This window comes from Nocardioides aromaticivorans, from assembly GCF_013408525.1.
Lineage (GTDB): Bacteria > Actinomycetota > Actinomycetes > Propionibacteriales > Nocardioidaceae > Nocardioides > Nocardioides aromaticivorans.
Map to the genome: position 1 here is coordinate 284,238 of NZ_JACBZM010000001.1, position 453,698 is coordinate 737,935.

Genomic DNA, 453,698 nt, shown 5'->3' on the forward strand with positions numbered 1-453,698 from the left:
GGCGTACGACGGGTCGTCGGCGACGTTGGTGTCCTCGCGCGGGTCCTCGACGAGGTCGTAGAGCTCGGCGTCACCGCCGCGGTAGCGGGTGTAGGAGTAGCGGCTCACCCGGATCCCGATCGTGCTGCGCAGGTCGGTGAAGAGCGGGTCGCGCCCGCGGGCCGTGAAGACCGCCTCGGTCACGACGGGCGTCGACCAGCCCTGGTCGCCGCGCACCAGGGTCGGGACGCGGCTGGTCCCGTCCGCGAGGTGCGGGGCCTTCGCGTCCGCGAGGTCGAGGATGGTCGCGGTGAGGTCGACGGTCGTGATCGGGTCGTACCTCTTCTGGGCCGTCCGCAGTCCGGGTCCCGTCACGAGCATGGGCACCCGCAGGGACGGCTCGTGCGCACGGACCTTGGTCATGCCCAGGCCGTGCTCGCCGATGATCATGCCGTTGTCGGAGGTGAACGCGAAGACGGTCCGGTCCCAGGCGCCCGAGCGCTGCAGCTCACCGACGAGACGGGCGATGTTGCGGTCCATCACGTAGACGGCCTCGGCCCGGCGCCGGGTGGCGTACAGCAGGGCCGCCTTCGCCTCGTCGCCCTCGGGCTGGAAGCGCTGCTGCAGCGCCTTCGGCTTGTCGCTGACGTCGGTCTCGATCGGCTCGCCGGTCCTCGCGACGCCCGACGCCCGGTCGATCCGGTCGTCGAACTTGCCGCGCACCCAGTCCGGCACCGCCGGCGTCACGACGCTGAGCTCGTGGCCGTTCTCGTCGTGGACGACATCGGGCTCGTCCTCGGCGTTCGGGATGCCGTGGTGGGGCGCGACGTAGTTGACGAACATGAAGAACGGCGAGCGCCGCTTGGCGAACCTGCGGGCCATGTCGACGGAGAAGTCGCCGATCACGTCGCTCTGGTAGATGCCGCGGTAGCCGTTGTCGATCCGGCCGTTCACGTTGAACGGGGTGTCCATGTAGTCGTAGGTGTTGCCGTGGATGTCGGAGTCGCCCGGTGGCTCCACGGCGGCGCGCCAGTCGTCCCAGCCCTCCGGCACGTACGTCGCCGACGGCTCGTCGGTCACCTTGGAGCGGGCCAGGCCGTAGCGGTTGAGGTACTTGCCGATGAAGCCGGTGCGGTAGCCGGCCTCGCTGAGCGAGGTCGCGATCGTGCGGGAGTCGTCGAAGGCGCCGTACCCGTAGGGCGGGTCGTGCCACCACACCTTGTGGTTGTGGGCGTACTGACCGGTGAGGAAGGAGGCCCGCGCCGGGCAGCACAGCGGGAACGGCGAGAAGGAGTTCTCGAAGCTGACGCCGTGCTCCGCGATCAGCTTGCGCAGGTTGGGGGCGAAGGCGAGGTCGTCGACCCGCATGTCGTCGGCCATCACCAGGACGACATTGGGGCGCTCGGGCAGCGTCGCCGGCCCCGCGTCCGCCCCGGAGGCGTCAACGGTGGGCTTCGGGCCGGAGAACTCCGGCTCCGGAGGACGCGGGCGGGCCGTGCTGCCGCCCGAGTGGGCGAGCAGCGTCATGAGCAGGGTGACCACGACGCCGACCCCCACGGCGACGCCCCACACCCGGACGACCGACACCCGCATTGTTCTCTTGTCCCTCCGACTGAACCGAGTCGCCACCCTACGGTGGGGAAGACGCTCCGGAGGGCGTTTCGGTTGCGTTCCGATCGGAGTGGGAGGGAAATCCTCCCGGCACCGCGACGGCGTCAGTCCCAGTGCCAGCGGATGCCGAGCGTGCCCGGCCCGAAGCCCGTGACCGTGCGGCTGACGCTGGCGCCGAAGGTCTCGAGCTCGGTGACCTGCTCCTCGCCGTCGATGACCGTGTAGTACTCGCAGCGGGCCGGGACCAGGTCGGGGTGGAAGCGGATCCACAGGCTGACCGAGGTCATCTTCCGCACGGCCCAGTAGAAGTAGCAGTTGTCGTCGGGATCGGGGGTCCGGTACGCGACCTCCTGCTCCAGCAGCGCGGTCTCCCCGGCCACCAGCGGCCGGTCCAGGATCATCTCCCCCACGACGATGCCGCGCTCGCGGTCGTGGTGGAGCTGGCCGAGGCGGTAGCCCCCGAGGGGCGTGATCTGCGGGGTCTCCGCGCCCGGCCGCACCGTCAGCACGCTCGCCCGCCGGTCGGCGTGGGCATGGATCGACTCGACCACGACGACGTACGTCGACCGGATCGGTGCGCCGTCGGGCCCGAGCTCGTACTTGAGGGTGACCTCGCGGTCGATCAGGCGGTCCGAAGGCGAGCGGAAGCCGAGCTCGCCGAGCAGGTCGCGGATCCGCTCGTGGTCCTCGCTGAGGTCGGCCAGCAGGTTGGGCGCGACCCGGTGCCGGCGGCGCTCGAGCAGGCTCTCCAGCTCACCGGGGTCCAGCTGCAGGATCTGCTCGATCTCGGCGAGCGCGCGCAGCGAGCCCTCCTGCTCCGGCTCGCGCTGGCCCGAGCGCCAGTAGCTCAGCGTGGCGAGGCTGACCCGGGTGCCGCGCGCCTCGAGCGAGCGCTGCAGCGCCCCCAGGCTCATCCCCCGGTCGTCGAGGGCATCGCGGAACGCCGCTCCGAACACACCGTCCGCCATGGCCCCGGACTCTAGCCCGGACGCTGATTGCTGGTGAGCCATCACCGGAATGCGAGAGCCCCGCCGGTCTGACGTGCAGTCCGTGCGGGGCTCGTGGTGGTGCTGGCTCCCCCGATTGGACTCGAACCAATAACCCTGCGATTAACAGTCGCATGCTCTGCCAGTTGAGCTACGGGGGAATGCTGGGCGCGGCCCGGGGGCCGTGCAGCGGGGAAACACTAGCAAGGCCCGGCCGACCGGCCGAAATCGAGGGCCGGTTCAGGCCGGATCCGGGCTCAGGCGCCGAGGTCGGCGCGGGCCGCCGCCAGCGCCGCCTGGACGACCTCGTCGACGGCGGGGTCCTCCGGGTCCAGCCCGGCGTCGTACTCGACGAACCAGGCCAGCTCGCCGCGGCGTCCCGGCGCCTGCCGGGCGAGGACGCGCACGGACCTGCGGTCCGCGACCGGGACGTGGCGCTGGAGCGCGATGCTCGCCGTCACCCGCTCCCTGACGAGCTGCAGCAGCCGCCCCGCCTCCTCCAGCCGTACGACGTGCACGGGCTGCGCCTCGCCGAAGCGGCCGACCTCGGTGACGGTCAGCGTCCGCGCCTCCTGGTCCCAGTCGGCGCTCGCGACCTGCTCCCACGGCAGCCGCTGCGGCAGGTAGAGCGCGTCGCGGGTGCCGCCCACCTCGCCGGAGGAGGCGAGCAGCCGCTCCCCCGGGCCGACGTCGATCGGCGAGCGCCGCGCGAACAGCCTCACTCGGCCGAGCCCACGATCTTCTCCCGCAGCGTGCGGCGGGCCTGCTCGAGGGCGGCCAGCTCGCCGAACATGCGGTTGAACTCGGTCTCGTTCTCGACCGGGTTGGTGCGCTGCAGGCGCGACTTGACCTCGTCGATGCGGCGCAGCGCGGTCAGCTCCTGGAGCCGGAAGAGGTGGGTCGCGACATAGCCGGCGTCGATGTCCTTGTTGACCGGGATCGGCTCGACCGCGAGCGCGCTCACGAGCGAGGACACCGCCGGGTCGGAGGCCCCTTCGCGGACCTTCGACACCCAGCCGGGGTCGTTCTGGCCGGCCACGGCGCCGCCCGCCGCCGCGACGAGCTCCCAGACCGCGCGGTAGGTCGGGTGGGTGAAGTCGTTGGCGCCGATGTCGGCGCTGGTGCGGCCGATCGCGACCGGGTGCTGGAGCACGAGCTTGAGGGTCTCGCGCTCGATGCCGAACCGGGGGTCGCGCAGGTCGGGGAGGTTGCTGCGGGGCGCGGGCGCCTGGGGAGCGCCCGCCTGGACGCGGTCACGGTCGCGGTCGCGCGGGGCGTTGCGGTCGGGCGCGTTGCCCCGGGCGGCGGCGCGGCGTACCTCGGCACGGGCCTGCTCGATGTCGACGCCGACCATGCCGGCGAGCTCGCGGGCGAAGGCGTCGACCTTCGACCTGTCGCGCACGCTCGCCACCAGCCGGGCACCGGCGCGCAGCGCGTCGACCCGACTGTCGGCGCGGTCGAGGTCGTAGCGGCCGACGACGTTGTCGAGCACGAAGCGGTAGAGCGGGCGGCGGGTGGCGACCAGCTCGCGGACCGCGGCGTCGCCCTCCTTGATCCGCAGCTCGCAGGGGTCCATGCCCTCGGGCGCGACCGCGACATAGGTCTGCGCCACGAAGCGCTGGTCGCCCTCGAACGTGCGCAGCGCGGCCTTCTGGCCCGCCTCGTCGCCGTCGAAGGTGAACACGACCTCGCTGCGCAGCTCGGCGTGGTCGTCGAGGAAGCGGCGCAGCACCCGGGCGTGGTCGTCGCCGAAGGCGGTGCCACAGGTGGCGACGGCCGTCGTGACCCCGGCGAGGTGGCAGGCCATCACGTCGGTGTAGCCCTCGACGATGACGGCCTGGGAGCTCAGCGCGATCGGCTTGCGGGCCAGGTCGATGCCGTAGAGGACGTGGCTCTTCTTGTAGATCGCCGTCTCGCCGGTGTTGAGGTACTTCGCCTCGATCCGGTCGTCGTCGAAGATCCGGCGCGCGCCGAAGCCGATCGTGTCGCCGTTGGTCTCGCGGATCGGCCACAGCAGCCGGCCGCGGAACTTGTCGTACATCGAGCGGCCCATCGCGACCAGGCCGGCCGCGATCGCCTCCTCGGAGGTGAACTTGCGGCCGCTGAGGTGGCGCCACAGCGCCTCCCCGTCCCGGGGCGCGAACCCCACGCCGAAGTGCAGCGCGGCGTTCTGGTCGAAGCCCCGCTCGGCGAGGAACTGCCGCGCCTGGAGCGCGTCCGGCGTCCCCAGCTGCTCGGCGTAGAACTCCTGCGCCACCGCATGGGCCTCGACCAGGCGACGGCGCTGGGGACCCTTCGGGCGGTCGTCGTACCCGCTCTCGTCGCGGCGCAGCTGGACGCCGTACTTGTCGGCCATCCGCTCGACCGCCTCGCCGAAGCTCAGCCCGTCGATCTTCATCAGGAAGGTGAAGACGTCGCCGCCCTCCTGGCAGCCGAAGCAGTGGAAGAACCCACGACTCGGCGTCACGTGGAAGGAGGGCGACTTCTCGTCGTGGAAGGGGCACAGGCCCTTCATCGAGCCGCCGCCGGCGTTGCGGAGCGTGACGTAGCCGGACACGACCTCGTCGATCCGCACGCGTTCCCGGACCGCGGCGATGTCCTCGTCACGGATCCGTCCCACCATGCGGGGAATCCTACTGACGGGCCCTCGCGGGCCACCGATCCGTCTCCGGGTCGGTGCCACGGCGTCCATCTCCGGAGACGGTCCACCAAATACAGCGGACCGATCGTTATTCTCGGCGTGACCTACGTCCCAGTGGTTCGTTTCCCAGACGGGAGCGGTGTGGGAACCGGGACAGTGGGAGCCAGGAATGGGCATGCGGGGAGGGACCGAGCATGGAGCAGTCGTCTGCGCGCGCACGCGCGACGTCGGCCCTGCCCGTCGTCATCGCGCTCCTCGTGATCGCCGTCCTGTTCGTGGTCTTCCGGGACACCGACGACAAGGACCCCTCGCCGGCGGCTCCGCCCACGACGGCCTCCGAGAAGGTCGACCTCAGCAAGCTGCGCGCCAGCTCCACGAAGACGACGATCAAGGCCGCGCCGAAGGACCCGCGACCCACGAAGGTGCCGAAGGGCACCGTGGTCCATCCGAAGCGGATGCTCCCGCTGTACGACGAGCCGGACGGGACCGCCTTCGCGAAGATCGCGCCGAAGCAGTTCGGCGACACGTGGCTGCCGGTCATCACCCGCAACCGCGACTGGGTGCAGGTCCTGCTGCCGTCGAAGCCGAACGGCTCGACCGGCTGGCTGCGCTCGGGCGACGTGCAGGAGGCGCACAGCCGCTTCCGGGTCGAGGTGCACCTCGGCTCGCACGAGCTGCAGCTGATCGAGGACGGCCGTCTGATCGGGACCTGGTCGGTGGCCATCGGCGCGCCGGGCACGCCGACGCCGACCGGACGCACCTTCGTGCTCGGCCAGATCACCGACGAGAAGCAGCCCTTCTCCCCCGTGATCCTGCCGCTCGGCAGCCACAGCGACACCCTCGACTCGTACGGCGGCGGCCCCGGGACCGTCGCCCTGCACGGCTGGACGGACCCCTCGGTCTTCGGCCAGTCGGTCAGCCACGGATGCGTGCGGGTGCCCGATGACGCCCTCGCCCTCCTGCGCACCGTCCCGACCGGAACGCCCGTGATGGTCGACAAGGCCTGACCGGAACCCCCAGACTCGCTCTGCCGACAAGATGAAGATGAAGGGAAACCCATGAAGAAGACAAGGACCCTGGCCTCGGCCGCCGGCGCGGTCGTGCTGGTGACGGGGGCCGCGTCGTTCGCCGTGCTCGGTGGCGGTACCGCCACCGCCGCGGGTGAGCCGTCGTCCGCCTACGGCATCGCGCTGAGCATCGCGGACAACGCGGTCATCGGCGAGGACACGATCGCGGTCGAGTCCACCGACGGCACGCTGGTCAAGGACTCGCTCATCGGCCTGCCGGACAACCCGGTCGCGAGCGGTGGCGTCATCAACGTCAGCGCCGAGAACGGCAAGGCGAGCTCGAGCGTCACCGACCTCGGCGTCGGCGACGGCCTCCTGGCCCAGCTCCCCGCGGAGCTCACCGGCCCGCTGGGCGACGCCTGCGACCAGATCGCCGGCGCGCTCGACCCGGTCACCGGCCAGATCAACGACGCCCTGCTCGGCACCCTGCTGCCGCAGATCGGCGACCTGCTCGACGACATCAGCGACGCCACCGACGGCACCCCGCTCGACCTGAGCCTGCTGGGCGCGCTCGACCTGTCCGAGCTCACCGACCTCCAGCTCGGCGGCCTCTGCGACGTGCTCGCCGGTGACGACCAGCTGGTCGGCGCCGACGCCGTGATCGCCGAGTGCACCGGTGACACCGGCACCACCACGATCACCGACCTCAGCGCCCTCGGCCTGCCCGTCGACATCGACGTGGACGAGCCCAACGCCAAGGTCGAGATCCCGGGCCTGCTCACCATCACCGCCAACGAGCAGATCTCCAACGCCGACGGCACCTTCACCGTCAACGCGCTGCACGTCAACCTGCTGGGCCAAGTCGACCTGGTCGTCGCCTCCGCCACCTGTGGCGAGGTCACCAGCGACGAGGAGACCGACCCGTCCGACGCGCCGACCCCGACCCCGGTCGAGTCGCACGTCCCGGTCACCGGCTGACCCTCTCCCGACTCCAGCTTGTCGGTCACTGACCGGCCACGACCTCCCGGTCGTGGCCGGTCGGTCGTTTTTCACGGCCCCGCTGCGAGATGAGGCAGCAGCGTCGTGGCTGTCGACTCACCGGGTCTCGTGACGGTCGCTGCGCGACCTCCTCGACCACCGGCGGGGGTGCTGCGCGGCCTCCTCGACCACCTCTCAGGTCAGGCGCTGGTGCCAGGCGACGGCGCTGGCGTCGGTGAGCGAGGCGACCTGGTCGATGACCACCCGGGTCCGGGCGAGGTCGTCGGGCGCGTCGGCCCAGTCGGCGGCGAAGGTCGCGTCGAGACCCGCGCCCTCGTCGCGGAGGAGCACCTCGACCAGCTCGGCGAGCAGCTCGCGCTGGCGCTCCTGCAGCGCGACCCGGCCGGCGTCCTGCATGACGTAGTGCGCGGCGATCCCCTTGAGCACGGTGATCTCGGCCCAGGTCTCCTCCGGGACGACGAGGCCGGCCGCGTAGCGCGCGAACGGTCCGTCGGCCGCCGCGAAGGTCGCCTCCTGCACCGCGCCGCAGAAGCGCCCGATCAGGTCGCTCGTCAGGTTCTTCAGCGCGGCGAGCGAGGCCCGCCTCCCGTCGTACGACGCCCCGGGCCAGCTGCCCACGGCCCGCAGCCGGGCGAGGACCTCGTCGAGCGCGGCGTCGGTCGCGTCGGGGAGGTACCACGCGCGCACGGTCTCCCACACGGCCGCCGTGTCGAGGCGGGTCAGGTCGACCTTGCCGGCGACGACGCCGTCCTCCACGTCGTGGACCGAGTAGGCCACGTCGTCGGCGAGGTCCATCACCTGCGCCTCGACGCACTTGCGGCGGGCGGGCGCGCCCCGGCGCAGCCAGTCGAAGGCGGCGCGGTCGGCGTCGTACACGCCGAACTTGCCGTCGGCACCGGCCTCGTCGACCCCCCAGGGGTACTTCGTGCAGGCGTCGAGGGTCGCGCGGGTGAGGTTGAGGCCGACGGACTCCCCCGCCGCGTCGGCGGTCTTCGCCTCCAGCCGGGTCAGCAGGCGCAGGGTCTGGGCGTTGCCCTCGAAGCCACCGCAGTCGGCCGCCAGCACGGCGAGCGCCCGCTCCCCGTTGTGGCCGAAGGGCGGGTGTCCGAGGTCGTGCGCCAGTGCGGCGGTCTCGGTGATGTCCGGGTGCGTGCCGAGGGCGCGGGAGAGGTCGCGGGCGATCTGGGCGACCTCGAGGCTGTGCGTCAGCCGGTTGCGGACGAAGTCGTCGCTCTGCGGGCCGACCACCTGGGTCTTCGCGGCGAGGCGGCGCGACGACGCGGCGTGGACGACCCGGGCGCGGTCGCGCTCGAACGGCAACCGCTCCGGCGCCTCGACCCGCTTGGGCGGCTCGGGGACGATCCGCTCGCGCGCCGCGGCGTCGTACAGCCGCTCGACCTGGTCCACGCCCGCGACCCTATCGACAGGACAACCGGACGGTGCGGTGGTGCGTCGCACCGGCATGCCCCGGTTCGTCGCCGCCGCCGTGTGCGGCCTCTCCCTGCTCTCCGCGTGCGCACCCGCGGCCCTGCCCACCGCCGTGCCGGGTGCGCCGGACGGCCCGTCCCCCACCGCGGCCGCCCCACCGCTCCCGGTGGGTGCGCCGCCGCGGGTCCCGTACGTCGCCGGTCGGTGGTACGTCGCCCCCGACCGCCGGTTGCGCCTCCCGGGCGGGCGCCGCGGCGTCACCGGCGCCGTCGTGTACGACGACGGCCTGCTCGTCGCCGACGCGAGGATCTTCGAGGGCACGGTCGGCCTGGCCCGGGTCCGCAACGGGCGGTGGGTGGCGTCGCTCGGCTGCTCGAGCGGGGTACCGGCGACGTCGGCCGACCGCCGCTACGTCGCGTGGGCCACCACGCTGTGCCTGGAGTCGGGCGACACGACGGCCGGTGCGATCCACCGCTCCCGGGCCTCGGGCGGCGGCGAGGTCGTGGTGCCGGTGGCCGCGGGGCTGGTGAGCGTCGTCGGCTTCCTGGGCCACGACGTGGTCTACCAGCTCGGCTTCGCCGGCGGCGTGTGGGTCAGCGACCTCGCCGGCACGCCCCGGCGCATCCCGGGGATCGACCACGCCCGCGACACCAGCACCCGCCGTTCGCTGGTGCTCGGCGGTCGCGGCGACCGGACCGACCGCGTGCTGCGGCCCGACGGCACGCCCCTGTGGCGCGTCGCGGAGGGCGACCTGATCGGCTTCAGCCCCGCCGGGGGCCGGGTGGTGGCGTTCCGCGACGACCGGCTGGTCGTGCTGCGCAGCCGCGACGGGTCGACGGCCGTCACCATCGACCTTGCTGCGGAGGTCGAGGCGTGGTCGGTCACCTGGGAGAGCGAGCGCACCCTCCTCGCCCTCGAGTACGACGCCGGCCGGGTCGCCGTCGTCCGGCTCCACCTCGACGGCCGGGCCGAGCGGGCGACCGCGTGGCGTGCGGTCGACGCGTCCGGTGGGCCCTACGTGCTGCTGCCGTAGATCCGCCCGTCGCCCCGGGGCGGCCCGCTCGTTGATCCCGCAAGCAACCGTCGTGACGAGTGGAGGCAGCCGTGCACGTGATCGAGCTCGGACAGGCCGCGGCCGTCTTCGCGATCGCCGTCGGACTCAGCGCGTGGCGCGTCGTGGTCGCGCCCGGACCGCCCATCAAGGCGGTCGACCGGCTCCTGGGCCTGTGCACCGCGATCTCCGCCTGCTGGGTGCTGGCCGCCTGCGTGGCGCTCGAGACCTCGGCGTTCTACCTCTAGGCGGCCGGCTCGGACCGGCGCCGACGTAGGATCGAGGCAGGTCGACGCCACGCTGCAGCCGCATCGTGTCCGCGGCCGCGACGAAAGAAGGCGCCACCATGGCTGCCCGCGAATCCATCTACCCCCATCGCTACGCCGCGCCGCTCGGAACCCTGCGCCTGCAGCTGTCGCCCCACTTCGACGAGGGCCGCCTCGGCGGGTGGTGGGCGCCGTACAGCCACAACCTCACCCGCGAGGCGGCGCACCTGGTCGACGGCTTCCCCACCGACCGCGGCCGCATCGACCGGCTGGTCTACGCACCACCGGACTGGGACGACGTGCTCGTGACAGAGGTCTTCACCCGCCACGGGCGGATCAAGGTGGGCTACATGGGGGCCAGCCGCGGCACCGGTCTCGTGCTGGTGCGGGTCACCGGAGGTGGCATCGTGGCGCTCGGGATCAGCTGGCGGGGCGAGCAGTCGCTTGGTGGCAGCGTAGGCTGAGGGTGAATGGCCGGCACCGTGCGTCCGTCGGACGCCAGAACCGGTCGAGAGGCGGACGTCATGACGACGTCGAACATCCCTGCCCAGCCCGCCACCGACGCGAGGGTCCCGCTCCGGGTCCGTCTCGCCGAGCCCGATCCGCGCAATGTGCTCGACGGGGCGTGGTGGCCGCAGAGCCGCGACCTCGCCGTCGAGCTCGCGGACCTGGTCGACCACTTCCCGGGCGACCGCGCTCCCGTGGCACGCGCCCTGTTCTCGCCACCCGACTGGGATCCGGCCCCGCGCCGGGTGCCCGTCGCGCGGGGCTACGTGAAGGTCGGTTCGTTCCCGGGCGACGACACCCACCTGATGACGGTCGCCCTCACGGACCGCAGCCGGCTCCGGATCCTGGTCGTCCCGCCCGGCTTCACCAGCCAGCAGGGCGAGGAGGCCCTGCTCGCGGCATCCACCCGCAGGAACGCCCACGCCGCGGGCGAGCTGCTCGCCGAGGTGCGCGACCAGCCGGCGCAGGACCCGACCGACCACTGGGACGACGACGGCGGACACGCCTGATCCGACCGTGGCGACCCGTGGCCGGCCCACGGGTCGGCCGACGGGTCAGTACGTCGTGACGTGCACGTGGTCGTAGTGGTTGGCGGTCGTCGAACCACGGTCCGGCATGCCCCGCCAGCCCTCGCCGGAACGCTCGACCGACCAGATCTTCTGCGAGTAGATGACGTAGCTGACGCCCAGCGCGGCGTAGTTGGCGCGGACGAACTCGGCGATCTCCCAGCCTCGGGCGCCGGACGTCATGATGTCGACCGCGATGCCCTGGGCGTGCTCGCCGTCGCCGCGGAAGGTGCCGTAGGTCGACACCTCGGGGAAGTTGGCGCAGACGGCCTGGTGGACCTTCTTGATGTTGGGGCTGACCCCGGCCGGCACGCTCGTGCCGTTGGTGCAGGACGCCGCGATGCTCAGCGGCTTCTCGTCGGAGAGGTGGCCAGCCGTCACCCAGCGGGACGTGCCCTCGAGGACGATCTCGACCCGCTCGCCGTACTTGCGGCCGGTGACGAGGACCTTCTCGCCCTCGTCGACCTCGCCGACCTTCTTGCCGGCCTTGTCGGGGCGCGTCCAGAGGTTGAGGGCGTCGGTGGTCCACCGCTTGGTGTCGGCGGCGGCGACGGCCTTGGCGGTCGCGGTCGTGGACAGGAGTCGGTCGAGCTTGCTGCCGATCGCGTCGGCGGAGCGGTCGCTGCTGCGCGAGAGGACCGGCAGGTCGCGCGAGGCGTCCCGCACCGATCCCGCGACGGGCGCGCTGCTGTCGATCGCGATCAGGTCGTTGTCGGGGGCCGGGGAGCTCATCACTCCGGCGGACACGGCCGCACCGGTCGCCAGGACGGCCAGCGAGCCGGCCAGGAAGGCGGCTCGCGGTGTACGTCGCGCGGTTTCCCGCTTGTGGCTGGTGGCCACGCGCTGATTCCTTTGCTGTCGCTTACAGATGCATCCCGAGGACCCTAGCCGGGACCAGGGCATCGTGTGAGTGAAGCACACCGGTCAAGTGTTCAATCAATTGGAGAAGGGTCGTCCGGGCGTGAGGCCGGTCACCCGCCGGTGGTCTCGCTGACGTCCTCGAGCAGCCCGCAGCCGTCCTCTCCCAGGCCGTCGGTGTCGTCGAGCCAGCCCTCCGGGAGGACCACCTTGTGGCGCGGCGCGCCCTGCCGCCCGCGCGGCGCGCCCAGCTCGGAGGCGGGGAACGGCTCGTCCGGGTCGAGGACGGCGAGCAGGTCGTCGAGCGCCGCCAGCGAGTCGACGAGGCCGAGCGAGCGGCGCAGCTCGCCGCCCGCGCGGAAGCCCTTGAGGTACCAGGTGACGTGCTTGCGGAACTCCTTGCAGCCGCGCTCCTCCCCCATGTGCTCGCAGAGCAGCTCGGCGTGGCGGCGCATCATCGCGCGCACCTCGCCGAGGTTGGGCAGGGTGGTCTCGCCGGGGCCGCCGTCCGCGAACGCCGCGGCGAGGTCGCGGAACAGCCAGGGTCGGCCGAGGCAGCCGCGGCCGACGACGACGCCGGCGGCACCGGTCTGCTCGACCATCCGGACGGCGTCGGCGGCCTCCCAGATGTCGCCGTTGCCGAGGACGGGGATGTCGACGTGGGCGACGAGCTCGGCGATGGCGTCCCAGTCGGCCTGGCCGGAGTAGGCCTGCGCGACCGTGCGCCCGTGCAGCGCGATCGCGGCCACGCCGCTCTCCTGCGCGATCCGACCCGCGTCGAGGTAGGTCAGGTGGTCGTCGTCGAGGCCCTTGCGGGTCTTCATGGTGACCGGGACGTCGTACGGCGCGGCTGCGGCGACGGCCTCCTCGAGGATCCGGCCGAGCAGGTTGCGCTTCCACGGGAGCGCACCGCCGCCGCCCTTGCGGGTGACCTTGGGGACGGGGCAGCCGAAGTTGAGGTCGACGTGGGCGACGCCGTACTCCTCGCAGAGGATCTTGGTGGCCTGGCCGACGTAGGTCGGGTCGGTGCCGTAGAGCTGGACGGAGCGGACCGTCTCGAGCTCGTCGAAGACCAGCATCCGCTTGGTGGTCTCGTCGCCCTCGACCAATCCGCGGCTGGTGATCATCTCGCAGACGTAGAGGCCGGCGCCGTGCTCGGCGCACAGCCGCCGGTAGGCGGCGTTGGTGATGCCCGCCATCGGCGCCAGCACGACGGGCGTGGGCACCTCGAGGGTGCCCAGGCGCAGGCCGGTCACGACGCGGACGGCGAGCCGGTCGCCGACGACGAGGGGGTGGCGCTGCCGGACGGGCTGGCGCTGCCGGACGGGGTGGCGCTGCCGGACGGCTTCGCCCCGCCCTTCTTGCCACCCTTGCCACCCTTGCCGGGCTTGGCGGGCTTGGTCACCTTGCTGATCGGACCGCTCCACGTGACCGCGTCCAGGCCGCCGTAGGGCGGGAAGGACACGCTCTCGAAGGAGTGGGCCGGGGCGATGAAGTAGACCTGGCACAGCTCGGCGGTGGCGGCGGTCGCGAAGGGCGTGGGCAGCGCCGCACCGTCGCACGCCGGCAGCTGCGCGGCGGTGTAGTAGTTCGGCGCCTCGAGGTTGTTGCCGTCGTCGGCCCACAGCACGTTGTCGAGCCGCAGGCCGCCCAGGTCGGTGTCACCGGCGTTGGTGACCTTCAGCCGCACGAAGTACGGCGTGCGGGCGGCGGTCGTGTCGTCGACGTTCCACCCCGGGAAGGACTCCTGGAAGGACGTCCGCTCGATCCGCTCCACCACGACCGAGAGCACGCCGATCTCGTCCTGGCGCCGCTCGAAGGCGATCACGCCCTCCTCGCCCAGCGCGAGCGCGGTGCCCGGCTCGGTGAGGGTGACCCCCTCCGGCACCGGGAGGTACGACGCCGGGCCAGTGGAGCTCTCCGACGGACTCGGCGAGGCCTTGTCGCCGGCGTCCTTGCCGTCGTCCGAGCCGCACCCGGCCAGCCCGCCGGCCACCACGAGCGCGAGGCCCGCAGCGACGACGGCGCGGGCCGGCCGGGTGCGCCTCAGCATCCGACGAGCCGCTCGGCGAAGTAGGTGGTGAGCTTGTCGAGCGCCACCCGCTCCTGGGACATGGTGTCCCGGTCACGGACCGTGACGGCCTGGTCGTCGAGGGTGTCGAAGTCGACCGTGACGCAGAAGGGCGTGCCGATCTCGTCCTGGCGGCGGTAGCGCTTGCCGATGGCGCCGGAGTCGTCGAACTCGACGTTCCACAGCGCGCGGAGCTCGGTCGCGACGGCCTTCGCCCGCGGGGTGAGGTCCTCGTTGCGGCTCAGCGGCAGCACCGCGACCTTGACCGGCGACAGGCGCGGGTCGAGGCGCAGCACGGTGCGCTTGTCGACGCCGCCCTTCGTGTTGGGCGCCTCGTCCTCGGCGTACGCGTCGACGAGGAAGGTCATCAGGCTGCGCGAGAGACCGGCTGCCGGCTCGATGACGTAGGGCACGTAGCGGGTGTTGTTGGCCTGGTCGAAGTAGGACAGGTCCTTGCCCGAGTGCTCGGCGTGGGTCGACAGGTCGAAGTCGGTGCGGTTGGCGATGCCCTCGAGCTCACCCCACTCGGAGCCGGCGAAGTTGAAGCGGTACTCGATGTCGACGGTGCGCTTCGAGTAGTGCGACAGCTTCTCCTTGGCGTGCTCGTAGTGGCGCAGGTTGTCGGGGTTGATGCCGAGGTCGGTGTACCACTTCGTGCGGGTGTCGATCCAGTACTGGTGCCACTCCTCGTCCTCACCCGGCTTGACGAAGAACTCCATCTCCATCTGCTCGAACTCGCGGGTGCGGAAGATGAAGTTGCCCGGCGTGATCTCGTTGCGGAAGCTCTTGCCGATCTGGGCGATGCCGAACGGGGGCTTCATCCGCTGCGAGGTCACCACGTTGGCGAAGTTGAGGAAGATGCCCTGCGCGGTCTCGGGGCGCAGGTAGTGCAGGCCCGACTCGTCCTCGATGACGCCGAGGTAGGTCTTGAGCAGGCCGGAGAACTGGCGCGGCTCGGTCCAGGCGCCGCGGGTGCCGCAATTGGGGCACGCGATCTCCGACATCGGCACGTCGTCGGGGTCGTCGATCCCCTTCTTCTCCGCGACCGCCTCCTGCAGGTGGTCGGCACGGAAGCGCTTGTGGCACGACTGGCACTCGGTCAGCGGGTCGGTGAAGGTCGCGACGTGGCCGGAGGCCTCCCAGGTCTGACGCGGGAGGATCACGCTGGAGTCGAGGCCGACGACGTCGTCGCGGCTCTGCACCATCGAGCGCCACCACTGGCGCTTGATGTTCTCCTTGAGCTCCACGCCGAGCGGGCCGTAGTCCCAGGCCGAGCGGGTGCCGCCGTAGATCTCTCCACAGGGGTAGACGAAGCCTCGGCGCTTCGCGAGGGAGACGACGTGGTCGACGGTGGACGGGGGCGGCTTGGCCACTGGGAATCCTTTATGGGACGAGCCCGGCTGGCTGTCGGGCGTGACGTGTCTGGGTGCTTCTCTGGATGCTCGCGGGAGCGAACTCCTAGGTTACGCGAGGCTCCGCGACATTCAGCACCGCATTCGGCTCGACGACCTCGTAGGCGCTCGGCTCGTCGATCGCCCGCATCAGCACGGGCATCTGGAGCTTGAGCTCGTACGACGACAGGGCCCGCCGGTAGGCGCCGACGTTCTCCCAGCGCGTGGTCAGCGTCCACAGGGCGGGGTCGTCGAGGTTGCGGCCGATCCAGCCGGCGACGTACCCGGGCTTGTCGGCGAGCAGCCCGTGCACGAGCTCGAGATCGGCACGGAGGGAGGCGGGGTCGTCCCCGGCCCGGAACCTGTTCACGACGAGCACGGGGCGAACTCTACGCAGCCGGCCGGCCCTTGACGCACGGCCGCGGACCCCATGACTATGACACCTGTCATAACCACCTCCGGCAGGAGTCCCCGATGACCACCACGCCCACCTGGCGCAAGACCGCCTGCATCCTCTGCGAGTGCAACTGCGGGATCGAGGTGCAGGTCGAGGACCGGCAGCTGGTGCGGATCCGCGGCGACAAGTCCCACCCCTCCTCCGCGGGCTACACCTGCGAGAAGCCGCTGCGCCTGGACCGCTACCAGAACGGCACGCCGCGGCTGACCAGTCCGCTGCGCCGGCGCGCGGACGGCTCCTACGAGGAGATCGACTGGGACACCGCGATCGCCGAGATCGCGCAGCGCCTGGCAGCCATCCGCGACGAGCACGGCGGCGACAAGATCTTCTTCTACGGGGGCGGCGGCCAGGGCAACCACCTCGGCGGCGGCTACGGGCAGGCCCTGCAGGCCGCGCTCGGGGTCCGCTACCGCTCCAACGCGCTCGCGCAGGAGAAGACCGGCGAGATGTACGTCGACGGGCGGCTCTACGGCGGCCACACGAAGGGCGACTTCGAGCACGCCGAGGTCGTGGTGTTCGTCGGCAAGAACCCCTGGCAGTCGCACTCCTTCCCGCGCGCCCGCCCGGTGCTCAAGGAGATGGCCGCCGACCCCGACCGCACGATGGTCGTCATCGACCCGCGGCGCAGCGAGACGGCCGCCATGGCCGACATCCACCTGCAGGTCCGGCCCGGCACCGACGCCTGGTGCCTCGCCGCGCTCGGCGCCGTCCTCGTGCAGGAGGACCTCCTCGACCACGCCTTCGTGGCCGACCACACGACGGGAGCCGAGCCGGTGCTGGCGGCGTACCGGGAGATCGACGTGGCCGACTTCGCGCGGCGCTGCGGCGTCGACGAGGAGCTGATCCGCACCACGGCCCGGCGGATCGCCGCCGCGGAGAGCGTGTGCACCTACGAGGACCTCGGCATCCAGCAGGCGCCGCACAGCACGCTGAGCTCCTACCTCAACAAGATGCTGTGGATCCTCACCGGCAACTTCGCCAAGCGGGGCGGGATGTTCCTGCACTCGACGTTCGCGGCCCTGGCGGGCGGCGGCGGGGGCGGCGGCTCGAGGACGACGCCGGTGACCGGCGCGCGGATCATCTCCGGGCTGGTGCCCTGCAACTCGATCGCCGAGGAGATCGACACCCACCACCCCGACCGGTTCCGCGCGATGTGGGTCGACAGCGTCAACCCGGCCCACTCGCTGGCGGACTCCGCCGGGTTCCGGCGCGCGATGCGCAGGCTGGACCTCAGCGTCGTCATCGACATCGCGATGACCGAGACCGCGCTCGAGGCCGACTACGTGCTGCCCGCCGCCACCCAGTTCGAGAAGTGGGAGTGCACCTTCTTCAACGTCGACTTCCCGGAGAACGTCTTCCACCTGCGCGCCCCGCTCATGGACCCGCTGCCCGGAACCCTGCCCGAGCCGGAGATCTACGCCCGCGTCGTGCGCGCGCTCGGCGTCGTGGACGAGGCTGCGCTGGAGCCGCTCCGGGAGGCGGCCGAGGCCGGCCTGGCGTCGTACGCCGAGGCCTTCTTCGCCGCCGTCGGCGCCGACCCGCGGCTGATGGGCCTCGCCGGGCACGTGCTCTACGAGACGCTCGGGCCCACGCTCGGCGACGCCCGCGGCACCGCGGCCCTGTGGGGCGTGGCGCAGCTGTGCGCGATGAACCAGCCCGCGTCGGTCGCCCGCGCCGGCTTCACGGGCACCGGCTTCGAGCCCGGCAACGCCCTCTTCGAGCGAATCCTCACCGGCGAGGCCGTGGTGTTCACCCGCGACGACCACGACCACGCCTGGGACTACGTACGACGACCCGACCGCCGCTTCACGCTGGAGATCCCGGAGCTCCTCGACCGGCTGCGTGGCCTCGCGTCGGAGCAGAGCTCGTGGACGACCGAGGAGTTCCCGTTCGTGCTGTCGGCGGGCGAGCGGCGCGCGTTCACCGCCAACACGATCATCCGCGATCCCTCCTGGCGGCGCCGCGACGCCGGTGGTGCGCTGCGGATCAGCACCGACGACGCCTGGGCGCTGAGCGTGCGCGACGGCGACACGCTGCGCGTGGTGACCGAGCGCGGCAGCGCGGTCGCGGTCGTCGAGGTGACCGACACCCTCCAACAGGGCCATGTGTCGCTCCCGAACGGGCTCGGCGTCGCCCACCCGGACGGGACGCCCGGCGTCGCGCCCAACGAGCTGACCTCGCTGCACCACCGCGACCCGATCGCGGGCACCCCGTGGCACAAGTACGTCCCGGCCCGGCTGGAGCGCGTGTGAGCACCCGCCGTCCGACCCGCTCCCCACGGGACGCCATGGTCGACAGCGCGATCGTCCTGTTCCGCGAGCGCGGCGTCGCGGCGACCTCGCTGCGCGACGTGGTGGCGCACAGCAGGGCCCCACGGGGCTCGATCTACCACCACTTCCCCGGCGGCAAGGACGAGCTGGCGCGCGAGGCGACCCGGCGTGCGGGCGACTTCATCGCGCGGCTGCTGGGCGAGCTGGTCGACAGCGCCGACCCGGTCGCGACGGTCGACCTGCTCGTCGACCACTGGTCCGGCGTACTGCTCGGCAGCGACTTCGCGGCCGGCTGCCCGGTCGCCGCCGCGGCACTGGCGCCGGACGACACGGCCGGCGCGCGGGACGCGGCGGGCGCCGCGTTCGGCCAGTGGGAGGACCTGCTCGCCGGTGCGATGCGCGGGCGCGGCCTGGCGGCCGACGAGGCGGCGGACCGCGCGGCGCTGGTCGTCAGCGCGGTCGAGGGCGCCCTGCTGGTCAGCCGCGCGCGTCGTACCGACGCACCCTTACGGGCCGTCGGACGGGAGCTCGCCCGCACCCTGGCCTGATCGCGCCTCGGGACAGGATCGCGCCGACTTGACCGCCGACCACGAGCGGATGAGAATGATTCTCATGCGCTTCACTTCCGGTCTCGCCCTGCTGTCCACCGCCGCCCTGCTGGCCTCCGGCTGCTCGGCGTTCAGCGAGGGTGGCGGCGAGTCGAGCGGTGGCTCGGGCGGCGGCCCGACCGTCGCCGCGGCCTTCTACCCGCTGGCCTGGCTGACCGAGCGGGTCACCGAGGGCACCGGCGCCGACGTCGAGCTGCTGACCAGCCCCGGCTCGGAGCCCCACGACCTCGAGCTCGACGTCGCGAAGACCGCTCAGGTGGCCGAGGCCGACCTCGTCGTCTACGAGGCCGGCTTCCAGCCCGCCGTGGACGACACGATCGCGCAGAACGCGCAGGGCGACACCCTCGACGTCGCCGGGCTCGCCGACCTCCTGCCCGTCGACGAGTCCGCCGAGGAGCACGAGGAGCACGCCGGCGAGGACGAGCACGAGCACGACCACGGCAGCCTCGACCCGCACTTCTGGCAGGACCCGGTGCGGGTCGCCGACGTCGCCGACGCGGTCGCCGCCGAGCTCGCCTCCCTCGACGAGGACCACGCCGACACCTACACGTCGAACGCAGCGGCGCTGCGCAAGGACCTCGAGGCCCTCGACGCGTCGTACGCCACTGGCCTCGCCGACTGCGAGCGTGACACCATCGTCGTGTCGCACGACGCGTTCGGGTACCTCGAGAAGTACGGCCTGCACATCGCCCCGATCGTCGGCCTCTCCCCCGACGCCGAGCCGACGGCCGCCGTGCTCGGGGAGCTGCAGGACCTGATCAAGGAGGAGGGCATCACCACGGTGTTCAGCGAGCCGCTCAAGCCCGCGCTCGGCGAGGGCATCGCCTCCGACCTCGGCCTGACCAACGGCGTCCTCGACCCGGTCGAGGGCCTGTCCGACGCGACCTCGGGCGAGGACTACCTGTCCCTGATGAAGTCGAACCTGTCCGCCCTGCAGGCTGCCAACGGGTGCCGATGACGAGCGCGGACTCCTTCAGCGCGGTCTCCATCAGCGGGGGGACGGTCGCCCTCGGCGGCCGTCCCGTGCTGCGCGGGATCGACCTCACCGTCGAGCCCGGCGAGTTCGTCGCCCTGATGGGCGCCAACGGCTCCGGCAAGTCCACCCTCGTCCGCAGCCTGGTCGGCCTCCGGCCGCTCGTCGCCGGGGAGGTGCGCCTCTTCGGCACCCCGCTGGCGTCGTACGACGAGTGGTTCCGCGTCGGCTTCGTCCCCCAGCGCGCCACGGCGGCCGCCGGCGTCCCGGCGTCGGTCTGGGAGGTCGTGGCCGCGGGCCGGCTCACCCGCCGCAAGCTGCTGCGTCCCCTGTCCCGCGCCGACCGGGCCGCGATCGAGGACGCGCTGGAGATCGTCGGCCTCGCCGACCGCCGCCGTGACGCGGTGAGCAACCTGTCCGGCGGCCAGCAGCAGCGCGTGCTCATCGCCCGCGCGCTCGCCGGGGAGCCCGACCTGTTCTTCCTCGACGAGCCGACCGCCGGCGTCGACCTGCCCAACCAGCAGGTCCTCGCCGACACGCTCGCGCGGCTCAAGGAGCGGGGCGCGACAATCGTCCTGGTCGCCCACGAGCTCGGCCCGCTGGCCCGCCTCGTCGACCGTGCGGTCGTGATGCGCGACGGCCGGGTCGTGTACGACGGCGCGCCGCTGCGCGACCACGAGGTGCACCAGCCGTGGCTCGGCGAGCCGCACACCCACCACCATCACCACGGCACCGGTGCCGCCCGCGCCGACCACGTGCCCGGGGTCGCCTCCCCCGTCGACCGGATCGGGGGCGAGGCGCGATGAGCCCCGCCGAGCTGTTCGCACTCCCCTTCATGCAGCGGGCGCTGATCGCGGCCCTGCTGACCGGGCTCGCCGCCCCGGCGATCGGCACCTTCCTGGTCCAGCGCCGGCTCGCCCTGATGGGCGACGGCATCGGCCACGTCGCGGTCACCGGCGTCGCCCTGGGCCTGCTCACCGGCACCTCGCCGGTGTGGCTCGCCGTCATCGTCGCGGTGATCGGCTCGGTCCTGATCGAGATCATCCGCGAGCGCGGCCAGACCAACGGCGACGTCGCGCTCGCCCTGCTCTTCTACGGCGGCCTGGCGAGCGGCATCTTCCTCACCGGCCTCGGCGGCGAGAGCGCCGCGTCGCTCAACCGCTACCTCTTCGGCTCGCTGACCACCATCTCGGTCGACGACCTCATCCTCACGATGGTCCTCGCGATCACGGTCGTCGGCCTGTGCGTGGGCCTCGCCCCCCAGCTGTTCGCCGTCGCCCAGGACCAGGAGTTCGCGCGCGTGGCCGGGCTACGGGTGCGCGCCTACAACGTGCTCGTGGCCGTGCTCGCCGCGGTCAGCGTCACCGTCGCGATGCGCACGGTCGGCCTGCTCCTGGTCTCCGCGCTGATGGTGGTGCCGGTCGCCACCTCGCAGCAGCTGACCCGTTCCTTCCGCACCACCATCGCCGCCGCCATGGCGCTGGGCACGCTGGCCTCGGTGGGCGGCCTCGTGGTGGCCACCTTCGCGTCGTACAAGGCCACGGTGGCGCCGGGCCCGACGATCGTCCTGCTGGCCCTCGCCTGCTACATCGTGGCCTGGCCGATCGGGATCTGGACCCGCCACCGTGCGCGGCTGCGCGAGCCCTTCCCCGCCGGGGAGCTCCCCGAGCACGAGGCCTGCGCCGAGCACCCGCACGACCACGGACCGGGCTGCGGCCACCTCGCCGTGCCCCACGACGACCACGTGGACTACGTGCACGACGGGCACCGGCACGCCGCGCACGGCGCCCACTACGACGAGCACTAGCCGGTCCGCTCCGCACCCGAGGAGCCACGCACCTACCGGATTCGTCGCCAGGAGCAGCGGGCGACGACGAGTCCGGTAGGTGCGTGGCGAACCTCAGCGACCGATCAGGCTGCCGAGGCCGAGGTTCTCGAGGATGTCGGCGAGGCCGAGCGAGTCGAGCAGGTCGACGACGCCGAGCGACTGCAGCAGGGCCGGCAGGCCGATCATCTCCAGCAGGGGCGAGAGCCCGAGCAGGTCGAGGATGTCGAGCAGCTCGGTCTCGGCCTCCTCCGGCGAGGCGGTGCAGAGGCGGTGCGCGATGCGGGCCGCGACGAGGTTGTCGCGGGTCCGGTTGGCGATGCCGCCGATGGTGCGCACCCGGGCCTGGCTGGCCCGCAGCTCGGCACGGGCGTGGCGGAGCTTGCGGACCTTGCGCTGGGTGCGGTGCGCGTCGACGCTGCGCTGCAGCCTGGTGACGGTACGACGCAGCTCCCGGGTCCGGTTGACGGCACGGGTGTGCCGGGCCCGGACGTCGGCGAGCCGGTCGGTGAAGACGGCGACGCGGGCGGCGGTCGCCGAGCAGTCGGCGGCCGCGGTCGCCGCGGCCTGCGCCGGGGTCGGCGCGGCCACCGTGGCCACACCTCCGAGCGTGAGCGTGAGTGCGAGCAGCAGCTTCACTGCAGCACGGATCATCTGGGTCTCCCTCCCTGGGTCCGAGCCCATGCCCGGCGCGTCCGGCGCCGTGCATCCCCATGGCGGGCCCAACGAGTACCCGAAAACTAGTGAGGGTTCTCTGATGTGGCGAGGGGGCGTCCAGTCCGTGGAAGCCCCCTGGGAGCCAGGCGTCAGGTCGGGTTGGGCACGGCGCCGCCGTAGCGGCGGTCCCGCCGGGCGTACTCGTCGATCGCCGCCCACAGGTGCCGCCGGTCGACGTCGGGCCAGAGCACGTCGCTGAAGACGAACTCCGCGTACGCCGCCTGGTAGAGCATGAAGTTCGAGAGCCGCTGCTCCCCCGACGTGCGCCAGATCAGGTCGGCGTCGGCCAGCTCCGGCACGTAGAGGTAGCGCCCCAGCGTGCGATCGTCGACCCGCTCCGGGTTGACCCGGCCGGCCGCGACGTCGCGGGCCAGCGCCCGGGCCGCGTCGCCCAGCTCGGAGCGCCCGCCGTAGTTGACGCACATCGTCAGGGTGAGGACGTCGTTGTGCTTCGTGAGCTCCTCGGTCGTGCGGAGCTCGTCGATGACCGACTTCCAGAGCTTCGGGGCGCGGCCCGCCCACCGGACCCGGATGCCGCGCTCGTGCATCTCCTCGCGGCGGCGGCGTACGACGTCGCGGTTGAAGCCCATCAGGAACTTCACCTCGTCGGGGCTGCGCGACCAGTTCTCCGTCGAGAAGGCGTACGCCGAGACCGCCTTCACGCCGATCTCGATGGCGCCCTCGACCACGTCGAACAGGCTGGACTCGCCCTCCTCGTGACCGCGCGTGCGCGGCAGGCCACGCTCCTTGGCCCACCGGCCGTTGCCGTCCATCACGATCGCGACGTGGTTCGGCACCAGCTCCGGAGGGAGCGGCGGCGGCGTCGCGCCCGAGGGGTGCGGGGTCGGCGGCAGCGGCTCGGGACGTGCGGCCGCCGCGGCGGCACGGGTACGACGGGAGGAGCGACTCACGGGTGCCAGTCTGTCAGCGCTCGACGTAGGCCAGCGACCGGAGCCCCCGCTCCAGCTGCCACTGCACGAAGGCGGCGACCAGGCCGGTGGCCTCCTTCACGTGGCGCGGCTCGGCGGCCTCGATCACCGTCCAGTCCCCCGCCAGCAGGGCGCCCAGCAGGGTGAGGGTCTCCGGGGCCGGCGAGGCCGAGCCCGGGATGCGGCAGGTCGAGCACAGCACGCCGCCCATCGACGGGTTGAACCAGCGGTGGCTGACCAGCTCGCCGGTCGCGGTGACCGGCGGCCGGCCGCAGTGGGCACAGTCGACGAAGGCCGGCGCGTAGCCGGCGATCGCGAGCGCCCGCAGCAGGTAGGAGTCGAGCACGTGGCCGGGCGAGCGCTGGCCGCCCGCCATCGCGTTCAGCCCGCCGAGCAGCAGCGCGAACTGCTGGCGCGCCGGCTCGCGCTCCTCGACCACCAGCCGCTCGGCGGTCTCGAGCATCGCCGTGCCGGCGGTGTAGCGCTCGTAGTCGAAGCCGATCGGGGCGGCGTACGCTCCGCGGGTCTCGGCCTGGGTGACGGTGTCGAGGTTGCGGCCCTCGGCGAGCTGGAGGTCCACGTGGGTGAACGGCTCGAGCCGCGAGCCCCACCGCGACGTCGTACGACGCACGCCCTTGGCCACCGCGCGGATCCGGCCGTTGTCGCGGGTCAGCAGCGTGATGATGCGGTCGGCCTCGCCCAGCTTGTGGGTGCGCAGCACGATCGCTTCGTCACGGTAGAGGACCACTCTCCTATTCTGCGCCCATGAGCGCACTGGACGCCGCCGCCACCCCGCACGGCAACGGACCTCCTCGTCGACCGGGCAAGCCGGCGGCGCCTCCGGTGACCTTCGTCGACTGGCTGATGCTGCTGCTCGCCATCGTGTCGGTGGGCCTGCTGGTGTGGATCACCTTCTGGGACGTCGACCCCGAGGTGCACGAGCGCGTGGTCCACCTCGACTACGCGATCTGCGCGATCTTCGCCGTCGAGTTCGTGTGGCGCTGGCGGCGCTCCGGCATGGGCTGGCGGTTCCTGCGCTCGTACTGGTACGAGGTCCTCGGCATGGTGCCGCTCTCCGACCCGGCCTTCCGCTCGTTCCGGCTGCTGCGGGTGGTGATCATCCTCGCCCGCCTCGGCCGCGCCGCCGACCGGGCCTTCGGCGACCGCGCCACGGCCTACATCGTCGGCAGGTTCACCGAGACGATCGTCAACATCATCAAGCGACCGGTCACGGTGGCGGTGCTCGACGAGGTGATCGCCGTCGTCCAGACCGGCAACTACGCCGAGCACGTCTCCGCGGCGATCGAGGAGAACCGGGCCGAGCTCGATGCGCTCATCGTGGAGCTGATCCGGGAGGACCAGGCCGCCGGCCGGTTGAGGTTCGTCCCCTTCCACGACGACATCGTGCGGCTGGTGAGCGACACGGTCCTGCGGATCCTGCAGGGCGGGCTCGCCGACCCCCGGGTGCACGAGCTGATCTCGGACGCGATCCGCGAGTCCGCGGTCCAGCTGCGCGGCAACGTGCGCGAGCGGATGCACGAGGAGATGCGGCTGCAGCCGGAGAAGGTCGGCCGCTGACGGTCGGCGCCGGACGTCGTAACGCGCCGGTCGTACGCCGAGTTGTCGTGGTGTGCGCCGCCTGCTGACCTGCCTGCTCCTGCTCACCGCCTCGCTCACCGCCGGGGCCACCCTGGCGCCGGCCCCGGCGCGGGCCGACACCACCTCGCCGTCGTACGCGCCGCTCGACCGGCCGGGGCCGCGGCTGACCGTGCCGGCAGCCACCCTCGACGCGGCGCTGCAGTGCCACGGCGACCCGAAGGCGGGGCCACGGCCCGTCCTGCTCAACCCGGCGACCAGCGTGACGCCGGAGGAGAACTACTCGTGGAACTGGGCCAAGGTCTTCACGAAGCAGCGCCGCTACCACTGCACGGTCACGATGCCGTACCACACCTTCGGCGACATCCAGGTGGCCGGCGAGTACCTCGTCAACGCGATCCGGCGCATGTACGCGCGCACCGGCCGGAGGATCGCGATCCTCGGCCACAGCCAGGGCGGCATGAGCGGACGCTGGGCGCTGCGGTTCTGGCCCGACACCCGCGCCAAGGTCGCCGAGGTGATCGGCATGGCGCCGTCCAACCACGGCACCACCGTGCTGGCCGGCTGCATCACCGGGCTGACGACGTGCGTGCCCGCGGTGTGGCAGCAGCGGGCCGGATCGGCGTTCATGAAGGCGCTCAACAGCCGGGCCGAGACCTTCGCCGGCATCGACTACACGAACGTCTACACGATGCTCGACGAGGTCGTCGTCCCGCCGCCGTCCTCCGGCCTGACGACCGGCGCCGGCCGGATCGTGAACGTCCGGGTCCAGGACGTCTGCCCGCTCGACCCCTACGAGCACGTGATGACCGGGACGGTCAGCCCGGCGACGTACGCGATCGTGATGGACGCGCTCACCCACGACGGGCCGGCACGGGCCTCCCGGGTCGACCGGAAGTGGTGCTCGCAGCTGTACATGCCCGGGATCGACCCCGCGGACGTCGCCGGCTTCGCGCCGATCCTCACCGCGCTGCCGAACCTGCTGCTGACCGTGGTCCCGAGCGTGACCCTCAGCGGCGCGCCCCTGCTGAAGAAGGAGCCCGCGCTCCGCTGCTACGTGTACGCCGCCGGCTGCTGAGGCAGCGTGCGGCGGGCGTCAGCCGCGGCGCAGGAACGGCGAGTACACATTGCCGAAGGCAGCTCGCTGCAGTCCGTCGTCCTGGTAGGTCGTGTCGCCCACGTAGGTCGCAAGGTCCAAGGCCACCCTCACCACGCGCGGCCGTCCGATGCACGCCCGCGGGACGACCACCTTCACCGACGACGACGATTGGTCCACGACGACGCGCAGCCGCCGGCAGACGGCGTCGTCACCGCCAGGTCCCTGCCGGGAGAACGCCGGTCGGTCCGCGGCCCCACCGCGACCGCTGACATAGATCCCGTAGGTCTGCGCTCGCGTGTCGACGTTCATCGAGAAGTACCAGCGACCGCGCGGCAGGGGCGTGGCCATGGTGAACCGAACGACGACTGTCGTGCTCAGGTGTCGTGCCACGACAGTCCTGATGTCACCGGCACGCCGGTCCGGAACCGGACGCACCTCGCCATCCTGGACGACCTTGACGACGTCGCGCGCAGCGTCGCGATGCGTCCAGGACGCCGCGTGGGCACCCGCTGCGGACGCACAGACGAGGGCAACCGTGACGCAACACGTCACGAGGAGTCGGCTGAAGATGGTCATCGAGGCTCCCTTCATGGTCGGGCTCAGCCGCGACGGATGCGCGGCGAGAGGCGGGGCACGTCGCTCCAGCCGCGGCGCAGTGCGTCGTCCATGTGGACGGTCTCGGTGTCGGCGTCGTACACGCTGACCTGGGCTCCGACCCGCACCGACGCGGGCCGGCCGAGGCAGCTGCGGGCGATCGTCAGCACGAGGGCGCTGCCGATGATCCGCGAGGACTTGGCCCGGCACTTGACCACGCCGCCGCGGCCACTGGCCTTGAGCAGCATCAGCTGGCGGTAGTCCTCGTACTTCGACTGGATCACGAAGAACTGCGCCCGCGGGGTCACGATGTGGGCGAACGCCGACCAGTCCCCCCGCGGCACCTGCTGCATGGTGATCCGGACGACCACGTTGCGCGACGTGTGGCCGATCGACGTCCGCCACACGTCGCCGATCCTCCGGTCCGGGGAGGGCGTCGGGGCGTTGCCGTCCTCGTAGTCGTCGAGCGTCATCGACGCGACGTCACCCTTGGGGTCGGCGAGCGACCAGTTCTCGGCGGACGCGACGCCCGCCGAGGTGACGAGCAGCGCGCCGGCGAGGACCAGCACCGCGAGCGCGCGGTGCAGCGCGGTTCCCTGCATCGTGGGCCTCAGCCGCGGCGGATGAGCGGGGACAGGCGGAGGTCGTCGAGGCCGATGCCGCGGCGGAGCGCGTCGTCGGCGTAGATGATCTCCATGTCCTGGTCGTAGACGACGACGCCGACGCCGACCCGGACGCTCGCCGGGTTGCCGAGGCAGGTGCGCGGGACGGTGAGCACGAGCGCGGTGCCGTCGATCCGCGAGGACTTGCCGCGGCAGCGGATCTCCGCGCCGGAGCCGTTGGTCTTCGAGAAGGACAGGCCGCGGAAGCCGTCGAACTTGAACTGCACTAGGTCGAAGGACGTCCGCGGCGTGCGGATCTGCGCGAACGCGCTCCAGTCCCGCGTCGGGACGGCCTGCATGGTGACCCGGATGACGACCTTGGTGGCGGTGTGGCTGACCGAGGTCCGCCACACGTCGCCAGCGCGCCGGTTCGGCGCCGGCACCGGCTCGGACGCGTCCTCGGTGATCGACACGACGTCGCCCTTGGGGTCGGCGAGGGACCAGTTCTGGGCCGAGGCGATCCCGGCGGACGAGAGCAGGACGGCGACGGCGAGGGCGAGGACGGCGAGCAGGCGACGGAGCGCGGGCATGCCGAAGATCCGAGAGTCGAGGGGGGTCATGGGCGCGATCCTTCCAAGCGGAAGGGGTTAGCGCAGGCGAATCGACAGATCGGCCCGAGTCGTCCCTACGACGAGCGGGTACGACGCGCGCGGAGCGAGCCGCGCGAGCACTCCCGCGCGAACCGGCTGACCACCAGGTCCAGGCGCTCGGGGCGACGCCGCCACTCGAGCGGCATGTGGGCCTGCTCGAGGCTGGCGGCGGGCATCTCGGCGAGCAGCATCTCGGCGTCGCCGACCGGGTGGAACGGGTCGCGGGTGCGGGACAGCACCAGCGCACGGGCGGTGATCGCCGACCGCTCGGCCGACGACGGCGCGAGCCGCCCGAACAGGACGCCGTGGATCACCGCGGCCACCGTGCCCGGCCTCTGGTCGAGGGTCTCCCGGGCCAGGCGCAGCCACTCGGGCAGGACCCGCGCGGGCAACGGCCGGGAGGCGAGGCGCAGCAGGCTGAGCGGGACGGGCGCGAAGCGGGCGGCGTACATGACCGGTCCGAGGACGGCGAGCTGCGCGGCCAGCGCGTTGTCGAGGACCGGTCCGTCGAGCAGCAGGCCCGCGACCCGCTCGGGCGCGAGGACGGCGACCTCGAGCGCCACGTTGGCGCCCAGCGAGCTGCCACCGACGACCGCACGCGTGGCGCCGACGTGGTCGAGCAGCGCCACGACCTGCTCGGCGAAGGCCGTCACGGAGTAGGCGAGCGGGTCGGCCGGGCGGTCCGATCCCCCGTGGCCGAGCGGGTCGAGCACGAGCACGTGCAGACCCGCCGCGGCGAGGGTCCGGGCCGCGTGGTCGTGCACCCGCCGGGGCACGAGCAGCGGGGGGACGAGGACGACCCAGGCCTCGCCGGCGCCGTACTCGGTGAACTCGAGGCGGTCGCGTCCGCGAGCGCTCTCGACGAAGTACTGCCCGACCTGCTCGGAGGCCAGGGCCGCCCGTCCCGTCATCTGCTCCTCAGCCGCCCGTCAGCCGACCGGCGCGATCGGCGTCGCGGGGATCGTGGTCCCCCGGGCCCGGTTGGCCGCGCACACCACCGCACGGAGCGAGGCCGTGACGATGTTGTGGTGGATGCCGATGCCCCACACGATCTCGCCGGCGATCTCGCACTCGACGTAGGCCGCGGCGACCGCGTCACCGCCGGACGACAGCGCGTGCTCGGCGTAGTCGAGCACCCGGATGTCGGCGCCGGCCTGGCGCACACCGTCGACGAAGGCCGCGACCGGGCCGTTGCCCAGGCCGATGAAGGTCTGCTCCTCGCCGCGGACGCGGAGCTGCACCTCCTGGCGGTCGTCGCCGCCCTCGTCGGTCGTCGAGGTGAAGGCGATCAGGCTGTAGGGCTCCTCGCGGTCGAGGTACTCCTTGCGGAAGATCGCCCAGATGGCCTCGGGCGTCACCTCGCCGCCCTGCGCGTCGGTGTGCTGCTGGATCACCCGGCTGAACTCGATCTGCGCGCGGCGCGGCAGGTCCAGGCTGTGCTCGGCCTTCAGCACGTAGGCCACGCCGCCCTTGCCGGACTGGCTGTTGACCCGGATCACCGCCTCGTAGGTCCGGCCGACGTCCTTCGGGTCGATGGGCAGGTACGGCGCCTCCCACGGGATCTCACCGACCGGCTTGCCCTGCTCGGCCGCGATCCGGTCGAGGTCCTCCAGGCCCTTCTTGATCGCGTCCTGGTGGGAGCCGGAGAAGGCGGTGTAGACGAGGTCGCCGGCGTACGGGTGGCGCGGGTGCACCGGCAGCTGGGTGCAGTACTCGACCGTGCGGCGGACCTCGTCGATGTCGGACAGGTCGACCTGCGGGTCGATGCCCTGGCTGAACAGGTTCATGGCCAGGGTCACCAGGTCGACGTTGCCCGTGCGCTCGCCGTGCCCGAACAGGCAGCCCTCGACCCGGTCGGCGCCGGCCATCAGGGCCAGCTCGGTCGCAGCGACGGCCGTGCCGCGGTCGTTGTGCGGGTGCAGGCTGATCGCCGAGTGGGCGCGCCGGGTCAGGTGGCGCGAGAAGTACTCGATCTGGTCGGCGTAGGTGTTGGGCGTCGACATCTCGACGGTTGCCGGCAGGTTGAGAATGATCTCGCGCCCCTCCTCCGGCTGCCACACGTCGGAGACCCGCTCGCAGACCTCGAGCGCGAAGTCGGTCGGCGTCTGGGTGAAGATCTCCGGGCTGTACTGGTAGCCGAAGTCGGTGCCCGGCAGCAGCTGGTCGGCGTACTTCATGACCCACTCGGTGCCGCGGGTCGCGATCGCGATGCACTCGGCCTCGGTCACCCCGAAGACGACCCGCTGGAACAGCGGCGCGGTCGCGTTGTAGAGGTGCACGGTCGCCTTGTCGGCGCCCTGCAGCGACTCGACGGTGCGCGCGATCAGGTCCTCACGGGCCTGGGTCAGCACGGACACGCGTACGTCGTCGGGGATGCGGTCCTCCTCGACGAGCTGGCGCACGAAGTCGAAGTCGGTCTGGCTCGCGGCCGGGAACCCGATCTCGATCTCCTTGTAGCCCATCTTCACCAGGAGCTCGAACATCTTCAGCTTGCGCGACGGGCTCATCGGGTCGATGAGGGCCTGGTTGCCGTCACGCAGGTCGGTGGAGAGCCACCGCGGCGCGTGGGTGATCTTCTGGTCCGGCCAGGTGCGGTCCGGCACCGTGACGGGCTCGAAGGCGGTGTAGCGGTGGTACGGCATCCCCGACGGCTGCTGGGTGGGGATGGTGACGCTCGGCTTGGTCATGACTTCCTCGGGTTGGTGAGTTCTCAAGAGGGGGCGCCGGGCGCGCGACTCACTCCGCAACGAGGGGTCCGGCTTCAGACCTCGCTGCGGCCGCTAAGAAGGAGGGCTCGCATCATGACGTCGCCACTCTAACAGGAGCCGGCGCGGCCCGTGCGGCCGGACGGTGCGGTTTCGCCGCGATCGGCACGGGTAGGCCGACCTCGTCCAGCGCGTCACCCCATCGCGAAACGACAGAAGGACTCCCGGTGCCCCCAACGACCGACCCGGGCCTGCAGCAGCGGCTGGCCTACCTCCGCCAGCGTCGCGGCGCGGACCGCTTCCCCGACGACGAGCCGTCGACGGGCCAGGACCCCACCGGGGCGATCAGCCTCGACGTCGACGCGAGCGGGTGGGTGATCACCTCCCGCGTGGAGCACCTCGACGGGCTGCGCACGCCCGACGCCTTCACCCGAGCCGTGCGCGCCGCCCACACCGGCGCCTCGCTGGCCCGCCTCGCCGAGGCGGCGGAGGAGAAGTGGCGCGACCGGGTGCCGACCCCCGAGGAGGAGGAGCGCGGGCGGGCGATCGTCGAGGGCCGCCGCGCGCTGACCGTGCCACCACGTCCGCGCTTCCGGCCGATCGAGATCCCGTCGCAGCCGGTGCCCGACCCGGGCGGAGCGGCGTACGACCGCGGCTTCCGGACGGTTCGCGGCAGCTCGCGCGACGGCGAGGTCACCGTGGCGGCGTCGGTCGCCGGCGGGCTGGGCGAGATCACCGTCGACGGCGACTGGCTGGCCTCCACCGGCGTCGAGCTCGCGCACTACGCACTGCGGGAGGCGTTCCACGACCTGCGAGAGAAGGGAAGCATCTGATGGTCGACGACGACGAGTACAACTTCGAGGGCGACAACAGCTTCAGCGGCGGGCACTTCCAGGTCCAGCCGCCCACGGTCCTCTACCCCGAGCCGCCGAAGGGCTACGGCGAGGAGCACCCGCCGCCCGGCGGCTGGGGCGACCGCTTCGAGATGGCGCCCGCGCGGCTGATCGAGGCCTCCCACCACTTCGACGCCGAGGCGGAGGACCTGGCCACGGCGCGGCCGCTGATCGCGGTCGGCTACGGCAAGCCGTGGATCTTCGGGGTCACCGACACCCTCTACACCGTCGGCTCGATGCACGAGGACATCAACAAGGTCCTCTACCGAGCCACCCAGGACGGGCAGTACATCCTCACCCAGATCGCCAACGGCCTCGTCGAGACCGCGAACGACGCGGTCGGCACCGACCAGACCGTCGGCGACAACTTCAAGAACCTGGACATCCACTGATGGGCGCTCCCACTCCACCGGCGGTCGACCTGACGACCAGCGACACCCGCGAGACGATCCTGACCCTCGTCAACGAGTGCGTCGACTACATCGCCGACAGCATCGAGTACTGGCTCAAGGAGCTCGCGTCCTTCGCGAGCAGCCACGCCTCGGAGATCGGCGGCCTGCTCGGCCTGCTCGGCGGCGGCATCGTCGGCGGCATCGTCGGCTGGGCGATCGGCGACCAGATCGAGGACAAGTTCGAGCAGTTCTGCAAGGACACCTGGGACGAGTTCGAGAAGTTCCTCGAGGACCTGCGCACCACCATCGGCGGCTTCTTCGGCGACCCCCTGCTGATCAGCCAGATCGCGTCGAACTACCGCGACGCGAGTCGCGCGCTCGGCCCGAACGACGGGGAGACGATCGCCACCGTCAACACCTACCTCAAGGCCAAGTGGACCGGCGAGGGCTTCAACAACTTCATCGTCCTGTCCGAGAAGCAGCACAAGGCGCTCGTGTCGATGCAGACCATGATGCAGAAGTCGGCCGACCTGCTCGACGACAACTGCACCAACCTGCTCAAGTTCTGGGTCGACACCGCCAAGGGCCTCGTCGGACTCGGCACGAAGTTCATTCAGGGCGACGCCGAGCTCGGCGACGCGGGCAACTGGGTCACGCTCGGTGTCGGCGTCGTCGCCAAGACCCTCGCCGGCTGCATCGAGGCGATCGCGGGCATCGTGCAGACGTGGGCCAACTACTGGGTGACGCTCAATGTCGCCTCGGCCGGCGACTGGGACGGCCTGCACGCCACGCTCCAGGACCAGGAGTTCGGGCTGCCCAACGGCCGCTGGCCCGACCAGAGCCGCCTCGTGGGCGGGCTCAACTCCCCTTGGAAGACCGCCTGACCGGACCGTCGGTCAGGGCGTCACCCGCGTGGTCGACGCGGTCGTGAACCTGGCCGTCGCCGGCCGGTCCTCGCTCCCCGAGGTCCGGTCGGCGGCGTACTCCGCGGTGACCGCGAGGTCCGCCGGCGCGTCCGGCTCCGCAAAGACCAGCCAGGCATTCGTGTCGCCGGCGCCGGTGGCCGGGCGCTCGAGCGTGGCGACCGGCGGCTCGCCGCCGAGCGTCGCGGTGACCTCCGCCCCCGTCACCGTGTACGACGCCGCGCCGGTCCCGCGGCCGACCTCCGCCGTGTCGAGGCGGGCCTCGAGCCGGATCGCCGCCCAGGTCGTGCCGGTCGGCGCCCAGCCGGCCTCGGGCGCCCACGGCACCTCGACGAGCAGCGCGCCGCAGGTCTGGTCCACCGTGACGCCGACCTCGGCGGCCGACCCCGAGCAGTCCTGCTCCTGCCGCCCGGCCGGCGGGTCGTCGTACAGCGCGGCTGCGGCGCCGGGCTCCACCTCGTAGCCGTCGAGGGAGACCTGCTGGACGACGCCGTCGAAGCCGACCTCGAGGTGGCCGGTCTCCGGCAGGTCCTCCGGAACGGCCGCGAAGACTCCTGCGGCGGCGTCGTGCACGGCGAGGTCGATCCGCTCGCCCTCGCCGACCAGGGTGAGCGTCGGCCGCTCGTCGACGCCGGCGAACAGGCCGGTCGACCCGGGCGGCGTGCCCGTCGGGCGCAGCTCCCAGCCGACGCCGAGGTAGCGCACCCCGTCGACGGCCGGCAGCTCCTCACCCTCGGCCGTGTCGGACGCGGACACGGTCGGCGTCGCGGCCCGAAGGCGCACCTCCAGGGTCCCCGTGGGGAGTCGGACGTCGAAGGCGGGCGTGCGGATCGGCTGGCCACCGGCCGCGACGACGTCGCCGGCCTCGACCGGGTGGTCCTCGGCGCACGCGCCGAGCGCGCCTCCCCCGACCAGGAGCGTGATGGCCAGGAGAGTGCGTCGCCGAGTCGCCACCGGGCCAGTATGTCCGGATCGACCTAGGCTGACGGCGTGCCCCGCCTCCTCGTGGTCCACCACTCCCCCAGCCGCTCGATGCAGTCCCTCCTGGACCGGGTCGTCGCGGGCGCCCACGACGAGGACGTGCAGGCTGCCGGCGCCGTGGAGGTCGAGGTGCGCGCCGCACTCGAGGCGACCGCCGACGACGTCCTGGCGGCCGACGGGTACGTGCTCGGCACGACGGCCAACTTCGGCTACATGAGCGGTGCCCTCAAGCACTTCTTCGACTCGACCTTCCTCGCGGTGGGCGGCGCCCTCGACCCCACCGGCGCCCCGGCCGTTGGCGCGGGCGCGACCGCCGGACGCCCGTACGGCCTCTGGCTGCACGGGCGCTACGACCTGACCGGCGCCCAGCGCTCGGTGCAGTCGATCGTCGGGGCGCTCGGCTGGAAGCAGGGGTACGACGTGCTGGGTGTCCTCGGCGAGGTCGACGACGCCGCGAGCGAGGCCGCCTACGCGCTGGGCGCTACTATCGCGGCACTGCTGACGAGCTGACCCGGACCGCACCGGGACGGCCGCGCGGACCGGGGGACACGGGACGAGGAGGACTGCGATGCTGCTGCGACGCGCCGTCGCCGTGCTCGTGCTCACCCTCCTCGGCGCCTCCCTCGCGGCCTGCGGATCGGAGGCCCAGGGCGGCAACACCGACCCCGACCTCGTCGACTCCACGGCGCTGCCGGACAGCGGTGTGTGCCGCGACCTCACCCCCGACGACGTCGCGAAGGCCGCCAACGCGACGAAGACCGTCGACTGCGCGACCCGGCACACCGCCGAGACCTTCGCCGTCGGCGAGCTCCCCGGCGAGTTCGACGACGTCGACTACGACGACACCGCCCTCGGCACCTACGCCTACCGCACCTGCTCGACGAAGTTCGCCGAGTTCGTCGGCGCCGACGAGAGCCTGGTGCTCCGCACGACCCTCAGCTGGGCATGGTTCCGCCCGTCGGAGAAGGCGTGGGGCAAGGGTGCGCGCTGGTACCGCTGCGACGTGATCGGCGGCAACAGCTCCAGCCCGGAGTACCGGCCGCTGCCCGAGACGGCGCGCGGCATGCTGTCGGGCCGGCCCAACGACAGCTGGCTCAGCTGTGCGTCCGGGCCGTCGGTGGCGGCGGGCGAGAAGGTGCCCTGCTCCCAGAAGCACGACTGGCGGGCGGTCACGACCGTCAAGCTGGGTGCCCCCGAGGACGAGTACCCGGGCGACCGGGTGATGGAGAGCCGGACCCGGTCGTTCTGCGCCAACTCGGTGAAGGCGTGGCTCAACTACCCGGCGGAGTTCGAGTACGGCTTCACCTTCTTCCACCAGGCCGAGTGGAAGGCCGGCATCCGCCGGTCGGTGTGCTGGGCGAAGACGACCAAGTAGTGACCGAGCAGCAACGAGACCGAGGCATGCGCACCACCCCCCACACCCCCACGACCCGGCGCCTGCTGTCCGCGGCGCTGGCCCTCGGGCTGTCCGCGGCGCTCGCGGCCTGCAGCAGCGACGAGCCGGAGGCGCGGGAGGAGAAGCCCGCCGCCACGCAGACGCCGGCCGCGGAGCCGCCCGCCGCGCCGAAGGTCGGCGCCTGCTACTCGCTGACCTACGAGGAGGCCATCGCAGCGACCTCCGAGTCCGCGCCGGTCGCCTGCACCAAGGGCCACACGACCGAGACGGTCGCGGTCGGCTCGATCGACGCCGTCGTCGACGGCCACCTGCTCGCGGTCGACTCCGACCGGGTCCGCGCCCAGGTCGCCACCGCCTGCCCGCAGGCGCTCAAGTCGTACGTCGGCGGCAGCGTCGAGCAGCTCCGGCTCTCCATGATCCGGCCGACCTGGTACACCCCCACCCTCGAGGACTCCGATGCCGGCGCCGCCTGGTACCGCTGCGACGCGGTGGTCCTCGCCGGGACCTCCACGCTCGCCGACCTGAAGGCCGGTCTCAAGGGCGTGCTCGGCACGTCCAAGGGCCGCAAGCAGTACGCCATGTGCGGGACCGCGGCGCCCGACGCGAAGAACTTCGAGCGCGTGCTGTGCTCCGCGAAGCACTCGTGGCGCGCGATCGACGTGGTCGTCTTCGAGGAGGGGAGGTACCCCGGCGAGAAGTTGGTCCGCGCCGCCGGTCGCACGAAGTGCGAGGACGCAGCGGCCGACGTCGCCGAGGACCCGCTGACCTTCGAGTGGGGCTACGAGTGGCCCACGAAGGAGCAGTGGGACATGGGGCAGGCCTTCGGCCGCTGCTGGGCCCCCGACTGAGCGACCACTGTCGGCTTGCCGCCAGGCAGACTCAGCCATCCGCCGGAGGCAACCGCGGCGCGGCAGCGCGGCGGGAGCCGCGCGACGGCAGCTCGCTGCCCCCCGTCATCGCGGCGGAGAAGCGCTCGCGCGGAGAACTAGAAACCCAGCTTGCGGAGCTGGCGCGGGTCCCGCTGCCAGTCCTTGGCGATCTTGACGTGCAGGTCGAGGTAGACAGGCGTGCCGAGGAGCGCCTCGATCTGCTGCCGCGCGGTCGTGCCGACCTGGCGCAGGCGGGCGCCCTTCTTGCCGATCATGATCCCCTTCTGGGAGTCGCGCTCGACGTACAGGTTGGCGTGGATGTCGAGCAGCGGCTTGTCGTCGGGGCGGCCCTCGCGCAGTCCCATCTCCTCGACGACCACGGCGATCGAGTGCGGGAGCTCGTCGCGGACGCCGTCGAGGGCGGCCTCGCGGATCAGCTCGGCGGCGAGGATCTCCTCGGGTGCGTCGGTGAGGTCGCCGTCGGGGTAGAGCGGGGGTCCCTCGGGCATCAGGCCGACGAGCAGCTCGGCGAGCAGGTCGACCTGGTCGCCCCCGACCGACGACACGGGCACGATCTCGGCCCAGTCCGTGCCGGTCTCGCGGCCCAGCTCGGCGATGTCGAGCAGGTGCTCGGCGATCCGGTCCGGGGTGGCGAGGTCGGTCTTGGTGGCGACCGCGATCTTGGTGGTCTTGCGGACCTTGGCGAGCTCGGTGACGAGGAACTTGTCGCCGGGCCCGATCTTCTCGTCGGAGGGGAAGCACACGGCGACCACGTCGACCTCGGACCAGGTGGTCCGCACCAGGTCGTTGAGCCGCTCTCCGAGCAGGGTCCGCGGGCGGTGCAGGCCGGGGGTGTCGACGAGCACGAGCTGACCGTCGGGCCGGTGCACGATGCCGCGCACCACGGTCCGCGTGGTCTGCGGCTTGTCGGAGGTGATCACGATCTTCTGGCCGACGATCGCATTGGTCAGCGTCGACTTGCCGACGTTGGGGCGCCCGACGAAGCAGGCGAAGCCGCTGCGGTAGCCCTCGGGGACGTCGCCCAGGCCGAAGACCGGCGCGGCCGGCGGCGGCAGCGCGCCGAAGTCCTCGTCGAACTCGTCCTCGTCGTCGAGCTCGTCGACCTCGTCGTACTCGTCGTTCATCGTCCGGCCTCCTGTGCGGCGTCGTAGTCGGCCCAGATCTCCTCGTCGGACTTGCCGGCGGCCTTCCCGGCACGCCAGATCGGCCCCGGGTCGACGGCGCGCGGCTGACGCTGGGCGACCGAGCGCCAGTAGCCCATCACGTCGTACTGGGTGCTCGGGAGCTTGCGCTCCCGCATGAGGTGCTTGCGGATGGCGCGCATCTGCGCGGACTCCCCCGCCATCCAGAAGTAGCCGGGGCCCTCGGGGAAGTCGAGGGACTCCACGACCTCCGCGAGCCGGCTGTCCCCGTCGGTCGGCAGCCAGGTGACCTCGACGCCGTCGGTGAAGTAGCCGTCGATGCGCGAGTCGGTGGGGACCTCGGCGACGATCCGCGTCGGCAGGGCCGACCCGTGCTCGACCGCGATCCGGGCCATGGCCGGGAGCGCGGTGAGGTCGCCGACCAGGAGCAGCCAGCCGGCGTCCGGCGGCGGCAGGAAGGAGCCCTTGGGCTCGGTGATGGTCACCTGCTGGCCGACCGGGTCACCGGACGCCCACTCGGTGACGAGGCCGACCTGGTGGACCACCACGTCGAGGACCAGCCGCGAGCCCTCGACGGAGCGCACCGTGTAGTAGCGGCTCTGGAACTGTCCGGGCACGACCAGGCCGACCCACTCGTCGGCGATGCCCGTGGACGCGAAGCCCGGGACCTCGACGGTGAGGCGCACCAGGTGCGGCGTCACCTGCTCCCGCGCGACGACGTCGGCGGCGTACTGCTGGGCCCGGGTGCTCACCCGCCAAGGCTAGTGGCTGACCCGCTCCTACCGGTTGTTGACGACGGCCCGGTAGGTGCGCCGCGACGCGTCGGTCGGCACGAGGAAGAGCGAGGTCGCGGCGAACTGGCTCCGGCTCACGGTGTAGGTGCCCTGCTCGGGGCCCCGACGGCGCGCGCGGAAGGTCAGCTCGAAGCTGCGCAGCGACCCACGGGCACCGCCCGAGGAGAGGTCGGTGACGGCGACGAGCTTCATGGACAGCCGCACGCCCGGGCCGGCGACCCAGAACGCGCGGGTACGACGCTTCGCGAACCGCCCGCGGCGGTAGAGCGTCGCGCCCCGGGTGACCGGCTGCACGGCTGCGGCGGCCGGCGCCGGGGCGGCGGTGGCGGGCGGGCCGACGGCGACGACCGTGGCGGCGAGCCCCGTGGCGCTCGCACCGATCACGGCACGGCGGGTGAGGTCGGACATCAGTTCCTCCTGCTCGGTACGGTGGCCGCGTGCAGTGGCTCACCCATGACGACTTCGCCGGACGCATCGGCGAGACCTTCACGGTCGCCACCGCCGACGGCGGCCGGGTCGCCCTCGTGCTGGTCGAGGCCACCCTCGGCCCGGACCTCGGTGGCCCCGGCCCCGACGGGGCCACCCGCCACCAGTTCGCGCTCGTCCTCGACGGCCCCGACGGGCTCGGCCAGGCCGTCCGCCGCGTCGAGCACGGCGACCTCGGGACGATCGACCTCTTCCTCGTGCCGATCGGCCACGGCCGCTACGAGGCCGCCTTCGGCTGACCACGTCAGCAGCCGGTGGACGCCGCGCTCGGCGACCGGACGGAAGCCGAGCCGCTCGTAGAGGGCACCCGCCGGATTGTGCACCTCGACGTGGATGCTCGCCGTGCGGCCCAGCGCCGCGGCCTCGGCGAGCACCTGCCGGAGCAGCGCGCTGCCGATGCCCCGGCCGCGGAACTCCGGGAGCAGGGCGATGTCGACGATCCGCACGTCGTCGTCGCGCACGTCGACGTACAGCCGGCCGGCCGGGCGCCCGTCCACCTCCACCACGTCGAAGCGACCGTGGGGGCTGGCGGCTCGGTAGTGGCGGTCCTGCGCGTCGTACTGCATCCGCACGAAGGCCTCACGCTGGCCCGGGGGCCAGGCGACCTGGTCGAGCTCGTCGGCGCGGCTGGCGGCGTACACGGCGACGAGGAGCTCGTGGTCGTCGGGTACGACGGCCCGCAGGCCCACCTGGGAGAGGACGGTGCTCACGGGTCAGCCCCGCGGCGGGAAGACGCCCTGCAGCGCGATGCAGAAGCTGAGCGTCAGGTAGGGCTGCATGTTGTTGTGCGGCTGGCTGCCGCCGGCCGTGGCGAGCGCACCGGGACCGAGGTCGGTGTCCGCCGTGGCTTGGTAGAGCGTGCCGCCGGTCGAGGTCGCCAGCGTCGAGAAGGCGCCCGGTGCGTTGGTGTCGGCCGGCTCGGGGCTCGCCCGCAACTGGTGGCTGTGGGCCGGCATCTCGGACTCGATCAGCGTCACCGTCTCGGACCCGCTCTGCTCGCCGAGGTCGTGCAGGCTCAGCCCGGGGCCCTGTCCGGGGTGCATCGGCACGCTCCCCTGCAGGTCGGGCAGCGCGAAGGTGCTCTTGCCGTCGCCGCCGTAGGTCGTGCCGAGCAGCGAGAAGAGGGCGGTGTTCTGCGAGATGGGCAGCAGCTGTCCGTCGCAGAACGCCCAGCCGCGCGGGGCGAAGTTGAACGGGAAGATGCGGATCTCGGCCACGAACGGGTCGGCCATGGTCTCTGTCCTTCGGTTCCGGTCTCAGCTCGGGCTCGGGAAGATGCCGAAGAGCGAGATGATGAAGCTGATGCAGAGGTAGGGCTGCATGTTGGTGTGCGGCTGGCTGCCGCCGACGCCGCGCACGGCGCCGCCGGCCAGGCTCACCGCCGGCGCGTCGTTGATGTACGGCACCACGTTGAACGACATCGCGGGCAGGTTGCCGGTCGGGTCGACCTGGTTGCCGGGCAGGCCGTTGACGACCTGCAGGGGGTGCGTGTGGGACGGGATCTGGTTGGCCGTGAGGGTGACCTCCTCGACGCCTCCGGTCTCCGCCAGCACGAAGCCGTTGCCCTGGTGGACCGGGATCCGGCCGCGCAGGTCGGGCAGCGCGAAGGTGCTCTGGCCGTCGCCGCCGTAGGTCGTGCCGATCAGCTGGAACAGGGTCTCGTTCTCGCTGATCGGCAGGAGCTGGCCCTCGCAGAACATCCAGCCGGCCGGGGCGAAGTTCCCGCCGAACATGCGGATCTCGCCCACATAGGGTTGCGCCATCGCTCGTCGCTCCTCAGTCTCGGCTCGGGAAGATGCCCACGAGGGCGATGCAGAAGCTGATCGTCAGGAAGGGCTGCATGTTGAGGTGTGCCTGGCTCCCGCCGACGCCGGTCACCGTCGCCGGGGCCAGCGCGACCGTGCTCCCGCCCTCGCGGTAGACGTTGTTGCCGCCGCCGAGGTAGGCGCCCACGGGACTGGAGGTGCCGCCGGTCGCCGCGGTGGACGCCCGCACGAGGTGCGTGTGCTGGGGCAGCTCGGCGGCCGTCAGCGTGTGGGCCTGCTCCCCCGCCGCCTCGCCGAGCGTGTGCCCGTTGCCGGTGTGGATCGGGACCCGGCCGCGGAGGTCCGGGAGGGCGAAGGTCGTCTGGCCGTTGCCGCCGTACGTCGTACCGAGCAGCGAGAACAGCGCCTGGTTCTGGTTGATCGGCAGGAACTGCCCGTTGCAGAGCGCCCAGCCCTGCGGGGGGAAGACGATCGACATCAGGCGGATCTCGCCGAGGAAGGGTTCAGCCACGGTTGCTCCGTTTCTCGGTGTCGGGGATCAGGGAGTCGGGCACGCCGCACCACCCGTGTAGCCGCCGCCCCCGCTGCCGGACGTCCCGGTCGCGACGACGGTCGGGGCGCCGCCGTTGTTGCCGGAGACGAACGCCTGCACGGCCGCGTCGTCCCCGGCCGCGCCGCCGTAGCCGGGCAGGCGGATCGTGGTGAACTGGCGCTGGCGCAGCCGGATGTCGGCATCGACCGTCGGTGGGACCGAGTCGGCGCCGCTGGCGGCCAGCGTGTTGCCCGACACCGCGGCGCAGGCGAGGAAGGTGTCCCCCGGCACGGTGCCGATGTTGTAGTGGACGCCCTGCCGGGAGAAGCCGGTCAGCACGGTGCCCGGCTCGGCGATCGTGTTGCCCGTGATGGTGGTGTTGAAGGTGCCGGACTGCGCCGACGCGCCGCCGCCGGCCTGCACCAGGATGCCGTAGTTGTTGTAGCCGCGGACCTGGTTGCCGGTCACCGACCAGGTCGAGGTCCCGCCGCCGACGGTCTGCAGCAGGAGGCCGGAGCCGCCGGTCGAGCCGGAGTTGGCGACACCGCTGACGCCGATGGTGTTGTTGGCGAAGGTGCCCTGCTGCACCGACCCGCCGGCATCCTTGGCCACCGTCACGGCCGTGCCCGCCGCGTCGCGGAAGGAGTTGCCCGACAGGTTCAGCGTGGTCGTCCCGGCGGTGCCCGCCTGGAACAGGGTGACCCCGCCGCCACCGGTCGCGAGCGCCGGGTGGCTGTCGCTGAACGAGCTCCCCGTCACCACGAGGTCGCCCGTGCCACTCCCCCCGTGCGAGAACTGGAGCAGGTCGCCCTTGGCGCTCTCGAAGGTGCTGTCGGTGACGGTGACCTTCAACGCGGAGGCGCCGCTGGCGGACTCCACCGACAGTGCGTCGTTCGCCGGCCGGCTGCCGGCCGCCGGGAAGGTCACCTGGTCGAGTGTCAGGCGGTCCAGCGAACCGCCCGCGTTGGCGACCCGGAGGTTGTCCTCGAAGCCGCCGCTGATGACGGTGCCGGTGATCGACGCCGCACCGGTGAGGTCCGTGAGCAGAATGCTCGAGTCGTCGTACGGCGCCGCGCCGTTGTCGCCGTTGGCGCCGCCGACCACGCTGCTCGCGATGGTCAGGCCACGGACGCTGCTGCCCCGCACCGCGTAGTTGCTGTGGTCGTGGACCCACATCCGGGTCAGGCTCGGCGCCTGGGTGTCGTGCAGCACGATGCCGGTGCCCGTGGGCGTCGTGGACGCGCTGTCCGCCCCGGTCGTGGAGGCGATCTCCCCGCCCGTGCAACCAGTCGTGTCGGCCGGGGTGCAGGTGCCGCCCGTGCCGGTGACGGTCAGGGACCCCGCGGACCCGGTGGTGTCGAGCACGATGCCGTTGGTGGCGCCGCTGCTGCTGATCCGCTCGAAGGTGAGGCCACCGGCGCCGATGTCGGTGCTGACGACACCGAGTGCCCGGGCAGCTCCCGTGGTGATCCGGTTGCCGGCTCCGCTGACGACGAGCGTGCCGCTGCCGACCGCGTCGACGCCCTTGCCGGTCGTCGTGGTCACCACCAGCCCGCCACCGGTGAGCCGCAGCGCGTGACCGTCGCTCGACGCCATCGAGACGCCCGCGCCGGTGCCGGTGCTCAGCACCTTCGAGGCACCGGAGAGGACGGTGCTGCCCCCGGTGTTGCCACTGAGGCTGATGCCGCCCCCGGCGTCCGCGCCGTCGGTGATCGAGCCGCCGAGGGCGACGGTGCCGCCGGTCCGGCCGGTGACGTCCACGCTGGCGCCGGTCCCGTCCGCGATCGTCCCGCCCCAGGTCACGTCGCCGCTGCCGCCGTCGAGGTCGAACGCGACACCCGCCGCGCCGGTGATCGAGCCACCGTCGGCCGTGAAGGTCCCGGCCTGGAGTCCTTCGAGGTTGATGCCGTCGGTGGCGCTGTCGATCGAGGTCACCGCGTCGAGCGCGAGGTGGGCGCCCGGCGTGGCCGTGACGTCGACCGCCGGTGCGCCGCGGGTGGCGACCGTGGTCGTGCCCGTCGCGTTGAAGGTGACCGTGCCGGCGTTGGCGAGCCGGATGCCGGTGGAGCCGCCGCCTGCGCCCGTGGCGTCGGTGTTGTCGACGACCAGGTCGGTCACCGTGGAGGTGCCGGAGGTCCCGCTGAGCTCGAACGCCGGCTGCGTGCCGGCGGTGCCGGTGTCGACGATCCGGACGTCGGTCACGCTCACGCTGCCGTCGCCCGGCGAGCCGGCGATGCCGCTCCCGGCGCCGGACGGGTCGATGGCGACACCGGTCACCAGGTTGCCGGTGGCGAGGTCGACGACGTCGCCGCCCGTGCGGGTCAGCGCCGGCCGCTGGCCCGCGTCGCCGGCGACGAGCAGGTAGCCGTCGACCTCGAGGTCCGCCGCGGTCCCCACGAGCTGCTGGTCCGCCTTGAGCGCGACGCCCCCGTCGTAGCCGGTCGTGGAGCCGTCGCCCCGGGCGACGTACAGGGTCTGGCCGGCGGCGCTGGCGCTTACCGCCTGGGCCAGCGTGTCGAAGGGCGCGGTCGCGGTGCCGCTGTCGCCGGCGGCGTCGTTGTCGACGTACCAGACACAGCCGGCGAACTCGATGGTCGCGTCGGCCTGGCCCGTGGCGTCACCGTCGGTCAGCTCGTAGGTGAAGGTGTCGGGTGTCCCGGTGCACCCCGCGGGCGGGGTGTAGGTGAGGTCGCCGTCGGCCTCCAGGGTGACCGAGCCGCCCTGGTCGGTGGCGAGCGTGTCGGCGACGATGCTCACCGAGCCGGGCGTCTCGACGTCGGAGGCGGCGGCGAGCAGGTCGCCGGTGACCGTCTTGTGCGCGCCACCCACGACGGGCGCGCCGTCCGACGGGTCGTCGACGACGAGCGGGGTGTTGCCGATCGCGGCGCTGGCGGCGTCGAAGGTGACCTCCGCCGCCGTGGGGGCGTCGTTGACGCAGGTGACGTGGACGGCGACCGCGGCCGAGGAGCCGCCGGAGATCGTGTAGGTGAAGGTGTCGACGTCCGGCGACTCGTTGCAGTAGTTCGCGTCCGGCTCGTAGGTCACCGTGCCGCTGCTGAGGACGGCCGTGCCGTGCGCGGGCGGGCTGACCGCGGTGACCGTCGGGGACGCGCCGTCGCCGGCCTCGTCATTGCCGAGAAGGTCGAGCGTGGTCGGCGCGGCGTCCTCGGCGACCGTGACCTCGTCGTCGTGCGCGACGGCGGCGTCCTCGACGCAGCTGACCACCACGTTGACCGTGGCCGTGGACCCTCCGGGGGCGAGCGTGTAGGTGAAGGTGTCGGTCGTCGTACCGGGCGGGTCGTTGCAGTAGTCCGCAGCCGGTGCGTAGGTGAGGCCCGTGCCGCCGCCGGTGATGGCGACCGCACCGTTGGCGGGCTGGCTGGTCGCGGCGATGCCGACCGGACCTGCATCGACGTCGGTGTCGTTGGCCAGGACGGTGAGCGCGGTGGCCGCATCGTCCTCGTCGAGCAGGTACTCGTCGTCGACGGCGTGGGGCGCGTCATCGACGCAGGTGACCGCGACGGTGACCGTGGCCGGCGCACCACTCGGGCTGAGCCGGTAGGTGAACGCGTCGGGATCGGTCCCCGGCGGGGTGTTGCAGTAGTTCGCGTCGGGCGTGTAGGTCACCTCGCCGCCGGCCACCTCGGCCGATCCGTGGGCGGGCTGGCCGACCACCTCGGGTGCGAGGTCGTCGCCGTCGGCGTCGGTGTCGTTGGCGAGCACGTCCACGACCGCGGCGTCCACGTCCTCGGTGACCGTGACGTCGTCGTCGACCGCGACCGGCTCGTCCGGCGCACAGGTGATGTCGACCGTGACGTGGCCGGTGTCGCGGCGGCCGGTCGGGTCCTCGACGGTGTAGTCGAAGCCGGCGGCCGCGTCGCCGCACAGGTCGTCGTCGGGGGTGAAGCGGACCTCGCCGCCGGTGATCGCGACCGTTCCGCCGTCGGCGCCGGAGACGGCGACCACGGTGCGCACGCCGCCGTCCGCGTCGGTGTCGTTCGCGGCGGGGCTGCCGGGGCCGGTCAGCGGCAGGGTGAGGACGGTGTCCTCGAGCGTGCTGACGACGTCGTCGACCGCGACCGGTGCGTGCTCGGCCGGCGGCGGGTTGCCGGTAAGCGTGCGGGACTCGCAGGAGAACAGCTGGTCCGCGCGGTTGGCGTAGGCGCGGTCGTGGGAGCCGAGGCCGCACTCGAGGCGGTCGACCGTGGTCGCGGCGTCGACGTCGCGGAGCACGTCGTCCTCCGACCCGCCGATCAGCTTGTCCGTGCCGGATCCGCCGACGAGCTGGTCCGCGCCCGCGCCGCCGAAGACGACGTCGTCGCCCGGGCCGCCCGAGCCGGTGTCGTTGCCGGCCCGGCCGCGGAGCCAGTCGTTGCCCGCGCCGCCGGACATCCGGTCGGCGCCGGTCCCGCCGTACAGGCGGTCGGCGCCGTCACCGCCGTCGAGGACGTCATTGCCCGGGCCACCGCGGAGCACGTCGTTGCCGCCGCGTCCCGAGATGCGGTCGTTGCCGCCGAGGCCGCAGATCACGTCCGCCCGGGGCGTGCCGACCAGGACGTCATTGCCCGACGTGCCGGAGATCGTGCAGGGCAGCGCCGCCACCGGGACGGTGGGGACCGGCACCGAGCCGGCTCCCGATGCCAGCACCAACGCGGCACCGCCACCCCAGCTCGTGATGCGCAGGACCCAGCTCTTCGGAGCGTCGTTCATCCGGGTTTCCGTCCCTCACGGCACATGCACGTAGGTACGCCGGACCGGCGCCCCTCCCCCGCGGCTCACTGTGGCAGCGCGGTGGGGGCGCCGGGACCCGAATGCGCAAACCCGGGACCTAGGTCCCGACCGGCCCGGGCATCACGCCTACGCCCCGAAGTCGTGGCGCAGCGGGTATCCGCTGGTCCCGTCCTCCGTCTTCGTGGCGAGCACGTGGTGGAGCTGGATCTCGTTGCGGTCGAAGGCGATCCGCGAGCCCGCCATGTAGAGGCCCCACACCCGGGCCGTTCCCTCGTCGGTCTCCGCGACGCAGGCGTCCCAGTTGTCGGCGAGGTTCTTCGACCAACCGGCGAGGGTCCTCGCGTAGTGGACGCGGAAGTTCTCGTGGTGCTGGACCTCGAGGCCGGCGTCCTCGATGGCCGTCACGATCGTGCCGGACCCGGCGAGCTCCCCGTCGGGGAAGACGTAGCGGTCGATGAACGCGCCCGTACTCTTGTCGATGTTGTCGTGGCGGGTGATGCAGTGGTTGAGCACGCGGCCCTGCGGCCTGAGCTTGCCGTTGATGAAGGAGAAGTACGCCGGGTAGTTGGCGATCCCGATGTGCTCGGTGAGGCCGATCGAGCTGACCGCGTCGAAGCCGGTCTCCTCCACGTCGCGGTAGTCGGAGTGGCGCACCTCGGCGAGGTGGTCGAGGCCCTGGCGCTTGATCTCCTCCTGCGCCCAGGTCGCCTGCTCGCGCGACAGGGTCACCCCCAGCGCCTTCACGCCGTAGTGCTTGGCGGCATGGCGCACCATGCCGCCCCAGCCGCAGCCGATGTCGAGCAGCCGGTCGCCCGCCTTCAGGCCGAGCTTGCGGCAGATCAGGTCGTACTTGTGGTCCTGCGCCTCCTCGAGGGTGGCGTCCTCGGTCGGGAAGACCGCACAGGTGTAGGTCATCGACGGCCCGAGGACGTGCTCGTAGAAGGTGTTGGACACGTCGTAGTGGTGGTGGATGGCATCGGCGTCACGCTCCTGCGAGTGCCGTCCCCAGCGGCCGAACGGGCTGGTCAACGAGCGCAGCCCCTCCAGGCGGTGCCGCCACGCGGGCAGGTGCTCCTGCGGCGGCGGGGGCGGGGGCACGAGGTGGCTGACGCCGAGCGCCCGGATCACGCCGACCAGCTCGCTCGGCTTCGGTACGCCGAAGTCGGTCGTGTCCTTGAGCAGGGAGAAGGCCTCGTAGGGGTCGCCCGGGTGGGCACCGTGCAGCACCAGGTCGCCGGCCACGTAGGCACGGGCGAGGCCCAGGTCGCCGGGCGCGGTCATGATGTAGGAGAGGCCGCGCTCGTTGACGAGCTCCAGGCCGTAGGGCTGGTCGAGCGGGCCGGCAGCGCTGCCGTCGTACGCCTTGAACCAGACGGGCAGGCCGCCCTTGAAGAGGGACTCGATCGTCGGTGCGATGCCCTGCATGGTCATCGGCTCCTCACCGCCTTGTCGTAGAGGGTCGTCAGTCGGTCGTCGGGGTCGTGCTGCCGCTTCACTGCGGCCAGGTGCGGGGTGTTGTAGAGCGCGTCGAAGGTCGCGCGGTCGTAGAAGGCGTCGGAGTAGAGGGACTTGTGGCCGCCGAGCTCGTGCACCTTCGCCTCGATCGCCCGGTTCCTCGGGGCATCCGCGGCCTCGGGGCCGACGTGGACGGTGCCCCAGAAGCCGACGTTGACGTAGAGCCGGCCGGGCTCGAGCGGGTAGAGCGGCCAGGCCCGGGTGGCGACCAGCGGGCACAGCCACACCGGCCGCATCCCGACCTCCTCGTCGAACCAGGCGAGGAACTCGGGCAGCCGCTCGACGGGCACCTCGATGTCCTGCACCACCCGCTCGCGCAGCGGCCGGCCCGCACGGCGGTCGAGCCGGTCGGCGATGCCGAAGCGGCGATCCAGGTGGAGCAGCTTCATGTAGACGTCGGAACGGCGCAGGCGCCGCGGCCAGAACCGCCGGATGCGGGGGTTCTGGGCACCGAAGGCCCCCGAGCACCAGAACCAGTCGGTGTCCCAGCGCCAGAGGTAGTCGTAGGCGGTCAGCCGGTCGCGGTCACAACGCTGGAGCGAACGGAAGTAGACGTCCTGCCCGGCGTAGTCGGAGGTGGGGCCCGCCTCGTCGGTCCACCGGGCGAGGGTGAGCACGTGCTCGTCCGGCCCGAACGAGACACCGTCGAGGCCGTGGACCGGCTCGCCGTCGTACTCCTGCGCGGCGGCGATCTCGGCGAGCGTCTTGGCCATCAGCGCAGCGTCGTCGAACCGGAGGTGGCGGATCGCGACATAGGGCGGCACCTTCTCCAGCTTGATCCGCAGCCGCGTCGCGTAGCCGAGCGAGCCGTAGGAGTTGGGGAAGGCGTCGAACAGCTCGTCGCCCGGCCGCGTCGTGACGACCTCGCCGGCACCGGTGAAGACGTCCATCTCGAGCACCGACTCGTGCGGCAGGCCCAGCCGGAAGCTGCTCGACTCGATGCCGAGGCCGGTGACCGCGCCGCCGAGCGTGATCGTGCGCAGCTGCGGGACGACATGGGGCACCAGGCCGTGCGGCAGGGTCGCGTCGACGAGGGCCTCGTAGGTGCACATGCCCTGCACCTCTGCGACCGGCCCGTCGGGACTGTCGGGGAGCACCTCGATCACGCCGTCGAGGCCGGAGACGTCGAGCCCGGGGGCCGAGGTCTGCGCCCTCGCGCGGAACAGGTTGGTCGTGCGCTTCGCCAGTCGCACCGTCTCCCCCGGAGGGATGGCGGCGTACGACGACGCGAGCCTTGTGACGGCACCTTCGTGCTGGTGCCAGCCTCGATCTGCCACGTTCCGCAACCTACCCTCGCTCCCGCTCCGGTGACATCCGCGTTTTTGCGCAACCTGCACTCACAGCCATCCATTCCCCTCCGCGACGAGGACCGCCTCGGCCCGATTGCCCGCCCCGGTCTTGCCGATCGCGCCGGACAGGTGGTTGCGCACCGTGCCCTCGGACAGGAACAGCCGCGACGCGATCGCGGCCACCGACGAGCCGTCCCGTGCCGCGCGCAGCACGTCGGTCTCGCGGGCGGTCAGCGGCGACTCCCCGCTGACCAGCGAGTCGGTGGCAAGAGCCGGGTCGACGACCCGCAGGCCCTGGTGGACGCGCCGCACCGCGTCGGCGAGCTGCGAGGCCGGGGTGTCCTTGACGACGAAGCCCGAGGCGCCGGCCTGCAGCGCGCGACGCAGGTAGCCGGGCCTCCCGAACGTGGTCACCACCAGCACCCGGGTCTGCGGGCTGGCGGCACGCACCGCCGCACAGGCCTCGATCCCGTCCATGCCCGGCATCTCCACGTCCATGAGTACGACGTCCGGCCGCTCGCTGCGCGCGAGGGCCACCGCCTCCTCGCCCGTCCCCGCCTCGGCCACCACCTCGATGTCGGGCTCGAGTCCGAGCAGCGCCGAGAGCGCCCCGCGGACCAGCGCCTGGTCGTCGGCGAGGACCAGCCGGATCGCTGCCGCGGTCATCGGGCCTCCACCACCAGCGACCAGCCGGGGTCGAGGCGGCGGGTGACGAGGCGGGCACCCGCCGCGGACGCCCGCTCCTGCAGGCCGGTCAGGCCCGAGCCGGGCACGTCGTCGCCCATCGGCCCGCGTCCGTCGTCGCGGACCTCGGCCCGGGTCGGCGCCAGCGCCACCGTGCAGCGGCGGGCGCCGGAGTGGCGGATCACGTTGGTCACTCCTTCGCGGACGGTCCAGGCGAACAGCTCCCGCAGCTCGGTCGGCACGTCGTCGGTGCTGTTGGGCAGGGTCGCCTCGATCTCGGCGGCCTCGAGCGCGGTGCGGGCGCGCGCCAGCTCCGCCGGCAGGCTGAGGTCGCGGTAGCCCTGCACCGCCCGTCGTACGTCGGCGAGGGCGTCGCGGCTGAGCCGCTCGAGGTCGGCGAGCTCGGCCCGGGTGCGGTCGACGTCGACGTCGAGCATCCGGCCCGCGAGCTCGGCCTTGATCGTGATCACGGTCAGCGAGTGGCCGAGGATGTCGTGCAGGTCGCGGGCCAGGCGGGTGCGCTCGCGCTCGGCGGCCAGCTCCGCACTGGCCTCGTGGGCGCGGATCAGCTCGATGTTGCGGTTCATCATGGAGCGCACGCCGAAGACGGCGAGGGAGGCGGCGACGACCGAGAAGGCCAGCCACGGACTGTGCTCCCAGCCCGGCACGGTCACCCCGGTGACCAGCACCGCGGCGGCCAGCGCCAGCACGACGGGTACGAAGACGACGTACGGGAAGAGCATCACGACCGCGACCGCGAGGTAGACCACGCTGGCGGTCCCGACCTGCCCCAGCGCCGCCACCATCACCGCGGCCAGGCCGGTCAGCGCCGCGGTCCAGGCGATGCGGTGCGCCGGCGGCGGCGCCGTGGCCAGACGGGCCCGTCCCGTCCGCAGGGCGACCCAGAGGCCCAGGTAGGTCGCCGCGAAGGTGAGCGTCGCGACCAGCCCGAGCCAGGCGTGCGCGGCCGGCAGCTCGGTCCAGGCCGCCCGGACCGGGTCGATCAGGAACGCCAGCCAGATCGCGGCGAACAACGGTCCGAGCCGCCCGAGTGGGCGCTGGGGAAGCTGTCCCGGGGAGTCCACGATGGTCACGCTAGTGGTCACACGCGGGCCGTGTCCTTGCTCATCCGCCACGCCGCGCCGGCGACGAAGACGGCGAACCAGGCGACGGCGTTGACGACGGCGAACCACGGCAGCTCGTGGGTCAGCGGCCAGCGCGCGATCTCCGCGACGCCGTACATCGGCGTCCAGTAGGCGATGTGGCGCACCATCTCGGAGTAGTCGTCGAGCGGGATGAAGACGCCGCCGAGGAAGGACAGCAGCGCCAGGCCGGGGCCGAGGACCTGCATGGCGTTCTCGCCCGGCACGACGTAGCCGACGAAGACACCGAGCGCCGCGAAGGTCAGGGTGCAGAACAGCGTCACGACGGCGCAGCCGACCCAGACGTGCACCGGCATCTCCGCCTTGCCCTGCGCGGCGCCGACCACGTTCACCGACGCGACCGCGAGGGCTCCCATGACGAGGGCGACCAGCGCCTTCATCAGGATGTAGACGACCGGGTTGAGCGGCGTCAGGCGCAGCTGGCGCGACCAGCCCAGCGAGCGCTCCAGCGCGACCATCGAGCCACCGGCTGCCGCGGTGAGGGCGGCGCCGTAGAGGGCCATGGAGGCGAGGATGTACGCCGCCACGTTGCCGCTCCCGGCCCTCTCGTCCCAGCCCTGCTGGCCTCCGAACGCGAGCAGCATCGCCGCCGGGAAGACCAGCGTGAAGATGATCGTGCGGCGGTTGCGCAGCATGCGGCGCAGCTCGATCGCCAGCACGGTGAGGTTGAACCCGCCCATCGGCGGCACCCGGCGGGCGGCCGGGTCGAAGGTGGTGCTCATCGGTTGTCTCCCGTCAGGCTGAGGAACGCCTCTTCGATGCCCGCGGCCGTGATCTCCAGGTCGCGGGCGGTGGTCTCGGTGAGCAGATGGCGGGCGACGGCGTCGCTGTCCTTGGCCCGCACGATCAGGGTCTCGCCGCGGGTCTCCACGCCCTCGACGCCGCCGAGGGCGGCGATCCGCTCGACGGTGGCCGGGTCGGCGCCGGGCAGGTGGGCGCGCAGCGTGCGTCCGCTCGCCAGCGCGCGGATCTCGGGGCCGGAGCCGTCGGCGACGACCTTGCCCCTGCTCACGAGGACGATCCGGTCGGCGTACTGGTCGGCCTCCTCGAGGTAGTGCGTCGCGAAGAGCACCGTGCGGCCGGTGTCGAGGTCGGCCCTGATCGCCGACCAGAAGGTACGACGCCCCTCGACGTCCATCCCGGTGGTCGGCTCGTCGAGCAGCAGCAGCGCGGGGTCGGAGAGCAGCGCCATCGCGAACCGGAGCCGCTGCTGCTCGCCGCCCGAGCACTTGCCGACCTTGCGAGAGGAGATGCCGGCGATCCCGGCCTTCTCCAGCACCTCGTCCACCGGGCGGGTGTCGGTGAACAGGCTGGCCGTGTAGGCGACCGTCTCGCGCACGGTGAGGTCCTTGAGCAGGCCGCCGGTCTGCATCACCGCGGCCACGAGGCCGCGGGCGATGGCCTTGCGCGGCTCCATGCCGAGCACCTCGACGGTGCCGCTGGTCGGCCGGGTGAGGCCGAGGACCATGTCGATCGTCGTGGTCTTGCCGGCGCCGTTCGGGCCGAGGAAGGCCACGATCTCGCCGGGATGGAGCTCCAGGTCGATCCCGCGCACCGCGTGGACCTGCCCGAAGTCCTTGGTCACCCCGGCCAGCCGGACGGCCGGAAGCATCGGATCTGTCGTCATGCCTCCAGCGTGGCCGCGGGACGTCCCCGCGACCTCGCCCGGTCGTCACGACCCGGGCATGACATCTGTCATGGGGTCGTCACGGCGTCATGGGGTCATGGGGTCACGCGGACGTCACGCGGTGTGGGTCGCGCCGATCGTGCCGCGGGCGTCGCCGACGTGGACCGTGACGCCCCCGGGACCGGCGAAGTCCGCCAGCACCGCGGCGTCCGGCTCGGTGAGGTCCTGCGCGTCGCCGAGCACCACGCACGCGTCGACGCCGGTCGAGCCGGACGCGACGGCCATCGCCACCACCGCCTGGACCGCGGTCAGCTGGAGCGACGGGAGCGCCACCGTGGCAGCGGCGTACGTGCGTCCGTCGGTGTCGCGCACCGCCGCGCCCTCGGCGGCCTGGATGCGCGCCCGCGTGGCGCGGGCGAGGGTGACGAGCTTCTTGTCCTCGGCGGAGAGGTCGGTCATGCAGCGATTGTCCCAGCACGGCAGGATGAGCCCATGCCTGCCTACTGGATCAGCAACTACCGGGAAGTCCTCGACGCGGACAAGCTGGCCGCCTACGCCGCGCTCGCCGGACCGGCGCTCATCGAGGCCGGGGGCACCTTCCTCGCGCGCGGGATCCCGGAGAAGGTCTACGAGGCCGGCCTCGAGCAGCGCTGCGTGCTGATCGAGTTCGAGAGCGTCGAGGCGGCGCTGGCGGCCCACGACTCGCCGGAGTACCAGAAAGCGCTGGAGGCACTCGACGACGGCGCGGTGCGCGACCTGCGGATCGTGCCCGGGGTCTGACCCGTGCGCGCCCGCCTCGGTCGCCCTGACCTCGCGCGGTACGCCGACCGGTTCGACGTCCCCGAGGCCGAGGGCGCCTTCGCGACCACCTTCCTGGGCGTCTCGACGGTGCTGGTCGACGACGGGGAGACGGCGCTGCTCACCGACGGCTACTTCTCGCGGCCGTCGATGGGCCGGGTGCTGCTCGGCCGGCTCGCACCCGACGACGCCCGCATCGACGCCGCGTTGCGCCGGGCCGGGATCGACCAGCTGGCCGTGGTGGCGCCGGTGCACACGCACTTCGACCACGCGCTCGACTCCCCCGCCGTCGTACGACGGACCGGCGCCGTGCTCGCCGGCGGATCCTCGGCAGCCCACATCGGCCGTGGCTCCGGGCTGCCCGAGGACCGCATCCTCGAGGTGGTGCCCGGTGAGCCCCACAGCTTCGGCTCCTTCACGCTGACCTGGCTGGAGTCGGAGCACTGCCCGCCGGACCGCTACCCGGGCACGATCGACGCACCGGTGGTGCCGCCGACGCGGGCCGGCGCCTACCGGTGCGGCGAGGCCTGGTCGATCCTCGTGGAGCACACGAGCGGCCGCACCGCACTGATCCAGGGCAGCGCCGGCTTCCGCGCCGGGGCACTGTCCGGCCGGAAGGCCGACGTGGTCTACCTCGGGGTCGGGCAGCTCGGCGTGCAGGACCGCGACTACCTGCGCACCTACTGGGCCGAGACGGTCGAGGCGACCGGGGCCAGCGAGGTGGTGCTGCTGCACTGGGACGACTTCTTCCGGCCGCTGCACCTGCCGCTGCGGGCACTGCCCTACGCCGGTGACGACCTCGACGTGACGATGGAGGTCCTCACCGACCTGGCGCGACGCCAGCGGGTCGGCCTCCACCTCCCGACGCTGTGGCGTCGGGAGGACCCGTGGGCGATCAGTCCTCGGTGAGCCGGTCGCCCTCGACCACCCGCGAGATCAGCACGGTGCCGATCTTGTTGCGCCGGCCGGCGGCCTGCTCGGCCTCGAAGCGCAGGCCGTGGGCCTCGACGACGGAGCCCGGGATCGGCACCCGGCCCAGGTGCTTGGCGAGCAGACCGCCGACCGAGTCGACGTCCTCCTCCTCGATGTCGAAGCCGAAGATCTCGTCGAGGTCGTCGACCGGGTAGCGCGAGGAGACGCGCACCGGCCCCTCGGCACCCTCGAGGTGCTCGACCTCGACCTCGGCCTCGTCGAACTCGTCGGTGATCTCGCCGACGATCTCCTCGAGCAGGTCCTCGATCGTGATCAGGCCGGCCGTCCCGCCGTACTCGTCGACGACGATGGCGACGTGCTGGCGGCGCGCCTGCATCTCGCGGAGCAGGTCGTCGACCGGCTTCGACTCGGGCACCCAGTGCACCGGGCGCATGATCTCCTCAACCGGTTGGGTGAGCTCGACGTCGGGGTCCTCGAAGTCGCGGCGGACGACGTCCTTGAGATAGGCGAAGCCGCGGACGTCGTCGAGGTTCTCCCCGATGACCGGCATCCGCGAGAAGCCCGAGCGCAGGAAGAGCGACTTGGTCTGGCGGAGGTTCTTGTGCGCCTCGATGTAGACGACGTCGCCGCGCGGCACCATCACCTCGCGCACGGTCGTGTCGCCGAGCTCGAAGACGGAGTGGATCATCTTCCGCTCGTCGGCCTCGATCAGCTCCGAGGCCTCGGCGATGTCGACCAGCTCCCGCAGCTCGGTCTCGGTGGAGAACGGGCCCTCGCGGAAGCCCTTGCCGGGCGTGATCGCGTTGCCGACGAGGATCAGCAGGCGCGGGACCGGGCCGAGGACCGTGGTCAGCGCGGAGAGCGGCCAGGCCGACCAGATCGCGACCGTCTCGGCGTGCTGGCGCCCCACGGTGCGCGGCGCGACACCGATGACGACGAAGGAGACGACGAGCATGACGCCGATCGCGAGCCCGGCGCGCGTCAGCCAGGACGCGTCGACGCGCTCGTCGATGTGCAGGGTGACCACGACGATGGCCGCGATCTCGCACAGCAGCTGCAGGAGCAGGGCGGTGTTGAGGTGTCGCGGCGCGTCCTCGAGTACGACGACCAGGCGCCGCGCACCACCGCGCCCCTCCTGCAGCAGCTCCTGCGCGCGGGCGCGCGAGAACCCGGCGAGGGCCGCGTCGGCCGCGGCGAAGAGTCCGGCGAGGACCACGAGGACGGCCGCTGCGACGAGCGGCCAGAGACTGCCGGCGATCATGCCTTCCCCCGACCCGGCGTCAGGAGGCGGCCAGGTGGGCGCGCCACTGGGCGAGCAGCTGGTCCTGCAGCCCGAACATCACCTTGTGCTCCTCGGGCTCCGCGTGGTCGTAGCCCAGCAGGTGGAGGATGCCGTGGGTCGTGAGCAGCTCGAGCTCGGCGAGCGTGCCGTGGCCGGCCTCGGCCCCCTGCTTCTCGGCGACGGACACGCACAGGACCAGGTCGCCGAGGACGCCCTCCTCGGGCTCCTCGTTGACCTTGCCGGGACGCAGCTCGTCCATGGGGAAGGCGAGCACGTCGGTCGGCCCCTCCTTCTCCATCCACTTGCCGTTGAGCTCGGCGATGGTGGCCTCGTCGACGGCCGTGATGCACAGCTCGGCGAGCGGGTGCACCCGCATCTGGTCCATCACGAAGCGGGCGAGCCGCGAGAAGTGCTTCACGTCGAACCCGGAGCCGGACTCGTCGAGGATCTCGATGCTCACTCCGTGGGGTCCTTCTGCTCGGTCTTCGGCTCGGTCTTCTGCTCGGTCTTCGCGGGCTTGTCGGTGACGGTGTCGAAGCGGCGGTTCTGGCGGACCTCCCGCTGCGCCTCCTTCTTCGCGTCGAACTCGTCGTAGGCCGCCACGATCCGCGCGACCAGCTTGTGCCGGACGACGTCGTGGCTGGTGAGCCGGACGAAGGCGAGGTCGTCGACGCCGTCGAGGATGCCCTCGACGATCCGCAGGCCGGACTGCGTGCCGGACGGCAGGTCGACCTGGGTGACGTCGCCGGTCACCACGATCTTCGAGCCGAAGCCGAGCCGGGTCAGGAACATCTTCATCTGCTCGGGCGTGGTGTTCTGCGCCTCGTCGAGGATGATGAAGGAGTCGTTGAGCGAGCGACCACGCATGTAGGCCAGCGGCGCGACCTCGATCGTGCCGGCGGCGAGCAGCTTGGGGATCGACTCGGGGTCGAGCATGTCGTGCAGGGCGTCGTACAGGGGACGCAGGTAGGGGTCGATCTTCTCGCTCAGCGTGCCGGGCAGGTAGCCGAGCCGCTCGCCGGCCTCGACCGCCGGTCGGGTCAGGATGATCCGGGTGACCTGCTTGGCCTGCAGCGCCTGGACGGCCTTGGCCATCGCGAGATAGGTCTTGCCCGTGCCGGCCGGGCCGATGCCGAAGGTGATCGTGTGGTTGTCGATCGTCTCGACGTAGCGCTTCTGGTTGAGCGTCTTCGGGCGGATCGACCGGCCGCGGTTGCTCAGGATGTTGACCGAGAGCACGTCGGCGGGCCGCTCGGACGTGGACGTCTGCGCGCGCAGCATCGCCTCGACGCGCTCGACGACCTCGGGCGTGATGCCCTGGCCGGTGCGCAGGATCGCGACGAGCTCCTCGATGAGCTTCTCCGCGAGCTCCAGCTCGTGGGGGTCGCCGCTGAGGGTGACCCGGTTGCCGCGGACGTGGACCTGGACGCCGAACTGCTTCTCGATGATGCCGAGGTGCTCGTCACCGGGACCGAAGAGCGTGACCATGTCGATGCTGTTCGGCACGACGACGGTGTGCCGGGTGGCGGTGATCGGGGTGGGGGTGGAGTCGGTCATGGATGCCCGGGGCGGGCGGCCTTTCAGTACGGCGGTCGGTCTCCTCCATGCTACGGGAGGGACCACGCCGCGCCCACTCGTTTGTCAGCGCGGAGGTCAGCGCGGAGGTCAGCCCGGGGGCCAGTTCAGCGGCCGGCCGGCGATCACGTGGCAGTGCGTGTGGAAGACGGTCTGCTGGGCGCCGGCGCCGGTGTTGAAGACGAGCCGGTAGTCGTCGTACCCCTCGGCGGCGGCGACGGCCCTCGCGGTGGCCGGGATCTCGGCGAAGGTCGCGGCGTCGGCGGCGGCCGTCGCGGCGGCGTTGGGCTCGTGGTCGCGCGGGATCACCAGCACGTGCAGGGGCGCCTGCGGGTTGATGTCGCGGAACGCGATGGTGCGCTCGCCCTCGTGGACGATCTCGGCCGGGATGTCGCCGGCGACGATCTTGCAGAACAGGCAGTCCGGGTCGCTCACCCGGCCACCCTCGCAGATCGTTGCGAAACGGTGTCAACCGGTTCCACCGCTGGCGCGTGGAACTAACGTGACGATCCATGCGGTGCTCGGCGCTCCTCCTCTCTCCCCCGGCAGCCTCGCCGGGGCGACGGGGCACGCCATGACCCAGCGCGCGAGCGACGCCGACTCCGCGATCGAGACGCTGTACGTCGCCCACTGGGACCAGCTGGTCCGGCTCTCCGTGCTGCTGGTGCGCGACCAGGGCCAGGCCGAGGAGGTCGTGCAGGACGCCTTCATCGAGCTGCACCGCCGCTGGGCCCGGCTCGACGACCCGGACCGGGCGCCCGCCTACCTGCGGCAGACCGTCGTGAACCGGTCCCGGTCCGCGCTGCGCCACCGCGGCGTCGTCCAGCGGCACCTGGCCCGGCAGCACCGGGTCGACGACGCACCTCCCGCCGACGAGCCGGTGCTCGCCGACAGCCGCCGGCGCTCGGTGCTGGAGGCCCTGCAACAGCTCCCCCGACGGCAGCGCGAGGTGCTCGCGCTGCGCTACTACCTCGACCTCTCCGAGGCGGAGATCGCCGAGACCCTCGGCATCAGCCGCGGCGCGGTGAAGAGCCACGCCTCCCGCGGTGCGGCCTCCCTGCGGCCGCTCCTCGCCGCGCACGACCTGAAGGACGGCCAGTGATGGCACACGAACGCGATGACATCGACGGCCTCGACGGCCCCGACGACCTGGCCCTGCAGCGGTTGCTCACCGACGCCGTGGCCGACGTCGAGCCGCACGACCGGCTCGGCGAGATCCGGCGTCGGACCGCCCCCGCACCGCGGCGGACCCGCCAGCGGTGGACGCTCGCCGTCCTCGGCGCCGGGGTGGCCACCGCGTCCGTGGTCGGCGCGGTCGCGCTGGCCGGCAACCTCGGGCTGCCCGGCGGCGACGACCAGAGCGCCGCCGGATCGCAGCCCGCACTCGTCGGCACCTACTTCGTCGGCGAGACCACGGACGGGACGTGGCTCTACCGGGAGTTCCAGGTGGTGGACGCCGGGCCGGCCACCGACCGCGCGCTCGCGGCCCTGCGACGGCTCGAGGTCGATGCGGGCCCGGAGGACCCCGACTACACCACCCTGTGGCCCGACGGCTCCTTCACCAGCGTCGCGGTCGTCGACGACGGCATCCGCGTCGAGCTCGGGAGCCGGATCCGTGCCGTCCCGGCCGGGCTCGCCCTCCAGCAGGCGGTGCAGACGGTGCAGGGCGTGCTGCAGCAGACCACGCCCGTGACCTTCGCGACGCCCGACGGCCCGCTCGCCGGTGCGACGTCGGTGCGGCGGGACGGCTCCGTCGTCGCACCGGTCAACATCAGCGACCCCGTCGAGGGGCTCGAGACCAGCGGCACCCTGGTGGTCCGCGGCCGCGCATCCGCCGCCCGGACCGGCCCGAAGCGGGTCGCGTGGGAGCTCCGCGACGCCACCGACGAGGTCGTCCGGGCCGGCGACGTCGACGTCACCGAGGCCGCCTGGACGATGACCCTCGACCTCAGTGACCTCGCGCCCGGGCGCTATGTCATCGCCGCCTTCGGCGCCGATGTGGCCACCGCGACCGACACGCGGACCTTCGTCGTCCACTGACGCATCCACCACGCACGGAAGGATCGACTCCATGAGCACCCCCCTTCGTCGTACCGCCACCGCCGTGGTGGCCGCGACGCTCAGCCTCGGGCTCCTCGCCGCGTGCGGCGACGACGACCCCGCCCCCACCGCCGGTGACCCGACGACCGCGACCAGTGACGCGTCGGACCCGACCGATGGCAGCGACGGCAGCGACGCCACCGACACCCCGTCGGGCAGCGCGACCGCGACCGACTCCCCCGCCCCGAAGGTGATCCCGGTCTACTACGTGGGCGACACCCCGGGCGGCGACCGGCTGTTCCGCGAGTTCACCCAGTCCGCAGGGGTCGACCCGCTCGTGGCGGCCGCGGCGGCGGTCACTGCCGGCGACCCGGTCGACCCCGACTACCGGACCTCGTGGCCCAGTGGTCGCTTCGCCTCGGTCGAGGAGGCCGGCGGCGCGATCGTGGTCGAGGTCGAGGACGAGGACTGGCTCGGACGCGGCGACCTCGACCGGGCCCAGGCCCGGCTGGCCGTCCAGCAGCTCGTCTACACCCTGCAGGGCGCGGTCGGCGACCGCCTCCCCGTCAAGGTCGAGTACGACGGAAAGCCCGCCCCGACCCTGCTCGGCGTCCCCGTCGGAGCCGGCCTGAAGGCCGCCCCGCAGCTCGACGTGCTGGCGCTCGTCAACATCACCGAGCCCGCCGAGGGGACGGTCGTCAGCGGCACGATCACCGCGACCGGCCGGGCCAGCTCGTTCGAGGCGACGGTCCCGTGGTCGATCGAGGACAGCACCGGCAAGGAGGTCCTCGAGGGCTTCGCCACGGCCGAGGGCTGGACCGACAAGCTCTACCCCTGGGAGACGCAGATCGACCTGAGCGACCTCGCCCCCGGCGCGTACACCCTCATCGCGCGGACCGACGACCCCTCCAACGGAGAGGGCGGCGGACCGACCGAGGACACGAAGCGGATCACGATCGAGTGAGGCTCACCAAGCGTCGCCTCAACCGCACCCTGCTGCTGCGCCAGCACCTGCTCGCGCGCGTCGACCGGACCCCTGCCGAGATGGTCGAGCACCTGGTCGGGCTGCAGGCGCAGGAGTCGATGCCGCCGTACCTCTCGCTCGCGGCGCGGCTCACCGACCTCGACCCACTCGAGGTGAGCCGGGCGCTCGAGTCGCGGGAGCTGGCGCGGGTGCTCAGCCTGCGCGACACCGTCCACCTGCACCTGCCCGCCGACGCCCTCACGCTGCCGGTGTGGGCGGCGCCCGTGCGCGACCGCGAGCTGCGGATGAGCCAGTCCATCGGCGAGGCGCGCGAGGTCGACCGCGAGGCGTTCGCCACCGCCGTCCGCACCGTGCTGGCCGACGGGCCGCTGCCCCAGCGGGCGATGTCGGCAGCGCTCGCGGAGCACTTCCCGTCGTACACGGCGAGCCAGCTGGGCCAGGTCGCCCGGGTCGCCGAGGTGCTGGTGCAGCTGCCGCCCCGCGGCTGCTGGAAGCCGACGACGTCGACGGCCGTCGCCTACGACTTCGCCGACCGCTGGCTCGGCGCGCCACTGGCCGAGCCGGACGTGCCCGAGGTCGTCCGCCGCTACCTGCGCGCCTTCGGACCGGCCACCGCGGCCGACGTCACCACCTGGTCGGGCATCACCCGGCTGGTGCCCGTGCTCAAGGCGATGGACGACCTGGTCCGGCACGAGGACGAGGACGGCAAGGTCCTCTACGACGTCGAGGGCGCCCCGATCGCCGACGAGGACGCGCCCGCCCCGGTGCGCCTGCTCGGCACCTACGACAACGTCTGGCTCTCCCACGCCGGCCGCGACCGGGTCACCGCCCCCGAGCGGCGCAACACCTGGATGGGTGTCAACGGCGCCCAGTCCAACGCGCTCTTCGCCGACGGCTGGCTGGAGGGGCTGTGGCGGGTCGAGGACGGCACGGTCGTGCTCGGGGAGATCCTGCGGCCGCTCAGCAAGGCGGAGAAGGCGGAGCTGGACGAGGAGGTCGGGCGGGTCGAGGCACTGCTCGCATCGTGAGAAAGTCGTTGCGGTTTGGGACCAATCCGCAACATCTCGACCCCGCGAGCTGTCGTTCCCGCCCAATCGGCGACGCCGCTCAACCGCCCCAGCGGGACGTCCGCGACAGCAGCGCCGACACCGCGGCGACGCCCGCGGTCGACGTGCGGAGCACCTCCGGGCCGAGCCGGCAGGCGACCGCGCCCGCCTCGACGAACCGGCCCACCTCGTCGTCGGTGAGCCCGCCCTCCGGGCCGACCACGACCAGCAGGTCGCCGTCGGGTGGCAGCGCGAGCGCGCCCAGCGGCTCGGTGGCGTCCTCGTGGAGCACGACCGCCACGTCGACCTCGCCGACCAGCGCCACGACGTCGTCGGTGGACGCCAGCGGCACGACCTCGGGGTGCCAGGCGCGGCGGGCCTGCTTGGCGGCCTCGCGGGCGGTGGCCTGCCACTTGGCGAGCGACTTCGCGGCCCGCTCGCCCTTCCAGACGGCCACGCTGCGCGACGCCGCCCAGGGCACGATCCGCGCGACGCCGACCTCGGTCAGCACCTCGACGGCCAGCTCGCCGCGCTCGCCCTTGGGGAGCGCCTGCACCACGGTGACCCGCGGGCGGGGTTCGGGCAGGTCCTCGACCGCCCGGGCGACCACGGTGAACGACCGCTTGGTGGTCTCGCTGACCTCGCCGGTCACCAGCCGGCCGACCCCGTCGGTGAGCAGCAGGGCCTCGCCCACCCGCAGGCGTCGTACGACGACGGCGTGGTGGGCCTCGTCGCCCTCGACGGTCACGGCGTCACCGGCGGCGACGCCGTCGAGCGACGGGACGAGGTGCTGCGGGAGGGTCATGCCCGGCCGGCTCAGTGCGCGGTGAAGGCGTCGCGGAGGCGGCCGAAGACGGACTTGTGGGCCGGACGCACGTCGCCGGTCGGCTGCTCCTCGCCGCGGATCGCCGCCAGCTCGCGGAGCAGCTCCTCCTGGCGCGGGTCGAGCCTCGTCGGGGTCTCGACGGCGATCGCGACGATCAGGTCGCCCCGTCCGCCGCGGAGGCCGGGGACGCCCTTGCCGCGCAGCACGACCTCGTGGCCGGACTGGGTGCCGGCGGGGATCGGCAGCTCGAACGCGGTCTCCAGGCCGGCGTCCTCCGCGTCGGGGAGGTCGGCCTCGAGGGTCGGCATCTGGATCGTCGTACCGAGCGCACCTGCGGTCATCGGCACCGAGACGGTGCAGTGCAGGTCGTTGCCGTGGCGCGAGAAGGTCGGGTGCGGGGCGACCTGGATCTCGACGTAGAGGTCACCGGCGGGGCCGCCGCCGGGGCCGACCTCGCCCTGCTCGCTGAGCTGGACGCGGGTGCCGGTGTCGACGCCGGCGGGGATCTTGACGGTGAGGGTACGACGCGAGCGGACCCGGCCGTCGCCGGCGCACTCGCGGCAGGGGTCCGGAATGACCGAGCCGTAGCCGCGGCAGGCGGCGCAGGGGCGCAGCGTGCGGATCTCGCCGAGGAAGGAGCGCTGCACGTGGGCGACCTCGCCCGCACCGCGGCACGTCTCGCACGGCACCGGGTGGCTGCCGGGCGCTGCGCCCTCGCCGCCACACGTCGAGCAGCGCACGGCCGTGTCGACCTTGAGCTCGCGGGAGACGCCGAAGGCGGCCTCGGCGAGGTCGACCTCGATCCGGATCAGGGCGTCCTGGCCGCGCCGGACCCGCGGGCGCGGACCCCGGCCACCACCGCCGGCTCCGGCCCCGGAGCCACCGAAGAAGGCGTCCATGATGTCGGTGAACGAGAAGCCGGCGCCCTGCCCGCCGAAGCCGCCGCCGAACGGGTCGCCGCCACGGTCGTACGACGCCCGCTTCTGCGGGTCGGAGAGCACCTCGTAGGCAGCGGTGACCTGCTTGAACCGCTCCTGGCTCTCCTCGTCGGGGTTGACGTCGGGGTGGAGCTGCCGGGCCAGCTTGCGGTAGGCCTTCTTGATGGTGTCGGCGTCCGCGTCGCGGGCGACACCGAGCAGCTCGTAGAGGTCCTGGCTCACTTCTTCTCCATCACGCGGCTGAGCGGCGCTCAGCTCTCGTCGAGGATGCGCGACACGTAGCGCGCCACCGCGCGCACTGCCGCCATCGTTCCTGGGTAGTCCATGCGGGTCGGGCCGACGATGCCCAGCGACGCGAGCGCGTCGTCGGGTCCGTAGCCCGTCGCGATCACGCTGGTCGACGCGAGCTCCTCGTAGGGACCCTCCGCGCCGATCCTGACGGTCAGGGCGCCACCGGTCGTGGCCTCCCCGAGCAGCTTCAGCAGGACGACCTGCTCCTCGAGGGCCTCCAGCAACGGCCGGATCGAGGTGTCGAAGCTGTCGCCGAAGCGGGCGAGGTTGGCCGTTCCGCCCACCACGATCCGCTCGTCGGAGCGGTGGTCGCTCATGGCCTCCACCAACGCGTCGACCACCGCGCGGGTGGCCGCGTCGGCGTCCGGCGCCTGGACGAGCGCGCCGAGCGCGGTGGCGGCGTCGCCGATGACCTCACCGGTAGCGGCGAGGTTGACCCGCGAGCGCAGCGCGGCGAGCTGGTCGTCGCCGAGCTCGGACTCGAGCTCGACGTGGCGCTGCTCGACGCGACCGGTGCTGAGGATCAGCACCAGCAGCAGCCGGGTCGGGGTGAGGGCGACGATCTCCACGTGGCGCACCGTCGAGCGCGACAGGGTGGGGTACTGCACCACCGCGACCTGGCGGGTCAGCTGCGCGAGCAGCCGGACCGAGCGGTGCACCACGTCGTCGAGGTCGACGGCGCCGTCGAGGAAGCTCGCGATGGCGCGTCGTTCGGCGGTCGTGGTCGGCTTGACGGTCGAGAGGCGGTCGACGAAGAGCCGGTAGCCCTTGTCGGTCGGCACCCGGCCGGCGCTCGTGTGCGGCTGGGCGAGGTAGCCCTCGTCCTCCAGGGCGGCCATGTCGTTGCGGATCGTCGCGGGCGACACGTTGAGGCTGTGCCGCTCGACCAGCGCCTTGGAGCCGACCGGCTCCTCGGTCGCGACGTAGTCCTCGACGATGGCGCGCAGCACCGCGAGCCTGCGCTCCTCCTGCATGCCCACCTCCTGCTCACGCACCGCTTGACCGACTCGAACCGGCTCGAACCGGCTCGAACCGACGCCGGTGGACCTTGGCACTCCACCCGCTGGAGTGCCAATGCTACCCGCGCCCCCCCGGATCCGCGGGACCGGCGACACGGCCTTCCCACCGTCGCGCAGAGCAGGTAGGTTAGGCTCACCTAATCAGGCCGAACCGATCCCAAGGAGCCGGCATGTCCCTCGACCCCGGTCTCGACGCCGGTCGCACCGACGTCCACCGCCTGGCCGCCGCGGCCCGCAGCATCCTCGCCTGCCCGGCCGACGTCCACCTCGTGGTCGACGGCGTCGACGACGTCACCGCCGGCCTCGAGGACGCCCACCTGGAGATGCAGGACCACGGCGGTCGCCCGCTCTTCGCCTGCCCCGCCGACGCCGCGCTCGCGATCGCCGCCACTGACGGCCGGGGCGCCCTGCTGACCTTGCACAGCGGCCTGGGCCGGCCGGGCTCGCCGGACCGCGACGCGACGCTCACCCTCTCCGGGCGGCTCGAGGCGACCGGGCTCGAGGACTGCGAGTGCTGCACCGAGGTGCGGATGCGGGTCCTGCTCCGTCCCGACTTCGCCCTGCTCTCCCGCGAGGGCCACGGCCGCGAGGACGCCCGGATCCGGGTCCCGCTCACCGCCTTCAGCTCCCCGGTCCACGACCTCAACCGCGGCTTCCTGCAGCGCTCGGTCGAGCACGCCAACCAGTGCCACCAGGACGAGCTGCGCCGGGCCGTCGCGACCCGCACCGGCACCCGCCTCGGCGACGTCGTCGGCGTCCACCTGGCCGGGCTGCGTCCCGACGGCGTGGTCCTCCAGTGGGTCGACCCGACCGGGTCCCACGAGAGCACCCTGTCCTTCCCCCGCGCGGCACGCACCGCGCCCGACCTCGGCGAGCTGCTGCGCGAGGAGCTGCACGCCGGGCTCTGCTGACTCGTCGGTCGAGGAGGCTGCGCAGCAGCCGTCACGAGACCCCCGTAGCCTGACCGCGTGCCGTTCATCGAGGTCGCGGACCGGGTCTGGGTCCGCCGTGTCCCGTCGTACGACGTCAACCTGACCGTCGTCGGCGGCGAGCGCGGCCTCGTGGTGGTCGACACGCTCGCCACCGCCGCCGAGGCGCGGGCCGCGATCGTCGGCATCGGCGACCTGCAGGCGGGCCCGGTGGTCGCCGTGGTGAACACCCACGACCACTTCGACCACGTGCTCGGCAACGCCGCCTTCCGCGAGAAGTACGACGCCGCGCTCCCCATCCACGCGACGGAGGCCGCTGCGGACGCGACCGACCCCGCCGCCCCGCCCGCCGACCGGACCTTCTCCAGCGCGGCCGTGATCGACCTCGGCGACCGCCAGCTCGAGCTCGTCCACCCCGGCCGCGGCCACACCGCGGGCGACCTGGTGGTCCGCGTCCCCGACGCCGACGTGCTGCTCGTCGGCGACCTCGTCGAGGAGTCCGCTCCCCCGGCGCTGGGCAGTGACTCGTGGCCGATGGAGTGGCCGCAGACCTTGGACCTCGTGCTCGGGCTGGCCACGCCGGACACGGTCGTCGTGCCCGGCCACGGCGCCGTGGTGGACCGCCGCTTCGTCGAGCAGCAGTGCGACGAGCTGCGCGCCGTCGCGGAGACGATTCGCGAGCTGGCCGGTCGCGGCGTACCGGAGGCCGAGGCGTACGCCGCAGCGGACTGGCCGTTCCCGGAGGACGCCCTGCACCACGCGATTCCCCGTGGGTACGCGCAATTGCCCCGGGCGCGCCGCCAGCTCCCGCTGATCTGACCCACCTAAGGTGGTCCGTCGTGGATCGCTACGGGACCGACGTGCTGGCAGGAGACTGGAAGGTCCCGAAGCGGGGCCGCGCGGTGGAGACACCGGCCGACCACGGCCTGGTCGTCGAGGAGGTCACCACGGACTGGTGCGGCGAGATCGTCGCCGTCGACCGCGACCTGCACACCGTCACCCTCGAGGACCGGCGCGGCAAGCGGCGTACCTTCCCCCTCGGAACGGGCTTCCTGCTCGAGGGCAAGCCGGTCATCCTGACCCCGCCGGTCACGAAGGCGGCGCCGGCGAGGCCGACCCGCACCGCCAGCGGCTCGATCGCCGTGCACGACGCCAAGGCGCGGGTCGCCCGCGCCAGCCGGATCTTCGTCGAGGGCCGCCACGACGCCGAGCTGGTCGAGAAGGTCTGGGGTGACGACCTGCGGATCGAGGGCGTGGTCGTGGAGTACCTCGGCGGCGTCGACGACCTCGCCGACCACCTGCGCGACTTCAAGCCGGGGCCCAACCGCCGCGTCGGCGTCCTCGTGGACCACCTCGTCGCGGGCTCCAAGGAGAGCCGGATCGCGCAGGGCATCATGAAGTCGCCGGTCGGCAAGGACGTGCTGATCGTCGGCCACCCGTTCATCGACATCTGGCAGGCCGTGAAGCCCGACCGGCTCGGCTTCAAGGAGTGGCCGAAGGTGCCCAAGGGCATCGACTGGAAGAAGGGCACCTGCCAGCAGCTCGGCTGGCCGCACCGCGACCAGGCCGACATCGCCCGGGCGTGGAAGCACGTCCTCGGCGGAGTACGCGGCTTCCAGGACCTCGACCCGCAGCTGCTCGGGCGGGTCGAGGAGCTGATCGACTTCGTGACCGCGCCGGGGTCCTGAGGGCCTAGAGGCCCTGCTGGTAGCGCGCCAGCACCTCGTCGACCCGGTCCTGGTCACGCGCCTCGAGCGGGATCAGCAGCTCCGCGACGACATCGGTCAGCTCGGCGATGCGCCGGTTGAGCTGGCGGTTCTCCTGGACCTCGGCCTCGAGGACGCGCACCCGCTCGCGCAGGCTCGACCGCGCGCGGATCCGGTCGACGACGGGGGCGGGGAGGCGGTCGCGGGCCTGCTCGCGCAGCCGCGCCTTCAGCTCGTGGGTGCTCATCGGTTCTCCTTCGGGGTGCGAGCCGCGGGCGCGGGCCACGAGGCCCGGATCCGGCAGACGGCGGGGTCCGGGTGGTCCAGCATGTCCTCGCCCGGTACGACGACCAGGTGCTCCACGACGCCGCCGGCGGCCTCGATCGCGGCCCGGACCGCCTCGGGGTCCACGCGCCGGACCAGCCCGTCGGGCGCCAGCGGGGTGCCGGTGGCACCGTCGGGCGCGTCGTGGGTGGCCTGGAACTCCAGGAAGAGCTTGCCGCCGCCGGGCCGCAGGGCCATCCGGGCGAGCAGCCACAGCTGGTCGAGGGCGGCCGCGTCGAGGCAGCCGACGAGGTGGCGGGCGTAGAGGTGGTGCGGGTCGCGGGCCAGGCGGGTCCCGTGCATCAGGGTCGAGCGGAGCTCGCCGAGGATCAGCTGGCTGGCCTCGACGTCGAGCTCGCGCCGGTTGGCCTTGCGCCGCACGACGCCGAGGCCGCCGCGCGAGAAGTCGACGGCACCGGTGCGGAAGCCGCGCCGCGCGAACCACAGCGCGTCGCGGCCGGTGCCCGTGCCGACGTCGACGACGGGCAGCTCACCGAGCTGGGGAGCGACCCAGCGCGCGAAGGAGGACGAGCCCGCGGGCACCTCGCGCTGGCCGGGTCCGTTGAAGAGCCCGGTCCACAGGCCCATCTCGGTGCGGAAGCCGCGCAGCCAGCCGTCGAGCCGGCGCACGCCCTCCGGCGGGTCGGCGTAGCGGAAGGACGGGTCCGGGGTGCGCCAGTGCGGGCCGTAGAGGAAGGCCAGCATCGCCTCCGGGTCGCGCGGCGCCGGGAACTCGTGCCCGTGCAGCTCGATCGTCGAGAACGGCTCGATCGCGCTGCGCGGCAGCGACCCGCTCCGGTTGCCGAGCTGGAAGAAGGTGTCGCCGACGTGGAAGGCCACGAAGACGTCGATGTGGCACAGCCGGCCGTCGGAGAGCGGCAGCAGCAGCTTGATGTCGCCGCCCGACATGCGCAGGAGGTTCCAGCCGCGCTCGCGCATCGCGCGGGTGATCCGGTAGGACTCGGCGATCACGTCGGCCGGCGAGGAGTGGTCGGAGAGGTAGCAAAGGTCGGTGTCGGAGTCGTGGGCCAGCATCCGGCCCTCGCGCACGGCGCCGAGCAGCGCTCCGTAGTTGAGGTAGGCCTTGACGCCCGCGTGCTCGCGGAGGTCGTCGATCGCGCGCCGGGTGCCGGCGAGGATCTCCTCACGCACCTCCTCGGCGGTCGCCTCGAACGACCGGGTCAGGTGACCGACCTTGTCGACGCACAACCGGTGACCCGCGCGGTCCACGACCGCGAGCGGACCCTCGCCCGCACCGAGGCCGACCTCGGCGTCGTACAGGACCTCGGCTCCGGTGGCATCGGTGACCCGCACCCGGCCGCGGCCGGAGAGGTAGGGACGCAGCACTCCCGGCCACGGCACCAGGACTCCCCCGGGCTTCCGTACGCCGTCGCGCTCGGGCGTGAGCGACCAGACGTAGTGCCCGTCGATCTCGACGAGGAAGGGCCGCGAGGCGGCCGGGAGGAGGATGCCGTCGTCGGAGACGACGGTGGTCATGACGCCCCGCGGTGCGCCAGTGCCTTGCGGAGCGCGGTCGAGGACGTCTGCAGCGTGTAGGGGAAGTAGGTCACCTCGACACCGAGGGCGGCCATGTCCTGCTCGAGGCGCAGGCCCTTGGCGGTGCCCTTCCAGTCGTCACCCTTGAAGATGCGGTGGAAGCCCACGTCGCGCCAGGAGTCGATCTTGCTCGCGGTGTTCTCGGCGTAGACGGCGTCGACGATGCCGATCGCCTCGACGATCTCGAGCCGCTCGGCCAGCGGGACGGTCGGCTGGACGCCCTTGGTGTCCAGGCACACCTCGTCGGCGACCACACCGGCCACCAGGACGTCGCACCACTGCCGTGCCTGGCGCAGCGCGTTGAGGTGACCGATGTGGAACAGGTCGAAGGCGCCCGGCACGTAGCCGATCACTGGCCCCGACATCGAGGGTCCCGACTTCTTCATAAAGTCGAGTGTAACACTGCAGTTAGTTAACTTTCACCTCAGCAGGCGGTGCACCACGCCGTCGGCGAGCAGCCGCCCGCGCAACGTCAGCACCACCCGGTCGGTCCGGTCCTCCACCAGACCCTCCGCGACGAGGCCCGCGAGCGCCCGTCGGCCGTCGTCGTCGAGCACCGCCGGATCGAGGCCGCTGCGCAGCCGCAGCTCCAGCAGGACCCGCTCGACGCGCCGGGTGTCGTCGTCGAGCACCTCCCGGGCGTGGGCCGGGCTCTCCCTCGCGGCCAGCCGTCCGGCGTACGCCGCCGGGTGCTTCACGTTCCACCAGCGCACGCCGCCGAGGTGCGAGTGCGCGCCGGGGCCGACCCCCCACCAGCCGGCACCGGCCCAGTAGCCGAGGTTGTGCCGGCACCGCGCGGCGTCGTCGCGGGCCCAGTTGGACACCTCGTACCAGCCCAGCCCGGCGGCCGTCAGCCGCTCGTCGGCCTGCACGTACTTGTCGGCGAGGTCGTCCTCGTCCGGCATCGGCAGCTCGCCGCGGCGCACGCGCCGGGCCAGCGCGGTGCCGTCCTCGACGATGAGGGAGTACGCCGAGACGTGGTCGGGCGCGCACGCCAGCGCGGCCTCGAGGGTGGTCTCCCAGTCCTCCGTGCTCTCCCCCGGCGTGCCGTAGATCAGGTCCAGGCTCACCTGGTCGAAGCCCGCCGCGCGGGCGGCCTCGACGACTCCGGGGACCCGCAGCGGGTCGTGCGTCCGGTCGAGCACCGCCAGCACCTTCGGCACCGCCGACTGCACGCCGAACGAGACCCGGGTGTAGCCCGCCTCCCGCAGCTCGGTCAGGTAGGCGAGGTCGACCGAGTCGGGGTTGGCCTCCGTCGTCACCTCGGCGCCCGGGACCAGGCCGAACTCGTCGTCGATCGCGCGCAGCAGCCGGCCCAGGTCGCCCGCCGGCAGCAGCGTCGGGGTGCCGCCGCCCAGGAAGACCGTGTCCACCGGGCGCTCCGCCGCACCCAGCACGCGGCGGGCCAGCCGGACCTCCTGGATCGCCTGGTCGACGTACGACGACCGGGAGACGCCGGGGCCGAGCTCCTCGGCCGTGTAGGTGTTGAAGTCGCAGTAGCCGCAGCGGACGCGGCAGAACGGCACGTGGACGTAGAACCCGAACGGGCCCTCGCCGAGGGCGGCGAGCGCCTGCTCCGGCAGGGACCCGTCGGTCGGGGCGGGATCACCCTCGGGCAGAGCGGACGGCATCCGCCCAGTCTCCCAGCCCGGATCTACACCGGCACGTTCAGGGAGACGGTGTAGCCCTCCTCGACCGAGCCGGTCACCTTCGCCATCTGCAGGGAGTAGCCGTCGCTGAAGATGCCGTCGGACTCCAGGCTCAGCTGGGACAGGTTGCTGACGCTCTGCTCGTAGCCCTCGGTCGCGTAGACGTCGTTGCAGACGTCCTCGGGCAGCGCCAGCTGCGAGGTGCGCAGCTTGTTGTCGGCGCTGGTCGCCTTCGCCAGGCTCTCGTAGACCTCGAAGTGCATGTGCGGCCAGCGACCGGAGTAGCAGGCCGGGAAGATCGTGGTGAAGGTCAGGTTGCCCTCGTCGTCGGCCTCCTGGACGCCGCGGAGGTAGTTCTCGCCGACGATCTCGTCGTCGTACAGCGAGTAGCGGCCCTCGCGGTCGCAGTGCCACAGGTAGATCGCGGCCCCGGCCAGCGGCGTCACGCTGTCGCCGTTGAGGTCGTAGACCTTCAGCCGCACCGTGGTCGCGATGCCCTCCGCGACCCCCGAGGCGTCACCGAAGCTGGTCGTGATGTCGCTGCGTACGACGCCCGACTCCGTCAGCACGTTGACCCCGTTGCTGCCGTCGCCCGGATAGGGACCGGCCGTCTCCTCGGGGATCTCGCCGTCCGCGACCTCGAGGCTCGTGTCGCCACCGATCGCGCCGCCCCCGTCCGGAGGGGTGCCGGGGCCGCCCTGCGTCGTACCACCCGAGGTGGAGCTGCCCGAGGTGGTGCTGCCCGAGGTGGAGGACGTGGTGTCGTCGCTGCCGCAGGCGCTCAGCGCGGCCGCAGCGCCGACCCCGCCCAGGAGCCCGAGCAGCCCACGACGCGCCATGATCCGCGGCAGGTCGTGGGACAGCCCGAGGTCGTGCTCTTCGGTCTCTTCGGTCGATCCGTGGTGGCTCATGCCCCGAGTCTCGGGGCGGAACCTGTGCGGTTGCTGTGGGCGGGCTGTTGGGCGGCGACGAGGCGCCAGTTTCACCGGCCGGCCGGAGAAACTGGCGTCCTTGGACGACAAAACTCATGGTTGGACGATGAAACTTCGTCGTCCAACCATGAGTTTCACCGGCCGGCCGGTGAAACTCACCGATCGGTCGCCGCGGACTTCAGGACGTGTAGAAGGACGCGATGAGGTCCTTGTTGTTGGCCTCGACCACGTTGCGCTTCACCTTCAGCGACGGGGTCAGCTCACCGGACTCGATCGACAGGTCGTGGTCGAGCAGCTTCCACTTCTTGACCGTCTCCCAGCGGTTCAGCTGGGCGTTGAGCTGGTCGACGTACTCGCCGACCATGGCCTGCACCGCGTCGTCGTTGACCAGCGCGGTGTAGTCCTTGCCCTCCTTGCCGTTGTCGGCGGCCCAACCGGCGATCGCGTCGGGGTCGAGGGTGATCAGCGCGGAGACGAAGTTGCGCTCCGCGCCGAAGACCATGAACTGGCTGGCGTAGGGGCAGATCGCCTTGAACTTGGCCTCGATCGCCGGCGGGGCGATGTACTTGCCGCCGGAGGTCTTGAAGAGCTCCTTGATCCGGCCGGTGATCCGCAGGAAGCCCTCGTCGTCGAGCTCGCCCTTGTCGCCCGTGCGCAGCCAGCCGTCCTCGGTCAGCGCCTCGGCGGTCGCGTCGGGGCGGTTGTGGTAGCCGGCCATGACGTGCGGGCCCTTGAGCTGGACCTCGCCGCCCTCGCCGATGCGGACCTCGGTGCCCGGGAAGGGCTGGCCCACGGAGCCGAGCTTGTAGGCGTCGGGGTGGTTGACCGTGGCGCCGGCGGCGTTCTCGGTCATGCCGTAGCCCTCGAGGATGAGGATGCCGGCGGCGTGGAACCACGCGGCGATGTCGGCGTTGAGCGCGGCGGAGCCGGAGATGAAGAACTTCACCCGGCCACCGAAGCGCTCGCGCACCTTGCTGAAGACCAGCTTGTCGAACAGGGCGTGCTGGACCTTGAGCGGCAGCGGGACCGGCTTGCCGGCGAGCCTGAGCTCGTCGACCTTGGTGCCGACCTCGAACGCCTTCAGGAAGATCTTCTCCTTGGCGCCGCCCTCGGCCGCCTGCATGGTGACGATCCGCGCGTGCGCCTTCTCGAAGATGCGCGGGGCCGCGCCCATGAAGGTGGGCTTCACGACGCCCAGGTTGTCGACGATCCTGTCGACGCGGCCGTCGATCGCCGTGGCGAACCCGCAGGCGAGCTGGGTCGAGAGCAGCACCTTGCCGAACGAGTGCGCCATCGGCAGCCAGAGGAACTGGAGGTCGTCCTCGTGGAGGATGTCCTGCGCCTTGATGGCCTCGCCCTCGAACACCCACGCACGGTGCAGGGTCCGCACGCCCTTGGGCTTGCCGGTGGTCCCGGACGTGTAGATCAGCGTCGCCAGCTGGTCGGGCTCGATCGCCTGGGCGACGTCGTCGACGGCGGACGGGTTGGCGGCCAGGTGGGCGTCGCCGAGCTCGGAGAGCTGGTCGAGCGAGATCACCCAGTCGCCGTCGTCACCGTCGGCGAGCGCGGGGTCGAAGGACACGACCTTGCCCAGCGCCGGGAGCTCGGCGCGGTGGTCGCGCAGCTTCTGCAGCTGCGACTCGTCCTCGGCGAAGACGATCCGGCACTCGGAGTCGCCCACGATGTACGCCGTGTCCTCGCCGCCCGTGGACGGGTAGACGGTCGTGGTGGCGCCGCCGGCGCACATGATGGCGAGGTCGGCGAGGATCCACTCGTAGCGGGTCGAGGACGCGATGCCCACGCGCTGCTCCGGCTCGAGGCCGAGGGCGAGCAGGCCGGCCGCGAGGCGTCGTACCCGGTCACCGGCCTGGCGCCACGTCACGGACTCCCACGCCTCCCCACGCGGGAAGCGGAAGGCCTCCCGGTTGGCGCTCCGCTCCACCCGGTCGAGGAACTGCACGGCGCAGTTCTTCGGCAGGTTCTGGAGGAAATTCGTGTCGTGATTGATGGGCATGACGCTCCCTGCATGCTCGTCCGAGACCGGCGTAACTGGTCAGTAACCTAGATCAACGGCTCAAGGGGCGGTAGCGAAGGCGCCACCTGACGGACGAATTCCTCCGCCTTCTCGCGGACCTTGGGCAGCAGGCCGTCGACGACGAGCAGGTCGGGCAGGCGGCTGCGGTCGGTGTTGAGCGCCACGAACATGTCCCGGATCGTCACGCCGTGGCCCGGGCGGTGCACGACCTCGATCGGGGCGCCGGCCTCGATCGTGCCCGTCTCGAGCACGCGGAGGTAGGGCCCCGGACGCGCCTCGGCGGTGAACCGCTTCACCCAGGCCTTCGGGTCGTAGCCGGACTCGCGCATCCAGCCCTTGAAGTCGTTGCACGGGGTCCGGACGTAGACCGCCTCGAGGAGGACACCGTCGACCTCGTCGCCGATCCGGAGGCGGGTGCCGACCTCGAGGGCGTTGAGGTCGATGCCCTCGGTGGTGAGGTTCTCGCCGAACTGGCCGTCGCGGATCGGCTGCCCGACCAGGCCCTCGAAGAAGTCGAGGTCCTCGCGCGCGTAGGCGTAGACGGCCTGGTCGGGGCCGCCGTGGTGGAGCGTGTCGGAGACCTGGTCGCCCTCGACGCCGAGCTCGTGGACGGCCACCGGGCCGAGCACCGGGCGCTTCTCGATGGAGGTGTGGCCGATCCCGGCCCAGCCCCGGGCCTGCGGCCGGCCGGTGCTGATGGTGCGCACGTACTGCATGCGCCGAGGCTACCGTCGCTGCATGCTGCGCTTCCTCCCTTTTCTCCTCGTCGTCGCCGCACTCACGGGGTGCAGCCACGAGGACGGCGCGCGCGGTCCCAGCACCCCGGCACTCGTCGCCCCGCACCCCTTCCCCGCCGCGTCCGCCGAGGTGCCGCCCGGCCATCGCGAGGTGCTCTGCCCCGACCTGCGCGGTGACGGGACCGGGATGACGATCCGCCTGGTCGTCCCGCAGCAGGCCACCAGCTCCCATCGTGAGGGCAACGGCTGCGCCTTCACGCTGCGCTCCGACCCCCGCCGCGCCCTCTCCGTCCAGATCGACCCGGACGAGTCGCTGGCGCGGTGGCGCGAGACCTACCTGGATCCCTACGTGTCCGACGACGGGGACGACGCCGTCGGCGACGTCACCTACCGCAGCGACGTCCCCGGGCTCGACGGCAGCACCGCCGAGGAGCTGCGGTGGTACTCCTTCAGCGACGGCTCCCCCACGCGCGTGGTCTCGCTGCTCGCCGCGGGCATCCGCCTCAGCTGGAGCGTGCCGGACGGCGAGCCGCTGCCCGCGACCGCGCTGGACCTCGTACGACGCTCGGTCGCCGTGCTCGCCGGGACCCGGGCGAGCTGCCCCGACCGGGGCGGCTCCGGCCACCGGAGCCTCACCTTCGCCCCGCCGAAGGACGTCGGCTGGGTCGAGGGCGAGGCCGGTCGCTGCCGGATCTACGTCGACGGATCCCTGACCACCCTCGAGGGTGGCGAGGTCGACCCGGCTCCGTCCGGGATCGATGCCCTCGCCGCCCGGGTCCGGCGCGACCCCGAGGCGACCGGCATCCGGCTGGAGCGAGGCGTGGCCACGATCAGCGGCGAGCGCGCCGACCGGCTGAGCTGGGAGGTGGTGCGCGCCGAGGAGACGGAGAACTACGAACCGGCCGGCACGTGGCGCATCGTCGTCGTGCAGAGTGCCAGCGCACGGGTCCGGTGGGGAGCGACGCCGGCCTGGTGGCGCGACCACGGGGCCGTGTTCGACCGGCTCGTCGAGTCGGTCGACGTCAGTCCTGGACGGCCTTCGCGATCGTGATGCACGCCGTGACGTGCGAGCGCTCCTCGGCGTCCAGCGCACGGTCCGCCCGGACCGCGTCCTCGAACGCCCAGTGCGCGTTGAGGACCGACCGGACGACGACCCAGCCGCGCGCCCGGTCCTCGTCGAAGCCAGCCGCGTCCACCAGCGTGTGGAAGCGGCGCCGGATGCCGTCGCGCACGGAGCCGAAGGCGCCGGGAGCGGCGTACTCGTCGAAGCGGTCGCGCAGCATCGGCTCGAGCTCGTAGTGCGGGTCGCCGTTGGTGGGCTTCGGGTCGATCGCCAGCCAGGCCGGCTCGCCGTCGCGCTCCCCGCGCAGCACGTTGGCGTAGTGCAGGTCGCCGTGGAGCACCGCGGTGGCCGGCTCGGCGGTGAGCTCCGCGGCGAGGCCGAGGGCCTGCTCCACGAGCCGGCGCGGCACCGGCACGGTGCCCGCATCCCCGCGCAGCGCGGCGGCCCACCGGTCGACGTACGACGACTGGGAGCGCAGCTGCGGGAGCGGACGCACGTGCAGGCTCGGGTACAGGCCCGCGACGACCTCGCAGGCCTCGACGTCCCACTGCCCGGTGAGGTCCTCGCGGTCGAGCCGCTCCAGCAGGAGCGCGCGGCGGCCCGGGTCGGCGCGCAGCAGCCGCACCGCGCCGCGACCGTGCCAGTGCTGGAGGGCGAGGTGCTCGTGCTCGGACTCGTCGTCGGGCAGGCCGACCTTGAGCGCCGCCGCGACGCCGTCGGCGGTCGTCACGGGCAGCACCAGCGAGCAGAACCCGTGCCAGCTCTCGCCCTCCGGCGTGAGCTCCCACTCGTCGAGGACCGCCCGGGCGATGGCCGGCAGCCGGTCCAGCCAGGTGGACCACTGCGGCCCCAGGGCGCGCTGCGCGTCCAGCCCGGGCGGGATCCGCACCGGTCCTGCGGTCACTTCTTCGGCTTGTCGCCCGCCGGGCCGGTGGTCGACAGCGCGGCGACGAAGGCCTCCTGGGGCACCTCGACGCGGCCGACCATCTTCATCCGCTTCTTGCCTTCCTTCTGCTTCTCCAGCAGCTTCCGCTTGCGGGTGATGTCACCGCCGTAGCACTTGGCGAGGACGTCCTTGCGGATGGCGCGGATGTTCTCCCGGGCGATGACCCGGGCGCCGATGGCGGCCTGGATCGGCACCTCGAACTGCTGCCGGGGGATGAGCTCCTTGAGCTTGCCGGCCATCATCACGCCGTAGGAGTAGGCGGCGTCCTTGTGGACGATCGCGGAGAACGCGTCGACCGGCTCGCCCTGCAGCAGGATGTCGACCTTGACCAGGTCGGCGGCCTGGTCGCCGGAGTGCTCGTAGTTGAGCGAGGCGTAGCCCTTGGTCTTGGACTTGAGCTGGTCGAAGAAGTCGAAGGCGATCTCGCCCATCGGCAGCGTGTAGCGCATCTCGACGCGGTCCTCGGACAGGTAGTCCATGCCCTGCAGGTTGCCGCGCTTCTGCTGGCACAGCTCCATGATCGTGCCGATGAAGTCGGCCGGGGCGAGGATCGTCGCGTCGACGATCGGCTCGCGGACCTCGGCGATCTTGCCGTCGGGGTACTCGCTCGGGTTGGTGACCGTGAGCTTGGTGCCGTCCTCCATCACGACGTCGTAGACCACGTTGGGCGCGGTCGAGATGAGGTCGAGGTTGAACTCGCGCTCCAGCCGCTCGCGGGTGATCTCCATGTGCAGCAGGCCCAGGAAGCCGCAGCGGAAGCCGAAGCCCAGCGCGCCGGAGGTCTCCGGCTCGAAGGTGAGGGCGGCGTCGTTGAGCTGGAGCTTCTCCAGCGCGTCGCGCAGGGTCGGGTAGTCGTCGCCGTCGATCGGGTAGAGGCCGGCGAAGACCATCGGGTTGGGGTGCTCGTAGCCGCCCAGCGGCTCGGCGGCCTGGCGCCCGTTGACGGTGACCGTGTCACCGACCCGCGACTGGCGCACGTCCTTCACCCCGGTGATGAGGTAGCCCGTCTCGCCGACGCCGAGCTTGGCGGCCTTCATCGGCTCGGGGCTGATCACGCCGACCTCGAGCATCTCGTGCAGCGCACCGGTCGACATCATCTTGATCTTGTCGCGGTGCGAGAGCTCGCCGTCGACGACCCGGACGTAGGTGACCACGCCGCGGTAGGTGTCGTAGACGGAGTCGAAGATGAGCGCGCGGGCCGGCGCGCCGGCGTCGCCGACGGGCGCCGGGACCGACGCGACAATCTCGTTCAGGAGCGCCTCCACGCCCACGCCGGTCTTGGCGGAGGTGAGCAGCACGTCCTCGGGCTCGCAGCCCACGAGGTTGGCCAGCTCGGCGGCGTACTTCTCGACGTTGGCGCTCGGCAGGTCGATCTTGTTGAGCACCGGGATGATGTGGAGGTCCGCGCCCATGGCGAGGTAGAGGTTCGCCAGCGTCTGCGCCTCGATGCCCTGGGCGGCGTCGACCAGCAGGATCGCCGCCTCGCACGCCTGCAGCGAGCGGGAGACCTCGTAGGTGAAGTCCACGTGGCCCGGGGTGTCGATCATGTTGAGGATGTAGGTGCCCGGCTCGGCGCCCGCCTCGTTGTCGGCGGCGACCGTCCACGGCATCCGCACGGCCTGCGACTTGATGGTGATGCCGCGCTCCCGCTCGATGTCCATCCGGTCGAGGTACTGCGCCTTCGCCTCGCGCTCGCCCACGACGCCGGTCAGCTGCAGCATCCGGTCGGCGAGCGTCGACTTGCCGTGGTCGATGTGCGCGATGATGCAGAAGTTGCGGATGATCGCGGGGTCGGTGTGACCCGGCTGCGGGGCGGCGGCAGACATGGTGGGGCCATTCTCCCAAAGCCGGACGGGTTCAGGAATTCGCCGCCCGCGGTTCACCCCCGGTGCCCCCTCGCGTTCGCCGTACGACGAGAGCGTGGCGCCATGATCTCGGCCTCCCCGGAACCCACCTCCCGCCGCACCCTCCTGCGTGGCGCCGCCCTCGGCACCGGCGCCGCACTCACCGGCGGCGCCGCCTCCGGCCTGTTCACCGGCCGCGCCTCCGCGGCCCCGCTGCTCGTCCGCCGCGACCGGCCGCTGCTGCCGCTCGGCGTGCAGTCCGGCGACGTGCGCGAGACCGGCGCCGTGCTGTGGGCCAAGGCCGACCGTCCGGCGCGCCTGGTCGCCGAGATCAGCCGCGACGCCTCCTTCCGCGGCGCCCGCACGATCCCCGGCCCGGTCGTCGGCCCGGCGTCGGACCACACCGGCCGGATCGGGCTGCGCGGCCTGCCGCCCGGCACCGACCTCCACTACCGGATCCGGGCGGTCGACCTCGACGACGACCGCGCGTCCAGCGAGCCCACCGTCGGCCGACTGCGCACGGCGCCGGGCCACGGCGACGACGTCCGCTTCCTGTGGTCAGGCGACATCGCCGGTCAGGGCTGGGGCGTGAACCCGGCCTACGGCGGTTTCCGGATCGCCGACGCGATGCGGGCCCGCAACGCCGACTTCTTCCTCTGCAGCGGCGACAACGTGTACGCCGACGGGCCGGTGCAGTCCTCCGTGGCGCTGCCTGACGGGTCGACCTGGACCAACCTGGTCATCCCGGAGAAGACCAAGGTCGCGGAGACGCTGGCCGAGTACCGCGGCCAGTACCGCTACAACCTGATGGCCGACAACTGGCGTGCCTTCCTCGCCGAGACGGCAACGGTCGTGCAGTGGGACGACCACGAGGTCACGAACAACTGGTACCCGGGCGAGATCCTCGAGGACGCCCGCTACACCGAGAAGCGGGTCGACGTGCTCGCCGCCCGCGCGGCGCGGGCCTTCCACGAGTACACCCCGGTCGCCGGCATCTCCCCCGACCCCGAGGGCAGGGTCTACCGGGTCATCCCCTACGGCCCGCACCTCGACCTTTTCGTGCTGGACATGCGCACGCACAAGGACCCGAACACGGCGAACACCGAGCCGGCCGCGGACCACGACGGCGGGGTGCTCGGCCGCCGCCAGACCGCCTGGCTGATCGACCGCCTGCGCCGCTCGCGGGCCACGTGGAAGGTGATCGCCGCGGACCTGCCGCTCGGGCTCGTCGTACCGGACGGCCCGCTGCAGGAGGGCCTCGCCCAGGGCGACCCCGGTGGCCCGCTGGGCCGCGAGGCCGACATCGCCGAGGTGCTCACCGCGCTGTCGCGCGCCGGGATCCGCAACCACGTGTGGTTGACCGCCGACGTCCACTACACGGCGGCGCACCACTACTCCCCCGACCGGGCGGCGTACCAGGACTTCGACCCGTTCTGGGAGTTCGTGTCCGGCCCGCTCAACGCCGGCGGCTTCGGGCCCAACCGGCTCGACGGCACCTTCGGGCCGGTCGCCGACTTCGTCGCCGCGCCGCCCGTCGCCAACGCGTCACCGGCGGCCGGCCACCAGTACTTCGGGGAGGTCGAGGTCGACGGCGGCAGTGGCCGGCTCACCGTGACCCTGCGTGACGTCGAGGGTGCGGCGCTCTACACCAGGACGCTGGACCCCGCCGTCCGCTGACCTTCCCGGGCGACCTCGATCCCGCCGGCGAAGGTCCGCAGCACCTCGGTGGTGAGCAGGTCCTCGGGCGCCGTCGCGAAGGGGTCGCGCGCCAGCACGACCAGGTCGGCCGCCCTGCCCGGGGCGATGCTGCCGACGACGTCCTCGAGCCGGGACGCGTACGCCGCGTCCCGGGTCGCGTGGGTGAGCGCCTCGGCCAGCGGGACCGCCAGGTGCGGCGTGTTCGCGGGCAGGCCGTCGACCAGGGCGGACCGACGGGTCGTGGCGACGTACATGTTGGGCAGCGGCGGGTGCGGCGCGGTGGGCGCGTCGGTGCCGAAGGCCAGAACGCCACCGGCGTCGGTGACCTCCCGCCACGGGTAGCCTCGCTCCACCCGGTCGTCGCCGAGCATCGCGCGCCAGTTGTCCTGGATGGCGGGGTCGGCGTGGACCGGCTGCATCGAGGCGACCACGCCCAGCCGGGCGAGGCGGGCGATGCTTTCCTCGGAGACGACCTCGAGGTGCTCCATCCGGTGGCGCCGATCTCGCGGGCCGTTGACCCGGATCGCCTCCTCCAGCGCGTCGAGGGCGATCGCCGAGGCCTCGTCGCCGATCGCGTGGATCGCGACCTGCAGGCCCGCCGCGTCGGCGGCGACGACCACGGGCGTCAGCGCCTCGCGGTCCCAGATGGGCGCGGCGTTGCTGCCGTCGGCGTACGGCCGGGCCATCGAGGCGGTGCAGCTGTCGATGACGCCGTCGGCCATCACCTTGATGCCGGTGATCCGCAGCCGCTCGCCGTCGAGGCGGCGGGCGTGCGCGATGGCGGTCTCGACCTGCGCGAGGTTCTCCTCGGTCGTGGCGGCGGGCTTGACCAGCCAGTGGCCGACGACCCGCAGCGGCAGGGCGTCCGCCGCGAGGGCCCGCTCGAAGGCGGCCAGGTCGTGCTCCTCGACGCCCATGTCGACGACCGTGGTCACACCGTCGGCGAGATAGCGGGCCATCCCGGCCCGCAGCCAGGCGTCGCGGTCGGCGTCGGTGACCTGCGCGGCCAGGAACGAGCGGGCCAGGCCGAGGGCGGCCATCTCGCTGAGCAGGCCGGTCGCCTCCCCCGCTGCGTCGCGCTCGATCGTGCCGCCGATCGGGTCCGGCGTGCTTGCGTCGATGCCGAGCTCGCGCAGCGCCGCGGAGTTCACCCACGTGGAGTGCAGGTCGTTGGCCTGGAGGTAGACCGGCACGTCGGGGACGACCGCGTCGAGGATCTCCTTGTGGGGCTCGCGACCGCCGAGCGCGGGGTGCAGCCAGCCGTTGCCGATCACCCGCTCGCGCCCCTCGGCGGCGGCCGCCGCCACGCGGGCCTGGATCTCGGCCACGTCGGCGGCGTCGACGAGCGCCACCTCCCCGGCCGAGGCCCCCATCTCGACGAGATGGGTGTGGGCGTCGACGAAGCCAGGCAGCACGAAGGCGCCGTCGAGGTCCACGACCCTCGCTCCGTCCGGGCCGTCCTGGTCGAGCGAGACGACCCGGCCGTCGGCGACGACGACCGACTCCGCCCAGGGCCGTGCCGGGTCGGCGGTGAAGATCCGTCCGCCGCGCAGGACGAGGGTGTCGGTCGGGTCGGTCACAGGATGGTCCTTCCGTAGAACAGGCGGGTGAGGGCGAGGTAGAGGACGGAGGCGCCGACCATGCCGACCGGCAGGGAGAGGTCGAGCCCGTCGAGGGAGCGGGCGACCGGGCCGGTGAAGGCCTCGGTGCTCGCACACATGAGGGCCGCGCCGAAGGCGGTGAGGCAGGCGATCGCGCCGGCCAGGTTGACGCCGCCGGTGTACCAGTAGCGCGAGGCCGGCGTGCTGTCGCTGAGCTCGGCGCCGTCGTACTGGTTGCGGCGGAGGAAGATGTCGGTCACGTAGATCGCCATGATCGGCCCGACGAGGGTGACGAGCAGGACCAGGCCGCTGCTGACCGTGTCGAGGAAGTCGAACACGAAGAGGGCGTAGAGCGTCATCGCGACGCCGACGACGGCGGTCGCCACCACGCTCGCGACGCGACTGAGCGGCAGGCCGACGGCCTGGAGCGCGAGCCCGGAGCTGTACGTCGTCAGCGCGTTGTTGGCGAGGATGCCGACGATGATGGCCACCAGGAACACGGTGATCACCCAACCCGGGGCGATGCCCTCGAGTCCGGTCTCCGGGTCGGACAGGTCGGTCACCGTCGCCGCCAGCGCCCCGACGGTCAGGAACACGAGGTTGGGCACGACATTGCCGAGGGTGGTCCAGGCGGCGACCGCCACCGGGCTGGTCGAGCTCGGCAGGTAGCGGGCGAAGTCCGAGCTGATCGTGTACGACAGCGGCGTCGCGGCGATCAGGGTGACCGCGGCGGTCCACGTGATCCAGAGGTCCGCCCCGTGCAGCGCCAGCGGCGGTGTGTAGGAGAGGTCCGCCTTCGCCACCAGGAAGCCGGACACGACGAGGAACACCACCGTCAGGCCGGCCGACAGCGGGCCGTACAGCCGCATGATCAGGCCCTGGCCGTAGACCGAGATCGCCGTGGTGGCCGCCGCGATGACCAGGACGACGACGACCTGGACGGGCGTCGAGGCACCGATGCCCAGCCGCTGCGCCAGCGCGAAGCCGATCACCGACGCGGTGACCCAGTTGAGCGCGATGTAGCAGACCGAGACGAACCAGCCGTTGACCGCGATCGCGACCCGGTTGCCGCGCACGCCGTACATGGTCCGGGTGGCGACCTGGCTCGGCGTGCCGGACGCCGGGCCGGTGACCGCGACGATGCCGGTGGCGATCGAGAACAGCGAGCCGACGACGACCGCCGCGACGGCCTGGAGCAGCGAGAGCCCCATCAGCACGAGGACGCCGCCGACGACGAAGGACAGGTAGTTGACATTGGGCGCGACCCACAGGGCGAAGAGGCTGCGCGCGGTGCCGTGGCGCTCCGCGTCCGGGATCACGTCGATGCCGTGCGTCTCGACGTGGCCGGGCAGCAGCGTGTGGTCGGCGCTCGTCGTGGGCTGCGCGTCAGGCGGCGTCTGGTCGATGGCCATGGTTCCCCCGGGGTGGATTCTGCGGGATGTGTGCGGCGTCACGCTAGGAATCCAAATCGATTTGGACCAGACCTCCGCCCGCGCTGGCCAAAACGGTTTGGACCGTCCTAGCGTGGCGGGATGACGACCCGGCGCCCCACGATCCGCGACGTCGCGCAGCGCGCGGGCGTCTCGGTGACGACGGTGTCGCACACCTTCACCGGCAACGGCACCGTCGCCCCGACGACCCAGCGCCGGGTGCGGGCGGCGGCCCAGGACCTCGGCTACCGGCCCGACGTGATCGCCCAGGGACTGCGCCGCAACCGACTCGGCGTGATCGCGCTGGTCTCGCGCCAGCTCGACCCGTCCCGCCCCGAGCTCCTGTACGACGTCGACTACTTCGCGCGCTTCGCCGGAGCCGCCGCCATGGCCTCGCTGAGCCGGGGCCTCGGCCTGATGCTCGTGTCCGATCCGACCGGTCCGCAGGCGGCCGGGGCCGCGCTCGCCAGCGACGGGTTCATCGTCACCGAGCCCGTGACCGACGACCCGCTCGTGGCGATGCTGACCAGCGCCGGCATCCCGTTCGTCACGGTCGGCGAGGTCCCGGGGCGCCCGCCGGGTGCGGCCGGCCCGCTCCACGTCGACATCGAGTCCGGCCGGCTCACCACCCTCGCCCTCGACCACCTGTGGGACGCCGGCTCGCGTCGGATCACCCTGGTCACCGGGACCGACCGCAACGAGTGGAACCTGCGCACCACCGCCGTCCACGAGCGCTGGTGCGCCTACCGCCGCATCACGCCGACGGCCGCCCACGTGCCCGAGGGGCTGGACGACCGGGCCCGGCACCGCGCGATCACCGCCGCGCTCGGGACCGGGCCCGCGCCGGACGGCATCTACGCACTCGTCAGCAATGACGCCCTCGCCGCGGTCGCCGTCCTCACCGCGCGTGGCCTGCGCGTGCCCGAGGACGTCCGCGTCGTCGCCGGGTCCGACGCCGAGAGCCTGCGCACCGCCGAGCCCGCGATCTCCTCGATCGACCTCGAGCCGGAGGAGCTGGCGCGGCGCGCGGTCGAGGAGCTCGCCGCCCGCCTGGACGACCGACCCCGACCCGACCACTCCGGCCGACCCCTGGGGCGGCTGCTGGTCCGGGCCTCCTCGGCACCATGATGGGCCGCGTGATTCCCACCCGGATCCCCCACGGCCGCACCGCCCGACGCGTCGAGTGGGCCCACCTGCCGCCGGCCGTACGCGACGCGGTGGAGACCCGGCTGGGCGCACCCGTCGAGGAGGCGCTCTCGCAGGGCGCCGGGTTCACGCCGGGCTTCGCCTCCGTGCTCACCTGCGCCGACGGCTCCCGACACTTCGTCAAGGCCGCCTCGGTCCGCGCCCAGCGGCTGTTCGCCGACTCCTACCGCGAGGAGGCCCGCAAGCTCGGCGCCCTCCCGCCCGGGACACCGGCACCCCGGCTGCTGTGGACCGACGAGGTCGCCGACTGGTTCCTCGTCGGCATCGAGTACGTCGACGGGCGGGCGCCGCTGCGCCCGTGGACCGACGCCGACCTCTCACTCGCCTCGGCGATGGCCGTGGAGATGGCGTCCCTGCTGACCCCGGCGCCGCCCGGCCTCGGCTCGGCCGTCGACGAGTTCGCGTCCTGGCCCGCGCTCTGGGACCGGCTCGACCACCCGCGAGCGGCGGAGATCGGCGCCCTCGCCGCGCGCTACGCCGACGTCGTGGCCGGCGACACGCTCGTCCACACCGACATCCGCGACGACAACATCCTCGTCCTGGCCGACGGCCGGGCCGTGCTGTGCGACTGGAACTGGCCGGTCGTCGGGGCCGCCTGGCTCGACTCGCTGTTCCTGCTGATCGGGCCGCGCGGCGACGGGCTCGACGTCGACGCGCACATCGCGGAGCACCCGCTCCTGGGTGGCGTGCCGCCCGAGCACGTCGACGTCGTCCTCGCGCTGATCCTGGGCTACTTCGCCGCGTCGGCCAACGAGCCGGTGCCGCCGACGTCGCCGCACATCCGGGCGGCCCAGGCGTGGCAGCGCGACGTCATCGACCAGTGGCTGGCCGAGCGGCGCGGCTGGAGCTCCTGACCGCCCGACCGGTCAGCCGCGCCCGAGCGCCGCGGGGTCGATCACGACGAACCGCGGGTCGTCAGGGTGCACGTGGACGTCGAGGACCGTGTCGACCTGGATCCGCGGGATCGCGAGCTGGGACACCAGCTCGTCGACGGTCACCCGGTAGGGCTCGCCCGACTCGGGGTTCACCTCGAGGGTGAACACGACGTACGGATCCTGGTTGAGGTGTCCGCGGACGCGCGTGCCGGCGATCCGCGCCGTGGTCCGGATGCCGTCCTCCATCGCCCTGCGCTTGTGGGCGTTGCGGGCCCGGACCTGCCGGATCTTGAGGAACGCGAAGACCGCCAGGCCGACGCCCGCCACCGCGAACGCGTAGGCGGCGTAGGTGCCGGCGTGCTTGCCGCCGTCGCGGGTGGCGCCCATGATGACGAGCGTCCAGAAGGCGATCGTCGGCAGGATCATGACGACGCCGACCGGGAACTGCGGCTGTGAGGGGGGAGTCACGGCGGCCATCCCAGCAGGTGGGGGCCGCCACTGGCAACGAGGACGGCCGGTTGGCGATTTGGGGCCACTGTTCGCCCGCTGTTAGCCTTGCTGGTCGCGTCTCCCGCGTGCCTGCGCCTGCCCTCGTCGGTCGGCCGGCTCCCGCGGGTCCGCGCTCCGGACCAGACCAGACATCCACCCGAACACGTAGAGGCAATCACCCGTGGCGAACATCAAGAGCCAGATCAAGCGCAACAAGCAGAACGAGAAGCGCCACGAGCGCAACAAGGCCGTCAAGTCGGGCCTGAAGACCGCGATCCGCAAGTTCCGCGAGGCCGCCGAGGCCGGCGACAAGGACAGCGCCCTCGCGCTGGCCCAGGACGCCACGAAGAAGCTCGACAAGGCTGCTTCGAAGGGCGTCATCCACAAGAACCAGGCTGCGAACCGCAAGTCCTCGATCTCCAAGCAGGCTGCCTCTCTCTGAGCTTCCCTGTTCTGGCTCCGGTCCGGAGCCGCGTTAGTTGCCACTTTGGCCCGTTGAAATGCCCGAAAGCGGCGGTCGTCGACCGCCGCTTCTGGCATTTCAACGGGCCAAAGTGGCAACTCAACGCTGGCGCAGGGCGGTGATGGTGAGCACCAGCCTCTCGAGCGCGTACGACGCGTCGCTCGCCGCGCCCTTGATGTCCGCGTCGGCCTGCGCGACCGCCCGGATGGCGCGGGCCAGGCCCGACTCGGTCCAGCCGCGGGCCTGGTCGCGCAGGGAGCGCAGCTTCCACGGGGGGACGCCCACCTCGCGGGCCAGGTCGGCGTCACGCATCCCGCGCGGGGCGCTGACCAGCCGGGCCAGGCCGCGCGCACTGCCGGCGAACGCCGACGTGATCAGCACCGACGCCGTGCCCGCGTCGAGCGCCCAGCGCAGCTCCTCGAGCGCCACCTGGCCGCGCCCGGCGAAGGCCGCATCCGCGACGGCGAACGACTTGGCCTCCGCCCGGCCGCCGAAGTAGCGCTTGACCTGGGACTCGCCGATCCGCTCCCCCGGGAAGTCGTTGGCGAGCTGGCTCGCCGCGCCGGCGAGCGAACGCAGGTCGCGGCCGACCGCCTCGATGAGGACGTCGGCAGCGTCGCGGTCGATGGTGGCGCCGTGGCGTCGTACCTCGTTGGCGACGAAGGCCGGGAAGTCGGAGGGCTTGAGCTCCTCGGACTTGTGCTCCGTGACCGGCTTGAGCTTGCGGAGCTTGGTGAGCACGCCGCTGCCCTTCTGGCCACCGCCGTGCACCAGGACGAGGGCGACGTCGTCGGCCGGCGCGGCGGCGTAGCCGAGCAGCCCGTCGACCGACTCGTCAGGCAGGTTCTCGAGTCCGCGGACGACGACGCAGCGCACCGCCGAGAACAGCGACGGGGCCGACATCTCGCCGAGGGAGGCGAGCGTCAGGTCGGCCGCGGGGCTGTCCGCGAACTCGGCCTCGGCGTCGTGCTCGCGCACGGCGGCCTTGACGTCGTCGACCGTGCGGGCGCCGAGGAACTCCTCCTTGCCGGTGACCAGGATGACCCGTCCCAACACGTCAGCGGCCCGCATGGGAGACACCTTCCCACACGCGCCCGACAGGAGCGCGGGCGGCGGTCAGCGGTCCACGACCCGCGGGCCCCCTCCCCCGGCGACGACCGCGATGTCGCCCTCCTCGTCGGTCCGGTGCACGTCGGCGCCCGCGGCGCGGAGGTGGTCGAGCACCTGCGCTGCCGGGTGCCCGTAGTCGTTGTCGGCACCCACGGACACGAGCGCGACCTCGGGGCGCAGGGACGCCAGCCAGTCCTCGTCCTGGTGGCGGCTGCCGTGGTGGGGCACCTTGAGGACATCGACGTCGAGGCCCGGCAGCAGCCGGGCGAGCTCGGCCTGACCGGGTGGCTCGACGTCACCGGTCAGCAGCAGCCGGAGCCCGTCGACCTCGACGACGAGGACGACGCTGGCGTCGTTGGCGGAGCTCCCGTCGCCGGCGCCCGGCACCGGGAGAGGAATGTCCGGGTGCACCACCTGGAGCACCGCGGTGCCCACCCTCCGGGTCGCGCCGTACGACGCCGTCCGCACCGGCACCCCGGCCCGGCGCGCGACGTCCTCGACCTCCTCCACCCCGGTCGGTGGGTCGAGGACCGCCGTCACCTCGACGGCACCGACTCGGCGTCCGCGGAGCACCCCGGCCAGGCCGTCCACGTGGTCGGCGTGGAAGTGGGTGAGCACCACGAGCGGCACCTGCTCGACACCCAGCCGGTCGAGGCAGTCGTCGACGACGCCGGGGTCGGGGCCGCTGTCGACCACGACCGCCGCCCGCGGGCCGACCGACACCACCAGCGCGTCGCCCTGCCCGACGTCGCAGGCGACCAGCACCCAGCCCTCCGGCGGCCACCCGAAGGACGGCGACGACCAGATCCGGCCGGGCACCCCGAGCACCACGACCAGCAGCAGCACCGCGATCGAGACGCCCCAGGCGCGACGGCGCACGAGCCGGGGCAGGACGAGGGCGACGACGGCGCAGAGCCCCACGAGCAGCAGCACCGCCAGCGGCCCGGTCCCCCAGGCGATCGCCGCGCCGGGCAGGGCCGCACCCCGCTCGGCGACGGCGATGATCCACGCGACGCACCAGGCCGCGCCGGTCCCGACCAGGCGGCCCGCGACCGGGAGCACCAGCCCGACGAGCCCGCCGGCCAGGCCCAGTACGGTCGCGGGCCCCACGGCGGGTCCGGCGAGCAGGTTCGCCAGCACCGCGACGAGGCTGACCTGCCCCGACAGGACGGCCACGACCGGCGTGCAGGCCAGCTGGGCGGCGGTCGGGACCGCCACCGCCTCCGCCAGACCGCGGGGCAGCCAGCGGGCGAGCGCCTCGGTCAGCGGCGGGCCCAGCAGCACGATGCCGCCGGTCGCCAGCACCGAGAGGGCGAAGCCCGCGGACGTGGCGAGGGTGGGATCGACCAGCACGAGCGCCACCAGCGCGACGCCGAGCGCCCGCAGGCCCCGACGCCGTCCGTCCGGACCGAAGGCGAACAACCCGACGGTGCCCATCGCCGCGGCCCGCAGCACGCTCGGCTCGGTGCGGGCGAGCAGGACGAAGCCGACGATCCCGGCCAGCCCGACCAGCACCGACCACCGGCCGCGGACGCCCACGAACCGGGCGACCAGCAGCAGGGCGCCGACGACGAGGGTCAGGTTGGTGCCGCTCACCGCCGTCAGGTGGGTCAGTCCCGTGGTCCGGAAGTCGGCCTCGACCTCGTCGGGCAGGGCGGCGTCGTCGCCGTCGACGAGGGCCGGGACGAGGCCCGCCTGGGCCGGCGGCCGGTGCGCCACCGACGCACGGATGGACGCCCGCACGGCCCCCGCCGCGCGCCACCACGGATCGGGACCGCGGATCCGCACCGGCGGCCGGCCCGACATGAGCAGCGCGCCGACCTCCGCGCTGTCCGAGGGGGCGAGACGTCCCTCCGCCCGCACCTGCTCGCCGAGCTCGACCGCGGCCCACACCGGGTCCCCGAGGACGACCACGGACCCACCGAGCCGTCGGCGCTCCCCGCGAGCGGTGACCTCCTCCACCCGCAGCCGTACGACGACCCGGTCGCCCCACTTCCCCTCGACGAGCCGCGGGTCGGACACCACCGTGCCGACGAGGTCGGCCGTGGCCCGGTCGCCCGCCCACGCGCTCAACGGACTCGTCGCCACCGCCTCCAGCCGCAGCAGCGAACCAGCGAGGACCGCCGCCCCGAGGACGACGGACGCCAGCACCAGCCGCTGCCGCGGCGAGGCCCGACCCCCGCGGCCCCTCCACGCGAGCGCACCGGCCGCGGCCAGCAGCCCCGCCAGCACGGGACCGGCCAGCTCGCCGGCGCGAGCGGCGGCGATCCCGCCCAGCCACGCGGCGCAGCCCAGCACCGGCACCCGGAAGTCGTGCGGAGGGCGGGTGGCGGGATCCGGCTCAGCCACGGGCCACGCTCCGCGGGTGCACCCTAGGGTGATCGCCGTGAGCCGCTACACCACTCCCGAGCTGGCGCGTGGTGCGCTCGGCGCCCTCGTCGGCATCGCCGTGGCGGGTGCGACCGCCCGCGCCGTGCCCGGCGGCCCTGAGATGCTCCCGTTCATCGTCGCCCCGATGGGGGCGTGTGCCGTGCTGCTCTTCGCGGTGCCGGCCAGCCCGCTGGCGCAGCCGTGGCCGGTGCTCGGCGGCAACCTGATCTCGACCGGGGTCGGCCTCGGCGCCCACTGGCTCGTCGACGACGTGCTGCTGGCCGCGGCCCTCGGGGTCGGCGCCGCGATCGGCACGATGATGCTGCTCGGCTGCCTCCACCCGCCCGGTGGCGCCTGCGCCCTGCTGGCGGCCACGGCCACCCCGGCGATCCACGAGCAGGGCGTCCTGTTCGTCCTCACGCCCGTCGCGGTCAACACCGCGGCGCTGCTCGTCGTGGCCGTCGCCGTCAACAACCTCACCGGCCGCCGCTACCCCCACCGCCCGGCACCACCGTCGCCGGCGAGCGCCGCGACCGAGCTCGGCATCACGACCCCGGACGTCGAGGAGGCCATGAAGCGGCTCGCGGACCGCCTCGACGTGCTCCCCGCCGACGTCGTGGCGATCGTCCGGGACGCCGAGACGCACGCCCTCGACCGCCGGCTGGGGTCGATCCCCGTCGCACGGATCATGAACCGCGACGTCGTGGTGGCCCACCCGTTCGAGTCCATCTATCGCGCCCGGACGCTCCTGGTCCAGCGCCAGGTGAAGACCCTGCCCGTGGTCGACGACGAGCGGCACGTGATCGGCGTCGTGTCGATCATCGACCTCTTCACCCGCGACCTGGTCGAGCTCGAGACCGTGGACTCGATCATGCGGACCGACGTCACCACGATCCGCGAGGACACCCCGGTCGCCGAGCTGGTCCCGGCGATGACCTCGGAGGGCTACAAGAACGTGCCCGTGGTCGACGCGGAGGACCGGCTGGTCGGGATGATCACGCGCGGCGAGCTGATCGCGGTCCTCCACCGGGCGCTGCTGGGCGCGTCCTGACGGCGGACCTGACGGCGGACCTGACGGCGCTGCTGACCGCGTCGCCACCCCGTCACACCGTCACGTGGGGCGCGAGCTTCGCCAGGGTCTTCTCGCCGATCCCGTCGACCTCCAGCAGCTCGTCGACGCTGGTGAACCCGCCGCGCTCCTCCCGCCAGCTGATGATCGCCTGCGCGGTGACCGGTCCGACATCGGGCAGCGACTCCAGCTCGGCCTGCGACGCGAGGTTGAGGTTGACCGGCGCGGCACCCGGACCGGCAGCGCTGCCCGGGCCGGACGCCCCGGCTGCCCCGGCCGGCGCACCGCGAGCGCCGACGACGATCTGCTCCCCGTCGACGAGCACCCGCGCGAGGTTGATCGAGGACAGGTCGACATTCGGCTTGGCCCCGCCGGCCGCCTCGACCGCGTCGGTGACCCGGGCGCCGGCATCGAGCACCACGATCCCCGGGCGACGCACCTTGCCGGCGACGTCGACGGTGACCTGCCCGCCCGCACCTGCGGCGGCCGGTCCTGCCGTCGCCGCTCCTGCCGACGACGGCGAGGCGGCCGGCACCAGCGGCTCCACGGCGTCGGCGCTGACCGGCGCGACCGGGGGCTCGGGGTCGTCGCGCACCACCCACCAGGTCGTGACGGCCAGCCCGACCGCGACGACGAGGGCCACCACGGCGACGTGGACCGGCGCCAGCGGCGGCACCCGGTCACGGACCGCAGCCACCACCCCCCACGAGGTACGACGCCGTGCCGCATGCCGCCCCGGGACCGGGATCGCCGGGGGTGGCTCCGGGACGTGAGCCGGCTGCGTGACGCCGGCCGGCGACGGCGGGGCTCCCCGGTCCGCCACCCGGGTGTGGTCCGCCCACCAGGGAGCCGTCGTGTCGACGGTGTCGCCGCCGAGGGCCCGGTCGACGGCGCCGCCGGCGGGCTCGGCCCCGCCGGCACCGGCGGCGATCAGGGCCAGGCGGCGCGCGGCGGTGTCGGCGGCGGGTGGGCGTCGGGAGTGCATGCCGGCACGCTAGGCAGCCGAGCCGTCTGGTCACCGGGCGCAGCCCGGCGCCTGTGGAGGACGACCCGCCGGCGCATCGGCCTGTGGACGGCTACGGGACGGTCGGGTGGCGCGCGGGGCTGGTGTGCCGCTCAGTCGTCGAGAACCGGCGCCACGCAGATGGCGAGCATCCCGGGCCCCACGTGCGCGCCGAGCACGCCCCCCAGCTCCACGCAGCGCACCGGGCTGCCGTCGCGGGACGGTACCAACCGGTCGCCGAGCTGCTCGGCGAGCCGCTCGGCCATCGCGGTCGCCCGCTCCTCGGCCGCCAGGTGGGCGACGCAGGCCTCGACCCGCTGCTCCCCCGCGGCCGCCACGGCCATCGCCTCGAGCTGGGCGATCGCCTTGGCAGCGGTCCGCACCTTGGCCTGCGGGGCGATCACGCCGTCGACGATGCCGAGCAGCGGCTTCACGGCGAGCACACCGCCGAAGACCGCCGCCGCGGCACCGACCCGGCCGCCGCGCCGGAGGTACTCCAGCGTGTTGACGTAGAACAACGACGTCGCGGCCTCGGCGCGCGCTCGCGCGGCCTTCGCCGCGTCGGCGGCCGTGCCGCCCGCCTCGATGACGGCGCAGGCCGACTCGACGGCGTACCCGGTCGCGACCCCGACCTGCCGGGAGTCCACGCACGTGACCGGGACCGGCGCGGTGCGCGAGGCCACGAGGGCGGACTCGAAGGTGCCGCTCACCTCGGCCGACAGGTGGATCGACACGATCTCGGTGGCGCCCTCGTCGGCCAGCCGCGCGTACAGCTCGGAGAAGGCGGCGGGCGCCGGTCGCGACGTGCTGACGGCCCGCTTCTCGCGCAGCGCGGCGGCGATCCGCTCAGGGGTCACACCGTCCGAGCCCTCGTCGTACGACTCGTCGTCGATGATCACCTGGAGCGGGACCACGTGGACCAGGCCGGAGGCCGCGACCTCGGCGGGGACGGTCGAGGCGGAGTCGGTGACGACTGCTACGGACACGGACCGATCACACCACGATGTTGACCAGCTTGGGAGCCCGCACGATCACCTTGCGGACCTCGCGGCCGTCGATCGCCTTCTGCACCGCCGGGTCGGCCAGCGCCGCCGCCTCCAGGTCGGCCTCGCTGATGTCGGGCGAGACCTCCAGGCGACCGCGCACCTTGCCCTGGATCTGGACGACCGCGGTCACGGCGTCCTCGACCAGCAGCGCCTCGTCGACCGTGGGCCACGGGACCTGGGCGACGGTCGGCTCGTGGCCCAGCCGCTCCCACATCTCCTCGGCCGTGTACGGCGCCACCAGCGACAGCAGGATCGCGACCGTCTCCGCCGCCTCGCGCACCGCCGGGTCCTCCGGGCCGCAGCCCGAGTCGATCGCCTTGCGGGTGGCGTTGACCAGCTCCATGACGCGGGCGACCACGACGTTGAAGCGGTAGGACTCCAGCAGCTGCGCGGCCTCGTGCACCGTCTTGTGGGTCACCTTGCGCAGCGTGACGTCACCCGTCGCCGGGTCGACGCCCGGGGCCGAGGTCACGTCACCGGACAGCCGCCACGCGCGCTGCAGGAACTTCGCCGAGCCGGCCGGTGAGACGTCGGCCCAGTCGATGTTGTCCTCGGGCGGGCTGGCGAAGACCAGGGTCAGCCGCACCGCGTCCACGCCGAAGGAGTCGAGCTGCTCCCCCAGGCTGACGCCGTTGCCCAGCGACTTGCTCATCTTGCGGCCGTTGTTGATGACCTTGCCCTGCGACAGGTACGCCGAGAACGGCTCGTCCCAGTCGATCAGGCCCATGTCGCGCAGCACCTTGGTGAAGAAGCGCGCGTACAGCAGGTGCAGCACCGCGTGCTCGTCGCCACCGATGTACAGGTCGATCGGGCCCCACGCCGCAGCCAGCGCCGGGTCGAAGGCCTGGCTGTCGTCGTGCGGCGACAGGTAGCGGAAGAAGTACCAGGACGAGTCCACGAAGGTGTCCATGGTGTCGGTGTCGCGCGTCGCCGGGCCGCCGCAGGTCGGGCAGCTGACGTTGACCCACTCGGTCGCCGCGCCCAGGGGCGAGGTGCCCTTGGGCTTCAGGTCGGCGCCGCGCAGCTCGGGCAGCTCGACCGGCAGCTGGTCCTCCGGCACCGGGACCTCGCCGTCGACCGGGCAGTGGATGACCGGGATCGGCGCGCCCCAGTAGCGCTGGCGGGACAGCAGCCAGTCGCGCAGGCGGAAGTTGACCGTGCCGCTGCCGTGGCCGTCGGCCTCCAGCAGCTCGATCACCTGGTGGATGCCGGCGGTCTTGTCGGTCAGGCCGTCCAGCGGACCGGAGTTGACGTAGGTGCCGTTGCCGCCGGTCGCGACGCCGGACTCCTCGGGGTTGTCCTCGCCCGTGTCGACGACCCGCCGCACCGGCAGGTCCATCGCCCGGGCGAAGTCCAGGTCGCGCTGGTCGTGCGCGGGCACGGCCATGATCGCGCCGGTGCCGTAGTCGGCCAGCACGTAGTCGGAGGCCCACACCGGGATCCGCTCGCCGTTGACCGGGTTGACGGCGTGCACGCCCAGGAAGACACCGGTCTTGGGGCGGTCGGTGGCCAGCCGGTCGATGTCGGAGGCCTTGCGCACGTCGGCGACGTAGTCCTCCAGCGCCTGGCGCTGCTCGTCGGAGACCAGCTCCGCGGCCAGCTTCGCGTCCGCGGCGACCACCATGAAGGTGGCGCCCCACAGCGTGTCGGGGCGGGTCGTGAAGACGGTGATCGGGTCGTGGCCGTCCACGTCGAAGCGGACGTGCGCGCCCTCGGAGCGGCCGATCCAGTTGCGCTGGGCGTTGACGACCTTGTCGATCCACGTGGCCTGCAGGCCGTCCAGGGCGTCGTACAGCTCCTGGGCGTACTCGGTGGTCTTGAAGTACCACTGGGTCAGCTCGCGCTTGGTGACCTCGGCGCCGCAGCGCTCGCAGGTGCCGTCGGCCAGGACCTGCTCGTTGGCCAGCACGGTCTGGTCGTTGGGGCACCAGTTGACGGGCGAGTTCTTGCGGTAGGCCAGCCCGCGCTCCCGGAACTTCAGGAACAGCCACTGGGTCCACCGGTAGTACTCGGGGTCCGAGGTGTGCAACCGGCGGGACCAGTCGAAGCTGATGCCGTAGCGCTTCATCGACTCGAACTGCGTCTCGATGTTGGCGTAGGTGTACGTCGCCGGGTGCTCGTCGTTGCGGATGGCGGCGTTCTCGGCGGGCAGCCCGAAGGAGTCCCAGCCCATCGGGTTCAGGACCTCGTAGCCGCGGAAGCGCCAGTAGCGCGCGATGACGTCGTGGAGCGCGAAGACCTCCGCGTGACCCATGTGCAGGTCACCGCTCGGGTAGGGGAACATCGTCAGCGCGTAGCGCTTCGGCTTCTCCCCCGACGTGACGACCGCGTCGTCCGCACGGAACGGGTCGAGCCGCTCCCAGACCGGCAGCCACTTCTTCTCGACCGCATGGACGTCGTAGTGGACGTCGTTCTCGCTCATCGCCATCCCTTGTCTCGTTCCTGCTACCTGGTGGACCGATCGGTCCGTGACACAGAAAAGCCCCTCGGGCATCGAGGGGCGGCCGCGTCGACGGTCTTCGTCAGTGGTCGACGCGGCTATCCAAGGAGCAGGTTCATCCGCACAGGGGCATGCTACTCCTCCACGCGCGGGCGGCGCTCATCGCTCGCCCGTCTGCACCCGCCACAGCGCGGCGTAGGCGCCGTCCAGTGCGACCAGCTCGTCGTGGGTGCCCGCCTCCGCCACCCGGCCGCCGTCGAGGACCCAGATCCGGTGGGCGTGGCGCACCGTCGAGAGCCGGTGGGCGACCACGATCGTGGTGCACCGCTCGCCCGCCCGGCGCAGCGACTGCTGGATCGCCGCCTCGGTCTCGTTGTCGACCGCGCTGGTGGCCTCGTCGAGCACCAGGATCGCGGGGTCGCGCAGCAGTGCCCGGGCCAGCGCGATCCGCTGCCGCTGCCCCCCGGACAGGGTGATGCCGCGCTCCCCCACCCAGCTGTCGTAGCCGTCGGGCAGCCGCTCGACGAACTCGGCGGCGGCAGCGGCCTCCGCGGCCGCCCGGACCTCCTCGCGCGTCGCGTCGGGGCGCCCGTAGGCGATGTTGTCGGCGACGGACCCCGCGAAGAGGTAGACGTCCTGGGCGACGTACCCCATCGAGCCGCGCAGGGAGTCCCAGTCGAGGTCGCGCACGTCGGTGCCGTCGAGCAGCACCTGGCCCGCCCGGGGGTCGTCGAAGCGCAGCACGAGCCGAAGCAGGGAGGACTTGCCGGCCCCGGTCGAACCGACGATCGCGTGGGTCTCACCGGCGGGAACGAGGAGGTCGAGGTCGTGGAGCACGTCCGGCCCGTCGGCGTACCCGGCCCGGACGCCGCGCAGCTCGACGCGTCCCCCGACCGGCCTGGCCAGCACCGACGTGCCGGCCGGTACGTCGACCGGCTCGGCGAGCAGGGCCAGGATCCGCGCCGTCGAGGCCCGGCCGCGCTGGTAGAGGTCGAGGACCTCGGCCACCGCGGTGAGCGGCCACAGCAGTCGCTGGGTCATGAACACCAGCACCGAGTAGAGGCCCAGCTCGAGGTCGCCGTCGAGCGTGGCCCAGCCGCCCAGCAGCAGCGTGCACGTGAACCCGGCGAGGATCGCCATCCGCACGAGCGGGACGAACGCGGCCGAGGAGCGGATCGCCACCACGTTCGCCTCGCGGTACGCCGCCGACACGGCCGCGATCCGGTCGCGCTCCCGGTCCTCGGCGGTGAACGCCTTGATCGTGGCGATGCCCGCGAGATTGGCGCCGAGCGCCCCGGAGAGGTCGGCGACCGACTCGCGGACCCGGTCGTAGAGCGGCTCCAGCCGCTTCTGGAAGTACAGCGAGCCGACGACGATCACCGGGATCGGGAGGAAGGCGAAGAGGGTCAGCTGCCACGACGCGACGGCGAACACGATGCCGACGAGCGCCACGTTGAGGGCGGTCTGCAGGATCTCGGGGAGGCCGCGGTCGAGCAGCCGCTCGAGCTGGTTGACGTCGTCGTTGAGCGTGGCGAGCGTCGAGCCCTGCGGCCGCGCCTCGTGCCAGCCCAGGTGGAGGTGCTGGGCGTGGTCGTAGGCCTCGACCCGCAGGTCGTGCTCGATGCCCTGCGCGAGGCCGCGCCAGAGCACGTCGGCGGCGTACTCGCTGGCCGACTCCACGACCCAGACCACGAGGTTGATCACGGCGAGCCAGAGGAGCTGGGCGTGCCGGGACTCCACGCCCAGCAGATCGCCGGCGAACGAGTCCGCGCCGCGGACCACGACGTCGACGGCGGCGCCGATCAGCAGCTCGGGGACCACGTCGGCCACCTTGTTGAGCGTCGACATGGCCACGGCGAGCACGAAGCGGCCGCGGAAGCCGCGATAGCGCTTCCAGAGCGCGCCGAGCGGCCGCTCGATCACCGGGTCCACCGCGTTCCTCCCACCGGCCGACAAGTTAGGTGAACCTTAGTCGGACGCGCCCGCCGGGCCGGCGCCGGGGCGGCTAGCGTGACGCCATGACTGTCACCGACCTGTTCCGACTCGACGGCAAGGTCGCCGTCGTCACCGGCGCCAGCTCCGGGCTGGGCGTCGACTTCGCCAAGGCACTGGCCGAGGCCGGCGCCGACGTCGCGCTCGGCGCCCGGCGCGTCGAGCGCCTCGCCGACACCGCCGCGCTGGTCGAGGCCGCCGGCCGCCGCGCGCTGTCCGTGCAGACCGACGTCGCCGACCCCGCCTCCTGCCAGGCGCTGGTCGACGCCGCGATGGCCGAGTTCGGCCGCGTCGACGTCCTCGTCAACAACGCCGGCGTCGGCACCGCCGTCCCGGCCACCCGGGAGACCCCCGAGCAGTTCACCCAGGTCATCGACATCAACCTCAACGGCAGCTACTGGATGGCCCAGGCGTGCGGCCGGGTGATGCAGCCGGGGTCGAGCATCATCAACATCTCCTCGGTCCTCGGCATCACCACCGCCGGGCTCCCCCAGGCCGCGTACGCCGCCTCGAAGGCCGGCGTCATCGGCCTGACCCGCGACCTGGCCCAGCAGTGGACCGGGCGCAAGGGCATCCGGGTCAACGCCATCGCGCCCGGCTTCTTCGCCTCCGAGATGACCGAGACCTACCCGCCGGGCTACCTCGAGTCGCAGCAGGCGCGGATCCCCGCCGGCCGCAAGGGCGACCCGCGCGAGCTCGCCGCGACGCTGGTCTTCCTCGCCTCCGACGCCGCGGGCTATGTCACCGGACAGACCCTCGCCGTCGACGGCGGCATGACGATCACCTGATCGGCACCCGTCGTACGAACGAGGCCCCCGGCTGCTGCCGGGGGCCTCGTCGCGTCGTACGACGTCAGCGGTCGCGGTAGGAGACGACCACCGCGGGGCGCGGGAAGTCGTCGGTGTGCGGCCAGGTGCTGGCCGGCGCCTCGAAGGTCGCCCCCGAGACCTCGCCCGGGTGCTGGACGGCGACGAACAGCGAGCGGTCGCCGTCGGTGACGAGCGGTCCGCAGGCCTCGGCGCCCTTCGGCACCGTGCAGAACTGCTGCACCTGGCCGCGGTTCGGCCCGGCGACGGGCACCCGGAAGACCCCGTCGTTGCTGCCGAGCACGTTGCCGTCGGTGGAGATCCACAGGTTGCCCGCGCGGTCGAAGGCGACATTGTCGGGGCAGCTGATCGGGCTGACCTTCGACTTGTCGAAGCCGCCGAAGTAGGTCTCCGGCGCCTCGGGGTCACCGCACACGAGGAACAGGTCCCAGGTGAAGCTGTTCGCCGTGTGGCTGCCGTTGTAGGGGGTCATCTCCAGCACGTAGCCGTTGCGGTTGCCCGAGGCGTCGGTCAGCGGGGCGCCGATGCTCGCGCGCACCTTCGAACTCGGCAGCGGGTTCGCCTCGTCGACGGGCATCGCACCGGAGCCGCGGTTGGAGTTGTTCGTCAGGGCGGCGTACACGCGGCCGTTGACCGGGTTCGGCTGGACGTCCTCGGGGCGGTCCATCTTCGTCGGGCCGACCTTGTCGGCGGCCAGCCGGGTGAAGATGAGCACGTCGGCGACCGACATGCCGGGCACGAAGGACTCGGTGTCCGAGCAGAGCGGGATCCACTTCCCCTTACCGTCGAAGCGACCGTCCTCGGTGCCGTCGCCAGTGAGCTTCGCGACGAACAGCGTGCCCTTGGTCAGCAGGGTCATGTTGCGCCGCTTCGCGGCCGCGGTGCCGGAGCGGTCGACCTTCCCGGCGGAGACGAACTTGTAGAGGTAGTCGCCGCGCTCGTCGTCGCCCATGTAGGCGACCGCGTGGCCGCTCCTGCTCAGCGCGATGTTGGCGCCCTCGTGCTTGAAGCGGCCGAGCATCGTGTGCTTGACCGGGGTCGACGTCGGGTCGTAGGGGTCGACCTCCACGATCCAGCCGAAGCGGTGCGGCTCGTGCGGCTCCTGGGAGAGGTCGAAGCGCGGGTCGACGGTGCCCCAGCCACGGCCCGAGCCGTTGATGCCGTAGCGGGCGTACTGGGCGGCGTAGTCGGGGCTCAGGCCGGCGCCGGCATCGAAGTACTGGTTGAAGTTCTCCTCGCCGGAGAGCACCGTCCCCCACGGCGTCGTGCCGCCGGCGCAGTTGTTCAGCGTGCCGAGCACCCGCTTGCCGGTCGGGTCGGCGGTGGTGCGCAGCCGGGCGTCGCCCGCCGCCGGCCCGGTGAGCCGGAAGGCGGTGCGGATGTGGATGCGCCGGTTCTCGGTGCACGACCTGAGCGCCTTCACCTGGCGCCAGGACCCGGGCGTCGCGCCACGCACGATGCGGACGACCGACATGCCGTGGTTCGTCATCGAGATCCGCTTGATCTCGTCGTCGGTGTAGGTGCCGGCCGGGAACATGTGCGGCTCGGTCGTGTACTCGTGGTTGACCACGAGCAGCGCCGTGCTCCGGCCGAGCGGCAGCACGCCGACGTAGTCGCAGTTGAAGCCGAACTGGCGCTCGGCCGCCTTCACCGACTGCTTCCTCGGGTCGAACTCCGGGGCGCCGTAGACCACCGGGTCACCCCACTTGATGACGACGCTGCTGCGGTAGCCGGACGGCACCGTGAACGCGTCGCGCTTGTTGGGCCCGACCGGGCGGAACCGGTCGGTGGCCAGGACGCCCCCGGCCGCGGCCGCACGCGCGGCCGGTCCGGTGGTCGCCGCCGCAGCGAGGCCGCCTTCGGTCACGAGGCTGCCGACCAGCAGCGCACCGGCCCCCGCGGCCCCACCGCGGAGGACGGCACGGCGGGCGACCGCCTTCGTGATCTCGTCACGGACGTGCGGGTTGTCGGTCGGGTTGGGCTCCGGCTGGTCGCAGGCGTTGCCACAACGGAAGAAACAGGTCACATGGGAGCGCGAACCGTGCCGGGTGCCCTCGGGGACGAGGGACAGCAGCGGACGGTTCTCGGGACGCGCGGATGTCATGGGCGCAGCCGACCAGAGACCGGTGAACCCGGACCGGACCCGAGGTGGCCCGGGGGTGAAGCGGCGGCGCCGGTCCGCTACCGGACCGGGTGGTGGCTGGTGATCGAGATCCGGTTGAAGGCGTTCATCGTGATCGCCACCCACGCGACGGCGCTGAACGCGGCGTCGCCCAGCACGGCGCGGGCCATGTCCTCGACGTAGAGCCGCTCGACCGGCTCGAGGAGCCGGGTGATCGACTCCGCGAGCTCCAGTGCCGCGCGCTCCTGGGCCGTGAACAGGTTGGTCTCCTGCCAGGCCGGCAGCACCGCGATGCGGCGCTCGGACTCCCCCGCCTCGATCGCCCGCTGGTGGTGGAGGTCGAGGCAGTAGGCGCAGCCGTTGATCTGCGAGACCCGCAGGTTGACCAGCTCGACGAGGGCGCGGCTGATGCCGGCGGCCTCGGCGGCGTCGCCGACCTCCTGGGCCAGCGCCGCCGCTGCCTTGTACGACGCCGGCTGGGCCTTGTCGAGGAAGACGTGCCGCCGCGCGGTCCCGTCGGGCCCGCTCATGCCGGCCAGTCGGTGATGTCGTCGTACTCGTGGTGCTTGGTCAGCCACCTCGCGACGTAGGGGCAGTGCGGGATGATCCGCTTGCCCCGGGCCCGGACGTCGGCGAGCGCGAACGCCACGACGCCGCCGGCGAGCCCCTGCCCGGCGTACTTGTCGTCGACCTCGGTGTGGACGAAGTCGACGTGCTCGTCGTCCGGCAGCCGGTACTGCGTGAAGCCCGCGAGCTCGGCGCCGTCGCGGATCTCGTAGCGATGGTGCTCGGGGGCGTGGACGTAGGTGATCGCCGGATCGGTCATGGCGCCATCCTGCCGGGACCTGCCGGAAAACACACGGAGGCCGCCCCGAGCGGGGCGGCCTCCGGCGTGGTGCGGTGGATCAGCGCAGGTCGAAGCGGTCTGCCTCCATGACCTTGACCCAGGCGGCGGCGAAGTCCTGGACGAACTTCTCCTTGGCGTCGTCGCTGGCGTAGACCTCGGCCAGCGCCCGCAGCTGCGAGTTGGAGCCGAAGATCAGGTCCGCCGCGGTGGCGGTCCAGCGGACCTCACCCGTCGCGCCGTCGCGGATCTCGTAGACGTGCTCCTCGCCCTCCGACGCCTTCCACTCCGTGCCCGGCGCGAGCAGGTTGACGAAGAAGTCGGTGGTGAGGGCGCCCGGACGGTCCGTGAGCACGCCGTGCGCGGTGCCGCCGGCGTTGGTGCCCAGGACGCGAAGGCCACCGAGGAGCACGGTCAGCTCCGGCGCGGTCAGGTCGAGCATGTAGGCCCGGTCGACCAGGAGCTCCTCCGGCCGCAGCTTCTCGCCCGGGCGGACGTAGTTGCGGAAGCCGTCGGCGCGCGGCTCGAGGTACTTGAACGTGTCGACGTCCGTCTCCTCCTGGCTCGCATCGGTGCGGCCCGGGTGGAAGGGCACGGTCACCTCGACGCCGGCGTCCCGGGCGGCCTTCTCGACCGCGGCGGATCCACCGAGGACGATGAGGTCGGCCAGCGAGATCCGCTTGCCACCGGTCTGGGACGCGTTGAACTCGGCCTGGACGGCCTCGAGCCGCTCGAGCACCGTCGCGAGCTGCGCGGGGTTGTTGACCTCCCAGCTGCGCTGCGGCTCGAGGCGGATCCGCGCACCGTTGGCGCCACCGCGCTTGTCGGTCTTGCGGAAGCTCGCGGCCGACGCCCAGGCGGTCGACGCGAGCTCGCTGACGCTCAGGCCCGACTCGAGCAGCTTCGCCTTGAGGGCCGCGACGTCCGACTCGTCGACCAGCTCGTGGTCGACCGCCGGCACCGGGTCCTGCCACGGCTGCGGCTCGGGCACCCACGGACCCAGGTAGCGGCTGACCGGACCCATGTCGCGGTGCAGCAGCTTGTACCAGGCCTTGGCGAAGGCCTCGGCGAACTGGTCGGGGTTCTCCAGGAAGCGGCGCGAGATCTTCTCGTACGCCGGGTCGAAGCGCAGCGCGAGGTCGCTGGTCAGCATCGTCGGCTTGCGCTTGGGCGAGTCCGCGGCGGGGCCGGGGATGATCGCCTCGGCGTCCTTGGCGACCCACTGCTTGGCACCCGCGGGGCTCTCGGAGAGCTCCCACTCGTAGCCAAAGAGGATCTCGAAGAAGCGGTTGCTCCACTGCGTGGGCTTGTCGGTCCACGTCACCTCGAGGCCGGAGGTGATGGCGTCCTCGCCCTTGCCGCTGCCGAAGGCGCTCTTCCAGCCCAGGCCCTGCTGCTCCAGCGGCGCGGCCTCGGGCTCGGGGCCCACCAGGGCGGCATCACCGGCACCGTGCGTCTTGCCGAAGGTGTGGCCACCGGCGATGAGGGCGACGGTCTCCTCGTCGTTCATCGCCATCCGACCGAAGGTCTCGCGGATGTCGCGGGCCGAGGCCAGCGGGTCGGGGTTGCCGTTGGGGCCCTCGGGGTTGACGTAGATCAGGCCCATCTGGACCGCGCCGAGCGGCTCGGACAGCTCCCGCTCACCGCTGTAGCGCTCGTCGCCCAGCCAGGTGTCCTCGGGACCCCAGAAGATCTCCTCGGGCTCCCAGACGTCCTCGCGGCCGAAGGCGAAGCCGAAGGTCGTGAAGCCCATGTCCTCGAGCGCGACGTTGCCGGCGAGCACGAGCAGGTCGGCCCAGGAGATCTTCTGGCCGTACTTCTGCTTGACCGGCCACAGCAGCCGGCGCGCCTTGTCGAGGTTGCCGTTGTCGGGCCAGCTGTTGAGGGGGGCGAAGCGCTGGGCGCCGTCGCCGGCACCGCCGCGGCCGTCGTACTGGCGGTAGGTGCCCGCCGCGTGCCAGCTCAGGCGGATCATCAGGCCGCCGTAGTGGCCGAAGTCGGCGGGCCACCAGTCCTGCGAGTTGTGGAGGACCTCGACGACGTCGGCCTTGACCGCCTCGACGTCGAGCCCGGCGAACTCCTGGGCGTAGTCGAAGTCGGCACCGAGCGGGTTGCCGGCCGGGTTGTGCACGTGCAGCGGCGACAGGTCCAGCTGGTTGGGCCACCAGTCCTTGTTGGAGTGGGGGCCGTGCGCCTTGGGCGTCGGCGAGTCGAGCGCGGGGTTCTCGCTCTCGCTTCCTCCGTCGTGGGCGACGGGGCAGCCTGCGTTCTCGGACATGCTCAACCTTTCAGGGGGTGGTCACTCAGGTGCGGACGGAACAGTCGGGGCAGACGCCCCAGTAGATGACCTCGGCCTCGTCGATGACGAAGCCGTGGGAGTCGGACGCCGTCAGGCACGGCACGTGCCCCACGGCGCAGTCCACGTCGGCGATCGAGCCGCAGGAGCGGCACACGACGTGGTGGTGGTTGTCCCCGGTGCGCGTCTCGTAGCGCGCCACGGAGCCGGCCGGCTTGATGCTGCGCACGAGGCCGGACTCGGCCAGGGTGTGCAGCGAGTCGTAGACGGCCTGGTGCGACACGTCCGGGAGCAGTGCCCGCGCCGCCGCGATGACCGACTCGGTGTCGGCATGCGGGTGGGCGTGCACGGCCTCGAGGACGGCCAGCCGGGGTCGGGTGACCCGGAGCGCGACGTCCCGCAGCTGCTGCTGGAAGTCGGGCTGGTCCATGTCCGCCATCCTGCCACTTTTCTTGAATGAGTCAAGACTTCACGACGTGCGTGTCGGCGGCTGTTCTCCGCGGTCCGGGGTACTGCCCCGCCATGGACACCGCAGCTATGGCCATCCTGATCGGCGTCGTCGTCGTCTTCATCGCCGGCGGTCTGGTCTGGGCGTTCATCGCCGACCGGAAGCGCAACGAGGACGTCGCCCACGACACCGAGCGCCTCGACCCCGACCCCACCAGCCCGCCGGTCGACCCGTCGAACCGCCACGGCGGCTGACGTCGTACGACGCCGCGTCGCGCCGCCCGGCCCCTCCGGCAAGGAGGCCGGCGCGGCCGGGCACCACGGCCGGGCACTACGGTCGGGTCATGGCACACCAGATGAGGATTCGACGCGCGATCGCCCGGGGCGCGCTGCGCGTGACGAGGTGGCGCCTCGTCGGCGACGTGCCGAAGGGCGGCGGGATCCTCGTCGGCGCACCGCACACCTCCCAGTGGGACTGGGTCGCGATGCTGATGATCGCGTGGGCCAACGGCGTGCGTCCGCACGTGCTCGTCGCCGACCGCTACTTCAAGGGCGTCGTCGGCTGGGTCCTGCGCAGGACCGGCGGGATCCCGCTCGACCGGTCGAGCCCGGGCGCCACCGTCCGCGCCCTGCTCGCGGCCGCCGAGACCGACGACGCCTTCCAGCTGGTCATCGCGCCCGAGGGCACCCGCAGCACGGGTGAGTTCTGGAAGCCCGGCTTCTACCGGATCTCCCAGCAGACCGGGCTGCCCATCAGCCTGGGCTTCGTCGACGGGCCGACCCGCAGCCTCGGCATGGGGCCGACCTTCCATCCCACCGGCGACGTGGTCGCGGACATGGACCTCGTCCGCGCCTTCTACGCCGACAAGCACGGCATCCGCCCCGACAACCGGACCGAGCCGCGGCTACGCGAGGAGTCGGCGGACACCCCGCCGGACGCCTGAGGTCGCGCCCGGGGCGCCGGCGCCCGGGCCGTCCGGGGCACTCCCCCGCAGGCCCCACCAGGCGCAGGCGACGAGCAGCCCCAGTGCCGTCAGCACGTAGGCGTTGCCGGCGATCCCCTCGGCGAGGCTCCAGCCGTACTCGCGCCCGTGGCGGAAGGGTGACCACCAGATCGCCCGCGAGAACGCCACCGCGGCGACCACGCCGGCGACCGGGCGCGCCCTCGGCAGGCCGCTGTGCCACAGCGCGATCACGGTCGGCACCAGCCAGACCCAGTGGTGGTCCCACGAGATCGGCGAGGCCAGCAGCATCCCGTACGCCGCCGTGCACGCCGCCAACGGCCGGGCGGCCGGGGACTCCGAGCGCCACAGGAGGGCGGCGGAGGCGAGGGCGACCACGGCCGTCGTACCGGCGACGAGGAGCCACAGCGAGGTCGGGGCCTCGTGCCCCAGCAGCCGGCTGAGGATGCCCAGCACGGACTGGTTGCCGGCGTACTCGACCCCGCCGACGCGGCCCGGGTCCCACAGCACGTCGGTCCAGTACGCCCACGACGCGCCCGGCGCGGCGACGGCGCCGACGAGCACCGTGCCCGCGAAGCTCGCCACGGCGGTGCCGGCCGCCCGGCGCCGGCCGATCACGACGAGGAACGCGACGAAGAAGAGCGGGGTGAGCTTGATGCCCGCGACGACGCCGACCAGCCAGCCCGCACGCCTGCGGTCGGGGCGGAGCACGTCGGCGAGGATCGCCGCCATCAGGAACAGGTTGACCTGGCCGAAGGAGAAGGTCGACCACACCGGCTCCGCCGCGAGCGCGACCGTGACGGCCGCCGGCAGGAGCAGCCCGGTCGGCGCCGCGCCGCAGGAGCGCAGCACGAGGTCCACCACGAACGCCAGCACGACCACGCACGCGACCGCCCAGAGGAACGCGCTGAGCCAGATCGGCAGCACGGCCAGCGGCAGCATCAGCATCGCGGCGAACGGCGGGTAGGTGAACGGCAGGTCCGCGACGTGGAAGCGCACGCCGTAGAGGTCGCCGCCGAAGAGGGCGCTGGCGCCGAGCTCGTAGACCCGCAGGTCGATGAACCAGCTCCAGCGCCAGGCAAGCACGCCGCACAGCAGGCCCACGGCGACGGCCAGGGCGGCGACCAGGCGATGGGGGGTCCACGTCTCCACCCGTCGAGGCTAGGTCGCCGGACGGGCCCGGACGGCGCCGCGGACGCCGACGTACGGAGTCTTCATCCAGTCGTCGCCGGGGCGACGCTCAGGAGGCGCTGGCCTGGAACCAGCTGATCGCCGCCTCGAACGTCCCGGCGCCGTACTCGCGCAGCAGCGCCTCGGTCGCGATCTCCGTCGCCTGCTCCACGTCGAGCACGGGGTGCGCCTCGATCTCCGAGCGCAGCGGGGTGCCCTGGCAGATCGCCGTCGCGGTGGTGGCCGCGTCCGCGACGCTGGTGCCGGTCATCCGCTCGACCGTCGTCTCCTCGAAGCCGGCCTGCTCGAGGTGGCGACCGATGACGTCGGGGTCGTGGTAGCCGTACGGCATCCGGCGCAGGAACAGCAGCGGCGCCTCCCCCGCGGCGGCGTTCAGCGCGTCGCTGACCACGCACCAGGCGGGATTGGCCTCGACCCGGTCCCAGGCGTTGAGGTGGAAGGAGCCCCCGGGCCGCAGCACGCGCCGCGCCTCGGCGTACCCGCGCACCTTGTCGGGGAAGAACATCACCCCGAACTGGCACGCCACGGCGTCGTACGACGCGTCGGGCACCGGCAGCGCGAGCGCGTCGGCCACCTCCCAGCGCACCCGCTCCGACGGGCACAGCACCTGCGCCGCCGCCAGCATCGGCTCGTTGAGGTCGGTCGCGGTGATGCTCGCCGCTCCCCCGGCGACCAGCGCACGCGTCAGCACGCCGGTGCCGGCGGCCGTCTCGAGGACGTCCTGCGGGTCCCCCTCGAGCACGGCCGCCGCTAGGTGGCGCGCCGGCTCCGCGAAGACGAGCGGGACCAGCAGGCGCTCGTAGATCTCCGGGATCCGCCCGACGAAGGCGGAGTCGCTCGACCCCATGGGACGAGGCTACTCGCGTTCGCCCCCGGTGAGGCGCCCCAGGATCCGCTGCGCGATCTCGGCGCCGACCCGCACCGCGCCGTCGACGTGCTGGAAGCCGTGGCCCGCGACGTCGCTGCTGCCGAACTCGATCGGGCCCAGCGGCTCGCGCAGCAGGTGGCCGTAGCGGGTGAGGCCACCGACGCCGAAGCTGGTGCCGTAGGCGCCGCCGGTCAGCTCCTGGTGCTGCCAGTCGCTCTCGACGTAGCCGACCGGCTCGCGGGCGGCGTCGCCGAAGTAGGCCGCGAGCGCGTCGAGGACCCGACGCCGGCGCGCGTCGGCGTCGAGGGCGCCGAGCTCGTCCGCGGTCAGGTCGGAGACGAAGCCGACCAGCACGCCGCGGTCCTCCCCGTCCGGGGTGTTGTCGTAGACCTCGTGGACGTCGAGGTAGGGACCGAACCCGGTGCCGCTCAGTCCGGCCTCGCGCCAGAAGGGCGTCGCGTACATCGCCTGGACCTTGATGACCAGGCCGAAGGACTGGTTCTCGCGGGCGATGCGGTGCCCGGCCGGGAGCTCCGGCGAGAAGCGGACGCGGCGCACGACCGTCGGCGGTACGGCGACCACGACGCGTCGCGCGGCATGGGCCTCCGCGCCCACGTGCACCACCGCGCGGTCGTCGGTCCACTCGACGAGGGTGACGTCCTGGCCGAGGCGCACCCGGTCACCGAGCCGCTCGGCCAGCGCGAGCGGCACCGACTGCAGGCCGCCGACGACCCGGCGGTCGAGGATGTAGTCGGCGTCGACGAGGTTGCTGAACGAGCCCGCGCTCGCGGCCATCTGCACGGCCTGGAGCGCGGAGAACGCGTGGGCCGGCTTGGTCAGCATCGCCGGGCCGACGTACAGCGCGACGTTGTCGCACGCCTCGACGTCGTCGCACTGCTCCTCCAGCCAGGCGCGGAACGAGATCCGGTCGAGCTGCTCGGCGCCGGGCAGCTCCCACGGCCGGGCCGGGTCCATCTGCTCGGCGAGGCCGTCGAGCACCTTGGTCAGCCGCTCGATCGCGGCCGCCGTGGTCTCCGCGACCGGCAGGTCCTCGGCGAACCGGCGCTGCTCGCCGTCACGGGCGACGTAGAGCGAGTCGCCCGCGCGGTGGCGCGGGTACGTCGGCAGGGCGAGCTCGTCGAGCAGCCCGAGCAGGGCGGTCTGGTCGGGCGAGACCCACTGCCCGCCGATCTCGAAGGGCGCCGGCTCCCCCGTCGTGGCGACCACGTCGGTGCGCAGGCGCCCGCCGACCCGGTCGCGGGCCTCGAGGACGAGGACGTCCTGCCCGGCCTCCACGAGGCGCAGCGCGGCGGTCAGGCCGGTCACCCCGGCTCCGATCACGATCACGTCATGGGTGCTCATCGGTGGTCCTCCCCGGACTCGTTGGTGGTGTTGCGGTCGGCGAGCAGCGGGAGCGACGGGTCCCAGGTCGTGCCGTCACGCTGGTCGCGGCGGCGCCGCGCGATGCCGGACAGCGCCTCGAGGACGACCCGGTTGGCGAGGAAGGAGGTGATCTCCGCGTGGTCGAACGGCGGCGAAACCTCCACCACGTCGATCCCCACGACCGGCAGCTCGTAGCAGATGCGCCGCACCGAGTCGAGCAGCTCGCGGGCGGTCAGCCCGCCGGGCTCCGGCGTCCCGGTGCCCGGGGCGTGGCCCGGATCGCACACGTCGATGTCGACCGACAGGAAGACGCCGTCGCAGTCGTCGGTCGCGATCGTGAACGCCTCGTCGAGGCAGGTGTTGAGGCCGCGGTGGACGATCTCGGTCATCTCGTAGGAGCGCATCCCCTGCTGGGCCATCCAGTCCAGGGTCTCCGGGCCGGGCCAGTAGCCGCGCAGGCCCATCTGGAGGAAGCGGTCGCCGCGCAGCGCCCCGGACTCGATCAGGCGGCGCATCGGCTGGCCGTGCCCGACCAGCGAGCCGAACTCGATGTCGCCGGTGTCGGCGTGCGCGTCGAAGTGGATCATCGACACCCGGCCCTGCCCGAGGTGCTGGGCCACGCCGGCGGCGTCCGGCCACGCGATCGTGTGGTCGCCGCCCAGGATGAGCGGGATCGCGCCGCTGCGGGTGACCGCGTGGACGGCCTCCTGCAGGTCGCGCACCGAGCGCTCGGCGTCGCCGGAGAACATCTCCACGTCGCCGGCGTCGAGGACCGTGAGCTCCTGCAGCGGGTCCACCCGCATCGCGAGCGAGGGCCGCGAGCCGTCGTGGGCGAGATAGCAGGTCTGCCGGATGTACTGGGGCCCGAAGCGCGTGCCGGAGCGGTGGGACGTGCCACCGTCGAAGGGGGCGCCGAGGATCACGATGTCCGCGCCGTCGTACGTCGACGGGTCGGTCCAGTCGCAGCGCTCGACGCCGAGGAAGGTGATGTCGGGGCCGAACTGGGCTCCGTAGCGTGCCATGGTGCTTCTCTCTCCTTGAGGGATGGTCAGTCGGCGAGGACCGGGTCGTCGGTCGGGTCGATCACGATGAACCGATCCTCCGGCTTCCGGGCCAGGTACGCGAGGTAGTAGACGAACGCGCCGAGCAGCAGCGCGCCCGTGATCGCCAGGTCGGTGCCGGTCGAGCTGAGCAGCGCGTAGCCCACGACCACCACGACCAGCAGCGGCGGGAGCGGCCACAGGGGCATCCGCCAGCCGGCGGCGGACTCCATCCGTCGTACCTTCAGCGCCGAGAGGGCCACGACGACGTACATGGCGGAGATGACCACGGACGTGATGCCGAGCAGGGCCTCGATGTCGATGGCGTAGGCCAGCACCGCGCCGGGGATGCCGATGATCAGCGTGGCGACCCACGGCGAGCCCCAGCGGGCGTGCACCCGGGTCACCGCGCGGTTGACCGGCTCGGGCCACGAGCGGTCGCGGCCGGAGGCGTAGACGACCCGGGCGTTCTGCAGCACCATCACGATCGCCGCGTTGAGGATCGCGATCGCGATGCCCAGGTTGACCGCGACGGCGGTGGCGTCGCCGCCCCAGGCGCGGACGAACTCGGAGAAGTTGCCGGTCGCGAGGGCACCCAGGTCGTCGACCGCGAGGACGGTCGTGATCGTCGGGACCAGGATGACCACGCCCCCGAGGCCGAGGGACCAGAACACGACGCGGGCGACATTGCGGCGCGGCTCGACGATCTCCTCGGCGAGGTAGGCCGCCGTGCCGAAGCCGCTGACCACGAACATGCCGACGGTCAGCCCGGACACGAGGATCGCTGCGGTGAACGGGTTCACCGCGCCCTCGCCGACGACGTGCGGGACGACGAGCTCGCCCGGGCCGCGCTGCAGGTGGAAGACACCGAGGACCGCGACCACGCTCGCCGCGAGCACCTCGAGCCCGAGGAAGATGCCGGTCACGAACGCGTTCGACCGCACGTCGAGGATCGCGATGCCCGCGGACAGCAGCATGACGACGGCCGCCGCGAGGCCGCGGTCGATGGTGAGGATGTCGGTGAGGTAGTCGGCCGTGCCCAGCGCGATGATCGGCGGGATCAGCCACAGCAGCACGCCGGACAGCGCGAAGGTCAGCCAGCCCACGCCCTTGCCGAGCGTGTGGGTGACCATGGCGTACTCCCCGCCCGCACTCGCCACCCGGGTGCCGAGCTCGGCGTAGCAGGCGCCGACGGCCACGGAGACGACGATGCCGGCGATCACGGTGAGCACGACGCCGCTCCCCTGACTGGCCATCATCTCCGGCACGATGATGAACAGGCTGGACGCCGGCGTGATGCACGAGAGCACCATCAGCACGCCGCCCGCCGGGCCGAGCACGCGGGCCAGGCCCTTCCCGGTGGCGGCGGACGCGTCGGTGGACGCGTCGGTGGACGCGCCCGCAGGCAGGTCGGTGGTGGAGGTCATCGGTCCCAGCTTCCGTCGAACGACGCTATTTTGAACGTCGTACAAATCTTTGAACGGTATTCAAAGTGGCGCAGATCACCCGCCACGTCAACCCCCTCGACCAGAATTGGGTCGACCGGTGAGACGATCCGTCGACCGGAACCGACCCTCGACGCTGCAGGAAAGAGGCCCGCCGTGGCGCGAACGCGCTCGAACCGTCGCCTGGACCACCCCCGCGAGAAGGTCCTCTCCGCGGCGCTCGAGATGATCGGCGAGCAGGGGCTGAGCAAGGTCACCATGGCCGCGCTCGCCGCCCGGCTGGAGACCAGCGGCGGCCACCTCCTCTACTACTTCGGCACCCGCGACGGCCTCTTCCTCGAGACGCTGCGCTGGAGCGAGCAGCAGTACGCCGTCGAGCGCGCCCCCCTGCTCGAGGCCGCCGCGGCCGGCGAGGGCGACCTGGCCTCCGTGCTCGAGCTCGCGACCATCTACCTGCCGGTCGACGAGCGCGACCCGCGCTGGCAGCTGTGGCTCGAGCTCTGGGCCCGCGCGCCGTACGACGCCGACCTGGCCGCCGCCCAGCGCGAGCTCGACCAGCGGTGGCACGCCGACCTCCTGCAGCTGCTGGACCTGCTCCCCGGTCTGACCGACCGTGAGGGCACCTCGGAGCGGCTGCGGGCCATGTGGGACGGCTTCGCGATCGCGATCGTCAACGGTGGCGGCACCGCCCTGCGGGCCCGCGTCGTCGAGCACACGCGGGCGGTCCTCGACGCCTTCACGTCACCGTGTCCCTGAAACGGCGATGGCGAGCAGTGCCGACGCCCAGGATCAGCAGCGGGAGAGTGGCCCCGGCCCGGTCGTCGATGGCCGCACTCAGCGCAGGGCCACGTCTGTAGGCCAGTGACGGGGCCCGGACCGCACGGTCCGGGCCCCGTCGCCCTCGCGGGCTACTCGATGCAGATGCCGCGGTCGACGTACGCCGTCCGGCCGAACCCCGTGCTGTTCACGACAGCACGGTCGGTGATCCCGAGCCGAACGACGTACCCGCACGACGCCAGGGCGGAAAGGTCGATCGAGAACGGCTGCCCACCGGCGGGCGTCTGCGTGGCCGGGCTGATCGCACAGGTCACCGGCGTCGCCGGCACGGTGCCCGTCGGTCCCCCGAGCACGCTGAACGACCAGCTGTGGAAGTGCTCGTCGCGGGCCACGAAGGTGCCGGCGAGCGGCGCCTTCGGCACCCGGCACTGACCCATCGTCTGCAGGTTCAGGTCGCCCGCGTTGTCGGGGTCGCCGACGACGATCGACGAGTTGAGGGTGTTGTCCATTTGCACCCTGCGCACGTCGACGACACCGAGGCCGCCGACCTCCAGCTGGACCTCCCACAGGTCGTCGCCACCCGGCGTGAACATCCCGAGCACACCGGTGGTGTCGCTGCTCCATGTCGGCCAGCCGATCCAGCCGGAGGCACCGGGCGTGACCCACGACCCGACCCCGTTCTGGTCAACCACGAAGAACGCGCTGGTCAGGTCGGTGACCGGACCGCCGGCAGTGATGTTGCGGACCCGGATCCGGTAGCTGGACCCGACCAGCGCCGGGTCGAGCGGCCCGTGCAGCGTGACCTGTCCCGCGAACGGGCAGGCGTCGGGCAGGGCGTAGCCGGTCTCCGCGATGTGGCCGCCCGGCAGGGTGAGGCCGGTCGCGCCGTCGACCTTGCTGGACTCGACGCCTCCGACGAGGGTGAAGCGCGCCACGCCGTCGTACGCGTGGCCGGGGCGCAGCTGGACGTGGGTGTCGATCCGGTTGCCCCAGTGCGGCACGGCGTTCGGGTTGGTCGTCGACGGCGGCGTCCCCCACGAGAGGACCGCGCGGACCCGGCCGATCACCGGGGTGTCGCACCCCTTGCGGAACTGGCCGAGGTCCACCGTCAGCGGCGCGGCGTAGCAGAGCCCGCCGCTCGGGATCGTGGCGTAGTCGTGCGTCGCGACCTCGACCGTGCCCAGGTAGGTGTAGGAGCAGTCCTTCGAGCCGAAGTCGGCCCAATAGGCGACGTACTCCTTGCTGCCCGCCGTACACGGACCGCCGGAGAAGCCGCTGGGCCGCTTGACCCGGAAGGTGCCGACGATCTGGTCGGCGTTGTTGTCCAGGCCGACGCACTCGATCTGCTCGTAGGTCGTGTCGCCGCTGGCGGACTCGAGGACCTTGAGCACCTCGGAGAGGTCGATCTTGCTCTCGAGCGCCAGGTTCGCCGGTGCGACATAGGACGTGACGCCCATGGTGCCCGCCACTTGGGTCGCGGCCAGGTGCGGCAACGCGAAGCGGTGCGCCGGTACTGCGTGCTCCTTCTCGCCACCGGCGTACAGCTCGGCCACGGCGCTCAACGGCAGGGGAAGCTTCGGCCCGGGGTCCGGGATCGGCGATGGGAGCTCCTCCAGCAGGTACGGCGGCAGCTTGGCGATCGCCGCGTCGGACAGCTTGAGGCTGTCGACCAGGTCGGGGAGGATCCACCGCCGCGGCCGGACCTGTACGTGCACCTCGCGGACGTCGCCCCAGATCGGCGTCTGGTCGGGCATGCCGGGGTCGGGCATGATCTCCCAGCTGAGGATCGCCCGCACCAGCGGCAGCACGGGGGTGGCGCACCACTTGCGCTTCGGCTGGTAGTTGACGCCGACCACGTAGGACAGCGGCAGCTGGGCGGCCTTCTCACAGTCCTGGCCGGCCGGGATGTCGTGGACCGACGCGCTGGCGGCGCCGGCGTCGTCCCAGGTCGCGCCCTCGTCGTAGCTGACGTAGAACCGGACGTGCTCGCTGGTGCCCGCCGAGCACAGGGGGCCGCCGTACCCGCTGGACCGCTTGACCTGGATGGTCGCCTCGAGACGGTCACGCTCGGGACTGAAGGAGACGCAGCTGAGCGCCTCGTAGGTCGTGTCGCCCTTCTGGTCGAGGACGGCCTCGAAGCCCAGCCCGGGCGCGGTGCCGAAGTAGTTCGGGTTCACGGCCAGCAGTCGCCGGACGTGCGTGCGCTCCCGAGTCACGCGGAACTCGGCCGCGTGAGGAATCTCTGTGGACATCTGCTTCCTCCTGTGTGCGCGGCGGCAGGACGGTCCCGCCGTCGGGTCCCCCCGCGAGGAGGAGCGCGGGACGAGGGCCGCTGATACACCGATCTCGGGAGGAAGCGACCGGGGCGCGAAGGGAGGACGCCACAGCGCCGGGAACAGGCCGTGACAACAGAAGCGGCCCCCGCCGCGAACAAAGGCGCCTGCGGTGGGTCTCAGGGCGAAGTCGACAGGCGAGGGTCGCAGCCGCCTGCAGCAACCCGTTGCCCGACGTCGGCGACGAACTCTCGCACAGCGGCCTCACAGTACGCCCACATTGTTGGGTGGGCAGACAGATGCCGGCGCCTGACGAGCGGCGCCGTCGCGGCGGCCACGGGACGTGGCTCCCGGGAAAATGCTGGAGGGCCAGGCTCGTCTCCCTGTTCGGGATTCGGAACCCGGCCCTGACCAGTCCGTTGGTGGAGGTGAGGGGACTCGAACCCCTGACCCCCTGCATGCCATGCAGGTGCGCTACCAGCTGCGCCACACCCCCAACTCGCCGCTCCACCCGAAGGCGGGGCAACGGGAAGGAATACTAGCCAACCGATCCTGCGAAGGTGAAATCCGGGGGTCGGTTTCCGCGCTGCGGGTCTCGTGACGGTCGCTGCGCGACCTCCTCGACCACCGGTCAGGCGTTGTACGTCGCCAGCGCCCACGCACCGGTCGTGCGCTGCTCGAGCACGACGCGACCGCAGTTGCCCAGGGCGCGCAGGTCGCGCGCCTGCGCGAGCGGCCAACCGAAGAAGGCGACCAGGCCGGTGCGCGTCGCGGCGCCGTGCGAGACGGCGACACCGCACTCCCCCGGGCCGAGCGTGGCGGCCAGGTCGCGCAGGCAGGCGACATAGCGGTCGGCGACCTCCTGCGGCGACTCCGCGCCGGGGATCCCGTCCCACTCGCCGTTGCGGAAGCGGGTGAACGCGGCCGGGTCGCGCGCCTCGATCTCGGCGTGGGTCAGGCCCTGCAGCTCGCCGAGGCGGAACTCCCGCAGCCGCTCGTCGTACGACGGCACGAGCCCGCACTCCTTGGCGACCACCTCCGCGGTCACCCGGGCGCGGGCCAGGTCACTGGTCCACACCAGCGACGGCGACAGCGCGGCGACGAGCGGGGCGACGGCGCGCGCCTGCTCGAGGCCGGTCTCGTCCAGCTCGGTGTCGAGCTGGCCCTGGACGCGGTGCGCGGCGTTCCAGGCGGTCCGCCCGTGGCGGAGCAGGACGATCCGGCGGGGGCTCATTCCGACGCGGGGGCGGGCCCGTTGATCTCGGCCGGCAGGTCGATGACCGGGCAGTCGCGCCAGAGCCGCTCGAGGGCGTAGAACTCGCGCTCCTCGCTGTGCTGGACGTGGATCACGACGTCGCCGTAGTCCAGCAGCACCCAGCGACCGTCCCTGTGGCCCTCGCGGCGGATCGGCTTGGCCCCGAGCTCGCGCAGCTTGTCCTCGACCTCCTCGACGATGGCGCGGACCTGGCGGTCGTTGCCGCCGGAGGCGAGCAGGAAGGCGTCGGTGATCGCGAGCTGCTCGCTCACGTCGAAGGCCAGCTGGTCGGTGGCGAGCTTGTCGGACGCCGCGACCGCGGCGGCGCGGATCAGCTCGACGGCGTGCTCAGAGGCGGTCATTCAGGTTCCGTTCCAGTGGTGTCGGGCGCGTAGAGCCCGTGCTTGGTGATGTACTGCACGACGCCGTCCGGGACGAGGTACCAGACCGGCTGGCCGGCCCGCTGCCGCTCACGGCAGTCCGTGGACGAGATGGCCAGCGCCGGCACCTCCACCATGGTCACACGATCGTGCGGAATCTTCGCCAACGTCGCGGGGTCCATGTCGGCGCCCGGCCGGGTGCAGCCGACGAAGTGGGCCAGGGCGAAGACCTCGTCCGCGTCGCGCCAGCTGAAGATGTCGGTCAGCGCGTCGGCGCCGGTGATGAAGTAGAGGTCGGCATCGGGACGCTGGGCACGCAGGTCCCGCAGCGTGTCGATCGTGTACGTCGGGCCGGCGCGGTCGATGTCGACGCGGCTCACCGTGAACCGGGGGTTCGCGGCGGTCGCGATGACCGTCATCAGGTAGCGGTGCTCCGCCGGCGAGACGTCCCGGTCCGCCTTCTGCCACGGCTGCCCGGTGGGCACGAAGACGACCTCGTCGAGGTCGAACCAGCCCTGGACCTCCGACGCGGCGACGAGGTGGCCGTGGTGGATCGGGTCGAACGTGCCACCCATCACCCCGACGCGGGTGCGCCCGTCCGGCCCCGGCAACTGCAGTCCCTTCGCCGGGACGTCAGCTGTGGTCGCGGCCGCCGCCGAACCAGACCAGTCCGAGCAGCAGGAACAGGAGGAAGGCCAGCACGCCGCCGCCGATGAACCACGGGTTCACGGCGGGCTCGCCGTGCTCCTCAGCGGCGCTGACGACGGCGAGGGCGGTGAGGCTGATCTGGCTGAGCATGGCCCGGATCCTATCGGAGTCAGTGGACGGCGAAGTCGACGCCCAGGAACAGGAGCGTGAAGCGGATCGAGCGCCCCACGAACACGGTCGGGATGAAGGCCCACATCGGCATCTTCAGGATGCCGCCGATGGCCGCCATCGCCAGGAGCGGCGGGATGCCGGCCGACGCGGCGACGAACATGATGGCGGCGGCGTACCAGGGGCGGCCCTGCATGCGGCCCATCCACTTGTCGTAGGACGCCTTGATCTTGGGTCCCGAGAGCTTCTTCTGCGCCCACTTCGACTCCGAGCCGCGCCGGGCGGCCTCGTAGACGATGATCTTGCCTACGGTGGCACCGGCGCCGGCGGCGATCCCGAGCGAGATCGCGGCCGCCGTACCGCCCTCCGCGGCGCCGGCACCGAGGATGTAGACCTCGATCGGCAGGAACGGGAGCAGGGCGGACGCGACGCTGAACGCGAACGTCGTCAGCCACAGCAGCATGGTCGATCAGGCCTTCTCGCCCGACGTCGCCGGCTCACGGACCGGCACCGGCAGGCCCAGCTTCAGCAGCCAGCCCAGCGACACGCACTTCAGCACGAGCAGGCCCACGGCGATGATCGTGCCGAGCCAGACCCAGCCGCTGACCAGCAGGATCACGGCGAAGGCGCCCGAGTTGGCCGCCTTGCCGACCCGCGACCAGTTCCACAGGTAGATCCGCCGGTCGATGACGTGGAAGTAATTGGGGCTGCGGATCGGCCAGGCGAGGAAGGCCAGCGACAGGTACATGTCGATGACCATGAATTCGAAGAGGTAGATCCCGATCGGGATGCCGATCCACTTCATCGGGTCGTCGCTGATCCAGCCGCCCGGCTGGAGCCAGATCAGCCCGACGTAGAGCGCGCCGCAGCTGAGCCGGTCGCACATCATGTCGACGACCGCGCCCATCCGGGTCTCGCAGTCGCGCCAGCGCGCCCACTCGCCGTCGATGCTGTCGCCGACCCAGTAGGTGACCAGGCCGATGACGATCCACGTCAGGCTCTGGTCGTACGCCGCCCACACGGCGATCGCCAGCGTGATGACGGTGCGGACGAAGGTGATGATGGTGGCCCCGGTGAAGAGCCGTTCGACGGAGGGATCGGCGTAGATCCGGTCCGGGGAGCCTGCCATGCGGCGAAACCTACCGGTCCCGCCGAAGCAGCCGGACGACACTCCCCCGGGTCGGCCTCCGACATTGGCGAGGGATTCACCGGCCGTCCACCTGCCGCGCCTAGCGTCGCTGCGTGATCTGGCTGGCCGTCGTCTTCGCCCTGGCGAGCGCGGCGACCACCGCGGTGTCCACCTCGACCCAGCACCTGGCCGCCTCCCGCGCCCCGCTGGTCGCGGTGCTGCTCGCGGTCACCCTGGGCCCCGTGGGCTTCGTGCTGCACGTGCTCGCGCTGGACAACGGTCCGATCGGGCTGGTGCAGCCCATCGCGATCCTGGGCATCGTCCTCGCGGTCCCCCTGCGGGCAGCGCTGGGCCGCACCCGGCCCGGCCGGGCGGAGCTGGTCGCGGTCGCGGTCACGGGACTGGCGATCGCCGCACTGCTGCTGGCGACCGACGCCCGGGAGGCGCCGCTGGCCCCCGACCGCGGCGCGCTGGTCGCCTCCGTCGGCGCCCTCGCGCTGGTGGCGGTGCTGCTCGTCGCCGTCGCCGGGGGCGTTCCGCACCCGACCGGGCGGGCGTTCCTGCTCGGCAGCGCGTCGGGGATCCTGTTCGGACTGATGTCGGTCCTGATCGAGGCCGACCAGCTCCGCTGGGCGCTCGTCGCGTGCGGGGTCAGCGGGGTCGCGGTCAACCAGCTGGCCTACCGCGCGGCGCGGTTGTCGGCCTCGATGCCGGTGCTCAACGTGGTCAACGTGCTGCTCACGCTGGGCTTCGCCCACCTGCTGCTGGGCGAGGTGCCCCACCACGACGCGGTGTCGGTCAGCGCCTCGGTGGCCGCGCTCGCCGCGATGGCGTGGGGGTTGTGGCGGCTGGCGTCAGCGGACGTGGCCGTCGCCGATGACGACGTACTTGGTGGACGTCATCTCGGGCAGGCCCATGGGGCCGCGGGCGTGCAGCTTCTGGGTGCTGATCCCGATCTCGGCGCCGAACCCGAACTCTCCGCCGTCGGTGAACCGCGTGGAGGCGTTCACGAGCACGGCCGCTGAGTCGACCTCCGCGACGAAGCGCCGGGCGGCGCCCTGGTCCTCGGTCACGATGGCGTCGGTGTGCCCGCTGGACCAGGTGCGGATGTGCTCGAGCGCCGCATCCAGGTCGGGTACGACGCGCGCGGCGATGTCCAGCGAGAGGTACTCGGTGCCCCAGTCGTCGTCGGTGGCGGCCACGACGTCGTCGTACGAGCCGAAGGCGTCGTCGCCGTGGATGGTCACCCCGGCCTCCTGCAGGGCGGCGACCACGCGCGGGAGGAACTCCCCGGCGACGTCGGCGTGCACGAGCAGCGACTCGGCCGCGTTGCACACGCTCGTGCGGTGGGTCTTGGCGTTGAGGACGAGCGGGAGCGCCTTGTCGAGGTCGGCCGCCCGGTCGACGTACACGTGGCAGTTGCCGACACCGGTCTCGATGACCGGCACCGTCGAGTCGTTGACGACGGACTGGATGAGGCCGGCACCGCCGCGCGGGATGAGCACGTCGACGAGGCCGCGGGCCCGCATGAGCGCCTTGACGCTGTCGTGCGAGTCGCCGGGGACGAGCTGCACGACGTCGGCCTCGAGCCCGGAGGCGGCGACCGCGTCGCGGAGCACCGCGACGATCGCGGCGTTGCTGGAGCGGGCCGAGGAGCTGCCGCGCAGCAGCACGGCGTTGCCGGACTTGAGGCAGATGCCGGCGGCGTCGGCGGTGACATTGGGCCGCGCCTCGTAGATCATCCCCACGACGCCGAAGGGCACCCGGACCTGGCGCAGCTCCAGCCCGTTGGCGAGGACGCCCCCGCGGACGACCTCGCCCACGGGGTCGGCGAGCCCGGCGACGTCACGCAGGCCCTGCGCCATCCCGGCCAGCCGCTCGTCGGTCAGCCGGAGCCGGTCGATGATGTTGGGCGGGGTGCCGTCGGCCTCGGCGCGCGCGACGTCCTCGGCGTTGGCCGCGAGGACCTCCTCGGAGCGGGCGAGCAGGGCGTCGGCCATCGCGTGCAGCGTGGCGTCCTTCTGCGCCCGCGTCGCGAGGGCCAGCCCCCGGCTGGCGACCCGCGCCCGCTGGGCGACCTCACGTACGGCGGCCTCGGCACTCATGTGCCCAAGGATAGGGCGAGGCCGCAGGCGGCCTGCATCCGCTCAGGCGCAGGGCCGGTACTTCGGCTCGATCCCGACCCGGTGGGTCACCCGGCCGTTGTTCCACATCCGCACGAACATGTCGTTGTAGGTCTTGGTGACCTGCGCGCCGTGCAGCTCGAGGGTGACCTCGTCGCTGCTCAGCCCGGGCGGCGACCAGTTCTCCGAGCCGGTCCACACGAGCCGGTCGCCGCGCCCCTGGTAGGTGCCGTTGACCGTGACGTACTTCAGGTGTGAGTAGCAGCTCGGTCCGTAGACGGTCTTGTCCGGGTCGGAGGTCGACGTGCGCGGCCCCCACTCCCAGTCGGCGGCCTTCACCGGGATCCGGGCGCCCACGAGGATCCGGACCACCTCGCGGCTCATCAGCGAGCCGATGACCCGGACCTGGCAGCCGTACTTCTTGCGCAGGGCCAGCAGGCTCGCGAGCCGCTCCCCGCGGGTGCCGTACCAGGCACGCATGTTGACCGTGATGACCGTCTTGCCCGCGGCGTTCCCGAAGCCGTCGGGGGCGTTGCAGCTGACGTCGCGGAGCCGGACGTACGGCGCATCCGTGATCGCCTTCGACGTCGTGACCCGGCTCGTGGAGCCCGCCACCGGACGCTGGAAGTAGGCCTTCATCTGGTCGCTGACGTAGGTGATCCGCCGCGGCGTGTAGGCGCGGTCGTGGCGCATCTGGTCGAAGAGGTTCCACCAGGTGCTGAACAGGCCGACCTCGCCGGCGATCGCCACGGAGTCGTTCCACTGGCCGTGCATGGCCGGGCCGCCCAGGTTCGACGAGCTGCTGATCAGGAGGCGCTTCGTCGTACCGGTGCGGGTGAAGGAGTAGATCTTCAGGTGCATGTTGCCGGCCGGGCTGCTGTTGCGGCAGGCGTCGCGACAGACGAAGAGGAAGCTCGAGTGGTTGGGGTTCTTCCCGATGGCCCGCTGCACGCGCGCCTCGAGCGGCCCGATCAGGTTCGCGTTGACGATCACCTGCACCTTGACGCCGCGCCTCTTGGCCGCGATCAGCTTGTCGGCACTGGCCTTGAGCCCGAGGTTGTAGGTCGCGATCCGGATCGTCTCGCCGGCGGGCGTGTGGTCGATCGCCGCGTGGATGCGCCGCACGATGATCGTGCGCTGGTTGAAGTCACCGATCGGCCAGTTGAAGGTGATGCCCGTGTAGGGCACCCACGGGACCGCCGCGGCCTCCCGCGGCGCCTCCTCGGGGGCCGGTGCCGCCGACGCCGGCTGCCACCGTACGACGGCGAGGAGGGCGAGGACCGCCGCCAGCACCGCCACGGCGGTGATCGGTGCGGTCAGGGTCGTCCGAGGATGCGCAGCCACCAAAGCACGGTATATCGCTCGACTTTGTGCAATCAACTCGTCGCGACGTCCTCGCCCCGTTGCGCAACCGAATCGGCTCCGCGCGCGTCAGGACAACCAGGGGGAACAGAAACTCATTCGAAGGAGAACCACGTGAAGCTGCGTCTCGGTGTCACGGCCGCCGTCCTCGCGACGACCGCCCTGACTGCCACCACCCTCCCGGTCACCCCCGCTCGGGCAGGGGCACCGCCGTCCTCGCCCGTGGCGCTGACCGGCCCGGCCACGGTCACCGTGACCACCTACGACGGCACGCTGTACGGCGACCTCGGCATCAACCTGATCGCCCGCGACAGCGCGTTCGAGGTCCGGACCCACCGTCCGACCTGGACCAGCCCGATCACGGCCGAGTGGCTCTCACCGTCCGGCCCGAAGGCACTCCCGCCCCAGACCCGCTGGGACGCGCTCGACGACTTCATCGTCTTCGCGATCAAGCGGCCCTCGGACGGCAAGCTGCTGCGCACCCGGCACCTCGACGTCTGCCTCAACCAGTGGAACACCCAGCGCACCCGCCCGGACGCGCCGCTGCGCTCGCGCTATCCCACCGGCTGTCCCTACAACCCGTTCACGATCGGCTCGGTGCAGGGCATCGAGGAGGGCTGGGTCACCAACGTCGAGGCCGGCGACGAGAGCCTCCGCCTGGCCCCCGGGACCTACGACATGGTCGCCCGCATCGGCCGGCCCTACATCGACGCCCTCGGCATCGACGCGGCCGACGCCGTACGCCGCTACAAGCTGGTGGTCCGCAAGGAGACCGACGGCGAGGTCGTGAAGCGGTCCACGCTGCCGGGCCAGGGCGCGCGGGCGCAGGGCGACGGCGACGTCGTGACTCCCCTCGAGCCGGGCTCGAAGCCCCGCAAGGCCCGCGCGGGCGCGCCCACCGACGCCGTTCCGGACCTGCGGGCGCTGCCCGCCTTCGGGATGCGCCTCTCCGGCGACGGCCGCTACCTGCGCTTCTCCGCCAACGTGTGGAACGCCGGCAACGGCCCGATGGTCGTCGACGGCTTCCGCCGCGGCACGACCGACGTCATGGACGCCTACCAGGTCTTCGTCGACTCCGACGGCAACCAGACCGGCTACCAGCAGGTCGGCACGATGATCTGGCACACCGCCCCCAGCCACAACCACTGGCACTTCAAGGACTTCGCCCGCTACACGCTGCTGCGCGCGGACAAGACCGAGGTCGTGGTGTCGCGCAAGGAGTCGTTCTGCCTCGCCAACACCGACGCGGTCGACTACACGGTCGAGGGCGCCGACTGGAAGCCGGAGAACACCGACCTCCACACGTCCTGCGGCGACCGCGGCTCGATCTCGCTGCGCGAGGTCCTCTCCGCCGGCTCCGGCGACACCTACGACCAGTTCCGCGCCGGCCAGGCCTTCCGGGTCGACAACCTCCCCAACGGCGACTACTACATCGCCGTCGAGGCCAACCCGAACCGCAACCTGGTCGAGTCGAACACCAGCAACAACCGCGCCCTGCGCAAGGTCCGGCTCAGCGGTACGCCGACCAACCGCCGGGTGACCTTCTACAAGGTGGGCCTGGTCGACGACCACGGCTACGGGGGCGAGGAGGAGGGTCACTGAGGGGTCACCAATTCGCTGCGGTTTGGGACCAACCCGCAACATCTGGTGCCCCGGACCTGCAGTTCGTGCCCACTCGATGCCCCTGAAAACGGCGAGCGCCGCGGTGACCAGGTCACCGCGGCGCTCGCCGTCGTACGGGGCTTCGTGCTCAGCCCTTGCGCTTCTCGATCTCGGCAGTGACGGCCGGGAGGACCGAGTGCAGGTCGCCGACGACGCCGAAGTCCACGAGCTCGAAGATCGGGGCCTCCTCGTCCTTGTTGACCGCGACGATGGTCTTCGAGGTCTGCATGCCGGCGCGGTGCTGGATCGCGCCCGAGATGCCGTTGGCGACGTAGAGCTGCGGCGAGACGACCTTGCCGGTCTGGCCGACCTGGAAGGTGTGCGGCTTCCAGCCGGAGTCGACGGCCGCACGCGAGGCGCCGACGGCCGCGCCGAGCGCGTCCGCGAGGCCCTCGACCGCGGTGAAGTCACCGCCGGTGCCACGACCACCGGAGACGACGATGGCGGCCTCGGTGAGCTCGGGGCGACCGGTGGCCTGGCGCGGCTGCGAGGCGACGATCTGCGCGGTCTTGGCGGAGTCGGAGATCGACGCGGCGAACTCCTCGACGGCACCGGCGCCGGCGCCCTCCTCCGGAGCGGCGGCGTTGGGCTTGACCGTGATGATCGGGGTGCCCTTGACGACCTTGGCGTCCACCGTGAAGTTGCCGGCGAAGACCGACTGGGTGGTGACGATGTCGTCGCCGTCGACCTGGACGTCGACGGCGTCGGTGATCAGGCCCGAGGAGAGCTTGATCGCCAGGCGGCCACCGATTTCCTTGCCCTCGGCCGAGGCCGGGATCAGGATCGCGGCGGGCGAGGTCTTCTCAGCGAGCTGCTGGAGCACCTCGGCCTTGGGGGCCACGAGGTAGCCCTTGATCTCCGTGTCGTCGACGACGTAGACCTTGTCGGCGCCGTAGGCCTTGACCGCGTCGGCGGCGGCAGCGGCCTTGTCGGCACCGCCGATGAAGACGGCCGACGGGGAGCCGATCCGCTTGGCGATCGCCAGCAGCTCGTAGGTGGGCTTGCGGACCGCGCCGTCGACGTGGTCGACCAGAACGAGAACTTCAGACATGGATCAGGCTCCTCAGATGAACTTCTTGGACGCGAGGAACTCGACCAGCGCCGTGGCGCCCGAGCCGTCCTCGTCCTTGACGATCTCGCCGGCAGTGCGCGGCGGGCGGGCCGTGGTGGCCTCGACCTTGGTCCAGGCGGCGTCGAGGCCGACCTCCGAGGCGTCCACGCCGATGTCGGCGAGGGAGAGCGACTCGAGGGGCTTCTTCTTCGCGGCCATGATGCCCTTGAACGACGGGTAGCGGGCCTCGCCCGACTGGTCGGTCACCGACAGGACCAGCGGCAGCGTGCCGCCGATGACCTCGGTGGCGGTGTCGCCGTCGCGCTTGATGCGGACCTGGTCGCCCTGGGTCTCGACCACGGCGGCGAGGGTGACCTGCGGGAGGCCGAGGCGCTCGGCGAGCATCGCCGGGACGACGCTCATGCCGCCGTCGGTCGACGCGAGGCCACCGACGATCAGCTCCGGGACGCCGATCTTCTCGATCGCCTTCGCAAGCACGAGCGAGGTCGCAACGGCGTCGGAGCCGGCGATCGCGTCGTCCTGCACGTGGACGGCCTTGTCGGCACCCATCTGCAGCGCCTTGCGCACGGCGGCCTCGGCCTCGGCCGGGCCGACGGTCAGCGCGGTGACGGTGATCTCCTCGTCGGCGCGCTTCTCCTTGATCTGGAGGGCCTGCTCGACGGCGTACTCGTCGAGCTCCGACAGGAGGCCGTCGACACCGACGCGGTCGACGGTGTTGTCCGCCTCGAACTTGCGGTCGCCGGTCGCGTCCGGGACGTACTTCACAAGGACGACAATGTTGGAGAGAGTCATGGTTGTGGCCGGACCGGCCCCTTCCTGTGCTTCATGGGTCCTGCCGCGTGGTCCGCGGGCAGGGCGCAACTGAGGTCCGTTTCCGGACAGCGTCTTGCAGGTTACCGCTCGGTCATCAGACGCGGAATCCGCGTCTCAGTGGACTACCTCACACGCAGAGCCCCCCGAGGTGGCTCAGGGACGCAGGATCCGCTCCAGGATCCGCCCGACCATGAGGTAGACGACGCAGGCGATGCCGTAGTTGAACAACGCGGTCTTCACCGAGCCGTTGGGGTCGGCGAACTCCTTCACCGGGTTGTCCAGGTCGAAGAAGCCGAGGTCGAAGGTGTTGGCCAGGTCGCGGACGGTCTGGACCAGCGCGTTGTCCTCGTTGGCCTCGAGGGCGTACGAGAACGCCGCAGCGGCGAGCACCAGCGCGAGGGTGACGCAGATGATCCACACGACCCGGGCGGCGTTGTCGCGCAGCCGCGCCACGTTGAGCGCGCGGGTGTCGGTGCCGGTCGCACCGGTGTCGGCGGTCTCCGCCTTGTGCTCGCCCATCGGTTCCTCCGCCATGTCGTCCTCCACCATGCCGCTCAACGGCCTTCGAAGGTGGCCTTGCCGGGCCCGTTCTCGATGAACGACGCCATGCCGGTCCGGCTGTCCTGGGTGGCGAACACGGCCGAGAAGTGCTGCCGCTCGATCTGGAGGCCGGTCTCGATGTCGGCCTCGAGCCCGCGGTCCACGGACTCCTTGATCGCCCGCAGCGCGTACGGCGCGGCGGTGGCGAAGGTCGACGCCCAGGCCACGGCCTCGGCGTACACGTCGGCGGCCGGGACGACACGGTCGACCAGTCCGATCGCGAGCGCCTCCTCCGCCTTCACGAAGCGGCCGGTGTAGAGCAGGTCCTTGGCCTTGCTCGGGCCGACCAGGCGCGGCAGGCGCTGGGTGCCGCCCGCGCCGGGGATGATGCCGAGCAGGATCTCGGGCTGGCCGAGCACCGCGTTGTCGGCGGCGAAGCGGACGTCGGCGGCCATCGCGAGCTCGCAGCCACCGCCGAGGGCGTAGCCGTTCACCGCCGCGACGACGGGCTTGGGGATCCGGGCGATGGAGTTGACGGCGTTCTGGAGCTTCTCCACACGGTCGACCATGTCCGTGTAGGACATGTCGGCCATCTCCTTGACGTCGTTGCCGGCAGCGAAGACCCGCTCGCCGCCCCAGACGACGACGGCGCGGACGTCGGACCGGTCGGTGGCCTCGGCCGCAGCGAGCGTGAGCTCGTCCTGGACCTGGATGCTGATGGCGTTCATCGCCTTGGCGCGGTCCAGCCGGATCGTCCCGACTCCGTCGGTGACCTCCAGGCGCACGAACTCGCTCGTCATCTGCTCCCTCTCGATGGCTCGGCTGGGGTTGGGCCCCGTCCCGCATTCTGCCGCTACCCAGGCGCGTCGGTCACATGAACCCGGGTTTGGACGCGCGTCGGCGTGTCGGCCGAATTCGTGCACCCGGCACAATGGCCGAGTGACCCCCACCCTGTGGCGAACTCTCGGAGAGCAGGCAGAGGTGTGGCCGGGGCGCAACTGGCCGCTCGGCGCGACTTGGTCGGCCGAGTCGACGAACTTCGCCGTCTACGCACCCAACGCGACGGCGGTGTGGCTCTGCGTCGCCCTCGACGGTCCCGGCGGCGCCGAGCGTCGCTACGCCCTCACCGAGCAGTCGCTCGGCATCTGGCACGGCGCGCTGCCCTCCGTCGCGCCCGGCACCCGCTACGCCTACCGGGTCGAGGGCCCGGACGCGCCCGAGCAGGGCATGCGCTTCGACCCCTCGGTCCTGCTCCTCGACCCCTACGGCCTCGCGGTCTCCGGCGAGGCAGGCGCCGCGTGGAGCGTGGTCGTCGACCCGGCGTTCGACTGGCAGGGCGAGACGCCGATCCGCCGCCGCTACCTCGACACCGTGATCTACGAGCTCCACGTCAAGGGCTTCACGAAGCTCCACGACCGGATCCCCGAGGAGCTGCGCGGCACGTACGCCGGCCTGGGGCACCCCGTCGTGACGCAGTACCTCAACGACCTCGGCGTCACCGCCGTCGAGCTGCTGCCGGTCCACCAGTTCTTCTCCGAGCCGGCGCTCCTCGAGCGCGGCACGGTCAACTACTGGGGCTACAACTCGATCGGGTACTTCGCGCCGCACGCGGCGTACTCCTCGAGCGGCGACCGGGGCCAGCAGGTCACCGAGTTCAAGGAGATGGTGCGCAGCCTGCACGCGGCCGGGATCGAGGTGATCCTCGACGTGGTCTACAACCACACCGCGGAGGCCGGGCCCGACGGGCCGACGTACTCCTTCCGCGGGCTCGACGACCGCGGCTTCTACCGCCGCAACCCCCCGGGGCTGGACGGGGACCCCGACTACGACGACACATACTGGGACGTGACCGGCTGCGGCAACACGGTCAACTCCGAGGACCCGCTGGCGCTGCGCCTCATCCTCGACTCCCTGCGCCACTGGGTCACCGAGATGCACGTCGACGGGTTCCGCTTCGACCTGATGTCGGCGATCACCCGGACGGCCGGGCCGGACGCGATCAAGGTCGACATGGCGTGCAAGCTGCTCATCGCCATCGGCCAGGACCCCGTGCTGCGGCACGTGAAGCTGATCGCCGAGCCGTGGGACGTGTCGATGGACGGCTACCTCGTCGGCGGGATGCCGCCGCCGTGGGTGGAGTGGAACGACCAGTACCGCGACACGATCCGCGACTTCTGGCGCGGGCAGTCCGGCGGCACCCAGAGCGTCGCGACGCGGCTCGCCGGATCGTCGGACCTGTACGCCGACGACGGCCGGTCGGCGTACAACTCGGTCAACTTCGTCACCGCCCACGACGGCTTCACCGTGCGCGACCTGGTGTCCTACGACCACAAGCACAACGAGGCCAACGGCGAGGACAACCGCGACGGCTCGGACAACAACCGCTCGTGGAACCACGGCGTCGAGGGCGAGACCGACGACCCGGACATCGTGGCGCTGCGGCGGCGCCAGGCCGCCAACCTGATGGCGACGCTGTGCCTCTCCAACGGCGTGCCGATGCTGACGGCCGGCGACGAGCGCGGCCGCACCCAGGGCGGCAACAACAACCCCTACTGCCAGGACAACGAGATCTCCTGGGTCGACTGGAGCGTGGACGACGCGTGGCTCGACGTCTACGAGGTCACCCGCGCGGCCCTGACGCTGCGGCGTGAGCACCCCGCCCTGCGGCAGCGGCACTGGTTCGAGGGGCGCCCGACCATCGTCGGCGGCCCCAAGGACCTGGCCTGGCTGCACCCCTCGGGTCGGGAGATGACCGACGAGGACTGGTACGACGCCGGGCTGACCACCATCGGGATGTTCGTCTCCGGGCGGCCGCTCCGCACCCCCGGCCCCCGCGGCGAGCAGCAGATCGACACGTCCTTCCTGCTGTGGTTCCACGCCGGTGCCGAGCCGATCGAGGTCTACCTGCCCGACAACGACTGGGTGCACGCCGGTGCGATCGTGCTGTCCACCGATCCGGGGCTGCCCGACGGGACGCGGGTCGAGGTCGGCGAGGTGCTGACGATCGGCGCGCGCAGCGTCGTGGTCATGCAGGAGGCCGACGCCTGACCGTCCTCAGGCGAGCGCGACGACCCCGAGCTCGGCGGGCGCGACCAGGAGCGGGTGCCTCGGCACGACCCGGACGGTGTAGCCGAACGGGCCCGGTCGGCCGAGCTCGAGGTCGCCGTCGAAGCGGTGGCGGCCGCCGTCGTACGACTCGACGAGGGTGAGCGGCGTCAGGGCGGTGTCGACCAGGTCGTCCTCGGAGTCGACGCGGCCGTGCACGAGCTGCACCTCCACGTCACCGGGGGCGAGGTCGCCGAGCGCGACGTAGGAGTGCACCGCCAGGCGGGCGCCGACCTCGGTCACGTCGCCCAGTCCGGCGGCCTCGACGTGCTCGACCCGCACGCCCGGCCAGGCCGCTCGCACGCGGGCCTTCCAGGCGGCGAGGTCGCGGGCGCCGTTCTCGGTCGCCGCGAGGGCGCGGGCGTTGGCGGCGGCCGGGGCGTAGAGCTGGGCGATGTAGTCGCGGACCATCCGGGTGGCGAGCACCTTGGGGCCGAGGTTGGCCCACGTGTGGCGCAGCATCTCGACCCAGCGCACCGGCACGCCGTCGTGGTCGACGTCGTAGAACCGCGGGGCGACCTCGTTCTCGATGAGGTCGTAGAGCGCGGTCGCCTCGAGGTCGTCGCGCTTGTCGGAGTAGTCCTCCAGGCCGTCGGCGGACGGGATCGGCCAGCCGAACTCCGGCTCGTACCACTCGTCCCACCAGCCGTCGAGGATCGACAGGTTGAGGCCGCCGTTGAGCGCGGCCTTCATGCCCGACGTCCCGCAGGCCTCGTAGGGCCGCAGCGGGTTGTTGAGCCACACGTCGCAGCCGGGGTAGAGCGGCTGCGCGAGCGCGATGTCGTAGTTGGGCAGGAAGACGATGCGGTGCCGCACGTCCTCGGCGTCGGCGAAGCGGACCAGCTCCTGGATCAGCCGCTTGCCGCCGTCGTCGGCCGGGTGCGCCTTGCCGGCGACGACCAGCTGGACCGGGCGCTCGGGGTGCAGCAGCAGCGACTTGAGCCGCTCGGGGTCGCGCAGCATCAGCGTCAGTCGCTTGTACGACGGCACGCGGCGTGCGAAGCCGATGGTCAGCACGTCCGGGTCGAGCGCCTCGTCGATCCAGCCGAGCTCGGCCGGCGCCGCCCCGCGCTTCTCCCAGGACTTGCGCAGGCGACGGCGCGCGTCGGCCACGAGCCGCTCGCGCAGCGCCCGCTTGGTCTGCCACACGTCGGGGCCGGAGACCTTGTCGAAGGCGGCCCAGAAGGCCTCGGTGTCGTCGCCGTCGTAGTCGGCGCCCTGCGCGGTCGCGAGCGCGGCGACCTCGGGGGCGACCCACGTCGGCGCGTGCACGCCGTTGGTGATCGAGGTGATCGGGACCTCGGCCTCGTCGAAGGCCGGCCACAGGCCGTTGAACATGCCGCGGCTGACGTGGCCGTGCAGCTGCGAGACGCCGTTGGCGCGCTGCGCGAGCCGGAAGCCCATCACGGCCATGTTGAAGACGCCCGGGTCGCCGCCCTCGTAGTCCTCGGCGCCGAGGCCGAGCACCAGCTCCACCGGGACGCCGGGGGTCGCGCCCTGGTCGCCGAGGTACTGCTCGACGAGGGTGCGCGGGAAGCGGTCGATGCCGGCGGGCACCGGCGTGTGCGTGGTGAAGACGGTCGACGTACGGCCGATCTCGAGGGCGGTCGCGAAGTCGACGTCGCCGTCGCCTTGCTCGCCCACGGTGAGCTCCCGGATCCGCTCGACGCCGAGGAAGCCGGCGTGGCCCTCGTTGGTGTGGAAGACCTCCGGCGCCGGGGCTCCGGTGATCCGCGAGAAGGCGCGCAGGGCGCGGACGCCGCCGACGCCCAGCAGCAGCTCCTGGCGCAGGCGGTGCTCGGTGTTGCCGCCGTAGAGGCGGTCGGTGATCAGCCGGTAGGGCTCGGGGTTCTGCTCGAAGTCGGTGTCGAGGAGCAGCAGCGGGACCCGGCCGACCGACGCCACCCAGATCCGCGCCAGCAGGTCGGGCCCGCCGGGCATCCGGATCGAGATCGTCGCGCGCTGGCCGTCCTCCTCGTGCAGGAGCGAGATCGGGAGCCCGTCGGGGTCGAGGACGGGATAGCTCTCGACCTGCCACGCCTCCCGCGACAGTGCCTGCTTGAAGTAGCCGTGCTTGTAGAGCAGCCCGACGCCGACGATCGGGGCGCCGAGGTCGCTGGCGGCCTTGAGGTGGTCGCCGGCGAGGATGCCGAGACCGCCGGAGTACTGCGGCAGCACCGCCGTGATGCCGAACTCGGGCGAGAAGTACGCGATCGACGCCGGCCACGTCTGCTCCGGCTCGGCGGCACTGGCCCGTTGGTACCACCGCTCCCCCGTGAGGTACGACGCCAGGTCGGCCCGCACCTCGGCGACCCGCGCGACGTACGACTCGTCGGCGGCCAGCTCGGCCCAGCGCTCGGCCGGGACCTCGCCCAGCAGGCGCAGCGGGTCGCGCACGCCGAGCCACAGCTCGGGGTCGATCTCCTCGAAGAGCGCCTGGGTCGGTGGGTGCCACGACCAGCGCAGGTTCGCCGCGAGCTCGCCGAGGGCGGCGAGCGCGTCGGGCAGGACGGGGCGGACCGTGAACCTCCGGATCGCACGCATGGGTCGACGTTAACGCCTCCGACTTGAACGATCCAATGCGCCGACCACCTGCCGGTCGCGCCTGGCCCGGGCAGAGGCGTCACCAGAACTGTCCGCGACAGGGCGTAACTCCCGACCGTCCCCGTGGTTGAGGGGGCAACAGACGGGCGAGGCGGGTCATGGGGGCTGCCTCGCCCGTCTCGTCGGCGCTCTAGGCTGGCTCCGATGAGCACCCCAGCCCTCCGCTCCGTCGCCGACCACCAGCGCCACGTCGCCGGGCTGCTCGCCCGTGCCGGCGGGCCCGATGCCTGGCCGACCGAGACGGTCCCCCTCGACGACGCCCGCGGCCGGGTCCTGGCCGAGCCGGTGCTGGCCGCCGAGCCGCTGCCGTCCTTCGACAACTCCGGCATGGACGGGTACGCCGTCCGGGCGGCCGAGGTCGACGGCGCCTCGCCCGACGCTCCGGTCCGACTCCCGGTCGCGGGCGACGTGCCGGCCGGTGCGCCGGTCGGCGAGCTGGCGCCGGGTACGACGGTCCGGATCATGACCGGCGCCCCGGTCCCCCGCGGCGCGGACGCCGTCGTCGAGGTCGAGGTGACCGACGGCGGCACCGAGACCGTCACCATCACCGAGGCCCGCACGACCGGCTCCTTCGTGCGCCCCGCGGGCAGCGACGTCGCCGTGGGCGACGAGGTGCTCGCCGCCGGCGCCGTGCTCGGAGCCGCCCAGGTCGGGGTGCTGGCCGCGCTCGGCGTCCGCCAGGTCGTCGTACGACGCCGGCCGCGCGTGCTCGTCGTGTCGACCGGCTCGGAGCTGGCCGAGGAGCCGCTCCCCGGCTCGGGACAGATCCGCGACGCCAACGGCGCCCTGCTGGCCACCGCGGTCGAGGACGCCGGCGGGATCGCCGTGCGCAGGCTGTGGGTCGAGGACGACGTGCCCACCTTCCTGGCCCTGCTCGACGGCGAGCTGGCCTCCGGCGAGGTGGACCTGGTGCTGACGTCCGGCGGCGTGAGCGCCGGCGCCTACGAGGTCGTCAAGGACGGGCTCGGCCCACGGGGCATCGAGTTCGTGAAGGTGGCCATGCAGCCGGGCATGCCGCAGGGCTCCGGCCTGGTCGACGGCGTCCCCGTCGTCTGCCTCCCCGGCAACCCGGTCAGCGCGCTGACGTCGTTCGAGGTCTTCGTGCGGCCGGCACTCCGTGCCGCCTTCGGCCACCCGGTCCCGGCCCGCGCCGTGGTCCGGGCCGCGCTGACCGAGCCCCTCACCCCGCTCCCCCACAAGCGGCAGTGGCGCCGCGCCCGGCTCGACCGCACCGCCGGGACGGTGACGCCCTGGGGCCCGCCCGGGTCGGGCTTCCTCGGCTGGTTCGCGGGAGCGGACGCACTGATCGACCTGCAGCCGGGTACCGGGCCCCTGGCGCCGGGCGACACCGTCGAGGTGTGGGACTTGGCGCTCTCCTGAGACCCGATAGGTTCGTGACATGGTCGGACGCATCCCCGTCATCGACGTGAAGCCGGTCCTCGTGACCGCACCGACCGAGGGAGCGCTCCCGGTGAAGGCCGCCGTCGGCGAGCCGTTCCCCGTGAGCGCCACCGTGTTCCGCGAGGGACACGATCGCCTCGGCGCCGAAGTGGTCCTCGTGGGCCCGGACGGGAAGAGACGGCCGCCGGTGCGGATGACGACGCGGCCGCCGGTCGACCGGCACAGCGTCGACCGCTACGAGGCGTGGGTGGCCGCGGACCTCGAGGGACCGTGGGCGTTCGAGATCCACGCGTGGTCCAGCCCGCTGGGCACCTGGTTCCACGACGCCGGCATCAAGATCCGGGCCGGCGTGGACGTCGAGCTGATGTTCAAGGACGGCAAGCTGCTCTTCGAGCGGGTCCTCAAGGGCAAGGGCCTGACGCGGGCCGAGCGGGCCACGGTGAAGGCGGCGATCGCCGCCGCCGGCGACACCAAGCGACCGGTCGAGGCGCGCCTGGCGCAGATCGAGTCGGCCGAGGTCGTCGCCGCGCTCGAGGCGCACCCGCTGCGCGACCTGCTGACGGTCGAGGGCCCCTTCCCGGTGTTCGTCGACCGCCCCCGCGCCCTCTTCGGCAGCTGGTACGAGTTCTTCCCGCGTTCGGAGGGCGGCTTCGCCGGCTCGACGAAGCGGCTGCCCGCGATCGCGGCGATGGGCTTCGACGTCGTCTACCTGCCGCCGATCCACCCGATCGGCGAGGTCAACCGCAAGGGTCCGAACAACACGGTGGCCGCCGAGGGCGAGCCGATCCCGGACGACTGGGACGGGTCGCCGTGGGCGATCGGCAGCCGGTACGGCGGCCACGACGCGATCCACCCCGACCTCGGCACGATCGAGGACTTCGACGCCTTCGTCGCCGAGGCCCGCGCCCTGGACCTCGAGGTGGCGCTCGACCTGGCCCTGCAGGCCGCTCCCGACCACCCGTGGGTCGCCGCCCACCCGGAGTGGTTCACGACCCGCGCCGACGGCACCATCGCCTACGCGGAGAACCCGCCGAAGAAGTACCAGGACATCTACCCGGTCAACTTCGACGCCTACCCCTACGACCACCCGGACAGCCTCGCGACCGAGGTGCTGCGGGTGGTGCGTCACTGGATGGCCCACGGGGTGCGGATCTTCCGCGTCGACAACCCGCACACCAAGCCGGTCTCGTTCTGGCAGTGGTTGCTCGCCGAGGTCCGGGGCACCGACCCCGACGTGCTCTTCCTCGCCGAGGCCTTCACCAAGCCGCCGATGATGCAGACCCTCGGCGCGATCGGCTTCCACCAGTCGTACACGTACTTCACGTGGCGCACGGCGAAGGTCGACATCGAGGACTACCTGCTGGAGGTGTCGGCGGAGTCGGCGCACCGGGTGCGGCCGAACTTCTTCGTCAACACCCCCGACATCCTCCACGAGTTCCTGCAGTACGGCGGCCCGCCGGCCTTCAGGATCAGGGCTGCGCTCGCGGCGACCTCCTCCCCCACGTGGGGTGTCTACTCGGGCTACGAGCTCGGCGAGCACGTGGCGGTGCGCCCGGGCAGCGAGGAGTACCTCGACTCGGAGAAGTACCAGGTGCGCCACCGCGACTGGGACGCCGCGACGGCACCCGGCACGGTCGGGGCCGACCTGACGTCGTACATCTCCCGGCTCAACGCGGTCCGCCGCGCCCACCCGGCGCTGCAGCTGCTGCGCAACCTGAGCGTCAACCCGACCGACTCCGACCAGATCGTGTCGTACTCGAAGGTCGCCGGCCCCGACCGCGTCATCGTGGTCATCAACCTCGACCCGCACCAGCCGCGCGAGACGATGGTGCACGTCGACCTCGCCGCCCTCGGCCTGCCGCCGGGCTCGTCGTACACGGTGCACGACGAGCTGACCGGCGACGAGTGGACCTGGGGCGAGCACAACTACGTCCGGCTCCCACCCGAGCAGCCGGCCCACATCCTGAGCGTGAAGGAGCACACGTGAGCGTGGCGGAGTCGACCGTCCTCAACGACGAGCCCGAGTGGTTCCGGACCGCGGTCTTCTACGAGGTCCTGGTCCGGTCGTTCCGCGACTCGAACGCCGACGGCACCGGCGACTTCCGCGGCCTCACCGAGAAGCTCGACTACCTGCAGTGGCTCGGCGTCGACTGCCTGTGGGTGCCGCCGTTCTTCAGCTCGCCGCTGCGCGACGGCGGGTACGACGTCGCCGACTACACCGGGATCCTCCCCGAGATCGGCACGGTCGACGACTTCCACGCCTTCCTCGACGCGGCACACGAGCGTGGGATCCGCGTGATCATCGACTTCGTCATGAACCACACGAGCGACGCGCACCCGTGGTTCCAGGCGTCGCGCAGCGACCCCGACGGGCCCTACGGCGACTTCTACGTGTGGTCCGACACCGACGAGCTCTACCAGGACGCGCGGATCATCTTCGTCGACACCGAGCCCTCGAACTGGACGTGGGACCAGGCCCGCGGCCAGTACTACTGGCACCGCTTCTTCCACCACCAGCCGGACCTCAACTTCGACAACCCGGCGGTCCACGACGCGATGCTGGAGGCGATGGCCTTCTGGCTCGACATGGGCCTCGACGGCTTCCGGCTCGACGCGGTTCCCTACCTCTACGAGCGGCCCGGCACCAACGGCGAGAACCTGCCGGAGACGCACGACTTCCTCAAGAAGGTCCGCAAGTTCGTCGACGACAACTACCCCGGCCGGGTCCTGCTCTGCGAGGCGAACCAGTGGCCGACCGAGGTCGTGCAGTACTTCGGCGACCCGGAGGTCGGCGGCGACGAGTGCCACATGGCGTTCCACTTCCCCGTGATGCCGCGCATCTTCATGGCCGTGCGTCGCGAGTCCCGCTTCCCGATCTCGGAGATCATGGAGCAGACGCCGCCGATCCCGTCCGGCTGCCAGTGGGGCATCTTCCTGCGCAACCACGACGAGCTGACGCTCGAGATGGTGACCGACGAGGACCGTGACTACATGTGGGGCGAGTACGCCAAGGACCCCCGCATGAAGGCCAACATCGGCATCCGCCGCCGGCTCGCCCCGCTGCTCGACAACGACACCAACCAGATCGAGCTGTTCACCGCGCTGCTGCTGTCGCTGCCCGGGTCGCCCGTCCTGTACTACGGCGACGAGATCGGCATGGGCGACAACATCTGGCTCGGCGACCGCGACGGCGTCCGGACGCCGATGCAGTGGACGCCGGACCGCAACGCCGGCTTCTCCGCGGCCACGCCCGGCAAGCTGCACCTGCCGACGATCCAGGACCCGGTCTACGGCTACCAGAGCGTCAACGTCGAGGCGCAGCTGGAGAACCCCTCCTCGCTGCTGCACTGGACCCGCCGGATGATCCACATCCGCCGCCAGCACGACGCCTTCGGCCTCGGCACCTTCGAGGACCTCGGTGGCTCCAACCCGACCGTGCTGTCCTACGTCCGCGAGCTGCCCAAGGCCGACGGCCGCGACGACGTCATCCTGTGCGTCAACAACCTCTCGCGCTTCCCGCAGCCGGTCGAGCTCGACCTGCGGAAGTTCGAGGGACGCGTCCCCGTGGAGCTGATCGGCGGTGTCCCGTTCCCCGCGATCGGCGAGCTCCCGTATCTCCTGACGCTCAGCGGGCACGGCTTCTACTGGTTCCGGCTCACGGATCCGGACACGACAGGGAGGCCCGTGCTGTGACGGACCAGTTCCTCGCCCCGTTCATCGGCCGCAGCCGGTGGTTCGGCGGCAAGGGTCGCGACTTCACGGTGACCGGCGAGGAGGTCGTCGGCACCGTCGGCGACGCCCCGCGCGTCGAGGTGCGACTCGTCGAGCTCACCTACGCCGACGGCGACGTCGAGCTCTACCAGCTCCCGCTCTCCGTGTACGACGACCTGCAGGACCACCTCGAGCACGCCCTCGTCGGCGAGCGCGACGGCCGCCCCGTGTACGACGCCGTGCAGGACCGGCAGGCGATGGCGGCGTACCTGAGGGCGTTCGCGGACGGCGTGCCGGTCGAGGGCGGGCTCCGGTTCGTGCGGCTCGAGGGCCACGAGCTCGACCTCGAGGCAACGGCGAGCCCCTTCGGCGGGGAGCAGTCGAACTCGTCGGTCTTCTTCGGCGAGGACGCCGTCCTCAAGCTCTTCCGCAAGGTGACCCCGGGCGAGAACCCCGACGTCACCACCCACCGCGCGCTCACCGAGGCCGGCTCCACGCACGTCGCCGCGCTCTACGGCTGGATCGAGCAGGGCGACCGGCAGCTCGGCATGCTGCAGCAGTTCCTCCGCACGGCGAGCGACGGCTGGGGTCAGGCGCTCGCGAGCGTGCGGGACCTGTTCGCCGAGGCGGACCTGCACGCCGAGGAGGTCGGCGGCGACTTCGCCAGCGAGGCGGCCCGGCTCGGCGAGGCGCTCGCCGAGGTGCACCGCCAGCTCCGCGAGTCCTTCCCCACCTCCGCGCTGCCCGCGTCCGTCCTGGCCGAGGTGATGGCGCAGCGGCTCGACGCCGCCATCGGGGTCGTGCCCCAGCTCGCCGAGCACGCGGACGGCGCCCGTGCGGTGTTCGCGGCCGTCGCCGGGCTCGGCGAGATCCCGGTGCAGCGGGTCCACGGCGACCTGCACCTCGGGCAGACGCTGCGCACCGTCGCCGGCTGGAAGTTCGTCGACTTCGAGGGCGAGCCGGCCAAGCCGCTGTCCGAGCGGCTGCTCCCCGACTCCCCGTGGCGCGACGTCGCCGGGATGACCCGCTCGTTCGACTACGCCCCGCACGCCGTGGCCGCCTCGATGCCGGCCGAGGACGCCGACGTCGAGCACCAGCGCGCGATCCGCGCCGCCGAGTGGGCCAAGCGCAACCGGCGGGCGTTCCTGGCGTCGTACTGCGGTGAGGGTGGGCTGGGTCCTGCCGACCGCACCCTGCTCACCGCGTACGTCGTCGACAAGGCCGTCTACGAGTGCCTCTACGAGGCCCGGAACCGGCCGAACTGGCTGTCGATCCCGCTGGAGGGCGTCGCCCGGCTCGTGGGCTAGCCCACCCGGAACCCGAGCAGGGTGACGTCCTCGACGTCGGTCCCGTCGGGCGGGAGGTCGCCCTCGAAGCAGAAGCCGAACAGGTCCACGAGCGCGTCCTCACCGAAGTCGAGCGGGTGGAAGGGCAGCGGGTAGTCGTCCTCCTCCGCGTGCTCGCCGGCCCAGTAGGGCGCCTCGAAGGCCCGCCGCTCGCCGACGTCCTCGATGATGCCGTCGTCCGGCGACAGGCTCAGCGACCGGACCAGCTCGCCGTCGGCGTCCCAGATCGCGTACGCGAACCAGTCGACCACGCTGTGCATCGCCGCGACGTACGTCGTACGGCCCGGCATGGCGCCGAGGATGGCGGGGTCGATGTCGGTCGGCCGGTCCTTCGCGACCCGCGACGTGCAGACGATGGCGACGCCGGGGTAGACCGCCGCCCATGCCTCCCGGTCCGGAGGGTTCGGGTTCTCGAGCAGGTCGCCGTAACCGAGCTCGGTCAGCGCCGCCCGGGGGTGCAGGCGGGCCACCAGGTCCGCGGTGGCCTCCTCGTCCAGCTCCGGCTCACCACGCAGCAGCGGCGGGACCGGTCCGTCGGCGTACACGACCATCCAGCACTTCGCGCCCATGCGGGCATCAAAGCACCGCCGGGCGTGCCGGGCAGGCGGGACACGGCGAACCGCAGGTGAAAGTCGGCGACCACCGATCAGGTGCTCAACCGGCCATGCGGCACTCGTCCTGCTGCGCCAGGCACTCGTCGAGGGCCACGATCGCCGGGTTCAGCAGCCGTCGGCGTCCGTCCTCCGTCACCACGTACCAGCCGTCGTCGAGGAAGTCGGAGAGGGGGAACGAGTCGACCTCGCTCCGATCGGTCGGCTCGAGCACGACCCGGTGGACGCCAGCGCCGGAGACCCCTTCGGGGAGCTCGAAGAAGATGCCTCCGTCGTAGCGGAGGACCTCGACGACCTCGTGCCGGGTGGCGAGGACACGGCGCGTGCACGGCACCCGCCTCGCGACGGAAGCGCGGGTGGCGGAGTCGAGGTACTCGTCCCAGGCGGCCTGCAGCGCCGCACAGCTGGTCGCCGCGTCGATCGCCCCGAGCGCCCGCCGCCCGAACCCCTCCGCCGGCTCGGGTCGCGCGGAGTCCACGTGGTCCGACTCGTGCGAGCAACCGGAGAGCGCCAGCAGGGCGAGGACGAGCAGGGGACGGAGCACGATCACGGCACGATGGTGGCAGCGCCGGGCCGACGGCGCGCAGGTACGCGGGAATCCGGACCGGCCACGGTGTGGGTGGACCGACCAGCGGCGTCTCGTGACGGTCGCTGCGCGACCTCCTCGACGAACGAGGGTGGGCGCGACCTCCTCGACGAACGAGGGTCGGCGCGACCTCCTCGACGAACGGTGCGTCAGAGGAGCTCGACGGGCTCCCGCTCCCCCACACCCGCCACCGCGCAGTCGCGGTTCTCGACCGCGCAGTGCCAGGCCCAGCAGAGCTGGCCGCCGGCGACGCCGATGAACGCGGCGGTGGCGAAGCCGAGGGCCGAGGTGCCGAGGTGCGGGGTGACGGCGACGGCGGTGATCGCGTTGAGGACGAGCGCGAGGAAGGCCGACATCGAGACCACGGCGCCGAGCCGGCCCGGGAACAGGTCGAGCAGGAGGAGCTGGATGGTCGGGTAGGTGATGCCGTTGCCGAGGGCGACCAGGCTGACCCCGACCACCGCCCACGGCAGGTCCGCCGCGAGGGGCGAGGCGGCCACCAGGATGCCGATGACGCCGCCGACGAACGAGGTGGTGCACCCGATGGAGGTGAGGCGCCGCGCCGAGATCCGGCCGGCGGCGCGGCCGCACAGCCACGAGCCGAGCATCATCGCGCCGATCATCGGGACGAAGAGCTTCCAGAAGTCGAGCTCGCCCTCGCCCAGCACGTCGACCACGAAGATCGCGGCGCCGCCGATGTAGAGGAACTGGGCGCCGAAGAGGAGCGCGGTCGCCCACGCGAGGCGGTGGAAGGCGGGCTCGCGGGCGACCTGCAGGAGACCGCCGACGACCGAGCCCACGCGCAGGGCGGTACGCCGCTCGCGCGGGTGGGTCTCCGGCAGGAGGAGCACGACGGCGAGCACTAGCACGACCCCGAGGCCGGCCTGGAAGACGAACACCAGGGGCCAGTCGCCGAGCTGCAGCACGAGGCCACCGATGATCGGCCCGATCGCCGGCGCGACGCCGAAGACCAGCGCGACCCGGCTCATCAGCCGCTGCGCGGTGGCTCCCGAGAAGAGGTCGCGGATGACGGTGCGGCTGACGATGGTCGCCCCGCCGGCGCTGAGCCCCTGCAACGCCCGGCCCACGAGGAGCCAGCCGAGGTCGGGCGCGAAGGCGCAGGCGATGGAGGCGGCGGCGTACACGGTGAGACCGACGACCATGACGGGGCGGCGCCCGACCGCGTCGGAGATCGGGCCGTGGAGCACGCTCATCGCGGCGAAGGCAGCGAGGTAGACGGTGACGACGAGCTGCAGCTGGCCGGCCGTGGCCGGGAGCTCGCGCTCCATCTGGGCGAAGGCCGGGAACGGGGTGTCGATGCTGAACGGCCCGATCATCGACAGGCAGCCGAGCACGACCGGGACGAGGACGGTCAGCCGCCAGCCGAGGCGCTCGTCGGGGGTGGTCGTCACCAGCCCATCAGATCACCCGCCCCCAGCGCTCCCCGAGGCGGGCCGTCGCGTCGGCGACTGCCGGGGACGGCGCGGGGTACCGCCCGGTCGCTCACCACCTCGTTAGACTCGAGAGGATGCCGAAACACGTGTCGACGACACTCGGAGAGATCGACCTGCACCTCGTCGCGGAGGGCCGCCACGAGCTGCTCTGGCAAGCCCTGGGCGCTCACGAGCGCACCGAGCCCGAGCCCGGCACCAGCTTCGTCGTGTGGGCGCCCAACGCGCGCAACGTCAGCGTGATCGGCGACTTCAACGGCTGGGACGGCAATGCCCACCGGATGGTGCCGATCGGCAGCGGCCTGTGGGAGGCCTTCGCGCCGGGCGTGGGCTCCGGGGCGTCGTACAAGTTCGTGGTGGAGGGCGCCGACGGCGTGTGGCGGCACAAGGCCGACCCGATGGCCTTCTTCGCCGAGCCGCCGCCGGCCACCGCCTCCCGCGTCTTCACCAGCACCCACACGTGGCAGGACGACGCCTGGCTGGAGCAGCGCGCGACCCGGCAGCCGGTCAACGAGCCGATGTCGACCTACGAGCTGCACCTGGGCTCGTGGAAGAAGCACCCCGACGGGTCCTACTGGACCTACGACGAGCTCGCCGCCGACCTGCCCGGCTATCTCGCCGACCTCGGCTTCACGCACGTCGAGCTGATGCCGGTGATGCAGCACCCGTTCGGGGGCTCGTGGGGCTACCACGTGACGTCGTACTTCGCGCCCGACGCGCGCTTCGGCGATCCCGACGGCTTCCGCCGGCTCGTCGACGCGCTGCACGCCGCCGGCATCGCGGTCATCCTGGACTGGGTGCCCGGCCACTTCGCGACCGACGAGTGGGCGCTGGCCCGCTTCGACGGCACCGCGCTCTACGAGCACCCCGACCCGCAGCGGGGGTGGCACCCGGAGTGGGGCTCCTACATCTTCGACTTCGGTCGCCCCGAGGTGCGCAACTTCCTCTTCGCGAACGCGCTCTACTGGCTGGAGGAGTTCCACGTCGACGGCCTGCGCGTCGACGGGGTCGCGTCCATGCTCTACCTCGACTACGGCCGCAACGAGGGCGAGTGGCACCCGAACCGGTACGGCGGCCGCGAGCACCTCGAGGCGGTGCAGTTCCTGCAGGAGCTCAACGCCACCGCCTACAAGCGGGTGCCCGGAATCGTCACGATCGCCGAGGAGTCGACCGCCTGGCCGGGCGTCACCGGCGCGACCTCCGGCGGCGGGCTCGGCTTCGGCTTCAAGTGGAACATGGGCTGGATGCACGACAGCCTCGGCTACCTGCGCCACGAGCCGGTGCACCGCGCCTACCACCACGGCGAGATGACCTTCTCCCTCGTCTACGCCTTCTCGGAGAACTACGTCCTGCCGCTGAGCCACGACGAGGTCGTCCACGGCAAGGGATCGCTGGTCCGCAAGATGCCCGGCGACCGCTGGCAGCAGCTCGCGACGCTGCGCGCCTATCTCGCCTTCATGTGGTCCCACCCCGGCAAGCAGCTGCTGATGATGGGCTGCGAGTTCGCCCAGGAGTCGGAGTGGGCCGAGGCGCGCGAGCTGGACTGGTGGCTGCTGCAGAAGCCCGAGCACCGCGGCATGCTCGACTTCGTCCGCGACCTCAACGCCCGCTATCGCGACCAGCCGGCGCTGTGGCGCCTGGACAACGACCCCGCCGGGTTCGCGTGGATCGACGGCCAGGACGCGGGACACAACGTCTTCTCGTTCGTCCGCCGCTCCGGGCAGCCCGGCGTGCCGGACCTGGTCAGCGTGTCGAACTTCGCCGCGGTCCCCCACGACTACCGGCTCGGGCTGCCGGTCGCCGGCGCGTGGACCGAGGCGCTCAACACCGACGCGGCGTCGTACGGCGGCAGTGGGGTCGGCAACCTCGGCACCGTCCACGCGGAGCCGGCCGGCCCGATGGAGGCCGGTGCGCCGGGCGGCAGCCCCGCGTACGCGGACCTCGTGCTGCCACCGCTCGCCACGCTCTGGCTGGTGGCACCCTCCGCTGAATGACGACCAGTCGTCTAGGGTTTGCGCTGTGTCGGAGCAGCCGGAGATCAGCCACGCGACCGTCGACGACGGCATCGCCCGGCTGACCTGGACCTCCGACCTCACCGAGCGCGGCTGGCAGGCCGCCGTCGACGTCGTACGACGCCAGGTGGCCGAGGCGCTGACCGACCACGACCGGGTCGAGGTCAAGGTCGCGATCGACGATGCCGAGGCCCAGCGGATCGCGACCTGGTCCGGCCTGCGCCGCGAGGGCGTCCAGCGCGGGCGCGCGGGCGACGTGGTCGTCTACGCGCGCCTGGTCGACGACGTCCCGGTGCACGAGCCGGGCGGCTTCCGCGCGCTGCTCAACTCGTTCCTGCCCCGCAAGCGCGGGATCGCGCAGATGCTGGTCCGCGACGCCGACGGCCCCGCGGCACGGGTGCTGATGTGCAACCTGACCTACAAGACCGACTGGGACCTGCCCGGAGGCGTGGTCGAGGTCGGTGAGTCGCCGCACGTCGCCGTCGCTCGCGAGGTCGAGGAGGAGCTCGCCCTCGAGATCCCCGCCGGCCGGCTGCTGCTGACCGACTGGCTGCCGCCGTGGGGCGGCTGGGACGACGCGCTCTGCCTCGTGTTCGACGGCGGCGCGCACCCCGCGTCGATCGTCGAGCAGGTCGTGCCGCAGGCCCGCGAGATCCGCAGCGCGGCCTTCCTCACCCTCGACGAGGTCGACGAGCGGGCCGCGGACTTCACCGCCCGGCGGGTGCGAGCTGCTCTGGCGAGTCTCGCGGGCGAGGGTCCCGGCTATACCGAGTCCGGCCGCTGAGCCGACCGGACCAGCGGGCCTGGGCGACCAGCACGCCGAGCACCAGCAGCGCGCCACCGGCCAGCTCGCCGGTCGACGGGACCTCGTCGAGCAGCGCCCACGCCGACCCGATCGCGACCGGCGGGACGAGCAGGATCCACGGCACCACGGCCGACGACGGGTTGCGCGACAGCAGCCCGTTGAAGAGGCCGTAGCCGACCAGCGAGGCGAGCCCGGCGGTGTAGACGGTGGACAGGCCGGCCCGCCACCCGAACGCGGCGACGCCGTCCGCGACCGCGCTCGGGCCGTCGACGACGAGCGAGAGCAGCACCAGCGGGACCGGGACGACGAGCGCCGACCAGACCGTGAGCGAGAGGCCGCCGGTCGCTCCGGAGGCACGGGACACGACGTTGCCGATCGCCCACATCAGCGCCGCCGACAGGCACAGCAGGAGGGCGATCGCCGGGACGTGCCCGCCGCGGCCGAGGCCGACGACGACCAGCCCGACGGCGCCGAGGAGGACGCCGGCGACCTGCGGCCGCGTCGGCCGCTCGCGCAGCACCACCGCGGCGAGCGCGATGGTCAGCACGACCTGCGCCTGGAGGACCAGGCCCGCGAGCCCCGGCGGCATGCCGGCGTCCATCGCGACGTAGAGGAACCCGAACTGGCCCAGCGACATGAAGACGCCCACCGCCGCCACGGTGCGCCACGGGACGGGCGGACGCGGGAGCAGGAAGACCGCCGGCACGACCACGGCGAGGAAGCGCGCGGCGAGGAACAGGAGCGGCGGCACGTCGCCCATCCCCCAGTCGATCACGACGAAGTTGAAGCCCCAGATCACGGCGACGAGGGCGGCGAGGGCCTGGTCCTTGCGGGTCACCCGTCCATCGTCGCCGCCGGAACCATGAAGCACCAGCGAATAGATCTGCGCAACTTCATGTAGCGTTGCTGCATGATTGACCTGGACGCCCTCGCCGGCCTGCGCGCCGTCGCCACCCACGGATCGGTCGTCGCCGCCGCGGCGGCGACCGGCTTCACCCCAAGCGCGATCTCCCAGCAGGTCAAGCGCCTCGAGCGGCAGACCGGCGTCCCCCTGCTCGAGCGGGTCGGCCGCGGGGTGATGCTCACCAGCCACGGCCAGCACCTCGTCGACGCCGGCGAGCAGGTCCTGGCCGATCTCGAGCAGCTCGAGGCGGGGCTGCAGCAGCGGGCCGGCGTGGTCGCCGGCCGGGTCCGGCTCGCCGCCTTCTCCACCGCCATGCGCGGGCTGATCGCCCCGATCGCCCGCTCCCTGCGCGACGCCCACCCCGACCTCACCCTCACCCTGGACGAGCGCGAGCCGTGGGACGTCGTGGACCTCGTCGCCTCGGGCCAGGCCGAGCTCGGGATCGTCCACCGCTGGGGCGGCGTACCGCTCGCGGTGCCGGACCACGTCGTCAGCACGCCGGTCGCCACGGACCTCGCCGACCTCGTCGTGCACCGCGACGACCCGCTGGCCCGGTGTGCGCGGGTGACGCCGCACGACCTCGTCGACGTCGGCTGGATCGCCACCCCCGAGGGCACGATCTGTCGCCAGTGGCTCTCCCGCATGTACGACGGCACCGGCCGCCCGCCCCGCATCGCCCACGTCTCCGGGGAGTTCGAGTCGCACCTCGCCCTCGTCCGCGCCGGCCTCGGCGTCGCGCTGATCCCGCGGATGGGGCGCGCGCCACTGGGCGAGGAGCTGGTCGCCGTACGGGTGGAGGACCCGGAGCCGATCCGGCTCGTCGACGCCCTGCACCGGCGCACGATGGCCGACTCCCCCGCCGTGCAGGCGGTGCTGGCTGCGTTCGCGGGAGTGGGCGGCTGACGGTCGATCGCGCCGCAATCGAACCGGTGCTCAGAGGCCCCGCCCGGGAAATTGATTGACGTCAATCAATTTCGCGGGCGGGCACGTCCGCGCCCGGTCGCCGGTCCAGGGCCTCGCGGGCGAAGTAGGTCGCGCCCGCGACGGCGCCCGGCATCACCGCGATGCCGCCGAGGGGGATCAGGAAGCACGCCTGCACGCAGACCCCGAAGCCGAGCATCGCCCGGCGGTGCTCGGCCATCAGCTCGCGGCGCTGCGCGCGGTCCATGCCGCGGGCCTCGAGCGGGCGCGACACCAGCTCGCCGGCGAGCAGGCGCCCGGCCAGGACGAGGCCGATGCAGAAGCCGGCGATCGCGCCGACCAGCGGGAGCAGCCCGATGACGAAGACGAGGATCGCGGTGCCGATGCCCATCAGCACGAGCTGGACGCCGTCGAGGATCCCGCGCAGCCAGCCGACGCCCTGCTCGGGCACGTCGCCGCCGAGGGAGATCTCGACCTCCTTCCAGATCTTCTCGTAGAAGGGGTCGCCGACCGCGAGGGTCAGGCCGGTGAAGGTGATGATCGAGAGCATCGCCGCGCCCGCCAGCACCAGCACGAAGAGCACCGCGCGGAAGGTGGTGCGGAGGGCGTCGTACCAGTCGTCGGCGAAGGGCGTGGCCCAGTCGATGACGTCGTCGGCGTACATCACGAGCACGACGAACAGCGTCACGATGAGCGCGGCGCTGATCAGCGCCGGGATGATCCCGAGCAGCATCAGCCGCGGCCGGTGCTTCCACAGGCGCATGCCCTGCGCGAGGAAGCCGGCGCCCTGCCGGACTCCCATCGCCCGGCTCGCGGGCGTGACCGACATCAGGCGTCCGACTTCAGAAGAGGGCAGACGCGAGGGCCTGGCGGCCCTTGAGCACCCGCGGGTCGTCGTTGCCGACGGCGCCGAACAGGCCGAGCAGGTGCTCGCGGGCGCGGTCGCGGTCCTTGCCGGCGGTACGACGAACGAGCTCGACCAGCCGCGCGAAGGCGTCCTCGACGTGGCCGCCGAGCATGTCGAGGTCGGCGACCAGGGTCTGCGCGTCGACGTCGTCGGGGTTGGCGGCGGCGGCCGCCCGCGCCGCGTTGAGGTCGGCGCCCTGAGTGCGCTGGAGCACCTTGGCCATCGCCAGGCCGGCCGCGGCCTCGTGGTCGGCGGGGTTGGCGTCGGCGAGCTTCTGGTACTCGGCCACCGCGGCGTCGATGTCGCCCGCGGCGAGGGCCTCCTGCGCGGGCGCGTATCGCGGGTCGAGCTCGGGCTCGCCGTCCTCGCCCACCTCGCCGGCAGCGGCGCCGCCGAAGGCGTTGGGCTGGTGGCGCCCGGCGATGCCCTGGGCGGTCAGCTGCTGGGCGAACTGGTTGAAGAGCGCGCGGATGTCGTCGATCGGGGCGGCGCCCGGGATCGGCTGGGTCGCCGGGCGGCCGTCGAGGATGACCAGCATCAGCGGCACCTGCGGGATCTGCATCGCCTGCGCGATCTGGGGCACCGCGTCGACGTCGATGGTCGCGGCGAGGAAGCGGCCGTCGTACTCGTCGGCGACGGTGGCCACGTCGCGGGCCAGCTGCTCGCTCTCGGGCGACTGCGAGGGCGAGTGGAAGACGAGCACCACCGGCGCCGTCATCGACGCCTCGAGCACAGTCTGGAAGTTGGCCTCGTCGATCGCCACCGAGTACGCCGAGCCGCCTGCGGGAGCGCTGCTCGCGCCACCTGTCGGCGCTCCGGCGGGCGCGGCTCCGGCGGGCCGCTTCAGCGCCGAGAGGTCGATGGCTCCGGGACGGGAGAACGGCTGCTGCGTCATGGCAGCAAATCCTACGGAACGGTGGTCAGTTCGGGACTCGGGGTCCGCGCAGGCCCGCTCGCTGGACCACGCGCTGGATCGCCAGGTCGCGGTCGTCGGGCCGGCCGACGTACCGGATGTCGCGCAGGCCCTGCTCCTGGGCGGCGGACTCGAAGCAGAAGTGGCCGAAGCCGAGGATCCGTCCGTGCAGCGGCTTCTTGACCGAGATGTCGAGGATCCGGCTGAGCGGCATGGTCGCCAGGCTCTGCGACAGCACGCCGTGGACGCGGAACACCCGCATGTTGGTGATCACGAACCGGTCGCGCAGCACCGCGAGGCCGCCCCACGCGGCGTGGCCGAGCAGCCCCACCGCCACGATGATGAAGAACCAGGCGACCTCGACGGCGACGAACCAGCTCGCGACCAGCAGCAGGGTGGCCAGCACGGCCTCGGCGCCCGGTCGCAGGTAGGCGAACCAGTGGTGCGTGACCTCGTCGACCACGACCTCGCCCTCGTCACGCAGGAGGTGCTTGCCGATCTTCGGGTCGCCGAGTCGCAGGACGACGCCCGCGACGAAGCTCATGGTGGCTCTCGGATCAGTCCATCGCGCCGACGAAGTCGATGACGCCGTTGAACGCATCGGTCGTCAGGTCCCAGCCGTTGCTGGCGGCGCTCTTGGAGGTGTCGGCCAGGCCGTTGGGGTCCGTGAACATCCAGAACCCGAGGAACACGATCACCACGAGGGCGATCACCTTCTTGGCGTCCATCGGCGGGCGTCTCCATCCTGGTCCGGCGTGCTACGGGGCACAGTTCGACACATTGGTACCAAAAGCCCCACCGGTGCCGTGGGAGGCGCGCTGCACGCTACGAGCAGGCGTGCAGCAGCCCGTTGCCGGCCCCGGAGGGAACGGTGCCGTCGCGCAGCCACGCGTCGAAGAACCCGTCCAGGTCCTCCCCCGTCTCGCTGGCCGCCAGCGCCTCGAACTGGGCCACGCTCGCGTTGCCGTCGTGGTGCTGCGCCACCCAGGTGCGGAGCAGGTCGCGCAGGGCCGTCGCGCCGATCCGGTTCTGCAGGGCCGCGAGGACCATCGCGCCGCGGTCGTAGACCGCCTCGTCGAAGATGTTCGCCGCTCCGGGGGCGGTGAGGTCGAGGGTCCAGAACGACGACCCGGACTCGTGGCAGCGGTCCTGGTAGGCCGCGTTGAGCCACGACGCCACCGACGGCCCGCCGTGCGCGGCGGCGTACGCGACCTCGGAGAAGGTCGCGAAGCCCTCGTTGATCCAGATGTCCTTCCAGCGGTGGACGGCGACGCTGTCGCCGAACCACTGGTGCGCGAGCTCGTGCACGACCACGCTGGGATAGATCCAGGCGCCGTACGTCGGCCGGGTCTGGTTCTCGAGCGCGAAGCCGACGTCGAGACCGGTCACCAGGCCGCCGGTGGACGTGAACGGGTAGGTGCCGAGCCAGCCCTGCAGCCAGTCGGTGACCGGCCCGCTCTGCCGCAGCTGCCTCATCGCGCGGGTGCGGTCGCCGGACGAGAGCTGTTGCGAGACCGCGTAGTAGTACGGGATGCCCTTGCCGGTACGGCCGCTCGCGACGTCGTAGCCACCGGCGGCGAAGAAGGCGAGATAGGTCACCATCGGGTCGACCGTCCGCCAGTGGGTCGTGGCGCGGGTGCCGCTCACCGTGCGGCTGACGAGCGAGCCGTTGCTGACGACCCGCTTGGCGCGCGGGACGCTCACCCGGACGTCGAAGACCGCCTTGTCGGTGGGGTGGTCGTTGGACGGGAACCACCACGGCGCCATGTGCGGCTGGTTCATCGCGACGACCTCGTTGCGGTCGGCCAGCCAGTTCCGCTCCCCGCCGTAGGTGTAGGCGTCGGGCTTCCCGGCGTAGGTCACGTCCACCCGGAAGATGTCGCCGCTCGCGATCGTCGCCGGCGGCACCACCTTCAGCTCGTGGTTGAGCGGCTTGGCGAACCGGGCGGTGCGGCCGTCGACCTTGACCGCCGAGACCGGCAGCAGCAGGTCGAGGGTGAAGCTGGTCAGGTCCTGCTTCGCGCGCATCGTCACGACGGTGCGGCCGCGCAGGGTGCGGGAGCCGAAGTCGTAGGAGACCTGGATGTTGTAGCGCAGGGCGTCCGTGCCGCCGTTGCCGTCGTACTTCCAGTAGGGGTCGGGACCGACGGGCGAGCCCGGCCCGGCCGTGAGGGTGGCAGCGCCCGCGCCGGACAGACCCGGGACGAGCAGCAGGAGGAACACCACGAGAACGGTCCGCATGCGCATCGGGCCACCCTACGTCCCGCAGCCGTCGGAGGGGCGAGCTAATTCGGTTGCCCCGGCGAACGGATGTCGGTCACCATCGGGTGCGTCCGTCCGCGCGTTCCCGCGGACCCGTCGAGAGGAGCGTGACATGTCCATGACTGTCCTCGGCCTGCCTTCAGACCGAACCCTTTCGACCCACAGGAGCACCCGTCTTGTTCCAGGAGAACCTCTCCCCTGATCTCGATGCACCCCGCATCGCCCCCCGCATCGACCCCGGCATCGATCCCCGCTTCGTCTTCGACTACCAGTCCTACGACGAGGTCGAGCCCGGCCAGCGATGGTCGACCTGGCTCTCCGTCGAGCCGCTGTCCCGCGGCCCCGAGCCCCGCCCCGACTGGGTGGTCACCTCGCAGGGCGCGATCGACACCGAGCTCGGCATCCTGAAGACCGGCAAGGAGGCCGACGTCTTCCTGCTGGACCGCACCGACCCGCACGACCCGGCGCAGTCCGTGGTGATGGCGGCCAAGCGCTACCGCGCGCCCGACCACCGCACCTTCCACCGCTCGGCGAGCTACACCGAGGGCCGCAGCATGAAGCGCTCCCGCGACGAGCGCGCCATCAAGCGCAAGAGCACGTTCGGCCGCGAGGTCGCCGCCGGCGAGTGGGCGGTGTCGGAGTGGAACGCGCTCAAGCGCTGCTGGGAGCTCGGCCTGCCGGTCCCCTACCCCGTGCAGGTCGACGGCACCGAGATCCTGATGGAGTGGATCTCGGTCGACGGCGAGACCGCGCCCCGGCTCGCCCAGACCCGGCCGGAGCCCGCGCTGCTGGCGTCGTACCTCGACCAGCTGCGGGACGCGATGGCGACGCTGGTGCAGGCCGGTCTCGTGCACGGCGACCTGTCGCCGTACAACATCCTCGCGGCCGGCGAGCGGCTCGTCATCATCGACCTGCCCCAGCTCGTCGACCTGGTCGGCAACGCCCAGGGCTTCGACTTCCTGCTGCGCGACTGCACGAACGTCTGCTCGTGGTTCACGCGGCGCGGGCTGGAGGTCGATCCGCAGGAGCTGTTCGGCGAGCTGGTGGCCCACGCCTTCTGAGGAAGGCCGGGTCGCTCAGAGGAAGCCGCGCACCAGGTCGTGGTAGCCCGGCGGCTCCAGCAGGAACGAGTCGTGGCCCCACGGAGACGCGATCTCCGCGTGGTCCACGGCCACCCCGCGCGCGGCCAGCTGGTCGCGGATCCGCAGCGAGTGGGCCGTCGGGAAGCGCCAGTCGGAGTCGAAGGACAACAGCCGGAAGCGCGTCGACGGTACGACGTCCGGGTGGCTCCCGAACGGGTCGAAGTAGTCCATCGGCCGGGTCAGGTGGAGGTACGACAGCGCGTCGAACCGGCGCAGGAAGGACTCCCCCTGGTGCTGCAGGTAGTCCTCGACCTCGAAGTCGGCACCGAGCCGCTTGTCGGTGCCCGAGGTCGCCCGCCGGTGGCCGAACTTCGCCTCCAGCGACGTCCCGGACACGTAGGTGATGTGGGCCATCATCCGGGCGATCTTGAGCCCGTGGCGTGGCGAGGTGCCGTGGTCGGCGTACCGGCCGTCGTGGAAGTCGGGGTCCTCGAGGATGGCGGCACGGGCCACCGAGGAGAAGGCGATGTTCTCCGGCGTGAGCCGCGAGCTCGCGGCGACCAGCACCGCGCGGTCGATCCGGTCCGGCTCCTGCAGCGCCCACTCGAGGACCTGCATGCCACCGAGCGAGCCGCCGACCGCGGCGTGCAGGCGGTCGATGCCGAGGTGGTCGAGCAGGCCGCGGTGGGCCGTCACGAAGTCGGCCATGTCGAGCGCCGGGAAGTCCGGTCCGTAGCGCCGGCCGGTGGCCGGGTCGACCGACTGCGGGCCGGTCGTGCCGGAGCAGCCGCCGATGAGGTTGGCGGAGACGACGAAGAAGCGCTCGGTGTCGAGCGCCTTGCCCGGGCCGATCAGGTTGTCCCACCACCCGGGCCGGCGTGCGCCCTCGTGCCAGCCGGCGGCGTGGGCGTCGCCGGTCAGCGCGTGGCAGACGAAGACGGCGTTGTCGCGGGCCGGCGACAGCTCGCCGTAGGTCTCGTAGGCGACCTCGACGTGCACCAGCGCGGCACCCGAGGCGAGCACCAGCGGGCCGCGCTGCGTGAGCACGGCCCGCTGGGTCGCGACGACCCCGACGGAGTCGGTCATGGTGGCTGCCCCTGCGCCTACTTGGCGGCGATCAGGGCCTGCTGGAGGTCGGCGATGATGTCGTCGACGTTCTCGATGCCGACCGAGAGCCGGACCAGGTCCTCGGGCACGCCGGCCGCCTCCAGCTCCTCCGGCGTCAGCTGCGAGTGCGTGGTGCTGGCGTTGTGCACGGCCAGCGACTTCGCGTCGCCGATGTTGACGAGGTGGCTGAACAGCTCGACCGACTCGATGAAGCGCTTGCCGCCGTCGCGGCCGCTCTTGAGGCCGAAGGAGACCAGGCCGCCGTACCCCTTGCCGGTGAACAACTTGTCGGCCACGGCCTTGTAGGGGTCCCCGTCGAGGCCGGGGTAGTTGACCCACGCGACCGCCTCGTGGCCCTGGAGGTACTTCGCGACGGCCAGCGCGTTCTCGCTGTGCCGCTCGACGCGCAGGTGGAGCGTCTCGAGGCCCTGCAGGAAGAGGAACGAGTTGAGCGGGGCGATCGCGGCGCCGGTGTTGCGCAGCAGCACGGTCCGCGCCCGGATGATGTAGGCGAGGTTGCCGACGGCCTCGGTCCACACCACGCCGTGGTACGCCGTGTCCGGCCCGGTCAGGCCCGGGAAGCGGTCCGCGTGGGCGGCCCAGTCGAAGTTGCCGGAGTCGACGATGATGCCGCCGATCGAGGTGCCGTGGCCGCCGATGTACTTCGTCGCCGAGTGGACCGAGACGTCGGCGCCGTGGTCGAAGACCCGCTCGAGGTACGGCGTCGTGGCGGTGTTGTCGACCACCAGCGGGAGTCCCTGCGCGTGGGCCGCGTCGGCCCAGGCACGGGTGTCGACGACGTTGAGCTTCGGGTTGCCGATCGTCTCGGCGAACACCAGCTTCGTCCTGTCGTCGACGTGCTTGGCCAGGTCCTCGGGCTTCTCCGGGTCGACGAAGCGGACCTCGATGCCGTACTGCGGCAGCGTGTGCGCGAACAGCGCGTAGGTGCCGCCGTAGAGCGTCGAGATCGCGACGATGTTGTCACCGGAGTAGGTCAGGTTGAGCACGGCGTAGGTGATCGCGGCCGAGCCCGACGCCACCGCGAGGGCGCCCACACCGCCCTCGAGCTGGGCGACCCGCTCCTCGAACGCCGACTGCGTCGGGTTCATGATCCGCGTGTAGATGTTGCCGGGCTCGGCGAGGGCGAACAGGTTGGCGGCGTGCTCGGTGTCGTTGAAGACGTACGACGTCGTCTGGTAGATCGGCACCGCCCGCGCGTTGGTCGCGGGGTCGGGCTGCTCCTGGCCGGCGTGCACGGCGAGGGTCTCGGGACGGTAGGTCATCGTGGGCTCCTGGCGGGGGATGGGTGTCGGTGTGGCGCGGCCGTCCCCGGTGGTCGAGGAGGTTGCGCAGCAACCGTCACGAGACCCCGGTGCGTCCTCGCTTAACTGTAGTGAGTCAATCAAGAAACATTTCAAGGAACCGTCCAACCCGCGGACCCACGGCCCGCGAGGACCCGTCGGGTAGCGTCCGGCCGCGTGAGGAGCACCCGCAGCAGGACCGTCGTCGTCGAGTCCCGCACCGACACCGACCGGCAGTGGCACTCCCGCGCCGGCGAGGCCGGCGCCGCCCACCTGGCCGGCCTCGACATCACGCGGAGCACGCTCTACTCCCCCGCCGACCTCTACGACCGCGACGACTACGCCGCGAGCTTCGACGCCCGCGCCTACGTCTGGGCACGCGCCGCCTGCGGACCGGCCGAGGCGCTCGCCGAGGTCCTCCACGACCAGGCCATCGACACCGCCCTCGCCGCGTGGGTGCGCGATCGCGACCTCGTCGGGGTGATGGGCGGCCACGCCGCGGACCGGGGCACCACGGCCTACGCCGACGCCGCCCGGCTGGGCCGCCTCCTCGGTGCTCGCCACGTGGTGGCGACCGGTGGGGGTCCCGGCGCGATGGAGGCGGCCAACCTCGGCGGCAGGATGGCCGGGCTGCCCGAGGAGGCACTGCTCGACGCGCTGGGCCGGCTGGGCGTCGTACCGTCGTTCCGGCCGTCGATCGACGCCTGGGTGCGAGCGGCACGGGACGCCCTGGAGCTCAGCCCGTCGCCGCGGCCTTCCCTCGGCGTGCCGACCTGGCACTACGGCCACGAGCCGCCGAACCTCTTCGCCACGGCGGTCGCGAAGTACTTCCGCAACGCGCTGCGCGAGGCGATCCTGCTGCAGGTCTGCGATGCCGGCATCGTCTTCCTGCCGGGCGCCGGCGGCACCGTGCAGGAGATCTTCCAGGACGCGTGCGAGAACTACTACGCGACCGACGAGTCGGTGGCGCCGATGGTCCTGGTCGGACGGACCTACTGGACGCAGACCCTCCCCGCCTGGCCGCTCCTGCAGGCGCTCGCGCGCGGCCGCGCCATGGAGGGACACGTCCACCTCGTCGACACCGTCGACGAGGCAGCGGCGCTCTTCGGCTGAGGGCCGCCCGTCACGCAGCGCGGTACGACGTCCGGCTGGTCGCGCGCGGACCGATCACCGCCCGGTAGTGCTCCATCAGCTGCTCGTTGATCGCGAACCAGGACCGCTCCTGGACCGCCCGTAGCGCGGTCGCACCCATCGTCGCCCGCAGCCCGGCGTCCGACGCGAGGCGGTCCACGGCGGCGGCGAGGTCCCGGCCGTCGCCGGGCCGGTAGAGCAACCCGGTGGCGCCGTGGGCGACCACGTCGACGGGTCCGCCGGCGGCCGGCGCGACCACCGGGACGGCCGAGGCGAGCGCCTCCTGGGCCGACTGGCAGAAGGTCTCGTAGCGACCGGTGTGCACGAAGACGTCGAGGGAGGCGTAGGCGCGGCTCAGGTCGTCGCCGTGCAGCAGCCCGAGGAAGGCGGCCCGGTCGCCGAGCAGCCCCTTGAGGCGCTGCTCGTCCGGGCCACCGCCGACCACGACGAGGCGGTAGCGGGGGTCGTCGGCGAGGTGGGTCAGGAGGTCGAGCTCCTTCTCGGCGGCCAGCCGGCCGACGTACCCGACGAGCAGGCGGCCGTCCGGCGAGATCCGCCGGCGCAGCTCCTCGTCGCGGTGGCGCGGGTTGAAGGCGACCAGGTCCACCCCGCGGCCCCACCGGTGGACCTCCGGCACGCCGAGCTCACGCAGCTGCTCGATGCTGGCGGTCGACGGGGCGAGGGTGCGGTCCACGTGGTGGTGGATGCGGCGGGTGAGCGTGGCCATCGCGCGGGCGCCGCCCGGCAGGTCGTAGCGCTCGGCGAAGCCCACGAGGTCGGTCTGGTAGATCGCGACCGTCGGGATGCCGAGCTCGGCGGCGGCACGGGACGCCTGGTAGCCCAGGGTGGCCGGCGAGGCGATGTGGACGACGTCGGGGCGGTACTGCGTCATCACGGTGCGCAGTCGGCGCCGGGTCTCGAGGCCGAGCCGGAAGTCGGGGTAGAAGGGGAGGTTGGCGCCGCGGGCGCGCTTGACGCGGAACCCGGCGTAGCTGTCCGGGCCGGTCGGCGCGACCAGCTGGGCGTGGTGCCCCTCGGCGGAGAGGTGCTCCAGCACGCGGCGCACCGAGTTGGTGACCCCGTTGATCTGCGGGAGGAAGGACTCGGTGACCACGAGGACCCTGAGTCGCGTCGTACCGGGCTTCGTCATGCCAAGGACGCTAGGGACGCCGCGACAACGGAACGTCACCTGACCGGAAGTGTCCGGCGACCGCCGCGTGAACGGCTGGGGTGCCCCGAATCGGGACGTGACCCATTTCATAGAAGGTTCGTTACGGCAGCGTGGAGATCTCTCGCCGTGACCTGATCCGCAAGACCATCGCCGCCGGAGGCCTCGCCGCCGCCGCCACCGCCCTGCCCGGGGTGCTCCGCTCGTCCGCGGCCAACGCCGCCGGCAGCAGCACCGTCCAGCGGACGTTCACCACCGGCACCCCCGGCGCCGGCGGCTACCGCCCCGTCATCTCGGTCGCCGGCGAGGCGCACGGCGTACGTGCCGGCCTGGGCGTCCCCGCCGGTGCGGGCCGTGCCCGCGAGGGCATGATCGCCTTCGTCCAGCTGAGCGACATCCACATCGTCGACGCGCAGTCGCCGCTCCGCCTCGAGTGGACCGACCGGCTCGACGACCCGAGCCCGCTCCCCGCGACGGGGCTGTTCACGTCGTCGTACCGACCGCACGAGATGCTCACCGGCCAGGTCGCCGACTCGATGGTGCGCGCCATCAACGAGATCGCCGACGGCCCGGTCACGGGCAAGCCGCTCGCGCTGGCGATCCAGACCGGCGACAACTCCGACAACTCGCAGCTCAACGAGGTCCGCTGGAACATCGGGGTGCTCAACGGCGGCTCGGTGCGGGTCGACTCCGGCAACCCCAACAAGTGGGAGGGCGTCGCCGACAGCTCGCCGCTCACCTACGACACCGCCTACTGGCACCCGCACGGGGCGCCGGCCGGCAAGCCCGTCGACCGGCCGCGCGCGGAGTACGGCTTCCCCGTCGTACCGGGTCTGCTCGACGCCGCCCGCCGGCCGTTCAACGCCGAGGGCCTGAACATGCCGTGGTACTCCGTCTTCGGCAACCACGACGGCCTCGTCCAGGGCAACTTCCCCACGAGCACCCTCCAGCTCAACCTGCTGGCGCTGGGCACCCTCAAGATCGTCTCCCCGCCGCTCGGCCTCAACCCGGCGCAGCTCTTCGACGACCTGATGACCGACCCGGCCGCGCTGCTGACCAACCTGCTCGGCGGGGCGCTGAACACCGTCGTCCGCACCGTCCAGCCCGACCTGAACCGCCGCCTGCTCACCCGCAAGCAGGTCGTCGAGCAGCACTTCGCGATGGGCGGCGCACCCTTCGGCCACGGCTTCACTGCCGCCAACCGCCAGGCCGGCACGGCGTACTACCACTTCGACAACGGCGCCTTCCGCTTCGTCGTCATGGACACGGTCAACCCCAACGGGTACGCCGACGGGTCGCTCGACAAGACGCAGTTCGCCTGGCTCGAGGCGCTCCTGGACCAGTCCGCCGACAAGATCGTGCTCGTCTTCAGCCACCACACCTCCGACACGATGGGCAACCCGCTCATCGCGACCGGCGGCAGCCTGGAGGCGCGGGTCACCGGCGGCGCCGTGCTCGACGCGCTCCTGGCGCGACCGCAGGTCATCGCCTGGATCAACGGCCACACCCACCGCAACAAGATCACCCCGCGCCCCCGCCCCGCGGGCGGCGGCCTGTGGGAGATCACCACGGCCTCGCACATCGACTGGCCCCAGCAGGCACGGATCATCGAGGTCGCCGACAACGCCGACGGCACCCTGTCGATCTTCACGACGATGGTGGACCACGCCGGCCCGCCGTCGGCCGGGGCGGGTACGGCGAACGCCGTCCAGCTCGCCGGTCTCGCCCGTGAGCTGGCGGCCAACGACTGGCACGAGCACCTGGACGGCTCCGGCGCGCCGGAGGACCGCAACGTCGAGCTGCTGGTCGGCAACCCGCTGGCCTGAGCCCCGGTGGTCGAGGAGGTCGCGCAGCGACCGTCACGAGACCCCGCGCCCCGACCTCCCGCTCAGCCGATCGGGAGCAGCCAGGACCGCTCCTGCCCGAACGCGGCGAAGCCCGCCCGGCGCAGGATCGGTCCGGACGTCTCCACCCGGCCCTTGACGATCGCGAGGTCGGCTCCCACCTCCCGCGCGTAGGCGAGCCGGGCGGCGAGCACGGCCCGGTAGACGCCGCGCCCACGCGCCTCGGGCAGGACGACGCCGCCCCACAGCCGCGCGTCCGGGCCGGCGAGCGTCACCCCGCCCGAGCCGACCGGGCGACCGTCGAGGTAGGCGACGACCGCTCCCCCACCGCCGCCGCGGACCTTCGCCGCCTCTCCGGGGAAGGTCGCCTTGAGCGCCGTGCGGTCGGTGGCCACGCCGCCGAAGACGTCCGCGGCGAGGCGGACCGCGTCGGCGAAGACCGCGAGGTCGTCGCTCCAGCGCAGCTCGACGTCCCCGGCCGGGTGCAGCTGCGGCTCGTCGTCCGCCGCGTCCGCGATCGTCCGGGCCAGCACGTCCACGGTCTCGTCCGGCCGGGCGCCGTGGGCGACCAGGGCCTCCTCCAGCCCGTCCGGGGCGTCCAGGCGGACCCACCAGGCCACGTCCGCCGACGACGGCACGGCCGGGTCCACCATCGGGCGGGCTCGCTCGAGGACCTCGTCGACGACCTCGGCCATCGGCCGGCCGGCATGCGTCCGGACCACCTGCACCGGTCGCTCGGTCCAGTCGGGGTGGCGGACGAGGAGGTACTCGTCGGCCTCGGCCCGCGGCGCGCCGGCGGGGACGAAGACCCACGCCGCGCTCGCCGCGTGCACCCGCTCCCGAGACGGCGGGATCACTCCGCGGCGGCCAGCTGTCCGCAGGCGGCGTCGATCTCGCTGCCCCGCGTGTCCCGCATCGTCGCCGCGATCCCCTTGGCCTCGAGGCGACGGACGAACTCGTCCATGTCCTCCTCGCGCGAGCGGGTGAACTGCGAGCCGGGGACCTCGTTGAGCGGGATCGGGTTGACGTGGACCCAGCTGGTGCCGCGACCGTCGGCCGCGAGCACGTCGGCGAGCAGGTCGGCGCGCCAGCCCTGGTCGTTGATGTCGCGCATCAGGGCGTACTCGATCGAGACGCGCCGTCCGGTCTTCGCGAAGTACTCGTACGCCGCATCCACGGTCTCGGCCACGGAGAAGCGGGTGTTGATCGGCACCAGGTCGTTGCGCAGCTCGTCGTCGGGGGCGTGCAGCGACAGGGCCAGCGTGACGGGGACGCCCTCGTCGGCCAGCTGTCGGATGCGCGGGACCAGGCCGACGGTGGAGACCGTGACGTGGCGGGCCGACAGGCCCAGCCCGGACGGAGCCGGGTCCGTGAGGCGGCGTACGGCGCCGACGGTGGCCTTGTAATTGGCGAGCGGCTCACCCATGCCCATGAACACCACGTTGGACAGGCGACCGGGGCCGCCGGCGACGTCGCCGTTGGCCATCGCCCGCGCGCCGACGACGACCTGGTGCACGATCTCGGCCGTCGACATGTTGCGCTGCAGGCCGCCCTGGCCGGTCGCGCAGAACGGGCAGGCCATGCCGCAGCCGGCCTGGCTGGAGATGCAGATGGTGGCGCGGTCCTTGTAGCGCATCAGCACCGACTCGACGAGCGAGCCATCGAAGAGCTTCCACAGCGTCTTGACGGTCTTGCCCTTGTCGGCGCTCTGCTGCCGGATCGGGTCCATCAGGTCGGGCAGCAGGGCACCCACCAGCTCGTCGCGCTGGGCGGCGGGCAGGTCGGTCATCTCGGCGGGGTCGTGGACCAGCCGGCCGAAGTAGTGCGTCGAGAGCTGCTTGGCGCGGAAGCCCGGCAGGCCCATCTCGACGAGCAGGTCCTTGCGCTCGGTGTCGGTCAGGTCCGCGAGGTGCCGGGGAGGCTTCTTGCGCCCACGCGGCTCCGCGAGGACGAGGGGAAGCGACTTCGGCGGGGTCGCGGGCTGCTCGGACATCACCGTCGATTGTCCCACCGACCCGGCGGCGTACCCAATCGTGCGCTCAGGCGTCCTTCTTGAGCAGGAACCAGAGCACGGCCGCGGCGACGCCGCCGACCACGAGGATCGTCGCGACCATGCCGAGCAGCATGTACTTCGCGAAGCGGCGGGTGTGGTGCGGCACCAGCATCGCGATCGGTACGACGAGCAGCAGGAGCACGAACGGGAAGAGCTCCTCGGCCCGCTCGTAGCCCGCGATGCTCTTGACCACCGCGGCGTACAGGCCGGGGACGACGATGATCGACGCCATGCCCGTGAAGAAGCCGGCCAGCGGGAAGAACACCGGGTGCCCGCGGTGGAACCAGTCGGGCCGCCGCGACCGCTCGGCCGCGTCGTCCGTCTCGTCCGCCAGCGCGCGGTCCTCGAATCCCTGGTTCATGTCCGGCCGATCGTAGCCAACGGGCCCATCGCGCGTCCCGCTGGCCGTCCCCCCGGCCGACCTGTGACAGTAGGCCCGTGAACGACCAGCACCCCGCGCTCACCTACAGCGCCTACCTCTCGCTCGACGACGTCCTCTCCGCGCAGCACCCCCGCTCGGACGAGCACGACGAGCTGCTCTTCATCGTCATCCACCAGGTCTACGAGCTCTGGTTCAAGCAGATGCTCCACGAGACCGCGGGCCTGCAGGCCCGCCTCGAGGCGGGCGACACCCCCCGCGCGCTGCACACGCTGGGCCGCGTGCTCGCCATCCTCAAGGTCGCGGTCGCCCAGGTCGACGTCCTCGAGACGATGACGCCGCGCCAGTTCACCAGCTTCCGCGGCCGCCTCGACGCGTCCAGCGGCTTCCAGTCCGAGCAGTTCCGCGAGCTCGAGGCCACCCTGGGCCGCCGCGACCGCCGCGTCTTCGAGCACTACCCCGAGGGCAGCGCCGGCCGCGAGCGGATCGCGGCCGCGATGTCGCGTCCGTCGGTCTTCGACTCCTTCCTGCGCTACCTCACCACGCAGGGGTACGACGTCCCGCGGGCCGCGCTCGACCGCGACCTGACCAGCCCGTGGGAGCCGTCGCCGGAGGTCCAGCAGCTGCTGCTGGCGGCGTACACGGACGACGGCGGGGCGGCCCAGGTCGCCGAGCGGCTGGTCGACCTCGACGAGGGCCTCCAGGAGTGGCGCTACCGGCACGTGAAGATGGTCGAGCGGACGATCGGGGCCAAGCCGGGCACGGGCGGCTCCTCGGGCGCGACCTACCTGTGGAGCACGGTCACCCGGCAGCTGTTCCCCGACCTCTGGGCGATCCGGAGCGAGATGTGACCTCTGCGCCGCTCGCCGCCCACTACTCCCGGTTCCGGGTGGCGGAGCGGCTGCTGCTGACCGGTCACTCCCACCAGGCGTGGCCGGACATCGCCCGGGAGGGCGTCCTCGAGGCGTGGGACGACGCCGCCCTCGACCTCGGCCGGAAGTGGGACCGGGCCGCGGCCAAGGCGGAGCGGCTGCGCGACGGCGTCCGGGTGCTCGTCGGCGACCCGATCGCCGACGTGGCGCTCGGCGGCAGCGCCCACGAACTGCTGGTGCGCTTCCTCTCCGCGCTCGACCTGTGCGCCCGGCCCCGGCTGGTCACCACCGACGCCGAGTTCGACTCCGCCCGTCGCCAGCTCGACCGGCTCGCCGACGCCGGGCTCGAGGTGGTGCGGGTGCCGGCCACGCCGGTCGACTCGCTGGCCGAGCGCGTCGCGGCAGCGGTGGACGACCGGACCGCGGCCGTGGTGGTGTCGTCCGTGCTGTACGAGACCTCCCTGGTCGTGCCGGGGCTCGCGGCCGTGGCCGCTGCCTGCGAGCGGACCGGGACCGAGCTCCTCGTCGACGCCTACCACCAGCTCGGCGTGCTCCCGCTGGACGTGGGGACCGATGGGCTGGACGAGGCCTGGATCCTCGGCGGCGGCTACAAGTACCTCCAGCTCGGCGAGGGCAACTGCTTCCTGCGCATCCCCCCGCACGCCAGCGGCCTGCAGCCGGTGGTCACCGGCTGGTTCGCCCACGACGGAGACCGGTTCGCCGGGTCGACGTACGACCCGACCAGCCACTACCGCGCCGCCCGTGTGCTCGACTTCTTCGACGAGCAGGGCCTGGCTCCCCCGGTCCTCCGGGCCGTCTCGCAACGCCAGCGCGGGCTGCTCACCGCTGCCTTCGACGCCCTCGACCTGCCCGACGACCTCGTCACCCGGGACCGGGCGACCCCGGCCGAGGGCTTCGGCGGCTTCCTCGCGTTGCGCTCGCCTCGCGCGGCCGAGCTGCGGGCGGCACTCGCCGGGCGCGGCGTGCAGGCCGACCACCGGGGACAGCACCTCAGGCTCGGCCCGGCGCCGTACCTCTCCGACGAGCAGCTGGCCGAGGCGATGGCGCTGCTCGGCGAGGTCGCCGCCGGCCTCAGGTGAAGATGCCGTAGTGCAGCAGCAGCCAGATCGGGGCGATCGTGGCGAGCAGCGAGTCCAGGCGGTCCATCAGGCCGCCGTGGCCCGGGATCACCTGGCTCATGTCCTTGATGCCGAGGTCGCGCTTGATGACCGATTCGCAGAGGTCGCCGAGCGTGGCCATGACGACCGCGATCAGGCCCAGCGCGACGCCGATCCACCAGTCGCCCTCGAGCAGGTAGACGACCAGCGCGACACCGGCGCCGACCGTCGCGAGCGTGGAGCCGGCGAAGCCCTCCCACGACTTCTTCGGCGAGATGACCGGAGCCATCGGGTGCTTGCCGAACAGGACGCCGGCGATGTAGCCGCCGATGTCGGAGGCGATCGTCACCAGGATGAAGGTGATGATGCCCTGCACGCCCTTGTCGTCGAGGCCGCCGCCGGTGCGGCCGCCCTCGGCCAGCATCAGCGCCACGAAGGAGCCCAGGAAGGGCAGGTAGACCAGCGCGAAGACCGACGCGGTGGCATTCTTGACGTAGCCGTCGACGCCGCGACGCAGCAGCCACAGCATGATCACCAGCGCGCTGACCGCGGTCGCGGTCACCAGCGCCGCCGAACCCCACACGTAGGCCACGACGACCATCACGACGCCGCCGATCATGAGCGGCTGCTCGGGCAGGTCGATGTCCTTGGCGAGCAGGCCCTTGCGCAGCTCCCAGACGGCGACCACCACGGCGACCGCGACGATCACCATGAAGGCCGGCTTCCAGAAGACCAGCGAAGCGGCGATCGCGCTCAGCAGCACGACCGCGGACCCGACCGCGGCCTTGAGGTCGCGGCCGGCGCGGCCGTGGTCCTTCTTCGGGGTCGCCTCGGAGGTGGAGGACTCAGACGACGGCGGTGTCGACATCAGGAATGGGAGCGGCTCGAGGATCAGACCTCGAGCAGCTCGGCTTCCTTGCTCTTGAGCAGCTCGTCGATGGCGTCGGTGTGCTTCTTGGTGAGGCCGTCGAGACGCTTCTCGGCACCGGTGACGTCGTCCTTGCCGACCTCGCCGTCCTTCTCGAGCTTCTCCAGGCTCTGCTTGGCCTTCTGGCGCACCTGGCGCACGGCGATCTTGCCGCCCTCGGCCTTCTCCTTGGCGAGCTTGATGAACTCCTTGCGGCGCTCCTCGGTGAGCTCGGGGAAGACGCAGCGCAGCACCTGGCCGTCGTCGGACGGGTTGATGCCGAGGTCGGAGTCGCGGATGGCCTTCTCGATGTTGGCCTTCGCGCCGACGTCGAACGGCGACACCAGGATCACCCGCGGCTCGGGCGCGCTGAACGACGCGAGCTGCTGGATCGGGGTCGGCGAGCCGTAGTAGTCGACGAGGATCTTGCTGAACATGCTCGGGTGCGCCCGTCCCGCCCGGATCGCGGCGAACTCCTCACGGGTCGCGTCGACCGACTTCCCCATCTTCTGGTCGGCCTCGTTGAGGGTGTCGTTGATCACCGGTTCTCCATTCTTGGCTGGTTCGGGCGGAGCAGGGCAGGACTCAGCCTGCGCTGACCCGCGTCCCGATCTTCTCACCCCGGACCACCCGAAGGATGTTGCCCTCCGGCTCCATGCCGAAGACGATCATCGGGAGCTTGTTCTCCCCGCAGAGCGCGAACGCGGTCTGGTCCATGATCCGCAGGCCCTTCGAGATGGCCTCGTCGTAGCTGAGCTCGTCGTACTTGGTGGCCGTCGGGTCGACCTTGGGGTCGGCGGTGTAGACGCCGTCGACGCCGCTCTTCGCCACGAGGACGACATCGCACTTGCTCTCGAGCGCGCGCTGGACGGCGACGGTGTCGGTCGAGAAGTAGGGCATGCCCATGCCGGCGCCGAAGATCACGACGCGGCCCTTCTCCATGTGCCGGATCGCGCGGCGCGGGATGTAGGGCTCGGCGACCTGGCCCATCGTGATGGCGGTCTGCACGCGGGTCTCGACGCCCAGCTTCTCCAGGAAGTCCTGGAGCGCCAGGCAGTTCATGACGATGCCGAGCATGCCCATGTAGTCGGCACGGACGCGGTCCATGCCCCGCTGCTGGAGCTCGGCACCGCGGAAGAAGTTGCCGCCGCCCGTCACCACGGCGATCTGGACGCCCGCGTCCACGACCGCCTTGATCTCGCGGGCGATCGCCTGCACGACGTCGGGATCGACGCCGACCTTGCCTCCGCCGAAGACCTCACCCGAGAGCTTCAGCAGGACTCGCTTGTAACCGGGCACCAGGGTCCTTCCAGTCGTGTGCGGTGAGCGGTCCGAGGTTATCAGTGACCCTCGCCGGCAGCGCGTTCGATGATCGCGTCGTACCAGCGCACGTAGCGGCGCCACGATCCCCGGTCGGGCGCGATCTCGAGCGCCAGCTCGTCGCGCGGCAGGGAGTCCGACCCGAAGTTGTCGCTGCCGGTGATGACCCGGCGGTGCCGGGCACCGTCGGCCGCGGTCCACTCGAGCAGGCTGAGCTTGCTGTGGACGTCGTTGCCGTTGCGGAACCGCGCGCTGTGCACCTCCACGCCGGCCGCCCGCAGGCTGGCCACGATCTCCTTGCCGATGTTCAGCGAGATGACCTGCACCCGGGCTCCGCCGCGGGCCTTGTCCGCCACGATCTCCGCCAGCCGGCGGCCGCGCTCGCTGTGCCAGGCGTACATCGCGAAGCGCAGCACCGTGCCGCGGGCCGGCAGGTCGCGGAGCAACGCCTGGACGGGGTCGGTCTCCTCGTCCCAGCCGGGGAAGAACCACGCCCGGTCCCTGCCGAGCACCGGCGCGTAGCCGGGGCCCCGGGGCTTTTCGATCCCGACCTGGTCGCGGAAGTCGCGGTCGAAGGCCCGCCACACGTCGGTCCGGTCGACGAAGACGTACATGTCGCTGTACTGCTGGGTGGAGTAGTAGGACAGGTTCGCGGAGCCGACCATCACGACGTGGCGCGAGTCGCCGACCCGGCTGAAGGTCCAGGTCTTCTGGTGCGTGCCGGTCCGCGGGCCCCGCCGCGAGCCGCTCGACAGGTAGATGAAGGAGTCCTTGCGCCGGTCGGTGCCGACCTCGTCCCTCATCTTCGCGACCGCGCGGAAGCTCTTCGACGCGAACCGGTTGGCGATGATCTGCACCGAGACGCCCCGCTGGTGGGCGTCGACCAGCGCGTCCGCGACGGGGTGCAGCGAGAACGACCGGGTGATGATCCGGATCCGCTCCCCCTTCGGGGTGTGGGCGATCAGCTCCAGGAGCCGGGCGACCACCGGGTGCTCGGCCGCCTGGGTCTCCGTGTCGTCCACCGGCGTCCCGAGTACGACGCCCGGCCGGACGTCGTACGGACCGGGGACGAGGCCCGCGGGCTGGTCTCCGCGGGGCTCGTCGGAACGGGCATCGGTGCAGGCCGTGACGAGGAGCAGGGCTGCCAGCAGGGGCCCGAGAAGCCGGCAGACGCGCTCACGCGCGCTCATTGGACCCGCTGGACCCGCTCGCGGTAGTCGTCGCTGTTGTCACCGTCGATGTCGGGGTCCGTGGTCTTCGAGATGTGGTCGACCTTCTCCTCGCCGCCCTGCACCGGCTGGGCCTCGATGATCGTGTCGCGCTCGTAGGCGTGGGACTTGTCGGTGTTGCGGTAGTAGCGGTAGATCAGCCAGTACGTGCCGGCCGCGCCGGCCGGCCCTGCCGCGAGCAGCCAGACCAGTCCGTCGTCACTGGCCATCGCGATCAGCTGGGCGATCATGCGGACGCCACCAGGATCGAGCCGGCGATGCCCTCGAGGAAGGTGCCGACCGTGAACGCCGCGAGCAGCAGCTTGGGCTGTGAGACCGGGATGCTGCCCATCGTCTCCCCCGTCCGCGCGTTGACCGCGATGTAGTGCAGGAGGCCGTTGCTCTCCTGCTGGTAGGAGTAGAGCCACACCGGGAGGTACATCGACACCCAGCGCGATCCGCCGACGTCGACCTTCTCCTGCTCCCACCGCACGCCGCGGTCGAACCGGCCGAGCGAGGCGTGCACCTGCGAGCGGCCGATCGAGAGGAGCTGGTCCTCGAGGACCGGCTTGACCGCCTCGACGTTGAGGTCGCGCTTCTCGCTGGTGAAGCCGACGAGGTAGCTGGCGTTCCACTTCACGGCGTTCTTCGTGTCGAACGGCAGGATCGAGTTGACGATGTTGTTGGTGTTCGCGGTGCCGAACTGCGCGCGCTCCGAGGAGCCCTCGACGGTGAGGTCGTCGACGGTGAAGCTGACCTGGCGCGTGACCTGGTAGATGTCGGCGGCGTAGTAGGTCGTCGTGCGCTTGTTGTCCCCGCTGCCCGTCGTCTCGGTCCAGCGTCGGGTCTGGACCTCGCCCTTGCCCCAGTACTGCGACTCGGCGCGGGCGTCGATGACCAGGTAGGGCAGGTAGACACCCAGGACGTTCTCCGGCACGAACTCCTTCTTGAACCGGCGGTGCGCGAACAGCCGACGGCTGCCCGCGAAGGCGCGGATCTTCTCGACCGCCTCCTCCTTGGTGAGCCGGAACGGCAGGACCGCGTCGGGTACGGCGCCGTTGGGGATCTGCTGGTTGACGTTCAGCGTGTGCCGGCACCAGTGGCAGCGGGCGTTGAGCGCGTGCGCGGTGTCGACGACGACCTCGGCCCCGCAGGCCTCGCACTTGAAGGTGAGCACGTCGCTGGCGTCGGCCCGGATGTCCTCCGCGCCGCTGGCGATGACCGTGCCCTCGAGCTCGTCGATGCCCTCACCGAGGCCGAACTCCTCCTCGACCCGCGCCTCGTGCCACTCGTTGCGGCAGAACAGGCACACCAGCATCCCGGTCGACGCGCGCAGCTGGACGTCGGTCGAACCGCACTTCGGGCACCTGTTGAGGCCGTCCTTGAGCGACTCGTTGACGGTCTCGATGCTGGGCCCCGCCTCTGGCTCGGCCTTGGCCGCGGCCAGCTCCTCCTCGAGCGACAGCGGCGGACCGTCGAAGGTCGGCTGCTGCGGCTCCACCGGCTCCTGCGTCACAGACCGAGCGCCTTCGCCTTCGCCGCGTCGTAGTCCTCCTGCGTGATGAGGCCGGCGTCGAGCATCTCCTTGGCGCGCTTGAGGACCGCCATCGGGTCCTCGGCGGCCGGGGCCGCCGGAGCTGCCGGAGCCGCCGGGGCGGCCGGGGCGGGAGCCGGGGCGGCGGGGGCCGGCGTGGCCGGCTGCTGGAGGCCACCGAGGCCCATCCCGCCCGTCGCCATGCCCATCCCGATCAGGCCGCCGGGACCGGCGTTCTCGCCCGCGGCCTCGATGCCCGCGGCGACCGACGCCTGCAGGTTGGAGTTGCCGCGCGAGCCGGACAGGGCGTCGGCACGCTGGACGTTCTTGAGCAGCTCGCGGGTGTTGGCGTCGTACTCGATGGAGACGAGGGCGACCTTGACGATCTCGAGGCCACGGTCGGTGCGCCACTGGTAGTTCTGCTCGACGGCGGCGGAGAGCGACTGGGCGAACCCGATCGAGTCCTGCTGGAGCCGGGTGATCCGGTTGCCCTTGGCAGGGTCGTTGGTGTACATCGAGAACGCCGGGGCCAGCGAGCCCACGACCTCGTTGAAGAGCTGCTCGCCCGCCGGGTTGTCGATGTCGGTGAAGTCGAACTGCTGGCGCCCGCCGATGACGTCGGCCGGGACGAAGTTGCGGATGAAGGTCAGCGGGTCGGTGATCTTCAGCGTGTAGGTGCCGCGGGTGATCGCGCCGACCTGGGTGTTGAGGAAGGCGTCGTCCCAGTAGATCTCCGACTGGGTGCCGAACTTGTTGTTGGGCAGCTCCTTGAGCGTCACGAAGATCGCGGACTGCTGGGCGGACGGGCGACCGCCGAACTTGAAGCGCTCCCAGCTCTGCTTGATGATCGAGTCGACCAGCCCGCCGCCGGTGAAGACCGACTGCGAGGCCGGGTCGTCGGAGTTCCAGATGTAGGCGCCCGGCTCGGCGGCGAAGCCCGTGAAGGCGCCGTCCTCGAGCAGCACCAGCCCGTAGCCCTCCGGCACGATGATCTTGGAGCCGTTCGTGATCACGCCCTCGGAGCCCTGCGTGTTGCTGCCGCGGCCGGCGTTCTGGCCCTTCGCGACCGCGGGGAAGACCGCAACCGTCGAGCCGACGCCGTCCGGGACGCCGTAGAAGTCGACCCACTGGTCGGCGAGCGTGCCGCCGATCGCGCCGACAGCAGCCTGGATGAGTCCCACGTGACGATCTCCTTTGCAGACGCGTGCGTCCGCGTGTGGGCGCACGTCACGGACACATGTCCGAAGCCGGGATCCACAAACCTACCCCGTGCGCCGCGACGGCACAGGCAAAAAGCCGACGGCCGGTGATCACCCCAGGGTGACCACCGGCCGTCGGTGCGATCAGTGCGCGATCAGGCGCCGACCTCGAAGCGCGCGAAGCGCTTGACCGTCGTGCCGGCCTCGTCGAGGACGGCCTTGACCGTCTTCTTCGACTCCGAGACCGACTCCTGCTCGAGGAGCACGAGCTCCTTGAAGAAGCCGCCCAGGCGACCCTCGACGATCTTGGCGACGGCAGCCTCGGGCTTGCCCTCCTCGATCGTCTTCTTGGTCAGGACGTCCTTCTCGGCCGCGACGATGTCCGCGGGGACCTCGTCGCGGGTGAGGTACTGCGCCTTGAGCGCGGCGACCTGCATCGCGGCGCCACGGGCAGCGGCCTCGTCGCCGTCGTACTCGACGAGCACGCCGACGGCGGGCGGCAGGTCGGCCGCACGCTTGTGCAGGTAGACCGCGACCGGGCCGTCGAAGTACGCGACGCCGCCGAGCTCGATCTTCTCGCCGATGGTGATGGCGAGGTTCTCGACCACCTGGCCGACGGTGCTGTCGCCCAGCGGCAGCGCCTTGGCGGCCTCGGTGTCGGTGGCCTTGCCCGCGTCGACCGCCTCGGCGATCTGCTGGGCGGCCTTGATGAACTCCTCGTTCTTCGCGACGAAGTCGGTCTCCGACTTCAGCTCGATGAGCGCGCCGCCGGCGTTGGCCACGAGACCGGCCGAGGTCTCGCGCTCGGCGCCGCGGGCGGCCGCCTTGGCGGCGCCCTTGACGCGGAGCAGCTCGACGGCCTTGTCGAAGTCGCCGTCGGTCTCGTCGAGCGCCTTCTTGCAGTCCATCATTCCGGCGCCGGTCAGCTCGCGGAGCTTCTTGACGTCAGCAGCAGTGAATGCCATGAATCCTCAATCGCTTTCTGGATCGGGTGGGGGTGTCGCTCAGGCCTCGGCCGGGGCGTCGGCCGGGGTCTCCTCGGCGGCGGGCGCCTCGGCGGCGGGCGCCTCGGCAGCCTCGCTGGACGCACCGGTCGACTCGGACGCGGGGGTGTCCTCGGTGGGCTCGCCGCCGGTCGCCTCCACGGCAGCCTTCTCGGCGTCACCCTCGAGCAGCTCGCGCTCCCACTCGGCCAGCGGCTCCTCGGCGGTGGCGCTCGACGCACCCGCGCCGGAGCGGGCCATGAGGCCCTCGGCGGCGGCGTCGGCGATCACGCGGGTGAGCAGGCCGACCGCGCGGATCGCGTCGTCGTTGCCCGGGATCGGGAAGTCGACGTCGTCCGGGTCGCAGTTGGAGTCGAGGATGGCGATGATCGGGATGCGCAGCTTGCGCGCCTCCTCGACGGCCAGGTGCTCCTTGTTGGTGTCGACGATCCACACCGCGGAGGGGGTGCGGGTCATGTCGCGGATACCACCGAGCGACTTGTTCAGCTTGTCGCGCTCGCGGCGCATCTGCAGCAGCTCCTTCTTGGTGCGGCTGCTGCCCGCGACGTCGTCGAAGTCGATCTCGTCGAGCTCCTTGAGGCGGTTGATCCGCTGGTGCACGGTCGAGAAGTTGGTGAGCATGCCGCCCAGCCAGCGCTGGTTGACGTAGGGCATGCCGACGCGGGTCGCCTGCTCGGCGATCGCCTCCTGGGCCTGCTTCTTGGTGCCGACGAACATGATCGTCCCGCCCTTGGCCACGGTCTCCTTGACGAAGGCGTAGCTGCGGTCGATGAAGGCCAGCGACTGCTGCAGGTCGATGATGTAGATGCCGTTGCGGTCCGTGAGGATGAAGCGCTTCATCTTCGGGTTCCAGCGACGGGTCTGGTGTCCGAAGTGGACGCCGCTCTCGAGGAGCTGGCGCATGGTCACGACAGCCATGATTTCTCCTGTACTTGTTTCAGTTGGTCCTGTCGTCTGCACGCGATCCGACCGCCGATCCGGTGATCGGCGGACTGAGGATCGACGCCCACGGGCGACCGGGGCCACTGTTCTCAAGGAGAGGGACCCCGTCGTGGTCTGCGGACGAGCGAATTCCGGTCCAGGGCGGACCGGTGCCTCCCAGCGTACGGCGCGAGGTGCTCCCCGGACCAATTGCGGCCACCGACCATCCACAGCGCACGTCCGGCACGTCCTCCTCCACAGGAGCGCGAGCGCCCGGGCTGCTTCCCCGGGCCACGAGCGCAGGCTCGTCCCATGCGCCCGTCCTGGCTCGTGGTGGCCCTCACCAGCATCGCCCTGACCCTCTCGTCCACCGGCCCCGTCCCCGCCGATGCGGCCGAGGCCGACGACCCCGTCGGGGTGTGGCCGCTGCAGCCCGAGCCCGAGGTCGTCGCGCGCTTCGACCCACCCGACCAGCCGTGGGGCGAGGGCCACCGCGGGGTCGACCTCGCCGGCCGGGTCGGTCAGGTCGTCCGCTCGGCGCTGCCGGGGCGCGTGGTGTTCGCCGGCCGCATCGCGGGGCGCGGGGTGGTCGCGGTCGGCCACGGGAGCACCCGGACGACGTACGAACCGGTGGCAGCGACGGTCCGGGTCGGTGACGAGGTGTCCGCGGGCGGGTCGATCGGCACGCTCGAGCTGGCCGGCTCCCACTGCTTCCCCCGCGCCTGCCTCCACTGGGGCTGGCTGCGTGGCGAGGACTACCTCGACCCGCTGCGCCTGGTCGGGGCCGGTCCGGTGCGCCTGCTGCCGCTGTGGCGGGCGCTGCCGGCGCTCGCGGTGCTCGGTGCTAGGCCCGTGGATGTGCTTGCTGGTAGGCCCGGCGCAGCCGGTCGGTGGTGACGTGGGTGTAGCGCTGGGTCGTGGCCAGCGACGCGTGGCCGAGCAGCTCCTGGACGGACCTGAGGTCGGCACCGCCCTCGAGGAGGTGGGTCGCCGCGGTGTGGCGCAGTCCGTGGGGTCCCAAGTCGGGCGCTCCGGGGACGTCGGCCAGTCGCCGGTGCACCAGCGTGCGCACCGCGCGCTGGTCGATCCGTCCGCCCCGGGCGCCGAGGAAGAGCGCCGGCCCCGAGCCGGGACGCGCGAGCCGGGGGCGCCCCGCCGCCACCCACCGGTCGAGAGCAGCAGCGGCGGGATGCCCGAACGGGATCGTCCGCTCCTTGCGGCCCTTGCCGAAGACGCGGACGACGTTGCGGTCGCGGTCCACGTCGTCGACGTCGAGGGCGCACAGCTCCCCCACCCGCATGCCGGTGGCGTAGAGCAGCTCGAGCATCGCCACGTCACGGGCGCCGACCGGGCTGCCGTCGTCGGCGAGCTCGGCGGCAGCGGCGATCAGCTCGCGGGCCTCGTCGACCCGCAGCACGTCGGGCAGCGTGCGGTGCGGCTTGGGCGACCCCAGGGCGGACCCGACGTCCGACGCCGCCCTGCCGGTCCGCGCCAGCCAGCCCGTGAAGACCCGTGCAGCGGTCGCGCGGCGGGCCAGCGTGGTCCGCGACAGCCCGGACGCCTGCTGGCGCGCGAGCCAGCTGCGCAGCGTGCGCAGGTCGAGCTCGTCGGGTCCCTCGAGCCCCAGCCGGGCGGCATGGTCGAGCAGGTTGCCGATGTCGCCGAGGTAGGCCGTCACCGTGTGCGGGGCCAGGTCCCGCTCGGCGACCAGGTGCCGCTCGTACGACGCCAGCACGCCCGCCGCCCACTCGGGCAGCACGTCCTCGGTGTCCGCGGCGCTCACTCGTTCATCGTAGGGACGCCAGGTGTCGTCACCGCCTCCCCCGCTCGGTGAGTCGCCACCCGGTCGGCAGCAGCTCCACCAGGCCGTCGGCCTCGAGCCCGCTGAGGATGCGGTCGACCTCCGTGACACCGAGACCGGCCACGAGTGCGACGGACTCCGACGGAGCCGGTGCCGCGACCGGGACCGCGTCGACCACCTGCCGCGCCCGCACGCTGAGCCGGTCGCGAGGCTGCTCGGGCGCCCGGGCGTCGGCGACCAGCTGCTCCCCCGCCGAGCCCACCAGCTCGAGCACGTCTGCTCCACCGGTGACGAGGGCGGCGCCACCGCGGCGGATGAGCTGGTGGACGCCCTCGGAGGCGACGCTCGTCAGCGGGCCGGGCGTCCCCATCACGACGCGGTTGAGCCGTTCGGCCCAGTTGGCGGTGTTGAGCGCACCGCTGCGCAGGGCGGCCTCGACCACGACCGTGCCGCGCGAGAGCGCTGCGATCAACCGGTTGCGGGCCAGGAACCGGATCCGGAACGGCGACGCTCCGGGCGGCGCCTCGGAGACGACGAGGTGGTGCTCGGCGAGGTGCTCGAGCATCGCCCGGTGCGCCGCCGGGTAGGCCCGGTCGACGCCGCAGGCCAGCACCGCCACCGTGCTCGCCCCCGCCGCCACGGCTCCTCGATGGGCCGCGTAGTCGACGCCGAACGCGCCTCCGCTGACCACCGGGCGGCCGGCGGCCCCGACCACGGCCGCGAGGTCGCCGGCGACCTCGTCGCCATAGGTCGTCGACGACCGCGACCCCACGACCGCGACCGCGTCCGCGAGCTCGTCCAGGCGCTGCGGCCCCCTGACCCACAGGCCGGCGGGGACGCCGCCGCGCTCCTGCAGCGCCCCGGCGGCGTCGAGGTCGTCGAGCTGGCGCGGCCACTCGGCGTCGCCCGGGACCACGAACCGGATCCCCCGGCTCGCGGCGCTCGCGAGCACCCGCTCCGGCTGGACCGTCGCCAGGCGCCCCGCGGCCGCGGTGAAGGTGTCGCGGAGGTCGGCGTGGTCGCGGAGCACCTCGAGAAAGCCTGCCGGCCCGAACTGGCGGCTCAGCCCGAGGACGCGCAGGTCGCCCGGCTCGGCGACCAGGCTGATGGTCGCCCTCGCCACCCGCTCCTCCTCGCTCACGCTCATGCCGCACCCTCCGCGCCGCGGACCGTGCGGGCGTCGAGCGCCCGGCCCATCCGCAGCCGCAGGGCGACCTCGACCTCGCCCGGACCCGGCGGGACGTCGCGACCCGAGCGGACCGCCCGCAGGTCGGCGACCGTCCACGCGAGGCGCTGCACACGGACGGCGCCCCGTGCGCCCAGGCGTCCGGCGTAGGTCTCGTTGTCGATCAGCCGCCGGGCCTCGTCGGCGAGGGGCCACGTGTCCTTGAGCCGGGGGCTCGGGATCTGCGCGTTGAGGCGCCACCCGTGACCCGCGAACCGGAGGCGCTGGCGCTCGCGCGCGGCCGCGACGCGCTCCCGCACCGTCGCGGACGACTCGGCCGGCTGGAACGGGTCGTGGCTCGCCGGCGAGGCGGGGCGCACGTGACGGAGGATGTCGATCCGGTCGGCGATCGGTCCCGACAGGCGGCCCTGGTAGCGCCGCCGCACGGGCTCGGGACAGGTGCAGTGGTTGGTGCGGTTGTTGGCGGTGTAGTTGCCACAGGGACACGGGTTGCTCGCCACCACGAGCATCCCGCCGGCGGGCAGGGTGATCGACTCGTCGCGTCGCGCGATCGTGATGTCACCGCTCTCCAGGGGCTGGCGCAGCGCCTCGATGACGTCGGAGCGGAAGAGGGGGAACTCGTCGAGGAAGAGGACCCCGCAGTGCGCCCGGGAGATCTCGCCGGGATGGATGCGGCCGTGGCCGCCACCGATGATGCTCACCTTGCTGGCGTCGTGGTGCGGCGCAGCGAAGGGTGGGCGGGTGAGCATCCCGGCGGCGGGGTCGAGCGCACCGGCCAGCGAGTGCAGCGCGGTGAGCTCGAGGGACTCCTCGGTCGTCAGGTCGGGCAGGATGGTCGGCAGCCGCTCGGCGAGGCTGGTCTTGCCGCACCCCTTGGCGCCCGAGAGCATCAGCGCGTGGCCGCCCGCCGCAGCAACCTCGGCGGCGTACTTCTCGTCCAGCATCCCGCGGAGGTCGGCGAGGTCGAGGTCGTCGAGGCGGTCGGAGCCGCGCCACTGCACGAGGTGGATGCCCGAGGCCGACGCCACCGGCGGTGCGTCCGGCGGCAGGTCCCCGACCAGGACGGCGACGACCTGCGCCAGGGACCGCACCCCGATCACCACCACGTCGGGCACCATCCGCGCCTCCTCGACCTGCGGCTCCGGTACGACGACCCGCCGCACGCCCCGGCTCACCGCAGCCATGACCATCGGCAGGACCCCGACCGCCGGCCGCAGCCCGCCGGCGAGGGTCAGCTCGCCGATGAACGCCGTCCCCGCGACCTGGGGATGCTCCACCTGTCCCGTCGCGGCCAGCACGCTGACCGCCATCGCGAGGTCGAAGTGGGTGCCACCCTTCGGCAGGTCCGCGGGCGAGAGCAGGATGGTGGTGCGGAACGCGGCCGGCCACTTCAGGTCGCTGTTGACGATCGCCATCCGGACCCGGTCGAGCCCCTCGCGCAGCGCGGCACCGGCACGCCCGACGACGACCACTCCGGCCTGCCCGTTCGACACGTCGGCCTGGACGTCGATCAGGTGGCCACGGGCGCCGTCGAGCGCGACGCAGTGCGTGGTGGCGAACGCCATCAGAGGAGCCCTACCACGTGCTCGACGGACGGGGCGCCGCGCCGCGGGACGAGGACCGCGACGAGGTCGATCCGGATGCCGTCGGGGCGGATGCCGCGCTCGCCGGCCCACCGCTCCCCCAGCCGCTTGAGCCGGGCGAGCTTGTCGTCGGTGATCGCCTCCTGCGGGCTGCCGGCCACCAGGCTGGTGCGCGTCTTGACCTCGCACACGACGAGGGTCGCGCCCTCGCGCAGCACGATGTCGATCTCGCCCTCGTCGCACCGCCAGTTGCGCTCGAGCACGATCATCCCGAGATCGGCGAGGTGCCGGGCGGCCCGTCCCTCGCCGTACGCCCCGATCGCCCGCCGGGCCTGCGCTGTCGTCGTCATGCCCGCCAGCGTGGCGGTCAAGGCCGGCGGCGCCGGGCCGGGCAGCGGCGCCCTGTGGACGACCACCCGTCGTCCACAGGAGGACCGCGCACACCTGGACGGTCAGGCCACGCGCGGGACGCATGGGGTCACCCGACGAGCCGTACTCCGTTGCAGACCGGCGTCGGCACCGCGAAGACGTCGGCGCCGCCGAGCTGCAGGCCGAGCAACTTCGACAGCGGCGTGATCAGCGCGGACTGGAGGGCCGTCACCAGCGGGTTCAACGAGGAGGCGACGCCCGACAGGATGGGGTTGAGCACGGTGCTGTAGAGCGGGTCCGCGTTGAGGACCGCCTTGGTCTGGGTGCCGAACAGCCCGTAGACCACCGTCATCTTCGTGGTTCCCGACGTCGTGGCCGTCGTCGGGCCGAGGATGATCCCGCTCCCGCTCCCGACCGGAGTCGTGTAGCCACCCGGCAGGGGGACGGTGACGATCTTGTCGAAGGTGCTCACACCGGACGAGCTGGCCGTGAGGGTCAGCCCCGTGTCGAGCTTGATCTCGGGTGGGTTCAGCAGGCTGCCGAGGCCGAGCAGGCTGAGGATCTGGTTCAGCAGCCCGCCGCTACCCAGCAGCGGCACGGTCACGTTGAGGTGGGCACCCAGGGACGCGGTCACGTTGATGCCGCCGACGACGGCTGAGGCGAGGTCGACCTTGATCGAGTCCGGTCCCGAGGCGTTGCAGGTCACGGCCATGAGCTGCGCGACCGCCTTGCCGAGGTCGATGTCGACGCTGACCTGCGTCTGGTCCAGCGCGACGCCGACGTTCGCGAGGCCGAGGATGGAGACGTTGAGGTTCTTGGCCGGGATCGTCCCGGTCAGCTTGAGCCGGACCTGGGCCGTCTCGTTCGTGGTGCCCTTGCGCCCGCACTTCGTCCGCGGCGACTCGATGACGGTGAGCGTGGTGGTCGTGCTGACGAGCCCGGGCAGCGTGATCCCGAGGTTGGGGATGTTGATCGCGTGACCCTCGTTGGCCACCAGGGCCGCGCCCGTGACCAGGTCCAGGACGTTGACCTGCGCGTCGAGGGCGGCCGCGTCGGTCGGCGCGGCGTCGAGGATGTCGCCGATGCTGATGTGGGGTGTGCTGGCACCGATGGGGATGGCGCGCAGGAGGTTGGCCTCCACCAGCTTGCCCTGGGAGTCGAGCACCTTCGCCGCGGCGATGAAGAGCGCTCCGACCGAGACGTTGTCGAGCTCCAGGAGCTCGTCGACGGTGCCCACTCCCAGGCCGCCGACCTCGACGAGGTCGAGGAGTGACACATTGGCGGCGGCCAGGCCCTTGTAGCTGACCAGGCTGAGGTTGAGGCTGCTGCTGAGGAGCCCCCCGAGCAGCGGGTTCAGCAGGGTCCCCTGGCTGCTGTCGAGGGAGGCGATGAACGACCCCAGACGGAAGCAGGCCGACTCGACCGACTCCGCCACTGCCCGGCGCCCCGCGTCACCGCTGGCGACGCCGGTGACCCCGCCGAAGGCGAAGTCGACGCTCGTGTCCGCGGTCACCTCGACCGCCGTGGGTACGTCGCCGGCGGCGCCGGACACGAACGCGCCGTCCTGCATCGTGCCGAGGTCCCAGTCGAGGTCGGGGAGGTCGCCGATGGTGTCCCGGTTGCGTGCGAGGCTCTTCGCCATCGCCGCATCCATCGTCGCCCCGAGTGCGGACTTGGTCCGCCCGTCCAGGTTGCGGGCGAGGTCGAGGGCGACCACGTCGGCGAGGGCCTGCATGTCGCGCCGGGCCGTGCGCTGCATCCCGATGTCGACCGCGAAGGCCGCGATCAGCACGAGCACCAGGGTCAGACCGACCCCCATGATCACCGCTGCTGCGCCGCGCTCCCCGCTCTCGCGGCGGCGGCTCGGCATCAGCTGACCCTCGCGACGGCGGAGTAGCCCAGGTTGTCGGGAAGCACGATCCCCACGCCCGGGACGGGCAGGAGCGGATGGTCGTCGTACGCGTAGTCGAGGCTCACGGTGGCGCACTGGACGCTGGCGTCGTTGGCGCAGGCGGCGATCGTGATCGAGCAGGTCCCGACGTTCTCGTCGTTGCGCCGCAGGTTGCCGGCGACGCCGGAGCAGGTCACGCCGTAGCTGTCGAGGGCCTCGTTGACCGCGTCGAGGGCGTTGCCGTCCCGATCCGCCGCGACCTGGGCCACGGCGGCGGCCCGGGCGCCCTCGGCGGCCGCCTGGCTGATCGCCTGACGGAAGCTCAGCATGTAGCCGTAGCTGATGATGCCGAAGACGAGGAGCAGCAGGATCGGCATGATCAGCGCGAACTCGACAGCGGCTGCCCCGCGCTCGGACCGACGCTCACCCGAACGTTCTCGAGCGCGCCCCCACAGCACACAACGCCCCATCGACCGGCCTCCCCGCCCTCGCTCCCATGACGCCCTCCCGAGTGGCGATTTCCGCACCCTAGTGCTGGCGTGCACGACGAGGGAACGCTTCCCGGGCGATTCTGCCCGTCCGAGCGACCGGGTCTAGTCCGTTGTGACTAGCCCCGTCATGACCTCGGTGACCCCGCCGTGGCGTCACCGCGAGAGCCGGGGTCGAGCGCACGTGGCGTGCACGCCGTAGACGTCGGCGCCCGCGAGCCGGAGGCCGATCATCCGCGCGACCGGGCCGATGAAGTCCTGGTTGATGTTCGCGACGAGCGGGGTGAGCGACTTCTCGAAGAATCCCTTGCCCGAGGTGACGAGGGCATTCGTGATCAGCGACGTGAGTGCGGTGACGGCCGAGAGGTTGGCCGCCTTGCCGCCGAGCTTCACCGACAGGACCGTCGGCACGACCGTGGCCGGGTCGAGGACCATCGGCGAGCCCGTCGAGATCGGGGTCGTGTCGTTCGGGGGGAGCTTCAGGTCCGCGTGACCGGTCCCGCCCGCGCTCGCGGTCCCGATGCTGAGCCGGACGTCCACCTCGATCGCCACCTTCGTGTTCAGCCCGAGCAGGCCGAGCAGGTTCGTGACCAGCGGGCCGAGACCGAGGTCCTGCAACGCCTTGAACTGGACGTCGCCGCCCACGGTCACGTTCGTCTCCAGCCGGTACGACGCCAGGCCGGTCGAGACATCGACGCGGAAGGTCGTCGGGTCGGCCGCCGTGTTCTTGCCGCAGTGCACGGCCGGCGGGCTGACGACCTGGCCCTTGCCGGAGCCCGCGACGACCTGCAGGGATCCCGTGCCCTTCGCGGTCTGGAGGGTTCCGAGGCCGGAGATGTTGAGGCTGGGCATGTTGGTGAACGTGATGCCGATGGTGCCGTCGAGCTGGGAGGTGTCCGCCACGGCCTGGGCGGAGTTGGGGGCGCCGCAGGCCAGCTCCGCGGCCGAGATGAGGTAGAGGGCCCCGGTGAACTGGAAGCCGACGCCGGGCACGTGGGCCTGGATGTTCGGGACCCCGAGGAAGTACTTGCCGTTGGCGAGGCGAGCCGAACCGACGAGGTCGAGCACGTCGAGGTCGACCGCGAGGGCCGCGGCGTCGGTCGGCGCGACGTGCAGCACGTCGCTCAGGGCGATGGCACCGACCGTGGCCGTGGTGTTCGAGGCGAGGATCTTGGTGAGCGCCTGGACGGCGACGGTGTTGCCGCCCGGCTCCTTGCTGAGCGCCTCGATGGTCGCCGCGAGCACGTCGGAGTACTGGACCTGCCCGGACAGCAGCTCCTCCGGCGTACCGAAGACCGAGGAGGCGGCCAGCTGGGCCAGCCGCACGTCGGCACCCGCCAGGGCCTTGTAGGAGACCAGGTCGAGCTTGACGCCCAGCAGCGCGTTCAACGGGGCGAGGACGGTGCTGTCGTCGGCGCGCACCGCCGCCACGAAGGAACCGAGCCGGAAGCACGTCGTCGAGGAGCTCTCCGCGACCGCGCTGCGCGCCGCGGCGCCGGACTCCGTCCCGGTGAAGGCGGCGAAGGCGAAGGCGACCTCGGTGCTCGCACCGACGCGGACCGCCGTGGGAACGCCGCTGCCGACCTCGTCGAACTCGCCCTGCCACATCCGGCCCAGGCTGTAGTCGAGGTCGGCGTCCTCGCCGACGGAGTCGGCGTTGCGGGCCAGGCTCCGGGCGAGCGCCGCGTCCATCACCGGCTGGAGCTGGCTGACCGTGCGGCCGTCCAGCTCCCGGGCGAGGTCCAGCGCGACGAGGTCGGCCACCGCCTGCATGTCGGACCGGGCGACGCGCTGGAGACCGAGGTCGACGACGAAGGCCGACCCGATCATCATCACGGCCAGCACGAAGACGACGACGAGCGTGACCGCTCCCCGCTCGTCCGTCCGGGTGCCCCGGAGCCGTCGCCACATGGCGCCCTCCCCGATGCCGTGTCGCAGACAGGACGACCCCATGCCGTCCCTGACACCATGAGGTCGGCAGGTGGGCCGACGACGCAAGGCATCGGCCGGAAATCAGGACGAAGTCCCGCTCCGGTCAGGACTTCGGGAGCTCCAGGTCCGAGGTGGCCAGCTCCTCCACGTTGACGTCCTTGAAGGTCAGGACCTTGACGTTCTTCGCGAACCGGGCCGGGCGGTACATGTCCCACACCCAGGCGTCCGCGATCGTGACCTCGAAGAACACGTCCGTGCCCTCCGAGCGGGCCTTCACGTCGACCGAGTTGCAGAGGTAGAACCGGCGGTCGGTCTCGACGACGTACTTGAAGATGCCGACGACGTCGCGGTACTCCCGGTAGAGGTTCAGCTCCTGCTCGGTCTCGTACTTCTCGAGGTCCTCGGCGCTCACGAGCCCGACTCTAGCCGCCGCTCGTCCACTTCCTCCGGCAACGGCTCGAGTCCGGCCGCGCGTCGTACGTTCACGAAGCGCATCCGGTGGATCGGCGAGGGTCCGTGCTCCTCGAGCGCAGCGGTGTGGGTGGCCGTGATGTAGCCCTTGTGGGTCTTGAAGTCGTACGCCGGCCACTGCTCGTCGAGGTCGAGCATGATCCGGTCGCGGGTGACCTTCGCCAGCACCGACGCGGCTGCGACGCAGGCCGCGACCCGGTCGCCCTTCCACACCGCGAGCCCGGGCACGCCCAGCCCGTCGACCGGGAACCCGTCCGTCAGCACGTACGACGGCGGGACGGCCAGCTTCGCGACGGCCCGCCGCAGCGCCTCCACGTTGGCGACGTGCATCCCCAGCCGGTCGCACTCCTCCTGGGAGACCACGACGACCGACCAGGCCAGGGCGCGTCGGACGACCTGCTCGTAGCAGCGCTCCCGCGCCGCGGCGGTCAGCAGCTTGGAGTCGGCGAGCCCGGGGACGATGCCGGCCTTGCCCGGCGGCAGGATCGCCGCACCGGCGACCAGCGGCCCGGCGCAGGCGCCGCGGCCGGCCTCGTCGACGCCGGCGACCGGCTCGAGGCCGTGGCGGCGCAGGGCGCGCTCGTAGCCGTAGATCCCGGCGTCGCGTCGTACGGTCGAGCCGCGGGGCAGTGTGGTCATGCCGGCACCTCAGTCGCCCGTCTCAGCCGACCTGGGCGACGCCGACCTTCTCGGCCTTCTCGACCAGGTCGTCGGACGGCGACCCGGGGACATCGTCGAAGACCTCCGGGCGGCTGATCCAGCGCCAGCGGTCACGGGGCCAGATCAGCGTGAAGACCTTGCCGACCACGAGGTCGCGGTCGACCCACGGGCTCTGCGTGCAGGGGTCCTCGTCGGGGCTGCAGAGGTGGGCACGGGAGTCGGCGGAGTGCTCGCGGTTGTCGCCCATCACGAAGAGCTTGCCCTTGGGCACCGGCCCGATGGTCCACGAGCACGGGCGCACCTTGGAGGAGTCGGGCTCGACGACCCACTCGATGTAGCCGTCGCAGCCGCGCGAGTCGTGGCGGACGTAGTCCTCCTCGTCGATGGCCTTGCCGTTGACCTCGATCCGGCCCTGCTCGTCGCAGCACACGATGACGTCGCCCTCGGCGCCGATGACGCGCTTCACGAGGTGGCCGCCGGTCGGGTAGAGGCCCACCTTCGACAGGAGGTTGGCGAAGCCGGTCGGGCCCTGGGAGTCGGCGGTGGCGAGCCAGGAGCCGGGGTCCTCGAAGACGACGACGTCGCCGCGCGACGGGTTGCCGCCGAACCAGTAGGAGACCTTCTGGACCAGGATCCGGTCGTTCTTGACCAGGCCCGGCTCCATCGACTCCGACGGGATGTAGAAGGCCTGCACGAACAGTGCCTTGATCAGCACGGCGAGGCCCAGGGCCACGGCGAGCAGCAGGATGCTCTCCTGCCAGACCGGCAGGTGCTTGCGGGGCGCGGCGTGGCCGTGCCGCCCCCGGGCGCCGTCGGTGGCCGGGGCGTCGGTCTCGTCGCTCGTCACGATGGTCGAGTCTATGCACGTCCCGGTCGGGAAAGCACGAAGGCCCGACCATGACGGTCGGGCCTTCGGGACGAAGCGGGGATCAGACCTCGCGACGCTCCTTGATCTTGGCCTTCTTGCCGGTGAGGTTGCGCAGGTAGTAGAGCTTCGCGCGGCGCACGTCACCGTAGGTGACGACCTCGATCTGCTCGAAGATCGGCGAGTGGAGCGGGAAGGTGCGCTCGACACCGACGCCGAAGGAGACCTTGCGGACCGTGAAGGTGCGGCCGACGCCCGAACCGTGGATGCGGATGACGACACCCTGGAAGACCTGGACGCGGGACCGGTTGCCCTCGACGACCTTGACGTGGACCTTGACGGTGTCACCGGCGCGGAAGGCGGGGACGTCGTCACGCTTCGCGGCGTTGCCGAGCTCGGTGACGACGGCGGGGCTGGGGTTGCTCATGATTCTCCTCGCGAGTGCCACAGGTCAGCCGCGGTAGTAGTGGTTCGATCGAAGCGGCGGCACGGTCGACGATTCCCCTGTGGCAGAAGCGTCCGCGACACCGACGAAGAATCTTCGCACAGCCGTCACCGCGACCGGAAATCCCGGCTGGAAGGATGCTCCCATGACCGGACCCGCGGAGGAGGCGCCGCCTCCCGACGCCTCGCGCGACTGGCAGCCCCACGCGCGCGAGGTCCGGCCCTGGCGCCAGCGCGCACCCCGGGGGCCCGCCGCCGACCGCCGCCTGGACCGGATCACGGTCGCCCTGCCGCCGTACGTCGCCGGGCTGGACCTGCCGATGGACCGCTCGCTGGCGGCGATGACGACGGCCAGCGCGGGCGACCTGAGCCACCTCGACCTCGTCCACGGGCGCACCCTGAGCGCCCTCAACCACCTCCTGCTGCGGACCGAGGCGGTGGACTCGTCGAAGATCGAGAACGTCGACGCCAGCCTCGCCGACTACGGGCGGGCGCTCCTCGGCGTCGGCGCCAACGCCTCGGCGGTGTCCATGGCGTCGGCGACGGCGGCACTGACGCGCATGATCCGCGACGCCGACACCTCGCGCGCGATCCGCCCGGAGGCGATCCTGCAGGCCCACCACGACCTGTTCCGTCGTACCCCGTCCGAGGCCCACCGTGCCGGCACCTTCCGTACGACGCAGAACTGGGTCGGCGGCAGCGACTGGTCCCCGCTCGGCGCCCTCCACGTGCCGCCACCACCGGAGACCGTGGCCGGCTACCTCGACGACCTGTTCACCTACGCCAACCGCGACGACGTGCCGCCCGTCGTGCAGGCCGCGGTCGTGCACGCCCAGTTCGAGTCGATCCACCCGTTCATCGACGGCAACGGCCGGATCGGGCGCGCACTGATCCACGCCGTGCTCCGACGTCGCCGCGCCACCCGTCACCTCACCGTGCCGATCGCGTCGGCGCTGGTGTCCCACCGTGAGCGCTACTTCGCTGCCCTCGGCGACTACCGCGACGGCACCGCACGGACGATGGTGGCGATGCTGGCCTCGGCCGTCCGGATCGCGACCGCGGAGTCGTGGGTGACGGCCACCCGGCTCAACGAGGTCCGCGGGGCCTGGGGTGCGGCCGTCGGCGGCTCGCGGCCGGGCACTCCCCTGCACCGCACGCTGGACCTGCTGACCGAGCAGCCGATCGTGAACGCCGCGCTGGTGGCCGAGCGGGTCGACGTACCGGAGGACGAGGCGGCGGCGGTGATCGATGCGCTGACGAGGGCAGGGGTGCTGCGCCGGGCCCCCCGCTCCCGCCGTGCGCCGGTCTGGCTGGCCGGCGCGGTGCTCGACGAGGTCACCGACCTGAGCGACCGGATCCAGGCCTCGAGCCGCCGCATGCGCGAGGCCCGCCCCGGCTGAGCCGGAGCGGGCCTCGTGCGGAGCTGGGTGGATCAGTCGATCGCGTAGCCCTCGCCGTGCAGGACCAGGTCGATTCCGGCGATCTCGTCCTCCTCCTTGGCGCGGAAGCCGATCGTCTTCTCGATGACCGTGCCGATGACGAACGCCATCACGAAGGAGTACGCCGCCACGCCCAGCGAGGTCACCACCTGGGTGCCGAGCTGGTCGAGGTTGCCGCCGCCGGTGAACAGGCCGGTGTCGGTGGCGAAGAAGCCGAGGAACCAGCAGCCGATGAAGCCGCCGACCATGTGGATGCCGACCACGTCGAGCGTGTCGTCGAAGCCGAGCTTGAACTTCAGGTCGATCGCGAAGGCGCAGACGGCGCCCGCGATGAGGCCGAGGAGCAGCGACCAGGCCGGGGTGAGGAACGCACAGGCCGGGGTGATCGCGACCAGGCCGGCGACGGCACCGGAGGCGGCGCCGACCGCGGTGGCCTTGCCCTCCTTGAACTGCTCCACGACGATCCAGCCGATCATCGCGGCCGCCGGGGCACCGACGGTGTTGAGGAAGATCAGGCCCGCGCCGGCCTCGCCGGTGTTGAGGCCGGTGTTGAAGCCGAACCAGCCGAACCACAGGATCGCGGCACCGATGAGCACCAGCGGGACGTTGTGCGGCTGCGCCTCCTCCTTGGAGAAGCCGACCTTGCGCTTGCCGAGGACCAGCGCGAGGGCGAGCGCCGCGGCGCCGGCGTTGATGTGGACCGCCGTACCACCGGCCCAGTCCATCGTGGCGGTGTCACCGAAGCCGAACTTGCCGACCCAGCCGGTCATGCCGTTGTCGTCGAACGCCCAGACCCACCCCTGGACGAGGAAGTACACGGTGGTGGCCCACACGCCGGCGAAGAGCATCCACGGCCAGAAGCGCGCACGGTCGGCGATGGCTCCCGAGATGAGCGCGACCGTGATGATGGCGAACGAGGCACCGAAGGCCACGCCGGCGAGCGGGGAGCCGTCGGTCACCTTGGACAGGTCCTCGAGGGCGAAGTCGGAGAACGGGTTGGCGACGAAGTTGCCGATGCCCTCGCCGTCCAGCAGGCCCATGTTGAACCCGTAGAGGATCCACAGGACGCTGACGAGGCCCATCGAGCCGAAGCTCAGCATCATCATGGAGACGACGCTCTTGGACTTGACCAGGCCGCCGTAGAAGAAGGCGACGCCTGGCGTCATGAAGATGACGAGTGCGGTGCTGAGCAGCAACCACGCGGTCGAGTCGGTCATTGGTACCTCTCGGGTCTCTCGGGAACCTGCGGGAGCAGCGGTGCTCCTCGCGTCTGCCCCGACTCTGACCCCGCGTGGTTTCACCCAGAGGAGACGATCGTTTCCCGCTTGTTACAGGTTTCACCAGCGTGTGTCGCCCCGGTGAACACGGGCCCGGCCGAACCGCCGCTCAGCGGCGCTTGGTGAGCACGACCGCGTTCGGCGGCGCGGGCAGGTCCGGCCGCAGCCGGAAGCCCGCCTTCCGGTACATCCGCTGGTTGCGCACGCTCCCCGCCCCCGTGAAGAGGACGTACGACGTCGCCTCGGCCGGCGCGACCGCCTGGATGTGCTCGAGGAGCACCCGTCCGAGACCGGAGCCCTGCAGGTCCGGGGCGACCATGATCCGCCCGATGTCCCAGCGCTCACCGCCCTCGAGCCGCCCGCGGACCGCGCCGACGAGGCGCCCGGCCCGCCGCACGACCCAGGTGTCCCACTCCCCCAGCCAGGCCCGCACGTCGTCGAGCGACTCGTGCAATGCGGGGATGTCGAGGGTGTCGTTGGCCTGGGCCTCCTGCAGCCAGCAGGCGCGCTGGAGGGTGAGGATCTCCCCGGCGTCGCCGGGCCGGGCGCGCACGATCGGCGTGCCGTCGTCGAGGACCGAGGGGTGCAGCAGGTCCGGCCGGCGCTGCGCCGTACGACGGCGGGCCTCCTCGCGGCGCCACGCCGCGACCTTGCCGTGGTCGCCGCTGAGCAGGACGTCGGGTACGTCGCGGCCACGCCACGTGCGCGGCTTGGTGTAGACGGGGTACTCCAGCAGCCCGGACGCCCCGTGCGACTCCTCGACGAGCGACTCGGCGTTGCCCATGAAGCCCGGCAGCAGCCGGACGACCGCCTCGGTGACGGCCAGCGCGGCCACCTCACCGCCGTTGAGGACGTAGTCGCCGAGGCTGATCTCGCGGACCTCGGCGATCTCGCGGGCGTGGTCGATCACGCGCTGGTCGATGCCCTCGTAGCGGCCGCACGCGAAGACGATCCGCCCGCGGGTGGCGAGGTCCTCGGCGACCCGCTGGTCGAACGGCTCCCCCGAGGGCGTGGTGAAGACGACTGTCGTGTCCGCGTCGACGCCGATCGCGTCGAAGGCCTCGCCCCACGGCTCGGGCTTCATCACCATGCCGGCGCCGCCGCCGTAGGGGGTGTCGTCGACCGTGCGGTGCCGGTCGTGCGCCCACTGCCGCAGGTCGTGCACGTGGAACTCGAGGAGGCCGCTCGCGGCGGCCTTGCCGGGGAGCGAGAGCTCCAGCGGCGCGAAGAAGTCCGGGAAGATCGTGAGGTAGTCGAGCCTCACTCCCCGCCCTCCTCGTCGCTGTCCTCGGGGAACGGGCTCACCAGCCCCGGCCGGTCGGCGATCACGACCCGGCCACCGGCCACGTCGACCTCGGGCACCAGCGCGCTGACGAAGGGCACCAGCGCCTCGCGACGGTCGAGGGTCTTGATGCGGAGCAGGTCCTGGGCGCCGTGGACGAGGCCGACCAGCTCGCCGAGGTGGGTGCCGTCGACGTCGTACGCCGCCAGGCCGACCAGCTGGTGGTCGTAGAACTCCTCCGGGTCCTCCGGCGCCTCGTCGGCCGCGACGACGGCCCGGAGCACCACGCCGCGGGCCGACTCGGCCGCGTTGCGGTCGGGCAGCTCGCTGAACGCGACGAGGAGGACGCCCTGGTGCCAGCGGGTGCGCTCGACGGTGAGGGTGCGGGCGGCGAACGCGGAGCCACGGGGCGCCTCGGCCTGCAGGACCGCGCCCGCGACGTAGCGCCGGTCGGGCTCGTCGGTGCGGACGTCGACCGTCACCTCGCCCCGGATGCCGTGCGGCTTGCCGATCCGGCCGACGACGACCTCGATGCTCTCCACGGGTCCGAGGTTAGGGCCAGCCGGCCGGGAACGACGAACGGGCGCCTCCCCCGGAGGGGAGGCGCCCGTTCGGCTGCTTCGAACCTGCGTCAGGTCAGCGGCGGTCGGTGTCGACGAAGTCGATCCGGGTGTTGCCGTTGCCCGCGATGGCGCCGATGACCGTGCGGAACGCGGTGGCCGTGCGGCCGCCCCGTCCGATCACCTTGCCGAGGTCGTCGGGGTGCACCCGGACCTCGAGCACCGAGCCACGACGCAGCTGCTTGTCGCGCACGACCACGTCATCGGGGTGGTCCACCACTCCGCGGACGAGGTGCTCCAGCGCGTCGGCCAACATCGACTCAGGCCTCGGTGCTCTCGGCGGCGGGAGCCTCGGCCTCGGCGGCCGGCTCCTCGGCCGGGGTCTCCTCGGCGGCGGCCTCGGCCGGCGCCTCCTCGACCTTGTCGGCCTTCTTCTTCTCGGCCTTCTTGGTCACCGCGGCGCCCTTGGGCTCGTTGGCGGCGTCCTTGAGGGCCTCGTTGAAGACCTCGAGCTTGTCGCGCTTGGGCTCCTTGACCTTGAGGGTGCCCTCGGCGCCCTCGATGCCCTTGAACTTCTGCCAGTCGCCGGTGACCTTGAGGATGGCCTCGACGGCCTCGGACGGCTGCGCGCCGACACCGAGCCAGTACTGCGCCCGCTCGGAGACGACGTCGATGTACGACGGGTCCTCCTTGGGGTGGTACTTGCCGATCTCCTCGATCACGGCGCCGTCGCGCTTCTTGCGCGAGTCGACGATCACGATGCGGTACTGCGGGACCCGGACCTTGCCCAGGCGCTTCAGACGGATCTTGACGGCCACGTTTGTGGTGTCTCCTTGAGAACTAGTGTGGGTGAGGCGCGGGCGACCAGGTGGGGAACACCGGGACCCGGACTCGATGGGCGCTGCACCCACCGGTTGAGAGGGTCCGGAAGGCGCAGAACTCAGCCGCCAAGTCTGCCAGACGACCCGCCGCTCAAGAAATCCTGTCCGCCCCCTCTCCGCGACCGGGACCCGGGGCCCGGTCCGGTGGTCCCTTCCGGCCACCGTGGACCGGCCGCGCGGGGGTGGGGAGGACCTGTCCCCGCGACGGACGATCGTCGGGAACTGCTGCCCGTGGAAGGACCACCATGCACCCGATCCGTCGTACTGCCGCCGCCGTCATCGCCGCGGCTGCCCTCGCCACCGCTCCCCTCGCCCACGCCGAGGCCGCCGCCCACGCGAAGCCGCACGGCGTCCACGCCTCCCACGGGGACAAGGCGGGCGGGAAGTCCGGGAAGTCCGGGAAGGCCGCGGCCCGGGTCCGCGCGGCGCTGAAGCAGGTCGCCGTCAAGGACCGCGCGCTGGCTCGGGTCGCCAGGTCGAAGGGCCTGACCGCCCTGCCCGCGGAGCAGTCGAGCGTGCTCGTCGCCTCCGTCGCCGCGGACCGCGCCGCGCTCGCCGAGCTGCGTGCCGCCGTCACGGCCGGTACGACGACCCCCCGGGGCGCTCGCGCTGCGCTGAAGGCCTACCGCGTGGAGAGCTACCTCCAGGCCGTCGCGATCCTGCGCGACGCCGCCGAGCTGGCCGACCTCGCCGTCGACCTGCCCGAGGTCCTCGACCTCGTCGAGGGCGTCGTCGACGGTGTGCTCGGCGTGACCTCGACCGGCGGCCGGACGCTCGTGCGCACGGCCCACGCCGACCTCGAGGACGCCTGGGCGCTGTACGAGGAGCTGAGCGCCGAGCCCGAGGAGTGCACGGTCGACGAGACCGAGGACTGCACGGACGACGGCGGGGACGACGGGACCGAGGACGGTGACGACAGCGGCACCGACGGCGGCACCGACGGCGGCACCGACGGCGGGGACGACGGCGGCACCGACGGCGGCACCGACGGCGGCGGGGACACGCCCGAGGTGGAGCCGGTCGGCTGACCGCCCGACGGGCGGCCCGTTTCGCCGGGCCGCCCGTCCGGGCAGGCTGTGCCCATGACGTCGTACCCTCCCCCGCTCCGGAAGGCCCCCCGCACCGGCATCTGGATCGGCGTCGGCCTGATGGTCGCGGCCGTCGCGGTCGCGGTCGTCGCCGGCGTCCTGGTGTGGCGCCTGCTCGCGGGTGAGGTCGAGGTGATCGACGCCGACGGCACGCCGCACGAGGTGACGCTGCCGGCCGACGAGACCTACGGCACCTGGGTCGAACCGGCCCGGCCCGCGACCTGCCGGGTCGTCGACGCCGATGGCGGCGAGGTCACGCTCGAGCGACCGGACGGCAGCTACGAGGTCAACCAGTGGGACGCCGACCGGTCCTTCGAGACGGGGAGCGGCACGCTGACGGTCACCTGCACGCCCGGCGCCGACGCCGCCGGCACCGAGGTGCGGCTCGGCCCGCTGCCGAGCATCCCCGGGCTGGTCGGCCTGGTGTTCGGCGGCGTGTGCCTCGGGATGCTGCTCGGCACCGCGGGGCTGGTGGTGATCGTCGTGACCGTCGTCCGACGGAGCCGGCCGTCGCCGGCCTGAGCCCTCAGGCGACGACCTTGCCCCGCAGCACCACGCGTGCCGGCTCGGCCAGCACCGAGAGGTCCTCCAGCGGGTTGCGCGGGTAGACGACGAAGTCGGCGGCGTCGCCCTCGTCCAGGCCGGGGTTCCAGCCGAGCCACGCGCGCCCCCGCCAGGAGGCGGCGCCGAGGACGGTCTCGGCGGACAGGCCCAGCTCCACCATCGCGAGGATCTCCTCGTGGAGGACGCCGTGCCGTGAGGAGCCGCCGCCGTCGCTGCCGACGTAGAGCGCGACACCCGCGTCGTGGGCGTTCATCAGCACCTCGCGGCGGCGGGCGTACAGCCGCTCCATGGTCGCGGAGTACGCCGGGAACTTCTCCCGGCCGTCCGCCGCGAAGCCCGGGAACTTCGAGGTCTGCAGCACCGTCGGCACCAGCGCGACGCCACCGGCGACCATCCGGTCGAGGTGGGCCTCGGTGAGGCCGGTGCCGTGCTCGATGCAGTCGATGCCGGCGTCCAGCAGCGGCGCGAGCGACTCCTCGCCGAAGCAGTGGGCCGTCACCTTGGCGCCGTGCGCGTGGGCGACCTCGATCGCCGCCGCGACCGCGTCGGCGGGGAAGGACGGCGCGAGGTCGCCCTCCTCGCGTGAGATCCAGTCACCGACGAGCTTCACCCAGCCGTCGCCCGCCTGCGCCTGCTCGGCGACCGCGTCGACCAGGCCGTCGGGCTCGACCTCCTGGCCGTAGTTGCGGATGTAGCGGCGGGTGCGCGCCACGTGGCGTCCGCAGCGGATCAGCCGCGGCAGGTCCTCCCGCTCGTGGACCCAGCGGGTGTCGGCGGGCGAACCGCAGTCGCGGGTCAGCAGCACCCCGTTGTCGCGGTCGGCGATCGCGGTCCGCTCGATCTCCTCGTCGGAGACCGCTCCCCCGTCCTCGAGGCCGAGGTGATTGTGGGCGTCGACCAGGCCGGGCACGATCCAGCCCTCCGCGGCCGTCTCGGCACCCGCCGGCCGCTCATAGGTGACGTGGCCGTCGACGACGAAGAGCTCGCGCACCTCGCCGTCGGGCAGGACCGGACCGGAGAACCGCAGCGCACTCACGCGAGCGAACCTACCAACGTCGTACGACGCCGCGGCGTCCTCCTTCGAGGAGGATCCTCAGAGGTGGGACAGCAGCCAGGTCGGGCTGAGCGTGGTCGCCCCGACGCCGTGCACCCGCGCGTCGAGGGCCCGGTCGGCCGTGACCACGACCGTCCGGTGGCCCTTCTCGACGGCCTTCGCCGCCTCGGCCAGGATCGTCGCGTCGCCGTCCTTCGGCGCGTGCACGGTGCGCACGTGGGCGTCCCGACCGGCGCGGACCCCGCCCTTGGCCTGCCCCTCGAGCACGAGCACCACGACGTCGTACGGGACGTCGGCGACGAGGAGCTGCTCGTGGAGCCGCTGCGCGGCACCGGCGCGGTCCTTCCACCAGCCGTCGGGGCGGGCACCGACGACATTGGCGCCGTCCACGATGAGCGTGGAGGTCATCTCGGCTCCTGGCCTACCGGGTCCCGACGCGCCGGTCGGTCACTTCAGGAACTTCGAGAAGTCCTTCGGCAGCTGCAGGTTCTCCGCCGCGGCCTCGTAGTCGATGTCCTGGCCGATGCCGAACGGGTTCGGCTTCGCCTCGGCGGCCTTCGCCTTCGCGGCGGCGGCCTCCTGCGCGGCCTTGGCCGGGTTGCCCGACTTGCGCGCGCCCTTGCCCTTGCCCTGCTTGGCCTTCTGCTTGGCGCTGACCCGCTTGCCGCCACCGGGACCGCCCAGGCCGGGCATGCCCGGCATTCCGGGCATCCCGCCGCCGCGGGCCATCTGCATCATCATCTTCCGCGCCTCGAAGAAGCGGTCGACGAGGCCGTTGACGTCGGACACCGTGCGGCCGGAGCCCTTGGCGATGCGGGAGCGGCGCGAGCCGTCGATGATCTTCGGGTTGGCGCGCTCGGCCGGGGTCATCGAGCGGATGATCGCCTCGACCCGGTCGATCTCGCGCTCGTCGAAGTTCTCGATCTGGTCGCGGATCTGGCCCATGCCCGGGAGCATCTTGAGGATGCTGGTCATCGAGCCCAGCTTCTTCAGCTGCTGCATCTGGGCCAGGAAGTCGTCGAGCGTGAAGTCGCCGCCGGTCAGCTTCTCCGCCGCGCGGAGCGCCTCCTCCTGGTCGAACGCCTTCTCGGCCTGCTCGATCAGGGTGAGCACGTCGCCCATGTCGAGGATGCGCGAGGCCATCCGGTCGGGGTGGAAGACGTCGAAGTCGGTGAGCTTCTCGCCGGTGGAGGCGAACATGACCGGTCGACCGGTGACCTGGCGGATCGACAGGGCGGCACCACCGCGGGCGTCACCGTCGAGCTTGGTGAGCACCACGCCGTCGTACCCGACGCCGTCGAGGAAGGCCTGCGCCGTGGTGAGGGCGTCCTGGCCGATCATGGCGTCAACGACGAAGAGGACCTCGTCGGGCTGCACGGCGTCGCGGATGCCCGCGGCCTGCGCCATCATCTCGGCGTCGACGCCGAGGCGGCCGGCGGTGTCGACGATGACGACGTCGTGGAGCTTGCGCTTGGCCTCCTCGATCGACGCCTTGGCGACCGACACCGGGTCGCCCGTGCCGTTGCCCGGCTCCGGGGCGAAGACGGGGACGCCGACCTTCTCGCCGTTGACCTGGAGCTGCTGGACCGCGTTGGGACGCTGCAGGTCACAGGCCACCAGCAGGGGCGCCTTGCCCTGGTCCTTGAGCCACAGCGCGAGCTTGGCCGCGAGCGTGGTCTTGCCGGCACCCTGGAGGCCGGCGAGCATGATGACCGTCGGGCCGGTCTTGGCGTAGCGCAGCCGGCGGGTCTCGCCGCCGAGGATCTCGATGAGCTCCTCGTTGACGATCTTGACGACCTGCTGGGCGGGGTTCAGCGCCTGGCTGACCTCCTCGCCGCGGGCGCGCTCCTTGACCGCGGCCACGAAGTCCTTGACAACGGGCAGCGCGACGTCGGCCTCGAGCAGGGCGATCCGGATCTCGCGCGCGGTCGCGTCGATGTCGGCCTCGGAGAGCCGGCCCTTGCCGCGGAGGTTCTTGAAGGTCGCGGACAGGCGGTCGGACAGTGTGGCGAACAAGAGCGTTGCGTCCTCGTCGGAATCGTCGGTAGAAGTGAGGTCTTCGAACACCGATCGTAGCCGCCACGGCCCACGGGCCTGACGTCTGCGGTGGACGTTCGAGGGTACTGCGCTGGCGCTCGGGGCCTGCGCGGTGGTCGGGAGTGCCATCGGGGGCACCCCGCCGGGGTCAAGGAGGATCCTCATGCCCACCACGACACCTGTACGACGCCAGGACGGCCGGCGGCGCCGGCTCACACCCGCCGGCATCGCGATCTGGGGCGGCATCGCCCTCGTCGGCGCGGTCTGCTGGACGGTGCTCGCCCTCTCCCGCGGGGAGGAGGTGTCGGCCCTGTGGATCCTGTTCGCGGCGCTGGCGTCGTACGCGATCGCCTACCGGTTCTACGCCCGCTTCATCGCGGACCGGGTGCTCGAGGTCGACGACACCCGCGCGACCCCGGCGGAGCGGCTGGAGAACGGTCAGGACTTCGACGTCACGGACCGCCGGGTGCTCTTCGGGCACCACTTCGCCGCGATCGCCGGCGCCGGACCGCTCGTCGGCCCCGTGCTGGCGGCGCAGATGGGCTACCTGCCCGGGACGATCTGGATCATCGTCGGCGTCATCCTCGCCGGCGCCGTCCAGGACATGATGGTGCTCTTCTTCTCGATGCGCCGCGACGGCAAGAGCCTGGGCCAGATGGTGCGCGAGGAGATCGGCGTGGTCGGCGGCACGGCCGCGCTCGTCGCGGTCTTCGCGATCATGATCATCATCCTCGCCGTGCTCGCGCTGGTCGTGGTCAACGCGCTCGCGGAGTCGCCGTGGGGCGTCTTCTCGATCGGGCTGACGATCCCGATCGCCCTGTTCATGGGCTTCTACCTGCGCTACCTGCGCCCGGGCCGGGTCAGCGAGACGACCGCGATCGGCGTCGCCCTGCTCCTGCTGGCGATCATCGTCGGCGGCTGGATCGACGACACCGGCCTGGGTGACACGCTCACCCTGTCGCACGAGACGTTGACGATCTGCCTCATCGTCTACGGCTTCATCGCCTCGGTGCTGCCGGTGTGGATGCTGCTGACGCCGCGCGACTACCTGTCGACGTTCATGAAGGTCGGCGTGATCCTGCTCCTGGCCGTCGGGCTGGTGCTGGCGCGTCCGGTCCTCGCCAACGAGGACGTGACGTCCTTCGCGCTCGACGGCGACGGCCCGGTCTTCGCGGGCAAGCTCTTCCCGTTCGTCTTCATCACGATCGCCTGCGGCGCCCTTTCGGGCTTCCACGCGCTGATCTCCTCCGGCACGACGCCGAAGATGATCGCCAAGGAGAGCCAGGTCCGGATGATCGGCTACGGCGGGATGCTGATGGAGTCCTTCGTCGCGATCAGCGCCCTCATCGCCGCGTGCGTCATCGACCAGGGCCTCTACTTCGCGATGAACAGCCCCGCGGGCGCGACCGGCGGCACGGCCGCGAGCGCGGCGGAGTTCGTCGGCACGCTGGGCTTCACCGTCTCCCCCGACGTCCTCACCCAGGCCGCCGCAGCCGTGCAGGAGCCGACGCTCGTCTCCCGCACGGGCGGCGCGCCGACCCTCGCCGTCGGCATCTCGTCGATCTTCACCGACGCGTTCGGCGGCGGGCTGGCGGCGTTCTGGTACCACTTCGCGATCATGTTCGAGGCGCTCTTCATCCTCACGGCCGTCGACGCGGGCACCCGCGTGGGCCGCTTCATGCTGCAGGACACGATCGGCAACTTCTGGCCGCGCTTCGGCGACACGTCGTGGAAGCCGGCGGCGTGGGGCGCGAGCGCACTGGTCGTCGCGGCCTGGGGCTACATGCTCTACGTCGGCGTGACCGACCCGCTGGGCGGCATCAACCAGCTGTTCCCGCTGTTCGGCATCAGCAACCAGCTGCTCGCGGCGATCGCGCTGTGCGTGTGCGTGACGCTGATGCTCAAGCACGGCAAGGCACGGTGGGTGTGGGTGCCGCTGGTCCCGCTCGCGTGGGACCTGGTCACGACGATGACCGCGAGCTGGCAGAAGGTGTTCTCGGACAACCCTGCGATCGGCTACTTCGCGCAGGCGGACCGCTACCGCGACGCCCGCGACGCGGGCCAGGTGCTCGCACCGGCGAAGGACGTGGGCCAGATGGACCAGGTCATCCAGAACTCCACCACCAACGGCGTCCTCCAGCTCACCTTCGCCATCCTGACCCTGGTCGTGGTCGCCAACGCGGCCGTCGTCTGGGTGCGGGCCCTCCGGGCCGGTGGCCTGCCCACGACGGAGGTGCCGGCCACGCCGTCGCGGATCGTCGCGCCCTCGGACTTCTTCGCCACGGCCGACGAGAAGGCGGCCGTGCGGGAGTGGGAGGAGTCGCGGCTGACGGGGAGCCGGCAGTGAGCGTCGTACGCCACTGGTGGGCGGGCCTGCGCTGGTTCGTCCGGGAGTCGACGGGCGAGGCCCGCTGGGACGAGTACGTCGCCCGGTGCGCCGCGTCCGGCACCGTGCCGATGACGCGGCGGGCCTGGGAGCGGCACCGCGCCGACCAGCGGGAGCACAGCCCGCAGTCGCGCTGCTGCTGATCCCGCTGCCCCGCTCCCGGCACCGGCCTACGCTGGGACGATGGTGACGGTGGCGGTGTTCGTGGGGGCGGGGCTGCTCCTGCTGGTGCTCGTCGTCGTCGCCGGCAACCGGGTGCTCCGCTCGGACAACCCCGTCTCGAGCGGGATGGCCGACGGCCTGGGCAGCTTCATCGACGTCTTCGACCCCGCCCGGGCGCGCGCCGACCGCGACCTCAAGTCGCACGACAACCAGGGCGTCGTCACGCCCAACCCGGACGACGACGACGACCGGCCGGTCCGCGTCGACCTGGACCGCCGGGTGGCGAAGGTGCGCAAGCCCCGCTGAGCCACCCCGCCCGGACGTGACGCAGGTCTCACTGACCGGGACCGGCGCCCTGGGCCGGACTGCTCCTCCCGATGCTCGGGCCTCCGCGCACACCGAACCCGGAGGACAACCGATGAAGCGCCGTACCCGACTCTCCGCCCTCGCTGCGACGATCGCCGTCCTGGCCACGACGCCCGCCGTCGTGGGCCTCCAGGCCGACGCCGACCCGAAGCCCAAGCAGGTCTCCCCCGGCTACGACCTGCTCTTCGTCCGCCACGCCAAGTCCGTCTACCCGGTGCCGGAGGAGGAGCTCAACGCCGTGGGCATCCAGCAGGCCGCCAGGCTGGTCGAGTTCCTGCACGACGAGCCGATCGCCTCGGTCGACTCCTCGATCATGGTCCGGACCTACCAGACCGCCGACGGTGTCGCCGCCGACCACGACGTCCCCGTCCTCGCCGACGAGGACCTCCGCGAGGTCGAGCTCCCCTCCAAGGACGAGCGCATCGCCGGCGGCATCATGTACCAGTGGGTCAACGACCCGTCGACGCGCGGCAACGCGTTCGGCGGGGCCGAGGACTACTACGACGTCCAGGAGCGCTGGGAGCGCTGGTGGACGCAGTACGCCCGCGAGCACCGCAACGACCGCGGCACCGGTGTCGTCGTCGCCCACGGCGGCATCTACGGGCTGATGCTGCCGGAGACCTGCGCCAACAAGCCGCAGCTGCCGTTCTCGGAGCGCTTCCCGGGCAACACCGAGTTCATCAAGGCCCACCTCAACCCCAACGGCACCCTGGTCTGCACCGCGTTCGGCGTCAGCCCCGACCCTGCCGCCATGCCCAACGCGGACGGCTCGCCGCACTACTACTACGAGGTGGACCCGGTCACCGGTGCCTCGACGAAGGTGGTCTCCCCGACCCCCTGATCGGGCGAATCGTCACTCCGGGCTGATCGCGGCCCGGACCGTGTGGGCGGCCTCGGCTGCGCGCGTCTCCGAGAGCGCGCCGGCCGAGGCCTCCTGCACGTAGAAGACGTCGACGGCCTGGGGGCCGAGCGTCGAGACGTGGGCCGAGCGCACCGTCATGTCGAGGCCGGCGAGCGCGGCACTGACCTGGTAGACCACGCCGATCCGGTCGGCCGCCCGGACCTCGATGACCGTCGCGTGGTCGCTCGCCTCGGGCCGTACGACGACCGTCGGCGCGAGCTCGCCCTCGGCGGCCGGGCGCGGGGCCAGCCGCTGGGCCGGGTCCACCCGGCGGGCGGCGATGCCGTCCAGCTGGTTGCGCAGGGCACCGGCGTCGAGGAACTCGTCGGCGACGTCCCACACGGAGACGCCGTAGTCGCCCTGGGACCAGACCCGGGCGGCCCGGACCGGGACCCGGCGCAGCGCGAACATGGCGGCGACGTCGGCCAGCAGGCCGACCCGGTCGGGAGCGACCGTGGTGACCCGGGCGCCGTCGTCGACGGGCGCGACCTCGATGGAGACGCCACCCGCGAGGGCGGCCGGCGGGACCTCGATCTCCTCGACCCGGAAGGCGGGCGGGACGCTGCCCTGCTGGAGCGCGGCGCGGGCCCGGCGGGACAGGTCGAGGACCAGCCCGGCCCGCCACGACGACCAGGCCTTGGCGGAGGCGGCCTTGGCGTCGGCCTCCGTGAGCGCGGTCAGCAGGGCGAGCGCCTCCGGCGTACGGATGTGCTCGGTCAGCGCGTCGATGGTCGCGGGGTCGTCGGGGTCGCGGGTGGTCGCGATGTCGGCGAGCAGCAGGTGCCAGCGCACGAGCTGCGCGACCAGCTCGACCTCGTCGGCCGCGAAGCCCATCCGCTCGGCGATCTCGCGGGCGATCGGCGCCCCGGCGACGCTGTGCTCGGTCAGCCCGCCCTTGCCGATGTCGTGGAGCAGCGCGGCGACGACCAGCACGTCGGGGCGGGACACGTCGCGGATCAGCGCGGCCGCCTCGACGCACGTCTCGACGACGTGGCGGTCGACGGTGAAGCGGTGGATGACCGAGGCGTGCGGCAGCAGCCGGATCCGCTCCCACTCGGGCAGGATCCGGGCCAGCGCCCCCGTCTCCTCGAGCGTCTCCCACACGCCGAGCAGGCCGCGTCCGGCGGCGAGCAGGCGGACCATCTGCTGGCGCGCCTCGTCGGGCCACGGCACCGGCAGCGGAGGGCACTCGCGCACGAGCCGCGCGGCGGTAGGCGGGGCGAGCACGGCGTCGCGGGTGGCGGCCTCGGCGGCCGCCCGCAGCAGGAGCACCGGGTCCTGGGCCGGGCGTGCGCCCTTGTCGAGCACGACCTCGCCCTTGGACAGGGCCACCCCGGCCGCGATCCGCTCGAGCTCGGGCCGCCGTGGCCGCGCCGCGGGAGTACGCCGCACCGCGTCGTCGGCCCGCCGCCAGGCGAGCCGTGACAGGTGGGTCAGCCGGCGACCGAGCTCACGCACGTGGCGCTGCGCCGCGCGCTCGTCCGGGAGGTCGAGCCCCTCCGCGAGGGGCGTCCAGAACTCGGGGGCGATCCGGTCGGTGGCCCGGCCCGCCGCCTCGTGCAGCACGTCGCGCACGTCGAGCAGGTGTACCCGGCAGCGCTCGAGGTCGGCCGCCGGCACGTCGACCAGCCAGGTCGCGGTGAGGCTCTTCAGGACGGTCGCGTCGCGGAGCCCGCCCTCGGCCTCCTTGAGGTCGGGCATCGACAGGTGCGCCAGCTCGCCGATCAGCCGGTGCCGGTTGCGCACCATCTCGTGCAGCTCGGGCAACCGCTCGCGGGCCTGGCGTCGCCACTGGGCGAGGATCGTGGTCCGCAGCCGCAGGGTGAGGTTGGGGTCGCCCGCGACGTGGCGCACGTCGAGCAGGCCGGAGGCGACCCGCACGTCCGCCCCCGCGGCGGTGAGCATCTCCGGCAGTGAGCGCACCGAGTGGTCGAGCTTCATCCCGGTGTCCCAGAGCGGGTACCAGACCTGGCCGGCGAACTCCGCCCACCACTCCCCCCGCTCCTCGGCCACGCCCTCGTCGGAGACGAGGACCAGGTCGAGGTCGGAGTAGGGCGCCATGTCGCCGCGTCCGTAGCCGCCGACCGCGACCAGCGCCACGCCCGTGTCGGGGCCGCCCGCGTCGTCGTACGCCTTGGCGCAGAGGGCGTCGGCGGCGGCGGTCCGGGCGACGCGGTCGGCGGCGGTCATCGGGCGGTGGCGGCGTCCGGCGTCAGACGGCCGACGGGCCGGTGTCGCCGGTGCGCACCCGGACGACGGACTCGACCGGTGTCACCCAGATCTTGCCGTCGCCGACCTTGCCGGTCTGGGCCGCCTTCGTGATGGTCTCGACGATCTGCTCGACGTCGTGGTCGTCGGCGACGATCTCGATGCGCACCTTCGGCACCATCGCGATGTCGTACTCGGCGCCGCGGTAGACCTCCGTGTGGCCCTTCTGGCGGCCGTAGCCGCTGACCTCGCTGACGGTCATCCCGTTGACGCCGACGGCCTCGAGCGCCTGCCGGACGTCCTCCCACTTGTGCGGCTTCACGACCGCGCTGATCAGCTTCATGAGTGCATGCTTCCAGTACCGGGGCCGAAATGGGGGCGGGCACCGCCGGTGATGTGCAGGTCGTACGCCGTCTCGGCGTGGATCACGAGGTCGACACCGGCCACCTCGTGCTCGGGGTCGACCCGGAAGCCCATCGTCTTCTCGAGCACCCACACGAGGAGCGCGGTCATCGTGAACGAGAACGCGAGGGTCGCGCCGGCCGCCACCAGCTGCTTGCCGAGCTGGTCGGCCCCACCGCCGTAGAGCAGGCCGTCCACGCTGGTCACGTCCGAGGAGGCCAGCAGGCCGATGATGATCGTGCCGACCAGGCCGCCGACGAGGTGGACGCCGACGACGTCGAGCGAGTCGTCGTACTTGAAGGTGTACTTGAGGCCGACCGCGAGCGCACAGATCGCACCGGCCGCGACGCCGACGAGCATCGCGCCGATCGGGGTGACCGCGCCGCACGAGGGCGTGATCGCCACCAGGCCCGCGACGACACCGGAGGCGGCGCCGAAGGACGTCGCGTGGCCGTCGCGGAAGCGCTCGACCGCGAGCCAGGCCAGCAGGCCGGTGCAGCCCGCGAGCAGCGTGTTGACGAAGACGATGGCGGCGGTGTTGTTGGCGGCGAGCGCCGAGCCGGCGTTGAAGCCGAACCAGCCGAACCACAGCAGGCCCGCGCCGACCATGACCAGGGTCAGGTTGTGCGGCTTCATCGGGTCGCGGCCGAAGCCGACCCGGCGGCCCAGCACGAGGGCGGCGGCGAGGCCGGCCGCGCCGGAGTTGATCTCGACCGCCGTACCACCGGCGAAGTCGAGGGCGCCGAGCCGGTTGGCCATCCAGCCACCGACGTGGTCGCCGGCGCTGAAGTCGAAGATCCAGTGCGCGACCGGCGCGTAGACGAGGACGGTCCATAGCCCGGCGAAGACCAGCCAGGTGCCGAAGCGCGTGCGGTCCGCGATCGCGCCGGCGATCAGGCCGACCGTGATCACCGCGAAGAGGCCCTGGAAGGCCGCGAACAGCGTGATCGGGTACGACGCCTCCGGGTCCGCCTCGAGCATCCCCTTGAACCCGGCGAACTGGGTCGGGTCGCCGACGAGGCCGCCACCGAGGTCGTCGCCGAACGCGAGCGAGTAGCCGACGAGCACCCAGACGACCATCACGACGGCGAGCGCGCCGAAGACCATCATCATCATGTTGAGGACGCTCTTGGACCGGACCATGCCGCCGTAGAAGAAGGCGAGGCCCGGGGCCATCAGCAGGACCAAGGCGGCTGCGGCGAGGAGCCAGGCGGTGTCACCGGCGGCCGTGTCGGCCGCGGCCACCGCGAGCTGGGGCTGGAGCAGTTCAGGCATCCGAAAACTGTGGAGGCGCATTGTTACCGCCGTGTAACGCGTCTCCCGGTACGCGTTACACGGCGGTGAATGGCTCGGCTGGAGCCCGCTGCGCTCAGATCGCCGCGTTGTCCTTGTCGCCGGTCCGGACCCGGACCACCGTCTCGACGGGGCTCACCCAGACCTTGCCGTCACCGATCCGGCCGGTGTGGGCCGTCTTGGTGATGATGCCGACGATGTCCTCGGTGTCCGCGTCGTCCACGACGATCTCGATCCGGATCTTGGGCACCAGCGCGATGTCGTACTCCGCGCCGCGGTAGACCTCGGTGTGGCCCTTCTGGCGGCCGTAGCCGCTGACCTCGCTCACCGTCATCCCGGTGACCCCGAAGGTCTCGAGGGCCTCGCGGACGTCCTCCCACTTGTGCGGCTTGATGACTGCCGTGACCAGCTTCATTGGGCTCTACCTCTCGCTTCAGGGGGTGAGGACCGAGGCACGACGGGCGCCACCGCCGGTACCGAGGTCGTAGGCGGACTCGCCGTGCTCGACGAAGTCGATGCCCTCGACCTCGTCGTCGGCCTCGAGCCGGAGCCCGATCGTGAACTTGATGGCGAGCCCCACGACCAGCGTGGCGAGCGCCGACCAGACGACCGCGTAGAGCGCGACCACCAGCTGCACGACGAGCTGCTTGGGACCGCCGCCGGTGAGCAGGCCGCCGTCGTTGGAGGCGAGGAAGCCGACGCCGATGGTGCCGATGAGGCCGCCGACGAGGTGGACGCCCACGACGTCCAGCGAGTCGTCGTACCCGAGCTTGTACTTGAGGCCGACGGCCAGGGCGCAGACGCCACCGGCCACCGCGCCCAGCACGATCGAGCTCCACGGCACGAGGTTGCCGCAGGCCGGGGTGATCGCGACCAGGCCGGCGACGACGCCGGACGCGGCGCCGAGGGAGGTGGCGTGGCCGTCACGCAGCTTCTCGACGAGCAGCCAGCCCAGCATCGCGGCGCAGGTGGCGAGCGTGGTGTTGAGCCAGACCAGGCCGGTCTCGGTCGTGTAGGCGTCGAGGTTGACGATCGAGCCGACGTTGAAGCCGAACCAGCCGAACCACAGCAGGCCGGCACCGATCATCGTGAGGGTCAGGTTGTGCGGCTTGAAGGGCTCCTTGCCGAAGCCGATCCGCTTGCCGACCAGCAGCGCGAGGACCAGGCCCGCGACACCGGCGTTGATGTGGACGACCGTGCCGCCGGCGTAGTCGATCGGCGCGACCTCCGCGCCCTCCGGGCCGGAGAACAGCCAGTCGGCGAGGCCGCCCTCGACACCGCTGAGGAATCCGCCGCCCCACACCTGGTGGGCGAGCGGGAAGTAGGAGAGGGTCACCCAGATCGGCAGGAACACCAGCCACGCCGAGAACTTCAGCCGGTCGGCGACCGCACCGCTGATCAGGGCGGCCGTGATCACCGCGAAGGTGAGCTGGAAGGCCACGAACACGTAGTTGTCGGGGAGCGTCTTCTCGAGCCCGAACTGGTTGAACGGGTCGGAGAACAGCTTCGCGATCTCCTTGCCCGAGCCGCCGTCGGTGTCGCCGAATGTCGTGCTGTACGACATCGACCAGCCCCAGAGGGCGTAGACGATGCCGACGACGCCGAGGGCGCTGAACGACATCATCAGCATGTTGAGGACCGACTTGGTCCGGCTCATGCCGCCGTAGAAGAGCGCCAGGCCAGGGGCGGTCATCAAGAGGACGAGCGAGGCCGACACCAGCATCCAGGTGTAGTAGCCGTTTTCCATGCCCCGAACGTTCCTCGCGGTTGGTTTCGGCCGCAGAGGGGTCGTGTTTCGGGCAGGTAACGAGTTCCCCGGATCCGTTACGGGGTCATGACGGCCGGACGCCGTCCCGGAGGCCTCAGCTCAGCAGCGCGTCGACGAACGCCGCCGGGTCGAACGGCGCCAGGTCGTCGGGGCCCTCGCCGAGGCCGACGAGCTTGACCGGGACGCCGAGCTGGCGCTGGACGGCGACGACGATGCCACCCTTGGCGGAGCCGTCGAGCTTGGTGAGCGCGATGCCGGTGACGTCGACGACCTCGGAGAAGACCTTCGCCTGGATCAGGCCGTTCTGGCCCGTCGTGGCGTCGAGGACGAGCAGGACCTCGGTGACCGGGGTCTGCTTCTCGATGACCCGCTTGACCTTGCCGAGCTCGTCCATCAGGCCCTGCTTGTTCTGCAGGCGGCCGGCGGTGTCGACGACGACGGTGTCGACACCGCGGTCGATGCCCTCCTTGACGGCGTCGAACGCGACGCTGGCGGGGTCGCCGCCCTCGGGGCCACGGACGACCTCGACGCCGACCCGCTCGCCCCAGGTGGACAGCTGGTCGGCGGCCGCGGCGCGGAAGGTGTCGGCGGCGGCGAGCAGCGTGGTGCGTTCGTCGGCGACGAGGATGCGGGCGATCTTGCCGACGGTGGTGGTCTTGCCGGTCCCGTTCACCCCGACCACGAGCACGACGCCGGGAGCATCGCCCTCGCCGCTGACCTTCAGCGCGCGGTCCATGGTCGGGTCGACCAGGTTGATCAGCTCCTCGCGCAGCACGGCGCGGGCGTCGGCGGCCTGGCCGCCCTCGACCCGGAGCCGGGTGCGGAGGTTCTCGACCAGCTCCTGGGTGGGGGCGACGCCGATGTCGGCACCGATGAGGAGGTCCTCGATGGCCTCCCAGGTGTCCTCGTCGAGCTGGTCACGGCTGAGCAGGCCGAGCAGGCCGCGGCCCAACGCGTTGGAGCCGGCGAGGCGCTGGCGCAGGCGGACCAGGCGGGAGGCCGGCTTCTCCGGCGTCTCGAGGGTCGGGGCCGCCGGCTCGGCCGGAGCCTCGGGGGTCTCGACCTCGACGGTCGGTGGTGCCGTCGGCGCCTCGACCGTGGTGGACGGCGCCGGGGTGATGACGTCGGTGCTTGCCTTCTCGGGGAGGCCGCCCGGGCGTCGTACCCGCGTGGTGACGAAGCCGGCGATCGCGAGCACGCCGACGACGGCGATGCCGATGACCAGGTAGATCCACTCCTGCATGGACCCATCCCATCACGCCGTCGGCACAGTCCGGCAATCGCGTGCGGGGGTCTCGTGACGGTCGCTGCGCGACCTCCTCGACCGCCGGAGGGACTACTGCATGCGCAGCAGGTCGCGCTCCTCGTCCTCGATCACCGGAGCGGCGTCGACGGCCTTCGCCATCGCGTCGCCGAGCCACGGGACGCCGGGGACCTGCTCGCCGCGGTGCGGGTAGGCCACGTAGAGGACCACGACGCCGGACACGGCGAGGCTGAGCAGGATGGCCAGCAGGACGAAAAGCACGGTCGACTCCTCCGAGCAGGGATCGGTCTGTCCTCTCCATCCTGCCTCGCGGACCGCACCGATCGTGAACCGGCGTGGCCCGATCCGGTCACGGAGCGACCGACGTCACAACCGGAGTCACACCACGAGCGGCGCGACGGCCGCGCGGATCACGTCCGGGATCGGGGTGACCGGCCGCGCAGGGTCGGTGTTGTCGACGTACACGTGCACGAACCGGCCCTCCGCACAGGCCTCGTCGCCGTCACCCTGGAACAGGCCGACGCGGTAGACGACCGACGAGGTGCCGAGACGCTCGACCGCCAGACCCATCTCGATCGGGCGGGGGTAGCCCATCTCGGCGAAGTAGCGGCAGGACACCTCGGCCACCACTCCGATCGCCGGCAGGACGCGGATGTCGGTGCCGGTCTCCTCGTGGAGGTGGACGTTGACCGCGGTGTCGATCAGGTCAAAGTAGCGGGCGTTGTTGAGGTGGCCGTAGACGTCGTCGTCGGACCACCGCGTGGTCGCCGTGCGCCATGCCTTGTACGACGACCGGGTCGGCCGGCTCCGGTCCGCCTCGGTCTTCACGCCGTCGGTCACGCGGTCTCCTTGCGGAGCCGCTGGCTGATCACGGCCGAGACGCCGTCGCCGCGCATGGTGACGCCGTAGAGCGCGTCGCCGACCTCCATGGTGCGCTTCTGGTGGGTGATCACGAGGAGCTGGGAGTTCTCGCGCAGCTCCTCGTAGATCTCCAGCAGGCGGCCGAGGTTGGTGTCGTCCAGGGCGGCCTCGACCTCGTCGAGGATGTAGAACGGCGAGGGCCGGGCCTTGAAGAGCGCCACCAGGAAGGCGACGGCGACCAGGGACCGCTCACCGCCGGAGAGCAGCGAGAGGCGCTTGACCTTCTTGCCCGGCGGGCGGGCCTCGACCTCGACGCCGGTGGTGAGCATGTCGGACGGGTCGGTGAGGACGAGGCGTCCCTCGCCACCCGGGAAGAGGCGCGCGAAGGTCTGGTCGAACGCCTTGGTCACATCGGCGTAGGCCTCGGTGAAGACCGCCTCGACGCGGGCGTCGACGTCCTTGACGATGTCGAGGAGGTCCTTGCGGGTCTGGCGCAGGTCCTCGAGCTGCTCGGAGAGAAACTGGTGGCGCTCCTCCATCGCGGAGAACTCCTCCAGCGCGAGCGGGTTGACCTTGCCGAGCATGGACAGCGCCTTCTCGGCGGTCCGCAGGCGCTTGACCTGCTCCTCGCGGACGTAGGGCACCGTGCGCGGCTCGGGCTCGGCGCCGTCCGCGGCCTCCGCCTCGGCGTCCGCGGCTGCGTCGCCGTCGGCGGGCGGCTCCAGCACGGGGACCGGCTGGTCGGGGCCGTAGTCAGCGACGAGGCCGTCGGGCTCCAGGCCGAGCTCCTCGAGCGCTTTCGTCTCGATCTGCTCGATCCGCATCCGCTGCTGGGCACGGGCCATCTCGTCGCGGTGGACCGAGCTGACCAGCTCCTCGAGCTCCTTGCCGAGGTCGCGCAGCGCCTGCCGCACACCCATCAGCTCCTGCTCGCGGCCGCGGCGCGAGTCCTCGACGGCCTGCCGGCGCTCGGCCGCCTGCGCGACGGAGGCCTCCAGCCGCGTCAGGGCGTACGCCGCCGCCGTGGCGACCGCCTGACCGGCCCGGCCCTCGGCGATCAACCGGGCGCGACGCTCGGCGGCGCGGGCGCGGGCGACCCGCTCGGCCTCGGCGGCCTTGCGCATCTGGTCGACGCGGCCGTGCAGTGCGCGAGCCCGCTCCTCCGAGGTGCGCAGCGCCAGGCGCGCCTCCATCTCGGTCTGGCGGGCGGCGCGGGTGGCCTCGACGAGGCGCTCCTGCTCGGTGGTGTCGGGCTCCTCCTCGCCACCGTCCTCCTCGGCGGCGGCGAGCCGCTGCTCGAGCTCGGCGAGGCCGACGAGCGCCTGCTCGCGGGCGGTCTCGGCCTGGCTGATGGCGGCCGTGAGGCGGTCGGCCTCGGCCCGGGCGGCGCGGGCCAGCGAGCCGTGCTGGCCGAGCTCCTCGGCGACCGCGGCCAGGGTGGCGTCGGACTCGTGGAGCTTGGCGAGCGCGACGTCGACGCGCTGCTGCGCCTCGGCGCGCTCGTTCTCGAGCCGGGAGAGGTCGAAGGACAGCCGCTCGGAGGCGGCCACGGCCTCGGCGAGCTGCTCGGTCGCCTCGTCGACGGCGGCCTGGACCTCGATCAGGCTCTGGGTGGCGTGGGACCCGCCAGAGGCGAAGTGGGCGCCGAGCAGGTCGCCGTCGCGGGTGACCGCGACCAGGTCGGGCAGGTCGGCGACGAGGGCGCGGGCGCCGGGCAGGTCGTCGACGACCGCGACCTTGCGCAGCAGCCGGTTGAGCGCCGGGCGGACCTGGGCGGGGCAGTCGACGACGTCGGCGGCGTACGACGTCCCGGGCGGGAGCGCGGGCCACGACGAGACGGCCTCGGCCTCTCCCCCGCCGAGCAGCAGGCCGGCGCGGCCCAGGTCGTCGGCCTTGAGGTGGTCGATGGCGGCGACGGCGGAGTCGGCATCGGTGACGGCGACCGCGTCGGCGGCGGCGCCGAGGGCGGCGGCGACCGCGCCCTCGTAGCCGGAGCGGACCGTCACGAGCGCGGCGACGGAGCCGAGCAGGCCGGAGACGGTGTCGCTGGCCGCGAGCAGCGCGCCAGCGCCGTCCTTGCGGGACAGGCCCAGCTCGAGGGCCTCCTTGCGCGCGGTCAGTCCGGCCTTGTCGCGGTCGGCCTGCTGGGCCTCCTCGCGGACCTTGGCCAGGCGCTCCTCGATGTCGTCGAGCGCGGCGACGGCACCCTCGTGCTCGGCGTCAAGGCCCTCCTCGCCGGCGTCGAGGCCGGCGACCCGGGTCTCGAGCGCGGTGAAGTCACGCTGGGACTTCTCGGCGCGGGCGACCGCGTCGGTGCGGGCGGCCTCCAGCCGGCCGATCTCCTCCTCCGAGGAGGTGGCGCGGGAGCGGAGTGTGTTGACCTGGCCGTGCAGCCGGGCGAGGCCCTCGCGGCGGTCGGCGGCGGCGCGGAGCAGCCCCGCGACGCGCCGCTCCTCGGTGGCCGCGGCGTCCTCCGCCTTACGACGGTCCTGGACCGCCTTCTCGAGCGCAGCCTGCTGCTCGGCGACCTGGGCGGCGATCTCCGCCTCCTGGGCGGCGAGCCGGGCGGCCTCGGCCTCGAGCTCCTCGGGGTCGCGCCCCTGCTCGACCTCGGCCTCGGTGACACCGGCGGCGTTGCGCACCCGCTCGGCGGCGAGGCTCTGGGTGCCGCGGAAACGCTCGCGCAGGGCGTTGAGGGACGACAGGGTCTCCTGGGCAGCGGACAGCGCGGGCAGGTCCTCCCGCAGCGCGGCCTCGAGCCGGGCCTCCTGCTCGCGCGCCTGGGCGACGGCCGCCTCGACCTCCTGGCGGCGGGCGAGCAGCACGCTCTCGTCGGCGAGCTCCTGCTCCAGCGAGGTCCGCGCGGTCACCAGGTCGTCGGCGAGCAGGCGGGCGCGGGCGTCGCGGACGTCGGCCTGCACCGTCGCTGCGCGGCGGGCCACCTCGGCCTGGCGGCCGAGCGGTTTGAGCTGGCGGCGGATCTCGCTCAGCAGGTCGTTGAGGCGGTTGAGGTTGCCGTCGGTGGAGTCGAGCTTCCGCAGCGCCTTCTCCTTGCGCTTGCGGTGCTTGAGGACGCCGGCGGCCTCCTCGATGAAGCCGCGGCGGTCCTCGGGGGTCGCGTGCAGGATCTGGTCGAGCTGGCCCTGGCCGACAATGACGTGCATCTCGCGCCCGATGCCGGAGTCGCTGAGCAGCTCCTGGACGTCGAGCAGCCGGCAGGTGGTGCCGTTGATGGCGTACTCCGAGCCGCCGGTGCGGAACATGGTCCGGCTGATCGTGACCTCGGAGTAGTCGATCGGCAGGGCACCGTCGCTGTTGTCGATCGTCAGCACGACCTCGGCCCGCCCGAGCGGCGGACGCCCCGACGTACCGGCGAAGATGACGTCGTCCATCTTGCCGCCGCGCAGGCTCTTGGCGCTGGCCTCGCCCATCACCCAGGCGAGGGCGTCGACGACATTGGACTTGCCCGAGCCGTTGGGCCCGACGATGCAGGTGATGCCCGGCTCGAGCTGGAGGGTCGTGGCGGACGCGAAGGACTTGAACCCCTTGAGGGTCAGGCTCTTCAGATACACGCAGGCTCCCTTCAGGGGTCCGTCAGGTCCGGTCCGACGCAGGGGGAAGCTCGGCGGTCTCAGGCTACCCCGCCATCGGGTCCGAGTCCTGCACCCGTGTGTCGCCATCGTGCCCGTCGTGGTGGGCCTCGTCGACGTGTGCGATGTGGCCCAGCTGGCGCCACACCAGCAGGAGCGTGATCCCGGAGCCGACGAAGGCGAACCAGAAGGGCGCCGTGATGCCGCCGTGCTGGGCGATCTGACCGCCGAGCGCGCTGCCGACGACGATGCCGCCGAAGATCGCGACGCTGTAGACCGAGCCGACCCGGCCCTGGAACTCGGTCGGGACGGCCCGCTGCCGCACCGCCTGCGACAGGGTGCCCCAGACGAAGGCGTAGACGCCGAAGCCGAACATGATCAGCACCGCGACCCACGCCACCTTCGTGACCGCGAAGCCGAGGTGCATGACGACCTCCAGCGCGAGGCAGGTGCGCATCAGCGTCGCCAGCGGGACGTGCCGCTCGAGCCAGCCGAAGGCGAAGGTGCCGACCAGTCCCCCGGCCGCCGACGCGGTGGTCAGCAGGCCGTAGCCGACCGCGCCCATGTGCAGCACGTCGAGCGAGTAGAGGACGAGGATCGACCAGGCCGCCGCCCAGGTGACGTTGAAGGTGACGATGACGAGCGCCAGCGTCCGCACCGGAGGGTGTCCCATCAGCCACCGCAGGCCGTCACCGATGTCGCGCAGGACGTGCGTGTCGACCTCGCCGCGCACCGGTCCCGGCGGCAGCGCGATCCGGGACACGAGGACGACGGCCAGCAGCCCGCACACGATCTGGACGCCGAAGGGCACCGCCATCCCGACCGCGAACAGTGCCGCGCCGACCGGCGCCCCGGCGAACTGGTTGAGCGTGATGAAGCCTGCCTGCAGGCGCGCGTTCGCGATGCCCAGGTCCGGCTTGGTGACCAGCATCGGCAGGAAGGTGCGGTAGGCGGTGTCCGCGAACACCTCGGCCGTCCCGAGCAGGAACATCGCGACGAGGACGACCGCGATGCTGACCACGTCGGTGAGGATCGAGGCGACCAGGGCGCCCAGCACGACCATCCGCAGGGAGTTCGCGAGGACGACCATCCGCTTGCGGTCGACCCGGTCGGCGACCGCGCCGGCCAGCAGGCCGAACAGCAGCCACGGCAGCCCCACGAGCAGCATCGCCATCGACACCAGCGCCGGCGAGCGGGTCTGCGAGGCGACCAGCAGCGGGCCGGCCGCGAGGGCGATCCCGTCGCCCAGGTTGCTCACCCAGGTCGAGGCCATCAGTCGCCGGAAGTCCGGTCCGAGGCGGGCCGGCGCGACTGCTTCGACGATCCGGCTCACGAGGACGAGACGTTAGGCGTCGTACGGGGCCTGGCGCCACCGGATTTCCGCACGAGAAAAGCGGACGAACCACGCTCGCCCGTCGGGGCGACGTGGTTCGTGTCGTGGTGGTGGTTCACCTGGTGACGGCGGCCAGGCCGCCGTCGGGAGTCAGTGACTCAGGCGGGCTGCATCTCCGCAGCGTCGCCCGTGAGGATCTCGGCAGCACGGGCCGACATCAGCTTGTCGTTCTCCTCCGACAGACGGAGGACGAGGGACTCCAGCTCAGCGACCCGGTTGCGGAGTCGAGCGTTCTCGACCGCGAGACGGGGGTCGCGGAGGTCGCTGTTCAGGTGACCGATCAGCGCCTTGGCCATGAAGTTGAGCCTTCCGGTTCGTGAGGTCTGGCCCGGGGGTGGGGGCCGTCTCCAAGAGTCCCACTTCACACGCCCCCGGTCAAACGCGCGGAGGCCTGTCCGGACACCTGTTCAGCGACGCCGGCTCAGTGGCGCAGGATCAGTGGCGCCGTCGCGGCACCGGCTGGCACTTCGGGCAGAAGTACGACGACCGGTTCATGAAGGCCACGCGGCGGATCGGCGTCCCGCACCGGTCGCACGGCTGGTTCTCACGGCCGTAGGCGTGCAGGGAGCGGTCGAAGTAGCCGGACTCGCCGTTGACGTTGACGTAGAGCGCGTCGAAGGACGTGCCGCCCTGGCCGAGCGCCTCGGTCATCACGGCGCGGGCGTGGCCCAGCAGGGCCACGGCCTGGGCGCGGGTCAGCCGGTCCCCCGGCCGCTCGCCGTGGAGCCCCGTGCGCCACAGCGCCTCGTCGGCGTAGATGTTGCCGACGCCGGAGACCAGGCCCTGGTCGAGCAGCAGCCGCTTCACGCCCGAGGTGCGCTTGCGCAGCCGCGCGATGAAGGCCGCGTCGTCGAACTCCGGGTCGAGCGGGTCACGGGCGATGTGCGCGATCTCGTGCGGCAGCTCGGCGCCGCCCGCGGAGACCGACAGACCGCCGAACATCCGCTGGTCGACGAAGCGCAGCTCACGACCGTGGTCGGTGCCGGCGAGCGCGAAGCGGACGCGCAGGTGCCGCTCGGCCGGGGCGTCGACCGGCTGGACGAGCATCTGGCCGCTCATGCCGAGGTGGCCCAGGATCGCGTCGCCGTTGTCCAAGGGGAGCCAGAGGTACTTCCCGCGGCGGCGGGCGCCCTCGATCCGGCGGCCGGTCAGGGCCGCGGCGAAGCCGGAGGCGCCGCCGGGGTGGCGGCGTACGGGACGGTCGTGGAGGACGTCGACGAGCGTGATCGTGGCGCCGGTGACGTGGCGCTCGAGGCCGGCCCGGACTACCTCGACCTCGGGGAGCTCGGGCAAGGGCTCAGCTGCCCGCGGCGAGCGGGCGGCCGTTGGCGTCGAGGCCGAGCGCTGCGGCGATCTCGCCGTAGGCGGTCTCGGCGGCGCCCTGCTCGGCTTCCTTCTTGGAGCGGCCGTGGCCGTTGCCGTAGAGCTTGTCGCCGACGCGCACCTGGGCGACGAAGGTCTTCATGTGGTCGGGGCCGTCGTCCTCGATGACGTACTCCGGCACGCCGAGGCTCTGGTCGGCCGCGAGCTCCTGGAGGGAGGTCTTCCAGTCCAGGCCGGCGCCGAGCGCCGAGGCTGCCTCGATGAGCGGGTCGAAGAGCCGGTGGACGACGACCGAGGAGACCTCGATGCCGCCGCTGAGGTGGATCGCGCCGATCACGGCCTCGACCGTGTCGGACAGGATCGACGCCTTGTCGCGGCCACCGGTGGCCTCCTCGCCGCGCCCCAGCTTGATGTGGGCGCCGAGGCCGATCTCGCGGGCCACGCCGGCGAGCGCACGAGCGTTGACCACGGCCGCGCGCAGCTTGGCCAGCCGACCCTCGGAGAGGTCGGGGTGGACTCGGTACAGCGTCTCGGTGACCACGACGCCGAGCACCGAGTCGCCGAGGAACTCCAGCCTCTCGTTGGTCGGAAGACCACCGTTCTCGTAGGCGTAGGAGCGGTGCGTCAGGGCGCGGTCGAGCAGCTCGGGGTCCAGCGTGGGATCCCCGAGCGCTCGTCGCAGCTCGTCGTAGGCAGTGATGCCGTCGGCCTGACGCAGGTGGGTCAGGTCAGAGGACCTGGCGGCGGTCGGCGCGCGCGCCGTACTGACCGCAGGTGCCGCAGGCACGGTGCGGCAGGTGCTTGGCGCCGCAGGCCGGGTTGGCGCAGGTCACCAGCGACGGGGCGACAGCCTTCCACTGCGAACGACGGTGACGCGTGTTGCTGCGCGACATCTTCCGCTTCGGAACAGCCACTGTCTTCTCCTTGGTTCGGGTGCGCTCGGGGTCGAGCGCTCGTCAGTCTGTGGGGTCTTGCTCGAGCTTGGTCAGTGCCGCCCACCGCGGGTCGATCGGCGCCTCGTGCGCGTGGTCCGGCTCGTCGATGAGTCGCACCCCGCACTCGGGGCACAACCCGGGACAGTCGTCCTGGCACAAGGGCTGGAACGGCAGTGCGAGCACCACCGCATCCCGCAGCAGCGGCTCCAGGTCGACCAGGTCGTCCTGCAGCATGCTGACCTCGTCGTCCTCCTCCGCCTCCGCGGAGTCCCGGATGTCGTCGTAGACGAACAGCTCCTGGAACGTCACCTCGAGCTCGTCGTGGATCGGCTCCAGGCACCGTGCGCACTCACCCTCCAGCACGGCCGAGGCCGTCCCGGTGACGAGCACGCCTTCCATGACCGCCTCCAGGCGCAGGTCGAGCTCGACCGGCGCGCCCTCGGGAACGGAGAGGACTTCGATGCCCAGATCTGCTGGAGCCGGCACTGTCCGCGACACCTCACGCTGGGACCCCGGGCGGCGGCCGAGCTCGCGAGTATCGAGCACGAGCGGCGCTCTCGGGTCCAGGCCGTTCAGATGATCACTTCCAGGTCCGGGCACAACAGATCGGAGCAACTGTAGTGGGGCGTGTGGGACGGCTCCAAATCACTCACCCCGTCCCGTCGTGCGAGAGGCCAGCTTCGCGGTCAGCCGGGCCTGGACCGCGGGGGGCACGAGACCGGAGATGTCACCCCCGAGGGAGGCCACCTCCTTGACCAGGCTGGAGGAGACGTAGCCGAGGCTGGCCGTGGTCGGCACGAACACCGTCTCCACCCCGGTGAGGTGGGCGTTCATCTGCGCCATCGGCAGCTCGTACTCGTAGTCGTTGCCGCCGCGCAGGCCCTTCACGATCGCCTGGGCGTCGATCTCGCGGCAGAAGTCGACGATCAGCCCGGTGAAGCCCATCACGGTCACGTTGGGCAGGTCGGCGCACGCCTCACGGAGCATCTCGAGGCGCTCCTCGGGGTCGAACAGCCGTGACTTGGAGATGTTGGTGCCGGTCGCGACGACCAGCTCGTCGAAGAGGGCAGCCGTCCGCCGGAAGATGTCGACGTGGCCGTTGGTGACCGGGTCGAAGGAGCCGGGACACACCGCGCGGGTCATGGGGCGAGGCTATCGGTCGGCTCCGAGGCGGCCTCCGCCAGCCACAGCGTGGTCTCGCCGTACTTCTTCTGGCGTCGCTTGCCGGCCAGCGGCTCCAGGCCCCGAGGCCACGTCGGCTCCGGGCTGCGGCGGGAGCGCTCCACGACCACCAGCGCCCCGTCCGACAGCCAGCCCTGGGCCGCGAGGAGGGCGAGGTCCGTGGCGACCGCCTCGTCGCTGAGCGGGTACGGCGGGTCCGCGAAGACGAGGTCGTACGACGACCGCGCGGTCTCGGCGAGCACGGCGGCCACCGAGCGGGCCACCACCTCGGCCACGTCGCACCCGACGCTGCGGGCATTGGCCCGGATCAGGTCGGCGGTGCGCCGGTCGGACTCCACGAGGGTCACGGCCGCCGCGCCGCGGGACCAGGCCTCCAGCCCGATCGCCCCGGACCCGGCGTACAGGTCGAGGAAGCGCAGGTCGTGCAGCGAGCCCGACCAGGACTCGATCGCGGAGAACAGCGCCTCGCGGACACGGTCGCTCGTGGGTCGGGTCTGGTCGCCCTTGGGCGTCTGCAGGCGGCGGCCGCCGGCGCGGCCGGCGATGATGCGGGTCACGACTTGTCCACGAACTCGGCCTGCTGCGACAGCTCCAGGTCGCGCACGGCGGCGGCGAGACCGGGAGCCTGGCCCAGGTCGGTGTCGACGTCGAGCAGGCCCTCGGCGGCCTCCCGGGCGGCGAGGATCGTGTCCTCGTCGCGCAGCACCCGCAGGTTGACCAGGCTGGAGCGGCGCCCGGCCTGCGAGGCGCCGAGGACGTCGCCCTCGCGGCGCATCTCCAGGTCGACCCGGCTGAGCGCGAAGCCGTCGGTGGTCGCGGCGACGGCGTCGAGCCGCTCGCGGGCGGGCGACTCTGCGTCGGCGTGGGTGACCAGCAGGCACAGGCCGGGCAGGCCGCCACGACCGACCCGGCCACGCAGCTGGTGGAGCTGCGAGACGCCGAACCGGTCGGCGTCGAGGATGACCATCGCGGTGGCGTTGGCGACGTCGACACCGACCTCGATGACGGTCGTCGAGACGAGGACGTCGATGTCGCCCGCGGCGAAAGCCCGCATCGTGGCGTCCTTCTCGTCGGCGGGCAGGCGACCGTGCAGGCGGCCGATCCGGAGGCCCTCCAGCGCGCCGGACGACAACCGCTGGACGACGTCCTCGACGGCCGCGGCGGGCGGACGGGGCCGCACCTCCTCCCCCTCCCCCGCGTCGTCGTCGGGGAGGTCGACGACGTCCACCTGGCCGGCTTCGGCCTCGTCACCGGAGATGCGCGGGCACACGACGTAGACCTGGTGGCCCTTGCCGACCTCCTCCCGGACGCGCTCCCAGACCCGGGCGAGCCACGCGGGCTGCTCGGCGAGCGGGACCAGGTTGGTCTGGATCGGCGCCCGACCGGCGGGCAGCTCGGTGAGCGTCGAGGTCTCGAGGTCGCCGAAGACGGTCATCGCGACCGTGCGCGGGATGGGGGTCGCGGTCATCACCAGCAGGTGCGGCGGGCTGGCCGCCTTGTCGGTGAGCGCAGCGCGCTGCTCGACGCCGAAGCGGTGCTGCTCGTCGACGACCACCAGGCCGAGGTCGGCGAAGAAGACGTTGTCCTGGAGCAGCGCGTGGGTGCCGATCACGATGCCGGCCTCACCGCTGGCGATCCGCGAGAGCGGGCCCGTGCGCTGGGACTTGTTCATGGAGCCGGTCAACAGCTCGACGCGCGTGCCGGCACCGGAGCCGAAGATGGTGCCGCCCTCGGCGAGCTCGCCGAGCATGGTGACGATCGAGCGGTAGTGCTGCTGGGCGAGCACCTCGGTCGGCGCGAGCAGCGCCGCCTGGCCGCCCGAGTCGACCACGCGCAGCATGGCCCGGAGCGCGACGAGGGTCTTGCCCGAGCCGACCTCGCCCTGGAGGAGCCGGTTCATCGGGTGCGGCTGGGCGAGGTCGTGGTCGATCTCCTTGCCGACCGACGCCTGCCCCGCGGTGAGCTCGAAGGGCATCCGCTCGTCGAAGGCCGCGAGGACCGCGCCGTCACCGCCGTCGCGGACCGTCGCGCCCTGCTCGCGGACCGCCCGGCGTCGACGGCCGAGCACGAGCTGGGTGACCAGCGCCTCCTCGAAGCGGAACCGGTGGTGGGCACGCGCGACCTGCTCGCGGTCCTCCGGCCGGTGCACCCACTCGTAGGCGTCGGCGATGCCTGCGACGTCGTACTCCTCGCGCACGGGGGCGGGCAGCACCTCGGGCACCTCGCCGACGACCTCGCGGGCGAACTTCACCGCGCGGGCGACGTCCCAGGTCTGCAGGCCCTTGGTGAGGGGGTAGATCGGGTAGAGCGCCCCGAACTCGAGGACCTCCTGCACGGCGCTGTCCTCGTCGCCGTCGTCGGTCATCCCGAAGATGCTCAGTTGCGGGTTGGTCAGCTGCCATTGGTCGCGGAAGCGCCCGGCCTTGCCGAGGAAGACGCCGCGGTTGCCGATCGCGACGCGGCTGGCGTGCCACTCGGCCATGTGCGCGGTCTTCGCGAAGAAGGTCATCGTGAGGCTGGGGCCGCCCGTGCGGAGGGTGGCCTCGACCCGGTACGCCGGCCGGCCGGTACGACGATCGGTGTAGCGGTGGGTCGTGGACCCAGCGATCTCGCCCACCACGCACAGCAGCTGGCCGATGCGGAGGTCGGAGACCCGCGTCAGGGAGCCGGTCTCGAGGTAGCGCCGCGGGAAGTGGCGCAGCAGGTCGCCGACCGTGCGCAGCCCGAGTCCGTCCTCGAACTTCTTGCGCTGCGCCGGCTTGGCCGCCCCGAGGACGGCGGTCAGCGGTGAGTCGAAGGTGATCGCCACCGGGGTCCTTCCCTACTCGACGGACATCAGGAGCGGGTAGCGCTCCTGGCCACCGTCGTACACCACGACGTCGACATGGGGGTGGAACTCCTCCACCCACGCCGTGGCGCGCTCGGCGAGATCGCCGCAGTCGACGCCGCCCACGAGTGTCACCAGCTCGCCACCGGCGGCGAGCAGCCGGTCGAGGACCACGAGCGCGACGCCGCCGAGCTCGTCACCCACGACCGCGAAGTCACCGGCGATGACGCCGAGCGCGTCGCCGGGCTCGCAGGGACCGGCCATGGTCATCGCCTGCCGCGCCGCGATGGTGACGGCGCCGTGCCGCACGTGGCGCGCGGTGGCGGTCATCTCGGTCACGTCCTGGTCGAACCCCCGGCCGGGCTCGTGCACGGCGAGCGCCGCCAGGCCCTGGACCTGCGCATGGGTCGGGATCACGGCGACCCGCAGCCCCCGGCCCCCGTGGTCGGCCTCGGCGGTGCTCGCTGCGGCGAGCGCCGCGCGCACGGTCGGCTCGTCGTTGGGCAGCACGACGACCTCGCGCGCCCCGCAGCCGGTGATCGCCTCGAGCAGCTCGCCGGTCGACGGGCGCCGTCCCGGCCCCCCGTGTACGACGACCGCCCCCGCCTCCTCGAAGAGCGCGGCCAGTCCCGGCCCGGCCGCGACCGCCACCACCTGGCGGCCGGCCAGCGCCGGCAGCGCCGGAGCCTCCTGCTGCGCCTCCTGGCGGGCGATCTGCTCCGCGAAGTGGGTCACCCGGATCCGGTGCGGCCGCCCGAGACCGAGCCCCGCCTCGATCGCGGCGCCGACGTCGTCGGTGTGGACGTGCACGTTCCACAGGCCATCGCCCCCGACGACCACGACGGAGTCGCCGAGCTCGCCGAGCCGCGCGCGCAGCCCGGGTGCGACGTCGTCCGGGGTGTCGAGCAGGTACATCACCTCGTAGGCAGGGCCGTCCTCGCAGAGGTCCGCGCCCGCGCCCGCGGCGGCGACGTGCGGCACCGGGATCGCGTGGCTGCCCAGCGGAGCGGTCACCGGGATCGGCCGGCGGCCGGTCAGCACCGTCTCGGCGGCGTCGAGGATCACCGACAGTCCGCGCCCGCCGGCGTCGACCACCCCCGCCTGGGCGAGGACCTCCAGCTGCTCGGGCGTGTGGCCCAGCGCCTCGCGGGCGGCGGCGGCCGCCTCGGTCAGGACGTCGCTGCTGCGCGCGCCCGGCTTCGCGGCCTGGACCGCGGCGGCCTCGGCCGCGGCCCGCAGCACGGTCAGCATCGTCCCCTCGACCGGCTCCCCGACCGCGGCATAGCTGGCCGCCGACGCCTGTCGCAGCGCGTCGGCGATCACCTCCGCGTTCACCTCCTGCGGGGTCGCGGCCGCGATGCGGCGTACGGACGCTCCGAGCATCTCGCTGAGGATCACGCCGGAGTTGCCGCGAGCGCCCAGCAGGGCGCCCCTGGCCAGCGCGGCGAGGACGGCGTCACGAGCGGCGCCGGGCTCCGCCTGGGCCTCCCGCACGGCGTCGCGGGCGGCGACGACCGTGAGGTACATGTTCGTGCCCGTGTCACCGTCGGGGACCGGGTAGACGTTGAGCGCGTCGATCTCCTCGCGCGCCTGGGCCAGGGCGTCGACGGCGATGTCGACGAAGCGGGCCACGGTGTCCAGCGCGATGCCGCCACCGGCGTCGCTGCCCGCACCGGCCACCCCGGCCGTCGTCCCGTCCTCCATCGGCCTCACATTAGTGGGCCGGGACGGGTGTCCGACGATTTCGGCCACGGGACGTTCCTCGGCTATTCTCTTCCGGTTGCCCGAAGCGCCGTCCGCGCGCGGGCCGACCAGCCTTCAAGACCAGTTTCACGAACTGACCGCGATCTCAGGAGTTACCCATGGCCGCCGTGTGCGACATCTGCGACAAGAAGCCGATCTTCGGCAACAACCGGCCGTGGTCCCGCAAGATCACGAAGCGCCGCTTCGACCCCAACATCCAGCGCGTGCGCGCCGTCGTCAACGGCACCCCGAAGCGCCTCAACGTCTGCACCGGCTGCATCAAGGCCGGCAAGGTCACCCGCTGACCCCAGCACGTCGTCGCTGACCCGTCACGCCCGGCGTGACGGGTCAGTGCATTTTTCCGGCCTACGGGCGCTCCAGCAGCAGGACCAGGCCGCACCCGGCCTCCGCGCGGACGTCGACCAGCTCCAGCGTCGGCGGCAGCTCGTCGCGCAGCCGCCGCGCCTCCTCGACCGAGCCCAGCTGGAGCAGGGCCGAGCCGTCGGCGTGGAGGTGCCGGTCGACGGCGGCCACGCACTCCCGCGCCACCCGGAGACCATCGACACCGCCGTCGATCGCCAGGACCGGGTCCGCCGGGAAGCAGCCGGTCTGGTCGGTGCGCACCCACGGCGGGTCGGCGACGATCAGCGGGTAGACCTCCTCCCGCGGCAGGCCGTCGAGCGCGACCTGACGGACCTCGACGAGGTCGCCCCTGCCGGCGGCCCGGGCATTCGCGGCCGCGTAGCCGCAGGCGACCGGGTCCACGTCGACGCACACCAGGCGCCGGCCCGTCCCGTGGACGGCCAGCAGCCCGATCTGCCCCGCGCCGCTGCACAGCTCCAGCACCGGGCCGGGCGGCGCCTCCGTGAGGAGCTCACGCGCCCACTCGGCCTGCAGGACGGTCCACGGCCGGGGCGTGAGCACCCGGGCGTCGTACGCGATGGTCAGGGGGCCGAAGGACACCGACCGGGGAGCGAGGTCGGGACGTGCGAGATCCATGGTGCGGAGATACCCGCGAGGACGTCGCGCAGTCGCCTGCTCCCGACCATGCAGTGTCGGCCTGCCGCCAAGCCAACGCTGGACCCACGCAGGACGACCGCGGCGCGGCAGCGCGGCGGGAGCGCAGCGACGGCAGCTTGCTGCCCCCGGCCGGAGCGAAGACGCGCTCGCGCGGTGAATCAGAAGTGCGACCAGCCCAGAGGGCCGTCGTACGACGCCCCGTCGACCGTGACGCGCGGCGCACCCTCGGCGGGCGCGGCGCCGACGGTGCCGATGCGCGTCCAGCCGTCCGGCAGCGCCACGTCGGCCGGGAAGGTGGCGAGCAGCGCGTGGTCGTCGCCGCCGGCGAGGATGAAGCGCAGCGGGTCGGCGCCGGTGGCCTGGCCGACGGCGAGGAGCGGCTCGGGGACCTCGAAGGACGCGGTGGCGACGTCGATCGACACCCCGGACGCCTCGGCGACGTGCCCGGCCTCCGCGAGCAGGCCGTCGGAGATGTCGACCATCGCGGTGGCCCCCGCCTCGGCGGCGACCACCCCGGCGTCGTACGGCGGCTCGGGGCGGCGGTAGGCCTCCACCAGCACCCGCGGCGAGCGGAAGCCGCGACCGAGCACCGCGAGACCGCCCGCGGCCCAGCCCTGGCGGCCGCAGATCGCGACGACGTCGCCGGGGGCCGCTCCCGAGCGCAGCACCGGCGAGACCGTGCACGCGCCGATGGCCGTCACCGAGACCACCACCTGGTCGGCCCGGCTGACGTCACCACCGACGAGCCCCGCGCCCACCTTGGCGCACTCCTCCGCGAAGCCGCGGGTGAAGTCGAGCGCCCACTGGGCGGGCAGGTCCGCCGGCGCCGCGAGACCGACGGTGAGCCACTGGGCGCGTCCGCCCATGGCGTTGATGTCGGAGAGGTTCTGCGCGGCCGCGCGGGCGCCCACGTCGGCGGCGTCGGCCCAGTCGCGCCGGAAGTGGCGGCCCTCGACCATCACGTCGGTCGAGACGACCACGTGACCCTTGCGCACGCGCAGGACCGCGGCGTCGTCACCCGGCCCGACGAGCACGTCCTCACCGGGGGCCGTGGCGGCGACGATCTCGCTGATCCTGTCGATCAGGCCGAACTCCCCCACGTCGGCGAGGCTCGCGTCACGGTCCGTCCCGGAAGTCATGGGTCCATCCCACCAGACCCGGGTCACGGGGCCGACAACCGGCACTTGCGCCGGTTATCGGCCTGCGGCGGATCGCGGTAGGTTGAGGCCGTTCCACAACCGACCAACCCCAACGAAGGAGGCGTGTCCCATGGTGGTTCAGGCCTACATCCTCATCCAGACCGACGTCGGCAAGGCCGCGGAGGTCGCACGCGAGGTCGGCAACATCAAGGGCGTCACGCTGGCCGAGGACGTCACCGGCCCCTACGACGTGATCGTCCGTGCGGAGGCCCGCAACGTCGACGAGCTCGGCAAGCTGGTCGTCTCGAAGGTGCAGAACCTCGAGGGCATCACCCGCACCCTGACCTGCCCGGTCGTCCACATCTGAGGATGCGCCGGACAGCGGCCCTGCTGCTGCTCGTCCCCGTCCTCGCCGCCTGCGGCGGACCGGTCGACGTCGACGTCCCGGAGATGTCCGACGCCGACCGCGCCACCTGCGACGCCTTCACCGCCGCGCTGCCCGCGACGCTCGCCGAGCAGGAGCGCGACGACGTCGACCCGAGCGACGCCCCCGCGGCGGCGTACGGCGACCCGGCGATCGTCGTGCGCTGCGGCGTCCCCGAGCCGAAGGGCTTCGACCTGGCCGCGTCGTGCGAGCAGGCCAACGGCGTGGGCTACTACATCCCCGACGAGCAGTACGACGACCAGGGGCTCGACCTGACCATCACGGCGGCCGGCTACCGCCCGCGCGTGGAGGTCACCGTGCCGGCGGAGTACCGCCCCAACGCGGGTCCCGCGGCGATGGCGGTCCTGGCGCCCCTCATCAAGGAGCACCTGACCCTCGTCGACGACTGCGACTAGCGCAGACCCGTGTCGCGGTTCAACGCCAGCGTCAGCAGCCGGTCGACCAGCTCGCCGTAGGGCACACCCGTCGCGGCCCACATCTGCGGGAACATCGACAGCGGCGTGAAGCCCGGCATGGTGTTGAGCTCGTTGACCACGAGCGAGCCGTCGGGCATGAGGAAGAAGTCGACGCGGGCCAGGCCCTCGCAGCCGACGGCGGTGAACGCCTGCGCGGCGAGCTCGCGCATCCGCTCCTGGACGCCGTCCGGCAGCAGTGCGGGGACGTCCAGCTCGGTGTGCTCCTCGGGGAGGTACTTCGCCTCGAAGTCGTAGAACTCGTGGTCGCCGGTGATCCGGATCTCGGCCGGGAGGCTGGTGTCGACGCCGCCGTCGAGCGCCTCGAGGACGCCGCACTCGACCTCGCGGGCGCCCTCGGCCGACACCTCGACGAGCACCTTGGGGTCGTGCGCCAGAGCACCCTCGATCGCCGCGTCGATCTCGTCGGCCGTGTGGGCCTTCGCGATGCCGATGCTGGAGCCGCCGCGGGCGGGCTTCACGAAGAGCGGGTAGCCGAGCGTCGCGACCCGCTCGCGGACCGACTGCGGGTCCTTCGCCCACTCGCGCGCGGTCACCGTCTCCGACGGCATGACCGGCAGGCCGGCGGCCTGGAGGGCGACCTTCATGAACGCCTTGTCCATGCACAGCGCCGACGCCAGCACCCCGGAGCCGACATAGCGCACGTCGGTCATCTCGAAGAGGCCCTGGATGGTGCCGTCCTCGCCCCACGGGCCGTGCAGCAGCGGGAAGACCACGTCGACGTCGCCCAGCGCGCGCGGCGGCGCGGACGCCTCGCTGACGACCAGCTCGGTGCCCTCGGCGGTGCGGGCGAGGGAGACGGACGCCCGCTCGCCGTCGACCGACGGCAGCTGCCCGGGACCGGTGATCCGGTGCCGCGACGGGTCGTCGGCCTCCAGCACCCAGCGACCGTCGGTCGCGATGCCGATCGGGACGACGTCGTACTTCTCGCGGTCGATGGCCTGCAGCACGCTGCCGGCCGTGACGCACGAGATGGCGTGCTCGCTGGAGCGGCCGCCGAAGACGACGGCGACGCGGATACGGCGGCCAGTGGGAGCGTTCATCGCGGATGACCCTACCTTTGGGGCATGCCAGGTCCCACGTTGCGCCCCGCCACCCTCGCCGTCACCGCCGGCCGGCCGCCGCACGAGGCGGACCAGCCGCTCAACGTGCCGATCACGATGACGTCGACGTACGTCGCGACGGGCGAGCTCGAGTACGGCCGGTTCGGCAACCCCACCTGGACGGCCTTCGAGGACGCCCTCGGCGCGCTCGAGGGCGGCCGCGCGCTGGCCTTCGCGTCGGGCATGGCCGCCGTGACGACGCTGCTGGACCTGGTCGGCCAGGGCAGCAGCGTGATCGCGCCGCAGCACGCCTACAACGGCACGATCGCCGCCCTCGCCGACGCCGAGTCGCGTGGGCGCCTGCGGGCCAACCTCGTCGACATCACCGACACCGCCGGCGTGATCAAGGCGATGGAGGACGACGAGGACTGCGCCTTCCTCTGGATCGAGTCGCCGACCAATCCGGCGCTCGAGGTCGCCGACGTCCCCGCCCTCGCGGCTGCTGCGCGCGAGCTCGGCATCCGCGTCGTCGTCGACAACACCTTCGCCACTCCCCTGCTCCAGCAGCCGCTCGCCGACGGCGCGGACATCGTGCTGCACTCGGCGACGAAGTACATCGCGGGCCACAGCGACGTGCTGATGGGCGCGCTCGTCGTCCCGCCGGCCGACACCGACGACGAGGTGTACGACGCCCTGAAGGCCCGCCGCGGGCTGGCGGGATCGACGCCGGGGCCGTTCGAGGTGTGGCTCGCCCTGCGCGGGCTGCGCACCCTGCACGTGCGCCTCGACCGGGCCCAGGCCAACGCCGCCGAGCTCGCCCGCCGGCTCGCGGAGCACCCTGCCGTCGAGGAGGTCCGCTACCCCGGCTTCGGCGCGATCGTCGCGCCGGTCCTGGCCGGTGGCGCGGACGCCGGCGACTTCCTGGTGCGGGCGACCTCGCTGTGGGTCCACGCGACGTCGCTCGGCGGGGTGGAGTCGACCTTCGAGCGCCGGCGCCGCTGGAAGCTCGAGGCCGCGACCATCCCCGAGGGACTCGTGCGGATGTCGGTCGGCATCGAGGACGTCGACGACCTCTGGGACGACCTCGTGCAGGCGCTGGACCGGATCAACGCCTGACGGTCAGCTCAGCTCGGCCTTCGTGTCGCGGTTGATGAACGCCTCCATCAGCTGCGCGGTCGTCAACCGGCCCTGCACGACCTCGTCGACGGCGTCGACGATCGGGGCGTCCACGCCGGTCGCGGCCGCCAGGGCGCGCAGCGACGAGCAGGACTTCGCGCCCTCGGCGACCTGGCGGGTCGAGGCGTAGATCTCCTCGACCGTCATGCCGTGGCCGAGCTTCTCGCCGAAGGTGCGGTTGCGCGAGAGCGGCGAGGAGCAGGTCGCCACGAGGTCGCCGAGCCCGGCGAGGCCCATCAGGGTCAGCGGGTTGGCGCCCTGGTTCATGGCCAGGCGCGCGGTCTCCGCGAGGCCTCGCGTGATCAGGGACGCGGTCGTGTTGTCGCCGAAGCCGAGGCCGACGGCCATGCCGACGCACAGCGCGACGACGTTCTTGTAGGCGCCGCCGAACTCGCAGCCGAGGACGTCGACGCTCGTGTAGGGCCGGAAGGCCGGCGAGTGGACGCGCTTCTGGAGCTGGGTCGCGACCGCCTCGTCGGCGCACGCCACGACGGATGCAGCCGGTTCGCGGCGGGCGATCTCGCGGGCGAGGTTGGGGCCGCTGACGACGGCGATGCGGCTCGCACCGACGTCTCCCACCTCGGCGATCACCTCCGACATCCGCTTGAGGGTGCCGAGCTCCACGCCCTTCATCAGCGAGACGAGGACGGCGTCCTGCTCGACGTACGGCAGGAAGGTGGGGAGGTTGTCGCGCAGCGACTGCGACGGGACCGCCAGGACCACGATGTCCGCACCCGCGAGCGCCTGCTCGGGGTCGTGGGTCGACGTGATCCGCCGCGGCAGCTCGATGCCCGAGAGGTAGTCGACGTTCTCGTGGCGCTCGTTGATCGACGCGGCGACCTCCTCGCGCCGGGCCCAGATCGACACGTCGTTGCCGGCGTCGGCGAGCACGATGGAGAAGGCCGTCCCCCACGAACCGGCCCCCAGGACCGCGATCTTGTCACCCATCAGCCCGCCGCCTTCTTCTTGAATCGATCCCCGTGCACGGCCATGTCGTAGCGCTCCGCCGGCGCCTGCTCGCCACGCACCAGCTCCAGCTGGTGCGTGATCGCCGCCATGATCCGCTCGGTCGCCTCGTTGACGACCGCGCCGGTGCGCTCCTTCGCGCGGAGGTCGTCGAGCTGCACCGGCGGACCGACACGCATCACGATCTTCTTGCGCGGCACGGGGTGCGGGTTCTTCGTGTACGGCGCCAGGAGCTCCTGCGCGCCCCACTGGCCGACGGGGATGACCGGGCAGCCGGTCTCGAGCGCGATCCGGGCGGCGCCCGACTTGCCCTTCATCGGCCACATCGCCGGGTCACGGGTGATCGTGGCCTCCGGGTAGATCACGACGCACTGGCCGTTGCGGACGGCGTCGACCGCGGCGGCGTACGCGCCGACGGCGTCCTTGGTCTCCCGCTTCACGGGGATCTGGCCGGCCCCCCGCAGGAAGTAGCCGAGGACCTTGTTGTCGAAGAGGCCGGACTTGGCGAGATAGCGCGGCTTGTAGCCGTGGTCGTAGACGAGGTGCGCCGCCGTGAGCGGGTCGACGTGCGAGATGTGGTTGAGCGCGATGATGAACCCGCCGGACTCGGGGATGTTCTCGCCGCCGATCCACTCGCGCTTCGTGGTCGCCTTCAGCACGGGCTTGATGATCGGGACGGCGATGTTGAAGGCCCAGCCCCGTCTCTCCTGCAACTTGCGCACCGTCACGAGGATGCAGGTTACCGCTCGTCACGGGCGGCCGCCCTCCAGACGCGCATGGGCGGCTGGGAGGATGGAGGGATGGTCGTGCGCCCGGGCTCCTTCGCCGTGCTCCTGCCGGTGAAGTCTCCGGGGAGCGGCAAGTCCCGCCTGTCCGCGCTCCCCGACGCCGACCGGCGCCGCCTGGCGGCGGCGTTCGCCACCGACGCCGTCTCGGTGTGTACGACGACACCGGGCGTCGCGCTCGTCGTGGTGGTCAGCGACGACGAGGCCTTCGCTGCCTCGCTGGCCGGCGACGGTGTGGCGACGTGCGCCGATCCGGGCGCGGGCCTCAATGCGGCCCTTCGCCATGGCGCCGCGTTCGCGCACGACCTGGCGCCGGGGTTGCAGCCGGTCGCCCTGCTCGCCGACGTGCCGGCCCTGACCGCGGCCGACCTGGCCGAGGCCCTCGACCACGCACGCGCTGCCGGGCGGCCCTGCTTCGTCGCGGACGCGGACGGCACCGGGACGACGCTCTACACGGCGACGTACGACGCCTTCGATCCCCGCTTCGGCGCGGGTTCCGCCGACGCGCACCGCGCCTCCGGCGCCCTGCCCCTGACCGGTTCGCTGGCCACCCTCCGCCGCGACGTCGACGACCTGGCGGCGCTGGCCGACGCGGTGGCGCTCGGTGTGGGCGCGACGACGGCCGCCGCGTTGCCCGCGACGCTGCGCACCTGATTTCCCGCCCGGGCGGGAAATGACGATCGGGCCGCCCTCCCGGAGGAGGACGGCCCGATCGGCGGCGTCGAGCGTCAGGCCTTCTTGGCCGGAGCCTTCTTGGCCGGAGCCTTCTTCGCGGGCGCCTTCTTGGCCGGAGCCTTCTTGGCGGGCGCCTTCTTGGCAGCCGGGGCGGCCTTCTTGGCCGGGGCGGCCTTCTTGGCAGCCGGAGCCTTCTTGGCCGGGGCGGCCTTCTTGGCAGCCGGAGCCTTCTTCGCCGGAGCGGCCTTCTTCGCCGTGGTGGCGGCCTTCTTCGCCGGAGCGGCAGCCTTCTTGACCGCGGTGGTCGCGGCCTTCTTGGCCGGAGCAGCGGCCTTCTTCGCCGGGGCAGCAGCCTTCTTGGCGGCAGCGGCCGGAGCAGCGGCAGCCTTCTTGGCGGGCTTCGGCAGGGCCGGGAGCTTCTTCGCGCCGGAGACGACGTTCTTGAGATCGGCGCCGGCGCTGAACTTCGGGACGGCCTTCTTCTTCGTCTTCACGCGCTCGCCGGTCTGCGGGTTGCGGACCCAACGGGCGTTGCGGACGGCCTTCTCGAAGGAGCCGAAGCCGGTGATGGCGACCTTCTCGCCCTTGGCCACCTGGCGGGTGATGGTGTCGAGAACCGAGTCGAGTGCGTGAGCCGCGTCCTTGCGACTGCCCTCGAAGCGGTCAGCCAGCGCATCGATCAACTGAGACTTGTTCACTACCTGTCCTTTCGAAACGCTCCGAGGGGGCGTCCCTTGGGCTTGCGGCCGAGCCCTCGCCCAGCCGTCCTTCCAGCGAACGCTAGGCACTAGTGGGCACAGTCACAATCACCACGCCGTGCTTTCCGGGCCTTTTTTCACGGAAACGGCGGTATTTGGGCGATTTCCGGGATTTCAGGACACCGCGCCGGGCCACATCGCGTCGAGTGCGAAGCGCTGACCGATGGAGAAGTCGAACTGCACGAGTCGCATGTCGTCGAGCAATTGGCGCGTCGTCGCGTCGAGCTCGGCCTCCTTCACCGGCTCGCCCGACGCATCGAGCAGGCGTCCTTGCTGGATCGCGCTGACGTGCTGGTGGACCGCGTCGAGCATGGCGAGGTACGGCGGCACGGGCGCGTCGGCGACGTCGTACAGCAGGGGAAGGAAGAACGCCGGGCTCGTCGTCGGGATCGCCCGCGGCACGTTGTGGCCGGGCTGGTTGCTCCAGATGAAGAAAGGCGTGCGGTAGAGCGCGAGGCCCTTGTTGTCGTGCTTCACCGACGAGTCGTAGATGCCGGGCAGGTGGTCGCCGTAGAAGAGGACGATCGTCTTCTCCGGTCCCTTCTCCAGCTTGTCGAGGAAGTCGGCCACGGCCTCGTCGGTGTGCTCGAGGCCCCGTGCGTACTGGCCGATCCTCCTGCCCTCTCCCCCACCGGCGCCGCTGACCGGCACCGGGTCGGTGTAGTTGCCGTCGACGGGGATGTGGTTCTGCATCGTCACGAGGTTGACCATCAGTGGCTTCTCGTGGTCGTCGATCTGCGTCAGCACCTCGTCGAACGCCGCTTCGTCCGAGATGTAGGGGTTGTCGTCGATCGTGTCGGTCTCGTGGATCGTCGTGTCGTGGATGAAGTCGTCGAACCCGAAGCGCTGGTAGACCTGCTCGCGCTTGTACATCCCGACCCGGTAGGGGTGCACGGCGATCACGTCGTGGCCCTGGCCGTGGAACCAGCCGACCGCCGACGGGTAGTCGTCGTGCTCCGGCACGAGCATCTGGTACGGCGACAGCATCTGCGGCCGGAACAGGCCGAGCGACTGGCCGGTCAGCGTCTCGAACTCCATGTTGGCCGTGCCGCCGCCGTACATCTGGGCGAGCATGTGGCCCGACGCCGTGGACGCCATCCGGGCGCGGGTGCGCGGGATCGGGTCGCGGCCGAGCTCGAAGCCGTCGAGCTCGGTGGGGTCGGTGAACGACTCACTCAGCACCAGCACGACGTTGACGTCGTCGAGGCTGCCCTTGCGGTGCGCGTTGATCCGGTCGGCCAGCGCCGTGTAGCGGTGGGCGACGTCGGCCATCGCCGCTTCGTCGTACCCCTTCGGCTGCTTCATGGCGTCGACCGGCATGTTGAAGAGGAAGCCGCCGAGGAAGCCGTTGGAGCGGTAGTTGGTCTTCTGGTTCCAGTAGCGCCAGTCGTTGCCGCGCAGCTCGTAGAGGCCGCGCCACATGTTGCCCGGGTGGTTGAACTGCGCGGCCTGGACCAGCAGGACGCCCGTGAGGACACCGACACCGACGCGCAGGCCGAGCATCAGCAGCACGTGCTCGCGCGCCAGCGTCCGCAGTCGTGGGCGCGGATGGCGCCGCTCGATCCGGACGGCGAGGCGGACGGCAGCCACGAAGATGCCGACCACCAGCAGGGCCGCCACGACGAGCAGCACCGGCGAGACCAGCGAGGCCAGGAAGCCCGGCTCGGAGAGGAAGTCGCGATCGCTCGGGTAGACCGGCTCCTCGCGGTACTGCATCTTCACGAGGTTGGCGAGCGCGACCACGACCGATGTCGTCAGGACGACGGCGATGGACCACGCCAACCGCCCGATCACGGCCCACAGGAAGCCGATCACCACCCACAGCACGAGGGTGTCGAGGTAGAAGGCGCCGCTGTCGAAGAAGAGGTCCTTGAACCAGCGCGGCAGGAACAGGCCGAGCGTGCCCGCCTCGAGCACGAGCGCGGAGGCCGCCGCCGCCTGCAGGCTGCCGAGCACGCCTCGACGCAGCACGGCAGCGAGGGGCGGGGCCGCCGTCGCGGGCGCTGGCGCGTCGTCCGGGTCAGGCTCCTCCGTCACCCTGTCGTCGGGGCGAACGAAAGAGGACACGGGGTGAACTGTAGTTGTCCACCCCGTGTCCTCGCGTCAGGGTTTCCCCCGACGTTGAGCCGGATCAGGCGTGCTGCGTGACCGGCTTGAAGCTCGGGCGTCCGGCCTCGTACGCCGCGATGTCGGCCTCGTTGCCCAGCGTGATGCCGATGTCGTCGAGCCCGTTGAGCAGGCGGTAGCGCGTGTAGTCGTCGATCTGGAAGGGCGCGACCAGGTCGCCGCAGGTCACGGTGCGGGCCTCGAGGTCCACGGTGATCTGCGTCGTCGGGTCGGCCTCGATCGCGGCCCAGAGCTGCTCGATGACGTCCTGCTCGACAGGGACGGAGAGCAGGCCGGCCTTGCCCGAGTTGCCGCGGAAGATGTCGGCGAAGCGGCTCGAGAGCACGACCTTGAAGCCGTAGTCCATCAGTGCCCAGACGGCGTGCTCGCGCGACGAGCCGGTGCCGAAGTCGGGGCCGGCGACGAGGATCGAGACGCCCTGGTACTCGGGCTTGTTGGCGACGAACTCCGGGTCGTTGCGCCATGCGGCGAACAGGCCGTCCTCGAAGCCCGTGCGGGTCACGCGCTTGAGGTAGACCGCCGGGATGATCTGGTCGGTGTCGACGTTGCTGCGGCGCAGCGGCAGCGCCGTACCGGTGTGCGAGGTGAACTTCTCCATGACTGGAAGACCTTTCGGTGTTTCAGACCAGGTCGGCGGGCGACGCGAGCGTGCCCTTGACGGCGGTGGCGGCGGCGACGGGGACGGACACCAGGTGGGTGCGGCCACCCTTGCCCTGACGACCCTCGAAGTTGCGGTTGGACGTCGACGCCGAGCGCTCCTGCGGCTGCAGCGTGTCGGGGTTCATGCCCAGACACATCGAGCAGCCCGCTCCACGCCACTCGGCACCGGCCTCGATGAACACCTTGTCGAGGCCCTCCTCCATCGCCTGGAGGCGCACGCGCACGGAGCCGGGCACGACGAGCAGGCGGGTGCCCTCGGCGACCTTGTGGCCCTTGATGATGTCGGCCGCGAGGCGCAGGTCCTCGATCCGGCCGTTGGTGCAGGAGCCGACGAAGACGGTGTCGACCTTGACCGAGCGCAGCGGCTGGCCGGCCTCGAGGCCCATGTACTCCAGCGCCTTCTCGGCGGCGAGCTTGTCCGACGGGTCCTCGAAGTCGTCCGGCGACGGGACGTTCGCGCCGAGCGGCGCACCCTGGCCGGGGTTCGTGCCCCAGGTGACGAACGGCGTGACGTCGGCCGCGTCGATCACGATCTCCTTGTCGAAGGTCGCGTCGGCGTCGGTGACCAGGGTCCGCCAGTGCGCGACGGCGGCGTCCCACTCCGCGCCCTTGGGCGCCTCGGGCTTGCCCTCGATGTAGGCGAAGGTGGTCTCGTCGGGCGCGATCATGCCGGCCTTCGCGCCCCACTCGATCGACATGTTGCACACCGTCATGCGGCCCTCCATCGAGAGCGCCTCGATGGCCTCGCCGCGGTACTCGACGATGTAGCCCTGCCCACCGCCGGTGCCGGTCTGGGTGATCAGGTAGAGGATCAGGTCCTTCGCGGTGACGCCGTCGGCGAGCGTGCCGTTGACCGTGACGGCCATCGTCTTCGGCTTGGCCTGCGGCAGCGTCTGCGTCGCGAGCACGTGCTCGACCTCGGACGTGCCGATGCCGAACGCGATCGCGCCGAAGGCGCCGTGGGTGCTGGTGTGCGAGTCGCCGCACACGATCGTCATGCCGGGCTGGGTCAGGCCCAACTGCGGGCCGACGACGTGCACGATGCCCTGCTCGACGTCACCGAGCGGGTGCAGCCGGACGCCGAACTCCGCGGCGTTCTTGCGCAGGGTGTCGACCTGGGTCTTGCTCACCGGGTCGGCGATCGGCTTGTCCCAGTCGATGGTGGGGACGTTGTGGTCCTCGGTCGCGAGGGTGAGGTCGGGGCGTCGTACCTTCCGGCCGGCCAGGCGCAGGCCGTCGAAGGCCTGCGGGCTGGTCACCTCGTGCAGGAGGTGGAGGTCGATGTAGAGGAGGTCCGGCTCTCCCGGGGTCGACCGGACGACATGCTCGTCCCACACCTTCTCCGCCAGGGTCCTGCCCATGACTCGCTCCTCCTCGTTCGGGTCGTTCGCGGCACCACTGCCGTGAACCAAGTTGAAGCCTACGCTTGCATCCCAAGATCCGAGACGGCAGTATTGCCATATGGACAACTCGAGCGGCGTCGGAGTTCTCGACAAGGCGGCCCTGGTGCTCACGGCACTGGAGTCCGGCCCGGCCACCCTGGCCGGATTGGTGGCGGGCACGGGCCTGGCCCGACCCACGGCCCACCGCCTGGCGGTGGCCCTCGAGCACCACCGCCTCGTCGCGCGCGACATGCAGGGCCGCTTCGTGCTGGGCCCGCGCCTGGCCGAGCTGTCCGCCGCCGCCGGCGAGGACCGCCTGCTCGCCACGGCCGGTCCGGTCCTCGCGCGACTGCGCGACATCACCGGCGAGTCCGCGCAGCTGTGGCGCCGCCAGGGCGACCACCGCGTCTGCGTCGCCGCCGCCGAGCGTCCCTCCGGCCTGCGCGACACGATCCCCGTGGGCTCGCAGCTGACCATGCGGGCGGGCTCCGCCGCGCAGGTCCTGCTCGCCTGGGACGACCCGGAGCGGATCCACCGCGGCCTGCAGAACGCCGCCTTCTCGGCCGCCGAGCTGTCCGCGATCCGCCGCCGCGGCTGGGCGCAGTCGGTCGGCGAGCGCGAGCAGGGCGTGGCGTCGGTGTCGGCACCGGTCCGCTCCCCCGGCGGCAAGGTCATCGCGGCCGTGTCGGTCTCCGGCCCGCTCGAGCGGCTCTCCCGCCAGCCCGGCCGCATGCACGCACCTGCCGTGCTCGCCGCGGCCGAGCGGCTCTCGGAGTCGCTGCGCCGCGCTGCTGCCGAATAGCCCCCAGCCTCAGAACAGAGCAGGCTGCTCGAGTCCGAGCAGGAGCTGCTTGCGGTCCAGCCCGCCGGCGTACCCGGTGAGCGTGCCGTTGGCGCCGATCACCCGGTGGCACGGGATCACGATGGGGATCGGGTTGGCGCCGTTGGCCGTGCCGACGGCGCGGGAGGCGGCGTTGCTCTTGCCGAGCCGCGCCGCGATCTCGCCGTACGACGCGGTCTCGCCGTAGCCGATCTTGACCAGCTGGTCCCACACGTCGCGCTGCCAGCCGGTGCCGACGGGAGCCAGGGGCAGGTCGAACACGGTGCGCTCGCGGGCGAAGTACTCCCCCAGCTGGCGTGCGGTCTCGACGAGCAGCGGCGCGTCGTCCGCGCGTGGGCCGCGGGGACGGCCGTCGTGGTCGCGGAACGGCGAGAACTCGATCGCGGTGATCGCACCGTCCTGCTCGACGATGCGGAGCGGTCCGACGGGCGACTCGATGACGGTCCACATGGTGGGTTCATCCTTCCAGTGATGCGGACAACGAGGTCCACAGGTGCAGCAGGGCGTAGGAGCGCCACGGCGCCCAGGTGGCGGGATCGGCGGCGGCGCCGGCCGGCAGCGCGGCCAGGCCGTTGCGGACGCCGATGTCGGTCGGCAGCCAGATGTCGGGGTGGCCGAGCGCACGCAGCGCGATGTAGTCGGCCGTCCAGGGGCCGATGCCGGGCAGCGCCAGCAGCCGCTCGCGGACCTCGCCCCGATCGGGCCCGCGGTCGAGGACGAGGTCGCCGTCGGCGAGGGCCGCGGCCAGGCCGATCAGTGCCCGGCCCCGGGCGCGCGGCATCCGGAAGTCGGTGGGGTCCATCGCGGCGACCGTGGCGGCGTCGGGGAACAGGTGGGTCAGGCCGTCGACGGTCGTCGTCACCGGCCTGCCGTGGGAGGCGACCAGCCGGGCTGCGGCGGTGCGCGCCGCGACGACGGTGACCTGCTGTCCGAGGACGGCCCGCACCGCGATCTCGCTGCCGGCGACATGTCCCGGCACGCGCAGCCCCGGCCTGGCCTCGACCAGCGGGGCGAGCGCGGGGTCGGCGCCGAGGTGCGCGTCGACCGCCACCGGGTCGGCATCGGCATCCAGCAGCGCACGCATCCGCGCCACGGCCGCGGCGGTGTCGCGCAGGTCCTCCAGCGCCAGCCGCAGCGGGACGTACGACGTCCCGGTGCCCGCCACGTCCGCGAGCTCGACCCGCGCGGTCCCCGGTCCGTGCGGCAGGTCGAGCGTGCGGGCGTACCAGCCGGAGCCGTCCTCGTCGACCTCCGCGACCTCGATGCCGGGGATCGCCCGGTCGGCCAGGAAGCGCAGCAGCGCACTCCCGCGGAAGGGCGTGCGAACGGCGATCCGCAGCTGGATGCCGCCTGCCGACGCCCCGCTGGAGGCGCGGCGGCCGCGGAGCTCGCTCGGCGAGGCGGCGTACACCTCCTGCATGGTGTCGTTGAACTGCCGCACGCTGGAGAACCCGGCCGCGAACGCGACATCGGTCAGGGTGAGGTCGGTGCTCTCGACGAGCGCCCGGGCGGTCTGCGCGCGCTGGGTGCGCGCGAGGGCGAGCGGGCCGGCGCCGAGCTCGGCCGTCAGCAGCCGCGAGAGGTGGCGCGAGGTGTAGCCGAGCCGGGTCGCGAGCCCCTCCACGCCCTCACGGTCGACGACGCCGTCGCTGATCAGCCGCATCGCGCGACCGGCGACCGTGGCGGCGACGTTCCAGTCGGGGCTGCCGGGCGTGGCGTCGGGCAGGCAGCGCTTGCAGGCGCGGTAGCCGGCGCCCTGGGCAGCCGCGGCGGTGCGGTGGAAGGTCACATTGGCCGGGGCCGGGGTGCGGGCCGGGCACGAGGGCCGGCAGTAGATGCCCGTGGTGCGGACCGCGGTGTAGAAGACGCCGTCGAAGCGGCGGTCGCGCGACTGGACGGCCGTGTAGCAGCGGTCGAACTCCAGCTGCGCCGCCTCGTCGACCTGCGGGCTCGTCGTCTCCATGGCTCCATCCTGCCTCCCCCCACCGACATCGACTGGCGGAAATCGGACACGACGAGGTGCTCCCCGCGGCGCACTGCTTCTGCCACGCTGTCGCCATGGCGGAGACACCGAGCACCAGCAACCTCGTCAACCCGCTCGACCTGCTGATCAAGTCCCAGCAGGTCGCGCTCAAGCTGACGACCGACGTGCTGCGGACGGTGCGCGACACGGCCGTCGACGCCGTCACCCAGCCCGACGAGCTGGCGAAGCAGGTCGGCGAGCTGGCCGGCGCCGTCGCCGGCATGGCGACCGCGGTCACCGGCATCGCCGGCGCGACCGCGCAGCCGCTGCAGGACTTCATCGTCCGCCAGCGCGAGCTCGCCGACACCGTCCACACCCTCGCCGAGGCGCAGGCCGAGCTCGCGGGCGTCGTCGCGAAGCTCGCCGAGCGGCACGCCGAGGCGGTGGCCGCGCTGGAGAAGGTGACCGCCCCGATCTTCACGATCGTCGGCACCGATCCGACGCCGCCGAAGACGCGGGCGTCGAAGAAGACCGCCGCCGCGCGGCAGGCGCCGCGCAAGGCGACCGCGGGCGACTGACTCAACCCCCGCCGCTGATCCGCCCGGGCAGCCGTACGACGAACGTCGCTCCGCGCCCGCCTCCGGTCCTGTCGAGCCGGAGGCCGCCACCGGCCCCGCGCGCCAGGCGCCGGGCCAGGGCGAGCCCGAGGCCCGCGCCGCCCCCGTCCGTCACTCCCGGCTCGAAGAGCCGGTCCACGAGGTCCGCCGCGACGCCGGGGCCGTCGTCCGAGACCAGCAGGTCGACGCCGTGCCCGTCGGCGCGGGCCGTCACCGTCACGGTGGTGGCGAGCCGCGACCCGTTCTCGACCAACGGCCCCAGGATCCGGGCCACGAGCTCCGCCGGCACCCTCAGCTCGAGACCGTCCGGCAGGTCCAGCACCACACGACCACCGGTGGCGGCAGCCTCGACGGCTCCGGCGATGTCGTCGGCGCCGGTGAGCCCGCGCGCCTCACGTGCCCTGCCGCGCGCCTCGTCGAGGAGGACCGTGATGGTTCCCGACATGGACGCGCAGGCCTTCTCGATGACGGCCAGGTCGTGGCGCAGCTCGTCGTCGAGGTCGGCCCGGGAGGACAGCAGCTCCACCGTCGCCCGGACCGTCGTCAGCGGGCTCCGCAGCTCGTGCGCCATCTCCGCCGAGAGTCGCTGCTCGGCACGGATCGCGGCCGCGACGTCGTCGAGGAGCTCGTCGAGCACCTGCCCCAGCGCACGCAGCTCGTCGGACGGTGGCCCGAGGTCGAAGCGGCGGTCGAGGTCGTGCTCGCTCCATGCCCGCGCGGCGGCGGCCATCTGGCGCACGGGACGCAGCGCGCGGCGGCTGATCGTCGCCGCGACGAGGCTCGCCAACAGGACCATGACGACGCCGGCGCTCCCGGCGACGACGAGCCCCGTCCGCTCGTCGCGTTCGTAGGGCCTGAGCGACTCGGCGACGACCACCGCGCCCGGGACGTCTCCTCGGGCGACAGGGACTGCCAGGATCCGGTACTCCTCGCCGACCGACGCCGTACGCCGTCCGTCGGTCCGGGACAGGCGGTCGAAGGACTCCCGCAGCAAGGGCGGGGCGCTCCCCGCGACCAGCCGCCCGTCGAGGTAGACGGCAGTCCCGGGCCCGAGGACGGCCGCGGGGGGCGACCCGTCGGGACCGGTCTCGACGGCCTCGACCACCGCCGCGGCGCGATCGTCGAGGACACGCCCCACCACACTGCGCGTCGTCCGGTCGATGATGCTGTTCGTGACGGCGACCAGGACCACCGCCACGGCTGCGGAGACCAGGAAGGTCACCTGGACCAACCGCCTCCGGACGGTCCAGGGCTCCGCGCGCGTCCCGGTCACGGACGGTCCTCGAGGGTGTAGCCGACGCCGCGCACGGTCCTGATCACCTGCGGGGAGTCGATCTCGTCGAGCTTGGCGCGCAGCCGGCGCAGGAACGAGTCGACGGTGTTGTCGCTGACGATCGCGCCGTCCGGCCAGGCAGCGGCGACGACCGCGCCACGCCGGACCACCTCGCCCGGACGCGAGGTGGTCGCGGCCAGCAAGCGGAACTCCGTCGGCGTCAGCACGGCGGACGCGGCCCCGCTCCGCACGGAGTGGGTCACCGGATCGAGGACGAGTCCGGCCGCAGGGGCCGGGGCCGGGCGCGCCCGCCGGGCGAGCGCCGCGAGCCGTGCCAGGAGCTCCTTCGTCTCGAACGGCTTGACAACGTAGTCGTCGGCGCCTGCGGCGAAACCTGCCAGGACCTCGTGGGTCGCCCCCAACGCGGTCAGGAAGAGCACGGGCGCGTCCTGCCCCGCCGAGCGGAGCGCCTGGACGACGTCGCGGCCGTCGGCGTCCGGCAGGCCGACGTCCATGACGATCACGTCCAGCGCGCGCTCCGGGCCGAGCAGCTCGACGGCCTCACGGCCGTCGTGCGCCGCCGCGACCTCGTGACCCGCCGCCCGCAGCGAACGGACCAGGATGCTCCTGATCGCGTCGTCGTCCTCGCACAAACCGATCGTCAGCACCGGCACATCATGGCGCGCTCGACGCGACCTGGTCGCCCCACGCCGCCTGGGCCCCGGAGTCGCCGACCCGGTACACCTGGACCCCGGCGGCCACGGCAGCGACCAGGGCCAGCGCCGCGACGGCGCGCAGGCCGGAGACCGACCCCTTCCCGGCGTCGCGCCGTCGGTCGAGCCAGACGAGGACCGCAGACGTCGCCAGCAGGGCCAGCGCGAACCAGATCAGCTGGTCCCCCAGCGCGGCGTGCCGGCCGGGATCCCCCACCCTGTGCTCCAGCTCCTCACCGCTGGACGTGGCGACCGGGACGAGCGCGGTCGCCACCGCGGCACAGGCCACGACGAGCGGGCCGTAGCGAGCCCTCCAGGCAGGGCGCACCACGATCGCGACCGTGCCCAGGACCGCCAACGGCAGCAGGACCACGACGGCGTGCACCACCAGCGGGTGGACGGGGATTCCGTTGACCAGGTCGAACATGCATCTTCTCCTCGCAGGACACGGCCGCGGGTCCGGCCGTCGCAGCGAGCGTGGCCGACGTCGCCTGCAAGGAACCTGACTGCGTCAGCGCGCCCGCACGCCGACGGGCGGCCACCGGAGCCCGGTGACCGCCCGCCGTCAGGTGGTGCTGCCGACTAGCCGACGTTGATCGCGGTGTCGTCGACGACGAAGCTCGTCTGCAGCGACGAGTCCTCGTTCATCAGGAACTTCAGCGTGACCGTCTTCCCCTTGTACGCCGACAGGTCGAACGTCTTCTGGACGTAGCCGCTCGACTTGTTGAGGTTGGAGTACGTCGCCAGGGTGCTCGTCGTCGTACCGTCGACGATCTGCACCTTGGCCGTGTCGTAGGCGGTGCCGGTCGTGGTCTCCGCGGTGTCGATCGCGATCCAGAAGGACAGCGAGGCCGTGGTCGCCGTCGCGGGGATCGCGACGGTCTGGCCCTCGTTCTCCGTGGACGTGCTGCCGTTGCCGCCGAGCCACATCTTCCAGCTGCCGGTGCGCGCCGCGCGGCCGGTGTTGTTGGTGATCGGCCCGCTCGTGCCGGTCCAGTCGACCGCACCGGACTCGAAGCCCGGGTTCTTGAGCAGGTTGCCGGACGGCGTACCGCCACCGGTGATCGTCCAGGTGAAGCTGGTCGAGCCGGACGCGTTGGTGGTGTCCTTCGCCGTGACCGTCACGTTGGAGGTCGCCGCCGTGGTCGGCGTGCCGGAGATCAGGCCGGTGGTGGCGTTGATCGACAGCCCGGCCGGCAGGCCGGTGGCGGACCAGGTCAGCGTCTGGCCGGCGCCCGAGGACGAGCCGGTCATCTGCAGCGACGTGGCGGTGCCGACCGTGCCGGAGCGGTTGCCCGGGTTGGTGACGGTGACCGTGTTGCCGGCCGTGGTGCAGGTCGGGTCGGCGGTCTGCGCGGGCACGGAGACGGCGTTCCACGCGGCCTTGACCGCGTTGAACTCGGCGCAGGAGCCCGGGTAGAGGTTCTTCGCGGCGGTGAGCGTCCAGGTGCGGTACTTGAGATAGCTCGAGCTGGTGGTCTTCATCAGCATCGCGTTGTAGAAGATCTTGCCGGCCTTCTGGATGCCGATCCCGGTGAGCGTCCCGCCGTTGTTGCACGTGGTGCTGGTCGGACCGCCGGCCGGGTTGGTGCCCTCGGCGAGCAGGTAGAACCAGTGGTTGCCGGGGCCGGCCGCCGAGTGCACCTCGGCGTTCGGGATCGAGCTCGAGTAGCAGTTCGGGTCGCCCTTGGCCGACGGGTTGTACATGTTGCGGATCTCGCCGTCGCCGACGAGGTTGACCTCCTCGCCCACGAGGTAGTCAGGCTCGTCGTAGGTGCTGGACTCGTTGGCGTAGTGCTCGGTCAGCGCGCCGAAGACGTCACCGACGAACTCGCCGGTGTTGCCGTTCGAGTGGCCGCCCGGGGTGTTCTGGTCGATGCCGTGGCCGTACTCGTGGCCGACGACGTCGAGGTTGGTCAGCCACTCGTCGTTGGCCTGGTTGTGGCCGATCCGGACCCACTCCGTGCCGGTGCAGTAGCCGGGCTCGCTGAGGCCCGGCGGGCAGTAGAACGCGTTGACCTCGTCCTTGCCGACGCGGGCCTGCCAGCCGCCACCGCTGCCGTTGAAGCCGTCGCGACCGAGCCACGCGCTCAGCATCTTGTCCTGGGTCTGCAGGGCCCAGAGCGTGTCGACGCAGCCGGTCTCCTTGCTGGTGCCGGTGCCGTCGCCCCACGTGTTGTCCGGGCCGGAGAGGACCGGGACGCTGTTGGTGGTGTTGTTGTCGATGCGGCAGTCGACGCCGGGGTTGCCCGGGTCCGCCAGTGTGTACGACGTCGAGGAGGCCTGGGTCGTCTGGAGCGACAGTCCGGGGCCGTTGTGGTGGCCGTTGCCGGTGCCGGTGGCGAAGTGCACCAGCTCGTCGGACTCGATCACGCCACCGGTGCGCGCGTCGACGTACACGTCGCGCACGGAGCGGTCGCCGTCGCTCGTCAGGCCGCTGATCCGCACCTTCCACGCCAGGCGCGGCGTCGCGAGCGCGTGCACCGCGAGGCCGGGCTTGCCGCGCAGGGCCGCCTTGCGCAGGGTCGCCCGCGCCTTCTTGGTCGCGGCCGCGGAGGTCACCTTCGGCTTCACCGAGAGGCCGCCGATCGCGCTGCGCTGCGCCACCGTCGTCGTGAGGATCTGGCCGTCCTCGTTGGTGACGACGACGAAGTCGCCGCCCCGCACCGGGAGGCCGTCGTGGGTCCGCGTGTACGACGCGAACTGCAGGCCCTTGCCGCCGCTGATCACCGGCTTCGCGGCGAATCGGTCACCGGCGCTCACCTTCAGCTGCGGCGCGGCGCTGTCGACCAGTGCCTTCGCCGAGCGACGCGCGAGCTTGTGCGGGTCGTCCTTCGGTGCCGCGACCGCGACACCCCGATCCGCATTCGCGGGCTGCGCCGCGAGAGGGGCCACGGCAAGGGCCGAGGCGGCGACGAGGGTGGCGATGAAGCCACCCGTCAGGTTTCTTTTCACTACTGACCCACACTCCTCTTGAGAGTCGGGCTCGTCCCTCCCCAGGGTCCGGGGAGATCGCGAGCCGGCGGAAGGCCGGGCCGGCGAAGGTGGGGGTGCCGGGGCGGCCAGGGGTAAACCTCGTGCCCGGCGGTTTTCGCGGTCAAGGGAGGAGTTCCTGCGAGTTCGAGCAATGCAAGAAGTTGAGGCAGGCCGGGCCGGCGACCACGGGAGGACTTTCAGCGAAAACGCCGAAGGGCCTGGTCCGGAGACCAGGCCCTTCGTGTTGTACCCCCGACCGGATTTGAACCGGCGTTACCGCCGTGAGAGGGCGACGTCCTAGGCCGCTAGACGACGGGGGCACGCTGTCTTCGGCGCTTGGCCTCGACAACGATGAGAACTTTAGAGGATCCCGAACGCGGAGGCCAAATCGGGCCGACATCCGGGCGTCCGGGAGGGGAACGAGCCTCACGGACGAGTGCCGGGAAGGCCGGGAAAGACCCGCAAAAACGGCGGAAGCCGGGCTCGTGCCCGGCTTCTCCGTGATGCTGTGGCTGGTCTACTAGGACTCGAACCTAGACTAACTGGACCAGAACCAGTCGTGCTGCCAATTACACCATAGACCACTGCTCGCGGCCCCGGTCCTTGCGGACCTGAACCGCTGGGAAACACTACACGCGGGCTTGCCGCGCCTCCAAAATGGCCCCGCTCGTCCGCGTCTCGAGGCCTCCTCGCCGGGCCGCCCAGAGGGTCAGCGCGAGATAGGACAGCGACTGCACGAGGGTCACCGGGATCGACCACCAGGTGCCGTCGGATGGCTTCAGCGTCTCGGTCATGTCACCGAAGGCGATCGCCAGGCCGAAGGCGAGGAAGTTGTTGAGGACGTGCATCGCGATGCCCGCCTCGAGCCCGCCGGTGAGCAGCACCAGCACCCCCGCCACGAGCCCGAAGGCCAGGCGGTCGAAGAAGATCGGCACGTCCTGCCCGAGGCCGTGGGCGAGCGCGAACAGCACCGCCGGTACGACGACCGCCACCGTCGCACTGACCGCGGCCGGCCAGCGGGCGGTCAGCCCGCCGCACGCCTGCGCGAGGTAGCCCCGGAACACGAACTCCTCCCCCGCCGCCTGGAGCGGCGTCAGGAGCAGCACCACGAGCAGGAAGTCGCGGCTGGCGCTGGTCCACGGGTTGGCGCCGCCGCCGAGGTCGACGGTCCCGGCGCCCTGGTCGGGCAGCAGGGTGGAGACGCCCACGGTCAAGGCGAGCGCCACGACGGCCAGCCCGAAGCAGGTCAGCAGCCACCGCCAGCGGAGCACGCCGGCCACCGAGGCCACCCAGCCCGGGCGGAGCCGGTGCAGGGCGAAGGCGACGAGCAGCGCCGACGGGATCGCGGCCGCCCAGCCGACGTTGACCAGCGCGAGATAGGACGGCGTGGCCGTGTCGCCCGACAGCTTGTCGGCGATCTCCTCGGACGAGTCGCCGGCGACCGCCAGCCAGAGCGTGACGAGCACGCCCAGCACGAGCTGGCCGGCGACGAAGAGCACCACCAGCAGCCCGACGCCGACCGGCTGGCGCCAGGCACCGGTCGGTCCGAGCAGCTGCAGCCGCTCGTAGGTCAGCCCCTGCTCGGGCGCGGCCGGCTCAGCCGAGGGCACGCTGCAACCGCCCGAGGCTGCGGTCGCGGCCGAGCAGCTCGAGGGACTCGAACAGCGGCGGGGAGATCCGGCGACCGGTCACCGCCACCCGGACCGGGCCGAAGGCATTGCGCGGCTTGAGGCCGAGCCCGTCGACGAGGGCTGTCTGGAGAGCCGTCTGGATGGCCTCCGTCGACCACGTCGGCAGGGCCGCCAGGGCGTCGTACGACGCCTGCAGGACGGGGATCCCCGCCTCGCCGATCTGCTTCGCGGCGTCGTCGGGGTCGACCTCGAAGGCGTCCTCGTCGACGAACAGGAAGGCCAGCAGCGCGCTCGCCTCCGACAGCTTGTTGATCCGCTCGGCCACCAGCGGCATCGCCAGCTCGAGCAGCTGCGCGTCCGCGTCGTTGACCGGGTCGCTGATGACGCCGTCGGCCTTGAGGAACGGGATCACCCGGTGGGTGATGTCCTCGACGGACAGCAGGCGCATGTGCGCCGCGTTGATGGCGTCGCACTTCTTGAGGTCGAAGCGGGCCGGGTTGGCGACGACGTCGCCGATCTCGAACGCCTCGACCATCTCCTCCAGGCTGAACACGTCGCGGTCGGCCGCGATCGCCCAGCCCAGCAGGGCGAGGTAGTTGAGCAGGCCCTCGGGCAGGTAGCCCTGGTCGCGGTAGGCCAGCGCGTGCGCCTCGGGGTCGCGCTTCGAGAGCTTCTTGTTGCCCTCGCCCATGACATAGGGCAGGTGGCCGAACTCCGGGGTCGCCTTCGCGATGCCGACCTCCTTGAGCGCTTCGTAGAGGGCGATCTGGCGCGGCGTGCTCGACAGGAGGTCCTCGCCGCGGAGCACGTGGGTGATCTCCATCAGCGCGTCGTCCACCGGGTTGACCAGCGTGTACAGCGGGTCGCCGTTGGCGCGGCAGAGGGCGAAGTCGGGGACGAACTCGGTCTCGAAGGTGACGTCGCCGCGGACCAGGTCCTTCCACGTGATCGAGCCGTCGGGCATCCGGAAGCGGACGACCGGCTTGCGCCCCTCGGCGAGGAAGGCGTCGACCTGCTCCTGGCTGAGCTCGCGGCAGAAGCCGTCGTAGCCCTGCACCTTGGAGCCGGCGGCCTTGCGGCGCGCGGCGGCCTCCTCGTTGGTGCAGTAGCAGTCGTAGGTGAAGCTGCTCTCCTTCAGCCGGGCGAGCGCGTCGGCGTACTTGTCGCTGCGCTCGCTCTGGAAGTACGGCGCGTAGGGGCCGCCCACCTCGGGGCCCTCGTCCCAGTCGAGGCCGAGCCAGCGCATCAGGTCGAGGATCGAGCGGAGCGACTCCTCGGTGCTGCGCTCCTTGTCGGTGTCCTCGATGCGGAAGACGAAGGTGCCACCGTGGTGGCGCGCGAACGCCCAGTTGAACAGCGCCGTGCGGATCATGCCGACGTGCGGGCTGCCCGTCGGGGAGGGGGCCATCCGGACGCGGACCGGGGTGCTGGGGGTGCTCATGCGCGTGCTTCCACCTTGTTGATCAGGGTTCCGAGGCCTTCGATCGAGACCTCGATCTCGTCGCCGACCTCCATCGGGCCGACACCCTCGGGGGTGCCGGTGAGGATGACGTCGCCGGGCAGCAGCGTCATCACGCTGGAGACGTGCGCGATGAGTGCGGGCACGTCGAAGACCATGTCGGCCGTCGTACCGTCCTGGACGACGTCGCCGTTGAGGAACGTCTGGACACGACGGCCCTCGATGAAGTCGTTCGGGTCGAGATCGGTCTCGATCCACGGCCCGAGCGGGCAGAAGGAGTCGAAACCCTTGGCCCGGGTGAACTGGCCGTCGGAGCGCTGCAGGTCGCGCGCGGTCACGTCGTTGGCGATCGTGTAGCCGTGGATCACGTCCGTCGCCTGCTCCGGGGGCACGTCGCGGCAGATCCGGCCGATGACGACGGCGAGCTCGCCCTCGTAGTGCACGTTGCTGCTCTGGCGGGGGTACTGGATCGCGTCGCCGGGGCCCACCACGCTGGTGTTCGGCTTGAGGAACATGAGCGGCTCGGACGGTACGTCGTTGCCGAGCTCGGCTGCGTGGGCGGCGTAGTTGCGGCCGATCCCGACGACCTTGCTCCGCGGCAGGACGGGCGCCAGCAGGCGCACCTCGTCGAGGCGGTACTCCTTCTCGAGGAGCTTGATGCCGACGTAGAGCGGGTCTCCGGCGAGGCCGACGATGACCGCGTCGTCGCCGGGCTGGCCGTACTCGTCGAGGTCGCCGGTCAGGACGCCGTAGGCGGGCTCTTCACCGGTCGTGAATCTGACGATGCGCACCCGCCGAGCCTATCGACCCGGCGGGCGCACAGCGCCATCGCAGTCGCTGCACTCAGACGAAGAGCATGCCGCCGTCGATGAGCACCGACTGGCCGGTCATGTAGTCGGAGTCCGGGCCGGTCAGGTAGGAGACCAGCCCAGCGACGTCCTCCCCCGTCGACACGCGCCCCAGCGCGATGCCCGCCGCCATCGCCTTCATCGACTCACCCTCCTCGACGTGGTTGATCTCGCCGAGGTCGTGGTCGATCTCCTCCCACATGGTCGTGTCGACGATGCCGGGGCAGTAGGCGTTGACGGTGATCCCGTGCTCCGCCCACTCCTGTGCCGCCGACTGGGTCAGCGAGCGCACGGCGAACTTCGAGGAGCAGTAGACCCCGAGCAGCGCGAAGCCCTTGTGCGCCGCGATCGAGGCGGCGCCGATGATCTTGCCGCCGGTGCCCTGGGCGATCATCTGGCGCGCTGCCTCGGTGTAGCAGAGGAAGACGCCACGGCCGTTCACGGCGTGGACCCGGTCGTACTCCTCGGGACTGACGTCGAGCAGGGCCTTGGTCTGCGCGATCCCGGCGTTGGCGACCATCACGTCCAGCGAGCCCAGCGCGGCGACCGTGTCCGCCACGAGTCGTCGTACCGACGGCGCATCGGACACGTCGCCGTGCAGCGCCACCGCCTTCACGCCGAGGTCCTCGATCTCCTGGCGGGTCGCGTCGAGCTCCCCCGCCATGCCCGGCAGGTCGGACACGGCGACGTCGTGGCCGTCCTTGGCGAGTCGCAGGGCGATCGCCTTTCCGATACCCCGGGCCGCTCCGGTGACGTGCGCTGTGCTCATGGCGATCTTCCTCTTCGACGTCGGTTCGTGGCCGAACCGTGGGCCGCCGACGCTGGCAGGGCGTCGCGTCGGGCACCACCGTTGCGGCGGTGTTGCAGACCGTCGCGGCCTAGGCTTGGCGGTCGTGAGGGTCAGGACGCCGGTCGAGCCGGGCGCTGCATGGCGGGAGCAGGCCATGGAGCACGCCGCGCGCATCGACCGCTACGTCGCGCCGCACCTCGCCCGCCGCGAGGCTCGCGTGAAGCACCCCGTGTTCGACTTCCTCTTCACCTACTACTCCCACCGGCCCAGCCAGCTGCGGCGTTGGCACCCGGGCTTCGGCGTCGTGCTGGAGGACGCCGCCGAGTACGCCGACCTCAAGGGCTACGGACCGGTCGGCTCCGACGTGACCGTCACACCGTCGTACGTCGCCTCACAGCTCCCCGTGATCACGGCGATCCACCGGCTGCTGACCGCGACGGCAGCCCGCGCGCCGCACTTCGGCTGCTTCGGCCTGCACGAGTGGGCGATGGTCTACCGGCTCACCGAGGACCAGACCCGGCACGCCGACTGGCCACTGCGCCTGGGCCCCACCGGCACCGACGAGGTCGTCGAGGGACACCGGATCGCCTGCTCCCACTTCGACGCGTTCCGCTTCTTCACTCCCCCGGCGCGTCCACTGAACACGCTCTCCCCCGGCCGCGACGACCGCCCCGCGTTCGAGCAGCCGGCCTGCCTGCACGCGGGGATGGACCTCTACAAGCACGCCTTCCGGCTCTCCCCGATGGTGTCCTCCGACCTGGTCGCCGACTGCTTCGAGCTCGCCTGGGACATCCGCACCCTCGACATGCGCGCGGCGCCGTACGACCTCGCCGACCTGGGCTTCGAGCCGGTCCGGATCGAGACGGCCGAGGGCAAGGCCGCGTACGCCGACGCGCAGCGCGCCTTCGCCGAGCGCGGCCGACCGCTGCGGGAGCGGCTCATCGAGGAGTGCGAGCGGCTGCTCGCCGTCAGTCGCTGACCTCGCCGAGGCAGCGCAGGCAGTTGCCCCGGCGGGTGCGCTTGCGCCCGTGCTGGGGTGGCTCGCAGATCATGTCCCGCATCTCGGCCACCATGAGGCGCTGCACCGCGCGGCGGGCCTCGGGTGCGATGTCGGTCCACATCGAGGTGAAGGCGCCCAGCACCCTGCCCTCCACGTCGCGCTGGCGCATCGCGATCCCGCTCGCCACGCGCCACTCGACGGAGTCGATGAGGTGGAGCAGTTCGGGCAGGATCTCGGGCGGCACGGCCTCCGGGGTACGACGGACCTCCTTCGGACGCGGGTCCTCGCCGCCACAGAACGCGACCAGTGCGAGGTCGAGGTCGGTCGGGCCCTGGGTGACGCGGTCCACCAAGGCGCGACCCTCCTCACCGAGGCCCTCCTGGTCACAACCCCGGAGGAACCCGTCGCGGCTCCAGCGGGTCCCGCCGAGCCAGTCCACGAGCTCCTCGTCGTCGGCGAGCAGGATCGTGTCGAGCGCCGCGGCGACCCGGCGCGGGTCGGGCAGCCGGCTCAGGTCGTCGTTCGACCGGTGACGACAACGCGTCACGAGCACAGCGGCCAGCAGCATGCGACGGACCCGGTCCTGCCCGAGGACCTCCAGGTGCTGCTCGGTCATCGGCCAGTCGAACTCGCCGACCCGGTCGGCGTCGGAGGCGTACTGGGCGAGGTGGAGTCGGAGGTCCCCTCCCGCGCGCGTGACGTACGGTCCCCAGCCGGGGAAGCGCCCCCCGAACACGACGTCGTCCACCCCGGGAGTATCGCGCAGGGACCGTCACCCACCGTTGGTTGAGGTGCGAGGCGCGCCAGCGCCGAGCCTCGAAACCTCTGGCTCTGGTGCACCTGCTGTGCCCTTCGGTTTGTCGGTGGTTGGGTTTTCAGGCGCAGCGACGAGAGCGGTGGGCGGGTGGCTGGGTTCCGGTTGTCGGGTGCGGTCGGGCAGCTCGGCGAGTCACTCCTTGCGCCACCTGTCGTCCACAAGGTCTGGTGGGAGCGCGGTTGTGCACAGGTGGGTTTCGGGCCGGCTGGTTGTGTCGGTGCCCCGTGATCCAATACACGTATGGCCACTCGAGACCGACACCACGCACTGGCGGACATGTCCGCCGACGCAGTGCTGTCGTTCGTCGAGCAGCGGCATGCTGCCCGGCTCGATGCCGAGCGCGACATCCTGGAAGCCGCCTACCAGTGGGCGGTCCTGCACTCACCCGACGCCCTGCCGGCGTCGGACCGTCGCGGACGTGAGCGGGCGAAGCCTGCTGGTGCGGTGGGTACGCCGCGGATCACGGAGTACGCCGCGGCGGCCTTCGGCGCCCGCATCCAGACGTCACCGTACGGCGCGAAGAGGCTCATTGCGGACGCGGTCGACCTCGTCCACCGCCTCCCCAAGCTCTGGGCCGGCGTCCAAGCCGGGAAAGTGCGGTCCACGCATGCGCGTCATGTCGCCGACGCGACACGTGAACTGTCGGCCGAGGAGGCCGCCTGGGTGGACGGGGAGGTCGTCGAGATCGCCGACGGCCGGCTCGCCTGGTCGCGGTTCGAAGCCATCGTGGAGGGCAAGGTCGCCGCCGCCTCCCCCGAGCTCGCCCGAGCCAAGGAAGAAGCCGCCGCCAAGGACAACTACGTCCGGGTCTCGCGGATCAACAAGCACGGCAAGGCCACCCTCACCTTTCACGCCGACGCGGCCCTCATCTTCGGTTCCAACGCAGGTGTCACGGCCGTGGCCAAGGCGCTGGAGGAGCAGATGCCCGACGCCACCAAGAACGAGCGCCGCGTCGCGGCCCTTGCCCTCCTGACCAATCCTCAGGCCCACGTCGACCTCACGGTGGGTCCGGTGAAGCCGAAGGTCGAGATCGTCCTGCACTGCACCCCCGACTCCGCGATCGCCCGGATGGAAGGCCACGGACCGCTCACGGTCGAGTACGTCCGCCACCTCGTCGACCATTACGCCAGCGGCGTGAAGGTCCAACCGGTCATCGACCTCAACCAGGGAGCCGCGGTCGACGCCTATGAGATCCCGGCCAAGCTGCGTGAGGCCGTGCACCTCATTCACCCCGGCGACACCTTCCCGTTCGCGGCGAACCTCTCCCGCAAGGTCGATCTGGACCACCAGGTCCCGTATTCCGAAGGTGGCACCACGTCAACTGACAACCTGGGGCCGTTGACGAGGACCCATCACCGCATCAAGACACACGCCGGCTGGGACGTACGACAACCCTTCCCCGGGATCGTCATCTGGCGAGACCCACACGGGGCCCACTACCTGGTCGACCAGACCGGAACACGCAAAGTCACCGCCGCCTGACCAGCATGGAGACGTCAGTCTCGTGCGCGCTTCCCGGGCTTCTGAGGTCCCCTGACCCACCGCACGACCAGGTCGCCGACAGCGACGACCATGAGGACCGCGCCCACGACGATCACGCTTCCCAGCGCCTCGCTCAGGCTGTCAGGCCCACGCGTCGGGCCACTCCTCTCGTTCCTGATGTCCTCCGGAACGAGCAGGAAGAGCGCCAATGCGATGCCACACAGCACCAACCCCACGACGAACATCACCGCGATCTTCGTGGATCGACGCCGGTCGACGGCACGTTGACGGGGATCCACCCACCCACCCTACGAAGGAGCTGCGCCCCTCCGCCGGGAAGGGGCGAAGGGGCGCAGCGGCGGGCGTCTCAGGACCAGGCGGTCACTCCGCCGAGACCGGAGCGAGCTGGCCCGAGAGGTTCGGGTCGTCGTTCTCCGCGAGGTAGGGCTGGACGCGCTCGTCGAAGAAGACCTTCTTGAGCTTCTCGACCTGGGGGTCGTCGAGGTAGGCGGTGCCGACGACGAGCTGGCCGGCGAACTCCTTGGGGGCGTCGGGCTCGAAGATCCGGTACTTCTCGGGGGTGCCGGCGTCGACGAAGGACATGTTGTAGTCGATGACGGCGTCGACGGAGTCGAGGGTGCGGGGACCGGCGCCGTACTCCATGTAGGTGAACTTGTAGCCGCCGATGTTGTCGGCGATGTCCTGCTCGGTGGCGGCCCACGGGTCGACGCCGTCCTTGAAGGTGAGCTTGCCGGCGCGCTCGAGGATCCACAGCGCCTGCGCGGTGTTCGCGGGGTCGTTGAGGAGGGCGATCGTGGCGCCCTTCGGCAGGTCGTCGAGCGAGGCGTGCTTGGTCGAGTAGACCGAGTACGACCACTGGAAGACCTCGCCCAGCGCGGTGAGCTCCATGCCCGTGGAGTCGGTGACCTGCTTCAGCCAGTGCTTGTGCTGGTAGATGTTGGCGATGTACTTGCCGTCGGCGGTCGCCTGGTCGAGCTGGTTGCCGTCCTCGATGCCGACGCCCTCGATGGTCACGCCGTAGTCCGGCGCGATCTCCTTGTTGAGGTAGTCGAGGAACGCCTTCTCGGAGGCGCTGCTGGCCTGGTAGGCGATCTGGAAGTCGTTGCCGAAGTGGCTGCCGGCGACGGTCTTGTCGTCGTCGCCGGTGAACTTGAGGACGAGGACCAGGGCGAGCGCGAGGACGACCACGGCACCGACGGCGGGCCAGAGCCACTTGCGGCGCGAGCCGCCGAGGTCGATGAGGTCCCTCTCCTCGTCCGCGGCTCGCTTGCCGGGCTGCTGGGTGGTGGACATGACGGTTCCTTTCAGTGGGTCAGCGCCCGGACGACCCGGTCACCGGAGAACTGGATGAGCTGGACGAGAGCGATCAGCAGCACGATGCAGGCGATCATGATGTTGTCGTCGAAGCGCCGGTAGCCGTAGTTGACGGCCAGGTAGCCGACGCCGCCGGAGCCGATGGCTCCCGCGATCGCGGAGTACTCGATCATCGCGATCACGTTGAGGGTCAGGCCGGCCGCGAGCCCGGGAAGCGCCTCGCGCAGCTGGATCGAGGTGACGATCTGCCGCTTGCTGCTGCCGCCGGCGAGGCCGACGTCGAGCAGCTCGCGCGGCACCTCGCGCACGGCGTTCTCGGTCAGCCGCGCGAAGAAGGCGATGCCGGCGATCGACATCGGGATCAGCGCGGCCTGGAAGCCGATGGTGGTGCCGAAGACCAGCTTGGTCACCGGGATCACGGCGGCCATCAGGACGAGGAAGGGCAGCGACCGCCCGAGGTTGGCCACCCAGCTGATCGACACGTGCACGGCGCGGTTGGGGAAGAGCCCGAGCGGCGAGGTGTTGAAGATCAGCAGGCCGAGCGGGCCGCCGACCAGCACCACGATCGCCATCACGAGGCCGACCATGCGGAAGGTCTCGCCCAGGGCGGGAAGCATCAGGTCCGGTACGTCGGACCAGGGCGTGCCGAGCAGCGCGATCATGCGGCACCCACTCCCGAGCCGGCCGGGACGGCACGCAGGACGGCGCCCTCGACGGGCTCGGCGACGACGCCGTGGCGGCCGAGGACCTCGACCACGCGCCGGTCGTCGAGCCGCGGGTCCAGCCCGAGGGTCAGCCGGCCGACCCGACTGTCGCCCGCCGCCTCCACGAGCGCGGCGAGCACCGCGATGTCGGTGTCGAGCTCGCGTCCCGCCTGGGCCAGCCAGACCGGCGAGACGGCAGCAGCCTCGTAGCGCACGCTCCACGCCCGAAGGTCGTCGTCGGCCGGGACCGGCGGCATCGGCAGGAGTGCCCGCGAGAGCGCCGAGTCCGATCGTCGTACGACGTCGGCGACGGTGCCCTGCTCGACGATCCTGCCGTGGTCCAGCTGGGCCACCAGGTCGGCGATCGAGCGCACGACGTCCATCTCGTGGGTGATCACGAGGATCGTGACGCCGAGGTCGTCGCGCAGCTCGGTGAGCAGGTCGAGGATCGCGCGGGTGCTCTCGGGGTCGAGGCCGGAGGTGGCCTCGTCGGACAGGAGCACGGCCGGCTGCAGGGCGAGGCCGCGCGCGATGCCGATCCGCTGGCGCTGCCCGCCGGACAACTGGGACGGGTAGTGGTTGGCGCGGTGGACCATGCCCACGCGCTCGAGCAGGTCACCGACCCGGCGTCGTACCTCCTGCTCGGGCAGGCCGGCGTGCCGCATCGGCAGCGCGACGTTCTGCGCGGCGGTGAGCCGGCGCAGGAGGTTGGCGGACTGGAAGACCGTGCCGATCTGGCGGCGCGCCTCGCGCAGGTCGCGGCGCGAGAGCCGGGTGAGGTCCTGCCCGTTGACGGCGATCGCGCCGCTGGTCGGCCGCTCGAGGAGGTTGATGCAGCGCGCCAGCGTGCTCTTGCCGGCCCCGCTCGGGCCGACCACGGCGGCGATCTGCCCCTCCTCGACGACGAGGTCGATCCCGTCGAGGACGGTGGTCGTCCCGTAGGACTTCGTGAGCGCGGTGATCTCGATCATCCGGCACCCCCTTGCCAGTCGTGAAATGTTTCTCGACTGACTTTATGGACTTTGAGTCCCGGCGCCAGAGATCAAGGTCACCTCGCAGCCACGGAGGTCCCGATCCCCCGATCAGCGCGACCTTGCAGCGACGCCGGTCGGCCCGTGGCTCAGCGAGCCGCGATGCCGTCGTACATGACGGCGCGGATGGCGGCACTCAGCCGCGCCTGGCGCTCGGGCGTCGGGTCGCGCAGCGCCGCGAGGACGGAGCCGAGGATCATGCCGTTGATGGCCTGGGCGGTCGGCTCGACGTCGAGGTCCGCGCGGAGGTAGCCGACCTGCACGCCGTGCTCCAGGTAGGCAGCGGTGAGCGGGGTCGTGAGCTCGAACAGGTCGAGCATCTTGTCGCGCATCGCGTCGTCGATGCCGGCGGCGGCGATCAGCAGCTGGGGCACGCGCGGGTCCTCGGCGAAGATCCGGGCGAGCGCCTCGCCGATCCGCGCACTCTGCTCCCGGTAGCCCTCGAGGGTGTCGACGGCGTCGGGGGCGTTCTCCGCGCCGAGGGTCTCGACGATGCGCGCGATCAGGTCGTCGATGACGTGCTCGACGATGTCGCGCTTGTTCTCGAAGTAGCGGTAGAAGGTCCCGTGGCCGATGCCCAGGCGCGCGGCGATGTCGGCGATGCCGGTCGCGTGGTAGCCCTGCTCGGCGAAGCAGGCGAAGGCGGCGTCGATGATCTCGCGGCGCGTCTCGGCCTTGCGCCGCTCCAGCCTCGAGAGTCCCGGGTCCACCGTCGTCATGACCTCGGAGCCTATTGCAGATGCCCGAAAATGACGATACGTTCCGCAACTGACACACCATTCCGTTTCGACCTCAGGGGGCTTCGTGGGACGCGCACTGGTGATCGGGTGCGGCGGCACCCTGGGCTTCGCCTGGACGGCCGCCGTCCTCGCCGAGCTCGAGCGGCAGGGCTGGGACCCGCGCACGGCCGACGTGCTCGTCGGTACGTCGGCGGGGGCCGAGTTGGTCGCGATGCTGGGCTCGGGCATCCGGGCGTCCGCGATCGACGCCGCGACGGACCGGAAGGTCGCCGCGCACCTCTCCTCCCCCGGCGCCCCCGGAAGGCTGCCCGGCCTGCCGCGCCCCTGGCTGCCTGGCCTCGGCCTGACCCGTGCCGCCCTCACCCGCCGCGTCGACGTGCTCGCCGGGCTCGCCGGCCTCCTCCCGCGCGGCGGCGGCGACCCGCACTGGCTGGTGGAGCTGGGGGACGCGCTCGCCACCCGCGACGGCTGGACCAGGCACCCGGCGACCTGGCTGGTCGCGGCCGACGCCGCCACGGGTGGGCGGATCGCGCTCGGCCACCCCGACGCACCGCGGGCCACCCTCGGCGAGGCGATCGCCGCGTCGTGGGCGATCCCGGGCTGGTTCCCGCCGGTCACGATCGACGGGCACCGGCTGCTCGACGGGGGCGCGGTCTCCCCCACCTCCGCGGACCTGCTGCTTTCCGAGATCGCCGCCGGGCGGATCGACGAGGTCGTGGTCGTCGCCCCGATGTCGAGCCACGGCGGCGCTCCGGCGAAGGGTGCCGCCCGGCTCGAGCGCCTCCTGCGCCACCCGATGACCCGCCGCGTCGACCGCGAGGTCGCGCTCCTCCGCGCCGCCGGCGCCCGGGTCTCCCGCATCGAGCCCACCCGCGCGGACCTCGACGCGATGGGCCCCAACTTCATGGACGCCGCCCGCCTCGACGACGTGCGCGCGACCGCCCGCACCAACGCCCCGTCCCTCGTCACCCGACGCCTGAAGACCCTGGAGCTGACCCGATGACCCGACCCGCCCGCATCGACCTCGACGGCGCCCACGTCGTCATCACGGGCGGCGCCCGCGGCATCGGCCGCGCCACCGCGGAGGCCTTCCTGGCGCGCGGCGCCAGGGTGTCCGTCGGCGACCTCGACCTCGCCGCCGCCACCCGGACCGCCGAGGAGACCGGTGCCAGCGCCCACCAGGTCGACGTGGCCGACGCGGCGTCGTACGACGCCTTCGTCGACGCCGCCGAGGCGGAGCACGGTCCCGTGGACGTCCTGGTCAACAACGCCGGCGTGATGCCGAGCGGCGCCTTCCTGGAGCAGACGCCGGCCACGGACCGGCTGACCATGGAGGTCAACGTGCAGGGCGTGCTCAACGGCATGCGCCGGGTGCTGCCGGGGATGGTCGAGCGCCGCCGCGGGCACGTCGTCAACATCGCCTCGCTGGCCGGGAAGTTCCCGGTCCCCGGTCTGGCGGTCTACAACGCCAGCAAGTTCGCGGTGGTCGGGCTGACCGCCGCGACGCGCCTGGAGATGGCGCCCCACGGCGTCACCCTGACCGCGATCCTGCCCTCGGCCGTCGACACCGACCTCGCCTCCGGCTTCGACATGAAGCCGATCCCGAAGGTGAAGCCCGGCGACATCGCCGACGCCGTCGTCGACTCGGTGCGCAACCGCGCCGCCGAGATCGCCGTCCCCCGCTACGTCGGCGCGCTGGCCGCCGGCACCCACCTCGTCCCGGTCCCCGTCATGGACCGGGTCCGCAAGGTCGTCCGCGGCGACCGCGCCCTCCACCCCGACGACGTCGCGCGAGCGGCGTACACCGCCAGGCTCGACGCCGCCACCGATCGGAGCAACCGATGACCACCCACATCCACGACGCCGTCATCGTCGGCGCCGGCTTCGGCGGCATGGGTGCCGCGATCCAGCTCAAGCGCCTCGGGTACGACGACCTGGTGATCCTCGAGCGCGAGGACGACCTCGGCGGCACCTGGCACGTCAACCGCTACCCCGGTCTCGCCGTCGACATCCCGAGCTCGACCTACTCCTACTCCTTCGAGCCGAACCCGCACTGGACGCGGCTGTTCGCGCCCGGGCCGGAGCTCAAGGCCTACGCGGTGCACGTGGCCGACAAGTACGACCTGCGCCGCCACATGCGCTTCGACACCGTCGTCGAGGGCGCGCGCTGGGACGAGGAGACGTCGACCTGGCGCGTCTCCCTCGAGGGCGGCGAGAGCGTCGTCGGCCGCTTCCTGCTGACCGCGACCGGCTTCCTCTCCCAGCCGAAGCTGCCCGACATCCCGGGGGTCGAGGACTTCGCCGGGACGGTCATGCACACGACCCGCTGGGACGACGGCATCGACCTGCAGGGCAAGCGGATCGGCATCATCGGCACGGGCGCGACCGCCGTGCAGCTGATCCCCGAGCTGGCGAAGGTGGCCGACCACCTCACCGTCTACCAGCGCACGCCGATCTACGTGAGCCCCAAGATGGACGGCCCGGTGCCCGGCGTCGTGCGCGGGGCGTTCGCGAAGGTGCCGCTGACCCAGAAGGCCACCCGCCTGGTCGGCACGTCGATCCTCGAGCTGCTGATGGTCGCCGGCGTCCTGCACTTCCGCGACCTCCCGGCGGCCAACCAGATCGGCAAGCGGGTCTGCGAGGCGCACCTGCGCCGCCAGGTCAAGGACCCGGAGCTGCGGGCGAAGCTGACGCCGGACTACGACTTCGGGTGCAAGCGCCCGACCTTCAGCAACACCTACTTCCCGACCTTCACCAAGCCGCACGTCGACCTGGAGACGACCACGATCGACCACGTCGACGCGGCGGGGATCGTGACCGCGGACGGCAACCGGGCCGACCTCGACGTCCTGGTGCTCGCCACGGGCTTCAACCTGTGGGACACCAACTTCCCGGCCATCGAGGTGATCGGCCGCGAGGGCCGCGACCTCGGCAAGTGGTGGCGCGAGACCCGGTTCCAGGCCTACGAGGGCATCGCGGTGCCGAAGTTCCCGAACTTCTTCTCGCTCAACAGTCCCTACTCCTACTCGGGCCTGTCCTACTTCACGACCATCGAGACCCAGATGGCCCACATGGAGCGGCTGCTCAAGGCGATGGCGAAGCGTGGCGCCGACGTCGTCGAGGTCACCGAGGAGGCCAACGACGCCTTCCTGGAGCGGATGACCGGCCTGCTCGGGAACTCGGTGTTCTCCGCCGGGAGCTGCTCGACCGCGCGGAGCTACTACTTCAACCAGCACGGCGAAGCCGTGCTGCTTCGACCGACGTCGACGCTGTCGGCACACCGCGAGGCGGTGCGGTTCCCGCTGGACGACTACGAGTACCGCACCGCCTGACGGCGACGACTGCTCAGACGGGGACGACGTCCTCCTCGACGTGCGTGCCGGTGCCCGGCGCCGCGTGCATCGCGCGGTGCCGGGTCTCGGCCATCAGCAGCACGCAGACCACGCTGAGCGCGCCGAACGCGGCCAGCATCCAGCCGACGGCGTTGGTGTTGCCGGCCTCGACGAAGTCCGAGGCGAGGTACGGCGCCGTACCGCCTCCGATGACGCCGGCGAGGTTGTAGGCCATGCCCGCGCCGGTGTAGCGGTACTCCGTGCGGAACATCTCCGGCAGCATCGCGCCCGCCGGGCCGTAGGAGACGGCGAAGATCGCGAGCGTGCCGAACAGGCCGATGGCGAAGGCCGTGCCGGTGCCCTTGTCGAGGATCGGGAAGAGCGCGAAGCCCCACGGGATGGCGACCAGGCAGGACGCGAGGACGACCTTGCGACGGCCGAAGCGGTCGCTGTAGACGGCCGACAGCGTGATCAGTGCGCCGAAGACGACGGCGCCGACGACACCCATCGTGAGCACGGTGGCGCGGGACAGGCCGATCACGGTGGTGCCGTAGGAGGTCAGGAACGCGGTGCCGATGTAGAAGAAGGCGAAGAGCATCGCCAGCGACCCACCGCCGAGCAGGATCTCCCGCCACTGGTGCTTCAACGACGCCGCGAGCGGGCCCTGCGTGCTGGCCCGGGTCTTCGTGGTCTCCCGGAACATCGGGGTCTCCTCGACCTTCAGCCGGACGTAGAGGCCGACCAGGACGAGCAGCGCGCTCGCCACGAACGGGACCCGCCAGCCCCACTCGACGAACGCCGGGCTGGTCTCGCCGACGGCGCGGTTGATGAGCAGGAAGGTGCCGCTGGAGAGGGCGAAGGCGATGGCCGGGCCGAGCTGCGGGAAGGCGGCGTACAGGCCGCGCTTGTTCGGCGGTGCGTACTCCGCGGCGAGCAGAGTCGCGCCCGCCCACTCCCCACCGACGGCGAGGCCCTGGAGGAAGCGCAGCGCCACGAGCAGGATCGGCGCGGCGACGCCGATCGTGTCGGCGCTCGGCAGAAGTCCGATGGCGACGGTGGCGGCGCCCATCAGCAGCAGGGTGCTGATCAGCGTCTTCTTGCGGCCCAGCCGGTCGCCGAAGTGGCCGAAGCCGATCGCGCCCACCGGCCGGGCGATGAACGCCACGGCGAAGGTGGCGAAGGACGCCACGCTCGCCGCGGAGTCGCCCAGTGCGGGGAAGAACACCGTCGGGAACACCAGCGCCGCGGCGGTGCCGTAGATGAAGAAGTCGTAGAACTCGATGGTGGTACCGGCGCAGCTCGCGAAGGCGACGCGGCGCATCGGGGTCGGGGGTGTCGAACGGTCGGACATGGATCACTCCTCGGTGGTCGTGCGTGGCGCAGAGTGTGAGCCGGGCCACAATCGCCGCGGGCCCCCCGAAGGTGGGGTCGACCACCCCTCACCCCCCTAAGGAGGTAGCCGCATTGCCGGTGTGACCGCGGTCACCTACCGTTGTCGTCATGGCAACCGGAGTGGTCCAGGAGGCGCCGTACGACGGCAGCCGGCTCCTGCGCGCGCTCGCCGACTTCCGCGCGGTCGGCCGCAGCGACGTCGCGTTCGGCGGGCCGGTCGTCGCCGGGGGCACGGCCCTCGACATCACCGGCCTCCACGGCACGAACACCCGCTCCCTGCAGGGCCTGCGGGTGCGCAGCAGCTACGGCCTCGGCGGCAAGGCACTGATGATCGGTCGCCCGGTCTCGGTCACCAACTACTACGACGCCCGCGGCATCACCCACCAGTACGACGGCCCGGTGCGCGCCGAGCAGCTGGAGACGGTGACCGCGCTGCCCATCGTCGTCGACCGGATCCCGCGGATGGTCGTCTACCTCGCCCACCGCACCCAGGTCGTCCTCGGCGACGTCTGGTACGACGCCTTCCTCCCCCTCGTGCGCAAGGTCGAGCGCGAGATCGCGGTCGACGACGAGGTGCGACGCCGCCTGCTGGCCCTGGGCCGCGTGGGAGCGGTGCCGTCGCTGCCGACCACCACGTCCACGCCGCCGGCGGTGCAGCTGACCCGCGCCGACCTCCGCGACATCTCCGACGAGCTCGCCGACCTCGCTGCGCTGATCGACGACGAGGGCCTCCGCTCCCGGCTCGAGGAGGTGCGCCACCGCGTCGAGCTGGGCCGCTCCCCCGAGCCGGCAGCACCCCGCACGCCGGTGCCGACCGGTCTCGCCGCACGCGAGATCGACGTCCTCGCGCAGGTGGCGCTGGGACAGAGCAACCGCCAGGTCGCCGAGTCCCTCGGGCTCGTGGAGAGCACCGTGAAGTCCTACCTGAAGAACGCCATGCGCAAGCTGCACGCGACCAACCGCGTGCACGCCGTACGGCTGGCCCGCGAGGCCGGCGTCATCGACTAGCGCTCAGCCGCCCAGGGTGTTCGGGTCGCGCCACTGCCGCTCGAACGGCAGCCGCCAGGCGTAGGGCGCGATCAGCTGGTGGATCTGGTTGGGCCCCCAGCTGCCCTGCCGGTAGGGCCGCACGACGGGCGGGTTCTCCAGCAGCGGGGCGGAGACCTCCCAGAGCCGCTCGATGCCCTCGGCCGACGTGAACAGCGTCCGGTCGCCGCGCGCGGCGTCGTAGATGAGCCGCTCGTAGGCCTCGAGCACCGAGCCCGCCCACGTCGTGTCGCCCATCGCGAACTGCATCGAGAGCTTGTCGAGCTTCATGCCCGGGCCGGGCCGCTTGCCGTAGAAGGACAGCGACATCTTGGCCTTGTCGGCGAGGTCGAAGGTCAAGTGGTCGGGGCCGTGGTCGCCGACCCCGGAGTTCTTCGGGAACATCGACTTCGGGGGCTCCTTGAAGGCGATCGAGATGATCCGCGCCCCCTCGGCCAGCCGCTTGCCGGTGCGGAGGTAGAAGGGCACGCCGGCCCAGCGCCAGTTGTCGATGTAGCACTTGAGCGCGATGAAGGTCTCGGTCTCCGACTCGGGCGCGACGCCCTCGATGTTGCGATAGCCCTGGTACTGGCCCCGTACGACGTCGGCCGGGTCGATCGGGACCATCGAGCGGAAGACCTTGTTCTTCTCCTCGTTGATGGCGGCCGGGGTCAGCTCGGTCGGCGGCTCCAGGGCGATGAACGCGAGCACCTGGAAGAGGTGGGTGACGACCATGTCCTTGTAGGCGCCGGTCGACTCGTAGAAGTTCGCGCGCTGGTCGAGCCCCAGCTCCTCGGGCACGTCGATCTGGATGTGGTCGATGTTGTTGCGGTGCCAGATCGGCTCGAACAGCCCGTTGGCGAAGCGGAACGCGAGGATGTTCTGCGCCGCCTCCTTCCCGAGGAAGTGGTCGATCCGGTAGATCTGCGACTCGTCGAAGGTCTTGTGGAGCTCGGCGTTGAGCGCCTTGGCCGTCGTCAGGTCGACGCCGAACGGCTTCTCCATGATGATCCGGCTGCCCTCGACGAGCTCCGCCTCGTCGAGGGTCTTCACCACCGACAGGGCCGCCTTGGGCGGGACGCTCAGGTAGTGCAGGCGGATCCGGTCGCCGTCCAGGCCGGACTCGGCCTTCTCCACCGCCGCTCGCAGCCCGGAGGACCCCTCGGCACCGGGCGCCCAGTGCAGCAGCTTGCTGAACTCCGGCCAGGCGTCCATGTCGCCGTCGTCGCCCGAGAACTCCTTGACCGCCTCGTGCACGAAGGCGACGAAGGACTCCGTCGTGTGGTCGTCCAGCGACGTGCCGACGATCTGCAGCTGGGGCAGCAGTCCCGTCTCGAAGAGGTGCAGCAGCCCCGGCAGGAGCTTGCGTCGCGCCAGGTCGCCGGTCGCACCGAACAGCACCACGGTCACGGGCTTCTGCGTCTTCACTGCCATGTCATCCACATTGCCTCCCAGATGTTTCCGGGACAATAACGCTCGCCGAACGCCGCCCGCGCGGGCAGAGACGCTCCAGGTAAAGAATGGGGCGTCCCGGGAACCTGGGCGGTACCCCGGACCTCGTGGGTTCATGAGAACCACCTCCCTCCTCCGGACGTCGGTCGCCCTCGCCGCGGCGACCGCCCTCCTGGGCGCCTGCTCCGACAGCGATGCAGATGACGACACGACGGCCACGCCGTCCTCCAGCGAGTCCAGCGAGCCCGCCGGGTCCACCCCGTCCACCCCGGCCGACCTGCCCGCGGGCGTGCTCGCCCTCCCCGAGGCCCCGACCGGCGGGACGTCCATCGACGTCGCCGCCGGCCGCTACCGCGTGAGGCTCGACGACGCCCTGTCGTTCGACGTCACCCTGCCGGCCGGCAGCACGGTCCACGACAACGGGCTCTTCCTCGCCACCCCGAGCTTCGTGCTCAAGACCGAGCTCGCCGGCGAGGAGTACGGCGTCCCGCGCGACCCGTGCACCGACCAGACCATCGAGCCCGCGGGCAGCACGGTCGAGGACCTCGTCGCCGCGCTGTCGGACCTGCCGGCCTACGAGGTCTCGGCTCCCGAGGCGGTCGAGCTCGGCGGTGCCGAGGGCGCCTACCTCGAGGCGCGGGTCCCTCGCGGCTACGACGACTCGAAGTGCGCCGGCGGTGCCGTGCAGCTGCCCGGCAACCCGGACACCGCGGTCGGCGGGCCCGCGCCCTACACCGGTCGCTGGTGGGTCCTCGACGTCGAGGGCCGACGGGTCGTCGTACAGCAGAACTGCTGGGGGTGCTCGGACCGCGACCTCGCCCGTGCGCCGAAGACGGCCGGGACCATCACCTTCACAGCGACCCCGTGATGCGGGACGGTTGAACGACATGACGGAGGTGCTGGTGGACGGCAGGCGCGCGGCAGAGGGCATCGAGGCCCTGTACGCCGCGTCGTACCGCCGGCTGGTCGTGCAGATGTACGCCATCTGCGGCGACCTGACCGATGCGGAGGACGCGGTGCAGGAGGCCTTCATCACCGCGATCCGCAAGCACCGGACCCTCCGTTCCGTCGCCAACCCCGAGGCGTGGGTCAGGACCGTGGCCCTGCGCCGGCTCCACCGCGGCTGGCGCCACCTCGCCGTCGTACGCCGCCACCAGGCGCTGGACCGGCCCGACGAGCCGACCGTCGAGGTCGGCCCCGAGCACGTCGCCCTGGTGGCGGCGCTGGCGCTGCTCGACCCGGACCAGCGCGAGGCGGTGGTCCTGCACCACCTGGCCGACCTGCCCGTGTCCGAGATCGCCGAGCAGCTCGGGCTGCCGGTGGGCACGGTCAAGTCCCGGCTCGGGCGGGGGCGCCAACGGCTCGCGGAGCTGATGGCCGAGAGGGATCCGGCGAGCGAGAGGGAGGAGCCGAGCCATGGCTGACTGGGAGCAGCTGAGGGACCTCGCACGTGAGGTCGTGCCGCCGGAGTTCGCCACGCTGGAGCGCACCGCGCACCGGCGGCAACGGCTGGCCGGAGCGGTCGTCGCTGCCGTGGCGGCCCTGGCCCTGGTCGGTGGCGGGATCGGCATCCTGAGCACCGGCGGCCGGGACGGCACCGTCGAGCCGGCCAAGGACCCGACCGAGACGCAGGGCGAGTCGCCGCAGGCGGTCCGGGCGTTGCCGGACGCGGCACCCGGCGAGACGTCGGTCGACGTCGCGGCCGGCCGGTACCGGGTGCCGGTCGACGGCCACCTCTCGTTCGACATCGACCTGCCGGACCGCACCACCGCCCACGACGGCGGCCTCTTCCTCGCGACCCAGGACTTCATCGTGAAGACCGAGGTCGCCGGCGACGCGTACGGCGTCCCGCGTGATCCCTGCACCGACCCCCGGCTCGCGCCCGTCGGACCGACCGTCGACGACCTGGTCCGGGCGCTCGTCGACCTGCCGGTCTACGAGGTGTCCCGGCCCGCGCACGTCCAGCTCGGTGGAGCCGACGCGATCTACCTGGAGGCGCGGGTGCCCGACACCTTCGACGACTCACGGTGCGAGGGCGGCGCGGTCAAGCTGCCCGGGAACCCCGAGACGGCCGTGGGCGGTCCGGCGCCCTATCTCGGGCGCTGGTGGGTCCTCGACGTGGACGGCCGACGGGTCGTCGTCCAGCAGAACTGCTGGGGATGCCCGGCCGGCCGGTTCGACGAGGCACCGCAGACGCCGCAGAGCATCACCTTCACGCCGACGGACTGACCCGCTGGCGCAGCCCGTCGAGAAGGAGCCCCAGGCCGAGGGCGAAGTCGACCGCCTCGTCGTCCTCGTGGGCGAGCACGAACCGGACCAGCGCGCGGGCCCCGACCCGGGCGAGGTCGTCGGCCGCCCCGGCCCGGTCGAGGGCGGCGCGCAGCGGCTGCTCCAGCGCCTCCGCGTCCGCGCGGTGCACCTGGGCGATGAGGAGCGCTCCGTCGCGGTGGCGCCGCATCGCGTCGCGCAGGCCGAGGCACAGCAGCTGCAGCTCGGCGTCCCACGCCATGATCTCCGCGGGCCGGCGTCCGCGCCGCAGGATCTCGTCGGCGACCGCCTGCAGCAGCGCGTCCTTGCCCGCGAAGTGGTGGTAGAGCGCGCCGGGCTGCACGCCCAGGTCGGCCGCGAGCTTGCGCATCGTCAGCCCATCGATGCCGCGCTCGTCGAGCACGGCGATCGCCCGCTCGACCACGTCCTGCCGCCGGTAGCGCACCCGACCTCCTCGAACACCGCTCGCCGGGCCCGCTTTGACCCCGGTCGCGGCACCAGCCTAACCTGAACACCGTTCAGTTCGCGCGGCCGTCGAGCCGCGATCCCCCCGAGCACCCCTGAGAGTGGACGATGAACCGCCGTACCCCCACCACCGACGTCGCCCTGGTCGCCGGCTTCGCCGCGTTGATCGCCGTGTGCGCCCTGCTCCCCGAGATCAAGACCGGGGTGGGCGTCCCCTACTCGCTGCAGACCTTCGGCGTCCTGCTCGCCGGCGCCGTGCTCGGCCCCGTGCGGGGCTTCCTCGCGGTCGTCCTCTACCTCGTCGCCGGCCTCGTGCTGCCGATCTACTCGGGGGGCACCTCCGGCATCGCGCACTACAGCGGCCTCACCGCCGGCTACCTGGTGGCCTTCCCGCTGGCCGCCGCACTGTGCGGCTATCTCGTGCACCGCAAGCGCGAGAACGCCACGCAGTTCGCGGTCGTCTTCACCTGCGGCCTGCTCAGCAGCGTGGTGTTCATCCACACCCTCGGCCCGCTCAACCTCGCGTGGCGCGGCGACATGGGCATCAAGGACGCCTTCGTCATCGACACCGCCTACTTCCCGGGCGACATCGCCAAGAACGTCGTGATGGCGCTGGTCGCCACCGCGGTGCACCGCGCCTTCCCCGACCTGGTCGCGCGCCGGACGAGGTCGCAGGAGCCGGTCGCGGCCACCGCATGAGCCGGATCGAGCTCGACCGGGTCGTCGTCCGGGCAGCGACGCCGGGTGGCCCCACGCCGGAGGTCACCGTGCTGCACGAGACCTCGCTCGAGCTGACCGAGCAGCGGATCGCCCTCGTCGGCCCCAACGGCTCCGGCAAGTCGACCCTCGCCCGGCTCGTCAACGGGCTCGTCGAGCCCACGTCCGGGCGGGTCGTCGTCGACGGTCTCGACGTCGCCCGCAAGGGCCGGGAGGTGCGACGCCGGGTCGGCTTCGTCTTCACCGACCCGACGGCGCAGCTGGTGATGCCGACGGTGCTGGAGGACGTCGCGCTGTCGCTGCGCCACCGGGTCCGCGGACGCGAGGAGCGGGCCGCCGCGGCGCGGGAGGTGCTGACGTCGTACGGGCTGGAGGGGCTGGGCGAGCGCAGCGTGCACGCACTGTCGGGCGGCCAGCGCCAGCTGCTCGCCATCGCCGGCGTACTGGCCACCGATCCCGCGATCCTCGTCGCCGACGAGCCCACGACGCTGCTCGACCTCCGCAACGCCCGCCGGATCGGCGACCTGCTGCTGGGGCTCCCCCAGCAGCTGGTCGTCGCGACGCACGACCTCGACCTCGCGCTGCGCTGTGACCGCGCGCTCCTCGTCGACGACGGTCGCGTGGTCGCCGACGGTGCGCCCGCCGAGGTGGTCGCGCACTACCGCGCCGGCGCGAGCTGAGGCGCCCGGTGGCAGCCAGCCCGCTCGGCGACTACCAGCCCGGCACCTCCGTCCTGCACCGGCTGCCCGTCGGCGCCAAGCTGCTCGGGCTGCTGGTCCTCAGCGCGGCCGGCGTCGCCCTGCGCGGGGTCCCGACGACGGCGACGCTGCTGGCTCTCGGACTGCTGGCCTGCGCGGTGGCGGGCGTACGGCTGCTGCGGGCGGCCCGGGCGCTGCGGGGCGTGGCGATCGGCCTGGCGCTGCTGGCGGCGTACCAGTGCTGGCAGCAGGGCGGCGAGCGGGCGTTCGTCGTGGTCGGCAGCCTGGTGGCGATGGTGCTGCTCGCGACGGCCTTCACCACGACGACGTCGATCGAGCGGATGGTCGACGCGATCACCCGGTGGCTCGAGCCGTTCCGCGCCCTCGGCGTGCGGCCCGAGCTGGTCGCGCTGGCCTTCTCGCTGCTCGTCCGCGGCATCCCGCTGACGCTCGAGATCGCGGCCGAGACGCGGGACGCCGCCCGGGCGCGTGGGCTCGAGCGGAGCCCTCGCGCGTACCTCACCCCGCTGGTGATCCGGGTGGTCGCGCACGCGCGGGCGACGGGCGAGGCGCTGCACGCGCGGGGCATCGGCGACGACTGACCCGGCCCCGGGACGGTCTCGACGTGCCGGCCGATCCCGGCTATCCTTCCCACCTGAACACTGTTCAGTTAGGCCGCCTCGCCCGCAAGGAGCACCCATGACCACGAACTTCGACGCGCTCGCGACCCGCATCCTCGAGGGCGGCGCCGCGACCGAGGCGGACGCGCTCGCGGTGCTCCGGGCGCCCGACCACGAGCTGATGTTCCTCGTCGCGGCGGCCGGACGGCTGCGCCGCGAGCACTTCGGCAACACCGTCAAGGTCAACTACCTCGTCAACCTGAAGTCGGGCCTGTGCCCCGAGAACTGCAACTACTGCAGCCAGGCGATGGGCTCCGAGGCGCCGATCCTCAAGTACTCCTACCTGTCGAAGGACGAGACCCTCAAGCAGGCCGGCGCCGGCCTGCGCGGCGGCGCGACCCGCGTCTGCATGGTGTCGTCGGGCCGCGGTCCCTCCGACCGCGACATCGACAAGGTCGTCGAGATGACCGAGGCCCTCAAGGACGAGTACGACGGCGTGGAGGTCTGTGCCTGCCTCGGGCTGCTCAAGGACGGGCAGGCCGAGCGGCTCAAGTCGGCCGGCGTCGACGCCTACAACCACAACATCAACACGGCCGAGTCCCACCACGACAACATCGTCCAGACCCACACCTACGCCGACCGCGTCGACACGATCGGCAAGGCGAAGTCGGCCGGGCTGTCGCCCTGCTCCGGCCTGATCGCCGGGCTCGGCGAGACCGACGAGCAGCTCGTGGAGGCGCTCTTCGCGCTGAAGGCGCTCGACACCGACTCGATCCCGGTGAACTTCCTGATGCCGTTCGACGGGACGCCGTACCAGAACACGTGGGAGCTCTCCCCCACCCGCTGCGTGAAGATCCTGACGATGGCGCGCTTCGTGTGCCCCGACAAGGAGATCCGCATCGCCGGCGGCCGCGAGATGCACCTGCGCACGCTGCAGGCGACCGCGCTGCACGTCGCCAACTCGATCTTCCTCGGCGACTACCTCACCTCCGAGGGCCAGGACGCGCTCGCCGACCTGCACATGCTGCGCGACAACGGCTTCTCGATCCTCGGCCTCGACGACGCCGGCTTCGCCGAGCTGATCGCGACCCACGAGGCCAACGCGGCCACCGTCCACCGCGCGCACGCGACGACGCCGTGCGGCTCGTCCGCCGGCACCGGCTGCGGCGACGGGTGCGGCGGCTGCTCGGTCGCCCAGGCGCCCGCCCCGTCGTCGGCCGAGGACAACAAGCCGGTGATCCGCGCGCGGGGCGCGGGCACCGAGGTCGCCGCCAACGCCTGAGCCCATGACCGCCGTAGCCGCCGACGTGCTCGCGTTCGACCGCGCGCACCTCTGGCACCCGTACACGTCGATGACCGAGCCCACCCCGGTGCGGCTGGTCACCGGCGCGTCCGGCGCGCGCCTCCGGCTCGGCGACGTGTACGACGGCCGCGAGGTCGTCGACGGCATGTCGTCGTGGTGGTCGGCGATCCACGGCTACCGCCACCCGGTCCTCGACGCGGCCCTGCGCGAGCAGGCCGCGGAGTTCTCCCACGTGATGTTCGGCGGGCTGACCCACGCGCCGGCCGTGGAGCTGGGCAGCCGGCTGGTCGCGATGACGCCCGAGCCGCTGGAGCGGGTCTTCCTCGCCGACTCCGGCTCGGTGTCGGTCGAGGTCGCGATGAAGATGGTGCTGCAGTACCAGCGTGGGGTCGGCCGGCCCGACCGCACCCGGATGCTCACCGTCCTCGGCGGCTACCACGGCGACACCTTCGACTGCATGAGCGTCACCGACCCGGTCGGCGGGATGCACGCGATGTGGCAGGGCCTCCTGCCGCAGCAGGTGTTCTCTCCCCAGCCGCCGGCCGCTGCCGCACCGGACGCCGACATCGCGCAGTGGGCGACGACGCTGCGCCACGTCGCCGACCAGCACCACCACGAGCTCGCCGGCATCATCGTCGAGCCACTGCTGCAGGGCGCCGGTGGCATGTGGCCCTACCCGCCCGCGTGCCTGCAGGTGCTGCGGGAGGTCGCCGACGAGCACGGCCTCCTGCTCGTGTTCGACGAGATCGCCACCGGATTCGGCCGCACCGGCCACCTCTTCGTCAGCGAGCTGGTCACCCCCGACATCCTCTGCGTCGGCAAGGCGCTGACCGGCGGCTATCTCACCCTCGCCGCCGTCCTCACCACCGACGCCGTCGCGCGGGGCATCTCCGCCAGCGAGTCGGGGGTCGTGATGCACGGGCCGACCTTCATGGGCAACCCGCTGGCGTGCGCGGTCGCGAGCGCGTCGATCGACGTGCTCCTCGGCCAGGACTGGGCCGCGACCGTCGGCCACATCGGCGACCGGCTGTCGTCCGGCCTGGCGCCGCTGCGCGACCTGCCGGGCGTGCGCGACGTGCGCACCCTCGGTGCGGTCGGTGTCGTCCAGCTCGACCACGACGTCGACGTGGTGGCGGCGACCGAGGCGGCCATCGAGGCGGGCGTGTGGCTGCGGCCCTTCCGGGACCTGGTCTACGCGATGCCGCCCTATGTCATCAGCGACGACGAGCTGGACACGCTCGTCGCAGGGATCGGAGCGGCGGTGCGTGCCGGATGAGTGCGTGGCAGGACTGGCTCGCGGCTGAGGCGAGCAAGCGGGAGGAGGCCGGGCTGACCCGGCGGCTGCGTGAGCGGTCCGCCGACGACCCGACGATCGACCTCGCCGGCAACGACTACCTCGGCCTCGCCCGGGACCCGGGTGTCCGGCAGGCGGCGGCCGACGCCGCGCTGGCGTGGGGCTCGGGAGCGAGCGCGTCGCGCCTCGTGACGGGCACCTTCGCCCTGCACGCCGAGCTCGAGCAGGAGCTCGCCGACTACCTCGGCCAGCCCTCGGCGCTGGTGTTCTCGACCGGCTACCACGCCAACCTCGCGATCGTCACCGCCCTCGCCGACCGCACGGTCCGGGTCATCTCCGACGCGCACATCCATGCCTCGCTGGTCGACGCGGTGCGCCTCTCGCGCGCGGCCCTGACGGTGGTGCCGCACAGCGACGTGGACGCCGTCCACGCCGGCCTGGTCGTCGCGGCGGAGGCCGGGGAGCGGGCCATCGTGCTCGTCGAGTCCGTCTACTCCGTGCTCGGCGACGCCGCTCCGCTGGTCGAGCTGGCCGCCCTCTGCGAGGAGTACGACGCCCTGCTGGTCGTCGACGAGGCGCACGGCGTCGGCGTCCACGGCCCCGGCCTGGTCGCCACGCTCGGCCTGGCCGGCCTGCCGCACGTCGTCGTCAGCGCCACCCTGTCGAAGTCGCTCGGCAGCCAGGGTGGCGCGATCCTGGGCCCGGCCGCGCTGCGCGAGCACCTGGTCAACCGGGCGCGGCCGTTCATCTTCGACACCGGCCTCGCACCCGCCGCGACCGCCGGCGCGCTGGCCGCGCTCCGCGAGATCCGTCGCCGTCCCGAGCTGGGCGAGACCGTGCGGACCCGGGTCGCGGCCCTGGCCGACGCGCTCGGGGTGGTCGCACCCGCGGGCGCGGTGCTGTCGGTGCCGATGTCGTCGCCGCAGGCGGCGGTGGCCGCCCAGGCCGCCGCCCTCGAGGCCGGCCTGCGGGTCGGCTGCTTCCGCCCGCCGTCCGTCCCCGACGGCATCTCGCGGCTGCGGATCACGGTCACCGCCGGGGTGCCGGCCGACGACTGGGCGCGCGCGGTCGACGTCCTCGTCGAGCTCGTGAAGGAGCACCAGTGACCCGCGTCGTGGTGGTCACCGGCACGGACACCGGCGTCGGGAAGACGATCGCGACCGCTGCCCTCGCCGCCCGTGCCGCGGCGGCCGGCGAGCGGGTGCTCGTCGTGAAGCCGGTGCAGACCGGGATCGGCGGCGACGACCCGGACGTCCCCGACGTCGACACCGTGCGGTCGCTCGCCGGCGTGGACGCCGTGCAGCTCGTCGCGCTGGACGAGCCGCTGGCCCCCGACACCGCCGCCCGCCGCCAGGGCGTGGCGATCCCCTCCGTGCGCCAGCACGTGGCGCGGATCCGCGAGCTGCTGCCGTCGTACGACCTGGTCCTGGTCGAAGGAGCCGGCGGCCTCCTCGTGCGCCTCGACGCCGAGGGCGGCACCCTCCTCGACATCGCCCGCGACCTGACCTTCGCCCTGCGCCGCCGGGGACCCGACGGCGTCGTCTCCTCACCCGTCGAGGTCGTCGTCGTCACCCGCGCGGGCCTCGGCACCCTCAACCACACCGAGCTCACCGTCACCGCCCTCCGCGCGGTCCAGGTCGAGCCCGCCGGGCTGGTCATCGGCTCCTGGCCCTCCACCCCCGGTCTGGCGGAGACCTGCAACCGCGCCGACCTCACCCGCATCACCGGCGTCCCCGTGCTCGCCGTGGTCCCCGAGGGGGCGGGCTCCCTCCCCGGCGACGACTTCCGAGCCGCCGCACCCACCTGGTTCGCCTGATCGCTCGCGGCTACCAGAGCGGCGGGCGGCGGTCCTGCCAGGGCAGCGCGGCCTCGAGCTGGGCGGCCAGTGAGAGCAGCAGCTCCTCCTCGGCGGGGCGGGCGGCGAGCATCATGCCGATGGGCAGGCCGGCGGCGGACTGGTGCAGCGGCAGCGAGATCGCCGGCATGCCGGTGACATTCCAGGCCGAGGTCCACGGGGTGAAGCGCTTCTGCGCCTCGAAGTCGGCGGCCGGGTCGGCGTCGTCGCGGATCGCCCCGACGGGCAGCGGCACGGTCGCGAGGGTCGGCGTCAGCACGATGTCGTACGGCGCCAGGGCGACCAGCGCCTCGCCGGCGAAGCGCCGCAGCTGACCGATGGCGAGCCCGAACTCCGGGCCGGAGACCGCCGTGCCGCGCTCCCCCAGCCACCGGGTGAGCGGGCGGACCAGCTCCGCCTGCGCCGCCGACAGCGGCACCGTCGACATGGCGGTCAGCACCGCCCAGCAGGTCTCGAACACCGGCACCGCCTCGGGTGGGATCGGCACGGGCACGTCCTCGACCACGTGGCCGAGCGACGACAGCAGCCGCGTCGTGGCGTCGTAGGCGGCGAGCACCTCGGGGTCGACCTCGACGTCCGCGATCACCGGGGTGTCGAAGCAGGCGATGCGGAGCCGGCCGGGGTCGCGGCCGGCGGCCGCGAGGAAGGTGCCGGACGGCTCGGGCGCCCAGGCGGGGTCGCCGGCCCGCCGCCCGGCCAGCACGTCGAGCAGGGCCGCCGCGTCGGCGACCGTGCGGGCGATCGAGCCCGACGTGGCGAGGCCGACCGGGTCGCCGTACATCGGGAAGCCGCTGATCCGGCCGCGGGTCGGCTTGAGGCCGACGAGACCGCAGCAGGCGGCCGGGATCCGGATCGAGCCGCCGCCGTCGGAGCCCTGGGCGACGGAGACCAGCCCGGCCGCGACCGCCGACGCGGCCCCTCCCGACGAGCCGCCCGCCATCCGCGAGGTGTCCCACGGGGTGACGGCGGCCGGCCGGCCCTCCGGCTCGGTGTAGCAGGGCGAGCCGAACTCCGGCGTGCTGGTCTTGCCGAGGCTGACCATCCCGGCGTCCTCGATCGCCAGGGTCACGCCGTCGGAGACCTCCGGCACGTAGTCGGCGAAGGCCGGCGACCCGAAGGCCGTCGGCACGCCCCGGGTCAGGTTGAGGTCCTTGATCGCCGTCGGTACGCCGGCCAGCGGCGACGCCCCGTCGCCGACCGGTCCGACGGCCGCGACCTCGCGGGCCCGGCGCCGCGCGGCGTCCGGGTCGAGGAAGGCGAACGCGCCGTCGACGTACTCCCTGGGGAGACGCGCGGCGCGTTCGAGGTAGTGCTCGGTGAGCTCGACCGCACTGATCTCGCCGGAGCGGATCAGGGCGCCCTGCTCGAGGGCGGTCAGGTCGTGGAGATCGGCCACGACCTGACCCTAGTGCCGGTGGTTGAGGTGCGAGCCTGCGAGCCTCGAAACCTCAGTGGGTCACGCGGCGCTGGTGGCCGGCGCGAACTCGACCAGGGTGCCGAGCGCGGCGAGCAGCTTGGCGCGGACCTCGGGGTCGGTGGTCGGGTCGACGTCGACGGCCGGCTGCGAGACGGTGACGTCCTCGACCACGATCGCACCGGCGATGCCGGCGGAGCGGGCGGTGTCGCCGTGGGCCCACTTGCCGCCGTACGGCGTCGGGGTGGCGCCGATGACGCCGAACGGCTTGCCCACGATGGCGCCGGCGCCGTAGGGGCGCGAGATCCAGTCGATGGCGTTGTTGAGGACGGCGGGCATGGTGCCGTTGTACTCGGGGGTGACGGCGAGGACGCGGTCGGCGGAGGCGACGCGCTCGCGGAGGGCGGTGGCGGCGGCGGGAGCCGAGGCACCGTCGATGTCCTCGTTGTAGAACGGGACCTGGTCGAGACCGTCGACGATGTCGAGCTCGACACCGGCGGGGGCCTCGGCCTTGAGGATCTCGGCGATCCGGCGGTTCAGGGAGTCGGCGCGGAGGCTTCCGACGAGGACGGCGACGCGGGTGGTGGTGTCAGTCATGATGGTCGAAACGGACCACGGTCCGCTTTCATTCCCGGGAGCTTCGATCTTTTTTCGCAGGCGGACGTCGGTGGTCCCGCCTAGGGTGGCTGCACCATGTCGAAGGACCTTCCGCTCCTCGTGTCGACGCCTCCGGAGCGGCGCGACGCTGCCCGCAACCGCCGGGCCCTGCTCGACGCTGCCGCCGAGCTGATGGGCGGGTGCGGCGTCGACGCGCTGACCATGGACGCCGTCGCCGCGAAGGCCGGCGTCGGCAAGGGCACGGTCTTCCGACGCTTCGGCAGCCGCGAGGGCCTGATGGCCTCCCTGCTCAACCACCGCGAGGAGGAGTGGCAGGCCGGCGTGATCAGCGGCCCGCCGCCACTCGGCCCCGGCGCTCCCCCGATGGAGAGGCTGCTGGCGTTCGGCGCCTCCCGGCTGCGCCTCCACCTCGACCAGGGCGCGCTCATCGAGGCGGCCGGCCGCACGTGGGGCGAGAACTACGCCGTGCTCGGCTTCGCGAGCATGCACGTGCGCCTGCTGCTCGGTCAGCTCGGTGTCACGGGCAACCTGCACTACCTCGCGACGGCGCTGATCGCGCCGCTGAGCCTGCCCGTGCTGCGCCAGCAGATCGAGCACGGCGGGATGAGCGAGGAGCAGGTCTTCGCAGGTTGGTCCGACCTGATCCGCCGGGTGGTGCGGGACGACGGCTGACGGTTCAGCCCACGTGGTGGCGCAGCAGGCCGTAGGTCAGGCCGTCGACGAGCGCCTCCCACGACGCCTCGATCATGTTCGCGCCGACGCCCACGGTGACCCAGGAGGACTCCCCGTCGCTGGTCTCGATCAGGACGCGGGTGATCGCGTCGGTGCCGTGGCCCTGGTCGAGGATGCGGACCTTGAAGTCGATCAGCTCGAACTTCGCGATCTCCGGGAAGGCCTGCACGATCGCCGAGCGCAGCGCCTGGTCGAGCGCGTTGACGGGGCCGTTGCCCTCGCCCGTGACGACATAGCGGACGTCGGCGGCCTTGAGCTTGACCGTCGCCTCCGAGACTGCCTCCTCCCCCGGCTGCGCGTGGGTGAGGGTCTCGGTGATCACGCGCCAGCTCTCGACCTCGAAGTACGACGGCCGGTGACCCTCGGCCTCCTCGATGAGGAGCAGCTCGAAGGAGGCGTCGGCGGCCTCGAAGGTGTAGCCGCGGGACTCCATCTCCTTGACCCGGGCGGTGACCCGGTTGACGACGTCCGGCGAGCCGGACAGGTCGAAGCCGAGCTCCTTGCCCTTGAGCTCGATCGACGCGCGGCCGGCCATCTCCGAGACCAGCAGGCGCATGTCGTTGCCGACGCCGGCCGGGTCCATGTGCTGGTAGAGGTCGGGGTCGACCTTGATCGCGCTGGCGTGCAGGCCGGCCTTGTGCGCGAAGGCCGACGTGCCGACGTAGGGCTGCCGGGCGGCGGGCGGCACGTTGGTCACCTCGGCGACGGCGTGGGCGATCCGGGTCGCCTCGGTGAGCAGCCCCGGCGGCAGCACCTGCCTGTCGAGCTTCAGCTCGAGGTTGGCCACGACGTTGACGAGGTCGGCGTTGCCGGTGCGCTCGCCGTAGCCGTTGATGCAGCCCTGGATGTGGGTGGCGCCCGCGTCGACGGCCGCGAGGGTGTTCGCGACGGCGAGGCCCGTGTCGTTGTGGCAGTGGATGCCGACCCGGACCTGCGCGGTCTCGAGCACGTCGTGGACGACGTCGGAGACCCAGCCGGGCAGCATGCCGCCGTTGGTGTCGCACAGCGCGATCACCTCCGCCCCGGCGTCGTACGCCGTGCGGAGCACCTCGAGCGCGTAGGACCGGTCGAGCTTGTAGCCGTCGAAGAAGTGCTCGGCGTCGAGGAACACCTGCTGCCCCTCGGCCCGCAGGTGGCTGACGGTGTCGCGGACCATCGCGAGGTTCTCCTCGAGCGTGGTCCGCAGCGCCTTCTCGACGTGGCCGACGTGCGACTTCGCGACCAGCGTGACCACGCCCGCGCCACTGTCGCGGAGCGCCGCGACCAGCGGGTCGTCGGCGGCCTGGACGCCCGCGCGGCGGGTGGCGCCGAAGGCCGCGAGCCGCGCGTGCTTGAGGTCGAGCTCGGTCGCCGCGCGCCGGAAGAACTCGGTGTCCTTCGGGTTGGCCCCCGGCCAGCCGCCCTCGATGTAGCCCACACCCAGGCCGTCCAGGTGCCGCGCGATCGCGAGCTTGTCGGCGACGGTCGGGTTGAGGCCTTCCTGCTGCATGCCGTCGCGCAGGGTCGTGTCGTAGACGTGGAAGGCGCCGTGGAGGTCGAGCTGCTGGTTCATCGGGGAATCTCTCGCGTGCGTGTCACAGGGCAAAGCAGGCAAAACAAAAGCCTCCCGGGGTACGAGAGGCTGCGCGTCCGGGATGCTCCGGACGCGCTAGGTAATGATCGAGGTGATGGTGCTCACGAGGCCAGTGTGCCACGTCGCGCGCGGCCGCCCCGTCACAGTCCGAAAGGACCGCTCGACCACGGGATCCAGCTGACGCCCTGTCCCGCGACCAGCACGCCGAGGACCGCCGCCACCGCGAGCAGGCCGGCGCACAGGAACAGCCACGGCAGCGTGCTGCGGCAGGCCGGGAAGAGCACCCGGGCGACCGGCGAGCGGAACCGGCTGCCGCCGGGACCGGACCACAGGGCGACGCCGAGGGTGGCCCCGCATGCCATCAACGTGCCCGGCACGTCGACGGCCAGCGCGTAGCAGATCAGCCCCGCCGCGAGCCCCAGGCCGGCGCTCCACGCCACCAGGACGACCGTCCCGGTCACGGCCCGGACCAGGTGCCACGGGCTGGTGGCGAGCCAGCGCAGGGCGTCGTACCACTTCGCGCCGCGGACGGTACGACGCTGCGCGACCGCCGACGCGGCCAGCGAGCCGGCACGGAGCAGCCACACGGCGAGCACGACGAGGAGGGCGGCCACCCACGGGGCGGCCGCGAAGCCGGCGCCGAGGGCGACGGCACCCGCACCGATCGCGGTCCAGCGACGCAGCCGCTCGGGCAGCGGCGCCTGCGGCTGGGGCGCGAACGGGGCCTCGGGGTCGAAGCCGTTGGCCTGGTCCCACTCCTGCTCCATCCGCCGCATCGCGTCGGGAGCCGGCGGCGCGTCCTGCCGGAGCGTGACCGGCGGCGGGGGCTGCGCCGGCCGGGAGGTCGACACCGGCTCGGGCATCGTGCGCGGCGTCGGCGGCGCGGGCGGAGCCGGCACCACGGTCGGCGCGTCGGGGGCACCGGCCTGGGCGGCGAGCGCGAGCGGCAGCGTGAAGTCGTCCTGCTCCGGCGCGGGCGGCCCGTCGAACAGGGCGCCCGGCGGCGGCACCGGCGGCAGCTCGGGGCGCGTGCTCAGCGGCCGCAGCCAGGCCAGGACCTCGTCGAGGAGCGGTCGCTCCAGGGGGTCGGGGTGGAGCGCGGCGGCGAGGACGTCGGCCATCGGCCGCGGGATGCCGGAGAGGTCGTGCTGCCCACGGCGGGTGCGGTCCATGACCGCCATCGCCGGGCCGCGGCCGTAGGGGGCCCGGCCGCTGGCGGCGTACGCGACGGTCGCCGCCCACGCGTGCACGTCGGCGGCGGGGGTCGCCTCGTCGCCGTACAGGATCTCGGGGGCGAGATAGCCCGGCGTACCGAGCAGCCAGCCGGTCTGGGTCAGCCGGACGTCGTCGGCGACGCGGGCGAGCCCGAAGTCGATGAGGATCGGCGTACGACCCTCCATCAGCACGTTGCCCGGCTTCACGTCGCGGTGCAGGACGCCGACGGCGTGCACGGCGGCGAGACCCTCGGCGAGGCAGCCGGCGAGCCAGTTCAGGTCGGACCCGTCGACCGGGCCCTCCGTGGCGACGTGCTCGTGGAGCGAGAGCCCCGGCACGTAGCGGGTGACGACATAGGGCACGTCGGCCCACGGGTCGGCGGCGAGCATCTCGGCCACCCACGGGCTGCGGATCCGCGTGAGCGAGCTGACCTCGCGGGCCAGCCGGCCGCGCGCCTCCTGGTCGCCGACGATCTGCGGACGCAGCACCTTCAGCGCGACCCGGCGCCCGTCCGAGCCCCGCGCCAGGTGCACGATGCCCATGCCGCCCTCGCCCAGCTTCGTCAGCAGGGCGTAGTCGCCCACCCGCACAGGGGTGGGGCCGGGCTGGGTCGTCACGAACCGAGGCTACCCAGCACTTCGGTGCACGACGCGCTCGCCACACGAGGGATTCCGCGCGAGCATGGCCGGGTGAGCACCCTGGTGCGGCTGCCGGACGGCGCCGAGCTCGACGTGACCGACCTCGGCGACGGCCCCGACGTCCTGCTGCTCGTGCAGACGGCGCTCACCGCCGACGAGCTTCTCCCCGTCGCGCAGGAGCCCGCACTGGCGGGCTGGCGGCGGGTCCTCCCCCACCGACGCGGGTACGACGCCAGCGGGCCCGCGCTCGACCCGCCCGCCGTCCGCGACGACGCCGCCGACTGCATCGCGCTGCTGGACGCGCTCGACCTGCCGGCCGCCCACCTGCTCGGCTTCTCGTACTCGACCGCCGTCGTGCTCGAGGTCGCGGCCACCTGGCCGGAACGCGTCGCGTCGGTGGTCCTCGTGGAGCCGCCGCCCGTGCACACGGCGTTCGCGGGCGAGTTCGCGGAGGTGAACGCCGAGCTCGCCGGTGTCTTCACGCGCGACGGAGCGGAGGCAGCGCTCGACGCCCTGCTGTCGCGGCTGCTGGGCGCGGACTGGCACCCCGCGACCGAGGCAGCGCTGCCGGGCTCGGTCGCGCAGATGGAGCGCGACGCGGCCACCTTCTTCGTCCACGACATGCCGGCGCTGCTGGCGTGGGGGTTCGACGCCACCCGCGCCGGACGGGTCCGCTGCCCGGTGCTGCACGTCGCCGCCGACGGCAGCGGCCCGTGGTTCGCCGCCTCCCGGGACCTGGCCCTCCAGTGGTTCCCCCACGCCCTCCAGGCGGAGGTGGCCGGGGCCGACCACGGCCTGATGCTCACCCACCCGGCCGACGTCGCGGCGGCCGTCGCCGCCTTCCTGGGCGGCGCCCGGGTCAGCCCGGCGTGACGCCGCCGCGGGCGTCGAGCTCGGCGAGCAGCTTCCTCGAGGCGATCCGCCGGTAGGACGCGTCGGCCAGCTCCGCGATCTCGGCCCAGTCGATGTCGGGCGTGGCGAGGTCGATCGCTCGGCCACCGTGGGGGCCGTAGTAGGCGGGCACGAAGAACCGCTCGTCAGCGTCGATCGCCGGCAGGTCGACGTCGTCGGGGGTGAAGATGAAGGCGCCCGGCACCATCCGGTGCTCCCCCGGCCGGATCCGCTCCGATCCGCCGAAGGCCGCGAAGATCCTGCCCGCACGGAAGGTCGGCCGGCCGTGGCTGACCCGCTCCTCGGCGCCCGGGAGGGCGAGGCAGATCCGCCGCAGCTCGGCCAGACCAGGGTCGTCGTCGGTGAACATGATCGGGTGGGCCACACCGCCAGTAGAGCACTGCGCGCCGCCGGGGCGCGCCACCCGACTCCTAGACTTCCCCCGTGCCGATCCAGCTGACGCTGCTCGACGGCGTGCGGTGGGAGGGCACGCCGGTCACCGGCGACCGGCCGCAGGCACTGCTCGCGGCACTCGCGGACGCCGGGCGCACCATCGGCACCGACCGCCTCGTCGACCTCGTCTGGGGCGAGGACGAGCCGGCCAACCCGGCGAAGGCGCTGCAGGTGCTGGTCTCCCGCGTGCGCGGGACCATCGGCGCGGCCGCGCTGGTGACGGACGGGGACGGCTACCGGCTCGCGCTCCCTCCCGAGCACATCGACGCCGTCCACCTCCGCCTCAGCACGCGCCGCGCCCGCGAGATCCTCGCCACCGACCCGGCCGCCGCCCTCCAGCACGCCGAGGTCGCGCTCGCGCTCGCCCCGGCCGGGGTGGTCGAGCAGGCCGCCGGTCCCCTCGCCGAGGTACGACGACGGGCGGACCACGACCTCCGCGACGCCGCCGTCGTCCGCGCCCGCGCGCTGGCCCGCTCCGGACGGCACGCCGAGGCGCTGCCCGGCCTGGAGGAGGCGGCCGCGGGAGCGCCCGACGACGAGCCCCTGCTCGCCGACCTGCTCCACGCCGTCGCGACGGTCCGCGGCCCGGCGGCGGCGCTCGAGCTCTTCGAGGCGCACCGCACCGACGTGCGCGAGCGCCTCGGCGCCGACCCCGGCCCGGACCTGCAGCGTGTGCACCGCGAGCTGCTGGCGCTGGACAGCCCGGTCCGCGAGGGACTGCGTTACGAGGCCGGGCCGCTGCTCGGTCGCGACGCCGACCTGCGCACCATCGAGGGCCTGCTCACCTCGGCCCGGGTGGTGTCGATCGTCGGCCCCGGCGGACTCGGCAAGACCCGCCTCGCCCACACCGTGGCCCGCGCCGCCAGCCTGCCCGTGGTGCACTTCCTCGAGCTGGTCGGCGTGACCGACCCGGAGGACCTGGTCGGTGAGGTCGGCTCGGCGCTCGGCGTGCGCGACTCGGTCAGCGGGCGTCGTACCCTCACGGCGGAGCAGCGGGCCGACATCCGGGCCCGGATCGCCCAGCAGCTCGACCAGGCGCCGACCCTGCTGGTGCTGGACAATTGCGAGCACATCGTGGAGGCGGTCGCCGACCTGGTCGCCTTCCTCGTCGCCACCACCCGCGAGCTGCGGGTGCTGACCACGACCCGGGCCCCGCTCGCGATCGCGGCCGAGCACGTCCACCTGCTCCCCCACCTCGGCACGGACGACGCCGTCGACCTGTTCCGCACGCGCGCCGAGGCGGCGCGTCCCGGGGTCCGGCTCGACGACGACGCGGTCCGCTCGGTCGTCGACCGGCTGGACGGGCTGCCGCTGGCGATCGAGCTCGCGGCCGCGAAGGTCCGGGTCATGCAGCCCGCCGAGATCGCGCGGCGCCTCGACGACCGCTTCGCCCTGCTCCGTGGTGGCGACCGCAGCGCCCCGGACCGCCACCGCACCCTGCTCGCGGTGATCGACTGGTCGTGGAACCTGCTCGACGAGCGCGAGCGCCGGGCGCTGCGCTATCTCGCCGCCTTCCCCGACGGGTTCACCCTCGAGGCGGCGGGGGCGGTCCTCGGCGACGACGCGCTCGAGCCGGTCGAGGACCTCGTCGAGCAGTCGCTCCTGGTCGTCACCGACACCGACCACGGCACCCGCTTCCGGATGCTGGAGACGGTCCGTGAGTTCGGCCGCCTGCAGCGGGAGGCAGCGGGCGAGTCCGACAAGGTCGCGCGCGCCCTGCAGGACTGGGCCGTCGACTTCGCGGCCCGCGAGGGCAGCCGCCTGTTCTCGACCGACCAGGTCGAGGCCATGGACCGGATCCGCGAGGAGGAGACCAACCTCGCCGACGTCCTGCGGGAGGCGCTCGGCGCCGGCGACCAGGACGCGGTGGCCGGGTTGTTCGCGACCCTCGGCGGCTACTGGTCGATCAGCGGCGACCACTTCCGCAGCATGACCGTCGCCCCGGCGGTCGCCGGCGTGCTCGACGACTGGGCGGTCCCGCCGGAGCTGGCCGACACGGCCCGCTCGGCCCTCTGCATCACGCTGTTCAGCGTGCGGTTCACGGGCTCCGACGGCGCCGAGCAGCTCACCGGGCAGCTGGAGGACCTCGGCGAGGGCACCGACCATCCCGCCCTGGCGGCGCTGGTCCGGGTGACCCTCGCCCAGACCGAGGGCGTCGCGACCGACCTCACGCACCTCATCGACGACCCGGACCCGTGGGTGCGCTGCCTCGCCCTGCAGTGGGCAGCCCACCAGTGGGAGAACCGCGGCGACCCGCACGGCGCCGTCGAGGCCCTGCACCGTGCGCTGCCGCTGGTGCACGTCGAGGAGGGCCCGTGGCGGCGGGCGATGATCGACGCCCAGCTCTCCGAGCTGCACGCCCAGCTGGGCGACGCCGTCCGGGCCGCGGAGCACGCCCGGCTGGCCCTGCCCGTGCTCGAGCGCCTCGGCGCCATCGACGACGCCGTGCAGAACAGGGCGATCGTCGCGACCTCGACGATGATCGGCGGCGACCTGGCCGCAGCGTCGGCCCAGGTCGCCGAACTGGCCGCGCTCGCCCCGACCGGTATGCCCGGCGGTGACGTCGCGATCCTGCGCACCCGCGCGGAGCTCGCCCTCCTGACCGGGGAGGTGGCCGATGGCCTCCACCTGCACCGGGTCGCGGCCGAGGCGACCCGCGCGATGCGCCTGCCCGGCACCGACGACGTCACCACGCCGTGGACGATCTCCGGCGAGGCCGCGGCGGTGTCGGCGTTCGCGCTGCACGGACGCGGCGACGAGGGCCGCGACCTGCGCGACGCCCTCGCCGCCCGGGCGCTCGACGCCCTCGACCCCGAGCGGCCCTTCATGGACTACCCCGTCGGCGGCCTCGTCCTGTTCGGGCTGGGCCTGTGGGCGCTGCTGCGCACGGACGGTCCGGCGGAGGACGCGGTCCGGGTGCTCGTGCTCGCCGACCGCTTCTCCTACTACCGCTTCGCTCCCACCATGCAGTGGGAGCCGGCCCGCGCGCTGTGCGAGGAGCGCGCGCCCGGCGTACTCGCGGAGATCGAGGCGGAGTACGGCGAACGGCGCGGGCCCGACCTGGTGGCCGAGGCCCGCGCCGCCGTCACGCGCGTGCTCTGACGGGCGTCACATCTTGCGCGAGTAGGTCCGCACCGCCAGCGGCGCGAAGATCGCGACCACGATGGTGCAGCCCAGCAGCGCCCAGCCGACCTGGCCGGTGAGGTCGCCGTTGTTCATCAGGTCGCGGACCGCGGTCACCACGTGCGAGACCGGGTTGACCTTCACGAAGGCCTCCAGCCAGCCCGGCAGCGTGTCCATCGGGACGAACGCGTTGGACAGGAAGGTCAGCGGGAACATGATCATCATGCCGATGCCCTGGACGGCCTGCGCCGAGCGCGCGATCGTGCCCAGCCAGCAGAAGATCCACGACAGCGACCAGCCGGCGAAGATGGTCAGCGCCCAGCCCGCGAGCACGCCGAGGAAGCCGCCGCCGGGCCGGTAGCCCATCGCCAGGCCGACGACGATGGTGATCGTCGCGGCCGTGCCGTAGCGGATCAGGTCGGCGAGCATCGGGCCGGCCAGCGGGGCGATCCGCGCGATCGGGAGGGACTTGAACCGGTCGAAGACGCCCTTGTCCATGTCCTCGCGCATCTGCGTGCCCGTCGCCATCGACGCGGTGAGCGCGGTCTGGGCGAGGATGCCCGGGATGATCAGCGGCAGGTAGTCCGCGACCGAGCCGGAGATCGCGCCACCGAAGATGTAGGCGAACATCGCGGTGAACAGGATCGGCTGCAGGGTCACGTCGAAGAACTGCTCCGGGTTGCGGCGCATCTTCTTGGTGGCCCGCCACGCCATCGCGAGCGTCTGGTGGACGGTGTCGCGCAGCGAGGGACGGGCGGGGAGCTCGCGGTGGGGGCTCGCGGCGGCCGGCACGGCTGCGCCGGTGGTGGTGTCGGGGAGCAGGGTGGTCATGTCAGGCCACCTCCTTGTCGGTGTCGTCCTCGGCGTGGTGTCCGGTGAGGGTCAGGAAGACCTCGTCGAGGGTGGGCTGGCGCACGGCCGCGGTGGTGATGTCGACCTCGCCCTGGCGCAGCGCGATGAGGACGTCGGCGGTCTGGTTGGCGTCGCCGAGCGCGATGTTGAGGCCGCCCGCCTCGGGCGTGAGCACCGGCGCCTCGCCGAGCACCCGCTCGACGATCGCTGCCGCGCGGGCGGTCTGCTCGCGGTCGACCACGCGCAGGTGCAGGGTGGAGCTACCGACGCTCGACTTGAGCTGGTCCGGCGTACCCTCGGCGACCTTGCGGCCGCGGTCGATGACGGCGATCCGGTCGGCCAGCTGGTCGGCCTCGTCGAGGTACTGCGTCGTGAGCAGGATCGTCGAGCCCTGCGCGACCAGCTCACGGATCGTGTCCCACATCTGGCCGCGGGTGCGCGGGTCGAGGCCGGTGGTCGGCTCGTCGAGGAAGATCAGCGGCGGGCGGGCGATGAGCGACGCCGCGAGGTCGAGCCGGCGACGCATGCCGCCGGAGAAGTTCTGGATCTGGCGGTCCGCCGCCTCCTCCAGGCCGAAGCGGCCGAGCAGGTCGGCGGCGGTACGCCGCGCCTGCGCAGTCGACTGCCCGAGCAGGCGGGCGAACAGGATGAGGTTCTCCGCGCCGGTGAGGTTCTCGTCGACCGACGCGTACTGGCCGGTGACCCCGACCAGCTGACGGATCCGGTGCGGCTCGCGTCGTACGTCGACGCCGAAGATCTCGGCCTCGCCGCCGTCGATGGGCAGCAGCGTGGCGAGCATCTTCAGGGTCGTGGTCTTGCCCGCGCCGTTGGGGCCGAGGACGCCGAAGATCTCGCCCGGCCGGACCTCGAGGTCGATGCCGTCGACGGCGTGGAAGGCCCCGAACCTCTTCACGAGGCCGGTGGCGTGCACTGCGTTGGTGGCAGTCATGGGAGTGCTCCTTGTCTGACCGGGGATCGACCCGGTCGATGGGAGGAGCATCCGGCGCCGCGGTTTCACCGCGGCATCACGCCGGTTTCACGGCGGCCGTGGGCGCCGGGAGACGCGAACGGCCGCCCCGGTGTCCGGGGCGGCCGCGCGAGAGCAGTCCTAGACGATCTTGCGCATCCAGCCGAAGGTGTCCTCGTTGCGACCGAGCTGGACGCCGACGAGCGCCTCACGGATCCGCATGGTGAGGTCCTGGCTGGCCGGGGCGGCGGTCTCGCCGCCGGCGTACTTGAGCGAGCCGACGGGGGTGACGACGGCGGCGGTGCCGCAGGCGAAGATCTCGGTGATCCGGCCGCTGGCGACGCCCTCGCGCCACTCGTCGATGCTGAACTTCCGCTCGGTGACCTGGTGGCCCATCTTGCCGGCGAGCTCGATGATCGAGGCGCGGGTGATGCCCTCGAGGATGGTGCCCGTCTCCGGCGTGACGATCGAGCCGTCGTCGAAGACGAAGTACATGTTCATGCCGCCGAGCTCCTCGACGTACTTCCCCTCCTGCGCGTCGAGGAAGACGACCTGGTCGCAGCCGTGGGCGTAGGCCTCCTGCTGGGCGACGAGGGACGAGGCGTAGTTGCCGCCGGTCTTGGCCGCGCCCATGCCACCACGGCCGGCGCGGGTGTACTCCTCGGTCAGCCACAGCGTGACCGGCTTGATGCCGCCCTTGAAGTAGGCCCCGGCCGGGCTGGCGATCACCATGAAGGTGACGTGCTGGGCCGGGCGCACGCCGAGGAACTTCTCGGAGGCGAACATGAAGGGCCGGATGTAGAGGCTCTTCTCGCCGCCGTCGGCGTTGCCGGGCACCCAGCGGGCGTCGACCTTGACCAGCTCCTCGACGGCCTGGACGAAGTCGGGCACCTCGAGGACGGGCAGCGCGAGGCGGTGGCTGGAGCGCTTCATCCGCTCGGCGTTGGCCTCGGGCCGGAACAGCCACAGCGAGTCGTCCGCGTGGCGGTAGGCCTTCATCCCCTCGAAGGTCTCCTGCGCGTAGTGCAGGACGGCCGCCGCGGGGTCCAGGGTGATCGGTCCGTACGGCGTGATGCGCGCGTCGTACCAGCCCTTCTCCTGCGTCCACTCGACGGTGAACATGTGGTCGGAGAAGTACGTGCCGAAGCCGGGGTTGGCCAGGATCTCTGCCAGCCGGGCGTCGTCGGTGGGGTTCGCAGAGAGCGTGGTGGTGATCTGCATGGTCATCAGGTTAGTCCTCGTTAACGCGGGAGTGGAATGGGCCGTCTGCCCGCGTGCAGGGGACTCCCCTGCGACGGGCCTAGGCCGTGTCTCCCGATCGGCGGTGGATGGACACGCCGTCCAGCGCGTGCGATGGCAAGGCGCCGGTGCGCGGGCAGACCGGGCGTCTTTCGAGCATCGGCAACGCCGCCAGCGTGCGTGATGGGCGGCGTGGCCGCCGCCGAGGGTCGGGAGACACGGCCTAGCCAGCTACTCGGGCGGCGATCGCGTCGCCGACCTCGGGCGTACGACGCTGCTTCGCGGGGTCGCGCGACTCGAGGTCGGCGAGCACCGCGGCCTCGATCGACGCTGCGGCCTCGGGGTGGCCGAGGTGGTCGAGGAGCAGCGCGCCGGACAGGATCGCGGCGGTGGGGTCGGCGATGAGCTGGCCGGCGATGTCGGGCGCCGAGCCGTGGACTGGCTCGAACATCGACGGGGCCGTGCGGTCCGGGTTGACGTTGCCCGAGGCCGCCAGGCCGATGCCGCCGGTGATCGCGGCGGCGAGGTCGGTGACGATGTCGCCGAACAGGTTGTCGGTGACGATGACGTCGAAGCGCTGCGGGTCGGTGGTCAGGTAGATCATGACCGCGTCGATGTGGCTGTAGTCGGTGGTGACGTCGGGGAACTCCTTCGCCACCTCCTCGAACAGCCGCCACCAGACCGAGCCGGCGTTGACGAGCACGTTGGTCTTGTGGACCAGCGTCAGCTTCTTGCGCGGGCGCTTCTGGGCGCGGGCGAAGGCGTCGCGGATGACGCGCTCGACGCCGAAGGCGGTGTTGACGGAGACCTCGGTGGCGACCTCGGCCGGCGTACCGACGCGCAGCGCGCCGCCGTTGCCGGTGTAAGGGCCCTCGGTGCCCTCACGGACGACGACGAAGTCGATGTCGCCCTTGCCGAGCACGGCGTCGGACAGCGGCGCGACCGAGCCCGGGAACAGGCGCGACGGACGCAGGTTGACGTAGTGGTCGAGCTCGAAGCGCAGCTTCAGCAGCAGTCCCCGCTCGAGGATGCCCGGCGGCAGGTTCGGGTCGTTCGGCTTGCCGCCGACGGCACCGAGCAGGATCGCGTCCTGGCCGCGGATCTCCTCCAGCACGCTGTCCGGGAGCACCTCGCCGGTCGCGAGGTAGCGCTCGGCGCCCAGGTCGTACTGCGTCTTCGCGAACTTCAGCTCGGCGGGCGCAGCGACCTCGAGGACCTTGAGCGCCTCCGCGGTGACCTCGGGACCGATGCCGTCTCCGGGGATGACGGCGAGGTCGACCTGTCCGGTCGCGGGCGTGAAGGGGGTGCTGTCGGTCATGGTGAAGACGTTAGTTGTCGTCCGGGAACGCGTCGTCACCGTCTCGCAGGGCAGTCCCGTACGCCGGGGTCTCGAGGGCGTCGACGTGGAACGGGTGCTCCGGGTCGTGCTTCGCCGGGCCCCACTCCTGCGAGTCGCGGTACTGGGTCGTGGGGCGGGTGGTGGTGAACATCGTGGTCTCCGTGAGGGCTGGTGCTGCTGGGCTGATGGTGGGGATCAGTCCTGGCCTCTCCCACCGCGGCGGGTGGGCGTCAGCTCGTGGATCTCACGGGAGCTCGACTGCGACGGGGGTACGGATCACGCGTTGCCGGCCGGTGGGCCCGCCGCGGTGCAGTCTGCGGAGAATGCCAGGACTTCAGTTGGATCTGAGAAGCCCCGGCGCGAATCGGGGAACGCCGCAATCACCGCGGCGAGGTGGCCTCTCTCAGGCCTCGCCGCGGCGCACGATTACGAGAAGAGCGCTCCGCATGATGGGTGCACTCTAGACCGATGCCGGACGCGATGTCGCGGAAGCGTCCACGATGCGGGCGCGTCGGGGGGTGCATGAATCCCCGGTCGACCGGGGATTCATGCGCTTGTCAGGCGTTGCAACACCTGACAAGCGCATGAACCGCCCCCTCGCCGTGACCGGTGGTGCTGGTGGGACTCCGTACGCCGCAGCGGCAGCCGGTACGACCACGATCCGAGACCGCCGTCCCGGGCCTTGAACGCCGGGTGAAACTCGTTGCATGAGCGCGCCCCCCGACCTGCCCGACGTGGTGACCCGCGCTTTCGACGTGTCCCGGCGCGCCGGCTACGTGTCCTTCTGCCGCAACGAGACCGGCCGACTGCTGGCCGCGCTCGCCGCGACCCGTGAGGGGACGATGGCCGAGTTCGGCACCGGCTGCGGCGTCGGCACCGCCTGGCTGCGCTCGGGGGTCCGCAACGACAAGGCCCGCATCCTCACCGCGGAGCTCGAGCCGCGTCTCGCCGCGGCGGCGAGCGAGATCTTCGTCGACGACCCGCTGGTCGACGTACTCGAGGCGGACTGGTCGACCCTCATGGACAAGGGACCGTTCTCGCTGCTGTTCCTCGACTCCGGCGACCCGACCGCGGTGCGGGTCGACAAGATCGCCGACCTCGTGGAGCCCGGCGGGATCGTCGTCCTCGACGACTTCGTCCCGTGCGAGATGTGGCCGCCGATCACCGGCGGCCGCGTGGACACGCTGCGCGAGGAGTGGCTCACCGACGAGCGCTTCACGACCGTCGAGGTGATGGTGGCGCCGGACGCGTCGGCGCTGATCGCGACGCGGCGCTAGCTGTACCCGGCCAGGACGTTGGTAGCGGCGAGCCTGGTTGAACAAACGAGAACCTCCGAATGGGATGTGGCTTGTCTAAGGCCCACTTCCACCCGGAGGTTCTCGTGTCCCACGGTAGTGCCCGGCTGACCGTTCATGGTCGTCGGCTGATCGTTGCCCGCCACCAGGCTGGCTGGCCTCAGGCCCACATCGCCGCGGCGATGGGCGTGTCCCGCAAATGTGTGAAGACCTGGATCGACAGGTTCGCTGCTGAAGGCGAAGTAGGGCTCATGACCCGGTCGTCGCGCCCGCACTCGATGCCCACCAAGACCCGCGACGAGGTCGAGCAGAAGGTCCTGGCTGCGCGTGCCGAGCGTCGTGACGGCCCCGACGTTCTCGGACCGAAGGTCGGCGTGCCCGCGCGCACGGTGTCGCGGATTCTGCGCCGCCACCATGTGCCGTACCTGCGCGAGCTAGATCCGATCACCGGTGAGGTGATCCGGTCCTCGAAGCAGACTGGCGTTCGCTACGAGCGCGAACGACCAGGCGAGCTGGTGCACATGGACGTCAAGAAGCTCGGCAAGATCCCCGCCGGCGGTGGGTGGAAGGCCCACGGCCGAGGGGCCGGATCGATCATGCGTGATCGCAGCACCAAGGTCGGATACGACTACGTGCACTCGCTCGTCGACGACCACTCCAGGCTGGCCTACAGCGAGATCCTGCCGGATGAGAAGGGCCCCGCCTGTGCAGAGTTCCTCGAGCGAGCCATCGCCTACTTCGCCGCGCACGGCATCGCCCGGATCGAGCGACTGATGACGGACAACGCCTGGGCCTACCGATGGTCGCTACGAACGGTGTGCGCCGATCACGGCATCACACAGAAGTTCATCAAGCCGCACTGCCCGTGGCAGAACGGCAAGGTAGAGCGCCTGAACCGCACCCTGACTACCGAGTGGGCCTACCGCCAGGTCTTCACCAGCAACGACGAACGCCAGGCCGCCCTTGCGCCCTGGATCGAGCACTACAACACTGAACGCCGCCACAGCGCACTCGGAGGCAAGCCGCCAGTCAGCCGGCTGCTACCAACCTGATGGCCGGGTACAGCTAGCGCCTCCCGCGAGGCGGATCAGCCCTCCCCCGCCGCCTTCCGCTGGTCGTTGGCCACGTTCCGCGCGCTCGTCGACCGCCCCAGTGCCCGGACCTCGGCGTCCATCCGCGGCAGCAGGTCGGGTACGAACCGCAGGATCGGCAGGTTGCCGACGGCGGAGTTGATGACATTGCGGTTGAGGCCGGCGCCCCGGACCCAGCCCGGGCAGTAGACGTGCCGCGAGCGCTTCTCCACCCCCTTCACGAACGCCTTCACGCACGCGTCCACGTCCGTCGTCTTGTTGAGCGGCGGCGGGAGCTTGGTGAGCATCTCCTGGAAGGTCGACAGGTCCTTCTTCGCGTCCTGCACCAGCGGGGTGTCGATCCACGACATGTGCGCGCACCCGACCGCGATGCCGAGGTGGGACACCTCGAGACGCAGCGCGTTGGCGAAGTGCTCGACCCCCGCCTTGCTGGCGTTGTACGCCGCCAGCCCCGGGGCGGCCGCGAAGGCGGCCAGTGAGGAGACCACCAGCAGGTAGCCCTTCGTCTTCTCCAGCTCCGGGATCGCGGCCCGCGCGGTGTTGAAGACGCCGGTGATGTTGATGTCGAGGGTGCGCTGGAAGGCCGCGGGGTCGATCGCCATCACCGAGCCGTAGCTGGCGATGCCGGCGTTGGCGAGGACCACGTCGAGGCGGCCGAAGCGCTCGACGGCGCTCGCGACCGCGCCCTCCATCGCCGCCAGGTCGGTGACGTCGGCGACGATCCCCGTGCAGGCGTCGTCACCGATCGCGGCGACGGCCTCCTCCAACGCGGGGCTGTCGAGGTCGGTGAGGACCAGCCTCGCGCCCTGTGCCGCCAGCGCCTTCGCGGTCTCGAGCCCGATGCCGCGGGCGCCGCCGGTGATGAGGATGACCTGGTCCTTGATCGCCATGGCGGCGATGGTTCCACAGCCCGCTGGCCGTGGTCTTGGTGCGCCGGACCAAAGATGAGCCAGGATCAGGCGGTCTCGCCCGGCTGTGCCCTCCGGATCACGATGCGCGTCCAGGCGCCGAGGTAGACCCGGTCGTCGGGCCCGATCTCGCGCTTCTCCCCCGCCGGCAGCGGGTCATTCGGCAGCGGCCCGACGGCCGAGCCGAGATAGGTCCCGTTGGACGAGCCGAGGTCCTCCACCCACCAGCGCGTGCCGTCGGTGGTCAGCTGGCAGTGCCGCCGGCTGATCCCGTTGTCGGCGCCGAGGTCGATGTCGGGGTGGATCCCGCGGCTGCGTGACGTGCGGCCCACGAGGATCGACGTCGTCCGCAGGGGTACGACGACCGGCACGCCCGCCGAGGGCAGCGGATCGGTCGACTCCTGGTCGGCGTACCAGTCCGGGTCGATCCAGACCTCCGCGACCCAGGCCTCCCCCAGGGGTGGCGCCACCGAGGAGGGCGCCGACTCCGCGGGCGGGGCCACCGGTCCCGTGGCGGCCGGCGAGTCACCGGCATCGGCGGACGGGTCGGCCGCCGCGGTGCCGACGGGGGTGTCGAGGTCGAGCACCGACGGGGTCACCGGGCGCGGCATCGACCCGGTCGTGTAGTCGTAGCCGCACGCCTCGCAGAAGAGCGCGTTGGGCGGGTTGGCGGCCTGGCAGTTCGGGCAGGCCGACGTGGTCGGCGCGGGCGTCGGCTCCGGTGCCGCCGGCGCGGGGTCGGGAGCAGCCGGAGCGGCGGTCGTCGTACCACCGCCGGCAGGGATGGGCAGGCCGCAGACGTCGCAGTAGTCGTCCGAGCCGGACTCGTGCCCGGACGGGCAGGTGGAGGTCACGGCGTCTCCTTGCGGATCCTCGTGGTCTTGGTGGACGCGGTGTCGAGCGCCATCTCGTCGGCCTTGTCGACGGCACGCTTGAGCCGGACCGTGCCGGTCTCCTCGTTCTCGACGTCGACGACCTTCCGCAGCTTGCTGGTGGCCTCGTCGTTGCCGGTCTCGGCGGCGAGCTGGACCGCACGGCCGAGCTTGGTCGTCGCGGTCGCCTCGTCACCGGAGGCCTTGGCCGCGAGGCCCTCCTGGATCATCTGCGCGAGCTCGGTCTGCCCGGTGTAGTGGGCGACCTGCTGGTCGATGCGGGTGGTCAGCTCGGAGTTGTTGGACCAGGTCGCCTTCACCAGGCCCTGCGTCACGACGTCGTCGCCGATCGCGAGCTGCACCCGCGCGGCCAGCTGCTCCTGGCCGATCGCCTTCGCCGGCACCCGGACGGCGACGTGGTAGTCACGCGACTCGTCGGACCAGGCGCCCGTCGGGTAGTCACCGGTCAGCGGGTTGACGGGGGTACGACGGCTGGTGAGGTCTTCGACCGTCGGCGACACCTGCCGCACGAAGAGCACCTCCGCGCCCTGCGGCGTCCACACCCGCAGCGACGCGTCGGCGACACCGCGGGACATGGCGTTGCGCATGATCTCCTCGAACTGCGCCTTCATCTCCGCGGGGCTCGGGATGATGTCGACCGTGCCGAGCAGGGCCTGCGCGATCCGGCGGATCTCGGCGACCTGCCAGTCGGTGCCGGCGCCGCGGCAGTCGGCCTGGAAGTAGCCGGTGGCGCGGTTGATCGCCTCGTCGAGGCGGCCGGGGCGTTCGCGGTTCTCGCCGTCGGTGAGCAGCAGCACGTGGCGCTGGGTCACCTCGGCGACCGATGCGAAGAGCTGGCCGGCGAGGTCGAGCCAGGTGCTGATCGCCGTACCGCCGCTGCCGACGAAGCGGCCGATCGCGTCGGAGGCCGCCTGGCGTGCGGAGGGGTCCATGCGGACCATGCCCGGGCCGCTGGAGACCTGCGGGAAGGCGAGCATCGCGCGGTCGGCGCCCGCGATGACGGCGAAGTAGGTGCCGTCGACGATCTCGGCGAGCGCCGCCTGCGCGGCCTCCTTCGCCGCGGCCATCGTCGCGGGCCCCATCGAGCCGGAGGTGTCGACGATGATGATCTCGCCGGCCGAGCCGGAGCCGCCCTGTCCGGCCGTGCCGGCGCCGGAGCAGGTCACCGTCACGATCGCGTTGACGTCGGTCCCGCCGTCGGGCAGGAACTCGTTCTGGTAGACGGAAGCGGTGAACTCAGCCATCGCTCGGCTCTCCTCCTGGGGTCGGCGTCTGGCCATTCTGCCCGAGGGCGGTCTGCCCGGGATCGACGCGGGCCAGCGCTGCGGTGATGTTGTCGTGCCCGCCCGCGCCGTTGGCGAAGGCGACGAGTGCGGTGGCGATCGTGAGCGGCTCGGTGGAGCCGACGGCGTGGACCTGCTCGGCGATCGCCTCGGGGGTCGAGGCGTAGTTCCACAGGCCGTCGGAGCAGGCCAGGAGCCAACCCGGCTCGGTGACCTCCAGGCTGCCGACGGTCGGCACGAAGTCCTCCGAGTCACGGCCCAGCCACTTGGTGATCGCGTGGGCCTGCGGGCCGTTCTCCGCGACCTCCCGCGGTACGCCGGAGGCGATCTGCGCCTGTGCGACGGAGTCGTCGACCGAGAGCTGCACCGGGGTGCCGGCGTCGGGGATCCAGTAGGTCCGCGAGTCACCGATGTTGGCCCAGCTGATCCGGGCGCCCTCCAGCACGGCCGTGGTGAAGGTGGCCGAGGCGGGGTTGGTCGAGTCGGGGTCGGTGACGGCGATGATCGCGGTGTTGGCCGCGGCCGCGGCGTTGGCGAACACCTTGGCGACGGCGGCGTCGCGGCCCTGCGGCGTCCCCATGCCGGCGGGGAGCGGGACGCGCAGCACCTCGCGCGCCGCCCGGGCGCCGGCGAGCGAGGCGACGTCGGAGTCGATCGAGTTGGAGACCCCGTCCATCACGACCAGCACGGCCCGTGAGCCGGGCGCCTGGCCGGCGAGGAGCGCCATGGCGTCCTCGTTGCGGCTCTTGCCGATCGCCTTGTCGCACACGCCGGCCACCCACGGGGCGGGCTGCTCCTCGAAGTGGTCGCGCTCGCTGGGGGCCTTCGTCCCGCACTCCAGGCAGTAGAGGTCGGGACCGACCTCTCCCCCGCACTCCGTGCAGGGCCGACGGCCCGCGGGAGCGGGCGGGTCCGGCAGCGCCGAGGCGGGCTTGCGGGTGGGCGCGCTGATCGGCGCGTCGCCGAGGGGGTGGTCGGCGTCGCCCCCGGGCGCAGTCATCGGCGCGGCGGGAGCCGCGACCGTCGTACCGAGCTGGGCGCCGCAGGCCTCGCAGAAGCGGGCACCCTCGGTGACGGCCGTGCCGCAGGAGGGACAGGTCACGTCAGGCTCCAGTTCCGCACGGCGTTGGCCTGGTTGACCAGCTCGACCCGCTCCTTCACGTCGATGGCGTCGCGCGCCAGCGAGCGCAGGGCGTTCTCGAGGCCGTCGCGCACCCCCACCTCGGTCGCGGCGACGGAGCCGATCCGGGCGCCCTCGGGCACCTGCCCGTTGCCGGAGACGACCGGCAGCGCCTCGGTGAGGATCCGCACCGTGTAGCGCTGGCGGGTCCTGCCGTCGATGCTCGAGGACTCGATGGTCCGCATCGCCTGGTCGAGCACGGCGAGGTCGTGCGCACCGCCGGAGAGCAGCACCTCCGCCCGCTGCTGGCGGGCCTCGGTGTAGCCGCGGCTGGTGTTCGGGACGAGGTCGAGCGCGGCCACGGCACCCGGGGTGTCCTTGCGGTCGGCCCGCACGCGGGCCATGCCGAAGGCCGCCGGCGGGACGTACGCCGCGTCCGTGGCGACGCACACCTGGTAGAGCCCCTCGGCCACCTCCGGCAGGCCGCCGCGCTCGCAGGCGAAGGCCAGCGCCAGCTTGGGCGCGAGCTCGCCGGGGACCTGCTGGTAGACCGCGTTGAAGGACGCCTTCGCCGTCTCCCAGTCCTGCGCCTGTACGGCGGCCAGGCCCTCGATCCACAGCGCGCGCCACTCCCAGGGGTCGGCCGCGAGGAGCGCCTGCGCGTGCGCCTGCGCGCCCTTCGCGTCGGACAGCTCGAGGGCGGCGCGGGCGCGGGCCAGCCACACCTCGGCGCTGTCCTCCGGTGCCTGCTGCAGGTCGGCGAGCCGCTTCTTCGGGTCGTCGGCGCTGATCGACGACAGCCAGCTGTGCTGTGGGTCGGTGGTGTCCTCGCGCAGCTTCGGCAGCTGGCTCCACTCGGTGATCGGTCGCGAGGTCGCCGGCGACTCGAAGAGCACGGAGGCCGCCGACGTGGTCGCGGTCCCCTGCCGCTTGCGGGCCACGACCTCGCGCAGCACGCCGAGCACCTGGGAGCGCATCTCGTCGACGGAGGCGAACCGGTCGGCCGGGTCAGGGGCGCAGCACTTCGCGACCAGCTGGTAGAGCGAGTCGTTCTCCTGGAACAGCGGCGTGGAGTCGACCGGCGGCAGGCTGTGCAGGTAGGTGCCCTGGTAGCCGCGGAACTCCATCGTCAGCACGACGAGCGTGCGCCCGATCGTGTAGATGTCCGAGGCGACCGACGGCCCGATCTCCGCGACCTCCGGCGCCTGGTAGCCGACCGTGCCGTAGATCGCCGACTCCTCGTCGTCGATCCGGCGGACGCCGCCGAGGTCGATCAGCTTCATCGCGTCGCCGACCTGGATCATGTTGTCGGGCTTGAAGTCGCAGTAGACGAGGCCGAGGTCGTGGAGGTACTGGAACGCCGGCAGCAGCTCGAGGATGTAGGCCAGCGCCTGGTCGACCGGCAGCGGGTCGTAGGCGCCGTTGTTGGCGGCCATCCGCTGCTTGAGGATCTGCTTGAGGGACTTGCCGCCGACGTACTCCATGACGATGTAGCCCGCACCCTCGTGCGTCACGAAGTTGTAGATCTCGACGATGAGCGGGTGCTCGACCTGGGCGAGGAACTGCTGCTCGGCGATCGCCGCCGCCAGCGCGTCCGGGTCGCCGGAGTTCAGCAGGCCCTTGAGCACGACCCAGCGGTTGGACACGTTGCGGTCGCGGGCGAGGTAGATCCAGCCGAGGCCACCGTGCGCGAGCGCGCCCGCGACCTCGTACTGCCCCGCGACGAGGTCGCCCTGCTGCAGCTTCGGGGTGAACGAGAACTGCTGGCCGCAGTTGGGGCAGAAGCCCTCGCTGCGACCGGGCTGCCCGTTGATGCTGCGTCCCACCGGGTTGCCGCACTTGGAGCAGCTGCGCTTGTCCTCGGGCACCTGCGGGTCGGCCATGATCGCCTTGGCGGCGTCCACCGGCGGTGCGGGAGGTACGACGGTCAGGCCGGCGCCGAGCCGGGCCGAGCGCATCCGCTGCGAGCCGGTGCGGGTGCGCCGCGTGGCGTAGCTGCCCGTCGTACCGGCGCGCTTGGAGCCGATCGCCGCCGACTGCACGCGGCTGGCGGCCGTGGCGGACGTCCCCTCGCGGCCCGAGAGCGGCTGCGACTCCGCGATGGCCGCGGCCTCGGCGACGCGTGCGCCGGGCAGGGCGGGCGAGCCGCACACGTCGCAGTAGCCGTCGAGGATCTTGCCGGTGCACCCGGGCTGCGGGCAGGGGTCGCCGTTGGCGCCGCGGGAGGCCTTGAGCGTGCCCGTGGCCGTCACGCCGGCGGGGCCGGGCAGTGCGGACGCCGCCGTCGCGGCAGGGGCTGCGGGGGCTGCGGGGGCTGCGGCGGCGCTGTCGCCGGCCATGCCGCAGACGTCGCAGTAGCCGTCGACGATGCTGCCCGTGCAGCCGGGCTGGGTGCAGCTCATGGCGTCTCCTTGGTGAGCCAGGTCTGGTAGGTCGTGACGAGCTGGCGGGCCACGGCCATCGGGCACGGGCGACGCTCCAGCAGGGCGCGCGCGGCGCGCTCGCTCTCGGCCAGGTCGGGGTTGTCGGCGAGGCGAGCGGCGCGGGCCTTCGCGACGTAGCCGTCGAGGAGCCCGACGAGCTGGGTGTGCTCGTCGAGCGCGGCGGCGTACGCGTGCTGCGCGACCTCCATCGCCTGCGCCACCCGGTCGAGGCGCTCCAGGTAGGGCTCGATCCCCTCCGGGGTGACCGGCACCGGACCGAGCAGCTCGACGTCGGGGACGGCGTAGCGCGGCGCCGGGTCGACGGTGGCGACCGCCGTCTCGGCGAGCTTGGCCAGGGCGGCCTCGCGGGCCTCGAGGTCCGCGCGGAGCTCGCGTGCGGAGAGGACCTTGCTGCGGGCGTCGCGGCGGCGCGCGTTGCCGACGATCAGGTCGCGCTCGAAGGTCGTCGCCTCGGCCTCCAGCGGACCGAGCATGCCCCCCACGTCGCCGCCGCGCTCCGCCTTGGCCGTCAGCACCTCGAGCCGGGCCATCAGCTCGGCCAGGCGCTCGATCGCGGCGTCGCGGCTGTTGGCGGGCTCGAGGCCCACCTGGTCGCGGATCCGCTCCAGCTGGGCGCGCAGCTCACGGATCCGGGTCGCCGACCTGTCCGCGTCGGGCACCAGCGCGAGGCGGGTGCGGAGCTGGCCGGTCAGCGCGTCGCAGAGCCGGCCGGCCTCGGGCAGCGACACCGCCAACCCGCCGGGCAGCTCGGACGCGCTGTCGAGGCGCCCCCACACGAGCGCGGAGATCCGCTCCCGCTCCTGGCGGAGCACCCGTCCGCCGTCCCACGTCGCGAAGACGAGCTGGTAGCGGTCGGCGATCGCCTTCCAGAGCGCCAGCGCGAGGGACATGTCGCCCGCGAGCTCGCCACCCCGACCCGCCGCGATCGCGGCTCGGTCGAGCTCGTCGAGCTCCGATCGTCGTACCCGCAGCCAGGTGTCGAGCTCGGCCAGGTAGGTCTGGATCGCCGCAGGGTCCAGCGCGTCCCCGAGCTTGCCGGGGGCGGTGGGGGCGGTGGCGGTCGCGGCCTGCTGCACGGTCACCGGCCGTACTGCGGGGTCGGCGGCGTCGCGTCGCCGAGGTAGGGCTCGAGCCACTCGTCGTACGACGCCTGCCAGTCGCCGTTGCTGCGCCGCTCCTCGAGGACGGAGTTGACGAAGCGGATCAGGGCGACGTCGTCCTGGTTGGCGCCGATGCCGTAGGGCTCGTCGGTGAGCTTCTTCTGCTCGGGAACCTCGGCATAGGGGTCCTGCGCGGCCAGACCGGCGAGCACCGTGTCGTCGCCGGTGATCGCGTCGACCTCACCCTGCTGGAACTTCACCAGGCATCCCGTGTGGTTGGCTGCCGCCACCGTCACGACGTCGGGCTGGATCTTCTTGATGTTGTCGATGCTGGTGGACCCGGCCGGAGCGCAGACCTTCTTGCCCGACAGCGACTTCACGCCCTTCTTCTCGAAGGCCGCGACGTCGTCCTCGCGGACCAGCACCTTCTGTGTCGCGTTGTAGTAGACGGCGGAGAAGCCGATCTGGCTCCAGCGCGTGCAGTTCATCGTGTAGTTGCGGGCAACGAGATCGATCTCCTGCTCGTGCGTCTCACCGTCGATGGTCGCACCGAGCAGCGTGGGACGCTCGGCCGCGCTGATGACGCGCAACTGGAGGTCGACGCCGAGCGCGTCGGCGATGGCCTGGGCGACATCGATGTCGAAGCCCTGGATCTCACTGTCCTTGAAGGGATTGGCCCATCCCATCTGGAAGGTGTCTGCGGAGACTCCGACGACCAGCCGGTCCTCGTTGAGCAGCTGCGCCCTGGCGGCACCGCGGTCAGTGCTCGGCGCGTACGACTGGGTCGGGTTGTCGCACTCGACCGGCTTCGTGCCGGCGGCAGGCGTGCTCCCTGCCGCCTTCGGCGGCGGGACCACGGTCTCGTCGTAGCCGCAGGCGCCGAGCAGGAGCAGTGCAGCCGTGAGCGTGGTGGCGAGCACGCGCGGCGTCGTCGCACGGATCACGAGAACTCCCTCCGTCGCTCGCCGATACCTCGGGCGACGAAGGCCGCTGCGCCCAGTCCGAGCAGCAGGGACAGGATGCTGACCGCCAGCGCCAGTCCCCGACCGCTCTCGAGGTCGCCGGTGACGTTGTCGCTTGCCGTCGCCACGATGGTCTCCGATGCGCTGTCGAAGGCGTTGAGCGGCTTCGACGAGCCGTCATCACCGGTGGTCGTCGCGAGGTCGCGGGCCTTCGTCCAGTGGCCGCCGTCGTCCTGCTTCCGGATCTCCCGGTAGACCGCGTCGTAGTCGCTCCACTGCTCACCGGTGTCACGGCGAGACGATTTCTTGACGACCTCCGCCGACTTCTCCCAGTTGGTCACGTAGGTGGCACCGGAGCCGCGCTTGATCAGCGCGAGGCTCTCGTTGGCCTTGGCGTCGTTCGCCGCGGTCCGGGCGTTGGCCTGCGAGATCGCCAGCGCGAGGTCGCCCTCACGCAGGCTGTCGTTGGAGTTGTCCCGCAGCCACGCACCGACGACACCCACGATCGTCACGACCAGCACGATCGCGCCCGCGATGGCGACACCCTTGTTGACCCGCCTCCGGAAGGCGCCGGCCAGCTGCTGGTTGATGACGAACAGAGCCGCGAGGGCGAGGACCCCGACCAGCAGCAGCCAGAACGGGTGCTGACCGTTCATGGAGCCCTCTGCTCGGTCGGTGTTGGCTGCGACGAGGGCGGCGAGGATCGGGATCGCGGCGTCGATGGGGTCGGAGGTGTCGGTCGCGGGCACGGAGTTGCGCAGCGCGGTGCTGGCCCCGCTGAGGTACTCCGCGCCGACGGGATAGCCGAGACGGTTGTAGTCGCGAGCCTGGGCCACCGCGGTGACGTAGTCGTTGACCCGGAGGGCCAGCTCCTCCAGGACCGCACGATCCTTCGGCTGCGCGTCGGCCGCGGCGGTGATGCCCGTCAGCACGTCGTCGATCGCGGCGTCGTACTCCGCGCGCTGCCCTGCATCCTCCAGGCCACCGACCAGGAAGGCGTTCGTCGCGAGGGCGTCCGCACGGAGCAGCGACGACTGGATCTTCTGGACGCGGACGAGCTGCTGGGTGTCGTCAGCCGCCCGGCCGTCCGCCTGCCACCCCAGGAACTGCACGAGCGCGCTGACGATGCCGAACACGATCGCCACCGTCATCCCGATCAGCTGCCAGCGGTTGAGCAGGGCGGGGGTGTCGACGTGGCCCTGGTCGGCTGACGCCGTCGCCGACGTCGTGGCGGGGGCGGCCGCGGGAGCGGGGGCCGCAGGCGGCGGGGCTGCCTGCGGGGGGGCGGTCTGGCTCACGACTGCTCCTCGGGGGCGGCGGGCCGGTCGGGCCGGCGGGGGTGCTGGGGCAGGGTGGTCTCGGTGCCGAACGGACCGGCCGCCTCCTGCGCCGGAGGTGCCGGCGGCGGGGGTGGCGGGGGCGGCGGGGCCGCGGACGGCTTGACGATCAGGGTCGCCTCCGCGCCGCTGAGCGGCGACGCCTCCAGCTCCGGCTCCGGAACGGGCTGGGGTTCGGGCTGAGGCTCGCGCTGAGGCTCCGGCTCGGGCTGGGGCTCGGGGACGAACGGCTCCACCGGCTCGGCCGGCGGCGCGTCGGCCGGCGGCACGACCTCGCCCTCGGCTGCCGGCGCATCGGCCGCATCCGGCGCGGTGTCGTTGGGGTCGACGACCAGGTCCTCGGGCTCGAGGGTGCGCAGCTGCTCCAGCGTCGGCTCGGCGATGTCGCGCAGGCGCCAGGCGTGGCGGCCGATCGCGGCCTCCATCAGGTTGCGCACGAAGCGCGCGTTGCCGAAGGACGGACCCCGCGGGGTCTCGGCGAGGATCTCCTTCAGCCGCGTGACGACCGCGTCGCTCGCGTCGTAGTCGGCGCCGGAGACCATCGAGCTGAAGATGCCGACCAGCTCGTCGTCGGTGTAGTTGGCGAAGTCGATGGTGGTGCGGAAGCGGCTCTCGAGGCCGGGGTTCTCGGAGATGAAGACCGCCATGGGGAGCGGGTAGCCGGCGACGATGACCACGAGGTCGTCGCGCTTGTCCTCCATCTCCTTCACGAGGGTGTCGATCGCCTCCTTGCCGTACTGGTCGCCGGAGAGCGAGTACGCCTCGTCGATGAACAGCACGCCGCCCTCGGCCGACGCCACGACCTCGGCGGTCTTCGCGGCCGTCTGGCCGAGATAGCCCGCGACGAGCTCGGAGCGGTCGACCTCGACCAGCTGGCCCTTCGAGAGCAGCCCGAGGGCGCGGTAGATCCCTGCGACGAGCCGGGCGACCGTCGTCTTGCCGGTGCCCGGGTTGCCGTTGAAGACCAGGTGGCGGGTGATCGTCGGGGTGTCCAGGCCGGCCTTCTTGCGCAGCCCCTCGACCCGCAGCACCGCGGCCTGCCGGTGGATCTCGCCCTTGACGTTGGCGAGACCGATGAGGGCGTCGAGCTCCGCGAGGAGCTCCTCGACCGTCTTGGTCGGCTCCTCCGGCTTCGCGGGCTCCTCGGCCGGCTTCTCCGGCTCCGCCGCCTGCGTCTGTACGCCGTCAGCGGGGCCGCCCGCGGACGGAACCGCCGGCGCAGGACCGGTCACCGGGTCGGCGGGGAGGAGCGGCGCGGCGTCGTTGAGCGCGCCGAGCTGGCGTCGTACCTGCTCACCGACGCGGCGGACCTGCTCCAGCACCTCGTCGCCAACGCCCGGGACCGGCTGCCGCTCGGGCAGCTGGAAGGCGCCCGGACCGCCGACGGGCGGGGTCAGTCCGGCGCTGCCACCACCCAGCTGGGCGGTGGTCACGGTGGTCGCCGCGCCGACGGCGTCGGGCCCGGGCTCGCCGAGCCGGGAGCCGGCGAGGGCGGCGTCGGCGAGCGCGCCGGCGTAGTCGGCGGAGTGGGGGGACTTCTCCAGCAGCAGCTGGGCCATCAGCGGCGTCGGCCCGGCCCGGAAGCGGTTGCCGCGCTTGGCGGCGAGCATGTGCTCCTCCGCCGACCGATCCCGCCCGGTCTGGATGCACCAGTCGACGAACGCGCCGCGCGAGCGCTCCGAGACCGTGGCCGCGACGGCCTCGCCCTCCGCCCGGGCGGCTGCCTCGTCCGCACCAGCGGCACGGGCGACGGCCGCGAGCGCGTCGAGCGCGTCGGCGAGGCTGCCGACCGGCGCCGTCACTGCGACCCCAGGTTGAGGTCGCCACCGGTCGAGGAGTGCCCGAACTTCGCGTCCAGGAACTGTCCGTGCGCGACCAGCGCCTGGGCGTCGGCGCGGTTGGCCGCATCGAAGATCTTGTCCATCGTGGCTCCGAGCAGCTCGAGTTGTTCGATGAGGATCATCAGCGCGGTCTTCTGGCCGTCGATCGGCCGGGTGTCGGCCCAGTCGCGGGGCAGGCGGAGGTAGCCGTCGACCGCCTCGGGCAGGTAGTCCGTCGCGGTCGCGACGACCGAGAAGGCCTCGAGGCTGCCGAGCCCCATCTGCTGCAGGCGCGGCAGCGTCTGGTGGATCGTGCGCGCGATCCGCACGACGCGCGAGACCACCACCGGCGGCGCGTTGCCGTCCCGGAGCATCGCGTTGATCCGGTTCAGCGCCGCGAGGATGTCCTTCTCGGTCGGCGGTGGCGGGGCGGCGTACTGCTGCTCCTCAGCGTCCCTGCCCCGCTTGAACCACGACTTCAGCCCCACCCGATCCCGTCCTGTCCCCTCGGCCGGCGACCGCGCGCTCAGCCGATGTCCAGCGTGCCGGCGGCATTGCGCGCGTCGTGCTGCTGGACCCGGTCGAGGTACGCCTTGGACTTCTGGACCTCGTTCTCGAGGACGCCGATGGTGGTCGACATGTTGTCGAGCGCCTTGAGCTTGAACTCGTCGATCGAGTCCATCGTGGCGTAGATGTTGGCGAAGGCGGCCTGGAGCTGCTCGATGCCGATCGTCGACGACGCCGCCTGCTCCTGGATGCGCGCGGAGTTGTCCTTGAGCATCTCGGAGGTGCGCTGGATCATCGCCGAGGTCGTCGTGTTGAGCGCCGTGATCTGGTCGAGGACCAGCTTCTGGTTGCTCAGTGCTTGGGCGACGATGACCGCGGTCCGCAGGGCGGAGATCGTGGTCGTGGTGGCCCGGTCGACACCCTTGATGAGCTCGATGTTGTTCTTGATGATGATGTCGATCGCCAGGTAGGCCTGGATCGACACCGCGAGCTGGGTGAGCAGGTCCTGGTGCTTCTGGCGGACGTAGAACAGCACGTCCTGCGAGAGCGTCTTGGCCGTCTCCGGGTCGCTGAGCTCGAGCTCGGCGATCTTCGCGGACAGCTTGGCATCGAGCTTCTCGGCGACGTAGATGTACTGGTTGAGGCGTCCCATGACCGACCAGAGGTTGGTCTTCTCGAGGTTGAGCGCCACGTTGTCCTTGGTCAGCTCGTCCTGGCCGCTGCGCAGCGAGTGCAGGATGCCGTTGAGCTGGGTCTGCGAGGACTGGTACTTGCGGAAGTAGTCCTCGATCTTGTCGTTGAAGGGCAGCTTGTTCCACCACTTCTTCGCGCCGGTGGCCTGGCCCGGGTCGAGGTCCTCGACCGTACGACGGAGGTCGAGCAGCGTCTTGCCGACGGTGGAGCCCTCGGACAGACCGCCCGCCTTGAGCGCGCTGACCGGCTTGTCGAGCATCCGGTTGGACGTCTCGGCGGCCTTGCGGATGTCGGCGTCGCCCATGGTGCGGACGTTCTCCGCCTGCGCCGCGAACTCCGGGCTGCCGGCCTTCGTCGAGGTCAGCGAGGTGAGGAAGTTGTCGACCTTCGCGTCGAGCTCGGGCACCATCGCCGCCTCGACCTGCGGCGCCATCTTCGGCGCCTGGGTCTCGACGACGGGCGCGGCCGGCTCGGGCGCGGTGAGTGTGAGGGCAGGCTCGGGGGGTGCGAGCGGGCTGGGCTCGGGAGCGGGTGCCTGGGAACCATCGGTGGTCATGGCCCCGAGCCTATCCACGGAACCCACCCTTCATGCAGGGTCAGCGCAGAAGTTCAGGGTCCGCCTCAGGGATGCCACCGACCCGGCCGAGCGGGCCCAGATCGACGAGGAACCACGGCATCATCCACTGGGCGATCGGCCCGATGGCGAGCGCGTAGGCGACCGTGCCGACGCCGAGCGTGCCGCCCAGGAGCAGGCCGATCACGACGACGGCGACCTCGAGGGCGGTGCGCACCAGCCGGATCGAGAGACCGGTACGACGGGCGAGGCCGGTCATCAGGCCGTCCCGGGGTCCGCGGCCGAGCTGGGCGCCGATGTAGAGCGCGGTGGCCAGTCCGCAGAGCACGATGCCGCCGACCATCAGCGCCACCCGGGCGGCCATCGCGTGCGGGGCGTCGAGCACGGCGAGCGTGAGGTCGGCGGAGAGACCGACCACGATCGCGTTGGAGATCGTGGCGATGCCGGGCTTCTCCCGCAGCGGGATCCAGAGCACGAGCACCACGAAGCTGAAGAGGACCACCGCCTGGCCCAGCGTGATCGGCACGTGGCGGATGAACCCGGAGTGCAGCACGTCCCAGGGAGCCAGGCCGATGTCGCCGCGCACCATGAGGGCGAGGCTGGCGCCGTACAGGAAGAGGCCGACGTAGAGCTGGACGAGACGGCGCGGCAGGCGGCCGGCACGGAGCTGGGTGATCGGGCCGAGGTCGGCGAGCTGCACGGTCGAGCTGGACATGGGACCAGCCTGTCCGGGATTGGACTGTTTCCAAATAGCCAATCATGAGAGAGTGGCCTGTATGAGCCAGACCACCTTGACCGCCGCACGGCTGGCGGCCCTCGTCGACGGCTTCGACCGCTCCCCCGCGTACGCCGGCCTCGCCGACGCCCTGCGCGAGCTGATCGGCGACGGCCGGATCGGCTACGGCACCCGCCTGCCCAGCGAGCGCGACCTGACCGAGGCGCTCGGCGTCTCGCGGACCACCGTGACCCGCGCCTACGCCCGGCTCCGCGACACCGCCTACGCCGAGGCCCGGCAGGGGTCGGGGACCTTCACCCGCCTGCCCGGCGGTCGCACCCGGGCGCTGGACCGGGCCCTGTGGCCCAGCGACGTCGGCAACGGCGTCATCGACCTGGTCTGCGCGGCCGCCACCGCTCCGCCCGGCATCGCCGCGCTGTACGCCGAGGCCGCCGCCGAGCTGCCCGCCCACCTCGGCAGCCACGGGTACTTCCCCGCCGGCATGCCCGCCCTGCAGGCCGCGATCGCCGCGAGGTACGACGCCCGGGGGCTGCCGACCGATCCCGACCAGGTGATCGTGACGCCCGGCGCGCTGGCCGCGACCGCCGTGGTCGGCGCCGCACTCGCGGGTCCGCGTGACCGGGTGCTGATGGAGTCGCCGACCTACCCCAACGCGGTGCAGGCGCTGCGCAGCGGCGGTGGGCGGCTCGCGACGACCACCCTCGACCCGCTGGGCTGGGACCTCGACGCGATCGGCGCGGCACTCGCGCGACACCGGCCGCGCCTGGTGCACCTGATGCCCGACTTCCACAACCCGACGGGGCTGGTGATGTCGGAGCCGGACCGCGCGGCCTATGCCCGGCTCCTGGCCCGCCACGACGCCATCGCCGTCGTCGACGAGGCCCACCACCTGCTCCACCTGGACGAGGATCCCGCGTTCGTCGCGCGGCGCCCGTTCGCGTCGTACAGCAAGGACGCGATCTGCGTGGGCAGCGCCAGCAAGAGCGTGTGGGGCGGACTGCGGCTCGGCTGGATCCGTGCACCGCACGCGCTCGTCGACCGGCTCACCCGCGCCCGCGTCGGGCTGGACCTGGGGGCGCCGGTGCTCGAGCAGCTGGTCCTCACCCGGCTGCTCACCAGCAGCATGGACGACGTCGTGGCGATCCAGCGCACCCGCCTGCGCGAGCAGCGCGACGCCCTCGCCGGCGCACTGGCCGAGCGCCTCCCCGACTGGGAGTTCCGGATGCCGGCCGGCGGGATGGCGCTGTGGTGCCGCCTGCCCGCGAGCGGGGCGACCGCACTGTCGACCGAGGCCGAGCGGCACGGCGTACTGCTGGCTCCCGGGCCGTCCTTCGCACCGGAGGGTGGCCTGGACCGCTACCTGCGGATCCCGTACGCGATCGCGGCGCCCCAGCTCGTCGAGGCCGTGGACCGGATCGCCGACGCCTGGGCCGTCGTCAGCAGCGGGCGGACGGGGTCGCCCACGCCGCCGTCAGGCAGCGAACCGGTCCTCGTCGCCTGACGGTCAGAGGATGTCGACGGCGTGGATCGAGGTGGCCTCGATGGCGGCCTCGATCTCGGCGAGGGTCTCGCCCGGGATCGCGGAGTCGACGGACAGCGCCACCAGCGCCTCGCCGCCCTTGGTCTCGCGGGAGACCTGCATGCCGGCGATGTTGACCTGCGCCTGGCCGAGGATCTGGCCGACGGTGCCGACCATGCCGGGCCGGTCGACGTAGGTGAAGAACGCGAGGTGGTCGGTCGGCTCGATGTCGATGTCGTAGCCGTTGACCTCGACGAGCCGCTCGCGCTGGTGGATGCCGACCAGCGTGCCGCTGACGGACACCTGGGTGCCGTCGGCGAGGGTGCCGCGCAGCGTGATCAGGTTGCGGTGGTCGGGGCTGTCGCTGTCCGTGACGAGGCGTACGGCGACGCCGCGCTCGGCCGAGAGCAGGGGCGCGTTGACGTAGGAGACCTGGTCCTCGACGACGCTGCTGAACACGCCCTTGAGGGCCGCGAGCTCGAGCACCTTGACGTCCTGCTCGGCGATCTCGCCGCGGACCTCGACATCGAGGCTCTGCGCGACCTCGCCGGCCACGGCCGTGAAGATCTGGCCGAGCCGCTCGGTGAGCGGGATGCCGGGGCGCACGTCCTCGGCGATGACGCCGCCCTGGACGTTGACCGCGTCGGGGACGAGCTCGCCGGACAGCGCGAGGCGCACCGACTTCGCGACGGCGATGCCGGCCTTCTCCTGGGCCTCGTCGGTCGAGGCCCCCAGGTGCGGCGTGGCGACGACGTTCTCCAGCTCGAAGAGCGGGCTGTCGGTGCAGGGCTCCTTGGCGAACACGTCGAGGCCGGCTGCGCCGATGCGACCGGTCTTGAGGGCGTCGTACAGGGCCGCCTCGTCGACGATGCCGCCCCGGGCGGCGTTGACGAGCACCAGCTGCGGCCGCGCCTTCGCGAGCTGCTCGGCACCGATCAGGCCGACCGTCTCGGGCGTCTTCGGCAGGTGGACCGACATGAAGTCGGACTCGGCCATGAGGGTGTCGAGGTCGACCAGGCGCACGCCCATCTGCGCGGCGCGGCCGGGCTGCACGTAGGGGTCGTAGGCGATGACGTTCATGCCGAAGGCGGCGAGGCGCTGGGCGACGAGGACGCCGATCCGGCCGAGGCCGACGATGCCGACGGTCTTCTCGAAGAGCTCGATGCCGGTGTACTTCGAGCGCTTCCACTCACCGTTGCGCAGCGCGGCGTGCGCCGGCGAGACGTGGCGGGCGGCGGCGAGCATCAGCGCGACGGCGAGCTCGGCGGCGGACACGATGTTGGAGGTCGGGGCGTTGACGACCATCACGCCGGACTGGGTCGCCGCCTTCACGTCGACGTTGTCGAGCCCGACCCCCGCGCGGGCGATCACCTTGAGCCGCTTGGCCGCCGCAAGCGCCTCGGCGTCGACCTTGGTCGCCGAGCGGACGAGGATCGCGTCGACGTCGGCGATCGCGGGCAGCAGCTCCGCACGGTCGGCACCGTTGCAGTGCCGGATCTCGAAGTCCGGGCCGAGCGCCTCGACGGTGGCGGGGCTGAGCTCTTCGGCAATGAGGACGACGGGGCGATCAGTCACAGCGGTGTCCTTCGCGGGAACGTGCGGGTGGAGACGTGCACGACGCTGTGCGCGCTCGCCACAGTACCCCCACGGGGAGCGTGTTTCTAACTTGTGAACACGGAGTGGTCAGGCCCCGTGATCACGCGAAGAGCGCCTGGCCGACCCACTCCCCCTCGGCCACTCCGGGGGGTACGGCGAACAGTGCCTGGCCGGTGAATCGGAGGTACTCCATGAGCGCGTCGTTCCTCGACATCGCCCGCTGCAGCGGGATGAAGTGCGTGCGCGGGTCGCGCAGGTAGGCGATGAAGAACAGCCCCGCGTCGAGGCCACCGACGTCGTTGCTGCCGTCGACGAAGTTGTAACCGCGGCGCAGGATCCGGACGCCGTCGTTGGCGTCGGGGTGCACGACGCGGACGTGCGCGTCGGTCGGGATGATCGGCCCGTTCGAGCCCGACATCGCGAAGTCCGGCTCGGTGAACTCCTCGCCGCCCGACAGGGGCGCGCCGGAGCCCTTGGTGCGCCCGACGAACTGCTCCTGCGACTCGAGCGGCTGCCGGTCCCAGACCTCGATGGTCATGTTGATCCGGCGGGTCACCAGGTACGAGCCGCCGGCGAGCCAGCCGGCCCTCGGGTCGTCCTCGGCGCCGACCCAGACGTGCTCGTCGAGGGCGGCGGTCTCCTCCGCCTTGATGTTGGCCGTGCCGTCCTTGAACCCGAAGAGGTTGCGCGGCGTCGACTGGCTGGTCGAGGTCGTCGAGGTCCGGCCGAATCCCAGCTGCGACCAGCGCACGGCCGTCGTACCGAACCCGATGCGGACCAGGTTGCGGATCGCGTGGACGGCGACCTGCGGGTCGTCCGCGCAGGCCTGGATGCAGATGTCGCCGTCGCTGCGGGCCGGGTCGAGGACGTCGGCGGAGAAGCGCGGCAGCTGCTCGAGCGCCTCCGGGCGGCGGTCGGCGATGCCGAACCTGTCCTTGCCGTCGGCGTCGACGAACAGCCCCGGGCCGAAGCCGAAGGTGATGGTGAGCCCGCTCGGCGGCAGGTCGAGCGCCTCGCCGGTGTCGTCGGGTGGCACGTTGCCGGGGCCGTCGACGGCGCCGACGGGGCCTGCGGACTCGCCGTTCGTCATCCGCGCAGCTGCCTCGGTCCATGCCTTCAGCAGCGCGACCAGCTCGTCGCGGTCGTCGGTGGTGACGTCGAGCGCGACGAAGTGCAGCCGGTCCTGGGCGGGCGTGACGATGCCGGCCTGCCGCTCGCCGTGGAAGGGGTACGACGCCACCGGGCCCGCGACCGGAGTGGTCTCGGGAGCGGTGAGGCGTCCGGCGGCGAACGCGCCGGCGACCCCGGCGGCGGCCGCGCCCCCGCCGAGGAGGCCGCGCCGGCTGAGCCGGGCCGGGCCGCCTGCCGCGGTCAGGACGTCACCGCCGGCGTGAGCCTGGAGAGCGGCTCGGAGAGCGCGTTGACGGCGTCGGAGAGGGCCTTGACCTCGTCCTTCGACAGCTCGGTGTAGGACACGAAGCCGTCGCCCGACCGGTGCTGGTCGAGCAGCTCCTGCAGGGCGCCGAACTTGGCGTCGAGCTCGTCGGCGAGCGCGGCGTCCTTGGTCGCGAGCAGCGGCTTCACGCCCTCGTAGGCGACGCGGGCGCCGTCGACGTTGGCCTGGAAGTCCCACAGGTCGGTGTGCGACCAGGCCTCCTCCTCGCCGGTGATCTTGCCGGTGGCGACCTCCTCGAGCAGGCCGATCGAGCCGTTGGCGATCGCGTCGATCGGGTAGGTCAGCGCGTCCTTGCCGGTGGCGTGGATGCGCCGGTCGAGCTCGGTCGTGTTCGCGAGCAGGTCGTCGGCGTAGGTCGCGCGCTGCTGCGGGGTGAGCACCCGGTAGCCCGTGGCGTCCTGCGGCCACAGGTCCTTCTCGATGCGGTGCCAGCCGGTCCACTTCTCGCCGGCCGCGAAGTCGACGTCGGCCTCACGCGCGTCGGTCTTCGGGTCGAGGTCGCCGAAGGACTCCGCGACGGTCTCGATGCGCTCCCAGTGCTCGCGCGCCTTCGGGTAGAGCGCGCGCGCCTCGTCGTCCTTGCCGTCCTTGTAGAGCTGGACGAACTCCTTCGTCCGGAGCAGCAGCTGGTCGGACTGGTCCTGCACGTAGGAGCGGTAGTTGGCCTGCGCCTGGTCGATCAGCTCCTGGTCGGAGGCGCTGACCCCGGCCTCGTCGTCGGAGTGGCTGACCGCGAACTTCGCGCGGATGCCCTCGCCGACCATGCCCGGCTTGCAGGCGGTGAAGTAGTCGCCCTCGGGCGCGTTGACCGTGAGCTTCTTGGTCAGGTTGGGACCGATGTTCTCGACCTCGCCGACGATCCGCAGTCCGTCGCTGCCGAGCAGGTAGAACTCGGTCACGTCGCTGCCGGTGTTGGTGACGTCGAAGGTCAGCGTGCCCGCGGGGGCCTCGACCGCGGACAGCTCGCACGCGACGTCGCTCGACGTGACCGTCACGGCGCGGGCGTCGCCGCCCTTGTCGCCGTCCGAGGAGGCGTTCTCGGTGCACGCCGCGAGGGCGGGTACGACGGCCAGCGTGGCCACCGAGGCGAGGAGGGTCGTGCGGATGCGCATGGAGGGGTGCTCCTGGTTCAGGACGCCGCGGGCGTCGGACGAGAGGTGGGGATCCGGGTGCGGAACAGGAAGAGGAGGCCGACCGGCACGACGTACACGACCCAGGCGAGGGCCTCGAGCCTCGTCGTGGCGGGCGAGAAGTTGAAGACGCCCTTGAGGAGCGTGCCGTACCAGGACGACGGCGGGATCACGTCGGAGACGTCGAAGGCCAGGCTGTGCAGGCCCGGCAGGATCCCGGCCTCCTGCAGGTCGTGGATGCCGTAGGCCAGGACGCCGCCGGCGACGACGATCAGGAAGGCGCCGGTCCAGGTGAAGAAGGCGGTCAGGTTGAGCCGCACCGCTCCCCGGTAGATCAGGTGGCCGAGGAGGACCGCGACGAGGATGCCGAGCAGGGCGCCGACGAGCGGCTCCCAGGTGGGCGTCACCGAGCCGGCTGCGTCGCGGGTGCCGGCCTGGGTGGCGGCCCACAGGAAGAGCGCGGTCTCCAGGCCCTCGCGCCCGACCGCGAGCATCGCGACGAGGGCGAGCGACCACCGGCCGGCGTCGGCGGCCCGGTCGACCTGGCCGCGCAGCTCCGCGCCGAGCCCGCGCGCGGCGGTGGACATCCAGAAGATCATCCAGGTCACGAACGCGACGGCGACCAGCGACAGCGTCCCGCCGATGGCCTCCTGGGCCTCGAAGGTGAGCCCACGGGGACCGAAGGTCAGCGCGGCGCCGAAGGCGAGCGCGACCCCGACGGCCAGGCCGACTCCGGCCCAGATCCGCGGCAGCAGCTCCCGGCGCCCGGACTTGACCAGGTAGGCCACCAGGATGCTGACCACCAGCGCGGCCTCGAGGCCTTCGCGCAGTCCGATCAGGAAGTTGGCGAGCACGGTTCGCCAATGTACGCCGTTTGCTTAGCCTCACCTAACCGGGGTCCATTTCCGATGGCACCGGATGCGCGTAGCCTCCCGTCATGGGGAAGGGGTCGCGCGACCTCGAACGACCGGGCCTCCTGCTCGCCGGGGCCCTGGTCCTCCTGCTGTGCGTGCTGGCGACCGCGTCCGGGCAGGGCGTCGACTGGCCGGTCCTCGAGTCGGACCCGCCCTCGGTGTCCGAGGGCGAGCGGCCGACCGACGACATCACCGGCGAGCGGGGCGGCGAGCCCGAGGAGGCGGACCACGACCGGGACCGGTCCGGCGACGGCGACGGCCTGCTGCTGCCGGGCCGCGCCGCCGCGGTCGCGCTGGTCGTCGCGCTCGGCCTGGTGCTCGCCGCCGTGCTCGTCCGGCTGCGCTTCTCGCTGCGCCACCGCCGGCGCCGGGACGGCCGCCCCGCGGCCGGCCTCCTCCTCGACCCGGTCGAGCCCGAGACGCTCGACGACGCCGACGCGCTGGCCGAGGCGCTGGCCGAGGGCATCGCCGACCTGGACGCCGGAACCGCGCGCAACGGCATCGTCGCGGCCTGGCTCCGGCTCGAGGCCGCCACCGAGTCCGAGCGCTTCCACCGCGATCCCGCCGACACCCCGGCCGAGTTCGTGGCGCACGTGCTGGCGTCGTACGACCTCGATGGCGGGGCGATCGACCGCCTCGCCGTGCTCTACCGCGAGGCGCGCTTCTCGCAGCACGCCCTCGGGGAGGCCCAGCGGTCCGAGGCCGCGGCCTGCCTGGCCACCCTGCTGCGGGGCCTGCCCGCAGCGCGACGGAGGAACGTCCGATGACCCTCGCCCTGATCGCTGCCGTCGTCGCGACCGCGACCCTCGTCGTCCTCGCCCTCGTGCTCGCCGGGGAGGTCCCGGAGATCGTGTGGCCCGACGAGGAGCCGCTGCACGTGCGCGACGACCGGGCCCACGACCTGCAGCTCACCCACCTCGCCCGGCTGGTAGCCGCCCAGGACCCGACCGCCCTCCATGCCGAGGTGGTCGAGGTCGTCGACCAGCTCCTGGGTACGACGGCCGTCCTCGCGGGTCCTGCGGGGATCGCCCCGCGCTCGGCCCTGCCCGGGGAGGTGCGCCGCTTCCTCGACCGGCCACCCCTCGACTCCCCCGACCGCTACCGCCGGCAGCTCGCCGGCGTTCTCGACCGGCTGGAGGAGCTGTGAGCGCGCCGGTGGTCCCCGCGACGACGCCGGCCGAGGCGTCGGCGATCGCCCAGCGGGTCCTGGACGAGGTCGAGACGGCGATCGTCGGCAAGCGGCCCGCCCTCACCCTCGTGCTCAGTGCGATCGTCGCCGGCGGCCACGTGCTGCTCGAGGACTTCCCGGGCCTCGGCAAGACGCTGGCCGCGCGGTCCTTCGCGCAGGCGCTGGGCCTGGACTTCAAGCGGGCGCAGTTCACGCCGGACCTGCTCCCGGCCGACCTCACCGGCTCGTTCATCTACGACCAGCGGGAGGCGGCGTTCACGTTCCGGCCCGGCCCGCTGTTCACCGGCCTGCTGCTCGCCGACGAGATCAACCGCACCCCGCCGAAGACGCAGGCCGCGCTGCTCGAGGCGATGCAGGAGCGGCAGGTCACCGTCGAGGGCGAGACCTTCCCGCTGGCGGCGCCCTTCCACGTGCTCGCCACGGCCAACCCGGTCGAGTACGAGGGCACCTATCCCCTGCCCGAGGCCCAGCTCGACCGCTTCCTGCTCCGGGTCGAGCTCGGCTACCCGGGCGCCGACGAGGAGTGGGAGGTGCTGCGCCGCCGGCTCGAGCGCGGACGTGAGGAGGTCGCCGTCCGTCAGGTCGTCGACGCGGCCGGACTGCTCGGCGTGCAGCAGGCGGTCGAGTCGGTGACGGTCGACCCGGACGTGGGCCGCTACTGCGTGGCCCTGGCCGCCGCGACCCGTACCCACCACCACACGCTCGTGGGCTCCTCACCCCGCGGCGGGCTCGCCCTGCTCCTGGTCTCCCGCGCGCACGCGGTGGTCGCCGGCCGCGACTTCGTGACCCCCGAGGACGTCAAGGCGGTGGCGGTGCCGGCGCTCGCCCACCGGATCACGATCCGTCCCGAGCTCTGGATGAGCGACGTCACCGGGCGCTCCGTCGTGGAGTCCGTCCTCGGCCACGTCCCGGCGCCGTCGGCGCGGGAACGACGGTGAGCACCATGGGTTGGCACCCCACCCACGCCCACCTGCGGGCGGTGACCCTCGGCTTCGGCCTGCTCCTCGTCGGCATCGTGCTCGGCCGGATCGACCTCGTCGTGCTGGCGACCCCGCTGCTGCTGGTCGCGCTCGCCGGCGCCGCGTCCCGCCCGCGCGTCGTACCCGCCGTGGCGGCGACCGGCGGCTCGCTCGCCGTGCACGAGGGCGAGGACCTGCTCTGGTCGGCGACCGTCGAGGACCTGCCGCCCGGCGGCGTGGTCGCCGCCCACCACCCCGGCCAGCGCTGGCTCGAGGTGGAGCCCGCGGACGGCCTCCTCGTGCCGGAGGAGGGCGGGGTCGCGCGGGCGGAGATCGGGCTCCGCCCGGTCCGGTGGGGCCGGCGCACGCTGGGCGCCCCCGCCGTCACCGCGTACGACGCCTGGGCGGCCTGGCGCTGGGTGGCGGACCGCCCGCAGCCGCTCCGGCTGACGGTCCTGCCGTCGAAGGAGCAGGTCGACACGACCGCTCCCGCACCCCACCCGAACGGGCTGGTCGGGCAGGAGCGGGCCGGCCGTCCGGGCGAGGGCACCGAGTTCGCGAAGGTGCGCCCGTTCGAGCCGGGCGACCGGCTGCGGCGGATCCACTGGGCGGCCTCGGCCCGCACCGGGACGCTCCACGTGACGGCGACGCACGCCGACGAGGACGCCCACGTCGTGCTGCTGGTCGACGCGGTCAACGACGTGGGCGCGAGCGAGGGCATCACGGGCGCCCGCAGCAGCATGGACCTCGCCGTGCGCGCGGCGGCGGTGCTGGCCGAGCACTTCCTGCGCCGGGGCGACCGGGTCGGGCTGCGGGTGTTCGGCGACTGGCGGGTCAGCTTCCTGCCCTCGTCGTCGGGCCGCCACCAGCTGCGACGGCTGCTCGACACGCTCGCCCTGGTGGAGCCCGGCACGGCCCGTGGCGAGGACGCGCTCGCGGCCCGCCAGGGTCTCGGCGCGGGCACCCTGGCGATCCTGTTGTCCCCACTGATCGAGCCCGCGTCGACCCAGCAGGTCGCCATGCTGACCAGTGCCGGCATCGACGTGGTCGTCGTCGACACGCTGCCGGCCGAGCTGGCGAGCGGCGCCGGCCCCGGCGGCACGCCCGAGGAGCGGCTGGCCTGGCGGCTGCGGATGCTGCAGCGCCGCGTCGAGCGCGACCGGATGGCGTCGCTGGGCATCCCGGTCGTCACCTGGGCCGGTCCGCACAGCATCGACCGCGTCCTGCGCGACCTCACCCGGCGCTCGTCGACGCCACGCATGGTGCGGCGATGAGCGGCCTGCAGGTCACCGTCCGCGACCGCCGGGGTCGCTGGGTCGCCACCCTGTCCCCCGCCGCCGTCGGCCGTTGGCTCCTCGTGGTCGGGCCGATGCTCGCGGTCGTGGTCGCCGTCGCGACCGCCGCACCCGACAGCCCGTGGTGGCCGGCCGCGGTCGTCGGGCTGCTCGCGCTCGGGTCCGCCGAGCTGCCCGACAGTCCTGCTCCCCTGCTCACCCTGGGCGTCGCCGCGGCATGGTGGGTGGCCGCCGTCCCCGACCCGACGGGCGGTCCCGTCCTCGTCGTGGCCGTGGCCTTCCTCGTCTTCCACACGACGACCGCGTACGCCGCCTCGGGCCCGCCCGGCCGCACGGCGGACCGCCGGGTCGTGCGCGCCGTGGTCTCCCGGACGACGCCGATCGGGGCGGCGACCCTCGCCGTCGGGGTGCTCGCGGTCGCGGCGGAGGGGACGGACGTCGTACCGGGGGCGGTGGTGGTGGCGCTGCTCGCCCTGGCCGCACTGGCGTGGCTGACGACCAGGCAGTGAGACCCGGCGGGCCCCGGTGCGCGGCGGTCCCGGTGACTACTAGGGTCGGATCCAGCGAGCTTCACGGGACGAAGGAGTCAGGCATGCGGGTGTTCACGACGTTCGAGGAGGTCGCCGAGGCGGCCGGCACCGATCTCGGCACGAGCGAGTGGGTGACCATCGACCAGCGCCGGGTGAACCAGTTCGCCGACGCGACCGGCGACCACCAGTGGATCCACGTCGACATGGAGCGCGCCAAGGAAGGCCCCTTCGGGGGGACCATCGCCCACGGCTACCTGACCCTGTCGCTGGTGCCGTGGCTCGGCAGCCAGGTCTTCACGCTGCGCACCCCGGGCGCCAAGCTCAACTACGGCGTCAACAAGGTCCGCTTCCCCCACCCGCTGCTGGTGGGCAAGCGGATCCGCCTGCACGTGAAGATGGGCGAGGTCGTCGACATCCCCAGCGGCAAGCAGCTCACCGTGCAGCACACGATCGAGATCGAGGGCGAGGACAAGCCCGCCTGTGTCGCGGAGACGGTCGTCCTGCTGCTGCCCTGACGCTGCATGAATCCCCGGTCGACCGGGTATTCATGCACTTGTCAGGCGTTGCAACACCCGACAAGTGCATGAGCTGCCGGACGAGTCAGGCGTCGGCCCGGCTGCTCCAAGCCTGCTCGAGCGCCTGCTCGAACAGCTCGGTCGGCTGCGCGCCGGAGATCCCGAAGCGTCCGTCGATGACGAAGAAGGGCACGCCGGACGAGCCGTAGGCGCGCGCCTGCGCGACGTCGGCCATGACCTCGTCGCGGTACTCGTCGCCGGCCAGCACCTCGTCGACCCGGCCCGCGTCGAGACCGGCCTCGGCCGCCGCCTTGCGGAGCACGTCGTGGTCGCCGAGCGACTCACCACGGGTGAAGTACGCCGCCAGCACCTGCTCCATCAGCTCGTGCTGCCGGCCCTCCGCCTCGGCCAGGTGCAGCAGCCGGTGGGCGGTGAGGGTGCGGGCGTGCAGGGCGTCGGCGTGCGCGAAGGTGAGCCCCTCGCCGGCGGCGACCTCGTCCGCGCGCGCCATCATGGCGCGGGTGCCGGCCTCGTCGGCGCCGAACTTCCGGCCCAGCACGGTCACCGTCGACTCGGTGCCGACCTCGGGGGCGAAGGGGTCCAGCTCGTAGGAGCGGTAGACGACCTCCACCTCGTCCGCGTGCTCGAACCCGGCGACCGCCTTCTCCAGGCGTCGCTTGCCGATGTAGCACCACGGACAGACGACGTCGGCCCAGATCTCGATACGCACGAGGGGTGCAACGCGTCGTACCCCTGAATGCTTCCCCTGACCCGCCTCAGGGTCGGCTCAGGGGTCGGTCAAGGGATCTGCCCGAAGCGCCCGAGGCCTGCTCCCGGCGAGGCTTCGGGCCATGATCACAGTCGAGTCGCTCTCCAAGACCTACGGCAGCTTCACCGCTGTCGACAACGTGTCGTTCACCGCCGCGCCGGGCCGGGTCACCGGCTTCCTCGGCCCCAACGGTGCCGGCAAGTCCACCACCATGCGGGTCATGGTCGGACTGACCAACCCGGGCAGCGGCGAGGTCCGCGTCCTGGGCCGTCGGTTCCGCGACCTGCCCGACCCGGGCCGCGAGGTCGGCGTGCTGCTGGACGCCTCCGCCCAGCACGCGGGCCGCACCGGTCGCGAGATCCTCACCATCGCCGCCCTGACGATGGGCCTGCCGCGCACCCGCGTGGACGAGATGCTCGAGCGGGTCAGCCTCACGCCCGACGAGGCCAGCCGCCGCGTGCGCAACTACTCCCTCGGCATGCGCCAGCGGCTCGGCATCGGCACCGCGCTGATGGGCGACCCCGAGGTGCTCATCCTCGACGAGCCGGCCAACGGCCTCGACCCGGCCGGCATCCGCTGGATGCGCGACCTGCTGCGCGACTTCGCCGACCAGGGCGGCACGGTGCTCCTGTCGAGCCACCTGCTGCACGAGATCGAGGTCATCGCCGACGACATCGTCGTCATCGGCAACGGCCGGATCGTCGCCCAGGGCACCAAGGACGAGCTGCTGGCCGGCGCCGGCACCCTCGTTCGCTCCGCCGACGGTACGGCGCTCGCGGGCGCCCTCCAGGCCGCCGGCATCACCGCCCGGCCGAGCTCGGGCGGCGCCGTCCTCGCCGAGGCCGACCTGACCCGGGTCGGCCAGGCCGCCTTCGCGGCCGGCATCGCCGTCACCGAGCTGCGCGCCGCCGACGGCGCCGGCCTCGAGGAGATGTTCCTCGCGCTGACCGCCGAGAGCCAGCGCGACACCGTGAACCACGCCTCGACCACCGAAGGAGCAGCAGCATGAGCGCCACCACCCTCGAGCAGGCCTCCGCAGCCGTCGTACCCGCTGCGGCGCGGACGCGTCCGGCGCCGGCCGCCACGCCGTTCCGCCGCGTCGTGGGCGTCGAGCTCCGCAAGATGTTCGACACCCGCTCCGGCTTCTGGCTGATGGCCAGCATCGTGATCGCCTCGGTGATCGCGACCACCCTGACCGTCCTCCTGGGCGACCGGGACTCCCTGACCTTCGACTCGTTCGCGGCCGCCGTCGGCAGCCCGATGTCGATCGTCCTCCCGGTGATCGGCGTGCTCGCCGTGACCAGCGAGTGGAGCCAGCGCACGTCGCTGACGACCTTCACCCTGGTGCCCAGCCGGCCGCGGGTGCTCGCCGCCAAGCTGCTCAACACCCTCGCCATCGGCGCGCTCGGCATGCTCGTCGCGCTCGCGGTCGGCGCAGCCGGCAACCTGATCACCTCGGCGATCACCGGTGTCGACGCCCAGTGGGACATCTCCGCCGGAACCTTCGCCCAGATCGTGCTGGCCAACGAGCTCGGCATGCTGCTCGGCTTCGCGCTGGGCCTGCTGTTCCGCAACTCCCCCGCCGCGATCGTCGGCTACTTCGTGACCGCGCTGGTCCTGCCCGGGCTGACCAGCGCCCTCGCGTCCACCCAGCAGTGGTGGGCGGACAACGGCGCGTGGTTCGACCTGAACCAGACCCGCTTCCTCCTCTTCGACTCGACCCTCACCGGCCAGGAGTGGGCGCAGCTCGCCGTCACCTCGGCGCTGTGGATCGTGCTCCCGCTGCTCGTCGGCCTGCGCCTGGTGCTGCGGTCCGAGGTGAAGTGAGCCATGACCGCCACCACCGTCGAGACGGGCACGGGCAGGGGCGCCGGCCAGGCCGCCCCCGCCCGTGCCGTCCCCGCCGCGACCCCGTTCCGCCGCGTGCTCCACGTCGAGCTGCGCAAGATGTTCGACACCCGCTCGGGGCTCTGGCTGATGGTGGGCGTCGCGGCCCTCTCGGTCATCGCGACCGTCGCCGTGATCCTGTTCGCCCCCGATGACCAGATCACCTACGAGAGCTTCGCGACGGCCATCGGCCTGCCGCTCTCGGTCATCCTGCCGATGATCGCCATCCTCGGGATCACGAGCGAGTGGAGCCAGCGCAGCGGACTGACGACGTTCACCCTGGTCCCGAGCCGGGGCCGGGTGATCGGCGCCAAGGCCGCCGCGACCCTCCTGGTCGGCGTGGTGTCGATGGCCGTCGCGTTCGCGGTCGGTGCCCTCGGCAACCTGGCGGGCTCGGCCGTGGCCGGCGTCGACACCGTCTGGAACGTCTCGCTCGGCGCCGTGCCGCAGATCGTGCTCGGCAACCTCGTCGGGATGGCGGTCGGCTTCGCGCTCGGCGTCGTGCTCCGCAGCTCCCCGGCCGCGATCGTCGGCTACTTCGTCGTGTCGTTCGTGATGCCGGGCATCCTCGTGCTGCTGGCCGAGGTGCGCGAGTGGTTCGCGGACCTCCAGCCGTGGGTCGACTGGAACACCAGCCAGGTCACGCTCTTCGACGGAGCCACGGACACGGCGCGGGAGTGGGCGATGCTAGGGACCACCTCGGCCATCTGGATCGTGCTGCCCCTCGTCGTGGGCGGGTTGTTCGTGCGCCGCTCCGAGGTGAAGTAGGACGCGACGTCGACGGCTCGTTCCCGCACTCGTGCCGGGGGCGAGCCGTCGGCGTTCTTGCCCGAAATGGGTGAGTCGCCGGAGGTCGAATGGTGCGACTCTCGACTCGTCTCGGCCGAGTCAATGGGGGGCACCTGTGCGTCATCCACACCGTCGGACCCTGAGCGTCGTCCTCGCCGCGGCACTGGCCGCCGCCGCCCTCACCGCGGCGGCCGCCGGCCCACCGGCCGGGGCGCAGCCGGCCCACCAGCGACTGATCCCGTCCGCGGTCCCGGCCACCACACCCAACATCCTCGACGGCCGGATCCTCGCGATCGCCGAGGTCGGGCGCAAGGTGTTCGTCGGGGGGACGTTCACCATCGCCCAGAACCCCGGCACGAGCGCGCAGCTCCCCACGCCGTACCTCCTCGCCTACGACCGGCTCACCGGCACCCTCGACCAGACCTTCGCACCGGCGCTCGACGGCAGCGTCAACGCGCTGGTGCCGTCGGCGGACGGAAGCGCCCTGTACGTCGCCGGGACCTTCAAGCTCGCCGGTACGACGAAGGTCCGCAACATCATCAAGATCGACACGTCCACCGGCGCCCTGGTGACGGCGTTCCGCAACCCCAGCCCCAACGGCAGCGTGCTGGACATCGCACTGGTCGGCAACCGGCTGCTGCTCGCCGGCAGCTTCACGACCGTGGCGACCCTGCCCCGCGCCGGGCTCGCGTCCCTGGACGCGACCACGGGGGCCGTCGACGACTACCTGAGGATCGCGGTCGACACCAACCACAACTGGCCCTCGGGCACGGCGAAGGCGCCGGTCGGCGTCGCGAAGCTCGCCGCGAGCCCGGACGGCACCCGGCTGGCCGCGATCGGCAACTTCAAGCACGCCGACGGGCTGGACCGCGACCAGGTGATGCTGGTCAACCTGGGGCCGGACAGCGCCACGGTCGCCCCGGACTGGAAGACGCTGCGCTACACGCCGGCGTGCCAGAAGAATGCCTTCGACTCCTACGTCCGCGACGTCGACTTCTCCCCCGACGGCTCCTACTTCGTGGTGGCGTCGAGCGGCGCCGGCTACAACGGCACGCTGTGCGACTCGGCCGCTCGCTTCGACGTCGCGGTGACGGGCCAGGACGTGCAACCGGTCTGGCAGGCCGCGACCGGCCAGGACTCGCTGCTCTCGGTGTCGGTCGCCGACAACGCGGTCTACGTCGGCGGTCACCAGAAGTGGCTGAACGCGATCCAGAGCGGCGCCGACGAGCAGGCCGGTCAGGTGCCGCGGCCCGGCCTGGCCGCGCTCGACCCGGACAACGGCATCCCGCTGACGTGGAACCCCGGCCGCAACCCCACGGGCGTGGGGGCCGAGGAGCTGCTGGCCACTGACAACGGCATCTACGTGGGCAGCGACACCGAGTACATCGGCGACGGACTCTACCGCCGTGCCCGGCTCGCCTTCTTCCCCGTCGACGGGGGCAGCGCGCCCGTCTCGATCGCCGATCCGGTTCTCCCGCGCAGCCTCTACCGGCTGTCCGGTACGACGGTCACCACGCGGGCCTTCACCGGCACGACGGCCACCACGCCGACGACCGTCCCGACCACCGGCGGCGCGAACTGGAACAGCGTCCGTGGTGCGTTCATGGTCGGCACCAAGCTGGTGTACGGCGCCAACGACAACAAGCTGCACTACCGGACCTTCGACGGCTCGGCCTTCGGTCCGGACACCGTGATCGACCCCTACAACGACCCGGTGTGGAGCAACGTGACGCTCAGCGGCGGGACCCGCACCTACCGCGGCCGGGTGCCCACGTTGTACGGCCAGCTGTCGGGCGTCACCGGAATGGCCTACGCCCAGCACCGGCTGTACTACACGCGCTCGGGGCAGAGCAAGATCTTCTGGCGGTGGTTCTCCCCCGACAGCCTGATCGTGGGCGCCCAGGAGTTCAGCGTCCCCTCCTCCGCCTTCCCGGTGCTGCGCGACGTGCGCAACCTCTTCTACGCGGACGGACGGCTCTGGGCGGGGATGACCACCAACGACCTGTGGAGCATGCCGGTGACGAACGGCATCGCGAGTGGCGGCTGGACGCGGATCAGCGGCGGCGGCATCGACACCAACCCGCAATGGTCCTCGGGCACGATGTTCCTCGGCCCGTTGACGAACCAGCTGCCCACGTCGTCGTTCACGACCACCTGCGCGGGCCAGACGTGCGCCTTCGACGGCCGCGCCTCGACCGACGCCGACGGCACCGTCGTCGGCTGGTCCTGGGACTTCGGCGACGGCACCACGGCGACCGGGCCGCAGCCGAGCCACCTCTACACCGCGGCGGGGACCTACCAGGTCACCCTCACCGTGACCGACGAGAGGGGCGGCACGGGGTCCTCGGCCCAGCCCGTCGTGATCGAGGGCACGACCAGCCCGGTGGCGTTCCGCGACTCGACCGGCAAGGTCACCAATGCGACGAGCATCGTGTCCCCGATCCCGGCGACGGCCCAGGCCGGCGACGGGCTCGTCGCGGTGGTCTCGACCGCGACGACCACGGTGCCGGCGGCGCCGGCCGGGTGGACCCAGGTGGGCCAGGCGGCGACGACCGACTCCATGACGACCGTGGTCTGGCAACGGGTCGCTGCCGCCGACGACGCGGGGCGCAATGTCACCGTGGCCTTCGGCGCGACCGCCGTCAAGGCCACCCTGACGGTGCTCGCGTACTCCGGCACCGACCCCGGCGGCCCCGTCGCCGCGCTCGCCGGCGCAGCCGAGACGACCGCCACGACGGCCCATCGCAGTCCGACGGTCACCACTCCCGGTGGCTGGGTGGTCACCGTGTGGTCCGACCGCTCGTCCGCGACGACCACCTTCGCGGAACCGGCCGGCTCGAGCGTGCGCCAGCGCCTGATCGGCGTCGGTGGCGGGCACGTCGACCAGCTCGTCGTCGACACCGGCGGCCCCGTCGCGGCAGGACAGTACGGCGACCAGGTGGCCTCGACCGACGCCGCCGCCAAGGGGTCGAGCGTCGTCATCGCCCTGCACTGACTGCCCGGCCGGTGCCGTCCTGTGTCCCCACGACGGCATCGGCCCGGGTAGCGTCGGGACATGGAGCTGACCTCGGCGTGGTGGTTCTGGGCCCTGCTCTCGGCCGTCTTCGCGGCCCTCACGGCGATCTTCGCCAAGGTCGGCGTGAAGGAGATCGACTCCGACGTCGCGACCTTCGTTCGCACGGTCGTGATCCTCGTGACCCTCGGCCTGATCCTGCTGGCGCTCGGGAAGTTCCACTCCCCCGGCGAGGTCGGCGGCCGCACCTGGCTCTTCCTGGTGCTGTCGGGCCTGGCCACGGGCGCGTCGTGGATCTGCTACTTCCGGGCGCTCAAGGTCGGCGACGCCTCGTTGGTGGCGCCGGTCGACAAGCTCAGCGTCGTGCTGGTCGCGGTCTTCGGCGTGACGCTGCTCGGGGAGCGGCTCTCGCTCCTGCAGTGGGGCGGGATCGCCCTGGTCGGCGCCGGTGCGGTGCTGCTGGTGGTCAGCGGCTGACGTCGGGCTGGAAGTCCGGCAGCAGGTCGACGATCGGCACCTCGAGCACCTGGCTCAGCGACACCAGGGTCAGCAGCTGCGGGTTCATCGGCGTGCCCGGGCGCGACTCGCCCTTCTCGAACTTCTGGTAGGTGAAGCCCGCGATGCCGGCGAGATGCGCGACCCGCTCCTGGCTGAGGCCCTTCGCGAGCCGGGCCCGCTGCAGGTTCACCCCGAGCTCGCGCGCGTAGGCCTGCCAGCTGTCGTCCGCACGCTTGCCCGCCACGCCCACCATCATCCACGTATGACCACCCGGAAGGGACCATACTCGTATGCTAATCGGACAACTGGCTGCCTGCCGACGACCTGTGGACGACGGCCCCGGCGACGGGTGCATGCGTCGGGCGCGGGTCCTAGGGTCCGGCTGACGGAGCAAGGGACATCTCGGGGGTGAGGCGCATGACCGGTGGCGACGGCGTGCGGGCGGCAGCACAGGCGGGCCGCCCGCCCTGGCCCGACGGGCGCTGCCCACCGTGGTGCACCCGCGAGCACGCCGCCGACGACCACCCCGAGGACCGCTACCACCAGAGCGAGCCGGCGCTGCTGCCGGTCGTCGCGGGCCCCGCCGACACGGTGCCGGTCACGGCCTCCCTGCGGCCGCTCACCCTCGTGGTGCGCGCCGGCCGCCATGACGCCGACGACCGCACCTGGCTGGTCGTCGAGGCGACGGAGGCCGCCCGGCCCCGCATGGTGCTGACCGTCGAGGGGGCCCGGGCGCTGGCGGAAGCCCTCCTGGCCCAGCTCGACGCCGTCGGCGTCGACGGGTGAGACGGGTGAGACGCGGACGCCCCCGGATCCACACGGGATCCGGGGGCGTCGGGCGTCGTACGACGGAAGGTCAGCGCGCGGCCGAGCCCTCCGTGTAGTCGTCGTCGGTCTGCTTCCACGAGAAGTGGGCGCGCAGGGCCTTGCCCGTCGCCTCGATCGGGTGGGCGGCCTCCTCCTCGCGGAGCTTGAGGAACTCCGTTCCACCGTTGTCCTGGTCGCCGATGAACCGCTCGGCGAAGGCCCCGCTCTGGATGTCGGCCAGGACCGCCTGCATCGACTCCTTGACGGCGGGCGTCACGACGCGCGGGCCGGAGACGTAGTCGCCGTACTCCGCGGTGTCGGAGACCGACCAGCGCTGCTTGGCGATGCCGCCCTCCCACATGAGGTCGACGATCAGCTTGAGCTCGTGGAGCACCTCGAAGTAGGCGATCTCCGGCTGGTAGCCCGCCTCGGTGAGGACCTCGAAGCCGGCCTGGACCAGGTGCGAGACGCCACCGCAGAGGACGGCCTGCTCACCGAACAGGTCGGTCTCGGTCTCCTCGGTGAAGGTGGTCTTGATGACGCCGGCGCGGGTGCCGCCGATCGCCTTCGCGTAGGACTTCGCGAGGTCCCAGGCGGTGCCCGAGGCGTCCTGCTCGACGGCGATGATGTCCGGGATGCCGCGGCCGGCGACGTACTCGCGGCGCACCGTGTGGCCGGGGGCCTTCGGGGCGACCATGATCACGTCGACGCCCTCGGGCGCCTTGATGTAGCCGAAGCGGATGTTGAAGCCGTGGCCGAAGACGAGGGTGTCGCCCTCGGTCAGCGCCGGCGCGATGTCGTCGGCGTACAGCTTCCGCTGGTGCTGGTCGGGGGCGAGGATGACGATGACGTCGGCCTCCTCCGCGGCGTCGCGCGGGGTCAGGACGCGCAGGCCCTGCTCCTCGGCCTTGGCGCGGCTCTTCGAGCCCTCCTTGAGGCCGACGCGGACGTCGACGCCGGAGTCGCGCAGGTTGAGCGCGTGGGCGTGGCCCTGGCTGCCGTAACCGATGACCGCGACGTTCTTGCCCTGGATGAGGGACAGGTCGGCGTCGTCGTCGTAGAAAATCTCAGCCACGTCGGGCTTCTCCTTGCTGGTTGGGTTGGGGATTTCAGGCGTTGGCGGCAGGCGGGACCGGTACGGCGACGGGCTTGCCCCGCTCCGAGATGGAGCGCGACCCGCGGCCGATGGCCACCATGCCGGACTGCACGAGCTCGCGGATGCCGAAGGGCTCGAGCACGCGCAGGAAGTCGCTGATCTTGTCGGCGTTGCCGACGACCTGCATCGTGATCGCGTCGGAGGCGACGTCGATCACCTTGGCGCGGAACAGCTGGACGACGTCGAGCACCTGGCTGCGGTTCTCGGCGGTGGCGCCGACCTTGACCAGGACCAGCTCGCGGTTGACCGAGGCGGCCGGGTCGAGCTCGACGATCTTGATCACCTCGACCAGCTTGTTGAGCTGCTTGGTGACCTGCTCGAGCGGCGAGGAGTCGACGTTGACGACGATCGTCATCCGCGAGATCTCCTCGTGCTCGGTCGGGCCGACCGCGAGCGAGGTGATGTTGAAGCCGCGACGGCTGAACAGTGCGGAGATCCGCGCCAGGACGCCGGGCTTGTCCTCGACGAGGACGGACAGGGTGTGCTGGGCCATCAGAGGTCGTCCTCGTCGAACTGGGGCGCGAGGTCGCGCGCGTACTTGATGTCGTCGTTGCTGGTGCCGGCGGCGACCATCGGCCACACCATGGCGTCACGGTGGACCCGGAAGTCCACGACGACCGGGACGTCGTTGATCTCCATCGCCTTGGCGATGGTCGCGTCGACGTCGTCGGGCGACTCGCAGGCCAGGCCGACGCAGCCGTAGGCGTCGGCCAGCTTCACGAAGTCGGGGATCCGCTTCGACTGCAGGTCGGTGTTGGAGTAGCGGCTGTTGTAGAACAGCGTCTGCCACTGGCGCACCATGCCGAGCGACTCGTTGTTGATGACCGCGACCTTGATCGGGATGTTGTTGATCGCGCAGGTGGCGAGCTCCTGGTTGGTCATCTGGAAGCAGCCGTCGCCGTCGACCGCCCACACCGTCTGGTCGGGCATCGCGACCTTGGCGCCCATCGCGCCGGGGACGGCGAAGCCCATGGTGCCGAGGCCACCGGAGTTGATCCAGGTGTTCGGCTTCTCGTAGCTCACGAACTGGGCCGCCCACATCTGGTGCTGGCCGACGCCCGCGGTGTAGATGGTGTTGTCGCCGGAGATCACGCCGAGGCGCTCGATGACGTACTGCGGGGAGAGGCCGCCGTCGGTGGGCGTCTCGTAGCCGAGCGGGTACTTCTTCTTCACCCCGGCGCAGAACGCGACCCAGCCCTCGTAGTCGCCCGTGTTGCCGGCCTCCTGCTCGGTGCGCAGGGTCGTGATCAGGTCGACGAGGACCTCACGCACGTCGCCCACGATCGGGACGTCGGCGTAGCGGTTCTTGCCGATCTCGGCCGGGTCGATGTCGGCGTGGATCACCTTCGCGCCGGGCGCGAAGGAGTCGAGGTTGCCGGTCACGCGGTCGTCGAAGCGGGCGCCGAGGCTGATGATCAGGTCGCTCTTCTGCAGCGCGGCCACGGCAGCCACGGTGCCGTGCATCCCCGGCATGCCGAGGTGCTGCGGGTGGCTGTCGGGGAACGCGCCGCGCGCCATCAGCGTGGTGATCACCGGGATGCCGGTGAGCTCGGCGAGGGTCGCCAGCTCCCTGGCCGCGCCGGAGCGGATGGTGCCGCCGCCGACGTACAGGACGGGCTTGCGGGACTCGAGGATCAGCCGGGCCGCCTCGCGGATCTGCTTGGCGTGCGGCCGGGTCACCGGGCGGTAGCCGGGGAGGGTGACCTCGGTCGGCCAGGCGTACGACGTCGTCGCCTGCAGTGCCGACTTGGTGACGTCGACGAGTACCGGGCCGGGGCGACCGGTCGAGGCGATGTGGAAGGCCTCGGCGATCTTGACCGGGATCTCCGCCGGGTCGGTGACGAGGAAGTTGTGCTTGGTGATCGGCATCGTGATGCCGCGGATGTCCGCCTCCTGGAAGGCGTCCGTGCCGATCATCGAGGCACCGACCTGGCCGGTGATCGCGACCATCGGGACCGAGTCCATGTGCGCGTCGGCGATCGGGGTGACCAGGTTGGTCGCCCCCGGGCCGGAGGTCGCCATGCAGACGCCCACGCGGCCCGACGCCGAGGCGTAGCCCTGCGCGGCGTGGCCGGCGCCCTGCTCGTGGCGTACGAGGATGTGCCGGATGCTGCTGTCCATCAGCGGGTCGTAGGCCGGGAGGATCGCGCCTCCCGGGATGCCGAAGATGTCCGTGACACCTGCCGCCTCGAGCGACCGGACCAGGCTCTGCGCGCCGGTCATCGTCTCGCCCGAGCCCTGCTGCTCAGTCATCCGACTCATTCCTGTCTCTGCTGCTTGCCGGCCTGCGCCGGCGGGGGTGTGGTTCGTCGTACAAACAAAAACCCCTCTGTTGCGGAGGCAACGAGGGGTGGGACGCGACGTCTGACGAGGTCAGGCGGCGCGTCCGGTGCGTACGAGAAGCTGCTGATGCATGCGCCCACCGTACGCCGCCCCGGTCGTGCCGTCGAATAACGTAGCGCCCCCGTCCCAGATACCAAGACGCGCGTCTCATGGAATGACCTCGGCACGGAGTGCGGAGAGGGTCTCGTCGAGCCCCGCGAGGGCCTCGGCAGCGAGCTTCTCGGCGTGCCCGGCGACCAGCTCGTACGACGCCCGGTCGGCGCGGTCGGCCTGCCCGGCCGCGCACCGGCGCACGTGCTCGGCCAGCAGCAGGGCGTCGCGGTGGTCGCCGAGCGCGCCCTGGACCCGGTGCCCGAGCCCGCCGAGCACCCGCAGGGAGCCGTCGACGTCGACGGAGGCGACCGCGTCGGCCGTGTGCCGCAGCCGCCGGCCGGCCTTGCGGAGGCCGTGCCGGGCCTCCTCGACCCCCTCGGCAGCGACGACGGCGTCGGCGCGGGCCAGCACCCGGCGGGCCTGGCGGCGTACGGCCTTCGTCGCCACGCCGGCCGCGGGCCGGCGGGCGCGGCGGGCCAGGGCCGGTGACTCGGTCCAGGTGGCGAGCAGTGCGTCGAGCGCCCGCACGCCGGGGCCGGCGTGCCAGCCGACCAGTGCGGCGTGGGCGGCGGCGTGACGGACGAGCAGGGGGCCGACCAGCGCCTCGCCGAGCGCGTCGCCCCGCGCGTCGGCCAGTCCGAGGGCGTCGAGCGCGGCGGTCACGTCGGCGGCCCGGACCTCCAGGTCACGGCACTCCCCCAGCAGGTCGCCGTACGACGCCAGGGCGGCCGCGAGCTCCGCCGACCGGTCCGGGTCGAAGCAGCGGCGGAAGGCGGCGAGCACGTTCCGCAGGCGTCGTACCGTCGTGCGGAGCTGGTGCACCGCGTCGGGCTCGTCGGACAACGCTCCTGCGCGCCGGGCCGTCAGGTCCGCGGCGAGGCGGCCGATCTCTGCGGCGAGCAGCTCCCCAGCCGTGGTCACTGCCCCATCCTCCCATCCGGACACGACGTCCCGGACGGGGCAGTGACCCCGGGGTCCTTGCTACTTCAGCGAGCCGATGACCAGCGACACCTGGATCGGCATCGGGCGGCCCCAGTCACCGTCGAGCGCCGTCACCGGGATGTCGTTGCGGGCCAGCGCCGTCGTGTCGGCGTTGCGCCGGGTCTCGGTGGCGGGCGCGCCGGCCACCAGGCGGTAGGTGCCACCGGTCGCGGGGACGTCGTCGAGGAAGGTGAGGCCCAGGTCGCTGCTGTAGCCGACATCGGCCTGGACGGCCTTGCCGAGCGTCTCACCGGCCCCGACGAAGGGGTGGTTGACGTTGAGGACGAGGCCGGCCGTCAGCGCGTTGCGCTTGCGCAGCGCGGTGACCAGCTTGACCGCGAAGTCGGCGGTCGCGGCGAAGGGCACGTTCGGGATCTGGGCCAGGTCGCGCGGCGCCTCGGCGCTGAACGCGATCGCCGGGACGCCGTACTCGTGCGCGGTGACGACCGCGCCGACCGTGCCGGAGTGGTTGAGCGTGGCGCCGATGTTCTGCCCGAAGTTCGTGCCGGAGAGGACGAGGTCCGGGCCGGCGGGCCAGTAGTTGGCGGCGAAGCGCTTGAGCGCGATGTTGACCGCGTCGGCCGGGGAACCGGACGGCGTCGTCGAGGAGCAGGGAGCGGCGGCGACGCAGACGCCGAAGACCGCACCGGCGCTCGGGCTGCCGGCGCAGTCGCCCGCGTACGCCGCCGGCGGCGTGACGGCCTGGACGGTCATCGAGACCGGGGCGAAGCCGGGCGAGGTCATCCGTGCGCCGGCGCCGCTCTGCTGCGACCACGGCGCCACGACGAGCACGTCGGCTCCCGCGGCACACAGCGCCTTGCGCAGCACGTACAGGCCCTTGCCGTCGGTGCCGTAGCCCGCGTCCAGGCCGCGCGCGCTGTCGTCGTTGGTGAGCAGCACCTTGAGCCCGGCGAGCGCGGGCGAGGCGGCCGCGGCGACCGGCGCCGGGGCCGGGGCGGCACTGCCGGGGGCCGCGACGACGGCACCGGCGAGAGCGGCGGCCAGGGCCACGCCGGCGGCGGCGAGGCGCGGGGCCCGGCGCGGGGACACGGACGGAACACGCATGACGACTCCTCGAACGGGGTGCGAAGGAAGTGGAACGCGTTCTAGATTCGTGGCGGGCGTCACACGACGTCCAAGACCCGTTCGGCATGCCCGGGAGAGAGGAGGCGGACGGTGAACATCCAGCAGCTGCGGTACGTCGTCGCGACGGCCGAGCACGGCAGCATGACCGCGGCCGCGGCGGCGGTCCCGGTGGCCCAGCCCGCCCTGAGCCGCGCCGTGCGCCAGCTCGAGCGCGAGCTCGGGACCACCCTGTTCGAACGGTCCGGGCGCGGCGTCGCCCTCACGGCCGACGGGGAGTCGTTCGTCCGGCGGGTCCGCGAGGTGCTGGCCAGCATCGACGCCCTGCGCACCGCCGCGACCAGTGCCGATCCCGCCGCTCCCCTGGTCATCGCGGCGTCGCCGACCCTGCAGGCGGCGATGGCGATCCCGATCCTAGCCGCGCTGCGCGACCACGGCGTCGTCGTACCGACGCGGCTGGTGGGGTGCGCGTCGTCGAACGAGGTGGTCGACCTGGTCGAGGCCGGTCGCGCCGACCTCGGCATCTGCGACAGCGCCGTGACCACCGGGCTGACCGTGTCCGGCATCGGCCGGGCCGAGGTCCGGCTCTACTCCCCCGCCGCGACCGACCTGCCTGAGCGGGTGACCTTCGCCGACCTCGCCGGCCTGCCCCTCGTGCTGCCGACCGCGGGCACGGCCCGGCGCGAGGCACTCGACGGCTTCTTCGCCCGGTGCGGCGTCACCCCCGAGGTGGCGGTCGAGACCGACGAGCGCAACGCGTGGCTCGCCGCCGTCAGCCACGGCCTCGCGTCGTGCATCTGGCACAGCGTCGACCGCTCCCGCGACCCGCTGCCCGGCGTCGTCGCCCGCAGCTTCGAGCCGCCGATGCACCGCGACCTGGCCGCCGTGCACCGCGCGGGCAACCCGTCGCCGGCGCTGGTGCCGCTGCTCGACGTGCTGCGGCAGGTGGGGTCGCTGGTCGGCTGAGGTCAGTCGGGCAGCACGATCGCCGACAGCCCCGGGTCGGGGTTGAACGCGATCTCCCACCAGAAGCCTCTGCCACGACTGGTCCGCCGAACTAGAAGCCGACTACATCTCACTTGTTGCGCCAATCAATCAGCAGCAGGGCCGGCACCTCGTGAAACACGCGGGAATGGCCGCCGTTCCTGCTGGTGAACCACACGCCGCCGCGAACCGTCTCCTTGAGACCCTTCGTGGCTACAGAATCTTGGTAAGCCGATGCGGCCGCGTCAGCCGACGGGCGCAGCCTCCGAGCCGTTCCTGAGGATCCGGCCGATCCCACGCCCGAGTTTCGCTGCCCCGCGAGCCAGTGACCGCTCCGGAGCAATCGAACCAATCACGTCCGCAGCCAAGTACTGGAATGACTGCGGCGGTCTGAGAGTCGGGTCGATCTCGGAGAGCGGTAGGGGCGAGGCGAGGCGCTGCACACGCCGGACCTTGATCACGTGTGCAGTGGCAGCACCGGCGTAGTAAGCGTTGAAGGCGGTCTTCTCGATTGCACCGACATCGCTGTACTTGCGCCAAGCACTCGACGGACTGAGTGCCTCGACCCCGTCTACTTCGAAGATGCCCACCACCATCTTCGTCGGGGCCGTCGCGTAGACAACGACGTGCGTTACGTCATCGGCGAGCGGCGTCCGACGGAACTCGACCGACTTGGTCCCAGCCAGAATCGCCTCGGCGTACTGCGGGTGGATCGAGAACAGTGCTACGCGCCCAATCGCTGCCGAAGCCATTGCGCTCCTTCGGGTCGCGTGCGTGTGATTGCTTGTGGCCAGGTCCGTGCGACGCCCGCCCGTTTCAGGTCTTCCAGCGTGATGGGGTCCTCCCTTAGAACCCGGTCCTGTCGAAACAACACGACTAGGACCTCTCCGTTCCGCACACGATCCTCGATCTGCGCGTAGGAGTAGACCGTCCGCCGACCGACCAACGCCGCGATCTCGGCGGGGTCTCGGCTGACGTACGTCTGCTCACACACACCCACCACAAAGACCGCCTTCTCATCGTGACTCCGATAAAACAGCAACGGAGATCCCGGCACGAGGAGGCGGGTCGGCGAGTTGCAGAGATACGCCTTCCGGAGCGCGTTTCCGAACGGCTGAGTCTGGTGTCCCAGCAGTTCCGGGAAGAGACCTCCCTGCGGATCGAATGGCTCGGCATCCGGAAACAGCACCTGATGCCAACGCGGCTCGATCGGCACCAGAAAGGGTTGCACCCCGACCATCCGCAGTGCGGGCGGCCCATGCGTCACGTGGAACTCAAGTGGAGACATCGAGGCAGGTGCGAGGGACCCTCGCAGATCTTTCGCCAGAACCAACTCGCCTGCGTCGGTCGTGACAGGCTGCACCCTGAACCCGAAGTCATCGAGCAAGTCGATCAGCGCCTGCTGCTTGGCAAAGACCGTGACGAAGATGCCCGCCATCTCGTCGGTGTGGGCTTGTTCAAAGATGGCCTTGAGGAGCAACTCTCCGTACTTCTGCCCGCTGTAGTTTGAAGCGACCTTGAAGGTACTGATCTTCAACAGCGGGCCAGGAACTCCGTGCTCTCCGCTTGGTTCAATCTTGAGCAGCGCGATCGCAGCGTGTGCATCGTTCTGTCCATCGATTAGGAGCGCGTCCCGCCCACCTTGCGCGGCCTTCTCCTGAAACCACCTATCGAAGGCCGCCCCTCCGTAGTCCTGGCGAAGACCGTCGAAGATCTCGTCATCCAGCCTCAGCTCGTGGGCCTTCACCCGGCGAACCGACGGCGGAGGAGTCGGAGGCGCCGGGTGCAAATTACGGAGGAACGCGATCGCGTCCGCAAGGGTCAGGACCCGGTCACCGATGCCGAGCCGATGGGCCTTCGAATGGATGCCTTGATCCTGTGTGACCAGATAGCCCACCGCGTGTCCCAAAACGGCGGCGAGCAGGTGTTGATCGACATCGTCGTTCGAGCCAGGAGTTGGCACACCAAGTTCGGCCCGCTGGTCGTCACTGATCGCGGGAGGACTCACGACGCGCTCGTACCGCTCGAACACGGTCAAGCGTGCCGATCGCTTCGCTGCATCCTTAATCCGCGCAAAGTCGTCCAGCGAGGCGGGATGCACCCGGAGGTCGTGGTGATGGGTCGTGGCCAGCCGGTGGAACTCCATCGCGAGGGCAGCGTCCGGCTCGACCGTTATGGACAGCGGATCACTCTTGATCGCGATGTTGCTGTCGAGCAGGAACAGCATGCCGACAGCATGGCGGCCGAACAGCGCTAACCAGGCGATTTCGACCGGAAATGCGGGGGCAGATCCAGACTGAACCGGCAAAATCGCCCGGTCAGCATCACCGAAAGGCGATTGGCACTTGAGTACAACGCGCTAGGACGATCGAACCGAGTCCTGGATCGATCCGTGGCTAGGATCGCACCATGTGGCGTCGCCATCAGCGCACGTGGTTCGTGCCGGTGCAGGACGGCGTGGTCGGCTGGGTTTCGGGAGGAGAGCCGATCGACGGCTGCGACCTAGTGTCGGCACTTATCTTCGCTCCCACGCCGGAGGCGGTAGAGCAACGGATGGAGCAGATCGGGCTGTGGAGCCCGTACACCATGCCGAAGTTCTACAAGCATGGCCGTTCTGGCGTCGCGGCCGCCGTTGCCGATCCCGAGGGTTTCGTCTGGAATCGTGCCGACGGAGGCTCATGGATGCCGTCGTCGGACTTGCCGCGCCCGCTGAGCGGTCCACCGTCGGAGTAGCCGAGTTTTCGCGACCTGCGGCGCTCTACCCCGGCAAGACGATCCGCCCAGACTGGGGTCTGGGTTGAAGGGGACCTCCCCACCGGCACCCGCCCGGGTCTGAGCAATCGCCCGCGTACCCGTGAACGAATCTCGGGGTGGTTCGGTCTGCCAAGAACCCGGTCATACCCGGACCTGTCGGCCTATCCGAGGACTCTTCTCAGGTGCTTGTCGGCAGCCTTCTGCGCCTCCTGCGCCGAGGCTCGCCATTGCCCGCCTCCCCCTGCGCCGCACGAACATCGCCATCGAAAGGGACCAGTGCGGAGACGTTCGTTGCTGGCGATCACCTCAATGATGTGTCCGTCCGTGAGTTCATCGTCATCCGTCACCACAAGTCACCAGACCCAGTGCTTCGACTGCTGGTCGAGTTCGGCGATGCCCGGCGCGTACAGGCGCACTGCCTCTGGGCCGACCCGGGCGTCCTCGTCCAGCGGGAACGCGAGACGGTTCTCTCCCGAGTCGATTGCGACGTAGCGATCCGGAACGACCTCTACATGATCAACCCGCTTACCGATCAGATAGGGCAGCGTCTTCTCACCTACGCCCCAACACGCGATCATTCCAAACGGCTTCGTATAGCCGGTCAGAACGATATCGCCGAAGTGCACCTCGATGAAGTCATGTACGAACGCGACGGCGGTGATCCTTTCACCCACGAGCACAGCGGCCAGCCCGGAATCGTCCATGGAGTGATCGTGCCTAATCCGGCAGCACAATCGCACCTAGTTTCGGGTCCGGGTTGTAGGCGATCTCCCATCGGTAGCCGTCCGGGTCTGAGAAGTAGCCCGAGTACCCGTGAACGAACCTCGGGGTTCCGTCTTCCAACAACCCGGTGTAGCCGCCCCAGTCGCGCCGTACGGCCTCCTCGACGTGGGGCGAGCCGGCGGCGCGGGCGGTCGACAGCACGGCATCGACGGCCTCGGGCGTGGCGAGGTTGTGGGCGATGGTGATCGGCGCGACGCCGTGGCCGGTCATCAGCGCGCCGACCTCGGCCTCGAAGTGGCTGCGCTCCCACAGCGAGAGCACGAGGTGCTCGCCGGCCCGGAACATGATCACCTCCCCCGGCACGTCGAGCTCGGGGGTCCAGCCGAGCCCGTCGACGTAGAAGCGGCGGGTGACGTCGATGTCCGCGACAGCGAGGGTGACGAAGCTGATCCGCTGGTCCATGTCCTCGACAGTGCCACGGCACGCCGACATCGCTCGCGCAGCTCGTCGACACGAGTGACGGCGGTCACTCCGGCTCGTTGGACCGGGCATGCTCCGACGCCGTCCCCCCACCCGTCCGGCTGCCCGCACCGCTGCCGTCGTGGCCGCGCTCACCTCCCTCGCACTCGCCCCGGCTGTCGCCGGCGGCGACGCTCCCGTGGCGCACGCGGAGCCCGCGGCGTCGTACACGGAGTACGTCGCGCTGGGTGACTCCTGGTCCGCCGACGTGGTCCTCTTCGACCGCAACGGCTTCCCGGACGCGACCCACGCGCCCGTGGACTGCTTCCAGTCGCACACCAACTACCCGAAGCTGGTCGCGAAGGCGCTCGGCGTCACGACCTTCCGCGACGCCACCTGCGGCTCGGCGACGACCGAGCACTTCACGCAGCCGCAGGAGCTGCCGATGGGCGGGGTCAACCCGCCGCAGTTCGACCGGCTCACGCCCACGACGGACCTGGTCACGGTCGGCATCGGCGGCAACGACGCGGAGGTCGCGAGCGGCGCGATGAGCTGCATCTCCGCCAGCCCGGTCAGCCTGCCCGCGCCGAGGCTGCCGCTGCCCGACATCATCCCGCTCATCGACGAGTCGACGCTGCCGCTCGGCGCGTGCAAGGAGCGCTTCACCGCCGGGGGCGTCGACCGGTTGGCCGAGAACGTCGCCGCCTCCGAGGACAAGGTCGTCGAGGCGCTCAAGGAGATCAGGCGCCGCTCGCCGCACGCGCGCGTGCTGCTGGTCAACTACCTGGACGCGATCCCCGAGCGCGGCTGCTGGCCGATCGTGCCGATCACCAACACCGACATGGCCTACCTGCACTCGGTCTTCGTGAAGCTCAACGACATGCTCGCCGAGGCGGCTCGCCGCGGCGGCGCCGAGCTCGTCGACACGCACCCGCTGAGCACGGGGCACCACGTGTGCACCGGTCCACTGACCCGGTATGTCGAGGGCCTGGGCATCGTCTCGCTCAACGACCTCGCCGTCGCCGTACCCGCCCACCCGAACGCCGCCGGAGCCCGCTCCCAGGCGCGGTCGGTGCTGGCGCAGCTGGGTCGCTAGCGCCGGGCCGCGAGCGAGGTCCGCTGCACGCCGGCGTCGTCGAAGTTGGCGGGGTCGAGCCAGCGCTGGTGCGCTGCGCGCACGGCCGGCCACTCCGCGTCGGTGACCGAGAACCAGTCCGTGTCGCGGTTGCGGCCCTGGGTGACCATGTGGTTGCGGAAGCGGCCCTCCTCGACGAAGCCGAGGCGCAGGGCGGCCCGCCGCGAGGGCTCGTTGAGGCTGTCGCACTTCCACTCGAAGCGGCGGTAGCCGAGCTCGTCGAACGCGTGCGCCATCAGCAGGTGGATCGCCTCGGTGGCCGCGCGGGTGCGCTGCAACGCCTTCCCGAGGAGCACCCCCGCGACCTCCACCTGTCCGTGCCCCGGCTCGATGCGCGTGTACGACGCCAGGCCGGTCGCCCTCCCCGCCCGCTCCCCCTCCAGCGGCACCAGCGCGAAGGTCACCAGCGCGGGGTCGTCGAGGTGGGCGGCGAGGTGCATCCACAGCTCCGCGAGCGTGGTCGGGCGCGGGATCGGCCGGTAGGTCCAGAGGTCTCCGTCGTCGGGCCCGCAGGTCGCGGCGTGGAGGTCGGCGTACTGGGCGGACGAGAGCGGGCGCAGCTCGACGTAGCGGCCGGTGATCGTGACCGGCTCCGGCCACGGACGCGGCTCCCAGCCGGGGACCTCGTCGCCGACGGCCTGCCCGAAGGCGTTGGTCACCACGGGGTCACCAGCGGTCGCGGAGCCGGGCGTCGACGTCGGAGGTGACGGGGTCGTCGGCGGAGCGCACGAACACGGCCGTCACGGTGCCCCCGTCCGTGCCGAGCCGGTCACGAAGGTCCCGCCAGTCGGCCAGGTTGGGGTGCTCGACGGCCGTGCACGCCTCCGCCGGCGACAGCGCGGTGATCGCCTCGTCGAGCTGCTCGGCGCTGACCTCCAGGCTCGCCGTGGACCCGTCGTGCTTCAGCACGGTCGCCAGGACCACGGCAGGCAGGCCGTGGACGCCACCGGGCCGGTTGACCAGGCCCGGCTCACCGTCCAGCGCGAGGCCGAAGGAGACCGGGAAGCGCCACCCCTCGATCTGCGCCGCCAACCGGTCCCGGATCGTGCGCAACCCCTCGACGGTCGACCACTCGCCCAGCGGGTCGAAGTCGAAGGCGGGCAGGCCGTCGATGCTGGTGCGGTTCTTGCGGCGGCGGTAGTCGGCCGAGCCCTCGATCCCCTTGCGCTCGAAGTACGGCTGCAGCAGGTCCCGCTCGCCGGCGTACTCCATCAGGGGCACGCCGAAGCCGCAGGAGTCGGAGATCCGCTCGATGTCGACGACGATCACGGCTCGGGCGCCCGGCAGATCGACGAAGAGCGGCTCGAGCAGGACGTACTCGTCGTCGTAGCGCGTGACGACCCGGCCGCGGCCGTGGAAGCGGACGATATTGGGCGCCCCCTCGAAGGCGCAGAACATGACCGTGACGCGACCGTTCTCGCGCAGGTGGGCGATGGTCTCGCTGCCGCTCCCCGAGGTGTCGAGCCAGGCGAAGGTGTGCTCGTCGAGCATCCGGAAGGTGCCCGGGATGCCGCGGGGCGAGAGGTTGACGTGGCCGTCCTCGGCGAGCGGCGAGGTCGCCACGAAGAACATCCGCTGGCTCTCGACGAAGTCGAGGAGGCGGCCGGTGACGCGGGAGTGGATCTTCATCGGCCGGTCCTACGACGTCACGGCGCCGACGGCGGCGGACTGGACGGTCCTGGCGTACTTGCCGAGGACGCCGCGGGTGTACTTGGGCGGCAGCGGCTCCCAGCCGGCCCGGCGCGCCGCGAGCTCGGCCTCGTCGACCGCGAGCTCGAGGGTGCGGTTGGCGACGTCGAGGGTGATCCGGTCGCCGTCGCGGACGAACGCGATCGGGCCACCGTCCACGGCCTCGGGAGCGATGTGCCCGACGCACAGACCGGTGGTGCCACCCGAGAACCGGCCATCGGTCACCAGCACGACGTCCTTGCCGAGCCCGGCGCCCTTGATCGCACCGGTGATGGCCAGCATCTCGCGCATGCCCGGGCCGCCCTTGGGACCCTCGTAGCGGATGACGACGACGTCGCCGGAGACGATCCGGCCCTCCTCGAGGGCGTCCATGGCCGCCCGCTCGCCGTCGAAGACGCGGGCGGTGCCGCTGTAGACCGAGTCGTCGAAGCCGGCGCTCTTGACGACCGCGCCCTCCGGGGCGAGGGAGCCCTTGAGGATGGTCAGGCCGCCGCTCTTGTGGATCGGGGCGTCGAGCGGACGGATGACCGTGCCGTCGACCGCCGGCGGGGCGAGCTCGTCGAGGTTCTCGGCCATCGTCTTCCCGGTCACGGTCAGGCAGTCGCCGTGCATGAGCCCCGCGTCGAGCAGGGCCCGCATCACCATCGGGATGCCGCCGATCTTGTCGACGTCGTTCATGACGTACCTGCCGAACGGCTTCATGTCCGCCAGGTGCGGCACCTTGTCGCCGATCCGGTTGAAGTCGTCGAGGGTCAGCTCGACCTCCGCCTCGTTGGCGATCGCCAGCAGGTGGAGGACGGCGTTGGTGGAGCCGCCGAGGGCCATCACCACGGCGATCGCGTTCTCGAACGCCTCGCGCGTCATGATCTGGCGGGCGGTGATCCCCTGGCGCAGGAGGTTCACCACGGCCTCCCCCGACCGGTGCGCGAAGCCGTCGCGGCGCCGGTCCACCGCCGGCGGGGCGGCGCTGCCCGGCAGCGACATGCCCAGGGCCTCGCCGACCGAGGCCATGGTGTTGGCGGTGTACATGCCGCCGCAGGCACCCTCGCCCGGGCAGATCGCGCGCTCGATGCGGTCGACCTCCTCGCGGGTGATCTTGCCGGCGAGGCACGCACCGACGGCCTCGAAGGCATCGATGATCGTCACGTCGCGGCCGTCGACCTGTCCGGGCATGATCGAGCCGGCGTACAGGAAGACACTGGCGAGGTCGAGCCGCGCGGCCGCCATCAGCATCCCCGGCAGCGACTTGTCACAGCCCGCGAGCAGGACCGAGCCGTCGAGGCGCTCGGCGTTCATCACGACCTCGACGGAGTCGGCGATGACCTCCCGCGAGACCAGCGAGAAGTGCATCCCCTCGTGGCCCATCGAGATGCCGTCGGACACCGAGATCGTCCCGAACTCCAGCGGGTAGCCGCCGGCCGCGTGCACGCCGTTCTTGACCGCCTTGGCGAGCCGGTCGAGGGACAGGTTGCAGGGGGTGATCTCGTTCCAGCTGGACGCGACGCCGATCTGCGACTTCGCGAAGTCCGCGTCGCCCATGCCGACCGCGCGGAGCATCCCCCGGGCGGCGGCCTTCTCGAGGCCGTCGGTGACGTCGCGCGAACGGGGCTTGATGTCGGGGGCGTCGCTCATGTCCCAAGGTTAGGGCGTCGCCCCCGCCCGCCGGACCGTCAGTCCGGAACCCGCCGGTAGGCGCCGTCGGAGGCCGCGGTGGCCATCGACGCGTAGGCCCGCAGCGCTGCCGACACCGGCCGCTGGCGGTCCTGCGGGGTCCAGGGCCGGTCCCGCTTCTCCTGCAGCACCCGGCGCTCGGACAGCGTGTGCTCGTCGACGTCGAGGTGGATCGACCGGTTGGGGATGTCGATCGAGATCGGGTCGCCGTCGTCGATCAGCGCGATCAGGCCGCCGCCGGCCGCCTCGGGCGAGATGTGGCCGATGGACAGGCCGCTGGTGCCGCCGGAGAAGCGCCCGTCGGTGATCAGCGCGCACTTCTGGCCGAGCCCACGACCCTTCAGGAAGGCCGTCGGGTAGAGCATCTCCTGCATGCCGGGGCCGCCCTTGGGGCCCTCGTAGCGGATGACCACCACGTGGCCCTCCTCGACCTTCTTGCCGAGGATCCCCTCGACCGCCGCGTCCTGGGACTCGAAGACGATCGCCGTGCCCTGGAAGACCAGGCAGTCGTCGGGCACGCCGGCGGTCTTCACGACGCAGCCGTCGACCGCGATGTTGCCGGTCAGGATCGCCAGCCCGCCGTCGGCGGAGTAGGCGTGCTCGAAGTCGCGGATGCAGCCCTCGGCGGCGTCGGTGTCGAGCGTGCCCCAGCGGTTCTCGGTGGAGAACGGCTCCGTCGTACGCACGCCGCCGGGCGCGGCCTGGAAGAGCTCCAGCGCCTCGGGCGACGGGTCCTCGCCGCGGATGTCCCACTTCCCGAGCCACGCGTCGAGGTCGGGCGAGTGAACCGAGTGCACGTCCTCCTTGAGCGCGCCGCCACGGCGCAGCTCGCCGAGGAGCGCGGGGATGCCGCCGGCGCGGTGGACGTCCTCCATGTGGAACTTCGGGGAGTTCGGCGCCACCTTGGACAGGCACGGGACGCGGCGCGAGATCGCGTCGATGTCGTGGACGTCGAAGTCGAGCTCCGCCTCGCGGGCGGCCGCCAGCAGGTGGAGCACGGTGTTGGTCGAGCCGCCCATGGCGACGTCGAGGGCGACGGCGTTCTCGAACGCCGACCGGCTGGCGATGTTGCGCGGCAGGACCGACTCGTCGTCCTGCTCGTAGTAGCGGCGGCACAGGTCCATCACGACCCGGCCGGCCTCCTCGAAGAGCGCACGGCGCTTGGCGTGCGTGGCCAGGGTCGAGCCGTTGCCCGGCAGCGAGAGGCCGATCGCCTCGGTGAGGCAGTTCATCGAGTTGGCCGTGAACATGCCCGAGCAGGAGCCGCAGGTCGGGCAGGCCGAGCGCTCGATGGTGTCGAGCTGCTCGTCGGTGACTGCGTCGTTGGCGGAGGCCACCATCGCGTCGACCAGGTCGAGCTTGCTGTGGACGATGCCCTCGATGGCGGTGGTCTTGCCGGCCTCCATCGGGCCGCCGGACACGAACACGACCGGGATGTTGAGCCGCAGGGCCGCCAGCAGCATGCCCGGGGTGATCTTGTCGCAGTTGGAGATGCACACGATGGCGTCGGCACAGTGCGCCTGCACCATGTACTCGACCGCGTCCGCGATCAGCTCGCGGCTGGGCAGCGAGTAGAGCATGCCGCCGTGGCCCATCGCGATGCCGTCGTCGACGGCGATCGTGTTGAACTCCTTGGCCACGCCACCGGACGCCACGACCGACTCCGCCACGATCTTCCCGAGGTCACGCAGGTGGACGTGTCCGGGGACGAACTCGGTGAAGGAGTTCGCGATGGCGATGATCGGCTTGCCGAAGTCCGAGTCGGTCATGCCGGTGGCGCGCCAGAGGGCACGCGCGCCGGCCATGTTGCGGCCCGAGGTGGACGTCGCGGAGCGGAGGGTGGGCATGGGTCAAGGGTACGGCTCGGCCTGTGGCGGGAGATTCACCGGCCGACCGGTGAAACTCCCGCACCTGGACGACGAAACTCACGCTTGGACGATGAAACTTCGTCGTCCAACCGTGAGTTTCACCGGCCGGCCGGTGAAACTCACGCGGCCTCGGCAGCCGCCTTCAGCGACGCCAGCCCCTTCGTGAAGTCCCTGCCGATCGCCTTGTCGAAGAACAGCTTCCCCAGCACCGCGAACGCCAGGTTGCGCTGGCCGGCCATCGTCCATGCCACCCTGGTGCCCTCGCCCGCGGGGGCGAGGTCGAAGGTGACCACGTTGCTGGCCTTGAACGGCTTGAGGAACTCGAGGTCGACGACCACCTGCTCCGGGGTGATCGAGGTGAAGGTCATCGACCCCTCGCCGGCCTTCTTGTTGCCGGACCAGGCGTACGACGCCCCGACCCCGGCGCCGTCGTACACACGGTGCAGGTCGGGGTCGAGGTCCTCCCACGGCGACCAGGCGCGCCACTCGTGGAAGTCGGCGACCAGGCCGTGGACCACGGCGGGCGGGGCGTCGATGGTCGTGGAGTAGGTGTGCGAGAACGCAGGCATGGTGCGAACGCTACTGAGGATCGGCGTCAGGCGACGCCGGCCTTGACCGACATCACGTCGGGCAGGTCGGCCGCGATCTGGCGCCACGACTCGCCGTCGTCGGCGGAGGCCCAGACCGAGCCGTTGCGGGCCCCGAAGTAGAGCCCGGCCGGGTCGTGGGAGTCGGCACACATCGCGTCGCGCATGACGCCGACGTAGAACGCCTCCGGCAGGCCCTTGCCGTACGGCGTCCAGGACTCGCCCGCGTCGTCGGAGCGCCACACCCGCGGCTCGGCGCCGGGCGGGTAGCGCCGGTCGCCGCCGCCGAGCGGGAAGACCCAGATCGTGTCCGGCTGGTGCGGGTGGACGACGATCGGGAAGCCGAAGTCGCTCGGCAGGTCGTCGCCGATGGACGTCCACGAGCCGCCCTCGTCGTCGGAGCGGTAGACGCCGCCGTGGTTCTGGGCGTAGAGCCGCTCGGGCCGCGACGGGTGACGGGTGACCTTGTGGACGCACTGGCCGAACTCCGGGTAGCGCTGGTCCTCGGGCAGGAAGTCGGCGCGGATGCCCTGGTTGCGCGGCTCCCAGGAGGCTCCGCCGTCGGTCGTGCGGTAGACGCCGCCGGTCGAGATCGCCACCGTCATCGACGACGGGTCGCTGGGGTGCGGGAGGACGGTGTGGAAGGCCTGGCCGCCGAAGCCGGCGCCCCACTCCGCACGGTGGGGGTGGTTCCACAGCCCCTCCTCGAGGGCGAAGGTCGCCCCGCCGTCGCGGGAGGTGAACACCGCCCCCGGCTCCGTGCCGGCGTGCAGGACGCCCTCACCGGCGCCGGGCACGACCTGCCAGATCCGCTCCACCGTCGCGCCGGCTCCCTCGGGGAAGCGGATCGCGCCGTTGGGGGTCTCCTGCCAGGTCTCGCCGAGGTCGTCGGACCACCGCAGCTGCGGGCCGAGCCAGCTGGAGGAGGCGCCGGCGAAGAGCCGTGGCGCACTCCCCCGGGTGTCGACGAGGCAGGAGTAGACCTCCTCCATGTCGTGGTGCGGCCCGGTGAACGACCAGTCCTCCCGGTCGTCCGAGCGGCCCACCCACAGTCCCTTGCGTGTCCCCACCATGAGGATCGTCGTCATCCCAGCCTCCAGCTCGTCGTCCCTGTCTCCCCACTGTGACCCCCACCACCGACAAAAGTCATCGGCGACCGGCCGGTCGTCCGGGCCGATCGTTGAGTCCGTGCCCGCCACGGATGTAGCGGGCCCGCCGCGGCCCCGACAGTGGAGCCATGACGACGCTGCTGGTGACGCTCGACCTCACTCCCGAGCGGAGCGAGGACGTCCTGGTCCGGCTCCGCGGCGAGGCGGCGCCCTGGCTGCGCCGGCTCCCCGGGTTCGCGACCAGCCGCTGGCTGCTGACCGGCGCCCACGACCGCTGCTATGTCGTCGTCGAGGTCGAGGACGGGTACGCCGACGACGCCTCCCGAGCGCTCCACGACGCGATGGCCCCCGGCGCCCACGACACCGCCCGGTCGTGGTGGTGCGAGCGGATCGAGGACGTCGTCGACCTCGGCCTGGCCGCGCGCCCGCCCGTCACTCCCTGAGCCGTCACTGCGTGAGGTACGACGCCAGGGCGCCCCGGTCCGCCGCCCCGGTCCGCTGCAGCAGCCGGGTCACATGGGTCTCGACCGTGCGGACGGAGAGGTAGAGGCGCTCGGCGATCTGCTTGTTCTGCAGCCCCTCGACGACGAGCTCGAGGACGTCGTACTCGCGTGCGGTGACGCCGATCCGCTGCAGGTGGGCGGGCACCCGCTGGCTGCCGGCCGCCTTGCGCGGCACCGCGAACCCGGCGTCGCGCATGGCGACGCGACAGCTCGACGCGGCCTCGGTCAGCCCGTAGCCGACCAGCCCGTCGAGGGCGTGGCGGAACCACCGCTCGGGCTCGCCCCAGCCGTCCCTCGCGGCGGCGATCGCGACCAGGAGCCGCGCCTGGAGCTCCGGCCAGGGCTCGCGGCCCGGCAGGCCCCACTCGGCGTCGGCGAAGACCCGCTCGGCCTCGGCGCGCTCGCCGGCCCGGCCGAGCGCGATGGCGTCGGCGTAGCGCAGGGCGAACCAGTTGTGGGGGCTGTTGGCCTGGGGCCCGCTACGGACCTCCTCGCGGGCGTCGGCGCCGTCGCCGAGGGCGGTCTCGAGCAGCGCCCAGAGCCCGCGCAGCGAGAAGGGCAGGCTCGGGAACCGCCGGTGGTAGTCCATCGCGGTGGCGAGGTGGCCCCGGGCCTCGTCGTACCGGCCGTGGGCGAGGGCGACGAACGACCGCACGTGGCCGGGGACGCCGACGGCGCGGACCGCCTCGTCCATCGGCTTGTCGGCGGCCGCGGCGAGGTCGGCCTCCATCGCGTCGAGCTGCCCCGCCAGGCCGCGGGTGGCGGCGCGGAGCACGTGCGCGACGGCGAGGTCGGGCAGCCGGAGCCGCTCCATCATCGTGATCGCGTTGTCGATCGCCTCCATGGCGTCGTCGAGCTCGAGGTAGCGCATCCGCAGGAGGTTGAGGTCGAGCTCGATGCGCGCCGCCGTCGCGATGGCGCCCGCCTCGAGCGCGACCCGGCGGGCCGCCGCGAGGCGCTCGTCGGTGGGCCGGCGGGCGGCGAGGTCGAGCGCGCCGAGCGCGGCGAGCAGGCGGGCACGCCACAGCGGCAGCCCGACCTCCTCGGCGAGCCGGTAGCCGGCCTCGAAGGCCTCCTCGGCGGCGACGAAGTCGCGAGCCCGCTCGGCCCGGCCGAGCACCTCCCACGCCTCGCAGGCGATCTCCGGACGGTCCGCGCCGACCACCGCCAGCGCTGCCTGTGCCCGCTCCGCGGCGCCCAGGTCGTCCTGCCGGCCCAGCGCGAGCCGGGCCGCGAGGACCTCCTCCTGCGCCGGGTCGTGACCGGCGGCGGCGACCAGCTGGGCCTCGGCCTGGTCCCACTCGCCGCCGGCGAGCAGCGCCCGCGCCAGCCGGAGCCGTACGACGGCCAGCCGGCCCGGCTCGTCGACGAGCTCCTCGGTCAGCCGCTCCCCCGCGGCGAGCGCCCGCGGCACGTCACCCGCGAGGGCCTGCACCTCGACCTCCAGCTCCCGCGCCTCCCGCTCGGCCGCGCTGCCGACCGGGACCCGGTGGAAGGCACGGTCCAGCGCCTCCTGGGCGCTGGCGAGCGCGCCCCGGGTGACCGCGTCGCGTGCGGTGGCGAGCCACAGCCCCGCGGAGCGGCCGTCGTCGCCGGCAGCCTCGTAGAGCTCGGCGAGCTGGAGGTGGTCCTCGGCCTCGTCCGCGGTGCGTCCGGCCAGTGCGGCGGCCAACAGGCCGGCGAGCCGGGACCGGTCGGGCGCGAGCAGGCCGGCGAGCACCGCCTCGCGGGTGAGGGCGTGCCGGAAGGCGAACCGGTCGGGCGGGACGCTGACGACGAGCCGCTGGTCCGCCAGTCGGCGCAGGCCGTCCGCGAGGGCGGCCTCGTCCAGCCCGAGCGCGTCCCCGACGGCCCGCCAGTCGAACTCGACGCCGAGCAGTGCCGCCGCGCCGGCGATCTCGCGCCCGACGGCACCCGCCGCGTCCAGGCGGCCGTCCACCGAGCGGGCGAAGGGCCGTGGGACCACCACGGCGACCGGAGCGGTGAGCACCCAGCGCCCGTCCTGCTCGGCCAGCACGCCGCTGTCCCGCAGGTCGGCGAGCATCTCCTCGACGAAGAGCGGGTAGCCCGCGCTGTACTGCTGCAGCCAGCCCACCAGCTCCGCGGGCGGCTCAGCGTCGAGGCAGGCGCGGGCGACCGCGGCGACGTCGTCGTCGGGCAGCGGCTGCAGGTCCACCACGTCGGCCGAGCGCCGCCACTCGAGCGCGGTCACCAGCTCCTGCACCGCCGGCGCCTCGTGGAGGCGGACGGTCGCGACCACGACCAGGGGCACGTCGCGGGCGTTGTCGGCGACGTACTCGAGCACGGCGAGGGTCTCCGGGTCGGCCCAGTGCAGGTCCTCGACGACCAGCACCATGCCCGGCTCGGGGACGGCCTGGGCGAGGCGCAGCAGGCCCTCGCCGAGCAGCATCACCGACGACGGGCTGTCCGGCGCCGTCGGGCCGAGCTGGGGCGCGAGCCGCGCCATCGTCGGGAGGTACGGCGCCAGCGAGCGGTCGTCCGGGACGTCGTTGCGCCGCAGCCAGGCCAGCAGCGCCTCGCCGAGCGGGCGCAGGGGCGTGGGGGTGCCCGACGGGACGGCCCGCCCGGACAGCACCGCGAGCCCCCGGTCGGCGGCCTCGGCGAGCACCGCGCTCGCGAGCCGCGACTTGCCGATGCCCGGGTCGCCGCGCAGCACCCAGAGCCCGCCCTGACCTGCGGAGACGCCGTCGAGGGCGGCGCGGAGGCGCGCTCGCTCCACCGTCCGCGAGACGAGCACCGGGGAGCGCACGCCCGCATCGTAGTGAGGTTGGCTCCGCCTTGGGTCCGTGTTGTCTCCGTGCTGCCCTCCCTTGCTTCCGTGGCGGCTCCGGATGCCCGCGCACCCCGCCCCGGACGAACGTTGGCGACACCAGCCGGATCCCCCACCGGAAAACCTGCAAGGTCCACCGGCCCCGGCGCTCCCACTCCCAGGAGCAGGTCCCCCCAACGAAAGGCAGATCCCCATGCGCAGCAAGGTTCTCGGACTCGCCGCCGCAGCCATCACGGCCGGCGCCCTCACTTTCGTCCCCTCCGTCCCGGCAGGGGCCGTGGGGGGCATCGACGGCGGCAACATCAGCGGCTCGGGCGACGTCCCCAACTCGGTCGACGTCGCCGCCTTCGGCTCCGGCGACGCAGTCGCCGCGTGGGCCCGCCCGGTCCCCGGCGGCACGAAGGTGTACGCCGCCATCGCCACCAACGGCGTGTGGGGCGCGCCCAAGGCCGTCACCGCGGCGGCGGTCACCGACGCACACGACGTGCACGCCGTCGCCAACGACGCCGGCGACCTCGCGGTCGTGTGGAACCAGACCACGGGCGGGGAGCACAAGGTGCGCGGATCGCGCTACCTCCCCAACGGCACCTGGGACGGCTCGACCCTGCTCAGCCCGGCCGTCGACATCGAGACCGTCACCGGTATCGGTGCTGGGATCGACGGCGCCGGGCGTGTGCATGTCGCCTACCAGTCCGAGGACGCGGACATCGAGACGGCCCGCGCGACGTTCTGGATGAAGGACGCCGCTCCCCAGTTCACCGACTTCGGCGCGAACAGCTTCAAGCCCTCGATCGACGTCAACCCCGCGGGTGCGGCCCTGCTGTCGTACTTCAAGTTCACCAACGGCGGCTCGATCTTCGTCACCCGCCGCAATGCGTCGCTCGGCTGGCTGGGCCCGAAGGCGGTCGCCTGGCCTGACAAGACCACCGACGAGAGCGTCGTCGGGCTCGCCGACGACGGTCGCGGCGCCGTGCTGATCGGCGGCCTGGAGGACGCCAAGGCCCGCGCCGTGGTCTCGAAGGTCGGTACGAGCGGCAGTCTCGGCGCGGTCAACGTGCTGTCCAGCGGCAACACGGCCATCCACCGGGACCTCGCGGTCAGCCCGAACGGCACCCTGCAGGCGTCCTGGTCGACGTACGAGAACTCGTCGTACGTGATCCGCCAGGCGGTGGCGAAGCCCGACGAGGGCTTCGGGACCAGTGGCCTCGCCGACCCTTCCACCGTGACCTACCAGCCCCACGTCGGCCTGATCGGCGACCGCCGCAACCAGGTCGTCGTACACGACGACGCGGACGCCCTCACCCTGCGCCACCGCACCAACCCGATCCTGCCGTTCAGCACCTACGCCGCAGGCACCCAGGACAGCGGAGCGTTCGCGGCCGACATGGACCGCGACGGGAACGCCGTCGTCGTAGGCGTCCGGGAGAACGGGCTCTCCTCGTTCGTCAATGCCGACTGGCTCGATGTCACGGGCCCGCGGGCCGACGTGACCGCTCCGGGCCCCCAGGTGACGTCCAAGGCCTTCGACGTGACCTGGTCGGCGACGGACTCCCTCGCGGGTCTCAAGTCGAGCGACGTCATCTCCAGCTCGGCCGCGTGGAACAGCGGGACGTTCAGCGACCCGGAGGTCGTCGGCTCCAACCTGGTCTCCGGCCCGCTCCACGTCAGCGGCGGCCTCGGCCGGACCTACTGCTACGAGGTCCAGTCCGAGGACCTGGTCGAGAACATCGGCCAGCGGTCGGCCCGCCGGTGCACGTCGGTCCCGCTCGACGACACCGCCCTGCTCGGCTCCGGCTGGAGCCGCGCGGCGAAGTCCGGCCAGTTCAACGGCACCTGGACCACCACCTCCACCAAGGGCCGCACCCTGACCCGCGCCGGCATCAAGGCCAAGCGCCTCGCCCTCGTCGCCAACCGGGTCCCCAACGGCGGCCTCGTCGAGGTCCGCTGGAACGGCACCCTGCTCAAGAAGGTCAGCCTCAAGGGCAGCGCCGCGACCAAGAAGGCCTACCCGATCGTCACCTGGGCGGGCCTGCACACCGGGACGCTGACGATCAAGGTCATCAGCGCCAGCGGCCGCCCCGTCCGCATCGACGGCCTCGTCGTCGCGAAGTAGTCGAGGACGCGGCCGGAGAAAGTGCAAGGTCCTCCGGCCGCGTCGCTCCTACCCGCACGAGCACCCGTTCCCTCCTCCACGAAAGGCACGACCATGCGCACGCAGCTCCTCGGACTGGCCGCCGCGGCCCTCACCGCCGGCACCCTCGCCCTCCCGACCTCCCCCGCCCAGGCCATCGGCGGGCTCGACAGCGGCACCATCAGCGCGACCGGCACCCTCCCCACCGCCGTCGCCGTGGCCGGTACGACGCCCGGGGACGCCATAGCGGCATGGGTCCGCCCGGCTCCCGGCGGCTTCCGCATCCAGGCCTCACAGGGCACCGACGGCGCCTTCGCCCTGCCCGTCAACGTGACGCCTGCCGCGGTCACGTCGGCCACGGACCTCCAGCTCGTGGCCAACGACGAGGGTGACGTCGCCGCGCTGTGGATCCAGACCATCGACGGCGACGAGGTCGTCCGCGGCGCCCGCTACGTCGGCGGCGGCCAGTGGGACGGCGCCACCACCCTCAGCACCGTCGGCGTGACCGACGTCGACGGGTTCGACGCGGGGATCGACGGTGCCGGCAACGTGCTGGTGCTCTCGGCGATCGAGGACGGTCCGAGCGACGAGGTCCACCTCGCCGTCTGGCCGCACGGGCAGGACGCCGCCGCCGTGAGCCCGTTCGCCAACCAGGCGACCGACGCCACCCTGGCGGTCAACGAGGCCGGGCGCGCCGTCCTGGCGTGGTCGAGCGCCGGTGTGGTCAACAAGGTGCGGGTCACCACCCGCGGCGCCAACGGCGCGTTCACCCCGATCGACGAGGTGCCCTTCCCGAACAACACGATGAACCTCGAGGCCGGGATCGCGGACGACGGCCGGGCGACGGTCGCCTTCCTGGGCATCGACAACGGGGCGTTCCGGCTGGCGGCGAGCGACATCGACCTGGACGGCGGGGCCGGCTTCGCACACATGATCTCGCCGGCCGGCCTCCAGGCCGAGCCCTACTCCTTCGAGGTCGCCCGAGACGGCCGCGCCACCGCCAGCTGGGTGAGCACGGTCGACGGCGCCGAAGCCCTGCGGATGGCCAGCCGCGCGCCGGGCGGGTCCTTCGGCGGCTACAGCACCGTCCAGACCGGGCTGTCCGCGAAGGTGCCCTCCCTCGCCTTCGCCCGCAGCAACGGCGCGCAGGTCGTCGTCCACGCGTCCGGGTCGCAGCTGACCCTCCGCCACCGGTCGAACCCCGCCTTCACCTTCGCCACGTACGCCGCCGGCCCCGCCGACGGCCCGTTCGCGGCCGACGCGGACAGCCAGGGCAATGTCGTGGCCGTCAGCGTCGTCGACAACGGCGGGTCGTCGTACGTCCAGGGCGACTGGCTGGACACCACCGCACCCACGGCCGCGGTCACCGCTCCCGGCGCGCAGGTCGTCGCGAAGGCCTTCGACGTGACCTGGTCGGCCACGGACTCCCTCTCGGGCGTCAAGACGACCGACGTCATCTCCAGCTCGGCCGCCTGGAACAGCGCGACCTTCAGCGACCCGAAGGTCGTCGGCGACAACCTCGCCACCGGCCCCTTCCACCAGAGCGCCGGCTTCGGCCGCACCTACTGCTACGAGGTCCAGTCGATCGACAAGGCCAACAACCTGGGCCAGCGGTCCGCCAGGAAGTGCACCGCCGTCCCGCTCGACGACACCGCCCTGCTCGGCTCCGGCTGGAGTCGCGCGGCGAAGTCCGGCCAGTTCAACGGCACCTGGACCACCACCTCCACCAAGGGCCGCACCCTGACCCGCGCCGGCATCAAGGCCAAGCGCCTCGCCCTCGTCGCCAACCGGGTCCCCAACGGCGGCCTCGTCGAGGTCCGCTGGAACGGCACCCTGCTCAAGAAGGTCAGCCTCAAGGGCAGCGCCGCGACCAAGAAGGCCTACCCGATCGTCACCTGGGCGGGCCTGCACACCGGGACGCTGACGATCAAGGTCATCAGCGCCTCCGGCCGCCCGGTCCGCATCGACGGCCTCGTCGTCGCGAAGTAGCCGGTCGGCACCCGCGAGCCGCCGGTCCCTTGTGGGGAGGGATCGGCGGTTCGTCGCGTCCGGGGCAGACGTCCTATGTTCGTCCATCGTGACCGCACGCACCGAGCACCACCGGCCCGCGCTGCCGGCCGCGGTCGGCCTCGTGCTGGTGGGCATCGCCTCGGTCCAGCTCGGCGCGGGCTTCGCGAAGCTCCTCTTCGACGACATCGAGCCCAACGGCGTCGTGTGGCTCCGGCTCGCGACCAGCGCCGTCGTCCTGCTGCTGTGGGCGCGTCCCCGACTGTCCGGACGGAGCCGGGTCGACTGGCTCGTCGCAGCCCGGTACGGCGTCTGCCTGGGCACCATGAACTGGGCGATCTACCAGTCGTTCTCGCGGATCCCGATCGGTGTCGCGGTCACGATCGAGTTCATCGGTCCGCTCGTCCTCGCGGCCATCGGCTTCCGCCGTCCCCGCGACCTCGGCTGGGTGGCGCTCGCCGCGCTCGGCGTGGTTCTGCTCGGCTTCGAGCGGGGCCACCTGGACGCCGCCGGTGTCGGCTACGCGCTGCTGGCCGGCGTGGCGTGGGCCGGCTACATCCTCTCCAGCGCCGCCACCGGCGAGCGGTGGCCGGGCATCGACGGACTCGCCGTCGCCGCCCTCGTCGCCGTCCTGCTGCTGTCGCCGCTGCTGCTGACCGTCGACGGCGGCGACCTCGTCGACGGCCGGATCCTGGCGATCGGCGCCGCGGTCGGCCTGCTGTCCTCGGTCGTCCCCTACAGCGCGGAGCTGGTGGCGCTGCGCACCCTGCCCGCGGCGACCTTCGGCGTCCTGATGAGCCTCGAGCCCGCGGCCGCCGCCCTCGCCGGGCTGGCGGTGGTCGGGGAGGACCTCGCCGCGATCCAGTGGGCCGCCATCGGCTGTGTCGTGGTGGCGAGCGTCGGCGCCACGCGGGCGACCCGCCCGGACCGCGCGATTCACCCAGATGTCACCTCGGAGTGACCCGCGCTGCACGTGCGCATCCCTAGGCTGGAGCCTCCCCAACCTCGTCCGGAGGCCACCGCCATGACCCTCCTCAACCTCGCCCAGGCCTGGACCCGGTCCTGGGCCCAGCAGTCCCAGCAGCACGCCCGGCGCAACGCCATGATCGCCCTGACCGAGTGCACCCAGCGACGTGCGGAGCGCGAGGAGGTGGAGCGCTACCTCGCCGAGCGCGGAGCCGCGCGGGCCGCCCGACCCGCGCCGCGCGAGGTCACCGTCTCGCTGCACGCCTGACCGGTCGTCGTACACCTCCCTCGCGGGAGGGGCGGCGTCGGGCACAATCGCGGTCATGGCGACCCCTGCTCCCCGGCCCGAACAGGCCGTCCGGTCGGCTTCCCTGGCCTTCCGCGACATCCTGTCCGACGACGGCACGCACGTCCGGGCCTGGACGAACGACCCCGACGGGGTCATCGACGGCCCGACGGTGGTGCTCTGCAACGGCCTCGGCACCAACCCGTACCTCTGGCCGTGGCTGCTCGACCCCGCGTGCGGGGTCCGGATCGTGTCGTGGAACCACCGGGGCGTCGGCGGCTCGGAGCGCCCCCGGGACCGCAAGCACGTGGAGATCGAGCACTTCGTGCAGGACGGCCTGTCCGTCATGGACCACTTCGGGATCGACCACGCGGTGCTGATGGGCTGGTCGATGGGCGTCAACACCGCCTTCGAGCTCGCCTACCGCCACCCGGAGCGGGTCCGCGGCATCTTCGCGATGTGCGGCGTCCCGGGCGACACCTTCGCGACCATGCTCGCGCCCTTCCACCTGCCCCGCTTCGCGGCCCGCGCGATCACGGTCAACGCCTGCCGGGTCGCGCAGTTCTCCGGCTTCGTCGCCAACCCGGTCGTCCGCCGCATCCCGATGGGCCCCCGCACGGTCCGGCTGCTCGGGCGCACCGGCTTCATGTTCCCGGTCGCCGACCCCGAGGCCGCCGCGCTGGGCCTGCAGGAGTTCCTGACCACGCCCGTCGACTGGTACGCCCGGCTCGCGATCGGCACCTCCCGTCACGCGCGGGTGCGGCTGAGCCGGATCGACGTCCCGACGATGTTCGTCTCCGCGACGTACGACGTCCTGGCGGGCGCCCGCGACATGGCCAGCGCCTCGCGGCGGCTCGCGGACCGCGGCATCGACACCGAGTACGTCGAGCTCAGGGGCTCCCACTTCGTCCAGCTCGAGCAGCCCGAGCGGGTCCACCAGCTGCTGCTCGACTTCCTCGCGGGCGTCGAGGGCAGCGAGGGCCGGGCGTGACCCGCCACGCCCTGGCCGGCTCCCTCGCGGCGCTGGCACTGCTCGCGACCGCCTGCGGGCAGGGCGGCAACGAGGTGGACATCGACGTCTCCGGCACGGCCACGGCGGCGCCGACCGGCACCGTGCAGGACGGCAAGATCACCTTCGAGGTCGACGGCGTCCCCGACGTCGTCGCGACGATCGCGTCCGGCCTGGCCGTCCCGTGGGGCATCGACTTCCTTCCCGACGGCCGCGCCGTCGTGACCGAGCGCGACTCCGCGCGCGTGCTCGTCGTGACGGCGCCCGAGGTCGCCGGGGGCAAGCCCACGAAGGAGGAGGGCGAGGTCGTCACCGCCGGCGAGATCGCCGAGGCCGACCCGGGCGGCGAGGCCGGCCTGCTCGGCGTGGCCGTCTCCCCCACCTTCGAGAGCGACAGCCTCCTGTACTTCTACGTCTGCACCGCCACCGACAACCGGGTGGTGCGGGCGCAGCTCACCAGCAAGGGCCTCGGCGCGACCGAGGCCGTGCTGACCGGCATGCCCACCGGCTCCAACCACGACGGCGGCCGCCTCGCGTTCGGACCGGACGGCTACCTCTACGTCTCCACCGGCGAGACCGGCGACCGCAAGCTGGCGCAGAGCAAGAAGTCGCTCGCCGGCAAGATCCTGCGGATCACCACCGACGGCAGCCCCGCGCCGGACAACCCGTTCGGTACCGCCGTCTGGTCGTGGGGCCACCGCAACGTCGAGGGCCTCGCCTTCGACACCGACGGCTCGCTGTGGGCCTCGGAGTTCGGCGACAAGCGCGCCGACGAGCTCAACCGGATCCTGCCCGGAGAGAACTACGGATGGCCCGTGGTCGAGGGCACGGGCGGGCCGAAGAGGTTCACCCAGCCGCAGCTGACCTGGCGCACCGACGAGGCGTCCCCCTCAGGGCTCACCTACGCCGGGGGCTACCTCTGGATGGCCGCCCTCCGCGGTGAGCGGCTCTACCGGATCAAGGTCGCCGCCGGCCAGGTCAGCGACCCGGCGGCGTACTTCGAGGGCACCGCGGCCGGCGAGTACGGCCGCCTCCGCACCGTCGCCCGCGCCCCCGACGGCCGCCTGTGGCTGACGACCAGCAACAAGGACGGCCGCGGGACGCCCGGCGCGGACGACGACCGGATCCTGCTCATCGAGCCGTAGACCCGGTCGTCGCCGCAGCGGAGCAGTCAGGCGGTCAGGCTGCCTTGTTGGCGTGCATCACGCCGGGCTGTCCGAACGACCCACCCGCGTCCTTCGAGAATCCCGTCAGCTGGGCGTAGGCGCAGCCCGCCGGGATGTTCTTCACGGTGACGGTCAGGTTCTTCTTTCCCAGCTTCGCGAGTGGAGGGGACTGGTAGGTCCCGGCGAGTGCTGCGGCCGTCACGTCGAGGCTGCCGTCCTTCACTGTCACGGTCCCGCACCCGTAGGGGCCGTCGATGCGGAAGCCGATGGTGGCGGGCGTGCTCGACGTGGAGTTCTGCAGGATCGCCGTGAAGGTCGCGACCTGGGTGCCGGAGATCGTCGGGGCGGTGGCGATCTGGTAGCCCCGACCGGGACCGCCGACCGCGGCTTGGCTGCCCTGCTTGATGAACAGGTCGTGCGACGTGGCTCCGGTCAGGAAGGCCGGCTCCTCGGCGATGAGGTAGAAGGAGTCCAGGTAGGTGCCGTCGGTCGCGTAGAGGTTGACCGTCGAGTAGTGCTCGTACGCCGCCGTTCCGCCGGGGACGGCGATCTTGATGGTCAGCGTCTGGTTGCCACCCGCCGGGATCGCCTTCGTGTAGTAGCCGTCCGGGCTGCTGGCCAGCGGCTTCAGGAGCAGTGACCCGTCGTACAGGTGTGCCTGAGCGCCGGTCCAGTCGTTGATCTGGATGCGGAACTGGGCGAGCGTGCTGCCCGTGTTGCGCACCTGGAACGTGTAGGTGAGCGTCACGCCCTCCTTCCCGACCTGGCTCACGAGGTAGCCGTCGGTGTAGGCGGAGCCGCCGGGTCCCTTGACGACGAGGTTGCCGTCGTGGCTGGCGGCCGAGGCGGACGGTACGACGGCGAGGGAGGCGGCCAGCACGGCGACCGCCCCCAGGACGAGGACGACCAGCGTCCTCCGGATCTTCTTCAGGACAGGCATGGTGGAACCCCCGGGGAGCTCGGGTTGCGGGTCACCCCCATGACGACCCGCTGACGCTCGCGACGCTAGTGCCGCGGGCCCTCCCCGACATGGCCCGAAGTGACCACTTCGCCCCGTGTGATCCGTGCCTTGCGCGCGGCCCGGCGCAGGGTGGTCAGCACCGCGGGGCCGAGCAGCGCGATGGCGAGCGCGTTCATGATCGCCCGCCCGGTGTCCCAGCCGCCGGTCGACGTCAGCAGCGTGTAGACGAGGAAGTGGTGCAGGTTCTCGAGGACGGGTGCGCCGGGCACGTAGGACAGCTCCGTGGAGTCCTGGCCGGGCACCTGCACGCCGGCGATGAACGGCCAGCCCTGCAGGTTCATCAACAACCCGTAGAGGTACGCCGACACCACGCCGTAGGCGACGAGCATCGCGATCTCCGCGCGGCCGGTGACGCGGCGCGGCAGCAGGCCGGCGCCCATGCCGACCCAGGCCGCGACGAGCATCTGGAAGGGCAGCCACGGCCCGACGCCCGCGGTCATCAGGGCGGAGGCGAAGAGCGACGTGCAGCCCAGCACGAAGCCGAAGCCGGCGCCGAACACCCGGCCCCCGAGGATCAGCAGGAAGAAGACGAGCTCCAGGCCCGCCGTACCGGCGCTGACGACGCGGAGCACGGCGTTGACCGCGGACAGGACCCCGAGCAGGGCGAGCACGCGCGCGTCCATGCCGCCCTCGCTGACCTCCGCCGCGACGACGGCGAGGATCAGCGGCAGCAGCGCGAGGAAGAGGAACGGCGGGTCGACCCGCTCGGCGCTCGGGTCGACGTCGAGGAGCAGCGGCCACGCGAGCATCAGCAGCCCGATCACCGACGTGAGGGCGAGGACCAGCCGGGAGCGGCCGGCGAGCGGGACGGCGACGCCGTTCACGGCGCCTCCTGCCCGGTGGCGGGCTGCAGGGCGGCGGCGACCTCGGCGACGGTGAGCCAGCCGTGCCCGAGCACCTTCGCCACCTGGGGCGCGAAGGCGGGCGACTCGGCGACGGTCTCCGCGACCGGGCCGTGGGAGACCACCTCCCCGTCGGCGAGGACGACGAGCTCGTCGGCGACCTGCGCCACGAACTCCACGTCGTGGGTCGCCACCAGCACCGCCCGCTGCGCGCTCGGCTCGGCGGCGAGCTCGCGCACCACCTCGGCGAGGGCGTGCTTGGCCGGGTAGTCGAGGCCGCGGGTCGGCTCGTCGAGGAGCAGCACCGGCGGCCGCGCGGTGAGCACGATCGCCACGGCCAGCGCCAGCCGCTGGCCCTCCGACAGGTCGCGCGGGTGCTGCGCAGCATCGATGCCGGGCGCGAGGCGCTCGAGCAGACCGGCACAGGTGCCGGCCGCGGCGTGGGCCGAGGAGTCCGCGGCGGCGCACTCCTCGGCGACGGTCTCCAGGTAGAGCAGGTCGGCGGGGCTCTGCGGCACCAGTCCGGTCGTCGCGCGGCGCTGCTCCGCCCTGAGCTGCGCCGGGTCGGCGCCGGCCACCCGCACCGTGCCGCTCGCCGCCGCGTGGCGCCCCTGCAGGGTCCAGAGCAGCGTGGACTTGCCGGCGCCGTTGCGGCCCATGAGCGCGGTCACCACACCGGGCCGCAGGCTCAGGTCCACCTCGCGCAGCACGGGCGTGCGGCCGTGGCTCACCACGAGACGTCGTACGTCGACCACGGGCTCGGTCGCGGCCGGCACGGGCCGGACCGGTGCGGCCGGCAGCCGCTCCAGCAGCGCCGGCGCCCTGCGCCGCGCGTCGCGGACCGCGAGCGGCAACGGGTCCCAGCCGGCCAGGCGGCCGAGCTCGACCAGCGGCGGTGCCGTCGGTGCGTCGCGCAGGACCTCGGCGGGCGCGCCGATCCGGACACTGCCCGGCCGGTCGGCGTCGGCGCCGAGCACGCAGAGCCGGTCGGCGAAGGGCACCACGCGCTCGAGCCGGTGCTCGGCCAGCAGGACCGACACGTCGAGGTCGTGGACCAGCCGGGTCAGCGTGGCCAGGACGTCCTCGGCGGCCGTCGGGTCCAACGCCGACGTGGGCTCGTCGAGCACGAGCAGCCGCGGGTGGGTCGTGAGCACGGAGCCGATCGCGACCCGCTGCTGCTGGCCGCCCGACAGCGTGCGCAGGTCACGGTGACGCAGGTCGGCGATGCCCAGCAGGTCGAGGGTCTCCTCCACCCGGCGGCGCATGGTCGCGGGCGCGAGGCCCAGCTGCTCCATGCCGAAGGCCAGCTCCTCCTCGACCGTGTCGGTGACGAACCACGCCGGCGGGTTCTGCCCGACGAAGCCGATCGTGTGGGCGCGCTCGCGCGACGGAAGGTCGATCACGCTGGTGCCGTCGAGCAGCACGTCGCCGGTCAGCGTCCCCCCGGTGAAGGCCGGCACGAGGCCGGCCACCACCCCGAGCAGGGAGGACTTGCCGACCCCGGTGGGACCGGCGAGCACGACCAGCTCGCCGGACTCGATCGTCAGGTCGACCCCGTCGAGCACGGGGTGCGCCCGGTCGTCGTACACGAGGCGGAGGTCGCGCAGCTCCATCATGCGGCCACGACCTCCCGGCTGCGAGCCGTCAGCGGCGGCGGCGCGGTCCACACCGGCACCACCGCGACCAGCACCGCGGCGAGGGCGGGCAGGGTGACGACGGGGACGGCGAGGACCCCCGGGTGGGCGACCGCGACGTCCCACTCGGCGAGCGCCCACAGGCCGGCGCCGGTCGCGACGCCGGACAGGGCGACGACGACCTCGGCCGCGCGCCAGCGGTCGGGGCGGTAGCGGGTCCGCTCCACGCGTCGGCCGGCCGAGACGAAGCCCGCGAGCGCCAGGGCGGTGCCGAGGGCCAGCATCGGCAGCGCGAGCAGCCGCGGTGCCGTCGAGTCGAGCATCGCGTAGACGCCCACCACGACGCCGAGCAGCCCGGCGACCATCAGGGTGCCGGTGGTCCGGCGCTGGCCGGGCGTCGCCGCGCCGCTGCGACCGTAGCCGCGCGCGTCCATGCCGGCCGCCAGGGCGAGCGAGCGCTCGAAGGCGTCCTCCAGGACGGGGACGAGCAGGCGTCGTACACCCCGGACCCGGCGGAACCGTCCCTCCGGGCCACCGCGCAGCTGCTGGGCCGCCCGCACCCGAGCGGCGCTGTCCGCGAGCTGCGGCAGCACGTTGATCGCCACCGTCATCGCGGTCCCGATCTCGTAGAGCGCCGGCGGCAGCGATTTCATCAGCCGCTTCGGGTTGGCCAGCGCGTTGGCGGCGCCGACGGCGATCAGCAGGGTCGCCAGGCGCATGCCCTCGTACGTCGACGCGAGCAGCTCCTCGCGGGTGAACGGCCCGAGCAGGTCGATGCCCGCCGCGACGTCGGGCAGCGGGACGCTCGGCAGCGTGAACAGCACGTGGCCCGGCGCGTTGCCGCCGAGCAGGATGCGGAAGAGCACCCGCACGACCACCACGACCACCCCGAGCCAGACGTACAACCGGAACGACCGCGCCCACGGCTGGTCCGAGCGGCAGGTGAGCACGGTGAGCGTGATCGCGCCGAGCAGGAGCCCGAGCAGGAACGGGTTCGTCGTGAACGACGTCCCCACCGCCAGCCCGAGGGCCCAGACCCACCAGGCGACGGGGTGCAGGTCCCGCGCGATCCTCATCTGCTCGCCCGCCGGTGGCTCAGCCGAGCCGGCGCCGGATGAGGGGTACGGCGCCCGCCGCACCGAGCACGCCGACGCCCAGGCCGACCAGGGCCCAGGTGGGGAACGGACCCGACTCGTCGTCGGTGTGCGCGACGTCGTCGGTCTCCGGGCCCGCCGTGATGTCCTCGGCGCCCGGCACGGCGCTGCTGGACGCGTCGGTCGGACTCGCCGTCGCCGTCCCGCTCGACTTGCCGGTCGGGCTCGCGCCGGCCGAGGGGGTCCCTGACGGGGTGGCGCTGGTGCTCGGGTCGGTCGGGGTGTCCTCGTCGCCACCCTTGTCGCCAGCCTTGTCGCCCTTGTCGCCCTTGCCGCCGGTGCTGCCGCCGGTGCTGCCGGAGTCCTTGGTCGGGCTGGTGGTCGGCGTGGACGTGCGGGGATCAGGTCGTACACCCGGCGGGGTGCCCTGCGTGCCAGAGCCCTCGTGCCATGAGAAGGCGACATACCCGCCCGCCGGGGCGTCAAGCGAGTCGACCCCGAGGGTCGAGTACTTCCACGGCCCACCCTGGCCGTCGGCCCACCACAGGCTCCAGTAGGCGTCGGCTCCCGTGCAGTCGCGATCGGCAGGCTTCTCGTTGACGGTGCAGACATAGCCCTGCATGCCCGGCGCCGGGCTGTACGCCAACCGGAAGCCCGCCTGCTGGAACGCCTCCGCTGCCGTGCTGGCGCTCGCTGCGCATCCCTTACGGAGGTCGTCACTCCCGCCGACGAGCTCGTTGAAGTCAACGAACACGACGGTGCCCGCCGTGCCGCCGCAGCCCGCAGCTGCCCTCGCCTCCGCGGACGCGCCGAACAGCCCGGTCGCGGCGACGAGCGCCACGGCCGGGCCGATCCCAATAACGAGTCGGCGGAGGAGCACTCAACTCACCCGGAAGGACTTGGTACCCACGCGGTTGGCGAAGGCGCCCTGGACCCGGACCGACTTCAGGCCCGTCGTCCGACCGAGGGGGAAGGCGTAACCGTAGGTTCCGGTCGACGTGGCCTTGCCGGTCTTGATCACCTTGCCGCCGTAGATGACCTTTACTGGCTCGTTGGCGGCGAGACCGGTGACCCGGACCGTCTGCGTCCCACCGCGAGGCACGACCGTGCGGGTCACCGTCGGGCTGAGCGTCTTGGCGGCGAGGGCCTTCACCGTGGTGGTCGCGGACGTCCCGTCGGCGACCGTCAGGGTGATCGTCTTGGTGCCGGTCGCTCCGGTCGGCACCTTGGCGCTGATCGAAGCCGTGCCGGCGAGGCCGGCCGAGCCCGGGACAGTGCCGGCGCACACCCAGGAACCGGGAGTCAGGCCCGTTGCCTTGACGGTGGCGCGGCCGCCGGTCTGGACGTACGTCGTCGGACCAGTGAGGGTCGGGGTGCTGGCGGACGTCGGCGCCCACGTGAGGGCCGGGAGGGCCTGGGCCGACCCGAGTCGCCACTGGTACTGCTTATCGATGGGGATACCAGCCGTCCGCCCGCCCGCCAGCGCGGCGTCGTCGTAGGCGATCGCACCAACCTGGGTCGCGAGCTGGTCCGTGCATCCCGTCACCGTCTGCACCTGGTGGCGGCGCAGCCAGATCGCGGCGTTGGTCGCAGCGTCGACGTCACCTAGCTCGCCGAGCGCCCATCCGGCAAGGCCGGTGCTGTTGGTGTTGGAAGAAGCGGTCGAGGCACCGCCGTTGAACGAGCCGTCCGTCTTCTGGCGCGACAGAAGCCATGCCTCCGCCTTGCCGACAGCACGTGCGACCCGCGGAGTGGCGTTCGCGACGTCCTCGCCGAAGACGATGAGGAAGAAGGACGTGACATCGGGGTCGGCCGCATCATTGCCCGGGCAGCTTCCCTCTTCCTGCCCGATGTCGAGTGCGAACCCACCGCCCTCGCACTGGTGAGCCAGCAGCCAATCGGTTGCCTTCTCTGCCTCGGGGCTGCTGGCCGTAGCGAGCGTCTTGGCGGCGAAGGTCTGGGAGATCGTGTTGGCGTAGTTGCCAAAGGTCGATGTGTCATTGGCCGCGCCGGTCGTGTCGTCGACCTGCGTCTCGAGGCGCGTGATCAGGTTGACGCCGCCGAAGCTCGTCGCATCGCCGCCGGTGGTCTGCGCGAAGTAGGCGCTCTTGGCGACCGGTCCGGCATAGGTGCTTCCCGTGTCACCGAAGGCATCACCCGTGATGTAGCCCTCGATCTCGCCGGCGACCGCATCCCTGATGGCGGCGACGTCCGCGTCGTGGTCGCCGACGACCGCCAGGGCAAGCGCGATGTCAATGCTCGTGCTGTAGTCCTGACTGTCGTACTGATCGTTGTGCACGATGCCGCTGGTCAGCTGGCTGATCAGCCACGTAGCGCCGTCGCCGACCGGGGCCGCCGTGGCTGCGTGCGCCTGCGGGGCGATGAGGAATGACGACGCGGCCAGGACGCTGACGGCGAATGCGCCGCCGACGCGACTTCCGGTGCTCGCGAGCATGCTGTTTCCTTCCCGCTGCACGCAGGCGGGAGGCGGTCGAGCCGACATCCCGCTGCTCTCCACGACAGCGATTCGTGTCAGGACGTGCGCAGCAGGTGCTCCGGCTCGCCACCCCGAGGCGGCCTACGGTTGCGGGTCAGCGCCGGACTTCGACCGGCTTCCCCCACCACGGACGTGGACTGTGAACTATCGACCGCAGGATACCTCTCTGCGACCGATCGGCCGCCTCGACGAACCTCCGGACATGCCGCTGGCCCCGCCGGAGGGCGGGGTGTGGGGCTTGGTGGTCAGTAGCCGTCGAGTGGTGTTGTGCCGGCGGGGCCGACGTGGAAGTGGTGGCCGTGGGGGCTGGTCCACAGGTAGTGGCCCGGCGCGATGACGAGGTAGCGCCATTGGCTGTGGGTCTTGGCGCGGTGGTGCCTGCGGCAGAGTGGGACGAGGTTGCACGGGCAGGTCTTGCCGCCCCCGCCGTGGGGCTTGGCGTGGTCGAGGTCGCAGCGGACCGCCTGTTGGGGACAGTTCGGGAACCGGCAGGTGTGGTCGCGGAGCCGGACTCGTCGCTGGTGGCGGTCGGGGATCTCGTAGGAGTCGACCGGAACGCAGTCGGCCAGGTTGATGACCGGTCGCACGATGACGGTCGTGCCCGGGACCTGCAGCCACTCCTTGACCTGGGTGACGTGGACGGGTGACCTGGTCTCCTCACACCGCCCGACGTTGTTGTCGCCGGTGAAGGCGGTGTCGGTGATGTGGACGTTCAGCTCCACCCGCCGGCCGGGAGCTTGGGCGATGACCTCGCCAGTCGTCTCGTCGGCGATCAGCAGGTCGAGGGCGAGGTCACGGCGGGCGATCGCACCCACGGCCTTCGCCCGCCGGACGTCGAGGGAGTCGGTGTCGCCGAGCTGGCCTCGCAGTGCTGCTTCGCGGGCGACGGCTTGGTTGAAGTCGTGGCCGTCGGCCGCATCGAGGTAGGCGTCGAGGTGCACGCCGCCGTGCTCATCGGTGTCGGTGATGTTGCAGTGACGGTGCTCGTTCGCGGCCTGGCGTTCGGCCTCGGCGCGTTCGGGGTCGAACCGGAGGATCGCCTCGGTCACGAGGCGTTCGAGCTGGGCCCAGCCGACGCCGCCGACGGCGGCGTTGAGGTGCCGGTCCACGAACTCCGCTGCTTCTGCCGGCAGCGACCTCGTCAGGTCAGCGATGCGCTGGGCCCGCCACGGCGCAACCCGGCCGTCCACCACCGCGGCGTACAAGAGGGGGAGGCGCCAGGCGCACTCGATCACCTGACCCACATACGACCGCCCACCATCCGGCGACCTGCCAAGCACCGCGATCAGCTCCATCAGCTGGAACTCCGACACGAGCGGGGCACCCGGGCCGGCGATCGGGACACCCGTGTCGAGGTAGCCCTCCGTCAGGGTCGCGGCGCCCTCGGGACTGTCGACGATGTTGGCCTCGGCCCACGACGTGATGGCCTGCCACTCGCGGACGATGAGGGCGTCGCGGAGGTCGACACCGTCACGGATCTCGGACAGCAGCGACGCTGTCGAGACAGCTGTCGCGGTGCCGCTGATTCCGAGATCCATGACTGGATTCTCCCATCGACCTCCGACACAACGAAGCGACGGAAACCCGCCTGTGGACAGGGGAAAGTCCCTCGACGGGGTGTGCAGAACAAGTGGCGCAACGAGCGAACACGAGGCCGCCGGACCGCACCCGACCGCGCAACCGAGCCCCGCGCCCAGCCTCCTCGTCGCTGCGCTTGAAGACCCGACCACAGGCATACCGCAGGGCACAGCAGGTGCACCGGAGCAAGAGGTTTCGAGGCTCGGCGCTGGCGCGCCTCGCACCTCAACCAGCGGAGGGGGCACAGCGGGTGCACCGGAGCCAGGGGTCTCGAGACGGTCGCTGCGCGACCTCCTCGACCACCGAGGTCGCTGCGCGACCTCCTCGACCACCGGAGGCGTCTCGCAACTTTCCGGGCGGAGCCGGCGTCTCCTCCAGCAGCACTCCTTCTCGGAAAGGTCGAACCATGAAGCGCCTCACCCTCACCCGCTCCACACTCGCCGGGCTGCTCGTCGCAGCCGGCACCGCCCTCGGCTTGGCCGCACCGGCCGGGCCGGCGCTGGCCGACGTCACCACGCACGCCGCGGCGCCGACGTACACGGGCGTCGTGACCTCGGCGACCGGGCTCACCCAGCGCGTGGCGCCCAGCACGCACGTCCCGCGCTCGGGCACCGCCATCCGGCGAGGCGCCGTGCTGGTCCTCGACTGCCAGCTCAACGGGACCGTCGTCGACCGGAACCAGCGCTGGTACAAGATCCACGGGCGCAACGCCTGGGTGTCGGCGCGCTACGTGCGCAATGTCGGTGCCGCGCCGCTCGGTTGCACGGCCGGTGACTGGGCCTACGAGGTCAAGGTGGGCACGAACATCCGCCAGGGGCCGAGCACGCTGGACCGCGCGATCGGCTCGCTGGCGCGCGGCACGGAGCTGAACACGCGCTGGATCACCCGCACCGGGCAGGCCGTCGACGGCAACCGCACGTGGGTGGCCGTCGCCACGGCGAGCGGCAACCGGGGCTGGATCTCGGTGACCAACCTGCGCCTCGTCGGCTGACCGGGAACCCGTGGGCGCGGCGGCGCGTCGGACCACCATGCGACGACACGCCGCCGCGGCTCTCGGGACCCTGCTGCTCGCCGCCCTCACCGGCTGCGCCGACGACGGAGCCCCCGCCCCCACCGGTACGACGGCAACGCCGGCCACCATCGCGAGCCACGCCCCCGACGTCCTCGTCTCCGTCAGCTCCACCGGCGGCGAGGGCTCCCCCGCCCCGGGAGTCCCCGACGTCGAGGTCCGCGCGGACGGCACGGTCTTCCTCCGCACGGACGACGGCCTCGGCGTCGCCACCGCCACCCTGTCCGGGGACGGCCTGGCCCAGGTGCGCGAGGCCTTCGCGCCGGTGTCGATGCGGCAGGCCGACTACGCGGAGAGCGACTGGACGGACCAGCCGACGACGTCGGTCCTCTCGACGCTCGGCGAGCGTCCGGCGTCGATCAGCGTCTACGGCTTCGGGCACGACGACGAGGTCGACGACCCGGACTGGGACCGCCTCGCCGCGGCGCTGGAGACCCTGGACGACCTGGCCGCGGCCGCGACTCCCGCCGCCTACCGCCCGTCCACCGTCACCGTCGTCCTCTCCCCCGTCACCGAACCGGGCCGGGCATGGCCGCTCACCCCACTGGCCCGGCTCGCGCAGGGCTGGACCGCGACCGGGCAGCCGTGCGTCCTCGCCCGGGGCCGCGACGTCGCCACCCTGCAGGAGATCGCCACGCACGAGGGGCGCGAGGGCCTGGTCTGGGCGGGCCTGGCGGTCGACGTCCGGCCGGTCCTGCGTGACGCCCCCTCCGGCTGCGCGGCGGCGCCAGCCGACGGGATCGGCATCGGCTGGTTCCACCGGGTGCGCCTGGCCCCGGCTCCGCACCGGCCGACGCCCGTCGAGGCGTGGCGGGCCGCCGAGGCCATCGAGGTCGCGGCCAGCGCTGCGACCGGCCAGGAGCCGCCTGAGGGGCAGCTGTCGTCGTACGACACCGTCTGGAGCGCCGGCGGCGCCGGCCGGCACCGCTGGATCGAGGTCCGCGCGACCTACCCGGCGCAGTTCCGCGACGACCGGCCCGACGTCCCCACCACGTGGCGGGTCCGGGTGGACGCCGCCACGGGCGAGGTGCGCGCCCTCGAGGTCGAGGGCGCGGACGTCAGGACAGCTTCTCGAGGATGAGCTCGCGCACGCGGGCGGCGTCGGCCTGCCCGCGGGTCGCCTTCATGACCGCGCCGATGACCGCGCCCGCGGCGGCGTGGTTGCCGCCCCGGATCTTGTCGGCGATGTCGGGCTGCGCGGCGAGGGCCTCGTCGATGGCGGCCAGCAGCGGGCCGTCGTCCGAGACCAGCGCCAGGCCGCGCTTCTCGATGACCTCGGCGGCGGTGCCCTCACCGGCGATCAGGCCGTCGAAGACCTGGCGCGCCAGCTTGTCGTTGATGGTCTTCGCGTCGACCAGTGCCTGCACCTCGGCGACCTGCTTCGGCGTGACGCCGACCTCGGACAGCTCGACACCGGCATCGTTGGCGCGGCGCAGCAGGTCGGCGACCCACCATTTGCGGGCCGACTGCGGGGCGGTGCCCTCGGCGACGGTCGCCTCGATCAGCGGCAGCGCGCCGGAGGCCCAGACGTCACGCATCTCCAGGTCCGAGAAGCCGTACTCCTCCTGCAGGCGCGCCCGCTTCTGGGTGGGGTTCTCGGGCAGCGTGGCCCGCAGCTCCTCCACCCACTCGCGCGACGGCGCCACCGGCACCAGGTCGGGCTCGGGGAAGTAGCGGTAGTCCTCGGCGTCGGACTTCTCGCGGCCCGACGAGGTGGACCCGTCGTCCTCGTGGAAGTGCCGGGTCTCCTGGAGTACCTTGCCGCCCGCGTCGAGGATGCCCGCGTGGCGCGACATCTCGTAGCGGACCGCACGCTCGACCGAGCGCAGCGAGTTGACGTTCTTGGTCTCCGAGCGGGTCCCGAGCGTCGTGGAGCCCTTGGGCGCCAGCGAGAGGTTCACGTCGGCGCGGATCGAGCCCTGGTCCATCCGGGCGTCCGAGACGCCGAGGGCCACGATCAGGTCCCGCAGCTGGGCCACATAGGCCCGGGCCACGGCCGGCGCCTTCTCGGCGGGCACGAGGATCGGGCGGGTCACGATCTCGATGAGGGGGATGCCGGCCCGGTTGTAGTCGACCAGCGAGTAGTCGGCGCCGTGGATCCGGCCGGTGGCGCCACCGACGTGGGTGGACTTGCCGGTGTCCTCCTCCATGTGGGCACGCTCGATCTCGACCCGGAAGGTCTCACCGTCCACGTCCACGTCCAGCCAGCCGTCGAAGGCGATCGGCTCGTCGTACTGCGACGTCTGGAAGTTCTTCGGCATGTCCGGGTAGAAGTAGTTCTTCCGGGCGAAGCGGCACCACTCGGCGATCGAGCAGTTCAGCGCCAGGCCGATCCGGATGGCGCCCTCGACGGCCTTGCCGTTGACGACGGGCATCGCGCCGGGCAGGCCCAGGCAGGTCGGGCAGACCTGGGTGTTCGGGTCGGCGCCGAACTCCGTCGGGCAGCCGCAGAACATCTTCGTGTTCGTGTTGAGCTCGACGTGGACCTCGAGGCCCAGGGCCGGGTCGTACTTCGCGACGACCTCGTCGAACGGGACCAGCGTGTCGCTCATCGTCCACCCTCCAGGGTCGGAGCCTTCGCAAGGATCGGACCGCCCCAGCGGGACGTCAGCGCCGCCTCGACGGCCGCGCCGACCCGGTAGAGCCGGTCGTCGGCGAGCGCCGGGGCGAGCACCTGGAAGCCGACCGGGAGGCCGTCCTCCTCGGCGAGGCCGGCGGGCACCGAGATGCCGGGGACGCCGGCGAGGTTGGCCGGGATGGTGGCGAGGTCCTGCAGGTACATCGCCAGCGGGTCGTCGAGCTTCTCCCCCAGCGGGAACGCCGTGGTCGGGGAGGTCGGCGACACGAGGACGTCGACCGACTCGAACGCCGCGGCGAAGTCGCGCGAGATCAGCGTGCGCACCTTCTGCGCCGTCCCGTAGTAGGCGTCGTAGTAGCCGCTCGAGAGGGCGTAGGTGCCGATCATGATGCGGCGCTTGACCTCGTCGCCGAAGCCGGCGTCGCGGGTCGCCTTCATGACCGCCTCGGCGCTCGGGTCGCCATCCGGTACGACGCGCAGGCCGTAGCGCATGGCGTCGAACTTGGCGAGGTTGGAGGAGCACTCGGCCGGCAGGATGAGGTAGTAGGTCGCCATCGCGTGCACGAAGGTCGGGCAGGACACCTCGGTGACCTCGGCGCCGAGCTCCTTCAGCAGGTCGACCGTCTCGGCGAATCGCTGCATGACGCCGGGCTGCCAGCCGTCGCCGGCGAGCTCCTTGATCACGCCGACGCGCAGGCCGGAGAGGTCGCCGGTCGCACCCTGGCGCGCCGCCTCGACGTAGGCGCCGACGGGGACGTCGACCGACGTCGAGTCGAGCGGGTCGTGCCCACCGATCAGCTCGTGCAGCAGCGCGGAGTCGAGGACGGTCCGGGTGACCGGGCCGACCTGGTCGAGGCTGTTGGCGAGCGCGACCAGGCCGTATCGCGACACCCCGCCGTAGGTCGGCTTCACGCCGACGGTGCCGGTGACGGCGCCCGGCTGGCGGATCGAGCCGCCGGTGTCGGTGCCGAGGGCCAGCGGGGCCTCGAAGGCCGCCACGGCCGCGGCCGAGCCGCCGCCGGAGCCGCCCGGGATGCGGGTCTGGTCCCACGGGTTGCGGGTCGGGCCGTACGCCGAGTGCTCGGTCGAGGAGCCCATGGCGAACTCGTCCATGTTGGTCTTGCCGAGGATCGGCAGGCCTGCGGCCTTGATCTTGCGGACCACGGTGGCGTCGTACGGCGGCACCCAGCCCTCGAGGATCTTCGAGCCGCACGTCGTGGGCAGGCCCTGCGTGGTCAGCACGTCCTTGACGGCGATCGGGACGCCGTCGAGCAGGTGACGGGTCTCGCCGGCGGCGCGGCGGGCGTCGGACTCGGCGGCCTGCACGAGGGCGCCCTCGGCGTCGACGTGGAGGAAGGCGTGCACGCCGGCCTCGGCGTCGCCGTCGACCGCGGCGATCCGGTCGAGGTGGACCTGGGTCAGCTCGACGGACGTGGTCTCGCCGGCGGCCAGGGCGTCGGCCAGCTCGGCGGCGGTCTTGCGGATCAGCTCGCTCACTGCTCGTCCCCCAGGATCCGCGGCACCCGGAAGCGCTGCTCCTCGGCCTCGGGCGCGCCGGAGAGCGCCTGCTCGGCGGTCAGGCCCGGCACCACCACGTCCTCACGGAAGACGTTGGTGAGCGGGACCGGGTGCGAGGTCGGCGGCACGTCGTCGCCAGCCACACCACTGATGGACGCGACCGCCTCGAGGATCACGTTGAGCTGGGGGGCCAGGTGGTCCAGCTCGGCGTCGTCGAGGTCGATCCGGGCGAGGTCGGCCAGGTGGGCCACCTCGTCGCGGGACAGTTGGGACATGCCCGCGATTCTAGGGCGGAGAGCAGTCCCTAGAATCCGCCGGGTGGACCTCCCTGCCCCGATGCCGCCGCGGCTCCCGCAGCGCGTCGTCGTCGCGGGCAGCCCCGCTCCCCTGCTCACGACCTTCCTGGAGCGGCTCGCCGCCGTCCTCGACCTGCCGCTGGTGCCGCTCTCCGAGCTCGCGGGCCGCGCCGACCTCGAGGCCCTCGCGGCGTTCGACGGCTGGGTCACCACCGCCGAGAGGTACGACGCCCGGGCGGTCCTGCTCGAGCGCGCGGACCTGGTGGTGACGGTCCTGGCGGAGGAGCCGGGCACGTTGCGGAGCCTCGTGCGTCGTACCGTGCGCCGGATCAGGTCGGACGCGCCGGAGGTCGACCTGGCCTGGGTGGAGGCGCTGCCGGTGTCGCACCCCGACCTGCCCGCCGTGCGGCTCGTGGGCAGCGACGCGGTCGAGGCGTGGCTGGCCGGCCTCGGCGCGTGATCAGCGGCTGACGCCGACCAGGATCGAGCCGTCCTCGTCGACGTGGGCGTCGACGCTCGTGCTGCCGGTCTCGGTGAAGCCGTCGGACGTCCGCGCATAGCGACGGGCCTCGGCGGTGTTGCGGTCGACCAGGACGAGGTCCGTCGTGCCGTCGCCGTCGGTGTCGCCGGCGACCGAGCGGGTCCGGTCGAAGGCCAGGTCGCCGATGACGACCTCGTCGTCCTCCTCCAGCCTGGTGCCGTCGGAGAGCAGGGTGGCGACGCCGAGTCCGTCGCCGCCGAAGTCGCGCAGCGCGACCACATCGGCGTCGCCGTCGGCGTCGACGTCACCGAGGCCGATCCGCGTGGTGTTCCAGGACCAGTCGCGTGCGCTGAACCAGCCGCGGTTGGCGTCGAACGTGCCGCCCGCGAGCGACGCGAAGACCCGGATGTCGATGCCACCCTCGGGCGGCTGGCCCATCTCGACGAAGTCCGCGCGCCCGTCGCCGTCGACGTCGGCTGCACCGATCCGCATGTCCTCGTAGGTCCAGCCGTCGATGCCGGCCCACGACTCAGGCGTTCGGAAGCCCGTCCCGTCCGCCAGCGCGACCTCGATCGAGATCGCCCCGGTCCCCGCGCCGGTCAGGAAGGCCAGGTCGTCCTGGCCGTCGGCGTCGAAGTCGCCCGCGGTCACGCGGAACTCGTCCGGCAGGTCGGGTGTCGCCCACTCCACGGGCTTGCTGAACCTTGCGCCGTTGGACGCCGCCACTCGCACCAGTCCGGGCTCGGCGAGCGCCAGGTCGGCCCACCCGTCGCCGTTGAAGTCCCCGCGCACGACCAACGCGTCGCCGTACGCACTGGTGCTCCAGCGCTGCTGCGCGCCGAAGCCGCTCTGGCTGCGCGGGTCGGAGAGGAGCACGACGGTCTCGTCGTCGAGGTCGTCGAGCAGGATCGTGTCGTCGAAGCCGTCGCCGTTGACGTCAGCCGGGGCGATCGGCCCGTCGATCGGTCCCGGTGCGCCCGCGGAGCGCGGCGAGTCCGACGAACCGGGGCTGGACCCGCCCGTGGCGGAGCCGGCGGCCGACGGGCTGTCGCCGCCGTCCCCCGTGCTGCCGTCGCCCTTGCCGTCGTCGCGCAGCAGGCTCCAGCCCACGCCCCCACCGACGCCCAGGAGGACGGCGAGGACGACCAGCGCGGCGACCAGTCCGGTACGCCGCCGCGGCTCGTCGCGGCCGGGCGGCATCAGCGGCGTGGGATGGGGCGCGGGACGCGGCACGGGTTGGGGAGGCGGCGCCTGCGGGACCGACGCGGTCGACGGCGCGGACGGGTACGACGGCGCCGACGGGTGCGAGCCGACCGACGGGATCGGCGAGGTCGGGGGCGCCGGCGGGTAGGAGCCCGCCGAGCCGGCCGAGGACGGGTACGACGGCACGGGCGGCTGCGGGGGCGCCACGAACTGCCCGCTGGGGAGGCCGCCGGCGGCCCGGATCGCGCGCAGGTGCGCGGCCGCCGCGCCGGCCGACGGGTGCCGCGCCGCGGGGTCCTTGGCCATCGCCCGACGGAGGAAGGCGTTGAGCTGGGCCGGGGCGCCGGGCAGCTGCGGGATCGGCGAGAACTCGTGCTGCGTCGCGAGCTGGACCGGCCCGCCGTCGTACGGCGCACGACCGGTCAGCAGGAACCACACCAGGCAGCCGAGGGCGTAGATGTCGCTGGCCGCCGTGGCGGGCTCACCACGGAACCGCTCGGGCGCGAGGTAGGCGTAGGTGCCGGCCACCACCCCGCTGCTGGTCAGCGACGACTCGTCGTCGCGGGCGATGCCGAAGTCGCAGAGGTAGGCGTGCACCTGGTCCTGGCCGGCGCGCAGCAGCACGTTGTGGGGCTTGACGTCACGGTGCACGACGCCGACCGCGTGGGCGTCCGCGAGCGCCGAGGCGACCTGCGCGGCGAGGTCGAGCGCGCTGTCCGCGGGCGGCAGGCCGTCGCTGGCCACCCGGGCCGCGAGGTCGCCGCCCGGGACGAACTGGGTGGCGAGGTAGAGGACGCCGTCGTGCTCGCCGTGGCTGTAGACCTGGATGATGTGCGGGCTGTCGCTGCGCGCCAGCACGGTCGCCTCCCGCAGGAAGCGGCTGCGGAACTCCGGCTCCTCGGCGAGCTGGACGGCCAGCACCTTGAGCGCGACCCGTCGCCCGAGGCCCTCCTCGACCGCCTCGAAGACGACGCCCATGCCACCGGCCCCGAGCTGCCGGGTGATCCGGTAGGGGCCCAGGGAGTCACCGACACCGGGGATGCGCGCCACGGCGACAGCGTAGTGACTTCGGCGTCTCTCAGAGCTGCCGTCTGAGGAACCGGTCGGTCCGCTGCATCGACAGCTCGAACTGGGGCCCGAACGCGTGTCCCTCGCCGGGGTAGGTCCGCAGGGTGACGTCGACGCCGGCGGCCCGCATCAGCCGGGCAGTCTCCCGGCTCCAGCGCAGCGGGCAGGTGTCGTCGGCGGTGCCGTGGTGGATCAGCACCGGCTCGGTGACGTCGCCGAAGTAGGTGCGGGCGCTGATGCCGGCCCAGAAGTCCGGGTTGTCCGCGGGCTCGCCGTACCGCCGCAGGACGAGCGCGGCGATGCCGCCGCGGCCCGGGGCGTCCCGGACCCAGCGGTCGAAGTTGTCGACGGCGTCGGAGCTCACCGGCGCGAACGCCACCCCGGCGCGCACGAGGCCCGGCTTGGCGGCCAGCACGTTCATGACGATCCCGCCGCCCATCGAACGGCCGACGAGCGCCACCCGGTCGTCGTCGACCGGCCCCCGCCACGCCCGCAGCGCGAGGACGGCGTTGACGACGTCCTCGGTGTAGCCCATCCGCATGTCGAGCCCGCGACTGCGGTCCGGGGAGGACTCGGCGTGGCCGCGGTAGTCGACGTGGAGGGCGACATAGCCGTGGTCGGCCAGCCACTCGCGCTCGCGGGTCAGGCCCTGCCCGTTGCGGTAGACGGCCGGGTCGATGTAGCCGTGGGCGAGCACGACCGCCGGGAACGGCCCGTCGCCCACCGGCACCGCGATCCGGCCGGAGATGGTGAGGTCAGCGCTGCGGTAGGTGACCCGGTACTGCCGCTGGGTCGCGGTCCGCAGGACCTCCTCCCCCAGTCGCAGCCGGCCGCCGTTGAACGACTTCTGCGCCAGCGCCGGCAGCGACACCGGGTCCGGCTCAGGTACGACGGAGGCCGAGTCCGTCGGCGTACCGGAGGTCGCGGAGGACGACGCCGGGCCGGGCTGGGGCGATCGCCCCGAACCGGCGTCGGGCGCGCCGGAGCACGCCGCGAGCAGCGCACCCACGGCGAGGAGCGCGATCGCGTGTCCGGCGCGGCTCACGGCGTCAGCCCGCCGCGTCCGGGCCGTTCTCCAGCAGCCGCTTGAAGCCGTCCTCGTCGAGCACCGGCACGCCCAGCTGCTCGGCCTTGTCGGCCTTGGAGCCGGCGTTCTCGCCGACGACGACGTAGTCGGTCTTCTTCGACACCGAGCCGGCCGCCTTGCCGCCACGGGACAGGATCGCCTCCTTGGCGGAGTCGCGGGAGAAGTCGACGAGGGACCCGGTGACCACCACGGTCAGTCCCTCGAGGGTGCGGGCGACGGACTCGTCGCGCGCGTCCTCCATGGACACGCCGGCGGCGGTCCACTTGTCGACGATCGCGACGTGCCAGTCGACCTCGAACCACTCGATGACGGCGCGCGCGATGGTCGGGCCGACGCCCTCGGCGGCGGCGAGCTCCTCCTCGGAGGCGGCGCGGATCGCGGCCATCGAGCCGAACTCCTGGGCCAGCGCGCGGGAGGCGCTGGGCCCGGTGTGGCGGATCGAGAGCGCGACGATCACGCGCCAGAGCGGGACGTCCTTGCGGGCATCGAGGTTGGCGAGCAGCTTGGCGCCGTTGGCGGTGAGCTGCGGCCCCTCCTCGTCCTTCTTGGGGGCCCGGGTGAAGAGGTCGGTCCGGCGGAGCTTGTCGGCATCGAGGTCGAAGACGTCGCCCTCGTCGGTGATCACGCCGGCGTCGAGCAGCGCCACCGCCGCCTCGTAGCCCAGTCCCTCGATGTCGAAGGCGCTGCGCCCGGCGACGAAGAAGACCCGCTCGCGGATCTGGCCCGGGCACTTCTGGTGGTTGGGGCAGCGGCGGTCCTTGTCGCCCTCCTTCTGCTCCACCAGCCCCGTGCCGCACGCCGGGCAGGCCGTGGGCGCGACCCACGGCTCGAGGCCCTCGGGCCGCAGCGGGAGAACCGGGCCGACGATCTCCGGGATCACGTCACCGGCCTTGCGCAGGATGACGGTGTCGCCGGGGCGGACGTCCTTGCGCTCGACCTCGTGGAAGTTGTGCAGCGTGGCGTTCTCGACCGTGGAGCCCGCGACCTTGGTGGGCACCATGACGCCGTACGGCGTCACGCGGCCGGTCCGGCCGACGTTGACCGCGATGTCGAGGAGCTTGGTGTTGACCTCCTCGGGCGGGTACTTGAACGCGATCGCCCACCGCGGCGCCCGGCTGGTGGAGCCGAGCCGTCGCTGGAGGGCGACGTCGTCGACCTTCACCACGACGCCGTCGATCTCGTAGGGCACGATCGTGTGGCGGTGCTCGCCGGCGTGGGTGATGTAGGCCTCGACGTCGGCCAGCGTCGGCACGACCCGCACCTGCTCGCTGATCGGCAGGCCCCAGGCCGCGAGCGCGGCGTACGCCTCGGACTGCGCCTTCGGCTCGAAGCCCTCGCGCGCACCGATGCCGTGGCAGACCATGCCGAGCGCGCGCGAGGCGGTGACCCGCGGGTCCTTCTGGCGCAGCGACCCGGCCGCGGCGTTGCGCGGGTTGGCGAAGGCGGGCTTGCCGGCCTCGGTCATCGACACGTTGAGCGCCTCGAACGCGGCGACCGGGAGGAACACCTCGCCGCGCACCTCGACGAGGTCGGGCACCGGGTAGTCGTCGGTGCCGGTGAGCCGGTGCGGCACCGCCTTGATCGTCCTGACGTTGGGCGTGACGTCCTCGCCGGTGCGGCCGTCGCCGCGGGTCAGCGCCCGGACCAGGCGGCCCTTCTCGTAGAGCAGGTTGATCGCCAGGCCGTCGACCTTGAGCTCGCACAGCAGCGCCGCGTCGGACGCTCCCTCGCGGTCGAGCCGCGCGTGCCACGAGGCGAGCTCCTCGAAGGAGAAGGCGTTGTCGAGGCTCTCCATGCGCTGCAGGTGGTCCACGGCCGTGAAGTCGGTCGAGACCGCCCCGCCGACCTTCTGCGTGGGCGAGTCCGGCGTCCGGAGCTCGGGGTACTGCTCCTCCAGCGCCTCCAGCCGGCGCAGCCGCTTGTCGAAGTCCGCGTCGGAGAGCGTCGGGTCGTCGAGGACGTAGTAGCGGTAGCGCGCCTCCTCGATCTCCTCGCTGGTCGTCGCGTGCTCGTCACGCACCTCGGGAGGTACGACGGGGAGGTCGGCCTGGCTCATGGGGAACATCTTGCCGGGCGCCACCGACGGCCGGGCCCGGGAGGCGGGCACGCGCCGATGTCGGTGCTCTCCGGAAGGCTTTCGCACGCCCGGGAATGGATCCGGCGACAACGCGCTTGACAGAACGAAACCGTTCCGTACTATCTACTTGGAACGAAACCGTTCCGTTTCATCGAAGAACCCGGAGTAGCCATGGTCCCCCGCATCAGCCGCCGTGAGGCACCGGCCCGACCCCGCGTCGAGGGCGACCGTGAGCAGGAGATCCTCGACGCGGCCATCGCCGTCCTCGTCGACGCGGGCTACGACCGGCTGACCATGGATGCCGTCGCCACGAAGGCCAAGGCGTCGAAGGCGACGCTCTACCGCAAGTGGGACGGCAAGGCCGACCTGGTCATCGACGCGCTCATGTCGCAGAAGACCCCGCTGGAGACGCCGCCCGACACCGGCAGCCTGCGCGGCGACCTGCTCAGCATGTACTGCGGCCACGGTGGACTCACCGACGAGCACCAGACCGCGCTCCTCGGCAGCGTGGTCACCGCCATCGGCCGTGACCCCGAGTTCGCGGCGGCCTTCCGCGACCGGTTCATCGCCCCCAAGGTCGAGGTCGGCCGCGTCGTCTACGAGCGGGCCCGCCAGCGTGGCGAGCTCCGCGACGACGTCGACCTCGACATCCTCACCGCGGCGCTGCCCGGCATCGTGCTGCACCGCGGCTTCCTGCTCGGAGACCCACCGACCCAGGACCTGATCGCCCGCGTCGTCGACCAGGTGATCCTCCCGGCCGCGACCCGCGGCTGACGAAGCGCCCACCTCCCTCACCATCCACACGAAGGAACCTCCATGACCGACGTCGAATCCCTCGACCCTGCGGCGACGACCTCGCCCGCAGACGTCGAGGCAACACCCACGAAGCACGCCGGCCTCGCGCTGGTGCTGATCCTCACCGCGCAGCTGATGGTGGTCCTCGACTCGACCATCGCCAACATCGCGCTGCCCTACATCGGCAACGACCTCGACATCTCCCAGGCCAACCTGACCTGGATCGTCACGGGCTACGCGCTCGCGTTCGGTGGCCTGCTGCTCCTGGGCGGACGCCTCGGTGACCTCTACGGCCGCCGGCGCCTGTTCACGATCGGCCTGGTGACCTTCGCGGTCGCCTCCCTGCTCGGTGGCGTCGCCGCCAACGAGGCGATGCTCCTCGGCTCCCGCGCCCTCCAGGGCGTCGGTGCCGCGATGGCCGCGCCGGCCGCCCTGGCCCTGATCACCACGACGTTCCCGGCCGGACCGGCCCGCAACCGCGCCATGGCGGCGTACGCCACCATGTCGGGCGTCGGCGCCGCGATCGGCCTGATCCTCGGTGGCTGGCTGACCGGCCTCGACTCGTTCGCCGGGCTCGACGTCGAGGGCTGGCGCCTGACCTTCCTCATCAACGTCCCGATCGGTCTCATCGCCGCCGCCGCGGTCCCGCGGATCCTCGCGGAGTCCGAGTCGCACCCCGGCCAGATGGACATCCCCGGCGCCATCACCGGCACCCTCGGCCTGCTCGGCATCGTCTTCGGCCTGTCGCGTGCGGGCGAGGAGGCCTACGGCTGGGACCACGCCCAGACCATCACGTCGCTGGTCGCCGGTGTCGTCCTGCTGGTCGCCTTCGCGATCGTCGAGTCGCGGGTCGAGCACCCGCTGCTGCCGGTCCGGATCTTCGCCAACCGGACCCGCGCCACGAGCTTCGTGGCGATGATGATCGCCCCCGCCGCGATGTTCGCGATGTTCTACTTCCTGAGCCTGTTCATCCAGCAGATCATGGGCTTCAGCCCGCTCGAGGCCGGCTTCGCCTTCCTGCCGTTCTCGTTCGGCATCGTGATCGGCGCGGGCCTGGCGTCCAACCTGGTCGCCCGGGTCGACGCCCGCTTCCTGGCCGGCACCGGCACCCTGCTCGCGGCCGCCGCGCTCTTCATGTTCTCGCGGATCCCGGTCGACGAGTCGCCGAAGGCGGTCCTGACGGCGCTCGCCGACGGTGGTGCCGACATCAACTACTGGACCCACCTGTTCCCGTTCATCGTCCTGATGGCGATCGGCATGGGCCTGGTGTTCGTCCCGATGACCCTCACCGCGGTCCACCACGTCCGCGCCGAGGACTCGGGCATCGGCTCCGGCGTGCTCAACACCATGCAGCAGGTCGGCGGCGCCCTCGGCCTCGCCACCCTGAGCACGGTCGCGCTGCACTTCACCAACGACCAGGCCAGTGAGGTCGCCAAGCCGATGGCCGAGGCGATCACCGCCACCGGCGGCGACCCGACGGCCGTCGTGCCGGGCACGGACCTCAGCTTCCTCGAGGCCGCGATCTTCGGCTCCAGCTTCCCGGAGGGTGCGGTCCACGCCTTCCTGGTCGCCTCGATGCTGATGCTGGCCGCCTCGGCCGTGATCTGGACGTTCCTCAACGTCAAGCACACCGAGCTCGCCACGGACGCACCCGAGGGTGTCCACGTCGGCTGACCCTGCCGTCGCACCTGATCGAGGCCCGCTGGAGGAGATCCCTCCGGCGGGCCTCGTCGCGTCCGTCAGGAGGCGTCGCCCGACCAGCCCGGCAGCGGGGCGTCCGCGAGCTCGGCCGGAGCGACCAGCCCGAGCCGGTCGTCGGCCAGCAGCTCCTCGAAGCGCGACACGGGGACCTCGAGGCCGGCCTGCTCCCGCGGATCGCCGGTGATCGGCTGGCCGGCGTAGAAGACCTCCTCGAGCACACCGTCGTCGAAGTGCCGGAGCACGAGGAGCCCGGGGTCCTCCTCGGGGGCCTCGGTCTCCCAGACCAGCTGGAAGTCGCCCTCCTCCGCCGACCAGTCGGCGCACGCCGCGTCCGCGCAGGCCGGCAGGCCGTCGGCCTCGGCCACGGTGAGCACCACCAGGTCGCCGTCGTCGCCCTCGCCGGCGTTGAACCTGATGCCGACGCCGATGCCCTCGTCCTCGCCCGGGGACTCGAACGAGTCGGGCTCGATCCCGAGGACCTCGGTGGCGAGCACCGCCAGCGTGCGCGCGGTCGTCGGCACCGTCGCTTCGTCCTGCTCCGCGCTGTCGGCGTCGCCGCACCCGGCCAGACCCGTCAGGACGCCCACCACGGCCAGCCCCGCCACTCCCCGTCGACCCATGCCCGAGATCCTCTCCTGCCGTCGTTGGTCGGTGTGACGCACGGCCGCCCCGAAAGGTTCGGGCGCCCTAGCCTGCGCCGAGCGACCTCGCCACCGAGCGCACCAGCTCGGTCGCCCGCCGTGCGTCGGCCGCAGCGGAGCCGGCGAGCCCGCACGCCGGGGTGACGACGATCCGCTCCCCCACGACCGCGGGGTCGAGGCCGACCATGTCGAGCCAGCGCCGCACGCGCTCCACGAGCGCCTTGTCCGACGGCATCGCCCCCGAGGTGGGTACGACGCCCAGCGCGATCGTGTCCCCGGCCTCCAGGGCCTCGGCGGCAGCGTCGTGGCCCTCGGCGCCGAGCAGCGCGAGGTCGACCATCACCCCCCGCGCACCGGCCCCGCGCAGCAGGCCCAGCGGCACGTCCGGGGCGCAGCAGTGGACCCACGGCTCGGCACCGGCGTCGCCGGCGGCGCCGAGGACCCACTCAAGGGCCTCGCTGGCCTCGGGCGGGTGCACCGTGCGGTGCTTCCCGAAGCCGGACGCGGTCGGGACCGCGCCGGCCAGCACGGCCGGGAGCGCCGGCTCGTCGAGCTGGAGGACGACCCCGGTCGCGCCGGGCACCCGTCGGCGCACGTCGGCGACGTGGTCGGCGACCGCCACCGCGAGGGCCTGGGCCAGGTCTCGGCGCGCGCCGTGGTCCGCGAGCAGCTTGTCGCCGCGGGGCCGCTCGACGGTCGCCGCCAGCGTCCACGGTCCCGCGAGCTGGACCTTGACCGGACCGGCGTAGTCGGCCATGCGCTCCTCGAACGTGTCGAGGTCCTGCGCGACCAGGCTGCGGGCACGACGCTGGTCGAGCGTCGGGGCGCCGGAGGTGCCGGTGAGGCGCCAGCCGCTCGGCTGCAGGTCGGCGTCGAGCTCGCCGACGAGACCGAGCGAGCGACCGGTCATGGCCGCGACCGCGCCCCGACCGGGGACCTCGGGGAGGAACGGGATGCCGCCGTCGGCCGCCAGCTCGCCGAGCACGACGGACAGGGCCTCGTCGAAGTCGCGCTGGGAGTCGCCGGGGAAGGACCCGACACCCGTGGCCCGGACCGTCACCCGGCCGCTCCCGCGGGGACCCGGTCGGCGCGGGTGATCGTGGCCGAGCCGACGACCCGGGTGCCGTCGTACACGACGACGGCCTGGCCGGGGGCGATGCCGTGGGCCTGCTCCACGAGCTCGACCTCCAGCTGCCCGTCGAGGACCCGGACGACCGCACGGTGCTCGGCGCCGTGGGCGCGCAGCTGGACGGTGACGTCCGGCCCGTCGAGCACGGTCCCGGCCGGGAGCGGGGCGCCGCACCAGCGCAGCCGGTCGCCGGTGATCCGCTCGACGGCGAGCCGCTCGCGGGGGCCGACGGTGACGGTCCCGCTGACGGGCTCGATGTCGAGGACGTAGCGCGGGCGGCCGTCCGGCGCGGGGTGGCCCAGGCGCAGGCCCTTGCGCTGGCCGATCGTGAAGCCGTAGGTGCCGGTGTGCTGCCCGAGCACCGTCCCGGTCGCCTCGTCGACGATCTCGCCGCCCTGGTTGGGCGCCCGGTCGCCGAGCTTCTCCCGCAGCCACCCGGTGTTGTCGCCGTCGGCGACGAAGCAGATGTCGTGGCTGTCCGGCTTGTCGGCGACGAGCAGCCCGCGGGCGGCCGCCTCCTCGCGGACCTTTGTCTTCGGGGTGTCGCCAAGTGGGAACAGCGAGTGCCGCAACTGCTGCTCGTCGAGCACGCCGAGGACGTAGGACTGGTCCTTGGCGCCGTCGACCGCGCGGTGCAGCTCGACGCCTGCCGGGCCCTGGACCACGCTCGCGTAGTGGCCGGTCGCCACCGCGTCGAAGCCCAGCGCCAGCGCCTTGTCGAGCACCGCCGCGAACTTGATCTTCTCGTTGCAGCGCAGGCAGGGGTTGGGCGTCTGCCCGGCCGCGTAGGTGTCCATGAAGTCCTCGACCACGTCGGTGTGGAAGCGATCGGAGAGGTCCCAGACGTAGAAGGGGATGCCGATGACGTCGGCCGCGCGGCGGGCGTCGTTGGCGTCCTCGATCGTGCAGCAGCCGCGGGCGCCCGAGCGGTATGACTTCGGGTTGCGCGAGAGCGCCAGGTGGATGCCGGTGACCTCGTGGCCGGCCTCCTTGGCGCGCGCGGCGGCGACGGCGGAGTCCACTCCCCCGGACATGGCGGCGACGACCTTCAGCGGCTCCACGGGCTCGCCCCCGGATCAGGCGCGGGCCGCACGGGCCCGCTCCACGCAGGGAGCGATCGCGGCGACCACGGCGTCGACGTCGGCCTCGGTGCTGGTGTGGCCGAGGCTGAACCGCAGCGAGCTGCGGGCGTCGGCGGCGTCGCGACCCATCGCCAGCAGCACGTGGGAGGGCTGCGGGACGCCGGCCGAGCAGGCCGAACCCGTCGAGCACTCGATGCCCCGGGCGTCGAGCAGCATCAACAGCGAGTCGCCCTCGCAGCCCGGGAAGCCCAGGTGCACGTTGCCCGGCAGGCGCTCCACCGGGTCGCCGTTCAGCACCACGTCGGGCACGGCGTGGCGCACACCGGCGATCAGCCGGTCACGGAGCACGACCAGCCGCGCGGCGAGGTCGGCCTGCTGCTTGACCGCGATCTCGACCGCGGCGGCGAACCCGGCGATGGCGGGCACGTCGAGCGTGCCGCTGCGCACGTCGCGCTCCTGGCCGCCGCCGTGCAGCAGCGCGGTCAGGTCCACCTCGCGTCGTACGACGAGAGCGCCCACGCCCTGCGGACCACCGACCTTGTGCCCGGAGACCGACAGCGCGTCCACGCCGCTCGCCGCGAAGTCGACGGGGACCGAGCCGATGGCCTGCACCGCGTCGGTGTGGACGGGGATGCCGTGCTGGTGCGCGAGGGCGACGACCTCGTCGATCGGCTGGAGGGTGCCGACCTCGTTGTTGGCCCACATCACGGTGAGCATCGCGACCGTGCGGGGATCGCGCTCGATCGTCTCGGCGAGGGCGTCGACCCGCAGCCGTCCGAGCCCGTCGACGGGCACCAACACGACTGCCGCGGCCTCGTGCTCGTCGAGCCACTCGAGCGGGTCGAGGACGGCGTGGTGCTCGACCGCGCTGGCCAGGACCCGGGTGCGGACCGGGTCGGCGTCGCGGCGGGACCAGAAGAGGCCCTTCACGGCGAGGTTGTCGGCCTCGGTGCCGCCGGAGGTGAAGACCACCTCGCCCGGGCGGCAGTTGAGCGCCTGCGCCACCGTCTCGCGGGACTCCTCGACGATCCGCCGCGCCCGGCGGCCGGAGGCGTGCAGCGAACTGGCGTTGCCGACCTCGCGCAGCCGCGCGGTCATGGCCTCGACCGCGACGTCGGTCATCGGCGTCGTCGCGGCGTGGTCGAGGTAGACCGTCGGTGCTTCCATGGCACCCCCAAGGTTACGGCGCGTGCCCACGGCGTACCCAACCCGGCAGCGGGCGGGGACACAGGAGGCGGCCGTCCCGCAGGGACGACCGCCTCCGGTGCGTCAGTCCAGGCCGTTCGCGGCGAGGAACTCCTTCGCCACGTCAGCGGCGTCCTTCTTGTCGAGCACGACCTGCTCGAGCAGGCCGGCGAGGGTCTCGGTGTCCAGCGCCGCCGACACCGCGTTCAGCGCGTCCGTCACCGTCTCGTCAGCCTTCGACTTCGCGATGAGGGGCACCACGTTCTGGGCCGCGAAGAGGTGCTCCGGGTCCTCCAGCGCCACGAAGTCGTTCGCGGGGATGTTCGGGTCGGTCGTGAACAGGTTGGCCGCGTCGACCTGGCCGTTCTTGAGGGCCTGGACGCTCAGCGGGCCGCCGGCGTCCAGCGCCCGGAAGCTGTCGAACTTCACGCCGTACAGCTTCTCGAGGCCGGGTACGCCGGTCGGGCGCGTCTTCCACTCCGGCGGGCCACCGAGGGTGAGGTCACCCGCGACCTCCTTGAGGTCGCCGATCGAGGCGAGGTCGTACTTGTCCGCGGTCTTCCGCGTCACGACGACGGCGTCCTTGTCCTCCGCGTCGGACTTGTCGAGCACGATGAGGTCCTTCGGCAGCGCGGCCTGGAGCTCGGTGTAGACCTCGTCGGAGTCCGTGGCGGAGGCGTCCTTGTCGAAGTACTGGTCGAGGACACCGGTGTACTCGGGGATCAGGTCGATCGACCCGTCCTGGAGGGCGGGGATGTAGGCCTCGCGGCTGCCGATGTTGAGCGTCTTCTTGACCTTGATGCCCTTCGCCTCGAGGGCGCCGGCGTAGATCTCGGCGAGCAGGGTGCTCTCGGTGAAGTCCGCGGACCCGACGACGACGGTGCCGGAGTCGGAGCGCGGCCCGCTGTCGTCGGAGGCCAGCGGGTCCTCACCACCACAGGCGGACATCGTGAGGAGGCCGGCAGCGATGGCGCTGACCAGCGGGATCGTCCGTCGATTCATTTTCGGTCTTCCTTCTCTGAGGGTCAGGGAGCGGGTTGCAGAGCGGCCGCGGCGGCGCCGGCGCGGCGGTTTCGGGAGCGGGACGCGCGGCCGACGCGGCCGGTCAGGCCCGGCGAGACGACGTAGCGCTGGACCAGCGCGAACACGAGGTCGACGATCAGCGCGAGTGCGGCGACCAGGACGGCACCGGCGGCCATCTGCGTGTAGTCACGCACCGCGAGGCCGTCGATGAGGAAGCGGCCGAGACCACCCATGCCCGCGGTGGCGGCGATGGTGGCCGTGGCGACCACCTGCAGGGTTCCCGAGCGCAGTCCGGAGAAGATCAGCGGCAGGGCGCAGGGCAGCTCCACCTTGGCCAGGACCTCGGTGCCCCGCATGCCCATGCCCTTGGCGGCATCGCGGGCGGCCGGGTCGACCTCCTCCACGCCGGCGTACGCACCCGCCAGGATCGGCGGGACCGCGAGGACGACCAGCACGATCTCGCTCGGCACGAGGAAGGCGGCGTCGCCGTCGAGCCGCGGTCCGAGCAGGAGGACGGAGACGAAGAGCAGGCCGAGGCTCGGGATGGCGCGGATGGCGCCGACCAGGTTGACCACGACGAACCGGCCGCGGCCGGTGTGGCCGATGTAGAGGCCGAGCGGGATCCCGATGAGGGCTGCGATCACCACCGCGGTGAAGGAGTACTGCAGGTGCTCGAGGAGGCGGTTCGGGACGCCGTCCTCACCCGTCCAGTGCTCGGATGCGGTGATCCAGCTGATGACGCCGTTCATCAGGCCCTCCTGACTCGTTGCCACGGGGTGATCAGACGCGTCGCGCCGATGATAGCGAGGTCGAACAGCAGCGCGAGCAGCACGCACGCGATGATGCCCACGACGATCGGGTCGGTGTAGTTCAGCCGGAAGCCCTCGGTGAACAGGGACCCCAGCTGCGGCACGCCGATGATGGCCGCGACGCTGACGATGCTGACATTGCTGACGGCGGCCACGCGCAGGCCGGCCGCGATGACGGGGGTGGCGAGGGGCAGCTCGACCATGAACAGCCGGCGCACCCGCTTGAAGCCCATCGCGGTCGCCGCCTGGTTGACCGAGTCGGGCACGGCGCTCAGCCCGTCGGCCACGGTGCGCACCAGCAGCGCCACGGTGTAGATCGTCATCGCGACGATGACGTTGAGCGGGTCGAGGATCCGGGTGCCGATGACGAGCGGCATCAGGATGAACAGCGCCAGCGACGGGATCGTGTAGAGCAGCCCCGTGCCCATGATCAGGGGCGCGTGGAGGAACCGGTAGCGCTTGGCGAGCCAGCCCAGCGGGATCGCGATGACCAGGCCGAGGACCAACGGCAGGCCGGCGAGGACGATGTGCTTGCCGGCCAGCGAGAGCACATCGGAGTAGTGGTCGAGGAACCAGGTCATGTCGCGCTCCCGAGCAGGTCGGTGGCGCCCGCGTCCGCCGCGGGACGCTCGGCGTTCTCGATCGCGGCGAGCACCTGCTGGCCGAGGACCGTGCCGGCGAAGACGCCGTCGGCGTCCACGATGACGCCGCGTCGGCTGGGCGAGGACAGGGCCGCGTCGAGCGCCGCCCGGAGCGTGCCGTTGACCGCGGCGACGGTGCCACCGCGGTGGAGGGTCTCGCGCTCGACGACCCCCTCGATCCGCTGCGGCTCGATCCAGCCCAGCGGGCGACCGTCGTCGTCGACGACCAACGCCCATCCGTCGGCGCCGGCAGCGCGCGCCTCCTCGCTGGTCGCGCCCACACGGATGGTCGTCTCGGACCGCAGGCTCAGCTCGGGCACCGTTTGGAAGCCCAGCCCACGGTAGCCGCGGTCGCGTCCGACGAAGTCGGCCACGAAGTCGTCGACCGGGTGGGCCAGGAGGTGCGCGGGATCGCTCAGCTGGGCCAGCTTGCCGCCCACCCTGAGGACGGCGATCTGGTCGCCGAGCTTGATCGCCTCGTCGATGTCGTGGGTGACGAAGATGATCGTCTTGCCGAGCTCGCTCTGCAGCCGGAGGAACTCGTCCTGCAGCTGCTCGCGGACGACCGGGTCGACGGCGCTGAACGGCTCGTCCATCAGCATCACCGGCGGATCGGCCGCCAGGGCGCGGGCGACGCCGACGCGCTGCTGCTGCCCGCCGGAGAGCTGGCTGGGGTAGCGGTTCGCGAAGGACAGCGGCAGGCCGACGCGCTCGAGGAGCTCCATCGACCGGGCCCGCGCCTTCTTCTTGTCCCACCCCAGCAGCAGCGGCACCGTGGCGATGTTGGCCGCGATGGTGCGGTGCGGGAAGAGGCCGGCGTGCTGGATGACGTAGCCGATGCCTCGCCGCAGCTCGGCCGCGTCCATGGTCGCGGTGTCGCGGTCGTCGGCCCAGATGCGCCCGGCGGTGGGCTCGATCATCCGGTTGATCATCCGCAGCGACGTCGTCTTGCCGCAGCCGGAGGGCCCCACGAGGACGGTGATCTTGCCGGTGGGCGCGACCATGTCCAGGCCTCCCACTGCGACGGTGCCGTCGGGATATGTCTTGGTCACTGAGTCGAACCGGATCATCCGGAGCTCACCTCGATTGCTGTCATGTCGGGTCCGCGCCCGGTGCGCGTGATCCGTGCCTCATTCCACGCCGACGGCCACCTGCGTGTACATGGCCTCGGCGTCCATCATGTCCGATATCCCAGACAACCCGCACGAGGCGCGTTCCTCAGATGCCCGAGAGCTCCGGAAGAAGACCGGCGGCGAGCTCGACGTCCGCGGTCAGCGAGCGGTCCTCGAGCGCGGGTTCGAGGACTTCCACGGCGCGGTCGAAGGCTTTTCCGACCGGCAGGTGGGCGATGTCGGCGTCCTGCATCCGCAGTGCCCGGACGGCGGCCACCAGCTCGCAGGCGAGCACGAGCCGGAAGGAGTCGACGGCGGCGGTCGCCTGGCGGGCCGCCTGGGTCGAGAAGCTCGCATGGTCCTCCAGGCCCCGCGAGACCACGGCCGTCCCGAGCGTCACCGGCAGCGCGGCGTGCCGGAGCTGCGCGAGCGCGTCCTGGGCGACGTACTCCAGGATCATCACGCCCGAGCTGCCCGGCGGCCCCGATGCGAGGAACGGCGGCAGGTCGGTCATCCCCGGCTCGACCAGGTCGCCCAGGCGCGCCGTCGACAGCTCGGCGACGTGGTGCAGGGCCGCCCGCGCCTGGTCGAGCGCGACCGCGACGTACGCCGTGTGGAAGTGCGCGTGGTGGAAGACGTCCCCGAGATCGGTGGAGACGAGCGGGTTCTCGGCCGTCGCGTTGACCTCGATCTCCAGGATGCGCTCGAGGTCGGCGAGGCTGTCCAGGGCCGGCCCCTGCACCTGCGGGAAGGCCCGCAGCCCGAACGGGTCCTGGATGCGGCGCCCCGCCACGGCCGAGCCCTCCATGCCGAGGAGCCGACGCATCTCGGACGCGCAGAGGACCTGGCCCGGGTGCGGCTTCGCCCGGTGGACGGCGGCGGCGTACGCCTCGGGCGAGCCGCCGAGCGCACGGTAGGACAGCGCGGCCACGACGTGGCTCGCGCGCAGCAGCACCTGGAGGTCACCGCAGGCGAGCGCGGCCTCCGCCAGCGTCGCGGCGTTGCTGCTCATCAGCGCGAGGGCGTCGCCGAGATCCACCTGGACGGCCGGCAGCCCGCCGACCGCCCACGGGCGCTCCCCCGCGAGGGTGAGCCCGATCTCGGCGAGCATCGTCAGGTCCCCCGTCCCGATGGCGCCGAGCCGGTGCACCGCGGGCAGGGCGCCCTCGACCAGGGTCCGCGCGAGCGCCTCGAGCATCCGCGGATGGATGCCGGACCCGCCGGCGGCGAGCTGGTTGAGGCGGACGACGAGGGTGGCCCGCACGTGGTCGTCCCGCAGGAGCGGGCCGGCGCCGCCGGCATGGCTCCGCAGCAGCCGCAGGGCGTGCCCCACGGCCGCCTCGCCGTCGACCGCCTCGTGGCGGTTGGCTCCCACCCCCGTGGTGCGGCCGTAGACCTGTCGTCGCTGGGCGATGCTCTCGGCCTGCTCCCAGGCCTCCCGCGCGCGCTCCAGCGCCGCCGGATCGAGCTGGACGCCGACGTCGTCCCGCGCGACCTGGGCGATGGTGCGGCAGCTGAGGCTGTGGCCATCGATGCGGAGGGTGGCCTGGCCCTGCGTCATGTGTGCTCCTCGTGGTCTCGTGGGCTCCCATTCCACGGCGCGCGTGGCGGGGACACCAGTCGTCCGCAGGCGATATCTGTCCGGGATCCCGGACACTAGGGTGATCCCTGGGCGCGAGGAAGGGAGGAGCCATGGGAGTGCCGGCCGCGGAGCAGACGCTGGCCATCCTCCGCTACCTGTCGAGCCAGGCCCGGCCGGTGCAGGCCACGGCGATCTCCCGCTCCCTCGACCTCCCCCGCTCGACGACGTACCACCTGCTCAACACCCTGATCGACTACGGCTTCGTCGTGCGCTACCCCGACCAGCGTGCGTTCGGGCTGGGGTTGGGGGCGCACGAGCTCGGCAGCGGCTACGCACGACAGGAGCCGCTGCAGCGACTGGCGCGGCGTCCCGTCGCGACGCTGGCCGACCGCTGCGGCAACAGCGCGCACTTCTCCGTCCTGCTCGGTCGCGACGTGATCTACGTGATCGAGGAGCGCGCGCCGGGTCGGCCGCTGCTCGTCACCGACGTCGGCGTGCGCCTGCCAGCGATGACGACCGCATCCGGCCGGGCGATGCTCGCGGCACTGCCGCCGGCCCAGGTCAAGGCGCTCTACGGCGACCGAGACGCCTTCGTCGGCCACGGCCCGGACGCACCGACCTCGCTCTCCACGCTCCGCCGGCTCCTGGTCGACGTCCGCGCCCGCGGCTGGTCCACCGAGGACGGCGAGGTCAGCGAGGGCATGGCGTCGATCGCGATGCCCGTCCTGGACGGGACGGGCTATCCCGTCGCAGCCGTCGCCGTCACGTTCCCCGAGGCCGAGCGGACCCCGGACCTGGTGGAGAAGCTCGTCGCCGAGGTGCAGGAGACCACGAGCGTGATCTCGCGACGCCTGACCGGTTGACCCGGCTCAGAGCACGACGAGGTCGTCGCGGTGGATGACCTCGCGCTCGTAGCCGGCCCCGAGCTCGCGCTTGAGGTCCTTCGAGGACCGCCCTTGCAGCGTCGGGATCTCGGAGGCGTCGAAGTTGACCAGCCCGCGGCCGACCACGCGGCCCTCGGGGTCGAGGATGTCGACCGGGTCGCCGGCGGAAAAGTCGCCCTGCACGCCGGTGACGCCGGCCGCGAGGAGGGAGGCCCGGCGCTCCACGACCGCCCGGACGGCACCGGCGTCGAGGAGCAGCGCGCCCTTGCCCTCGGTCGCGTGGCGCAGCCACAGCAGCCGGGTCGGCCGGCGCTTGCCGGTGGCGTGGAAGAGCGTGCCGACCGGCTCGCCGGAGATCGCGGCCGCGGCGTTGTCGGCCGAGGTGAGGACGACCGGGATGCCGGAGCCCGTGGCGATCGAGGCCGCCTCGACCTTGGTCACCATGCCGCCCGTGCCGACCCCCGCGGTGCCGACGGAGCCGACCGTGACGCCCGCGAGGTCCGCCTGCCCGCGCACCTCGGCGATGAGTCGGGTGCCGGGGCGCGACGGCGGGCCGTCGTACAGGCCGTCGACGTCGGAGAGCAGCACCAGCAGGTCGGCGTGGACGAGGTGCGCCACGAGGGCGGCGAGCCGGTCGTTGTCGCCGAACCGGATCTCGGTGGTCGCCACCGTGTCGTTCTCGTTGACGATCGGGATCACGCCGAGCTCGAGCAGCTGGGTGAAGGTCTGCGAGGCGTTGCGGTAGTGCGAGCGTCGCGTGACGTCGTCGAGCGTGAGCAGCACCTGGCCGGCGGTGAGGCCGTGGCGGGCCAGCTCCTCGGTGTAGCGGTGCACGAGCAGGCCCTGGCCGACCGAGGCGGCCGCCTGCTGGGCCGCGAGGGCGCGGGGGCGCTTCTTCAGCCCCAGCGGCGCCAGGCCGGCGGCGATGGCGCCCGACGACACCAGCACCACCTCCGCGCCGCGCTCGCGGGCGGCGGCGAGGACGTCGACGAGCGCGCTGATCCGCTCCGGGTCGATGCCGCCCGAGGCGGTCGTCAGGGACGAGGAGCCGACCTTGACCACGATCCGGCGGGCGGACGTCACCGCCCCGCGCTCACTCACCGGGGTCGTCCTCCAGCCAGTCGTCCTCGAGCGAGACCGGCCTGGCGTCCGGGTCGTCCTCGGAGCCGATCTCGTACGACGTGGGGCCGTACTCGTCGGGCCGGTCGAGTCGCCGGGCCACGTCGGCGCGGGTCTCGTTCTCGGCGCGCTCGTCCATCTGCTCCTGGATCTCGCGGCGGCGCGCGGCGGCCGGACGGGCCTCGTGGAAGCGGTCGTCCTCGCCGCGGCGCGAGAGGTTCTCGGCGCCCGCGTCGATACCCGGCTTGAAGTCGAACACCACGGCGTCGTCGACGGAGCCGATGAGGACGGCGTCGCCCTCCACCGCGCCCAGCTCGAGCAGCTTCGCCTCGACGCCCAGGCGGTTGAGCCGGTCGGCGAGGTAGCCGACGGCCTCGTCGTTGCTGAAGTCGGTCTGCCGCACCCAGCGCTCCGGCTTGGTGCCCACCACCCGCCACCCGGCGCCCGTGCGCTTGACCGTGAAGCCGTCGTCGTCGAAGGCCTTGGGCCGGACGACGATCCGCGCGGGGATCTCGGCGGCCTTCGCCCGCCGCGCCTCAGCGACGATCTCGGCCATCGCGTAGATCAGCTCGCGGGTGCCCTCGCCGGACACCGCGGAGATCTCGAAGACCCGCAGACCGCGCTCGCGCAGCTCCTCGATGACCAGCTCGGCGATGCCGCGACCGTCGGGGACGTCGACCTTGTTGAGGGCGACCAGGCGCGGCCGGTCCTCCAGGCCGCCGTACCGGCGCAGCTCGTCCTCGATCACGTCGAGGTCGTCGACGGGGTTGCGGCCCGGCTCGAGGGTCGCGGTGTCGAGGACGTGCACCAGCGCGGCGCAGCGCTCGATGTGGCGCAGGAAGTCGTGGCCCAGGCCGCGGCCCTCGGCCGCGCCCTCGATCAGGCCGGGCACGTCGGCGACGGTGAAGGTGGTGTCGCCCGCGGTGACGACGCCGAGGTTGGGGACCAGGGTGGTGAACGGGTAGTCGGCGATCTTGGGCCGCGCCCGGGAGATCGCGGCGATCAGGCTGGACTTGCCCGCGCTCGGGAAGCCGACCAGCCCGATGTCGGCGACGACCTTGAGCTCGAGGACGACGTCGAGCTCCTCGCCCGGCTCGCCGAGCAGCGCGAAGCCGGGCGCCTTGCGGGTCTTGGAGGCCAGCGACGCGTTGCCGAGGCCGCCGCGGCCGCCCTGGGCGATCACGATCTCGGTGCCGGGCGCGACGAGGTCGGCGATGACCGTGCCGTTTCGCTCCTTGACCACCGTGCCGGCGGGTACGGCGAGCACCAGGTCGGCCCCGTGGGCCCCGTTGCGGCGGTCGCCGGCGCCGTGGCCGCCGTGCTCGGCCTTGCGGCGCGGGCTGTGGTGGTAGTCGAGCAGCGTGGTGACATCGGGGTCGACCCGCAGGATCACCGAGCCGCCGGGACCGCCGTTGCCGCCGTCGGGGCCACCGAGCGGCTTGAACTTCTCGCGGTGGACCGATGCCACGCCGTTGCCGCCTCGACCGGCTGACACGGAGAGGGTCACGCGGTCGACGAAGGTGGGCACAGCCATGGGATCAGTCTTTCAGCAGAAGGTGGGGAAAATGAACGAAGGGCGTCCCGTGCGGGACGCCCTTCGCTTCCAGATGGGTGAGCGTCAGCTCACGCCTCCGGGACGATGTTGACGACCTTGCGGCCGCGCTTCTTGCCGAACTCGACGTTGCCCGCGACCAGCGCGAACAGGGTGTCGTCGCCACCGCGACCGACGCCCGAGCCCGGGTGGAAGTGGGTGCCACGCTGGCGGACGATGATCTCGCCGGCGTTGACGAGCTGGCCGCCGAAGCGCTTGACGCCGAGGCGCTGGGCGTTGGAGTCGCGGCCGTTCTTGGTGGACGCGGCGCCCTTCTTGTGTGCCATGTTTCAGTCCTTCGGAGTGAGGTGCCGAGCCTGGAGGGGCTCAGAGCGAGATGTCGGTGACCTTGACCTGGGTGTACTTCTGGCGGTGACCCTGGCGCTTCTTGTAGCCGGTCTTGTTCTTGTACTTCTGGATGATGATCTTCGGGCCCTTGGTGGCGCCGAGGACCTCGACGGTGACCGTCGCCTTGTCCAGGCCGGTGCTGGTGACGGTCTCGCCGTCCACCGCGAGCACGACCGGCAGGGTCAGGGTGTCGCCGACCGGCGTGGAGACCTTGTCGATCTCGATGACGTCGCCGACAGCGACCTTCTCCTGCTTCGCGCCTGCGCGCACGATCGCGTACACCACCGCGGTCTCCTTAATCATCAACGTCTGTCCGAAGGTCTCGGGTCTGCAGCACACACAGCTGTCCGGCGGGACGCCGGGTGCCAGCAGAAACGGCGCGCCTCGGCGGCGCACCGACGATCAATAGTACGGGTGGCGCCGGTTTCCGCATAATCAGCAAGCCGGCGCCCTCCGCTCAGCGCTTGCGGGCGCCCTTCTTCTTGATCGGGACGTGCTCGACGTGCGGCTCCTCGGCCGGCTGGTCGGCCGCCTGGTCGGCCGGCTGGTCGGCTGCCTCCGGTGCGTCGGGCGCCGCCTCGGGCGCTGCCTCGTGCGCTGCCTCGGTCGCGGCCGGCGGGCCGGCGGGACGGGTCGCCGCGCTGCGCCGGGTCCGCGTGCGGGTGACCACCGTCGTGGTGGCGACCGGTTCGGGCTCGGGCTCGGCAGCCGCCTCGGGCGCCGGTACGACGGCCTCGGGCTCCTCGAGCGGGGCGGCCACCTCGACCACCTGCTCCTCGGCAGCCGCGACGGGCTCCTCGGCCAGCGGCTCCTCGACCACGGGCTCTGCCACGGGCTCCTCAGCCACGGGCTCCTCAGTCACCGGCTCCTCAGTCACCGGCTCCTCAGTCACGGGCTCCTCGACCGCGGCCGGGACCTCGACAGGGGTCTCCTCGACCGGGGTCTCCTCGACCACGGTGGCCGCCTCGTCGACCGGAGCGGCCTCGTCGGCCGGCACCTCGTCGTCGGCGGGCACCTCGTCGTGGTGCTTGGCCATCGCGGCGACGTCCTTCGGCGAGGGCACCGGCTTCGGGGCGGCCTCGGCCGCGCCGTTCTCGCCGCCCTGGCCACGTCCCTTGCGGCGCCGGCTCGGGCGACGCGACTCCTCGGACGACTCGCCGCCGCCCTGGTTGCCGCCGCCGCGCTTCGGCTCGACCGGGAGGTCGTGCACGACGATGCCGCGGCCCTGGCAGTGGCTGCAGTTCTCGCTGAACGCCTCCAGCAGGCCGGTGCCGATCCGCTTGCGCGTCATCTGCACCAGGCCGAGCGAGGTGACCTCGGCGACCTGGTGGCGGGTGCGGTCGCGGCCCAGGCACTCGACGAGGCGGCGCAGGACGAGGTCGCGGTTCGACTCGAGCACCATGTCGATGAAGTCGACGACGATGATCCCGCCGATGTCGCGCAGCCGGAGCTGGCGGACGATCTCCTCGGCGGCCTCGAGGTTGTTCTTCGTGACCGTCTCCTCGAGGTTGCCCCCGGAGCCGGTGAACTTGCCGGTGTTGACGTCGACGACCGTCATCGCCTCGGTACGGTCGATGATCAGCGAGCCGCCGGAGGGCAGCCAGACCTTGCGGTCGAGGCCCTTGGCGATCTGCTCGTCGATCCGGTACGTCGCGAACAGGTCGGGCGCGTCGTCGCCGGTCTGGTGCTGCTCGAGGCGCTCGACGAGGTCGGGAGCGACGTGGTCGACGTACTCCTTGACCGTCGCCCAGGCGTCGTCGCCCTGGACGACGAGCTTGGCGAAGTCCTCGGTGAACAGGTCGCGGACGACCTTGAGGGTCAGGTCCGGCTCGCCGTAAAGCAGCTGCGGGGCGTTGCCCTTGGCGACCTTGGACTCGATGTCCTCCCACCGGGCCTTGAGCCGCTCGACGTCGCGGGTCAGCTCGTCCTCGGAGGCGCCCTCGGCGGCCGTGCGGACGATGACGCCGGCAGTGTCGGGGACGATCTCCTTGAGGAGGTTCTTGAGGCGCGCGCGCTCGGTGTCGGGCAGCTTGCGGGAGATGCCGGACGTCGTGCCGTCGGGCACGTAGACGAGGAACCGGCCGGCGAGGCTGACCTGGCTGGTGAGCCGGGCACCCTTGTGGCCGATCGGGTCCTTGGTGACCTGCACCAGGACGGTCTGGCCGGACTGCAGGACCGACTCGATCTTGCGCGGCTGGCCCTCCTTGTGGCCGAGCGAGGCCCAGTTGACCTCGCCGGCGTACAGGACGGCGTTGCGGCCCTTGCCGATGTCGATGAAGGCGGCCTCCATCGAGGGCAGCACGTTCTGGACCCGGCCGAGGTAGACGTTGCCGATCAGCGAGGTCTGCGACTCGCGGGCGACGTAGTGCTCGACGAGGACCTTGTCCTCGAGGACGGCGATCTGGGTGAGGTCCTTGCGCTGGCGGATCGCCATCACGCGCTCGACCGACTCCCGGCGGGCGAGGAACTCGGCCTCGCTCACGATCGGCGCCCGGCGGCGTCCGGCCTCACGGCCCTCGCGGCGGCGCTGCTTCTTGGCCTCGAGCCGGGTGGAGCCGGAGATCGACGTGATCTCGTCGTCGGCCGAGCGCGGCTTGCGCACGCGGGTGACGGTGTTCTCGGGGTCGTCCCCGCCGTCGTCCCCGCCACCCTCACCGGCGCGGCGGCGGCGGCGCCGGCGGCGCGACGAGCTGCTGCCCTGGCCTCCCCCGCCGTTCTCCGACGCCTCGGCGTCGTCGCCGGAGTCGCCCGACTCGGTGGCCTCGGCCTCGGTGGTCTCGCCCTCGGCGCCTTCGGGCTGGTCCGTCTCGCCCTCGGTGTCGTCGGCGTCGTCGCCCTCACCGGCACCCTGGCCGGCACCGGCCGGCTTGCGGCGGCGACGGCCGCCACGGCGACGTCGGCGACGGGCCGGGCCGGTGGTGCCGTCGGCGCCCTCGGCGTCGTCCGACTCCTCGTCGTCCTCGTCGGCGGACTCGTCGCCCTCCGCCGGCTGCTCCTCGGTGGCCTCCGCGGGCGCCTCGACCGGGGTCTCGGCGGTCTCCTCCGCGTCCTCCCCGGTGGCCTCGGCGTCCTCGACCGGCTCCTCCACCTCGGGCTTCGGCTTCGGCTTCGCGGACGACCGCTTGCGGGTGGTCACCTTCGGCGCCTGGAAGAGCACGGCGGCCGAGGTGGTCCCGTCGGCGGCGGTGTCAGTGGCGGCGGTGTCGGTGGCGGCGGTGTCGGTCGGCTCGTCCTCGTCGGGCGTCAGCACCAGCTGCTCCGACTCCGGGGCGGGCTTCGCCTTCGCCTTGCTCGCCGTCTTCGCGGCGGCCGGCCTCGAGGCGGCGGCCTTCTTCGCCGGCGCCTTCTTCGCGGCCGCCTTCTTGGCGGGCGCCTTCTTCGCCGGCTTGGCGTCGTCGCCGTCGGCCGTGGCCTCGGCGCCCGCGTCGGCGGCCGGCTTGGCGGCGGCCTTCTTCGCCGTGGTCTTCTTGGCAGCGGCCTTCTTGGCCGGCGCCTTCTTCGCGGCGGCCTTCTTGGCCGGCTTCGCGGGCTTCTCGACCGCCTCCGCGGGCGGGTCCGCCGGCGCCTCAGCAGGCGGCTCGGCGGGCGCCGGGGCAGGCGTCTCGGCGGGGGTCTCGGCCGTGGTGGCCTCGATCGGGGTCTCGGTGGGCGCGTCCGTCATTGCGCTACTCCTCCACCCGGCCGCCTCGCAGCCGGGGTGTCATCGGCAGTCGCGCCACGCACGCTGCCGTAAGCCTTCGTGGGACGACACCCTCCGCGGAGCGTCACTGGAGCCAGGACCCTCACCTGCCGCGGTCGCCGTGTGCGTCGCGTCTGGCGGGTGTCCGTGCTCCACCGTGCCGTCCGATCGTGCCGGGCGGCGAGAACGTCGTCAGATCGTCGCGCGCGGTCCGGTGGGACGCTCGCGGAGTGATCTGTGGCGAGTATCGCACACGCCGATCAGGCGACCGGCATCAACGCTCGGCCAGCGGGTCGCCGATGGCCCCGGCGTCCCGGTCGAGGACACCCTGGGCGACCCGGGTGAGCAGCACGGCCTGCGGCACCTCGAGGCCGCCCGCCTCGCGCAGCCCGGTGAGCACGTCGTCGGGCCGGACGGCCGGCACGGTGTGCTCCAGGAGCAGGTCCAGGCCGCCCTCCGGCGTCACGGTCAGCCGTACGACGGCGGCGCGGCAGTCGAAGGAGCGCATCCCCTTCTTCGTCATCCGCTCGACGGTCACCGAGTCGGTCGCCAGGAACGCCGCCACGCCCGCCTCGACCGCGTCGGTCGGCGTGTCGCCGAGGTCGACCAGCCAGTGGCTCGCGGTGAGCAGGTCGGACAGGGAGCCCGCGGTCGAGGTGGCCGCGTCGACGGTCGCGACGATGTCGAGCCCGTCGGGGAGCACGGCGTCGAGGGCGGCCGCCACGTCGGCGGGCTCACGGACCTCGGCGAGCCCCAGCTCGACGTACTCGGCCTCGCTGGCGGCGCCGGTCGGCGACGCGCCGGCGTACGAGATCCGCGGGTGCGGGTGGAAGCCGGACGAGTAGGCCATCGGGATGGCCGCGCGGACGACGGCGCGCTCGATGGCCCGGCTGACGTCGCGGTGGCTGGTGAACCGCAGGCGGCCGCGCTTGGCGTACCGGATCCGGAGCTTCTGGACCGGGGGTGCCTGCTGCTCGGGCTGCTGACGACTCACGGGAGCGAATCGTAGGTCAGGGCAGCCGGGCGCCGCGCATCTGCGGCGAGGCGTAGACGTTGGTGATCCGGACCCCGTCCAGCCAGGACGTGAGCCGCTCCGCCTCCGCCTCCAGCGCCTTCCGCCCGGCCGCGGGGACGTCGTCGCGCAGCACGAGGTGGACCCGGGCGGCGTCGTCCTGCACCCAGCAGCCCACCACCCGCCCGTCCCACCAGGCGGTGTTGCCGGCGTTGCCGTTGCTGTCGAAGAGGTACGGCGTGTCGGCGGCGTCGAGGTAGAAGGAGCGCTCCTTCCAGCCCATCACCGTCGGGTCCAACGTCGGGAGCAGGGCCGCCCACGGCCGGACGTCCGCCTCCTCGTCGGTGACCGGGGCGGTGTCGTCGGGCAGCACCCATCCGGCGCCGCCACCCTCCAGCCCCACCTGCACCGCGTCGAGGTCGGCGAGCGCCCGGCGGACCGCGGACTTGGTGGCGCCGAGCCACCAGACGATGTCCGCCTCGGTGCCGGGACCGAAGGTGGCCAGCCAGCGGCGGACGAGCTCGGCGTAGCCGTCGGGCTCGGGCAGCGGGGACGGGGCGTCACCGAGCCAGGCCTCCGTCGTGGTCCAGGCCGGCTTGTTCAACCGCCAGTGCCCGGCGTTGGCGGCACGGACGATGCGCCCCTCGGCCCCGAGGAGGCTCATCACCCTCGGGGCGAGGGGCACCTCCGCGGCCCACCTCGAGCCGGGGGTGCCGCGCTGGACGGTGCCGGCGAGCGAGGACACCTGCTCCCGGACCTCGGCGGTCGTCCGCGCGGTGCCGTCGGCGAGCAGGGCGAGCACGTCCGCCTCCGCCCTCGCCAGCCAGGCGTCCGTGTCGGCGACGCCGCCGGCCACGAGGTCCTTCACCATCAGCGCGCGCTGCTGCCCCGCGACGCGGCGGGCGGCACTCCCCCACGCCGCCGGCAGCAGCTCGCGCGGGAACGCGAACAGCGTGCGGCGCATCGCCAGCTGCTTCACGACGCTGCGGTCGTCGTACAGGGCGCGGTCGACGTCGGCGACGGTGACACCGTCGACGCGGGCCCAGAGCGCGAGGTGCACGGTGGCCGCCTCGGTCGCGTGCAGCACCGTCATCGCCCGGGTCGCCGCCTCGACCGTGTCGAGCCGGTGGGCGAGGCCGTGGCGCACCGCCAGCCGGCGGCGCCGGTCGTCGTCGGTCAACTCCACCACGCCGCCCATCCTCGCCCATTAGGGTGACCGCGTGAGCGATCCCTACGGCAGCCCCTCGGGCAGCAACCCGTACGGCCAGAACCCCTACGGCCAGCAGCCTCCCGCGCCCCAGCCCTACGGCGGCGGCGGTTCGTACGGCGGCGGGGGTCCGCAGGGCTACGGCGGTGGCGGCGGCTTCGGCGGCCAGCCGCCCAAGACCGACGGCGTGTCGATCGCGTCCTTCGTGCTCAGCCTGCTCTGCTGCACCGGCCTGATCGGCCTCATCCTCGGCTTCGTCGGCCTGTCCCGGACGAAGAACGGCCAGCGCAAGGGCCGCGGGTTCGCGATCGCCGGCATCGTGCTCGGCATCCTCTCGGTGCTGCTGGCGATCGGCGGTGTCGTCGTGGTGGCGACCGGCGTGCTCGGCGAGCGGATCAACGACCTCAAGGACGGCCAGTGCCTCACCGGCAACGGCCTCGACAAGAGCGCCGACGAGGGCGTCAGCGGCATCCACGTCGTCGACTGCAGCGACAAGCACGACGCGCAGGTGATCGCCACGAAGACCCTCTCCTCCGAGGAGGCGGACGACTTCGACTTCGGCGACCAGTCCCAGATCGTGGAGCACTGCACGCCGATGCTCGACTCCGGCGAGGCCGGCCTGCTGCTCGACCCGAAGTACTACGTCATCGCGCTCACCCAGGAGAGGAAGCCGTCGTCCGGCGACAAGGTCGTCTGCGTGATCACGCTCGCCGACGGTGGTTCCCTGGACGAGAAGCTGCCCTGACCGCATGAACGATCCGTTCGGCAGCGACGGGGGCCCGCCGCCGGACCCGTTCGACCCCTACCAGCGTCCGCTCGCCGACTCGTTCCGCACGGACCCGTACCTCATCCAGGGCGGACCCGCCCTCGACGGGATCGCGGTCGCGTCGTTCGTGTGCTCGCTGACCTGCTGCGCGGCCCCGGTGGGGATCGGGCTGGGCATCGCCGGCATCGTGCGGACCCGTGACGGGCGGCGCGGCGGTCGGTGGATGGCCGTCGCCGGGTTGGTGCTCGGCGTGCTCCTCACGCTCGGCCTCGCCGCCGGCGCGACCGGCCTGGTGCTGCTCGGGACGAGCACCTACTTCTTCGACGACGCCCGCGCCGGCGACTGTGTCGACATCGACGAGCAGGACGACTGGCTGGACATCAGCCCCGCCGACTGCGACGAGCCGCACGACGCCGAGGTCGTGTACGCCGGCCGCTTCACGGCCGAGCTGCGGACGTCGTACATCGAGGACATCGGCTTCTGCCACCCGCTGGCGAAGTCCGCGGGGTACGACGGCCTGGTCGCCGGGGGCGCGCACCGCATCGACCCGATCGTCGAGTCCGACGACGTGGAGGCTCCCGAGATCGGCGACTACTTCGTGTGCGTCGCCGAGGCGGCCGACGGCGACCAGCTCACCGAGCCGCTGCCGCGGCACGAGCCCAGCGGAGGCGGCCACCCCGGCCGCGACGAGACCGACAGCGACCGGGAGACGATCAGCAGCCTGGACCTGCGGCGCGGTGACTGCTTCGACGAGCCCGAGCTGGACGAGGACGACCTCGTCAACACCGTGACGCGGGTACCGTGCAACGCCCGGCACGACTACCAGGTGGTCGGCAACGTGGTGCTCCCGAAGGGTCGGTACCCCGGGGAGAAGGCCCTCGACGCGCGCAGCGACAAGTGCCTCGACCTGTTCCGCGACTTCCTCGACATCGCGTACGACGACTCCCGCTTCGAGCTCGACTACTACTCACCCACGGCCCAGTCCTGGCGCAAGGACGACGACCGTGCCATCACCTGCCTCGCGGTGCACCCGCGGGGCCGCAAGCTGACCCGGGACCTGGAGGGGATCGCACGATGAGCCCAATGGCCGACGCCCGGAGACCAGCCGGGCGCCCCGTACGGCGGGTACGGCGGGTACGAGCCCGGCCAGCCCGCCGCCCGTACCGACGGCGTCTCGATCGCCGCCTTCGTCTGCGCGCTCACCTGCTGCGCCGGCCCGATCGGCGTCGGCCTCGGCATCGCCGGCATCGTCCGGACCAAGGACGGACGCCGCCGCGGCCGCTGGGCTGCCGTCACCGGCCTCGTCCTCGGCTCGATCGGGACGCTGGCCCTGATCGGCGTCTTCGTCGCCTTCGTCGTCGCCATCTCCAACACAGTCCTGGAGGAGGACGCCGAGGTCGGGCAGTGCGTCAACACCGGTTTCCTCGGCACCGACAGCAACGACCTCTGGGACGCGACCTGCTCGGAGCCCCACGACGCGGAGGTCGTCGCGGTGGAGCTCGCCGACGACGCGCTGGAGTCGCGGTACGACGCCGGCGACTCCATCCGGGAGATCTGCACCGACCTGGCCGATGACGGGTACGGGCCAGTGCTCGCCGACAGCGAATACCTGGTGGACTTCGCGACGGACGCCTTCAGCGAGGACATCGAGTCCGGCAACTGGGTGGTCTGCTACGTCGAGCGCGCCGACGGCGAGCAGCTGGACGGTCCGCTGGCGGGCGGGTCGTCCGGGGCCTGATCGTCCCGGTGTCCGGGGAGGTCGCCGGTGGTCGGGGAGGACCTCGGTGGTCGAGGAGGTCGCCGGTGGTCGAGGAGGTCGCGCAGCGACCGTCACGAGACCCCTGGCTCCGGCGCACCCGCTGTGGCCTTCGGTTGAGTGGGTGATCGGGTCTTCAAACGCAGCGACGAGGAGGCTGGGTACGGGGCTGGGTTCGGCGGTCGGGTGCCGTCCGCCCGGTGGTCGAGGAGGTCGCGCAGCGACCGTCACGAGACCCCTGGCTCCGGCGCACCCGCTGTATCCCCTCCGCTGGTTGAGGTGCGAGGCGCGCCAGCGCCGAGCCTCGAAACCTCTGGCTCCGGTGCACCCGCTGTGGCCTTCGGTTGGGTAGGTGGTCGGGTCTTCAAACGCAGCGACGAGAAGCGTGGGTGCGGGGCTGGGTTCCCGCGGTCGGGTGCGGTCCGGCGACCTCGTGATCACTCGTTGCGCCGCTTGTTCTGCACATGACCGGGATGGACTTTCCCCTGTCCACAGGCGGGTTTCCGTCGCTTCGTTGTGTCGGAGGTCGATGAAAGAATCCAGTCATGGACCTCGACAACAGCACCGTCTCGACAGCGTCGCTGCTGTCCGAGATCCGTGACGGTGTCGACCTCCGCGACGCCCTCATCGTCCGCGAGTGGCAGGCCATCACGTCGTGGGCTGAGGCCAACATCGTCGACACCGCCGAAGGTGCCGCGACGTTGACGGAGGGCTACCTCGACACCGGTGTCCCGATCGCCGGCCCGGGTGCCCCGCTCGTCAGCGAGTTCCAGCTGATGGAGCTCATCGCGGTCCTCGGCCGGACCCCGGATGGTGGCCGGTCGTATGTCGGTCAGGTCATCGAGTGCGCCTGGCGCCTCCCCCTGCTCTACGCCGCCGTCCTCGAGGGCCGGGTCACGCCGTGGCGAGCCCAACGCATCGCTGACCTGACGAGGTCGCTGCCGGCAGAGGCAGCGGAGTTCGTGGACCGGCACCTGAACGCCGCCGTCGGCGGCGTCGGCTGGGCGCAGCTCGAACGTCTGGTGACCGAGGCGATCCTGCGGTTCGACCCCGAACGCGCCGAGGCCGAACGCCAAGCCGCGAACGACCGCCGCCACTGTGACGTCCACCTGGACGAGGTCGACGCACACGGCGGCGTGCACCTTGACGCCTATCTCGACGCGGCCGACGGCCACGACTTCAACCAAGCCATCTCCCGGGAAGCAGCACTGCGCGGCCAGCTGGGCGACACCGACTCCCTCGACGTCCGACGTTCCAAGGCCGTGGGTGCGATCGCCCGCCGTGACCTCGCCCTCGATCTGTTGATCGCCGATGAGACCACCGGCGAGGTCATCGCCCAAGCCCCCGGCCGGCGGGTGGAGCTGAACGTCCACATCACCGACACCGCCCTGGCAGCACAGGCACAGGGGTCTCGTGACGGTCGCTGCGCGACCTCCTCGACCACCAGCGGCAACAACGTCGGGCGGTGTGAGGAGACCAGGTCACCCGTCCACGTCACCCAGGTGAAGGAATGGCTCCAGGTCCCCGGCACGACCGTCATCGTGCGACCGGTCATCAACCTCACCGACTGCATCCCCGTGGACTCGTACGAGATCCCCGACCGCCACCGACACCGCGTGACGCTGCGAGATCACACCTGCCGGTTCCCCAACTGCCCCCACCAGGCAGTCCGCTGCGACCTCGACCACGCCCAACCCCATGGCGAGGGCGGGAAGACGTGTCCCTGCAACCTCGTCCCGCTCTGCCGCAGGCACCACCGCGCCAAGACCCACAGCCAATGGCGCTACCTCGTGATCCAGCCCGGCCACTACCTGTGGACCAGCCCCCACGGCCACATGTTCCACGTCGGCCCCGCCGGCACCACGATCCTCGACGGCTACTGAAGACCGAGCCCCGCACCCCGCCCGCCCGGGCGGGGTCACCGGCATGTCCGGGTCAGCCTGCGCTCCCGGTCCGCTTCCTCTCGACCACGCTCGTCCCCGTGACGACGCTCATGGGCGGGACGTCCCGGGCCACCACCGTGCCGGCCCCGACGACGCTTCCTCGTCCGATGGTCACGCCCGGAGTGACGGTGGCTCCGGCGCCGATCCAGACGTCGTCCTCGACGGTGATGGGTGCGTGGGTGATGAAGTCGTACCGCTCCCGCAGCTCGACCGGGTGCCCTGCGGTGGTGAGCGTGACGCCCGGCCCGATCATCACCCGGTCGCCGAGGGTGATCCCGCCGAGGTCGAGGAAGTAGCAGCCCTGGTTGATGAACACCCGCTCCCCGAAGGTCGCGCCGAGCCCGTAGTCGCTGTGGAAGGGCGGCAGGATCGACAACGAATCCGGAACCGTGCCACCGAAGATCTCACCGAGCAGCACTCGCCTGCCTTCGAGGTCGTCGAAGGGCAGGGCGTTGAGGCGCGCGCACAGAGCCATCGCGACCTGCACCCGCTCCGCGAACGCACGCGACTCGGGCGTCCGGGTCGGGAGGCGTTGCTCGTCGCGCACGCCCCGATGCTGGCACACCGGCCGCGCGGGACGAGCGACGAGGTCAGACGACCGACAGGGGCAGCAGCTTCTGCCCGGTGGGCCCGATCTGGATCTCGGTGCCCATCTCCGGGCACACGCCGCAGTCGTAGCAGGGCGTCCAGCGGCAGTCCTCGACCTCGACGTCGGAGGACCCGTCGCCGACGGCGAGGGCGTCCTCCCAGTCGGCCCACAGCCAGTCCTTGTCGAGGCCGGAGTCGAGGTGGTCCCAGGGCAGGACCTCGTCGTACTCGCGCTCCCGGGTCGTGAACCAGTCGAGGTCGACGCCGGTGCCGGCGAGGGCCTTCTCGGCGGAGGCGACCCAGCGCTCGAAGGAGAAGTGCTCGCTCCAGCCGTCGAAGCGGCCGCCGTCGCGCCAGACCTCCTCGATGATGCGCCCGACGCGGCGGTCACCGCGGGACAGGAGTCCTTCGACGATGCCCGGCTGCCCGTCGTGGTAGCGGAAGCCGATGGCACGGCCGAACTTCTTGTCGGCGCGCACGACGTCGCGCAGCTGGCGCAGACGGTCGTCGGTGGTCTCGGCGTCGAGCTGCGCGGCCCACTGGAAGGGCGTGTGCGGCTTCGGGACGAAGCCGCCGATGGAGACCGTGCAGCGGATGTCGTTGCGCCCGGAGACCTCGCGGCCGGTCTTGATGACCCGCTTGGCGAGCTCGGCGATCTGCAGCACATCCTCGTCGGTCTCGGTCGGCAGGCCGCACATGAAGTAGAGCTTCACCTGCCGCCAGCCGTGGGAGTACGCCGTCGCGACGGTGCGGATCAGGTCGTCCTCGGTGACCATCTTGTTGATCACCTTGCGCATCCGCTCGCTGCCGCCCTCGGGCGCGAAGGTCAGGCCGGAGCGGCGACCGTTGCGGGAGAACTCGTTGGCGAGGGTGATGTTGAAGGCGTCGACCCTCGTCGACGGGAGGGAGAGCGAGACGTTGGAGCCCTCGTAGCGGTCGGCGAGGCCCTTCGCGACGTCACCGATCTCGGTGTGGTCGGCGGAGCTGAGCGAGAGCAGGCCGACCTCCTCGAAGCCGGTCTTCCGCACGCCGTTGTCGACCATCTGGCCGATGGTCTCGATGGAGCGCTCCCGCACCGGGCGGGTGATCATGCCGGCCTGGCAGAACCGGCAGCCGCGGGTGCAGCCGCGGAAGATCTCGACCGAGAAGCGCTCGTGGACGGTCTCGGCGAGCGGCACCAGCGGGTTGCGCGGGTAGGGCCACTGGTCGAGGTCCATCAGCGTGTGCTTGCGGACGCGGTCGGGCGCCTCCGGGTGGTTGGGTACGACGGCAGCGATCGCGCCGCTGTCGTCGTACTCGACGTCGTAGAACCGCGGCACGTAGACCGCGCCCGAGACGGCGAGCCGGCGCAGCAGCTCCTGACGGCCACCGGGGCAGCCCTCGCCCTTCCACTCGCGCACCAGCTCGGAGATCTTGAGGACGACCTCCTCGCCGTCGCCGAGGACGGCGGCGTCGATGAAGTCGGCGATCGGCTCGGGGTTGAAGGCGGCGTGGCCGCCGGCGATCACGACCGGGTGGGTCTCGTCGCGGTCGACGGCGTGCAGCGGGATGCCGGCCAGGTCGAGGGCGTTGAGCAGGTTGGTGTAGCCGAGCTCGGTGGAGAAGCTGACGCCGAACAGGTCGAACGCGCCGACCGGGCGGTGGCTGTCGACGGTGAACTGCGGGATCTGCTGCTCGCGCAGCAGCTTCTCCATGTCGGGCCACACGGCGTAGGTGCGCTCGGCGAGGATCCACTCGCGCTCGTTGAGCACCTCGTAGAGGATCTGGACGCCCTGGTTGGGCAGGCCGACCTCGTAGGCGTCGGGGTACATCAGCACCCAGCGGACCTCGGCGGCGTCCCAGTCCTTCGCGACCATGTTGAGCTCGCCGCCGACGTACTGGATCGGCTTGGACACCGACAGCAGGTGCGGCTCCAGCCGGGGGAAGACGGACTCGACGGACATGCCCCCGATTCTACGAGGGCAGGCGGGTCCGACCGGCATCCGCGGACCCGGGCCGCTGGTCCAGCCCCGTAGGGTGTGGCCCATGAGCGCCTCCACCTCGGGACGACTGGGGTGGACGGTGTTCACCCCGCCCATCGCCGCCGTCGTCCTCGGCGTGAGCTGGGGAACGCATCCCGGCCCCCTCGCGGCCTCGCTGATCGGCATCGCCCTGATCGGGGCGGTCCTCGCCGGCGTGCACCACGCCGAGGTCGTCGCCCACCGCGTCGGCGAGCCGTTCGGGTCGCTGCTGCTGGCGGTCGCGGTCACCGTGATCGAGGTCGGCCTGATCGTGATGCTGATGGTGTCCGGCAACGGCGAGACCTCGACGCTGGCGCGCGACACCGTCTTCGCGGCCGTGATGATCACGGTCAACGGCATCGTCGGGCTGGCGCTGGTCGTCGGCGCCCTGCGCCACCACCTCGCCGTCTTCAACCCCGAGGGCACGGGGTCGGCGCTCGCCACGGTCATCACCCTCGCCGGGTTGACCCTCGTCGTCCCGGCGTTCACGACGAGCGAGGAGGGCCCGGTGCTGACCGGGTCGCAGCTGACCTTCGCGGCGCTGGCCTCGCTGGCGCTCTACGGCTCGTTCGTCTTCACCCAGACGGTTCGCCACCGCGACTTCTTCCTGCCCGGGGCCTCGACCTCGATTCCCGGCGGCTGGACCCCCGACGACGACAGGGACGGCGACGGGCACGCCGACCCGCCGACCGACCGCGAGGCCTGGACCAGCTTCGGGCTCCTGGGCCTCTCGCTGGTCACGGTGGTCGGGCTGGCCAAGGTCGAGTCCTACTCGATCGAGGACGCGGTCGAGTGGCTGGGCTTCCCCCACGCCGTCGTCGGCGTCGTGATCGCGATGCTCGTACTCCTCCCCGAGACCATCGCGGCGGTGCGGGCCGCGCTCCTCGACCGCGTGCAGACCAGCCTCAACCTCGCCTACGGGTCGGCGATGGCCTCGATCGGCCTGACGATCCCGGCGATCGCGGTCGCCTCGATCTGGCTCGACGGCGACCTCGCGCTGGGCCTCGAGCCGCTGCAGCTCGTGCTGCTGGTGCTCTCGGCCGTCGTCGGCGTGCTGACCGTCGTACCGGGCCGGTCGAAGCCGCTCAACGGCATCGTGCACCTCGTGCTGCTGGCGGCCTTCCTGCTCCTGACGGTGGCGCCGTGAGCACCCGCACCCTCCGTCGTACGACGGCCGCGCTGGCCTGCCTCGCCCTCGCCACCGGACTCGCCGGCTGCTCGGGCGACGACGGTGGCGGCGACCCCGACCGGCTGGTGGTCACCCCCGTCACGGACGGGTCGACGTCCGGGCTCAGCCCGCGCGGCGACGGCACCCGGGCGAGCGTCGCCGGCTACACGATCGAGGACGTCCGCCTGCCCGGCGCCGACCGGACCGGCGAGGTCTCCTTCCGGATCGTCGACGAGGCCGGGAAGGCGCTCACCGACTACACCCCGGAGCAGACCAAGCTGCTGCACCTCTACGTGGTCCGCGACGACCTCGGCGAGTTCCGCCACGTGCACCCCGAGCTGGGCGAGGACGGCACCTGGCGCGGCCGGGTCGACCTGGGCGGCGGCGGGTGGTGGCGGGTCGTCACCGAGTTCATCCCGCAGGGTGCCGACCGCCCGGTCGTGCTGGGCACCTCGCAGCGGGTGCCCGGGAAGTGGCGGCCGGCCGTCGTGCCCACCGGTGACGCGGCCGCGACGAGCGACGACGGGGTCGTCCGGATCGGGCTGGACGGCCACGGGGAGGTCGGCTCCAACGGTCGGCTGCGCATCTCCGTGGCCACCCCGCACGGCGAGCCGCTGCAGCTCGGCAGCTACCTGGGCGCGACGGCGCACCTCACCGGCTTCGCCATCGGCACCGGCGGCTTCGTGCACGTGCACCCGCTCGGTGCCCCCGAGGTGACCGACGACGGCACGATCCTCACCTTCCACACGACCTTCACCGAGCCGGGCAGCTACCGCATGTTCGTGCAGGTCCGCGTCGACGGGCTGCTCCACCAGGTCGCGGTGACCGCCACCGTCGACCCCGAGGCGTGATCCCGCGCGTGGCGGGTAGTCGTCTGCGCGCACCATCCGAGAACCCCGAGGAGAACCGCATGACCCTCAAGACCGTGCCCGCGTCGATCGCCGCGCTGCTGGCCACCTCCCTGCTGCTGGCCGGCTGCAACGACGACTCGTCCGGCGACGCCGACGGTGGGAAGTCCAGCGACGCCCCCACGTCGGCGTCGACCGGGTCCTCCGACAGCTCGTCCGGAGGGGCGTCGGAGAGCGAGGGCGCGTCCGGCGGCGAGCTCACGACCGCCAACTTCTTCGACGAGGTGCTCGAGGCCCAGCAGGCCGCCGGCTCGTTCAAGGGGCGGGCGACCACGACCACCGCCGGGACCTCGATGACCATCGAGACCGAGGCGAAGTACGAGGGCGACGAGGCCCTGTCGCACGGCAAGACCACGGCCGGCAGCCCCCAGCAGCTGGAGACCGTCAGCGCGTCGGGCGTCGTCTACCTCAAGTCCGAGGGCCTCGGCGTGCCGGCCGGCAAGTGGCTGAAGATCGACTCCAAGGACCCCGCCAACAAGGACAACCCGTTCGCGGCCCTCGCCGCCGTCTCCGACCCCGAGACCGCGCTGCGCGCGATGGGCGACCTCGACTCGCTCGAGCTGGTCGGCGCCGAGGAGGTCGACGGCGTGGACGCCGACCACTACAAGGCCGTGATGAACACGAAGAGCTACGCCAAGGTCCTGGGGCTGCCGGCCGACGCGGCGACCACGCTCCCGAAGACCATCCCGTTCGACATCTGGATCGACGGCGACAACCGCCCGGTGAAGTACGAGGTGAGCCTGTCGGTCCAGGGCGTCACCACCTCGACCAGCCAGACCTACTACGACTACGGCGCCGACGTCGAGGTGAGCGTGCCGAAGGACAGCGACACCGTGCCGCTCTCGGAGACCGGCCTCGGCTGAGCCCGGCTCCCCCGAAGACGGACCTCCCGGTCACTGGGTGACCGGGAGGTCCACTGTCGTCACGGGGCTGCTGAACTCCTCCGCACGGATGCTGACCTGCAGCTGCCAGGTCCCGCCCACGGGGAAGACCACGTCCGCCTGGTAGGTGCCGGCGCCCACGGGCACCACCGGCACCTCGCCGAGGTCGACGTCGCCGTTGCGCAGCGCGACCGCCGGGGCGTCGTACAGGTCGACGGGGTCGCTGGTCTCCAGGTCCTGGACCTGGACGATCAGGCGTCGCTGCAGGCCACTCCCGGAGTCCAGGACGGCGAGCACCTTGAGGTCGTCGCCGGCCGTGCCGGTCACGGTCCCCGTGTCGGCCGTGGCGGGCGGTGCGTCGCCCTCGCCACCGGGCGGCTTCTGGGTGAGGAACCCGGTCACGGCGAGGACGGCGACCAGGCCCACGGCCTCGGCCACGAGGGCGCGGCGCACCAGCCCCGCCGCGGTACGACGACCGTCGTGGCCGACGCCCTCGGTGACCCGCGGGACCAGCCGGAACCGGTTCCAGGCGGCGATGCCGAGGACGACCAGCACGATGCCGACCTTCACGAGCAGCAGCCGGCCCCAGGTCTCGCCGAACAGGTCCGACCACGACCCGACGATGCGCCAGCCGAGCAGCACGCCGGCCGCCGCGAGCGCCGCGACCAGGCCGCCGGCCAGGGTCGAGAAGCGGCTCAGCAGGCGAGCACCGTCGGCCGGACGCCCGGCGACGGAGGGCAGCGTCAGCGCGAGACCCACCAGGCCGCCGAGCCAGATGGCGCCCGCGGTGAGGTGCAGGGCATCGGTGACGACGAGGAGGGTCGTCGGCTCGTAGGCGCGGGTGTGCCCGACGAGCGCCGGCGACCAGACCGCGAGCGCGGTGTTGAGGTCGACCAGCAGCGAGGACCGCTGGAGACCGACCGCCCACGAGGTCACCGCCAGGCAGGCCAGCTGCAGGGCGAGCACCCGCAGGTCGTCCTGCACCAGCGTCGGGTCGAGCACGTCGAGGTCGAGGAGGCCGCTGACCCCCGTACCGAGCTGGTAGGCGCCGGCGAGGGGGACGGCGGCCGCGGCCGCCAGGACCGCCACGAGGGCGGCGCCCCGCAGCGTCCGGACCAGGCGGCGTCGTACGGCATCGGTGAGCCGGACGTCGCGGGTCGTCCACCCCAGGAAGACCGCGAGCCCGCCCGCCAGCAGGAGGGCGACGTAGTTGATGCCCTGGACGACCGCCTGGATGGTGGGTACGGCGCCCGGGTCGGTCGGGCCGAGCTTCGGCGCCTCGACCCTGGGGCTCGGCGCGCCGACGTGGAAGGTGAGCGAGCCCGCGATCGGGTGGCCGTCCTCGGACACCACGCGCCAGGTGACGACATAGGTGCCGTCGTCGAGCTCGTCGGGCAGGTCGCCGGTGACCTCCTTGCCGCTGGCCGAGGCGTCGATCGCGACCTTCTCACCGGCCGCGTCGAACGCGAGCAGGCCGTTCGGCACCAGCTGCACCGGCTCGTCGAAGGTGAACACGACCTCGCCCGGCGCGCTCGGCAGCACCTCGCCCTCGGCCGGGGTCGAGGAGACGAGCGTGGCGTGCGCCGACGCAGGCGCCGCCAGCCCGAGCACCGCGGTCGCGGCGACGAGCAACGCGGCGAACCACGCCGGCACACGCTTCAGCATCGGTGCGTCAGGCCTTCTTGCCGGAGCGGGCGAGGGCGAGGCCGCCCAGCGCGAGCCCGCCGATCCCGGCGACGAGACCGCCGACAGCCAGGCCGTCGCCGTCGCCGTCGTCGTCACCGTCGGCGTCCGCAGCCTCGTGCTCGTCCGACTCCCCCGCGTCGTCGTCGGTCGCACCACCGTGGTGGCCCTCGCCGGACGCGGCGGTGATGGTGAAGGCCGGTGCCGGGCTCTCGAGCTCCTCCTCGTCCTGGCCCTCGGCCGGCGTCTCGATCCACGACGTCTGACCCTTCTGGCAGGTCTGGATGACCGGGAAGGTGACCGTGTCGCCCTCGGCGTCGGGCACCTGCACGGAGAGCTCGAAGGTGTCGCGGAAGCCGTCGGCCAGCGGCGTGCGCGCCGTGTAGACGACCTGGCTGACCCGCTCGGTGAGCTTGTTGCCGTGGGCGTCCTCGATCGGCTTCGCGAGCTTCTCGGAGACCTTGCGGACGGCCCAGCCCTGGTTGAGCGTCGGGGTCACCGAGGGGATCGCCTCGGGCATCTGGATGGCGATCTTCGTGGTCGGCGAGCCCTCGCAGCCGTGGCCCACGCTGAAGGTCAGCACGGTGTAGGACCCGGCCGCGGTCGTGCTCGGCGTGACGGTGACGTGCGCGCTCGCGGCGCCGGCGCTGAGGGCGACGATGCCCAGGGCGGTGGCGCCGGCACCGGCGATGCGGACGGGGGTGGGCAGGCTGAAGCGTCGGTTGTTCATGGTGTGTCTCTCTGTCTGAGGTCGGTGGTGCGGGCAGGCAGCAGCGACCAGCCCGGCACCGGACAGGAGATCCGGGGCTCAGGCCGTCGCCGGCAGGCCCGCCGGCGGACCCCGCGTCGGCGCGACGGCCTCGAGCAGCCGGCCCGACGCCCGTACGACGACCGGGAGCACCCGGCCGCGCTGCGCGGCCGGCACCGGCAGCAGCCCGGGGTCGGACCAGTGCACGAGCACCTCGACCACGCGCCGGCGCATCGCCCACATGACGCCCGTGACCACGGCGGCCACGGCGTGCGCGGCGAGCATCGACGGGCTCAGCCCCAGCAGCAGCCCGCCGTCGTGGCCGTGGCCGGCGTGCGCCGCCGGGGCCAGCGCGACCAGCCAGGCGTGGCCGAGCACCTGCGCGACGACGAGCGCCGGCAGGACGAGACCGATGCCGGCCCGGCGGCGGAGCACGGGCAGGCTGGCGGCGTACACGAGGGCGCCGAAGGCGGCCAGCCACAGCGGCTGCGGCATCTCTCCCCCGGCGGCGACGTGCGCCAGCGCGAGGGCCGACACGCTCTCGAGGCTCCCGAGGGTCGCCGGCAACGCCACGCGACGGCGTGGGGCACAGCGGACCGAGAGCACGGGCCTATCCTGCCGCAGGCCGGGTCGCGCGGCGCAAGGCCCACCAGCCGACGGCGACGAACGGGACGGGGGCGAGCGTCGCGACCGCTCCCCCGCCGGCGCCCACGGTCGGGACCGACGCCGCGCCGACGACCATGTCGAGGCTGTCGCTCGCGAGCGCCGAGCGCCCCCAGTGCACGGCCGACGCGCCGGGCGCGAGGACGGTCCCGGCGCCGATCACCAGGTCTCGGACGCCGATCGTGCGCATCAGCAGCTGGAAGGACGGGTCGTCGTTGCGCCCGACCAGCCGCGGCGCGGCGAGCAGCGCGATGCCCACGGCGAGCCGGGCCGCGCCCAGCGCCCGGACGGCGCCCGTCGATGCCTGCGTCACCCACCGGACGCTAGTGGTGGCGCGGCTCGGGGACAATGGTCCGGTGCGCGTGACCGTCCTTCCCTACAACCCTGCGTGGCCCGAGGCCTTCACCACGATCCGGGCCGCGATGGCGGCGGCGCTGGAGGACGTGCCGGTCGTGGCGATCGAGCACGTCGGCAGCACGTCGGTGCCCGGGCTCGCCGCGAAGCCGGTCCTCGACATCGACGTCGTCGTCCGGCGGGCCGACCTCGACGCGGCGATCGCGGCGCTCGTGGCCGCCGGCTACACGCACCGGGGCGACCTCGGCGTGCCCGACCGGCACGCGATGGCGGCGTCCACCACCGACGAGCACGCGGCCGTGACGCGCAACGTGTACGTGTGCGTGGAGGGCTCGCTGTCGCTGCGCAACCACCTCGCCGTCCGCGACACCCTGCGGGCCGACCCGGAGCTGCGCGACGCCTATGCCGCGGTCAAGCTGGGCCTGGCCGCGCAGGAGCTCGACGGCATCGAGGACTACATCGACGGCAAGAACGAGGTCGTGCAGCGGATCCTCGCGGCCGCCGGGATCTCCGAGGACGACCGCGGGTCGATCCTGACGGTCAACACGAAGCCGGCGTCGTAGGACCCTGCCGGGTCACCCGCGGACGAGGACCCGCTTCTGCGGAGCGAGGCGGGACGCCGGCGCGGAGAGCGTGCGCAGGTGGATGTTCTGCAGCAGGCCCACCGCGAGCATGCCGGCGAACATCGACGAGCCGCCGTAGGAGACGAAGGGCAGCGGGACGCCGGTGACCGGCATGATCCCGAGGCACATGCCGATGTTCTGGAAGGCCTGGAAGCCGAACCAGCAGGCGATCCCGGCCGCGACGATCCGGCCGAACATGTCATCGGTGCGGGTCGCGATGACCAGCGCCCGCCAGAGCACGACGCCCAGCAGCGCCACGATGAGGGCCGCACCGAGCAGACCGAGCTCCTCGCCCGCGACCGTGAAGACGAAGTCGGTGTGCTGCTCGGGCACGAAGCCGGACTGGGTCTGCGAGCCCTGGAAGAGACCCTGCCCGAAGAGGCCGCCGTTGCCGACCGCGATCCGGGCCTGCTCGACGTTGTAGCCAGCACCCTTCGGGTCGAGCTCGGGGTTGGTGAAGGCGAGGAAGCGGTCGACCTGGTACTCCTTGAGGAAGCCGCTGACGACCGCGAAGACGGCGACCGCGACCCCTCCGCCGGCCAGCAGGCCGAGCCAGCGGCGGTCGGCCCCCGACGCGGCGATCACGCCGAACACGGTCGCGGTGAGCACCAGCATCGTGCCGAGGTCGGGCTGGGCGAGGATCAGCACCGCGGGGACGCCCGCGACGACGAGCATGAGCAGGACGTCCGTCGTACCGACCCGGTCGCGCCAGCGGCCCTCGCTGCGCTCCGCGACGACCAGTGCCATGCCGACGACCACCGCGAGCTTCGCCAGCTCCGAGGGCTGGAAGGACATGCCGCCGATGATCAGCCACGAGCGGGAGCCGTTGATGGTGGAGCCCATCGCGAGGACCAGGACCAGGCCGACGATCGCGGCGAGATAGGCGATCGGCGCGAGGATCCGGACCCAGCGGTGGTCGGTCGCGACCACGAGCGCCATCAGCCCGACGCCGATCACGACGTTGACCAGCTGCTTGACGAGGAAGGCGCGCTCGTCGCCGCCGGTGAGGTCGTCGCGCTCGATGGTCGCCGACCAGATCAGCAGGCAGCCGACCAGCGAGAGCACGAGGACGGCGACCAGCAGGATCCGGTCGATGTCACCCCAGCGCAGGAACGAGACCCGGCGCGACGCGGTGGTGCGGGTCGGGCGCGCCGTGGCGCGGGAGGCCTGGATGCGGTTGCTCATGACCTCACTGCTCCTTCCGGGCAGGCGGCAGGATCGAGCCGTCGTCGCCGAACGTCGGGAGCGTCGCCGGCTGCGTGACGCCCGGGATCGCGGCCCTGCCCTCGCGCACCTGGTCGCCGTCGACGCCGTACAGGGCCTCCCAGATCGCGCGGACGCCCTCACCGGTCGCGCCCGAGCCGGTACCGGCCTGGCTGATCATCATCACGACGACGTAGTCCTTCGTGTACGACGCCACCCAGCCGGTCGACTGCTTGCCGTAGACCTCGGCGGAGCCGGTCTTGGCACGGATCGTGACCTTGTCGAGCGGGAAGCCGCCGAGCTTCCACGCCATCGTGCCGCGCGACGCGACGCCCTGGAGCGCCTCGTCGAGGTAGCGCAGCACCTTCTTCGGGATCTTGAGCTGGCGCTCCTTCTTCGGCGCGATCTCGCGGATCACCTTGCCGTCGGGAGAGACGACCGCCTTGCCGACGCGCGGCTCCCACAGCGTGCCACCGTTGGAGAGGGCGGCGTACGCCCGGGCCAGCTGCAGCGGCGTCACGATGGTGTCGCCCTGGCCGATCGCGAAGTTGGCCGAGTCGGTGATCTTGTACTTCCAGCCCTCGATGCAGAACTCGCGGGCGAACTTGTAGACGAAGTCGGAGGTCTTCGCGTCCTGCGGCTTGTCGGCGATGCCGCAGTAGTAGTCCTTCATGGACTCGTAGTAGGCCTTCTTCCACTTCCGGTCGGCCACCCGGCCGGACGCCTCGCCGGGCAGGTCGACGCCGGTGCGCTCGCCGAAGCCGAACTTCTCGGCCTGGCTGACCAGCGGGTCCTTCGCGTTGACGTCGTCGGGGTCCGAGCCGAGCGTCTGCCAGAAGTGCATGCCGACCTGGAAGAAGAAGGTGTTGCAGGAGACCTCGAGCGCGCGCGCGAAGGTGATCGGGCCGTAGGCCGACGACTCGTGGTTGTGGAAGGCGCGGTTGCCGATCTGCACCGCCGACGAGCAGGGCAGGATCGTGTCCGGCGAGTATCCGTGCGTCAGCGCGCCGACGGTCATGAACGGCTTCCACGTCGAGCCGGGCGCGAACTGGCCCTGGAAGGCCCGCGACAGCAGCGGCGTGCCCGCGGCCTCGGAGTAGAGCCGGGCGAGCTGCTTGTCGGTGATGCCGCCGACCCACACCGACGGGTCGTACGTCGGCTGGCTGGCCATCGCGACGATGCGGCCGGTCCTCGCCTCCAGCACCACGGCGGCGCCGGAGTCGGCCTCGAACTTGCGGTCGGTGACCGGGTCGAGCGTGTTGCGCTGGGTCTGGATCATCTTCGCCAGCTGCTCCTCGACGACCGACTGCACGTTGGCGTCGATCGAGGTGACCAGCGTGTCGCCGGGCTGCGCCGCGAGGTCGGAGACGTCCTGGCGGACCCGGCCCTTCGAGTCGACGGCGACCTGCTGGTAGCCGGGCTGGCCGCGCAGGAACTCGTCGTACTCCTTCTCGACGCCGGCGCGGCCGACGACCGAGGCACCGTTGACGGAGCTGTCGCCGTCGTCCTCGGCGTCCTCGAGCTCCTCCTTGGTGATCGGGCTGAGGTAGCCGAGCAGGTGGGCCGCGTTGATGCCGTACGGCGAGGGGTACTGCCGCACGCTCTGCCGGTCGACCACCACGCCGGGGAAGTCCTCGGGCTGCTCGAGGATCCGCAGGGCGGCGGTCTCCTTGACGTCCTGGGCGATCGGGACGGGCTGGTAGGGAGAGCCGTTCCAGCACTCCCCCGCGACCGATCCCTCGTCGCCGCAGAGCAGCAGCTTGGCGCGGATCCTCGGCACCTTCACGCCGATGGCGCGGGCGGTGCGCGCGAGCAGCTCGGTGCGGTCGGCCTCGGACATCCGGCCGACCAGGGTGCGGTCCATCGACACCACCCAGGTGAGCCGGTTGGTCACCAGCGGACGGCCCATCGCGTCGACGATGAGGCCGCGCTGCGGCTGGACCACGATCTCGCGCACCGACTGCGACGCGGCCTGGCCCTGGTACTCCTCGCCGGAGATGACCTGCAGGTAGTAGAGCCGGGCGCCGAGGGTCGCGAGCAGCGAGAAGACCAGCGTCTGGATGACGATCAGGCGCAGCCGGCTGCGGTGCGAGGCGGCGGTCACGTCCGGGCCCACAGTCCCTGCGCGACGCGGTCGCGGCCGAGGCGCCGGAACAGCCAGTACGTCGCCGGGACGACCAGCAGCGCCGCCAGGGTGTCGAGGACCAGCGCGACGAGGGCGACCTCGAGCAGGTCGCCGACCGTGGCGGAGGAGTCGCCGAGGAAGAGCCCGCTGAGCGCGTAGACGGACGTGCCGACGAAGGAGCCGCCGGCAGCCGCGGCCAGGACGAGCGTCACCGGCGGACGGCGGGTGCCGTCGAGCTCGAGCCGACCGACGTCGGCGGTGTCGTCGTGGGCGAGTCGCCCGACGACGTACCCGACGACCATGAGGGCCAGCGCCCAGCGGCCGGCGACGTGGTCGGCCGGCGGGGCGAGGTCGAGCAGCAGCCCGGCGAAGAAGCCGGTCAGCATGCCGTAGCGGGTGTCGGTGGCGAGCGCGCTCGCGACCACGACGAGCAGGACGACGTCGGGGACGACGCCGAGGCCGCCGACCTCCCACGCGAAGGGGGGCAGCACGGTGACCTGGACGAGGAGGGCCACCAGCGTGGCCACGAGGACGGCGACGAGGCGCCCGGTCGAGCTGGTCCTCATGGGTGCATGCTCCCGTCGACCTCGATGACCCGGTGGTCGTAGGTGCCCGAGGGGACCACCACGCCGACCAGGTCGAGCGCGGTGAAGTCGACCGCCGGCACGATCACCGCGCGGTACGAGGTCTCGCGCACCGACTCGTAGACCTTGCCGACCGTGCCGATCGGGACGCCCGCGACATAGGGCGCGCCGCCCTCGCTCCCGCGGGTGAGGACCTCCTGGCCGACCTTGGGCACCACGTTGCGGTCGGCCAGCTCCATCTCGAGCCGGTCGTCGGTGCCGAGCGCGCCCTTGCCCTTCACGAACCCGATCTCCATGTTGTCGCCGATCCGGCCGCCCACGTTGGAGGTGTCGTCGACGATCAGCAGCACGGTGGCGGTGTGGCTGGTCACCGACGTGATCCGGCCGACCAGGCCCTGTGCGGCGACCACGGTCATGTCGGGGTGCAGGCCGGAGTCGGACCCGGCGTCGATCGTGATGGTGCTGGAGAAGCTCTGGGCCGGGCCGATCGCGATCATGCGGGCCGGCACGAGCGCGTAGCCGATGTCGCCGGCGAGTGCACGGAGGCCGTCGAGCGCGGCGAGCCGGTTGTCGTCGTACCCGGCCTTGGCGAGCAGCGCGTCCTTCTCGGCGACGTCGGCCTCGAGGTCCTCGACCTGCTGCCGGAGCTGGTCGTTGGTCCGGAAGGCGCCCGGGATGCCGGCGACGGGTCGTACGACGGTGGCGACGCCGGCCTGGACCGGGCCGACGACCTCGCCGACCCCGGCGCGGATCGCGGCCACCGGGGAGCCGTCGCCGCCGGCCTCGTCGACGACCATGAGCGTCGCGCAGGCGAGCAGCAGGGCCACCACGAGCGAGCGCGACGGGCGGCCGCGGTCGTCGCCGGGGTCGCGCTGCGGCGCGGGCCGGCGGGCGGGACCGGCGGGACCGGGGCTCGAGGACCGGATGGGACGGGTGTCGATGGCCATGGGTCTCAGAACCGCCGCGGGTTGGTGACCAGCACCTGCTGGAGGGCCTCGAACTCCTCGACGCAGCGGCCCGCGCCCATCGCGACCGAGACCAGCGGGTCCTCGGCGACGTGCACCGGCATGCCGGTCTCGTGGCGGATCCGCTCGTCGAGGCCGCGCAGCAGCGCTCCCCCGCCGGTCAGCACGATCCCGCGGTCCATGATGTCGCCGGCCAGCTCGGGCGGCGTCTGGTCGAGGGTGACGCGCACGGCGTCGACGATCGCGTGCAGCGGCTCCTCGAGCGCGTGGCGGATGTCGGCGCTGGTGACGGTGACCGTGCGCGGCAGGCCGGTGACCATGTCGCGGCCGCGGACCTCGCCCTCCGGCTCGCCGGGGCGCGGGAACGCCGAGCCGAGCGTGATCTTGACGTCCTCGGCGGTGCGCTCGCCGAGCATCACGCCGTGCTCCTTCTTCATCCACGCGATGATCGCGGCGTCGAGGTCGTCGCCGGCCGTCCGGATCGACAGCGACGTGACGATGCCGCCGAGCGAGATGACCGCGACCTCGGTCGTGCCGCCGCCCACGTCGACGATCATGTTGCCGGTGGCCTCGTGGACGGGCAGCCCGGCGCCGATCGCGGCGGCCATGGGCTCCTCGACGACGTACACACGACGGGCGCCGGCCTGGTAGCCGGCCTCCTTCACCGCGCGCTGCTCGACCGGCGTGATCGAGCTCGGCACGCAGATGACCATGCGCGGCTTGGCGAAGTAGCGCCGGCGGTGCACGCGGGCGATGAAGTGCCGCAGCATCTGCTCGGTCGCCTCGAAGTCGGCGATGACGCCGTCGCGCAGCGGGCGCAGGGCGGTGATGTTGTCGGGGGTGCGGCCCAGCATCTGCTTGGCCTGGTGGCCGACCGCGATGACCTCGCCCGTGCTGTCGTTGAGCGCCACGACGCTCGGCTCGTCCAGCAGCACGCCGCGGCGGCGGACATAGACGAGGGTGTTGGCGGTGCCGAGATCGACGGCCATGTCACGGCCGATGATGGAGTTCGCCCTCACGCTTCCTCGCAAGACGTCGCCGGGCAGGGTCGGGTCGACCACGCCCTCGTGTGCTTTCGGGGAAGCCGTCACCTCTCCCGCTGGCTGCGGGAAGTGCGCCGGGGAGGCCGGCAGGCACACGATCCGCCGGTCTCCGCTTGCGAGCGTAAGGAAGCGGGAGGGGTCTGCCGGGGAGCCACGCCGGTACGGCGTGGCGCGGGCTCAACGCTGGGCGTGGTACAGGCTCTCGTCCAGCGGGCCCTTCGGGTCCACCAGGAGGCAGGCGACGTACTGCAGGTCGCTCGACCAGCCCTCGCTGCTGGGCGCGAACCAGGTGACCTCGAGCTCGGACCTGGCATAGGCGATCCCGACGAAGGTCGAGAAGGCCTTGCGGTAGCACGCCCGGGCGCGGCGCTCGATCGCCTTCTCCCCGGGGAAGTCGACGACGTCCACCGGCAGCATCTCGAAGACCTCGACGTCATGACGGGTGTCGCACTCGACCCGACGGACGTCGCCCTCCTCGTCCCGGAAGGACGGATCGACGAGGCAGTCGCCGTACTCGAGGTCCCCGATGCTCATCACGACGGCCGGGTCGGCGTTGACGGGAGGGAGCGCGTCGTACGCCGTCGTGGTCTCCGAGGTCCCGAAGACGGCGAGGACGTAGCCCGTGACGACGAGCGAGCCCAGCCCGAGGGCGTTGATGGCCAGCGCCGCGATCGCCAGGCCCTTGCCGCGGTCCTCGCCGGTGAGGCGGGCGTGCGAGAGCACGCGCAACGCCATCACCGTCGACACGACGTTGCCGATGTAGCAGCAGCTGAGGATCGACCACGCGAGCGCCCAGCCCGCGGTGGCGTCGGTGACGGTCGCCGGAGCGTGACCTCCCACGCTCGGCGGCCGGTGGGCGCCCGGGCGGGACCAGTCCGCGGCGCTCATGCCGACGCCCCGATGGGCGCACCGAGCCGGCCGCCCTCGACGTCGCCGGCAAGGCACAGGAACTCCTCGCCACCGGAGGCGTCCCACGGCTCGCCGAGGAGGATCACCCGCATCGAGTACCGGCCGGTGGCCATCTCCTGTCGGTAGCGCTCGCCGAGGGCGACGGTGCAGAGCTCGGCGGCGGACCGGTCGAGGAGCTCGGAGGCGTCGAAGACGTCGAGCCTGCCCCGGTGGACGACCTCGGCGTCGTGCGGCTCGTTGCACGGGCTGTCGACGACCTGCGCCTCGTAGGTCCTCCCGACCACCTGGACGTCGACGCAGTCACCGACGACGACGCCACCGAGCGGGTCGGCCAGGCGCTCGAGGGGACCCCGCAGGAGGAGGCCGCCCACCACCAGCAGGATCATCAGGGCGCCGCCGACGACGCCGAGCACGGCGCACCACCGGCCCCGTCGCTCGCCGTCCCGGGTCGCCCGGATCCCGCGGACGCCCAACCACACGGACACGGGCGCGGCGAGGACGGTGCCGAGCAGGAGCAGGGACGCGACCGACCGCTCGTCGTACGGCGGGCGCGGCCGTGGCGGGCCCCAGTGACCCTCCGCATAGGGCCACACCGGGCCCGTCCCCGATGGATCGTGCATGTCGCCCCCGTGCTCGCCGAGTCGAGCGCGGGCGGGTATGCCTGTGCTCCTCGACGGACCCTAAGGACCGACGGGGAGGCGTGTCAGGAGATTCGCTCAGGCGAGGCCGGGGAACCAGAGCGCGATCTCGCGCGCGGCCGACTCGGGCGAGTCGGAGCCGTGCACGAGGTTCTCGCGGTTCGACAGCGACAGGTCGCCGCGGATGGTTCCCGGGGCGGCCTTGCGGCCGTCGGTGGCGCCGTTGAGCGCACGGACGACCTCGATCGCCTCGTCGCCCTCGAGGACCAGCGCCACGAGCGGGCCGCTGGTCACGAAGTCGCGCAGCGGCGGGTAGAAGTCGCGCTCGACGTGCTCGGCGTAGTGCGCGTCGGCCTGCGCCGCGTCGATGTGGCGGTGCTCCATGGCGACGATGCTCAGCCCCTTGGCCTCGAACCGGGCCAGCACGTTGCCGACCAGGCCGCGCCGGACCGCGTCGGGCTTGAGGAGGACGAGAGTGCGTTGGGTCACGCCCGCGACCCTATCGGGACCCGCCTCCGGCGCGGTCAGCGGCGGTCGAGGGACTGGGTGATCAGCTTGTTGGCGGAGCGCTGGAAGCCGCGGACGATGGCCTCGAGGGTCAGCCGGCGCAGCGTGCCGATCGTGTTCTCGAGCTGGGCGGCGTCCTCGCGGGAGTGGCTGTCGCGGCGCCAGGGCTCGACCACCTCGTCGTGCAGGACCCGGGTGAGCTCCTCGGCGAGGGCCGACATGTGGCGCTCGATCGCCTCGCCCGCGGCGCGCATGCCCTCGACGGGGATGTCGACCTGGAGCAGCTCGACGGCGACGTCGAACCCGTGGACCGGGGTGAAGCGCTCGGCGGCACCCTCGCCGGCCCGCCGCAGCAGGCCGAAGTCCTCGATGAGCGAGACCTCGTCGTCGGTCAGCCGGCGCCCGGCGTGCTGGTCGAGCTGGCGGCGGGTGAGCTCGTGCGGCTCCCCCACGGTCCACGACGTCAGCATCGCGCGCTGGACCGCGAGGTCCTCGACCCCGGCGTCCGCGGGGAGCGAGGCGAGGTACTTCTCGATCGCCTGCAGCGTGAACCCGTGGCCCTGCAGGGCGCGGATCATCTCCAGGCGCGCGAGGTGGGTGTCGTCGTACCACGCCATCCGGCCGCGGCGGGCCGGCGGCGGCAGCAGGCCCAGGCTCGCGTAGTAGCGGGTCGTGCGGACCGTCAGGCCCGCCGCCGTCGCGAGCTCGTCGATGGTGCGCAGCGCGCCGCCGTCATCGGACTCATGGGTCGGGTCGACCCCCACTGCTGCGCTCATGACTGTCACAGTACGACTGTCAAACAATCTGCGCAACGCAGACACACAGGACCATCTCAGGCGCGGATTCGACCCGATCCAGAATCTTCAACGATCGGGGTTGACGTAGGTCACACGGCCGTGGACAGTACCGGTGTGACAGTTCTACTGTCATTATCGGCTGCCACCGCACCGACCCGAGCGAGCACAGGAGCACCATGCCGGCCACGAGCGAAGCGCGCGCCCTGACGGCGCTCGGCAAGCCGCTCGCCGAGGTCCTCGCCCTGCTCCGCTTCACGCGTCGGGTCTTCGGCGCCGTCGTCTCGTCCGTGTCCGGGCGGCGCTTCCCGCTCGCCGAGACCGTGGTGCAGACCTGGTACGCCGTCCGGGTCTGCACGCTGCCGGCGCTGGCCGTGTCGGTCCCGTTCGGGATCATCCTCGCGCTGCAGGTCGGGGTGCTCGCCCAGGAGGTGGGCGCCGTCGCGTTCACCGGGGCGGGCAACACGCTCGCGGTCGTCCGGCAGGCCTCTCCCCTGATCACCGCGCTGATGCTCAGCGGCGTCGCCGGCTCGGCGATCTGCGCCGACCTCGGCTCGCGGCGGATCCGCGAGGAGATCGACGCGATGGAGGTCATGGGCCTCTCCGTCATGGAGCGCCTGGTCGTGCCGCGGATGTTCGCGATCGTCGTGGTCGCGGTGCTGCTCAACGGCGTCGTCATGTTCTTCACGATCCTCACCACCCTGTCGATCAGCGTGGTGATCCAGGACCTGCCGCCCGGCAGCTACCTCGCGTCGGTCACCACGCTGGCCCAGCTCTCCGACCTGTGGCTCTCGCTGACCAAGGCGGCGATCTTCGCGGTGATCTGCGCCGTGGTGGCGTCGTACAAGGGGCTGGGCGCGAGCCGCGGCCCGACCGGCGTGGGCGAGGCGGTCACCAGCGCCGTGGTCACCAACTTCGTCCTGCTCTTCGCGGCCAACTTCGTCATCTCCCAGGTGCACAGCACGTTCGCGGGAGGGCCGATCGGATGACGCAGGCAGTCAGCGCCGTCGACCAGGCCGTGGACCGCGCGGTCATCGGACCGCTGGAGGGCATCGGCCTGCAGCTGGTGCTCGCGTGGCGGGCCGTCGCCGCGCTTCCGGTCGCGCTCACCCGCTACCGCGGCGAGATCGCGCGCGTGCTCGCCGAGGTGACCCTCGGGTCCGGCATCTTCCTCGTCGGGGGCGGGGTCGTCGGCGTCGTGCTGCTGCTGTCGACGCTGACCGGCACCGAGGTGGGTCTCGAGGGCTACCAGGGTCTCGACGTGATCGGGCTGGCTCCGCTGACCGGCTTCATCTCGGGCTACGCCAACACCCGCGAGCTGGCGCCGATGGTCGCTGCCCTCGGCTTCGCGGCGCGGATCGGCTGCGGGTTCACCTCGCGGATCGGCGCGATGCGGATCAGCGAGGAGATCGACGCGCTCGAGGCGATGGCGATCCGCCCGATCCCCTACCTGGTCAGCACCCGCCTGGTCGCCGCCTGGGTCGTCGTCCTCCCGCTCTACCTGATCGGCCTGGTCGGGACGTACGTCGCCACCGACTTCATGGTGACCACCTTCTACGGGCAGTCGGCCGGCACCTACGACCACTACTTCCGCACGTTCGTCGCGCCGGTCGACGTCCTCTACTCGGCGATCAAGGTCGTGGTCCTGACCACGGTGGTGACGCTCATCCACTGCTACCACGGCTTCACCGCCAGCGGCGGGCCCGAGGGCGTCGGCCGCGCGACCGGGCGCGCGATCCGCGCCAGCATCATCTCCCTGACCGTCGTCGACATCCTGCTGACGCTGCTCCTGTGGGGCGCGGACCAGCAGGTCCAGATCTCGGGGTGAGGGGGTGAGCCAGTTCCTGTTCCCGCACGTGCGGACCGATCGGCGCGAGCTCCGCCTGCGCCTCGCGCTCATCGGGCTCGCCGGGTTCGCCGCGCTCGGCCTGCTCACCGGCGTGCTCGCCCTCCAGACGCTGGGCACGCTCAGCGGCGACGTGCGCGTCACCGTCCAGCTCGCGACCGTGGGCGACACCCTCGGCATCAACTCCGACGTCAAGTACAACGGCCTGCGCGTCGGGCGCGTGATCGAGGTCGACCCCGTCGCCCGCGAGGCCGAGACCGGTTGGGACGGTCCGACCGCGACCGTCCTGGTCGAGCCCGAGCACGCCGACCTGATCCCGGCAGGCGTCACCGCGCGGGTGCTGCCCGGCACCCTCTTCGGCAACGAGTACGTCGACCTGGTCGCCACCCGCGCCACCGGCACCGGCCCCGCCTCCGCATCGGCGGCGACCCACCTGGCCGATGGCGACGTCGTACGGGCGGACACGTCGAGGGCGACGCTGCGGTTGATGGACACCTTCTCCGCCACGCAGCGGCTGCTCGCGGCGGTCGACCCGGCCCAGTGGGACGTGGCGCTCTCCCAGCTCGCCGACTCCCTCGACGGACGCGGGACGCGGCTCGCCGCGATGGTGCGCGACGGCGAGGCCTTCCTCGGCCGGTGGGAGGACCTCCAGCCCCAGGTCCGGCGCGACCTCCACCTGCTCACCACGGACACCGACCTGGCCGCCGACATCGAGCCGCAGTTGGTCGCCGCGCTGCGCGACTCGCGTCCTCTGGCGCGCACCCTCGTCCAGCAGGAGAAGGACACCACGACCCTGCTGCAGGGGGTCTCCCGGCTGGTCGGCGGCAAGGACGGCCTGGCCGTCTTCCTGCGCGCCCACGGCGCGGAGACGGCGCGCCTGCTCAACGCGAGCGCCGCCAACCTCGAGGTCTTCGCCCAGCGCTACCCGGCCTTCGCCGCGCTGCTGCGCAAGGTGCCGGCGCTGCTGCGCAACGGCGCGGCCGCTGCGGTCAACGGGCGGATCCAGATGGAGGGCGTGCTCTCGCCGCAGTTCCTCGAGCCCTACGACGCGAGCAACCCCGACGACTGCCCGACCTACCGCGGCCTGAGGGGAGCCTGCTGATGGGTCGCCAGCTGAGCGAGCTGCGCCGCCACCCGAGCGCCACCGCCGGGGTGGCCGTCTTCGCGCTCGTCGCGGTGCTGCTCACCTCGATGGTGGCGGGCACGCTCTCGCGCTCGCAGCGGGGCGACTCGATCACGGTCACGGCGCTCTTCCGCGACGCCACCGGCCTCCGCCCCGGCGACGACGTCCGGGTCGCGGGCGTGCGGGTCGGCCGGGTCACCGGCACCCGGGTCGGCTCCGGCGACGACAAGGGCCTGGCCGTGGTGACGATGAGCGTCTCCGCCGACCAGGTGCTGCACGACGACGTGACCGCGTCCATCGACTACCTCAACCTGATGGGCCAGCGCTATGTCGCGCTGACCCGGCCCGACCGGAGCGCCGACGCCGCGCGGCTCGCCGACGGCGCCCGCATCCCGCTCGATCGGACCCGGCCCGCGCTCGACCTGACGGCCATGTTCAACGCGTTCAAGCCGGTCTTCGACCTGCTGCAGCCCGGCGACGTCAACCTGCTCGCCACCAACATCGTCCAGGTGCTCCAGGGGCAGGGGCCGACCATCCAGCACCTGCTCGAGCAGACCGCCGAGCTCACCTCCGGCCTGACCGACCGCGAGGACACCCTCGCGCGGGTCGTCGACAACGTGACGCTCGTGCTCGAGACCACCGACGACCACCGCGCCGAGATCACCGACCTGGTGCGCGGGCTCGACTCGCTCACGGCAGGGCTCGCGAAGGACCGCGACCGGATCGGGACCAGCCTCGAGGGCATCGCCCGCCTGTCCGCGACGACCGCCGACCTCGTCGACGCCACCCGGCGCCCGCTCGGCGACGTCGTGGCGTCGACCGGCCCGTGGTTCGACCACCTGGCCTCCCGCACCGGCCTGCTGGTCCGCACCGGCGCCGCGCTCCCCCAGCAGCTCGAGGTCTACCTGCGCACCCTCGGCTACGGCAGCTACCTCAACACCTACGTCTGCACGCTCAACGCGTCCGTCACCGGGGTGCCGCTGAAGCTGGACCTCGGCGTCACCGGCGACCGGTTCTCACGGAGGTGTCGCGGATGAGGACGACGACGGCGACCTGGCGGCGTCTCGGCTGGCCGCTCCGGCTGGTGGCGGTGGCGGCGGTGCTCGGCCTGGTGCTGGTGGGCGTGCGCAGCCTGGCCGGCGAGGCGTCGTACCACGTCCGGCTGCGGCACGCCGCCGGCATCGAGCCCGGCGACGACGTGCGGGTGGCCGGCCTCAAGGTCGGCAAGGTGACGGCGGTCGAGGCCGACCGCGACCAGGTCGACGTCGCCTTCTCGCTCGACCAGGCGCCCGCCGACCTCGGCCTGACCGACGACAGCAGCGTCGAGGTCAAGCTGCTCTCGATCCTCGGCGAGCGCTTCCTCGCCCTGACGCCCGGCGCCGGCGCGACGCTGGCCGACGGCGGCACGATCGCTGTCGAGCACGCGATCGACAGCTACACGATCGAGCGGTTCTGGCTGGAGTCGACGCCGCAGGTCGACGCCCTCGACCTGAAGCGGATCCAGGAGGCCGTCGACGTGCTGGCCACCGACCTGAAGGTGACGCCGACGGCCCTGCGTGACGCGGTCGACGGGATCGCCGGCGTGTCCGCGATCGTCACCGACCGCGAGGAGGAGATCGACGCCCTGCTCACCTCCACCCGCAAGGTGACCTCGCTCGTGCTGGAGCAGACCGACGAGCTCGACCGCGTGATGACCAATGGCACCGCGGTGATGCTGATGGTCCAGCAGCGCAAGGAGGTGCTGCGGGCGCTGCTGCGCGACGCGCACCGGTTCGTGACGGGGCTGGCGGCCGTCGTACAGGAGACGGCGCCGCAGCTGGCTCCCGCCCTCCGCGACCTGCGCACGGTGCTGTCGACGCTGCGCAGGCACAGCGAGCAGCTCGACCGGACGATGCGGCTGGCCGGCCCCACGATGCGGGTCTTCACCAACGCGACGGGCGACGGTCCGTGGCTCGGCGTCAACGCGCCGTGGGCGATCGTCCCCGACGACCTGGTGTGCTCGATCTCGCCGGAGGACTGCCGATGAGCCGCCGCACCGTGCTGATGGGCCTCGGCGGCGCGATCGTGCTCGCGCTCGCACTCTCCGGCGCACGGCTGGTCGGCTGGCTCGGCGGCGAGGACCCGGACGACCTCGTCGTCACCGCGGACTTCGCCGACACCACCGGCGTGTACGTCGGCAACGACGTCACCTACCTCGGCGTGAAGGTCGGCGAGATCGTCGCCGTCGAGCCGAGGGGTACGACGATGCGCGTGGTCATGCACCTGGAGCCCGACACCCGGGTGCCGGCCGACGCCGGCGCGGAGATCCTGCAGGGCTCGCTGGTCACCGACCGCTTCATCGAGCTGGGGCCGGCCTGGGACGGCGGGCCGACCCTCGCCTCCGGCGCCCACATCACGGCCGACCACACCCGCTCCCCCGCGACCGTCGACGAGATCGCCAAGGCGATCGACGACCTGGTGCTGGCGCTGGACGCCGGCCTCGGCCGGAAGGGCGGGTCCGCAGGCCTGGGCGACATGCTCGCGACGACGGCCGCCGCGCTGGAGGGCAACGGCAGCCACCTGCGGCGCGCCCTCGCCGAGAGCCGCGACGCCCTCGAGGTGCTCAACAGCAAGGACACCGACCTGACGGCGGTCTCGAAGAACCTCGTGCAGCTGGTGACGACCCTCGCGAGGCGCGACCGCCAGATCCGCGACTTCACGAGCGCCGCCGCCGACACCACCGGTGTGCTGTCCGACCAGCGCCAGGAGCTGGTCGCCACGCTCGACAGCCTCGACCGGCTCACCCGCCTGACCAACGCGTTCCTGAAGGACAACGGTGACGTGCTGGGCGACGACCTCACCGGCCTGGCCGACGTGGTCGGGATCGTGCAGCGCAACCAGGGCTCCCTCGAGGAGGCCTTCGACGTGATGCCGACGATGGCGGAGAACTTCGCCCGCGCCTACGACTGGGACCTCGGGCGCCTGCGGGTGCAGTTCGCGTTCAGCGCCGGGCCGTTCTCAGCCGCCTTCCGCAGCCACTCCTGCGCGGTCTTCGCAGGCAGGATGGGCGGCGAGGCCGGCGTCCAGCTCTGCAACCTGCTCTTCACCAGGGACGGCACCGGCATCCTCGACCCGCTCCTCGACGGCCTGTACGACGGCCTCCCGGCGGGGTTCCCGTGACCGGCGTGCGCGGCTGGGTGGCCGCTGTCGTGCTGGCCGTGGGCGCCGGGACCGCCGGGTGCGGGCTGAGCCTCGAGGACGTGCCGCTCCCGTCGCTGGTCGACGGTCCGACGTACGACCTGACGGTCGAGTTCGAGGACGCCCTGAACCTCCCGGTCGACGCTCCGGTGAAGCTGGACGGCGCGACGGTCGGGCAGGTCACGTCGGTCGAGGCCGGCGAGTACGTCGCCGAGGTCGGGCTCGCCCTGTCGACCAGCGTGCGGCTGACCGACACCTCGCGCGCCGAGATCCGGCTGACCTCACCGATGGGCACCGCGTTCGTGCAGCTCTTCCCCGGCACGGGCGGTGAGCTGCTCGCCGAGGGCGCGACCCTGCCGGCCGCCGCGACCGGCTCCGCGCCCGACGTGACCGACCTGCTGTCCGCGCTGTCGACGGTCGTCACGGGCGGCAGCTTCTCCGACATCTCGACGATCATCACCGAGCTCAACACGGCGCTGACCGGCAACGCGGGCGACGTACGCCGCCTGCTCGCCCGGCTGGACACGGCCGTCACGGACCTGAGTGCCGAGTTCCCGCGGGTCGACCGGCTGACCGCCGCGCTCGACCGGTTGACGACCCGCCTGGCCGGCGACCTGCCGGAGGTCACCCGCTCGCTCACCGACCTCACCGCGCTGGTGAGGTCGTTCGACCGCCAGCGCGCGGACCTGGTCGCGGCGATGGACTCCCTCCACCGGTTCGACGTCGTCGCCACCCCGCTCACCAGGGCGGTGAAGGCCGACCTCGTGGCCCAGCTGGAGGACATGCGGCCGGTGCTGCGGACCCTCCTCGCGGGGCGCAAGGACATCGACGGCGTGATGCGCGGCCTGGTCGCCTTCGCGAGCGGCAGCGACAAGGCCTCCCCCGGCGACTTCGTGAACTTCGACCTGACCGTCCTGCTCGACCCCGACGCGCTGTCCGACACGGGGGGCCGCTGATGGCCCGCCCGATGACGCCCGCCGAGGAGCTCGCGAGCAGTGCCCGCCTGTGGCGCCGCCGGATCCACACCGCGCAGGTGCTGATCCTGGTGATCCTCGTGGCCGGCGTGCTCTACGTGGCCGACACCGTCGTGGGCGGGTCGCTCTTCCGCAACCCGTACCACCTCACGGTGGAGCTGCCGCAGGCCGCGGGCCTCCACGAGGGCTCCGTGGTGACCTACCGCGGCCAGCGCATCGGCGAGGTCACCGCGGTCCGGCTCAGCGACGCCGAGGGCGTCGGGGCGGTGGCCGAGCTCGAGATCGAGTCGGACGTCGAGATCCCCACCGACAGCGCGATGGAGGTCCGCAACCTCTCGGCCGTGGGCGAGCAGTACCTCGACGTCCGCCCGCGCACCGCCAGCGGGCCCTTCCTCGCCGACGGCGCCACCGTGCCGGTGGCGTCGACCAGCGTGCCGGTCAACGTGCCCGACGTGCTCGCGCACGCGCAGGGCCTGATGTCCCACCTCGACGTCGCCGACATCCGCACCATCGCCGACGAGACCGCGGCGATCTTCGGCAACGGCGACGAGGACGTCGACCTGCGCGCGCTGGCGATCGAGATGGAGACCGCGTTCGCGATGCTGCGCCGGCTCGAGCCCGACCTGACCACGCTGGCGCGGCGGTCGGAGAAGCCGCTCGCCACCGTCGCCGACCTGTCCCCCGAGATCCGGCGGATGGCGGCCGACCTGGAGGCGATCGCCGCGGCGCTGGCCGACGCGACCCCCGCCCTGCGTCGTACCGTCGTCACGTCGCTGGACCTCCTGCCCCGCCTCGAGCGGTGGTGGAGGGCGGCGTCCCCGGATCTGCGCCGGCTGCTGCGCTCCGGCGTGCCGCTCACGGAGATGGCCGCCCGCCACCTGCGCGGCCTCCAGCACTGGCTCGACTGGGTGCCGCTGCAGGCCGACGTGATGGCCGGCAGCACCCGCGGCGGCAGCGGCCGGGTCGTGCTCGTGCCGCGCATCCTGAAGAACTGCGTCTACGACCGCAGCGTGCAGCGCGACATCCAGGACCTCACCCGCCGCGAGCCGGTGACGGGCGTGCGGTGCACCGACCCGCCCGAGGGCACCCAGGGCCGCGGCTCCGCCAACGTGCCCCAGCAGTGACGCCCACCGACCTCCCCACCCCCATCCCGAGAGGAACAACGATGAGCACCGACACCCTGGCCGTGCGCGCCGAGATCGAGGCGCAGATCGCCGGACTCACGCTGCCGGTCGCGTTCGCCCGCACGGTCGACGCCGAGGGCGACGGCCCGGCGTACTCCGACAAGGTCGGCGTCGACCTGTCCGGCGGCTACGCGCCCGGCTGGCGCACGGTCGGCTGGAGCGAGCTGCGGGAGCGGGCGCTCGACGTCGCCGGCGCCCTGATGGCGGCGGGCGTCGCCCGCGGGGACCGGGTGGCGCTGATGGCGAGCAACCGGATCGAGCACGTCGTCGCCGACCTCGGCGCCGTCCACGCGGCGGCCGTGTCGATGTCGGTCTACAACACGCTGTCGCCCGAGCAGGTCGCGTACGTCGCCGGGCACGCCGAGCCCACGGTCGTCGTCCTCGAGTCGGCCGACCACCTGGCGCGCTGGGAGAAGGCCCTCACCGATGCGCCGTCGGTCCGGCAGGTCGTGCTCATCGACGCCGAGGCGCCCGCCGGCGACGACCGCTTCACCACGTGGGACGCCTTCGTGGCCGCGGGCGCGGCCTGGCGGGCGGAGCACGGCACCGAGCTCGACGCCCGCACCGCCGAAATCCGCCCCGAGGACCCGCTGACGATCCTCTACACGTCCGGCACCACCGGCAACCCCAAGGGCGTCGTGCTCACCCACCACGCGGTGCTCTACGAGTGCGTGTGCTCGCTGCGGGTCGCCGCGCCCACGCAGCACAACGAGTTCATCTCCTACCTGCCCTTCGCGCACATCGCCGAGCGCACGCTCGGCATCTACATCCCGCAGGTGATGGGCGCCCACATCCACCTGATCGCCGATCCCGCGCTGCTGCTCGGAGCGCTCGGCGAGGTGCACCCCACGCGCTTCTTCGGCGTCCCGCGGGTCTGGGAGAAGATCAAGACCGGCATCTCCGCCAAGCTCGCCGCCGAGACCGACCCGGAGAAGCGGGCCCAGGTCGAGGGCGCGCTCGCGATCGGCCTGGAGTACGTCGAGGCGCTGCAGTCCGGCCACCGGGTCTCCCCCGAGCTCGAGGCACGCTACCGGGCCGCCGACGAGGGCCTGCTGTCCTTCCTGCGCGCGCTGCTCGGCCTCGACCGGTGCGAGTGGGCGGCGTCCGCGGCGGCGCCGATGCCGCTGGAGGTCGCGCGCTTCTTCGCCGGCCTCGGCATGCGGATCTACGACGTCTACGGCATGACCGAGACCTGCGCGGCGGTCACCTCGTGCGGCCCCGACCAGTTCCGGCTCGGCACCGTCGGCCGGGCGCTGCCCGGCATCGAGATCAGCCTGGCCGAGGACGGCGAGATCCTCGCCCGCGGCCCGGTCGCCTCCCAGGGCTACTACAGGCAGGGGGCCGCGACGGCGGAGCTGATCGACGCCGACGGCTGGGTGCACACGGGCGACATCGGCGAGATCGACGAGGACGGCTTCCTCAAGGTCGTCGACCGCAAGAAGGAGATGATCATCACCTCCTCCGGCAAGAACATCGCGCCCTCCAACATCGAGAACCACCTCAAGGAGAGCCCGATCGTCGGCCACGCCCTGGTCTTCGGCGAGGGCAGGCCGTACGTCGTCGCGGTGCTCACCCTCGACGCCGAGATCGCGCCGCTGGTCGCCGCCCAGCTCGGCATCCCCGCCGGCACCTCGCTCGCCGAGCTGGCCCAGCACCCGGCGATGCTCGCGGTCGCCCAGCAGGCCGTCGACGCCGCCAACGAGCGGCTCTCGCGGCCCGAGCAGGTCAAGGCGTGGGAGCTGCTCCCCGTCGAGTGGACCGCCGAGTCCGAGGAGCTCACCCCGACGCTCAAGCTCAAGCGCCGCGTCGTCCACGCCAAGTACGCCGACGTCCTGGAGAGGCTCTACTCGTGACCGCGCCGACGACCACCACCACCGCCACCACCTCCGCCACCACCTCCGTCCGGCCCGGCTGGGTCACCGACGAGCGGGTCGCCGAGTGGAACCGCTGGGTCTTCCGCGACCCGGCCGGCACCGCCACCAGCACCGCCACGGCCCCCTACGACGGGCTGCCCACGGCTCCCGTGCCGGTCTCCACCGCGGCCGACGTCGCCGACGCGATCACGAGCGCCCGCCGCGCCCAGCGGCCGTGGGCCCAGCTCCCGTGGGCGAACCGCGCGGGCGTCGTACTCCGGTTCCACGACCTGCTCGTCGAGCGGCAGGACGAGGTCATCGACCTGATCCAGTGGGAGATGGGCAAGGCGCGGTTCAGCGCCTGGCAGGAGATCCTGCAGGTCGCCAACATCGCGCGGCACTACGCCCGCCACGGGCGGCACTACCTCGGCACGAACAAGGTCCGCGGCGCCATGCCCGGGCTGACGAAGGTGCGCGAGGTGCGGGTCCCCAAGGGCGTGATCGGCATGATCTCGCCCTGGAACTACCCGCTCTACCTGGCGGTCGGCGACGTCCTGCCGGCGCTGCTCGCCGGCAACGGGGTGGTGAGCAAGGCCGACTCGCAGACGCCGCTGACCCTGCTGTGGACGCGTGCGCTGATGGCGGAGGCCGGGCTCCCGACCGACCTGTGGCAGGTCGTCGTCGGCCCCGGCTCGGTGGTCGGCGACGCGCTGATCGGCTCGCCCGACGGGCCTGCGGGCGTCGACCACATCTGCTTCACCGGCTCGACCGCCACCGGCCGCTCGGTCGGCCGCCGGGCCGGCGAGATGCTGATCGCGGCGTCGCTCGAGCTCGGCGGCAAGAACCCGCTCATCGTGCTGGCGGACGCCGATGTCGAGAAGGCGGCCGCGGGCTGCGTCGCGGCGGCCTTCGCCAACACCGGGCAGATGTGCATCCACATCGAGCGCGTCATCGTCCACGACGCCGTGTACGACGCCTTCCGCTCCGCCCTGGTGGCGGCGACCGAGGCGCTGACCCTCGGCCAGACCTTCGACTACTCCGTCGACGTCGGCTCGCTCGCCTCCCCCGCGCAGCTCGAGGCGGTGACCTCCCACGTCGCGTCGGCCGTGGCCGCGGGGGCCCGGGTGCTGGCCGGCGGGCGGGCGCGTCCCGACCTCGGCCCGCTGGTCCACGAGCCGACCGTGCTCGAGGGGGTCACCGAGGAGATGCCGGTGTGCCTGGAGGAGACCTTCGGGCCGGTCGTCTCGCTCTACCGGGTCGGCTCCGACCAGGAGGCCGTGCTGAAGGCGAACGAGGGCCGCTACGGCCTCTCCGCGAGCATCTGGTCACGCAACACCGGCGCGGCGGAGGCCCTGGCCAACCGGATCCGCTCCGGCTCGGTCAACGTCAACGACGGGGCGGCTGCCGCGGCCGGCTCGATCGAGGCCGGGATGGGCGGCATGGGCGACAGCGGCCTGGGCCGGCGCCACGGCGCCGAGGGCATGCGGAAGTACACCGAGTCGCAGACCGTGGCCACCCAGCGGCTGGTTCCGCTCGGCCCACCGTCCGGAATGGCACTGGAGAGGTTCGTGGGGCTGGGCAACGCCCAGCTCAGGCTGCTCCGGAGGCTGCGAGCTCGCTGAGGAGCGCCGGAGCGAGGTCGCCCCTCGGGGCGACCTCGATCCGCTCCAGGCCCAGCCACCCCGCCAGCCGGTCGAGCTCGGCGGCCAGCTCGGCGGCGGTCTCCGGCGGCGCGTGGCCCTCGGCCCATGCGGACTGCACCAGCAGCCGCGACGTGGCGCGGTCGGCCTTGAGGTCGACCCGCCCGACGATCCGGTCGCCGAGCAGGAACGGCAGCACGTAGTAGCCGTGCACCCGCTGGTGGGCCGGGACGTAGATCTCGATCCGGTAGAAGAAGTCGAAGAGCGCCTCCGCGCGGTCGCGCTCCCACACCACCGGGTCGAACGGGCTCAGCAGCGCCCGCGCGCCGACGCGCCGCGGCAGCCGCGCGTCGCGGTGGAGGTACGCCGGCCGGTGCCAGCCCTCGACGCGCACCGGCTCGAGCTCGCCGGCCTCGACGAGGGCGTCGATCGCGGGACGCGCCTCCCCCACCTTGAGCCGGTAGTAGTCGGCCAGGCACTGCGCGCTGGCCACGCCGTGCGAGCGCGCCGCCCGGCGGACCAGCTCGAGGTGGGCGTCGGCCGGGGACAGCGCCGGCGCGTCGACGTACACGGCTGGGAGGACGCGCCCGGGCAGGTCGTAGCGGATCTCGAACTGGCTGTTGCGCCCGGCGATCGCCAGCTCGCCCACCATGTAGAGGTAGTCGAGCATCCGGCGGGTGCGCGACCAGTTCCAGCCCCAGTGCTCCTTGGCACGCGGCAGGCCGTCGTCGAGCTCGCGGGCGGTGCTGGGGCCGCGCTCCGCGATCTCGGCCAGCAGGGCCGCCTCGAGCGCGTCGCCCTCCTCCACCGCGAACCACTTGCCGCGCTTGGTGCGGTAGACGTCCATCCGGTGCCGCATCGCCGGCCACAGGTCGACCGGCATGAAGGCCTGCACGTGCGCCCAGTACTCGACGACCCGTCGCTGCCGGCCCGACGCAGCGCGCCGGAGCAGGTCGACGTCGTAGGGACCCATGCGGGAGTAGAGCGGCATGAAGTGCGCCCGCTGCAGGACGTTGACGCTGTCGACCTGCAGCACGCCCGTGCGCGTGAGGGTGCGGTCGAAGGTGCGCAGGGTGGGGACGGCGTGCGCCGGGTCGAGGAAGCCCTGGGCCGCCAGCGCGATCCGGCGGGCCTGGGCGCGCGAGAGGGTCTGGGTGCTGCTCACGGGGCGACCCTACGGACGCGCACCGACAGCGTCAGTCGAGGTCCACGAGCTTGGCCCGGACGGCGTACATGACCGCCTCCATCCGGGAGTGCAGCTGCAGCTTCTCCAGGATGTTGCGGACGTGGTTCTTCACCGTGTTCTCGCTGATGGCGAGCTGCGAGGCGACGTCGCGGTTGGACAGGCCGCGCGCGACCAGGCGCAGCACCTCGAGCTCGCGCTCGGTGAGCTTGAGCGCCGGGCCGGCGCTGCGCTCCGGCTTCGACATCGTCTTGAACTCGTCGATCAGCTTCGCGGCCATCGACGGGCTGATCAGGGACTGGCCGTCGGCGACCACGCGGATGCCCTGGGCGACCTCCTCGATGGAGGAGTCCTTGAGGAGGTAGCCCGAGGCGCCGCTCTTGACCGCCTCGTAGAGGTCGGCCTCGTCGTCGGACATCGTGAGCATGATGATCTTCGTGGTCGGGACCGCTTCCTTGATCGCGACACACGCCTCGATCCCGGACTGCTTCGGCATGCGCACGTCGAGCAGCACCACGTCGGGGGCGGAGCTGACGACCAGGGCCACGCCGTCGGCGCCGTTGCTGGCCTCCCCGACGACCTCGATGCCCTGCTCGATGCCCAGGAGCATGGTCAGACCGCGCCTGAACAGCTCCTGGTCGTCGACCACGACCACACGTACCGGCTCGCTCACAGGGTGTCCATGTCCTGGGGCCGCCGGTGGATTCCCACTCGCCACACGGGCATCATTCCACGGCTGACCGACGGAATGGCGGGACGTCCCAGATCCGCCACGCCGTCGGCACCGAAAACGCCCAGCCGCCCGATCGGCTGCCGACTCATCGTCCGGTCACCCTCCCTGGTTGTCGACGTCGAGCGAGATCACTCCGTAGTCGTACCCACGACGGCGGTAGACAACGGCCGGCCGCTCGCTCTCCTTGTCGACGTAGAGGTAGAAGTCGTGGCCGACCAGCTCCATCTCGTAGAGCGCCTGGTCGAGGGTCATCGGGCTCGCGGGGTGGGTCTTCTCGCGCACGACGAGCGGACCGTCGCCGGTCACCGTGATCGGGCCGACCTGGCGCTCGATCGCGGCGTCCTCCTCCTCGACCGCGGTCCCGCCCAGGCCGTCGAGCGGGACGTCGGAGAGCGCGCGGCCCACGGACACGGGGGTACGACGGCCGCGGTGCACCCGGCGGCGGTCGGCGGCGCGCCGCATCTGGGCAGCCATCTTGTCGAGGGCGAGGTCGAGGGCGGCCATCTTGTCGTCGGCCGACGCCTCGGCACGGATCACGGGGCCCTTGGAGATCGCGGTGAGCTCCAGATGGACGCTCTGGTCGTGCTGACGGGGGTTCGGCTCGCAGTCGACCTCCACATGGACCCGGATGATCCGGTGGTCGTGCTTCTCCAGCTTCGTGAGCTTCTCCGCGGCGTGCGCCCGGAACCGGTCCGAGATCTCGCAGTGCCTTCCGGTGACCACAACGTCCATCAGTTACCTCCAAGGGGTTTCGGTGATGGGGTCGCCCGCCGTTTCTGGACGGGACGTTCAAAGGGTGCGGCGTCACGGGAACCGCGCGCGCGGCAGCGCGGCGGAGCGAGGCGACGACGCGCTCGCGCCATTGAAGGCAGTGGAGTCCGCCCGGCCGACCTGGTCTTCGTCCCCACACCCGCCTGCTGAGGCTTCCGCAGCTTCTTGCCACTACCGACCTTCTCCCGGAGGCGGACGCATCTGACGTCCGGTCCGAGGCAGGACTTACGACTAAGCCGCACCGTGATCGCCGACCCGGAGGTCGACTTACGTGGGCCGTTTCGCCTGCGACTGGCATCGGCTTGCCGCACCGGGCAGGGCGTCTGCCCGGCCTGTGCGGCGCAACCACGGACCCGGGCGGACTCCATGTAGAGACGTTAGTCCGTCGTCGGTTGCGACGAAAGGCTTGACCCGCAAGTCGGGACGTTCTACTCCTCGCGAAGGGCCCTGCGACGCGTGGCCGCGACCGTCGCCGCGGCGAGCACGGGGAGGCCCACCGACTCGAGCGCGCGCTGCGCCTCGCGGAGCGTGGCGCCCGTGGTCAGGACGTCGTCGCAGACGACCACGTGGGCTCGAGCGCGGCGGCGCCCGAGACGTCGTACGACGTCGCCGCAGACCGCCATCGACCCGGCCAGGTTGGCGGCCCGGGCGGAGGCGTCGAGGCCGGCCTGGTCGACCACGCCGGGCCGCACCCGGAGCAGCCGGGCGCTCACCACGTCGCGCTCGGCACGCAGGACGGCGGTCGCCGCCCGGACCATCGCCGTCGTCGGGTCGTGCCCCCGCGCACGCACCGCTGCGGGCCGCGACGGCACCGGCACGAGGACGACGCCACCGGCAGCGCCCGCGTCGGCGAGGGCCTGCGCGACGGAGGCGGCGAGGAGTCCCCCGAGCGGGCGCGCGAGCGACAGCACCCGCCTCTCCTTGTGGGCCAGCACGAGGGCGCGGAGCGGGTCCTCGTAGGCGCCCACCGCATAGGGCGGCACCAGGCCCGGCGGGACCGGGGTGGGCCAGTGCGGCGCGGCCGCGCGGGGCAGCGCGTCGCGGCAGCCCCGGCACAGCGCGCGCCCGGGGCGCCCGCACCCGAGGCAGGCGGCACCGAGGACGAGGTCGCCGAAGCCGTCGGCGAGATCCTGCAGCAGCGGCACTCCCCCACTCCACCAAGGTCCGCGCCGGGCGACAACGCGGCCGGGGCGGCCTGTGGAGAACCGAGGTGGAGAACCGCGGCGGAGAACCGAGGTGGTGGACCGCGACCGGGCGTCAGCCCGCGTAGTCGAGCTGCGTGAGGGGCGCGCCGTCGGTGTACTCCTCCTGGTCGACCATGTCGACGTAGCGGTCGGCGTACACCGCGAACATCGGTGTGCCCACCGACGGGGCGGCGGCGAGACCGAGCAGCCGCCCGGACACGATCGTGGAGAGGACGTCGACGCCGACCGTCGCGCCGTCGGCCGCGACCACGTCGACCTCGTACAGCGACCCGGGAGCGGTCGTCGTGAGCAGGCCGACCCGGATCGGGCTGGTCCACGCGAGGTCGTCGATCACGGTCCCCTCCGCCTCCCTGATGAGGAAGGGAGCCTTGGTCCGGGAGACCCGGCCGCGCCCGTCGAGGAGGACGCGGACGCCGACCACCTCGTCTCCCCCGGCGGTGCGCACGACGCCCACGAGCCGGGTGCCGTCACGGGAGACCACCAGTGCCCGCGCGTCGCGGTCGCTGATGCCGGGCACCTCGACCTCGCGGACCCGGTCGTCCTCGACGAGGAGGACCCGGGCGCCCGTGCGCCGCCGGTCCAGCACCCAGAGACGACCGGCGAAGTCCCAGGAGGGCCGGGCGTAGGTGCCTCCGCTGAGGATCGTGCGGGGCACGGCCGCGGCTCCCTGCCGGGCCCGGACCGGTCCCACCCGGACGCGGTGGCCGTCGGAGTCCACGGCCGCCGCGACGGCGGCGTCGGGACGGGCGGAGATCGCGTCGAGGTCGGCGTCCTGGTCGCCGAACGGCCCCGTCGCCGTCACGAGGTTGCCCGAGCTGCCCCACACCATCCGGCCGCGGGTGAGTCCGAACAGCAGCGTGGTGGCCTCGTCGCCCGCGGGGTCGAAGGCCTGCCCCCCGTCGACGGCGAACTGGGAGGCACCACCGGGGATCTGCAGGTCCTCACCGCCGACGGACACCCGCAGCGCCCGGATGGCCGGGTCCTGGCGCAGCGTCCACGCCAGCTGCGCGAGCATCAGCTCCGACTCCTCGGCCGTCAGCCGCGGCGCGTCGCCGACGAGGTTGATCTCCGCGACGCCGCGCTCGTCGACCGGCACCGAGAGCCCGACCGAGAGGCCTGACGGCACGAACGAGCGCACCACGCCACGGGCGCGCGGCGGCGGCCCGGCCAACAGGCCGGCGACCAGGCTGGTGGCGAGCTGGTCGCCCTGCGGGACGAAGACCGGCTCGGGGACGAGGATCTGCGCGATCGGGTCGAAGAAGTAGAGGGACACCTGCCGGTAGCGCTGCTGGAACCAGCTCGCCGGGACCACGAGGGCGTCGGCCGGGTCGGCGATGCGGAACTCCCCGCCCTCGACGGTGAGGCGGAAGCTGAGGTCGAGGTCGTCGCCGGCCAGGGCTCCGCGCCAGGCGCCCGCGCGGTCGAGGGCGTCGGCAGCGCCGAGCCGCACCCGGACGGTGTTGCCCGCCTCGCGGGTCGCGAGCGGGAGGTCGCTGTAGACCACAGTCTCGCGCTCCGGGTTCCACCCCGCGGCGGCTTCGTCGGTCAGGAACTTCTTCGCGACGTTGATCTGCACCGGCCACGCCGTCATCGCGTCGAGGAAGCCGCTGACGACCTCCGAGCGGGACGCCCCCTCCGCGGGCGGGCGGGCATCGATGTCACTGGCCTGGTGGGTGTCCTCGGCGTCGATCACGTCGCTGTCGACGACCGGGCCCTGGGTCGGGAGCGACACGCAGCCGGACAGCAGGAGGGCGAGCGCCCCGAGGACGGGGAGCGCGCGGCGTCGTACGGACCTCACCGGTCGACCTCCTGCACGGGTACGACGGCATCGGGTCCCGCGACGACGGCGGCGTCCGACGAGACGGCGTCCTCGGGGATGAGCGGGAGCGGGCTGTGCCGCAGCGTGGCACCCGCCCGGCGCGGCAGGGTGAGCCGGAACTGGGCTCCCTGCCCGCTGCGGCCCCACGCCTGCAGCCACCCGCCGTGGAGGTGGGCGTCCTCCTGCGCGATGGCCAGGCCGAGCCCGGTGCCGCCGCTGGTGCGGGCCCGCGCGGGGTCGGAGCGCCAGAACCGGTTGAACACCATCGCCGCCTCGCCGGGGGCGAGCCCGACGCCGTGGTCGCGGACCGTGATCGCGGCCGCCTCCTCGTCCGACGCGAGCCGGACGACGACCGCCTCGGTCGGGTCGTCGGCGAGGGCGTGGTCGATGGCGTTGGTGACCAGGTTGCGCAGGATCCGCTCCACCCGGCGACTGTCGACCTCGGCGCGGACCGGGTCGTCGGGGTGCTCGACCATGACCCGGACGTGGCGCTGGTCGGCCAGCGGCTGGGCCGCGGTCACCACCCGGTTGACGATGTCGTCGAGGTTGACGTCCTCGGGTGCGAGCACGGCCGCGCCGGCGTCGAAGCGACTGATCTCGAGCAGGTCGACGAGCAGGTTCTCGAAGCGGTCCAGCTCGGCCTGCAGCAGCTCGGCCGCGCGGGCCGAGGCCGGGTCGAAGCCGGCACGGGCGTCGTGCAGCAGGTCCGAGGCCATCCGGACGGTGGTCAGCGGGGTCCGCAGCTCGTGCGAGACGTCGGAGACGAAGCGGCGCTGCACCCAGCTGAGCTCCTCGAGCTGGCGGATCTGTCGCTGCAGGCTGGTCGCCATCTGGTTGAACGAGTAGGCCAGCCGGGCGATGTCGTCCTCGCCGGTGACCTGCAGCCGCTCCTGGAGACGCCCGGCGGCCAGCCGCTCGGCGATCTGCCGGGCCAGTCGGATGGGCGTCACGACCTGGCGGGTCACCAGCCACGTGAGGCCGGCGACCAGCGCCAGCAGCAGGCCGGCGGCGGTCAGCAGCGCCCGGGTGACCAGGCCCAGCGTCTCCTGCTCCTCCGACAGCGGGAAGAGGTAGTAGAGGGTGTAGGTCTTGCCGTCGGACGGCAGCTGCACCTGCGAGCCCACGATGATGCCGGGCACGGACGAGGACTCGCCGGACTCCTCGCGGACGATCTCGGTGTAGGTCCACGCCGTGGCTCGGCCGACGCCGTCGAAGTGCGCCTCCATGTCCTCCGGGACGCTGACCAGGTCGAGCCCGCTCGTGTACTCGCCGCCGCCCTCGCGCAGCGGGATGTCCTCGCCCTCGGGTCCGGCCAGCACCACGCTGTAGCCGCGGCTGGCGCCCCGGTCGATGATCGGGTCGACGAGGTCGCGCTGCTGCCGGCCCACGTTGACCTCGCGGCCCGACGCGGCCTCGAGCCGGTCGCGGGCATCGCCCATCTCGGCGTCGACCTCGCCCAGCACGACGTCGACGCGGTGCTCGAGGAGTCCCTGCCGGACCTGCTGCAGGAGGATCCAGCCGACCGCGCTGACCACCAGCGCGGACAGCACGACCGTGCTGGCGACCACCCGCGCCTGGATCGACCGGCGCCAGAAGGTGAGCGCTCGTCGTACCGCGGGTGAGAGGCGGGTCCAGAGGTCGCGCAGCATGGCAGGACTACGCCGAGCCGGCCTTGTAGCCGACCCCCCGGACGGTCAGCACGATCTCGGGGTGCTCCGGGTCGTGCTCGACCTTGGACCGCAGCCGCTGCACGTGCACGTTGACCAGCCGCGTGTCGGCGGCGTGGTGGTAGCCCCAGACCTCCTCGAGCAGCACCTGCCGGGTCAGCACCTGCCCGGGCCGGCGGGCCAGGCAGAGCAGGAGGTCGAACTCCAGCGGTGTCAGCGGGATCTCGGCGCCGTCGCGGGTGACCGAGTGCCCGGCGACGTCGATCTGGAGGTCGCGGATGGCGAGGGTCTCCGGCGGCACCGGCTCGGTGCGGCGGACCCGCGCCCGGATCCGGGCGACCAGCTCCTTGGGCTTGAACGGCTTGACGACGTAGTCGTCCGCGCCGGACTCCAGGCCGACGACCACGTCGACGGTGTCGCCCTTGGCGGTGAGCATGACGATCGGTACGCCGGACTCCGCCCGGATCTCCTTGCACACGTCGATGCCGTCCTTGCCGGGCAGCATCAGGTCCAGCAGGACGAGGTCGGGCCGGTAGTCGCGGAACTCGGCCAGCGCGGTGTCTCCCCGGGGGCAGACCCGGCTCTCGAAGCCCTCCTGGCCCAGCACGATCGCGAGCATCTCCGCCAGCGGGGCGTCGTCGTCGACGACGAGGACGCGGCCCTTGGTCGGGAACGGCGCGCCGGCGGCGGGTGTCATGTCACCCATCCTAGGAGAGACGAGCACGAAGCCCCCGCACCCGGAGTGGGTGCGGGGGCTTCGGTGTCAGCGCTCAGTAGCGGTAGTGCTCGGGCTTGTAGGGCCCGGCCACGTCGACGCCGATGTACGCCGCCTGCTCCTTGGTGAGCTCGGTGAGCTCCACGCCGAGCGCGTCGAGGTGGAGGCGCGCGACCTCCTCGTCGAGGTGCTTCGGCAGGACGTAGACGCCGATCTCGTAGTCGTCGGTCTTGGTGAAGATCTCGATCTGCGCCAGGACCTGGTTGGTGAACGAGTTCGACATGACGAACGACGGGTGGCCGGTCGCGTTGCCGAGGTTCAGCAGGCGGCCCTCGGAGAGGACGATGACCTTCTTGCCGTCGGGGAAGATCCACTGGTGGACCTGGGGCTTGATCTCGTCCTTGACGATGCCCGGGATCTTCGCCAGGCCGGCCATGTCGATCTCGTTGTCGAAGTGGCCGATGTTGCCGACGATGGCCTGGTTCTTCATCTTCTCGAAGTGCTCGACCTTGATGATGTCGAAGTTGCCGGTCGTGGTGACGAAGATGTCGGCGTACTCGACGACGGACTCGAGGCGCTTGACCTCGTAGCCGTCCATCGCGGCCTGCAGGGCGCAGATCGGGTCGATCTCGGTGACGATGACGCGCGCGCCCTGGCCGCGCAGCGACTCCGCCGAGCCCTTGCCCACGTCGCCGTAGCCGCAGACGACCGCGACCTTGCCGCCGATCATGACGTCGGTGGCGCGGTTGATGCCGTCGACCAGCGAGTGGCGGCAGCCGTACTTGTTGTCGAACTTCGACTTGGTGACCGAGTCGTTGACGTTGATCGCCGGGAAGAGGAGCGAGCCCTCCTTGAAGCGCTCGTAGAGGCGGTGGACGCCCGTGGTGGTCTCCTCGGTGACGCCCTTGATGCCGGCGGCGATGTTGGTCCAGCGGGTGGGGTCGTTGTCGAGGGAGCGCGCGAGGACCCGGAGGACCTCCTTGTACTCCTCGTTGTCGGTGCTGTCCTGCGAGGGGACCGCGCCGGCCTTCTCGAACTCGAGGCCCTTGTGGACGAGCAGCGTGATGTCGCCGCCGTCGTCGAGCAGCATGTTCGGGCCGACCTTGTTGCCGTCGGCGTCGGTGAAGTCGAAGACCTTCTCGGCCTCGTCCCAGTACTCCGCGAGGGTCTCGCCCTTCCACGCGAAGACCGGCGTGCCGGCGGGGGCCTCGATGGTGCCCTCCTTGCCGACGACGACGGCGGCGGCGGCGTGGTCCTGCGTCGAGAAGATGTTGCAGGTCGCCCAGCGGACGTCGGCGCCGAGGGCGGTGAGCGTCTCGATCAGGACGGCCGTCTGGATGGTCATGTGCAGGGAGCCGGCGATCCGGGCGCCCTTGAGCGGCTGGTCGGCGCCGTAGCGGGCGCGCATCGCCATCAGGCCGGGCATCTCGTGCTCGGCGAGCTCGATCTCCTTGCGGCCGAACTCGGCCAGGCTCAGGTCAGCAACCTTGTAGTCCATGAAAAGTGATCCTCGAGGTTCGAGTGTCGAATGACAGCTGGGTCCTGCGGCGCATCTGCGCATCGTCGGGATCTCCCGCGCATGACGTGGACCACCTTACAAGCGGCCCTCGACGCGCGGGCAATCATCGGGAGGACCCGAGGGGCCCCTCCTCCGGGGTCAGTGGGCGGCGGGCGCGCCGTCGTCGTACCGCTCGATCGGGTCCTTGTCGCCCGTGAACGGCAGCAGGCGTACGACGACCACCACGACCGCACCGACGACGAGCCCGATCACGGCGGAGATGCCGGTGTTGGCGAGCCAGGCGAGGGCGCTGCCGGCGAAGCCGTGGACCGCGTGCTCGATGTCGTGCTCGATGCCGTGGACCCAGTCGTAGGGGGCGTTCCAGAGGTCGATCCCGGAGCCGTGGTTGTCGGCGATGTTGACCATCAGGATGTGGCCGCCGACCCAGAGCATGGCGATCGTGCCGACGACGGAGATGATCGCGAGCAGCCGCGGCATGAACGCGACCAGGCCGTGCCCGAGCCGCTTGGCGAAGGCGGAGGAGCGCTGGGTGAGGCTGAGGCCGACGTCGTCCATCTTCACGATGAGCGCCACGACGCCGTAGACCGCGATCGTGATCACGACGGCGACGACGAGCAGCGTGCCGAGCTTGGTCCAGAAGCTCTCGTCCTTCACCGAGTCCAGGGCGATGACCATGATCTCGGCCGACAGGATGAGGTCGGTGCGGACGGCGCCGGCGACGAGGTCCTTCTCCGCGTCGGGGCCGATCTCGGCGACGGGCGCCTCGTGCTCCTCGTGGTGGGAGACCATGTGCCAGATCTTGTGCGCGCCCTCGTAGGCGAGGAACGTGCCGCCGAGCATCAGGATGATCGGCAGGAGGTCGGGCAGGAACTCGCTGAGCAGCAGCGCCGCCGGCAGGATGATCAGCAGCTTGTTGCGGATCGAGCCGACCGCGATCCTCTTGACGATCGGCAGCTCGCGCTCGGCGGCGAGGCCGTGGACGTACTGGGGCGTCACCGCGGTGTCGTCGATGACCACGCCGGCGGCCTTGGCGGTCGCCTTGCCCGCGGCGGCGCCGACGTCGTCCACGGAGGCCGCGGCCAGCTTGGCGATCGCAGCGACGTCGTCGAGGAGTCCAAAGAGGCCGGCGCTCATGGCCCGAAGGCTACCGGGCCGCTAACGGGTCCCCACCGCCACCGGCTCGGAGTCCTCCTCGTGCGCGGCGGCGACGACCGCGAGGTCGACCGCCTCCCGCAGCTGCCGCTGGGCCGGGCCGAACGGGTCGACCACGCGACCGAGCACCCGCCGGACCGGCGGCGCCGCCAGCCCGAGCGCCACGGCCAGGCCGAACCCGGTGGCGGCGAGCAGCCCCAGCCACGGGTGGCCGTCGAACCAGGCGGGGAAGCCGGCGTACTCGATGCCCTTCACGGCGAAGCCGTGGAAGAGGTAGACGATCATCGTCGCGGCACCCATCCGGGTGAACCAGCCGCTGCGCCGCGGCACGAGCGCGAGCCACGCGAAGGTGCCCGCGAGCCCGACCGCCATCACCAGCAGCCGGGTCAGCACGGCGGTGGAGTCGGGGACGTCCATCAGGTCGAACGGCCGCTGGTAGAGGTAGCCGGTCGACGCCCAGCGGTCGAGGTTGACCGCCAGCACCGCGATCACGGCGAAGGTGACCGCACCGAGGACGGCCGGGAAGCGGCCGCGCACCCACTCCAGCGCCTCGGGCGTGGTCTTCAGGCCGAGCACGAAGAACGGCAGGAAGCCGAGGATGCGGGGCAGGTCCAGCAGCGCCATCCACTCCCCCTGCAGGAAGCCGCTGCCGATGCTGATCGCGACCGCCACGACGACGGCTCCCGGCAGCGGTCGCAGCAGCGGCGTGACCAGCCGCCACGCGACCAGGGCGAGGAGGTACCACATCGGGAAGTGCGGATCGAGCCACAGGTCCTGCAACCGCTCGCCCCCGACGTGCAGCCGGAACCACGCGAGCAGGCCCTCGAAGAGCACATAGGGCACGAGCAGGTCGGTGACCAGCTGCCACATCCGCGCCGGGCTGTAGTGGAAGCCCCGGGAGAGGTAGCCGGAGAGGAACACGAAGGCCGGCATGTGCCAGAGGTAGACGAAGTCGTAGAGGTGCCACGCGGCCTCGGCCTCGGACGGCAGGAGCGCCCAGGTGTGGCCGAGGACGACGAGGACGACGAGTCCCATCTTGGCGTTGTCGAGCGAGGGGTCACGAGGAGTGGCCATCACTCCTTGGTACCCAAGAACGCTGGGAGGAGTCCAAGTGTCAGACAAAGCGTGGCTGTGAGCCGCGCTGCCCCGTCGCGGGCTCCGGGACGCTCAGTCGGCGACGAGGCCGAGGCGGAGGTACTCGGCCGCGTAGGTGCCGTGCAGCAGCAGCGACGCGTAGCGCGCGACCTCGCCGACGGCCTCCGAGGAGACGTGCTCGATGCGCACGTCGTGAGCGGTCGCGCCCTCCTCGAGGCGGATCCGCTGGTCGCGGACCACCGGGTCGTCGACGCCGTCGTCGAGGATCACCAGCACCGGGCGCCGGTCGCCCGTGTCGTCGGCGAACGGGTCGGCGAAGACGTTGCGCGGACGCGCGGCCTCGATGACGGGGAGCAGGTGCTCGGCGTCGCCGGCGAGGGCCGTGCGCCCGGAGGTACGACGGGTCGACTCCGCGACCCGGCGGGCGGCCCGGGCGGCGAGCACCGACCCGCCCCAGATCAGCGGGCTGGCGTCGGCCAGCGAGATCGCCAGCATCTTGGCCGGGTTGATCGAGATGTCGCGGTGCGGCGAGCAGGCGATCGCGACCGCGTCCAGCGCCTCCGCGACCGACTCGGGGTCGGCGGTCGGGCCGAGGTGGACCTGGTCGAGGAAGGACAGCATCGCGACCGCCGTGGCGAGCTGGTCGCCGGTGCTGGTCGGCAGCAGCGTCGCCCAGCGGCCGGTGGCGTGCTCGGCGACGACCGAGTCGCGGGGCGTCGCGACGACCAGCTGGCAGCCGCGACGGGCGGCCTCGGCCACGGCCAGCGCCGTCCCCGCGTCACCGCCCTCCGGGGCGAGCACGACCACGAGGTCGAGGCTCCCGGCCCAGCCGGGCAGCGCCGGCGACGGCCACGCCACGAACGGGACCGGGCAGAACGGCTCGAGCACCGCCCGCAGCAGGCGGGAGTCCGGGCCCGCGGCGATCACCGCACGCGGCCGGGCCTCGCTGGCCCGCGCCACCGCCTCGGCGATCGCGTCCGCGGAGTCGCCGACCTCACGTCGTACCCGGGCTCCGGACTCGGCGAGCGTGCGCAGGCGGAGGTCCGCCGACGCGAGCGCGCCCTCGTCGTCCAGCCGGGACTCGTCGAACCAGACCATGCCGCTCCCCTGTCTCCGGTGGGCTAGGCGGGCTTGCGGGCCTCGTCGACGAGCAGCACCGGGATGCCGTCGCGCACGGGGTAGGCCAGGCCGCAGCCGCTGCAGACCAGCTCGGTCGCGTCACCGGCAGCGGTGAGCGCCAGGTCGGACCGGCAGGCCGGGCACACGATGATCGCCAGCAGCTCCGGCGAGATCTCGGGGGCGCTCACTGCTCGCCCCTGATGGTGGTGAGGACCTCGTCGCGGACTCGGGCCATGGTGGACTCGTCCTTCCCTTCGGCGTTGAGCCGCAGCAGCGGCTCGGTGTTGGAGGCGCGGACGTTGAACGCCCAGTCCGCGTGGCTGACGGTGAGGCCGTCGAGCTTGTCGACGCTCACGCCGTCCTTCGAGCTCCAGGTCTGCTCGAGCTCGGCCAGCACGGCCGCCTGGTCGGCCACCGTGCTGTTGATCTCGCCGCTCAGCGGATAGCGCTCGTACGACGCCAGCAGGGTCGACAGCGGCACGTCGGCCTCGGCGAGGGCGGCCATCGCGTGCAGCGCGGCCAGCATCCCGGAGTCGGCGCGCCAGAAGTCGCGGAAGTAGAAGTGGCCGCTGTGCTCGCCGCCGAAGATCGCGTCGGTCTCGGCCATGGTGGCCTTGATGTAGGAGTGGCCGACCCGGGTCCGGACGGGCGTGCCGCCGAGCTCGGCGACGATCTCCGGCACGGCGCGGGAGGTGATCAGGTTGTGGATCACCGTCGCGCCGGGCTCCTTGGCGAGCTCGCGGGCGGCGATGAGGGCGGTCAGCGTCGAGGGCGAGACCAGCTCGCCGCGCTCGTCGACGAGGAAGCAGCGGTCGGCGTCGCCGTCGAAGGCCAGGCCGATGTCGGCACCCTCCGCGAGCACCCGCTTCTGCAGGTCGACCAGGTTGGCCGGCTCGATCGGGTTGGCCTCGTGGTTGGGGAACGTGCCGTCGAGCTCGAAGTACATCGGCACCATCTCGACCTGGTCGGCGAGCCGGTCGAAGACCGCGGGCGCGGTGTGCCCGGCCATGCCGTTGCCGGCGTCGACGACGACCCGGATGCGGCGACCCGTGACCGGCGCGAGCGACAGCAGGTGCGCGGCGTAGGCCTGGAGTACGTCGTGCGAGCCGATGGAGCCCGACCCGCCACCGTTCGCGACGGCCGTGCCGGTCGCCACGCGGTCGCGGATCTCGGCCAGGCCGCTCTCCATGCCGACCGGCTGCGCGAACGCGCGGCACATCTTGATGCCGTTGTACTGCGCGGGGTTGTGGCTGGCCGTGAACATCGCCCCCGGCAGGCCGAGGTGGCCCGAGGCGAAGTAGAGCTGGTCGGTCGACGCGAGGCCGATCATGGTGACGTCGGCGCCGGCTCCGGTCGCGCCGTCGGCGAACGCACCCGCGAGGGCGGGCGAGCTGGGCCGCATGTCGTAGCCGACCACGATCGCGTCGACACCGAGCACCTCGACGTACGCCGCTCCGGTCGCGCGCGCCAGGTCCTCGTCGAGCTGCTCGCCGACGATGCCGCGAACGTCGTAGGCCTTGAAGACCTTGCTCAGGTTGTCCGGTGAGGTCGTGGCACTGGCCATGACCCGGACACTAGTGCACGACTGTCCCCGCCGGACTACTCGGTGGTGAGCATGCGCAGGTGGCCCTTGCGGGCGACCTCACGGCCGCTCTCGCGCGGCTGCTCGACCACCGGCTGCGGGACCGGACGAGCCGCCTCCCGGACGGCGTCGGCGAGCGCGAGCAGGTCGTCGCCGCTCGGTCCCTGCTGCTGGGTGCCGAGGGAGAGCCGGACGACCTCCCAGCCGCGCGGTGCGGAGAGCCGCTCGCTGTGCTGGTCGCACAGGTCGTAGGCGTGGGGCTCCGCGAAGGTGGCGAGCGGTCCGAGGACGGCGGTGGAGTCGGCGTACACATAGGTCAGGGTCGCCACCGCACGCCGGGCGCACGCGGTGCGCGAGCAGGTGCGCATGCCCTGCGGTGCCGGAATCGCGCTCACGCGGCAGACGGTACCGCCCGGAGGGTGATCCGCTGGATAGGCTCGCTGGACGATGAGTGAGGACGAGGAGACCCGGGTCGCCCGCCCGCGGCGCGACCGTCGCGGACGCGGCATGCGCGGCCCCGCGGTCCTGCCGCTGACCTGGCCGGACACCAGCCACCGCCCGCCGCGGCCGTTGCGCCGCCGCGAGCTGTTCGACCGGATCATGCTCGACGTCGTCACCGAGATCGACGCGCGCTGGTCGCAGCACCTCGGCCTGCTGGAGTACGCCGTCGAGGACACCCCGCAGCTGCCGGACGACTGGGACTCCGGCCACGTGCCGCTGTCGTCGCTCGTGCGCGGGAGCGGTACGAAACCCACCCGCCTCGTCGTGTTCCGCCGGCCCCTGGAGCACCGCGCGGGCGACCGGGCCGACCTCGAGGCGATCATCCTCACCGTCGTGGTGGAGCAGGTCGCCGAGCTGCTCGGGATCGAGCCGGCCGAGGTGGACCCGCGCTACCCCGGCGACGACGACTGATCAGCCGGTCAGTCGGGCTCGACGACCGGGATCTCGGCCCGCAGCTCCGCCGGCCGCACCCGCAGGGTCGCCAGTCCCGGCCGCCTGCCGCCGGTGGCCGCCAGGACGACCGCCTGGATCCGGGTGTTGCGGGAGACGACCGAGATCGACGCGGCGTCGTCCGGCAGGCTGAGCGTGGCGCCGCGGTCGGTGCCGATCTCCACCTTGTCCGCGCGGATCTCCTTGCCGGCGGCGTCGTAGGACACGACGTCGACCACTGCCGTGCGCTCGGCGCCGCCGAGCACGACGCTCTTCCGGCCCGAGGGGACGACGGCCGCGGCCGGCTCGTCGAGCGAGGGCGTCGGCGCCAGCAGCACGAGGTCGTCACCGGACAGCGCCATGAAGGACGACGCCACCGGCCCGGACGCCTCGAGCTCGATGCCGACGACGCCGTCCGCGGTCGCGCCCTTGAACAGCTTGGTGAGGTCGACCGTCTCCATCGCCTGGGGCGGGACCGAGATCTCCGGGGCGCCGGTGGGCGTGAAGGCGGCCTGCTCGGTCACGAACCGGACGGCGACGCGCACCTCGTCGTCCCCCGGGTTGGCGAGCTGGAGGGTCGGCTGCGCGGGCTTCTTCGGGACGCCGAGGATCAGGCTGCTGCTGGAGGGGCTCGTGTCCGCGGGGAGGAAGTCGGTGCTCACCACGCCACGGCCGAGCGGGTCCCAGGTGTTGCGCGCGGTCGCGGTGACCCGGCCCCGGACGACGGTCAGGTGGGCGGCGGTCGCCTCGGCGCGCGGGGCGGCCGTGGCGAGGTCGATGCGCTTCACGCCGTGCGGCGGCACCTCGATGCCGCGCAGCGCGGGCTCCTCGACGGGACCCGTGGCGTCGTGGAGGGCGAGGTCGACGACCGCGTCGCCGTCGTCGGGGTTCACCAGCTCGATCGTGGTGGCGTAGCGGGCCGACGCCCCGACGCCCACCAGCCACTCGTCGTACGACGGTCCGCGGCACTCGGGCACCGCGAGCTCGCCGTCCCGTCCGGCCGCGATGCCCGGGGCCGCGGCGCCACGGCCGTCGAGGACGGTGGGACCGGTGCTCGACGGCACCTCGACGGTGCTGCCCTGCTCGACCGTGACCGGCTTGCCGGCCTTGGTGGCGCTGCTGCCGGAGGCGCCGCGCGCGGCGGGCGCCGTGGCGACCGCGAGTTCACCACCCGGCACGTCGGGGGTCCGGGTCACGCGGACGGCACCGTCGTCGCCGGTCAGTCCGCCCGGGCAGACCATCGTGGCGGACGTCAGGGCGGAGGTCGTGGGCGGCTGTGGGCCGGACAGCGGGTTGTCCTCGCCGCCGATGACGCCGACGCTCAGCGCGACGACGGCGGGGGCGGCGATCGCGAGGGCGACCAGGAGGTCGATGCGGCGGCCGCGGGAGACCGACGCGCGGCGGCCGGCGCCGGCCTTCTCGGTGGATCCGGGCTCAGTCATCACGGCTCCTTCGCAGGGGCGGGAGGGCCAGCACGACGAGGACCGGGATCGCGATCCCCTGCACGAGCAGGAGCAGCGCGCGGACCCAGTCGTGGTGCTCGGGCAGCGGTCCGGGTGCGGGGTCGACCTGCCAGGCGCGGGTGCCGCGGCTCGAGCTGGCCTGGACCAGACCGGAGGTGGCGTCGAGGCTGGAGGCCACGGATCCGTCGGCCGGGGCCGCCTGGACGACGTACAGGATCCCGCGACGCGACAGCTCCTGCACCGCGTCGGGATCGGGCGCGGTGACCAGGCTCCGGATGACCGCGGTGACCTCGGCGTCCTCGGGGGTCAGCGCGGCGATCTCGTCCTCGCCGAGGGTCATGCCGTCGCCGCGGTGGACCTCGTAGGAGAGCCCGTCAGCGATGCTGCCGCGCAGCACGAGGATGCCGTCCTGGTCGGCCTGCTCGGCGCGCTGTGCCATGTAGACGGGCACGTCGGACGGCGGGTCGTCGGTCAGGTCCTCGCCGCCCCACACCGCGAACCAGACCAGCCCGACCAGCGGGGCCACCAGCCCGGCGAGGCCGGCGAGCGCGAGGCCGGCCTGGACCGGCCTCCTCTGGTCGCCGAGGTGGTGCAGCGAGAGGCCACCGAGCAGGGCGGCGGTGAGCCACGCGCCCTGCAGGACGAGCAGCACGATGCCGAGGCCCGGCTGCTGGCCGTCTCCCCCGGCGAGGCCGACCGAGGTCACCGCGAGCGGGACCCCGACGGCGGCGGTCACGGCGGCGACCACCCAGCAGGCCACGACCGGGATCCGGGTGGCCGCTGGGATGAGCGACAGCAGGGCGAGGACGGGGAGGACGAGTCCGACGGCCGCGGGGGCGCCGAGGTCGCCGACCCGGCCCGCCAGCAGGTCCCAGCCGGACGTCGCGGCGCTCGGCCAGCGGCCGATGTCGAGCACGAGCGTGCCGGCGGCGCCCTCGAGGACGGCCGGCAGCCACCACGGCACCAGCACGAGGAGCGGGACGGCGAGCGCGGCCACCGGCGGCCCCCACACGGACCGCTCCCGGACCTCCCCCGGCGCGAGCCGGAACGCGAAGCCGACCAGCACGCCGATCAGCACCGCGAGGACCAGCCAGGACGACGGCGCGACCGCGGTCAGCAGGGCGAGCGCGAGGCCGGTGCGCCAGCCGGCCCGCCAGCGGTGCGCGGCATCGGGGTCGGCGAAGCCGAGGGCGGCGTGCGCGAGCCACGGCAGGATCGCGGACGCGACGACCACGCCCCAGCGCCCGCCACCCCAGGCACCGGACGCGAGCGGCACGAGCGCCCACATGACCGACCCCCACAGGAGCAGCCAGCGCGGCGCGCCGTACGGCGTCACGAAGCGGCCCACCACCCGCAGGAAGCGCCAGGCACCCCACAGCGCGACCGGCGCCGCGAGGGCCATCACCAGGCTGATCAGCGTGGAGGGGCCGACCGGCCAGGCGAGGAGGGCGAGCGGGAGCACGTACGCCGGCGCGGGCACGTCGGAGCCGAAGCCGATCGGGTGCCACCCCTCGACGTGCAGCCGCCACCAGTCGCCGGCACTGCCCGGGGTGGGCGACAGCGCACCCCCGCTGAAGCCACCGACGATGTCGCGAACGCCGATGAGCAGCGCCAGGACGACGAGGGCCGTGGCCATCGCGGTGGGGCTGGTGAAGAACCGGACGACCCAGCCGGTGTCGGCGTAGTCGTCCTCCTCGTCGCGGTGGCGCGCCGGCGGCGGCGCGACGGCGGCATCGCGCTCGGCGGCCGCGGCGCGACGCCGCTCGGCGACGTCCGCGGCCTGGTTGGTGGCGGCGGCAACGAGGTCGCCGAGGAAGTCGAGCCCGTGGCGGTAGGGCAGCCACCAGGGCGCCAGGAGCCGGCGGACCCGCTCCCGGTCGGGTCCGGCGTCGCCGCGCAGGGCGGCGACCGCCTCCCTGCGGGTCCGGCGCGCGGCCAGGACCCGGCCCGGGTGGCGCAGCACGGAGAACAGGGCGGCGAGCTCGTCGAGCGCCTCACCGACCGCGCGCACGCACAGCAGCCCGACCATCCGCAGCAGGGTGCCCAGCGCCAGCCGGACCACCTGGAAGGGCAGCGTCGCGCCGCGGGCGTTGACCAACAGCGTGAACAGGGCGGCCCGGCGCTCCTGGAAGTGGGTGTGGCGGCCGGTCAGCGGCGTGCGTCGTACGCCCCGGTGGGCGGCCTCCGCGTGGAAGACCACGGCCTTCGGCACGATCACCGTGGTCCGACCCGCGGCCGCGGCGCGCCAGCCGAGGTCCAGGTCGTTGCCGAAGATCGGCAGCGCGGCGTCGAAGCCGCCGAGCTCCTCGAGGACCGTACGACGGACCAGCATGCCGGCGGTGTTGACCGCGAACACCTCGCGGACCTCGTCGTGCTGGCCCTGGTCGTACTCGCCGCGCTCCAGCCCGGTCTCGCGCCGGCCGGTGCCGCTGATGGTCACGCCGAGCTCGAGCAGGCGCCGCAGCGAGGGCCACTCGCGCAGCTTGGGCCCGAGGATGTCGGCCTCCGGGCGCTGCGCGGCGACCGCGAGCAGCTCCTGCAGCGCCGTCGGCGCCGGCTTCGCGTCGTCGTGGAGGATCCAGACCCACTCGGGGTCCCGGCCGGCCGCGGCGAGTGCCTGCAGGCCGTCGGCGACCGCGTCCGGGAACCCGGCGCTGGCCGGCATCCGGCGCACCGCCAGCGGGACGTGGTCCTCCAGTGCCTGGCGGACGATCTCGGGGCTGTCGTCCTTGCTGCCGGTGTCGATCGCGACGACCGAGTCGAGGGGGGCGGTCTGCGCGCGGAGGCCGTCGAGGACGGCCGGGAGCCACGAGGCACCGTCGTGGCTCACCAGGAGGACGGCGACCCGGACTTGTTGCGACACGAGGTCAGACCCTACGTGGGACGGTCCGAAGGGGGCGAACCGTCAGCGTCGGGCCTGACCGGCGTCAGCGGGCCGTCAGACGGCCCTCTTCTTCAGCTTGCGACGCTCCCGCTCCGAGAGGCCGCCCCAGATGCCGAAGCGCTCGTCGTTGCCCAGCGCCGCCTCGAGGCACTCCAGGCGCACCTCGCAGGTCTGGCACACCTTCTTCGCCTCACGCGTCGATCCCCCCTTCTCGGGGAAGAACGCCTCGGGGTCGGTCTGAGCGCACAGCGCGCGCTCCTGCCACCCCAGCTCTTCTGTCTCTGCCTCGACCAGGAAGAGTTCTCTCACGATTTCGCCCCTTACAACTCGACCCCGTGCCCGAACGACACACGTGGAATTACATATGTGTCATACCCGAAGAGTCAAGGCCGAATCTGCTATACGCAGCCCAGCAGGACGATCGTCCCTGCCTTCAGGCAGAGTTCTCCCCCGTGGACTCGAGCAACGCGACACCGGATCTGACGACGACCGATGTGATCAGGAACATCACCGTGCTGTCGGGCGGCATGGGCGGGGCGAGGTTCCTGCAGGGCCTGCTGCACGGCATCGAGGGCGACCTGCTGCCCGGGGTCTCCCCCGACGCGCGGGTCACCGTCATCGCCAACACCTGCGACGACTGGTGGGTCCACGGACTCAAGGTCTGCCCCGACCTCGACACCGTGATGTACACCCTCGGTGACGGCATCGACCTCGAGCGGGGCTGGGGACGCCGGGCCGAGACGTGGAGCGCCAAGGAGGAGCTGGCGGCGTACGGCGTCGAGCCGACGTGGTTCGGACTGGGCGACCGCGACATCGCCACCCACCTGGTCCGCACGCAGATGCTGGACGCGGGCTACCCGCTCTCCCAGGTGACCGAGGCGCTGTGCCGCCGCTGGCTCACCCCCCGGTACGGCGACCGGCTGACCCTGCTCCCGATGACCGACGACCGCGCGGAGACCCACGTCGCCGTCGCCGACCCGGAGTCGCCGAGCGGCACCCGCGTGGTGCACTTCCAGGAGTACTGGGTCCGGCTGCGCGCCGCGGTGCCCGCCGAGACGCTGGTGTTCGTCGGCCTCGACCAGGCGACCCCCGCCCCCGGCGTGCTCGACGCGATCACCGGCGCCGACCTCGTCGTGCTGCCGCCGTCGAACCCGGTGGTGTCCGTCGGCACGATCCTCGGCGTGCCCGGCCTCCGCGAGGCGATCCGCGGCACGACCGCGCGCGTGGTCGGCCTCTCCCCCATCGTCGGCTCCTCGCACGTGCGCGGGATGGCCGAGCAGATGCTGACCTCGATCGGCGTCGAGGTGAGCGCCGCCGGCGTCGGCCTCAACTACGGTGCCCGCACAGGTGGCGGAGTCCTGGACGGCTGGCTCATCGACGAGCGCGACGCCGACCAGGTCGCCCGGCTCGAGGCGGCCGGCATCGCCACGGCCGCCGTGCCGCTGATGATGACCGACCACGACGCGACCGCCGCGATGGCGGCGGCCGCCGTGGCACTGGTGCGCTGATGGCCGGCTCGCTCTCCGTCCTGGCGCCCGACGGCGTCCCGGAGATCACGGCGGGCGACGACCTCGCCGCCGTCCTCCTCGACGCCCTCGCGCCCGAGCAGGTCGCCGACGGCGACGTCCTCGTCGTGACCAGCAAGGTCGTGAGCAAGGCCGAGGGCCGGGTCGTCACCGGCGAGCGCGAGGAGTGGCTCGAGCGCGAGACCGTGCGGCTGGTCGCCGTACGGGGCGCCACCCGCATCGTGCGCAACCGGCTCGGGCTGACGATGGCCGCGGCCGGGATCGACGCGTCCAACGTGGCGAGCGGGTCCGTCGTACTCCTGCCGGAGGACCCGGACGCCTCGGCACGCGCCCTGCGCCGCGCCGTCGCCCAGCGCAGCGGCGCCAACGTGGGCGTGGTCGTCACCGACACCGCCGGACGGGCGTGGCGCGAGGGCCAGACCGACATCGCCATCGGCGCGGCCGGGCTGACCGTCCTCGAGTCCTTCGCCGGCCGGGTCGACGCCCACGGCAACGAGCTGGCCGTGACCGCGCCCGCCGTCGCCGACGAGATCGCCGCGGCCGTCGAGCTGGCGCAGGGCAAGCTCGGCTCCCGTCCCTTCGCCGTCGTCCGCGGCCGGGCCGACCTGGTCCTGCCGGCCGGCGACGACGGCCCGGGCGCCGCGACGCTGATCCGCCCGGAGGGCGCCGACCTGTTCGGGTACGGCGCCCGCGAGGCCGTGCTGCGCGCCGTCGGCGGGCAGCCGGGCGACCGGGCACCCTTCGGCGCCCCGGTCGGCGCCGAGGAGCTCGTGGCGGCCCTGTCGCGCGCCGGGATCGCCGCCCGGCCGGGCCCCGCGGGCGACGTCATCTGTGCCGCCGAGCGCCGTGCCGCGGTCGACATCGTGGCCTTCGCCCACGGCTGGGCGGCCACGGAGTCGGGCACCGACCTGCGGTTGCAGCCAGTCAGTCCGTAGACTCCCCACGTTCCGCGCACCCACCAAGACGAGGTACCCCGCACCGTGGCCAAGTCCAGCAAGTCCGAGAAGTCGGACCGCCGTCAAGTCATCGACGAGATCCGGCGCAAGCAGAAGAGCGCCGAGAAGCGTCAGGGCCGGGCCATCGTCGGCGTGTGCGTGCTCGTCGCGCTCCTGATCGTGGGCGCCGCGGCGTACAGCCCGATCAAGACGGCGATCGAGAAGGCGCGCTACTCCGGCAAGGACCTCGCCGACATCGGCGCCAAGGCCGACGTGTGCGGGAAGATCACCGAGAAGGAGGCCACGGGCAGCGGCGACCACGTCCCCAGCTCCCAGCAGGTCACCTACAAGGACGCCCCGCCGGCCTTCGGCTCGCACTGGAACGAGGCGGGCCTCGCGCCGGCCCCGATCACGGACCGCTACTACACCGAGGGCACCCGCCCCGAGCTCGAGTCGCTGGTGCACAACCTCGAGCACGGCTACACGATCCTCTGGTACGACGACACCGCCGCCGACGACTCCGGCGAGATCGCCGCGATCAAGGCCATGGCCGCGACCCTCGACGCCAACGACACCAACCAGCGGCTGAAGTTCAAGGCCGCCCCGTGGACCGCGGCGGACACCAAGGAGACCGGCAAGGGCTTCCCGAAGGGCCAGCACATCGCCTTCACCCACTGGCGCAACGACGCCGCCGCCAGCAAGTCCTACGGCGTGTGGCAGTACTGCTCCGAGGCGAGCGGTGCCGCGCTGAAGGCGTTCATGGAGAAGTACCCCTTCACCGACGCCCCGGAGCCCTTCGTCTACTGAGTCGAATGGGCCGAGCGTGTCGCTCGTTCCTCGCGACACGCTGCCGGCCCGCAGTTGCCTCCGGCGGATGGTTGCGTCCGCCTGGCGGCAAGACGGTCGGCGCGCGCAACGACGCCTCCCTGCGCCTCCGGTCGCTCGTTCCTCGCTCCCTCCGGCTCCGGGCCGGCGTCGTCCCGCGACTTGCCGACCCCCTCGAGTGGGCACGCAGGCGCCGCGCAGCGGGCGAGCGAAGCGAGCTCCTTGACGCCGGGGGCCGGTCGACTACGCGCGCGGCCGCCCGACACCAACCCCGCAACAGCCCTCAGGTGAGGTCGGCGCGACCCTGGTCCTTCAACGCCGCCACGACGGCCTTGACCTCCTGGGCCCGGGCCCGGGTGGTGACGAGCAGGGCGTCCGGGGTGTCGACGACGACGACGTCGTCGAGGCCGATGACGGCCACCACGCGGCCGGAGCCCGGCACCACGATGCCGGAGGCGCCGCGCAGCTGTACGAGCGACTCGTCACCGAGGACGGTGCACTCCTCCTGCTCGCCGAGCAGGGTGGCCAGTGAGTCGAAGTCGCCGATGTCGTCCCAGCCGAACGAGCCGGGCACCGTCGCCACCCGGCCGGCGGCCGCCGCGGGCTCGGCGATGGCGTGGTCGATCGCGATCCGCGGCAGCTTCTCCCACAGCTCCGTGAGGCGCTCGGGCTCGGCGGCGATCGCGCGCAGGTTCGCGGCGAACTCCGGGTCTTGCTCGCCGAGGAGGTCCAGCAGGACGGACGGCCGGACGACGAACATGCCGGCGTTCCAGCGGTAGCGACCGGTCGCGAGGTACTCCTCGGCGACCGACACCGACGGCTTCTCCACGAACTCGACGACCCGGCGCACCGACGGGTGGCCGTCGAGCGCGTCGCCCTGGTGGACGTACCCGAACGCGGAGGAGGCGAAGGTGGGCTCGATGCCGATCGTCACCAGCCAGCCGTCGCGAGCGGCCGCGACCGCGTCCGCCACGGCGGCGTGGAAGCCCGCGTCGTCGGCGATCACGTGGTCGGCGGCGAAGGAGCCCATCACCTCCGCGCCACGGCGCTCGAGGACCGCGGCCGCGAGGCCGATGGCCGCCATCGAGTCGCGCGCCGACGGCTCGGCCAGCACGCCGTCGTCGGGCAGCTGGTGCAGCTGGCGTCGTACGGCGTCGCGGTGGGCGGCGCCGGTGACGACGAGGACCCGGTCACCGACGATCGGCGAGAGCCGGTCGTGGGTCTGCTCGAGCAGGGTCCGGCCGGAGCCGGTGAGGTCGTGGAGGAACTTCGGCGAGCCGGAGCGGGACAGCGGCCAGAGCCGCGTGCCGGCACCCCCCGCGGGGACCACGGCCCAGAAGCCGGGGATCTCGTCAGCGACCATGCGCGGCACCATATCTGCGGTCTCCTATCCTCGGGACGTGAGCCCCGGAACGCCGACCACCTTCGCCGACGTCCTCGCGACCCGGCTCCGCAACGACCCGGGCCAGCCGCTGGTCACGTTCTACGACAACGCGACCGGCGAGCGGGTCGAGCTGTCGGTGACCACCTGGGCCAACTGGGTCGCGAAGGCGGGCTCGCTGCTCGTCGACGAGCTGGGCCTGGAGCGCGGCGACCGGCTCGGCATCGACCTGCCGCCGCACTGGCTCGGCACCGTCTTCCTGGGCGCCGCCTGGAGCGCTGGGCTGGTCGTCGTCCCCGCGCCCGAGCCCGGTACGACGGACCTCGCCGCCGTGGTCTGCGGACCCGACAGCGTCGCGGCGTGGGCCGCGCAGGCGCCGGGCACGGAGGTGCTGGCCTGCGCGCTGCTGCCGCTCGGTGTCCGGTTCAAGGAGCCGCTCCCCGCCAGGGTGCACGACGTCGGCGTCGAGATCTGGTCCCAGCCGGACGCCTTCACGCCGTGGGACCCGCCGACCGGTGACGACGTGGCGATCGCGCCGGACGTCCACCAGGCCGAGCTGTGGAGGGAGGCAGCCGCCGGCACGATGGTCGGCGGCGGCCGCCTCCTCTCGGTGGCGAACCCCGTCACGGAGCCCGTCACCTTCTGCGAACCGCTCACCCAGGGCGGTTCGCTCGTCCTGGTCGCCCGGGCCGAGCAGCCGGCGCTCGAGGCGGCGTACACCGCCGAGCGCGCAACCGCTCGCTTCCCTGCCCAGAGCGACCAGGACAAGATCTAGCCCGCCAGGTCGTACCCCGCCTTCTTGCCGATGAGCGCCGGCTCGCGAAGCCCGGCAGCGGTGCCGCGGATCCAGTACACGTTGTCGCTGGTCGCGTTGCGGGCGAGGATGTCGGTGTGCCCGTCGCCGTCGACGCTGGACACCCCGAGGAACCAGTCGTAGCCGGTGGCGGTCTGCACGAGCGTCTTGCTCGATGTCCAGCCGCCCGGGCCGTTGCCGTAGTACATGGTGAGCTTGCCGCCCTGGCGCACCAGGCTGTCGGGCGCGCCGTCGGCGGCGTTCCAGCGGCCGACGCCGATCTGGACCCCGCCGGCGACAGCGGCGTACGCCGGGTAGCTCGACTTGAACCCGTTCATACCCTGGCCGGGGTAGATCCGCATGACCCCGTTGACCGGCTGGCCCATCAGGTCCGGCCACCCGTCGCCCGTCATGTCGCCGACCGGTGCCAGCAGGCCGATCCGTCCGGCGTTGGACATCAGGGTCTTCGGCGCGGCCAGCTTGCCGCCGCCCAGGCCCCGGTAGATGACCAGCATGTTGTCGCTGGAGCGGATGCCGAGGACGTCGACGTAGCCGTCGCGGTTCCAGTCCCCCGCCTTCCAGATCTTCTTCAGGCCCTTGAAGCTCTGGCCGGTGTCGATGGCGCTGCTGAACGCGTAGCCGGAGCCGCTCGCCCGGATCGGGAGCACGAAGCCGCGTCCGTCGGAGGCACGCCTCGCCACGATGTCGGGCTGCTGGACGCCCACCATGTTCGACTCGAGGTTGCGCCCGGTCCAGCTGGCCTGCAGCGCGGCGGCCTTCTTCCGGATCGTCGGGATCTGGGCGTAGAGGTAGCGGCCCGGGCAGGCGGTGGACCCGGCGTCGCGGTGGCCGTTGATGGCCTGGAAGGTCGAGCTGCCGACCCGCTGCGAGGTGCTCGCGGCGCGCACGCCGTGCAGCGACAGCTTCCACGCGAAGAGCTGGGCGTACGCCGTGACCATGGCGCTGCTGGGCTGGGCGGTGTCGTAGTTGCCGATCGCGGACATCGCGAAGGAGTACTGGTTGTAGCCCTGCGTGTGGGCACCGACGACGGGACGGTCGACGCCGCCGTACCGGCCCTCCCAGATCCGGCCGAACTTGTCGACCAGGAAGTTGTAGCCGATGTCGCTCCAGCCGCGGGTGCGCACGTGGTAGCTGTAGATCCCGCGGATGATGCCGGGCACCTCGGCGGAGGTGTAGTTGTTGGCGTTCACCGTGTGGTGGACGAAGCCCGCGTGGACCTCGTAGTAGCTGAGCGAGGGCTTGTCGCGGATGCGCTCGTCGGCGCCCCACTGGGCCCGGGAGTAGATCTTCGGCTTCGGCGTGAAGGCGCCGGCCTGCAGGGACAGGTCGTCACCGCCGGTCCCGGTGCCGTCGGTCGGGTCGGGCTCCTCGGCCGGCGGCACGTCGGTGGAGCCGTCGGTCGCGAGCTTCGCCGTGTCGATCGCCGGCTGCTCCTTGGCGGTGGTGGAGGCCTTGCCCGGGTCGATCACGGCGAGCTTCATGTCGGCCGGCGCGGCATCCTCGGTCGTGACCTTCACCTGGACGGCGTCGACGTCGCCCACCAGCAGCGCGTCGGTGCCGGGGCGGGCGTGCTTGCCCTCCTCGGTACGCGGGTCCGGTCCGTGCTCGTCGTGGTACTCAGCGGCCGTCCAGCCCGACCACGTGTTCCCCGTGCGGGTGCGCACCTGGATGTCGATCGCGTCGTCGTCGAGCCGCGTGCCCGGCGCCCAGGTGACCCCGACCGTGCCGTACCCGTCGACCGGCACCACGTCGCTGTCGATGACCTGCTCGCCCTTGACGCTCGCCTGCTTCGCGACCCGCAGCGACGCGCGGACCTTCGCCGACGCCGACTTCCCCTTCGGCGTCGTCAGCGCGTACTGGTCGACCTCGGACTCGACCGCCTTCGTCGGCACCTCGACCGGCGCGGACTGCAGCGCGACCTCGGACGGTACGACGTCGACGGGCTGCGCCGGCCGGACGTCCATCGTCACGGTGCGGGCCGCAGGCGTCAGCACGGCGACCACGACGGCCAGCGCGAGCAGCTGCTGGCTGAGGGTCACGAACCTCAGCCGATGGCCCTTGTCAGGGGTCTCCGGGATGTAGCTCGACATGGTTCTGCTCCAGACGTGTGTGCGGGGAAGTTGTCACACGAGTAGCAACTTTCACACGCGTCACACGAGTCTGTGAAGGTCTCGTGAGTAACTACAAGGATGTAATTTCCACTCGACACGCCGAGAGCAGCCAGATTGTCGAATCGGCGCTTCGGGGCGCTCCTTGAGGGGTGCGGACCGTTGCTCGTGGTCGGCCTCAGGCGGCCGCGCACGGTATCCGCCGTTCGCGAGTGCACCGATGGGGCACGAACTGCAGAGAAATCACCCTGCGGCATGCCGTTGTGCCCACTCGACGGGTCGGCGAGATCGCGGAGCACCGGACCATGCAGAGCCGGCTTGCCGCCAGGCGGACGTCACCATCCGCCGGAGGCAACCGCGGCGCGGCAGCGCGGCGCCCCGCGCCGCAGGCGCGTCGATGCGCGCCCGCGGACCGAGCGGAGCGAGCGTCCGTGCGGTGCGCATCGACCGGCGACGCGCTCGCGCGATCAACTCAGATGTCGTTGCCCATCTCGTCGTCCGTCAGCTCGACCTCGTTGTCGGTGTCGGGCGTGTCGTACTCGAGGTAGTGGATGGCGGCCTTGGGGTCGCCGTCGAAGCCGAGCTTGCCCTTCTCGAGGACGAGGACGCGGCTGCACATGCGCTCGACGGACGCCGGCGAGTGGCTGACGTAGACGAGGGTGCGGCCGGAGTCGCGGATCTCGAGCATCTTCTTCATGCACTTGCTGCGGAAGGGCTTGTCACCGACGGCGAGGACCTCGTCGGCGAGGAAGATGTCGGAGTCGACGTGGATGGCGACCGCGAAGCCGAGGCGGGCGCGCTGGCCGGACGAGTAGTGCCCGACGGGCGCCTCGAGGGTGCGGCCCAGGTCGGCGAAGGCGACGATGTCGTCGTACTTGCGCTTGAGCTCCTTCTCGCTCATGCCGAGGATCGCGGCGTTGAGGACGAGGTTCTCCGAGCCGCTCAGCTGCGGGTGGAAGCCGGCGCCGGTGGCGATCAGGCCGGCGATCCGGCCGCGGGTCAGCAGGGTGCCCTCGTCGGGGCGCATGACGCCGTTGATCAGCTTGAGCAGCGTGGACTTGCCGGAGCCGTTGAGGCCCATCAGGCCGATCGACTCCCCCTCCTCGATCTTGAAGGAGACGTCCTCGATGGCGTTGAACTTGTCGCTGGTCTTGACCCCGCGCGCCTTGGCGACCGTGACCTCCTTGAAGGTCCGGTGGTAGCGCAGCGTGAACTCCTTGGTGATGTTCTCCGCGACGATCGAGACGGCCATGTCAGAGACGCTCCGGGATCTTGTTCTCGAGGCGGGTGAAGACCCACTGGGAGAAGGCGAGGATGACCAGGCACGCCAGGAGCGCGAGCACACCGTGGGTGATCAGGTGGTCGGGCATGATCTGGGTGCCCTCCGCCTTGAGCCTCGCGTGGTCGGCATCGGTCAGGGTCGGGTACCAGAACGCGCGCTGGAAGAGCACGACGGCGTCGGCCAGCGGGTTGAGCAGGTAGTACTCGGCGAAGCGCCCGAACCGGTCGTGGACGATCGCGTAGGGGTACATCATCGGCACGCCGAAGCGGACGAAGTTCGTCAGCACGTTGACGATATTGCCGAAGTCGCGGAAGAAGACGTTGGCGGCGCTGAAGAGCAGCGCGCCGGACAGGCCGATCGCCGCGATGATGAGCAGCGCGAGCACGAGGCAGGCCACCCCGACGAGGTCGGGCGACCAGCCGCTGAAGAGGCAGGCAACGAGCAGGACGACGACCTGCGGGCCGACGTGGTAGAGCGAGACGAGCATCGTGGCGACCGGGAACATCTCCCGGGGCACGGCCATCTTCACCACCAGCGCCTTGTTGCGCATGATCGAGCGCGTCCCGGCGTTGAAGGTCTCGTTGAAGAAGTGGACGAGGATCAGCCCGGCGAACAGGTGGATCGGGAAGTTCGGGACGTCCTTGTGGAGCTGGAACAGCACCCCGATGACGAACCAGTAGATGAAGAACTGGGTCAGCGGGTTGATGTAGGACCAGAGCAGCCCCAGGAACGAGCCCTGGTAGCGCGCACTGATCTCCCGGCGCACCAGCAGCTTGAGGACGTAGCGCTGCTTGAAGACGGCGAACAGGCCGCTCTCGGGCGCGGGCGGACGGAGCGGGACCTCCTCGGCCGCCGTCGTGACGGCCTCACTCATCGGCACCGCCTTCGGTCCAGGGGGCGAAGGTCCTCTCCCACGCCTCCGGCGAGGTGATCTCGTCGAGGGCGTCGCGGTACTGGCGCGCGAGCTCGGGCCACTGCTTGGCGAAGCGGGCGTGCAGGTCGATCGTCCGCTTGAGCAGTGCGCGGTAGGTCTCCGGGTCGCGGCGGTAGAGCGCGGCCGACGTCCCGTCGTTCATCGAGACGATGGCGGAGTCGAAGCCGGCGAGGCGGTACCACTTGGCGTCGACCGCGGGGATCGCCGCCTCCGGGTTGGTCCGCGACAGCGCCCGCGGGGCCCGGAGCTGCCGCAGCGGCGCGAGACCGGCGCTGATCAGCTGCGACTTGCGGGTCGGGACCTCGGTGAGGTCCTTCTTGAGCGGCTTCTCCATCCGCGGCGGGGGGAGCGTGTCCACGTCGGCCACGAGCTGGGCGTCGCTGAACTCCTTGCGGGTCGCGTTCACCTCCGCGAGCCGGGTCGGGAGCATCTCGTGCAGCGCCTGCGGGCCGCGCAGCACGTCCTCCATCGCCTGGAGCCGCAGCTCGGCGGTGGAGTACTGCATCGCGACCAGGTGGGCGAGCTGGTTGTTGAAGACCTCGCGGATCACCCGGCCGCCGCGCGGGAAGGTCGAGTGCAGCAGGGCGGCGACGAGGCGGTTGCGCAGGTGGAAGTACGACTGCCAGTCGAGCGCGTCGTTCTTGTCCGTCCACGGGACGTGCCACACCGCGGCACCCGGGAAGGTGACGGTCGGGAAGCCGTGGGCGCGGGCGCGCAGGCCGTACTCGGCGTCGTCCCACTTGATGAACAGCGGGAGCGACAGTCCGATCTCGTCGATGACCTGGCGCGGGATCAGGCAGGAGAACCAGCCGTTGAAGTCGACGTCGACGCGCTTGTGCAGCCACCGCGCGGAGCGGATGTTGCGGGTGCCGAAGTCCCACTGCATGTAGCCGTCCTCGGGCGTCTTCCACCAGAAGCGCCACGGGTGGACGATCTCGCCGAAGCTGTGGAGGCGCGAGCGGGCGTAGAGGCTGAACATGTGGCCGCCCACGATCGTGGGACGGCGGGCCAGGTCGCCGAAGGTGACCTGCCGGATGATGCCCTCGGGCTCGCAGACGACGTCGTCGTCCATCATCAGCGCGTACGTCGCGGTGCCCTTGCGCAGCGACTCGAGCTGGCCGCGGGCGTAGCCGCCGGAGCCGCCGAGGTTGCCCTGCTTGACGATCCGCAGCTTGTCGCCCAGCGCCTTCTCGACGTCGGGGAACAGCTCGGCGTCCTCGACCAGCTGGGTGCCCTGCTCCATCACGAAGACGGTGTCGAGGTAGGGCGCCAGGTCCTCGTCGGCGAACTGCAGGAGCAGCTCGGAGCAGAACTCCGGGCGGTTCATGGTGGTGATCGCCACGTCGACCGAGCCGTGGGCGGCGCGGTCCGCGGGGACCTCGGCGGTCCACTCGGCGGAGACCACGACCGGCTGCTCGCCGGCGAGCACGTCGTACCAGTACCAGCCGCCGTCGATGAAGGGCTTGAGGCTGAGGTCGAAGACGAAGGCCTCGGTGCCGCTCCCGGTCGACTCGGCGGACTCGACGCGCTGGCTGTTGCCGTTGGCGAGGGACTTGTTGACGACGACCGTCGCGCCGGCACCCTCGACGGTCACGGTGAGCCGGACCTGGTCGACGATCGTCCAGCGCCGCCAGTAGCTGGCCGGGAAGGCGTTGAAGTACGACGCCAGGCTCACCGTCTGGCCGGCGTCGACCCGCAGCCGGGTCCGGTCCAGGACCTGCTCGGGGCGCAGCTTCTCGCCGCCGACGGTGGCCTGCCGGATCTTGGTGTTGTTGAGGTCCTTGGCCGCACGGCTGCCGCCGACGACGTACTTGTCCTCGTCGAGGTCGGGCTCGGCGAGGTCGACGTAGAGCGGGAAGACCTCGGCGTCGCGGTCGAGCGGGAGGATCTGGCGCTGCAGCAGGCGGGTCACGGTGCCGCCGGTGGGCTCGCTCATGCGTCCACCCCGCCGCTCTTGAGCTCCGCGCCGTCGGCGAAGTGGGGCCGCAGCGTGTTGTCGTACATCGACAGCGCCGAGGCGATGGCCATGTGCATGTCGAGGTACTTGTAGGTGCCGAGGCGGCCGCCGAAGAGCACCATCGGCTCGCGCTCGGCGAGGTCGCGGTACTTCAGCAGCTTCTCGCGGTCCTCGGCCGTGTTGACCGGGTAGTACGGCTCGTCGGTCTCCTCCGCGAAGCGGCTGTACTCCCGCACGATGACGGTCTTGCCCTCGGGGTAGCTGCGCTCGGGGTGGAAGTGCTTGAACTCGTGGATCCGGGTGAAGTCGACGTCCGGGTCGGGGTAGTTCATCACCGAGCAGCCCTGGAAGTCGTCGACGTCGAGCACCTCGGGCACCAGGTCGACGGTGCGCCACGACAGGCGGCCCTCGCTGTTGTGGAAGTACTCGTCGACCGGGCCGGTGTAGACGATCGGGACCTTGCCCTTGTAGCGCTCGGCGACGCCGTCGGCGAGGAAGTCGGTGTCGAGGACCACCTGGATGTTCGGGTGGTCGGCCATCCTGGCCAGCCAGGCGGCGTACCCGTCGACGGGCAGGCCCTCGTACTTGTCGTTGAAGTAGCGGTTGTCGTAGTTGTAGCGCACCGGGAGCCGGCTGATGATGTCGGCCGACAGCTCCTCCGGCGAGGTCTGCCACTGCTTGGCGGTGTAGTGCGCGATGAACGCCTCGTAGAGCGGGCGCCCGATGAGGGAGATGCCCTTCTCGACGAAGTTCTCCGGCTCCTTGTCCCCCAGCTCGCTGGCCTGCTCCTTGATCAGCGCCCGCGCCTCGGCCGGCGTGTACGCCGCGTCGAAGAACTGGTTGATCGTGCCGAGGTTGATCGGCAGCGGGTAGACCTGCTGGTTGTGGGTCGAGTAGACGCGGTGCTGGTAGCCGGTGAAGGCGGTGAACCGGTTGACGTACTCCCAGACCCGCTCGTTGCTGGTGTGGAAGAGGTGCGCGCCGTACTTGTGCACCTCGATCCCCGTCTCCGGCTCGGGCTCGCTGTAGGCGTTGCCACCGAGGTGGGAGCGGCGCTCGATGACGAGCACCCGGAGCCCGAGGTCGTTGGCGCAGCGCTCGGCGATGGTCAGGCCGAAGAAGCCGGAACCGACGACGACCAGATCGGGCAGATCGGGCAGGTCGGGGAGGTCCGGGTTCGACGAGGTGAGGGTCACGGAGGGTGAGTTTACGGACGAGTTCCCCGCCGGACACATCTGACGCGCGTCCCCCGAACGGGGACGTGACGAATATCCTGTTCTGGTGAATGACCACCAGACGGGACGTCGGGGGGCTCCCTCGTTCGCGCTGGCGTGGGTGGCGGGCCTCGGTCTCGCCACGCTGACCGTCGTGTTCTCCCTGCTCGAGGACATCCCGGTGCAGGACCCCGACAGCCTGATCCCCGGCTACATCCGCTTCCCGGCCATCGTCCTGGGCGCGATCGCGATCGACGTCGTACCACGGATGATCGCGGCCGCCGGCCGCCCCGGCGGCGGCTGGCTGCGCCGGTTCGGCAGTGCCGGCCGGCGGGTGATGCGCGAGCGCTGGCCGCTGACGCACTGGAGGTTCGCGCTCAACGGCGTGGCCGCGTGGTACCTCTGCTACGCCGCCTTCCGCAACGTCAAGAGCATGGCCCCGTTCGTCCATGAGAAGATCTACGACGAGCCGCTGGCCGACGTCGACCGGTTCCTCTTCGCCGGGCACGACCCGGCCGCGACGCTCCACGCGTGGTTCGGCACCGGGGTGGCCGCGCACTTCTTCTCCGCCGTCTACATCGTCTGGATCGCGCTGGTCCCGGTCACGATCGCGATCGCGCTCGTGTGGACCCGGCACACCCGGGCCGGCGAGTGGTTCGTCACGGCGGTCGCCGTGGACTGGGCGCTCGGCGCGGTCCTGTACGTCGTCCTGCCGACCGTCGGCCCCATCTACTCCGACCCCGGCACCTTCGCCGCGCTGCCGGAGACCTACGTCAGCCGCCTGCAGGAGAGCATGTGGTCGGACCGGGTGGCCACGATGGCCGACCCGGCGACGGCGGGCCTGCAGACCATCGCGGCGTTCGCGTCCCTGCACGTCGGGATCATGGTGACCATCTGCCTGGTCGTGCACCTCGTGGGTCTGCACCGCTGGGTCCGGATCGCGTCCTGGACCTTCCTGGCGCTGACCGTGCTGGCCACGGTCTACCTCGGCTGGCACTTCTTCGTCGACGTGATCGCCGGCGCCGCGCTGGGCGCCTTCGCGGTGTGGATCGCCGGCATCGCGACGGGCAACCGGATCGGCTGGCGGGCCCGGCTCGTGCCCGAGCGGATCAACGTGGCGACGCCGGTGGGAGGGCCCGCATCCGCCGGGCATCCCGAAGCGCTCGCGTCACGTTCCGCGCCTCTGCCCGACCACCCCGCAGCGGACTGAGCAGCACCACCACGAGCGCGACCAGCCACGGCTTGAGCCGGACCAGCACGTTCTCGCCGTACCGGAAGTGCACGACGAAGAGGTTGCGGTACATGTAGTAGCCCTTCCAGCCGGCCAGGTCGTGCTGCTGGTCGAAGGAGAGCTGGCGGACGAGCACGGCGTCGCGCACCGCGCGGATCGGGAAGCCGGCGCGCCGGGCGCGGATCGCGAAGTCCACGTCGTCGTAGAAGATGAAGTACGACGGGTCGGGCAGCCCGATCCGCTCGACGACCTCGCGGCGGACGAGGAAGCCCTCGAAGGCGACGTTCTCGACCTCGACGGTCGCGGGCATGTCGGCGCGGGTGGCCCAGG

Annotated in this window: 426 protein-coding genes, 4 tRNA genes, 2 pseudogenes and 1 riboswitch (2 of these 433 cut by a window edge); of the genes and pseudogenes, 142 read left to right on the forward strand and 290 right to left on the reverse strand. The window is 72.3% G+C overall.

Annotation, left to right across the window (positions count from 1 at the left end; all coding sequences use genetic code 11):
- From BJ993_RS01295 to dnaG, 5 genes are all read right to left on the reverse strand, one after another.
- A protein-coding gene (locus BJ993_RS01295; protein ID WP_179647455.1) for a sulfatase-like hydrolase/transferase crosses the window boundary here: on the reverse strand, positions 1–1,566 show its 5' portion. The gene continues 168 nt to the left of window position 1, outside the view; only the first 1,566 of its 1,734 coding nucleotides appear in the window; it begins with the start codon at positions 1,564–1,566; its stop codon lies off the left edge, out of view.
- 128 nt (positions 1,567–1,694) lie between these two features.
- Positions 1,695–2,558, reverse strand: coding sequence for a helix-turn-helix domain-containing protein (locus tag BJ993_RS01300; RefSeq protein WP_036546400.1), 864 nt, complete (start codon positions 2,556–2,558; stop codon positions 1,695–1,697).
- Between the two features lie 103 nt (positions 2,559–2,661).
- Positions 2,662–2,737, reverse strand: a tRNA-Asn gene (locus tag BJ993_RS01305).
- 96 nt (positions 2,738–2,833) lie between these two features.
- On the reverse strand, positions 2,834–3,298 hold the full coding sequence (locus BJ993_RS01310) for a hypothetical protein (protein WP_051932325.1): 465 nt from the start codon (positions 3,296–3,298) through the stop codon (positions 2,834–2,836).
- Positions 3,295–5,199, reverse strand: coding sequence for a DNA primase (gene dnaG, locus BJ993_RS01315; RefSeq protein WP_179647456.1), 1,905 nt, complete (start codon positions 5,197–5,199; stop codon positions 3,295–3,297). Before dnaG ends, BJ993_RS01310 begins: the two co-directional genes overlap by 4 nt.
- 212 nt (positions 5,200–5,411) lie before the next feature.
- On the opposite strand from dnaG, the gene ldt-CoaP reads away from it, so the two are divergent.
- Both ldt-CoaP and BJ993_RS01325 read left to right on the forward strand, forming a co-directional pair.
- Positions 5,412–6,224: a L,D-transpeptidase gene (gene ldt-CoaP / locus BJ993_RS01320; protein ID WP_036546404.1), complete on the forward strand. Its 813-nt coding sequence runs from the start codon at positions 5,412–5,414 to the stop codon at positions 6,222–6,224.
- A gap of 51 nt (positions 6,225–6,275) precedes the next feature.
- Positions 6,276–7,202, forward strand: coding sequence for a choice-of-anchor P family protein (locus tag BJ993_RS01325; RefSeq protein ID WP_036546407.1), 927 nt, complete (start codon positions 6,276–6,278; stop codon positions 7,200–7,202).
- Between the two features lie 195 nt (positions 7,203–7,397).
- Here the strand turns inward: BJ993_RS01325 and BJ993_RS01330 are convergent, their stop codons facing one another.
- Complete coding sequence (locus tag BJ993_RS01330) at positions 7,398–8,630, reverse strand: deoxyguanosinetriphosphate triphosphohydrolase (protein ID WP_308645440.1); 1,233 nt, start codon at positions 8,628–8,630, stop codon at positions 7,398–7,400.
- 40 nt (positions 8,631–8,670) lie between these two features.
- Between BJ993_RS01330 and BJ993_RS01335 the strand changes: the two genes are divergently transcribed.
- From BJ993_RS01335 to BJ993_RS01350, 4 genes are all read left to right on the forward strand, one after another.
- Positions 8,671–9,684, forward strand: coding sequence for a hypothetical protein (locus BJ993_RS01335; protein ID WP_179647458.1), 1,014 nt, complete (start codon positions 8,671–8,673; stop codon positions 9,682–9,684).
- Between the two features lie 71 nt (positions 9,685–9,755).
- Positions 9,756–9,950 (forward strand): hypothetical protein, encoded by a 195-nt coding sequence (locus BJ993_RS01340; protein ID WP_036546414.1) that lies wholly within the window; start codon positions 9,756–9,758, stop codon positions 9,948–9,950.
- A 98-nt stretch (positions 9,951–10,048) separates the two neighbouring features.
- Positions 10,049–10,432: a DUF5994 family protein gene (locus BJ993_RS01345; protein WP_179647459.1), complete on the forward strand. Its 384-nt coding sequence runs from the start codon at positions 10,049–10,051 to the stop codon at positions 10,430–10,432.
- Between the two features lie 60 nt (positions 10,433–10,492).
- A complete protein-coding gene (locus tag BJ993_RS01350; protein ID WP_179647460.1) occupies positions 10,493–10,984 on the forward strand; it encodes a DUF5994 family protein in 492 nt (163 codons plus the stop codon).
- 45 nt (positions 10,985–11,029) lie between these two features.
- Here BJ993_RS01350 and BJ993_RS01355 read toward each other — a convergent pair whose 3' ends face one another.
- The 5 genes from BJ993_RS01355 to BJ993_RS01375 all read right to left on the reverse strand — a co-directional run bounded on the left by BJ993_RS01355 (position 11,030) and on the right by BJ993_RS01375 (position 15,740).
- The gene (locus BJ993_RS01355; protein WP_179647461.1) at positions 11,030–11,881 is read right to left on the reverse strand and encodes a VldE C-terminal domain-containing protein; all 852 of its coding nucleotides are present in this window, start codon (positions 11,879–11,881) and stop codon (positions 11,030–11,032) included.
- A 131-nt stretch (positions 11,882–12,012) separates the two neighbouring features.
- The gene (dusB, locus tag BJ993_RS01360) at positions 12,013–13,155 is read right to left on the reverse strand and encodes a tRNA dihydrouridine synthase DusB (protein WP_179647462.1); all 1,143 of its coding nucleotides are present in this window, start codon (positions 13,153–13,155) and stop codon (positions 12,013–12,015) included.
- A complete protein-coding gene (locus BJ993_RS01365) occupies positions 13,152–13,952 on the reverse strand; it encodes a hypothetical protein (RefSeq protein ID WP_179647463.1) in 801 nt (266 codons plus the stop codon). Before BJ993_RS01365 ends, dusB begins: the two co-directional genes overlap by 4 nt.
- On the reverse strand, positions 13,946–15,343 hold the full coding sequence (locus tag BJ993_RS01370; protein ID WP_036546424.1) for a glycine--tRNA ligase: 1,398 nt from the start codon (positions 15,341–15,343) through the stop codon (positions 13,946–13,948). The genes BJ993_RS01365 and BJ993_RS01370 overlap by 7 nt, the downstream gene beginning before the upstream one ends.
- Before the next feature lie 85 nt (positions 15,344–15,428).
- Complete coding sequence (locus BJ993_RS01375) at positions 15,429–15,740, reverse strand: antibiotic biosynthesis monooxygenase family protein (RefSeq protein ID WP_179647464.1); 312 nt, start codon at positions 15,738–15,740, stop codon at positions 15,429–15,431.
- Positions 15,741–15,835: 95 nt separating this feature from the next.
- Here BJ993_RS01375 and BJ993_RS01380 point away from each other — a divergent pair, with 95 nt between their 5' ends.
- From BJ993_RS01380 to BJ993_RS01400, 5 genes are all read left to right on the forward strand, one after another.
- Positions 15,836–18,070: a molybdopterin-dependent oxidoreductase gene (locus tag BJ993_RS01380; RefSeq protein ID WP_179647465.1), complete on the forward strand. Its 2,235-nt coding sequence runs from the start codon at positions 15,836–15,838 to the stop codon at positions 18,068–18,070.
- Positions 18,067–18,636, forward strand: a complete 570-nt coding sequence (locus tag BJ993_RS01385; protein WP_218864579.1) for a TetR/AcrR family transcriptional regulator — start codon at positions 18,067–18,069, stop codon at positions 18,634–18,636. The genes BJ993_RS01380 and BJ993_RS01385 overlap by 4 nt, the downstream gene beginning before the upstream one ends.
- Before the next feature lie 64 nt (positions 18,637–18,700).
- Positions 18,701–19,654: a metal ABC transporter substrate-binding protein gene (locus BJ993_RS01390; protein ID WP_218864580.1), complete on the forward strand. Its 954-nt coding sequence runs from the start codon at positions 18,701–18,703 to the stop codon at positions 19,652–19,654.
- Positions 19,651–20,475 (forward strand): metal ABC transporter ATP-binding protein, encoded by an 825-nt coding sequence (locus BJ993_RS01395; protein ID WP_036546928.1) that lies wholly within the window; start codon positions 19,651–19,653, stop codon positions 20,473–20,475. The genes BJ993_RS01390 and BJ993_RS01395 overlap by 4 nt, the downstream gene beginning before the upstream one ends.
- Entirely contained in the window at positions 20,472–21,476 is a 1,005-nt protein-coding gene (locus BJ993_RS01400) for a metal ABC transporter permease (protein ID WP_036546435.1), read from the forward strand. Before BJ993_RS01395 ends, BJ993_RS01400 begins: the two co-directional genes overlap by 4 nt.
- Positions 21,477–21,569: 93 nt before the next feature.
- Here the strand turns inward: BJ993_RS01400 and BJ993_RS01405 are convergent, their stop codons facing one another.
- The 3 genes from BJ993_RS01405 to recO form a co-directional block, all read right to left on the reverse strand.
- The gene (locus tag BJ993_RS01405; RefSeq protein WP_179647467.1) at positions 21,570–22,148 is read right to left on the reverse strand and encodes a hypothetical protein; all 579 of its coding nucleotides are present in this window, start codon (positions 22,146–22,148) and stop codon (positions 21,570–21,572) included.
- Positions 22,149–22,300: 152 nt separating this feature from the next.
- Positions 22,301–23,122, reverse strand: a complete 822-nt coding sequence (locus BJ993_RS01410; RefSeq protein ID WP_179647468.1) for an isoprenyl transferase — start codon at positions 23,120–23,122, stop codon at positions 22,301–22,303.
- Positions 23,123–23,135: 13 nt separating this feature from the next.
- The gene (gene recO, locus BJ993_RS01415; RefSeq protein ID WP_036546441.1) at positions 23,136–23,888 is read right to left on the reverse strand and encodes a DNA repair protein RecO; all 753 of its coding nucleotides are present in this window, start codon (positions 23,886–23,888) and stop codon (positions 23,136–23,138) included.
- Positions 23,889–23,905: 17 nt separating this feature from the next.
- Here recO and BJ993_RS01420 point away from each other — a divergent pair, with 17 nt between their 5' ends.
- Together BJ993_RS01420 and BJ993_RS01425 are read left to right on the forward strand one after the other, a co-directional pair.
- On the forward strand, positions 23,906–24,718 hold the full coding sequence (locus tag BJ993_RS01420) for an ion transporter (protein ID WP_179647469.1): 813 nt from the start codon (positions 23,906–23,908) through the stop codon (positions 24,716–24,718).
- 52 nt (positions 24,719–24,770) lie between these two features.
- Positions 24,771–25,814 (forward strand): lipase family alpha/beta hydrolase, encoded by a 1,044-nt coding sequence (locus BJ993_RS01425; RefSeq protein WP_179647470.1) that lies wholly within the window; start codon positions 24,771–24,773, stop codon positions 25,812–25,814.
- An 18-nt stretch (positions 25,815–25,832) separates the two neighbouring features.
- Here BJ993_RS01425 and BJ993_RS01430 read toward each other — a convergent pair whose 3' ends face one another.
- The 5 genes from BJ993_RS01430 to leuA form a co-directional block, all read right to left on the reverse strand.
- Positions 25,833–26,183 carry a hypothetical protein gene (locus BJ993_RS01430; protein WP_179647471.1) on the reverse strand — a complete coding sequence of 117 codons (351 nt, stop codon included), beginning with the start codon at positions 26,181–26,183 and terminating at the stop codon, positions 25,833–25,835.
- Positions 26,184–26,434: 251 nt separating this feature from the next.
- Positions 26,435–27,031: a hypothetical protein gene (locus tag BJ993_RS01435; RefSeq protein ID WP_179647472.1), complete on the reverse strand. Its 597-nt coding sequence runs from the start codon at positions 27,029–27,031 to the stop codon at positions 26,435–26,437.
- A gap of 8 nt (positions 27,032–27,039) precedes the next feature.
- Complete coding sequence (locus BJ993_RS01440) at positions 27,040–27,651, reverse strand: hypothetical protein (RefSeq protein ID WP_179647473.1); 612 nt, start codon at positions 27,649–27,651, stop codon at positions 27,040–27,042.
- Between the two features lie 65 nt (positions 27,652–27,716).
- Entirely contained in the window at positions 27,717–28,592 is an 876-nt protein-coding gene (locus BJ993_RS01445) for an alpha/beta fold hydrolase (protein WP_179647474.1), read from the reverse strand.
- An 18-nt stretch (positions 28,593–28,610) separates the two neighbouring features.
- Positions 28,611–30,368, reverse strand: coding sequence for a 2-isopropylmalate synthase (gene leuA, locus BJ993_RS01450; RefSeq protein WP_179647475.1), 1,758 nt, complete (start codon positions 30,366–30,368; stop codon positions 28,611–28,613).
- A gap of 245 nt (positions 30,369–30,613) precedes the next feature.
- On the opposite strand from leuA, the gene BJ993_RS01455 reads away from it, so the two are divergent.
- From BJ993_RS01455 to BJ993_RS01465, 3 genes are read left to right on the forward strand one after another with little or no spacing between them, the layout of a single operon-like run.
- A complete protein-coding gene (locus BJ993_RS01455) occupies positions 30,614–31,219 on the forward strand; it encodes a hypothetical protein (RefSeq protein WP_036546454.1) in 606 nt (201 codons plus the stop codon).
- Positions 31,219–31,671, forward strand: a complete 453-nt coding sequence (locus tag BJ993_RS01460; RefSeq protein ID WP_036546455.1) for a hypothetical protein — start codon at positions 31,219–31,221, stop codon at positions 31,669–31,671. Before BJ993_RS01455 ends, BJ993_RS01460 begins: the two co-directional genes overlap by 1 nt.
- Positions 31,671–32,555 carry a hypothetical protein gene (locus BJ993_RS01465; protein WP_036546457.1) on the forward strand — a complete coding sequence of 295 codons (885 nt, stop codon included), beginning with the start codon at positions 31,671–31,673 and terminating at the stop codon, positions 32,553–32,555. The genes BJ993_RS01460 and BJ993_RS01465 overlap by 1 nt, the downstream gene beginning before the upstream one ends.
- 12 nt (positions 32,556–32,567) lie before the next feature.
- On the opposite strand, the gene BJ993_RS01470 is transcribed toward BJ993_RS01465, so the two are convergent.
- On the reverse strand, positions 32,568–33,548 hold the full coding sequence (locus BJ993_RS01470; protein WP_179647476.1) for a hypothetical protein: 981 nt from the start codon (positions 33,546–33,548) through the stop codon (positions 32,568–32,570).
- A 36-nt stretch (positions 33,549–33,584) separates the two neighbouring features.
- Here BJ993_RS01470 and BJ993_RS01475 point away from each other — a divergent pair, with 36 nt between their 5' ends.
- Genes BJ993_RS01475 through BJ993_RS01485 form a run of 3 tightly spaced genes read left to right on the forward strand, consistent with a single transcriptional unit; the run spans position 33,585 to position 35,819 of the window.
- Positions 33,585–34,085: a flavodoxin family protein gene (locus tag BJ993_RS01475; protein WP_179647477.1), complete on the forward strand. Its 501-nt coding sequence runs from the start codon at positions 33,585–33,587 to the stop codon at positions 34,083–34,085.
- Positions 34,086–34,143: 58 nt separating this feature from the next.
- A complete protein-coding gene (locus tag BJ993_RS01480) occupies positions 34,144–34,950 on the forward strand; it encodes a septum formation family protein (RefSeq protein ID WP_051932330.1) in 807 nt (268 codons plus the stop codon).
- Between the two features lie 26 nt (positions 34,951–34,976).
- A complete protein-coding gene (locus BJ993_RS01485; protein WP_179647478.1) occupies positions 34,977–35,819 on the forward strand; it encodes a septum formation family protein in 843 nt (280 codons plus the stop codon).
- A 137-nt stretch (positions 35,820–35,956) separates the two neighbouring features.
- On the opposite strand, the gene era is transcribed toward BJ993_RS01485, so the two are convergent.
- The 3 genes from era to BJ993_RS01500 are packed head-to-tail and all read right to left on the reverse strand — an operon-like array spanning position 35,957 to position 38,205.
- Positions 35,957–36,985: a GTPase Era gene (era, locus tag BJ993_RS01490; protein WP_179647479.1), complete on the reverse strand. Its 1,029-nt coding sequence runs from the start codon at positions 36,983–36,985 to the stop codon at positions 35,957–35,959.
- Positions 36,982–37,755, reverse strand: a complete 774-nt coding sequence (locus tag BJ993_RS01495) for a siderophore-interacting protein (RefSeq protein WP_179647480.1) — start codon at positions 37,753–37,755, stop codon at positions 36,982–36,984. Before BJ993_RS01495 ends, era begins: the two co-directional genes overlap by 4 nt.
- Before the next feature lie 27 nt (positions 37,756–37,782).
- Positions 37,783–38,205 carry a DUF6916 family protein gene (locus BJ993_RS01500; protein WP_179647481.1) on the reverse strand — a complete coding sequence of 141 codons (423 nt, stop codon included), beginning with the start codon at positions 38,203–38,205 and terminating at the stop codon, positions 37,783–37,785.
- Between the two features lie 29 nt (positions 38,206–38,234).
- Between BJ993_RS01500 and BJ993_RS26720 the strand changes: the two genes are divergently transcribed.
- Positions 38,235–38,522 carry a DUF6916 family protein gene (locus BJ993_RS26720; RefSeq protein ID WP_373366961.1) on the forward strand — a complete coding sequence of 96 codons (288 nt, stop codon included), beginning with the start codon at positions 38,235–38,237 and terminating at the stop codon, positions 38,520–38,522.
- A 33-nt stretch (positions 38,523–38,555) separates the two neighbouring features.
- Here BJ993_RS26720 and BJ993_RS26725 read toward each other — a convergent pair.
- From BJ993_RS26725 to BJ993_RS01560, 12 genes and pseudogenes are all read right to left on the reverse strand, one after another.
- Positions 38,556–38,993: pseudogene (locus BJ993_RS26725) on the reverse strand (GNAT family N-acetyltransferase); the annotation flags it as partial.
- A gap of 3 nt (positions 38,994–38,996) precedes the next feature.
- Positions 38,997–39,515, reverse strand: coding sequence for a phage tail protein (locus BJ993_RS01510; protein ID WP_179647482.1), 519 nt, complete (start codon positions 39,513–39,515; stop codon positions 38,997–38,999).
- A 24-nt stretch (positions 39,516–39,539) separates the two neighbouring features.
- Positions 39,540–40,046 carry a phage tail protein gene (locus BJ993_RS01515; RefSeq protein WP_179647483.1) on the reverse strand — a complete coding sequence of 169 codons (507 nt, stop codon included), beginning with the start codon at positions 40,044–40,046 and terminating at the stop codon, positions 39,540–39,542.
- Positions 40,047–40,059: 13 nt separating this feature from the next.
- On the reverse strand, positions 40,060–40,560 hold the full coding sequence (locus tag BJ993_RS01520; RefSeq protein ID WP_036546471.1) for a phage tail protein: 501 nt from the start codon (positions 40,558–40,560) through the stop codon (positions 40,060–40,062).
- A 27-nt stretch (positions 40,561–40,587) separates the two neighbouring features.
- Positions 40,588–45,291, reverse strand: a complete 4,704-nt coding sequence (locus BJ993_RS01525; RefSeq protein WP_179647484.1) for a beta strand repeat-containing protein — start codon at positions 45,289–45,291, stop codon at positions 40,588–40,590.
- Positions 45,292–45,438: 147 nt separating this feature from the next.
- Positions 45,439–46,737, reverse strand: coding sequence for an SAM-dependent methyltransferase (locus tag BJ993_RS01530; protein ID WP_306457082.1), 1,299 nt, complete (start codon positions 46,735–46,737; stop codon positions 45,439–45,441).
- A 2-nt stretch (positions 46,738–46,739) separates the two neighbouring features.
- Complete coding sequence (locus BJ993_RS01535; RefSeq protein WP_036546478.1) at positions 46,740–48,104, reverse strand: FAD-binding oxidoreductase; 1,365 nt, start codon at positions 48,102–48,104, stop codon at positions 46,740–46,742.
- Positions 48,105–48,164: 60 nt separating this feature from the next.
- Entirely contained in the window at positions 48,165–48,782 is a 618-nt protein-coding gene (locus BJ993_RS01540; RefSeq protein ID WP_179647487.1) for a response regulator transcription factor, read from the reverse strand.
- A complete protein-coding gene (locus BJ993_RS25505; RefSeq protein ID WP_179647488.1) occupies positions 48,779–49,885 on the reverse strand; it encodes a sensor histidine kinase in 1,107 nt (368 codons plus the stop codon). The genes BJ993_RS01540 and BJ993_RS25505 overlap by 4 nt, the downstream gene beginning before the upstream one ends.
- Positions 49,886–49,902: 17 nt before the next feature.
- A complete protein-coding gene (locus BJ993_RS01550; RefSeq protein ID WP_179647489.1) occupies positions 49,903–50,685 on the reverse strand; it encodes an ABC transporter permease in 783 nt (260 codons plus the stop codon).
- On the reverse strand, positions 50,682–51,590 hold the full coding sequence (locus BJ993_RS01555) for an ABC transporter ATP-binding protein (RefSeq protein ID WP_179647490.1): 909 nt from the start codon (positions 51,588–51,590) through the stop codon (positions 50,682–50,684). The genes BJ993_RS01550 and BJ993_RS01555 overlap by 4 nt, the downstream gene beginning before the upstream one ends.
- Positions 51,591–51,704: 114 nt before the next feature.
- Positions 51,705–52,049: a cytidine deaminase-like protein gene (locus BJ993_RS01560; RefSeq protein ID WP_036546489.1), complete on the reverse strand. Its 345-nt coding sequence runs from the start codon at positions 52,047–52,049 to the stop codon at positions 51,705–51,707.
- Between the two features lie 33 nt (positions 52,050–52,082).
- Between BJ993_RS01560 and BJ993_RS01565 the strand changes: the two genes are divergently transcribed.
- Both BJ993_RS01565 and BJ993_RS01570 read left to right on the forward strand, forming a co-directional pair.
- Entirely contained in the window at positions 52,083–52,370 is a 288-nt protein-coding gene (locus tag BJ993_RS01565; RefSeq protein WP_179647491.1) for a DUF1330 domain-containing protein, read from the forward strand.
- Between the two features lie 3 nt (positions 52,371–52,373).
- Positions 52,374–53,297: an MBL fold metallo-hydrolase gene (locus BJ993_RS01570; RefSeq protein WP_179647492.1), complete on the forward strand. Its 924-nt coding sequence runs from the start codon at positions 52,374–52,376 to the stop codon at positions 53,295–53,297.
- Here BJ993_RS01570 and BJ993_RS01575 read toward each other — a convergent pair.
- From BJ993_RS01575 to BJ993_RS01590, 4 genes are all read right to left on the reverse strand, one after another.
- Positions 53,284–54,582 carry a hemolysin family protein gene (locus BJ993_RS01575; protein WP_036546498.1) on the reverse strand — a complete coding sequence of 433 codons (1,299 nt, stop codon included), beginning with the start codon at positions 54,580–54,582 and terminating at the stop codon, positions 53,284–53,286. The two genes, BJ993_RS01570 and BJ993_RS01575, sit on opposite strands and share 14 nt — an antisense overlap.
- A gap of 19 nt (positions 54,583–54,601) precedes the next feature.
- Entirely contained in the window at positions 54,602–55,063 is a 462-nt protein-coding gene (gene ybeY / locus BJ993_RS01580) for an rRNA maturation RNase YbeY (RefSeq protein WP_179647493.1), read from the reverse strand.
- Positions 55,060–56,160: a PhoH family protein gene (locus BJ993_RS01585; protein WP_179647494.1), complete on the reverse strand. Its 1,101-nt coding sequence runs from the start codon at positions 56,158–56,160 to the stop codon at positions 55,060–55,062. Before BJ993_RS01585 ends, ybeY begins: the two co-directional genes overlap by 4 nt.
- A 108-nt stretch (positions 56,161–56,268) precedes the next feature.
- Complete coding sequence (locus tag BJ993_RS01590) at positions 56,269–56,613, reverse strand: HIT domain-containing protein (RefSeq protein ID WP_036546504.1); 345 nt, start codon at positions 56,611–56,613, stop codon at positions 56,269–56,271.
- Between the two features lie 67 nt (positions 56,614–56,680).
- On the opposite strand from BJ993_RS01590, the gene BJ993_RS01595 reads away from it, so the two are divergent.
- From BJ993_RS01595 to BJ993_RS01610, 4 genes are read left to right on the forward strand one after another with little or no spacing between them, the layout of a single operon-like run.
- Positions 56,681–57,280: an RNA polymerase sigma factor gene (locus tag BJ993_RS01595; RefSeq protein ID WP_308645441.1), complete on the forward strand. Its 600-nt coding sequence runs from the start codon at positions 56,681–56,683 to the stop codon at positions 57,278–57,280.
- Positions 57,280–58,218 (forward strand): GerMN domain-containing protein, encoded by a 939-nt coding sequence (locus BJ993_RS01600; protein ID WP_179647495.1) that lies wholly within the window; start codon positions 57,280–57,282, stop codon positions 58,216–58,218. Before BJ993_RS01595 ends, BJ993_RS01600 begins: the two co-directional genes overlap by 1 nt.
- 31 nt (positions 58,219–58,249) lie before the next feature.
- The gene (locus BJ993_RS01605; RefSeq protein ID WP_179647496.1) at positions 58,250–59,182 is read left to right on the forward strand and encodes a Gmad2 immunoglobulin-like domain-containing protein; all 933 of its coding nucleotides are present in this window, start codon (positions 58,250–58,252) and stop codon (positions 59,180–59,182) included.
- A complete protein-coding gene (locus tag BJ993_RS01610) occupies positions 59,179–60,231 on the forward strand; it encodes a winged helix DNA-binding domain-containing protein (RefSeq protein WP_179647497.1) in 1,053 nt (350 codons plus the stop codon). The genes BJ993_RS01605 and BJ993_RS01610 overlap by 4 nt, the downstream gene beginning before the upstream one ends.
- Before the next feature lie 79 nt (positions 60,232–60,310).
- Here the strand turns inward: BJ993_RS01610 and BJ993_RS01615 are convergent, their stop codons facing one another.
- Genes BJ993_RS01615 through hrcA form a run of 3 tightly spaced genes read right to left on the reverse strand, consistent with a single transcriptional unit; the run spans position 60,311 to position 63,278 of the window.
- The gene (locus BJ993_RS01615) at positions 60,311–61,054 is read right to left on the reverse strand and encodes a 16S rRNA (uracil(1498)-N(3))-methyltransferase (protein WP_179647498.1); all 744 of its coding nucleotides are present in this window, start codon (positions 61,052–61,054) and stop codon (positions 60,311–60,313) included.
- An 11-nt stretch (positions 61,055–61,065) separates the two neighbouring features.
- Entirely contained in the window at positions 61,066–62,235 is a 1,170-nt protein-coding gene (gene dnaJ, locus BJ993_RS01620; RefSeq protein ID WP_036546521.1) for a molecular chaperone DnaJ, read from the reverse strand.
- A gap of 29 nt (positions 62,236–62,264) precedes the next feature.
- A complete protein-coding gene (hrcA, locus tag BJ993_RS01625; protein ID WP_051932334.1) occupies positions 62,265–63,278 on the reverse strand; it encodes a heat-inducible transcriptional repressor HrcA in 1,014 nt (337 codons plus the stop codon).
- A 215-nt stretch (positions 63,279–63,493) separates the two neighbouring features.
- Here hrcA and BJ993_RS01630 point away from each other — a divergent pair, with 215 nt between their 5' ends.
- The 3 genes from BJ993_RS01630 to BJ993_RS01640 are packed head-to-tail and all read left to right on the forward strand — an operon-like array spanning position 63,494 to position 65,940.
- The gene (locus tag BJ993_RS01630) at positions 63,494–64,234 is read left to right on the forward strand and encodes a hypothetical protein (protein ID WP_179647499.1); all 741 of its coding nucleotides are present in this window, start codon (positions 63,494–63,496) and stop codon (positions 64,232–64,234) included.
- Positions 64,235–64,291: 57 nt separating this feature from the next.
- Positions 64,292–65,071 carry an MBL fold metallo-hydrolase gene (locus BJ993_RS01635; protein WP_179647500.1) on the forward strand — a complete coding sequence of 260 codons (780 nt, stop codon included), beginning with the start codon at positions 64,292–64,294 and terminating at the stop codon, positions 65,069–65,071.
- Between the two features lie 20 nt (positions 65,072–65,091).
- Entirely contained in the window at positions 65,092–65,940 is an 849-nt protein-coding gene (locus BJ993_RS01640) for a DUF3097 domain-containing protein (protein ID WP_308645442.1), read from the forward strand.
- A gap of 4 nt (positions 65,941–65,944) precedes the next feature.
- On the opposite strand, the gene BJ993_RS01645 is transcribed toward BJ993_RS01640, so the two are convergent.
- The 7 genes from BJ993_RS01645 to BJ993_RS01675 all read right to left on the reverse strand — a co-directional run bounded on the left by BJ993_RS01645 (position 65,945) and on the right by BJ993_RS01675 (position 73,171).
- Entirely contained in the window at positions 65,945–66,205 is a 261-nt protein-coding gene (locus BJ993_RS01645; RefSeq protein ID WP_036546530.1) for a DUF6752 domain-containing protein, read from the reverse strand.
- Entirely contained in the window at positions 66,202–67,779 is a 1,578-nt protein-coding gene (locus BJ993_RS01650; RefSeq protein ID WP_179647501.1) for a class I SAM-dependent methyltransferase, read from the reverse strand. Before BJ993_RS01650 ends, BJ993_RS01645 begins: the two co-directional genes overlap by 4 nt.
- A complete protein-coding gene (locus tag BJ993_RS01655) occupies positions 67,776–68,225 on the reverse strand; it encodes an FAD synthase family protein (protein ID WP_242530272.1) in 450 nt (149 codons plus the stop codon). Before BJ993_RS01655 ends, BJ993_RS01650 begins: the two co-directional genes overlap by 4 nt.
- A 33-nt stretch (positions 68,226–68,258) precedes the next feature.
- The gene (gene hemW, locus BJ993_RS01660) at positions 68,259–69,470 is read right to left on the reverse strand and encodes a radical SAM family heme chaperone HemW (protein ID WP_179647502.1); all 1,212 of its coding nucleotides are present in this window, start codon (positions 69,468–69,470) and stop codon (positions 68,259–68,261) included.
- A 23-nt stretch (positions 69,471–69,493) separates the two neighbouring features.
- A complete protein-coding gene (locus tag BJ993_RS01665; protein WP_179647503.1) occupies positions 69,494–70,399 on the reverse strand; it encodes a dioxygenase family protein in 906 nt (301 codons plus the stop codon).
- Positions 70,400–70,598: 199 nt separating this feature from the next.
- Complete coding sequence (locus BJ993_RS01670; RefSeq protein WP_179647504.1) at positions 70,599–72,434, reverse strand: AMP-dependent synthetase/ligase; 1,836 nt, start codon at positions 72,432–72,434, stop codon at positions 70,599–70,601.
- A gap of 47 nt (positions 72,435–72,481) precedes the next feature.
- Positions 72,482–73,171 carry an MOSC domain-containing protein gene (locus BJ993_RS01675; RefSeq protein WP_179647505.1) on the reverse strand — a complete coding sequence of 230 codons (690 nt, stop codon included), beginning with the start codon at positions 73,169–73,171 and terminating at the stop codon, positions 72,482–72,484.
- A gap of 22 nt (positions 73,172–73,193) precedes the next feature.
- Here BJ993_RS01675 and BJ993_RS01680 point away from each other — a divergent pair, with 22 nt between their 5' ends.
- Positions 73,194–74,243 carry a hypothetical protein gene (locus tag BJ993_RS01680; RefSeq protein ID WP_179647506.1) on the forward strand — a complete coding sequence of 350 codons (1,050 nt, stop codon included), beginning with the start codon at positions 73,194–73,196 and terminating at the stop codon, positions 74,241–74,243.
- Here the strand turns inward: BJ993_RS01680 and BJ993_RS01685 are convergent.
- Complete coding sequence (locus BJ993_RS01685) at positions 74,215–75,159, reverse strand: aminoglycoside phosphotransferase family protein (protein ID WP_308645443.1); 945 nt, start codon at positions 75,157–75,159, stop codon at positions 74,215–74,217. The genes BJ993_RS01680 and BJ993_RS01685 overlap by 29 nt on opposite strands.
- Positions 75,156–77,027 carry a translation elongation factor 4 gene (gene lepA, locus BJ993_RS01690; protein ID WP_179647507.1) on the reverse strand — a complete coding sequence of 624 codons (1,872 nt, stop codon included), beginning with the start codon at positions 77,025–77,027 and terminating at the stop codon, positions 75,156–75,158. The genes BJ993_RS01685 and lepA overlap by 4 nt, the downstream gene beginning before the upstream one ends.
- Before the next feature lie 102 nt (positions 77,028–77,129).
- Between lepA and BJ993_RS01695 the strand changes: the two genes are divergently transcribed.
- Positions 77,130–78,722, forward strand: a complete 1,593-nt coding sequence (locus tag BJ993_RS01695) for an alkaline phosphatase D family protein (RefSeq protein WP_179647508.1) — start codon at positions 77,130–77,132, stop codon at positions 78,720–78,722.
- Here the strand turns inward: BJ993_RS01695 and BJ993_RS01700 are convergent.
- Together BJ993_RS01700 and BJ993_RS01705 are read right to left on the reverse strand one after the other, a co-directional pair.
- A complete protein-coding gene (locus BJ993_RS01700; protein WP_179647509.1) occupies positions 78,689–80,323 on the reverse strand; it encodes an amidohydrolase in 1,635 nt (544 codons plus the stop codon). The two genes, BJ993_RS01695 and BJ993_RS01700, sit on opposite strands and share 34 nt — an antisense overlap.
- Positions 80,320–81,756 (reverse strand): purine-cytosine permease family protein, encoded by a 1,437-nt coding sequence (locus BJ993_RS01705; RefSeq protein WP_179647510.1) that lies wholly within the window; start codon positions 81,754–81,756, stop codon positions 80,320–80,322. The genes BJ993_RS01700 and BJ993_RS01705 overlap by 4 nt, the downstream gene beginning before the upstream one ends.
- 120 nt (positions 81,757–81,876) lie before the next feature.
- Here BJ993_RS01705 and BJ993_RS01710 point away from each other — a divergent pair, with 120 nt between their 5' ends.
- Positions 81,877–82,902, forward strand: coding sequence for a LacI family DNA-binding transcriptional regulator (locus BJ993_RS01710; RefSeq protein ID WP_036546554.1), 1,026 nt, complete (start codon positions 81,877–81,879; stop codon positions 82,900–82,902).
- Between the two features lie 8 nt (positions 82,903–82,910).
- Complete coding sequence (locus BJ993_RS01715) at positions 82,911–83,834, forward strand: phosphotransferase family protein (protein WP_308645444.1); 924 nt, start codon at positions 82,911–82,913, stop codon at positions 83,832–83,834.
- Between the two features lie 12 nt (positions 83,835–83,846).
- Here the strand turns inward: BJ993_RS01715 and BJ993_RS01720 are convergent, their stop codons facing one another.
- Positions 83,847–84,323 carry a hypothetical protein gene (locus BJ993_RS01720; protein WP_179647511.1) on the reverse strand — a complete coding sequence of 159 codons (477 nt, stop codon included), beginning with the start codon at positions 84,321–84,323 and terminating at the stop codon, positions 83,847–83,849.
- A gap of 202 nt (positions 84,324–84,525) precedes the next feature.
- Here BJ993_RS01720 and rpsT point away from each other — a divergent pair, with 202 nt between their 5' ends.
- Complete coding sequence (gene rpsT, locus BJ993_RS01725) at positions 84,526–84,786, forward strand: 30S ribosomal protein S20 (protein WP_036546562.1); 261 nt, start codon at positions 84,526–84,528, stop codon at positions 84,784–84,786.
- 120 nt (positions 84,787–84,906) lie between these two features.
- Here rpsT and holA read toward each other — a convergent pair whose 3' ends face one another.
- Both holA and BJ993_RS01735 read right to left on the reverse strand, forming a co-directional pair.
- Positions 84,907–85,878 (reverse strand): DNA polymerase III subunit delta, encoded by a 972-nt coding sequence (gene holA, locus BJ993_RS01730; RefSeq protein WP_036546565.1) that lies wholly within the window; start codon positions 85,876–85,878, stop codon positions 84,907–84,909.
- A 45-nt stretch (positions 85,879–85,923) separates the two neighbouring features.
- Complete coding sequence (locus BJ993_RS01735; protein ID WP_179647512.1) at positions 85,924–88,266, reverse strand: ComEC/Rec2 family competence protein; 2,343 nt, start codon at positions 88,264–88,266, stop codon at positions 85,924–85,926.
- A 37-nt stretch (positions 88,267–88,303) separates the two neighbouring features.
- Between BJ993_RS01735 and BJ993_RS01740 the strand changes: the two genes are divergently transcribed.
- Positions 88,304–89,338 (forward strand): HPP family protein, encoded by a 1,035-nt coding sequence (locus tag BJ993_RS01740; RefSeq protein ID WP_179647513.1) that lies wholly within the window; start codon positions 88,304–88,306, stop codon positions 89,336–89,338.
- 52 nt (positions 89,339–89,390) lie between these two features.
- Here the strand turns inward: BJ993_RS01740 and BJ993_RS01745 are convergent, their stop codons facing one another.
- The 4 genes from BJ993_RS01745 to BJ993_RS01760 all read right to left on the reverse strand — a co-directional run bounded on the left by BJ993_RS01745 (position 89,391) and on the right by BJ993_RS01760 (position 95,777).
- Positions 89,391–90,341, reverse strand: a complete 951-nt coding sequence (locus BJ993_RS01745) for a helix-hairpin-helix domain-containing protein (protein WP_179647514.1) — start codon at positions 90,339–90,341, stop codon at positions 89,391–89,393.
- Between the two features lie 131 nt (positions 90,342–90,472).
- Complete coding sequence (locus BJ993_RS01750) at positions 90,473–91,345, reverse strand: DegV family protein (protein WP_179647515.1); 873 nt, start codon at positions 91,343–91,345, stop codon at positions 90,473–90,475.
- Positions 91,346–91,352: 7 nt separating this feature from the next.
- On the reverse strand, positions 91,353–93,833 hold the full coding sequence (leuS, locus tag BJ993_RS01755; RefSeq protein ID WP_179647516.1) for a leucine--tRNA ligase: 2,481 nt from the start codon (positions 93,831–93,833) through the stop codon (positions 91,353–91,355).
- A 171-nt stretch (positions 93,834–94,004) separates the two neighbouring features.
- Positions 94,005–95,777 (reverse strand): ABC transporter ATP-binding protein, encoded by a 1,773-nt coding sequence (locus BJ993_RS01760; RefSeq protein WP_308645445.1) that lies wholly within the window; start codon positions 95,775–95,777, stop codon positions 94,005–94,007.
- An 86-nt stretch (positions 95,778–95,863) separates the two neighbouring features.
- Between BJ993_RS01760 and BJ993_RS01765 the strand changes: the two genes are divergently transcribed.
- On the forward strand, positions 95,864–96,625 hold the full coding sequence (locus tag BJ993_RS01765) for an SDR family NAD(P)-dependent oxidoreductase (RefSeq protein ID WP_036546578.1): 762 nt from the start codon (positions 95,864–95,866) through the stop codon (positions 96,623–96,625).
- A 64-nt stretch (positions 96,626–96,689) separates the two neighbouring features.
- Here BJ993_RS01765 and BJ993_RS01770 read toward each other — a convergent pair whose 3' ends face one another.
- From BJ993_RS01770 to BJ993_RS01790, 5 genes are all read right to left on the reverse strand, one after another.
- On the reverse strand, positions 96,690–98,768 hold the full coding sequence (locus tag BJ993_RS01770; RefSeq protein WP_179647517.1) for a PhoX family protein: 2,079 nt from the start codon (positions 98,766–98,768) through the stop codon (positions 96,690–96,692).
- Positions 98,769–98,845: 77 nt separating this feature from the next.
- On the reverse strand, positions 98,846–99,316 hold the full coding sequence (locus BJ993_RS01775; protein ID WP_036546585.1) for a carboxymuconolactone decarboxylase family protein: 471 nt from the start codon (positions 99,314–99,316) through the stop codon (positions 98,846–98,848).
- Positions 99,313–99,612 carry a GNAT family N-acetyltransferase gene (locus BJ993_RS01780; protein ID WP_036546587.1) on the reverse strand — a complete coding sequence of 100 codons (300 nt, stop codon included), beginning with the start codon at positions 99,610–99,612 and terminating at the stop codon, positions 99,313–99,315. Before BJ993_RS01780 ends, BJ993_RS01775 begins: the two co-directional genes overlap by 4 nt.
- Positions 99,613–99,691: 79 nt before the next feature.
- On the reverse strand, positions 99,692–101,908 hold the full coding sequence (katG, locus tag BJ993_RS01785) for a catalase/peroxidase HPI (RefSeq protein ID WP_179647518.1): 2,217 nt from the start codon (positions 101,906–101,908) through the stop codon (positions 99,692–99,694).
- A 25-nt stretch (positions 101,909–101,933) separates the two neighbouring features.
- Positions 101,934–102,356, reverse strand: coding sequence for a Fur family transcriptional regulator (locus tag BJ993_RS01790; protein ID WP_207006274.1), 423 nt, complete (start codon positions 102,354–102,356; stop codon positions 101,934–101,936).
- Between the two features lie 92 nt (positions 102,357–102,448).
- Between BJ993_RS01790 and BJ993_RS01795 the strand changes: the two genes are divergently transcribed.
- Together BJ993_RS01795 and BJ993_RS01800 are read left to right on the forward strand one after the other, a co-directional pair.
- Entirely contained in the window at positions 102,449–102,628 is a 180-nt protein-coding gene (locus BJ993_RS01795; protein WP_179647519.1) for a hypothetical protein, read from the forward strand.
- A gap of 89 nt (positions 102,629–102,717) precedes the next feature.
- Positions 102,718–103,317: a 1-acyl-sn-glycerol-3-phosphate acyltransferase gene (locus BJ993_RS01800; RefSeq protein WP_207006275.1), complete on the forward strand. Its 600-nt coding sequence runs from the start codon at positions 102,718–102,720 to the stop codon at positions 103,315–103,317.
- Here the strand turns inward: BJ993_RS01800 and BJ993_RS01805 are convergent.
- From BJ993_RS01805 to BJ993_RS01825, 5 genes are all read right to left on the reverse strand, one after another.
- A complete protein-coding gene (locus tag BJ993_RS01805) occupies positions 103,279–104,487 on the reverse strand; it encodes a glycosyltransferase 87 family protein (RefSeq protein ID WP_179647520.1) in 1,209 nt (402 codons plus the stop codon). The genes BJ993_RS01800 and BJ993_RS01805 overlap by 39 nt on opposite strands.
- Before the next feature lie 88 nt (positions 104,488–104,575).
- Positions 104,576–105,373: a class I SAM-dependent methyltransferase gene (locus BJ993_RS01810; protein ID WP_179647521.1), complete on the reverse strand. Its 798-nt coding sequence runs from the start codon at positions 105,371–105,373 to the stop codon at positions 104,576–104,578.
- Positions 105,374–105,382: 9 nt separating this feature from the next.
- Positions 105,383–106,756: a flavin monoamine oxidase family protein gene (locus tag BJ993_RS01815; protein WP_179647522.1), complete on the reverse strand. Its 1,374-nt coding sequence runs from the start codon at positions 106,754–106,756 to the stop codon at positions 105,383–105,385.
- On the reverse strand, positions 106,753–107,799 hold the full coding sequence (gene speB, locus BJ993_RS01820; RefSeq protein WP_036546600.1) for an agmatinase: 1,047 nt from the start codon (positions 107,797–107,799) through the stop codon (positions 106,753–106,755). Before speB ends, BJ993_RS01815 begins: the two co-directional genes overlap by 4 nt.
- A 26-nt stretch (positions 107,800–107,825) precedes the next feature.
- Positions 107,826–109,244: an APC family permease gene (locus tag BJ993_RS01825; protein ID WP_179647523.1), complete on the reverse strand. Its 1,419-nt coding sequence runs from the start codon at positions 109,242–109,244 to the stop codon at positions 107,826–107,828.
- Positions 109,245–109,418: 174 nt separating this feature from the next.
- Between BJ993_RS01825 and BJ993_RS01830 the strand changes: the two genes are divergently transcribed.
- A complete protein-coding gene (locus tag BJ993_RS01830; RefSeq protein WP_036546606.1) occupies positions 109,419–110,018 on the forward strand; it encodes a TetR/AcrR family transcriptional regulator in 600 nt (199 codons plus the stop codon).
- A gap of 152 nt (positions 110,019–110,170) precedes the next feature.
- Here the strand turns inward: BJ993_RS01830 and BJ993_RS01835 are convergent, their stop codons facing one another.
- From BJ993_RS01835 to BJ993_RS01880, 10 genes are all read right to left on the reverse strand, one after another.
- The gene (locus BJ993_RS01835) at positions 110,171–112,255 is read right to left on the reverse strand and encodes a hypothetical protein (protein ID WP_179647524.1); all 2,085 of its coding nucleotides are present in this window, start codon (positions 112,253–112,255) and stop codon (positions 110,171–110,173) included.
- Positions 112,256–112,732: 477 nt separating this feature from the next.
- Positions 112,733–112,808 (reverse strand) — tRNA-Ala (locus BJ993_RS01840).
- Between the two features lie 135 nt (positions 112,809–112,943).
- Complete coding sequence (locus BJ993_RS01845) at positions 112,944–113,546, reverse strand: histidine phosphatase family protein (protein WP_179647525.1); 603 nt, start codon at positions 113,544–113,546, stop codon at positions 112,944–112,946.
- The gene (gene rsfS, locus BJ993_RS01850) at positions 113,543–113,929 is read right to left on the reverse strand and encodes a ribosome silencing factor (RefSeq protein WP_036546624.1); all 387 of its coding nucleotides are present in this window, start codon (positions 113,927–113,929) and stop codon (positions 113,543–113,545) included. The genes BJ993_RS01845 and rsfS overlap by 4 nt, the downstream gene beginning before the upstream one ends.
- Positions 113,926–114,558, reverse strand: coding sequence for a nicotinate-nucleotide adenylyltransferase (nadD, locus tag BJ993_RS01855; RefSeq protein ID WP_257026784.1), 633 nt, complete (start codon positions 114,556–114,558; stop codon positions 113,926–113,928). Before nadD ends, rsfS begins: the two co-directional genes overlap by 4 nt.
- A 22-nt stretch (positions 114,559–114,580) precedes the next feature.
- A complete protein-coding gene (locus BJ993_RS01860) occupies positions 114,581–114,745 on the reverse strand; it encodes a hypothetical protein (protein WP_179647526.1) in 165 nt (54 codons plus the stop codon).
- Between the two features lie 19 nt (positions 114,746–114,764).
- A complete protein-coding gene (locus BJ993_RS01865; RefSeq protein ID WP_051932344.1) occupies positions 114,765–115,226 on the reverse strand; it encodes a hypothetical protein in 462 nt (153 codons plus the stop codon).
- A 6-nt stretch (positions 115,227–115,232) separates the two neighbouring features.
- Positions 115,233–115,892, reverse strand: a complete 660-nt coding sequence (locus tag BJ993_RS01870; protein WP_179647527.1) for a CDP-alcohol phosphatidyltransferase family protein — start codon at positions 115,890–115,892, stop codon at positions 115,233–115,235.
- A gap of 854 nt (positions 115,893–116,746) precedes the next feature.
- On the reverse strand, positions 116,747–117,997 hold the full coding sequence (locus BJ993_RS01875; RefSeq protein ID WP_179647528.1) for a glutamate-5-semialdehyde dehydrogenase: 1,251 nt from the start codon (positions 117,995–117,997) through the stop codon (positions 116,747–116,749).
- Positions 117,998–118,039: 42 nt separating this feature from the next.
- The gene (locus BJ993_RS01880; RefSeq protein ID WP_179647529.1) at positions 118,040–119,359 is read right to left on the reverse strand and encodes a phospholipase D-like domain-containing protein; all 1,320 of its coding nucleotides are present in this window, start codon (positions 119,357–119,359) and stop codon (positions 118,040–118,042) included.
- Between the two features lie 132 nt (positions 119,360–119,491).
- Here BJ993_RS01880 and BJ993_RS01885 point away from each other — a divergent pair, with 132 nt between their 5' ends.
- Positions 119,492–120,979 (forward strand): lysyl oxidase family protein, encoded by a 1,488-nt coding sequence (locus BJ993_RS01885; protein WP_179647530.1) that lies wholly within the window; start codon positions 119,492–119,494, stop codon positions 120,977–120,979.
- A gap of 148 nt (positions 120,980–121,127) precedes the next feature.
- Here BJ993_RS01885 and BJ993_RS01890 read toward each other — a convergent pair whose 3' ends face one another.
- The 4 genes from BJ993_RS01890 to BJ993_RS01905 form a co-directional block, all read right to left on the reverse strand.
- Entirely contained in the window at positions 121,128–122,090 is a 963-nt protein-coding gene (locus BJ993_RS01890; protein ID WP_179647531.1) for an electron transfer flavoprotein subunit alpha/FixB family protein, read from the reverse strand.
- A 12-nt stretch (positions 122,091–122,102) separates the two neighbouring features.
- The gene (locus tag BJ993_RS01895) at positions 122,103–122,903 is read right to left on the reverse strand and encodes an electron transfer flavoprotein subunit beta/FixA family protein (protein WP_036546636.1); all 801 of its coding nucleotides are present in this window, start codon (positions 122,901–122,903) and stop codon (positions 122,103–122,105) included.
- A 174-nt stretch (positions 122,904–123,077) separates the two neighbouring features.
- A complete protein-coding gene (locus BJ993_RS01900; RefSeq protein WP_257026786.1) occupies positions 123,078–123,458 on the reverse strand; it encodes a hypothetical protein in 381 nt (126 codons plus the stop codon).
- 20 nt (positions 123,459–123,478) lie between these two features.
- A complete protein-coding gene (locus tag BJ993_RS01905) occupies positions 123,479–124,264 on the reverse strand; it encodes an enoyl-CoA hydratase/isomerase family protein (RefSeq protein ID WP_179647532.1) in 786 nt (261 codons plus the stop codon).
- 139 nt (positions 124,265–124,403) lie between these two features.
- Between BJ993_RS01905 and glgX the strand changes: the two genes are divergently transcribed.
- Positions 124,404–126,512, forward strand: a complete 2,109-nt coding sequence (glgX, locus tag BJ993_RS01910; protein WP_179647533.1) for a glycogen debranching protein GlgX — start codon at positions 124,404–124,406, stop codon at positions 126,510–126,512.
- Between the two features lie 6 nt (positions 126,513–126,518).
- Here the strand turns inward: glgX and glgP are convergent, their stop codons facing one another.
- On the reverse strand, positions 126,519–129,113 hold the full coding sequence (gene glgP / locus BJ993_RS01915; RefSeq protein WP_036546646.1) for an alpha-glucan family phosphorylase: 2,595 nt from the start codon (positions 129,111–129,113) through the stop codon (positions 126,519–126,521).
- A 204-nt stretch (positions 129,114–129,317) separates the two neighbouring features.
- Between glgP and BJ993_RS01920 the strand changes: the two genes are divergently transcribed.
- From BJ993_RS01920 to BJ993_RS01935, 4 genes are read left to right on the forward strand one after another with little or no spacing between them, the layout of a single operon-like run.
- On the forward strand, positions 129,318–130,553 hold the full coding sequence (locus BJ993_RS01920) for a molybdopterin molybdotransferase MoeA (RefSeq protein WP_179647534.1): 1,236 nt from the start codon (positions 129,318–129,320) through the stop codon (positions 130,551–130,553).
- 19 nt (positions 130,554–130,572) lie between these two features.
- A complete protein-coding gene (locus tag BJ993_RS01925) occupies positions 130,573–132,561 on the forward strand; it encodes a maltotransferase domain-containing protein (RefSeq protein ID WP_179647535.1) in 1,989 nt (662 codons plus the stop codon).
- Entirely contained in the window at positions 132,558–134,267 is a 1,710-nt protein-coding gene (treS, locus tag BJ993_RS01930; protein WP_036546652.1) for a maltose alpha-D-glucosyltransferase, read from the forward strand. The genes BJ993_RS01925 and treS overlap by 4 nt, the downstream gene beginning before the upstream one ends.
- Complete coding sequence (locus tag BJ993_RS01935) at positions 134,264–135,592, forward strand: maltokinase N-terminal cap-like domain-containing protein (RefSeq protein WP_036546655.1); 1,329 nt, start codon at positions 134,264–134,266, stop codon at positions 135,590–135,592. Before treS ends, BJ993_RS01935 begins: the two co-directional genes overlap by 4 nt.
- Here the strand turns inward: BJ993_RS01935 and BJ993_RS01940 are convergent.
- The 3 genes from BJ993_RS01940 to BJ993_RS01950 all read right to left on the reverse strand — a co-directional run bounded on the left by BJ993_RS01940 (position 135,589) and on the right by BJ993_RS01950 (position 138,240).
- On the reverse strand, positions 135,589–136,200 hold the full coding sequence (locus tag BJ993_RS01940) for a DUF6928 family protein (RefSeq protein WP_218864583.1): 612 nt from the start codon (positions 136,198–136,200) through the stop codon (positions 135,589–135,591). The genes BJ993_RS01935 and BJ993_RS01940 overlap by 4 nt on opposite strands.
- A gap of 85 nt (positions 136,201–136,285) precedes the next feature.
- Entirely contained in the window at positions 136,286–136,792 is a 507-nt protein-coding gene (locus BJ993_RS01945; RefSeq protein ID WP_179647536.1) for a hypothetical protein, read from the reverse strand.
- 185 nt (positions 136,793–136,977) lie between these two features.
- Complete coding sequence (locus BJ993_RS01950; protein ID WP_179647537.1) at positions 136,978–138,240, reverse strand: multidrug effflux MFS transporter; 1,263 nt, start codon at positions 138,238–138,240, stop codon at positions 136,978–136,980.
- Between the two features lie 116 nt (positions 138,241–138,356).
- On the opposite strand from BJ993_RS01950, the gene glgB reads away from it, so the two are divergent.
- Complete coding sequence (gene glgB / locus BJ993_RS01955; protein WP_179647538.1) at positions 138,357–140,273, forward strand: 1,4-alpha-glucan branching protein GlgB; 1,917 nt, start codon at positions 138,357–138,359, stop codon at positions 140,271–140,273.
- 25 nt (positions 140,274–140,298) lie between these two features.
- Positions 140,299–141,075: an NUDIX domain-containing protein gene (locus BJ993_RS01960; RefSeq protein ID WP_036546664.1), complete on the forward strand. Its 777-nt coding sequence runs from the start codon at positions 140,299–140,301 to the stop codon at positions 141,073–141,075.
- On the opposite strand, the gene BJ993_RS01965 is transcribed toward BJ993_RS01960, so the two are convergent.
- Positions 140,999–141,934 (reverse strand): EamA family transporter, encoded by a 936-nt coding sequence (locus BJ993_RS01965; protein WP_179647539.1) that lies wholly within the window; start codon positions 141,932–141,934, stop codon positions 140,999–141,001. The two genes, BJ993_RS01960 and BJ993_RS01965, sit on opposite strands and share 77 nt — an antisense overlap.
- Positions 141,935–142,006: 72 nt before the next feature.
- On the opposite strand from BJ993_RS01965, the gene BJ993_RS01970 reads away from it, so the two are divergent.
- Positions 142,007–142,903 (forward strand): LysR family transcriptional regulator, encoded by an 897-nt coding sequence (locus BJ993_RS01970; protein WP_179647540.1) that lies wholly within the window; start codon positions 142,007–142,009, stop codon positions 142,901–142,903.
- Positions 142,904–142,964: 61 nt separating this feature from the next.
- Here BJ993_RS01970 and BJ993_RS01975 read toward each other — a convergent pair whose 3' ends face one another.
- From BJ993_RS01975 to BJ993_RS01995, 5 genes are all read right to left on the reverse strand, one after another.
- Positions 142,965–143,750 carry an EI24 domain-containing protein gene (locus tag BJ993_RS01975; protein ID WP_179647541.1) on the reverse strand — a complete coding sequence of 262 codons (786 nt, stop codon included), beginning with the start codon at positions 143,748–143,750 and terminating at the stop codon, positions 142,965–142,967.
- A 13-nt stretch (positions 143,751–143,763) separates the two neighbouring features.
- Positions 143,764–144,723 carry a co-chaperone YbbN gene (locus BJ993_RS01980; protein WP_179647542.1) on the reverse strand — a complete coding sequence of 320 codons (960 nt, stop codon included), beginning with the start codon at positions 144,721–144,723 and terminating at the stop codon, positions 143,764–143,766.
- 25 nt (positions 144,724–144,748) lie between these two features.
- Complete coding sequence (locus tag BJ993_RS01985) at positions 144,749–145,285, reverse strand: PH domain-containing protein (protein WP_179647543.1); 537 nt, start codon at positions 145,283–145,285, stop codon at positions 144,749–144,751.
- A gap of 13 nt (positions 145,286–145,298) precedes the next feature.
- Positions 145,299–145,469 (reverse strand): hypothetical protein, encoded by a 171-nt coding sequence (locus tag BJ993_RS01990; RefSeq protein ID WP_179647544.1) that lies wholly within the window; start codon positions 145,467–145,469, stop codon positions 145,299–145,301.
- A gap of 97 nt (positions 145,470–145,566) precedes the next feature.
- Entirely contained in the window at positions 145,567–146,988 is a 1,422-nt protein-coding gene (locus BJ993_RS01995; protein WP_179647545.1) for a M1 family metallopeptidase, read from the reverse strand.
- A 191-nt stretch (positions 146,989–147,179) separates the two neighbouring features.
- Between BJ993_RS01995 and BJ993_RS02000 the strand changes: the two genes are divergently transcribed.
- Positions 147,180–148,064, forward strand: a complete 885-nt coding sequence (locus BJ993_RS02000; RefSeq protein ID WP_179647546.1) for a serine protein kinase RIO — start codon at positions 147,180–147,182, stop codon at positions 148,062–148,064.
- A 15-nt stretch (positions 148,065–148,079) separates the two neighbouring features.
- On the opposite strand, the gene metX is transcribed toward BJ993_RS02000, so the two are convergent.
- Together metX and BJ993_RS02010 are read right to left on the reverse strand one after the other, a co-directional pair.
- A complete protein-coding gene (gene metX / locus BJ993_RS02005; RefSeq protein WP_179647547.1) occupies positions 148,080–149,171 on the reverse strand; it encodes a homoserine O-acetyltransferase MetX in 1,092 nt (363 codons plus the stop codon).
- 17 nt (positions 149,172–149,188) lie between these two features.
- Positions 149,189–150,475 carry an O-acetylhomoserine aminocarboxypropyltransferase/cysteine synthase family protein gene (locus BJ993_RS02010; RefSeq protein ID WP_179647548.1) on the reverse strand — a complete coding sequence of 429 codons (1,287 nt, stop codon included), beginning with the start codon at positions 150,473–150,475 and terminating at the stop codon, positions 149,189–149,191.
- Between the two features lie 195 nt (positions 150,476–150,670).
- Between BJ993_RS02010 and BJ993_RS02015 the strand changes: the two genes are divergently transcribed.
- On the forward strand, positions 150,671–151,606 hold the full coding sequence (locus tag BJ993_RS02015; RefSeq protein ID WP_308645448.1) for an LOG family protein: 936 nt from the start codon (positions 150,671–150,673) through the stop codon (positions 151,604–151,606).
- A 10-nt stretch (positions 151,607–151,616) separates the two neighbouring features.
- Here BJ993_RS02015 and BJ993_RS02020 read toward each other — a convergent pair whose 3' ends face one another.
- A complete protein-coding gene (locus BJ993_RS02020) occupies positions 151,617–152,774 on the reverse strand; it encodes a glycosyltransferase family 4 protein (protein ID WP_179647549.1) in 1,158 nt (385 codons plus the stop codon).
- Positions 152,775–152,905: 131 nt separating this feature from the next.
- On the opposite strand from BJ993_RS02020, the gene BJ993_RS02025 reads away from it, so the two are divergent.
- Positions 152,906–154,618, forward strand: a complete 1,713-nt coding sequence (locus tag BJ993_RS02025; RefSeq protein ID WP_179647550.1) for a TIGR03767 family metallophosphoesterase — start codon at positions 152,906–152,908, stop codon at positions 154,616–154,618.
- A 62-nt stretch (positions 154,619–154,680) separates the two neighbouring features.
- Here BJ993_RS02025 and BJ993_RS02030 read toward each other — a convergent pair whose 3' ends face one another.
- Genes BJ993_RS02030 through BJ993_RS02040 form a run of 3 tightly spaced genes read right to left on the reverse strand, consistent with a single transcriptional unit; the run spans position 154,681 to position 157,050 of the window.
- Positions 154,681–155,493, reverse strand: a complete 813-nt coding sequence (locus BJ993_RS02030; RefSeq protein WP_179647551.1) for a GNAT family N-acetyltransferase — start codon at positions 155,491–155,493, stop codon at positions 154,681–154,683.
- The gene (rlmN, locus tag BJ993_RS02035) at positions 155,490–156,629 is read right to left on the reverse strand and encodes a dual-specificity RNA methyltransferase RlmN (RefSeq protein ID WP_179647552.1); all 1,140 of its coding nucleotides are present in this window, start codon (positions 156,627–156,629) and stop codon (positions 155,490–155,492) included. The genes BJ993_RS02030 and rlmN overlap by 4 nt, the downstream gene beginning before the upstream one ends.
- 46 nt (positions 156,630–156,675) lie before the next feature.
- On the reverse strand, positions 156,676–157,050 hold the full coding sequence (locus BJ993_RS02040; RefSeq protein ID WP_257026788.1) for a hypothetical protein: 375 nt from the start codon (positions 157,048–157,050) through the stop codon (positions 156,676–156,678).
- 77 nt (positions 157,051–157,127) lie between these two features.
- Here BJ993_RS02040 and BJ993_RS26445 point away from each other — a divergent pair, with 77 nt between their 5' ends.
- Positions 157,128–157,919, forward strand: coding sequence for a tryptophan 2,3-dioxygenase (locus tag BJ993_RS26445; RefSeq protein ID WP_036546698.1), 792 nt, complete (start codon positions 157,128–157,130; stop codon positions 157,917–157,919).
- Positions 157,916–159,040, forward strand: coding sequence for an aminotransferase class V-fold PLP-dependent enzyme (locus BJ993_RS02050; RefSeq protein ID WP_179647553.1), 1,125 nt, complete (start codon positions 157,916–157,918; stop codon positions 159,038–159,040). Before BJ993_RS26445 ends, BJ993_RS02050 begins: the two co-directional genes overlap by 4 nt.
- Here the strand turns inward: BJ993_RS02050 and BJ993_RS02055 are convergent.
- The 9 genes from BJ993_RS02055 to rpsB all read right to left on the reverse strand — a co-directional run bounded on the left by BJ993_RS02055 (position 159,033) and on the right by rpsB (position 167,148).
- A complete protein-coding gene (locus tag BJ993_RS02055; RefSeq protein ID WP_179647554.1) occupies positions 159,033–159,926 on the reverse strand; it encodes a phosphatidate cytidylyltransferase in 894 nt (297 codons plus the stop codon). The genes BJ993_RS02050 and BJ993_RS02055 overlap by 8 nt on opposite strands.
- Positions 159,927–159,949: 23 nt before the next feature.
- Entirely contained in the window at positions 159,950–160,504 is a 555-nt protein-coding gene (gene frr / locus BJ993_RS02060) for a ribosome recycling factor (protein ID WP_207011296.1), read from the reverse strand.
- 46 nt (positions 160,505–160,550) lie between these two features.
- Positions 160,551–161,264, reverse strand: coding sequence for a UMP kinase (pyrH, locus tag BJ993_RS02065; protein WP_036546709.1), 714 nt, complete (start codon positions 161,262–161,264; stop codon positions 160,551–160,553).
- Between the two features lie 41 nt (positions 161,265–161,305).
- Positions 161,306–162,475 carry a phospholipase D-like domain-containing protein gene (locus BJ993_RS02070; protein ID WP_036546712.1) on the reverse strand — a complete coding sequence of 390 codons (1,170 nt, stop codon included), beginning with the start codon at positions 162,473–162,475 and terminating at the stop codon, positions 161,306–161,308.
- Positions 162,472–162,744: a hypothetical protein gene (locus BJ993_RS02075; protein ID WP_207006328.1), complete on the reverse strand. Its 273-nt coding sequence runs from the start codon at positions 162,742–162,744 to the stop codon at positions 162,472–162,474. Before BJ993_RS02075 ends, BJ993_RS02070 begins: the two co-directional genes overlap by 4 nt.
- The gene (locus BJ993_RS02080; protein ID WP_036546714.1) at positions 162,741–164,009 is read right to left on the reverse strand and encodes a TFIIB-type zinc ribbon-containing protein; all 1,269 of its coding nucleotides are present in this window, start codon (positions 164,007–164,009) and stop codon (positions 162,741–162,743) included. The genes BJ993_RS02075 and BJ993_RS02080 overlap by 4 nt, the downstream gene beginning before the upstream one ends.
- A complete protein-coding gene (locus BJ993_RS26450) occupies positions 164,006–165,208 on the reverse strand; it encodes an SHOCT domain-containing protein (RefSeq protein WP_036546716.1) in 1,203 nt (400 codons plus the stop codon). The genes BJ993_RS02080 and BJ993_RS26450 overlap by 4 nt, the downstream gene beginning before the upstream one ends.
- Positions 165,209–165,381: 173 nt before the next feature.
- A complete protein-coding gene (gene tsf, locus BJ993_RS02090; RefSeq protein WP_036546719.1) occupies positions 165,382–166,191 on the reverse strand; it encodes a translation elongation factor Ts in 810 nt (269 codons plus the stop codon).
- Between the two features lie 39 nt (positions 166,192–166,230).
- Complete coding sequence (rpsB, locus tag BJ993_RS02095) at positions 166,231–167,148, reverse strand: 30S ribosomal protein S2 (RefSeq protein WP_179647555.1); 918 nt, start codon at positions 167,146–167,148, stop codon at positions 166,231–166,233.
- A 315-nt stretch (positions 167,149–167,463) separates the two neighbouring features.
- On the opposite strand from rpsB, the gene BJ993_RS02100 reads away from it, so the two are divergent.
- Positions 167,464–168,048, forward strand: coding sequence for a M23 family metallopeptidase (locus BJ993_RS02100; protein WP_179647556.1), 585 nt, complete (start codon positions 167,464–167,466; stop codon positions 168,046–168,048).
- Here the strand turns inward: BJ993_RS02100 and BJ993_RS02105 are convergent.
- The 11 genes from BJ993_RS02105 to rplS form a co-directional block, all read right to left on the reverse strand.
- Positions 167,996–168,934, reverse strand: a complete 939-nt coding sequence (locus BJ993_RS02105) for a tyrosine recombinase XerC (RefSeq protein WP_179647557.1) — start codon at positions 168,932–168,934, stop codon at positions 167,996–167,998. The two genes, BJ993_RS02100 and BJ993_RS02105, sit on opposite strands and share 53 nt — an antisense overlap.
- Positions 168,935–168,962: 28 nt before the next feature.
- The gene (gene dprA / locus BJ993_RS02110) at positions 168,963–170,099 is read right to left on the reverse strand and encodes a DNA-processing protein DprA (RefSeq protein ID WP_179647558.1); all 1,137 of its coding nucleotides are present in this window, start codon (positions 170,097–170,099) and stop codon (positions 168,963–168,965) included.
- Positions 170,096–171,703, reverse strand: a complete 1,608-nt coding sequence (locus tag BJ993_RS02115) for a YifB family Mg chelatase-like AAA ATPase (protein ID WP_179647559.1) — start codon at positions 171,701–171,703, stop codon at positions 170,096–170,098. Before BJ993_RS02115 ends, dprA begins: the two co-directional genes overlap by 4 nt.
- The gene (locus BJ993_RS02120; RefSeq protein WP_179647560.1) at positions 171,703–172,071 is read right to left on the reverse strand and encodes a YraN family protein; all 369 of its coding nucleotides are present in this window, start codon (positions 172,069–172,071) and stop codon (positions 171,703–171,705) included. The genes BJ993_RS02115 and BJ993_RS02120 overlap by 1 nt, the downstream gene beginning before the upstream one ends.
- Positions 172,072–172,199: 128 nt before the next feature.
- On the reverse strand, positions 172,200–173,960 hold the full coding sequence (locus tag BJ993_RS02125; protein WP_179647561.1) for a pilus assembly protein TadG-related protein: 1,761 nt from the start codon (positions 173,958–173,960) through the stop codon (positions 172,200–172,202).
- Positions 173,960–174,451 carry a TadE/TadG family type IV pilus assembly protein gene (locus tag BJ993_RS02130; RefSeq protein ID WP_257026790.1) on the reverse strand — a complete coding sequence of 164 codons (492 nt, stop codon included), beginning with the start codon at positions 174,449–174,451 and terminating at the stop codon, positions 173,960–173,962. The genes BJ993_RS02125 and BJ993_RS02130 overlap by 1 nt, the downstream gene beginning before the upstream one ends.
- 174 nt (positions 174,452–174,625) lie before the next feature.
- Positions 174,626–176,380 carry a pilus assembly protein TadG-related protein gene (locus BJ993_RS02135; protein ID WP_179647563.1) on the reverse strand — a complete coding sequence of 585 codons (1,755 nt, stop codon included), beginning with the start codon at positions 176,378–176,380 and terminating at the stop codon, positions 174,626–174,628.
- 124 nt (positions 176,381–176,504) lie between these two features.
- Entirely contained in the window at positions 176,505–176,813 is a 309-nt protein-coding gene (locus tag BJ993_RS02140) for a DUF2469 domain-containing protein (protein ID WP_036546742.1), read from the reverse strand.
- Positions 176,810–177,511, reverse strand: a complete 702-nt coding sequence (locus BJ993_RS02145) for a ribonuclease HII (RefSeq protein WP_036546746.1) — start codon at positions 177,509–177,511, stop codon at positions 176,810–176,812. Before BJ993_RS02145 ends, BJ993_RS02140 begins: the two co-directional genes overlap by 4 nt.
- 22 nt (positions 177,512–177,533) lie before the next feature.
- Positions 177,534–178,379, reverse strand: a complete 846-nt coding sequence (gene lepB / locus BJ993_RS02150; RefSeq protein ID WP_308645449.1) for a signal peptidase I — start codon at positions 178,377–178,379, stop codon at positions 177,534–177,536.
- Between the two features lie 82 nt (positions 178,380–178,461).
- The gene (rplS, locus tag BJ993_RS02155; protein ID WP_036546748.1) at positions 178,462–178,824 is read right to left on the reverse strand and encodes a 50S ribosomal protein L19; all 363 of its coding nucleotides are present in this window, start codon (positions 178,822–178,824) and stop codon (positions 178,462–178,464) included.
- Positions 178,825–178,987: 163 nt separating this feature from the next.
- Between rplS and BJ993_RS02160 the strand changes: the two genes are divergently transcribed.
- A complete protein-coding gene (locus BJ993_RS02160) occupies positions 178,988–180,241 on the forward strand; it encodes a Fic family protein (RefSeq protein ID WP_179647564.1) in 1,254 nt (417 codons plus the stop codon).
- Between the two features lie 32 nt (positions 180,242–180,273).
- Here BJ993_RS02160 and BJ993_RS02165 read toward each other — a convergent pair whose 3' ends face one another.
- The 6 genes and pseudogenes from BJ993_RS02165 to rpsP all read right to left on the reverse strand — a co-directional run bounded on the left by BJ993_RS02165 (position 180,274) and on the right by rpsP (position 184,217).
- Positions 180,274–181,497, reverse strand: coding sequence for an ammonium transporter (locus BJ993_RS02165; protein ID WP_036546754.1), 1,224 nt, complete (start codon positions 181,495–181,497; stop codon positions 180,274–180,276).
- 169 nt (positions 181,498–181,666) lie between these two features.
- Complete coding sequence (locus BJ993_RS25520) at positions 181,667–182,110, reverse strand: GNAT family N-acetyltransferase (protein WP_308645703.1); 444 nt, start codon at positions 182,108–182,110, stop codon at positions 181,667–181,669.
- Positions 182,111–182,146: 36 nt separating this feature from the next.
- Positions 182,147–182,821: pseudogene (trmD, locus tag BJ993_RS25525) on the reverse strand (tRNA (guanosine(37)-N1)-methyltransferase TrmD); the annotation flags it as partial.
- Positions 182,818–183,381: a ribosome maturation factor RimM gene (gene rimM, locus BJ993_RS02175; protein WP_207006338.1), complete on the reverse strand. Its 564-nt coding sequence runs from the start codon at positions 183,379–183,381 to the stop codon at positions 182,818–182,820. The pseudogene trmD and the gene rimM, both read right to left, overlap by 4 nt.
- A gap of 94 nt (positions 183,382–183,475) precedes the next feature.
- A complete protein-coding gene (locus BJ993_RS02180; RefSeq protein ID WP_036546758.1) occupies positions 183,476–183,715 on the reverse strand; it encodes an RNA-binding protein in 240 nt (79 codons plus the stop codon).
- 4 nt (positions 183,716–183,719) lie between these two features.
- Positions 183,720–184,217, reverse strand: a complete 498-nt coding sequence (gene rpsP, locus BJ993_RS02185; protein ID WP_036546760.1) for a 30S ribosomal protein S16 — start codon at positions 184,215–184,217, stop codon at positions 183,720–183,722.
- Positions 184,218–184,525: 308 nt separating this feature from the next.
- On the opposite strand from rpsP, the gene BJ993_RS02190 reads away from it, so the two are divergent.
- The gene (locus BJ993_RS02190) at positions 184,526–185,308 is read left to right on the forward strand and encodes a hypothetical protein (RefSeq protein WP_179647566.1); all 783 of its coding nucleotides are present in this window, start codon (positions 184,526–184,528) and stop codon (positions 185,306–185,308) included.
- 54 nt (positions 185,309–185,362) lie between these two features.
- On the forward strand, positions 185,363–185,890 hold the full coding sequence (locus tag BJ993_RS02195; protein WP_179647567.1) for a hypothetical protein: 528 nt from the start codon (positions 185,363–185,365) through the stop codon (positions 185,888–185,890).
- A gap of 4 nt (positions 185,891–185,894) precedes the next feature.
- On the opposite strand, the gene BJ993_RS02200 is transcribed toward BJ993_RS02195, so the two are convergent.
- From BJ993_RS02200 to ffh, 3 genes are read right to left on the reverse strand one after another with little or no spacing between them, the layout of a single operon-like run.
- A complete protein-coding gene (locus tag BJ993_RS02200) occupies positions 185,895–186,968 on the reverse strand; it encodes an amidohydrolase family protein (protein ID WP_179647568.1) in 1,074 nt (357 codons plus the stop codon).
- Between the two features lie 57 nt (positions 186,969–187,025).
- Positions 187,026–187,394: an NYN domain-containing protein gene (locus BJ993_RS02205; RefSeq protein ID WP_036546770.1), complete on the reverse strand. Its 369-nt coding sequence runs from the start codon at positions 187,392–187,394 to the stop codon at positions 187,026–187,028.
- 39 nt (positions 187,395–187,433) lie between these two features.
- On the reverse strand, positions 187,434–189,002 hold the full coding sequence (gene ffh / locus BJ993_RS02210; protein ID WP_036546772.1) for a signal recognition particle protein: 1,569 nt from the start codon (positions 189,000–189,002) through the stop codon (positions 187,434–187,436).
- Between the two features lie 184 nt (positions 189,003–189,186).
- Between ffh and BJ993_RS02215 the strand changes: the two genes are divergently transcribed.
- The 4 genes from BJ993_RS02215 to BJ993_RS02230 all read left to right on the forward strand — a co-directional run bounded on the left by BJ993_RS02215 (position 189,187) and on the right by BJ993_RS02230 (position 192,778).
- Complete coding sequence (locus BJ993_RS02215) at positions 189,187–191,370, forward strand: carbon starvation CstA family protein (protein WP_179647569.1); 2,184 nt, start codon at positions 189,187–189,189, stop codon at positions 191,368–191,370.
- Complete coding sequence (locus BJ993_RS02220) at positions 191,367–191,552, forward strand: YbdD/YjiX family protein (RefSeq protein WP_308645450.1); 186 nt, start codon at positions 191,367–191,369, stop codon at positions 191,550–191,552. Before BJ993_RS02215 ends, BJ993_RS02220 begins: the two co-directional genes overlap by 4 nt.
- Positions 191,553–191,592: 40 nt before the next feature.
- Positions 191,593–191,877: a hypothetical protein gene (locus tag BJ993_RS02225; protein ID WP_179647571.1), complete on the forward strand. Its 285-nt coding sequence runs from the start codon at positions 191,593–191,595 to the stop codon at positions 191,875–191,877.
- Positions 191,878–191,989: 112 nt separating this feature from the next.
- A complete protein-coding gene (locus tag BJ993_RS02230; protein WP_179647572.1) occupies positions 191,990–192,778 on the forward strand; it encodes a histidine phosphatase family protein in 789 nt (262 codons plus the stop codon).
- Between the two features lie 12 nt (positions 192,779–192,790).
- Here the strand turns inward: BJ993_RS02230 and BJ993_RS02235 are convergent, their stop codons facing one another.
- The 19 genes from BJ993_RS02235 to fakA form a co-directional block, all read right to left on the reverse strand.
- The gene (locus BJ993_RS02235) at positions 192,791–195,028 is read right to left on the reverse strand and encodes a [protein-PII] uridylyltransferase (RefSeq protein WP_179647573.1); all 2,238 of its coding nucleotides are present in this window, start codon (positions 195,026–195,028) and stop codon (positions 192,791–192,793) included.
- A 22-nt stretch (positions 195,029–195,050) separates the two neighbouring features.
- Complete coding sequence (locus BJ993_RS02240; RefSeq protein WP_036546782.1) at positions 195,051–195,389, reverse strand: P-II family nitrogen regulator; 339 nt, start codon at positions 195,387–195,389, stop codon at positions 195,051–195,053.
- On the reverse strand, positions 195,386–196,723 hold the full coding sequence (locus BJ993_RS02245; RefSeq protein WP_179647574.1) for an ammonium transporter: 1,338 nt from the start codon (positions 196,721–196,723) through the stop codon (positions 195,386–195,388). The genes BJ993_RS02240 and BJ993_RS02245 overlap by 4 nt, the downstream gene beginning before the upstream one ends.
- A gap of 94 nt (positions 196,724–196,817) precedes the next feature.
- Positions 196,818–197,156, reverse strand: coding sequence for a P-II family nitrogen regulator (locus tag BJ993_RS02250; protein ID WP_036546785.1), 339 nt, complete (start codon positions 197,154–197,156; stop codon positions 196,818–196,820).
- Between the two features lie 18 nt (positions 197,157–197,174).
- Positions 197,175–198,488: an ammonium transporter gene (locus BJ993_RS02255; protein WP_036546789.1), complete on the reverse strand. Its 1,314-nt coding sequence runs from the start codon at positions 198,486–198,488 to the stop codon at positions 197,175–197,177.
- Between the two features lie 115 nt (positions 198,489–198,603).
- Entirely contained in the window at positions 198,604–199,752 is a 1,149-nt protein-coding gene (ftsY, locus tag BJ993_RS02260; RefSeq protein ID WP_179647575.1) for a signal recognition particle-docking protein FtsY, read from the reverse strand.
- Between the two features lie 93 nt (positions 199,753–199,845).
- Positions 199,846–200,034, reverse strand: a complete 189-nt coding sequence (locus BJ993_RS02265) for a hypothetical protein (RefSeq protein ID WP_036546795.1) — start codon at positions 200,032–200,034, stop codon at positions 199,846–199,848.
- Between the two features lie 117 nt (positions 200,035–200,151).
- Complete coding sequence (locus tag BJ993_RS02270) at positions 200,152–200,613, reverse strand: acyl-CoA thioesterase (protein ID WP_308645451.1); 462 nt, start codon at positions 200,611–200,613, stop codon at positions 200,152–200,154.
- On the reverse strand, positions 200,610–204,206 hold the full coding sequence (gene smc / locus BJ993_RS02275) for a chromosome segregation protein SMC (protein WP_179647576.1): 3,597 nt from the start codon (positions 204,204–204,206) through the stop codon (positions 200,610–200,612). Before smc ends, BJ993_RS02270 begins: the two co-directional genes overlap by 4 nt.
- A gap of 64 nt (positions 204,207–204,270) precedes the next feature.
- Positions 204,271–205,557 carry an MFS transporter gene (locus BJ993_RS02280; RefSeq protein ID WP_308645452.1) on the reverse strand — a complete coding sequence of 429 codons (1,287 nt, stop codon included), beginning with the start codon at positions 205,555–205,557 and terminating at the stop codon, positions 204,271–204,273.
- A 158-nt stretch (positions 205,558–205,715) separates the two neighbouring features.
- Positions 205,716–205,913 (reverse strand): hypothetical protein, encoded by a 198-nt coding sequence (locus BJ993_RS02285; RefSeq protein ID WP_036546804.1) that lies wholly within the window; start codon positions 205,911–205,913, stop codon positions 205,716–205,718.
- A gap of 139 nt (positions 205,914–206,052) precedes the next feature.
- Positions 206,053–206,910, reverse strand: coding sequence for a bifunctional DNA-formamidopyrimidine glycosylase/DNA-(apurinic or apyrimidinic site) lyase (mutM, locus tag BJ993_RS02290; RefSeq protein ID WP_179647577.1), 858 nt, complete (start codon positions 206,908–206,910; stop codon positions 206,053–206,055).
- A 4-nt stretch (positions 206,911–206,914) separates the two neighbouring features.
- Positions 206,915–207,727 carry a ribonuclease III gene (gene rnc / locus BJ993_RS02295; protein WP_444547288.1) on the reverse strand — a complete coding sequence of 271 codons (813 nt, stop codon included), beginning with the start codon at positions 207,725–207,727 and terminating at the stop codon, positions 206,915–206,917.
- On the reverse strand, positions 207,669–207,854 hold the full coding sequence (rpmF, locus tag BJ993_RS02300; protein WP_028655951.1) for a 50S ribosomal protein L32: 186 nt from the start codon (positions 207,852–207,854) through the stop codon (positions 207,669–207,671). The genes rnc and rpmF overlap by 59 nt, the downstream gene beginning before the upstream one ends.
- 42 nt (positions 207,855–207,896) lie before the next feature.
- Entirely contained in the window at positions 207,897–208,451 is a 555-nt protein-coding gene (locus tag BJ993_RS02305) for a YceD family protein (protein WP_218864844.1), read from the reverse strand.
- Between the two features lie 69 nt (positions 208,452–208,520).
- Positions 208,521–209,018 (reverse strand): pantetheine-phosphate adenylyltransferase, encoded by a 498-nt coding sequence (gene coaD, locus BJ993_RS02310; RefSeq protein ID WP_036546810.1) that lies wholly within the window; start codon positions 209,016–209,018, stop codon positions 208,521–208,523.
- Positions 209,015–209,614 (reverse strand): 16S rRNA (guanine(966)-N(2))-methyltransferase RsmD, encoded by a 600-nt coding sequence (rsmD, locus tag BJ993_RS02315; protein ID WP_179647578.1) that lies wholly within the window; start codon positions 209,612–209,614, stop codon positions 209,015–209,017. Before rsmD ends, coaD begins: the two co-directional genes overlap by 4 nt.
- Positions 209,611–211,866: an ATP-dependent DNA helicase RecG gene (locus tag BJ993_RS02320; RefSeq protein WP_179647579.1), complete on the reverse strand. Its 2,256-nt coding sequence runs from the start codon at positions 211,864–211,866 to the stop codon at positions 209,611–209,613. Before BJ993_RS02320 ends, rsmD begins: the two co-directional genes overlap by 4 nt.
- 12 nt (positions 211,867–211,878) lie before the next feature.
- A complete protein-coding gene (fakA, locus tag BJ993_RS02325; RefSeq protein ID WP_179647580.1) occupies positions 211,879–213,588 on the reverse strand; it encodes a DAK2 domain-containing protein in 1,710 nt (569 codons plus the stop codon).
- 158 nt (positions 213,589–213,746) lie between these two features.
- On the opposite strand from fakA, the gene rpmB reads away from it, so the two are divergent.
- Positions 213,747–213,932: a 50S ribosomal protein L28 gene (gene rpmB / locus BJ993_RS02330; RefSeq protein WP_036546818.1), complete on the forward strand. Its 186-nt coding sequence runs from the start codon at positions 213,747–213,749 to the stop codon at positions 213,930–213,932.
- A gap of 61 nt (positions 213,933–213,993) precedes the next feature.
- Here the strand turns inward: rpmB and BJ993_RS02335 are convergent, their stop codons facing one another.
- Positions 213,994–214,626, reverse strand: coding sequence for a class I SAM-dependent methyltransferase (locus tag BJ993_RS02335; protein ID WP_179647581.1), 633 nt, complete (start codon positions 214,624–214,626; stop codon positions 213,994–213,996).
- A 179-nt stretch (positions 214,627–214,805) separates the two neighbouring features.
- Positions 214,806–215,786 carry a thiamine-phosphate kinase gene (locus BJ993_RS02340; protein WP_179647582.1) on the reverse strand — a complete coding sequence of 327 codons (981 nt, stop codon included), beginning with the start codon at positions 215,784–215,786 and terminating at the stop codon, positions 214,806–214,808.
- A gap of 130 nt (positions 215,787–215,916) precedes the next feature.
- On the opposite strand from BJ993_RS02340, the gene BJ993_RS02345 reads away from it, so the two are divergent.
- Together BJ993_RS02345 and BJ993_RS02350 are read left to right on the forward strand one after the other, a co-directional pair.
- Positions 215,917–216,153 (forward strand): Lrp/AsnC family transcriptional regulator, encoded by a 237-nt coding sequence (locus BJ993_RS02345; protein ID WP_028655943.1) that lies wholly within the window; start codon positions 215,917–215,919, stop codon positions 216,151–216,153.
- Between the two features lie 2 nt (positions 216,154–216,155).
- Positions 216,156–216,626 (forward strand): DUF3515 domain-containing protein, encoded by a 471-nt coding sequence (locus BJ993_RS02350; protein WP_179647583.1) that lies wholly within the window; start codon positions 216,156–216,158, stop codon positions 216,624–216,626.
- On the opposite strand, the gene BJ993_RS02355 is transcribed toward BJ993_RS02350, so the two are convergent.
- A complete protein-coding gene (locus BJ993_RS02355) occupies positions 216,623–217,747 on the reverse strand; it encodes a D-alanine--D-alanine ligase family protein (protein WP_179647584.1) in 1,125 nt (374 codons plus the stop codon). The two genes, BJ993_RS02350 and BJ993_RS02355, sit on opposite strands and share 4 nt — an antisense overlap.
- Before the next feature lie 24 nt (positions 217,748–217,771).
- On the opposite strand from BJ993_RS02355, the gene BJ993_RS02360 reads away from it, so the two are divergent.
- The gene (locus BJ993_RS02360) at positions 217,772–218,863 is read left to right on the forward strand and encodes a trans-sulfuration enzyme family protein (RefSeq protein ID WP_179647585.1); all 1,092 of its coding nucleotides are present in this window, start codon (positions 217,772–217,774) and stop codon (positions 218,861–218,863) included.
- A 3-nt stretch (positions 218,864–218,866) separates the two neighbouring features.
- On the opposite strand, the gene BJ993_RS02365 is transcribed toward BJ993_RS02360, so the two are convergent.
- Both BJ993_RS02365 and BJ993_RS02370 read right to left on the reverse strand, forming a co-directional pair.
- A complete protein-coding gene (locus BJ993_RS02365) occupies positions 218,867–219,871 on the reverse strand; it encodes an NAD(P)H-dependent glycerol-3-phosphate dehydrogenase (RefSeq protein ID WP_179647586.1) in 1,005 nt (334 codons plus the stop codon).
- On the reverse strand, positions 219,871–220,611 hold the full coding sequence (locus tag BJ993_RS02370) for a lysophospholipid acyltransferase family protein (protein ID WP_308645453.1): 741 nt from the start codon (positions 220,609–220,611) through the stop codon (positions 219,871–219,873). The genes BJ993_RS02365 and BJ993_RS02370 overlap by 1 nt, the downstream gene beginning before the upstream one ends.
- Before the next feature lie 78 nt (positions 220,612–220,689).
- On the opposite strand from BJ993_RS02370, the gene cofC reads away from it, so the two are divergent.
- Positions 220,690–221,328: a 2-phospho-L-lactate guanylyltransferase gene (cofC, locus tag BJ993_RS02375; protein ID WP_179647588.1), complete on the forward strand. Its 639-nt coding sequence runs from the start codon at positions 220,690–220,692 to the stop codon at positions 221,326–221,328.
- A 74-nt stretch (positions 221,329–221,402) separates the two neighbouring features.
- Here the strand turns inward: cofC and BJ993_RS02380 are convergent, their stop codons facing one another.
- From BJ993_RS02380 to leuC, 4 genes are all read right to left on the reverse strand, one after another.
- Positions 221,403–222,047 carry an HU family DNA-binding protein gene (locus tag BJ993_RS02380; protein ID WP_179647589.1) on the reverse strand — a complete coding sequence of 215 codons (645 nt, stop codon included), beginning with the start codon at positions 222,045–222,047 and terminating at the stop codon, positions 221,403–221,405.
- Positions 222,048–222,221: 174 nt separating this feature from the next.
- Positions 222,222–224,174 carry an LTA synthase family protein gene (locus tag BJ993_RS25530; protein WP_179647590.1) on the reverse strand — a complete coding sequence of 651 codons (1,953 nt, stop codon included), beginning with the start codon at positions 224,172–224,174 and terminating at the stop codon, positions 222,222–222,224.
- Between the two features lie 64 nt (positions 224,175–224,238).
- On the reverse strand, positions 224,239–224,832 hold the full coding sequence (leuD, locus tag BJ993_RS02390; protein ID WP_179647591.1) for a 3-isopropylmalate dehydratase small subunit: 594 nt from the start codon (positions 224,830–224,832) through the stop codon (positions 224,239–224,241).
- Between the two features lie 22 nt (positions 224,833–224,854).
- On the reverse strand, positions 224,855–226,255 hold the full coding sequence (gene leuC, locus BJ993_RS02395; protein ID WP_179647592.1) for a 3-isopropylmalate dehydratase large subunit: 1,401 nt from the start codon (positions 226,253–226,255) through the stop codon (positions 224,855–224,857).
- A 100-nt stretch (positions 226,256–226,355) separates the two neighbouring features.
- Between leuC and BJ993_RS02400 the strand changes: the two genes are divergently transcribed.
- Positions 226,356–227,078 carry an IclR family transcriptional regulator gene (locus BJ993_RS02400; RefSeq protein WP_028655929.1) on the forward strand — a complete coding sequence of 241 codons (723 nt, stop codon included), beginning with the start codon at positions 226,356–226,358 and terminating at the stop codon, positions 227,076–227,078.
- Between the two features lie 9 nt (positions 227,079–227,087).
- Here BJ993_RS02400 and BJ993_RS02405 read toward each other — a convergent pair whose 3' ends face one another.
- Positions 227,088–227,567: a methylated-DNA--[protein]-cysteine S-methyltransferase gene (locus BJ993_RS02405; protein WP_179647593.1), complete on the reverse strand. Its 480-nt coding sequence runs from the start codon at positions 227,565–227,567 to the stop codon at positions 227,088–227,090.
- A gap of 7 nt (positions 227,568–227,574) precedes the next feature.
- On the reverse strand, positions 227,575–229,080 hold the full coding sequence (locus BJ993_RS02410) for a DNA-3-methyladenine glycosylase 2 family protein (RefSeq protein WP_179647594.1): 1,506 nt from the start codon (positions 229,078–229,080) through the stop codon (positions 227,575–227,577).
- 95 nt (positions 229,081–229,175) lie between these two features.
- Between BJ993_RS02410 and BJ993_RS02415 the strand changes: the two genes are divergently transcribed.
- Positions 229,176–229,658 carry a hypothetical protein gene (locus BJ993_RS02415; RefSeq protein ID WP_179647595.1) on the forward strand — a complete coding sequence of 161 codons (483 nt, stop codon included), beginning with the start codon at positions 229,176–229,178 and terminating at the stop codon, positions 229,656–229,658.
- Position 229,659: 1 nt separating this feature from the next.
- Here BJ993_RS02415 and BJ993_RS26455 read toward each other — a convergent pair whose 3' ends face one another.
- The 10 genes from BJ993_RS26455 to BJ993_RS02465 form a co-directional block, all read right to left on the reverse strand.
- Positions 229,660–230,970, reverse strand: coding sequence for a sensor histidine kinase (locus BJ993_RS26455; protein WP_179647596.1), 1,311 nt, complete (start codon positions 230,968–230,970; stop codon positions 229,660–229,662).
- The gene (locus BJ993_RS02425) at positions 230,967–231,638 is read right to left on the reverse strand and encodes a response regulator transcription factor (RefSeq protein ID WP_179647597.1); all 672 of its coding nucleotides are present in this window, start codon (positions 231,636–231,638) and stop codon (positions 230,967–230,969) included. The genes BJ993_RS26455 and BJ993_RS02425 overlap by 4 nt, the downstream gene beginning before the upstream one ends.
- 7 nt (positions 231,639–231,645) lie before the next feature.
- Positions 231,646–232,110, reverse strand: coding sequence for a DUF2231 domain-containing protein (locus BJ993_RS02430; protein WP_036546851.1), 465 nt, complete (start codon positions 232,108–232,110; stop codon positions 231,646–231,648).
- Between the two features lie 155 nt (positions 232,111–232,265).
- Positions 232,266–234,638 (reverse strand): M4 family metallopeptidase, encoded by a 2,373-nt coding sequence (locus BJ993_RS02435; protein ID WP_179647598.1) that lies wholly within the window; start codon positions 234,636–234,638, stop codon positions 232,266–232,268.
- Positions 234,639–234,906: 268 nt separating this feature from the next.
- A tRNA-Glu gene (locus BJ993_RS02440) sits at positions 234,907–234,979 on the reverse strand.
- A 189-nt stretch (positions 234,980–235,168) separates the two neighbouring features.
- A tRNA-Gln gene (locus tag BJ993_RS02445) sits at positions 235,169–235,243 on the reverse strand.
- 45 nt (positions 235,244–235,288) lie between these two features.
- Positions 235,289–236,269 carry a CPBP family glutamic-type intramembrane protease gene (locus BJ993_RS02450; RefSeq protein ID WP_179647599.1) on the reverse strand — a complete coding sequence of 327 codons (981 nt, stop codon included), beginning with the start codon at positions 236,267–236,269 and terminating at the stop codon, positions 235,289–235,291.
- Positions 236,256–237,731 (reverse strand): glutamate--tRNA ligase, encoded by a 1,476-nt coding sequence (gene gltX / locus BJ993_RS02455; protein ID WP_179647600.1) that lies wholly within the window; start codon positions 237,729–237,731, stop codon positions 236,256–236,258. The genes BJ993_RS02450 and gltX overlap by 14 nt, the downstream gene beginning before the upstream one ends.
- Positions 237,728–238,540 (reverse strand): fumarylacetoacetate hydrolase family protein, encoded by an 813-nt coding sequence (locus tag BJ993_RS02460; protein ID WP_036546854.1) that lies wholly within the window; start codon positions 238,538–238,540, stop codon positions 237,728–237,730. Before BJ993_RS02460 ends, gltX begins: the two co-directional genes overlap by 4 nt.
- A 52-nt stretch (positions 238,541–238,592) precedes the next feature.
- A complete protein-coding gene (locus BJ993_RS02465; protein WP_179647601.1) occupies positions 238,593–239,366 on the reverse strand; it encodes an acetoin reductase in 774 nt (257 codons plus the stop codon).
- Between the two features lie 124 nt (positions 239,367–239,490).
- Between BJ993_RS02465 and BJ993_RS02470 the strand changes: the two genes are divergently transcribed.
- A complete protein-coding gene (locus BJ993_RS02470) occupies positions 239,491–240,366 on the forward strand; it encodes a 3-methyladenine DNA glycosylase (protein ID WP_308645454.1) in 876 nt (291 codons plus the stop codon).
- On the opposite strand, the gene BJ993_RS02475 is transcribed toward BJ993_RS02470, so the two are convergent.
- Entirely contained in the window at positions 240,356–241,135 is a 780-nt protein-coding gene (locus BJ993_RS02475; protein ID WP_179647602.1) for a DUF6357 family protein, read from the reverse strand. The two genes, BJ993_RS02470 and BJ993_RS02475, sit on opposite strands and share 11 nt — an antisense overlap.
- Before the next feature lie 345 nt (positions 241,136–241,480).
- Here BJ993_RS02475 and BJ993_RS02480 point away from each other — a divergent pair, with 345 nt between their 5' ends.
- The gene (locus BJ993_RS02480) at positions 241,481–242,686 is read left to right on the forward strand and encodes an HNH endonuclease signature motif containing protein (protein ID WP_179647603.1); all 1,206 of its coding nucleotides are present in this window, start codon (positions 241,481–241,483) and stop codon (positions 242,684–242,686) included.
- A 14-nt stretch (positions 242,687–242,700) separates the two neighbouring features.
- Here the strand turns inward: BJ993_RS02480 and BJ993_RS02485 are convergent, their stop codons facing one another.
- The 5 genes from BJ993_RS02485 to BJ993_RS02505 form a co-directional block, all read right to left on the reverse strand.
- The gene (locus BJ993_RS02485) at positions 242,701–242,985 is read right to left on the reverse strand and encodes a hypothetical protein (RefSeq protein ID WP_179647604.1); all 285 of its coding nucleotides are present in this window, start codon (positions 242,983–242,985) and stop codon (positions 242,701–242,703) included.
- An 82-nt stretch (positions 242,986–243,067) separates the two neighbouring features.
- A complete protein-coding gene (locus BJ993_RS02490; RefSeq protein ID WP_179647605.1) occupies positions 243,068–244,000 on the reverse strand; it encodes a MetQ/NlpA family ABC transporter substrate-binding protein in 933 nt (310 codons plus the stop codon).
- Positions 244,001–244,011: 11 nt separating this feature from the next.
- Complete coding sequence (locus tag BJ993_RS02495) at positions 244,012–244,683, reverse strand: methionine ABC transporter permease (protein WP_036546863.1); 672 nt, start codon at positions 244,681–244,683, stop codon at positions 244,012–244,014.
- Entirely contained in the window at positions 244,680–245,696 is a 1,017-nt protein-coding gene (locus BJ993_RS02500; protein ID WP_179647606.1) for a methionine ABC transporter ATP-binding protein, read from the reverse strand. The genes BJ993_RS02495 and BJ993_RS02500 overlap by 4 nt, the downstream gene beginning before the upstream one ends.
- Positions 245,697–245,845: 149 nt before the next feature.
- Positions 245,846–246,475 (reverse strand): TetR/AcrR family transcriptional regulator, encoded by a 630-nt coding sequence (locus tag BJ993_RS02505; protein ID WP_179647607.1) that lies wholly within the window; start codon positions 246,473–246,475, stop codon positions 245,846–245,848.
- An 85-nt stretch (positions 246,476–246,560) separates the two neighbouring features.
- Here BJ993_RS02505 and BJ993_RS02510 point away from each other — a divergent pair, with 85 nt between their 5' ends.
- From BJ993_RS02510 to BJ993_RS02520, 3 genes are read left to right on the forward strand one after another with little or no spacing between them, the layout of a single operon-like run.
- Positions 246,561–247,499 (forward strand): patatin-like phospholipase family protein, encoded by a 939-nt coding sequence (locus tag BJ993_RS02510; RefSeq protein WP_218864585.1) that lies wholly within the window; start codon positions 246,561–246,563, stop codon positions 247,497–247,499.
- Positions 247,496–248,341 carry an SDR family oxidoreductase gene (locus BJ993_RS02515; RefSeq protein ID WP_179647608.1) on the forward strand — a complete coding sequence of 282 codons (846 nt, stop codon included), beginning with the start codon at positions 247,496–247,498 and terminating at the stop codon, positions 248,339–248,341. Before BJ993_RS02510 ends, BJ993_RS02515 begins: the two co-directional genes overlap by 4 nt.
- Complete coding sequence (locus BJ993_RS02520; protein ID WP_179647609.1) at positions 248,338–249,828, forward strand: flavin-containing monooxygenase; 1,491 nt, start codon at positions 248,338–248,340, stop codon at positions 249,826–249,828. The genes BJ993_RS02515 and BJ993_RS02520 overlap by 4 nt, the downstream gene beginning before the upstream one ends.
- A 13-nt stretch (positions 249,829–249,841) precedes the next feature.
- Here BJ993_RS02520 and BJ993_RS02525 read toward each other — a convergent pair whose 3' ends face one another.
- On the reverse strand, positions 249,842–251,179 hold the full coding sequence (locus BJ993_RS02525) for an MFS transporter (RefSeq protein ID WP_179647610.1): 1,338 nt from the start codon (positions 251,177–251,179) through the stop codon (positions 249,842–249,844).
- Between the two features lie 149 nt (positions 251,180–251,328).
- Here BJ993_RS02525 and BJ993_RS02530 point away from each other — a divergent pair, with 149 nt between their 5' ends.
- On the forward strand, positions 251,329–252,228 hold the full coding sequence (locus tag BJ993_RS02530) for a helix-turn-helix transcriptional regulator (RefSeq protein ID WP_036547059.1): 900 nt from the start codon (positions 251,329–251,331) through the stop codon (positions 252,226–252,228).
- 3 nt (positions 252,229–252,231) lie between these two features.
- On the opposite strand, the gene zwf is transcribed toward BJ993_RS02530, so the two are convergent.
- Positions 252,232–253,680, reverse strand: a complete 1,449-nt coding sequence (zwf, locus tag BJ993_RS02535; protein ID WP_036546871.1) for a glucose-6-phosphate dehydrogenase — start codon at positions 253,678–253,680, stop codon at positions 252,232–252,234.
- Positions 253,681–253,813: 133 nt separating this feature from the next.
- On the opposite strand from zwf, the gene BJ993_RS02540 reads away from it, so the two are divergent.
- The 3 genes from BJ993_RS02540 to BJ993_RS02550 are packed head-to-tail and all read left to right on the forward strand — an operon-like array spanning position 253,814 to position 255,927.
- On the forward strand, positions 253,814–254,566 hold the full coding sequence (locus tag BJ993_RS02540; RefSeq protein ID WP_179647611.1) for a hypothetical protein: 753 nt from the start codon (positions 253,814–253,816) through the stop codon (positions 254,564–254,566).
- 19 nt (positions 254,567–254,585) lie between these two features.
- Positions 254,586–255,122: an RNA polymerase sigma factor gene (locus tag BJ993_RS02545; protein WP_179647612.1), complete on the forward strand. Its 537-nt coding sequence runs from the start codon at positions 254,586–254,588 to the stop codon at positions 255,120–255,122.
- Positions 255,115–255,927, forward strand: a complete 813-nt coding sequence (locus tag BJ993_RS02550; RefSeq protein ID WP_179647613.1) for a hypothetical protein — start codon at positions 255,115–255,117, stop codon at positions 255,925–255,927. The genes BJ993_RS02545 and BJ993_RS02550 overlap by 8 nt, the downstream gene beginning before the upstream one ends.
- On the opposite strand, the gene BJ993_RS26460 is transcribed toward BJ993_RS02550, so the two are convergent.
- Complete coding sequence (locus tag BJ993_RS26460) at positions 255,911–256,411, reverse strand: TetR family transcriptional regulator (protein WP_179647614.1); 501 nt, start codon at positions 256,409–256,411, stop codon at positions 255,911–255,913. The genes BJ993_RS02550 and BJ993_RS26460 overlap by 17 nt on opposite strands.
- A gap of 128 nt (positions 256,412–256,539) precedes the next feature.
- Here BJ993_RS26460 and BJ993_RS02560 point away from each other — a divergent pair, with 128 nt between their 5' ends.
- The 7 genes from BJ993_RS02560 (at position 256,540) to bioD (ending at position 262,879) form a co-directional block, all read left to right on the forward strand.
- A complete protein-coding gene (locus tag BJ993_RS02560) occupies positions 256,540–257,130 on the forward strand; it encodes a biotin transporter BioY (RefSeq protein ID WP_036546880.1) in 591 nt (196 codons plus the stop codon).
- A complete protein-coding gene (locus BJ993_RS02565; RefSeq protein WP_179647615.1) occupies positions 257,127–257,828 on the forward strand; it encodes an energy-coupling factor ABC transporter ATP-binding protein in 702 nt (233 codons plus the stop codon). The genes BJ993_RS02560 and BJ993_RS02565 overlap by 4 nt, the downstream gene beginning before the upstream one ends.
- A gap of 8 nt (positions 257,829–257,836) precedes the next feature.
- A complete protein-coding gene (locus BJ993_RS02570) occupies positions 257,837–258,448 on the forward strand; it encodes a CbiQ family ECF transporter T component (RefSeq protein ID WP_179647616.1) in 612 nt (203 codons plus the stop codon).
- A gap of 97 nt (positions 258,449–258,545) precedes the next feature.
- Positions 258,546–259,748, forward strand: a complete 1,203-nt coding sequence (gene bioB, locus BJ993_RS02575) for a biotin synthase BioB (RefSeq protein ID WP_179647617.1) — start codon at positions 258,546–258,548, stop codon at positions 259,746–259,748.
- Positions 259,749–259,752: 4 nt separating this feature from the next.
- Positions 259,753–261,045, forward strand: coding sequence for an adenosylmethionine--8-amino-7-oxononanoate transaminase (locus BJ993_RS02580; protein WP_179647618.1), 1,293 nt, complete (start codon positions 259,753–259,755; stop codon positions 261,043–261,045).
- Positions 261,042–262,169, forward strand: a complete 1,128-nt coding sequence (locus BJ993_RS02585; RefSeq protein WP_179647619.1) for an 8-amino-7-oxononanoate synthase — start codon at positions 261,042–261,044, stop codon at positions 262,167–262,169. The genes BJ993_RS02580 and BJ993_RS02585 overlap by 4 nt, the downstream gene beginning before the upstream one ends.
- A complete protein-coding gene (bioD, locus tag BJ993_RS02590) occupies positions 262,166–262,879 on the forward strand; it encodes a dethiobiotin synthase (protein ID WP_179647620.1) in 714 nt (237 codons plus the stop codon). Before BJ993_RS02585 ends, bioD begins: the two co-directional genes overlap by 4 nt.
- 10 nt (positions 262,880–262,889) lie before the next feature.
- Here bioD and BJ993_RS02595 read toward each other — a convergent pair whose 3' ends face one another.
- Together BJ993_RS02595 and BJ993_RS02600 are read right to left on the reverse strand one after the other, a co-directional pair.
- Entirely contained in the window at positions 262,890–264,314 is a 1,425-nt protein-coding gene (locus BJ993_RS02595; protein ID WP_036546899.1) for an amidase, read from the reverse strand.
- A 60-nt stretch (positions 264,315–264,374) separates the two neighbouring features.
- Positions 264,375–264,929 (reverse strand): NAD(P)H-dependent oxidoreductase, encoded by a 555-nt coding sequence (locus BJ993_RS02600; RefSeq protein WP_036546901.1) that lies wholly within the window; start codon positions 264,927–264,929, stop codon positions 264,375–264,377.
- 96 nt (positions 264,930–265,025) lie between these two features.
- Here BJ993_RS02600 and BJ993_RS02605 point away from each other — a divergent pair, with 96 nt between their 5' ends.
- Positions 265,026–265,622 carry a TetR/AcrR family transcriptional regulator gene (locus BJ993_RS02605; RefSeq protein ID WP_179647621.1) on the forward strand — a complete coding sequence of 199 codons (597 nt, stop codon included), beginning with the start codon at positions 265,026–265,028 and terminating at the stop codon, positions 265,620–265,622.
- A 4-nt stretch (positions 265,623–265,626) separates the two neighbouring features.
- On the opposite strand, the gene cimA is transcribed toward BJ993_RS02605, so the two are convergent.
- Together cimA and BJ993_RS02615 are read right to left on the reverse strand one after the other, a co-directional pair.
- On the reverse strand, positions 265,627–267,234 hold the full coding sequence (gene cimA, locus BJ993_RS02610; RefSeq protein ID WP_179647622.1) for a citramalate synthase: 1,608 nt from the start codon (positions 267,232–267,234) through the stop codon (positions 265,627–265,629).
- Between the two features lie 161 nt (positions 267,235–267,395).
- The gene (locus tag BJ993_RS02615) at positions 267,396–269,087 is read right to left on the reverse strand and encodes a serine/threonine-protein kinase (protein ID WP_179647623.1); all 1,692 of its coding nucleotides are present in this window, start codon (positions 269,085–269,087) and stop codon (positions 267,396–267,398) included.
- Positions 269,088–269,159: 72 nt separating this feature from the next.
- Here BJ993_RS02615 and BJ993_RS02620 point away from each other — a divergent pair, with 72 nt between their 5' ends.
- Complete coding sequence (locus BJ993_RS02620; RefSeq protein WP_179647624.1) at positions 269,160–269,981, forward strand: alpha/beta fold hydrolase; 822 nt, start codon at positions 269,160–269,162, stop codon at positions 269,979–269,981.
- On the opposite strand, the gene BJ993_RS02625 is transcribed toward BJ993_RS02620, so the two are convergent.
- Positions 269,968–270,384, reverse strand: a complete 417-nt coding sequence (locus tag BJ993_RS02625) for an MmcQ/YjbR family DNA-binding protein (RefSeq protein ID WP_218864586.1) — start codon at positions 270,382–270,384, stop codon at positions 269,968–269,970. The genes BJ993_RS02620 and BJ993_RS02625 overlap by 14 nt on opposite strands.
- A gap of 59 nt (positions 270,385–270,443) precedes the next feature.
- Between BJ993_RS02625 and BJ993_RS02630 the strand changes: the two genes are divergently transcribed.
- Positions 270,444–273,554: an ATP-binding protein gene (locus BJ993_RS02630; protein WP_179647625.1), complete on the forward strand. Its 3,111-nt coding sequence runs from the start codon at positions 270,444–270,446 to the stop codon at positions 273,552–273,554.
- A gap of 6 nt (positions 273,555–273,560) precedes the next feature.
- Here the strand turns inward: BJ993_RS02630 and BJ993_RS02635 are convergent, their stop codons facing one another.
- From BJ993_RS02635 to BJ993_RS02655, 5 genes are all read right to left on the reverse strand, one after another.
- Positions 273,561–274,406, reverse strand: a complete 846-nt coding sequence (locus BJ993_RS02635) for an ABC transporter permease (protein WP_179647626.1) — start codon at positions 274,404–274,406, stop codon at positions 273,561–273,563.
- A 1-nt stretch (position 274,407) separates the two neighbouring features.
- Complete coding sequence (locus BJ993_RS02640) at positions 274,408–275,376, reverse strand: daunorubicin resistance protein DrrA family ABC transporter ATP-binding protein (RefSeq protein ID WP_036541521.1); 969 nt, start codon at positions 275,374–275,376, stop codon at positions 274,408–274,410.
- Between the two features lie 159 nt (positions 275,377–275,535).
- Entirely contained in the window at positions 275,536–276,615 is a 1,080-nt protein-coding gene (locus tag BJ993_RS02645; protein ID WP_218864856.1) for a branched-chain amino acid aminotransferase, read from the reverse strand.
- 241 nt (positions 276,616–276,856) lie between these two features.
- Entirely contained in the window at positions 276,857–277,951 is a 1,095-nt protein-coding gene (locus BJ993_RS02650; RefSeq protein WP_051931559.1) for a 3-isopropylmalate dehydrogenase, read from the reverse strand.
- 10 nt (positions 277,952–277,961) lie between these two features.
- A complete protein-coding gene (locus BJ993_RS02655) occupies positions 277,962–278,123 on the reverse strand; it encodes a hypothetical protein (protein WP_179647628.1) in 162 nt (53 codons plus the stop codon).
- Between the two features lie 556 nt (positions 278,124–278,679).
- Between BJ993_RS02655 and BJ993_RS02660 the strand changes: the two genes are divergently transcribed.
- Both BJ993_RS02660 and BJ993_RS02665 read left to right on the forward strand, forming a co-directional pair.
- Entirely contained in the window at positions 278,680–279,249 is a 570-nt protein-coding gene (locus BJ993_RS02660; protein WP_036541517.1) for an O-methyltransferase, read from the forward strand.
- A gap of 104 nt (positions 279,250–279,353) precedes the next feature.
- Positions 279,354–280,319: an IS481 family transposase gene (locus BJ993_RS02665; protein ID WP_179647629.1), complete on the forward strand. Its 966-nt coding sequence runs from the start codon at positions 279,354–279,356 to the stop codon at positions 280,317–280,319.
- Between the two features lie 35 nt (positions 280,320–280,354).
- Here BJ993_RS02665 and BJ993_RS02670 read toward each other — a convergent pair whose 3' ends face one another.
- The 12 genes from BJ993_RS02670 to yczE all read right to left on the reverse strand — a co-directional run bounded on the left by BJ993_RS02670 (position 280,355) and on the right by yczE (position 294,714).
- Complete coding sequence (locus tag BJ993_RS02670; protein WP_179647630.1) at positions 280,355–281,248, reverse strand: SDR family oxidoreductase; 894 nt, start codon at positions 281,246–281,248, stop codon at positions 280,355–280,357.
- A gap of 65 nt (positions 281,249–281,313) precedes the next feature.
- Positions 281,314–282,120 carry a double zinc ribbon and FHA domain-containing protein gene (locus BJ993_RS02675; RefSeq protein WP_179647631.1) on the reverse strand — a complete coding sequence of 269 codons (807 nt, stop codon included), beginning with the start codon at positions 282,118–282,120 and terminating at the stop codon, positions 281,314–281,316.
- Entirely contained in the window at positions 282,117–283,403 is a 1,287-nt protein-coding gene (locus BJ993_RS02680) for a vWA domain-containing protein (protein ID WP_179647632.1), read from the reverse strand. The genes BJ993_RS02675 and BJ993_RS02680 overlap by 4 nt, the downstream gene beginning before the upstream one ends.
- Entirely contained in the window at positions 283,396–284,544 is a 1,149-nt protein-coding gene (locus tag BJ993_RS02685; RefSeq protein WP_179647633.1) for a PP2C family protein-serine/threonine phosphatase, read from the reverse strand. The genes BJ993_RS02680 and BJ993_RS02685 overlap by 8 nt, the downstream gene beginning before the upstream one ends.
- Complete coding sequence (locus tag BJ993_RS02690) at positions 284,541–286,964, reverse strand: serine/threonine-protein kinase (RefSeq protein WP_179647634.1); 2,424 nt, start codon at positions 286,962–286,964, stop codon at positions 284,541–284,543. Before BJ993_RS02690 ends, BJ993_RS02685 begins: the two co-directional genes overlap by 4 nt.
- A complete protein-coding gene (locus tag BJ993_RS02695; protein ID WP_179647635.1) occupies positions 286,961–288,088 on the reverse strand; it encodes a hypothetical protein in 1,128 nt (375 codons plus the stop codon). The genes BJ993_RS02690 and BJ993_RS02695 overlap by 4 nt, the downstream gene beginning before the upstream one ends.
- Positions 288,085–289,050, reverse strand: a complete 966-nt coding sequence (locus BJ993_RS02700; RefSeq protein WP_179647636.1) for a glutamate ABC transporter substrate-binding protein — start codon at positions 289,048–289,050, stop codon at positions 288,085–288,087. Before BJ993_RS02700 ends, BJ993_RS02695 begins: the two co-directional genes overlap by 4 nt.
- On the reverse strand, positions 289,047–290,366 hold the full coding sequence (locus BJ993_RS02705) for a GlnX family signal transduction membrane protein (protein ID WP_179647637.1): 1,320 nt from the start codon (positions 290,364–290,366) through the stop codon (positions 289,047–289,049). Before BJ993_RS02705 ends, BJ993_RS02700 begins: the two co-directional genes overlap by 4 nt.
- Positions 290,363–292,207 (reverse strand): AAA family ATPase, encoded by a 1,845-nt coding sequence (locus tag BJ993_RS02710; protein WP_308645455.1) that lies wholly within the window; start codon positions 292,205–292,207, stop codon positions 290,363–290,365. The genes BJ993_RS02705 and BJ993_RS02710 overlap by 4 nt, the downstream gene beginning before the upstream one ends.
- Positions 292,204–292,713 (reverse strand): hypothetical protein, encoded by a 510-nt coding sequence (locus tag BJ993_RS02715; RefSeq protein WP_051931552.1) that lies wholly within the window; start codon positions 292,711–292,713, stop codon positions 292,204–292,206. Before BJ993_RS02715 ends, BJ993_RS02710 begins: the two co-directional genes overlap by 4 nt.
- Before the next feature lie 38 nt (positions 292,714–292,751).
- A complete protein-coding gene (locus tag BJ993_RS02720; RefSeq protein ID WP_036541503.1) occupies positions 292,752–293,981 on the reverse strand; it encodes a toxic anion resistance protein in 1,230 nt (409 codons plus the stop codon).
- Positions 293,982–294,021: 40 nt separating this feature from the next.
- Entirely contained in the window at positions 294,022–294,714 is a 693-nt protein-coding gene (yczE, locus tag BJ993_RS02725) for a membrane protein YczE (RefSeq protein ID WP_179647638.1), read from the reverse strand.
- Between the two features lie 61 nt (positions 294,715–294,775).
- On the opposite strand from yczE, the gene yczR reads away from it, so the two are divergent.
- Positions 294,776–296,236, forward strand: a complete 1,461-nt coding sequence (gene yczR / locus BJ993_RS02730; protein ID WP_179647639.1) for a MocR-like transcription factor YczR — start codon at positions 294,776–294,778, stop codon at positions 296,234–296,236.
- 3 nt (positions 296,237–296,239) lie between these two features.
- Here the strand turns inward: yczR and serA are convergent, their stop codons facing one another.
- From serA to efeU, 4 genes are all read right to left on the reverse strand, one after another.
- Positions 296,240–297,829: a phosphoglycerate dehydrogenase gene (gene serA, locus BJ993_RS02735; protein WP_179647640.1), complete on the reverse strand. Its 1,590-nt coding sequence runs from the start codon at positions 297,827–297,829 to the stop codon at positions 296,240–296,242.
- A 121-nt stretch (positions 297,830–297,950) separates the two neighbouring features.
- Positions 297,951–299,225: an iron uptake transporter deferrochelatase/peroxidase subunit gene (gene efeB / locus BJ993_RS02740; RefSeq protein ID WP_179651918.1), complete on the reverse strand. Its 1,275-nt coding sequence runs from the start codon at positions 299,223–299,225 to the stop codon at positions 297,951–297,953.
- Positions 299,222–300,418, reverse strand: a complete 1,197-nt coding sequence (efeO, locus tag BJ993_RS02745; protein WP_179647641.1) for an iron uptake system protein EfeO — start codon at positions 300,416–300,418, stop codon at positions 299,222–299,224. The genes efeB and efeO overlap by 4 nt, the downstream gene beginning before the upstream one ends.
- 17 nt (positions 300,419–300,435) lie before the next feature.
- Positions 300,436–301,290, reverse strand: a complete 855-nt coding sequence (gene efeU, locus BJ993_RS02750; RefSeq protein WP_036541492.1) for an iron uptake transporter permease EfeU — start codon at positions 301,288–301,290, stop codon at positions 300,436–300,438.
- An 83-nt stretch (positions 301,291–301,373) separates the two neighbouring features.
- On the opposite strand from efeU, the gene BJ993_RS25550 reads away from it, so the two are divergent.
- The 6 genes from BJ993_RS25550 (at position 301,374) to BJ993_RS02780 (ending at position 305,838) form a co-directional block, all read left to right on the forward strand.
- A complete protein-coding gene (locus BJ993_RS25550; RefSeq protein WP_179647642.1) occupies positions 301,374–302,117 on the forward strand; it encodes a DUF4129 domain-containing protein in 744 nt (247 codons plus the stop codon).
- Positions 302,114–302,497, forward strand: coding sequence for a hypothetical protein (locus BJ993_RS25555; protein ID WP_179647643.1), 384 nt, complete (start codon positions 302,114–302,116; stop codon positions 302,495–302,497). The genes BJ993_RS25550 and BJ993_RS25555 overlap by 4 nt, the downstream gene beginning before the upstream one ends.
- Entirely contained in the window at positions 302,494–303,477 is a 984-nt protein-coding gene (locus tag BJ993_RS25560) for an AAA family ATPase (protein WP_242530290.1), read from the forward strand. Before BJ993_RS25555 ends, BJ993_RS25560 begins: the two co-directional genes overlap by 4 nt.
- 5 nt (positions 303,478–303,482) lie before the next feature.
- Complete coding sequence (locus BJ993_RS02770; protein ID WP_179647644.1) at positions 303,483–304,772, forward strand: DUF58 domain-containing protein; 1,290 nt, start codon at positions 303,483–303,485, stop codon at positions 304,770–304,772.
- A complete protein-coding gene (locus tag BJ993_RS02775; protein ID WP_179647645.1) occupies positions 304,769–305,302 on the forward strand; it encodes a hypothetical protein in 534 nt (177 codons plus the stop codon). The genes BJ993_RS02770 and BJ993_RS02775 overlap by 4 nt, the downstream gene beginning before the upstream one ends.
- Positions 305,303–305,385: 83 nt before the next feature.
- Complete coding sequence (locus BJ993_RS02780) at positions 305,386–305,838, forward strand: MaoC family dehydratase (protein WP_036541482.1); 453 nt, start codon at positions 305,386–305,388, stop codon at positions 305,836–305,838.
- 85 nt (positions 305,839–305,923) lie between these two features.
- Here BJ993_RS02780 and BJ993_RS02785 read toward each other — a convergent pair whose 3' ends face one another.
- Positions 305,924–306,568 (reverse strand): DsbA family oxidoreductase, encoded by a 645-nt coding sequence (locus tag BJ993_RS02785; RefSeq protein WP_179647646.1) that lies wholly within the window; start codon positions 306,566–306,568, stop codon positions 305,924–305,926.
- Positions 306,569–306,689: 121 nt separating this feature from the next.
- Here BJ993_RS02785 and BJ993_RS02790 point away from each other — a divergent pair, with 121 nt between their 5' ends.
- From BJ993_RS02790 to BJ993_RS02810, 5 genes are all read left to right on the forward strand, one after another.
- Complete coding sequence (locus tag BJ993_RS02790) at positions 306,690–307,616, forward strand: ABC transporter ATP-binding protein (RefSeq protein WP_036541476.1); 927 nt, start codon at positions 306,690–306,692, stop codon at positions 307,614–307,616.
- On the forward strand, positions 307,613–308,434 hold the full coding sequence (locus BJ993_RS02795) for an ABC transporter permease subunit (protein ID WP_036541474.1): 822 nt from the start codon (positions 307,613–307,615) through the stop codon (positions 308,432–308,434). Before BJ993_RS02790 ends, BJ993_RS02795 begins: the two co-directional genes overlap by 4 nt.
- A gap of 3 nt (positions 308,435–308,437) precedes the next feature.
- A complete protein-coding gene (locus tag BJ993_RS02800) occupies positions 308,438–309,262 on the forward strand; it encodes an ABC-2 transporter permease (protein ID WP_179647647.1) in 825 nt (274 codons plus the stop codon).
- Between the two features lie 136 nt (positions 309,263–309,398).
- The gene (locus tag BJ993_RS26465; RefSeq protein ID WP_179647648.1) at positions 309,399–312,278 is read left to right on the forward strand and encodes a PKD domain-containing protein; all 2,880 of its coding nucleotides are present in this window, start codon (positions 309,399–309,401) and stop codon (positions 312,276–312,278) included.
- Between the two features lie 60 nt (positions 312,279–312,338).
- Complete coding sequence (locus BJ993_RS02810) at positions 312,339–312,773, forward strand: EamA family transporter (protein ID WP_036541468.1); 435 nt, start codon at positions 312,339–312,341, stop codon at positions 312,771–312,773.
- Here the strand turns inward: BJ993_RS02810 and BJ993_RS02815 are convergent.
- Positions 312,763–313,038: a helix-turn-helix domain-containing protein gene (locus tag BJ993_RS02815; RefSeq protein ID WP_242530291.1), complete on the reverse strand. Its 276-nt coding sequence runs from the start codon at positions 313,036–313,038 to the stop codon at positions 312,763–312,765. The genes BJ993_RS02810 and BJ993_RS02815 overlap by 11 nt on opposite strands.
- Before the next feature lie 173 nt (positions 313,039–313,211).
- On the opposite strand from BJ993_RS02815, the gene BJ993_RS02820 reads away from it, so the two are divergent.
- Positions 313,212–313,580, forward strand: coding sequence for a DUF6907 domain-containing protein (locus BJ993_RS02820; RefSeq protein WP_036541466.1), 369 nt, complete (start codon positions 313,212–313,214; stop codon positions 313,578–313,580).
- A gap of 70 nt (positions 313,581–313,650) precedes the next feature.
- Here BJ993_RS02820 and ilvC read toward each other — a convergent pair whose 3' ends face one another.
- The 5 genes from ilvC to surE form a co-directional block, all read right to left on the reverse strand.
- Positions 313,651–314,676 carry a ketol-acid reductoisomerase gene (gene ilvC / locus BJ993_RS02825; RefSeq protein WP_036541464.1) on the reverse strand — a complete coding sequence of 342 codons (1,026 nt, stop codon included), beginning with the start codon at positions 314,674–314,676 and terminating at the stop codon, positions 313,651–313,653.
- Between the two features lie 34 nt (positions 314,677–314,710).
- Entirely contained in the window at positions 314,711–315,250 is a 540-nt protein-coding gene (gene ilvN, locus BJ993_RS02830; protein WP_036541462.1) for an acetolactate synthase small subunit, read from the reverse strand.
- A complete protein-coding gene (locus tag BJ993_RS02835) occupies positions 315,250–317,010 on the reverse strand; it encodes an acetolactate synthase large subunit (protein ID WP_242530292.1) in 1,761 nt (586 codons plus the stop codon). Before BJ993_RS02835 ends, ilvN begins: the two co-directional genes overlap by 1 nt.
- A 237-nt stretch (positions 317,011–317,247) precedes the next feature.
- The gene (locus tag BJ993_RS02840; protein ID WP_179647650.1) at positions 317,248–318,114 is read right to left on the reverse strand and encodes a CHAD domain-containing protein; all 867 of its coding nucleotides are present in this window, start codon (positions 318,112–318,114) and stop codon (positions 317,248–317,250) included.
- A 60-nt stretch (positions 318,115–318,174) separates the two neighbouring features.
- Complete coding sequence (gene surE, locus BJ993_RS02845) at positions 318,175–319,239, reverse strand: 5'/3'-nucleotidase SurE (protein ID WP_179647651.1); 1,065 nt, start codon at positions 319,237–319,239, stop codon at positions 318,175–318,177.
- A 111-nt stretch (positions 319,240–319,350) separates the two neighbouring features.
- On the opposite strand from surE, the gene BJ993_RS02850 reads away from it, so the two are divergent.
- Complete coding sequence (locus BJ993_RS02850; RefSeq protein WP_179647652.1) at positions 319,351–320,223, forward strand: LysR family transcriptional regulator; 873 nt, start codon at positions 319,351–319,353, stop codon at positions 320,221–320,223.
- Positions 320,224–320,486: 263 nt separating this feature from the next.
- On the opposite strand, the gene BJ993_RS02855 is transcribed toward BJ993_RS02850, so the two are convergent.
- Together BJ993_RS02855 and BJ993_RS02860 are read right to left on the reverse strand one after the other, a co-directional pair.
- Positions 320,487–320,993 carry an ASCH domain-containing protein gene (locus BJ993_RS02855; RefSeq protein ID WP_179647653.1) on the reverse strand — a complete coding sequence of 169 codons (507 nt, stop codon included), beginning with the start codon at positions 320,991–320,993 and terminating at the stop codon, positions 320,487–320,489.
- Positions 320,966–322,468 carry a PIN domain-containing protein gene (locus BJ993_RS02860; protein WP_179647654.1) on the reverse strand — a complete coding sequence of 501 codons (1,503 nt, stop codon included), beginning with the start codon at positions 322,466–322,468 and terminating at the stop codon, positions 320,966–320,968. The genes BJ993_RS02855 and BJ993_RS02860 overlap by 28 nt, the downstream gene beginning before the upstream one ends.
- Before the next feature lie 182 nt (positions 322,469–322,650).
- Here BJ993_RS02860 and BJ993_RS02865 point away from each other — a divergent pair, with 182 nt between their 5' ends.
- Positions 322,651–322,974, forward strand: coding sequence for a hypothetical protein (locus BJ993_RS02865; RefSeq protein ID WP_179647655.1), 324 nt, complete (start codon positions 322,651–322,653; stop codon positions 322,972–322,974).
- A gap of 374 nt (positions 322,975–323,348) precedes the next feature.
- Here the strand turns inward: BJ993_RS02865 and BJ993_RS02870 are convergent, their stop codons facing one another.
- The gene (locus BJ993_RS02870) at positions 323,349–323,699 is read right to left on the reverse strand and encodes a hypothetical protein (RefSeq protein WP_179647656.1); all 351 of its coding nucleotides are present in this window, start codon (positions 323,697–323,699) and stop codon (positions 323,349–323,351) included.
- Positions 323,700–323,712: 13 nt separating this feature from the next.
- On the reverse strand, positions 323,713–324,180 hold the full coding sequence (locus tag BJ993_RS02875) for a VOC family protein (RefSeq protein ID WP_179647657.1): 468 nt from the start codon (positions 324,178–324,180) through the stop codon (positions 323,713–323,715).
- An 88-nt stretch (positions 324,181–324,268) separates the two neighbouring features.
- Between BJ993_RS02875 and BJ993_RS02880 the strand changes: the two genes are divergently transcribed.
- The gene (locus BJ993_RS02880) at positions 324,269–325,273 is read left to right on the forward strand and encodes an SGNH/GDSL hydrolase family protein (protein ID WP_179647658.1); all 1,005 of its coding nucleotides are present in this window, start codon (positions 324,269–324,271) and stop codon (positions 325,271–325,273) included.
- Here the strand turns inward: BJ993_RS02880 and BJ993_RS02885 are convergent.
- The 6 genes from BJ993_RS02885 to BJ993_RS02910 form a co-directional block, all read right to left on the reverse strand.
- Positions 325,270–325,974, reverse strand: coding sequence for a GNAT family N-acetyltransferase (locus BJ993_RS02885; protein ID WP_179647659.1), 705 nt, complete (start codon positions 325,972–325,974; stop codon positions 325,270–325,272). The genes BJ993_RS02880 and BJ993_RS02885 overlap by 4 nt on opposite strands.
- Before the next feature lie 4 nt (positions 325,975–325,978).
- Positions 325,979–326,941 carry a pyridoxamine 5'-phosphate oxidase family protein gene (locus tag BJ993_RS02890; protein ID WP_179647660.1) on the reverse strand — a complete coding sequence of 321 codons (963 nt, stop codon included), beginning with the start codon at positions 326,939–326,941 and terminating at the stop codon, positions 325,979–325,981.
- Between the two features lie 9 nt (positions 326,942–326,950).
- Positions 326,951–328,633 (reverse strand): dihydroxy-acid dehydratase, encoded by a 1,683-nt coding sequence (ilvD, locus tag BJ993_RS02895; RefSeq protein ID WP_179647661.1) that lies wholly within the window; start codon positions 328,631–328,633, stop codon positions 326,951–326,953.
- Between the two features lie 38 nt (positions 328,634–328,671).
- Positions 328,672–330,519, reverse strand: coding sequence for a dihydroxy-acid dehydratase (gene ilvD / locus BJ993_RS02900; RefSeq protein ID WP_179647662.1), 1,848 nt, complete (start codon positions 330,517–330,519; stop codon positions 328,672–328,674).
- Between the two features lie 140 nt (positions 330,520–330,659).
- Positions 330,660–331,109: an SRPBCC family protein gene (locus tag BJ993_RS02905; protein WP_179647663.1), complete on the reverse strand. Its 450-nt coding sequence runs from the start codon at positions 331,107–331,109 to the stop codon at positions 330,660–330,662.
- Between the two features lie 26 nt (positions 331,110–331,135).
- Positions 331,136–332,215, reverse strand: coding sequence for a WD40/YVTN/BNR-like repeat-containing protein (locus tag BJ993_RS02910; RefSeq protein WP_179647664.1), 1,080 nt, complete (start codon positions 332,213–332,215; stop codon positions 331,136–331,138).
- A 149-nt stretch (positions 332,216–332,364) separates the two neighbouring features.
- On the opposite strand from BJ993_RS02910, the gene BJ993_RS02915 reads away from it, so the two are divergent.
- Positions 332,365–332,679 (forward strand): hypothetical protein, encoded by a 315-nt coding sequence (locus tag BJ993_RS02915; protein ID WP_036541448.1) that lies wholly within the window; start codon positions 332,365–332,367, stop codon positions 332,677–332,679.
- Positions 332,680–332,683: 4 nt separating this feature from the next.
- Here BJ993_RS02915 and BJ993_RS02920 read toward each other — a convergent pair whose 3' ends face one another.
- Positions 332,684–335,509: an ATP-binding protein gene (locus tag BJ993_RS02920; RefSeq protein WP_179647665.1), complete on the reverse strand. Its 2,826-nt coding sequence runs from the start codon at positions 335,507–335,509 to the stop codon at positions 332,684–332,686.
- Between the two features lie 214 nt (positions 335,510–335,723).
- Here BJ993_RS02920 and BJ993_RS02925 point away from each other — a divergent pair, with 214 nt between their 5' ends.
- The 6 genes from BJ993_RS02925 (at position 335,724) to BJ993_RS02950 (ending at position 343,074) form a co-directional block, all read left to right on the forward strand.
- Complete coding sequence (locus tag BJ993_RS02925) at positions 335,724–337,643, forward strand: hypothetical protein (RefSeq protein ID WP_179647666.1); 1,920 nt, start codon at positions 335,724–335,726, stop codon at positions 337,641–337,643.
- Positions 337,644–337,736: 93 nt separating this feature from the next.
- Positions 337,737–339,650, forward strand: a complete 1,914-nt coding sequence (locus tag BJ993_RS02930; protein WP_179647667.1) for a hypothetical protein — start codon at positions 337,737–337,739, stop codon at positions 339,648–339,650.
- 88 nt (positions 339,651–339,738) lie between these two features.
- A complete protein-coding gene (locus BJ993_RS02935) occupies positions 339,739–340,629 on the forward strand; it encodes an EamA family transporter (protein ID WP_179647668.1) in 891 nt (296 codons plus the stop codon).
- A gap of 63 nt (positions 340,630–340,692) precedes the next feature.
- Positions 340,693–340,902 carry a hypothetical protein gene (locus BJ993_RS02940; RefSeq protein WP_036541439.1) on the forward strand — a complete coding sequence of 70 codons (210 nt, stop codon included), beginning with the start codon at positions 340,693–340,695 and terminating at the stop codon, positions 340,900–340,902.
- 55 nt (positions 340,903–340,957) lie between these two features.
- A complete protein-coding gene (locus tag BJ993_RS02945; protein ID WP_036541436.1) occupies positions 340,958–341,911 on the forward strand; it encodes an alpha/beta fold hydrolase in 954 nt (317 codons plus the stop codon).
- Positions 341,908–343,074, forward strand: a complete 1,167-nt coding sequence (locus BJ993_RS02950; protein ID WP_308645456.1) for a PQQ-dependent sugar dehydrogenase — start codon at positions 341,908–341,910, stop codon at positions 343,072–343,074. Before BJ993_RS02945 ends, BJ993_RS02950 begins: the two co-directional genes overlap by 4 nt.
- A 34-nt stretch (positions 343,075–343,108) precedes the next feature.
- Here the strand turns inward: BJ993_RS02950 and BJ993_RS02955 are convergent, their stop codons facing one another.
- The 7 genes from BJ993_RS02955 to BJ993_RS02985 all read right to left on the reverse strand — a co-directional run bounded on the left by BJ993_RS02955 (position 343,109) and on the right by BJ993_RS02985 (position 351,721).
- On the reverse strand, positions 343,109–344,035 hold the full coding sequence (locus BJ993_RS02955; protein ID WP_179647669.1) for a hypothetical protein: 927 nt from the start codon (positions 344,033–344,035) through the stop codon (positions 343,109–343,111).
- 65 nt (positions 344,036–344,100) lie between these two features.
- Positions 344,101–344,940: an ECF transporter S component gene (locus BJ993_RS02960; protein ID WP_308645457.1), complete on the reverse strand. Its 840-nt coding sequence runs from the start codon at positions 344,938–344,940 to the stop codon at positions 344,101–344,103.
- Positions 344,937–346,574, reverse strand: a complete 1,638-nt coding sequence (locus tag BJ993_RS02965) for an ABC transporter ATP-binding protein (RefSeq protein ID WP_179647670.1) — start codon at positions 346,572–346,574, stop codon at positions 344,937–344,939. The genes BJ993_RS02960 and BJ993_RS02965 overlap by 4 nt, the downstream gene beginning before the upstream one ends.
- Complete coding sequence (locus BJ993_RS02970) at positions 346,571–347,668, reverse strand: CbiQ family ECF transporter T component (RefSeq protein WP_051931574.1); 1,098 nt, start codon at positions 347,666–347,668, stop codon at positions 346,571–346,573. Before BJ993_RS02970 ends, BJ993_RS02965 begins: the two co-directional genes overlap by 4 nt.
- Before the next feature lie 19 nt (positions 347,669–347,687).
- Entirely contained in the window at positions 347,688–348,527 is an 840-nt protein-coding gene (locus BJ993_RS02975; protein ID WP_179647671.1) for an ICP22 family protein, read from the reverse strand.
- Between the two features lie 39 nt (positions 348,528–348,566).
- Positions 348,567–350,141, reverse strand: a complete 1,575-nt coding sequence (locus BJ993_RS02980; RefSeq protein WP_179647672.1) for a prenyltransferase/squalene oxidase repeat-containing protein — start codon at positions 350,139–350,141, stop codon at positions 348,567–348,569.
- Positions 350,142–350,214: 73 nt separating this feature from the next.
- Positions 350,215–350,340, reverse strand: a riboswitch (cobalamin riboswitch).
- Between the two features lie 88 nt (positions 350,341–350,428).
- Entirely contained in the window at positions 350,429–351,721 is a 1,293-nt protein-coding gene (locus tag BJ993_RS02985) for an HNH endonuclease signature motif containing protein (RefSeq protein WP_179647673.1), read from the reverse strand.
- Positions 351,722–352,167: 446 nt separating this feature from the next.
- On the opposite strand from BJ993_RS02985, the gene BJ993_RS02990 reads away from it, so the two are divergent.
- Both BJ993_RS02990 and BJ993_RS02995 read left to right on the forward strand, forming a co-directional pair.
- Positions 352,168–352,752 carry an SH3 domain-containing protein gene (locus BJ993_RS02990; protein ID WP_179647674.1) on the forward strand — a complete coding sequence of 195 codons (585 nt, stop codon included), beginning with the start codon at positions 352,168–352,170 and terminating at the stop codon, positions 352,750–352,752.
- A gap of 37 nt (positions 352,753–352,789) precedes the next feature.
- Complete coding sequence (locus BJ993_RS02995; RefSeq protein WP_179647675.1) at positions 352,790–353,911, forward strand: hypothetical protein; 1,122 nt, start codon at positions 352,790–352,792, stop codon at positions 353,909–353,911.
- On the opposite strand, the gene gatB is transcribed toward BJ993_RS02995, so the two are convergent.
- Genes gatB through gatC form a run of 3 tightly spaced genes read right to left on the reverse strand, consistent with a single transcriptional unit; the run spans position 353,889 to position 357,201 of the window.
- On the reverse strand, positions 353,889–355,382 hold the full coding sequence (gatB, locus tag BJ993_RS03000; RefSeq protein ID WP_179647676.1) for an Asp-tRNA(Asn)/Glu-tRNA(Gln) amidotransferase subunit GatB: 1,494 nt from the start codon (positions 355,380–355,382) through the stop codon (positions 353,889–353,891). The genes BJ993_RS02995 and gatB overlap by 23 nt on opposite strands.
- A complete protein-coding gene (gatA, locus tag BJ993_RS03005; protein WP_036541420.1) occupies positions 355,379–356,905 on the reverse strand; it encodes an Asp-tRNA(Asn)/Glu-tRNA(Gln) amidotransferase subunit GatA in 1,527 nt (508 codons plus the stop codon). Before gatA ends, gatB begins: the two co-directional genes overlap by 4 nt.
- Positions 356,902–357,201 carry an Asp-tRNA(Asn)/Glu-tRNA(Gln) amidotransferase subunit GatC gene (gatC, locus tag BJ993_RS03010; RefSeq protein WP_036541416.1) on the reverse strand — a complete coding sequence of 100 codons (300 nt, stop codon included), beginning with the start codon at positions 357,199–357,201 and terminating at the stop codon, positions 356,902–356,904. Before gatC ends, gatA begins: the two co-directional genes overlap by 4 nt.
- A gap of 43 nt (positions 357,202–357,244) precedes the next feature.
- Here gatC and BJ993_RS03015 point away from each other — a divergent pair, with 43 nt between their 5' ends.
- Positions 357,245–357,682 (forward strand): hypothetical protein, encoded by a 438-nt coding sequence (locus tag BJ993_RS03015; RefSeq protein ID WP_179647677.1) that lies wholly within the window; start codon positions 357,245–357,247, stop codon positions 357,680–357,682.
- On the opposite strand, the gene BJ993_RS03020 is transcribed toward BJ993_RS03015, so the two are convergent.
- Genes BJ993_RS03020 through ligA form a run of 3 tightly spaced genes read right to left on the reverse strand, consistent with a single transcriptional unit; the run spans position 357,683 to position 363,117 of the window.
- The gene (locus BJ993_RS03020; protein WP_179647678.1) at positions 357,683–359,956 is read right to left on the reverse strand and encodes a protein kinase domain-containing protein; all 2,274 of its coding nucleotides are present in this window, start codon (positions 359,954–359,956) and stop codon (positions 357,683–357,685) included.
- Positions 359,957–359,984: 28 nt separating this feature from the next.
- Positions 359,985–361,019 carry an alpha/beta hydrolase family protein gene (locus BJ993_RS03025; RefSeq protein WP_179647679.1) on the reverse strand — a complete coding sequence of 345 codons (1,035 nt, stop codon included), beginning with the start codon at positions 361,017–361,019 and terminating at the stop codon, positions 359,985–359,987.
- Between the two features lie 4 nt (positions 361,020–361,023).
- Positions 361,024–363,117, reverse strand: coding sequence for an NAD-dependent DNA ligase LigA (gene ligA, locus BJ993_RS03030; RefSeq protein ID WP_179647680.1), 2,094 nt, complete (start codon positions 363,115–363,117; stop codon positions 361,024–361,026).
- Positions 363,118–363,309: 192 nt separating this feature from the next.
- Here ligA and BJ993_RS03035 point away from each other — a divergent pair, with 192 nt between their 5' ends.
- Both BJ993_RS03035 and BJ993_RS03040 read left to right on the forward strand, forming a co-directional pair.
- A complete protein-coding gene (locus tag BJ993_RS03035) occupies positions 363,310–363,912 on the forward strand; it encodes a TetR/AcrR family transcriptional regulator (protein ID WP_051931525.1) in 603 nt (200 codons plus the stop codon).
- 42 nt (positions 363,913–363,954) lie between these two features.
- Positions 363,955–365,607, forward strand: a complete 1,653-nt coding sequence (locus BJ993_RS03040) for a DHA2 family efflux MFS transporter permease subunit (protein ID WP_179647681.1) — start codon at positions 363,955–363,957, stop codon at positions 365,605–365,607.
- A 65-nt stretch (positions 365,608–365,672) separates the two neighbouring features.
- Here the strand turns inward: BJ993_RS03040 and BJ993_RS03045 are convergent, their stop codons facing one another.
- From BJ993_RS03045 to BJ993_RS03085, 9 genes are all read right to left on the reverse strand, one after another.
- The gene (locus BJ993_RS03045) at positions 365,673–366,254 is read right to left on the reverse strand and encodes a hypothetical protein (RefSeq protein WP_179647682.1); all 582 of its coding nucleotides are present in this window, start codon (positions 366,252–366,254) and stop codon (positions 365,673–365,675) included.
- 67 nt (positions 366,255–366,321) lie between these two features.
- Complete coding sequence (locus BJ993_RS03050) at positions 366,322–367,335, reverse strand: uroporphyrinogen decarboxylase/cobalamine-independent methonine synthase family protein (protein ID WP_179647683.1); 1,014 nt, start codon at positions 367,333–367,335, stop codon at positions 366,322–366,324.
- Positions 367,332–368,456, reverse strand: a complete 1,125-nt coding sequence (gene mnmA, locus BJ993_RS03055) for a tRNA 2-thiouridine(34) synthase MnmA (RefSeq protein ID WP_218864868.1) — start codon at positions 368,454–368,456, stop codon at positions 367,332–367,334. Before mnmA ends, BJ993_RS03050 begins: the two co-directional genes overlap by 4 nt.
- A 24-nt stretch (positions 368,457–368,480) precedes the next feature.
- Complete coding sequence (locus BJ993_RS03060) at positions 368,481–369,653, reverse strand: cysteine desulfurase family protein (RefSeq protein WP_179647684.1); 1,173 nt, start codon at positions 369,651–369,653, stop codon at positions 368,481–368,483.
- A 102-nt stretch (positions 369,654–369,755) separates the two neighbouring features.
- Complete coding sequence (locus tag BJ993_RS03065; RefSeq protein WP_036541395.1) at positions 369,756–370,673, reverse strand: ABC transporter substrate-binding protein; 918 nt, start codon at positions 370,671–370,673, stop codon at positions 369,756–369,758.
- 23 nt (positions 370,674–370,696) lie between these two features.
- On the reverse strand, positions 370,697–371,443 hold the full coding sequence (locus BJ993_RS03070; RefSeq protein ID WP_179647685.1) for an ABC transporter permease: 747 nt from the start codon (positions 371,441–371,443) through the stop codon (positions 370,697–370,699).
- Positions 371,443–372,084, reverse strand: coding sequence for an ABC transporter permease (locus tag BJ993_RS03075; protein ID WP_179647686.1), 642 nt, complete (start codon positions 372,082–372,084; stop codon positions 371,443–371,445). Before BJ993_RS03075 ends, BJ993_RS03070 begins: the two co-directional genes overlap by 1 nt.
- Positions 372,081–373,214 carry an ABC transporter ATP-binding protein gene (locus tag BJ993_RS03080; RefSeq protein ID WP_036541391.1) on the reverse strand — a complete coding sequence of 378 codons (1,134 nt, stop codon included), beginning with the start codon at positions 373,212–373,214 and terminating at the stop codon, positions 372,081–372,083. Before BJ993_RS03080 ends, BJ993_RS03075 begins: the two co-directional genes overlap by 4 nt.
- A gap of 148 nt (positions 373,215–373,362) precedes the next feature.
- Positions 373,363–374,817 (reverse strand): aromatic amino acid ammonia-lyase, encoded by a 1,455-nt coding sequence (locus BJ993_RS03085; RefSeq protein ID WP_179647687.1) that lies wholly within the window; start codon positions 374,815–374,817, stop codon positions 373,363–373,365.
- Between the two features lie 131 nt (positions 374,818–374,948).
- Between BJ993_RS03085 and BJ993_RS03090 the strand changes: the two genes are divergently transcribed.
- Positions 374,949–375,701, forward strand: coding sequence for an IclR family transcriptional regulator (locus BJ993_RS03090; protein WP_036541388.1), 753 nt, complete (start codon positions 374,949–374,951; stop codon positions 375,699–375,701).
- A 6-nt stretch (positions 375,702–375,707) separates the two neighbouring features.
- Here BJ993_RS03090 and proB read toward each other — a convergent pair whose 3' ends face one another.
- From proB to BJ993_RS03125, 7 genes are all read right to left on the reverse strand, one after another.
- A complete protein-coding gene (gene proB / locus BJ993_RS03095; protein WP_179647688.1) occupies positions 375,708–376,823 on the reverse strand; it encodes a glutamate 5-kinase in 1,116 nt (371 codons plus the stop codon).
- Complete coding sequence (gene obgE, locus BJ993_RS03100; RefSeq protein WP_179647689.1) at positions 376,816–378,375, reverse strand: GTPase ObgE; 1,560 nt, start codon at positions 378,373–378,375, stop codon at positions 376,816–376,818. Before obgE ends, proB begins: the two co-directional genes overlap by 8 nt.
- 89 nt (positions 378,376–378,464) lie before the next feature.
- Positions 378,465–378,719, reverse strand: a complete 255-nt coding sequence (gene rpmA / locus BJ993_RS03105; RefSeq protein ID WP_036541384.1) for a 50S ribosomal protein L27 — start codon at positions 378,717–378,719, stop codon at positions 378,465–378,467.
- 40 nt (positions 378,720–378,759) lie between these two features.
- Positions 378,760–379,062: a 50S ribosomal protein L21 gene (rplU, locus tag BJ993_RS03110; RefSeq protein ID WP_028656911.1), complete on the reverse strand. Its 303-nt coding sequence runs from the start codon at positions 379,060–379,062 to the stop codon at positions 378,760–378,762.
- A 175-nt stretch (positions 379,063–379,237) separates the two neighbouring features.
- Positions 379,238–382,441 (reverse strand): Rne/Rng family ribonuclease, encoded by a 3,204-nt coding sequence (locus tag BJ993_RS03115; protein WP_179647690.1) that lies wholly within the window; start codon positions 382,439–382,441, stop codon positions 379,238–379,240.
- Between the two features lie 292 nt (positions 382,442–382,733).
- Positions 382,734–383,453 carry a TIGR03936 family radical SAM-associated protein gene (locus BJ993_RS03120; RefSeq protein WP_179647691.1) on the reverse strand — a complete coding sequence of 240 codons (720 nt, stop codon included), beginning with the start codon at positions 383,451–383,453 and terminating at the stop codon, positions 382,734–382,736.
- Positions 383,454–383,469: 16 nt separating this feature from the next.
- Entirely contained in the window at positions 383,470–384,660 is a 1,191-nt protein-coding gene (locus BJ993_RS03125) for a winged helix DNA-binding domain-containing protein (protein ID WP_179647692.1), read from the reverse strand.
- Positions 384,661–384,691: 31 nt separating this feature from the next.
- Between BJ993_RS03125 and BJ993_RS03130 the strand changes: the two genes are divergently transcribed.
- The 4 genes from BJ993_RS03130 (at position 384,692) to BJ993_RS03145 (ending at position 389,083) form a co-directional block, all read left to right on the forward strand.
- Positions 384,692–385,423, forward strand: a complete 732-nt coding sequence (locus BJ993_RS03130) for a DUF4190 domain-containing protein (protein ID WP_036541376.1) — start codon at positions 384,692–384,694, stop codon at positions 385,421–385,423.
- A 4-nt stretch (positions 385,424–385,427) separates the two neighbouring features.
- Positions 385,428–386,522, forward strand: coding sequence for a septum formation family protein (locus BJ993_RS03135; RefSeq protein ID WP_179647693.1), 1,095 nt, complete (start codon positions 385,428–385,430; stop codon positions 386,520–386,522).
- Positions 386,523–386,936: 414 nt separating this feature from the next.
- Complete coding sequence (locus BJ993_RS03140; protein ID WP_179647694.1) at positions 386,937–387,182, forward strand: hypothetical protein; 246 nt, start codon at positions 386,937–386,939, stop codon at positions 387,180–387,182.
- Between the two features lie 563 nt (positions 387,183–387,745).
- Entirely contained in the window at positions 387,746–389,083 is a 1,338-nt protein-coding gene (locus BJ993_RS03145; protein ID WP_179647695.1) for an HNH endonuclease signature motif containing protein, read from the forward strand.
- Between the two features lie 52 nt (positions 389,084–389,135).
- Here the strand turns inward: BJ993_RS03145 and BJ993_RS03150 are convergent, their stop codons facing one another.
- Together BJ993_RS03150 and BJ993_RS03155 are read right to left on the reverse strand one after the other, a co-directional pair.
- Positions 389,136–389,690, reverse strand: coding sequence for a sugar O-acetyltransferase (locus BJ993_RS03150; protein ID WP_179647696.1), 555 nt, complete (start codon positions 389,688–389,690; stop codon positions 389,136–389,138).
- Between the two features lie 43 nt (positions 389,691–389,733).
- Positions 389,734–391,674, reverse strand: coding sequence for a TIGR03960 family B12-binding radical SAM protein (locus tag BJ993_RS03155; protein ID WP_036541367.1), 1,941 nt, complete (start codon positions 391,672–391,674; stop codon positions 389,734–389,736).
- An 82-nt stretch (positions 391,675–391,756) separates the two neighbouring features.
- Between BJ993_RS03155 and BJ993_RS03160 the strand changes: the two genes are divergently transcribed.
- Genes BJ993_RS03160 through BJ993_RS03170 form a run of 3 tightly spaced genes read left to right on the forward strand, consistent with a single transcriptional unit; the run spans position 391,757 to position 394,670 of the window.
- Positions 391,757–392,878, forward strand: coding sequence for a calcium:cation antiporter (locus BJ993_RS03160; protein WP_179647697.1), 1,122 nt, complete (start codon positions 391,757–391,759; stop codon positions 392,876–392,878).
- Complete coding sequence (locus tag BJ993_RS03165; RefSeq protein ID WP_179647698.1) at positions 392,875–393,750, forward strand: DUF8832 domain-containing protein; 876 nt, start codon at positions 392,875–392,877, stop codon at positions 393,748–393,750. The genes BJ993_RS03160 and BJ993_RS03165 overlap by 4 nt, the downstream gene beginning before the upstream one ends.
- A gap of 59 nt (positions 393,751–393,809) precedes the next feature.
- Complete coding sequence (locus tag BJ993_RS03170) at positions 393,810–394,670, forward strand: SCO4651 family lipoprotein (RefSeq protein ID WP_179647699.1); 861 nt, start codon at positions 393,810–393,812, stop codon at positions 394,668–394,670.
- Positions 394,671–394,700: 30 nt separating this feature from the next.
- Here BJ993_RS03170 and BJ993_RS03175 read toward each other — a convergent pair whose 3' ends face one another.
- The 4 genes from BJ993_RS03175 to BJ993_RS03190 all read right to left on the reverse strand — a co-directional run bounded on the left by BJ993_RS03175 (position 394,701) and on the right by BJ993_RS03190 (position 398,095).
- Positions 394,701–396,353, reverse strand: a complete 1,653-nt coding sequence (locus tag BJ993_RS03175) for a copper resistance protein CopC (RefSeq protein ID WP_179647700.1) — start codon at positions 396,351–396,353, stop codon at positions 394,701–394,703.
- A 7-nt stretch (positions 396,354–396,360) separates the two neighbouring features.
- Positions 396,361–397,101, reverse strand: coding sequence for a YcnI family copper-binding membrane protein (locus tag BJ993_RS03180; protein ID WP_179647701.1), 741 nt, complete (start codon positions 397,099–397,101; stop codon positions 396,361–396,363).
- Between the two features lie 78 nt (positions 397,102–397,179).
- On the reverse strand, positions 397,180–397,725 hold the full coding sequence (locus BJ993_RS03185; protein WP_179647702.1) for a cell division protein FtsQ: 546 nt from the start codon (positions 397,723–397,725) through the stop codon (positions 397,180–397,182).
- A 4-nt stretch (positions 397,726–397,729) separates the two neighbouring features.
- Entirely contained in the window at positions 397,730–398,095 is a 366-nt protein-coding gene (locus BJ993_RS03190; protein ID WP_179647703.1) for a hypothetical protein, read from the reverse strand.
- A 43-nt stretch (positions 398,096–398,138) separates the two neighbouring features.
- Between BJ993_RS03190 and BJ993_RS03195 the strand changes: the two genes are divergently transcribed.
- On the forward strand, positions 398,139–398,699 hold the full coding sequence (locus BJ993_RS03195) for a GrpB family protein (protein WP_308645458.1): 561 nt from the start codon (positions 398,139–398,141) through the stop codon (positions 398,697–398,699).
- 12 nt (positions 398,700–398,711) lie between these two features.
- On the opposite strand, the gene rodA is transcribed toward BJ993_RS03195, so the two are convergent.
- The 9 genes from rodA to BJ993_RS03240 form a co-directional block, all read right to left on the reverse strand.
- A complete protein-coding gene (gene rodA / locus BJ993_RS03200; protein WP_051931506.1) occupies positions 398,712–399,944 on the reverse strand; it encodes a rod shape-determining protein RodA in 1,233 nt (410 codons plus the stop codon).
- A gap of 4 nt (positions 399,945–399,948) precedes the next feature.
- Complete coding sequence (gene mrdA, locus BJ993_RS03205; RefSeq protein ID WP_051931570.1) at positions 399,949–402,066, reverse strand: penicillin-binding protein 2; 2,118 nt, start codon at positions 402,064–402,066, stop codon at positions 399,949–399,951.
- Positions 402,063–402,653, reverse strand: coding sequence for a rod shape-determining protein MreD (gene mreD, locus BJ993_RS03210; RefSeq protein WP_179647705.1), 591 nt, complete (start codon positions 402,651–402,653; stop codon positions 402,063–402,065). The genes mrdA and mreD overlap by 4 nt, the downstream gene beginning before the upstream one ends.
- Positions 402,650–403,618 carry a rod shape-determining protein MreC gene (gene mreC, locus BJ993_RS03215; RefSeq protein WP_179647706.1) on the reverse strand — a complete coding sequence of 323 codons (969 nt, stop codon included), beginning with the start codon at positions 403,616–403,618 and terminating at the stop codon, positions 402,650–402,652. Before mreC ends, mreD begins: the two co-directional genes overlap by 4 nt.
- Before the next feature lie 5 nt (positions 403,619–403,623).
- Positions 403,624–404,655 carry a rod shape-determining protein gene (locus tag BJ993_RS03220; RefSeq protein WP_277987643.1) on the reverse strand — a complete coding sequence of 344 codons (1,032 nt, stop codon included), beginning with the start codon at positions 404,653–404,655 and terminating at the stop codon, positions 403,624–403,626.
- A gap of 201 nt (positions 404,656–404,856) precedes the next feature.
- Positions 404,857–405,567, reverse strand: coding sequence for a hypothetical protein (locus BJ993_RS03225; protein WP_179647707.1), 711 nt, complete (start codon positions 405,565–405,567; stop codon positions 404,857–404,859).
- Entirely contained in the window at positions 405,564–406,208 is a 645-nt protein-coding gene (locus BJ993_RS03230; RefSeq protein WP_179647708.1) for a hypothetical protein, read from the reverse strand. Before BJ993_RS03230 ends, BJ993_RS03225 begins: the two co-directional genes overlap by 4 nt.
- A gap of 96 nt (positions 406,209–406,304) precedes the next feature.
- Entirely contained in the window at positions 406,305–406,715 is a 411-nt protein-coding gene (ndk, locus tag BJ993_RS03235) for a nucleoside-diphosphate kinase (RefSeq protein WP_036541349.1), read from the reverse strand.
- A 35-nt stretch (positions 406,716–406,750) separates the two neighbouring features.
- A complete protein-coding gene (locus BJ993_RS03240) occupies positions 406,751–407,509 on the reverse strand; it encodes a MerR family transcriptional regulator (protein WP_179647709.1) in 759 nt (252 codons plus the stop codon).
- 197 nt (positions 407,510–407,706) lie between these two features.
- Here BJ993_RS03240 and BJ993_RS03245 point away from each other — a divergent pair, with 197 nt between their 5' ends.
- Genes BJ993_RS03245 through BJ993_RS03290 form a run of 10 tightly spaced genes read left to right on the forward strand, consistent with a single transcriptional unit; the run spans position 407,707 to position 419,306 of the window.
- Positions 407,707–408,516: an MlaE family ABC transporter permease gene (locus BJ993_RS03245; protein WP_179647710.1), complete on the forward strand. Its 810-nt coding sequence runs from the start codon at positions 407,707–407,709 to the stop codon at positions 408,514–408,516.
- A complete protein-coding gene (locus BJ993_RS03250; protein ID WP_036541346.1) occupies positions 408,513–409,355 on the forward strand; it encodes an MlaE family ABC transporter permease in 843 nt (280 codons plus the stop codon). Before BJ993_RS03245 ends, BJ993_RS03250 begins: the two co-directional genes overlap by 4 nt.
- 4 nt (positions 409,356–409,359) lie before the next feature.
- Entirely contained in the window at positions 409,360–410,475 is a 1,116-nt protein-coding gene (locus BJ993_RS03255; RefSeq protein ID WP_179647711.1) for an MCE family protein, read from the forward strand.
- On the forward strand, positions 410,475–411,533 hold the full coding sequence (locus tag BJ993_RS03260; protein WP_179647712.1) for an MCE family protein: 1,059 nt from the start codon (positions 410,475–410,477) through the stop codon (positions 411,531–411,533). The genes BJ993_RS03255 and BJ993_RS03260 overlap by 1 nt, the downstream gene beginning before the upstream one ends.
- Positions 411,530–412,522, forward strand: a complete 993-nt coding sequence (locus BJ993_RS03265; RefSeq protein WP_179647713.1) for an MCE family protein — start codon at positions 411,530–411,532, stop codon at positions 412,520–412,522. Before BJ993_RS03260 ends, BJ993_RS03265 begins: the two co-directional genes overlap by 4 nt.
- Positions 412,519–413,655, forward strand: coding sequence for an MCE family protein (locus BJ993_RS03270; RefSeq protein WP_051931498.1), 1,137 nt, complete (start codon positions 412,519–412,521; stop codon positions 413,653–413,655). The genes BJ993_RS03265 and BJ993_RS03270 overlap by 4 nt, the downstream gene beginning before the upstream one ends.
- The gene (locus BJ993_RS03275) at positions 413,652–414,629 is read left to right on the forward strand and encodes an MCE family protein (protein ID WP_179647714.1); all 978 of its coding nucleotides are present in this window, start codon (positions 413,652–413,654) and stop codon (positions 414,627–414,629) included. The genes BJ993_RS03270 and BJ993_RS03275 overlap by 4 nt, the downstream gene beginning before the upstream one ends.
- Positions 414,629–415,771 carry an MlaD family protein gene (locus BJ993_RS03280; RefSeq protein ID WP_179647715.1) on the forward strand — a complete coding sequence of 381 codons (1,143 nt, stop codon included), beginning with the start codon at positions 414,629–414,631 and terminating at the stop codon, positions 415,769–415,771. The genes BJ993_RS03275 and BJ993_RS03280 overlap by 1 nt, the downstream gene beginning before the upstream one ends.
- 41 nt (positions 415,772–415,812) lie before the next feature.
- Complete coding sequence (locus tag BJ993_RS03285; protein WP_179647716.1) at positions 415,813–417,684, forward strand: AMP-dependent synthetase/ligase; 1,872 nt, start codon at positions 415,813–415,815, stop codon at positions 417,682–417,684.
- The gene (locus BJ993_RS03290) at positions 417,681–419,306 is read left to right on the forward strand and encodes a succinic semialdehyde dehydrogenase (RefSeq protein WP_179647717.1); all 1,626 of its coding nucleotides are present in this window, start codon (positions 417,681–417,683) and stop codon (positions 419,304–419,306) included. The genes BJ993_RS03285 and BJ993_RS03290 overlap by 4 nt, the downstream gene beginning before the upstream one ends.
- Here BJ993_RS03290 and BJ993_RS03295 read toward each other — a convergent pair.
- The 14 genes from BJ993_RS03295 to BJ993_RS03360 form a co-directional block, all read right to left on the reverse strand.
- On the reverse strand, positions 419,275–420,489 hold the full coding sequence (locus BJ993_RS03295) for a winged helix-turn-helix domain-containing protein (protein WP_179647718.1): 1,215 nt from the start codon (positions 420,487–420,489) through the stop codon (positions 419,275–419,277). The two genes, BJ993_RS03290 and BJ993_RS03295, sit on opposite strands and share 32 nt — an antisense overlap.
- A 31-nt stretch (positions 420,490–420,520) precedes the next feature.
- A complete protein-coding gene (locus BJ993_RS26470) occupies positions 420,521–421,180 on the reverse strand; it encodes a response regulator (protein ID WP_242530297.1) in 660 nt (219 codons plus the stop codon).
- Between the two features lie 156 nt (positions 421,181–421,336).
- A complete protein-coding gene (gene hpf, locus BJ993_RS03305; RefSeq protein WP_036541334.1) occupies positions 421,337–421,972 on the reverse strand; it encodes a ribosome hibernation-promoting factor, HPF/YfiA family in 636 nt (211 codons plus the stop codon).
- A gap of 467 nt (positions 421,973–422,439) precedes the next feature.
- A complete protein-coding gene (locus BJ993_RS03310) occupies positions 422,440–423,156 on the reverse strand; it encodes a ComF family protein (protein ID WP_179647719.1) in 717 nt (238 codons plus the stop codon).
- 112 nt (positions 423,157–423,268) lie between these two features.
- On the reverse strand, positions 423,269–425,014 hold the full coding sequence (locus BJ993_RS03315) for an LpqB family beta-propeller domain-containing protein (protein WP_179647720.1): 1,746 nt from the start codon (positions 425,012–425,014) through the stop codon (positions 423,269–423,271).
- A complete protein-coding gene (mtrB, locus tag BJ993_RS03320) occupies positions 425,011–426,684 on the reverse strand; it encodes an MtrAB system histidine kinase MtrB (RefSeq protein WP_179647721.1) in 1,674 nt (557 codons plus the stop codon). The genes BJ993_RS03315 and mtrB overlap by 4 nt, the downstream gene beginning before the upstream one ends.
- A gap of 7 nt (positions 426,685–426,691) precedes the next feature.
- Positions 426,692–427,408: an MtrAB system response regulator MtrA gene (gene mtrA, locus BJ993_RS03325; protein ID WP_444547289.1), complete on the reverse strand. Its 717-nt coding sequence runs from the start codon at positions 427,406–427,408 to the stop codon at positions 426,692–426,694.
- A 64-nt stretch (positions 427,409–427,472) separates the two neighbouring features.
- The gene (gene ahcY / locus BJ993_RS03330) at positions 427,473–428,915 is read right to left on the reverse strand and encodes an adenosylhomocysteinase (protein WP_179647722.1); all 1,443 of its coding nucleotides are present in this window, start codon (positions 428,913–428,915) and stop codon (positions 427,473–427,475) included.
- A gap of 159 nt (positions 428,916–429,074) precedes the next feature.
- Positions 429,075–430,070 carry a DUF808 domain-containing protein gene (locus BJ993_RS03335; RefSeq protein WP_179647723.1) on the reverse strand — a complete coding sequence of 332 codons (996 nt, stop codon included), beginning with the start codon at positions 430,068–430,070 and terminating at the stop codon, positions 429,075–429,077.
- 21 nt (positions 430,071–430,091) lie between these two features.
- Positions 430,092–431,162 carry an acyltransferase family protein gene (locus BJ993_RS03340; protein ID WP_179647724.1) on the reverse strand — a complete coding sequence of 357 codons (1,071 nt, stop codon included), beginning with the start codon at positions 431,160–431,162 and terminating at the stop codon, positions 430,092–430,094.
- 93 nt (positions 431,163–431,255) lie between these two features.
- A complete protein-coding gene (locus tag BJ993_RS03345; protein WP_179647725.1) occupies positions 431,256–432,281 on the reverse strand; it encodes an SIS domain-containing protein in 1,026 nt (341 codons plus the stop codon).
- 23 nt (positions 432,282–432,304) lie between these two features.
- Positions 432,305–432,490 (reverse strand): Trm112 family protein, encoded by a 186-nt coding sequence (locus BJ993_RS03350; RefSeq protein WP_179647726.1) that lies wholly within the window; start codon positions 432,488–432,490, stop codon positions 432,305–432,307.
- A complete protein-coding gene (locus BJ993_RS03355) occupies positions 432,487–433,866 on the reverse strand; it encodes a phosphomannomutase/phosphoglucomutase (protein WP_036541317.1) in 1,380 nt (459 codons plus the stop codon). The genes BJ993_RS03350 and BJ993_RS03355 overlap by 4 nt, the downstream gene beginning before the upstream one ends.
- Positions 433,867–433,901: 35 nt before the next feature.
- The gene (locus BJ993_RS03360; RefSeq protein ID WP_036541315.1) at positions 433,902–434,252 is read right to left on the reverse strand and encodes a DUF3499 domain-containing protein; all 351 of its coding nucleotides are present in this window, start codon (positions 434,250–434,252) and stop codon (positions 433,902–433,904) included.
- 79 nt (positions 434,253–434,331) lie between these two features.
- Here BJ993_RS03360 and BJ993_RS03365 point away from each other — a divergent pair, with 79 nt between their 5' ends.
- Entirely contained in the window at positions 434,332–434,796 is a 465-nt protein-coding gene (locus tag BJ993_RS03365) for a metallopeptidase family protein (protein WP_036541313.1), read from the forward strand.
- Positions 434,797–434,804: 8 nt separating this feature from the next.
- Here the strand turns inward: BJ993_RS03365 and BJ993_RS03370 are convergent, their stop codons facing one another.
- From BJ993_RS03370 to BJ993_RS03380, 3 genes are all read right to left on the reverse strand, one after another.
- Positions 434,805–436,256: a DUF5719 family protein gene (locus BJ993_RS03370; RefSeq protein ID WP_179647727.1), complete on the reverse strand. Its 1,452-nt coding sequence runs from the start codon at positions 436,254–436,256 to the stop codon at positions 434,805–434,807.
- On the reverse strand, positions 436,249–439,140 hold the full coding sequence (locus BJ993_RS03375) for a glycosyltransferase family 2 protein (RefSeq protein WP_179647728.1): 2,892 nt from the start codon (positions 439,138–439,140) through the stop codon (positions 436,249–436,251). Before BJ993_RS03375 ends, BJ993_RS03370 begins: the two co-directional genes overlap by 8 nt.
- A gap of 75 nt (positions 439,141–439,215) precedes the next feature.
- Positions 439,216–439,470, reverse strand: coding sequence for a WhiB family transcriptional regulator (locus BJ993_RS03380; RefSeq protein WP_028656576.1), 255 nt, complete (start codon positions 439,468–439,470; stop codon positions 439,216–439,218).
- A 143-nt stretch (positions 439,471–439,613) separates the two neighbouring features.
- Here BJ993_RS03380 and cofD point away from each other — a divergent pair, with 143 nt between their 5' ends.
- The 3 genes from cofD to BJ993_RS03395 are packed head-to-tail and all read left to right on the forward strand — an operon-like array spanning position 439,614 to position 442,429.
- A complete protein-coding gene (gene cofD, locus BJ993_RS03385; RefSeq protein WP_308645459.1) occupies positions 439,614–440,669 on the forward strand; it encodes a 2-phospho-L-lactate transferase in 1,056 nt (351 codons plus the stop codon).
- Positions 440,669–441,622, forward strand: a complete 954-nt coding sequence (locus tag BJ993_RS03390) for a coenzyme F420-0:L-glutamate ligase (protein ID WP_179647729.1) — start codon at positions 440,669–440,671, stop codon at positions 441,620–441,622. Before cofD ends, BJ993_RS03390 begins: the two co-directional genes overlap by 1 nt.
- Positions 441,623–441,667: 45 nt before the next feature.
- Entirely contained in the window at positions 441,668–442,429 is a 762-nt protein-coding gene (locus tag BJ993_RS03395; RefSeq protein WP_036541304.1) for a DUF3105 domain-containing protein, read from the forward strand.
- 301 nt (positions 442,430–442,730) lie between these two features.
- Here BJ993_RS03395 and BJ993_RS03400 read toward each other — a convergent pair whose 3' ends face one another.
- Complete coding sequence (locus BJ993_RS03400; protein ID WP_036541558.1) at positions 442,731–443,810, reverse strand: mannose-1-phosphate guanylyltransferase; 1,080 nt, start codon at positions 443,808–443,810, stop codon at positions 442,731–442,733.
- Positions 443,811–443,847: 37 nt separating this feature from the next.
- On the opposite strand from BJ993_RS03400, the gene BJ993_RS03405 reads away from it, so the two are divergent.
- Positions 443,848–444,603: a TIGR03089 family protein gene (locus tag BJ993_RS03405; protein ID WP_308645460.1), complete on the forward strand. Its 756-nt coding sequence runs from the start codon at positions 443,848–443,850 to the stop codon at positions 444,601–444,603.
- On the opposite strand, the gene BJ993_RS03410 is transcribed toward BJ993_RS03405, so the two are convergent.
- The 5 genes from BJ993_RS03410 to glf form a co-directional block, all read right to left on the reverse strand.
- Positions 444,600–446,732 carry an FG-GAP-like repeat-containing protein gene (locus tag BJ993_RS03410; RefSeq protein ID WP_179647732.1) on the reverse strand — a complete coding sequence of 711 codons (2,133 nt, stop codon included), beginning with the start codon at positions 446,730–446,732 and terminating at the stop codon, positions 444,600–444,602. The genes BJ993_RS03405 and BJ993_RS03410 overlap by 4 nt on opposite strands.
- A 490-nt stretch (positions 446,733–447,222) precedes the next feature.
- On the reverse strand, positions 447,223–448,002 hold the full coding sequence (locus tag BJ993_RS03415) for an ABC transporter ATP-binding protein (RefSeq protein WP_036541299.1): 780 nt from the start codon (positions 448,000–448,002) through the stop codon (positions 447,223–447,225).
- Between the two features lies 1 nt (position 448,003).
- Entirely contained in the window at positions 448,004–448,906 is a 903-nt protein-coding gene (locus BJ993_RS03420; protein ID WP_179647733.1) for an ABC transporter permease, read from the reverse strand.
- Positions 448,899–450,902 carry a glycosyltransferase gene (locus tag BJ993_RS03425; protein ID WP_179647734.1) on the reverse strand — a complete coding sequence of 668 codons (2,004 nt, stop codon included), beginning with the start codon at positions 450,900–450,902 and terminating at the stop codon, positions 448,899–448,901. The genes BJ993_RS03420 and BJ993_RS03425 overlap by 8 nt, the downstream gene beginning before the upstream one ends.
- Positions 450,899–452,119, reverse strand: coding sequence for a UDP-galactopyranose mutase (gene glf, locus BJ993_RS03430; RefSeq protein ID WP_242530300.1), 1,221 nt, complete (start codon positions 452,117–452,119; stop codon positions 450,899–450,901). The genes BJ993_RS03425 and glf overlap by 4 nt, the downstream gene beginning before the upstream one ends.
- Before the next feature lie 85 nt (positions 452,120–452,204).
- Here glf and BJ993_RS03435 point away from each other — a divergent pair, with 85 nt between their 5' ends.
- Complete coding sequence (locus BJ993_RS03435; protein WP_179647736.1) at positions 452,205–453,347, forward strand: phosphatase PAP2 family protein; 1,143 nt, start codon at positions 452,205–452,207, stop codon at positions 453,345–453,347.
- On the opposite strand, the gene BJ993_RS03440 is transcribed toward BJ993_RS03435, so the two are convergent.
- On the reverse strand, positions 453,247–453,698 hold the 3' portion of the coding sequence (locus BJ993_RS03440; RefSeq protein ID WP_179647738.1) for a glycosyltransferase family 2 protein. 451 nt of this gene lie beyond the right edge of the window; 452 of the gene's 903 nt are visible here — the last part of the coding sequence; the start codon falls outside the window, past its right edge — the gene reads right to left on this strand; its stop codon occupies positions 453,247–453,249. The two genes, BJ993_RS03435 and BJ993_RS03440, sit on opposite strands and share 101 nt — an antisense overlap.

Bases quoted from the DNA above. Each gene is read 5' to 3' on its own strand.
- BJ993_RS01300 (WP_036546400.1), bottom strand. From the start codon at position 2,558: ATGGCGGACGGTGTGTTCGGAGCGGCGTTCCGCGATGCCCTCGACGAC.
- dnaG (WP_179647456.1), bottom strand. From the start codon at position 5,199: ATGGTGGGACGGATCCGTGACGAGGACATCGCCGCGGTCCGGGAACGC.
- ldt-CoaP (WP_036546404.1), top strand. From the start codon at position 5,412: ATGGAGCAGTCGTCTGCGCGCGCACGCGCGACGTCGGCCCTGCCCGTC.
- BJ993_RS01325 (WP_036546407.1), top strand. From the start codon at position 6,276: ATGAAGAAGACAAGGACCCTGGCCTCGGCCGCCGGCGCGGTCGTGCTG.
- BJ993_RS01345 (WP_179647459.1), top strand. From the start codon at position 10,049: ATGGCTGCCCGCGAATCCATCTACCCCCATCGCTACGCCGCGCCGCTC.
- BJ993_RS01350 (WP_179647460.1), top strand. From the start codon at position 10,493: ATGACGACGTCGAACATCCCTGCCCAGCCCGCCACCGACGCGAGGGTC.
- BJ993_RS01365 (WP_179647463.1), bottom strand. From the start codon at position 13,952: ATGCTGAGGCGCACCCGGCCGGCCCGCGCCGTCGTCGCTGCGGGCCTC.
- BJ993_RS01380 (WP_179647465.1), top strand. From the start codon at position 15,836: ATGACCACCACGCCCACCTGGCGCAAGACCGCCTGCATCCTCTGCGAG.
- BJ993_RS01390 (WP_218864580.1), top strand. From the start codon at position 18,701: ATGCGCTTCACTTCCGGTCTCGCCCTGCTGTCCACCGCCGCCCTGCTG.
- BJ993_RS01395 (WP_036546928.1), top strand. From the start codon at position 19,651: ATGACGAGCGCGGACTCCTTCAGCGCGGTCTCCATCAGCGGGGGGACG.
- BJ993_RS01400 (WP_036546435.1), top strand. From the start codon at position 20,472: ATGAGCCCCGCCGAGCTGTTCGCACTCCCCTTCATGCAGCGGGCGCTG.
- BJ993_RS01405 (WP_179647467.1), bottom strand. From the start codon at position 22,148: ATGATCCGTGCTGCAGTGAAGCTGCTGCTCGCACTCACGCTCACGCTC.
- BJ993_RS01420 (WP_179647469.1), top strand. From the start codon at position 23,906: ATGAGCGCACTGGACGCCGCCGCCACCCCGCACGGCAACGGACCTCCT.
- BJ993_RS01430 (WP_179647471.1), bottom strand. From the start codon at position 26,183: ATGGCCACGCCCCTGCCGCGCGGTCGCTGGTACTTCTCGATGAACGTC.
- BJ993_RS01435 (WP_179647472.1), bottom strand. From the start codon at position 27,031: ATGCAGGGAACCGCGCTGCACCGCGCGCTCGCGGTGCTGGTCCTCGCC.
- BJ993_RS01440 (WP_179647473.1), bottom strand. From the start codon at position 27,651: ATGACCCCCCTCGACTCTCGGATCTTCGGCATGCCCGCGCTCCGTCGC.
- BJ993_RS01445 (WP_179647474.1), bottom strand. From the start codon at position 28,592: ATGACGGGACGGGCGGCCCTGGCCTCCGAGCAGGTCGGGCAGTACTTC.
- leuA (WP_179647475.1), bottom strand. From the start codon at position 30,368: ATGACCAAGCCGAGCGTCACCATCCCCACCCAGCAGCCGTCGGGGATG.
- BJ993_RS01460 (WP_036546455.1), top strand. From the start codon at position 31,219: ATGGTCGACGACGACGAGTACAACTTCGAGGGCGACAACAGCTTCAGC.
- BJ993_RS01465 (WP_036546457.1), top strand. From the start codon at position 31,671: ATGGGCGCTCCCACTCCACCGGCGGTCGACCTGACGACCAGCGACACC.
- BJ993_RS01480 (WP_051932330.1), top strand. From the start codon at position 34,144: ATGCTGCTGCGACGCGCCGTCGCCGTGCTCGTGCTCACCCTCCTCGGC.
- BJ993_RS01485 (WP_179647478.1), top strand. From the start codon at position 34,977: ATGCGCACCACCCCCCACACCCCCACGACCCGGCGCCTGCTGTCCGCG.
- era (WP_179647479.1), bottom strand. From the start codon at position 36,985: ATGAACGACGAGTACGACGAGGTCGACGAGCTCGACGACGAGGACGAG.
- BJ993_RS01500 (WP_179647481.1), bottom strand. From the start codon at position 38,205: ATGTCCGACCTCACCCGCCGTGCCGTGATCGGTGCGAGCGCCACGGGG.
- BJ993_RS01510 (WP_179647482.1), bottom strand. From the start codon at position 39,515: ATGGCCGACCCGTTCGTGGCCGAGATCCGCATCTTCCCGTTCAACTTC.
- BJ993_RS01515 (WP_179647483.1), bottom strand. From the start codon at position 40,046: ATGGCGCAACCCTATGTGGGCGAGATCCGCATGTTCGGCGGGAACTTC.
- BJ993_RS01525 (WP_179647484.1), bottom strand. From the start codon at position 45,291: ATGAACGACGCTCCGAAGAGCTGGGTCCTGCGCATCACGAGCTGGGGT.
- BJ993_RS01530 (WP_306457082.1), bottom strand. From the start codon at position 46,737: ATGCAGGGCATCGCACCGACGATCGAGTCCCTCTTCAAGGGCGGCCTG.
- BJ993_RS01540 (WP_179647487.1), bottom strand. From the start codon at position 48,782: ATGACCGCGGCAGCGATCCGGCTGGTCCTCGCCGACGACCAGGCGCTG.
- BJ993_RS01550 (WP_179647489.1), bottom strand. From the start codon at position 50,685: ATGAGCACCACCTTCGACCCGGCCGCCCGCCGGGTGCCGCCGATGGGC.
- BJ993_RS01555 (WP_179647490.1), bottom strand. From the start codon at position 51,590: ATGACGACAGATCCGATGCTTCCGGCCGTCCGGCTGGCCGGGGTGACC.
- BJ993_RS01560 (WP_036546489.1), bottom strand. From the start codon at position 52,049: ATGACCGACCTCTCCGCCGAGGACAAGAAGCTCGTCACCCTCGCCCGC.
- BJ993_RS01565 (WP_179647491.1), top strand. From the start codon at position 52,083: ATGCCTGCCTACTGGATCAGCAACTACCGGGAAGTCCTCGACGCGGAC.
- BJ993_RS01575 (WP_036546498.1), bottom strand. From the start codon at position 54,582: ATGATCGCCGGCAGTCTCTGGCCGCTCGTCGCAGCGGCCGTCCTCGTG.
- BJ993_RS01585 (WP_179647494.1), bottom strand. From the start codon at position 56,160: ATGACCGACTCCACCCCCACCCCGATCACCGCCACCCGGCACACCGTC.
- BJ993_RS01600 (WP_179647495.1), top strand. From the start codon at position 57,280: ATGGCACACGAACGCGATGACATCGACGGCCTCGACGGCCCCGACGAC.
- BJ993_RS01605 (WP_179647496.1), top strand. From the start codon at position 58,250: ATGAGCACCCCCCTTCGTCGTACCGCCACCGCCGTGGTGGCCGCGACG.
- BJ993_RS01615 (WP_179647498.1), bottom strand. From the start codon at position 61,054: ATGACCCTCCCGCAGCACCTCGTCCCGTCGCTCGACGGCGTCGCCGCC.
- hrcA (WP_051932334.1), bottom strand. From the start codon at position 63,278: ATGCAGGAGGAGCGCAGGCTCGCGGTGCTGCGCGCCATCGTCGAGGAC.
- BJ993_RS01630 (WP_179647499.1), top strand. From the start codon at position 63,494: ATGTCCCTCGACCCCGGTCTCGACGCCGGTCGCACCGACGTCCACCGC.
- BJ993_RS01645 (WP_036546530.1), bottom strand. From the start codon at position 66,205: ATGAGCACCCACGAGCTGAAGGCGCGGCTGCGCGAGCAGGCCCGCGAC.
- BJ993_RS01650 (WP_179647501.1), bottom strand. From the start codon at position 67,779: ATGACCACCGTCGTCTCCGACGACGGCATCCTCCTCCCGGCCGCCTCG.
- BJ993_RS01655 (WP_242530272.1), bottom strand. From the start codon at position 68,225: ATGAAGAAGTCGGGACCCTCGATGTCGGGGCCAGTGATCGGCTACGTG.
- hemW (WP_179647502.1), bottom strand. From the start codon at position 69,470: ATGCCGTCCGCTCTGCCCGAGGGTGATCCCGCCCCGACCGACGGGTCC.
- BJ993_RS01665 (WP_179647503.1), bottom strand. From the start codon at position 70,399: ATGAGCCACCACGGATCGACCGAAGAGACCGAAGAGCACGACCTCGGG.
- BJ993_RS01670 (WP_179647504.1), bottom strand. From the start codon at position 72,434: ATGCCCATCAATCACGACACGAATTTCCTCCAGAACCTGCCGAAGAAC.
- BJ993_RS01675 (WP_179647505.1), bottom strand. From the start codon at position 73,171: ATGCAGTACGTGCGCACCATCAGCACCGGCCGGCCGCAGGCCCGGGGC.
- BJ993_RS01680 (WP_179647506.1), top strand. From the start codon at position 73,194: ATGCTGCGCTTCCTCCCTTTTCTCCTCGTCGTCGCCGCACTCACGGGG.
- lepA (WP_179647507.1), bottom strand. From the start codon at position 77,027: ATGTCTGCCGCCGCCCCGCAGCCGGGTCACACCGACCCCGCGATCATC.
- BJ993_RS01695 (WP_179647508.1), top strand. From the start codon at position 77,130: ATGATCTCGGCCTCCCCGGAACCCACCTCCCGCCGCACCCTCCTGCGT.
- BJ993_RS01705 (WP_179647510.1), bottom strand. From the start codon at position 81,756: ATGGCCATCGACCAGACGCCGCCTGACGCGCAGCCCACGACGAGCGCC.
- BJ993_RS01710 (WP_036546554.1), top strand. From the start codon at position 81,877: ATGACGACCCGGCGCCCCACGATCCGCGACGTCGCGCAGCGCGCGGGC.
- holA (WP_036546565.1), bottom strand. From the start codon at position 85,878: ATGCGGGCCGCTGACGTGTTGGGACGGGTCATCCTGGTCACCGGCAAG.
- BJ993_RS01745 (WP_179647514.1), bottom strand. From the start codon at position 90,341: ATGCACTCCCGACGCCCACCCGCCGCCGACACCGCCGCGCGCCGCCTG.
- leuS (WP_179647516.1), bottom strand. From the start codon at position 93,833: ATGGCGATGAGCGAGAACGACGTCCACTACGACGTCCATGCGGTCGAG.
- BJ993_RS01765 (WP_036546578.1), top strand. From the start codon at position 95,864: ATGACTGTCACCGACCTGTTCCGACTCGACGGCAAGGTCGCCGTCGTC.
- BJ993_RS01770 (WP_179647517.1), bottom strand. From the start codon at position 98,768: ATGACATCCGCGCGTCCCGAGAACCGTCCGCTGCTGTCCCTCGTCCCC.
- BJ993_RS01775 (WP_036546585.1), bottom strand. From the start codon at position 99,316: ATGAGCGGGCCCGACGGGACCGCGCGGCGGCACGTCTTCCTCGACAAG.
- BJ993_RS01780 (WP_036546587.1), bottom strand. From the start codon at position 99,612: ATGACCGATCCGGCGATCACCTACGTCCACGCCCCCGAGCACCATCGC.
- katG (WP_179647518.1), bottom strand. From the start codon at position 101,908: ATGTCCGAGAACGCAGGCTGCCCCGTCGCCCACGACGGAGGAAGCGAG.
- BJ993_RS01790 (WP_207006274.1), bottom strand. From the start codon at position 102,356: ATGGACCAGCCCGACTTCCAGCAGCAGCTGCGGGACGTCGCGCTCCGG.
- BJ993_RS01795 (WP_179647519.1), top strand. From the start codon at position 102,449: ATGGACACCGCAGCTATGGCCATCCTGATCGGCGTCGTCGTCGTCTTC.
- BJ993_RS01800 (WP_207006275.1), top strand. From the start codon at position 102,718: ATGGCACACCAGATGAGGATTCGACGCGCGATCGCCCGGGGCGCGCTG.
- BJ993_RS01810 (WP_179647521.1), bottom strand. From the start codon at position 105,373: ATGGGGTCGAGCGACTCCGCCTTCGTCGGGCGGATCCCGGAGATCTAC.
- BJ993_RS01815 (WP_179647522.1), bottom strand. From the start codon at position 106,756: ATGAGCACCCATGACGTGATCGTGATCGGAGCCGGGGTGACCGGCCTG.
- speB (WP_036546600.1), bottom strand. From the start codon at position 107,799: ATGGCACGCTACGGAGCCCAGTTCGGCCCCGACATCACCTTCCTCGGC.
- BJ993_RS01825 (WP_179647523.1), bottom strand. From the start codon at position 109,244: ATGACCTCCACCACCGACCTGCCTGCGGGCGCGTCCACCGACGCGTCC.
- BJ993_RS01845 (WP_179647525.1), bottom strand. From the start codon at position 113,546: ATGAGCCCCCGCCGGATCGTCCTGCTCCGCCACGGGCGGACCGCCTGG.
- rsfS (WP_036546624.1), bottom strand. From the start codon at position 113,929: ATGACCGCCTCTGAGCACGCCGTCGAGCTGATCCGCGCCGCCGCGGTC.
- BJ993_RS01860 (WP_179647526.1), bottom strand. From the start codon at position 114,745: ATGCTCAGCCAGATCAGCCTCACCGCCCTCGCCGTCGTCAGCGCCGCT.
- BJ993_RS01865 (WP_051932344.1), bottom strand. From the start codon at position 115,226: ATGCTGCTGTGGCTGACGACGTTCGCGTTCAGCGTCGCGTCCGCCCTG.
- BJ993_RS01870 (WP_179647527.1), bottom strand. From the start codon at position 115,892: ATGGCAGGCTCCCCGGACCGGATCTACGCCGATCCCTCCGTCGAACGG.
- BJ993_RS01875 (WP_179647528.1), bottom strand. From the start codon at position 117,997: ATGAGTGCCGAGGCCGCCGTACGTGAGGTCGCCCAGCGGGCGCGGGTC.
- BJ993_RS01890 (WP_179647531.1), bottom strand. From the start codon at position 122,090: ATGTCTGAAGTTCTCGTTCTGGTCGACCACGTCGACGGCGCGGTCCGC.
- BJ993_RS01895 (WP_036546636.1), bottom strand. From the start codon at position 122,903: ATGACTCTCTCCAACATTGTCGTCCTTGTGAAGTACGTCCCGGACGCG.
- BJ993_RS01900 (WP_257026786.1), bottom strand. From the start codon at position 123,458: ATGGCGGAGGAACCGATGGGCGAGCACAAGGCGGAGACCGCCGACACC.
- BJ993_RS01905 (WP_179647532.1), bottom strand. From the start codon at position 124,264: ATGACGAGCGAGTTCGTGCGCCTGGAGGTCACCGACGGAGTCGGGACG.
- glgP (WP_036546646.1), bottom strand. From the start codon at position 129,113: ATGCGTGCGATCCGGAGGTTCACGGTCCGCCCCGTCCTGCCCGACGCG.
- BJ993_RS01920 (WP_179647534.1), top strand. From the start codon at position 129,318: ATGAGCACCCCAGCCCTCCGCTCCGTCGCCGACCACCAGCGCCACGTC.
- BJ993_RS01925 (WP_179647535.1), top strand. From the start codon at position 130,573: ATGGTCGGACGCATCCCCGTCATCGACGTGAAGCCGGTCCTCGTGACC.
- BJ993_RS01940 (WP_218864583.1), bottom strand. From the start codon at position 136,200: ATGGGCGCGAAGTGCTGGATGGTCGTGTACGCCGACGGACCGGTCCCG.
- glgB (WP_179647538.1), top strand. From the start codon at position 138,357: ATGCCGAAACACGTGTCGACGACACTCGGAGAGATCGACCTGCACCTC.
- BJ993_RS01970 (WP_179647540.1), top strand. From the start codon at position 142,007: ATGATTGACCTGGACGCCCTCGCCGGCCTGCGCGCCGTCGCCACCCAC.
- BJ993_RS01975 (WP_179647541.1), bottom strand. From the start codon at position 143,750: ATGTCGGTCACGCCCGCGAGCCGGGCGATGGGAGTCCGGCAGGGCGCC.
- BJ993_RS01980 (WP_179647542.1), bottom strand. From the start codon at position 144,723: ATGACGCAGCAGCCGTTCTCCCGTCCCGGAGCCATCGACCTCTCGGCG.
- BJ993_RS01985 (WP_179647543.1), bottom strand. From the start codon at position 145,285: ATGAGCTTCGTCGCGGGCGTCGTCCTGCGACTCGGCGACCCGAAGATC.
- BJ993_RS01990 (WP_179647544.1), bottom strand. From the start codon at position 145,469: ATGGACGCCAAGAAGGTGATCGCCCTCGTGGTGATCGTGTTCCTCGGG.
- BJ993_RS01995 (WP_179647545.1), bottom strand. From the start codon at position 146,988: ATGCGCATGCGGACCGTTCTCGTGGTGTTCCTCCTGCTGCTCGTCCCG.
- metX (WP_179647547.1), bottom strand. From the start codon at position 149,171: ATGACCGACTCCGTCGGGGTCGTCGCGACCCAGCGGGCCGTGCTCACG.
- BJ993_RS02010 (WP_179647548.1), bottom strand. From the start codon at position 150,475: ATGACCTACCGTCCCGAGACCCTCGCCGTGCACGCCGGCCAGGAGCAG.
- BJ993_RS02020 (WP_179647549.1), bottom strand. From the start codon at position 152,774: ATGACGAAGCCCGGTACGACGCGACTCAGGGTCCTCGTGGTCACCGAG.
- rlmN (WP_179647552.1), bottom strand. From the start codon at position 156,629: ATGTCCGAGCAGCCCGCGACCCCGCCGAAGTCGCTTCCCCTCGTCCTC.
- BJ993_RS02040 (WP_257026788.1), bottom strand. From the start codon at position 157,050: ATGAACCAGGGATTCGAGGACCGCGCGCTGGCGGACGAGACGGACGAC.
- BJ993_RS02055 (WP_179647554.1), bottom strand. From the start codon at position 159,926: ATGTCGACACCGCCGTCGTCTGAGTCCTCCACCTCCGAGGCGACCCCG.
- BJ993_RS02070 (WP_036546712.1), bottom strand. From the start codon at position 162,475: ATGAGCGCGCGTGAGCGCGTCTGCCGGCTTCTCGGGCCCCTGCTGGCA.
- BJ993_RS02075 (WP_207006328.1), bottom strand. From the start codon at position 162,744: ATGATCGCCCAGCTGATCGCGATGGCCAGTGACGACGGACTGGTCTGG.
- tsf (WP_036546719.1), bottom strand. From the start codon at position 166,191: ATGGCATTCACTGCTGCTGACGTCAAGAAGCTCCGCGAGCTGACCGGC.
- rpsB (WP_179647555.1), bottom strand. From the start codon at position 167,148: ATGGCTGTCGTGACCATGCGCCAGCTCCTCGAGAGCGGCGTCCACTTC.
- BJ993_RS02100 (WP_179647556.1), top strand. From the start codon at position 167,464: ATGCGCCCGTCCTGGCTCGTGGTGGCCCTCACCAGCATCGCCCTGACC.
- dprA (WP_179647558.1), bottom strand. From the start codon at position 170,099: ATGAGCGTGAGCGAGGAGGAGCGGGTGGCGAGGGCGACCATCAGCCTG.
- BJ993_RS02115 (WP_179647559.1), bottom strand. From the start codon at position 171,703: ATGGCGTTCGCCACCACGCACTGCGTCGCGCTCGACGGCGCCCGTGGC.
- BJ993_RS02120 (WP_179647560.1), bottom strand. From the start codon at position 172,071: ATGACGACGACAGCGCAGGCCCGGCGGGCGATCGGGGCGTACGGCGAG.
- BJ993_RS02125 (WP_179647561.1), bottom strand. From the start codon at position 173,960: ATGCCGAGCCGCCGCCGCGAGAGCGGGGAGCGCGGCGCAGCAGCGGTG.
- BJ993_RS02130 (WP_257026790.1), bottom strand. From the start codon at position 174,451: ATGGGGCGTTGTGTGCTGTGGGGGCGCGCTCGAGAACGTTCGGGTGAG.
- BJ993_RS02135 (WP_179647563.1), bottom strand. From the start codon at position 176,380: ATGTGGCGACGGCTCCGGGGCACCCGGACGGACGAGCGGGGAGCGGTC.
- BJ993_RS02145 (WP_036546746.1), bottom strand. From the start codon at position 177,511: ATGACCACACTGCCCCGCGGCTCGACCGTACGACGCGACGCCGGGATC.
- rplS (WP_036546748.1), bottom strand. From the start codon at position 178,824: ATGAGCAACCCCAGCCCCGCCGTCGTCACCGAGCTCGGCAACGCCGCG.
- BJ993_RS02160 (WP_179647564.1), top strand. From the start codon at position 178,988: ATGACCGGACCCGCGGAGGAGGCGCCGCCTCCCGACGCCTCGCGCGAC.
- BJ993_RS02165 (WP_036546754.1), bottom strand. From the start codon at position 181,497: ATGACCGACTCGACCGCGTGGTTGCTGCTCAGCACCGCACTCGTCATC.
- BJ993_RS02180 (WP_036546758.1), bottom strand. From the start codon at position 183,715: ATGTTGGCCGACGCGCTGGAGCACCTCGTCCGCGGAGTGGTGGACCAC.
- BJ993_RS02190 (WP_179647566.1), top strand. From the start codon at position 184,526: ATGCACCCGATCCGTCGTACTGCCGCCGCCGTCATCGCCGCGGCTGCC.
- BJ993_RS02195 (WP_179647567.1), top strand. From the start codon at position 185,363: ATGACGTCGTACCCTCCCCCGCTCCGGAAGGCCCCCCGCACCGGCATC.
- BJ993_RS02205 (WP_036546770.1), bottom strand. From the start codon at position 187,394: ATGACCTCCACGCTCATCGTGGACGGCGCCAATGTCGTCGGTGCCCGC.
- BJ993_RS02215 (WP_179647569.1), top strand. From the start codon at position 189,187: ATGCCCACCACGACACCTGTACGACGCCAGGACGGCCGGCGGCGCCGG.
- BJ993_RS02225 (WP_179647571.1), top strand. From the start codon at position 191,593: ATGGTGACGGTGGCGGTGTTCGTGGGGGCGGGGCTGCTCCTGCTGGTG.
- BJ993_RS02230 (WP_179647572.1), top strand. From the start codon at position 191,990: ATGAAGCGCCGTACCCGACTCTCCGCCCTCGCTGCGACGATCGCCGTC.
- BJ993_RS02235 (WP_179647573.1), bottom strand. From the start codon at position 195,028: ATGACCGCCGCCGACCGCGTCGCCCGGACCGCCGCCGCCGACGCCCTC.
- BJ993_RS02240 (WP_036546782.1), bottom strand. From the start codon at position 195,389: ATGAAGCTGATCAGCGCGGTCGTGAAGCCGCACAAGTGGGAGGACGTC.
- BJ993_RS02245 (WP_179647574.1), bottom strand. From the start codon at position 196,723: ATGCCTGAACTGCTCCAGCCCCAGCTCGCGGTGGCCGCGGCCGACACG.
- BJ993_RS02250 (WP_036546785.1), bottom strand. From the start codon at position 197,156: ATGAAGCTGGTCACGGCAGTCATCAAGCCGCACAAGTGGGAGGACGTC.
- BJ993_RS02255 (WP_036546789.1), bottom strand. From the start codon at position 198,488: ATGGAAAACGGCTACTACACCTGGATGCTGGTGTCGGCCTCGCTCGTC.
- ftsY (WP_179647575.1), bottom strand. From the start codon at position 199,752: ATGCAGGAGTGGATCTACCTGGTCATCGGCATCGCCGTCGTCGGCGTG.
- BJ993_RS02285 (WP_036546804.1), bottom strand. From the start codon at position 205,913: ATGGCCAAGGCGCTGATCGGTCACCTGAACAGCGACCTCCGCGACCCC.
- coaD (WP_036546810.1), bottom strand. From the start codon at position 209,018: ATGACCCGCGCGGTGTGTCCCGGCTCCTTCGACCCGGTCACCAACGGC.
- fakA (WP_179647580.1), bottom strand. From the start codon at position 213,588: ATGGAGGACGGGACGACGGCCGGGGTGGCCGGTGCGGGCAGCGACGCC.
- rpmB (WP_036546818.1), top strand. From the start codon at position 213,747: ATGGCCGCCGTGTGCGACATCTGCGACAAGAAGCCGATCTTCGGCAAC.
- BJ993_RS02335 (WP_179647581.1), bottom strand. From the start codon at position 214,626: ATGGATCTCGCACGTCCCGACCTCGCTCCCCGGTCGGTGTCCTTCGGC.
- BJ993_RS02340 (WP_179647582.1), bottom strand. From the start codon at position 215,786: ATGACTTCCGGGACGGACCGTGACGCGAGCCTCGCCGACGTGGGGGAG.
- BJ993_RS02345 (WP_028655943.1), top strand. From the start codon at position 215,917: ATGGTGGTTCAGGCCTACATCCTCATCCAGACCGACGTCGGCAAGGCC.
- BJ993_RS02350 (WP_179647583.1), top strand. From the start codon at position 216,156: ATGCGCCGGACAGCGGCCCTGCTGCTGCTCGTCCCCGTCCTCGCCGCC.
- BJ993_RS02355 (WP_179647584.1), bottom strand. From the start codon at position 217,747: ATGAACGCTCCCACTGGCCGCCGTATCCGCGTCGCCGTCGTCTTCGGC.
- BJ993_RS02360 (WP_179647585.1), top strand. From the start codon at position 217,772: ATGCCAGGTCCCACGTTGCGCCCCGCCACCCTCGCCGTCACCGCCGGC.
- BJ993_RS02365 (WP_179647586.1), bottom strand. From the start codon at position 219,871: ATGGGTGACAAGATCGCGGTCCTGGGGGCCGGTTCGTGGGGGACGGCC.
- cofC (WP_179647588.1), top strand. From the start codon at position 220,690: ATGGTCGTGCGCCCGGGCTCCTTCGCCGTGCTCCTGCCGGTGAAGTCT.
- leuD (WP_179647591.1), bottom strand. From the start codon at position 224,832: ATGGAGAAGTTCACCTCGCACACCGGTACGGCGCTGCCGCTGCGCCGC.
- leuC (WP_179647592.1), bottom strand. From the start codon at position 226,255: ATGGGCAGGACCCTGGCGGAGAAGGTGTGGGACGAGCATGTCGTCCGG.
- BJ993_RS02400 (WP_028655929.1), top strand. From the start codon at position 226,356: ATGGACAACTCGAGCGGCGTCGGAGTTCTCGACAAGGCGGCCCTGGTG.
- BJ993_RS02405 (WP_179647593.1), bottom strand. From the start codon at position 227,567: ATGTGGACCGTCATCGAGTCGCCCGTCGGACCGCTCCGCATCGTCGAG.
- BJ993_RS02410 (WP_179647594.1), bottom strand. From the start codon at position 229,080: ATGGAGACGACGAGCCCGCAGGTCGACGAGGCGGCGCAGCTGGAGTTC.
- BJ993_RS02415 (WP_179647595.1), top strand. From the start codon at position 229,176: ATGGCGGAGACACCGAGCACCAGCAACCTCGTCAACCCGCTCGACCTG.
- BJ993_RS02430 (WP_036546851.1), bottom strand. From the start codon at position 232,110: ATGTTCGACCTGGTCAACGGAATCCCCGTCCACCCGCTGGTGGTGCAC.
- gltX (WP_179647600.1), bottom strand. From the start codon at position 237,731: ATGAGCACCCCCAGCACCCCGGTCCGCGTCCGGATGGCCCCCTCCCCG.
- BJ993_RS02465 (WP_179647601.1), bottom strand. From the start codon at position 239,366: ATGAGCACAGCGCACGTCACCGGAGCGGCCCGGGGTATCGGAAAGGCG.
- BJ993_RS02480 (WP_179647603.1), top strand. From the start codon at position 241,481: ATGTCCGCCGACGCAGTGCTGTCGTTCGTCGAGCAGCGGCATGCTGCC.
- BJ993_RS02490 (WP_179647605.1), bottom strand. From the start codon at position 244,000: ATGTCCACCACCCAGCAGCCCGGCAAGCGAGCCGCGGACGAGGAGAGG.
- BJ993_RS02495 (WP_036546863.1), bottom strand. From the start codon at position 244,683: ATGATCGCGCTGCTCGGCACGCCCTGGTCCGACGTACCGGACCTGATG.
- BJ993_RS02500 (WP_179647606.1), bottom strand. From the start codon at position 245,696: ATGATCGAGATCACCGCGCTCACGAAGTCCTACGGGACGACCACCGTC.
- BJ993_RS02505 (WP_179647607.1), bottom strand. From the start codon at position 246,475: ATGACGACGGTGGACCCGGGACTCTCGAGGCTGGAGCGGCGCAAGGCC.
- BJ993_RS02515 (WP_179647608.1), top strand. From the start codon at position 247,496: ATGACCCGACCCGCCCGCATCGACCTCGACGGCGCCCACGTCGTCATC.
- BJ993_RS02520 (WP_179647609.1), top strand. From the start codon at position 248,338: ATGACCACCCACATCCACGACGCCGTCATCGTCGGCGCCGGCTTCGGC.
- BJ993_RS02525 (WP_179647610.1), bottom strand. From the start codon at position 251,179: ATGTCCGACCGTTCGACACCCCCGACCCCGATGCGCCGCGTCGCCTTC.
- BJ993_RS02530 (WP_036547059.1), top strand. From the start codon at position 251,329: ATGGCAACCGGAGTGGTCCAGGAGGCGCCGTACGACGGCAGCCGGCTC.
- zwf (WP_036546871.1), bottom strand. From the start codon at position 253,680: ATGGCAGTGAAGACGCAGAAGCCCGTGACCGTGGTGCTGTTCGGTGCG.
- BJ993_RS02540 (WP_179647611.1), top strand. From the start codon at position 253,814: ATGAGAACCACCTCCCTCCTCCGGACGTCGGTCGCCCTCGCCGCGGCG.
- BJ993_RS02545 (WP_179647612.1), top strand. From the start codon at position 254,586: ATGACGGAGGTGCTGGTGGACGGCAGGCGCGCGGCAGAGGGCATCGAG.
- BJ993_RS02550 (WP_179647613.1), top strand. From the start codon at position 255,115: ATGGCTGACTGGGAGCAGCTGAGGGACCTCGCACGTGAGGTCGTGCCG.
- BJ993_RS02560 (WP_036546880.1), top strand. From the start codon at position 256,540: ATGAACCGCCGTACCCCCACCACCGACGTCGCCCTGGTCGCCGGCTTC.
- BJ993_RS02565 (WP_179647615.1), top strand. From the start codon at position 257,127: ATGAGCCGGATCGAGCTCGACCGGGTCGTCGTCCGGGCAGCGACGCCG.
- bioB (WP_179647617.1), top strand. From the start codon at position 258,546: ATGACCACGAACTTCGACGCGCTCGCGACCCGCATCCTCGAGGGCGGC.
- BJ993_RS02580 (WP_179647618.1), top strand. From the start codon at position 259,753: ATGACCGCCGTAGCCGCCGACGTGCTCGCGTTCGACCGCGCGCACCTC.
- BJ993_RS02585 (WP_179647619.1), top strand. From the start codon at position 261,042: ATGAGTGCGTGGCAGGACTGGCTCGCGGCTGAGGCGAGCAAGCGGGAG.
- BJ993_RS02600 (WP_036546901.1), bottom strand. From the start codon at position 264,929: ATGACTGACACCACCACCCGCGTCGCCGTCCTCGTCGGAAGCCTCCGC.
- BJ993_RS02605 (WP_179647621.1), top strand. From the start codon at position 265,026: ATGTCGAAGGACCTTCCGCTCCTCGTGTCGACGCCTCCGGAGCGGCGC.
- cimA (WP_179647622.1), bottom strand. From the start codon at position 267,234: ATGAACCAGCAGCTCGACCTCCACGGCGCCTTCCACGTCTACGACACG.
- BJ993_RS02635 (WP_179647626.1), bottom strand. From the start codon at position 274,406: ATGACCACCCTGCTCCCCGACACCACCACCGGCGCAGCCGTGCCGGCC.
- BJ993_RS02640 (WP_036541521.1), bottom strand. From the start codon at position 275,376: ATGACTGCCACCAACGCAGTGCACGCCACCGGCCTCGTGAAGAGGTTC.
- BJ993_RS02645 (WP_218864856.1), bottom strand. From the start codon at position 276,615: ATGCAGATCACCACCACGCTCTCTGCGAACCCCACCGACGACGCCCGG.
- BJ993_RS02650 (WP_051931559.1), bottom strand. From the start codon at position 277,951: ATGACCGACAGCACCCCCTTCACGCCCGCGACCGGACAGGTCGACCTC.
- BJ993_RS02655 (WP_179647628.1), bottom strand. From the start codon at position 278,123: ATGTTCACCACCACCCGCCCCACGACCCAGTACCGCGACTCGCAGGAG.
- BJ993_RS02660 (WP_036541517.1), top strand. From the start codon at position 278,680: ATGAGCGCGCCCCCCGACCTGCCCGACGTGGTGACCCGCGCTTTCGAC.
- BJ993_RS02670 (WP_179647630.1), bottom strand. From the start codon at position 281,248: ATGGCGATCAAGGACCAGGTCATCCTCATCACCGGCGGCGCCCGCGGC.
- BJ993_RS02680 (WP_179647632.1), bottom strand. From the start codon at position 283,403: ATGGCTGAGTTCACCGCTTCCGTCTACCAGAACGAGTTCCTGCCCGAC.
- BJ993_RS02690 (WP_179647634.1), bottom strand. From the start codon at position 286,964: ATGAGCTGCACCCAGCCCGGCTGCACGGGCAGCATCGTCGACGGCTAC.
- BJ993_RS02720 (WP_036541503.1), bottom strand. From the start codon at position 293,981: ATGACCACCGATGGTTCCCAGGCACCCGCTCCCGAGCCCAGCCCGCTC.
- yczE (WP_179647638.1), bottom strand. From the start codon at position 294,714: ATGTCCAGCTCGACCGTGCAGCTCGCCGACCTCGGCCCGATCACCCAG.
- yczR (WP_179647639.1), top strand. From the start codon at position 294,776: ATGAGCCAGACCACCTTGACCGCCGCACGGCTGGCGGCCCTCGTCGAC.
- efeO (WP_179647641.1), bottom strand. From the start codon at position 300,418: ATGCGCATCCGCACGACCCTCCTCGCCTCGGTGGCCACGCTGGCCGTC.
- BJ993_RS25550 (WP_179647642.1), top strand. From the start codon at position 301,374: ATGGGGAAGGGGTCGCGCGACCTCGAACGACCGGGCCTCCTGCTCGCC.
- BJ993_RS25555 (WP_179647643.1), top strand. From the start codon at position 302,114: ATGACCCTCGCCCTGATCGCTGCCGTCGTCGCGACCGCGACCCTCGTC.
- BJ993_RS02770 (WP_179647644.1), top strand. From the start codon at position 303,483: ATGGGTTGGCACCCCACCCACGCCCACCTGCGGGCGGTGACCCTCGGC.
- BJ993_RS02775 (WP_179647645.1), top strand. From the start codon at position 304,769: ATGAGCGGCCTGCAGGTCACCGTCCGCGACCGCCGGGGTCGCTGGGTC.
- BJ993_RS02780 (WP_036541482.1), top strand. From the start codon at position 305,386: ATGCGGGTGTTCACGACGTTCGAGGAGGTCGCCGAGGCGGCCGGCACC.
- BJ993_RS02790 (WP_036541476.1), top strand. From the start codon at position 306,690: ATGATCACAGTCGAGTCGCTCTCCAAGACCTACGGCAGCTTCACCGCT.
- BJ993_RS02795 (WP_036541474.1), top strand. From the start codon at position 307,613: ATGAGCGCCACCACCCTCGAGCAGGCCTCCGCAGCCGTCGTACCCGCT.
- BJ993_RS02800 (WP_179647647.1), top strand. From the start codon at position 308,438: ATGACCGCCACCACCGTCGAGACGGGCACGGGCAGGGGCGCCGGCCAG.
- BJ993_RS02810 (WP_036541468.1), top strand. From the start codon at position 312,339: ATGGAGCTGACCTCGGCGTGGTGGTTCTGGGCCCTGCTCTCGGCCGTC.
- BJ993_RS02820 (WP_036541466.1), top strand. From the start codon at position 313,212: ATGACCGGTGGCGACGGCGTGCGGGCGGCAGCACAGGCGGGCCGCCCG.
- ilvN (WP_036541462.1), bottom strand. From the start codon at position 315,250: ATGGCCCAGCACACCCTGTCCGTCCTCGTCGAGGACAAGCCCGGCGTC.
- BJ993_RS02835 (WP_242530292.1), bottom strand. From the start codon at position 317,010: ATGACTGAGCAGCAGGGCTCGGGCGAGACGATGACCGGCGCGCAGAGC.
- surE (WP_179647651.1), bottom strand. From the start codon at position 319,239: ATGCGTGTTCCGTCCGTGTCCCCGCGCCGGGCCCCGCGCCTCGCCGCC.
- BJ993_RS02855 (WP_179647653.1), bottom strand. From the start codon at position 320,993: ATGGCTTCGGCAGCGATTGGGCGCGTAGCACTGTTCTCGATCCACCCG.
- BJ993_RS02860 (WP_179647654.1), bottom strand. From the start codon at position 322,468: ATGCTGTTCCTGCTCGACAGCAACATCGCGATCAAGAGTGATCCGCTG.
- BJ993_RS02865 (WP_179647655.1), top strand. From the start codon at position 322,651: ATGTGGCGTCGCCATCAGCGCACGTGGTTCGTGCCGGTGCAGGACGGC.
- BJ993_RS02870 (WP_179647656.1), bottom strand. From the start codon at position 323,699: ATGGACGATTCCGGGCTGGCCGCTGTGCTCGTGGGTGAAAGGATCACC.
- BJ993_RS02875 (WP_179647657.1), bottom strand. From the start codon at position 324,180: ATGGACCAGCGGATCAGCTTCGTCACCCTCGCTGTCGCGGACATCGAC.
- BJ993_RS02880 (WP_179647658.1), top strand. From the start codon at position 324,269: ATGCTCCGACGCCGTCCCCCCACCCGTCCGGCTGCCCGCACCGCTGCC.
- BJ993_RS02890 (WP_179647660.1), bottom strand. From the start codon at position 326,941: ATGAAGATCCACTCCCGCGTCACCGGCCGCCTCCTCGACTTCGTCGAG.
- ilvD (WP_179647661.1), bottom strand. From the start codon at position 328,633: ATGAGCGACGCCCCCGACATCAAGCCCCGTTCGCGCGACGTCACCGAC.
- ilvD (WP_179647662.1), bottom strand. From the start codon at position 330,519: ATGCCCACCCTCCGCTCCGCGACGTCCACCTCGGGCCGCAACATGGCC.
- BJ993_RS02905 (WP_179647663.1), bottom strand. From the start codon at position 331,109: ATGCCTGCGTTCTCGCACACCTACTCCACGACCATCGACGCCCCGCCC.
- BJ993_RS02910 (WP_179647664.1), bottom strand. From the start codon at position 332,215: ATGACGACGATCCTCATGGTGGGGACACGCAAGGGACTGTGGGTGGGC.
- BJ993_RS02915 (WP_036541448.1), top strand. From the start codon at position 332,365: ATGACGACGCTGCTGGTGACGCTCGACCTCACTCCCGAGCGGAGCGAG.
- BJ993_RS02925 (WP_179647666.1), top strand. From the start codon at position 335,724: ATGCGCAGCAAGGTTCTCGGACTCGCCGCCGCAGCCATCACGGCCGGC.
- BJ993_RS02930 (WP_179647667.1), top strand. From the start codon at position 337,737: ATGCGCACGCAGCTCCTCGGACTGGCCGCCGCGGCCCTCACCGCCGGC.
- BJ993_RS02940 (WP_036541439.1), top strand. From the start codon at position 340,693: ATGACCCTCCTCAACCTCGCCCAGGCCTGGACCCGGTCCTGGGCCCAG.
- BJ993_RS02945 (WP_036541436.1), top strand. From the start codon at position 340,958: ATGGCGACCCCTGCTCCCCGGCCCGAACAGGCCGTCCGGTCGGCTTCC.
- BJ993_RS02955 (WP_179647669.1), bottom strand. From the start codon at position 344,035: ATGCCTGTCCTGAAGAAGATCCGGAGGACGCTGGTCGTCCTCGTCCTG.
- BJ993_RS02965 (WP_179647670.1), bottom strand. From the start codon at position 346,574: ATGATGGAGCTGCGCGACCTCCGCCTCGTGTACGACGACCGGGCGCAC.
- BJ993_RS02970 (WP_051931574.1), bottom strand. From the start codon at position 347,668: ATGAGGATCGCGCGGGACCTGCACCCCGTCGCCTGGTGGGTCTGGGCC.
- BJ993_RS02980 (WP_179647672.1), bottom strand. From the start codon at position 350,141: ATGCTCGCGAGCACCGGAAGTCGCGTCGGCGGCGCATTCGCCGTCAGC.
- BJ993_RS02985 (WP_179647673.1), bottom strand. From the start codon at position 351,721: ATGGATCTCGGAATCAGCGGCACCGCGACAGCTGTCTCGACAGCGTCG.
- BJ993_RS02990 (WP_179647674.1), top strand. From the start codon at position 352,168: ATGAAGCGCCTCACCCTCACCCGCTCCACACTCGCCGGGCTGCTCGTC.
- BJ993_RS02995 (WP_179647675.1), top strand. From the start codon at position 352,790: ATGCGACGACACGCCGCCGCGGCTCTCGGGACCCTGCTGCTCGCCGCC.
- gatB (WP_179647676.1), bottom strand. From the start codon at position 355,382: ATGAGCGACACGCTGGTCCCGTTCGACGAGGTCGTCGCGAAGTACGAC.
- gatC (WP_036541416.1), bottom strand. From the start codon at position 357,201: ATGTCCCAACTGTCCCGCGACGAGGTGGCCCACCTGGCCGACCTCGCC.
- ligA (WP_179647680.1), bottom strand. From the start codon at position 363,117: ATGAGCCAGGCCGACCTCCCCGTCGTACCTCCCGAGGTGCGTGACGAG.
- BJ993_RS03035 (WP_051931525.1), top strand. From the start codon at position 363,310: ATGGTCCCCCGCATCAGCCGCCGTGAGGCACCGGCCCGACCCCGCGTC.
- BJ993_RS03040 (WP_179647681.1), top strand. From the start codon at position 363,955: ATGACCGACGTCGAATCCCTCGACCCTGCGGCGACGACCTCGCCCGCA.
- BJ993_RS03045 (WP_179647682.1), bottom strand. From the start codon at position 366,254: ATGGGTCGACGGGGAGTGGCGGGGCTGGCCGTGGTGGGCGTCCTGACG.
- BJ993_RS03060 (WP_179647684.1), bottom strand. From the start codon at position 369,653: ATGGAAGCACCGACGGTCTACCTCGACCACGCCGCGACGACGCCGATG.
- BJ993_RS03065 (WP_036541395.1), bottom strand. From the start codon at position 370,673: ATGAATCGACGGACGATCCCGCTGGTCAGCGCCATCGCTGCCGGCCTC.
- BJ993_RS03070 (WP_179647685.1), bottom strand. From the start codon at position 371,443: ATGAACGGCGTCATCAGCTGGATCACCGCATCCGAGCACTGGACGGGT.
- BJ993_RS03075 (WP_179647686.1), bottom strand. From the start codon at position 372,084: ATGACCTGGTTCCTCGACCACTACTCCGATGTGCTCTCGCTGGCCGGC.
- BJ993_RS03080 (WP_036541391.1), bottom strand. From the start codon at position 373,214: ATGATCCGGTTCGACTCAGTGACCAAGACATATCCCGACGGCACCGTC.
- BJ993_RS03085 (WP_179647687.1), bottom strand. From the start codon at position 374,817: ATGACGCAGGGCCAGGCCACCCTCCGCATCGATGGCCACAGCCTCAGC.
- BJ993_RS03090 (WP_036541388.1), top strand. From the start codon at position 374,949: ATGGGAGTGCCGGCCGCGGAGCAGACGCTGGCCATCCTCCGCTACCTG.
- obgE (WP_179647689.1), bottom strand. From the start codon at position 378,375: ATGGCTGTGCCCACCTTCGTCGACCGCGTGACCCTCTCCGTGTCAGCC.
- rpmA (WP_036541384.1), bottom strand. From the start codon at position 378,719: ATGGCACACAAGAAGGGCGCCGCGTCCACCAAGAACGGCCGCGACTCC.
- BJ993_RS03115 (WP_179647690.1), bottom strand. From the start codon at position 382,441: ATGACGGACGCGCCCACCGAGACCCCGATCGAGGCCACCACGGCCGAG.
- BJ993_RS03135 (WP_179647693.1), top strand. From the start codon at position 385,428: ATGAACGATCCGTTCGGCAGCGACGGGGGCCCGCCGCCGGACCCGTTC.
- BJ993_RS03145 (WP_179647695.1), top strand. From the start codon at position 387,746: ATGGACCTCGACAACAGCACCGTCTCGACAGCGTCGCTGCTGTCCGAG.
- BJ993_RS03155 (WP_036541367.1), bottom strand. From the start codon at position 391,674: ATGTCCGTCGAGTCCGTCTTCCCCCGGCTGGAGCCGCACCTGCTGTCG.
- BJ993_RS03160 (WP_179647697.1), top strand. From the start codon at position 391,757: ATGAGCGCCTCCACCTCGGGACGACTGGGGTGGACGGTGTTCACCCCG.
- BJ993_RS03170 (WP_179647699.1), top strand. From the start codon at position 393,810: ATGACCCTCAAGACCGTGCCCGCGTCGATCGCCGCGCTGCTGGCCACC.
- BJ993_RS03175 (WP_179647700.1), bottom strand. From the start codon at position 396,353: ATGCTGAAGCGTGTGCCGGCGTGGTTCGCCGCGTTGCTCGTCGCCGCG.
- BJ993_RS03180 (WP_179647701.1), bottom strand. From the start codon at position 397,101: ATGAACAACCGACGCTTCAGCCTGCCCACCCCCGTCCGCATCGCCGGT.
- rodA (WP_051931506.1), bottom strand. From the start codon at position 399,944: ATGAGCAACCGCATCCAGGCCTCCCGCGCCACGGCGCGCCCGACCCGC.
- mreD (WP_179647705.1), bottom strand. From the start codon at position 402,653: ATGAGGACCAGCTCGACCGGGCGCCTCGTCGCCGTCCTCGTGGCCACG.
- mreC (WP_179647706.1), bottom strand. From the start codon at position 403,618: ATGGCCATCGACACCCGTCCCATCCGGTCCTCGAGCCCCGGTCCCGCC.
- BJ993_RS03225 (WP_179647707.1), bottom strand. From the start codon at position 405,567: ATGAGCGCCGCGGACTGGTCCCGCCCGGGCGCCCACCGGCCGCCGAGC.
- BJ993_RS03230 (WP_179647708.1), bottom strand. From the start codon at position 406,208: ATGCACGATCCATCGGGGACGGGCCCGGTGTGGCCCTATGCGGAGGGT.
- BJ993_RS03240 (WP_179647709.1), bottom strand. From the start codon at position 407,509: ATGAGCGCAGCAGTGGGGGTCGACCCGACCCATGAGTCCGATGACGGC.
- BJ993_RS03245 (WP_179647710.1), top strand. From the start codon at position 407,707: ATGCCGGCCACGAGCGAAGCGCGCGCCCTGACGGCGCTCGGCAAGCCG.
- BJ993_RS03250 (WP_036541346.1), top strand. From the start codon at position 408,513: ATGACGCAGGCAGTCAGCGCCGTCGACCAGGCCGTGGACCGCGCGGTC.
- BJ993_RS03260 (WP_179647712.1), top strand. From the start codon at position 410,475: ATGGGTCGCCAGCTGAGCGAGCTGCGCCGCCACCCGAGCGCCACCGCC.
- BJ993_RS03265 (WP_179647713.1), top strand. From the start codon at position 411,530: ATGAGGACGACGACGGCGACCTGGCGGCGTCTCGGCTGGCCGCTCCGG.
- BJ993_RS03270 (WP_051931498.1), top strand. From the start codon at position 412,519: ATGAGCCGCCGCACCGTGCTGATGGGCCTCGGCGGCGCGATCGTGCTC.
- BJ993_RS03280 (WP_179647715.1), top strand. From the start codon at position 414,629: ATGGCCCGCCCGATGACGCCCGCCGAGGAGCTCGCGAGCAGTGCCCGC.
- BJ993_RS03285 (WP_179647716.1), top strand. From the start codon at position 415,813: ATGAGCACCGACACCCTGGCCGTGCGCGCCGAGATCGAGGCGCAGATC.
- hpf (WP_036541334.1), bottom strand. From the start codon at position 421,972: ATGGACGTTGTGGTCACCGGAAGGCACTGCGAGATCTCGGACCGGTTC.
- mtrB (WP_179647721.1), bottom strand. From the start codon at position 426,684: ATGCTGCGCGACCTCTGGACCCGCCTCTCACCCGCGGTACGACGAGCG.
- mtrA (WP_444547289.1), bottom strand. From the start codon at position 427,408: ATGGGTGACATGACACCCGCCGCCGGCGCGCCGTTCCCGACCAAGGGC.
- ahcY (WP_179647722.1), bottom strand. From the start codon at position 428,915: ATGGACTACAAGGTTGCTGACCTGAGCCTGGCCGAGTTCGGCCGCAAG.
- BJ993_RS03335 (WP_179647723.1), bottom strand. From the start codon at position 430,070: ATGAGCGCCGGCCTCTTTGGACTCCTCGACGACGTCGCTGCGATCGCC.
- BJ993_RS03340 (WP_179647724.1), bottom strand. From the start codon at position 431,162: ATGGCCACTCCTCGTGACCCCTCGCTCGACAACGCCAAGATGGGACTC.
- BJ993_RS03345 (WP_179647725.1), bottom strand. From the start codon at position 432,281: ATGGTCTGGTTCGACGAGTCCCGGCTGGACGACGAGGGCGCGCTCGCG.
- BJ993_RS03355 (WP_036541317.1), bottom strand. From the start codon at position 433,866: ATGGCCAGTGCCACGACCTCACCGGACAACCTGAGCAAGGTCTTCAAG.
- BJ993_RS03360 (WP_036541315.1), bottom strand. From the start codon at position 434,252: ATGCGCACCTGCTCGCGCACCGCGTGCGCCCGGCGTGCGGTGGCGACC.
- BJ993_RS03365 (WP_036541313.1), top strand. From the start codon at position 434,332: ATGAGTGAGGACGAGGAGACCCGGGTCGCCCGCCCGCGGCGCGACCGT.
- BJ993_RS03370 (WP_179647727.1), bottom strand. From the start codon at position 436,256: ATGACTGAGCCCGGATCCACCGAGAAGGCCGGCGCCGGCCGCCGCGCG.
- BJ993_RS03390 (WP_179647729.1), top strand. From the start codon at position 440,669: ATGGCCGGCTCGCTCTCCGTCCTGGCGCCCGACGGCGTCCCGGAGATC.
- BJ993_RS03400 (WP_036541558.1), bottom strand. From the start codon at position 443,810: ATGGTCGCTGACGAGATCCCCGGCTTCTGGGCCGTGGTCCCCGCGGGG.
- BJ993_RS03410 (WP_179647732.1), bottom strand. From the start codon at position 446,732: ATGTCGAGCTACATCCCGGAGACCCCTGACAAGGGCCATCGGCTGAGG.
- BJ993_RS03415 (WP_036541299.1), bottom strand. From the start codon at position 448,002: ATGGCCGTCTCGATCGTCGCGGAGAACATCACCAAGGAGTTCACGCTG.
- BJ993_RS03420 (WP_179647733.1), bottom strand. From the start codon at position 448,906: ATGAGTGAGGCCGTCACGACGGCGGCCGAGGAGGTCCCGCTCCGTCCG.
- BJ993_RS03425 (WP_179647734.1), bottom strand. From the start codon at position 450,902: ATGAGCGAGCCCACCGGCGGCACCGTGACCCGCCTGCTGCAGCGCCAG.